Below are 451,114 nucleotides of genomic sequence, written 5' to 3' on the forward strand. Positions count from 1 at the left end.
CCGTGACCGATGGCAGTCTTTCGCCGACGACATCGGACATTCTCGTCACCCTCATCATCGATATCAGCGGCAAGGCCTGACGTCAGGCGATCTCCGGCGCATGGCGCCATCATCACCATCCAGAGGACATGACCATGACCATCAACCGTGCCGCATTTTTTGCGGAGGCGCGCGTTTCGCTGTTCAGCGGCGGGCTCAATCAAAGCCAGGTGGACGGCATCGAGGCGATCACCGGCGGCTTCGAACGGGCCGGCCTGACCGATCTCAGGTGGCTTGCCTATATGCTGGCCACGACGTTTCACGAGACCGACCGGACCATGCAGCCGATCGTCGAATATGGCGGGCGCAAGTATTTCGACAAATACGACACCGGCCGTCTGGCGGAACAGCTGGGCAATACGCCGGAGGCCGATGGCGACGGCTATCTCTATCGCGGGCGCGGCTTCGTGCAGATCACCGGCTTCGACAATTACGAAAAGTTCGGGCTGGAGAAGGATCCGGACAAGGCGCTGGATCTGCCGACGGCGGTCAACATCCTGATCCTCGGCATGACCAGGGGCATGTTTACCGGCCGCAAGCTTTCCGACTATTTCAGCGGCGAGCTTGCCGACTGGGTCAATGCCCGCCGCATCATCAACGGCACCGACAGGGCAGAAGAGATCGGCGCCAAGGGCTGGCGCTTCTACCAGGCGCTGGAGGCCTGACCATGACACTCAACACCAATCTTCTGCACAACATCATCAACGTGATCATCATCCTGATCGTCGGCCTGCACGACGTGGACTGGACCGCGTTTTTCAGCGCGGAGACCTCGCTGAAGATCGTGGCCGGGCTGACCATCGCCAAGCTTTTGATCAACGGCGTGCGCGATGGGCTGACCGGCATGGTCAAGCCGCAGCCGCCGGTGGAGCGCTGAGTTTTCCAGACACGGACTGCAGTCCACTCAATATTCCCAAATCGACGGAGATCATCCATGCCCACATCGTCCTTTACCCTGTATCAGGATTTCAAGGAGCAGCTCGGCAAGGGGGTTCACAACTTCTCTTCCGCGACCTTGAAAATCGCCTTCACCAATACCGCTCCGAATGCTGCGACGCATACGGTTCTGGCGGATATCACGCAGATCTCGACCGCCGGCGGCTATACCGGCGGCGCGGGCGGGGGGCTGGCGCTGGATAGCGTCACCTATATCGAAAGTGCTGGTGTCGGCGCCCTGGCGGCGATCGATGAGACCTTCGTCGCTTCCGGCGGCTCGGTCGGGCCGTTCCGCTATGTCGTATTGTACAACGACACACCGACATCTCCGGTCGATCCGCTGATCGGATACTGGGATTATGGATCGTCGATCACCGTTGGCGATGGCGAGCAATTCACCCTTGATCTGGGTACAAGTATCATCACCCTGACCTGAGGCGATCAATCGTGGCCATCAGCATCGTCGGCACGGCGGTCGGCACCAACACGGCGACGCCGCCGGCGCATCAGGCAGGCGATGCTTTCGTTGTCTTTGCCTTTCGCGATGGCTCGACCACGCGGCCGACGATTCCGGCCGGCTATACCGAAGCCAATGGCGGCGGATCAAACACCTGTTCGGCGACCGTGTGCGGCAAATATGCCGCCTCCGGCAGCGAGACGGTCGGGACTTTCACCAACGCGACCAGCCTCATCCTGATCGTGTTACGCGGGGTGGACCTGACCACCCTGTTCGGCGCGGTCAATCTTTCGACCGGATCGTCGACGACGATCACCTATCCGAGCCTGACGCCGCAGCGCACGGATGGCTCCAGCCTGATCCTGTGTTTTGGCGGCCACCGCTCCGCCGATGTGGCGATCACGACCATTCCTTCGGGCCTGACGGAACTGGCTGCCGTTTCCGACGCCACGGACGAGGCGGCGGCCTTCTATCTGGCCGGGCCGACCGGCAATTTTACCTCACGCACCGCCAGCGTGGGGGGCACGTCGTCCGGCTGGCGGTCGCATTCGATCGAGATCCGGGCGGCCGTGTCGACCTCTTATGTGTTGACGGGAAACGGCGGTGCGCTTTCGCTTGTCGGCGGCGCTGCGGCGCTGAAGGTTTCCCGGATGCTGACAGCGTCCGGTGCATCACTTGCCCTGAGCTCGGGCTCGGCCGTGTTGCGGCGCGGTTATGTGCTCGGCGTCACGGCGGCAGAGCTTGCACTCTCCACGTCCGGCGCTGCGTTGCGCGTGTCAAGGCGGCTTGTTGGCGAGGGGCAGTCCCTGGCGCTGGCTGGTGCGAGCGCGGTGCTTCTCAAGGGGTATCGCCTGGTCGGTGATGCGGTCTCGGTCGGGTTGTCCGGTGCGGCGGCGAGATTGCTGGTCGGTCGGCGGTTGGTGGCCTCTGGCAGCGCACTCACGCTTGCCGGCGGAGCGGCCAATCTTCGGCGCGGATTTCGCATTGCGGCATCTGGCGCATCGCTTTCCCTGACGGGCGGCTCGGCCGTGCTGCGGCGCGGTTATTTGCTAGGGGGCGCGGGGGCAGGCCTCGCGCTTGCCGCGTCCAGCGCCGCGTTGCGCGTATCAAGGCGGCTTGTGGCTGAAGCTCAGCCGTTGGCGCTTGCGGGCACCAACGCGATACTTCGCAAGGGGTATCGCCTCGTCGGCGCATCGACATCGATCGGGCTATCCGGTGCGGTGGCAAGTCTGCGGATCGGCCGTCGCATGGTGGCATCGGGCGGCACACTGACGCTTGCCGGCGGCGCGGCCAATCTTCGGCGCGGCTATGTGCTTGTTGGAGCCGCTGCAGGTCTTGTTCTCGCTGGGTCGACGGCACGGTTGTTGCAGGGGCGCCGTCTGGTTGGAACGACATCAACCCTGTTGCTCCAGTCAGCATCGGCCCGGCTGCTGGTCAATCGGCTGTTGCAGGCGTTGGGTGCCGCGATTGGCATGACCGGCGGGCTGGCGATGCTGACCTATCATGGGTCGGTCGTCGACAAGCGGGTGCAATTGACGGCGCGGGCGCCTGCACCGCTTGTACGCCGGGCCGTTCGCCCGCGTGATTTTCCCTTCAATGAAACGGGGCGGCGGCCGGCGGATGCTCCGCACACGGCGCAGGCGCCCTCGGTATCCAGATTCATAGCAAGGCGACCGACATGAGCAGAGTGATCGACAGGGGTTATGGCTTCGGTCTGTTCTTCATCATCGTGGACGAGTTCGGCGCGAAAGAAGATCTTGCGGGCGCCACGATCGAATGGAGGCTGGCGGCGAGCGACAGCAGCTCCGTGCTGCTTGATCGCGACGCATCCGGCATGATCGTCTCGATCGAGGCATCAACGGCCCTGATTACGCTCACAAAGCTGGAGACTGCCGGCCTGGCACCCGGCCGTTATTATTATCAGCTGGCCGTTGCGCCCGTCGGAAAAGAGTCGCGGATTTATGACTCCGGGTTTCTGACGGTCAGAGCGCGGCTGTGATGGCAGCCATCCTCGCGCTCCTGCGGCTGCTGCCGCTTCCGGTGCTGATCGCGCTTGGCGGGCTCATCTATTACGAGGGCCTGCCGGGCTTTGCGCGCATTCCCTATCTGGTCTCGGTTCCTGTTCTCGGCGACCTCACGGCCGGGCGTGTCGCCGTTGTGGCGGCAAAGGCGCGGGCGGAGGGGCGCGAAGCGGGCGCCTTTGTCGAACGGCAGCTGTGGCAGGCGGCGCGGGCCAAGGCTGAGGACGAGGCCGCCAAGGCTGCGGCGGCGCTGCAGGCGGAGATCAATGCGGCTGACATGTCGGTGGAGATTTTCCGAAAGAACGACCGCCTGCGGGCGGCGGCTTTCGAGGCGGCGATGAGGGAGCAACGGGATGAAGATCAGAAGACTGGGGTGGATCGCAGCCATTGCGATCTGCCTGACCGCGTGTGGAACGCCACCCGTTGATCGCTCGCCCGGCGCCCTGGTTCAAACACCGAGGCCGGTGGTTTCGTCCGCTCTTCTGGCCGTGCCGGAAGGCAAGACGGCGATACCACGGCACGCGCCTCTAGAGGTGCAGTGGGCACATCTGGCCGAAAACCGCCGGCGGCTCGACGCCTGCGTGATGCAATCGACCGCGCAGGCGGCTGTGATCAGGGCTTTGGCGGGGGAGTGACGCATGGATGGTCTAGGCCTGATCATGAAGCAGCTGGAAATGATGAGCGATCGTCTCGACACGATTGCGAGCGAGGGGTCTCGACGAGGGCGCGACCTTCACGACAAGCTGAACCAGCAGGGCCGCGATCTTGCCGTGTTGACGCATCGGCTGGGCTCTCTCGAAGACAGCGTGAATGGCCAGGCCGTGACGCTGAACGAATACCAGGACTTCAAGAAAAAGGCAGAAGGCGCCGGCTGGCTGGGGCAGAAGCTCTTGCGATTCGGCTGGGTCATCCTGGCTGTTGCCGGCTGGGTCTATGGCAGCTGGACCAACATCGTCAGCATGCTGAAATGGCTGGTGGGGCGGGTGTGATGATGCGCAGCGCGATATTGCTCCTGTTGATGGCCTCGACGTCACTGGCCGCATTGCCGCAGACCCATGAAGACGAGGCGCAGCACCAGCCAGCCTTGGCGACGGGAACGCCTCCTTGCCTAGAGCCGAAGCGTGTATGGCGCTATGTGGTGACGTGGGTGATCGAGAACAAGCGCACGGGCGAGCGCAGGGGCGCGGGTAGCCAGGAGGTACGGATCAGGTGTTGAAAGCGCTTCATCGGCGTGGTTTTGCATGAAGCCGGGAGTGGATGCAGCTTGTTTCCACGTGTCAATTTCGGTAGCAAGTCATCATGGTTGAGGATGCTGAATATCGCTACTTTGGTGTGTTTAGGTTGATCCTGGCTCTGCTGGTGGTCTTCAACCATGCCTGGTTTCTGGATGCATATTCGGCAATTCCGGCCTGGTCACGGAGTATCCATATTGGCTCTGCTGCAGTGCTTGGCTTTTTCGTTCTGTCCGGTTCGATTCTCTTTGAAGCTGCAGATCGTTGGTATTCCGGGCGACCTATGGCCTTCATAGCGAACAGATCTCTCAAAATCATGCCCGCTTATATGGCGGCGCTTGCGCTATCGTTTTCAGCGCATTTAATCCTTCTCTCGGTGGGGCGACTGCAGCTTGGCATCGCGTTCGAAGGATATTCCGATCTCCCTCCCAATTTATTCGACGTGAACAATATTGGGCAGAACCTGCTGACTGTCGTTCCATCCTTTGTCTATTTCGATGCGTTCAAATTGGATGGCACGCCTTACTTCTTTGTCCACTACATTTGGGCAGTTCGGGTCGAGGTGGTTTTTTATCTCGTTCTGGCAGTGCTGATCGGATGGCGCCCACGCTTGGGGCAGCCCTGGATCGCATTTTGCGCGATAGCTGCAGGCACTTTTTATGCATATGCAGCGTGGCAAGGCAGCCTGAATGCAATCCTGGTTCACGCTCCAACGTTCTTGCTGGGGGTTTCTATCTACGGGCGTCGGAAGGGGTGGGGATACCTTGTCCTCATGGTCATCAACCTATTCCTTTCTGCCGTACCTGCGGCAGAAATCATCGCCGGCGTAAACGTCATGCGCGAGCCGGCATCAATACCGTTTCATGGCTTGCTTGGCATCGCCGCGTTTTATGCCATTGTTCTCTCAGTCGTGGTCCTGGACCAGGTACGGAATTTTCCCATTTCGAGACGATGGGACTCATGGATGGGTGATCTCTCGTATGCGCTCTACCTGAATCACTACATCGTTATCGTCACCTTAACGGCAATGCTCCCAGGGGCGATTGGCCCTGAGTACTTCTGGGGTGCCGTGGTCATCTCCATGGGCATGTCGTTCATCATGTACAATGTTGTCGAACGTCCGATGCGGGTATGGCGCAACAAGATCAGGCAACACGATCTCTAAAATCACGTGATTTATAATGCGAGGCTCTCGACCCAGCCTCCGGCGGACAAGATCAATGGTTCGCCGGTTCGCCGGAAAACAACGGGAACAGACATGGCTAACCACTGAGTAAATGGCTTTGATATCTAAGAAAATTGGTAGGCCCGGAGGGACCAAAACCCCCTACAGATCTGCGTCGTATTGATAGACATTTAGCCGCTCGGCCACCACCCGGCCGGCGTTGCGGGGATTGGCATAGGCGCCGAGAAAGACCGCGGTGCTTTTCCACCCTCCCGCATCCATCGCCGACTTCACGTCCACGCCCATGGACAGAGCAATATTCGCGAAGGCATGTCGACCGCAGGTGTGCGTCGGCTTGTAGATGATCTGAGCACGCTGGCAGACTGCCGCGATGCGCTCATTCACGGAATGGCGGTTCCTGTAGCGGAAGACGCGATCATCCTGCTTCATCCCCTCCTGCAGTGCATAGAGCCGACTGATCATCTGGTCGGTGAGGAACCTGGTGGAATTCTGTCCGGTCTTGGTCTTTAGCAGCAATGCCGTCCTGTTGATCAGATCAACCTCGCTCCATCGGAGTTCGAGCGCTTCGGAAATCCGCGCTCCAGTTTGGCTCATGAACAGGATGAGCGCAGCAAGATGGTGTAGCCCATCCTTTGCACATTGCCGAACGAAAGCGTGCAGCCATGCTTGCGATGCTGCCTTCTTCCTTTTCGGGGTTTCCTCCTTGAGGTTCCTGAGGCGTATGGCTGGCCCCCATCCTCGATCGTAGGCATGATAGAAAACGGCTCGAACCGGAGTGATCACACAACGATTTCGCGTCGCGTTCTGCTGGGTCGGATAGAGATCGAGTGCCAGTTTCTTCACATCAAACGGGAAGATGGACGTCAGCGCCCTGGCGCCGAGCTGCTGTATGATCTGAGGCAGGTAGCGTCCATCGCCACCGTTTTCCAAATAGCTCGCTGAGGCCTTACTGAAGGTGCAGGAGGAGGTGCACGGCGGTGTGCTGAGCGGGGCGGGCGCGAGCGTGCGAAACATCTCCATTTGATATCTCCGGTCATCATGGCGGGGGAAGGTGAGGGCTCTATCCACAGGGGACGAATTCTGTGGAGAATTTCGTGGGACACCGATCAGATAACCGGTTGATTTCTATGGGCGGCGCTCGCAAGCTGCATGGGACAGCATTGGGCCGGAAAACAAGGATCATTCGGGTTTCTGCCAGTCTTCTCGACCGCACCAAAAAAACCCGGCGCTTGCGTCGGGTTTTTTGTTTTTGCTCAGCATTTTGCTTCGATCCCTCAATCCCCATCGTCAGGAATGTGGCTATCCACGCCGAGCGTCGTGATGAAGTTCTTCACTTTGCTCACGCCTGCGACGCCGAGCACCTTGAGCTCGATCGCGCGGCTTTCCTCCGGTGTGTCGACGGCGCCGAGAAGCGTGACGGTGTGGCCGTCGACATGGATGTCGAGGCCGTTGAGGAGATCGTCGTCGAAGGTTTCCAGGGCGGTGGCGATATCCGATTCGAGCTGGTCGTCGTCCTCGCGGCCATCCGTGGTCGGGAGTACCGGATTTGCCGGCTGCGGTTCGAAACCGTCTGCATTGACCTCGTCGACGCGAAAGCCACCGTTGCGCTCCTGATCGAAATTGGCGCTCGTCTCGCCATAGCCGCGATTTGCCACGGGAGCGGCTGTTGCGCCTTCGCCGTCGGCATAAGGCCAGCCGTCAACGATATTGCGCTGATCGTCGTCGCGGAATTCTTCTTCGGTGGAAAAATTGGTCTTGCGGTCGTCCTTGGCCATGGAATGGCTCCTTCATCATCAAAGATGCAGGTCAACGCCTTGGCCGGTGTTTTGTTCGCTTGGAGGCGAGGCTCAGCGGGCGGCCCTGTTCCATTTCTTCAGCAGGCGCTCGCGTTTCAGGCGGGAAAGCCGCTGGATCCAGAAGATGCCGTCCAACTGGTCGACTTCGTGCTGCAGGCAGATGGCGGCAAAGCCGTCGAAGTTCTCCTCCGTGGTTGTGCCGTTTGCGGTCTGGTAGCGCAGGGTGATGCGGCGCGGGCGGGTCACTTCTTCGGTGAAGCCCGGCATGGAAACGCTGCCTTCGACATGGGCCATGGTCTCCTCGGACACCTGCAGGATCTCCGGATTGACGAAATCGCGCCGTCCGCCGAGCTCGGGCAGGTCGAGCACCACGAGGCGGTCGAACATGCCGCAATGGGTCGCCGTGATGCCGACGCCGGGGGCCGCTTTCATCGTTTGGTAGAGATCGTCGAGCTGCATCGCCAGCGCTTCGTCGAAGGTCGTGACAGGGGCGCAGGGCGTCTTGAGGGCGGGGTCGGGATATCTGCGGATGGCGAGCAATGTCACGTTTCAGGCTTTCGGCGGTTGGCTCTGCGCGGTCGGCTGGACCGGCTGCATGTCTCACGCTATCAGCAAGCGGCGGGCTTTGCACAGCCATTGCGTCTTTCAGCTATCTGATTGTTGACATGAGTATTTTTGCCGCCATTCTCCCGAACGGCGAACCGAGGCTTCAAAGCAGGCGAGGGTGGGCAGATGACTGAGACCGAAGGGGATATCCTCGACCGCCCGGTGGCCGATGAGGTCCAGGCCGACATTTATGACGACGAAGGCTATATCCGTCACGACTTCCTGACGATGGTCGGAGCGGCAATTGCCGATCGCGACGTGCTGTTTCTGCGCCAGCACGTGTCGAAGCTGCACGAATCGGAACTCGGCGACCTGATCGAGGCGATCCAGCCAGACCAGCGTCTGGCGATGATCCGCCTGCTCGGCGACGATTTCGACATGACGGCGCTGACCGAGGTCGACGAAGCGATCCGCATGCAGATCGTCGACCAGATGCCGAACGAGCAGATCGCCGCTGCCATCGGCGATCTCGATTCGGACGATGCCGTCTACATTCTCGAAGACCTCGACGACGAGGACCGGGAAGAGATCCTCGCGCAGCTGCCGTTTACCGAGCGGGTGCGCCTGCGCCGTGCGCTCGACTATCCGGAAAGCTCCGCCGGTCGCCGCATGCAGACGGAATTCGTCGCGGTGCCACCGTTCTGGACGGTCGGCCAGACGATCGACTACATGCGCGACGAAGAGGATCTGCCGGAGAGTTTTACCCAGATCTTCGTCATCGATCCGACCTTCAAGCTGCTCGGGGCGGTAAAGCTCGATGCCATCCTGCGCACCAAGCGGCAGGTGAAGATCGAATCGATCATGCACGAGACGAACCATCCGATTCCGGCCGAAATGGACCAGGAAGAGGCGGCGCAGGTCTTCGAGCAATACGACCTTCTGTCGGCTGCGGTCGTTGATGAAAACGAACGCCTCGTCGGCGTACTCACCATCGACGACGTGGTCGACGTGATCCAGGAAGAGGCGGAGGAAGACTTGCTGCGCCTCGGTGGCGTCGGTGACGAAGAGCTGTCGGACAGCGTGTTCGCGATCTCGCGTTCGCGCGTGCCATGGCTTGCCATCAACCTTGTCACGGCCTTCATGGCGGCCTCGGTCATCTCGCTGTTCGAGGCGACCATCGAGCAGATCGTCGCCCTTGCAATCCTGATGCCGATTGTCGCTGGCATGGGGGGCAATGCCGGCTCGCAGACCATGACCGTCACCGTCAGGGCGCTTGCCACCCGCGATCTCGACATTCACAACGCGTTTCGCGTCGTGCGCCGCGAAGCGGGTGTCGGTCTGATCAACGGCATCCTGTTCGGCTGTACGGTCGGCCTGGTCGCGGGGCTCTGGTTTCAGGACGTCTCGATCGGCGGGCTGATCACCACGGCCATGCTCATCAATATGTTCGCAGCCGCCATGGCCGGCATCACGATCCCGATGATCCTCAGCCGCGCCGGCGCGGATCCGGCCGTGTCTTCGGCGGTCTTCGTCACGGCCATCACTGACACCACCGGCTTCTTCTCGTTCCTTGGTCTGGCCACCTGGTGGTTCATGTAACCACGGCTAAAATTGACTTGTACGTAAAAGTCAATAATATGTCCCCTCGCATAGGGACGGACGAGACGTGAAGAAGTATTATAGCATTACAGAACTGACACGGGAATTCGGCGTTTCCACGCGCACGCTTCGCTTCTACGAAGACGAAGGTCTCATTCATCCGGAGCGGCGCGGCCGCACGCGTCTCTACCGGGCCGCCGACCGGCGCCTGCTGCAGGAAATCCTGCGTGGCCGGCGTATCGGCTTCACGATCAACGAAATCCGCGAGATCGTCCATGTCTACAAGGAGCCGCCCGGCGAGATCGGTCAGCTCAAGCTGATGATGAAGAAGATCGACGAGAAGCGCGAAGACCTGCGTCAGAAGCGCCGCGACATCGACGAAACCCTGACCGAACTCGACCAGGCCGAAGAAGCCTGTCTGACACGGCTTGTCGAAATCGGCGTCGGCACCTGAACCCGGCGACCGGATGCTGACGCGTGTGCGTCAGATCCAGCGGCGCGTCCGCTTGCAATAACACTCGTAGTCGAAACCGAAGCGTTGTTCGAGGTGCTGTTCCTCGCAACGGATGATCGACCATTGTGCCGTCACTGCCGCGATAAGGGCTGCGGGCAGGAACCAGGCGCTGGAGCTGATCAGGCCGAGCGACAGCGTCAGCAGTGTATATCCGAGATAGATCGGATTGCGCGAGAAGCGGAACGGCCCGCAGGTGACGAGGTGACGGGCACAGCCCGTGCCGAGCACCGCCGTCTGTCGCTCCATCAGCGTCTTCACGGCCCAGATGTCGAGGCTGACGGCCAGCAGTGCCAAGGCGAAACCGATGATCGGCAGAAGCACCGGGTTGGGTGCGACGAGTGGCATCGGTGCCACCAGCCGGTCGGCGGCCAGGGCCAGCGCGACGGCGGCGCCGTAGATCAGCGGCGGCCAGGGATAACGTAGTGGTTTCGCACGGTAGGCATTCATGATGAATTTCCCCGTCACGGTGTGGTCTGGACCTTGGCCGTGCATTCGGAGGCCAGTGCCAGGATACGTTCATCCTGATCCGGCAAGATTGCGCCAGACTGGAGCGGATCGAGGAGGTTCTGGCTCTGCAGCTTGTCCAGTGTGCAGGCGCAGAAGGCCTGGCAGATGGCGGCCGTGTTGCCCTGTTGCCGGCAGGCCGGCTCGCAGCTGCCGATATAGGATTCGATCGGATCCGGCGCCGGCGGCGGAATGATGTGGCTCGCTGCAAAGACCAGTGCGATCAGCACCGGCTGGTGCAGCAGATAGACGGTCAGCGAATGCCGACCGGCCCAACGCAGCCAGGCGGGACCATCCGGCAGGCGCGACAGGCGCGGCAGCAGGCCCTGATCGACCAGCAGACGGGCAATCGCAATGCCGATCAGCAGCGCCCCGATCCAGGGAAAGAGTGGGACATAATCATTCGAACGCGGCAAATTCTCCGACAAGCCTGCAAACCAGAGGAACGGTGTGTCGAAGGCTGTCGACCGGAAGAAACCCGGCAGCAGCAGTGCTGCCCCTGCGACAAGCAGTGTCACGATCACCGGAAGTCTCAGGAACAAGAGCCCGATAAGGCTTGCGAGCGCGATGCAATGCAGGATGCCGAAGAAGATCCATCCCTCCGGCGTGAACCAAAAAGTGGCTGCGGAAATCGCGAGGGCCGCACCGAGGATGACCGCGAAGCGGCGCATGAAAGCGTTCAGCCGCAGCGTTGGATAGTGGGCAAGCACCAGGCTGAAGCCCGCCAGAAAGAGGAAGGTCGAAGCGATCGAGCGGGCGTAGATTCGCAAGAAGCCTTCGGTCGATGTGCCCGGCGCCAGATAGCCGAAGAATTCGAGATCCCAGCTGAAGTGATAGGTCGCCATGGCGATGAGCGCCAGACCGCGCAAGGCGTCGAGCCAGAGCAGGCGATGCTTCGGGCGAGGGCTGTCCGAGGCTGGAGTGGCGTTGTCCGGAATGCTGTCTGGCACGCGTCATCCTCTCTGGTCGTCGGTCGCCGCGTCTGATGCGGGCTGCGTTCGAGGCGGTGCCTCATCGCCAAAGGCGGCGATTTCATGGCCGCAAAGCCATTGTCCCCGTTCTCCCCAGCAGGCTTACCCTCTCAATCGGCTGGGTCGGCCAGCAGCGCGAGGCGAGCCTCGGAGAAGAACTGGCGTCTGATCAGCACGACAAAGACGGTGGCCGATGACAGCATGAAGATCCACGGGCTGACGAACCAGCCGAGATAACCGATCGAGTAGAAGATCGCCCGCAGTCCCATGTTGAAATGGCTGGCTGCGATGATGTTCATCCGGATGGTGCGTTCTGCTGCGGCGCGCGCGCGGGCGGGATGCTGGCGGGCCTCTTCCGCCATCGGGATCGCACCGAACAGAATGGTGCAATAGTTGAACAGCCGGTAGGACCAGCCGAACTTGAAGAAGGAATAGGCAAAGAGCGCGATCAGACCGCAGACCTTGAGTTCGAAGATCGCCCGACCGCCCTGCATGATGAAGGGGATGTCCTTGAGGATCGCGTCCACCTGTTCGGTTGCGCGCAGCAGAGCGAAGCAGCCGCCAATGGCGAAGATGGTGGTCGAGGCGAAAAATGCCGTGCCGTTCTGCAATCCGCCCATGATCTGTGTGTCGATCATCTTCAGGTCGCGGTTAAGCGAATTGAGGATCCATTCCTGCCGCCGCTCTGCCATGGCTTTGGTCAGGCTGGTGCGCGACAGGATGCGTCGGCTGCCGGTGATCCAGGAATAGGAGATCCACAGCAGGGCAAACAGCGCCAAGGCGGCATAGTCGGCGACGGTCATGGAAACGAATCCCCTTTCTGATCGTAGGCGGCATTATCCCGTCCTTCTCCCAGTCCACAACGGAAATTAACCAAGGCCCAAGGCTTTGGACCGAATTGGGGCAGGGCGGGGTGTGTTGCCGTTAACTTTTAGCGGCGTTATCTCATTGAAATATCACATATCCATGCGCAGGGCGCATGCCTGGGTCGCAATATGCGCCATGCTTTTGCCATTTTTGCAGTTGCGAAGCCGACCAAATTTTAATAGATGATGGGCCATAAAGCGGTCGGGGGACGGCTTTAAACACCACGTGGCTTCATCTGGAGTTTCCATGGAAAGCAGTTTCCAGAAGTCGTGTTGGGGTGTCACATTTCGTGCTCTGATGGGGTTCGCCGGCGTTCTTTGCCTGGCCTATCTGTTCGGCAGCATCTGATACCTCGCATGCAAGCATCCCAAACAGCGCGATCGTCTCGGTCGCGCTGTTTGCGTTTGAGGACCACCGACACCATCTCAGTCATGTCGCGGCCATGAAAGCCGATGTCGATTGCAAGGCGCATTCGTGCTAGGCGATGCTCTAGCCTTTGCGCTTTCATGACCGCATGCGAGGAGCCCCATGTTTCTTTCGGTTTTCGACGTGTTCAAGATCGGCGTCGGCCCCTCGAGTTCCCACACCATGGGTCCGATGACGGCCGCCAACCGGTTTCTCGACCTGATCCTCTCCGACCAGTGGCCGCGCCCGGCGGGCGCCCATGTGGCGGCGCTGAAAGCCAGCCTGCACGGCTCGCTTGCCTATACCGGCATTGGCCACGGAACCGGCAATGCCGTGATCATCGGGCTGATGGGGGAAGCGCCCGACAGCATCGATCCCGATCGCATGGACGGCATCATCGCCGAGGTCGAACGTTCAGGCCGCGTCACGCCATCAGGTCATCCCGCCTATCACTTCCAGCCGAAGGACGATCTCGTCTACGACAAGAAGACGCCGCTCTCCGGCCATGCCAACGGCATGCGGCTTTCGGCGCTCGACAAGGACGGCCGCGTCCTGCTCACCCAGATCTACTATTCGATCGGCGGCGGTTTCGTGGTGACGGACACCGAACTGCTGGCCTTGCAGAAGCAGAAGAAGCAGACGTCCAGCCAGAAGGTGCCCTATCCCTTCGCTTCGGCGAAGGAAATGCTGGCCATGGCCGCATCCTCCGGCTTGACCATCGCCCAGATGAAACGGGCGAATGAGGAAGTGGTGCGCTCGCGCGAGGATCTTGATGCCGGCCTCGACCGGATCTGGGATGCGATGCTAAGCTGCATCGATCGCGGATTGCGCCAGGAGGGGCAGCTTCCGGGCGGCCTGAAGGTGCGCCGCCGGGCCAAGTCGATCCACGACCAGCTGCAGGAGGAATGGCGCTCCAACCGGCTGAATCCGGTTCTCGCCAATGACTGGCTGTCTGTCTATGCCATGGCCGTCAACGAGGAAAATGCGGCCGGTGGCCGTGTCGTGACTTCGCCGACCAATGGAGCGGCCGGCGTCGTGCCCGCCACCATTCGTTACTACCTGCACTTCCATCCCGATGCCGACCAGGAGGGCATTCGCGATTACCTTCTGACGGCGGCCGCCATCGGCGGGATCATCAAGCACAATGCCTCGATTTCGGGAGCCGAAGTCGGCTGTCAGGGCGAAGTCGGCTCGGCCTCCGCCATGGCCGCCGCAGGGCTCGCGGCCGTGATGGGCGGCACGCCGGAGCAGATCGAGAATGCCGCGGAAATTGCGCTTGAGCACCATCTCGGCATGACCTGCGATCCGGTCGCCGGCCTCGTCCAGGTGCCGTGTATCGAGCGCAACGCGCTCGGCGCCGTGAAAGCCGTCACCGCCGCCTCGCTGGCGCTGAAGGGGGACGGCCAGCATTTCGTGCCGCTCGACGCCGCCATAGAGACCATGCGCCAGACCGGCAATGACATGAACGAGAAATACAAGGAAACCTCGCTCGGCGGGCTGGCCGTCAACGTCGTGGAGTGTTGACGCGGGCAGGGGCTTTGCTTTTGTCCTGAAACGCCTCTGTCGTCATCCTCGGGCTTGTCCCGAGGATCTACAGCGTCTGCCACTGGCTCGACGTCGGACGTCGCATACCCAGCCGTCGTCCTGCGAATGGCCGCCCTCGGCGGATCCTCGGGACAAGCCCGAGGATGACGAACAGCCGCCCTTTCTCCCTCTAAACTGTTGAGCACCGCTCGCCTGCGACACCCTTGCCCTTGACCCTGAGGTCAGACCCGCTATCCCGGAGAGCATGGCACTGCATCTCCTCAAACTCTGCGTCGGAGCCGACTCCATCGACGACCTGCGCGACTGGGTCGCCGAACGCTGCCTCGTCGCTGTCGCGGCGGGCATGGAGCCGCATTCCTCGCATGTCACCCGCATGGTGCCTAAGCGCATGGACGAATTGCTCGACGGCGGTTCGCTCTACTGGATTATCAAGGGCCAGCTTTCGGCTCGGCAGAAGCTCCTCGACATCAAGACCTTCACCGGCGGCGACGGCATCTCGCGTTGCGAGCTGATCCTCGGCCCCGAGGTCATCGAAGTGGCGCCTGCACCGCGTCGGCCCTTCCAGGGCTGGCGTTATCTCGATGCCGATGTCGCCCCGCGCGACCTCTCGGCGTCGGGCGCCAATATCGAGGATATGCCCGACGACCTGAAGCGGGAACTGGCCGAACTCGGACTGCTGTGAGTTCACACACACGCGGTCCGCTCCGGCACATCGTGTGATGCGCCAGCCTCCGGGGCTACCGTCTCAGGACCTCGGGGGGGATCGCAGACAGATACACTGCTGTTGTGTTCCTTCTGTAGCGTCTTGCCGGCCGCTGTCGTTTGCAGCGGGTGAGGGCGGCCTTTGCAGATAAGTGTGCCGGACCATCGGCCATCGAAAGGTCCGAATTCAGCGTCATGGCCGATCGCGGGAGAGGCTGTTGGGGTGTTGGGGATTTTGATGGGCAGACGTGACGATATTGGCCAGACCGCCGAGGGATCCGTGCGGCCGCGGCCGCGCTGGCAAAAGATCGTGTTGCGCGTCGGTCTTTCGATCACCGGTGCTGCCGCTCTCTTTGGCGCCTATGTCGGCATTCTCATTCTCTCGGGCAATTTCCACGAAGTCATCCCGGGGCGCTTCTACCGGTCTGCCCAGCTGTCTGGCGCGCGCCTGGGCGAGGAGATCGACCGCTACAAGATCAAGACCGTGATCAACCTGCGCGGCGCAAGCACGGGCAAGAGCTGGTATGACGACGAATTGCGGGCGACCGAAGCGCATGGCGCGACGCATGTCGATTTCGGCATGTCGGCGCGCAAGGACCTGACGCCGGAGCGGACCCAGGAGCTGCTGACTTTGCTCAAGACCGCCGAGCAGCCGATCCTCGTCCACTGCCTGTCCGGCGCCGATCGCACCGGTCTCGCCTCCGTCATCTTTTTGCAGCAGGTCGCGGGTGTCGACGAGGAGGTGGCCGAATGGCAGCTCTCGCCGATCTACGGCCACATCAATCTGCCCTTCCTTGCGGCGTATGCAATGGACGACACCTGGGAGAGGCTGGAAAAGGTCATCGGCCTCGACAGTTGATCAGGAGATCTGCGCTTGTCAGCTGGCAAGTCCTGCGGTTCGCACTCCGATATCTTTTTCCGGCAAGGGGTGGATTTGGCCCGGCCATGACGACAAGTCGCGTCACGGATACACCCCGTCAAACCATCTCTTTTAGCTTTGCGGACAAAACGACCGCAGCCATCCGAATATCCTCTTCGATGTAGGTTCGAACAGCGAATCCGTCGCCTTGCTCCAGTGCTGCAACGATTTTGCGATGCGCGTCATTCGATTGCGGGATGTAGGCATCGGATTGCATCAGCAAGTTCAGGTATGGCCCGACACGGCCCCAGAGATCCTGGATGATGTTGAGCATGATCGGCGCTTTGGCATGGTTGTAAATGGCGAAATGAAAGGCTTCGTTCATCGCCAGGTAAGACGCGGAATCACCGGCTCTCACGGCGCGATCCATTCCCGACAGCAAGACTTGAATTTCTGCCAGACCCGCCGCCGGCATGCGAGAGGCCGCTCTTTCGCCGGCGGTGCCCTCGACCGCGATGCGGAGATCGGTCAGTTCGCCAAAGGCGGCGTCAGAAAGCAGGGGCACGATAATCGAGCGATTGTCTTTCATCTCGAGCGCACGCTCTGCAACCAGCCGCTGCAAAGCCTCGCGAATCGGCGTCGTCGAGATCCCGTACAGGTCTGCCAGCTTGCGGATCACCAGCGTTTGCCCGGGATTGAAGGTTCCCGAGATCAGCCCCTGCCGTAGTGCGGCATAAGCCCTATCGTTCAGTGTTTCGTGGGTGAGTTTCAGCATTCAGTTCTTCCGACGAGACCCAAAAGAGGGACAACTTGAACTAAAGATGCCGGTCCATCAACTCCGAAGAGTTCAATCCATGGCATACGGAGCGAACCAGCCGGAGAACTTTGGCCGACACAGGTCGATCCGTTCATCGTCTCCGGCCGGCATGTCCGTGATCGACATGGCCCAAACCCGCATTTTCTAAGCGACTGGTATGGTTTGCAGGACGCTGTCAAGCGTGCTGAGCAACAGGTCGGCCTCGGCAATACCGAATGGCAGAGGTGGCCTGATCTTCAAGACATTGGCATTGGGTCCCGATGCGCTGATCAGAATGTTGCGCTCCCTGAGGCCGTTCACCACGGCCGCTGTCTCCTGCGAGGCGGGCCTGTCGATGGAACCGCCCCGAAGCAATTCGACGCCAATGAAAAGACCTGCGCCGCGCACTGAGCCTATGATCGGATGGCTCTGCGACAAGGCGATGAGCCCGTTGCGGAGATGGTCTCCTGTAGTCCTGGCATTTTCCACCAGTCCTTCATCCCGGATAATGTCAAGAACCGCCGTGGCAGCGGCCATCGCGACGTTGCTGCCGCCAAAGGTGTTGAAGTAGCGCGACTTTCTGCCGAAATCGTCCAACAGGTCGCGGCGCGACACCATGGCTGCGACAGGATATCCATTTCCCATCGGCTTGCCCATCGTCACGATATCCGGGGTTAGTTCGTGGCGCTGAAAGCCCCAGAAACGGTCGCCGGTTCGGCCAAAACCCGCCTGAACTTCGTCGGCGATGAAGAGGCCCCCCGCCTCACGGAACAGCTTGACTGCCGGGGCGAGGAAGCCCGGCGGGTCTGAGAATATGCCGTCGCTGGAAAAGATGGTGTCAACCAACAGCGCCGCTGGGCGCACGCCCTGGCGCCGCATCTCGGCCAGGGCGCCCTCCACGCCCAAGGCGAAGGCTGCGGCGACATCGCGGCCTTGCCGCGGATCAAGGGGAGCGTCGACTGCAAAGACATCACGACCGGGCGGCACGCCCAACCCGAGAGACGGCGACAGGCCGGCGATCGTTTCGGTGACCCCATGGTAGGCCAACCGGGTGATGATGATGCCGCTGCCGCCTGTGGCATTCTTGGCAACCCGAATGGCCAGATCATTCGCCTCGCTTCCGGTGCAGGTGAACATGACCCTGTCGAGCGCTGAGGGGAAGAGATCCAGAAGCCATTCGGCAAAGTCCAGAACGCCGTCACTGAGATAACGCGTATGCGTGTTCAGGATCGACATCTGCTTCGTCACGGCCTCGATCACGCGGGGGTGGCAGTGTCCGACAGACGGCACATTGTTGTAGGCGTCGAGAAAGCGCTGGCCATGCGCATCGTGCAGCCAGACCCCCTGCGCAGAAACCGGGTGAAATGGCTGGTCGTAGAAGAGCCGGTACGAAGGCCCGAGCAGCCTGTCCCGTTTCGCGACGGTTTCGCGGTCACGGTCATCCAGCCTTTCGGCCTTCGCCGGGTCGAACGCATTGATCATTGCTTGAGATCCACTCATGCCAGTTCTCCCTGTGACGCGCGGTGGAATTTCTGATCGACCTGATCGGCGGGCAGGGCGGCGAGAGCCAGCAGGCCCGCCACAGCGCTTTTCTGGTTTCGCAAGATATAGTCCCGGTTTTCGGGGTATTGGGAGGCGCGCCAGTTTGTGATGATGACCGTCATCGCCAGGCGGGTTGCAAGCAGCACAGGAAGCGCTGCAACCTCGTCTGGGTGCAAGGGCATCACAGACCGGTAGGCGGCTAGAAACCGGCACAACGGCGCAAGAGGCTCGGTGCCGTTCGCAAAAAGATAGGAACATGCCACCGCGATATCGCAAGCCAGCGGGCTCTCTACCATGTCACCAAAATCGATCACGCCCGCGATGGCGCCCGTTTCGGGCGAGACGAGCACATTGTGCGGATTGAGGTCATTGTGAATGACCTGGTGACGCAGTGGAGCGAGCGCAATGGACTCAAAACGATCAAGCGCGTCGGAGGCGAGGCTCCGGTGGAGGGGGTCTTCGGTCATAGGGAGATAGGCGCGCAATTTCGCCGCGTGTTTGAGGTCCCAGAGCAATTCGTGGCCGGCGCCCGGGTGGCGGAAGCCGGACAGCGCCTGGCCCATCTTCGCGGCCGTCAGGCCCAGGCCGGTCTGCTGTTCGGCGCTTGTCACATCCCCGGTCATGGGGACGCCGTCGAGATAACTCAGCATGTAGCAAAAGCGTGTTTGACCCTCGACATCGCTCCACGGGAAAATATCTGTTCCGCCAAGGGTGCGGATGACCCGCTGGATCGGAAGGTCGGGCGCGACCTGTTCCAGGTGTCGCATCGCGCCGACCCGGAAGTCGATTGTGGATCGGGCTTCGGCCGCATTGGCGACCTTGAGCAGAAATTTCGGGCGACCATCGATCATCAGCATAAAGTTCTGATCTCGTTCGCTTTTGAGCGCCTTGGCGGCAACCTTGAGGCCGTAGTGCTCTGAACTGACGGAAACCGCTTCGTCGAGGGTCATCGCAACGGATGTGGTTGTCAGAGAGTCCCTGGGACGCAACACGCGCTCAAGGTCATTCATGTTTCGTACTCCTGTCTCTGGGTGAACCAATCGTCACGTAAAGATGATATATCATATATCATGACACACCTGCAAGGCGGCCTGTATGGCCCCCGTTTAGGTGTCGCGATGGAGTAAAACCACCAAAAAGGTCCGGGTGAAGTCATCGGCAAAGGCAGTTGACGCCCGACGGAAATTATGTTCGGTATACCATATCACAAAATAAGCTGCTCGAAATTAACGGCGGCACGCAGACTCTTGGGGATCTTATGCAGGGAATTCATTCCGAACCTGGAAGTGCAGTGGGAGCGTCAGTGGCAGTTGCGGCGCAGGCCGGTCAGTCAGTGCCAATGCGTCGTGAGGGGCAGGCTCCGGGCAAAGGGGCAGAGCTTGTTCGGCTCGTCGACGTCTCGAAGACCTTTGGTACGAAGGAGGCGTCTCACACGGTCCTTCAGGATGTGAACTTCAGCATCGTCTCGGGAGAATTCTTTATCCTCCTCGGTCCGTCCGGTTGCGGCAAGACCACCCTGCTGCGTTTGCTTGGGGGCTTTGAATATCCCACAACAGGTATCATTGCGCTTGACGGGGTTGATCTATCGAATGTGGCGCCGCATCGGAGACCGATCAACACGGTATTCCAGTCCTATGCGCTCTTTCCGCACATGACGGTCCGCCAGAACGTTGCCTATGGGCTGCGTATGCTGAAGTGGCCGACCGACAAGCTGAATGCCAGGGTCAGCGAGGTGTTGGAACTCGTGCGGCTCAGTCAATTTGAAGGCCGGCGACCGGCGCAGTTGTCTGGTGGCCAGCAGCAGCGCGTTGCACTCGCACGGGCTCTTGCGCCTTCGCCGCGGCTGCTTCTGCTCGACGAGCCGCTGTCTGCTCTGGATTTGAAGCTTCGCAAGGGAATGCAGGCTGAGCTGAAGCGGCTGCAGCGCGAGACGGGGATCACGTTTGTCCTCGTGACGCATGACCAGGAAGAAGCGCTGGCGATGGCGGATCGTGTCGCAGTCGTGGATGGTGGTCGGGTTCTGCAAATCGGCCCCCCTGAAGACGTCTATACCAAGCCAACGAACCCGTTCGTCGCCGACTTCATCGGGGAAGCAAACCTCGTTGCCGGCGAGCTGTTTGGTCGCCCGGGCATGGTTCTCGCGCTGCGGCAGGAAAGCCTGACCTTCTCGCCCGGTCCGGGTCGGATGCGTGGTGTCGTGTCTGCGATTACTTTCCTCGGCAGCGATATCCTGTACGAGGTGAAGGTCGGCGAGGGGCAAGCCGATCTACGCATGCGCGGACGTCGGGAAACCACACCAAAGCTGGATGTCGGTGCGGAGGTTTTTGTCGATTGGGCCGAGGCATCTGAGTGGTGGATGTCCAAATGAGCCTCATTCGCCCTCGATCTGCCGCGCTGCTTCTCGCCCCTGCGGTTCTTGCGATTGTCGTTTTCATGGCGCTGCCATTGTTGCTGGCGCTCGCGGTTTCCTTCATGACGGCGGATACCTATGGGGGCGCCCATCTTCCCCTGACATTCTCCGCCTATGTGCAATTGTTGTTCGAACAGGATTTCGATGAGTCGTGGGCATTCACGGCAAGTTATCTGCAGATTTTCGTCCGTTCGACACTGCTTGCCATCGCCGCCACATTGCTCACGTTGCTGTTTGCGCTACCGGTCGCATGGCACATCGTTTGCCAAAGACCTGAAGTCCGAAGCTTGATGCTTTTTGCAATCACGCTTCCCTTCTGGACCAATCTTCTGATCCGGACGTATTGCTGGGTCCTGATTCTGCGCGACCACGGGCTTGTCAACCAATTGCTTGTCGGAAGCGGTGTCGTGTCCGCGCCTGTCGCCCTTTTGTACAATAATGGCGCTGTCTTGCTGGGGCTGGTCTATTCATTCCTGCCCTTCATGGTCTTGCCGATTTATTCGACGCTCGAGCGCATGGACACCCGCCTCATCGAGGCGTCTCACGATCTCTATGCCGGCAGGATCCAGACACTTCTAAACGTGGTCTGGCCGGCCGCGAAACCTGGCGCAGCCGCCGGCGCCATCTTGGTCTTCGCCCCCGCGCTCGGCGCATTTGTCACGCCGGACCTGCTGGGTGGCGGCAAGGTGATGTTGATCGGAAATCTCATCCAGAACCAGTTTTCCTCGGCCCGAAACTGGCCGTTCGGAGCGGCGGTGGCGATCATTTTGACGGCAATCGTGCTTGCCGCAATTTGGGTACAGACAAAGCGCGAAAGCCGCATGGGGGAGGAAAGAACATGACTGCGGGCGATAATGTCCTCCAGGCAAAGGCGCTTTTGGCCAAGACCTCGACCAAAGCTCCGTTTGATTGGCGTCGAACGCCGGGCCTTGGCGTGGCAACCGGTTCTGTTTTCGCGTTCCTTTATCTGCCGTTGATCGTCCTTTCGATCTATTCCTTCAATGGCGGGGACCAGGTGACGGTCTGGAGCCATGTCAGTTTGCGCTGGTTTCGCGAGATCTTTCGAAATGACGCCATTCAGCTGGCAACCTGGAACAGCCTGATCGTCGCGACGGCGGCGACAATCATCAGCACGATTTGTGCAATCTGCGCGGCGATGGCTCTTGAGCGCGGTGCGCGCTTGGCGGGGCGGAACCTGTCGATTTCCCTCATTGCGATGCCGCTCGTGGTCCCGGAAATTGTGACCGCGGTGGCGACGCTGATCTTCTTCACGTCCATTGGGCTGAAACTGGGCATCGGCAACCTGATCGTCGCCCATACGGTTTTCTGCATTCCGTTCGCGATGCTGCCCATTCGGGCCCGATTGCGGGAGATGGGTGAGGCCGCAGAAACGGCAGCGCGCGATCTTTACGCCAGTGAGTGGAAGGTCTTTTGGACCGTCACCCTGCCGCTTCTTATGCCGGCCGTTCTTTCCGGCGTCATGCTCGCATTCGTCACCTCGCTGGATGACTTCATTATCAGTCAGATGGTTGCGGATCCCGGCATGACGACTTTGCCAATGTACATCTACGGGATGATCAGGCTTGGCGTGAAGCCGGAGGTCAATGCGGTGTCGACGCTTCTCCTGCTGGCGTCCATGACGCTGGTCGGCGGTGCCTATCTGCTTTCAAAATACAAAAAATAACCAACATAAAAGGAGAACGCGATGAAAATGGGATTTGTAGTCAATTCGGCAGCAGCACTGTTTCTGCTGTCCACAACGGCAGCCTTTGCGCAGGAGGAGCTGTATTTCTTCAACTGGTCCAATGCGACCTCGCCCGAACTGCTGGAGAAATTCGAGAAGGAAACCGGGATCAAGGTGATTGTCGATGTCTTCGACAACAACGAAACGGCACTTGCAAAACTGAAGTCCGGCACTGGCGGCTACGACGTCCTTGACGCCACCAGCGATTTCCTTCCGATCTACATCAAGGAAGGCTTGCTTCGGGAAATCGACGTCGCGGGCATGCCAGGCTTCGACAACATTGATGACAAGTGGAAGAAACCGGTCTGGGACCCGGAGGCCAAGTACTCGCTCAGCTGGTATTGGGGCACCACCTCGTTTGCGGTCGACACAGCCGTTTATAAAGGACCGACTGACAGCCTGTCGATTTTGTTCGAGCCCCCAGCAGAGCTCGTCGGTAAAATCGGGATGTTTTCATCGCCCACCGAGGTGATGTCGCTGGCGCTGACCTATCTTGGCAAGGATCAGTGCAACACCAATCCGGCTGACCTGAAGGAGCTGCAGGCCTTGCTTGAGAAGCAGAGGCCAGCTGTCAAACTCTACAACTCAGACGCCGTCGTCGAGCGGATGTCTTCGGGCGAGACGGCCGCAAGCCAGGACTGGAACGGGGACGCGATGCGCGGGCGCCTGGCGCGTCCGACGGTCAAATTCGTTTACCCGAAAGAGGGGATGGTCGCCTGGGCTGAGACCCTGTCGATCCCGAAGACCGCCCCGCATCCGGAAAATGCAATGAAGTTCATCCAGTTCCTGATGAAACCGGAGAACTCGGCCTTGCAGGCGAACTTTGTCCGGTATGCCAGCACCATCAAAGGAGCCGAACAATACTACATTCCCGAACTGCAAGGTGCCCCTGAACTGACCATTCCGGAAGGAACCCGGCTTGTGTTCTCCGAGCCCTGCGGTGAGCAGGCGATCAAGTACTACGACAAGATCTGGACCAAGCTGAAGAACTGACGCGAAAGTGCTGCCGCGACCGGCTCGCCACTCCCGAGGCCGGTCGCGACTGCCTGCTTGAGCACTATTTTGCGGGGACGCAATCGACGCAATGGCATCGAAAGCCTGAGAGCCTGCCCCCGACGAACTCTCGATACGCAGTGCCCCGAGGCCAACTGTTTCCCCAGATCAAGGGGAACCGGAGCGGCGTGCTGTGCGCAAACCATGAACGGAGGCATTCGAATGCACCCCCATCTGTCTAACGCGTCATCCTCGCTGCTTGACAATCTTCAGCCCCCCGCTGTGCCGCTTGACGTCCTCATGTCTTTTGCCAAGTCCCACTATGGCTTAAGCGGGACCTGGAGTGAGCTGTCTGGCGAGCGTGACCAGAACTTCCGCGTCAGCGATGACCAGGGTGGCGTCTGGCTCTTCAAGCTCTGCAGTCCGCGAGAAGCCGATGGGGTGTTCGAGGGCCAGGTCCTGGCACTGGAACATATCGCGCGCACAGACCCCGGCCTTCCGGTTCCGCGCGTCAGGCACACCAATGATGGCTTGTTATTGGCAAAGCTCCATCATGCCGGCTTGGATCATTGCGTGATCGTGCTGTCTTATCTGCCAGGCAGCGTTTTGGGAGCAGCACCGCTTTCGAGCGAGCGGCTGTATGAGGTGGGCCAGCTGGTGGCGCGGTTGGGCCGGGCCTTGCGCGGTTTCATTCATGCTGGCCCGGCGACGCGCCATCTGGCTTGGGATCATCGCCACCTGGCAGATCTGTTGCCCCATGTGGGCGTGCTGCCCGAGGAGCAACAGGCCCGTTCGGCACGGCTCATCTCGGCATTCTGCAAAGACCGGTTGCCGGTCCTCGAAACACTGCGCTCCCAGATTATCCATGGTGACGCGCACCCCTTCAATACCTTGACGGATGGGGAAGGGATCGTTGGCGTGATTGATTTCGGCGACATGATTGCCGGTGCACTCATTCAGGATCTGTCCAACACCCTTGCGGACTATCTGATACCCGGCGCCGACAATCAGCGCATCATGTTGGAAATTACCAAGGGCTATCATTCGATTACGCCCCTGGAAGAGCAGGAGCTGGAGGTCTTGCTGCCTCTGGTGGAAACCAGGATCTTGATGAATCCATTGATCCTGGCTCTTCGTTCACAAGGTGGGGCCCCGGAGTCGATCTTCGAGGATTACTGCCGGCGCGCATTTCCCTTGCTGGATGAACTTGAAGCTCAGCGCACGGTGTTTGTGAATGTCCTGCGGCGCGGTGCTGCCCTTCCGCCGCTTTCGACCTTGGTTTCGGACAGCGTCGAGGGCATGCTGGAGCGTCGCAAGAGTGTGATGGGCAAGAAGCTCTACATGTTCTACGACACGCCGCTGCATCTGGTGAAGGGGCAGGGCGTTTGGCTGACGGCCAAAGACGGAAAGTCCTACCTCGACTGCTACAACAACGTGCCGCATGTTGGCCATTGCCACCCCTATGTGATCGGGGCAATCGAGCGCCAGATGCGCCAACTGAACACCAATACGCGGTATCTGTCTGAGCAGTCGATCGCCTATGCCGAACGGTTGACGGCCACGTTGGATAAAAGCCTGAGTGCCGTCATCTACGTCAATTCCGGCAGCGAAGCGAATGACATAGCGTGGCGCATGGCGAAGGCGTGGACGGGACGCTCCGGCGGCCTGGCGATGGATTTTGCCTATCACGGCGTCACCGACGCCATTGATCCCTTTTCCCCGTCCAATGACATGGAAAACTGGAAGTTCCCGCATATGCGGGTCATCACACCACCGGACGACTATCGGGGGCCGTTCAAGCGGGGAGACAACAACATCGCTCAGCGCTATGCCGATCTGGCGGATGCGCCGATCAGTGACCTTGCGCAATCCTCCTATGGTGTCGCCGCCGGCATGGTCGATTCGGCCTTCATGACCAATGGCATGCTGGATGTGCCTCAGGGCTATCTCTCTGCGGTTGTCAGCAAGATCAGAGCCGCAGGCGGACTGTTTATCGCTGATGAGGTTCAGTCCGGCTTTGGACGTATGGGTACGGCCATGTGGGGCCATCAGCACCACGGTGTCGTGCCGGATTTCGTGACGATCGGAAAACCTGCGGGCAACGGGCATCCCATCGGAGTCCTTATCACCCGGCCGGAGATCCTCGATCACTTCACGAAAACGGCGCCCTTCTTCTCCACCTTCGGGGGAAACAACGTTTCATGTGCCGCGGGCATCGCGGTCTTGGATGTCATCCGGGACGCGAATCTGGTCGAGAACTGCAAGACCACCGGTGCCTATATGAAGGCGCGCTTGCTTGAATTGAAAGACAAGTTCGATCTGATTGGCGATGTGCGCGGGGTCGGTTTGGCGCTTGGCGTCGAACTTGTTCGCGATCGGCACACTCTGGAGCCGGCCAAGGCAGAAACCAAGCGCGTGGTGGACTTGATGCGCGAGCAAGGCGTTCTGATCGGTTCAGAAGGTGTGCTTGGCAACATTCTGAAGATCAGGCCGCCTGCCGTGCTCCAGCCCGCCCATGTCGACATCGCCGTGGCAGCGCTGGAACAGGCACTGCTCCAAATCTAGCAACAGGAAAAGGGTCTGGTCCGGCAAGACCGCTGGGCAGGCTTTGCCGAGATCAACACGCTGAGCCTCACCATAAGGGCTGCCTTTGACGTGTTGATCATTTCAATGGCCGAAAGGCGCAGCAGAATACTCAATGACCAACGAGATTGGATTGCATAACATGAAAGCGGACTTGATCATTCTCGACGGAAACGTCCTGACGATGGATGACGAAGCTCCGAGAGCCGAGGCTGTGGCCGTGGCAAACGGCAAGATTGTCGCTGTCGGTTCGAATGCCGACATCGGCGCGTGGCAGACACCGTCGACCAGAGTGATCTCGGCGCGCGGCGGAACTGTCCTGCCCGGGTTCGTTGAGGCCCATATGCATCTCTTTGGCGGAGGCTCCCAGCTGGCGCATCTTGACCTGTCGGGTGTGCTCGGATTCGAAAACGTCGCGGCAGCAGTCAGAGATTATGCTGCGAAAAATCCAGAGACGAAGCTCCTGACCTGCAAGATGGCCAGCTACATGATGTTGGGGGATGGGATCCGTCTCGACAGGCATCATTTGGATCGGATCCTTCCGGATCGGCCACTTGCCTTCATCTCGTTCGACAATCACACCATGTGGGGCAACACGTTCGCGCTTGAAAAGGCAGGGTTGCTGCACGGTCTCAAGCTGAGCCCTGGCAATTCCGTCGTCATGGGCGATGACGGCCTCGCCAATGGGGAACTCAATGAAGCGGAAGCCTATGGGCCGCTTCTCGTCTTTGGCGGTCTTGACAGAGCGATGCTCGGCTTGACCACCGGTGGCGAACCCGATCCGAAGCCGAGCGCGGCCGAGTTCGCCGCCGATGTCCGGACGGTGAAGGAGGCATTGAAATGGTGTGCCCAGCACGGGATCACATCGATCCACAACATGGATGGCAACCTTTACACCTTCGAGATCCTCGAGGAAATTCAGCGTGATGGCGATCTGCTGTGCCGTGTGAAAGTGCCGTTCCACTACAAGAACTTCATGAAACTGGATGACCTCAAAAAGGCGTCATTCATGACGGAGCGTTACAACTCCGAATGGCTGTCCAGCGGTCTTGTGAAAATGTTCTATGACGGCATTCTGGATGGGCACACGGCCTATATGGTGGAGGGATATGCCGATCAGCCCGGATTCAAGGGCGAACCTCTTTTCTCGCAGAAACAGTTCAACGAGGTCGCGATCGAGGCTGACAGGCTGGGGCTGCAAATTGCCGTGCACGCCGTCGGCAGCGGGGCGGTTCACTCTGTCCTGAACGGCTATGAAGCCGTTGCCCGTGCCAACGGACCCAGAGACCGGCGTCATCGGGTAGAACATATCGAGGTCATCCATCCTGACGACCTGCCCCGTATTGCAGAACTCGGCGCGATCGCCTCGGTCCAGCCGCCGCATCCGCCCGGCGTCATGGGCATTCCGTTGGAACCAACGCTCACGGTGGTTGGTGAGGATCGGTGGGAGTATTTCTACGCCTTCCGCACCATCAAGGAGACAGGGGCGCATGTTGTCTTTTCGTCCGACTGGCCTGTTGCCGATCTGAATGTGATGCGGGGAGTGCACGCCTCCATGGATCGCACGCCCTATCTCCCGCATTTGCCTGACCAGCGTTTCTCGCTTCATGAGGCACTTCGGGGCTATACCGTTGAAGGTGCCTATGCGGAACACGCTGAAGATCTCAAAGGCAAGCTCAAGGCTGGCATGCTTGCCGATATCGTCGTGCTGTCTGCCGATGTTGAGGCTGTGGCGAAAAATGACATTCCCGCCATTCGGCCCCTTGTTACGATATGCGGTGGAAGGATAACCTTCGAGGCCACGCAGTAGTGCCTATGTCGTCACGGGGCGCTCGAAAGGGCGGCCATCAAATCGCTGGCTTTATCGGGTCGGACATCAGGTTCTGCCCTAAGTTGATCAAGAGGGGAATCGTTTGCGCTACATTCGTCCGAGTTCATTAGAAGATGCCATAGGGCTGTTGAATGAGGCCCCGGGCAAGGCCGCCATTCTGGCCGGCGGAAGCGATCTGCTGGTGAGAATGAAAGGCGGCTTTACCGAGCCCGACCTTATCATCGACATCAAGAGCATCGATGGATTGAGCCGCATCACGGAAGGCGACGATGGTTTCGTCATCGGTGCCGCAGTCTCCTGCGCAGTCCTCGGCGAGACTGTCGGTCTTCGGCGCGCGTGGCCCGGCGTTGTCGAAGGGGCGAACCTGATCGGCTCCAAGCAGGTGCAGGGACGTTGCACGATCGTCGGCAACCTCTGCAATGCATCACCTGCGGCCGACAGCGTGCCGGCGCTGGTGGCGGCCGGTGCCAAGGCCCTGATCAAGGGACCGGCCGGCTCCCGCACGATCCCGGTCGAACAGGTGCCCGTGGCCCCCGGCAGGACGTCGCTCGCCAAGGGCGAGATCATCGAAGCCATTTTGCTTGGCAAGCGCCAGCCAAATTCAGGCGATGCCTACCAGCGGTTCACGCCGCGCACGGAGATGGACATCGCTGTTGTCAGTGCTGCCGTCAACCTGACACTCGACGATCAGGGTGTGGTCCAGTTTGCGCGCGTCGCCCTTGGGGCTGCGGCGCCGACCGTGCTTCTCGTCGAAGCGGCAGCCGAGATTCTTGTCGGTTCGCGTGTCGATGAGGAGACGTTGGAGCGCCTCGCCGAGACGTGCTCTGCCGCCTGTCGCCCGATCGACGACAAGCGTGGCACGATCGAATTCCGGAAAAAAGTTGCGGGTGTGCTGGCCAAGCGGGTCGCGCTCACCGCCTATCAACGTGCGGGACAGAAGTGATGGCAGGCATAGCAGTTTCCACGACAATCAATGGCGACAACGCCGAATTCCTCTGTCATCCCGACGAAACGCTGCTTGACGTGTTGCGTGATCGCCTGGGCCTCATGGGGGTGAAGGAAGGATGCGGCACCGGCGATTGCGGCGCTTGCAGCGTCATTCTCGATGACCGTCTGGTCTGTTCCTGTCTGGTGCTTGGCGCTGAGGCAGAAGGCCGGAAAATCGAGACCGTCGAGGGCATGGCCCAAGGTGACAAACTCCATCCGCTGCAGCAGAAATTCCTCGAGCATGCCGCGCTTCAATGCGGGATCTGCACACCGGGCTTTCTGATTGCGGCGAAGGATCTTCTCGCTAAGAACCCGGATCCGACGGAAGAGGAAATCCGGTTCGGCCTTGCTGGAAATCTCTGCCGTTGCACCGGCTATGACAAGATCGTGCGCGCCGTCCAGGACGCGGCCAGCGTGATGAGAGGAGCATGACCATGGATTTTGATCCCAGCCACGCCAAGCGCAGCTTCTCCTCCGTTGGCACCCGCCCCATCCGACCGGATGGGGTCGACAAGGTGACGGGCCGCGCCCGCTATGGCGCAGATTTCAATATGCCGGGTCAACTGGTCGGGCGCATCCTGCGCAGCCCCCATGCCCATGCGATCATTCGCAAGATCGACACATCGAAGGCCGAGCAGCTTGCCGGCGTCAAGGCCGTGCTGACTGCAGCAGATCTGCCCGACTTCACCGATGGTGACGCGGCGATGTATGACATTCTCGACAACTGCATGGCCCGCAGGAAGGCGCTCTATGACGGGCATGCCGTCGCTGCGGTCGCCGCAGTCGATGCGCGCGTCGCCAAACAGGCGCTCAAGCTGATCGAGATCGAATACGAAATCCTGCCGCATGTCACCGACGTTGACGAAGCGTTTGCGGATGGCGCCCCTCTGATCAATGACACGATCATAACCGCGGGTGTTGAGCCCAGGCCAGAGCGCGCGTCGAATGTCTCGATGCGAAGCCAGTTCGGCCACGGCGATGTCGATGCCGGCATGGCAAAGGCCGACTTTGTGGTCGAGCGGACCTTCAAGACCGAACAGACGCATCAGGGCTATATCGAGCCGCATGCCTGCGTCGCCAATTTCAACGCCGATGGCACGGCGGAACTCTGGGTTTGTACGCAGGGGCACTTCGTCTATCGCCAGCATTGCGCCCAGTTGTTGGGCATCGCGGCCTCCAAACTGCGTGTGACGTCGTCCGAAATCGGCGGCGGCTTTGGCGGCAAGACCCATGTCTGGGCCGAACCGGTCGCGCTGGCGCTGTCGCGCAAGGCCGGCAGGCCGGTCAAGCTGGTCATGACGCGCGACGAGGTGTTTCGCGCATCGGGTCCGACGAGTGCCACGTCGATCGACGTGAAAATCGGCGCCATGAAGGACGGAACGATCGTGGCTGCCGATGCGACGCTCCGCTATTCTTGCGGTCCCTATACCGGCGCCTGGGCCGAGACCGGTGCGATGACGGCATTTGCCTGCTACAAACTCGAAAATGTCCGGACGGTCGGCTACGAAGTGCTGGTCAACCGGCCAAAGACCGCCGCCTACCGCGCACCGTCTGCGCCGATGGCAGCCTTCGCGGTGGAAAGCGCCATCGACGAACTTGCCAAGAAACTCGGCATGGATGCGGTCGACTTCCGGATCCAGAACGCGGCAAAGGAAGGGACCAGGTCGTCTTACGGCCCGGTCTACGGCCCGATCGGCATCGGCCCGACGCTGGAGGCGGTGAAGAACCACCCGCATATGAGGGCACCCCTGGGTGAGAACCAGGGGCGTGGCATGGCCTGTGGCTTCTGGTTCAACTTTGGCGGCCAGACCTGCGTCGACCTCAACATCGGCATGGACGGCACGGTTTCGCTGGCGGTTGGCACTGTCGATGTCGGCGGCTCGCGCGCCTCGCTGTCGCTGGTCGCGGCAGAAGAGCTCGGGATCGATTACGGTCAGGTCAGGGCGGTGATCGCCGACACGTCCAGCCTCGGCTACAATGACATGACCGATGGCAGCCGGGGAACTTTCTCATCGTCGATGGCCACCATTTCCGCCGCGCGCAACGCCATCAAGACCCTGCGCGAGCGCGCCGCGCAAATGTGGGATATTCCCGTCGAGGAAGTGGCCTGGGAACGCGGGCATGCGGTCGCCACGGGGAGCAGTCACGGAAATCTTCCGCCTCTCTCCCTCAAGGAGATTGCAGCGGCTTCCGGCAACACGGGGGGGCCAATCGCCGGTCACAGCGAACTCGTGGCCGATGGCGCTGGCGTGTCCTTTGCCACGCACATCTGCGATGTCGAGGTCGACCCCGAAACGGGCGGCACCAGGGTCCTGCGTTACACGGTGGTGCAGGATGCCGGCAAAGCCGTGCATCCGACCTATGTCGAAGGACAGTATCAGGGCGGCGCGGCGCAAGGCATCGGCTGGGCGCTCAACGAGGAATATATCTACGGCAAGGACGGCAGGCTGCAGAATGCCGGCTTCCTTGACTATCGTATTCCCGTCTGTTCGGATCTGCCCATGATCGATACGCAAATTCTGGAGATCCCCAATCCCAACCATCCCTATGGGGTTCGCGGCGTCGGGGAGACATCCATCGTCCCGCCGCTCGCAGCGGTGGCCAATGCCGTGTCCAACGCCGTGGGTGTGCGAATGGAGCATATTCCAATGTCGCCGCCGCGGATCCTGGCGGCGCTCGATGCCTGAGGAGGCCAGATGGTCGAGGTAACGTTGTGGGGCTCGCTCGCGGCAGCGGCCGACAACAACAGCAAGGTCGAGATCGAGGCAAGAAATATCCGGGAACTGTTCAAACGGTTGGCTGAACGGTTCCCGGCGCTCGAACCCCTCATGGACCGAGGCATCTCGGTGGCCATCGACGGAACGATCTATCGCGACACCTGGTCGAAGGAACTGCCGACGGGAGCGGAAATCTATCTGCTGCCAAGGCTGGCCGGCGGCTGATCGACTGTACGGATAGGTCGGATGTTATCAATTGATTCAATGGATTGCGCAATTCTGTATGTACCAAGTACCAGAAGACGGAGGTAGGGAAATGTCTTTTGGTAGGCGCTACCTCCGCCAGCGCACCACGCAGTTGGCGCTCGCCATATACGCGTGACATCTGCCGAATTTGGCCAATAGCCTGATGGGCATTCGGCCACCAGGGGATCACAAACGCTTTGCGCGTCATCTTGGTGAAGTGAACCGCTTCGGCATCTTTGTCGGTACTGCTTTTGATATCCGGTTCGTCGCAACGAAGGCGATAGCGAACGGGAATGGCGGCTTTGAGCCGAGACATTGATCGCGCAACCATTCACGATCGCGTTCCAGACCACCTTGCCGAGGGATTTGCAGCCAGCCGGCATCATGTGCTGGACAAGATAGTGGATATGATCCACTATCTTGTCCAGCACATTACGTGCAGCCGAACGCGAACAAAGTTACAAAAAAACTAGGGGAACTTATGTCGCAAAACACCACGTCGGCCGACGTGGTGCTCTCCGTTCGTAATCTCACGGTGGATCTGCCGCCGGGAATGGAGCGTACCCACGCGGTCAAGGACATTTCCTTCGATCTTCATGCGGGGGAAATCCTCTGCATCATCGGTGAGTCCGGATCGGGCAAGTCCGTCACCGCCAATACCATCATGGGCCTGCTGTCACCCGCGATCAAAGTCAGCGCGGGCGAGATCCATTTCCGCGGAATGGATATTCTGGCCGCTCGCGAGGAGAAGATCCGTCCCTTGCGGGGCCGGGCCGTGTCCATCATCTTCCAGGACCCGCTGTCCGCCCTCAATCCGCTGATGACCGTCGGTGACCAGATTGCTGAGGTTCTAGAGGCGCATGGATACGGAACGGCGGAAGCCCGCAAGGACAAGGTTCTCGCTCTGCTGGAGGAAGTGGGGCTGCCCGATCCGCCGTTGATGCGACTGCAGTATCCGTTCCGTCTTTCCGGCGGCCAACGACAACGGGTGATGATCGCGATGGCGCTGGCGCTTGACCCGGAAGTGTTGATCGCCGACGAACCGACGACGGCGCTCGACGTGACGACCCAGGCGCAGATTCTCGATCTCGTTCGCGCGATCCAGAAGCGCAAGGGCATGAGCGTCATGTTCATCACCCACGACTTTGGCGTTGTGGCCGAAATCGCCGATCGCGTCGTGGTGATGGAAAAGGGCCATCTAGTGGAGCAGGGCCGGGCCGATCAGGTGTTGGTCAGTCCTGCGCATCCCTATACAAGACGGCTCGTCGCCGCCGTGCCGCGCATGCGCACGACTGCCGGGGTGATCAGCGAGGCCCCGCCCGTCGTTCTGGAAGTGGAAAATCTCGAAAAGGAATATCGCAGCAGCGGCTCGCTGTTTCACAAGGCGCGTGTCGTTAAGGCAGTCAATCGCGTAAGCTTCCGGCTGCGCAAGGGGCAAACCCTTGGTGTCGTCGGCGAAAGCGGATCGGGCAAGTCCTCGCTCGGTCGTGTGCTGTTGAAGCTTTTGGAGCCGGACAGCGGCTCGATCCGCTTCGACGGGCGCGACATAGCCGCCATGACGGAAGAGAGCTTCAAATCGCTCCGTCCCTATATCCAAATGATTTTCCAGGATCCCTTTGCGTCGCTCAATCCGCGGCATACGATCGGCAGGATCCTGACGGTTGGGCCGGTTGCGCACGGTATCTCCGTGGCGGAAGCCCGTACGAAGGCGCTGAGGCTCCTGGAACTGGTCGGTCTCGACGAACAGGCCTATGACCGTTTTCCGCACGAATTTTCCGGCGGTCAGCGCCAGCGCATCGGCATTGCCCGGGCGCTGATGTTCGATCCCGTGGTGCTGGTGGCAGACGAGGCTGTGTCAGCCCTCGATGTCTCGATCCAGGCTCAGATCCTTGAGCTGCTGGCCCGCGTGCAGAGTGAAATGAAGGTGGCCATGATCTTTATTACCCATGATCTCAGGGTCGCGAGCCAGATCTGCGACGAGGTGCTGGTCATGCATAAGGGCGTCGTGGTGGAAGAGGGACCGCCGACGAAGATCTTCCGCGATCCGCAGCACGATTATACCCGCAAACTCGTTGCCGCGATCCCCGGCGCTGACTGGGAACCGGCGGTCGCGACTGGCTGATCACGAGGGGCGACCGGGAGGCGAGTTGCGCCGTCCGGTCGACCGCTCTGCTGCCTTCCGGGGCACCCTTTACGCTGGTTTTTTGTGAAGCCGGCGGCAATGTCGTTGTCCCTTTAAGTGTTTGAAAAAGAACGAAAATAGTTTCATCGTCGCGAATAATTTAGTTGATATTGTCCACTAATTGCCCTTTCATATCTGCACCAAACTGCAATACGAGATGGTCGAAGACCCGCACGGCAACGCCAGGAAATGGTGCTGCCTGACCGGAACCCTTTTGTCCATTCGAACGGAACCCTTGATGAGCAAGCCAACTGCCAAACCGCCGACAGTCCCAGAGGACATCAATATCGATGTGCTGGAAGACACGCTGAGCTTTTATATCCGCACCATCAACCTCGCGGTCTCCCGGGATCTCGATGAACGATTGGAGGGGCTGGATGTCGCAAAAGGCACTGGAAAGATCACCACACTGCTTCTTGTCGACGATTACCCGGGCATCCGGCCCTCTGTCATTGCGCATCTGATCCTCAAGGACCGTTCGGCCATGGGACGGTTGATCGATCAGATGGAGCAGCACGGGCTGATCCGTCGCGAAATGTCACCGGACGATAGCCGTGCCCAGGAGCTCTATATCACCGAAGCCGGGGCGTCTCTTGCAGTCAAGGTGCGCGAGATTGTGCCAAAACAATCGCGGGACTTCTTCTCGTTCATTCCAGAAGACGAGCAGAAGCTGGTGATTGACATCCTGCGACGCGCCTATCGGCGGATTGTGGGGCTGCCATGATGATCTCTCCCCAAAATGCCGTCGTGCTCGTTTCCGGCGCGAACCGCGGTATCGGCGACCATGTGGCAGCCGAACTGCTGCGGCAAGGGTGGTCTGTGTCGCTCGGCATGCGTCGGCCGGTGATGCCCCCCTGGGCCGAAGGCCATGAGAACCGCGTGCATCTGATGGCCTATGACGCCGACGACTCCAACGCGGAACGGCGATGGGTCGACGCGGCACTGAAACGCTTCGGCCGCATCGATGCTCTCGTTGCCAATGCCGGCATCATGATCCCGAAGACGGTGATCGAGGCCGACGACGAGGATATCGACGCCATGATGTCGGTGAATGTCAAGGCGCCGCGCCGTTTGGCCAAGGCCGCTTGGCAGTCGCTCTGCGAGACGGGGCGCGGCCGCGTCATCATCCTCGCGTCGCTGTCCGGAAAGCGGGTAAAATCCGCTGGTGCCGGCAGCTATTCGCTTTCGAAATTCGCGGCCATTGCACTCGCCCACGGCATCCGCCAGGCCGGCTTCGACATGGGCGTGCGGGCGACCGCCGTCTGCCCAGGTTTCGTCGCAACCGACATGGCTGCAGCCTTGACGGAACGCCCCGCCGATCTGCTCACCCAGCCGGACGATCTCGCACGCATCATCGCCATGCTGCTTTCCTTGCCGAACGAGGCCTCCGTTGCCGAATTTGCCGTGAATTGCCAACTTGAGGAGTTCTTCTGAAATGCCCGGTCCTTTTGTCGTTCCCGTCCATGGCGATGCCGAACTGCCGAAACAGGTGGATGTCGTCGTCATCGGCGGCGGGATCATCGGAACCTCGACGGCGCTTGAACTCGCCGACAGCGGCCTTCGGGTCGCGCTGTGCGAAAAGGGTGGCATCGGCCACGAACAGTCCAGCCGAAACTGGGGTTGGGTGCGCATCTCCCGGCGTGATCCCCGCGAAGTGCCGCTGATGGCCGAAGCACTGCGCATTTGGGCCGATCTTAACCGCCGCACCGGCCGCGAGACGGGTTTCAAGCGCTCCGGTATTGTCTTCACCTGTGCCGACGACAAACAGTTCGATGAGCACGAGCGCTGGAACCGAAATCTCGAAGGCTATCAGATCGAGAGCCGCATGCTGAGCGCGGCCGAATTCAACGCGAAGTATCCCGGAAGTCGGATGAAGATCGCTGGCGCTCTCTACACTGCCGGGGATTGCCGCGCCGAGCCGCAGAAGGCTGCTCCTGCGATTGCGGAAGCCGCGCGTGATCGCGGGGCGCATATTCTGACCGAATGCGCAGTACGGGGTCTGCAAATGGCCGGCGGTCGGGTGTCCGGGGTTGTTACCGAGCGCGGCGAAATCGCGTGCTCGTCCGTCGTCCTTGCTGGTGGCGCATGGTCCAGCCTGTTCATGGGCAACAATGGCCTCGACCTGCCGCAGTTGAAGGTGCTGAATTCGGTGCTGCGCACCAAGCCGCTTGAAGGGGGGCCGGAGGAGGCGATCTGGGCGAGCGGATTTGCGCTGCGCAAACGCCAGGATGGCGGCTACACGATTGCCGACGGGACCCGCAATGTCGTCGATATCGTCCCGGCCTCGTTCCGCCATGGCATGAAGTTCTTACCGGCTTTCTCGCATGAATGGCGATCACTGCGTTTCAGACTTTCGGGCCGTTTTTTCGATGAGGCCCGCATCCCCCGTCGCTGGGCGCTCGATGAAGCGTCGCCATTCGAATACAATCGGGTGCTCGATCCCATTCCATCCAAGGCCATGTCGGACGCGGCGCTGAAGCGTCTCTCTGAGGCTTTTCCGGTGTTCAAAAAGGCAGAGATCGCCCAACGCTGGGGCGGCATGATCGACGTCACTCCGGATGCTGTTCCCGTGATCGATGCCATTGATGCGATTCCAGGTTTCCATGTTGCAACCGGATTTTCAGGCCATGGCTTCGGCATTGGCCCGGCCGCCGGCCGTCTGATGGCCGATATTGTCACGGGTCGTACTCCAATCGTTGATCGCCACGATTTCCGTTTCAGCCGCTTTTCCGATGGCTCGAAGATTGAGTTGATCAGCGGTTTCTGAAGAGAGGAGGCAGGCGGTCTGTCCGCCCGCTCCCAATGCATACGGCAGGCAACTGCTGTCGGGAGGCATACCGCCCGCAGAGGCGGATTGAATGACGTGAGATCACTGTCAATCCATCGGATAAAGGGGAACAAAAATGTCCGACCAGAAGAAGCCTTTCATGAACACGACCCGCCGTCAGGCGCTCAGCCTGCTGGCACTCGGCACCTCCGGTGTCCTGCTTTCAGGCCTACCGGGTTTGTCGCGCGCACTGGCACAGGAGGCCAAGAACCCGAAAGGCCAATTGACCGTCGGCTTCTCCCAGGAGCCTACTGTTTTCAATCCGCATATGCCACATATTGAGGTCGACGAAGGCATCCATTTCAGCATCTTCGACCCGCTCTTCTATGTGGATGAGAAGGGGGCTTTTGTTGCAGCGCTGGCGGCCGAGGTCCCGACGGTCGAGAACGGCGGGATTTCCGCCGATGGCCTTTCCTGGAAGGTGAAGTTGCGCGACGACGTAAAGTGGCATGACGGTACGCCGTTCACCGCCGAGGACGTCAAATTCACGCTTGAGCTGCTGGTAGATCCAAATTTCCGCTCATGGCGCAAGACCGGCCATGAATACGTTCGCGAGCTGACAGTCGTCTCTCCGACGGAAATTACCTGGAAGATGGAGAAGCCGTTCGCGCCCTATCCGTCGATCCTTGCCTCTACTTTCATCACACCGAAGCACGCTTTGGGTGCCGAAGCAGACAAAAACACTGCGCCTTACAACAATGCGCCGGTCGGAACCGGCCCGTTCAAGTGGAAGGAACGCGTCGCCGGCGACTACATCCTGCTGGAAGCCAATACGGATTATTTCGCCGATGGCCCGCATATCGAAAAGCTCATCTACAAATACGTGCCTGATCTCAACGTCATGTACACGCAGTTCAAGACCGGCGACATCAACGTCGTTGGCCTGCAGTGGATCACACCGGATCACTATGACGAGGCCAAGGCGCTCGAGGGCAAGGTGGTTACGGTCGTGCCGGGCTCAACCGTTGAGTCCTTCACCTTCAACATGGAGCGGCCGCAGTTCAAGGACCCAAAGGTTCGCGAGGCGCTCTACCACGCCATTGATAAGCAGTCGATCATCGACGCGCTCTATTACGGCTTGCCGTCGCCGACTGAAAGCTATGTGCCGCAACAGTCCTACTACTACAATCCCGACCTTCCGAAACACGAGTACTCGATGGAGAAGGCCAAGGCACTTCTGGACGAAGCTGGCTGGGTGGCCGGCGACGACGGCATTCGCGCCAAGGACGGAGTGAAGCTCGCCTTTACTTGCTCAACCACGGCTGGCAACCACATCCGCGAACAGGTGCAGCAATACATGCAGCAGTCGTTCAAGGACCTCGGCGTGGAGATGACAATTTCCAACCTGCCGCCGGCTGTCATGTGGGGCGACTACTGGATGCTGTCGAAGTTCGACACCGTGATCGTCGGTCTTGATTTCCTCACCGGTCCCGACCCGGATACATCGGACTTCTTCCGATCCAATTCCAGTCCGGCCAAGGGTGGATCCGGCCAGAATACCTGGCAGTTTGCCAATACGGAGGTGGATGAACTGCTGGCCAAGGGCGGCAGCCTCTTCGTGCCGGAAGAGCGCAAGGCGGCCTATCTCAAGATCCAGGAGATCATGCGCGAGGAGCTGCCATTCCTGCCGCTCTTCCAGTATGCGACGGTGCGCGGCCACAAGCAGGGTGTCGAGAACGTGGTGTTCAACATCAACACCCGCATCGACACCTGGAATGTCGGAAGCTGGAGCCTCAGCTGATCGTGACAACGGTTGGGTCTGCCTCAGGCCCTTCACGTCGAGTCGTGACGAACGGAAAGGGGGCGGCTCCGCCAGAGCCGCTCTCCAGCCGGCCGTCGCCGACGATTCCCATGGCTGTCTCAAAGGTGTGTTTCAAACGGAATGCGCCTCGGACCGACCCGGAGCACCGCTCATGTTCGCCTATCTTCTGAACCGCCTCTGGCAAAGCCTCGTGTTGCTCGTGCTCGTCTCGATCATCGGCTTTGCCATTCTCAATCTCGCGCCCGGCGGACCGCTATCGCAATTTGCGCTGACCCCCGGTATGACGCGCGAGGCGCTGGACCGCATCGCCCAGCAGATGGGGCTCGACCGACCGCTGCCGATCCAGTATCTCGACTGGGCTTGGCGTCTGCTGCGGGGAGACTGGGGCACGTCCTATCGTGACCAGCGCCCCGTGCTCGATATCATTTCCGGGCATCTCTTCGCTACGCTTCTGCTGATGGTCTCGTCCACTCTCGTCTCGGTTCTGATCGGGACCTGGATTGGCATCAGGGGCGCCACGAAGCGTTATTCCCTGTTTGATTACACCGCAACCATCGGGGCCATGGTGGCACTGTCGATCCCGACCTTCTGGTTTGGCCTTGTCGCCATCTATGTCTTCGCACTGAAGCTGAAATGGCTGCCGGCCGGCAACATGTACACGATCGGCGACCAGTCCTTCTCTGACTATGCTGTCCACTTGGTGATGCCGAGCCTCGTGCTGGCTCTCGTCAACATTGCCGTGTGGAGCCGCTACATGCGCACGGCCACGCTTGACGTCATCAACCAGGATTTCGTCCGAACGGCCCGCGCCAAGGGACTAACGCCGCGCCGGGTTCTGATGAAGCATGTGGTCGGCAACGCGCTGCTGCCGATGATCACGCTGGCCGGTCTGCAACTTCCGACCATCCTCGGCGGCGCGCTCGTGACCGAGACCGTCTTCACCTGGCCAGGCATGGGCCGGCTTTTCCTCGATAGCCTGGGCTATCACGACTACCCGGTTGTGATGGGCCTGTTGATGTTCTCCGCCATCCTTGTGCTCGCCGGTAGCCTCATCGCCGACATGCTGGTTGCGCTCGTCGATCCACGCATCCGGCTCGGGTAACGCCGTTTGTCGTGAACGCTGCCTTTTCCGAAGGAGAGACCATGTCCGCTGCAACGCTTCCATCTTCGGCCGCTTCGGCCAGCTCCCACTGGTGGCAGAACCGCACGCTTCGGCGTTTCGCTCGCCACAAGCTGGCGGTCCTCGGTCTCGTCATGATCTCCATCATGATCGTCGCCTGTGTCCTGGGGCCGCATATACTGCCCTATGACGAGCTCTTCATTGATCTGCGGGCGCGCTTCGCACCGCCGCTTACAGGCTACCACATTTTCGGCACCGATCCGCTGGGTCGCGACATCGCCGCACGGCTTTTCAATGCGGGCCGTATTTCTCTGCTCGTCGGTTTCTTCGCAATGGTTCTCTCGACGCTAATCGGGACCGTGATCGGCGTGGTCGCCGGCTATTATGGCGGTCGCCTCGGCGCTGTCCTGATGCGTTTCGTCGATGCTTTCCTGTCCTTTCCGAGCATCTTCCTGCTTCTGGCGCTCGCCGCCTTTGTCAAGCCGAGCCCCTTCATGATCACGGTGATCATCGCGGTCACCAGCTGGATGGAGATTGCGCGGCTGGTAGAGGCAGAGGTGCGCTCGTTACGCGAGCGTGATTTCGTTCTGGCTGCGCGCATGCTGGGGCTTCCCAACGCCTGGATCATGTTCCGGGAGATCCTGCCGAATGCGATGGGTCCGATCATCGTGGCGGCGACACTCACGGTGGCGCGTGCGATCCTGCTGGAGGCCTATATCAGCTTCCTCGGCTATGGCATCCAGCCGCCACTGCCGAGCTGGGGCAACATGCTGAACGGCGCCCAGCAATATCTCGACAAGGCGCCCTGGCTTGCCATCGTGCCGGGTGTGGCAATTACCCTTGCCGTCACCAGCTTTAACTTCATCGGCGATGGCTTGCGCGATGCGCTCGATGCCCGCAGCGACCTGAACTGAGGGGGAGGGTGGCATGACGGTCTTTTCGCCCTTCGACGTTACACTGTGGTACGCAACCGCCGCCCCGGCTCCGAAGACCGGGCAGCTCGATGGCAGCGTCAGAGCCGATGTCTGCATTGTCGGTGCCGGCTATGCCGGGCTCACGACAGCGCTGGAGTTGGCCAAAGCCGGCGTACGCGTCCTCGTGCTGGAACGTGAGGAAGCGGGCTTTGGCGGTTCCGGCCGCAATGCCGGCCATTGCACGCCGACGTTCACCCATTACAGCCTGCCGGAGCTCAGGCGCATGCTGGGCGAGCCCTGGGCGGAACGGCTGATTGAGCGCCAGACGCGGGCTAATGACCGCGTCGGTGCGATGATCCGCGACTATCAGATTGATTGCGAATGGGTGCAGAACGGCTACGTGATGGGCGCCCCGCACCGCCGCGCTGTCGAGGCGATCCGTGAGAAGGTGGAGACCTACAATGCCGTCGGCGCGCGGACCCGGTTCGTGGACCGGGACGAAGTGGCGGCAATCACCGGTAGCCCGCGTTTTCACGGCGGCTGGCTGCATGAGGAGGCGGGGCACCTCAATCCGCTCGGCTATGCGCGTGGCTTGGCCCGGGCCGTGCTGCAGGAAGGCGGTGCGATTTATACAGGCTCAGCTGCGATATCGTGTGAGAGGGATGTGGGAGGCGGCTGGAAGGTCGCGACGGCCCGAGGCCATGTGATCGCGGACAAGGTGGTCTTCACCACCGGTGCCTATACCGTCGGAGGCTGGCCGAAACTCGACCGTAGCTTCAAGATTCAGCGCGTCTTCGTCGCAGCCACCCAGGTTCTGTCGCCGGAAACGCGCGCCCAGGTTCTGCCGAACAATACCACCATCCACGATGGCCGCGGCGACATCTATGTCTACAAATACAATGCCGAGGGCCGCATCGTCGCCTCCATGTTCCCGATGGGGAGGCGTGGGCGGGACATGGCCTATACACGACAGGTGATGAGCGAGCGTCTCAAATGGCTGCATCCCCAGATCCGCGAAGAAATCCGCTGGGACTATTTCTGGTTCGGCGAACTCGACATGCAGTATCGCACGGTCCCGCGTTTCTATGATCTGGCGCCGGGTGTCGTCGCGTTGACCGGCCTTTCGGGCCGCGGTGTGCCAACTGGCTCCATGCTGGGCTCTATCCTGTCGGAATGGGCGTTGGGCCGGCCGGAGAACGAACTGGCTCTGAAACTGGAGCCGCTCAAGGCTGCGCCCTTCTACATGTCCTTCGGACCGGCATTGACGCTTCGCTACTACAGACTGCGCGACAATCTCGTTACCCGGCTTTCCGGCGCCCCTCTGCCGCCACACGCCTGATCTGCTGCCCGAGTACGGTACGCCGATTGCCTCACGATAGATTCCAAGGAGACAACAATGAGCATGCCCATCTACAACATTGCCGATGACATCGATCTTACCCCCGCCATGCCGGCCGAGGGGCGGGATGGGGGCTCCTGGCGCCGCTCGATCTGGCAGGACACCGTCGAAAACGGCACGATCGTCGCCGTGTGGAAGGCAGAGCCCGGAATCTACAACTATCCCGGCCGCGATCTCGAAGAGACATTTGTCGTCGTTGAAGGCGAGGCGGTCTATTCGCAGGCGGATTCAGCGCCAGTGAAGATCGGACCCGGCTCCATTGTCAGCATCGCCAGAGGCGTTCCAAGCCGTCTTGAAATCCTCTCGCCCTTCCGCAAACTGGCGACGGTCATTCCGAAGCCATAGAGAGATCGTTGGTCTCGACATCCGACACAGAGGCGCGCTCGAGCAGTTCGGTCTGCAGGACAATGCGGCGGGGAGGGCCGTTTTCTCCGTTCAGTCGCTCAACCAGCAGCTTCGCAGACGTCTCGCCGAGTTGGTAAACCGGCTGGCGCACGACGGTGACGGCTGGGCTTGTTACAGATGTCCAGTCTGCATCGTGAAACGAGACCAATGACACATCCCGTGGAATTTCGATGCCGAGGTTGCGGCAGATCTTGAAGACGTCCAGGCCGATGACGCTGTCGGATGCAATGATGGCGGTTGGAGCCTGCGGTGCGGTGAGCATGGAGGTGACGATGTTCTTCGTGTCGTCTTGCGTCAGGGCGCCGAGGCGCACCCACTGATCCATCTCCGACAGTCCTGCCTCGCGACAGACGTGCAAGAAGCCCTCGATGCGTCGGCGCACTGAGCCGGTGCTGATGTCGGACGGCGCGCGGAAACAATGGTCCGGGGTGTCACAGGCGGTGAGATAGGCAATGCGCCGGTGGCCGCCTGCAATCAGCCGGCGCGTGATGTTTTCTGCGGCATGGCCGTCATCGGCAACGACCGTATCGACGCCCAGGGTTCTGCTACCGCGATCGAGCAGCACCATGGGCCGGCCGGTTCGGATCACGTCCTTCAGGTGATCGACGTCGCTTTCCTTGGCCGGGGAGACAATCAGCCCGTCGACACGCTTGGCCAGCAGCGTCCGGACTGCGGCTTTCTCGGTCTCCGGATTCTCGCCGGAATTGGTGAGGATCACGGTGAAGCCCGCCTGCCGGGCAATGTCGGTGATGCCGCGAACCGCCAGGCTGAAGAACGGGTTCTCAATGTCGCCGACGACGACACCGATGGTGCCGGAGCGGCCGGTGGTCATGCTGCGGGCGAGTTCGTTCGGCCGGTAGTTCAATGCGCGCGCGGCAAGGGTCACTGCATCACGCACCCGGTCGCTGACGGTGCCATATCCGCCAAGAACGCGTGCGGCCGTGGCCTTCGAGACGCCCGCCATGCGAGCGACATCGGCCACTGTGACGGAGTTGTTCCGGGGCAGGGTGGGGTCCATGGGCTTAGCCTTACAAGAGATGCCGATGGTTGGCAAATGCCAAAATAGCGCTTGACAAACATCAAAGAGACCGGTCTCAATGCGCAAAGAGACCGGTCTCATTGCGTTGAGACACGCTCCCGAAATGCGCGTTGTCCAGGCCGAACAGGTGGCTTTTGCCGTCCGTCGGATGGTTCCCGCATGCCGTGAATGCAGATCAAGAAAACCACCAGAGGAGACGAAACAATGCGAATGACACAAGCCTTCACCGCCCGCTTCTCACGCCTGCCAGCCGTGGCCTTCCTGCTTGCGCTCGGCATGTTGGGTAGCGCTCCGCTTGAGGCCAATGCGCAGGACAATCCGCTTGGCCTCATCGATCCCGCCATCATCAGCGTCGGCACGATGGGGGATGCAAAGCCCTATGCCTTCACCACTGCCGACGGCAACTTTACTGGCTTTGACATTGAGCTCTTTCTCAATGTGGCCGAACGTCTCGGCTTCAAGAAGGATCAGGTCGTCTTTACCGGCCAGGAATTCTCCGCTCTGATGCCCTCGGTAGCCAATGGTCGCTTCGACATTGCGGCGGCTGCCATCGGCACGACGGACAAGCGCAAGGAAACCGTTGATTTCTCGGACGGCTATCTCGCGGGATTCCTGACCGTGCTCACTCCGGATGGGGGCATTACCGATGCGGCCGGACTGAACGGAAAGCGGCTCGGCGTCGTGCAGGGCACGCTGCAGGAGATCTATGCCGAGAAGAATTTCACCGGTGCCGATCTGGTGAAATTCCCGGACAATAACTCCGCCGTCTCCGGGCTGAACAATGGCACAATTGATGCCCACTTCCTCGACTACGAGGCAGCAAAAGACTATTCCGCCCGTTATCCCGATCTCAAAGTGGCGATCAATATTCCGAGCTTCGATGCGCCGGCCGGCTTCGTTATCCGCAAGGGCAATGACGCACTGCGCGAAGCGCTGAACAAGGCCCTGCATGACGCGATGCAGGACGGCACTTGGAAAACGCTGCACGAAAAGTGGTTCCCCGGCACGCCTATGCCGGACACGTATCTTCCCAAGCCTTGAGGCCATCTTGCCGGTCCGATCCTGTCGGTCGGACCGGCCTTTCTTGCAAGGAACCCCTTGATGAACTGGCTTGAAAATCTGCGACGCAGTTTCCTTGACTGGAATGCAATGGCCGAAGTCCTGCCGACCATGATCACGGTCGGCCTGAAGAATACATTGATCCTGGCGGCCGCGTCGACGGTGCTCGGTGTCGTCATCGGCATGATGCTCGCCATCATGGGGATCTCCCGATCTGCATGGCTGCGTATACCCGCTCGTCTTTACACGGACATTTTTCGCGGCCTGCCTGCCATCGTTACCATTCTGCTGATTGGACAGGGCTTTGCGCGCATCGGCCGAGAATTCTTCGGTCCGTCCCCTTATCCGCTCGGTATCCTTGCGCTCAGCCTGATCGCCGGCGCCTATATCGGCGAGATCTTCCGCTCGGGCATCCAGAGTGTCGATCGTGGCCAGATGGAGGCATGCCGAGCGCTTTCGATGAGTTATGGGCAGGGAATGCGGCTGATCGTCGTGCCGCAGGGGGTGCGTCGCGTGCTACCCGCCCTCGTCAACCAGTTCATCGGGAACGTGAAGGATTCGAGCCTTGTTTATTTCCTCGGCCTGCTTGCGTCCGAGCGTGAGATCTTTCGCGTGGGGCAGGACCAGGCCGTCGTGACCGGGAATCTTTCGCCGCTGCTGTTGGCCGGTGTCTTTTATCTCCTGATCACTGTGCCGCTCACCCACGTGGTCAATGCTATCGACGCGCGCTTGCGGCTCGGAAAGCAGCGTCCGGCCGTCGTCACAAGCGGGCTTGAGGAGGTTGGCGAACTGGATGCCGCTGCTGGCACTTCCGAGGTTGCCTTCAAGGGCGGAAGCCTCGATGTGAGAAATCTCGGCATGGCCTACGGCGACCTGGACGTGCTCAAGGGGGTCGACTTGTCGGTGAAGCCAGGCAGTGTCACCTGCATCATCGGTCCGTCCGGCTCTGGCAAATCGACCTTGCTGCGCGGCTTGAACCGTCTGGTCGAACCGAAGTCCGGCGACATCTTCATCGACGGCGAGAGCATTTTGACCATGAAGCCGGAAACGCTGCGCAGGCGGGTTGGCATGGTGTTCCAGCACTTCAACCTCTTCCCGGATCATACGGCCCTTGAAAATGTCATGCTTTCGCTGACGAAGATCAAGGGGATGCCGAAGGTGGAAGCCGAGCGGATCGCCAAGGCGCGGCTTGCCGATGTCGGTCTCGAGAGCCGTCAGCATCATTTGCCCAGCGGGCTCTCCGGCGGTCAGCAGCAGCGCGTCGCGATCGCCCGAGCGCTCGCGATGGAACCGGAAGTCATTCTCTTCGACGAGGTGACCAGCGCTCTCGATCCGGAACTGGTCAAGGGTGTCCTGAACCTTATGGCGGATCTCGGCGGGCGCGGCATGACCATGGTCGTCGTCACCCATGAAATGGGGTTCGCCCGCCGCGTCGCTGATCAGGTCGTCTTCATGGACGAGGGACGCGTGGTGGAAACCGGCACGCCCGAGGCCATCTTTGACAATCCGCAGAGCCCGAGGCTTCAGCGGTTCCTGGCGGAAGTGCTCTGAAGGAGACAGGAGAGTGACGATGACACCAAAGATCCGATGGGGTGTATTGGGCTGCGCCGGCATCGCCGCGAAGGCGGTTATCCCTGCGATCCAAACGAGTCGCCTTGGGTTGGTTACGGCCATCGCCTCCCGGGATGGCGACAAGGCACGGCAGATGGCCGAACGTTTCGGAATCGCGAAGGCCTACGGCTCGTATGAGGACCTGCTGGCCGACCCAGAGATCGATGCGATCTACAATCCCCTGCCCAATCACCTGCATGTGCCTCTGACCATCAAAGCACTCGAACAGGGCAAGCCGGTGCTTTGTGAAAAGCCGATTGCGCTCAACGCGGCGGAAGCCAGGACGCTGCTGGCAGCGCAGAAGGCCGCAGGGCTGCCGGTCGCGGAAGCCTTCATGGTGCGCCACCACCCTCAATGGAAAAGGGCTAGGGCGCTGATCGGCGAAGGCCGGCTTGGCGAGGTGAGCGTCATCCAGACGATCTTCTCTTACTATCTCGATGATCCCCGAAACGTTCGTAACCAGGCCGATATCGGCGGGGGTGGCCTGTTCGATGTCGGCTGCTATGCGATCAACACAGCCCGCTACCTCTTCGATGCCGAACCGCTGCGGGCGGTTGCTCTGATGGAATGGGACCCGACCTTCGGTACCGACAGGCTGGCCAGCGGCCTGCTTGCGTTTCCCGACGGTCGCCAGCTCGCCTTTACCTGCTCCACCCAACTGGCGCTGACGCAGAAGGTCACGGTGCTAGGAACCCGCGGCCGCCTGGAAATCGCCGTTCCGTTCAATGCGCCTGCCGATCTGCCGACCCGGCTCGTTCTGGATGATGGTCGCGATCTCGACGGCGGTGGACGCACCGAAATCGCGATCGAACCTGCCGACCAATACCGCGAACAGGCTGATGCCTTCTGCGAGTCCTTACTCTTTGGCACGCCACTTGTGACGGGGCTCAAGGACGCGATCGCCAACATGAGGGTGATCGATGCGCTCTTCCGCTCAGCCGAAAGCGGCCGCTGGGAAGAGCCCTGACCCGCCCAATCCCTGCCACTTCTGATCAAATACGACAAACCGATTGAAAGACTGACCATGACAGACAAGACCATCTCCTCGGCCGTTATCATCGGCGCCGGCATTTTCGGCGTTTCGACCGGCGTCCAGCTTGCCCGGCGCGGGATCCGGGTGACCATTCTCAACGACGGCCCGGCCGCCAACGGTGCTTCTGGCCGCTCTCTTTCCTGGCTGAACTCGGCGCGCATGCGTTCCGAGCCCTATCACCGCCTGCGTATGGCCGGCATCGACCGCTACCGCACGCTGTTTGCGCAATACCCCGATACCGACTGGCTGCGTTTCGACGGCGGTCTCACCTGGGATGCCGACGATGCGGGCAACGAGATCGCCGCTGCCTATCGCCATGAGGTCTCGCTGGGCTATGATGCCCGACATCTGGCTGCAGAAGAGGTGGCCGGCATTACGCCGGGCCTTGATGCGCGTGCGATTACCCCGCAGGGCGCCATCTTCAACCCCGGCGAAGGCTGGGTGGATCTGCCGGTGCTGATCGACCTGCTTCTGCAGGAGTTTTCTGCTCTTGGAGGCGTGCTGGTGACGGATCAGGGTGCCGCCCGGGTCGTTGTCGAAGGCGGCCGGGCCATCGGCGCACAGACCGCAAACGGTGATCGTTTCGAGGCCGATGCCGTGGTGGTCGCCACCGGGTCGGCTGTGCCGAAGATGGTTGCCGAGAGCGGCGAGACGATTGGTGATGGAACGCCGATTGCGCTGCTTGTGCAGACGAAGCCAGTCGCCCATCCGCTGCGCGCCGTGCTCAACACGCCCCGCGTCGCGGTTCGCCCCGCTCCGGGCGGCACCTTTTCGCTCGATGCCGATTGGGCCGCCGATGAAGGTGTCACGCTGCGTCCAGACGGGAGCTATGATATCGACGAAACCGTGGTTGAGGCTCTTTTGGCGGAGGCCGCCAAGGTGATGGAGGGCAATCCGAAGCTTGAGATTGCTGCCGTTGGCGTGGGGGGCAAGCCTATTCCCGGCGATGGTGAACCCGTGATCGGTGCGCTGAAGGCGATCCCTGGCTACTACGTCGCTTTTAGCCACAGCGGCGCGACGCTCGGCCTTATCCTCGGTGAACTGCTTGCCTATGAAGTTGCGACGGGCCGCGAACATCCGATGCTTGCAACCTTCCGACCCGAGCGCTTTGGCTAATCTGAGCTTGCTTCGCCGCCGGGCGCGCGCCCATGTGCTCTGATCTGCGAGTTGTCTCGCCGCTGCCCGCAGCGGCGGTGACCTGAGCCCCGACTTCCCTCCAGTTTTCGGGGATCAGAGCATTGGGCTGGTTGCTTACCCTCGAACGAGAGCGGACAACAAACCGCTTGCGAGGTGACTTAGTCAATTGACGTGGAGACTGGTTGGCCTCTGACCTCGATTTTCCATGCGCATTCAGCATGACGACCTGACTTGCCTTATGTCGCCTGTCGATCAAGACAGTTGGCCAAGTCGACTGTCGTGAGAACGGCATGCACGTTGCATGGGGTTAATAACAATTGGTAATTAACCGCGCGCTCCCGGGAATTAGGGCCGGCTGGAGCTTCCTGTTAGCGTGCATGTATCGGTCGCAAGGACCTACAGGCGGGCTAAAAGCAATGACAGATCATATTCGTCGGTCGATCGCTCAGATACAGAGAGATTTTGTCGACGGTCTGTCTCCGGTGGATTTCGTTGAAGGCTGTTTTGCTCGAATTGAACGCAGCAACGACGCCTGCAGGGCAATGATTTTCGTTGGCCGAGAAGAGGCGCTCGACGAGGCACGGCGAATGGAAGCGGAGCTTCGCTCCGGCCGGAGCCGTGGACCACTCCACGGCATTCCGATTGCCGTTAAAGATGTCATCGATGTGAAAGGTTGGCCAACCACGTCCGGCTCGGGCCTTTTCCAGGATCATGTCGCGGCAGACGATGCGGCCTGCATCCGAAACCTCCGCGCCGCCGGAGCCTTGATCATCGGAAAGACAAATCTGCATGAGTTGACCGCCGGAGGTCACGAGAATCCATGGTTCGGGAAGGTCAGCAATCCGCTTGACCCCTCCCATGGGACCGGGGGAACAAGCAGCGGCTCGGCTGCGGCCGTTGCTGCAGGCTATTGCGTGGTAGCACTTGGCACAGATACCGGCGGGTCGAACCGGTCTACGGCCGCAGCCACTGGTCTCATCGGGTTCAAGCCGACGAACGGGCCTGTCGATCGGGCAGGGGTCCGTCCCACGGCGCCAAGTCTGGATACAATCGGCCCGATTGCAAACAGCATCGACGATGCGCGGCTGGTCCATTTTGCCAGTGAAGGTAGCGATGTGCCGACCCGCGAGACGGTCGACCTTGCAGGCATTCGGATAGGCCTTTGTCCCGATCTCCACGCCGCAGCGATCGATCCTGCCGTGGCAGACGCGCATGCCTTGTGGCTGCGCGCGCTGGAAGGGGCCGGTGCCCGCATTCAGCATCTGGAATTCCCGCTTGCTGGACGGGTCAAGGATGCCGGCTTGACGATCCTGCAATACGAGTTCGCCGCTGAGTATGCGGATGGCATCGGCGCCAGGCCCGAAGCGGTTGGCACCCAGGTCCGCAGCTTCTTGGCTGCCGGTACTGCCATCGACTTCGCGACCTACCAGGAGGCGCTCACGTTTCGCGCCGAGGCTTGCGAGGCGTTTCAGCACGTCATGTCTTCAGCGGATCTTCTCGCGGCACCTGTCGCACCCGGACTGGCGCCGCGCCTCTCCGACGAGATGACAGCGGTTGGCTCCGATCTGGTGCCATACGGCCTTGCGGGCGGCACGTTCCGCCGCTGGGCGAATTTTCTGAGACTTCCGACGCTTGCCATGCCCCTGAAAAGGCAGGGTGGGCTGCCGGCATCCATTCAAATCTCGACGCGACCCGATACCGACGCGACGCTGTTTTCCATATGTGAAGCGCTTCGCACTGTGGAGGCGCGCTGAGACGAGAAGCCAAGACGACCATACAAACCAAAAGGGGAATAAAAATGAAAAAAATCTTGATTGCATTGTCAATTCTTGTCGCGCCACTGGGTGCTGCCGGCACATCGATGGCGGCAGACGAAGTGTTGCGCTTCGGTGTTGCCGCCGAGCCCTATGCGCCTTTCTCCGTCAAGGATGCGAGCGGCAAATGGCAGGGATGGGAAATCGATCTCATGAATGCCGTCTGCGCGGAAATGAAAGCCAAGTGCGAGATCGTCGATATTGCCTGGGATGGGATTATCCCGGCCTTGCTCGAGAAGAAATTTGACGTCATCTGGAGTTCGATGTCGATCACCGACAAGCGCAAGGAAGTGATCGATTTCACCGACAAGTACTACTATTCGGCGAATGTGCTCGTCGGCGCCAAGGCCGATACGAGGGTATTCGACGTGACCAAGCCCGACACCTTCCAAGGTGTTTCTGTCGCGGCGCAGAATGCCAGCCTGCAAGCGACGTATATGCAGGAAAAGTTCGCTGGCGTGGCTGATGTCAAACTCTATCCGACACTGGACGACGAGATCGCAGACCTGCAGGCAGGACGTGTCGATCTCATGGCGGCCTCGGCCATCCAGATCTCCGATTTCCTGAAGAAGCCTGAAGGGCAGGGCTACGAGATCAAGGTCGAGATGCCGCATGAAAAGATGTTTGGCTATGGTGACGGCGGCGGCGTGCGCAAGGAAGACGTTGCTCTTCGCGATCGGCTCAACGCAGCGATCAAGGCGGTTCGCGCGAGTGGCGAATACGACACGATCACCAAGCGCTACTTCGATTTCGACATTTACGGTGACTGAGTCTTGAATTCAAAGTCGGTGCCGGCTGGCCTCTTCGCCGCCGGCATCATCCCTGTCGAATTGGAACACATACAGCATGGACTCGACGGTCTCTTGGCTAACGCTCCTCGGTTTCGGCGACCAGGGCTGGGGTGATGAACTGGTTCGTGGCGCGTGCCTGAGCCTTGGCATCTCAATCAGCGCCTATCTTATCGGTCTCTGTATCGGGCTGGTCGGGGCAATCGCAAAGGTGTCGAAAAGCCCTGTCGCAAGGGGCGTTGCCGCCGGATACACCACGATCATTCGCTCAATCCCGGACATTCTCATCATCTTCCTGGTCTATTATTCGGCAACCGATGCCCTGCGGTCGCTTCTCGGCATGACCGGCCTCTTGGCCGATTTCCAGCTCAACGGCTTTGTCGCAGCCTCCATTTCCCTCGGGATCGTCCAGGGCGGCTACAGCACCGAAGTGCTGCGGGGTGCGATCGTTTCGGTCGCGGCGGGTCAGTCGGAGGCAGCCTTCGCCGTCGGTCTGACACGTCGGCAAACCTTCCTTCTCGTCGTTATGCCGCAGATGGTCCCCCTGGCTCTGCCGGGATTGGGCAACCTGTGGCTTGTCGTCCTCAAAGAAAGTTCACTCGTCAGCCTGATCGGGTTCACCGAGCTGGTCCTCGCAGGAAAGATGGCCGCTGGCGCAACGCGCCATTACTTCCTGTTCTATTCGGCCATCGCCTTCATGTTTCTGGTGATGTCGGCGGTTTCGACGGCCTTTCTGCACTTCTGCGAGGCGAGGTCTTACCACGTCTGGAGGCACAATTAGCATGTCGGATTTTGGCACCTATCTCGCGACGCAGTTGTTGACCGGACTGCAATCGACAATCCTGTTGTTTGTCGGCTGCGCGTTGGTTGGCAATGTGCTGGCCATTCCTGTCGCGCTCGCCCGGCTGTCATCATCGCGCTGGTTGCGATATCCGGCCATCGGGTTTGTCCTCGCCTTCCGTGGCACGCCCCTTCTGGTCCAGCTCTACCTTGTCTATTTCGGTGTCGGGCAGATCCTCTCCGACATGCCGAGCGTTCGCTATAGTTTTCTATGGCCCCTGTTCCGCAGCGCCTACACTTACGCCTTCTTCGCGTTGTCCCTCAACACGGCTGCCTATTGCAGCGAGATCTGGCGGGGCGCCTTGCAGGGGGTGCCCAGTGGCCAGAGCGAGGCCGGCAGGTCCCTCGGCCTGTCGAAGCGCCAGATCCTGCGCTTTCTCCTTTTGCCGCAGGCCTTCCGGCTGGCCCTGCCAGCGATCGGCGGGCAGAACATCCTGCTGCTGAAGGGCACCGCTTTGACGGCGACGATCACGCTGTTCGAACTCATGGGTGCGGCAAACCTCGTCCGCGCGCAGACCTTCCGCGTCTATGAGCCCCTTCTCGCCGCGGCGTTTGCCTATTTCATGCTGGCAATCGTCATCACGTCCGGGTTCAAGTTTGTCGAAAAACGTTTGCCCGCATACTCTTGATGGGTTCATAGCCTGGATGCCATACATGTTTGGGAGATCGAGTTGCTGACCAATGACGGCGAATTCACACCCCGGGAGATTGAAGTCTTCGCAGCGGTGATGTCGCATGGCACGACGACGAAGGCGGCCGATGCGCTCAACATCACGCAGCCCGCCGTCAGCAAGATTCTGCTTCAACTGACGACGAAGGCGGGCTTTCCGCTGTTTCGCAATCATCGCCAGCGCCTGATCCCGACACCGGAGGCGCATATGCTGCATGCGGAGGTGCGGCGCGTCTATGAGACCGTGCGGGGAATTTCGAGGGTGGCGCGAGAAATCAAGGAGTTGCGCAGTGGCCGGCTCAACGTCTCGGCACTCCCGGCCTTTGGCCTGACATTGCTGCCGTCGATCATCGCAAGTTTCACCAAGGACTATCCCGATGTTGCCGTGACCGTCGACATCCGGAGTTCGTCGACGATCATTCAGCATGCAAGCCGAAACCAGCTCGACATCGGGGTCGCGGCCGAGGTGAATGACGAGACTTCGTCCGTGGTTCGCCGAGCGCTGGTTGCGACGCCACCGGTGTGCATCATGCCCAAGGGGCATCCGTTGAGCAGGCTCTCGGTCGTGCAGGTCGATGATCTGGAAGGGCTGAATTTTGTCTCGATGGGGGTTGGCGACCCGATGCGGCGTCAACTGGATGCCTTGTGCGAAGAACGGGGTGTGGCGCGGTCGATGAGAATTGAAGCCGCGCTTTCCAACACCTGCGCCAATCTGGTGGCCAATGGCGTCGGCGTTGCCGTCATCGACAGGCTGTCCGCCTGGATGGCCAGGGACCTGCCCATCGAAATCAGGGATTTCCAACCGCACCTGGATATCAATCTGAGTGTCTACAGACCATGGGGTACGATCGCCTCATCGGTTGCCGATACCTTTGTCGAACACCTCATTCATTCGACGCGGGACTATATGAACGGTGTCGATCGCGGCGTCAGCACACTCACGGGATCCTGAGTGCGCCCCGGCCGCGTTTCAGTCCCTTCTATCGGGTGAGTGTCTCGATGATCTCGAACAGTTTCGCAATGTCGGCCTCATCATTATAGACATGCGGGGTGATCCGCATCTTGCTGCCGCGGATGGTGACAAAGGCCTTGTTTTCCCGCAGCCGTCTCGCCAGATCGTCGCGGTATCGCTCACCGAGCTCCACGACGGAAATATGCCCAGCCCGCTGGCTTTCGTGCGGTCCGGAAAAGCCAAGCTTTTCCGCTTCTTGCCATATGCAGCGGTTGAGCTGCAGAAGTCGGGCATAGACAGCCTCCGCCCCCCATCGTTGCAGCAACTCCATCGCGTTGATGGCGATTGGCAGGACGGCAAAATCGGAGCGCTCCCCCATGTCAAAGCGACGGGCACCCGGCAGATAATCGAGCATTGTCTCAAGGTAGAAATCGGGGCGATCCCCGCCGGCACGGTTCCAGGAGTGAAACTCCAGCGGCCGCCCGTTTTGCTGCCAGTTCTTGTTGGCGTAAAGAAAGGCAAGTCGGTAGGGGCCGAGCAGAAACTTGTAGGTCGCGAATGTCAGAAAATCGGGGCGAACGCGGGTCACATCGAAAGGCACGGCACCCACCCATTGGGTGCCGTCCATCACCAGGCTTGCCCCGGCCTCCCGGGTAGCATCTGCCACCGCTTCGATGTCGACATGCGTTCCCTCGAACCAGTGGACAATGGTTCCGGCAACGACCGAGACCGGCGCTTCCGAACCCCGGATCGCGGCGATCAGCTTGTCGGCCCAGGATTCATGCGGCAACCGCTGCACGGTCACGACACGCGCGCCCTTCTGCTTGGCCAGCTCCAGCCAGGCGTATCGATGCGAGGTATGTTCGTTCTCCATCATCAGGATCACGGATCCTCTGGCAACCGACACGTTCTGAGCGGCAAGCGCGATGCCGTAACTGGTTGCAGGGACGATCGCCACATCGTCCGGCGCTGCGCCAATGAAGGACGCCGCAAGGGTCCGGGCCCGTTCCACCTCGTCATAATAGGAATGGATGGTCATGTCCCAGGGCGCGGCCTTGACCTTGACGCCACGAATGCCGGCCTCGACGGCGCAATTCGGGATCGGCGACATATAGGCCACGTCGAGATAGGTGACGTCGTCGGGAATGGAAAACAGATGCCGTTGGCTTTCCAGCATGAGAAGATCCTTACAATGAGACTTCGACGCCGAGGCCGAGGTCTTTCGCCTTCTGGTAAATGAAGTTTGCGAGTTCGATGTCCTGGGCGGGAACGCCAAGGGAACGATAGAGGGTGATCTCGGAGTGGTCGCGGCGCCCCCGGACCGCCCCATTCAGGGCGGCACCGATCTCGCCGATGATTTTTGCCGGGTCGAGGCTGCCATCGGCGCGCGGCTCGAACAGATCGGAGGCCGAAGTCATTGCCATCGGCATATAGTCGACCCAGATGCTGGATCGAAGGACGCAGTCTGCGTCCAGTTCCTTGAGCGCGGCGATGCTGGCGCCGACAGCATTGATATGCGTTCCCTCCGAGATCCACTTGCCTTCCAGCACGGGATATTTCGCCGATGTGACGGTACAGACGATCTCGGCAGCTTCGACCGCGTCGCGCGCGGTCGGATGGGGAGTGGTCGGGTAACCCTTGGCGGTTTGAAGCTCGGCGAACTGCTTTGCCTTTTGCGCATCGCGCCCCCAGACATGAACGCGTCTGATCGGGCGTACCAGTGCAATGGCTTCAATATGCCGGGCTGCCTGCTCGCCATAACCGATCATCGCCAGAGAGGAGGCTTCGGGGCGGGAAAGCATTCGGGTCGCAACGGCGCTGGCAGCGGGGGTGCGCAGACCGGTGATGGCGTGTCCATTGATCAGTGCGACCGGACGCCCATGCTCTTTTTCGAACAGGAGCACGCCGCCTTGATGCGACGGCAGGCCATGGCCGAAATTCTGCGGACTGACCGAAAGGACTTTGGCCCCGAACAACGGTCGATCCGCTGGCGCGGCATACATGACGGAGAGGCAGGCGCCATCCGCCCCCGGCAGATCCAGCGTGCGTCGGATATCCTGTTGCGCAATACCGTTGGATGTCTTGCGCAAGGCCGCCTCCGCAAGGTCGATCGCATCCTGTTGCGTCACCAGCGCTTCGACGGTCGGCCCGTCGATGATGAGCAATCCTGCTGTGGGGGGGACGATCTGCGAAGCGCGCAAAGACATGGGGAACCTCTGAAATTTCAGATGCTCCAAGAGATATCATTGCGCCAATGGTCTTGGCCGGGATTCTTCATAACCGCAGGGCGATACGTCTGCTTGATTACTCATAAGTTCCGTAGTCCAAGGCTTCCCGGGAAGCCTGCCGGCGCTTCATAACTATTCATTATAAGCGGCCCCGATGCGGTTGTTTGACCAAAAACACCCCCTTCTCCACAACATCAGACATCGCCAACTCGGCGCCGGCTTCGGTCCGAAGCGGGATGTAATCGTTGAAATATCACCGGAGAATGAAATGCGCATTGTCGTCATAGGGGCGGGGATCATCGGGAGCTCAGTGGCATATGAAACGGCCAAGGCCGGTGCGAAGGTCACTGTTCTGGACGCCGGGAAGATTGCCGGTGGGGCGTCTGCAGCAAGTTTCGCCTGGACCAATGCGACGGGAAAAAGACCGCAGAGCTACTTCGCCTTGAACGTCGCCGGCATGCGCGCACATCTGGATCTGAGCCGCGAATTCGGCAATGCACCTTGGTACAACCAGACAGGCAGCCTGGAATGGTATTCGAAGGAAGCGGACTGGGCGGCGCAGGAGGAAAATGCCGATCAGATGCGGGACTGGGGCTATGGTGTCGAGTGGATCAGCAAGGACCGCTTGGCTGAACTCGAGCCTGAAATCGATCTTTCCGCCATCGGCAAGTCTCCGATCGTCTATTATCCGGAAGAAGGCTGGGTTCATCCGGTCCTTTATTCCGCAAGCCTCCTGCGAGCGGCCAAGGAACGGTGGAATGCGTCGATCCACGCCTTCGCACCTGTTGAGGCGATCGACCTGAGTGCTGAGACAAAGACGGTGCGCACGGTGAGCGGCGATGTCTACGAAGCAGACGTCGTCATCAACTGCACGGGCAGCTGGGCCGATCGCAAGCTGGAAGGTGTGCCGTCGATCCCGATGGCATCGACCGTCGGCGTTCTCGGCTTCACCTTGCCGGTGGCATCGACGCTGCAGCGGCAGTTTCACATGGACGATCTCGATGTGCGGCCCGACGGTGCCGGTCGTCTGATGATCCACAAGATCTCGGTCGATGATGTCGTGCCGGAATTGGGTGACCTCGATCCCAAAGGCCGGGAGGCCGGCCTCCTGATCGATGCCGTTCGCCGGGTTCTGCCAGCGGTACAGCCCGACGATCTTGAATCCATTCGAACGACCATGCGTCCGATCCCGAGCGATCGCCTGACCTGCAGCGGCTGGGTGCCGGGTGTCGAAGGCTACTATGCCGCGGTTACCCACAGTGGCGTTACGATCGCGCCTTATCTCGGCAAGGTCATCGCGGACGAGGTGGTGCGTGGCCGCGTCCACGAGAGCCTGGCGGATTTCCGACCGGATCGCTTCATCGCGGCGAAGAATGGCATGGGACAGAGATCATGAATATCCAGCGAATTGACAAGACCGAACGACTGAGCCGTGTCCTCGTGCACAACGGGATCGCCTACTTCTCCGGCCTAACCGCTGACGACAAGCAGCAGGATACCCTCGGACAAACTGCACAGATCCTGGCCAAGGCTGATGGTTACCTGCAGCAGATCGGATCGACCCGCGCTTCGATCCTCAGCGCGACGATCTGGCTTCGCGACATCGGTGACTTCGATCAGATGAACATGGCCTGGGTCGATTGGATCGACAAGGACGCGCCGCCAGCCCGCGCGACCGTGGAGGCCGTGCTCGGATTGCCGGAGATCCGGGTCGAGATCCAGTTCACTGTAGCAATTCCCGGCTGACCGGTGGCGCCGGGAGCATGACGCGGCCCGGCGCCCCAAGCTTTTTGACGCGCAGATCCAGGACACAGATGATGGCCGATGCTCAAGCAACACCCCCTTTCGACGGTTCGGAGTTTTCGATCGAACTGATCGGCATGAACAAGTGGTACGGCGATTTCCACGTTCTGCGTGACATTGACCTTCAGGTCCGCAAGGGCGAGCGCATTGTCGTTGCCGGCCCCTCGGGCTCCGGCAAGTCGACGATGATCCGTTGTATCAATCGACTGGAAGAGCATCAGTCGGGCACCATCATCGTGGACAGGATCGAGCTGACCAATGATCTCAAGAAAATCGACGAGGTGCGTCGTGAGGTCGGCATGGTGTTCCAGCATTTCAACCTGTTTCCGCATCTGACCATTCTGCAAAATTGTACCCTTGCGCCGATCTGGGCCCGCAGGATGTCGCGCAAGGACGCCGAAGAAATCGCCATGCAATATCTGACACGGGTCAAGATCCCCGAGCAGGCGCACAAGTATCCCGGCCAACTCTCCGGTGGCCAGCAGCAGCGCGTTGCCATCGCCCGGGCGCTCTGCATGCGCCCGAAGATCATGCTGTTCGACGAACCGACCTCGGCGCTTGATCCTGAAATGGTCAAGGAGGTTCTCGATGCGATGGTCGGTTTGGCGGAAGAGGGCATGACGATGGTCTGTGTCACGCATGAGATGGGATTTGCACGGCAGGTCGCCGACCGGGTTCTCTTCATGGACCGTGGGCAGATCGTCGAGCAGAACGCACCGGCGGCGTTCTTCGACAATCCACAGCATGAGCGCACGAAGCTCTTTCTCAGCCAGATCCTGCACTGACCGGTCCCGGCGGCGACACGCCGGGTCTTGGTGTGGCACGCGCCGCCGATCCCTGTCATCGCGCACCTGGAAGTGGTCACCAAGACCATGGCGCCAGGTCAACAAGGCCGTCCAAACCCTGGAGGAATGATCCATGTTCAGCAAGTTGAACGTGACCGATGATCGAAAATCGCTGAGCATCACGATTGACGGTGATGACGTCATGTGCCGGGAAGGGGACACCGTGGCGGCAGTCGTGATGCTCCATGCCGCGCGCCCCTACCGTCACAGCATTCTGTCCGGTTCCGAGCGGGCGCCGTTCTGCATGATGGGCATCTGTTTCGAATGCCTTGTCGAAATTGACGGCGTGCCAAATCAGCAAGGGTGTTTGCGGGGTGTGGAGTCGGGCATGCGGATCAGGCGACAAGTCGCAAACGCATCCATGTCTCCGGTTCGGAAGGTGCAGCCATGATCCGGGCCTTTGATCTCTGCGTCGTCGGAGGCGGCCCTGCCGGGATCGCGGCGTCCGTCATGGCCGTGCGCCAAGGGCTGTCCGTGGTCCTCCTCGATGAGCGTCCGAATGCCGGTGGCCAGATCTATCGCGGTCTGGAGCAAGGACCGTTCCGAAACTCAGCTGCTCTGGGTGCCGACTATCGGCAGGGTGAGGACGCAATCGCACGTTTGCGGGCAGCCGAAGTGACGACGTGTTTCGGGGCGAGCCTCTGGCGGATCGACATGACTGAAACCGGCGGTGAGGTGAGCTACAGTCATGACGGTAAGTCGCAGCGTCTGGCCTTTACGGATCTTCTCCTCGCAAACGGAGCAATCGAGCGTCCGGTGCCTTTCGAAGGCTGGACCATGCCGGGCGTCATGGGCATTGGCGCCGCGCAACTCCTGTTGAAGACATCGGCGATCGTCCCGACTGGTCGGATTGCGCTCGCCGGAAACGGCCCCTTGATGCTGTTGTTCGCATCGCAACTGCTGCGGCTCGGGGTCGAGATTACTGCCATTCTCGATACGTCTCCTGGCAAAATCGGCATAGCTGCCGCATTCGCCCATCTCCCTGGGCTCCTGCGCAATCTCGATAAGGTATCCAAGGGTCTGCGACTGATGCGGGACATAAGCCGCGCCGGCATACCCGTTCATCGCAACGTCTCCAGCCTGTCTGCCTCGGGGCATGGCTGCGTCGATGCCGTCCGCTTCGAAGCGGATGGGGCCGAACACCACCTAGAGGTCGACACCTTGCTGGTCCATGAGGGGATCATTCCGAACACGCAGCTGCCGCGTGCCTTGGGCTGCGCGCATGTGTGGGACGATGGCCAGAAATGCCTGCGCCCTCAGATAGACCGCTTCGGGGAAAGCAGCATCTCGCATGTCTACATCGTCGGCGATGGCGCTGCTATTAATGGCGCGATTGCCGCACCTGCATCCGCCGAGATCGCTGTCGGTCGCATCTTGCAGCGCATCGGACGCCATGACGAGCGGTCGCTTGCAACGGTCCGCCGAGCGTCGACCGTGCTTGCACGGGAACGTGCATTCCGCCCCTTTCTCGATGCGCTGTATCCGCCGCGCGTCTCGGTTGCCTCGCCGAGCGATCAGACCATCATCTGTCGTTGCGAGGAGGTGAGTGGCGGAAAGCTTCGCTCGGCCATCCAGGATGGTGCCATCGGTCCCTCCCAGGCCAAGGCCTTTACACGCTGCGGCATGGGTGCATGTCAGGGAAGAGTCTGTGGGCCGATTGTCAGCCAGTTGATCGCAACTGAAACCGACCGGCCGATCGGGGAGATCGGCACCTATACAGTTCGGTTTCCGCTGAAGCCTGTCACGGTTTTCGACATGGCCCGCTGTGGTCGAGACGAGGAGCTGACGGAGGGCCATGAACATGCAGATTGAGACAGATGTGGCGGTGATCGGCGGCGGCCTGGTCGGGATATCCGTGGCTTATGGCCTTGCCCAGCGCCGCGTCGACAATGTCGTGCTGGACGAGGGTGATGCTGCCATTCGCGCCAGTCGCGGCAATTTCGGCCTTGTTTGGGTGCAGGGCAAGGGGCTCGCTCTTCCGGCTTATACGGGTTGGGCCATGCGCGCCGTCGAACAATGGCCGGAATTGGCCGAGCGTCTGCGCTCCGAAACCGGGATTGATGTCGGACTGACGCAAAGAGGAGGCCTCTATCTCAGCCGAACTCCTGAAGCCTTCGCGCAGAGGGCGCAGGACCTCGCCGCCGTGAAATCGCGTTTCCATGGCAACTATGACTTCGATATGCTGGATAATGAAGCGATCCGGAAACGCGTGCCGGAGATTGGACCGGATGTTGTCGGTGGAAGCTACTCCCGATATGACGGCCAGGCAAATCCTCTGCGATTGCTTCACGCGCTTCATCGCGGTTATCTTCTGCGCGGTGGTCGCGTGTTGTCGGGAGGCGGTGTGACAGACATCGACCAGCGGGGCGACAAGTTCGTGCTGACAACGGCGCGGGGACAGGTGATTGCCAACCGCGTTGTCCTTGCTGCGGGCCTGGGCAATGCGGGCCTTGGCCACATGCTTGGGGTCACCATTCCCGTCAAGCCCATCCGTGGTCAGATCCTGGTGACCGAGCGCGTGCCGCCGATCTTCGACATCGCCATCGAACAGGTTCGCCAGACGGAGGATGGGACCTTGTTGATCGGCGGGAGCTGGGAGGATGTCGGCTTTGATCTCGGCACCACATTCGACGTCACCCGCCGGATTGCCGACGACGCCTTGCACTTTTTCCCATTCTTGAAAAACGTTCGCATCATTCGCAGTTGGTCGGCACTTCGGATCATCTCGCCTGATGCCGCGCCGATCTACGAGGAAATCGTGCCTGGAGCATTTCTCGTCACCTGTCACAGCGGCGTTTCACTCGCCGCGATCCACGCGAACGAAACTTCAGGGTGGGTAGAGCAGGGGGGCATTCCAGAAGAAATGGCTGGCTTTGATCAACGCCGTTTCATCGCATCAAGATTTTGACTGTTGTACCGTGTTATGGAAGTTCCGCGCCATAATTCCCTATTCGTCACAAAAGACCCGTTTCGCATTTGCTCCAGAATCTTTGTAGGCGTCCGCCTGCAATCAGGCGCCCGCAACCAATCAGTTCTTGCTACTGAGCGCTCTTGAGCTCGCACCGGCGGCACAGTTGGCTTGGCTACCTATTTGGTATCGGTGGCCAACTGGAGCCCGTTCCAGCCCGCATATTGATCGCCCGACTCGCGAATGTGCGTATATCGCTTGAGGCTAACCCATGATCGATGCCCAATGACTGCAGCCACATGGGGGATGTTCCAACCCATCGCAAACATCCGTGAGATTCCCTTGTGACGCAGGTCATGGAAGCGAAGATCGACGATGTTCAACAACTTGCAAGCTCGCTTAAAATTCGCGGAACTAGCGTCGCTGGAGTAGGGAAAGACCTCTGCATTGCTCATTGGCATGCTGCCGATGATCTGGATCGCCTGATCGGGAAGGTCCACCCACGTATGATTGCCGATCTTTTCTCCAGGGTGCTTCATGTCGCGCACAAGGACGCGTTTGTGTTCTCTCTGGAAGTCTTTCCATCTGATCCGCGTAATTTCCTCCTGCCGACGGGTCGAAAATAGCGCGAAAGCTATGACCTTATGCATTGGCATCGCCTGTGGGGCCTTCTTCCGCCGTTCAATGAAATGGCTGATCAGCCGATCGAGTTCATCCAAGGTTGGTCTTCGATCGCGTTGCGCTGACCGGGTTATGATACCCATCCGGCGGGCAACCTTGACAGCGTCCTTCATCTCCTGCTCGTCGAGCCGATAGCCCCACATCGACCGTGCGATTGCGAAGATCGCCCCGAGATGGCTCGCGTAGTTTCCGATGGTCTGTGGCTGTGCCGTCAGGAACTGCAGGAATTCGACGATGTCTTTCGATTTGATCGAAGAACAGGGCATGTTGGCGATCTCGTAGTTCTTGATCGCCGTTAGAACTTGCGATTTTGTGCGACCAATCTCCTTGATCGTCTCCTCGATGTAGCGGTCGATGGCGTTGGCCAATGTGGTCGCATCATCATTTTTAGAGTTGGCGACTGCTCCTGGTTTCTAAAGCTCCCGCTCGCGCTTTGAGAGCCAGGCTACAGCCGCAGGACGTCTGTCAAAGGTCTCGGTCTCGTGATAAGTCACGCCACCCTGCATGACCCGCACTCGCGCCCAGTAAGCGAAGCTGCCATTCTTGCGCTTGCGCGCGTCGATAGTGCCCATAACCATGCCTCAGTTGGTACATAAAAAACGATGATTGGTACATTGTACCAAGCCTAGTACCAAAATCGGCGGAAATAGCCCGGAACAGGCGTAAGCGAGACGATGAAGAAAGTGCGGTATGTGTCTGTAAAAAAAGAAAACTACAAATATCTCAAGGCTCCCGTTTTCGCCGTTGCCCCGATGATCGACTGGACTGATCGGCATTGCCGGTATTTTCATCGCCAGCTGTCTTCCAACGCGCTGCTCTACACCGAGATGGTGGTGGCCGATGCGATCATCCATGGGCCGCGTGAGAAGCTGCTGTCGTTCAATGAGGCAGAGCATCCGGTCGCGCTGCAGCTTGGCGGGTCGGATCCGGGAAAGCTGGTCGAGGCGGTCCGGATCGCTTCGGATTACGGCTATGACGAGATCAACCTCAACGTCGGCTGTCCCTCGGACCGGGTGCAGTCGGGGACCTTCGGGGCCTGTCTGATGCAGACGCCCGAGGTGGTCGAGGCCTGTGTTGCCGCGATGAAACAGGTGGCGACGGTGCCGGTTACCGTCAAGTGCCGGATCGGGGTGGATAATCAGGAGCCGGCCGAGGTGCTTCCCGATTTCCTCGCCCGGATGATCGGGGCAGGGGCCGACGCGATCTGGATCCATGCGCGGAAGGCCTGGCTGAAGGGCCTGTCGCCGAAGGAGAACCGGGAGATTCCGCCGCTGGATTACGAATTGGTCTACCGGATGAAGCGGGAGAACCCGGATGTCTTTCTCGGGATCAATGGCGGGATTTCCGACCTGGATCAAGCACTTGCGCATCTTTCCGTCATGGATGGCGTCATGCTCGGGCGGGCGAGTTATCACAATGCCACTCTGCTCATCGAGGTCGACTGGCGGATCTATGGTGACGCTTCCAATCCGGTCGACTGGGACCGGCTGCGGGATGTCATGATCGCCTATGCCGAGCGGGTGATCGCGTCGGGCGGGCGGCTCAACCATGTCACGCGGCATATGGTCGGGCTATTCCAGGGTTATGCCGGCGCCCGGCGTTATCGGCAGATCCTGTCGTCGGAGGCGACGAAGCCGGGTGTTTCGCCTGATCTGATCGCCGAAGCCTTTGCGGCGGTCGACATATCCGGTGGGCCGAAGACACAGGGCGCATCCGGCAGCTCCGAAGCTGCGGAATAAGCTAGCGCGGCATCCTGGCGTTTTTCGGGCCGGCGTATTTCAGAGCGGGGTTTTCAGGCCCCAAAAGCGAGAATGGCGCCCCGGGGGACGCCATTCGAAACTTTTGATCAGGCAGCCTGGATGTTGACGGCCTTGGGGCCTTTGCCCATGCGATCCGGCTCGGTGTCGAAGGTGACCTGCTGGCCATCCTGCAGGGTCTGCAGGCCCGAGGCCTGGAGCGCGGAGATGTGGACGAACACGTCCTTTGCGCCGCCTTCCGGGGTGATGAAGCCGAAGCCCTTGTCCTGGTTGAAGAATTTAACAGTGCCCTTGGTGGCCATGGGGATAGTCCTTGTTCCCGTGTTGTCGTCTGCGCCACGGCCGGCGAACCGGAAGCGGCAGGGTTGAAGTTCCGCCGAAACGGAACCGTCGAGGGATCGCGATAACGGGGAAAGAACGTCTACCGGCGGGAGAAAGCCCCCAAGGACCGCCTGGGCGGTCGATACAAATCGGTCCAGTCTCCGGGATCATTGCTGCCCGAACGCCAAAAGAGGTAGGGGCATTTCCGAACCTTGGCAAGTACGAAAAGTCACACTTGCGCGCGCAAATTTTTGTCAACGGCCTGAATTCCTTGAGATTTGATGGGTGGTAACGATGCCATGCCAGCGCTTGCCGTCCGGCCGAGCGCCGCCGGGCGGCTGCGTCACGACCGGGGACGACGCGGTGTTCCGTCTTGAAGCGGCCTCCATCCGGGTTTAGGGGAAGGGGGATCGGGCCTGAGGCGGGGCCGGTCGGACGCGGGAGTGAATGAGTATGGCGAAAACGGGTGCCGCGGTGATCGATCCTTACGAGCTTCTGGGCGTGGCGCGCGATGCCGACGATGCCGCGATCAAGGCGGCCTATCGCAAGGTGGCGAAGACCGCCCATCCGGATGCCGGCGGCGATGCCGAGGCCTTTGCGAAAATCTCCGTCTGCTACGAACTGCTGAAGGATCCGGTGCGCCGCCGCGTGTTCGACGATACCGGCTACGATCCGCAGCTTGCCGAACCCGCTGACCTCAAGGGCCTGATCGTGCTGGAAACCTTGATCAACGACATGATCCTCGACGAGCGGGAGCCCGGCAGTTTCGACCCGGTCGCGGGGCTGCGCCGCAAACTGACCGACGACATCCTGAAATGCCGCTTCCACATTCTCGAGCTGGAACGCCACCGGGCGCGGGTGCGCAAACATCTCGACCGGCTCGGCCGCCGGCCCGACACCGACGTGCTCGGCTCTATGCTCAGGGCGCGAGCGCAGTCGATCACCGATGCCATCAAGGCGTCGGAGGTGCAGATCGGCGCGATCGAGCGGGCCTATTCCATGCTCGAGGGCTATTCCTACGAGATGGAACCGCTGGCGCCCGAAGTCGAGGCCGAGGATCTGCCGAAGGCGGCGGAGTAGGGGCTCCGTCTTTCCCCTCCCAAACCCTCCCCACAAGGGGGAGGGCTTGACCCGGCGGCACTGTCCGCAGGTGTCCTTGCCTGCGGCATACCCCCCTCTGTCGGCTGCGCCGACATCTCCCCCACAGGTGGGGAGAGTGGAGGCCGGGGCCTCGTGCTTCGAGGGGCGCAATCGAGCCCACCTCAGCATGAGGGGATAAGCTGCGGGTTGGCTCTTTTCCCCAGCGGGGAGAAGGTGGCGCGACAGCGCCGGATGCGGGGCCCACCCACCCCTTGAGGGGGAGGGTCGGACCGCAGGTCCGGGGTGGTGTGACCGCTTCTCCGGATATCTGCTGGCGACCAGCCTGGTGTCACCCCCACCCGCCGCTCTGCGGCGACCTCCCCCCCTCAAGGGGGGGTGGGCGCCCTCATGCCGCGGTGCCCGGACTGACGGAGGGGCGTTTTTCCGGTTTTATGTGGTGCCAGCCGCAGCGGTAAAGGGCAGTGGCCTGCGGGTTGGGATCGCTGGCGGCCCAGGCGGCGAGGGCGGCCCGTTCGTGTTCCGGATGTGGGCCGGGGCGGGTGTGGATGCGGTGGAGCCTGGCGAGCGCCAGTCGAATCTTGGCGGCGGCCTCCGCGTCTTCGGGCCATTGGCGGGGCTCGGTTCCGGGGCTGATATGCGGGTGCAGCTGGCCGGCCATGTCCCGGAGCTCCTGGTGCACGATGGGTTTGGCCTTTGCCGCGCAGGGCGGGAGAGATTGGCCCGAGGCCAGAGGCAGATGCGCGAGAGGCGCCTGACCGCTGCAGTGCCGGCTGCGCCGGCATTGGCGCCGCGGGCAGCGGAGCGGGGTTGCGTGTTCGTCGAGAAGATCGCGCAGCAGGCGCAGCTCCAGCGGTTCGGGGACGGGGGCTTCGGTGGTCTGATGGTCTGGCATGTCGGTCTCCTTTCGGTGGTCAGGGAATTCGCGAAATTGGGAATTGCGGATGGGCGGGTGGGGCGCCTCTCCCCCTTGTGGGAGAGGTTACAAAATCGAGGGTTTAGCCCGATCAGGGCTAAACCTCAGATTTTGTTGGTGAGGGGATCGGTGATGGTGGCACGACGAACGGACCCCCTCTCTGGCGATTTCAGATGTTTAGGCGGCTTGCGCTCGCCTAATTCATCGAAATCGCTTTCTCCCCCACCAAGGGGGAGATGGGCCCCGCGCTTGCGGCCCGCTCTCCCACCATCCAAGAACTGAACTGTCAAAAAACCCAAGCTTCGCCGCCGGTCGGGATCGCTCCCTCCGGTGATGGGCATGCTTGTCTCGGACGAGGCGCCAGAAGCAACCTGTCTAAGTAATGTATGTGGCTCCTTCCGGCGCCCCGTTCGGCGTTTTTTCCCGCTGCATGCGTCTCTCTGGCAAGGCGGCGACGGTCCTCGTCATCCTCGGGCTTGACCCGAGGACCGAGGATGACCGGGCGCGGGTCCGGCTGTGGCATCACACGAGATGACGCTTCAGCCTGGCCGGTGGCCCGGGAGGTTCCCGCCGGATGGTGCACCAATCCGACCGGGACCCTCGCCCGGGGGATGGGGCCTTTGCCATTTGCGGCTTAGGCCGTCATCCCCGCCGTTTGTTTCGCCCCGCTGTCTGGATGTTCGCGACAGCGCGGGCGCCTTGTCTGTGTGCCTCTGAGGCACGTCCTTCCGATCAGGGTATCCAGGCTTTGGGGCATCCGACCCCATCACCCTCGTCAAGCCCTTCGTCCGGAGGGAGACCGTTGCAGCGGGCCGGGGATTTGGATCTGCGACAACCCTCCACCCCGGCGCCGGCCCCGCCTCGCCTGACATCGCATCGTCAGGTGTATCCGAGGGCGGGACAGCGATGATTCTACGAAAGGAAAAAGGGTGGGGGATGAAAAAATGTGTCGGGGTTTGATTTTGTTGGGAAATGTTCGGAATTCATCCCCCTTTTTTGGGAAATGGGGCTGTCTGGCGTGACCGTCTGGCCTCAGAAGGCTTGTGTCTGGATCCTCGGGTCGAGCCCGAGGATGACGGAGTGTGGGGGAGCGACTGGTATCCTCCGCTACTGTCTTCACCGGATACGTCTGCGGATAACGTCTGCGGAGGATACCCCTATCTCCCCGAGAGGTCGTCATCCTCGGGCTTGACCCGAGGATCCAGACACAAGCCAATCTCGGGCTCCATCTCCCCCCTTGCGGGGGAGACCTCCGAGCGGTGGCCGAAGGCCAGAAATCGATCCAGTGAATCGATTTCAGCGAACGGAGGCCTGAGCGCGACGCCGCGCGAAGGCTCTGAGAGGAATTGGCCCGATCAGGGCCAAAGCTTGAGATTTCGCAAGAGGGGGGCTCGGTGGGGTGGGTGCCCACGGAACTGTGCCCCTCTCCTGGAAAATCTGAAGTTTAGGCGGCTTGCGCGCGCCTAAGCCTTCGATTTTCCGTCCTCCCCCGCATGGGGGAGGTGGGGTGCGCGTGCCGACCGAACCGCCGCGCCCGACCCAGCCCGCCGTCGAAATGTCGGGTGCCTTGGATAGTATCACCTTACAATACTAGGGAAGGACCCATTTCCCGCGAGCAATAGCAAATAATTCTCCGACGCTGTTGGCAATCTGGATTCTCCCGTCGGCTTACTGGGACTCTTCAGATAAAATCGTCATCGTCCGGCGCATATTCGTGATCTTCTGCCTCATACATTTCTTCATCTATTCTGCGCCTTATATTTACGAAATTTTCCTCAGTCGACAGATCTCTCAGTAGCTTAATTTCATCTGGGTCTTCATTTGGATCATAAAATGTCCACTTAACATTCTTCTGGTTCATGATCTTCTCGACATCTTCTATGATCATGAAGTTTCTGACCAAACCAAATATATTTGTACGGAAATTTAACTCTTTTGCTTTCTGTACAAATCTTGACGGAATCAAGTCGCTCAGTTGTGAAATCGTTTTGATGCCAAATCCCGCTAATTCAACTACAAGCTCGGAAACTTGAGCGTTAACGTTTTCAGATGCATCCTCAAGGGGATAGTTGTTTTTTTCTGCCCAGTTCTGAATGAATTCCGTCAAGCTTATCGAGTTTATCTCTATATCTAAATTACCTGCTTCGTAGCTCTGATTTACACTTCGCGTATAATCATCGATCTCTGTTGCTAGTTCACTGAAGCCCTTATCAGCTATTTCAAGCAGGCCTGCATGAAGATAAAGTCGGCGCTGAATGTTGCTCGGAAGCTGACCGCGAAACTTGTAAGACCTGTCATGCGCCATCTCGGCCCAAGCGTGCTGAAGTACGGTTCTTATCTGTATCTCAAATTTGAGATTTTCTAAGCCTTGGAATTCTGGAAGTGTCGATCGCTGTTCACCCAGGTCGCATACGAAATGAACGGACCGATATCCGACTTGGTTCAAAGAAAGATTTTCATCTTTGTTGCTGCTATTCAATCTGTCTACAACAAATGAACCTTCTATTATATCTGATACTAATTTTATGTCCGATTCAACAAACAATATAACTCTTACACCAGATATGTCTGTAATTTGCGTCTTCGGATTTTTGTAATTTTTTCTCTTTATTTTTTCTAATATTCCTTCTTTGTTTTTTGTTCTGCCTGAAATTGAAAGATAGTCTATGTTGTTTTGTTCAATTAGATTTTTGATTATGCTCTCAATTGACGCCGTCAGAAGTCGATACTTCGGAAGTAGATCGTCTATCTCTCTTTCAAAATCCATAATCGTTGATCCAATCAAATATCGGTTGGCATTCGCATCTATCGTTCGGCTATTTCGCCGGTAGGACGCGAGTGATGCGTCTGCAATATTCTTCTAACTCACAACTGCGCAGTAGCGAACGGGTGAAGTCATCTGTTTTCAGATCTGGTTCAAACTTAATGATTTTTGATCGCAACTGGAGCTAGGTGTCTCTCTTTACAGCTTCTAGCCGTTGCTACGCTAGCTAATCAGCAACAACACCCACACCAAGCCGACCACCGAAGCCACCATCACACCTTGCACCAGCCATCGGATGCTGCGGAACTCGCTGCGCCGGTCGGCGCTCATATAGCTGAGGATATCGGAGAGTATCGCTGCGAAGTCTTGCATGGGATTCTGAGAGTGGTGGCCGTCGAGGTTGCAGTTTGCCCCTCCCTAACCCTCCCCACAAGGGGGAGGGGATGCCCCTCATCCGCCCTTCGGGCACCTTCTCCCCGCAGGCGGGGAGAAGGAGGGGTCAGCGGCCCGGCCGCCCCGTCTTCCCCTTCGTCCTTGCCTTGCGCTTGCCGTCGCCCGTGTCCTCGTAGGAGCCGGCGCCAGCGCGGGCGCGGATGATGGGGCGGGGGTCGTCTGGTTGCCCCTCATCCGCCCTTCGGGCACCTTCTCCCCGTGAACGGGGAGAAGGAGGGGCCTCCGGCTTTTCCGGCAGCTTGCCGGTGACCGGTTTTTCGGTGCGGCCGACGGTCATTTCGTCGAGGGTGTTTTTGCGGAAGTAAGAGGTGGCCTCGGGGTTTTCGGGCGAGAGGCTGCTGCCCTTGCCCTCGGGGGTGCCGGATTTGTTGCGGCCGGAGGGGGAGAGGCGGGGTTGCGTCGCGTCTGGGGTACCCCCCTCTGTCGCCTGCGGCGACATCTCCCCCACAGGGGGGGAGAGTGGGCCGCTGCTGCTTCGGCTCTTGCCGCTCTTCGGGCTTTCGCCGGCCTCCTGCCGGGCCATCGGATCGTCCATGGTGGCGAGTTCGGCGGCTTTGAGGCGTTTGATTTCGTCGCGGAGGCGCGCGGCCTTTTCGAAGTCGAGGTCGGCGGCGGCGTCGCGCATGGATTTTTCGAGCGCGTTGAGATGGGCCTGGAGGTTGTTGCCAACGAGGTGGCCGCCGTCTGCAAAGCCCTTGCCGCCCGTGGCGCCCGAGATGTCGGCGCGGACGTGGTCGCGCTCGTAGACGCTGTCGAGGATGTCGGAGATGCGGGCCTTGACGGACTCAGGCGTGATGCCGTGTTCGGTGTTGTAGGCCATCTGCTTTTCGCGGCGGCGGGAGGTTTCGTCCATGGCGCGCTGCATCGAGCCGGTGATCTGGTCGGCATAGAGGATGACCTTGCCGTCGACGTTTCGCGCGGCGCGGCCGATGGTCTGGACCAGCGAGGTTTCCGAGCGGAGGAAACCTTCCTTGTCGGCATCGAGAATGGCGACGAAGCCGCATTCGGGGATGTCGAGGCCTTCGCGCAGCAGGTTGATGCCGACCAGCACGTCGAAGGCGCCGAGGCGGAGATCGCGGATGATCTCGATGCGCTCCAGCGTGTCGATGTCGGAATGCATGTAGCGGACGCGCACGCCCTGCTCGTGCAGGTATTCGGTGAGGTCTTCGGCCATGCGCTTGGTGAGCACGGTGACGAGGGTGCGGTAGCCCTTTTGCGCGGTTTCGCGGATCTCGCCGAGCACGTCGTCGACCTGGGATTTGGCCGGGCGGATTTCGACCGGCGGGTCGATGAGGCCTGTGGGTCGGATGACCTGTTCGGCGAAGACACCGCCGGATTCTTCCATTTCCCAGCTGCCGGGGGTGGCGGAGACGGCGATGGTCTGGGGGCGCATGGCGTCCCATTCCTCGAAGCGCAGCGGGCGGTTGTCCATGCAGGAGGGCAGGCGGAAGCCGTATTCGGCGAGCGTCGCCTTGCGGCGGAAGTCGCCTCGGTACATGCCGCCGATCTGGGAGACGGAGACGTGGCTCTCGTCGATGAAAAGCAGGGCGTTGTCGGGGATGTATTCGAAGAGCGTCGGCGGCGGCTCGCCGGGTTTGCGGCCGGTGAGGTAGCGCGAATAGTTCTCGATGCCGGCGCAGGAGCCGGTCGCCTCGAGCATTTCGATGTCGTAGCGGGTGCGCTGTTCGAGGCGCTGGGCTTCCAAGAGGCGGCCGCCCTTTTCGAGCTCGGCGAGGCGGGTCTTCAGCTCGTCCTTGATCGCCTTGATCGCGCCGTTGAGGGCGGGGCGCGGCGTGACATAGTGGCTGTTGGCGTAGATCTTCACCGACTTCATGTCGCCGGTCTTCTTGCCGGTGAGCGGGTCGAACTCGGTGATCGACTCGATCTCGTCGCCGAAGAGGGTGATGCGCCAGGCGGCATCCTCCAGGTGGGCGGGGAAGAGTTCGATCGTGTCGCCACGGACGCGGAAGGAGCCGCGGACGAAATTGATGTCCTGGCGCTTGTATTGCTGGGCGACGAGGTCGGCCAAGAGCTGGCGCTGGTCGATGCGGTCGCCGACCGACATCTGGAAGGTCATGGCGGTGTAGGTTTCGACCGAGCCGATACCATAGATGCAGGAGACGGAGGCGACGATGATGCAGTCGTCGCGCTCGAGGATGGCGCGGGTGGCGGCGTGGCGCATGCGGTCGATCTGTTCGTTGATCGACGATTCCTTCTCGATGAAGGTATCCGAGCGCGGCACATAGGCTTCCGGCTGGTAGTAGTCGTAATAGGAGACGAAATATTCGACCGCGTTGTCGGGGAAGAAGTTCTTGAACTCGGAATAGAGCTGGGCGGCGAGCGTCTTGTTCGGCGCAAGGATGACGGCGGGGCGCTGGGTCTCCTCGATCACCTTGGCCATGGTGAAGGTTTTGCCGGAGCCGGTGACACCGAGCAGGACCTGGGTGCGGTCGTCGCTTTTCAGGCCCTCGACGAGGTCCTTGATGGCAGTGGGCTGGTCGCCGGCGGGCTCGAAATCGGAGGCCATGCGGATCGGCACGCCGCCTTCGGATTTCGCCGGGCGGGCCGGGCGGTGCGGCATCCAGAGTTCGCCGTTCTTGAACAGCGGGTTGCCGCTTTCGATCAGGGCGGAGAGGGCCTCGACGGTGGCCGTGACGGCGCCAGGGGCGAGGGATTCGGCTTCCTCGAGCGAGACATCCATGCCGGCGATCGGATTGAGGCCGGCTGCGGCGCGGGTTTTCGGATCGGAGGAGGCGCCGATCGAGACGCCGCGGGAGGTTTTGGTCGAGGTGGTGTTCTTGGCGGTGACTTGTTTTGCGCTCACGCTGTCGTCGCTTTGCGACTTCGCTCCGCGGGGGCCTCGCATTGGCTCGGACGCCCGTTCGGGCTTGCGGCCTGCGGCCGACTGCTGCGCCTTTTCCAGCGCAACCTTTTCGGCGTGGCGGCGGGCCTCGATCTCGATCTTCTTGCGATGCTTGCCGGCTTTCGAGGCCAATTCGCGCTGGCTCTCGACCGTGGAGGCTTCCGCCTCGGCCTCCAGCTGCTTCACCCAGTCCGACACCGAGCCGGACAAAGGTGCGCCTTCGAACGAGGCTTGCGGGGCTTCCTCGAATCCGGTCGAGGGGGCGGAGGATTTGGGAGATTTGGCCATGGCCGGAATATGGAGAAGCCTGTTGGCAAAGGGAAGGGGCGGGGCGGGATAATCAGAACGAAAACGCAACGGGTGGCGCGGGTTGTTGCCAGGGTGGTGGCAGGAGGGTGTGCCGTCGACAGGCGTCGGGTGTCAGTGCTTAAAGATGTTGTCGCGATGCCAGGCAAGGTAATGCGGATGAGGGCGCAGATGGGCCGGAGAGGGCACACGCGCCCTGCCGTCGCGGACCAGCAGATGCGAAACGTCTTCGTTCAGCTGCCGTGACTGAAGGATGCTAAAGTCGTCTGCCAGCGACAAGAGACCGCGATCAAACATCCAGTGCACTGTGCCCGACAGGGCAATGCCGTTCTGGACCGAGTCATTGCCACCACGTTCGACGGGCACGATATGCGCAGCCTCCACTTCCGGACGCCCGCCGCCGTTGATCAACCGCAGTCCGGTGAAGGCGCAGGTTCGGTCGTAAACACGGCGAATATGTTGGCGGAACTTGGCGTCTCGAAACGGCCGATTGATGGTCTGGGCGATGATCGGGCGGATGAAACCGTCGACGCTGTAGTCCGCCTGCGCGTTTTCCTCAACAGCAAGGATGGCGAGCGGGTGATGCGGCAGAGAATTGCCGTCTGGCTGATCCGTGCGTTGCGGCCATTCATCCGGCTCGGACAGACCTTCCTGAACCAGCGCCACAAATTCTTGGTCGCTGATCACGCGCACCGCCTGAACGCTTCGGCCAGGATTGACGCTGCCGTCCGGTGCCACAAGCTGCCGTTCGAAGCCTCCATTCAGGCGGTAATCCAAGGGGCTATCGAAGTCGATGTAGTCGGCAAGTCTCGCGTAGTAATGCTCCGGAAGATCATCGTCTGGTTCAACGGCCGTGACTCGAGCAAGGCCGGAATAGTAGCGACCGGAACTGCCTGGCAGCGGACCATAGTAGACGATCCAGTCTCCCAGAGCCTGCTGCACACGCGACAGGTACATCTTTGGGAAATGATACTGCCTGCCACGGATGTCTTTATAGGTGCTGTCGTCCTTGTGATAGAAGATCGCCTTGGCCATCAGATGCCTGAGTCCTGCTGAGTGAACCGCAGTATGCGCGGTGTGGCGGGGGTAGCAAGCGGCGATGCGATGGCCTCTTCTTACGCCACCGACAAATGACCCGTCTTGCGCTTGCGCTTGATGGCCGTGGTCTGGTGCTCGGCGATCCAGGTGGCGAGTGCCTTGGGTGGCATGGGGCGGGCGAAGAGGTAGCCTTGCGCGACCGTGCAGCCGAGGCGGGCGAGGACTGCGGCGTCCTCGTTGGTTTCGACACCTTCGACGACGATGTCGAGATCCAGCGAGTGGCCGAGGCTGACCATGGCTGTCACCAGTTTCTGGTTGGTCTCGCAGCGGGCGACGTCCTTGACGAAGCTGCGGTCGATCTTCAGGCGGTCCACCTTCAGGCTGATCAGATAGGCCAGCGAGGAATGTCCCATGCCGAAATCGTCGACGGCGAGCTTGTAGCCCGCTTCTTCCAGCCGCTTCAGCTGGGCATCGGCGAGCGCCGGATCGAGGATGGCTTCCTCGGTGATTTCGATTTCCAGCGCTGACGGCCAGACCCCATGGTCGGCCGTGACCTTCTCCAGCATGTCGGCAACGGAATAGAGGGCGAATTCGCGCGGCGAGACGTTCAGCGCGACGCTGGCGTTCTTCAGGCCGAACTCGGGCAGCTGGCGCGCCAGCACGCAGGCGTCGGCCGCGATCCGGGCGGTCAGGCGTTCCGACACATGCATGGCCTGGGCGGCATTGACGATATCGGGCGGAGCGATGAAGCCGAGCTGCGGATGCTGCCAGCGGACCAGCGCCTCGAAGCCGGTGATGCGGCGGGTGGCGAGGTCGAGCTGGGGCTGGAACCAGGCTCCGACGGCGCCGCTGTCGATGGCGGCGCAGAGATCCTGTTCGATCCGACGCTTTCTCTCGGCATTGAGACGCAATTCGGGATCGAACTCGCCGGGCTTGCGCCGGTCGCCACGCTTGGCCTCATAGAGGGCCATATCGGCGCAGATCAGCAATTCCTCGGCGGTGCCGGCATGATCCGGATAGGTGGCCAGTCCGACGCTGAGGCCAATGATGGCGCGGTGCTGGCCCCAGCCGATCGGGGTGCGGCTCGCCTCGATGACGCGGTTGGCATGGGCGCGGGCCCGTTCGATCGCGTCGTTTCCGGAGACGATGACGGCAAATTCGTCGCCGCCGAGGCGGGCGATCAGGCTGCCGTCTCCGATCAGCGCTTCGAGCCTGGCGCCGATCTCGCGCAGCAGCGCGTCGCCGGCGCTGTGGCCGAGCGTGTCGTTGATCGCCTGGAAGCGCTCGACGTCGAAGATCAGCAGGGCGACGGCCTCGGAAAGCACCGCAGCGCGGGCGATGTCGCCGGTCAGACGTCCATGGAAGAACATCCGGTTGGAGAGGCCGGTCAGCGTGTCACGATTGGCGAGAGCCTCGAGACGGGTATTCTGTCGCAAGATGTCGCTGTTGGCGCGGGTCAAACTGTCTGCGAGCGTCGTTGCTTCGTGGCGGGCAATCTGGCTGTTGACGAAGATGCGCTCGGCCCAAAGGCTGCGGCGGATAAAGACGATCATCAGAATGGCGAGGCATGCGCCAACGATAAGGTCGCTGCCGCCGCCGTGGTGCGCGAGGCTCAAGAGCTGCGACAGCAGGATCGGCACGGCATAGGCGAGCGCCAGCGGGGTATAGCCGAATTGCCGGACAATCGAGCCCGTCGCCATGCCGCCCATGATCATCATGATCGGCGTGTGCTGACCGAGCGGCTCGAAATCGGGAATGGCCAAAGGGAGGCCGGCCCAGATCATGCCATGGAGGAAGGCGCCGAGGGCCAGAATTGACAGGCATCGGCTCGGATCGGAGATGTGAAGTCCAGCCCGGCGGATGCGGCTCAGCGAGATCTCGCGGAAGATGATTGCCGCCATTGAGAAGGCAAACCAGAGCGCCGACGCCCAGTGAATTCCGCCGTTGATATGGAGTAGCAGCAGGACAGCGAGATGCGCTGCCACATTGGCAGTGAGGATGGAGCGATAACCGCGTTCGATATCCGCGACCTGCGCTTGCAGGATTGCAAGGGGAAATCCACCATTCCTGCGCAATCGGGAATCCATGCTCAAATATCCAGCTTAATCGCAATAATGCAGCAATATCAGCAGTGTTTTAACGGTCTGTTACAGCCCGAGGGTTGGATCTATTAAAAGGCGCGAGACTATCGGAGGTTGATCGGTCTCCCTCTCATTGCCATCATGCGCGAAATCCGGGCGTTGCGAACGCATCTTCGGGCGGGATGCAAGGCGGTGCCGACATGCAGTTGATCTTGGCCTTGTGGGCAAAACGGTCGATGATGGCGGCAGATTCGGCGCTCGCCGTTTCGTTCCTTTTGCTCCGTCCCCCGGTGTTTCCATGCCCACATTTACCCCTGCCGCCTTATGGCCGATCCTGCTTCTTTCGGCATCCAACATCTTCATGACCTTCGCCTGGTATGGCCATCTCAAATACAAGACCTCGGCCCTGTGGATCGCCATCGTTGCGAGTTGGGGGATCGCCTTCTTCGAATACTGCCTGGCCGTGCCCGCCAACCGCATCGGCTCGGAGGTCTATTCCGCTGCCCAGCTGAAGACGATGCAGGAAGTGATCACGCTGATCGTGTTCTCCGGTTTCTCGGTGTTCTTCCTGAAGGAGAGCCTGACAATCAACCACGCCATCGGTTTTGCGCTCATCGCGGCCGGCGCGGCCTTCGTGTTTCGTGGATGACAGACCGGCCCGGCTTGTCGGGCGAAACACGACCCAGAAGCGCCCGGCTTCCATGGTGTGGAGCCGGGTTGCTTGCGCAGGATATTTGCCTGCGGTGGTGATCGCTGAGATCACCCCCTGCCTGATGACGAGGAGTACGCATTGACCCGTCTTCCGAGCCTTGCCGAGATCCGTTCGCTGGAAGAGAGCCTGCATCGTGCCGAGACACGAGGCTCGCGCGCAGCGCTTGAAACGCTGCTGGCGGAAGGATTTGTCGAGATTGGCGCGTCCGGTTCAGTCTACGACAGGACGGCGATCATCCAGCTGCTGCTCGCCGAAGAGGCAGGCGGTCTTTCACAGTTCCGAAGTGCCAACTACGTTCTGAGGCCGATCTCGGGCGATGCCGTGCTTTTGACCTACGAGACCGAGCGCTTGTTTGCCGATGGCAGCGCGCGCTCGGCCTTGCGCAGTTCGATCTGGAAACATGACGGAACGGCGTGGCGGATGTTTTTCCATCAGGGCACAGTCAGGGCCTAGATCCGGCGAAAACGGCTTCGCCTTCCATGCTCCCTCCGTGTCCTTGCGCAATTCCGGACGCAGAACCGCTTCGCACTTTTGCTGAAATTGCTCCGGGTTCGGCATCAACCGGTGGGTTCAGGCCGCCGGAACTGGCGTCGGTTTGCCATCGGCATCGAGAGCGACCATGACAAAGGTGGCTTCCGTGACCTTTTCCATCACATGAGTCAGATAACGCTGGGCCCAGGTTTCGACCTTCAGTGTCATGGATGTGCGACCGACGCGGCTGATCTCGGTATAGACGCAGAGTGTGTCGCCGATCTTGACCGGCATGGCGAAGGCCATTTCCTGGACGGCGGCGGTGACGACGCGGCCATGGGCGCGCTCGGCGGCGCGGATGCCGCAGGCCAGGTCCATCTGAGCCATGACCCAGCCGCCGAAAATGTCGCCTGCCGCATTGGCATCTGCCGGCATGGCCAGCGTGCGGAGCGTGAGTTCTCCTTGAGGGGCAGAGCTTGGCTGATGAGGCATGGCGGTAAACGACTCCTGTATTTCGCGGGCAAGGGCAAAAGAGCGCGCCGGCTTGGGTGGCGCCATCTGTCATTTTTGAGGGATGAAAAACCACCCATCATAATTGACATTCGCAAATTTAGAAAATTGGAAGGGGCGAATATCAAAATTTACGCAATTCTGACACAAGCCCGAGGTCCTCATGAAATCCATGTTCCTGTCGGTCCGCCTGTATGCGCTCGTCGCCATTGCGTTGGCCGTGCTGGTTGCGACGCTGACCTACAGCCTGTTCAATGCCTATGACGCGCTGACCCAGGAACGGCGGGCAGGGCTGGCCCAGATCAATGACAACGCTATCGCCATCTTCAACAAATACTACAAGATGGAGCAGGAAGGCAGCCTGACGCGGGCCGAGGCGCAGGAGCGGGCAAAGGACGTGGTATCCGCCATGCGCTATGCCCCGGACGGCTATCTCTGGATCAACGACATGCAGCCGGTGATGATCATGCATCCGATCAAGCCGGAGCTGAATGGCAAGAATCTGAGCGAGAACAAGGATACGAACGGCAAGCACCTGTTCGTCGAATTCGTCAACACGGTGAAGGCCCACAAGGAAGGTTTCGTCGACTATTACTGGCCGAAGCCGGGCTTCGATGCGCCGGTCGAGAAGTTCAGCCATGTCGTCGGTTTCGAGCCCTGGGGCTGGATTGTCGGCACCGGCGTCTATTCGGACGACCTGGCGGCGTTGTTTCGCCGGACGGCGACGGAATATGCCGTCATCATCGGTGTTGCCATTCTCGCCATCCTCTTCTGTGCCACCATGGTTGTGCGCAGCGTGGTTTCCCCGATCAACCGGCTGAAATCGGCGATGAGAGACATTGCCGACGAGCGGGTCGATACCGCAATCACCGATGCCGACCGGCGCGACGAGATCGGCCGGATGGCACAGACACTGCAGGTTCTGCGCGACAGCGTGCGCGACCGGATCGATATGCGCAGCCGCGAAGCCGAGCAACAGGAGAGCCTGAACGGCGAACGGGCGCGCAACGAGACGCAGCTCAGGACCTCCGCCGAACGGCAGAGCCATGCGATCGGCGCGATCGGTGCGGCGCTGGAGCAGCTGGCCGAGGGGGACCTGACGGTGCAGATCGACGCGATCGGGGCCGACTACGAAAAGCTGCGCCATGATTTCAACCGGGCCGTCCAGTCGCTTGCCGGCGTGATTGCGGCGATCAACCAGACGAGCGAGGTCGTAACGTCCTCGGCCGGCAATATCAGCGAGGCGACCAACAACCTGTCGAAGCGCACGGAGCAGCAGGCGGCGGCCCTGGAAGAGACGGCGGCAGCGCTGGACGAGATTACCGCAACCGTGCGCACGGCGGCGGAGCGGGCCAACGAGGCACGCCAGATGGTGGCCGAGACGAAGACGAGTGCCAACCGTTCCGGCGAGATCGTGCGCAATGCGGTCGATGCCATGGGCCGGATCGAGGGCTCTTCGCAGAAAATCAGCCAGATCATTTCCGTGATCGACGAGATCGCCTTCCAGACGAACCTCCTGGCGCTCAATGCCGGCGTCGAGGCGGCGCGGGCAGGCGAGGCGGGTCGCGGCTTTGCGGTCGTGGCGCAGGAGGTGCGCGAACTGGCGCAGCGTTCCGCCAATGCGGCGAAGGAGATCAAGACGCTGATCAGCGCGTCGGCGGCCGAAGTCGACACCGGCGTCGGCCTGGTGCGCTCGACGGGGGATGCGCTGCTGGAGATCGAGGCGCTGGTCAACCGCGTGAACGACAGCGTCAACACGATTGCCACGGCAGCGAAGGAGCAGGCGACGGGTCTGGCGGAGATCAACACCTCGGTCAACCACATGGACCAGATGACGCAGCAGAATGCGGCCATGGTGGAGGAAACCTCGGCGGCCGGGCAATCGCTGGCGGAAGAGAGCTACAATCTGCGCCAGCTGCTGTCGCGCCTCAAGGTCCATGGGAGCCCGGCGGCGGGCCATCGACGGGCGGCCTGACGGTCAGTCCAGACGCACGCACAAGGGCCGGCGGAGCGATCCGCCGGCCCTTCATTTTTGCCCCGGATTTCTGGTGGCGGTCGTTCATGGCGCATTAAGCCGGAATGGCTTATGCTGCCTGAAGTTGTCCCATAACGGGCCATCGAGGGTGAAATGAGTTTTGTGTTTTCGTCCCTTGGCAGCCGGCTCACGATCGCTGCCTTTTCGGCCCTGCTCCTGTCAGGCTGTTCCGGCAGTGACCGCATTCCGCTTGCCGATGTCGGCGGCGGTGCGAGGCCCGGCGATCAGATGATCGGCAAGGTGGAGCGGACGCGGGACGGGCGGGTGCTTGTCGGGCGCGTCGGCGATCCCCAGGCGGAGGCTGCGGCCTATGCGCCACCCGCAGGTCAGCAGAATGCCGGCAGCGAAGGCATCGACTATCTCAACACCCCCAATCTGGCCGGCAACGGCGCGGTTCAGGGCGCATCCCGGATGGCGCCGGCATCGTCCGATGCATGGGCGGGCCAGACGATGAGCGCCATGGCGATCCCGGAAGGCGGCGTCAATATTGACGGTGAGCTCGGGGTCGGGGTTTCCGATGCGAGTTATGCCGATGCGGCGAGCCCGGTCGGTGTGCAGCCGCAGCTCGTGACGCAGGATGGAGCCATGGCGATCGCCGAGGGCAATACGAGCCAGCCGGTGGTGGACGGCATCGGGTTCGACGAGCCGACGCAGATCGTGACGGGGCCGACAGGACCGCAGCCGGCAGTGCAGGAAACGCAGGTTGCCGAGCAGATGCCGGACGAGGGCGGGATCCTGCCGCTTTCGGCGGACAGCGGCAATTCGGGCATGAACGATCCGGGACCGGTGTCGAGCCGGCGGGTTGCGGCCTCAGCCCCGCCGCGACGGGCGCCGGCGGGCAAGGATTGTTCGCTCTATCTCGACAAGCGGAACTGCCGTTAGCGCGCGCCTCCCTAATTCTCTAATTAGGGAATTGCCTTATTCTTTTTATGTTGAACGGCGGTCGTACCTTGGTGCTGCTGTGGGCTTTCCGCCCTGGGCGGATGAGGGGGATGGCCGTCCCCACCGTTTTCTGGGCGCATCCCAGGTTTGGCAGTCTGGCTTTCGGAAAACTTTGCGGCTTTCCTTCTTGCGGCTCAGCGACCGGGTGCGCCCATGCGAGAGCCGTACCGCCGCGGCCTCAGGCGGCCTTGCGGGCGGTGCGGGCAGGGCCTAGAGGCTTGAGGTGTCGGCTCTGCCATACCCCTAGATCGAAAGGGGTGGCGGGCGCCGCATCCTGCCGCCCAAGGTCTCCCTTCCCGGGAAGGCCTGCGTCTTCCGGAGCCAACCATGCCGCCGATTGCCGATATCCTGATGTTTGCCGCGATGCTTGCTGTTGCCGGTGCCGTGGCGGGGCTGCTGGCCGGCGTGTTCGGGATTGGTGGCGGTGCGGTGCTGGTGCCGGTGTTCTATCAGGTCTTCGGTTATGCCGGGATCCCCGAACATGTCATCATGCATCTCGCCGTCGGCACCTCGACGGCGCTGATCGTGCCGACCTCGATCCGGTCGTTCCGGGCGCATCAGGCGCGCGGGGCGGTCGATATGGGGCTGCTGAAGGGGTGGATGATCGCGGTGCCCCTGGGCGCGCTCGCGGCGACCGTGGTTGCGGCTTACGTCTCGAGTGCCGGGCTTCGCCTCTTTTTCGCGGTGATGGGGCTGGTGCTCGCCGCCCGCATGCTGTTTCTCTCCAACCGGCTGCATCTCGGCACAGAGCTGCCGGGCCAGCCCTGGCGCTTCCTGACGGGTTCGGCGATCGGACTGTTTTCCGGGCTGATGGGGGTCGGGGGCGGGGTGTTCAACAACACCTTCATGACGCTTTACGGACGGCCGATCCACCAGGCGGTGGCGACCTCCTCGGGTGTGGGCGTGCTGATCTCGATCCCGGCCGTTTTCGGCTTTATCTATGCCGGCTGGGGCGAGGCGGGCCTGCCGCCGTTTTCGACCGGCTTCGTCAACTGGATCGCCTTTGCCGTGATCTTTCCGATCACCATGGTGGTCGCACCCTATGGGGTGAAACTCGCCCACAGCCTCAACAAGCGGCAGCTGGAAGTGGGGTTCGCGGTGTTTTTGCTGTTCGTTTCGGCGCGGTTTTTCTGGAGCCTGGTGGGGCACTGAGACCGGCGCACGGCGTTCGGTTCGGGATTTCCAGCAGCAGCGCGGCCGCGGATCAGCGGACCGAGACGCGATTGCGGCCTGACCGTTTGGAGAAATACAGGCCCTCGTCGGCCCGCTTCAGGATATCACTGGAAAACCGGTCCGGCTGGCTGAACTCGCTGACGCCGCCGCTGATGGTGGATTCGTAGCTCAGGCTCTTTCGCAACACATCCGGGACCCGCTCGCGCAATCGGTCTGCAATCTCGAGCGCATCGTTGCGGTGCAGGTCCGGCATCACGATGACGAATTCGTCGCCGCCGAAGCGGGCGATCACGTCATCCTGGCGCAAATTCTCGCGGCAGAGCCGGGCGATCTCGATCAGGGCTGAATCGCCGGCGTGGTGGCCGCGTTCGTCGTTCAGGCTCTTGAAATTGTCGAGGTCGAAAACCAGGACCGAGGTCTGGGATTGTTCGCGGGCAAAGATCTGCATGCGGTGATCCAGGGTTTCGATCAGTTTGCGGCGGTTGTAGAGGCCTGTCAGCGCATCGGTTTCGCTTTGTTCGCGAAGTTTGCGCTGCACGTCGTTCTTCTCGGTGATGTTGCTCGCCACCCAGACGACGGCATCCTCGCCGTCCACCTTGAAGGGGAGCGCCTGCACGCGCCCTTCGAACCAGATCGGCGCCGAGGGGCCGTCGCCGGCGCCTTTGACGTCGCTGCCGGACAGTTCATATTCGACGATATGCAGAACGCCGCAATCCAGTGCCTTGCCGATTTCGGCGGCAAACCAGCGGCCCTTGTCTTCCTTCAGCACGTCGAAGATGCTGAGCCCGATCAGGGCGCTGCCATCGTGATAGTGACGGGCATCCTTGCCGCCGAAGATCTCGGCGTAACGGCCGCTGCGCGTGAGGATGAAGGCGGGATCGGGAAGCGATGACAGGATTGCCGTCAATTGCTGCTGCGTAAACACGACACCGCTCTCCACCTGTATTCATGTGATCCCGAGCCGATGCGTCGAATGCAGAAATCGGCGCCGTCTTCCGCTTCGGGTTCCCTTGGCTTCGACACTGTCACGGATGTATTTCAACTTCCTAAATGAAGCCGCACGTCCTTTGCCGCGAATGTTGCTTTCGCCGTGGTGGGGGCGGTGTCTCTGGAGACTGCTGGCTGAAGGCACGGTCACTTCGGGGGAAGATGAAGGTCCAGGTAATTCAGGGTCTGGGCCAAGGCGCTGTCGCGTGTGACCGAGGCGGGATCAAGACCCATTCTGAGCCACAAGCCGTCGATCAAGGCGCTGATGCCGAGGGCCAGTCGTTCAGCGTCGGGGCGATCGACAAGCTCTTTCAGGGCCGACAGCAGGTTCGAGCGCATTCTGGCGTGAAAGGCTGCCTGAAGGCGGGCCAGCTGCGGTTCACGCGGGACTTCGGCGCAGAGCGACAGCCAGGCGTGGCTGATCGAGGGTTTGAAGAATTCCTCTTCGAAATTGCCGAGAATGATGGCCTCGACCCTTTCCCGCGGGTTGCGGGCCTGGCGCAAGCGGTCAACCACCGCCAGCCGCAAGGCGGCATTGGCCTCGCGCATGGCATGCTCGAACAGCTCTTCCTTGTTGCGGAAATAGTGGAGGACGATGCCTTTCGATGCGCCTGCATAGGCTGCCACCTTTTCCAGCGTCGTTCCGGCGAGCCCTTCCGTCTGCAGAACGCTATAGGCCGCCTGGCGCAATTCCTTGCGGCGGATTTCGCTGATCCTCGACAGTTTTACCATGGCCCCACCTCTCCGACGCTTGCCTCTCATTGACAGGTCAACTGAAAAGATCAAGAGTTGACCGACTGGTCAACTCTATGACCAACGGTACAATACAAGGGGAGCCGCAATGAGGACAACACGCATATTCACGCCGAGGCATGCCGCCTTTGCCGCATTTTTGTCGATGACGGTCTTTGGCGGCAGCGTCCGGGCCGCAGAGCCTGAGAGCTGTCAGACGGTTCGGCTGGCCGAACCAGGCTGGAACGACCTTGCCTTTACCACCGGCGTTGGAATGACGCTGTTGAAGCAGCTCGGCTACGCGCCGCAGTCCTCCCTGCTGGGGATCGACGTGATCTATCTCAGCTTGAAGAACAAGGATCTCGATGTCTTCCTTGGTTACTGGGATCCGGCCATGATCACCTATGCCAAGTCCTATCTGGAGGAGGGCTCGGTTGAACCGGTTACGGTCAATCTCGAAGGTGCCAAATACACGTTTGCGGTCCCGTCCTATGTCTACGAGGCTGGCGTCAAGGATTTCGCCGATCTGCAGAAATTTGCCGACAAGTTCGACCACAAGCTTTACGGCATCGAGCCCGGCTCCAACCAGCTGATGCTCGATGCCCTGGATGATCCGTCTCTGGGGCTTTCCAGTTGGGAAGTGGTGGAATCGAGCGAACAGGGCATGCTTGCCGAAGTTCAGCGGCACGTGAAGGAGAACAGCTTCATCGTCTTCCAGGGCTGGGCGCCGCATCCGATGAACACGCAATTCGACATGAAATATCTGACCGGCGGGGACAAATTCTACGGACCGAATTTCGGTGCCGCGACGGTTTCGACGCAGGTGCGCAAGGGATATGCCCAGGAATGCCCGAATGTGGCGCGCCTGCTGCAAAACCTCAAATTCGACATCGAATTCGAAAACAAGGGCATGGGATATCTGATGGAGGACGGATTGGCGCCGGAGGATGCGGCCGCCAAGGCGATCACCGAGGAGCCGAAGAGGCTGGAGGCCTGGCTGTCAGGCGTCACCACCTTCGACGGCAAGCCGGGGCTCGACGCTGTGCGTCAGGGTCTCAAACTTTGAGCTCAACCACCATGGATGCCTGGCGCCTTGGCAAACGGACTGTTTGCCTGGCGTCGGGTCGAAACCTCGCTGTCGTCGATACCGGCGGCGAGGGCGATGTTGCCCTGCTGTTGCACGGCTATACCGACACAAGCCGCAGCTATCAGGCGCTGGCGCCGCATCTGGCCGGGCTTCGCCTTGTCATTCCCGATCTTCCCGGGCATGGCGACAGCGACGAGGATGAAAGGGCCGATCTTTCGACGCTGGTCGAGGATATGATGGCGGTCTCGCGTGCCCTCGATGTGGTGCCGTCGCTGGTCGTCGGGCATTCCTTCGGCTCACTGCTTGCGCTCGAGATCGCAAGACGGGAGGTCTGGCCGGGGGCGAAATTCGTGATTCTGGCGGGAACGCCGTATCCCAATCTCGGGGGGCTGTCATCGCTGGCGCCGATCCGCCATTTCGCCGACCCGGTCGCCATGTCCGATCCCTTTCTGACGCAGTGGTATGCCGGACCCGTGGCACTCGATCCGCAATTTCTCGAGATGGTGAAGGCCGAGGCTGTGCGCATGCCGGCACGGATCTGGCGGCATTATCTCGACATGCTGGAGAGCACGGATCTGCGCGAGGGTCTCGGCGGCATCCGCGCACCACTGCTCTCGATCGCCGGAGACCTCGACCACTTGTTCGATGCCCGCCATGGGAATGCGCTCTGCCAGGTATTGCCGGACGCCCGGATTGTGAGGCTGCCCGACAGCGGGCACAATCCGCACTGGGAGGCGCCGGAACGGGTCGCAGGCCTGATCAGACAGTGGCTGACCGCGCGGGATGGCGACGCTCAGGTCCTCGACGTTGCCATTTAACAGGTCGGTCGCCAGAGCCGGTCCTGATCGCTGCCGTCGACGCGGAAACGACCAGCCCTTATCGTGAGGTGGGCGGGTCGGCGACCCTTAAAGGATTGTGGGGGATGTTGCCTCGGTCCTTCGAGGCCCGCTTGGGCGGGCACCTCAGGATGAGGGGTGACGTTGTTTTTTGCAGCCGTTTCTCTCTGGGTGAGGTGGGTGATCGGGGTAAGGCCCCTCCCAAACCCTCCCCACAAGGGGGAGGGCTTAACCTGGGTGCGCCCTTTGTGGCGCGTGGCTTACACCACAACCCCCGTCCGATTGCTCGACATCGTCAGCTTACGCTCGGCGCGCTCCTGCTGGGGGGAGCGGTTGTAGAGTTCGCGATAACATTTGGAGAAGTGGGAGGCGGAGACGAAGCCGCAGGCGACGGCGACTTCGACGACGGGCATGGAGGACTGGACCAGCAGGTGGCGGGCGCGGTCGAGGCGGATTTCGAGATAGTAGCGGGCGGGGGAGCGGCCCATCTCTTGTCTGAAGAGGCGCTCGATCTGGCGGCGCGAGAGGCCGGCGTCGTCGGCGATCTCGAGGAGCGACAGGGGTTCTGCGAGATTGGCTTCCATCAGCTCGATGATCTGCAGAACCTTGGAATTCTGCACGCCGAGGCGAGCCCGGAGCGGCAAGCGCTGGCGATCGTTGGCGGAGCGGACGCGGTCGGTCAGGTGCTGTTCGCAGACGCGATTGACGAGGCCTTCGCCGAAATCCTGGCCGATCAGGTTCAGCATCATGTCGAGCGAGGCAGTGCCGCCGGCGCAGGTGTAGAGATTGCCGTCGACTTCGTAGAGGTCGGCATAGACTTCCGCCTGGGGGAAGGTTTCGGAAAAGCCGGGCAGGTTTTCCCAGTGGATGGCGCAGCGCTTGCCATTGAGCAGGCCGGCCTGGGCCAGCACATGGGCGCCCGTACAGAGCGAGCCTACGGCGACGTTGCGGTTATAGGCCTCGCGCAGCCAGGCATTGACCGACTTGTTGTTGAACTCCTCGACATAGATGCCGGAACAGACGATCGCCATGTTCGGACGGTTTTCGCCGCCCAAAAAGCGGCGCTCGTCGGCGAGCGAGGAATTCACCTCGATGCCGATGCCGGAGGAGGAATAGACCTTCTGGCCATCGACGGAGGCGAGGCGCCACTCATAGGCGGCGTAGCCGAGCATGCGGTTGGCGATGCGCAGCGTCTCGATGGCGCCGGCAAAGGGCAAAAGCGTGAAATGCGGTACGAGGAAGAAGACGAGCGAACGCTTCTTGGTCTGCGTCGGTTGCTTGCTCATGGATGTGCCCGGTGTCCTTGCTGCCGTTCCCTTGTTTTCTGGCATGCTCGGCTGGAAACGGTCGAGGGGATGTTCGTTTCGCGACATTGTCATGAAATCGCGCGCCGTGGAAGCGTCCGGGCTTGCTGCGGCGCGACATTTTCCTGCGATTTTCAGGCTGCGACGCCGTGAACCAGGGCTTGATGATCGTCAGGACGGCAGATCGTTGAAATGCAATGGCTTCGCGGGCTGGCGGCGGCAGGCGGACGGGTCCGGGCTTTCGCCCATTTGCGACGCGGCGGGGCGGCCGCGGCGCAAATGGCCAAGCGGTGGATCGGGGTCAGCGGGCGGTGTCGCCCGCTGGCCAGCCCAGGTCCTTGCGCAGATCGAAAGGCAGGGCTTCGAGGGCCGCCCGGTCGCGACGCGCGCGGTGGTGTTCGGCGATGGTGCGGGCGAGACCATTCAGTTTCGTCGCGAGGCGGCCGGCCGCGCGGCGCGCCATGGCGCCCAGGGTGGCGGCGGGGGCGGTGCGGGTGATCGGGGTATCGCAGCAAACCATGGTCATGGTCTTCATCCTTTTCGGTTCCTGGCGGCCCTGTCTTCATCCTTGCTTCGGGGCCGGAGTGAGATATCGCTCAGGTTGATGCATCAATCCAACGAATGTTTCTGATGTCTGTCATTCTGAAACGTGATCAATTGCCGGAGGCGGGTGAGGCCGAGATCATCCCGCAGGGCCGGCGTCAGCGGCGCCAATTCGCGCTTCGTGGCGCGCAGGGTCGCCTGATTGCGGGTGTGGGCGATGGCCTTGGTAAGGCTCGCGCCGAGAGCGGTGAAGGCTGGTTGCGGCATGGGGCGGCTCCTCTATTCCTGGACTGTGCGGAGAAGCATGCGCCCCGATTGACATTCAATCAAACGCAATAGTATCGTCTTCAAGTTCAATTTTGTTGAAGGTCATCCGCCATGACGCTCATGCTGCGCCAGCCGCTTCCGCTTCTCGACAACGACGTTCTGCGGACATTTGTCGCGATCGCCGAGACCGGCAGTTTCACCACGGCTGCCGACCGGGTGTTTCGCACGCCGTCAGCCGTCTCGATGCAGATCAAGAAGCTGGAGGAGCAGCTGAATGTGACGCTCTTCCTGCGCGATGCGCGCTCGGTGACGCTGACGGAAAGCGGCGAGGTGCTGCTTCCCTATGCGCGGCGGATGCTGGCCTTGTCCAACGAGGCGGTCGGGCGGTTTCGCATGCCGGAGATGAAGGGCGTCGTCAGGCTCGGGGCGCCCGACGATATCGGTGAACGTTTCATGCCGACGATCCTCAGGCGTTTTGCCGAGCTTTATCCGCTGATCATGGTGGACCTGACGGTCGATACCTCGGGCGCGCTTCGGCGCAGGCTGGCCGAGCAGCGGCTGGATCTGACGCTGGTCAATTGCGCGCCGGGTGCTGTGGTGCATGACGGAGAGGTGATCCACCAGGAGCAGCTGGTCTGGGCGGGGGCGAAATGCGGCACGGCGCATTTGCGCGATCCGCTGCCCGTGTCGATCTGGGAGGATGGCTGCTGCTGGCGGGCGGATGCGCTGGCCAGGCTCGACAAGGACCGGCGGCCTTATCGCATCGCCTATCTCTCGGCCCATACAATGGCGCAGCGCGCGGCCGTGATTGCCGATCTGGCGGTGGCGCCGCTCCCGCGAAGCTATCTGACCGACGACATGACGGCGCTGGGCGCCAAACACGGGTTGCCGGAGCTCGGATCCTTCGAGGTCAGGCTTTTGACCGGCAAGGAGACGTCAGAGACGATCCAGGCGGTGGCCGACAGCGTGCGTTATGCCTTTTCCGAGATGATCGGCATGGCGGCGTGAGCGGGCGGGCTTGGTAAGTGTTTGGCGATTTCTGAAATTAGGGAAATGCCGAAATGAATGATGGCCAATAGGCAGTAGGCAGTAGGATTTGCGTGCGCATGGTGGATGAGACGAAGGTGGTCAGGCTCGAGGATTTTGTCGGCCAGGCTTACGACAAGCTGCGTTATGGCGACACGGACCGGCAGGGGCATGTCAACAATGCCGTCTTTGCCACCTTCATGGAAACGGGGCGTGTGGAGCTGATCTACAATCCAGAGGATCCGCTGCTGGAGGACGGCTTTTCCTTTGTGCTCGCCAAGCTGGACATTGATTATATCGCCGAGGTGCTGTGGCCGGGCACGGTCGAGATCGGCACGCGGGTGACGCGTGTCGGGCGGTCGTCGGTTACCATGAGCCAAGCGGTGTTTCAGGCGGGCAGGCTCTGTGCGTCTGCCGAGACAGTGGTGGTGCATTTCGACCAGGCGACGCGCAAGTCGCAGGCGTTTTCCGATCAGCAGCGGGCGAAGCTTGAGGGGTGGATGCGGGCGGAATAGGGCCGCAGGACTCTCGCTAAGGTTCCAGGGCGGGTATCGGTCGATGCGCCGCCCCATTTTATGCCCTTGTCAAAATAATAAGTCCATGCTTATGATAAGTTATGGCTTATCATTTAAGGACCCTTCAGGCTTTGGCCGACGATACGCGGCGCGATCTCTTCGAGAAGATCGCGGCGCGGCCGCAGACCGTTGCGGATCTCGCGCGTGTCGTTCCGGTGTCGCAGCCGGCGGTGTCGCAGCATCTGAAGGTGTTGAAGGAGGCGGGGCTGGTCACAGATCGCGCGGAGGGGCGGCGGCGGATCTATGCGATCGACCCGAACGGGCTCGGGCCGTTGCGCGCCTGGCTTGACCAATTCTGGGATCAGCAACTGGCGGCCTTTCAGCGCGCCGTCGAGGAAGGGGACGACGTATGAACGAGCATTTGCAGATCAAGCCCGCGCCGATCGTCAAACGATTCACCGTCAGGGCAAGCCGCGAGCGGGCCTTCGACGTGTTTTCCGCCGGCATGGGCGACTGGTGGCTGAAGACGCATTCGCTGACCAAGAGCGGGGCGAAGACTGTTGTCATCGAGCCCTTTGCCGGCGGGCGTTGGTACGAAATCGGCAATGGCGGCGAGGAGTGCGACTGGGGCCGGGTGCTGGTGTTCGACCGACCGGGGCGGCTGGTGCTGTCCTGGCAGCTCAATGGCGACTGGGTCTTCGATCCAGACCTGTTGACCGAGGTGGAGGTGGTGTTCACCGCTCTGTCAGAGACGGAGACGCAGGTCGATTTCGAACACCGGCTGATCGAGAACTTCGGCGCTGCCGCGGAGCGGACACGGTCGATCCTCGAGGCCGAAGGCGGTTGGACGGGGCTGCTGGCTATTTATGCGGAATTTGCCGGCCGTGGCTGATTTCAATCTGATGAGACATGGCGGCCGTGCTTGCCGCCATGTCTGGCTCCATCAGGAGCGTTCCAGGGCCTTTTCATAAAGCGCCTGGCTCTGCGTCAAGACCTCGTCGAGGCGGCGGCCGTCCTGGAAATGGGCGAGGTGGTCGGGATAGGTCACACCGTCCGGCACCTTGGGGCAGATTTCGGGCGTGCCGAGACGGGTTTCGACCGGGATGACGCCGGCCCAGACCGCAGCGTCGATATCGGCCGGGTCGTCGGAGACGCCGCCTGAGCGGATCTTCGCCGAGGCTTCCTCGATGCGCATGCCGATGACCATGGTGCCCTTGGCTTCCTGCGGATCGTTTTCGCGCAGAATATCGGCGCGGCCGGGATAGAAGCGGTCGACGACGGATTTCAGGGCCTCGGCCTTTTCCTGCGGATCGTCGATGATCCGGGCCGTGCCAAAACACATGGCGGAGCGGTAATTGGCCGAATGGTGGAAACCGGAGCGGGCGAGGATGAGGCCGTCGAGATGGGCGACGGTGAGACAGACGGGCAAACCCGCCTTCTGGTTTTTCAGCATGCGGCTGGCCGAGGAGCCGTGCCAGAACAGCCAGTCGCCCTCGCGCCAGTGGATGGTCGGCGTGCAATAGGGCTGGCCGTCGATGACATAGGCGACGTGACAGAGGAGGGCAGCATCGAGCACGGCATAGACGGCGTCGCGGTCGTAGGCCGCGCGTTCATGCAGGCGCTTTGCCCGGTTGCGCGGGGTGACGGGGAAGGTTTCGGGTGCTGGACGTTCGTTCATGCTTGCCTCCTGGATTCGGATGGCGCAGGGATAAGCGACATGATTGGTCCAAAGAAGATCCATGATGATGCAAAAACCTCGAACCAATTCCGACTGGTCGGCCAACACCCCCATCCTGCCGGCGCAGGGGCCGCGGCGGCTGGCGCTGTACCGGTCGCTGCGCGACCTGATCGAGAGCGGCCAGATGCGGCCCGGCGACAAGCTGCCGACGACGCGGGACATTTCCAGCCGCTTCCGCGTGTCGCGCGGTGCAGCCGTTGCGGCTTACGAGATGCTGGTGGCGGACGGCTTTGCCGAGGCGCGGGTGGGGGCCGGGACCTATGTGGCCGACGCCGTGCCGCTCCGGCAAGCCGCGCCGCCGGCGCAGCCGATCGTGGTGGAGGAGGCGCGGGCGCCGCTTCCCGGCGCACTCGGCTGTTCGACGGCGGACGAGACGACGCTTCGGATTTTTCGCATGCTGATGAACCGGCATCTGACGCAGCCTTCGGCGCGGCATTTTCACTACAATGATCCGGCGGGCAGCCTGGCGCTCAGAGTGGAAATCGCCGCCTATCTGAAGGCCGCGCGCGGGGTTGTGTGTGAACCGGATCAGGTGATCATGACGGCGGGCACGCAGCAGGGATTGGATCTGGCGGTGCGGACGCTGTTGAAACCGGGCGATCCCGTCTGGATCGAGGATCCCTGTTATGTTGCGGCACGTGATGTGTTCGAAGCCTCCGGTCTCGCCATCACCCCGGTGCCCGTGGATGGGGAGGGGATCGACGTCTCCGCCGGCATGGCTGCGGCACCGGCTGCCAAGGCCGTTTATGTGACGCCGTCGCATCAATATCCGCTCGGGGTCACGCTTTCGATGGCCCGGCGGCTGTCCCTGATCGACTGGGCGCGGAGGGCGGGTGCCTATATCATCGAGGACGACTATGACAGCGAGTTCCGCTTTGCCGGCCCGCCGCTCAGCGCCCTGCAGGGCATTGATGGCTCGGGCCGGGTGATTTATGTCGGCACCTTCTCCAAGACCCTGCTGCCGGGTTTCCGGATCGGCTATCTCGTCGTACCCCGCGCCTTGCGTGAGCGCATCCTGACCATTCGCCGGCTCACGGATCGTTTTCCCTCGACGCTGGCAGAGGATGCGCTGACCGAATTTCTGCGCGACGGACATTTTTCGGCGCATATCAAGCGGGCGCGCAAGCGGGTGAAGGCGGCGCGGGATGCGCTGGTGGAGGCGCTTGCGGGCAGCCCGCTCTCTGTGTCTCCACCCGAACAGGGTCTGCATCTCCTGGCGGAACTGCCTGCGGGCGCCGATGATGTGACGCTGGCGAAACAGGCAATCCGCGCCGGTTTCGGACCGAAGGCCCTGTCACCGCTCTATGCCGGACCTGCCGATCGGCGCGGTTTGGTCATCGGCTTCTCCGGGTTCGAGCCGCAGGTGCTGGCTGAGGCGGCCAGGCGGTTTGTGGACGGGCTTTGAGGCGCGGGGCGGGGTCTGAACCTGGCGTGTTGCTCATGGCGGGGCCGGTACCGTGGGGTACCCCCCTCTGTCGGCTTCGCCGACATCTCCCCCACACGGGGGGAGAGTGGGGCGTCGCGTATGCCGCTCCCTTGGCAACCCCAGAGGCGGGCGACAGGCAGGCGGTTTGGCCAGTCTTCCCTCTTGTGGGGGAGATGTCCGCCTCTTCGACCGGCTGCTCATGCCGGGCTTCGGATTCCAGTCTATAGCGGGCAAGGCGCTGCCTCAGATTGTGGAGGCGGCAGAGAGAATTATGGGATGAGTCGCGTTTTGACTACAAGGTTTCAAGCTCAGGTGGCCAATTCACCGGATGGTAAATCCTGATTGCTTGCGCAAGATCTGGGATCGTCGTAAAATCCGAACTTGTGATCTTCGCAGATGAGGCTAACATGACTCGCCAGAAAAATTTGTATGTCCTGCGAATTTTGTCTGTATTTTTCGCCGTTTTCGTCGTTTTGCTGTATTTTTTCGGATTGTTGTTGGCATCTTTTCAGCAGGAACGCTTGTCAGAATTGGATTTCATGTACATGACGTTCGTCAAAATGACCTTGTTTCTGATATATCCAATATTTGTTTTCGCCGCGATGTTTGCTTTTTCGTCAAGCCTTCGGATTGTGCAGAAGCTTGGAGGGTATAGAGATTCTTTCAAATCGTTTTCCCGAACACCTCTCCGGCATATGATTTGGGATGAACTTGCCGAAGAATTCGCACGTGATGACTCGGTGCGCAGGTGAGTGGGGGTTCGTGGAGTTTGCGGTGTGCGCCCGTCGACCGACGGGGTGGGTGTTGTTTTATCAATCTTTTATCAGAATTGCTGCTGTGAGGTGACTCGATAGCGTGTCAGTTGCCTGCGTCGTCGGACAGGGCGCGTGTCGTCACCTCGGATATGCCGACCCTCTTGCTCAAATGGATCTAAGGCAATGGCTGGGTGAAGGTGCTGAGGTGGCATATCCTCGCCTTTTGCGGCTTCATGAATTTGAAGGTGATGTTTTGCAGGTCGGTGCGTGGGGCAAAGCCGGAGGCGCTGGCGAAGATTATAGAGGATTTCTCGGGGATTTTGGGGTGAGGGGCGTTCTGAAATATGCTTTGATGTGCGCAGATTTGGTCGTTTCCTTAGCAGGGTTAGATTGCCAAGTTTTCGGCTGTCGGTCTACGATCAGCACAGTGGCTGTATTTCGCATAGAAAAATGCCTGCGCTCCAGAGTTGTAATTCTGCCGATTTACTCTAATGTTTCCTCATCGTCTTTCTTGTTAGTTTGATGACGGAGCAATTGGTGACTGAAGTGGATGAGTGGATAGAGCTCGCTAAGCTCTCGCTTGCGAGCTACAGTAGTCCAATAAATCACAAAAAAATGTCGCTGTTGAATGCGGTTCTAACTAGTCAGAATATTATCCATGGCTCATTAGGGCGAGGATATTGCCGAGTAATGTCGAACGATAGTTCCGCAGTGATCATCTTTCGAGGAACCCGAGAATGCATTGACTGGATCATCTCTAACGTCCGATGCTTTCCCACCTCTATGCATGGGCCACAGGACGAACATCCCCTCGTTCATAGAGGCTTCCAGCAAGCGCTTTACTATGAAGACAAAACAACCGGTACCACAGCGCTCTCTTCGATCTTTGCCCGTATTGAAAGGCTGCTCTCCAGTGTAGACCATATTGTGGTCACTGGGCACTCACTTGGTGGAGCCATTGCAACTCTCTTTGCCGTCAAATTGGCGCTCGCACGACCAGAGACACGCTCGCGTCTTAAAGTCGTGACCTTTGGCGCGCCCGCCGTTGGTTTGGGAGAATTTAAGAGCCTCGTCGGTAGACTAGACTTCCCAATCACACGCATTGTGCATGCCAATGATGCAGTTCCATTTGCGCCACCACTTTTCTATCAGCATGTCGGAAGGGAATACTGGCTAACTGAGCAAGGCTTGTTTGTTGATGCTGGTTGGCTACGCAGACTTCCCCTAGCGCTTCGAACTCCTTTTTCCATCAAGCCAGACCATAGCATGGCGCGGTATGTCGCCGCCCTTTACGCACACGCCGGAAGGCCACTCCCCGATTCGATCAAAAAGCGGCTCAATCTGCAGAAGTAGCCTTCATAGCATAGAAACAGTGTAATGAGTGGATTTCCAATATTTGCGAGACCAATCCCGCAATAGTTGCCAATTTCATACTTACTCCCTGCTCCTCCGCCGCCTCCGTCCACCACCTTCACCATCGCCCTCCGCCAGCACCTTCCGCTCCGGCAGCGTGACCACACTTGCCAGTTTCGGGAACGGATCGACCTTGTTCGGCAGGGCCATGGCGTCGATGAAGAGTTGCTGGAAGTGGGGCTCCAGCGCCGTTTCGATCTTTTCGATGCGGGTGACGGTGTCCTCGATTTCGCGGCGGTAGTCGCGGTTGAGGAGGGCCATCAGGGCGCCGGTTCCGGCGGCGTTGCCGACGGCTTTGACCTCCGAGAGCTCGCAATCGGGGATGAGGCCGAGCACCATCGCGTATTTCGGATCGATGAAGGAGCCGAAGGCGCCGGCGAAGCGGATGGTGTCGACGGTTTCGACGCCGAGCTTTTCCATCAGGAGCTTGATGCCGGCATAAAGGGCGGCCTTGGCGAGCTGGATGGCGCGCACGTCGTTTTGCGTCACCGTGATCTTCTGGGCGCCGTCATGCAGGAGGTAGGAGAAGGTGCGGCCGTTTTCGAGGATGCGGTGGCTTTTCGCGGCCATGCCGCCATCGACGACGCCGTCGGTGGAGATGACGCCGGAGAGATACATTTCGGCGACGACTTCGATGATGGCCGAGCCGCAGATTCCGGTGATACCGGTCTTTTCGGCGGCTTCTGCAAAACCGGCCTCGTTCGACCACTGCTCGACGCCGATGACCTTGAAGCGAGGTTCGAGTGTAACAGGATCGATGCGGACGCGTTCGATGGCGCCGGGGGCGGCGCGCTGACCGCAGGAAATTTCGGCGCCTTCGAAGGCGGGGCCTGTGGGCGAGGAGGCGGCAACGGTGCGCTCGCGGTTACCGAGCACGATCTCGGCGTTTGTGCCGACATCGACGAGCAGCATCATCTTGTCCTGGCGATGCGGGCCTTCCGAGAGCGTCGCACCGGCGGCATCGGCCCCGACATGGCCGGCGATGCAGGGCAGGCAGTAGACGCGGGCGCCGTGGTTGATCGCCAGATCGATCTCGCGCGACCAGGTGTGCACGGCGCCTGAGACGGCGAGCGCAAAGGGCGCCTGGCCGAGCTCGGTCGGGTCGATGCCGAGGAAAAGGTGGTGCATGATCGGATTGGCGACGAAGACGGCATCGAGGATGTCGTTTGCATTGACGCCGGCTTCCGCGCAGACCTTGATGGTCAGATCGTTGATCGCCTGGCGGACCGCCTTGGTCATGGCCTCGCGGCCGTCGGGGTTCATCATCACATAGGAGACGCGGCTCATCAGGTCTTCGCCGAAGCGGATCTGCGGGTTCGACGTGCCGGAGGAGGCGATGACGCGGCCTGAGAGCAGCGAGACGAGATGCATGGCGATCGTCGTCGAGCCGATGTCGCAGGCGATGCCATAGGCCTCGTTGTGGAGGCCCGGCCAGAGCGCGATCATGTTGGGGCGCGAGGTGTCGAGGTCGCGGTGGATGGCGGCGGTGACGCCCCAGTTGCCCTTGCGGAGCGTCTTCTGGACATCGGGCAGAAGATGCTGGGCAACGAGGATGTCGTGGAAACCCCAATCCTTTTCCAGCATCAGGTTGAGCCGGTCGAGATCACCCAGCGGCTTGTGCATGTCGGGTTCGTCAACCTCGACATAACACAGCTGGATCGCCGGATTGCGCGGGAAGGTGCGGTCGGTCGCGGCCTTGCGGATGACCTGGGCATTGACGACGGTATCCGGTGGAACGTCGACGACGAGATCGCCCTGGATCGTGGCCGAGCAGGAGAGGCGGCGGCCCTCCGGAATGGTGCGGACTTCGGCGTAGCGCTTTTCCTTCGGCCCGACGGGCGAGATGTGGTCGTTCGACGAGGTGATGCCGTGTTTGGCGAACTGGCCTTCCTGGACCTCGATCTGGCAGCGGCCGCAGGTGGCGCGGCCGCCGCAGACGCTTTCGACATAGACGCCGAGCGTGCGGGCGGCTTCGAGCACCGTGGTGCCGACGGGGAAACGGCCACGCTTGCCCGAGGGCATGAAGAGGACGAGGGGATCGGTGGTCTCGGTCATCAGGGTCTTTCAGTTTCGAGGGACGTCTCCCTCATCTGTTGCGAGGGGGGTGCCCCCCTCTGTCACTTCGTGACATCTCCCCCACAAGGGGGGGAGAGTGGTGCGCAACCTCACTCCGTCGCAGCGCCGGAACCGGCCCGCGCCGCGCGGCCGCCGCGGCGGCCGGAGGCCGCACCCGGGGCGGTGGTGGAGGCGGGGGCGCCGGCTTCGGCGGGTTTGTGGTCGCGGTAGGTCATGATCCAGTTGCCGCAGTTCGGGTCGGTGCCGTTCAGGACGTTGGCGGCGCGGACGGCTTCCATTTCCTGTGGGCGGCAGGGGTTCATGATGGCGGATGTCATGCCGGCGCCGATGACCATGGGGATGAAGCCGGCATTGATGCCGTGGCGGTGCGGCAGGCCGAAGGAGATGTTGGAGAGGCCGCAGGTGGTGTTGACCTTCAGCTCGTTGCGCAGGCGGTGCAGCAGGGCGAAGACCTGGCGGCCGGCATCGCCGAGCGCGCCGATCGGCATGACCAGCGGGTCGACGACGACGTCTTCCGGCTTGATGCCGTAATCCATGGCGCGTTCGACGATCTTCTTGGCGACGGCGAAACGCACATCCGGATCCATGGAAATGCCGGTCTCGTCGTTGGAGATGGCGACCACGGGCACGTTGTATTTGGCGCAGAGCGGCAGGATGGCCTCGAGCTTTTCTTCCTCGCCGGTGACGGAATTGACCAGCGGGCGGCCCTTGGCGACCTTGAGGGCGGCCTCGATGGCGGCAGTGACGGATGAGTCGATCGAGAGCGGCACGTCGACCAGGCCCTGGACGATTTCCATGGTCTTGACCAGGAGGCCTGGCTCGGTTTCGTTGGGGTTGACCGAGGTGACGCCGGCATTGACGTCGAGCATGGTGGCGCCGGCGGCGACCTGTTCCAGCGCATCCTTGATGACGGTGTCGAAATTGCCTTCGATCATCTCGGCGGCAAGCTTCTTGCGGCCCGTCGGGTTGATGCGCTCGCCGATCACGCAGAAGGGCTGGTCGAAGCCGATGATGATTTCGCGGGTTGCGGATGCGACGATGGTGCGGGTCATTTCAGTCCTCCGGTCGGTGCCGGCTGTTGCGCGGCTTGAATGGGATGTGCCGGCAGGTGCCGGGAAAATGCAATGGGGTGTCGTCAGTGCGGCTGGGGCTGGGCGGCCTTGGCAGCCATTTCCTGCTGGTCCTGCACGGGATCGGCGCCGATTTCGCGCATGCGCAAGGCCGCGATGTCATCGGCACGGGCATGCTCGCGTTTCCACGGCTGGCGGCCCTTCAGCACGCCGGATTCATGGACGATCTCGGCGACATATTCTTCCTGGCGATAGGCCATGACATGCACGCCGGAGACGCCCTCGATCTCCTTCACCTCGTTGATGATGTCGATGCAGAGCTGCTTGCCTTCCTTCTTCTGGTCCTGCGCGCCTTCCAGGCGGGCGATCACATGGTCCGGAATGTGGATGCCGGGCACGTTGGAGCGGATCCACTTGGCGGTCTTGGCCGAGGCGAGCGGACCGACGCCGACGAGGATGTAGCATTTCTCGTGGAAGCCGAGGTCGCGGACCTTCGCCATGTAATCGCGGAACATCGGCACGTCGAAGCAATACTGGCTCTGGACGAATTGCGCGCCGGCCTCGATCTTCTTGCCGAGACGATAGGGGCGGAAATCATAGGGCGGGGCGAAGGGGTTGATCGCGGCGCCGAGAAAGACTTTTGGCGGTGTGGTCAGCTTGCGGCCGGAGAGGAATTTCGACTCGTCGCGCATGGTGCGCACGGTTTCCAGAAGCGACATGCAGTCGAGATCGAAGACGGGCTTGGCGCCCGGCTGGTCGCCGGCCTGCACGCCGTCGCCGGTCAGGCACATGATGTTGGCGACGCCCATGGCGGCCGCACCCAGCACGTCGCCCTGGATGGCGATGCGGTTCTTGTCGCGGCAGGCGATCTGCATGATCGGGGCGTAGCCCATGCGGGTGAGCAGCGCGCAGATACCGACCGAGGACATGTGGCAATTGGCGCCGGACGCGTCGACCGCGTTGATGCCATCGACCCAGCCGTCGAAGACTTTTGCCCGCTCATAGACGTCTTCCGGATCGGCACTGTCGGGCGGATTGAGTTCGGCTGTGACGGCGAATTCGCCACGCCGCAAGACACGTTCCAGGCGCCCCAGGGATGAATGACCGGGCAGAGGATCGAGTGGGAGATGGGCGCCGAGCGGGTTTTCGTCGATATGGGCCATGGCTCAGGCTTCCTTTGCCGAATACTTTTCCCGCTCTGCAGCGGCTTCTGCCGTCACCCGCAGCCAGGAGGATGTTTCGCGCAGCGACTGGTTGACTGGCTTTTGCACCTTCAGGATCGCATCGCCCGCGACCATGTTGCGCGAGCCGCTCCAGGCCTGGACCCAGACGCAGGGCATGTCGGGTTCGACTTCGCAGTTGCCGTTGGCGCGCACGCCACCACAGGGGCCGTTGCGCAGCTGCTTGGGACAGTTCATCGGGCAGGACATGCCGGTCGAGGACAGAACGCACTGGCCGCACATGCGACAGTCGAACAGCAGGCCCTTCACATTGCGCTCGACAAAGGTGACCGGGGTTTCGACCCTGTTGTAGCCGAGCTTTTTCCAGACCGGATGGAGGAAGAGGAAGGCGCTGGCGAAATTGCGATAGAACCATTCGAGAAAGCGCGAATGGCGCACAGCCCAGAGGCGGATGGTATAGGAGCGGCGGGCGCGGCGGTTGGGCGACACGCCCGAGGGCGTGAAAGCGCCGGTTGCGGCCTTGGCAGCCGGGGCGGCGTTGCCCTTTTTCGGCGGGCCGGGGTCGACGAGCTTGGGTTCACCCATTGTCGCGGCCCCCGGCATGGACCAGGGCCACGAGGCGGGGCTTGTCATAGGCGGCTTCGATTTCGGCGGCAGCGGCTTCTGCCTCGGCTTCGAGGTCGTCGCCGACGGGAACCGGATCGGCCTTGCGCCAGTCGGCGAGATAGGCGTCGGTTTCAGCGGCGCCCGTGCGCATCGCGGCCATGTCGATGGCCTCGGTGAAACGCAGCGAGAGCTCGCGTTTGGCCGATTTGCGCCCCTGCTTGACGATCACCTGCGCTGGAATATCGCGCCAATAAACGACGATCCTGTCTGCCATGCCACTCTCTCCCTTTGCAGGCCAGAATGCACGGGGGGCATTCGCCGGACTGCGCTTTTCACGACGTCGCAAGTCGCCAAAAACGACTTGGGTCCGTTTTACCAGATTCGGCTGACGATGCCGTGTCCGATCCACGACCAGAGGGTCGGGGGAAAGCGTAGTGCCGAGGGGCCGGAGGGCGGGTAAGGACGGAGCGTGCCGTTCAGGGCATCGCTGACCGATTGGGCGGTGATATCGAGGGCGGCGAGGGTGAGAACGAGCGGATAAGTGGAGATGAAATCGCCCTTGGACGGACGTGTCCGCACCTCGTAGAGCGTGCCGCCGGTGTCCGTGCCGGCATCGACGAGGTGGAGCGTGGCGCCGAAGTTTGCGGTGTCGTTTTCGCGGAGCGACCAGTAGCCACCCATCTGGCCGCGATAGCCTGGATTGATGCCGGCATGCAAGTTGATGACGGGGCAGGGCATGGCGGCAAGCTGGCGCGGCGACATCAGACGGGTGGAGACGAGCAGGATGGCGGCGGGATTCAGTTGCGCGACGAGGGCTGCGGTTTCTTCGGCATTGATCGAGGTGACGGGGTGGATCGGGACCGTTTCCGGCAGGGTTTTGTCTAGGCCATGGGCGGTCAGAAGTTCTGTGACGCGACGGTTGGCGAAGCGGCGAAGCAGGCGGGCGGCGATCATGGTGCCGAGCTGGCCAAGCGCCGTGATCCAGCCGAGTTTGCGGGCGCGGCGGCGGGTAATCTCGCCCTTTCCTTCCGGCTGTTCCAGAAGGACATGGATGTCGAAGCCCCGCCGCGCGAGGTCGGCTGCGACGATGGTCGGGTTGAGGCCGCCGGCGGTCATCAACAGGACCGGGCGGCTCTCGGGTCTGGAATGCCTGACACGCATCAGATGACGAATGCGACGACGGCAAAGGCGGTGTAGACGACGAAGCCGGCGACTGCGAGCGACAGGAGGCCGATGATGCCGCCGACGAGCACGCCGAGACCGTCGCGCTGCGAATGGGCAAAACCGAGGACGGCGAGCGCAAAGGCCGGCGGCCAGTTGCCAAGTGGGATGGGCAGGAAAACGACAATCGCGAGGATCAGCGCGAGGAGGCCGATCAGGCGCTCGGCAAAACGGCTTTCGAACAGCCAGAAGCGGGGGATGACGAGCTTTTCGGCCCAGCGCATCCAGGGGACGAGGCGGTTGACGATGGCCTCGAAAGTTTCCGGCTGCACGCCGTAGTCGCCGATGCGCGCGGGGAAGAAAACGCGGCCACCGGGGGAGGCGGCCATCTGCCAGGCGACGAAGACCAGGGGCAGACCGAGGATGAAGGTGCTGCCGGGCGGCAGCGGCACGAGATTGGGAAGGGCAAAGACCAGGAGGAAGGCACCGAAGGAGCGGTCCTGCAGGGCAATCGCGATGTCGCGGATCGTCACCTTGCGGTCCCGGGTGCGAGCGAGCCGCACCAGAAGGTCCGAGAGATTTTCCGGCTGATAATGGTCACGTGCAGTGGCGAGACCTGCCACCCATGTTTCTGCCCTGTCGGTCATGTCTGCTTCTCTTGGTTTTGTTGACCTGGCCCCGAGTGTGGCGGGAGGTGATTACGGGTCAATTAAGTTGGAGGCGGCGCAGATGGGGATATGGGCGGATGGTGAAGGGATCGTGAAGGAATGCTGCAGGGACGGTGCAGGGGCGCTGGATCTACATGCGAACGGTCGAGGCTATGAGATGAGAGGGGTAGGCTGGGTGAATGCCGTAACCCTAGAACCTCAGTCGACCCGAGGTTGCTCTTCAGATCCCTACGTGGCTGCTGACCAGTCCATCGGCAGCGAACCGATGGATCATAATCATAGGTGGATCATTCACGGTAGGAATGCTGGGTCCTCCGAACCATAGGGGGTTTGCCGCGCAGATCGAACCGCAGATGTGAGCAGGAATTGGCCCCAGCATCGCGCTCATAGGTCTGTGTACGTGACCCGACGAGATTGCCAACTGCCCGCGCGATCGCTGTTCCAACAGCCCACCTAACTCCTTTCGCCCGTGCGCGATCACCGCGTCAATCGGCGGAATCCCGCATGGCACGACATGGTGGTGGGTGAAGATGAGCGTAGATTGTGCTCCGGGCAAATCCAGAACTTGTTTTAACCAGTCCAGATGTTGGGCGACGTCACCACCCGCCGATCCAGAGAGGCTAGTGTCTAATCCTACCAATCGAATTGCGCCAAACTCCGCCATGAAATGGACCGCTTCGCAGTTGTCGACCTGACCGTGGCGATGCGTGAAAGCCGAGCTAAGCGCACGTCGATCGTCTGAGTTTCCTGGCACCACCAGAACTGGACAATTCAGCGCATTAAGGCAACTTTCGATTTGCGCATATCCTTCCGTCCATCCTCCATCGATAAGGTCTCCCGATACGACCACGGCATCGGGTTTGACTTCTGCAAGCCATGATACCGCACACGTCAGACGCGACATGTTATCGTTGCCGGGTGCAGCGTGAACATCAGAAAGCTGCGCGACGATCATTATGCACCTCCAAAATTTGTTGTTGGACCATAACGCCGCGTCGCTTTCTTCGAAACATCCTGGTGAACCTATCGATCCAGCTACATGGCGTGAAACGACTGTTAGCAGCAAATCGGTCCATGTCCGCAATTGGCCCATTCCAGCCAAGACGTCGTCGCCCAAGCGACGGGGACACGTCTGAGCATTCGGTTCGAGCCGGTATCGCCACGCTGAGATATCAGCCTACCACCCTGCCTTGATTTCTCCCTGATCCTTTGCGAGCGATTTTCGTTCCATTGCCGCTTGATCGGGGAGATTCGTCATGGCCTATCCGTCTTTGAACCTCTGTGCGCGTGCCATCTTGGCGCTTTCTCTGCTGCTCGGGCTCTCTGCCTGCGGCAATACCATCCGCGGTGTGGGCAAGGATATCGGCGGCGTGGTCGATGCGACGCAGGATGCCGGGCGCAATGTCGCCAGATCGGTGAAGTGACGGCGGGTCAGGCGGCGGCGGGAGCCGTGTTGCGGGCGGCGGCCGTCAGTTCTGGATCGAGATCGCCATAGCCGGTGAAGCGGTATTCGTAATCCAGCTTCAGATAGTCGGCCGCCCATTTGGCCTTGGCCTGCAGCTCGGCGTCCTCGGTCTGGGCGAGATAGACGACCTTCGTATAGTTGCCGAAGACCATGTCGCGCAGTTCGGGATGGCGGTCGAGCTTCAGCGGCTCGATGACGAAGGCTTCGAACTGGCGGGTGATGAGATCCGTCAGGTAGAAGGCGGTGAACTCCGTTTCGCATTCGGCGAGGAATTTTTCCGTGCCGGTGAAGAAGGCGTAGCAGTGCGGGCCGGAGAGGCGGGTGATGCCTTCCTCGGCGCAGATCGTGTCGATCTCGCCTTGTGTGCCGCATTCGGCATACCCCAGGAAGATGTTGTCATGACCGGACGCACGGGCCTCGGCGATCTTGTCGCGAAGCGCAGGTGCGATCTTTTGCGGAGTGACATGCCAGATGGCGGGCAGGCATTCGAGCGTGAGATGATCAAGGCCGTTCAGGGCTTTGACCGCAAGAATCTCACGCGCGATCGCACCGCATGCGATCACGTGAACTTTTTCGGACTTCGCGCGTTGTTCCATCGCAATCCACTCGTTACCCTTACAGAAGGTACACCAACATGATGGCGAAAAAACTGACAGCCGGCGCAGCCCTCGTTCTCACCGTCTTCGCGCTCTCGTCTTGCGGCAATACGATCCGCGGCGTCGGCCAGGATGCTGCCAATACCGTCAACGCGACGCAGTCCGCTGCGAACAACGTGGACGCCGCAGCCTCCCGCTAACCGCGATCGCGCGGGGGACCCGCTTTGAGCGCATCTAAAACAGGAGAGGGAGCATGACGCTCACCGCTATCGCCAAGGCCAGTGCTATCTATATGTTGGCGGCCATCCTGATTGCAGGCGGGCAGGTTGCGTTCGAAACGTTCGCACCCGCTCGCCATGCAGGCCTGATCACGGAAGCCGGCCTTTAGGGGCCGGTTTCGTCACTTTTCCCGTAAAGCCTCAGGCGCGAGCGCCCATGCTGTTGTGCCGGCGGCTGATGAAATCCTTGGCGGTTTCGACCGCGACGGCGGCATCGCGACAATAGGCGTCGGCGCCGACCGCCTTGCCGAATTCCTCGTTGAGCGGCGCGCCTCCGACGAGCACGACGTAGTCGTCGCGGATACCCTTTTCCTTCATCGTGTCGATGACGACCTTCATATAGGGCATCGTCGTCGTCAGCAGCGCTGACATGCCGAGGATGTCGGGCTTTTCGCGTTCCAGCGCTTCCAGATAGTTTTCGACCGGATTGTTGATGCCGAGGTCGATGACATCGAATCCGGCACCTTCCATCATCATGCCGACGAGGTTCTTGCCGATGTCGTGGATGTCGCCCTTGACGGTGCCGATCACCATCTTGCCCTGCTTGGGCGCGCCGGTGGCCGCCAGAAGCGGGCGCAGGATCGTCATGCCGGCCTTCATCGCATTGGCCGAGAGCAGAACTTCCGGCACGAAGAGAATGCCGTCGCGGAAGTCGATGCCGACGATGCGCATGCCCTCGACGAGCGCCTGGGTCAGAATGTCATAAGGCGCCCAGCCGCGCTCCAGAAGGATATTCGTCGCTTCCTCGATCTCCTCCTTCAGGCCGTCATACAGGTCGTCATGCATCTGCTGCACGAGCTCTTCATCGGAGAGTTCGGAAAGAATGATGTCGTCGTCGGCCATGATGGTGCTTCCCGCTTGGATTTCAACGCGATTCCGATCGCGCCGGGCAAGAGACTGCCTGATTGAAAGTTAAACCTCAAGTTCGTGAAAAACTCTTTTCGAAAGCGACGCGGCGGCCCTGAAAAGCGACGGGGACAGACAAGAGCCTTCCTCGGCGATGTCTGTGAGACACAAGCCGTTGGCGCATAAAGGATGGTTTCACAAGCGGATTGGAATAGCATAATGCAGGAGAGAAGCAGCGCGGATGAGCGCTCGAGCGAGGAAACAGACATGGACGAGATTACGGCAGAACCGGGCGCAGGCCGCCGCCAACGCGGCGAAGGACGGGGGGCTGCGGCCCGCAGGGCATCGCGCAGCGGCGGTGGTGCCGGGCCGGCCATGCCTTACATCACCCGCAAGATCAAGGCCTACGAGGTCCTGGACGAGGAGGGCCTTGAGCTCATCGAGCGCAATGCCGACATTGTGCTGGAGGAAATCGGCATCGAATTCCGCGACGATGCGGAGGCCTTGGAGCTCTGGAAGAATGCCGGCGCCGATGTGCGTGGCCAGCGGGTGCACTTCCCCAAGGGCCTCTGCCGCGAACTCCTGAAAACCGCACCCTCGGAATTTACCTGGCATGCCCGCAATCCGGAGCGCAGCGTGCGGATCGGCGGCAATGCGACCGTGTTTGCGCCGGTCTACGGCTCGCCTTTCGTGCGCGACCTCGAAGGCGTCAGGCGCTATGCGACGCTTGAGGATTTCCGCAATTTCGTGAAGCTCGCCTATATGGCGCCGTCGATCCATTCGTCCGGCGGCACTGTCTGTGAACCGGTCGATATTCCGGTCAACAAGCGTCACCTCGATATGGTCTACAGCCATATCAAATATTCCGACAAGCCGTTCATGGGTTCGGTGACGGCACCGGAACGGGCGGAAGATTCGGTTGCGATGGCGAAGCTCGTCTTCGGCGACGAGTTTGTCGAAAACAACTGCGTCATGCTGAACCTGATCAATGCCAACTCGCCGATGGTGTTCGACGAGACCATGCTCGGCGCTTCCAAGGTCTATGCGCGTCACAACCAGGCGTCCGTCATTTCGCCCTTCATCCTGTCGGGTGCGATGAGCCCGGTCACGGTTGCCGGCACACTCACGCAGATCCTGGCGGAAGTGCTGGCGGGTGCCTCGTTTACCCAGCTCATCCGCAAGGGCGCGCCGGTTCTCTTCGGCACATTCGCCGCCTCGATCTCCATGCAGTCGGGTGCGCCGACCTTCGGCACGCCGGAGCCGGCGTTGGTCTCCTATGGGGCGGCACAGCTGGCTCGGCGCATGGGTCTGCCGTTCCGTACCGGTGGGTCGCTCTGTGCCTCCAAGGTTCCGGATGCGCAGGCGGCGCACGAGAGCGCGAATACGCTCAACATGACGCTGCTCGCCGGCGCCAACTTCGTGCTGCATGCGGCCGGATGGCTCGAAGGTGGTCTTGCCGCCTGCTACGAGAAGTTCATGATCGACCAGGATCAGCTCGGCATGATGCAGAAGATGGCGGAAGGCGTCGATCTCTCGGAAAGCGGCCAGGCGATGGACGCGATCCGGGAAGTCGGTCCCGGCGCACATTACCTCGGCTGCGCGCATACGCAGGCCAATTTCCAGACGGCCTTCTATCGTTCGGCGCTTGCCGACAACAACTCCTTCGAGCAGTGGGAAATCGAAGGCCGCAAGCGGATCGAAGATCGCGCCAATGCGCTCTGCCGGTCCTGGCTCGACAGTTACGAGGCACCGGCGCTCGATCCTGCCATTGACGAGGCGCTCTTGGCCTATATCGCAGATCGCAAGAACTCGATGGCGGATGCCTTCACCTGAAAGGGTCCCGTTGCCAGGGAGCAAGGCGGAAGTCATCGGGTGGCCGACATGATCCAAGAAGAGGTCTGGCGCCCCCACTACAAGTTCGAGGGGCCGCGATGAGCGGCCCTTTCGGCATTCCGGAGACACTCGATGCGTTGCTCGCAGCGCAAGGGCTGATGCGCTGGGGCGTGGTGCGGTTCGATGCCGGAGACACGGCACCGGCGTTTGGCGATGGTCGCCGGGCGGCGGCCGTTGTGCTGGTCGGGGTGACGGGGCAGGCCATGTGGCCGGTGTTTTCGGCCTGGCGGGCGGCGACGGTCGACGGGGGTGGAGAAAATCCGCTCGATCGGTGGTCCGAGACGGTTCTTGATCCGATTGCATCCGAGCTTGGCGCGCTTGCGCTTTATCCGTCGCGAGCGCCTTACCAACCGTTCCAGTCCTGGGCGATGCGGGCGGAGGGGTTGAAGGCTTCGCCGCTTGGGCTTTTGATCCATCCTGTTTATGGATTGTGGCACAGTTTTCGCGGGGCTCTGGCGTTTGTCGAATGGGACGACTGGAGTCGTGATGGAGCAGATGCCCTGCCAGTTTTCACACATCCCTGCGACGACTGTGCGGAAAAACCCTGTCTTTCGGCCTGTCCCGTGGGTGCCGTCAGCCTTGATCGGTTTGATGTCACCGGCTGCCGAGGCCATCTCGCCAGTGGTGAGGGGCAAGCGGGCTGCATGCGTGGTGGATGCCTGGCGCGGGATGCCTGTCCGGTCGGTGGCGCTTACCGTTATCCGGATGCGCAGGTGCGGTTTCATATGCAGGCTTTAAAACTGCCGTCACTCTGACCGCAGGGTCTGCCCTGCAATTGCCGGGAATCGGCATCAAGCAGGGTTTCTGACAAAGGATGACCGGTGCGCTTTCACTTGCGAATGCTTTCCCCGCTTGCGGGCCTGTTGCTGGGTGGCCTTGTGGGCTTTGCGCCTGCGGACGCGGCTGAGGGGACCTGCGCGGATATTCAGGATGAGGCTGGGCTTTATACCGCCTGCCGGTTCGATCCCAAAGAGGTCGATATCCGACTGCATCTGGCCGATCCCGATGGACAGATCTTTGGCGGCTTCGATCCGCTCAGACGGCAGCTCTGGGCGGAGCGGCGGGTTCTTTTGTTTGCCATGAATGCGGGGATGTATCACGACGACCGGTCGCCGGTCGGGCTGTTCGTGGATTACGGGCGGGTGACGAAGCCACTCATCACCGGGGGCGGCTGGGGCAATTTTCACCTGCTGCCCAACGGCGTTTTCCTGATGAAGGACGGACGTGCGGAGGTGATGGAGACGCTCGCCTATCAGAAAAGCGGGATGGCGCCGGATTTCGCCACACAGTCCGGGCCGATGCTCGTCATCAATGGACAACTGCATCCGCGTTTTCTGCCCGACAGCGACAGCCTGAAGATCCGCAACGGGGTGGGCGTCGATGCGCAGGGCCGGGTGCATATGGTGATTTCGAAGGTGCCGGTGCGCTTCTACGACTTCGCCACCTTGTTTCGCGATCGGCTGGGGTGCCGCAATGCGCTTTATCTCGACGGCTCGATTTCCAGCGTCTTCATCGCGGATCAGAACCGCGATGACCGGCTGTTTCCGATGGGGCCGATCCTCTCGGTCAGCATGCCGATCCCGCAGTAAGGATCAGACGGCGGCCTTGGGATAGGCGCGCTCCAGGCCGCCGGAGCGGGTGAGGCCGGTGCGGAAGGCCGCGTAAGCCGGATGCTGGCTGGATTTGGCGGTTTCGGTGAGGCGGATCTGCAGGCGGGCAGGGGCGTTGAGGCCGATCCACTCACCAGCCTTTTCGAGCTTCAGCGTATTGAGGAAGCGGGCTTCGGCGGCGCGTTCGAGATAGAGGTAGAGGCCTTCGAGCAGGACCGCATCCTGAGACGGGTTTTCGAGCAAAAGCTTCACATAGTCCTGGTCGGTCGCCTGCAGGCTTGCAAGCTTCTCGGCGACAGTTTCGCGGTCGATGGCGGACATGGAGGCACTCCTCGGTTTGGCGCAGGCTGGACATGGATGTCTGACGGACGCGACGCCTGCCGCATCCATTAGGCGTGTCTACAGCATGACAAGGTTGCCCGAGGCTGTTTTGGGGCGAATGACGTTGGAGGAACGGGCTTCGGGCCAGTCTCTCCGATCGGCATCAACCGCGGCGGCGGTTGCGGCGGCCGCTGTCCTGGGCACTCGATTCGGTCGCGGTCTTGTTGCGCAATGGGCCGATGCGATCGACGATGGTTTCGATCGTCGGGCGCGGGCCGGGGGTGTAATCGTCGAGGGCGGCGCGCATGGCGGCGAGGTGGCCGCAGGAGGTGCCGCAGCAGCCGCCGATGATTTTGGCACCAGCATCGCGGGCGAGGCGGGCATAATCGGCCATCAGCGGCGGGGTGCCGGAATAGAAGATCTCGGTACCGCGGAATTCCGGGATGCCGCAATTGCCCTTGACGATGACGGTGGCGTTGGGGTCCGCTTCAGTCATGTCGAGAAGGCTTGCGAGAATATCGGAGGCGCCGACGCCGCAATTGGCGCCGACGGCAAGCGGGCCTGCGCCGATATCGGGCGCGACGCCGTGGATGTTCTTCGGGTCGAGGCCCATCATGGTCTTGCCGGCCGTGTCGAAGGATCCGGTGAAGGTGTAGGGCAGGCCGACCTTGACGGCGGCTTCGGCAGCGGCCCGGATCTCGTCCGGCGAGGACATGGTTTCGATCCAGGCGACATCGACGCCGCCGGCTTTCAGGCCTTCCATCTGCTCGACGAAGGCAGCGACCGCCTCGTCATAACTCATGGCGCCGAGCGGGATCAGCAGCTCGCCGGTCGGGCCGACGGAGCCGGCGACAATGACCTTGCGTGGAGCCTTGTCGGCGACGCCACGGGCGATTTCGGCGGCCTTCTTGTTGAGTTCATGCACCCGGTCCTGGGCATTGTGCAACTTCAGCCGATGGCGGGTGCCGCCGAATGAATTGGTGAGGATGATGTCGGCGCCGGCATCGACGAAATCCTGATGCAGCTTGACGATCTTGTGCGGTTCGGCCTCGTTCCACAGTTCCGGCGCTTCGCCAGCCTCGAGCCCTTGGGAAAACAGGTTCGTGCCGGTCGCACCATCGGCGAGCAGGACGCCCTTTTCGGCCAGGAGTTCGGAAAGCGGATTGGACGCGGTTGCCATGGTGGATCCTCTGATGGTTTCCTCAATCATATAAAGAAGTCTTTATGTGATTTCAATTGCGGTTTTGCAGCCGGCGGCAGAAAGCGAAACGGCCTCGCCGATGGCGAGGCCGTTGTCGTCGTGATCGGGCCGCGACTATTCGGCGGCGATCTGGTTGTCTTCGTGGCTCTTCGGCGTGACCATGGCGCCGATGATCTGCTGGAGATCGACATGGCCGACGGGCTTGCCGGCTTCGTCGACGACATTGGCGCTGGTCTGGCGGGCTTCCGTCATCACACGGGCTGCAGTTTCCAGGACCATCTCGCTTGGCAATTGCAGGCCTTCGCCTGCAGCTGTCGAGGGCGACATGATGGTGCCGAGCATGATGACGCGGCCACGGTTCACTTCCTTGACGAAGGCCGAGATATAGTCGTCGGCCGGCTGCAGCACGATGTCCTGACCGGAGCCCTGCTGGATGACCTGACCATCGCGCAGGATGGCGATCTTGTCGCCGAGGCGGAGTGCCTCGTCGAGATCGTGGGTGATGAAGACGACCGTTTTCTTCAATTCCTGCTGCAGGTCGAGAAGCACAGTCTGCATGTCGACCCGGATCAGCGGATCAAGCGCCGAATAGGCTTCGTCCATCAGGAGGATATCGGCATCGTTGGACAGAGCGCGGGCCAGCCCGACGCGCTGCTGCATGCCACCCGACAGCTGGTTGGGATAATGCCCCTCGAAGCCGGCAAGTCCGACACGGTCGATCCAGCGGCGGCCGATCTCCTCGCTTTTCGCGCGTGGCATGCCCTGGATATCGAGGCCGTAGACGGTGTTTTCGAGCACCGTGCGATGGGGCAGCAGTGCGAATTTCTGGAAGACCATCGCCGTCTTGTGGCGGCGGAATTCGCGCAGTTCCAGCTGGTTCATCCGACAGACGTCGACGCCGTCATAGAGGACTTCGCCTGACGTCGGTTCGATCAGCCGGTTGATGTGGCGGATCAGAGTCGACTTTCCCGAGCCTGACAGCCCCATGACGACGGTGATGCCACCGGCGGGCATGGAGATGTTGATATCCTTGAGGCCCAGCACATGGCCGTGCTTCTCGTTCAGCTCCGACTTCGAGATGCCGGCCTTGACCGCGTCGATATAGGCGCCGCCGTTCGGGCCGAAGATCTTGTAAAGGTTCTTGATTTCGATGCCGTGACTAGCCATGGACTACCTCCGTGTGGCGCTGAAGGCGCTTGCCATATGCCTGGCTGGTGCGGTCGAAGATGATGGCAATCGCGACAAGCGCGAAGCCGTTGAGGAAGCCGATGGTCAGGAACTGGTTGGAGATCGCCTGCAGCACGTTCTTGCCGAGGCCGCCGACCCCGATCATCGAGGCGACGACGACCATGGCGAGCGACATCATGATGGTCTGGTTGATGCCGGCCATGACGGTGGGCAATGCCAGCGGGATCTGCACGTTCATCAGCTTCTGGCCCGGTGACGAACCGAAGGCGTCGGCGGCTTCGAGAACCTCGCGGTCGACGAGGCGGATGCCGAGATTGGTGAGGCGGATCATCGGCGGCACGGCATAGATGACGACGGCGATGACGCCCGGGACCTTGCCGATGCCGAAGATCATCACGACCGGGATCAGGTAGACGAAGCTCGGCAGCGTCTGCATCACGTCGAGGATCGGATTGACCACGGATTGCGCACGGTCGGAGCGGGCCATCAGGATGCCGATCGGGATGCCGATGACGATGGCAAGAAGGGTGGAGACGGTGACGATCGCGAGCGTGATCATCGTGTCTTCCCACAGCCCGACAAGGCCGATGAACAGCATGCCGATGACCGTGACGGCGACGATGCGCATGTTGCGGCTGGCGAGATAGACCACCAGCACCATGACGGCGAGGATGATGAACCAGGGTGTATTGACGAAGAGTGATTCCAGCCCGTTGAGGAAGTGCTGAAGCGGCGTTGTCAGCGCATCGATGACGTTGCCATAGGCGCGCACAAAGCTTTTGAAGCTGTCATCGACGGTCTTGCGCACGCCGCGCATCAAGGTCTGGTCGATGGATGGGAACTTGCAGAGCAGTTCCGGCAGGTAGTTGCATAACGTCGAAGCCATTTTGGTCCCCTTATCGACCCTTGCTCGTTCAAGACACCCGGGGGTGCGGCGAGGGCGTTTGCGGCGTTGCGTCTGTCGCCTCGGTCCGCATCACGGACGACAGGCTAGCCGAGTTCCGCCTGGGAATTCATGCCGTCTGCGACGTCGGGAGCTTTCGAATGGCGCAATGCGGCACGCCGCTTCGTGAAACGTGCGGCGGGTGAGACACCCGCCGCATTCTGTCGATAGACCCTGAGGTCAGAGGGCAGCCTTGACCTTTTCGGCAACGTCCGGAGCGACCCAGGCGCTCCACATGTCCGGATAGGTTTCGAGGAAGTGCTTGGCGCCGTCTTCGTTGGTGCCCTGGTTTTCTTCCATCCAGGCGAGAACCTTGCCGACGGTCGCGTTGTCCCACTTGCGGGTCTTCACATAGTCCATGGCAACGCCGGCCTTTTCGGCAAAGCCCTTGGTGACGACGGTGTAGACATCCGAGACCGGATAGGCGTTCACTTTCGGATCCGGGCAATCCGGAACGGCGGTGCAGGCATCCCAGGACGCCTTGTCATGGTCGACGCCGAAGGAGAGCTTGACCATTTCGTACTTGCCGAGGATGGCGGTCGGAGCCCAGTAGTAGCCGAGCCAGCCCTTCTTGTTTTCGAAGGCATTGGCGATCGAGCCGTCAAGGCCGGCCGCCGAGCCGGTGTCGACCAGTTCGAAGCCCTTGTCCTTGGCGCCGAGCGCGCGGTACAGGTTGGCGGTCGAGACCTGGCAGTTCCAGCCCGACGGGCAGTTGGTCACGGCGCCCTTGGACGGATCTTCCGGGGCCGGGAACAGTTCCGGATGCTTCAGGGCATCTTCGACCGTCTTGATGTCAGGGTGTTCATCGGCGATGAACTTCGGAATCCACCAGCCTTCGACGCCACCATCGGACAGCAGCGGAGCGGCCTGGATGAGGCGGCCTTCGGCAATCGCCTGGTCGAGTGCGGTGCGCACGGCATTGACCCAGAATTCCGGCGCGATGTCCGGCTGGCCCTTTTCGTTCATCGAGGCGAAGGTCGGCATGGTGTCACCGGTGACGACGGTCACGGTGCAGCCATAGCCGCTTTCCAGGATGATCTTGTCGACATAGGCGGCAACGCCGGCCGAGGCCCAGTTCATTTCGGCAATCGAGACATCACCGCATTCGGCAGCCTGGGCGGACCCGGCAACTGCGTAAAGGCCAGCGGCGAAAAGCGTGGAAGCGAGGAGCTTCTTCATGGAGTTAAGACCTCCCAGTCTTATCTAGCAGCGTTCATCGGAACGGGCGGCGACGGCTACTGCTGACCGCTCCGCCAATGGTTTTCCAGTGCGGAATGCCCCGGTCCGATCGCGTCTGGCCGGCCGCTGCACCCCCGGCGATCGGATCTTGTCGTAGGAGCGTCTGCACCCGGCCGACCACGTATCGCGCCCACAGCCTACGTCTTTGATTTCAGAAATCAACCACCCGCCACGGGGCGCCAGTGCGTATGCGAACATGGCAAACCATTGCAGCGACTTAATTTGCCGCATTTTAGCATGTTGCAAGGGATGGAACGCACAAGGGGGAGGCAGGTGGGAACGGCGGAGCGGAGTTGCCAGCCAGCCGCGCTCCCAGATGAGACGTCCATTGTCCCAACTGCGGCAATCGCGATGATGGTGCCGCGAGGCGGCACACGGAAAAAAATTCAAAAAAAGTTGGAGACAGGTGCGGCGATAACCATCCGGTAACGCCTGTAACGGTAGATGGAGGTGCCGGCGGCGTATTTCGCTGGCTGCGCCCCGGATCCTGTACTGCGTCCCGGGGCGTTTGTTTTTCCGGACGGTCGCTAAGGCGACCGGGCAGCCCAAGGCTTGCCCGAACCGGATCTCAACCCTTCTTCAGAACCAGCGGCTTGCGCGGATCACGCACTTCCCAGCGGGCGACGGGTGCGCTCGACGGAGCGCGGCCGTTCCAGGCGATGGCGAGGCTATTGCGATTGTGAAGGATGTAGAGCATGGGTGTTTCCTCAAGGGTGCCGCGCTCTCTTCCGGAGCGCCGGTCTTGATGTCGCAGATAATCCTTCCGTCGCGATTGCGCCAGAGCACAAACCGTCATCGTTTGTCGCAAATCGACGATTGAGATAAGGACCTGCGCGACAGGCTGTCGCAGTGTCGCTTCTGCGGCCTCCTTCGTGGCAAAACCACGGCAAAAGCAGCCAAACCAAGGCAAACGGCACGCGGCGCAGACGGGACAGGATGGCATGACGAAAGCGATAATGCTGCAGGGAACGGGTTCGGATGTCGGAAAGACGATATTGGTCGCCGGGCTGTGCCGACTGGCCTCCAACCGCGGGTTGAACGTCGCGCCGTTCAAGCCGCAGAACATGTCGAACAATGCGGCCGTCTCCGACGATGGCGGGGAAATCGGCCGGGCGCAGTGGCTGCAGGCACTGGCCGCGCGCATTCCGACCAGCGTGCACATGAACCCGGTGCTGCTGAAGCCACAGACGGAGACCGGCAGCCAGATCATCGTGCAGGGCAAGGTGTTCGGCCAGGCGAAGGGGCGGGATTACCAGCGCCTGAAGCCGCAGCTCATGGCCGCCGTGCTCGACAGCTTTCGCCAGGTGTCGGAAGGCCGGGATCTGGTGATCGTCGAGGGGGCGGGGTCGCCGGCGGAGATCAATCTCAGAGCCGGCGACATTGCCAATATGGGTTTTGCGACACGGGCTGAGGTGCCCGTCGTTCTCGTCGGCGATATCGACCGGGGCGGGGTGATCGCCTCGCTGGTGGGCACCCATACGATCCTGCCGAAAGAAGACCGGCAGCAGATCACCGGTTATATCATCAACAAGTTTCGCGGCGACGTGACGCTGTTCGACGACGGCCTTTCGGCGATCGAGGGTTTTACCGGCTGGCCCTGTTTCGGGGTGGTGCCGTGGCTGAAAGCCGCGAGCCGGCTGCCGGCGGAGGATTCGGTCGTGCTGGAGCGTTTGGTGCAGGGGAAGGGCGGGGCGCTCAAGATCGCGGTGCCGGTTTTGTCGCGCATTGCCAATTTCGACGATCTCGATCCGCTCAGGCTGGAGCCGGAGGTCGATCTCGTCTTCGTGCGCGGCGGCGAGCGTCTGCCCCTTGACGCCGGGCTCGTCATTCTGCCCGGCTCGAAGTCGACCATCGGCGATCTGGCGGAATTCAGGGACAATGGCTGGGACCGCGATCTTGGCCGCCATGTCAAACGCGGCGGGCGGGTCATCGGGATTTGCGGCGGTTATCAGATGCTCGGGCGCACGGTGTCCGATCCGCTCGGGCTCGAAGGTGCCCCCGTGACCGTCGCGGGGCTTGGCCTGCTCGAGGTCGATACGGTGATGGCGGCGGAAAAGACGGTGCGCAACAGCCGGGCGCATTGCCTCGATTACGACGTCCCGCTTTCCGGCTACGAGATCCATCTCGGCGTGACGGACGGGCCTGACCGGGCACGGGCGCCGGTTGTGATCGACGGGCGCGCGGACGGGGCGGGCTCCCCGGACGGGCGGATCAAGGGCACCTATCTGCACGGCTTGTTTTCCAGCGACGCCTATCGCCGGGGACTGCTTCAGAGCTTCGGAATCTCAGGCGGCGGGGGCGACTATCGTGCAGTGGTCGATTCAGCACTCGATGATGTGGCAGCCGAGCTCGAGACGCATCTCTCCAGCTGCTGGCTTGCGGCCTTGCTCGGCTGATCAAGCGCCTCGCAGATCACGATGCCTGTGCCGCATCCATCGGAGAGGCCATCAGCTCGCCGCCGCCCATGGAATTGTTGGCATATTTGAACGCGAGAATGCTGAGCACCGAAGCGACCAGCAGGACGAAGATTATTTTCATTGTTTTTGCTCCTGCTTTGTTTCGACAACGCAATTGCGGCGAAAGCAGTTCCGGGTCGGCGTGTCAGAGGGCGTTGCGGCCATTGTAATCGCAGGACTGTTGCAGCACTGCAACATTTGGGCTTGGGATCAGCCGAGTGCAATCTCACGGGGCGATGCCATCAGACGGCCGCCGCCGAGCGAATTGTCGACGAGCTTAATCGCCAGAATACTGAACACCGCGGCAATCATCACCAGGACCATCACGCGCATCTTTGACCCCATTCTCTCTTTCGGGTCCCAGTTATAAGCGCGCATCGGTTGGAGCGCCGCTAAGTCGATTGCTCGCATTTTATGGATCGGGCGATTTTGCTTTTGCATCCGAAGGGTTCGGAAGACGCTTGGGGAGGTGCAGTCATCGATTCTGGATCCGGTCAAATGATCCCTTTGGCGCGGAACCAGGCGACCTCGTCCCCAAGGGTCTCTTCGACGGGACGGAAGCGCAAGCCAAGCTCGCGTTCGCTCTTGCCGGGATCGTAGCGCGAGCGTTCGTTTTCTCGAGCGACTGTCCGCGCCATTGCCCAACTCATCAATACCGGACGTCCCGTCAGCCGGGCGTAGACCTCGTATCCGGCCGCAAGCACACGCATGAGCCAGAGCGGAATGGATCGGACCGGCGCACGAGCGCCGGTTTTACGTGCGATCAACGGCAGCAGTTCGCTCATCGTCATGTGGCGACCAGCCGCCAGATAGCGTTCGCCGCGTCGCCCTTTTTCGTTGGCGAGCAGCATGGCTCTCGCAACGTCACGGGCATCGACCACAGAGAACGAACCGGGCGGCACTCCGGGTAGGCGCTGCAGGGCCACATCAATGACGGTTTGGCCTGCGGCGGTCGGGCCGACATCACCCGGGCCGTGCATCCACCCTGGAAGCACCAGCGACGCCCAGAAATCCGGGTGTGAATGGAGAAATGCCAGGACTGCTCGATCCGCCAGGATTTTGCTGCGGTAGTAGTCATCCGCATTGCGCTCGTCGCGCAGCATGGTTTCGTCGATCAGCACGCCTCGTGCTCCATGCAACACGGCGACCGAGCTGGTGTGAACGAAGCGACGCACACCTTCTCGGTAGGCGGCATGGAGCAGATGCTCCGTGCCCGTGACATTGGCGGCATAGAGCGCATCCCAATGCCGACCGCCTTTATAGGAATCGCGGAAATAGGCAGCAGTGTGAAAAACCGTGTCGACGCCTGAAAGAGCTTTTGCAAACCCCTGCACGTCGGCCATATCTCCATGCACGGTTTCCACGTCCAGGTTTTCGAACTGGTGGCGCGCCTTGTCGAGAGAACGGGCCAGAGCGCGGACCCGCCAGCCTGCAGCGATCAGTTCGCGCACCAGATTGTTTCCAAGGAGCCCGGTCGCCCCTGTCACGAAAGCGAGTGGCGCCGGCCTTGTGTTGAAATCATCTGCCATGAAAAACTACTCCACACATGAGGGAGCCAGTTCTATAAGGCTGGAGCATAGTCCATGGTCAAGGGTGAATCACATGCAGATCGGAGAATTCTCCAGGCGCACCGGGCTTAGCCAGGACACCGTCCGTTTCTATGTGCGAAAAGGCCTGCTTGCGCCGGAAACAGGAAACCTTGGTGGACGTAATCCCTACCAGCTCTTTTCCGAGCGGGATGTTTCGACGGCGCTGATGATCAGGTTCGCGCAAGCTCTTGGAATGTCATTGAAAGAAATTGCGGAAATTGCGCAAGAACTCGTGAAAGGCGGACTTTCACCGGAACGGGAGCTGGAGATCATCGACGCCCAGGTGGCCAAGCTTGAGGAGAAGGCGGCCGATCTCACAAGTCTTCTCGACTATCTTCGTGCCAAACGTGGCTGGATGGAGCGCGGCAAACCCGGAGACGAACCGCGTTTTGCGGGTGTCGAATTGTGTTTGACCGACATCACGGTGACGCCGAAATAATGTCTGGATGCCGGCAAAGGCTCGCGTGCCAAGTGCTCTTGAACCGAGATATTTTTGGGCGTGGACAACAGGGGTCTGGCGGAAGAGGTGGGATTCGAACCCACGGTACGGTCTCCCGCACGCCGGTTTTCAAGACCGGTTCCTTAAACCACTCGGACACTCTTCCCCGTGGACGGCGTTATGCGCAAAGGCTTCGGATTTGGCAAGGGCTGTTATTCGGGTCTTCGCAGGCGTCATCGGTCGGATGGCTGCGGCGAGGGCGGCCCTTGCGTTAACCGTGCGCTAACCATGAAAACACTTGGCTTCCTGCCGGACCGCCACATTTCCCATTTTGGCCACTTTTCCACAGCCTTCTGCCTGGCGCAGGCGTACGGGTGGGGACTTTTCCCGGGATGACAGGGGATGTCGTCCGGCCCGTCTGATCAGAAGTGGGACACATGCATTCGAACACAGGCGGCCGGTTGGCCATGGGTGGAAAATGGCTGGGCGTGGCGCTGATGTGTGCCTTTACCGCCTCCTGTTCGACCACCAAGGAGACCGCAGACAAGCCCAAGCGTTCGAAGGAGTATTTCGCCGAATCCGTCTATGGCGTGAAGGCGAGCCCGCGACTGGTCGCTGGCGGTCCGGTGCCCAAGGGCGGCGGGCGCTACATGGTCGGCAAGCCCTATGTCGTGAAGGGCGAGACCTTCGTGCCCAAGGAAAATCCGCGCTACAATGCCGTCGGGATCGCGTCCTGGTATGGCGACGCCTTTCATGGCCGGCTGACGGCCAATGGCGAGCTTTACGACAAGGACTATCTGTCGGCCGCCCATCCGACGCTGCCGCTTCCGAGCTATGCGCGCGTGACCAATCTCACCAATGGCAGTTCGGTCATCGTGCGGATCAACGATCGCGGTCCGTTCCACCAGGGGCGGCTGATCGATCTTTCGAACAAGACGGCGGACATGCTGGATATGGCGCATAGCGGCACCGGCAAGGTTCGGGTGCAATATATCGGGCCCGCGCGCATGGATGGGCACGACATGCCCTATCTGATGGCCTCCTATGTGAAAAAGGGCGAACGCGGACCGGTGGTCGAGCCGCAGGGCGAGATTGCGTCGGGTGTGATGGTCGCTTCCAACGATGCTGCCGTGCCGCAATACCGGCCGCAGCCGGAGCCGGTCTACCAGACGGCGTTGTCAGGCTCGACGCCGAGCGGCGGGACGGCACCGCATACGCTCGATGCACAGCTGCTGATGACCCAGTCGGCCGCATCGCAGGGCATGGCACAGGCGGGATCAGAGATGTTTGCCGCCCTTCCGGAGATTGGTCCGCTCCCCGGACAGCGGCCACATCACGTCCCCGGCTATGATGGCTCCGGCTATGCGGCGGCTTATGCCGAAGTCCAGACGGCGCCGGGCGCGCTTGCCTTCGACGCCATTCTCGTGCGCAATGGCGACCTCACCGAGAGCTCGATTCTCTCTTCGGTTGCCAAAGGCGGGATCACCCTCTCCAAGGGGCTCTGACTGCGGCGGCCGGGGGTGAGCTGACCCGTCGTTCCCTAGCCGAAATGTGATCATGCGTCTTCGCTCCCTCTTTACCGCCCTGTTGGTTGCGCTCTGCGTCGTGGCGGAACTCTGGCTGCCGGCACAGGCCCAGGACGCCCCGAAGCCCGCGGGCATGGAGACCAAGGCGGGGCAGGCCTATCTGATCGAGGCCTCGACCGGCACGGTGCTTCTGGCGAAGAACGAGCGGCAGAGCTTTGCGCCAGCGTCGCTTGCCAAGCTGATGACGCTGGAGATCGTCTTCCGGGCGCTGAACGCGGGCGAGGTCCGGCCCGACACGACCTATCCGGTTTCCGAATTTGCCTGGCGGACGGGCGGGGCGCCCTCGCGGACATCGACAATGTTTGCGGCGCTGAAAAGCCAGGTGCCCGTCGCGGATCTCGTCAAGGGGATCGCGGTGCAGACGGCCAATGACGGCTGCCTGATCGTGGCCGAGGGCATGGCGGGTTCGGAGGCGAAATTCGTTGAGCGGATGAACGCACGCGCCGCCGAACTGGGCCTGAAGGACAGCCATTTCGGCAATGCCACCGGCTTGCCGCATCCCGACAATCGCTCGACGCTGGTTGATCTCGTCAAGCTCGCCCAGCATTTGCAGAGCGCCTATCCGGAACTCTACAAGACATTTTCCCTGCCGGAATTCGAGTGGAACAAGATCCTGCAGCGCAACCGCAATCCGCTGCTCAGCATCGGGGCGGACGGGCTTGGGACGGGATTTGCCGATGGCAGCGGTTTTGCCATCGTCGCCTCCGTCGAGCGCAACGGGCGGCGACTGTTTCTCGGTCTCGGCGGGCTTGCGACCGACAAGGAACGGACGGAAGAGGCGACGCGGCTGATCAACTGGGGCTTTGACGGTTTCGAGATGCGACAGCTGTTCAAACAGGGGGAGGTGATCGGCCAGGCGAGCGTCTATGGCGGGGCGCAGTCGAGCGTGTCGCTTGTGGCGAAAACTCCCGTCGAGGTCTATGTGCCGGTCAACAATCCCGAGCGGCTGCAGGCGCGCATCGTCTATCGCTGGCCGCTTCGCCCGCCGGTTTCGGCCGGCGCCGAGATCGCGCAGCTGAACCTGTTGTCGGGCGACCGTCCGCTGTTGTCGGTGCCGCTGCAAAGTGCCGCATCTGTGGACGTCGGGACGCTGCGCCAAAGGGCGGTCGATGCACTGATCGAACTGCTGTTCTTCTGGCTCTGAGCGCAAAAAGGCGACCCGAAATGGGCTCGACGGTTTCGTTTGACGCAATCTTGCGGTAGAGCCACTGGGAGTGCCCTCGGGCAGATTGCGATACGCGCTCGCGCGGCGCGGAAAGAAGGCAAGGCATTGGCGACCGGTCCCGGATTGTTCGTGAGTTTCGAAGGAGGCGAGGGGGCCGGCAAGTCGACCCAGATCCGCCTGCTGGCCGAAGCCTTGCGCGAGCGCGGCCATGATGTGGTGGTCACGCGCGAGCCGGGTGGCTCTCCGGGGGCAGAAGCGCTCCGGCATGTGCTTCTGTCCGGCGCGGCGGAACCCTTCGGCATCCGGATGGAGGCGCTCCTGTTTGCGGCGGCGCGGGCCGATCATCTCGCCTGTTTCGTCCGGCCGGCGCTTGCGCGGGGGCAGATCGTGCTCTGCGACCGATTCGTCGATTCCTCGCGCGTCTATCAGGGTGTGACCGGGAATCTGGAGCCGAAGCTGATGGCGGCGCTGGAGCGCGTCTCTGTTGCGGGAACCATGCCGGATCTGACATTGATCCTCGATCTGCCGGCTGAAATGGGGCTTGATCGCGCCAGGCGTCGGGCGGGGGCGACAGCTTCGGCGGCACAGCCGGACCGGTTCGAAAAGGAGCGGACGGAAGTGCATGAGAAGCGCCGCCAGGGCTTTCTCGACATTGCGGCGCGCGAGCCTTTGCGCTGCCGGGTGATCGATGCCAGCCTCGATATGGACCGCATTGCCCGCGACATTCTCGCGGATGTAACGCTGGTGCTGGCGCAGCGCCGGGGACAGCTTGCCGAGCAGGCGGCGCACCGATGAGCGAGGAGAGGGCAGGGCTGCTCGACGGCGCGATCGCACCCGCGCTCAACACGCGGATTTTCGGCCATGCGGAGGCGGAAGAGTTTCTGGCGCGCAGCTATCAATCCGGCAAGGGTCACCATGCGGTGCTGATCGAAGGGCCGGAGGGGATCGGCAAGGCGACGCTTGCCTTCCGCTTTGCCAATCACATCCTGCGTTACCCCGATCCGCTATTGGCGCCCGACGTGATCGAAGACCCGGATCCGGAGCATCCGATCAGCCGGCAGATTGCGTCGGGTGCCAGCCACAATCTCTTGCATCTGTCGCGACCGGTGGACGACAAGACGGGCCGCGTGAAGCAGGCGATCACCGTCGACGAGGTGCGCAAGGCCGGGCATTTCTTCAGCCAGACCTCCGGCACGGGCAATTGGCGGATTGTCATCATCGATCCGGCCGATGACCTGAACCGCAATGCGGCGAATGCCATCCTGAAGATCCTTGAAGAGCCGCCGAAGCGGGCGATGTTCCTCGTGCTCTCCCATGCGCCGGGCAAACTCCTGCCGACCATCCGGTCGCGCTGCCTGCCGCTTCGGCTGCATGAACTCAATCCCAACGCGATGGATCAGGCGCTCGGCCAACTGGGTTTGGCGATCCCGGCGGAAAAGCGCGAGGCGGTGCTTTCGTTGGCCAAGGGCAGCGTGGCGCGGGCGCTGAAACTGGTGAACTACGGCGGCGCCGACATTCTCGAGGCTTTCGAACAGATGCTGGCCGCTTCAGGTCCTTCGCAGCGGCGAATGATGTTCAAGATCGCCGATGCGCTCTCGGGCAAGGACAGCGATGTCGCCTTCGGCTTTTTCATCGAGCATCTGGGGGATCATCTGGCCGAGACGGCGCGGCAGTTTGCCCATGCGGGGAACCTGTCGGCCGCCGAGCATTATGCGCGACTGACGTCCACCATCGGCGAGCAGCTGACCGTGGCCGGCGCGTACAATCTCGACCGCAAGCAGACGATCCTAGACGTGCTTTCGGCCGTGGCGCCCTGACGGGGCTGTGCAACGGCAGCGGGCGCTGTGCCAACTGCCTTTGCCTCAGCTCGGTCTACGTTCAGTTTTTCGTGCCGAGGGCGAGGCGGCAGGCCAGCCCGGCAAAGACTGTTGCGAGCAGGTATTGCGGGAGCTTTCGGAACCGGCCCAGGCCCGTCATCCGGTTGCGGATATGGCCACTGAGCAAGATGACCGCGCCGTTCACCACAAAGCCGATGAGATTCAGCACCGTTGCCAGAATGAGGATCTGCAGGGTCAGCGAACCCTTCGCCGGATCGAGAAACTGCGGAAACAGGGCAAGGACAAACAGTGCCATCTTCGGATTGAGAAGATTCGTTGCCAGGCCTTCGCCGAGAATCCGCTGCATGGAATAGCGCTTCAGGCCGGCGGTCGGCGCAAATTGCGTGGTTTCGGAGCGCAGTGTTTTCCAGGCTAGATAGAGCAGATAGGCGCAGCCGGCCCAACGGACGACCTCGTAGGCGGCCGGGACGGCGAGAAACAGCTGTGACAGCCCCAGCGCTGCGGCAAGGGCATGGCAGTAGGTGCCGAGCGCGATGCCGATATAGGTCAGAAAGCCTGCAGCACGCCCCTGGCTGATGCTGCGCGAGGCAATCAGCAACATGTCGGGGCCCGGTGTCGCTGTGAGCACCAAGGCGGCGGCAGAAAAAAGCAAGAGAGTAGAGAGATCCGGCATATCGGTTTCCTTCGAGTTGGCCGGAATTCCGGTTTATCAGGATCGGCGACCTTGGCAAGCCCGGTCTTGCAGGCCCGATTGCCGCCCAAGCGGGCGTGTTCGTGGCGCCGCAGCAAAACGGATGTTCCTAAAGGCGCCGGAATGTTTTAAGAGCGTTCGACCCCATTTGTCGTCGCCGTTCCTGGCCGGCCTTCCTGCGCCGCCATTGTCCGGCCCCAAGACAATCGCAACCGACGAAAAGACACCAACAAGCCATGAGCGATCCCTTCTACATCACCACTGCCATCTCCTATCCGAACGGCAAGCCGCATATCGGCCATGCCTATGAGCTGATCGCGACCGACGCCATGGCGCGGTTCCAGCGGCTCGACGGGAAGGATGTGTTCTTCCTGACGGGTACGGACGAACACGGGCAGAAGATGCAGCAGACGGCGCGCGCGGAAGGCATTTCGCCGGAGGCGCTGGCCGAGCGGAACTCCAACGAATTCCGCGAAATGGGCAAGCTCTTGAATTCGTCGAACGACGACTTCATCCGCACGACCGAAAAGCGCCATCACGAGACGGTGCAGGAAGTCTGGCGCCGGATGGAGAAGAATGGCGACATCTACAAGGGCGGGTATGCCGGCTGGTATTCGGTGCGCGACGAGGCCTATTACCAGGAAGAAGAAACCGAAGTACGTGCTGACGGCGTGCGCTACGGGCCGCAGGGCACGCCGGTCGAATGGGTGGAAGAGGAAAGCTACTTCTTCAAGCTCTCGGCCTATGAAGACAAGCTCCTGAAGCTCTATGAGGACGAGCCTGACTTTATCGGCCCGAACGAGCGCCGCAACGAGGTGATTTCCTTCGTCAAGTCGGGCCTGAAGGACCTGTCGATCTCGCGCACGACCTTCGACTGGGGCATCAAGGTGCCTGGCGACGACAAACATGTGATGTATGTCTGGGTGGATGCCTTGACCAACTACATCACCGCCACGGGTTATGTTGAAGACACCAACGGTCCGCGTGCGAAATACTGGCCGGCCGACGTGCATATCATCGGCAAGGACATCATCCGCTTCCACGCCGTCTACTGGCCGGCCTTCCTGATGTCGGCGGGCCTGCCGCTGCCGAAGCGGGTCTACGCCCATGGCTTCCTGCTCAACAAGGGCGAGAAGATGTCGAAGTCGCTCGGCAATGTCGTCGATCCGGTCAATCTGGTGAACCATTTCGGTCTCGACCAGGTGCGCTATTTCTTCCTGCGCGAAGTCTCCTTCGGCCAGGACGGCAGCTATTCGGAAGAGGGCATCGGCACACGCATCAATGCCGATCTGGCGAACGGCATCGGCAATCTGGCCTCGCGCTCGTTGTCGATGATCAACAAGAACTGCGAGGGCAGGGTGCCGACGCCCGGTCCGCTCACCGCAGAGGATGAGGCGATCCTGAAGATTGCCGACGAGGCGATCGACATCTGCCGCGAGGAAATGGGCCGCCAGCAGATCCACAAGGCGGTTGCTGCGATCATCAACATCGTCAACGAGGCCGACCGCTATTTCGCGGCCCAGGCGCCGTGGGTTTTGAAGAAGACCGACGAGGCGCGCATGGGCACGGTGCTTTATGTGACCGCTGACGTCGTGCGCCAGATCGCGATCCTGTTCCAGCCGATCATGCCTGAAACCTCGGCGAAGATCCTCGATCTTGTCGCCGTCGCGAAGGAAGATCGCGTCTTCGCCAAGCTCGGTGCCGCCGGACGCCTGCAGCCGGGCACGGAACTGCCGGCGCCGTCGCCGGTCTATCCGCGTTACGTCGCACCGGACGCGGGCAAGGCCTGAGCCGATGCTGATCGATACCCATTGCCATCTGGACTTCGCCGATTTCGACGCAGAGCGCGACGAACTGGTCATGCGGGCCCATCAGGCAGGCGTGAAGCAGATGGTGACGATTTCGACGCGAGTCCGGAAGATCGAGACTCTGCTGGCACTCACAGAACGGTATCCGAGCGTCTTCTGTTCGGTCGGCACCCATCCGAACAATGCCGGCGACGAACTCGACGTCACGGCGGACGAGCTGGTGCGGCTGGCAGATAGCCATGCGAAGATCGTGGCGATCGGCGAGGCGGGGCTCGACTATTTCTACGACACGCAGACGCCCGAGGACCAGAAGACGGGGCTTATCCGCCATATCGAGGCGGCGCGGCGCACGGGTCTGCCGCTTGTCATCCACAGCCGCAGCGCCGACGAGGACATGGCGGCGATTTTGACCGAAGAGACGGGGAAGGGCGCCTTCCCCTTCATCCTGCACTGCTTCTCATCGGGACAGGCGCTGGCCGATACCGGTGTTGAACTCGGTGGTTATGTCTCGTTCTCGGGTATCGTGACGTTTCCGAAGTCCGAGGAGCTGCGAGCGATTGCGAAGACCGTGCCGATGGACCGGCTGCTGGTCGAAACCGATGCGCCGTATCTGGCGCCGAAGCGCTGGCGTGGAAAACGCAACGAACCGTCCTATGTGGTGAACACGGCGGAAGTGCTCGCCGAGGTCAAGGGTGTGAGTTACGCGGAGATGGCGGAGATCACGACGGCAAACGCCTTCCGCTGCTTTGCCAAGATGCCAAGACTTGGCTGAGGAAGTTCGGATGAAGGTCACGCGACGGTTCACGCTGCTTGGATGTTCGTCGTCTCCCGGCGTACCCCGGATCAACGGCGACTGGGGCAATTGCGACCCTGACAATCCAAAGAACCGGCGCAGCCGCGCGTCCTTCCTGATCGAGCAGATCGGCCCGGATGGCGGCAAGACGGTGGTTGTGGTCGATACCGGGCCGGATTTTCGCGAACAGATGATCCGTTCGAAGGTGGATCTCATCGACGCTGTCATCTACAGCCATGCGCATGCCGATCATCTGCACGGCATCGATGACCTGCGTGGCTATTTTCACAACCAGCACAAGCGCATTCCGATCTATGCCGAACCCTATACGATGGCCCGTATCGAGGAAGGCTTCGGATACTGCCTGAAGACGCCCGAGGGCAGCAATTATCCGCCGATCGTCGAACCTGTCATCATCGAAGACATGGACCGGCCGGTCGTCATCGAAGGCGCGGGAGGACCGATCGAGCTTCTGCCGCTCGTGCAGCAGCACGGCGACATCATCTCGCTGGGGCTGCGGATCGGTGACGTGGCCTATTGCTGCGACGTCTCGGACTTTCCCGCCGAAACGGTCGAGAAACTGTCCGGCCTTGATCTGCTGTTCATCGACGCGCTGCAGTACCGGCCGCATCCGAGCCATCTGTCGCTCGAACAGGCTCTGGGTTGGATCGAGCGTTTCGGGCCGAGACACAGCGTACTGACGCATATGCATACGCCGCTCGACTACGACACGGTAATGCGTGAGACGCCTGACAACGTGGAACCGGGCCACGACCAATTCATCGTGGAATTTGAACTGGATATCTGAGGATCTTCACAAACGGAATCCGGCTTTTCGCGCCGTCGGATCGAGGTCTGTATAGGCAAAATGCTCTTTCGGCGATCTGCTTTAGTTCCATAATCTATCTTATGCGATTTTTGTTTGTGGGCGGCGCGCTCGTGTCTACTCTCCCTCCGCTCAGAGATCCGCCACATGCAGGATCGTCTTTGCCGAGATCTCCGTCTCCGACGGATAGCCATATGCATTGTTGATATAGGTGACGCCGTCGATCACCTTGTTCCGGTTCAGGTGGCTATGGCCGTAGAAATGTTTCTGCGAACCCAGCCGGCGGATCTGCGTTTCCAGGCGATCGGTGCCGAGGACGGGAAACAGCGCCTTGTGTTTCTCCGGGTAACGCGCTGGCATGAGATCGATGCGCGGGACGAAATGCGAGGCGCTGTAGACGGCATCGAAGCCTGTTGTGTCCGGGATCACGTTCATCGCTTCGAACCGCGATGCAACCTCGGCCGGCTGCAAACCTTCCCAATTGCATTTGTAGAAATCCATCCAGCCTCGGCGGATCGTGGGTCCAGGCTGGCCGAAGGAATAATCATACCAGGCGAGCAGCGGGACGATCAGGGCCTTGCCGATGGCGAGCGGCCCGGTTTCGATGCCTTCCTCCCGGCAGAGAGACAGGATCGCATCGAACTTGCCGAAGGATGGCCCCTTCCCGCTTCGCGACGTCCAGAGATCGTGATTGCCGGGAATGAAGACCACGTGGCGAAAGCGTGCTTTGACAACGCGCAGGACCCGCTCGATCAGGTGCATCTCGTCTGAAATGTCGCCTGCAAGCAGCAACACGTCATCGACATAGTCGATCTCTGAGACCGATTCGATCCATTGCAGGTTTTCGGGATAGTCGACATGGAGGTCGGATGCCAGGAAGAGACGCATGAGGTCCTTGTCGTAACGCCGAATGAGTTTCGTCAGATTTGGCAGGTTCGGAGCAAGACAACAAGGGTGGAGCCGTTGTGCGCGGCTCCTTAGGCTTCCCTTGCCCCAGTCTCGGCTGATCGCCGGGGAATAACCGAGCAGCGGCATGGATGTGATTCTCCATCTGAAGATATCCGCGGCCAGCGGGACTATGGAGGTATCTGTGATCGCCGATCACCAGAGCTGTCTTTTTTTGGGCGTCGAGATCCGGCGCATCTGACCGGCTTGGCGATCGCGGTCCAGGCGTGTGTGGCGGATGCATGATGGCCGGATGCGTCCGAGGTGGAATGAGAGACATTGATCCACAAGCGGTCGCAAAGACCTGTGATTGGCAAAATTCGTCACGCTGGTGGGAGCGGTTTTGTCCCCTCCTCCGCAACGGTCTGGATCGCCGGTTTCTGGCCATGCGGCCCCGCGAGGATTGATCGCGAACCGCCCTAGGCTTTTCAGAAGTCGTATGCATAACATACGAGGCAAGCCGGGCATGGCCAGGCTTGGGGCGGTGAAAACCTGGGATACATCAGGTCGCCGTCGGGGCTCGAGGGTGTCCATTTTTCGAAAACTGGGAGTGAATTTATATGTTTGGGCATTTATCCCGAAATCCGTGGCAGTCGATGTCAGGGATGGTCTTGTCTCTGTCGGTCGTCGCTGGCTTGTCCGCTCCGGCCACGGCTGCGGAACCGGCTGACACGGTTTTTCGCAACGGTGTTGTCTATACCGTGAATGCGAAGGACGAGCTTGCCGAAGCCGTCGCGGTGCGTGCTGGCAAGATCGTTGCGGTCGGCACGTCTGCCAGCATGGAAGACTGGATCGGCGATGGAACACAGGTGATCGATCTCGGCGGGAAGGTGCTGATGCCCGGCCTGATCGACGGCCATATGCATCCTCTCGGTGGCGGGGCCCAGCTCACCAGCTGCAACCTGAATTATCAGCCTCTGTCCGTCGACCAGATCCTTGCCGTCATCACGCAGTGCCTGCAGGACGAGGCGGATGCTCCGGCCGACCGCTGGCTTGAAGTGCGCGGCTGGTATCGCCAGGCGATGACGCCGGCCGGGGCCGACCTCTCGGCCGAGATCCTCGACCGACTGCCGACAGAGCGGCCGGTGATCGTGGTTGCGACCGATTTCCATTCGATGGCCGCCAGCAGCAAGGCGATGAAACAGGCCGGCATCACCGCAGACACACCGGATCCTGCGGGCGGCAAGATCGACCGGAAAGCCGATGGCGCGCTCAGCGGCATCTTCCTCGATGCGGCGATGTGGCAGGTGTCCGGGGCGGCCCCGCCTCTCCCGGCAGAGGTGCAAGCCAAGGAGAATCTCGAAAACGCCGCTGCGGCCTCGGCACTCGTCAACAGCCAGGGTGTGACGACCATTTTCGATGCGGCCGCCTCCGAAGACTCCGTCGTCGCATTCGACACCTTGCGGCAGCAGGGCAAGCTCACGGTTCGCGGGGAGTTTGCGCCGGTCATTTCCGCCGAAGAGACGGCCAAACCGACAGAGACCATCAATCGGATCAAGGCGCTGTCGGCAAAATACAGCATGCCTCGCGACAGCGTCGAGCCGTTCATTTCGGTGCGTACCGCCAAGGTCTTCATGGACGGCGTGATCCAGGCGCCGGCGCAGACAGGGGCCTTGCGGCAACCCTATCTGCACAATACCGGCTCAGAAGCCCATCCGCATTGGACGCCGAGCGACAACAGCGGCAAACTGTATGTTTCGGAAGAGCAACTGGCGGGCGTGATCAAGGAACTGGCCGCCGCCGATTTCAACATGCATCTCCATACGGATGGCGATCATGCCGTCCATATCGCCCTCAATGCCATCGAGCAGGCGAAGAAGGCGGGGGTGTCGCTTGAGAATATCCGTCTGGCTCTTGCCCATAACGAGTTGGTCGAAGCGGCGGACTATGCCCGTTTCCCTGCCCTCAATGCCCTGCCGATCCTTTCCTTCCAATGGGGCAAACCGGCGCCCGATACGCTCGATTCCGTGCAGGACTACATTGGCGAGGAACGCTTCCGCTATCTTGAGACCAGCGGGAAATTCAAGCAGGCGGGGGCACGGATTGCATTCGGCAGCGACTGGCCGATCGATCCCCTCAACGAATGGTTTGCGATGAAGGTCGCGGTTACCCGGACCAATACGCCTGATGTCGCCGACAAATACAAAGGACGCCTTGGCGACGATCCCGGCCTCGACATCAAGACGGCGATCCGGGCCTTCACGATCAATGCGGCCTATTCGCTGCGGCTGGAAAACGTGACGGGTTCAATCGAGGTCGGCAAGGTGGCCGACCTGATCGTGATCGACCGGAATCTGCTGACGATCCCAGGCGAAGAGATTGCCGACACCAAGGTATTGCTGACCGTGCTGGGCGGCAAGCAGGTCTATGGGACAGGCGACATCAAACTGAACTGAGCCACACGACAAGACTGGCCTCCGGCGGCGCTTGCCGTCGGAGGTCACGAAATCGAGAACGCGCACAAGAAATGCATCGCCCACCTTCCCGTTCGGTCGAATCGTCCTATTCTTTCATTCGAGACGACTGAAACATGAGGGGAATCATGATGCGCATGCGGATTGCAATGGCCCTTTATCTCGTGGCGGGCCTGACAGGCGGCCCGGCTTTGGCCGAGGATGCGGTACCGGCTGATCCTGCCGGGCTGGCGAAAGGGGTGATCGAACAACAGATCACGGCCTTCCTCAACGACGATGCTGCGGCGGCCTATTCCTTCGCCTCTCCTGAAATCAAATCCGTCTTTCCCAATCCCGAACGCTTTTTCGAGATGGTGAAGAAGAGCTATGGACCTGTCTATCGGCCTGGCAATTATGCCTTCGGCCGCAACCAGGTGTCGCCCGATGGCAAGGTCGCCTTTCAGGAGGTGCTGATCTCGTCACCTGACGGCAAGGATTGGGCGGTCTATTACGAGCTCAAGCGCCAGAGCGACGGCAAGTTTGCCATCAACGGCGTGCGTATCAAGCGCGAGACGACGAGCCAGGGGATCTGAATCGGGGGTGTCGGCAGGGCAGGCGCCCTGCCCTTTCCCTGATGATGAGGCCGATCAGACCGGATCTATGTCGCCACGCGCCCAGGTCTCGATGGTCTCGGCCTTGAAATCCTCGAAACGGTCTTCTGCGATCGCCTGGCGGATGCCCTGCATCAGTTCCTGATAGTAGCTGAGATTGTTCCAGGACAAGAGCATGCCGCCGAGCGCTTCGTTGGAGCGCACGAGGTGGTGCAGATAGGCGCGCGAGTAGTCGCGGGTTGCCGGGCAGGACGACTGTTCGTCCAGCGGGCGCATGTCTTCGGCATGGCGCGCGTTGCGGATATTGACTTTGCCGCGGCGGGTGAAGGCGAGGCCATGGCGGCCGGAACGGGTCGGCATGACGCAGTCGAACATGTCGATGCCTTCGGCAACCGATTTCAGCATGTCATCGGGCGTGCCGACGCCCATCAGGTAACGCGGCTTTTCGGTGGGAAGCACCGGCAGTGTGATGCGCAGCATGTCGAGCATGACCGCCTGGGGTTCGCCAACGGCGAGGCCGCCCACGGCATAGCCCTTCAAATCAAGCTGCGTCAGGCCTTCGGCCGAGCGGATGCGAAGATTGGGCTGGTCACCGCCCTGGACGATGCCGAACATCGCCTTGCCCGGCTGATTGCCGAAGGCAACGCGGCAGCGTTCAGCCCAGCGCAGCGACATTTCCATGGCGCGTTCGATTTCGCGCGGTTCCGCCGGCAGCGCCACGCATTCGTCGAGCTGCATCTGGATGTCGCTGTCGAGCAGGCCCTGGATCTCGATCGAGCGTTCCGGCGACATGTGGTGGAGCGAACCATCGACATGGCTCTTGAAGGTGACGCCCTGCTCGTCGAGCTTGCGGAGGCCCGACAGCGACATGACCTGGAAGCCGCCCGAATCGGTCAGGATCGGGCCGGGCCAGCGGATCAGCTCATGCAGGCCGCCGAGGCGGGCGACGCGTTCCGGGCCGGGGCGCAGCATCAGGTGATAGGTATTGCCGAGGATGATATCGGCGCCGCCTTCCTTGACCTGGTCGAGATACATGGCCTTCACCGTGCCGACCGTGCCGACGGGCATGAAGGCGGGCGTTCGGATCGTGCCGCGCGGCATGGTGATTTCACCAAGGCGGGCCTTGCCGCTGGTGGCCTTGAGATTGAACGTGAAATTCTCGGTCATCGGTCAGTCGTCTTTCCGGAAGAGCAGGCTGGAATCGCCGTAGGAGTAGAAGCGGTAGCCGGTTTCGATCGCGTGGGCATAGGCACCCCGCATTGTGTCGAGACCGGCAAAGGCGGATACCAGCATGAAGAGCGTGGATTTGGGCAGGTGGAAATTGGTCATCAGCATGTCCACCGCCTTGAAGCGGTAGCCGGGCGTGATGAAGATGCCGGTCGCACCGGACCAGGTGGGGATGGTGCCATCGTCGAGGGCCGCACTTTCGAGCAGGCGCAGCGAGGTCGTGCCGACGGCGATCACGCGGTTGCCGCGCGCATGCACGGCGTTGAGGGCCGCCGCCGTCTTTGCGTCGATATGGCCGATTTCCTGGTGCATCTTGTGGTCGGCGGTGTCGTCCGCCTTCACCGGCAGGAAGGTGCCGGCGCCGACATGCAGCGTGACGAAATGGCGCTCGATGCCGGCCGCGTCGAGCTTGGCAAACAGGTCGGGCGTGAAATGCAGGCCGGCGGTCGGGGCAGCAACTGCCCCTTCTTCACGTGCGTAGATGGTCTGGTAGTCGGTGCGATCCTGCCCGTCTTCCGGCCGCTTGGCGGCGATATAGGGCGGGAGCGGAATATAGCCGACGGTGGCGATCGCCTGGTCGAGATCGGGGCCGGAGAGGTCGAAAGCGAGGTCGATTTCACCGGCTTCCCCCTTTTCCGCCACGGTCGCGACGAGCGAGCCGAGCATGCAGGCGGCGCTGTCGCCCTGCCCCATCCCGAAATCGATGCGGTCACCCTGCTTGATGCGCTTGCCGGGCTTGGCAAAGGCCTTCCAGCGATTGGCGGCCACACGCATATGCAGCGTGCAGGAGACGGCGATTTCTTCGGCGCCGTCACGATGGCGGATGCCTTCGAGCTGGGCCGGGATGACCTTGGTGTCGTTGAAGACCAAGGCATCGCCGGGATTCAGGAACGACGGCAGGTCGTAGACGTGGCGGTCTTCGAGTTCGGGATCGGCATCCGGGCGCACCACCAGGAAACGCGCATGGTCGCGTGGGCTTGCGGGCCTCAGCGCAATGTTGTCGTCCGGCAGATCGAAGTCGAAGAGGTCTACACGCATTGCTGTTCGTTCGGGATTGGGATGGCGGATCTAAACGCGAAAACCCGCCCGGGTGCTGCGCACCGAGGCGGGCTTCGTGTGGCTTTAAGCCGATCAGGCGTCGGCGGCAACCTTCATCGACAGGATCGAGTCGGGATCGCTGACGGGCTCACCCTTCTTGATCAGGTCGATGATGTCCATGCCTTCGATGACCTGGCCCCAGACGGAATACTGCTTGTTCAGCCACGGTGCATCGGTGAAGCAGATGAAGAACTGCGAGTTGGCCGAGTTCGGGCTCTGCGAGCGTGCCATGGAGCAGGTGCCGCGAACATGCGGCGTGGCCGAGAATTCTGCCTTCAGGTCCGGCTTGTCGGAGCCGCCCATGCCGGCACGGCCGGGGTTGAAGTCGGCGCCACCCTTCTTGCCGAACTTCACGTCGCCGGTCTGGGCCATGAAATCGGCGATGACGCGGTGGAAGACGACGCCATCATAGGCGCCTTCGCGCGACAGTTCCTTGATGCGGGCGACATGGCCGGGTGCCAGGTCGGGGAAGAGCGCGATGACGACCTTACCCTTGGTGGTTTCCATCAGGATGGTGTTTTCCGGATCCTTGATCTCGGCCATGGGGGTTCTCCTTGGTTGGGGCTTGTCGCCCGGTAGATATCAGTTGCGGCCGACCGTCACCTTGATCATGCGATCGGGATCGGTCACTTCGCCGTTGCCGCCTTCGCCGCGCTTGATCTTGTCGACATATTCCATGCCGGCCACGACCTTGCCGACGACCGTGTACTGGCCGTTCAGGAAGCCGCCTTCGGCGAACATGATGAAGAACTGCGAGTTGGCGGAGTTCGGATCCTGGCTGCGGGCCATGCCGACGGTGCCCTTTTCAAAGGGGACATTCGAGAATTCGGCCGGGAGGTCCGGCAGATTCGATCCGCCGGTGCCGGCGCGCTGGGCGTCATAGCCGTTTTCCATGTCGCCATACTGCACGTCACCGGTCTGGGCCATGAAGCCTTCGATCACGCGGTGGAAGGCAACGTTGTCGTATTCGCCTGCTGCGGCCAGCTTCTTGATCTGGGCAACATGCTTCGGCGCGACCTCAGGCATGAGCTGGATGACGACCGGGCCGTCCTTCAGCTGGATGGTCAGGTAATCATCGTTCGACTGGGCCTGGGCGGAGCCGAAACCGACAACGGCGAGAAAAAACGCGGTGGCAATATGGACGAGCTTCATGATCACTCCAGTTCGGGACTTGCGGGCTCAGCGCCCGCTCTTGGACTTGAGGGCGGCCAGCACCGGACCGGGCACGAAGGCGCGCACATCGCCCCCCATGGCGGCGATCTGGCGGACCAATGTGGCGGTTATGGGCCGGGACGCGGTGGCAGCCGGCAGAAAAACGGTCTGCAGATCCGGCGCCATCTGCGCATTCATACCCGCCATCTGCATTTCGTAATTGAAATCGGTGCCGTCACGCAGGCCGCGCACCAGGATTTTCGCGCCGGCCCGCCGTGCGGCATCGATGGCGAGATCGGAGAAAGAGACGACGTCGAGGTCCCCTGCCCGGTCCGGCAGCACGGCTTCAAGGGAGGCGCGGATGAGGGCTGCGCGTTCATCATAGGAAAAGAGCGGCGTCTTGCCGGGATGGGTCCCAATCGCAACGACAAGGCGATCGACGAGGTTCAGCGCCTGCACGAGCACATCCAGATGACCATTGGTCATCGGATCGAAGGAGCCAGGATAGAACGCGGTTGCCATGGATGCCCGATCTTTGGTTTCGACGCCTTTTGTCATGGAAGGCTTTTCATCGCAAGCGTCTAAGCCATCTTCTATCGGGCTTTGCCTTGCGCTTTTCTACCGCTCCTTCGCCGTGAACGGCAGATGAATGGCGTGTTCAAGGCCGCTTCAGGGCGCGGAAGCTAATCCTTTGTCGTGCCTGAAACCAACACCACGACAAGGACGTTCCCATGCTCGTTCTCCTGATCACCTCCGCACTCGCCGCCTCGCTTCTGGTCGAGCTCGGTCTTTCGGTCGCTCGCGACCTGATGGAGGCCCATGATCGCGAGTTCGAAGATGAACGCCAGATGAACAAGGTGTTCAAGAGCACTTCAGGCAGGGTTTGGTAAACCACTTCCTACACTGCACGGGGAACCATTTCCGCGCACAACCATTTACCGGCAGCGAATGCCGGATTTTGAAGGACTATCGCAATGCATGACAAAGTTACCCTGATCAACCTCGTCTGGATGATGATGATGACTGCCATGGTTGCTACATCCGCAACCTTCTACGTCAAGGATAGCAACGACGCCAAGTTTTACGGCCCTCCGATGACCGCCCGCTACCACAGCTTCGGCCATTAATCGGACATCAAATCTTCGCCGCTAGAAACGTAACGTCACGCTGAAGAAGAAAGGGAAGACCATGTTTGTAACGCTCACGGTACTCGCCGCTCTGATCAGTGGCATGTTCGTCGCCTCGGTCGCATCGGCGATCACGGCTCTGAAGCGCGAAGACGAAGATTTCCGGGCCATGGTGGAGCGCCGCAAGGCCTTCTGAGCCCCAATATAAGCGGTCAAGCCGGTGGATCCACACGCCTGGTCTTACAGAAAACCGCATCGAACTTGATGCCATACCTCCGTCAAAAAGCCCGCTCGGACATCGTCCGGCGGGCTTTTCGCTTGTTCCAGCAATACCTTGTCGCCATTGAGGCGGGGTGGCCGGCCCGATCAAGGCCGGCCTTCTGTCTCATTCAGCGGTGGGTTCGCCCTCGCCTGCAGCCTCGCCTGCAGCCGGGGTTTCGACACCTGCTTCGACGCCGGCCTCTGCCACGGCTTCGCCTTCAACCACTTCATCCTCGCCTTCCGGCTCGCTGATGCGCTCGACGGAGACGACCTTCTCGTCCTTGGCGGTGGAGAAGATGGTGACACCCTTCGTTGCGCGGCTGGCGATGCGGATGCCGTTAACAGGCACGCGGATCAGCTGGCCGCCGTCGGAAACCAGCATCAGCTGGTCCTTTTCTTCGACCGGGAAGGCGGCGACCAGTTCGCCGATTTCCGCCGTCTTCGAGGTGTCGGTGGCACGGATGCCCTTGCCGCCACGGCCCGAGGTGCGGAAATCGTAGGACGACGAGCGCTTGCCGAAACCCTTGACCGAGACGGTGAGCACGAACTGCTCGCGGGCCTTGAGTTCCTGATAGCGGTCTTCCGAGAGCTCGCCCTCTTCGACGACTTCCTCGCCGACCAGCGCGATATCGTCTTCATCAACGCCGCTCGCGCGACGTTCGACGGCAGAGCGCTTCAGGTAGGCTGCACGCTCCCACGGCTCGGCATCGACATGGCCGAGAATGGTCATCGAGATCAGACGGTCGGTTTCGGCGAGCGTCAGACCACGGACACCGATCGAGTTGCGGCCGGCAAAGACGCGGACCTCATCGACCGGGAAGCGGATTGCCTGGCCGAGGGCCGTCGTCAGCAACACGTCGTCATGCTCGGTGCAGGTTTCGACGCCGAGGATCTCGTCGCCCTCTTCCTCGAGCTTCATCGCGATCTTGCCGTTGCGGTTGACCTGGATGAAGTCGGACAGCTTGTTGCGGCGAACCGTGCCGCGGGTCGTCGAGAACATGACGTCTAGGTTCTGCCAGCTCGTCTCGTCCTCGGGCAGCGGCATGATCGAGGTGATGCGCTCGCCGGGTTCCAGCGGGAACATGTTGATCATCGCCTTGCCGCGCGAAGTCGGCGTGCCGATCGGCAGGCGCCAGACCTTTTCCTTGTAGACGATGCCACGCGAGGAGAAGAACAGCACCGGAGTATGGGTGTTGGCGACGAACAGACGGGTGGCGAAATCCTCGTCCTTCATCGTCATGCCGGAGCGGCCCTTGCCGCCGCGACGCTGGGCGCGATAGGTGGTGAGCGGCACGCGCTTGATGTAACCGGCATGCGACACGGTCACGACCATGTCTTCGCGGGCGATCAGATCCTCGTCGTCCATGTCAGGACCGCCTTCGACGATCTGGGTGCGGCGCGGGGTGCCGAATTCGTCGCGGATCGCGGCAAACTCGTCCTTGACGATGGTCTGGATGCGGACGCGCGACGACAGGATGTCGAGATAATCCGAAATCTCGGCGCCGATCTTGTTCAGTTCTTCGTCGATTTCATCGCGACCGAGAGCTGTCAGGCGGGCAAGACGCAGTTCGAGGATGGCGCGGGCCTGCTCTTCCGAAAGATTGTAGGTCAGGTCCTCGTTGATCCGGTGGCGCGGGTCGTCGATCAGTCGGATCAGCGCTTCCACGTCATGGGCCGGCCAGCGGCGCGTCATCAGCTGTTCGCGGGCGGTTGCCGGATCCGGCGCCTTGCGGATCAGCGCAATGACTTCATCGATATTGGCGACGGCGATCGCCAGACCCACCAAGACATGGGCGCGTTCGCGCGCCTTGCGCAGCAGGTATTTCGTGCGGCGGCTGACCACTTCCTCGCGGAAGGTGACAAAGGCCCTGAGCATGTCGAGCAGGGTCAGCTGTTCCGGCTTACCACCGTTCAGCGCCACCATGTTGCAGCCGAAGGAGGTCTGCAGCGGCGTGTAGCGATAAAGCTGGTTCAGGATGACATCGGCATTGGCATCGCGCTTCAACTCGATGACGACGCGGTAGCCGTCACGGTCGGACTCGTCACGCAGGTCGGAGATGCCTTCGATGCGCTTTTCACGCACCAGCTCGGCCATCTTCTCGATCATCGTCGCCTTGTTCACCTGATAGGGGATCTCGGTGATGATGATCTGTTCGCGGTCGCCGCGCATCGGCTCGACACGGGCGACGCCGCGCTGGATGACAGAGCCTCGGCCTGTCTCGTAAGCCGAGCGGATGCCCGAGCGGCCCAGGATCATCGCGCCGGTCGGGAAGTCGGGACCGGGGATGATCTGCATCAGTTCCGGCAGTTCGATCGCCGGATTGTCGATGAGGGCCGTGCAGCCGTCGAGGACTTCAACGAGATTGTGCGGCGGAATGTTCGTCGCCATGCCGACCGCGATGCCACCGGCGCCGTTGACCAGCAGGTTCGGGAACTTGGCAGGAACGACCACCGGCTCCGACATCGTGCCGTCGTAGTTGTCGCGGAAGTCGACGGTTTCCTTGTCGAGGTCGTCGAGCAGCGCATGTGACACCTTCTGCAGGCGGCATTCCGTGTAACGCTGGGCGGCCGGCGGATCACCATCAACCGAACCGAAATTGCCCTGGCCGTCGATCAGAGGCATGCGCAGCGACCACGGCTGCGCCATACGGGCGAGCGCGTCGTAGATCGCGGCATCGCCATGCGGGTGGTACTTACCCATGACGTCACCGGTGACGCGGGCGCTCTTGACGTATTTCTTGTTCCAGTCGAGGCCCAGCTCGTTCATCCCGTAGAGGATGCGTCGATGCACCGGTTTCAATCCGTCACGGACGTCCGGAAGGGCGCGGCTCACGATAACGCTCATGGCGTAATCGAGATACGACCGCTGCATTTCCTCCATGATGGAAATCGGCTGGATGTCGGACGGGAACTTGCCGCCGCCGGGAGTGCTTTGCTCAGTCAAATCAGGTCACGATCTCTGTTCGGAATCACTGGGGATTTTATAGCGGAACAGGCGCGAATGCGCCAATTTTGACCCGGGTTATAAACAGGCTTTTGCGGCCACGCAAAGGCATTCGGCATATTAGGGCAAGCCGGTCTCTTGCCAGCCGGAGCCGGCTTTGCCTTTATGGTCGCCAATCTGCAAGGAGACCCATGATGGCAGGTACCGAAACCATGATCAGCGCGCTCACCACCCTGCTGGTCACCGTCGACCCGCCGGGGCTGGCGCCGCTGTTCCTCGGACTGACCCAAGGCATGAACCAGGCGCAGCGCCGGCAGGTGGCCGTGCGCGGCGCGGTGATGGGGTTTGCCATCCTGACGGTCTTTGCGCTGTTCGGCGCCAGCATCCTCGGCGCGCTCGGGATCTCGATGGGCGCCTTCCGGATTGCCGGCGGCCTGATGCTGTTTGCCATCGCCTTCGAGATGATTTTCGAGAAGCGCAACGAACGCAAGGAAAAGACGACCGGTGACGCCATTACCAAGGATCACATTCACAATCTCGCGGTTTTCCCGCTCGCCATTCCCTTGATCGCCGGCCCGGGGGCCATTTCAGCGACCGTGCTGATCTCCGGGACCATGGAGGGATGGCTCGGAAAACTGCAGCTGATCATGGTGATCGGCGCCGTCCTTGGGCTGGTTTTCGTCTCGCTCTTCCTCGCAGACCGGCTCAATCGCTTCCTCGGCGTCACGGGTCGCGCCTTGCTCACCCGCCTGCTCGGCGTGCTTCTGGCCGCCCTTTCCGTCCAGTTCGTCGTCGACGGGATCAAATCGGCCTTCGGAGCCTGATGCTCCGAGGAGAGTTGCTCCTTTCGGCAATTGCCTAATTTCAGAATTACGACACGATCGCGCCCCTCCTGCCGGCAGCCGGCATGATCACTTCGGCACGAAAAAGGGAGCCAAAGCTCCCTTGGAAAATGCCAATCGGCTCGGATCAGAACGGGATGTCGTCATCCAGGTCGCGCGAGAAACCGCCAGACGGAGCGCTGCCGCCACGGCTTGCGCCGCCAGCCGAGCCGCCGCGCGAGGGGGCCGGAGCGCCGTAGCCACCGTCATATCCGCCACCGCTGCCGTAATCGGCGCCGCCGAAGTCGTTACCGCCACGCGCGCCTCCAGCGCCGTCGCCACGGCCGCCGAGCATGGTCAGGTTGCCGTTGAAGCCCTGCAGGACGACTTCGGTCGAATACCGATCATTGCCGTTCTGGTCCTGCCACTTGCGGGTCTGAAGCTGGCCCTCGACATACACCGTCGATCCCTTCTTCAGATACTGTTCGGCAACCTTGCACAGGCCTTCGTTGAAGATGACGACCTGGTGCCACTCGGTCTTTTCCTTGCGCTCGCCGCTGTTCTTGTCGCGCCAGCTTTCCGACGTCGCGATGCGCAGATTGGCGATCGGCCGGCCGTCCTGGGTCCGGCGAATTTCGGGATCGGCACCGAGATTGCCGATCAGAATGACCTTGTTGACGCTACCTGCCATGACACTCACCTTACTGCCGCGCCGCCGCGGCGTTCAAACTTCAATCAATTTGCACCTTATCCCATCGCTGGCGCGAATGGGCGCTTCGGGACTGTAATCCACAGAATGTGGGTCGCTGAAAAATGTTCTTTATTTGTTCTAGTATTTCCGTATGATCCTGTCAACAGAATCGAAATTCCGCAGTGACTGCCTCTTCCGCCTCGACTCGGGGCCATCGTTGACTACATAAGGACAGTTCTCCCAGGAACAGTCCCCTTCCCTTTGCCGATCAGAGCCTGACATGAGCGAACTCAAGACCATTTCCATCCGTGGCGCGCGCGAGCACAATCTGAAGGGCATCGACCTCGATCTGCCGCGCAACAGCCTGATCGTGATGACGGGGCTTTCCGGCTCCGGCAAGTCGTCGCTCGCCTTCGACACGATCTATGCCGAAGGGCAGCGGCGTTATGTCGAGAGCCTGTCAGCTTATGCCCGGCAGTTCCTCGAAATGATGCAGAAGCCGGATGTCGACCAGATCGAGGGTCTGTCGCCTGCGATCTCGATCGAGCAGAAGACGACCTCGCGAAACCCGCGCTCGACGGTCGGCACGGTCACCGAGATCTACGACTATATGCGTCTTCTGTTCGCGCGCGTTGGCGTGCCCTATTCGCCGGCGACGGGTCTGCCGATCGAGAGCCAGACGGTCAGCCAGATGGTCGACCGGATCCTGGCGCTGGAGGAAGGCACGCGTCTTTATATCCTCGCGCCGATGATCCGCGGCCGCAAGGGCGAGTACAAAAAAGAACTCGCCGAGCTGATGAAGAAGGGGTTCCAGCGCGTCAAGATCGACGGGCAGTTCTACGAGATCGCCGAGGCGCCGACGCTCGACAAGAAATACAAGCATGACATCGACGTGGTCGTGGATCGTGTCGTGGTGCGTCCGGATATCGCCAGCCGTCTGGCGGACAGTCTGGAGACGTGTTTGCGTCTCGCCGATGGGCTGGCCGTCGCGGAATATGCGGACAAACCTCTGCCCCCGGAAGAAACCTCTGCCGGCGGTTCGGCCAACAAGTCGCTGAACGAGACGCATGAACGGGTTCTCTTCTCGGAGAAATTCGCCTGCCCGGTCTCCGGCTTCACGATTCCGGAGATCGAGCCGAGGCTCTTTTCCTTCAACAATCCCTTCGGTGCCTGCCCGACCTGTGACGGTCTGGGATCCCAGCAGAAGATCGACGAGGCACTGATCGTGCCGGAGGCCAACCGCAAGCTGAACGACGGTGCGATTGCGCCCTGGGCCAAGTCGAGCTCCCCCTACTACAACCAGACGCTCGAAGCACTCGGCAAGGCCTTCGGCTTCAAGCTTACGTCGAAATGGTCGGATCTGTCACACGCCGCGCAGAAGGCGATCCTGCACGGCACGGAAGAGAAGATCGACTTCCACTACGCCGACGGCGCGCGCTCCTACACCACCACAAAAACGTTCGAGGGCATCGTGCCGAATCTCGAGCGGCGCTGGAAGGAGACCGACAGCGCCTGGGCGCGCGAGGAAATCGAGCGCTTCATGTCGGCGGCCCCCTGCCCGGCCTGCAACGGTTTTCGCCTGAAGCCCGAGGCGCTGGCGGTCAAGATCAACGGCCTGCATATCGGCCAGGTCACCGAGATGGCGATCCGCAATGCGGGTTCGTGGTTCGAAGACCTGCCGGCAAAGCTCACCGACAAGCAGAACGAGATCGCCGTCCGCATCCTGAAGGAGATCCGCGAGCGCCTGCGCTTCCTCAACGATGTTGGTCTCGACTATCTCTCGATGTCGCGCAATTCCGGCACACTGTCGGGCGGCGAGAGCCAGCGCATTCGTCTCGCATCGCAGATCGGCTCGGGCCTGACGGGTGTTCTCTACGTGCTCGACGAGCCGTCCATTGGGTTGCACCAGCGCGACAATGCGCGGCTTCTCGAAACGTTGAAGCATCTGCGTGACATCGGCAATACCGTGATCGTTGTCGAACATGACGAGGATGCGATCCTGACGGCCGACTATGTCGTCGATATCGGGCCGGCGGCCGGCATTCATGGTGGCCAGGTGATCGCGCAGGGTTCGCCGCAGGATATCATGGCCAACCCGAAATCACTGACCGGCAAGTACCTGACGGGCGAGATGGGGGTCAGTGTTCCCGCCCAGAGGCGCAAACCGAAGAAGGGCCAGCAGATCAAGGTCGTCGGGGCCAAGGGCAACAACCTGAAAAACGTTACGGCGGCCATTCCGCTTGGCGTGTTCACGGCTGTGACGGGTGTGTCGGGCGGCGGCAAGTCGACCTTCCTGATCGAGACGCTCTACAAGGCGGCCGCCCGCCGCGTCATGGGGGCTCGCGAAAACCCGGCCGAACACGAGCGCATCGACGGTTTCGAATTCATCGACAAGGTGATCGATATCGACCAGTCGCCGATCGGGCGCACGCCGCGCTCCAACCCGGCGACGTATACGGGTGCGTTTACGCCGATCCGCGACTGGTTCACCGGGCTTCCGGAGGCCAAGGCACGCGGCTATCAGGCCGGTCGCTTCTCGTTCAACGTCAAGGGCGGCCGCTGCGAAGCCTGCCAGGGCGATGGCGTGATCAAGATCGAGATGCACTTCCTGCCGGATGTCTATGTCACCTGCGACGTCTGCCACGGCAAGCGCTACAACCGCGAGACGCTCGACGTCACCTTCAAGGGCAAATCGATTGCCGACGTGCTCGACATGACGGTCGAGGAAGGTGTCGAGTTCTTCCAGGCGGTGCCGGCGGTGCGCGACAAGCTGCAGGCCCTGTTCGATGTCGGTCTCGGCTATATCAAGGTCGGCCAGCAGGCGAATACGCTGTCGGGTGGCGAGGCGCAGCGCGTCAAACTCGCCAAGGAGCTGTCGAAGCGCTCGACCGGGCGGACGCTCTACATCCTCGATGAGCCGACCACCGGCCTGCATTTCCATGACGTCGCCAAGCTACTGGAAATGCTGCAGGAACTGGTGAACCAGGGGAACAGTGTCGTCGTCATCGAACACAATCTCGAGGTCATCAAGACGGCCGACTATATCCTCGACTTCGGCCCCGAGGGCGGCGATGGCGGCGGCCAGATCGTGGCCCAGGGTACGCCGGAAGAAGTTGTGAAGGTCGAGGCGTCCTATACCGGGCAGTTCCTCAAGGAGCTGTTGCAGCGGCGGCCGGTGAAGAAGGTGCAGGCGGCGGAGTGAAGATATGAGCGGAACACTTCAGCGAATTGTCCGCCTGATCGGCGACAAGAAGCTAAGGGTTTCCGCTCATGCGTTACAGAAGCTGGTCAATGATGGTATTTTGATTGAGCCGCTGATTGACGGAATTTCTGGAGCTGTGCTGGTCCAAGATTACCCTGATTACTTCAAAGGACCTGCGGTACTCGTCTTGCAGATCGATGAAAATGGAATGCCGATCCATCTGGTTTGGGGCCTTCCTGCAGCAGCGCAAGAGCCTGCCGTCTTGGTGACGGCCTATCGTCCTGATCCCAGTCGATGGACGGATCATTTCTCGCGGAGGATTGTGAAATGACGACGACGTTGCAAATGGTCCGGGAGGGGGATCTCGCTGTTGAGGTGTCAGTTGCTCTGGATGACGTTGCCGGGTCTTGGGGTCCCTCTGTTGGTCTTGACGATATCCGGAAACTAGACCGCGCAAGAGAGGCGTTACGACGTGGGGACCTGCCAGCTGCCGCCCGTGAAGGACGGGTCTACCGGTTGGTGCTTCAAGATCTCAGCCAGGCGACAGGTTTCGGTGAAACAGAACAGGATGAATTGAAACCATGACCAAATCCGGCACGATCCGCTGCGGCATCGGGGGATGGACCTTCGATCCCTGGGATGACAGTTTTTACCCCTCCGATCTGGCGAAGAAGCGGCAGCTGGAATATGCGAGCCGTCAGTTGACGGCGATTGAGGTGAACGGCACCTATTATTCGAGCCAGAAGCCGGCGACCTTTGCCAAATGGGCCTCCGAAGTGCCCGATGATTTCGTCTTTTCCCTCAAGGCCAGCCGCTTCTGCACCAACAGGAAGATTCTGGCTGAGGCCGGGCCGTCGGTGGAGAAATTCCTGCACCAGGGTATCGAGGAACTCGGCTCCCATCTGGGGCCGATCCTCTGGCAGTTCATGGGTACGAAGAAATTCGATGCTGATGATTTCGAGGCGTTCCTCGGCCTTTTGCCGAAGACGCTCAATGGGCTGCCGCTCCGTCACGTCGTCGAGCCCCGGCATGAGAGTTTCCTCGTGCCCGAGTTCATCGAGATGCTGCGGCGGCACGAGGTTGCGGCGGTCTGCGCCGACCATCACGATTACCCGATGTTTGCGGATGCGACCGCTGATTTCGTCTATGCCCGCCTGCAGAAGGGAGCCGACGAGACGCCAACCTGCTATCCACCCAAGGAGATCGACCACTGGGGCGAGCGGTTCAAGACCTATGCTGCGGGCGGCGTGCCCGACGATCTGCCCTTGGTCGCCAAGGATGCTCCAGCGGCCAAGACGCCGCGCGATGTCTTTGCCTTCTTCATTTCCGGCGGAAAGGTGAATGCACCGAAGGGTGCAATGGCGCTGCAGAAGCGCGTCGGGTGAGCTCCAGCCGATTGCTGGCATCCGTCAATTTGTGACATTGGCGAAACTGGACTAGGCTCGGTCGCAGAGTCGCGGTCACGACCGCGATCTGGCCGGCATGCTCCCGCTTTTGGACGTGCGCGTCCAGACGTTTCGGGTTCGGGGCAAAGCCATGTCGGGTATCGCCGTCTTCATCCACCTCGCGGGCGCCGTCGCGCTGCTGCTCTGGGCAACCCGCCTGGTGCGCACTGGAATCGAACGCGCATATGGCGGCGTGTTGAAGGACAAGCTCCGGCTTGCCATCGGCAATCGTTTTTCGGCAGCCCTTGCCGGTTTTCTGTTTGCCGTGGCGTTGCAGAGCGCGACGGCGGTTGCGCTGATCGTCGCGTCGTTTACGGCCGCCGGTTACGTCACCTCCGCGATCGGGATCGCGACGCTGCTGGGCGCGGATTTCGGTTCGGCCTTTGTCGTGCGGATCCTGCGCTACGACCTGTCGCTGCTCATGCCAATTCTGCTTCTTGCCGGCACGGTCGCCTTTCGCGCCACGAATGCGCGGCACTGGCGCCAGCTTGGCCGCATCCTGTTCGGCCTCGGGCTTCTGCTGCTGTCGCTGCGGCTTATCGGCGAAGCGTCTGCGCCGCTGCGTGAGAGCCAGATCCTGCCCGTGCTGTTCAACTATCTCGCCGGTGACTGGATCAGTGCTTTCCTGCTGGCCGCCCTGCTCGCCTGGGCCTTCCATTCGAGCGTGGCAGCCGTGCTGTTGACCGCTTCCCTGGCTGACCAGCATCTAATCCCGGATGCGCTGATCATTCCGCTGGTGCTTGGCATCAATTTCGGCGCGGCCGTGATCGCCGCCCTGCTGACCAAGGCTTCCGATCCGCTGACGCGCGTGGTGCCGCTCGGCAATGTGGTTATCCGGGGCTTGATGACCCTGCTGGCGCTGGCACTGCAGTTCGCGGTGGTGGCCAGCCCCTCGCTGTTTTCGGCGCATCCCGGCGAAGCCGTGGTGCTGGTGCATCTGGCGATGAACGGCGCCGTGCTCGTGCTGGGCTTGCCGTTTGCCGGGGTGGTGGCGACCATGCTGGAACGCTTCGTCTCGGTGAGCCAGGGGCCTGCCGCCAATGACGATCGGCTCTCGGCGCTGAACCCGAGCGATCTCGGCAATCCCACACAAGCGATCAGCAATGCGACCCGCGAAGTGCTGACGGTCTGCGACAAGACGGAGATCATGCTGAACGGCATTTTCGAGCTGTTCGAGCACTGGGATCCCAAAAAGACCCAGCGGATCGAAACGCTGGACGACCAGATCGACGCGATCCATCGCGACATCAAATTCTATCTGGCGAAGATATCGGAAACGGCGCTCGACCAAACGTCCGCCGCGCAATGCCAGAACCTGCTCGGCGCGACGATCAAGATCGAACAGGCCGCCGACATCATCTCGCAGAACATGCTGACGCGAGCACGCAAGAAGAGCGAACGCAAGGCCTCCTTCTCGGCCGAAGGCTGGGCGGAACTTTGCGCGATGCACCACGAGGTGCTGCAGAACGCCCACCTCGCCTTCAATCTCCTGGTCACCCGTGATGTCGAGCATGCCCGCCAGCTGGTGGCGCGCAAGGAAGCAATCCGCAATCTCGTCAAGGCGAGCGAGGAGAAGCATCTGCAGAGGCTGCGCCAGGGTAATGCGGCGAGCTTCGATTCCAGTTCGCTGCATATCGACACGATGCGCGATCTCAAGGAGATCAACTCGCTCTTCGTCTCGATCGGCTATCCGCTGCTCGAGGGCGAAGGTCTGTTGCGGCGGAGCCGCCTGGTGCAGCCGGCCGAGCTTTAGGGAAAATCCCCTTATTCGGAGCCGGATCAGAGGGGCAGGACTGCACGCGCCAGATCTTCTGCCGTCAATCCCCGGCCAGCGCGCAGCGCCGCCTGACCATGCAGATACACGCCGGCACAAGCCGCCTCGAATGCCGGCAGCCCCTGGGTCATCAGTGCGCCGATGATCCCGGCCAGCACATCACCGGAACCGGCGGTGGCAAGGGTCGGGGGCGCGTGCTCCTCGATTGCCGCACGGCCATCCGGGGCGGCAATGACCGTGTCGGCACCTTTGTAGACGACCACCCCGCCGAGAGGGGATGCTGCGGCCAGAGCCTTGTCCGGTTTGCCTGCGGTTGCGTCTTTCGCGATTTCCGGGAAGAGCCGTGCGAATTCCCCTTCATGCGGCGTCACGACCAGCCGGGTTGCCTTGCCATCGAAGGCGGCGGCAAGCCTGTCGCGCTGCTCCCGGAAGGCGGTGATGCCGTCGGCGTCGAGGACTAGGCATCGACCGGCATGGCCGAGACGGAGTGCAAAGTCGCGTGCCCTTTCGGGATCACCGAAGCCGGGGCCAAGCACGAAGTTCTGGCGGCGCGGATCCTGCAGATAGGCCTCAAGGTCATCTGCCGTGTCGAGCCGCGCCAGCATGATGGCGGTCAGATGAACGGCATTGGCCGCGATGGCGGCTGCGGGCGAGGCCATGGTGACAAGCCCTGCCCCGGCCTTCAGTCCGGCCATGGCGCTGAGGCGGGCCGCACCGGTTGCGATATCCGGCCCGGAGAAGACCGTGAGATGGCCGCGCCGGTATTTGTGGTCGGCTGCGTCCAGTGCGCGATGACGGTCCTGCCAGAGAGCCGCGCCGTTGACGCAAAGCGGGCCGGCCTCGGCCGCGACCTGGCGCCAGGGAATGCCGATGTCAAAAACTTCGACCTCTCCGCACAGGTCGCGCCCCGGCAGCAGAACATGCCCAGGTTTGCGCGCCATGAAGGTGACCGTACGGGCGGCACGGAATGCGGCGCCGCGCACCTGCCCTGTCGCCCCGTCGAGGCCCGACGGCAGGTCGACGGCGATCACAGCAATCCGGGCGCTGCTCACGCGATGGATTACCTCGGCGACCTCTGAGGGCACGTCGCGTGCCAGCCCGGCACCGAACAAGGCGTCTATGACGACATCCCCGTCGGCTGGGAGATAGTTGGCGATATCCTGCGAGACACCAGAATAGGCAGCACGGGCCACCGCCGCATCCCCTCTCAATCTTGAGGGGTCGCCGAAGTGAAAGACGGCAATGGCTGTGCCTGAGCGTGCCAGCGCCTCTGCGCAGACATACCCATCGCCGCCATTGTTGCCTGGCCCGCACAAGACGACATAACGCATGGCCTGCGGGTAGAGGCGGAGTGCCGCCGCCGCGACCGCCTCGCCCGCCCGAAGCATCAGTCCGAAGCTGTCCTGCCCAGTTGCGGCTGCGGCCGCATCCACGCGAGCCATGGCAATGGGTGTCAACAAGAGGGAGTGTTTCGCGGGGATCATGGGCAAACTTAGATCAGAAATCCGGAAAAATTCAAACAGGCACGATTTTGTGCATATGCGTATGCCTTAATAATATTCATTTGCTTATTTGATAGCCACCACGGGCGCGAATTGCGGATCGGCGGCAAGGACTTAGCGCACCCGGCCATTCTGAAAAAAGATCGGCGAAAATCCATATTTTCACACGGCTGGGCTGGCTTTTCAGGCGGAATTGACAGAGATTTGGGCCGCCGGATGGGCGAAGCGAGGAATTTTGCGGTTTTTTGGCGAAAGACTGGCACGTTCCATGCATTCAATCCGGCGAACGGGGCTCATCCTGTTCATTGAGGGAAGCGGAGAGAAATTTTCTCATGAAAAAGATCGAAGCGATCATAAAGCCTTTCAAGCTCGACGAAGTGAAGGAAGCCCTTCAGGAAGTCGGCCTGCAGGGTATCACCGTGACGGAAGCCAAGGGTTTCGGTCGCCAGAAGGGCCACACCGAGCTCTATCGCGGCGCGGAATACGTGGTTGACTTCCTGCCGAAGGTGAAGGTCGAAGTGGTGCTGGCGGACGAAAACGTGGAAGCGGTGATCGACGCCATCCGCAACGCGGCCCAGACTGGCCGCATCGGAGACGGCAAGATCTTCGTCTCCAACGTCGAGGAAGTGGTCCGTATCCGGACCGGCGAGACCGGCATCGACGCCATCTAGCCAGACCCGGCACCTAGGGAGGCCGGGTTCATATCGTCAGCTCTTGCGAGGAAGAAAACAACATGACGACCGCAAACGATATTCTGAAACAGATCAAGGACAACGACGTCAAATTCGTCGACCTGCGCTTCACCGACCCGAAGGGCAAGCTGCAGCATGTCACCATGGACATCGCCTGCGTCGACGAGGACATGTTCGCCGACGGCGTGATGTTCGACGGCTCTTCGATCGGCGGCTGGAAGGCCATCAACGAGTCCGACATGGTGCTGATGCCAGACCCGGCGACCGTCCATATGGACCCCTTCTTCGCCCAGTCGACCATGGTCATTCTCTGCGACATCCTCGATCCGGTTTCGGGCGAAGCCTATAACCGTGACCCGCGCGGCACCGCAAAGAAGGCAGAAGCCTATCTGAAGGCATCCGGCATCGGCGACACCATCTTCGTCGGCCCGGAAGCGGAATTCTTCATCTTCGACGACGTCAAATACAAGGCCGATCCGTACAATACCGGATTCAAGCTCGACTCGACCGAACTTCCGTCGAATGACGACACCGACTACGAGACCGGCAATCTGGGCCATCGCCCGCGCGTCAAGGGTGGCTACTTCCCGGTTCCGCCGATCGACAGCTGCCAGGACATGCGCTCGGAAATGCTGACGGTGCTTTCGGAAATGGGCGTCGTCGTCGAAAAGCACCACCACGAGGTGGCGGCTGCCCAGCACGAGCTCGGCATCAAGTTCGACACGCTGGTGCGCAACGCCGACAAGATGCAGATCTACAAGTATGTCGTGCACCAGGTCGCCAATGCCTATGGCAAGACGGCCACCTTCATGCCGAAGCCGATCTTCGGCGACAACGGTTCGGGCATGCATGTGCATATGTCGATCTGGAAGGACGGCAAGCCGTCGTTCGCCGGTGACGAATATGCCGGCCTGTCGGAAAGCTGCCTCTACTATATCGGCGGCATCATCAAGCATGCCAAGGCGATCAACGCCTTCACCAACCCGTCGACCAACTCCTACAAACGTCTGGTTCCGGGTTATGAAGCACCGGTTCTGCTCGCCTATTCGGCCCGTAACCGCTCGGCCTCGTGCCGCATTCCCTTCGGCTCGAACCCGAAGGCCAAGCGCGTCGAAATCCGCTTCCCGGACCCGACGGCCAACCCCTATCTCGGCTTTGCCGCGATGCTGATGGCCGGCCTCGACGGCATCAAGAACAAGATCCATCCGGGCAAGGCCATGGACAAGGATCTTTACGACCTGCCGCCGAAGGAGCTGAAGAAGATCCCGACCGTCTGCGGTTCGCTGCGCGAAGCACTCGAAAGCCTGGACAAGGATCGCAAGTTCCTGACCGCCGGCGGCGTCTTCGACGACGACCAGATCGATTCGTTCATCGACCTGAAGATGCAGGAAGTCATGCGCTTCGAGATGACCCCGCATCCGGTCGAATACGACATGTACTACTCCGTTTGATCGGCAACGATCCGACAGCCAAAAATGCGCCGGCGGTACATCCGCCGGCGTTTTTCGTTGTTGGCGTACCGGAACGCCAAAGAGGCGCTTTCGGTGAGGCCGGCCGGTCGATAGCGTGAGGGCCTTCGCGCGACGCAGCCTGCGCCCCGCCTGCTTTTGAAGGCCCACCTGCCGCAATGACCCCTGATACGAAGCCAGCTCCGATCCATGCCCCCTCGCCGCGCCTTCTCGACTGGATGCTGTTCCTGCTGGCGCCGGTGTTCTTCTCGTCCAACCTGATCTTCGGGCGCGGGATTACCGGCGAGATGGGGCCCTTCACCACGGCGCTGATCCGCTGGGCCGGATCGGCGCTGATCATGTCGCCGATCGTCTGGCATCACCGGCAGCACTGCATCACCTTCGTGCGACGCCACACGCTGCTCTGGCTGGTGCTCGGCATTCTCGGCATGGGGATCTGTGGTGGCGGCGTCTACTGGGCACTGACACTGACGACGGCCTCCAATGCGACGCTGATCTACACGACGTCGTCGCTGTTCATCATCCTGCTTGAATGGCTGTTCTGGGGACGCAGGATCAGCGTACGGGAGATCGCCGGCATGGTGATCGCCTTTGCCGGTGTCGCCACCATCGTGCTTAAAGGCGACCTTTCGGCCATCCTGCATCTGCGCTTCAATCTCGGCGACCTTGCGATACTGGCGGCCGCCATCTCCTTCGCGATCTATTCTATCCTTTTGCGCCGCCCCAGCATTCGTGCCATGCCGCCGTTGCCGCTGTTCGGACTGCTGGCGCTCTCAGGTGCGATCGTGCTCGTACCGCCGGGGCTCATCGAGATCGTGTCCGGTGGACTGTTGCCGGATACGCCCAAGGATTTCGCCATGCTGGGCGGCATCATCCTCTTTGCCTCGCTCGCGGCCTTCTACTGCTTCCAGCATGCGGTGCATGTCTTCGGTCCGCGTATTGCCGGCATGACGCTCTACCTGATGCCGCCTATGTCGATCCTGATGGCGGTCACCTTCCTTGGCGAGACATTCGAGCGCTGCCACGCTGTCGGCATCGTGACGGTCACGGCAGGTCTGGTTCTGGCCACGGCTCCGAAAAGGAGGGCCTGAATAATCGGCATGGAAACTGCATGCCTTGATTTCGCGGGGGCTTCTTCCCAAATAAATGAGGGAAAGGAAATAAAGCCATGAAACAACGAAGCGCTAAATTTGGTATCGGGGATGTCGTCCGGCACAAGGTCTTTCCGTTCCGCGGCGTCATCTTCGATGTAGATCCGGAATTTGCCAATTCCGAGGAATGGTGGAATGCAATCCCGGCCGAAGTTCGGCCCGCCAAGGATCAGCCCTTCTATCATCTTCTCGCGGAAAACGCCGAGACCGAATATGTGGCCTATGTCTCCGAGCAGAATCTGGAGACGGATGAAAGCGAGGAGCCGCTGCGCAATCCGCAGATCCAGCAGATCTTCGAGCCGCAGCAGACCGGTCGTTACAAGCCCCGGATGAACTACGCCCACTAACTCAGGCGTGATACCGCAGCACCCCAAACGAAAGCGCCCGCGTCGGTTCGACGCGGGCGCTTTTTTATCCGATCGACGATCAGAAAATGATCAGTTGCCCTGCTTGGCGGCGTTCTGGGCGTCGGTGATCGCCTTGTTACGCTCTTCCTGCTTCTTCTGCATGGCTTCCTGCAGCATGCGCTGACGCTCTTCGGCCTGCGACTGCGACATCGCCTCGCCATCGAAGGCGCCGGTGAAGCCTTCCAGCGGGATCTTGATCGGGTTTGGCGCGCGGCGGAAGTTGATCGAGGTGAAGACCACGTTGCCACCCTTCTTCAGGCTCGCGATGATCGCGTCCGTCAGCGGGATTTCGGCGGTGCAGCGGTCCGGCAGGCAGACTGCGTAATCGAGCTTGGTGCCCTTGGCATCGTCGATCTGCATCAGGACGCCCGGCGGGATGAGACGCGCCGACGGAACCGTCACCTGCAGCAGCTTGCGGTTGACCTTGCCCTCGACCGTGATGAGGCCAACGGCGGTGATCAGCTGGCCATTGGCGGCAACGAGCTGGTTCTGGACGACGCAAATATCCGATTCTTCCTGCTTGGAGCAGGTCTTGAACCATTTGGCCGGGGCCTGAGCCGCCGCATCCTGAGCCTGGGCTGCAGCCGGCATGGCTGCAGCCGCGAAGGACAGTGCGAGTGCAGACAGAGCCGTCCGCGTGGCGTTGTTAAGTGTGAACATCATTCGTATTCCGTCTCCTGAAAACCCCTGTCGCGCGGACTTTATGCCGCGTCATTCACCGATCGTGCTTGTCGCTCACCTGTCGTCCAAATGAGGCAAATGCATGGCCTGGCGATCCGGCCATCGTGTTACATCGCGGCGGCCGGAATATCCAGCTTTTCTTTGCTCGGCCGCGATTCGACGCCCGTCTAATTCACATGGGCATGTGTTGGATTTGTGGTGACTGTGGTAGCCTCCCCCACCTTTGAGATTCCATATCCGGGAGGATCGTCACCTTGCGTCGACTGCTGTTTAGCCTGCTTTTCCTGCCGCTTGCGACCTTCGCCACCTCCGATTCCATGGCCGAACCGGTGCACGGCATTGCGATGCACGGCAAGCCCGCGATCACAGATGACGCGCCGGCTTTGCCCTATGTCCAGCCGGGTGTGAAGAAAGGCGGCAAGGTCAATTACGGCGTCGTCGGAACGTTCGACGCGATGAACCCCTTTGTTTTGAAGGGAATGCGCACCACGGCCCGGGGCGTCTGGGACCCAGAATTCGGCAACCTCCTCTACGAGACCTTGATGACCCGCTCGGCAGACGAGCCGTTCACGCTCTACGGGTTGCTCGCTGAAAGCGTCGAATGGGATGCCGACCGGACCTATGTGCAGTTCAACCTCAATCCGAAGGCGCATTGGAACGATGGTCAACCGGTCACGCCCGAGGACGTGATCTTCAGCTTCGAACTTCTGCGCGACAAGGGACGTCCTCCGTTCAACTCGCGTCTGGCTTCGGTCGAGAAGATGGAAAAGGTCGGCGAGCACGGAATCAAGTTTACCTTCAACGAGAAGGCGAACCGCGAAACGCCGCTGATCTTTGCGTCCTCGACACCGATCCTGCCCAAACATGCGATCGATGCTGCGACCTTCGAGCAGGCAGGGCTGGCGATCCCGGTCGGATCGGGTCCCTACAAGGTCAAGGAGCTGAAGCCGGGCGAGAAGGTCACGTGGGTGCGTGATCCTGACTACTGGGGCAAGGATATTCCGTCCAAGATCGGCTTCGACAATTATGACGAGATCACCGTCACATACTTCCTTCAGGAAGCGACGCTGTTCGAGGCCTTCAAGAAAGGCGATATCGACATCTATCCGGAAGGCGATTCCAATCACTGGCAGCGGGCTTACGATTTCCCGGCTGTGACGGAGGGCGATGTGATCAAGGAAAGTTTCAAACCCGGCCTGCCCTCGGGCATGCTCGGCTTCGTCTTCAACACGCGCCGGCCGATCTTTGCCGATGGCAAGGTACGCGAGGCGATCAGCACGGCCTTCGACTTCGAATGGCTGAACAAGACGCTCTACAACGGCGCCTTCACACGCACGCAGAGCTATTGGCAGAATTCCGCGCTCGGCGCCTATGGCAATGCCGCGGATGACAAGGAACTGGCATTGCTCGGGCCCGCCAAGGATAAGCTGTCGCCGGAGATTCTCGCTGGGACCTACACGCAATCGGCCACGGACGGCTCCGGCGGCGACCGGAAAGCGCTGTCCAAGGCGGTGAAGCTGTTTGCCGAAGCGGGCTACAAGATCCAGGGTGGCAAGATGCTGGATTCCGCCGGCAAACCGCTTGCCTTCGAGGTGATGACCCAGAACGAAGGCCAGGAGAAGATGGCGCTCGCCTTCCAGCGGACGCTGAAGCTGATCGGCATCGACATGGGCATCCGCACGGTCGACGACGCCCAGTATCAGGCGCGGTCGAACAGTTTCGACTACGACATGATCATCAAGTCCTATACCTCGTCGCTCTCGCCGGGTGCCGAGCAGGTCAATCGCTGGGGTTCCGAATCAAGGGATGCTCCAGGCAGCTTCAATTATGCCGGCGTTGCCGATCCCGATATCGACCGGATGATCGAGGCCCTGCTGCAGGCGCGTGAGCCCGAGGATTTTCAGGCGGCTGTTCGTGCCTATGACCGCCTGCTGGTCGCCGGCCACTATGTCGTGCCGCTCTATCACCTGGGCGAACAATGGGTGGCGCGCTGGAAGCATATCGGCCGGCCCGAGGCTGTTCCGCTCTACGGCTATCAGCGTCCGACCTGGTTTGACGCACGGGTGCAGTAAACAGCGCAGCGACAAAGCGTTTCACGGGTCGGGGGCTTGTTCCCGGCCCGTTTTGATTTAAGTGACGGATCACAGCCGAGCCTCGCCCCAGGAAGGAAGACATCATGGACCGCATCACCATCGACCTCGTATCGGACGTTGTCTGCCCCTGGTGTTATCTCGGCAAGGCGCGACTGGAACTGGCGCTGGCGGAGGTTCAGGACGAAGTGAGCGTCGACATCAACTGGCGCCCTTATCAGCTTAACCCCGACTACCCGCCCGAGGGTGTCGACCAGCAGGTCGAACTCGCCAAGAAGCTGGGCGGCAAGGAGAACATGGATCGTGGTCATGCGCAGCTGCGCGCGCTTGGTGCCGAGGTCGGCATCCAGTTCGATTTCGATGCGATCAAGATCGGCCCGAACACGCTCGATGCGCACCGGCTGATCCACTGGGCCGGCCAGGAAAGCCGCGAGACGCAGGGGCGCGTCGTCGACCTTCTGTTCAAGGCCAATTTCGAGCAGGGCCGGAATGTCGGCGACCCGGCGGTGCTCCTCGACATCGCAACCGAAGCCGGGCTGTCACGCCCGGTGATCGAATCGCTGCTGGCCGGCGATGCGGACGTGAGCCACGTGCTGTCGGAAGTCGAGGCCGCCAAGCAGATGGGCGTCAATGGCGTGCCCTTCTTCATCTTCGACCAGCAATATGCTGTGAGCGGCGCCCAACCGCCGGCGGAACTCGCCAATGCGCTGCGCGAAATCGCCAAGGCGAAAGCCGAGGCGCTGCGCAATCTGAATTGACGCTGTGGGCGAACACAACTATCCCGGTGAGGTAACCTCCTCCCCGGGATCAGCATCTTGTCTTCAGACACGACCTTCAAAGGCGTCCTGCTCGCCTTCATCTGTTTTGCCGCCTATTCCTTCAGCGACGCCTCGGTGAAGCTCGTCGAGGGACGTGTGCCGCCCTTCGAGGCCGGTTTCATTGGCAGCCTGTTCGGCTTCCTCGCCATCCCCTTCCTGATGAAGCGCGGCGACCGCTATACGGATCTGGTGCGCAGCACCAACTGGCCTCTGTGGGGCCTGCGCTTCGTCTGCTCGGCCGTCGGCACGGTCGGCAGCATCGTCGCCTTTACCCAGCTTTCGATGGCGGAAGCCTTCTGCCTGATCTTCCTGCTCCCGAGTTTCGCGACGATCATGTCGGTGATCTTCCTCAAGGAGCAGGTGGGTATCAAGCGCTGGGCGGCCGTGCTGATCGGCTTCCTCGGCGTGCTCGTTGTCCTCAGACCGGGCTTTCGCGAGCTGCAAATCGGACATCTGGCAGCGCTGATCTCGGGCTTTGCCGGCGCCATCACAATCATCATCTTCCGTGCCATGGGCCCGCAAGAGCGGAATATCTCGCTCTATGGCGCCGGCCTGCTCGGCAGCGTGATCATCTGTGCGGCATTTTCATTGCCAGACTTCCAGGCGCCCGACGGCTATGACCTGATGCTGCTCGCCGCCTTCGGTCTGTTTCAGGCCGTCGGCAATGTGTTCATGATGCTGGCTTCGTTTTATGCACCTGCCCCGATCGTCGGGCCGATCCAGTACAGCCAGATGCTCTGGGCGATCCTGCTGGGTTACCTCGTCTTCGGCGACAAGGTCGATTCGCCAATGGCGATCGGCATCGCGCTGATTGTGGGATCGGGGCTATTGACGCTGACGAGAGAGCGTAAGCGCGGTGTGGCCCTCCCGCCGCCGGTGGCCGGCAAGACGGATGCGGCGCTGGCAATCAAGCCGGAACAGTCCGAGAGCTAGTGTGAACAGGCCGGAGTGCCCGCCCTCGCCTCACCCTGCCTTTGCCAGTTCCGCCAGCTGCGTCATGACCACGGCCGCGCCTGACAGCCGCTTTTCCGGTGTCGGCAGGTCGCGGGTCAGGAACACCGAGTGGTCGGGCCGGATCTTCGCCATCGTGCCCTGCTTGGCGATATAGCCGACCAGCGCTGCCGGATTGGGGAACTGTTTGCCGCGGAACTGGACGACGACGCCCTTGGGGCCGGCTTCCAGCTTTTCGACATTGGCTCTGCGGCAGAGCGCCTTGATGTAGACGACCTTCAACAGATGCTGGACCTCGATCGGCATGGGGCCGAAGCGGTCGATCATCTCGGCGCCGAAGGCATCGATCTCGTTCAATTCGGTGATCTCGCCGAGGCGACGATAGAGACCGAGGCGCAAGTGCAGGTCGGGGACGTAATCATCCGGGATCATCACCGATGTGCCGACCTGGATCTGCGGGGACCAGCCGGTGTCGTGGACCTCATCGACACCCTTCACCTCGGCGACCGCCTCTTCCAGCATCTGCTGATAGAGCTCGAAGCCGACTTCCTTGATATGACCTGACTGCTCCTCGCCGAGAAGATTGCCCGCACCGCGGATATCGAGGTCATGGCTTGCGAGCTGGAAGCCGGCGCCGAGCGTGTCGAGCGACTGCAGGACCTTGAGACGCCGCTCGGCACCTGCCGTCAGCACCTTGTTGACCGGCAGCGTGAGCAGCGCGAAGGCGCGCACCTTAGAGCGGCCGACGCGGCCGCGGATCTGGTAGAGCTGGGCGAGCCCGAACATGTCGGCGCGGTGGACGATGAGCGTGTTGGCTGTCGGTACATCGAGACCCGATTCCACGATCGTGGTGGAGAGCAGCACGTCGTAGCGGCCTTCATAGAAGGCGTTCATGATGTCTTCGAGCTCACCGGCGGCCATCTGGCCATGGGCGACAGCGACCTTCAGTTCCGGCACGTTTTCATCGAGGAAACTCTTGATGTCGGCGAGGTCTGACAGACGAGGGCAGACGTAAAAGCTCTGGCCGCCGCGATAATGTTCTCGCATCAGCGTTTCGCGGATGACCAATGGATCAAACGGCGAGATGAAGGTGCGGACCGCCATGCGGTCGACCGGTGGCGTGGTGATCAGCGAGAGTTCGCGCACACCGGTCATGGCGAGCTGCAGGGTCCGCGGGATCGGGGTTGCCGAAAGCGTCAGGACGTGGACGTCCGACTTCAGCTCCTTCAGCCGTTCCTTGTGCTTGACGCCAAAATGCTGCTCCTCGTCGATGATCAGCAGACCCAGATTGGCAAAGTTGACCCCGGAGCCGAGCAGCGCATGCGTGCCGACGACGATATCGGTCTTGCCTTCGGCGACCTCCTTCTTGACGAGGTTCAGCTCCTTCGTCCCAACGAGGCGCGAGGCCTGCTGGATTCGGATCGGCAGGCCACGGAAGCGTTCTGAGAAGGTCTTGAAATGCTGGCGGGCGAGCAGTGTGGTGGGCACGACCACTGCCACCTGGATGCCGTTCATCGCGGCGATGAAGGCGGCGCGCAGCGCCACTTCCGTCTTGCCGAATCCGACGTCGCCGCAGACGAGGCGGTCCATGGGCCGGCCGGCGCCGAGGTCGGAGCGGACGGATTCGATCGCCGTTTCCTGGTCTTCCGTCTCGTCATAGGGGAAACGAGCGGCGAATTCGTCGTAGAGGCCTTCCTGGGTGGTGAGGACAGGGGCAGACCGGGTCATACGTTCGGCAGCGATGCGGATCAGGGCACCCGCCATATCGAGCAGGCGCTTCTTGAGCTTCGCCTTGCGCATCTGCCAGGCGCCGCCGCCCAGCTTGTCGAGCTGGACCTCGGTCGCCTCGCCGCCGTAACGCGAGAGCAGATCGATGTTTTCGACCGGCAGGAAGAGCTTGGCGTCGTCGGCATAGCGCAGTTCGAGGCAGGCATGCGGGGCGCCTGCTGCTTCAATGGTGCGCAGGCCGACAAAGCGGCCGATGCCGTGTTCGGCATGGACGACGATCGAACCTTCGTCGATGCCGGCGACCTCGGAGATGAAATCGGCGGCGCGCTTGCGGCGCTTGGAGCGGCGGACCATGCGATCGCCGAGAATGTCCTGTTCACCGATGACAACGAGATTGCCGGCCTCGAAGCCGCCTTCGAGACTGAGGACGGCGGTGCCTGCCTCCCCCTTCTTCAGCTTGTCGACATCCTTCAGAGCCGCGACCGGCACCAGCTTTTCGAGGCCGTGTTCGGCAAGTACCTGCAGCAAGCGGTCGAGCGAGCCTTCCGACCAGCCGGAGACCACCACCTTGGCGCCAGCGGCGCGCTTGTCGGCGATATAAGTGACGGCCTGGCCGAAGACGTTGGTGCGATTGCCTTCCTCGCTGGCTTCGTTGGCAGACTTTGCCCAGCGCGGCGTTGGCCGCGCATCGATCTCGATCACAATCCGGCTTTCGCCGCCGTGCTCGGCAAAGGGCGTGATGCGGATCGGATCAAAAGCGTCGAGCGTCTTGCCGAATTCACCGGCGCCGAGATAGAGCCGCTCCGGCGGAACCGGCTTGTAGGGCGTGCCCTGGGAGAGATGGCCCTTGCCCGGCGTCGCAGAATTGAGGCGCGCCTCGTAGTAGTCGCGGATCAGTTTGGCGCGCTCTTCGGCCGCTTCACGTACGGTATGGTCGATGACCATACGGAAGCCGCGCAGATAGTCGAAGACCGTCTCCAGCCGATCATGAAAGAGCGGCAACCAGTGCTCCATGCCGGCATAGCGGCGCCCTTCGGAAACGGCCGCATAGAGCGCGTCGTCGCGGGTCGCAGCGCCGAACAGCGAGAGGTAGTTCTTCCGGAAACGGCTGATGGTCTCCGGCGTCAGCGTCACCTCGCTCATCGGGTTGAGATCGAGAGAGCGAACCTGACCGATGGTGCGCTGGCTCGCCGGATCGAAAGAGCGGATGCTTTCGAGCGTATCACCGAAGAAATCGAGACGAACGGGTTCTTCCGAACCGGGCACGAAGACATCCAGAATGCCGCCCCGGACGGCGAATTCGCCGACCTCGCGCACGGTCGCGACGCGGTCGAAGCCGTTCTGTTCCAGGCGCAGGGCAATGTCGTCCATACGGACCTGATTACCGGGGCGTGCCGAAAATCCCAGGCTCTCGATTGTCTCGGCAGGCGCCAACTTCTGCAGCATCGCATTGACGGTGACCAGAACGATGGCTGGATGCGGCTTGTGGGTGAGCGAAATCAGCCCCGACAGCGCTGACAGCCGGCGGGCGGACACGTCGGCCGAGGGCGAGACGCGGTCATATGGCAGACAGTCCCAGGCCGGCAGGCTCATGACCGGAATGTCGGGGGCGGCAAAGCTGAGTGTCTGTTCGAGGTTCTGCAGCCGCTGCCCGTCGGAGACGACATAGGCAACAGGCCGGCCCTCGCGCGCGAGTTCGGCAAGGATGAAGGCATCCATGCCGTCGGGCACATGGGAGAGCGTCAGCGCGGATTGGGCGTCGACAATCCGCTTTACATCGATCAGGGACATCATCGGTTACTTTGCGAAGGTTTCGTCACCCGTGACCGGCGAAAAATCCGGCCGGAGGGCGGCAATGCGTTCGAACAGCGGCGTCTGGAGATGGGGCGGCACCGTTTCGGCGCCGGTAATGTAGCGGACGAGATCGTTATCCTCCTCGGCCATGATGTGCTCGAGTTCGTCGAGCTGCTCGTCGGTGAGCTGCCCGATCTCGGCCTCGCAGAACTGGCCGAGCATCAGATCCATTTCGCGGATGCCGCGATGCCAGGCACGGAACAGGATACGCCGCCGGCGCGCATCGAGGTCGGCACTGCTTCTCACCAGTCCAGTCATCAGTAGATCCTTCCAGGTCTTCGCGCCTCTATAGAGCAGGCTTTCGCAATTGTCAGCTTGCCAAGGGTGCAATTCCCGAGGCATTTTGCCCGCATCATGCGCCCTCACTTGCTCGATCCCCTCTTTGCCTCCGTCGCGTCCCTCACCGGAGTCGGCCCCAAGCTTGCCCAGTTGCTTGCGACCCTGCTCGGGCGCGAGGATGCGGAGGATGCGCGGGTGGTGGACCTCTTGTTTCTCGCGCCGCACCGGCTGATCGACCGACGCCATCAGCCGGGCATCGCCTATGCGCAACAGGGCGCGCTGGTCACGATCACCGGCCGCGTCGACCGACACCTGCCACCGCCGAACGGCAAGAGCAACATGCCCTATCGCGTGATGCTGCATGACGAGACCGGGGAACTGGCGCTCACCTTCTTCCGGGTCAAGGGCAACTGGCTGGAAAAGGCCCTGCCGGTCGACGAGACCGTGATGGTGTCGGGCAAGGTCGACTGGTTCAACGGTCGGCCCTCGATGGTGCATCCCGATCTGATGGTGAAGGCGAGCGAGGCGGAGAACCTGCCGCTGGTCGAGCCGGTCTATCCGCTGACGGCGGGGCTCGGACCCAAGGTGCTGCGCAAGGCGGTCGAAGCCGCCGTCGAGAAGATGCCGGAGCTTGCGGAATGGGCAGATCCCGCGCTTGTGACAAAACAAGGCTTCGCCGGCGTTCGCGACAGCCTCGTCGCGCTCCACAATCCGCGCGACGAGAAGGACATCGATCCCCAGGCTCCGGCGCGAAGACGTCTTGCCTATGACGAATTTCTCGCCGGTCAGGTGTCGCTCGCGCTGGTGCGGCAGAAGTTGCGGCGGGTGCCGGGCGTGCCAATCAAGCCGACCGGGGAACTCAGCGGCAAGATCCGCGCTGCCCTGCCCTTCACGCCGACCAACAGCCAGGTGGTGGCGATCGAGGAGATCCTGAAGGACATGGCGTCTGACCAGCGCATGCTGCGGCTGGTTCAGGGCGATGTCGGTGCCGGCAAGACGCTGGTGGCGCTGTTTGCCATGGCGGCGGCCGTGGAAGCCGGCGGACAGGCGGTCCTGATGGCGCCGACGGAAATTCTGGCGCGGCAGCATCATGCGACAATCTTGAAACTCGGCGCGCCCGCCGGTCTCAGGATCGAGGTTCTGACCGGGCGGACCAAGGGCAAGGAGCGCGAGGCAATCCTGGAGCGCATCGCTTCCGGCGAGGCACAGATCGTCATCGGCACCCATGCGCTGTTCCAGGACACGGTGACCTACAGGAACCTGACGCTGGCCGTGGTCGACGAGCAGCATCGCTTCGGCGTGCATCAGCGCCTCAGACTGACCTCCAAGGGCATCTCGCCGCATATGCTTGTCATGACGGCTACGCCGATCCCGCGCACGCTGGTGCTGGCCGCCTTCGGCGACATGGACGTCTCCAAGCTCACCGAGAAGCCGGCCGGCCGCAAGCCGATCCAGACGGTGACGGTACCCACCGAGCGGGTGCCCGATGTCATCGAGCGGCTGCGATCCGCCATTGCCGAGGGCAAGAAGGCCTACTGGATTTGCCCGCTGGTGGAGGAGACGGAAGAAAGCGAGCTGATGTCGGCGGAAGAGCGGCAGGCGGTGCTGGCGCAATTCATCAAGGCGCCGATCGGGCTGGTGCATGGGCGCATGGCTGGACCGGAAAAGGATGCGGCCATGCTCGCCTTCAAGAATGGTGAGACGCGGTTACTGGTGGCGACCACCGTCGTCGAGGTCGGCGTCGATGTGCCGGATGCGACGATCATGGTGATCGAACATGCCGAGCGTTTCGGACTGGCGCAGTTGCACCAATTGCGCGGCCGTGTCGGGCGTGGCGACGAGGCATCAAGCTGCATCCTCCTCTACAAGGGGCCGCTTGGCGAAACCGGCAAGGCGCGGCTGTCGATCCTGCGCGATTCGGAGGACGGTTTCCTGATCGCCGAGGAGGATCTGAAACTGCGCGGCGAAGGGGAATTGCTGGGGACGCGGCAGTCCGGCACGCCTGGGTTCAAGATCGCCAGTCTGGAGCATCATGGCGACCTGCTGGAGATTGCCCGCAAGGATGCGGCCTATCTGCTGGATCGGGATCCCGAACTGACCTCCGAACGTGGAGAGGCGGTGCGCACGCTGCTCTATCTGCATCGCCGCGACGAGGCTATCCGTTTCCTGCATGCAGGCTGACGGTCCCTCAAGGTCGATTACTGACGTCGGGCGATGCGATCTTCGGAGAGCGTGGGCTCGTTCACCGCGCCCTCGACCAGAGCCTGCATGACGGCTGCCGGCTCGGCCGGTTTGTAGTCGGGCGTTACAAGGCCGGCAGAGATCAACAGCTTCACACCCTCTTCCGGGCTCATGTCGAGCAGCATCAGCTTGCTGCGCGGCACGAACATCAGGAAACCAGCGGTCGGGACCGGCGTCGGCGCCAGGAAGACGGCGACCATTTCCTCGCCATTCTGGTTGAGCTTGACGGCGATCTCGCCCTTGGCATCGGAGGAAATGAAGACCAGTGCCCAGGTGCCGGCGCGCGGAAACTCGATCAGGCCCACCTTCTTGAAGGACGTGCCCTGCTCCTTCAGCACCGTCTCGAATATCTGTTTGGTGCTCTTGTAGACGGTGCGCACCAGCGGCATGCGGTTGAGGATGTTTTCGCTGTAACGGACGATCGAGCGGCCGATCAGGTTGCGGCCGAGAAAGCCGACCAGGGTGATGAAGAGAAGCGCAATCAACAAACCGGTGCCGGGGACTGCAAACTTCAGGTAGGATTCCGGGTTGTAGCGATCCGGGATATAGGGCTTCACCCAGCTGTCGGCCCAGTGGATGAAGGTCCAGGTCAGATAGATGGTGATGGCCATTGGCGCGCAGATGATCAGGCCGGTCAGGAAGTTGTTCCTGAGCCGGGTCGCCATCGAGATCTTGTCCGAGATATCGCTCATGGAACCGTCATTGTGCGATGCGGGAATGCGTCGATAGGCGCGACAATGACCGAGCCGACCGGGTCGTGCAATAGCTAGATCTGGGATGAGTGGCACCGAACCGCCGCAGTCCGCACGGTTCGCGCCTCACATCACCCGTTGCCTCACTCAACTGTGACCGATTTGGCCAGATTGCGGGGCTGGTCGACGTCCGTGCCCATGAAGACCGCCGTATGATAGGCGAGCAGCTGGATCGGAATCGAATAGACCATGGGCGAGATGATCTCGGCCACGTCTGGCAGCACGATCGTTGCCATGGTCTCGAGCTTGGAGGCCGCCGCGCCTTTGGTGTCGGTGATGAAGATGATCCGGCCGCCCCGCGCTGCCACTTCCTGCATATTCGACACGGTCTTTTCGAAGAAACGGTCGAAGGGTGCGATCACGATGACCGGCATGTTTTCGTCGATCAGGGCAATCGGTCCATGCTTCAGCTCACCGGCGGCATAACCTTCGGCGTGGATGTAGGAGATTTCCTTGAGCTTCAACGCCCCTTCCAGTGCCAGCGGATAGCTCGTGCCACGGCCGAGATAGAGCACGTCCTTGAATTTCGACAGATCGCGCGACAGGGCCTCGACCTGTGGCTGAACAGCGTTCAGCACCTGGCTCATGATGCGCGGCATCTCGGACAGGCTCTTCACCAGTTGCTTTTCCTCGACCTCCGTCAGTGTGCCGCGGGCGCGACCGGCGGCAACGGCGAGAGACGCGAGTACGGCGAGCTGGCAGGTGAAGGCCTTGGTCGAGGCGACGCCGATTTCGGGACCGGCGAGGATGGGGAAAATCGCATCCGACTCGCGGGCGATGGTCGATTCCTTGACATTGACCACGGCGCCGATCTTCAGGCCGTTGTCACGGCAATAGCGCAGCGACGCCAGCGTATCGGCGGTTTCGCCGGACTGGGAGATGAAGAGGGCAGCCTGATCCGGCCGCAGCGGCATTTCACGGTAACGGAATTCCGAGGCCACATCGATTTCGACTGGCAGGCGGGCATAACGCTCGAACCAGTATTTGCCGACGAGGCCGGCAAGATAGGCGGTGCCGCAAGCGGAGATCGCAAGGCCGCTCACCGAGGCAAAGTCGATGCCCCCCTCCATCGGGCGCACCGTATGCTCGGCCAGATCGACATAATGCGACAGAGAATGAGAGATGACCTCGGGCTGCTCGTAAATCTCCTTCTCCATGAAATGACGATGGTTGCCCTTGTCGATCATGTAGGCGCTGGCCGAGGAGATCTGGATCGGACGGTCGACGGGGTTGCCGTCGAGATCGAAGACATGGGCACCCTGCTTGCCGAGGATCGCCCAGTCACCGTCATGCAGATAGGCGATGCGGTTGGTAAAGGGCGAAAGCGCGATCGCGTCTGAGCCCAAGAACATTTCGTCGTCGCCATAACCGATGGCGAGCGGCGGGCCGGAGCGGGCTGCCATGATGGTCGAGGGATCGTCGTTGAAGACCACGGCCAGTGCATAGGCACCCGTCACGTGCTGCAGCATCTTGTGCATGGCTTCGCGGCGGCCCAGTCCATCACGACGGTATTTTGCCAGGAGCTGGGCCACAACTTCCGTGTCGGTCTGGGTCGAGAAGACCGCGCCTTCGGCGGAAAGTTCGTCCTTGATTTCGGAGAAATTCTCAATGATGCCATTATGGACGACGGCAACACCCTCGACGAAATGCGGATGGGCATTGGTTTCGTTGGGAATGCCGTGGGTTGCCCAGCGGGTGTGGGCGATGCCGATATTGCCGGGCAGCGGATCTCCGGCGAGCTTCGTTTCGAGATTGAACAGCTTGCCTTCGGCGCGACGGCGATCGAGCTTGCCGTCATGGATCGTGGCGACACCGGCGGAATCATAGCCGCGATATTCGAGCCGCTTCAAGGCGTCGACGAGACGCTCGGCCACGGGCTTGTTACCGACGATGCCAACAATGCCGCACATGAAATTCTCCGTTCCGAATTCTTACGGCTTTTTCCCTAGCGGTTTTGCCGCAATAGGCAATCAGGCCACAGGTCAAATTGCATTTCGTCCCGTAATGCAACGCAGCATAACGAGTCGTGAGGTTAGCCGTTGCTGTTTTACTGGGCGCTTTTCTTCGCAGCCTTGATCGCAAGATTGCGCTCGCGAATGGCTTTTGCGCGGCCTGGCTTGAGCTCCTGGCGAGCACGACCAAAGGCCAAAGCGTCTGCTGGCACGTCTTCGGTAATCACGCTACCGGATGCGATCAGCGCGCCATCGCCGATGGTGACGGGAGCGACAAGCGAGGAGTTGGAGCCGATAAACGCCCCTGCCCCGATGATCGTCTCATGCTTGTTGACGCCGTCGTAGTTGCAAGTGATCGTGCCGGCACCGATATTGGTCTCGGCGCCAACAGTCGCATCGCCGATATAGGTCAGATGGTTGACTTTTGCGCCCTTGCCGATGTCTGCCTTCTTCACTTCGCAGAAATTGCCGACCTTGGCGCCTTCCGCAAGATTGGCCCCCGGGCGCAGACGGGCGAACGGTCCCACCGTCGCGCCGGCCGCGACATGGGCGCCTTCGAGATGCGAGAAGGCATGGATCACAGCGCCGCCCTCGACGGTGACGCCAAGGCCAAAGACGACATTGGGCTCGATCAAGGCATCCTGACCGATCACCGTGTCGTGGCTGAGAAAGACGGTTTCGGGAGCGATCATCGTGACACCCGACACCATGAGTTCGTGGCGCCGCCGCTCCTGCCAGATGCGCTCCAGGACAGCGAGTTCGGCGCGGTTGTTGCAGCCGGTCAGCTCGCTTTCCGGCGCATCGACGGCCACGACGCGGCCACCGTCGGCACGGGCGATCTCGACGACATCCGTCAGGTAGTACTCACCCTTGGCATTGGCATTGCCGATGCGTTTCAGATAATCGAGCGCCTTCTTGCCATTGATCGCCATCAGCCCGCTGTTGCACCATGTGACGGCACGCTCGGCATCCGTCGCGTCCTTTTCCTCGCGGATCGCGACAAGTTCGCCATTCTCAACCAGAAGCCGGCCATAACCGGTGGGATTATCCGTGTGGAAGCCGATGACAACGACATCGGCTCCGGCCGCAAGCGCCTCGCGCGCGGCTTTCAGTGGTGCCGCTGTGATCAGGGGGACATCGCCATAGGCCACCAGGATGTCGTCATAACCGCGAGAAATCGCCTCGCGTGCGGTGAGCACCGCGTGGCCCGTTCCGAGCCGTTCCGTCTGAAGCACGCTGTCAACAGCCATGCCGTCGAGCTTGCCAGCCGCTGCCACTTTCTCCGCATCCCGTCCAAGGACGAGTACGACGTCGGAGACGCCGGACGCAGCGATCGACGCCATCACATGGGCAATCATCGGGCGGCCAGCGACCGGATGCAAAACCTTGGACATCGACGATTTCATGCGGGTACTGTCACCAGCGGCGAGGACGACGGCAAGGCATTGACGGGTCATGGTTTACTCCAGGGGAATGACGGCGCATTTTCAGTAGCGCCCCGATCCTGCACCCGCAAGCCTTAATCGCCGCGTGTTCAGCCCTGGGCGGAGGGCCTGCTGAGGGCGGCAATCGCGCTCTGTCGACCGAGTTCGATCACGTGGCGCATGGCGTCGCAGGCACCCGTGGAATCCTTCCGTTCGATGGCATCGACGATCGCCAGATGCGAGAGCGCGATTCCATCGCGCGGGTGATTGCCATGTTGGCTATAGGCCAGCGTGAAGGCACCATCCAGCGAGGTCTTGATGAATCCGATCATGCTTTCCATGAACGGATTGGCACTGACAATGAACATCAGAACGTGAAACTTCAGATCAGCCTCCACCTGCTGGCGGTAGGACAGGTTGGAAGCACCCAAGGCGTTCGCATAGTGGCGCAGCTCGCCGCAATCCTCGGCGGAAGCATTGGTTGCCGCCAAAGCCGCCGCCGCCGGTTCAAGCACGAGGCGCACATCATAGAGGTGGTTGAGGAATTCGGCGCTCACTCCGGCGCGAAAATGCCAGTGCAGAACGTCTTCGTCGAGCAGGTTCCAGTGACACTTCTCCGTCACGCGGGTTCCCACCCGTGACTTTGCCACGACGAGACCCTTGGCTGTCAGCGTCTTCATCGCTTCGCGCAGCACGGAGCGCGACACGTCGAACCGCTCCTCCAGTTCACTATCCCCCGGCAGGGTTTCGCCGACCGCGTAAGCGCCTGACACGATGGCGTGGCCCATTTGATCGACCACTTTGGAATGGCTTGTCCGCAGCAGCGTGGCAGCCTTCAGATCGCGAACTTCATCCCTACGCATAACCGGCACCTCCAGCATTCTTTGCGGCTCTTATACGAAGGTTCTATAACGGTGAAGAGTGTTTGCGATTCATTTGTTCCATTTTGACGCAGAAACAAGAAAGGGCGCCGAAGCGCCCCTTCCCAGACAGATATGACGATATTCGTTTACTGCGGAAGCTTGTCGTCGACGCCTTCAATGTAGAAATTCATGCCGAGAATGGTGCCGTCATCAGCGGATTCACCTTCCTTCAACCACGGCGTGCCGTCCTGCTTGTTGATCGGGCCAGAGAACGGCTTCAATTCGCCGGACTTGATCTTGGCTTCCGTCTCCATCGCCATCGCCTTCACGTCATCCGGCATGTTGGTGTACGGCGCCATGGTCAGGATGCCGTCCTTCAGGCCGTCGAAGGTCTGCTGGGAGGTCCAGGTGCCGTCGAGGATCGCCTGGGTGCGCTTGATGTAATACGCGCCCCAGGTGTCGACGATCGAGCTCAACTGGGCCTTCGGGCCTGCCGCAATCATGTCGGAGGCCTGACCGAAGGCCTTGATGCCGCGTTCTTCGGCAACCTGCATCGGTGCCGTCGTGTCGGTGTGCTGGGTCAAAACGTCGACGCCCTGGTCGATCAGAGCCTTGGCGGCGTCGGCTTCCTTGCCGGGGTCGAACCAGGTGTTGACCCAGATGACCTTCAGCTTGAACTCAGGGTTCACGGTGCGGGCGCCGTGCAGGAACGCGTTGATGCCGCCGACGACTTCCGGGATCGGGAAGGAGGCGATGTAACCGGCAACGCCGTTCTTCGACATCTTGCCGGCGATCTGACCGTTGATGAAGCGGCCTTCATAGAAGCGCGAGTTGTAGGTCGCGACGTTCGGCAGGGTCTTGTAGCCGGTGGCATGCTCGAACTTCACGTCCGGGAATTTTTCGGCGACTTTCAGGGTGGCGTCCATGAAGCCGAAGGAGGTCGTGAAGACGACGGCGCAGCCGGAGCGGGCCATGCGCTCGATGGCGCGTTCGGCATCCGGGCCTTCCGGAACGTTTTCAAGATAAGGCGTTTCGATCTTGTCGCCGAAATGCTCCTGCAGCGTGGTGCGGCCGAGTTCGTGGGCCTGCGTCCAACCGCCGTCGGTCTTCGAGCCGACATAGACGAAGCAGATCTTGGTCTTGTCCTGAGCGGCTGCCGGCGCCGCGACGCCGACAATGGCGGCTGCAGATGCAGCAAGCGCGAAGAGGAAGTTCTTCATAGTGTACCCCTGTATGGTTAGGTTGAGCCTGAAGTGATTTCTATCGGTCGGGCACGAAGGGCTTGCCGAGGCAGGCCGGCGTGTTGATCAGCGTCGTGCGGCGATTATGGGAGATTATGATCAGTACGACAATCGTCGCCGCATAGGGCAGCGCCGACATGAATTGCGAGGGAAGGCCGATGCCGAGGGCCTGGGCGTGCAACTGCCCGATGGTCACCGCGCCGAAAAGATAGCCGCCGGCAAGCACGCGCCAGGGCCGCCAGGCGGCAAAAACGACGAGGGCGAGCGCGATCCAGCCGCGGCCGGCCGACATGTTTTCCACCCATTGCGGCGTGTAGACCAGAGACAATTGGGCACCGGCAAGGCCTGCACAGGCGCCACCAAACATCACGGCGAGATACCGCGTGCGGATGACCGGCAGGCCGAGCGTATGGGCCGAGCCGTGGCTGTCGCCGATGGCGCGCAACTTGAGACCCGTGCGGCTTTTGAACAGGAACCAGTTCACACCGATGATCAGCGCGATCGAGGCATAAAAGAAGATGTCCTGACGGAAGAGGATGGTGCCGATCACCGGAATATCCGAGAGGAGCGGGATCGCGATCGGCTGCATCTTCACGCCGGGCTGGCCGACGACGGTCTCACCAACCATGCCGGACACACCAAGGCCGAGAATGGTGAGCGCCAAGCCTGTGGCGACCTGGTTGGCAACCAGGGTCAGCGTCAGGAAGCCGAAAAGCAGCGAGAAGGCGGCGCCCGAGACCACACCGGCAAGCACGCCGACATAGGGTGAGCCGGTCGCCTTGGTGGCCATGAAGGCGCAGACGGCGCCGACGATCATCATGCCCTCGACGCCCAGATTGAGCACGCCGGAGCGTTCCGTCACGAGTTCGCCGATTGCGGCAATGACGAGCGGCGTGGAGGCTGTGATGACCGTGAGCAGGATGGCTTCAAAGATCATGACGCGGCCTTCGTCGATGCAGAGCGGGCGCGGTCGAAAACGATGCGCACCTTGTAGAGAATGAGCGTGTCGCAGGAGAGCACGAAGAAGAGCAGCAGGCCCTGGAAGACGCGCGTTACCTTGTCGGACACGCCGATCGAAAGCTGGGCTCCTTCGCCACCAAGATAGGTCAGGGCGAGCACGAAGCCGGAGGCGATGATGCCGAGCGGGTTGAGGCGACCGAGGAAGGCGACGATGATCGCGGTAAATCCATAGCCCGGCGAGATCGACGGCTGCAGATGGCCGATCGAACCCGAAACTTCGGCGATGCCGGCAAGGCCAGCAAGCGCGCCCGAGAACATCATGGAGAACCAGACCATCTTGCGGCCTGAGAAGCCGGCGAAGCGCCCTGCCCTCTCGGACTGGCCGAGCACGTTCACCTGAAACCCCTTGAGCGTGTAGCGCATCATGAACCAGACGGCGATGGCGGCGAGGATCGCAAAGACGATGCCATAATGGGCGCGCCCCGAGGCCAGCACCTCCGGCAGGACGGCTTCGGTGACGAAGGAACGCGACTGCGGGAAATTGTAGCCGGCCGGGTCCTTCCAGATGCCGCGTGTCAGCCAATCGAGGAAAAGCTGGGCGATGTAGACCAGCATCAGGCTGGTCAGGATCTCGTTGGTGTTGAAGCGGGTCTTCAGAAGGGCGGGAATGGCGGCATAGGCGGCGCCACCGATCGCGCCCATGACCATCATGATCGGCAGAAGCAGCGGCGAGTGCCATTCGTAGAAGGTGATCGGCACGATGGAGCCGACGATGGCGCCGACCGTGAACTGGCCCTCGGCTCCGATGTTCCAGTTGTTCGAGCGATAACAGACAGAGAGACCGACGCCGATCAGGATCAAGGGCCCGGCCTTGATCGCCAGTTCATGCAGCGACCAGACCTCGAGCAGCGGCTCGATGAAGAAGCTGTAGAGCGCGGAGACAGGGTCCTTGCCCAATAGCGCAAACATGATGCCGCCGAAAAGAACGGTGAGGGCGAGCGCCAGCAGCGGCGACACCACGGCGAAGACGGAGGATTGGCGGGCGCGCCGTTCGAGTTCAATGCGCATGGGCGCTCTCCGCTTTAGACGACTGCACCGCCTCCGGCCCGTGCACACCGCCCATCAGGATACCGATGCGCTCGCGCGTCATGGTAACGGCGGGATAGGCCTCCGAGAGGCGGCCTTCGGAGATCGCGGCAATGCTCGTTGCCACTTCGAAGATCTCGTCGAGATCCTGGCTGATCACGATGACGGCCGATCCGCTCTTTGCGAGATCGACCAGCGCCTGGCGGATGCGGCTGGCAGCGCCTGCATCGACACCCCAGGTCGGTTGATTGACCACGAGGACAGATGGCTGGCGGTCAAGTTCGCGACCGACGATGAATTTCTGCAGATTGCCGCCGGAGAGAGAGCCAGCCGCCGGATCGTCGCCGCTTTTGCGCACGTCCATCATTTCCGAAATGCGGCGGGCGGCTTGCTGGACGAGACCATGCCTGATCAGGCCAAGCCTGCCGCCCGACAAATAGGCGGAGCGGTCTGAGGCATTGCGCGACAAGAAGAGATTTTCCGAAAGGCTCATGGCCGGCACGGCCGCGTGGCCGTGGCGTTCTTCCGGCACAAAACCGGCACCGAGCAGGCGACGCTCGTTGATCCCGAGACGGCCAACGGCCCTGCCGCGCAGGCGGATCGCCTCGGCGTCACGCACCGGATATTCGCCGGAAAGAGCATCGAAAAGCTCGCTCTGACCGTTGCCGGCAACCCCCGCGATTGCCAGCACCTCTCCGCCACGCACCGTGACCGAGACGTTCTTCAAGGACATGGCGAATGGCGTTCGCGGGCTGACCGAGAGATCGGTGACCTGCAGCTGGATCTCACCATTGGCCGATGGCTCGACCTTCTCCACGCCAGCCACTTCGGCACCCACCATCATGCGGGCGAGCGACGCGGGTGTCTCCTGACGCGGATCGCACGCGCCGGTCACCCGGCCGTGGCGCAAGACCGTGGCACGGTCGCAGATCCGCTGGACCTCTTCGAGACGGTGGCTGATATAGAGAACCGAGCGACCCTCAGCCTTGAGTTTGAACAGGGTTTCGAAGAGCTTGTCGGCTTCCTGCGGCGTCAGAACCGACGTCGGCTCGTCAAGGATGATCAGCTTGGGGTTCTGCAGCAGCGCGCGCACGATCTCGATGCGCTGGCGCTCACCGACGGAGAGATCCGCGACATGGGCGTCAGGATCGAGCGGCAGGCCATAGGCAACCGACAATTCGGCCGCCTTCTTCGAGAGATCGGAGATCGAGATCTTCTCATCAAGCGACAGCGCGATGTTTTCGGCAACCGTCAGCGCTTCGAAGAGAGAGAAATGCTGAAAGACCATGCCAATGCCGAGACGGCGCGCGGCGGCGGGATTGGGAATGACGGTCTCCTTGCCAAGCCAGGAGATCGCGCCCGCAGAAGGAGCCAGGATGCCGAACAACATCTTGACCAGCGTCGACTTGCCGGCGCCGTTTTCCCCCAGAAGCGCGTGAATTTCACCATGGCCAATCGAAAGATCAATGCCGTCACAGGCCTTGAAACTGCCGAACAGCTTCGTCAATCCGGTCACGGACAAGAGCGGTTCTTGCCCCTCGGGCATTGGATGCGGCACGGGTCCCCCTCGCTTTCGCAGGCTTGAGGCCGGGTCTTGCGCCCGGTCCATCGCTCAATTCATAACCGGTTTGCGGCAGCGCACAATATATAGGCAGAAGTTTTTTTTGGTTTTGCGCAGGCTTGATGCAGCACTGTCTCAGCGCGACCGTCCAAGCTGCGGGAAAAGCTGAAGGATACCGCCGATAACATAGAGGTAGATGCCGGTCACGATCGTGCCCGCGACGACCCAGGCCGGCGTCTCGAAATGCAGGAGCAGTGCATAGCCGGCAAAGGCGCACCAGAGGAAAAACACCGCCAGATTGAGCGTTCGCAGCCGCTTGACGCGCACGGGATGCAGGAAGTGGATCGGCAGAAATGTGAGGAAGACCGAAAGCAGCACCACCACAAGCGCCGTCGTCGCACTGGCATCAATGACAAAGAGCGTGAAGATCACCATGTTCCAGACGACGGGGAAGCCGGAGAAGAAATATTCATCGGTCTTCATGCCCATGTCGGCATAATAGATGGCGCTCGAAACGACGATCAGGCCGGCTGCGACGAAGGACCAGGGCTCGCCGATCATGCCGCTCTGGTACAGTGCGAAGGCCGGCAGGAGCACGTAGGTCACATAGTCGATGATGTTGTCGAGCGTGTCGCCGGACCAGTTCGGCAAAACTTCCTTGACGCGCACCTTGCGGGCGATAGGGCCATCGATGCCATCAACCAGAAGCGCCAGCCCGAGCCACCAGAACATATCGACAAAGCGACGTTCGCCAGCGGCAACGACGCCGAGAAAGGCGAGAAATGAGCCCGATGCCGTCAGCATGTGCACCGAGAAAGCCCGAATTTCGGCATAGGGCACACGCTTGTAGTTAAAGATCTTCATGCCGGCTCCACGTCGACCATCCTTTGGCGATCCCCGGTATCGACTGAATTGGCGTCATTTGCAACAAGCCTTGCCCGCTATGCCCGGATTTCGACCGCAGCGCTTACCGCTCGGCTGCGCCATTTCGGCCCATGGATTTCGACCTGCGGTCGGCATAGATAGGAAGGACGACAACACGGGAATGAATGAGATGCAGCAGAAAGTCGACATCGCCGTCGTAGGTGCCGGTCCGGCGGGCCAGATCGCCGCCATCGCCATGGCACGCGGTGGCCGCCGTGTCGCCCTGGTCGGGCCGCAGCCGGATGGTTCGGATCGCCGCACGACGGCACTGATGCATCAATCGCTCGACATGATGGCGCGGCTTGGTCTCTGGGACGAACTGCAGCCCCATGCCGCAGCCCTCCAGACCATGCAGATCATCGATGGCACGAAGCGCCTGTTGCGCGCACCGACAGTCGCCTTTCGCAGCGCCGAGATCGATCTGCCGGCTTTCGGCTACAACATTCCCAATTCCGCTCTTCTGGAAAGTCTCGCCACAGCCGTTGCAGCCGAACCGCTGATCGAAAGGGTGACGAAGAGCGCCGAGGCCATCGTGATCAGCGACGGCGATGTCCGCATCGACATTTCCGGTGGCGACGACATCATCGCCGATTTTGTCATTGGTGCCGACGGACGGCGGTCGAAGACGCGCGACAGCGCCGGCGTCGGCGTGAAGACGTGGTCCTATCCCCAAACGGCGGTGGTGCTGAATTTCAGCCACAGCTTGCCCCACCAGAACATCTCGACCGAGTTCCACACCGAATCCGGTCCTTTCACTCAGGTCCCCCTGCCGGGCCTGCGCTCGAGCCTCGTGTGGGTCGTGACGCCGAAGGAAGCAGAGCGGCTGCTGGCATTGGAGCTCGTGGCGCTGTCGACGGAGGTGGAGACGCGCATGCAGTCGATCCTCGGCAAGGTCACCGTCGAAGACGGCGTGCAGGCCTGGCCGCTGTCCGGGATGACCGCCGAGGTTTACGGCAAGGGGCGGGCCGCCTTTGTCGGCGAGGCAGGCCACGCCTTCCCGCCGATCGGCGCGCAGGGGCTGAACCTCAGCCTGCGCGACATCGCGGCGCTGGAAGACATCCTGATCGACCGGCAATCTGCCCCCATCGCCCGCGACAGCGGCGACCGGTTTCATGCGAAGCGCCGGATCGACATTGCAAGCCGCACCGCAAGCGTCGATCTTCTGAACCGTTCGCTGCTGTCGTCCTTGCTTCCCGTGCAGATGCTCAGGGCCGCAGGCTTGCAGGTGCTGGCAAGCGTTGCGCCGCTGCGCAACCTCGTGATGCAGGAAGGCGTGGCACCCGGACGCGGCCTGAAAAGCCTGCCGACGATGTTACGGGAAAAGATCCGGCGGTAACATTCCGCCCTTGATCGCAAAAAGCAGAGCCGAAACCGAGAAGACCGAAATCACCGTTGTGATCAGGATCGTGGCCGACGCCCTTTCCTGCCACACACCGTATTGCTGTCCGATGACGAAGACATTGGTGGCGGTCGGCAGGGCTGCCAGCAGGATCGCGGTATAGACCCACAGCGGGTCGAAATTGCCCACAGCGCTCAGAACCACATAGACCAGAACCGGATGGACGAGGAGCTTGATCGGCACGATATAGCCGATCTCGACCGGAATGCGTTTGAGCGGGCGCAGCGCCAGTGTCACCCCCATGGCAAAGAGCGCGCAAGGGGCCGCAGCCTGGGCCAGATAATCGATGAGACGTTGCAGAGCGAGCGGCGGTTCGAAGGCGACGGCTGCGGCAAGGAAGCCGACAAGCGTTGCAATGATGAAGGGATGTGTCAGAATTTTTCGCGCGACGTCGAGGGCTAGACGTGACGGCGGCCGGTCGTCTCCACCGGCAAAAGCCATCAGGGCGGGTGCCGCGATGAAATGGGCAGCATTTTCGAAGCAGAACACGAGTGCAACCGGAACGGCGGCTTTCTCGCCGAAGGCGAGCAGCGCGAGGCCCGGCCCCATGTAGCCGATATTGCCATAAGCACCGGCCAGCGCCTGAACGGTCGATTCGGCGATGTTGTTACCGCGAACATATCGACCAATGACAAAGACCAGAGTGAAGATGGTGTAGGTCGCGGCCAGACAGGCGGCGATGAAGTCGATACGCGTCAGCTGCTCAATGGGCGTTCGCGACACCAATTTGAAGAACAAGGCCGGGAGGCTGACGTAGATCACGAAGAAGTTCAGCCAACCCAAAGCCTGGGCCGAATGATCGCCAAGCCGACCGGAGACGTAGCCTATCAGGATCAGGCCGAAGAACGGCAGTACCAGCGCGACGATGTCCGCCATCGGCATTCTCCTCCCGGGCGAGCGTTTGCGCCCGATCCGGACTTAGCCGATTTGCGACAGGATTGGGAAGGTCTGCTGAAACCAGATCGCCATGTCGGAGACATAACCGAAGATGAAAGCGAGGCCGGTCAGAACGAGCAGCCCTCCCATGAGCTTCTCAACCAGACCGAGATGGCGACGGAAGCGGGTGAGAAAGCGCATGAAGGCTCCCGAAAAGCCTGCGGCAATCCAGAAGGGCACGGCAAGGCCGAGCGAATAGATGGCAAGAAGCAGCGCACCGTCACCGACTGTTTCCTTCGAGGCCGCGACGCCGAGGATGGCACCCAGCACCGGCCCGATACAGGGCGTCCAGCCAAAGGCGAAAGCGAGGCCCATGATGTAGGCGCCCGAGAGCGTTGCGGGCTTGCCGTTGCCGGCGAATCGATATTCCGACGACAGCAGGCCAAGGCGGAAGACACCGAGGAAGTTCAGGCCCATGAGGATGATGATGGCACCGCCGATCTTCGACAGAAGATCCATGTGCTGGCGCAGCAGGCCACCAATCGTCGAGGCACCAGCGCCGAGGGCGACGAAGACGGTCGCGAATCCGAGCGTGAAGACGAGGGATGTGAGGAAGACCGCGCGGCGCGCGGCGGCATTTTCCGCTTCGGCGCCGCTTCGAAACTGATCGACGGAGATCCCGGCCATATAACAGAGATAGGGCGGAACCAGCGGCAGGACACAGGGAGACAGGAATGACAGAGCGCCAGCAAAAAGTGCGCTCAGAAAGGAAATTTCGGCAATCGACACCTGATGCTCCTGCGGTCCGGATCGGCGCTTAAGTAATCCCGCACCCATCGCCTTGCCAATCACCTTTGTGTAGGCTGTGACAATTCCGCTCAATTTTGCGGCTACAGGTGCATTTTTGCGGTTGACCCGGTGGGGTCACCTGCCTATGTTCCGCGCACTTCTGAAGGCGGCCCAAAACCGCACGGGAGAGCGTAGCTCAGCCGGTAGAGCAACTGACTTTTAATCAGTAGGTCCAGGGTTCGAATCCCTGCGCTCTCACCATAAAATCAATCACTTAGCTTGATTTAATTGGTGTCTAGTATCATCCAGCAAGCACATAGCAATCAATTGCGTCAGGTCATGCCTCCGAATCTGGCGATCATGTTGACGAACTGGTCTGCAATCTGGTCTTCGTAGAACTCGCATTTAGCCTGAAGTCGCCGATAGGTTTTCCAGTGCATCCCCTTAGGCTTCGGCGGAATGGGATCCTCAAAACACCCTCCGCCGCCCAAGCGAGTTCGGATCTTTTGAGATATCGTCAGGGCTCGGTCGCTCGCATCGCCGTTTTGTGATGAATAAGCTAGGTTGGAGCACTTGCGGCAGCGGAAGCGGGCACCTCCGTAGAGGACAGCGCAGCGGTTGCCACAACTGAGGCACTGCATATAGGCCCGCGTGCCCCCAAATGGCTGATCGACGTAAACCAACGGTATGAATTCTTGGACAGGCGTCCAATCGGCTCCGGGTGACCTTACACGGTAGTCGACTTCCAGAAACTCCCGATGACTCCTGTATCTGATAAAGCCGGATGGCTCACCACCTCTTGACCAAGAGAGGACTCCGGAAGTACCGGCCTGCAGGACCCCCCTCGCCCTCATATAACGCAGGTCAATCCGTAAACTTGATTCACATGTATCGCGAGACGACCATCGAAGTCTGTTACCAGAACCCAACCCTCCCATGCCGTGTCTACTTTTTCCCGAAATCCTGTGCAAACTTTAGCACACGTTGAGCAGCGAGTCAGTCACGAGCCTTAAACGTCTCGGCTGGATACACGGCTCGCAGCAGATCTTTGAAGTTGTCTTCAGGAAGATACTTCAGAATCCTGAACTCAATGAGGTACCTTTTCAAATCGTTTGCTGCTGGCGTGAGCGCGTTAGCAGATATCAGCGCAACCTCGGGACTCGATAGGTTACTTCGAACAAGGTTCCCGTATCGAGCCTTGTCTTGTTCGGAGAGATCGCCGTTTTCGGAAATTCTGCGCAGGATAGTGTAAAGGGTCCTAAAGTAGGGGCCCAGCGACAACTCGGCCTTGATATGCACATGCTTCTCATAGGCGGGGCCAATACGTGCTGCGATTTGGTCGCTTGTTTGCTGAGGCGCTAGGATTGACGACAGTCTAAACTTCAAATCAGTACACGCATAATCAAACGCCTGTTGCCCGACCCGCTCTTCGTGATCATCATCAACGAATATGACCTTCTCCCTCAACTCTCGGCAGAGTTCAAAAAGCTGAAAGAAGGTTACCTCAAACTGCTGAAGTCGCGCATTCAGCTCCGACCGTTCCAATCGATTGGATTGTTCTTCGATTTCTCGCTGCTGTCTCTTCAACTCCTTTGACTGCATGCGGATGGTTGTTAGAACGGCAACGAAAGCCGCAGCTGAAAAAAGCGCGTTCAGGCCGCCAAACGAATCTCCCCAGAGTGCTAGGTTTTGCAATGATAACTGTGAGAATCCAAGCTGACTGAGTGAAGCCCAGGCGGCCCATAACAAAACGGCACCGATTGCTATAGGCACAATGATCTTCATTTTCTCCTCACTCTCCCCCAAGCGGACTGTTCACCCCGAATACAGCGCCGCCTGCATGCGCTTGTAAGCATCCTTGATCACTGCAAGATCCCCCAGCTTCGCGCGCCCCTCACGGCATCATTCGGGAAGGCGGAGAAGGCATTGTAGGCCTGATCTGCTAGGATGTTGCGATCGGCGAGAAAGAGGATGCGCGGACGGCGCAGCGGTTCGCGTGACAGGTTCCACTTGGACTGAAAAAGCTTCCAAGCGATCTGAAAGGCGATCGAGGTCTTGCCGGTGCCCGTGGCGAGCGTCAGCAAGATGCGCCGGTCACCCTCGGCAATGGCATCCAGCGCCGCCGTAATCGCGCGGTGCTGGTAATAGCGCAGCTCCCATTTGCCGCCATCCGTCTCAAAATCAATTTCGCCGAAGCGGTCGCGCCATGTGTTGGGGCGCGAGAAGGTCAGATCCCAAAGCTGGTCCGGCGTCGGGAATGGCAAGGCAAGGTCGCCTTCCTTTCCCGTCATCATGTCTACCTGATACCAATTCAGTCCGTTCGAAGCGTAAGCGAAACGCGCGGCGAGCCTTTCGGCGTAATCTTTCGCCTGTCCTACCCCGTTGCGGTGGCTCACAGAGGCTTTCTTCGCCTCCAGCACGGCAAGCTTATGGCCCTTGTAGATGAGCACATAGTCGCAAGAGAGAGACTTGCCGCGCTTACCTCCCGACATAATGCGACCGGGGCAGATGACTTCCCGCCGCACCTTCGAACCATCCAACAAGCCCCAACCCGCTGCCGAGAGAATCGGGTCAATGCGGTTGGCGCGGGTGTCAGCCTCAGTTTCGTCGTGTGGGATCATGCAGTGCCGGGTTCGCTATGAGCTTCGGTTGCATAGGCTATCAGTTCTTCCTTCAGTTGATAGATGGTGCGAACGATCCTGCAGACTTTTTTGGCTTCCTCGGGAGTATCGGCATAGCCATTCGCATGAGCGATCTGATCCCTGAGCTTTCGGATCTCGTCAAGCGACTCTTTTGCCTGCAGTTTTGCACCAGACAGGATGCCGGCTTTTCGGATCAGGTCAGACTTGTCACTGAACTGGGTGAAGCTGAGTTCACTTATGAACCCGTCCAGCTTTTTCGCCTTTTGGATTTCATCCTGTAGTTTCTGTTGGCGCCCTTCCGACAGACACTCTAGCCACAGCCGCGCCTCGGGCCATTTTCGTTGAATTGCCATGGCCATGGCCATTTCCAGGCTGGTGATGAGGGAGAACAACGCCGCGCGCACCGGCAGTTGCTGAATGTCCGAAAGGCTGATCAGCCCCGCAACCCCGCTGCCGGAAACCACGAGCTTGGTGGCGAACTGGTCTGCGTCCCTAACAAAATCGAAGATGCCAGCATTGGCGCCGATAACGATCTCCTCCGACAACCGGATAGCCGTCTTGAACAAGTCCCCAAGTGGCTTAAGCTCCCAGCCCGCTTTCACAACAGCACCCGGATGTTCTCCAGAAGGTCCGCCGTCTCCGCATCGCGCGCCAGCATATCGGAAATAATGTCTTCCGGGCTGCGCGAGGCTTCCTTTTCCGGTTCATTGGGGTTTTTCACCGAAAGGTCGAAGGTCACCTCGTTCAAATCGCCCCGCTTTACCGTCCAGCTTTTCGGACTGTCGGCAAAGCTCTTTTGCAGCTCTAAAAATTCCTTCAGATCTTCGTCGCTGAGTGGATTGGTCTTGCCCATGCTCCGGCCGGGATCGAGCTGATAGAACCAAATTTTTTGGGTCGCCTCCCCCTTCTCGAAGAACAGAACGACGGTTTTGACGCCGGCCCCTTGGAACGTGCCTTGCGGGCAATCTAGAACTGTATGCAGATTGCAGGCCTCTAGCAGTTCCTTCCGAAGACCCACGCTCGCATTGTCGGTGTTCGATAGAAACGTGTTCTTGATGACAACGGCGCCGCGCCCTCCGGCCTTCAGCTTGCGGATGAAGTGCTGAAGGAAGAGATAGGCCGTCTCGCCCGTGCGGATCGGAAAATTCTGCTGGACCTCGCGCCGCTCACCGCCGCCAAATGGCGGATTGGCGAGGATTATGTCGTGCCGGTCCTTCTCCTGGATGTCCATCACGTTTTCATTGAGCGTGTTGGAGTGGATCAGGTTGGGCGCCTCGATCCCGTGCAGGATCATGTTCATGATGCCGATGATATAGGCGAGACCCTTCTTTTCCTGCCCGTAGAAGGTCTTTGTCTGAAGCGTCTCGTAGTCCGTCCCGGACAGTTCGTTGCACCGCAGATAGTCATCCGTCAACTCCGGCGTGATGTTCGTAATCTGGGACGCGGACAGCTCACCTTCATCTGGATTGCGAGCGGCCCCAACCATCGGAAATGTCTTGAGGCCATAGCCTTCTTGCTCGATCAAACGGATATGCGAAGCCGCTGCCGCTCCTCATAGGTCAAACGCAGCATGTGGGCGAGTGCGTCCGCAGCCAATGGGGCATAGTTCACTTTGGTGCGCTCGTAGGCGACCTCTTCGAGTTGAACTTGGGATGCCCAAGGATACCACCTTAGACCCCAATTCAAGGCATGTTCGATGAAGTCATCTCGGTACTCGACGAAAAGCAGATTGCAGATGCATTCGAGATAGATGAAGGCATCGTCCGTCTCTGGCACCGCATCTCCGTGTCGATCTTTGATAAGCGTTTCAATCTCACGCATGCGTCCGAGAAAGTGACGCCAAGGCCCCTTGCGGGTTTTGCTCACGAGCGCTTTGTAGCCGATTAGGCAATTGTCTAATTTCAACTCGATCACCCGCCGTCTGGCGACCACGCATCCCGCTAACTCCGTCACTTGAGCATTGAACTGAACTGCCTGCTTACCTTCGGACACACTTCTTGGTATGATGCCCATGCCGTCATCCTTTCGATTCTCTGGGAGGATTCAATGGCTTGCGTCGGCGGCAATCGGTCTGTTTGGCGACCGTCCGATTGCTTGCCGGCGTTTCGCTCAGGCTGAACCTTTGCAGCCATATTCCGATGTTGATTGGAAGCTTTGCGCCTCAATCCAGGCTTCGAGATCCGAAGGCCTGTAGGCCACCCGCCGTCCAAGCTTGATGAACCGGGGCGATACTCCCGACAGCCGCATCTTGGCGAGTGTCGAGGGGGAGATATTCAGAATGCTTGCGGCCTGTTCGGCGCTGATCAGATGATCCATAGAGATTCCTTTTTCGAGGTCTTGCCTGGGAGAGCTTTAACGGCCTGATTCTATAGGAACTCAGAGGAAAAATCATCTCACTCCGTCATGCGAACACGCTTTTCCCCAAGCAGAAACACACTTCTTGGAGAAAATCGACATAAACAATTCTTTATGTTGCTTCACACCTAAGAATTGACGACGCGAAGCTTTGGCAAAATATCGATCCTGCTCCCGATCAGACTTGCCGCATGCTTCATCGGATCATCTGCAAGATGCGCGTACCGTGCCGTTGTCTGGGGCTGGGAGTGTCCAAGCAGCTTCCCAATCATCGGAAGGGACATGCCGCTTGCAACCGCGATCGACGCGAACGAGTGACGCAAATCGTGGATGCGCAAATCCGGGAAGCCGGCCCGCTTTCGAATGGCGCTCCAAGGTTTCTGTAGGTTGACGAGCGACGAACCCTTCTTTTGACCGCAAATGATATACGGATTGCCTTCCAGGCGCGGGATCGAATCCAACACCTGCAAGGCGGTTGCACTGAGATAGATCGTCTTGGCACCCGTCTTTGAATCCGGCAGGCGGATGCACCCAGCGCCATAATCGAGCCAATCCCACTGCGCCGACAAGATCTCATTCAACCGGGCACCCGTCAGGATCAACAGTCGCACGGCAGCGATGACATGGGGGCTCGCAGAACCTTCCGCCTCTACCTCGCTTAGAACCTCACCAAGCTGCGCGATTTCAGCTGGTGAGAGGAAGCGCTCCCGCTTGCGCTCCCTGTAGAGTTCGACATGCAGCGCCGGATTGGTCAGATCCGCTCTAAGCCCGTTCCTTTCGCACCAATTGAAAAACTTGCGAAGGACAGCCAGCAGACGGTTCGCCTGATATGGCGTGGCTGAGAGGCTGTTGTGCAATTGAGCGACGTTCGCCCGCGATACCTCCGTGATTGGCATGCGACGAAGGCGGGCCGGGACAAGCTTGGTAATGAGGCGCTTGTATTCGGCGGAGGAGCGGCCCTTTAGCTTCGACTCCGCATGCTCCTTCAAAAACTGATCCAGCAGATCGCCAGTGAGGGCTTCCTCCCGCTTAGCGACGCGCTCCGCCATGGGACCCTCACCCCGCGCCACCTTTCGCAGTGCTGCCTGCGCCAGCGAACGAGCTTGATCAGGTGTGATCGGGCCGAATGCTCCTAGCGTCATGCGCCGGGACTGGCGACCAACCCGATACTGTAGAATGAACACCTTCTTGCCGGCCGGCGTCACTTTCAACCCGTAGCCAGTGAGTTCGTCATCCCAGACGAAAGCATCTTTAGCGGATGGTGCCGCCGTTTCGACGAGGCGCTTGGTGATTTTGGGCATTGCCTACCTGCTTACTAGCTCAATCCAGTAAGCACATAGTAAGCGAACGTGGCGGAATCCGCAAGAATCTCGGTGACTCTCACGGGCTAGATATCCTTGTTTTCCAGTGCTTCTGCCGAATATCTGGAACGCGTCAGCAATCTCTGTGACAGCAGGACAATCAAACTTTTAATCAGTAGGTCCAGGGTTCGAATCCCTGCGCTCTCACCACCTCTTGAAATCGATCTCCATTGCCGGCAACCTTAGGTAACGTGCTCTTGTGGTCCTGAACCATTGCACTCACGTGACTGGCGGCCTAACAGGATCGCATGCGCCCTCACCTCCCCCACGATCGCTGGATCAAACTCGCCGCCTGGCTGCTGCTCGGTTTCTGCATTGCCGCAACGGTGGTGCCGATCGGGCTTAGGCCGCATGCCATGCTGCCACCCAATGCCGACCGTGCGCTCGCCTTTGCCGCCGTCGGCGCACTCTTCGCCCTCGCCTATCCCAGGTACTGGCTTCTCATCGCGATCCTTCTCGTGGGCGGCGCTTTTGCAATCGAATCGATGCAGTATCTCGCACCCAGCCGGCATCCGAGCCTGAGCGATGCCATGGTGAAATCGGCCGGCGCATTGTTCGGGATCGCTGTGATGCGAGCCTTGCTGTTCGCTTGGGCACGAGGCAGAGGGGCCAGATAAGGAGCGTTGCGCCTCATTCCCGGTCTGATGGCTTGGCTCGCACGATTCTTACCAAGCTTTCACTAGGGTTTTTTGCCGAAGCCGCTATCTAGCAGATTACGACCAGATCCAATGCGTTGACGCCGATCAAACACTTCGGGCGGCGGGTGCGCCATGGTCGCTTGAATGCGATGACAGGAAAAACACCGTGAGCGATGCTGAGAAGACCGGGCGTGAGCCTGACAACGCGGATCTGAAGACGCTGCTGGCTGGCGCGTCGAAGAAACGGCCGCGCTGGGGCCTCCGGTTCACGGCACTCGTCGTCATTGCGGTTGCAGGCTATGGTGCCTATGCCTTCACAACCGGTGGAACCTCCTATTCCTACACGACGGCGGAACTGAAGCCGGGCAATCTCACTGTGCTGGTCACAGCGACCGGTTCTGTTGAACCAACCGTTCAGGTCGATGTCTCGAGCGAACAATCCGGCACGGTGCGCGACGTCCTTGTCGACTTCAACAGCGAGGTGAAGAAGGGCGATGTGCTGGCGCGGCTCGATACCGACAAGCTGTCTGCCGATCTCAAGGCGAAAGAGGCGGCGCTCGCCTCGTCGCAGGCCGCCGTTTCCAAGGCTCGAGCGGATGAGAAATCCGCAAAGGCCAAGCTCGACCGTCTGACGTCGCTGGTCAGCAGCCGTGTCTCGACGCAGCAGGACCTCGATACGGCCGAATTCACCTACCAGGCGGCACAGGCCGGCCGACAAAGCGCTGAAGCCGACGTGATTTCGTCCGAAGCGGCCCTTGAACAGTCCAAGCTCTCGCTTTCGAAGGCCACCATCGTTTCGCCGATCGACGGCATCGTGCTGTCTCGCAATGTCGACAGCGGTGCGACGGTGGCGGCCTCGCTTGAGGCACCGACGCTGTTCACCCTTGCAGGCGATCTGCGCCAGATGGAACTGCAGGTCTCGATCGACGAGGCAGATGTCGGACAGGTCGCCGTCGGCCAGACTGCGAGCTTTACCGTCGATGCCTTTCCCGACAAACGGTTCCCCGCGACGATCACATCGGTTCGTTATGCAGCCGAAACCGTCAACGACGTGGTGACCTACAAGGGTATCCTGTCGGTGCGCAACGACGACCTTTTGCTGCGTCAGGGCATGACGGCGACGGCGGATATTGTCGTGCAGTCGATCAAGGACGGTCTGCTCGTTCCGAATGCCGCGCTGCGTTACTCGCCTCCGGCGATTTCTTCCAATGAAAGCAGTTCGGGCGGTGGGCGCGGCGTCTTCAGCCTCTTCCGGCCGCCCAGAATGGCACCCGCCAGCGCTCCCGAACCAAAGGGCAGCGAACGGACGATCTGGATCCTGCGGAACGGGCAGCCGGTTGCCGTCAACATCGAGATTGGCGCCAGTGACGGTCAGAACACCGTCGTCACCAAGGGTGAGGTCAAGGCGGGTGACAGGGTGATCACCGATTCCACCATCAAGAAGAGCTGAGGGGGATTCCGTGGCATCTCCCCCGCTGATCGAATTCCGCCAGATCTCCCGCCTCTACGGCATGGGCGAAGCGACAATCCGTGCGCTCGACGCGGTCGACCTAGTGATCGACAAACATGAGTTCGTCGCAATCATGGGACCATCAGGTTCTGGCAAATCCACGGCGATGAACATTCTCGGATGTCTCGACGTGCCGACATCGGGGCAATACCTGTTCGAGGGTATCGACACGACGGGTTTCGGTCGGGAGCAATACACGCTGCTGCGTCGTCACATGCTCGGCTTCGTGTTCCAGGGTTTCAATCTTTTGGCCCGGACATCAGCTGTGGAGAATGTCGAACTGCCCCTCATCTATCGCGGCATGGAGGCAGGCGAGCGGCGGGCACGGGCGCGGCTTGCCCTTGCTCAGGTCGGCCTTGCGGGTCGTGAACATCATACCACCCAGGAACTCTCCGGCGGCCAGCAGCAGCGCGTCGCGATCGCGCGCGCCATCGTCACCAATCCGGCGGTGCTGCTTGCGGACGAACCGACGGGCAATCTCGACACCAAGACCAGCCGGGAAATCATGGAGCTGATCACGGCCCTCAACCGCGACCACGGGATCACGGTGATCATGGTCACGCACGAAGACGACATTGCGGCCTATGCCAAACGGACCCTGCGCTTCGTCGATGGCCATATCCAGGCGGACAGTGCCGTCAAAGAGATGGCCGCCCATGTTCGGTGAGACGCTCAAACTCGCGCTGCGCGCCATCAGGCGGAACCTGCTCCGCTCCTTCCTGACCGTGCTCGGCGTTGTGATCGGCGTGGCAGCCGTCATCGCCATGGTCACGATCGGCAATGGCACGACGGCTCAGGTCACCTCCGAAATCTCCAAGCTGGGCACGAATCTTCTCTTCGTGCGTCCCGGGCAGTTCGGCCCCGGGCGGTCATCGTCAGATGCGAAGAAGTTCACCATCCGGGATGTGGACGCCATTCGCGACCAGATCGGCGGCTTACGCGCCGTGGCACCCATCAACCAGTCGAGCCAGACCGTGATCTTTGGCGGCCAGAGCCGACAAACCTCGATCATCGGCTCCGGCGGCGATTACCTGATTGCGCAGGACTGGACGCTTGCTGGCGGGCGCAGCTTTCTTGCCTCCGAGGAGCGCGGCGGACAGGCGGTGTGTCTGATCGGCGAAACCGTGCGTTCGCGGCTCTTCGGCTCCACGCCTGCGGTCGATCAAACGATCCGTGTCGGCAATGTCGCCTGCTCCGTGATCGGTGTCCTGTCCAAGAAGGGACAGAGCGGCATGGGCAGCGACCAGGACGACGTGGTGATGATGCCGCTCAAGGTGTTTCAACGGCGGATCGGCGGATCGACAGATGTCTCCAGCATCATACTGTCGGCCGAAAACGGCGTTTCCACCGCAAAGGTCCAGGCGGATGTCGAGCGGCTGCTGCGGGAGCGTCGCAAGATCATTTCGGGGCGCGACGACGACTTCACGGTCAATGACATGACGCAGATGGCGGCGACATTGACCGGCACGACGACGCTGATGACCGGGTTGCTGGGAGCCGTCGCCGCCGTCTCGTTGCTTGTCGGCGGCATCGGGATCATGAACATCATGCTCGTGTCCGTGACCGAGCGAACACGGGAGATCGGCATCCGTCTTGCGATTGGCGCTGTGGAACGACAGGTGCTGATGCAGTTTCTCGTGGAAGCAGTGACTCTCTCCATATTCGGTGGCGTCGTGGGTATCGCCCTTGGCCTCGCCATCGCCTATGGCACGGTCACGCTGCTCGGCGTGCCTTTCGTTGCGAGCCCCTCGGTCATCTTGCTTGCCTTCGCCTTTTCAGCCGCTATCGGCATGATCTTCGGATATTTTCCGGCGCGCAGGGCAGCCCAGTTGAACCCGATCGATGCGCTGCGGCACGAATAGGACCTGCCTTGCAGCGCTCAAACGCAAAACGCCCGGTCGAAAACGGGCGTTTCATCGGAATACAGCGGTGTGACCTCAGCCGACGAAAGCGCGCTCGATCACGAATTCGGCCGGCTTGTTGTTGGCGCCTTCGGTGAGGCCTGCCTTTTCCAGGAGTTCCTTGGTGTCCTTCAGCATCGCGGTCGAGCCGCAGATCATGCCGCGATCAATGGCCGGATCGAGCGGCGGCACGCCGAGATCGGTGAACAGCTTGCCGTTTTCGATCAGATCGGTGATGCGTCCCTTGAAGGGGAAGTCTTCGCGGGTCACCGTTGCGTAGTGCTTGAGCTTGTCGCCGACGACTTCGGCCAGGAATTCGTGGTTCTTGATTTCCTCGACCAGATCGAAGCCGTATTTCAGCTCGGCCACGTCGCGGCAGGTATGGGTGAGGATGACCTCCTCGAACTTCTCATAAGTCTCGGGGTCGCGGATCAGGCTGGCGAAAGGTGCGATGCCGGTGCCGGTCGAGAACATGTAGAGGCGCTTGCCCGGAGTGAGCGCATCAAGCACCAGCGTGCCGGTCGGCTTCTTGCGCATCAGAACCTTGTCACCCGGCTGGATGCGCTGCAGGTGCTGGGTGAGCGGGCCATCCGGAACCTTGATCGAGAAGAATTCGAGTTCCTCGTCCCAGGAAGGACTGGCGATCGAATAGGCGCGGTAAATCGGCTTGCCCTCGACCATCAGACCGATCATCGCAAACTCGCCCGAGCGGAAGCGAAAGCCGGCAGGACGGGTCATGCGGAAGCGGAACAGGCGGTCGGTATAATGCGTGACGCTCAGAACCGTTTCGGCATAAACGCCTTCCGGCACGATCAGTTCGGCGTTGTCGGTCTTTACAGGAGCATTCATAGGCTGTCGGTCCTATCCTTCAGTCGATTGGGATGAGCCTATAATCCAGACCGCCCCATTCCACAATTCAGCCGGCATGCGCATTTCGCAGCCGAGATATCCGTTAAAGCGAAGGCGGCATCCTTGACCGAGGTCAAATTGCCGCCGTCACATAGCGATTTTTATAGGTCTCAGGCGCCTGACGTGCCCAGACGACGCCAGCTGAAACCGCCGACAACCTCGGAATCCCGAGCAGTCGGCTGATAGTGCTGGGCAACGCCCGTGAGACAGTTTTCGGCGAGCCTGCGCTGGGCAACCGGATTGGTAACGGCAAAGCTGTCGAAGCCGGTGCGCAGCATCAGCGGCACCTGGTCGATCAGGACATCGCCGACGGCGCGGAGCTCGCCCGCATAACCGAGACGATCGCGGAGCAGCGTCGCGTGGCTGAAGCCACGGCCGTCACTGAAGGCCGGGAAGGCCACGGCGACCAGCGCAATGCGGTCGAGATGCGGCTCAAGCTTCTTCACGTCGTCAGCCGGTGCGATCAGCACGCCGAGGCCGACATCGTTGGTCTCCGCCACGGCCGCGAGGAAGGCGTCCAGCGGCAGGACGGCCTTCTCGCCCTCGCCTGCCTTGCGCTCTTCCGTTTCGGTTACCCAGGTGTCACCATCGACGAAACCGGTTTCTTTCCAGATCTTGGTCATCACTTTTCCCGTCTCACGCGGCTTCGGCAGAGGCGTTGCCATACAGCGCGTCCTTGAACGGCTTCGGACCGACGCGGCGATAGGCTTCGAGGAAGGTCTCCTTCGGATCGAGGCGCAGGCCGAGATAGGTGTCGACGATCGTCTCTACGGCGTCGGTGACCTTTTCCGGCTCGAAGCCGCGACCGATGATCTCGCCGATCGAGGAGTTCTCGTCACCCGAACCACCCAGCGTGATCTGGTAGAGTTCGGCACCCTTCTTCTCGACACCGAGCAGGCCGATATGGCCGACATGGTGGTGGCCGCAGGCATTGATGCAGCCGGAGATCTTGATCTTGAGTTCGCCGATCTCCTGCTGGCGCTCCAGCGAACCGAAGCGCTCGGAAATCGCCTGAGCGACCGGAATGGAGCGCGCATTGGCGAGCGCGCAGTAGTCCAGCCCCGGACAGGCGATCATGTCGGTGATCAGGTTGGAATTGGCGGTCGCGAGGCCTGCCTTTTCCAGCGCCTGATAGAGCGGATAGAGATCGCCCTTGGCCACATGCGGCAGGATCAGGTTCTGTTCGTGGCTGACGCGGATTTCGTCGAAGGCGTAACGCTCGGCGAGGTCAGCAACGAGGTCCATCTGCGCATCAGAGGCGTCGCCCGGCGTGCCGCCGATGGGCTTCAGCGAGATGGTCACCATGGCGTGGTCGGGGTGGCGGTGTTCCTGGACGTTGTGGCGGACCCAGGCGCCAAAGGCCGGATCTGCCTTCTGGGCGCGGGCGAGTGCTTCCCAGCCGTCCGGGCGGGCAGTCAGCGCCGGCGGGGCGAAATAGGTTTCGATCGCGCGGATATCGCCTTCCGGCAGCTTCAACTCGCTGTCGCGGATCTCGGCGAATTCGGCCTCGATCTGGCGCGTCAGTTCGTCGACGCCGGTTTCGTGCACGAGGATCTTGATACGCGCCTTGTACTTGTTGTCGCGACGGCCATGCAGATTGTACACGCGTACGATCGCGGTGATGTAGGTCAGGAGATCGGCTTCGGGCAGGAAGTCATTGATCTTCTTGGCGATCAGCGGGGTCCGGCCCTGACCACCGCCGACATAGACGGCAAAGCCGAGTTCGCCCGCTTCGTTCTTCTTCAGCTGCAGGCCGATGTCATGCACCTGGATGGCGGCACGATCCTTTTCTGCCCCGGTGACGGCGATCTTGAACTTGCGCGGCAGGAAGGAGAACTCCGGATGCAGCGAGGACCACTGGCGCAGGATCTCGGCATAGGGGCGCGGATCGGCGACTTCATCGGCGGCAGCGCCAGCGAAATGGTCGGCGGTGACGTTGCGGATGCAGTTGCCGGAGGTCTGGATCGCATGCATTTCGACGCTTGCGAGATCCTTCAGGATGTCGGGCGTGTCGGATAGCTTCGGCCAGTTGTACTGGATGTTCTGGCGGGTGGTGAAGTGACCATAGCCACGGTCATACTTACGGGCGATATGGGCCAGCATGCGCATCTGCTTGGAATTCAGCGTGCCATAGGGGATGGCGACGCGCAGCATATAGGCATGCAGCTGGAGATAGACCCCGTTCGTCAGGCGCAGCGGCTTGAAGGCGTCTTCCGCGAGCTCACCCGAAAGGCGGCGGGCCACCTGGTCGCGAAACTGTTCTACGCGCGCCGACACAAAAGCGTGGTCGAATTCGTCATAACGATACATGTCTTACCTCAGGCCTCAGGCGGCGATGAATGCCGGGTCGGCATAACCGTGCCCTTCTGCATATGCAATGGTCGGGCCTTCGGCCCGGATACGCTCGCGCAGGCGCAACGGACGCAACTTGCCATCCTTTTCCTCGATCTCGATGACGTTGACGTCAACGACCAGGTTGCTGGCGAAGGCCTGCTTGCCGGCGGTTTCCAGGGCTTCGACGGCTTCCGCATGGCGGGCAACGAAGGCTTCCTGCAGGCGTTCGGTCCAATGGCCGCTGGCATCGAGCCACACGGCGATGCCGTCGGTCAGCCGGTTTGCTGTCAAGACCTTGTCTACCATGTCAATTCCCCTGCGTTTCCAATTCCGCCGTCTGCCGTTGCCCGAGCGGTTCGGAGCGGCTGAAATCGGCGCCGGCGACCGCGTCGCCGATAATGACCATGACCGGGCCGGTCAGCTCGGTACGAGCCTCCAGGCCCGGCAATTCCTTGAGCGTGCCATGCAGCAGCCGGCTGTCGCGGCGGCCGGCATTTTCGACGACGGCAACCGTCGTATCCTCGGCAAGACCGCCTTCCATCAGGCGCTCGGCGACCGAGGCCGCAACGGTGCGGCCCATATAGACGGCGACCGTGGCGCCCGACAGCGCAAGCCGCGCCCAATCCGGAAGGACATTGCCCTGGAGATCGTGGCCCGTGGTGAAGACCAGGGAGGAAGACACGCCGCGCAGCGTCAGCGGCAATTCAAAATCTGCGGCCGCAGCCAGCGCCGAGGTCACGCCCGGAACGATCTCGTAGGCGATACCGGCATCGCGGAGCGCTGCCATCTCTTCGCCGGCACGACCGAAGACCAGAGGATCGCCCGACTTCAGACGCACGATGCGCTTGCCGGCATGACCGAGTTCGACGAGCAGCGCGTTGATTTCGCTCTGCGATTTCGAATGGCAGCCCTTGCGCTTGCCGACGGGAATGCGCCCGGCGTCGCGGCGTCCCATGTCGACCACTTCGCGCGGCACCAGCGCGTCATAGACGATGACGTCGCATTCCATCATCAAGCGATGGGCGCGCAGCGTCAAAAGGTCTTCGGCACCCGGACCGGCGCCGACGAGAAAAACGCGGCCCTCGACACGATCGGCAGCCACGCCCTTCAAGAGACGGGTCGCTTCGCGGCGGGCAAGGCTGGTCTCGTCAGCCTCGACGTGGTCGGCCACCTTGCCCTTGAAGAAATCGCGCCAGAACAGGCGACGCGGCGCACCGCGGGGCACGAGGCGATCGACGGCGCGGCGATAGGAGTTGGCGAGGCGCCCCAGCTTGCCGAGCGAGCGCGGCAGGAGGCGGTCGATATCGGCGCGGATCATCTGGGCGAGAACCGGGCCGACACCTTCGGTGCCGATGGCAACGGCAATCGGGGCACGGTTGACGAGGGCGGGCGTGTAGAAATCGCACCAGTCCGGCTGGTCCACGGCATTGGCCGGAATGCGGGCGGCACGGGCGGCAGTTACAATGGCACGGTCGATGACGCCCTCACCTGTCGCGGCAAAGACCAGCCGCGCTCCCTCGACCTGCGAAGGATCGAAAGGCTCGGCGATCTGCTCGATCTTGTTTGCGGCGAGGAATGCGGCGTAATCGGCTTCCGGGGCATCGGCATAGGCGACAATGCGCGCTTCGGTGTTCTTCAGCAGGCGCGCCTTCGCATAGGCCTCGTCACCGTTTCCAAAAACGGCGGCGACCTCGTTCTCGACCTTGAAGAAGGCCGGAAAGACTGAAAGCTGTTTGTCCTGCTGCGTCATGAATCATCCGATGCTTGAGACCGACACTATCGCTTTTTCGACTGTCCAATTGAAGAAACATAAATCCGCTTGCCGAAGGGCCGGCGTATTTCTTTCCTAGCCATTTCGCCGTTGCGAGCAAAAGTCACCGGAGAATAATTCTCCATAAATTCTGTGAAGTTCCTGCAAGCCGACCCGCAAAAAGTTGAAGACAGGCAATCATTTTGCTTTCGAGGCTTGCCCGGCTGGGGCTAGGATCGCGCCGCACAACAGCGGAGCGCCCCGATCGTGACCAGCCCACAACTCACCCGTCGCCTGCTCGACGTGATCGAACACGACATCCTGCCGCTGACCGCCAAAGGGGTCGCTGCGGGGAACAAGGTCTTCGGCGCGGCCATCCTGCGCAAGTCGGATCTTTCATTGGTGCTTGCTGAAACCAACAACGAGTTGGAGAACCCGCTTTGGCATGGCGAGGTGCATACGCTGAAGCGCTTTTATGAAGGCGGTGATCGCCCCAATACCAAGGATCTGATCTTTCTCTCGACCCACGAACCCTGCACCATGTGCATGTCGGCGATCACCTGGGCGGGCTTCGACAATTTCTACTACTTCTTCAGCCACGAGGACAGCCGCGATGCCTTCGCCATTCCACACGACCTGAAGATCCTCAAGGAGGTCTTCGGGCTGGAGCCGGGTGGCTATCGTCGGCAGAACGCCTTCTGGCTCAGCCACGCGATGATCGAGATGGTGGCATCGGCTGATGACAGCGAGCGGCCGGCGCTGTTTGAGCAGGTGAGCCGCATCAAGGCGCAATACGACCGCCTTTCAGACAGCTACCAGTCGTCCAAGGGCGACAACGACATTCCGCTCAACTGAGCGATCAGACAGGACCATCATGGAAGCCTCCACCGATATCAACCGCCTGCTCGACATCATGGCGGCGCTGCGGCAGCCTGAGACGGGCTGCCCCTGGGACATTGTCCAGACCTTCGAGACGATCAAGCCCTATACGATCGAGGAGGCCTATGAGGTGGCCGATGCGATCGAACGACAGGATCCGGACGATCTCTGCGAAGAACTGGGCGACCTGCTCCTGCAGGTGGTTTTTCATGCCCGGATTGCGGAGGAAGCGGGACAGTTCAGTTTCGGCGATGTGGTCGAGGCAATCACGCGAAAGATGATCCGGCGGCATCCGCATGTGTTTGCCCGCTCCGATGCCGATACGCCTGAGGCGGTGAAGGCGCAGTGGGACACGATCAAGCAGCAGGAGAAGGCGGAGCGAGCGGCACGGCGCGCGGCGCGCGGCATAAACTCCGATCCGAAGGCTGGCCATCTCGGCTCCGTGCAACGCTCGTTTCCAGCGCTGACCGAGGCGCTCAAGCTGCAAGAGCAAGCGGCGAAGGTCGGCTTCGACTGGTCTGAAGCGGCCCCGATCCTCGACAAGATCGAGGAAGAGATCGGCGAATTGCGCGAGGCGCTGGCCGAAAACAAACCGGAGAAGGTCAAGGACGAACTCGGCGACCTGATCTTTGCGCTGGTCAATATCGGGCGGCACGTGGGGGCTGAACCGGAGCAGGCCCTGCGCGGAACGAATACAAAGTTCCGGAATCGATTCAGATACATCGAGACGGAACTTCAAGCGAATTATGAGAATTTGCTGGATGCTGACCTGGAGCGGATGGAAGAGCTCTGGCAGGCCGCAAAGACCCTTGAGCGGCAGATCGGCTGAACCCGCATGCGTTTAGACGAGCTCGATGTGGCCATTGCAGGTGCGGGTGTGGGAGGCCTCGCGCTCGGCACCCTGCTTGCCCGGTTTGGCGCCCGCGTCACGCTCTACGACCAGATGGAGGCACCGCGACCCATTGGCTCCGGCTTCGTGCTGCAGCCGACCGGAGCTCAGGTTCTGGCCTCCATGGGGCTGCTCGATCCGGTGGCCGCGCGCGGGAGACGGATCGACCGTATGGTCGGACGGCTGAAGGACGGTGGCAAACCCGTGCTCGACGTGGGCTACCGGTCCGGCGAATTCGGTACAGCCGTTCAGCGGGTGGCGCTATTCGACGTCCTCTTTGAGGCGGCGCGCGCCGCAGGTGTCACCTTCGAGCCGTCGCGGCGTATTGCCGGTATCGAGGACGGGGCACGCCCCTGCCTCGTCGATGCATTCGGCAGGCGCTCGGCCCCCGCCGACTTTGTCATCGATGCGATGGGCGCCAATTCGCCGATCGGCAACCGCCCGGACAGTGAACTAAGCTATGGTGCATTGTGGGCGACCGTTCCCTTCCCAAGCAGCGGTGCATTCCGGGAAAACCTGCTCGAACAACGTTATGCCCGCGCCTCGCGCATGGCTGGCGTGCTGCCGGTCGGGACGGCCCACGAGGGTGCGCCCGCCATGGCAACCTTCTTCTGGAGCCTGCGGACGGCAGACTATGCAGCGTGGCAGACGGCCGGGCGCGATGCGTGGCTCGAGGCCGTGGGCAGGCTCTGGCCGGATGCGGTGCCACTCGCGGCCGTCGCCGACCCCGTCCATGCCCGCTATCGGCATCTGACACGCCAGCCAGTGATTGGCCGCAATACGCTGAAGATAGGCGATGCCTGGCATGCGACCAGCCCGCAACTCGGTCAAGGGGCGAACATGGCCTTGCTCGATGCAGCGTCACTCGCCTCCGCATTCATTCACGCAGAGGATGCCGGCGCGGCCATCAGTCGTCATCTGCAGCAGAGGCAGATGCATGTGCGCAGTTATCAGTTGCTGAGCCAGGTTCTGACGCCGTTTTACCAGTCCGATAGCCGTCTGCTGCCGGTGCTGCGTGATCATCTGATTGCGCCTGTCACGACGCTGCCGGGGATCAGGTCGGTCATCTCGACGCTGGTGACCGGCGACCTTCTCGATCCGGTCGGTCGATTGCGGCTTCCCGAGACTTTCGGACCAGGGGCCGTGGCGCCGTCGCAGCCTTGATCGTCCATTCGCAGCAATCGTCGCCCCTGGCCTGACAACGGGGGTGCACAACCGCCACATGGGTCGCGGTTAAGGTGGCAAACAGCCCTTGGAAGACAGCGCCATGCCAGGGGCAGCCGGGCGTGGCCAGAGGATTTGCCTTGATCGACAGTGTCACCACGGGCTTGCGCCAGCCCCTCACCCTGCCCTCGAAATGACCGCTGCCGACGAAGGTCCAGGCGTGGCGGGCGATGGCCGACACCAGCAGACGCGACGCCAGAGCCGATGGCAACTTCGGCAGCAGCTTTCGTGCGCGCGGCGGGATGCGGTTTTCGACAACGTAGTTTGCAGTGCGCAGACCGGCGTCCGTTAGAACATGATCGGCCTCCTGCGCCGGCAGCGCCTGGCGTAGGGCTGTAAACAGAGCCTTGGGCTCGCGCTCATCGATCATCGCATGCGGCGGGTTGCCGAGATAGCGGGCCAGGCCGGCGGCTTCGTAGATCAGGCGGGCGACGCCGGATCCGTAGCGTGACGCGAGCGCCTGTCCCGTCTGGATTACGGCATTGGGGCCGATCCGGGCCGGACATGGACCCTTTGCCGCATCCGCTTCGTCCGCATGCTTAAAGAAGCTGGCGACGCCCCGGTCAGACGTGGACATCGTGGCTCTCCGGCCCTCCGCCGCAGGCCATGACGGGGGTGCGTGCCTCTTCCGCCTCACCGGCCTTGCGTGCACGCAGCTGGCTCGCGCGGTCAGAGGCCGCCTGCCAGTCGGCCATTTGGGCTGGTGCGATCTTGCGGCTCATGTCGAAGCCGAAATCGACCTTTTCCTTCGATTGCGGCCCCCAGTAATTGTGCTTGCCGAGGTCGTAGAACTTGCGCTCGAAGCCAGCCTTCATGAAGGCCTTGAGGCAGCCGAGCAGGTAGCGGCGGCGAAAACCCTTGCCGCGCCAGGGATAATGGAAGAGGGCCTTGATCATGTAGAAGCGGCGATAGTTGTTCATCACACGGTCGAGCAATTCGGCCCGGTCCATGGCGTCCGGTTTCATGATCGGCGTGACGAAGTTGTATTTCGAGAAGTCGAAGATCTCGACCTTGTCACCCAATTCCTGAAAGAGCGGCGAGAAGGGCCAGGGGGTATACATGGCCCAGTTGGCGAGATCCGGGTTCCAGTCGCGCGCCATGCGATAGGTCTCTTCCAGCGTCTCCGCCGTCTCGTTTTCGAGGCCAACGATGAACTGTGCCTCGGTGAAAATGTCGGCCTCACGTAGCAGCCGGATCGCCTTCTTGTTCTCAGCGACCTTGGTCTCCTTGTTGAAACGGTCGAGCTTCAGCTGCGCAGCGGCTTCCGTGCCGAGTGAGACATGGACGAGGCCGGCCTTGCGATAGAGCGCCAGATATTCCTCGTCGCGGATGATGTCGGTGACGCGGGTGTTGATGCCCCATTTCACCCTGTCGGGCAGGCCACGAGCGATCAGCTCCTCGCAGAAGGCGATGAACTTCTTGCGGTTGATGGTGGGCTCCTCGTCGGCGAGGATGAAGAAGCCGACCTGATGGTCGTTGACCAGCTTCTCGATCTCGTCGACCACCTTTTTCGGATCGCGGATGCGGTAATCGCGCCAGAACTTCCATTGCGAGCAGAAGGAGCAGGTGAAGGGGCAGCCACGTGCCATGTTGGGGATCGCGACGCGCACGCCGAGCGGCACATAGATGTACTTCTCCCATTCGAGCAGCGTCCAGTCCGGCTCGACGGCGTCGAAGTTCTTGACGGTGGGGGCCGCTGGCGTCGCGATGATCTTGCCGTCGTCGGTGGTATAGGCGAGGCCCTTGATACCTGCCCTCGCCTCTTTCCAGTCGCCGGCGGCAAAGGCGCGGGCGAGGTCTACGATGATCTCCTCGCCTTCGCCGCGCACGATGACGTCGATATAGGGCGCTTCGGTCAAGACCTGCTGATACATGAAGGTGGCATGGATGCCGCCCAGGACCCGGAGCGCCTGGGGGCAGACCTCTCTGGCGATCTCCAGGCAGCGCTCGGCCATGTAGATCGACGGCGTGATGGCCGTGCAGCCGATCAAATCCGGCTGCAGACGGCGCAGTTCGTCGCGCAACCGGTCCTCGGTCATGTCGTTGGTCATGGCATCGAGGAAATGGATGTCGGCAAAGCCGGCGGACTTCAGCGCGCCGCCGAGGTAGGCGACCCAGGCGGGTGGCCAGTTGCCGGCGATTTCGGCGCCGCCGGAATGATAGTTCGGATGAATGAAGACGACGCGCATGACCACCTCCCAAATGTGTCAACTAAAGTTGACACGCAGTGATGGGACGTCGTTTGACGTGGATCAAATGGATCCAGGAAGTTTTTTAACACTTTGCTGAGGGATACAGAAAAGACCGGGTGCGCTCAGCGCTCCCAGTCTTCCTTATCGGTTGGCCTCTTGCTCCCAAGCTTGCGCTCGAGTTCGTCGGCTTGGCGGTCGGTCAGTCGCACGTCGAGGCTGACGCTGCCGTCCTCGTGATCCTCGCGACCATGGACCACGGCATTGCCGTAGAGCCAGGAGACGACCGCCTGCTTGTCGGCAGGCACGGTGATCGTCGCCTCCGTCAACACGCCGGAGAGGCGCTGCGAGATGGTTTCGAGCAGGATGTCGACGCCCTCGCCGCTGATGGCGGAAACGGGGAGGACATTTTCGCGGCCGGCCGCTTTCTGCAGCAGGCCGTCGTGATTGTCGGGATCCAGACGGTCGATCTTGTTCCAGACTTCGATGATGCGCTCGGAGCGTTCCTTCTCGTCGATGCCGAGATCGTCGAGAATGCGCAGAACGTCCGCCGATTGGGCACCATTGTCTGGGTCAGACATGTCGCGCACATGCAGGATGAGATCGGCTTCGAGCACTTCTTCCAGCGTCGCGCGGAAAGCGGCGACCAGATGGGTCGGCAAGTCAGAGATGAAGCCGACGGTGTCGGACATGATGACGGTCCGGCCATGCGGCAGCTTCATGCGGCGCAGCGTCGGATCGAGCGTCGCAAACAGCATATCTTCGGCAAGCACGCCCGCACCGGTGATGCGGTTGAACAGCGTTGACTTGCCGGCATTGGTATAGCCGACCAGAGCCACGATCGGATGCGGCACCTTGCGGCGCTTGGCGCGGTGCAGCTGGCGTGTACGCACCACCTGTTCAAGCTCACGCTCGAGCTTGATGATCTTGTCCTGCAATTGCCGACGGTCGGCTTCGATCTGGGTTTCACCCGGACCACCCATGAAGCCGGCACCCCCACGCTGGCGTTCCAGGTGAGTCCAGGAGCGCACGAGGCGGCCCTTCTGGTAATTCAGATGAGCAAGCTCGACCTGCAGCGTGCCTTCCTTGGTGGAGGCGCGGCGACCGAAGATTTCGAGGATGAGGCCGGTCCGGTCGATGACCTTGGCGCCCCATTCCTTTTCGAGATTGCGCTGTTGCACCGGGGTAAGCGGATGATCGACGATGACGAGGCCTGCGTCGAACTCGTCGAGCAAAGCTTTTATCTCGGCGATCTTGCCGGAACCCATCAGAGTTGCCGGACGCGGCTGGTTGACCGCGACGATCAGGCCCTGGACGACAGTGAGATCAATAGCGCGGGCAAGGCCCATCGCCTCTTCGAGGCGCGCATCATTCGAACGGCTCGGCGCCGGCGGCGCGCCTTCAGGCAAAGGCTGAGGCCGCCCCTGTTTGAGGACGGGGACGATGACGACGGCCCGCATGTCATCCCGGGGCTTTTCGTCCTCCGGGATGATCGAATCGTTCTTGGTGTCTCGGCTGGTGATGATCTCAGTCCTGTCCGGCAGCGCTGTCTTCGCTCTCGAACATCTGCATCGGCTGACCCGGCATGATGGTCGAGATGGCGTGCTTGTAGACCAGCTGCGAGTGGCCGTCGCGACGCAACAGAACGCAGAAATTGTCAAACGACGTGACAACACCGGTCAGCTTCACGCCGTTGATCAGGAAGATCGTCAGCGAGATTTTCTGCTTGCGAACGGTATTGAGGAAAAGATCCTGCAGGTTCTGAGAACGTTCCGCCATGGCGCCGCTTCTTTCTTTCTTGCCGGCCTTTTTCGACCGGTGTGATTATTGTTCTTGCTGGCAAGGTGGGGAATAGGTCCCCTCGCCCCTCCACCGAAATGAGGTGGTATCAAATCACCGTCTTTTCCGCAATGTCGAAAAAGGCGGAACGGATGCGCTCGGACATGGCGCCGGGATGACCGTTTCCGATCGGTTGGCCATCGATTTCAACGATCGGGAAACAGATGCTCGTGGCCGCCGTGATAAACACTTCGCGGGCAGCGAGCATCTCGTCGCGGGAGAATTCCCGTTCCGCAACCTCTATCCCCAGCTTGGCCGTCACATCCATCAGTCCGGTGCGCGTGATGCCGCGCAAAATGCCGTGGTCGGCGGGACGCGTGACAAGGATACCGTCCTGATCGACGATCCAAACATTGGTGGCCGCCCCTTCCGTCACCATGCCGCGCGCGTCGATATAGATCGCTTCCTGGGCACCCTGTTCCTTCGCCGCCTGACGCGCCATGGCATTGGGCAGAAGACCGACACTCTTGATGTCGACGCGGTCCCAGCGGTTGTCCGGAAGTGTAATCGCCTTCAGACCCGTCTCGTTCTTCTTCGCAATGATCGAGGGATCGGTGATCTTGGCGGTGATGACGAGGCTGGGCGGCGTATCGGCAGAGGGGAAAACATGGTCGCGTCGGGCAACGCCGCGCGTCACCTGCAGATAGAAGAGGCCGTTCTTCACCCGGTTGCGCCGGGCCACCTCGCGGATCACCTGGGTGAGCGCTGCCCGGCTCATCGGGCATTTCATCTGAAGTTCCGAGAGCGAGCGGTCAAGGCGATCGAGATGGCGGGTCAGGTCGACGATCACGCCGTGACGGATCTCGCAGACCTCGTAGACGCCGTCGGCGAACTGATAGCCGCGATCCTCGATATGCACTGCGGCTTCCGAATGGGGAAGATAACGGCCGTTGACATAGGCAATGCGGGGCATCGGTTCAAACCTTCACAGATGCTGGCTATCAGAAATACTGGATCGACACGCGGAACAGCTGCTCGACATGGCGCACGGCATCGGCCGCTGCAAAAAGCACCACGCGATCCTTGGCCTTGATGCGGGTGTCTCCATTCGGCCGCAAGACCGTCTTGTCCCGGTAAATCGCACCGATGCGCAAGCCCGCAGGCAATTCCAGGTCGCGGAAGAACTTGCCGACCAGCGGCGAGGTTTCCAGCGCCTCGGCTTCAATGACTTCGGCCTTGCCCTTCTGGACGGCATAAACGGCGCGGATACGGCCTTTGCGCACATGCTGCAACACACGCGAAATCGTCACGGCACGTGGATTGATATAGGCATCGATGCCGATCGAGCCGGCGATATCATGAAAGGACGGGCTGTTGATCAACGCCATTCCCGACTTGCAGCCGAGGCGCTTGGCCATGGCGGCACTCAGAATATTGGTCTGATCGTTGTTGGTCAGCGTCACCATCAGATCGGCATCCTGAATGTCGGCCTGATGAAGAATGTTCTGATCGAGGGCCGAACCGTGCAGGACAATCGCATCCGACAGCTGATCGGACACGGTGAGCGCCCTCTCACGATCGCTTTCGATGATCTTGAGGCGAGTCTTCGGCGACATCTGACCGATCGTGCGCGCGACGTAGTGGCCGATATTGCCGCCGCCGGCGATGACGATGCGGGCCGCTTCCTGCTCTTCATGGCCGAAGAGACCAAGGGTGCGGCGGGCATGGTCGCGTTGGCAGATGACGTAAGCGAGATCGCCGACCAGCAGGTGATCCTGCGAGCGGGCGACCATCAGCTTGCCGTTGCGCCAGATCGCGCAGACGGTCGCCATCAGGTCGGGAAAGAGTTCGCTCAGCTGGTTAAGCGGCGTGTCGACAACGGGGCAATCCTCCATGCACTCGATGGCCAGCATGGCGATGTGGTCGTCAGCAAAGCGGACGATGTCGGTGGCGCCGGGAAAGGAGATGCGGCGGAGCACCATCTTGCCGACTTCGATCTCGGGTGAGATCGTCACGTCGATCGGGAGATTTTCCCGACTGAAGAGATCGGAATATTCCGGCAGAAGATAGTTCTGCGAACGAATGCGGGCAATTTTCGTCGGAACGTTGAACAGGGAATGCGCCACCTGGCAGGCGATCATGTTGATCTCGTCATAGAGCGTGACGGCGATCAGCATGTCGGCCTGATCGGCGCCGGCACGCGCCAACACGTCCGGATGGGCGCCGTGGCCGACATAACCACGGACGTCGAGCGTCTCGGTGATATGGGAGACGAGCGACGCCGAGGTGTCGATGACAGCGACGTCATTGTCCTCCTGCGACAGGCGCTCGGCAATCCCGTAGCCGACCTGGCCCGCACCGCATATGATGACCTTCATGGCGTTTTTCCTGCGCTCGCCCGATCCGGGAACCGGACTCGTTTGCCTTGCTTATACGCCAAGGGATTTCAGTTTGCGATGCAGAGCCGAGCGCTCCATTCCGACGAATTCCGCAGTCCGCGAGATGTTGCCGCCGAAGCGATTGATCTGCGCGATCAGATAGTCGCGTTCGAACATTTCACGTGCCTCGCGCAATGGCAGCGTCATGATGTGGGTATCGTTTCGCGCAGAGACCTTGGGCAGCATGTCGGAGAGGTCCTGCGGCAACATCTCCGCCGTGATGGGAGCCTCGGGGCTGTCACTCTGGGCGAGGATCATCAGCCGCTCGATATTGTTGCGCAGCTGGCGAATGTTGCCCGGCCAGTCGTTTGCCTGGAGCACGGCCATCGCGTCCTCGCCGATCTTGCGCTGGCGAATGCCGGCCTGCTCGGACACCTGGCGCATGAACATATCGACCAGAAACGGGATGTCCTCGCGTCGCTCGGCCAGCGCCGGAACCTTGACAGGTACCACGGCCAGACGGTGGAACAGATCTTCGCGGAAACGCCCTTCGGCGATCATGCCCTCAAGATTATAGGCGCTGGAGGAGATGATGCGGACGTCGACCTTCACACGCTTCGATCCGCCGACACGCTCGAACTGCTGTTCGACCAGGACACGGAGGATCTTGTTCTGCGTCTCGCGCGGCATCTCACCGATTTCGTCGAGATACAGGATACCGCGATGGGCTTCCTCAAGGGCGCCGATCCGGCGCGGCTGGCCGGGCGTACCCTCGGTGCCGAACAGAGCCATCTCCATCCGGTCAGGCGTGATCGCGGCCGCGTTCAACGAGACGAAGGGGCCGGCGGACCGGCTGGAACGCTTGTGGATCATGCGGGCCACCAGTTCCTTGCCGGAACCGGAGGGACCAAAGATCATGATACGGCTGTTGGTCGGCGCGATCTTTTCGATGGTCTGGCGGAGTTGCGAGACGGCGACCGAGGTGCCGATCAGTTCCACGGCGTCGCCGGTGCGCCTCTTGAGATCTGAGACTTCGCGCTTCAGCTTGGAATTCTCCAGCGCACGCTCGGCGATCAGGATCAGCCGGTCGGCCTTGAAGGGCTTTTCGATGAAATCGAAGGCGCCACGCTTGATGGCGGAGACGGCCGTTTCCACATTGCCGTGGCCGGAGATCATCACGACCGGCAAATCCGGGTGACGCAGCTTGATCTCGTCCAGCAGGGCCAGGCCGTCGAGACGGCTGCCCTGCATCCAGATGTCGAGGAAGACGAGACGGGGCACACGGTCGGAAATCGCCGCCAGGGCGCTGTCGGCATCATGCGCCGTGCGGGTCTCATGGCCTTCGTCGCTCAGAATGCCCGAGACAATCTCGCGGATGTCCTCTTCGTCGTCGACTACCAGAATATCAGAGGCCATGGACCTTTTCCTTGTCGTTCTCGCTGTCGATGGCGGGCGCTTCGGCGCGGGGGAGGATGATTCGGATCATCGCGCCCCTGCCCCGGTCGAAATCGGCCGGAGCGTCATGCAGCTCAAGCTGTCCGCCATGCTCTTCTATGATTTTCTTGACGATGGCGAGACCGAGACCGGTGCCTTTCTCGCGCATGGTCATATAGGGTTCGAGGATCCGGTGCCGGTTTTCCGTCGGCAGGCCGCGACCATTGTCGATGACGTCGACGGCAAAGCGGTCATGGGCGTGGTCGAAATAGGAACGGACCATAATCTTGCCCTTGCCGATTTCCTCAGCCGGCACAGCCTCGATCGCCTCCACGGCATTCTTGACGATGTTGCTGACCGCCTGAGCCAGCATGCGCGCGTCAAAGCTGCCTTCCAACGGCTCGTCGCCGAAGTCGCGCTGGAACTCGATTTCGCTGCTGCCGATTTCGCGCAGGAAGACTGCGTCCGTCAGCACTTCCCGCAAATCGGTCCGCTGCTTGGTCGGCTTCGGCATCCGGGCAAATGCGGAGAACTCATCGACCATTCGGCCGATATCCTCCACCTGACGAACGATCGTGTCCGTGCACTGGTTGAACACAGGCTTGTCGTCCTCGGCGATCTGTTTGCCGAAACGACGCTTGAGGCGCTCGGCGGAAAGCTGGATCGGGGTCAGCGGGTTCTTGATCTCATGGGCGATGCGGCGCGCGACGTCCGCCCAGGCGGTCGAGCGCTGCGCCACCACGAGGTCGGTGATGTCGTCGAGCGTGATGACATAACTGTCTTCCGAGCCACCGGTCTCTTCGCGGGTCACCTGTACGTTGAGTGTCCGCTCCTTGCCGCCTCGGATCATGTTGATCTGCTCGCGATACTCGCCGCGATGGCGCACGGCCGCCTCATTCAGCACCCGGTCGACCTCCGGGGCAACAAGGGACAGCTTCTCTCCGATCAACTGGTCCGCCGGCAGGGCGAGGAAGAACTCGGCCGAAGGGTTGACGATGGTGACGATGCCATTGTCCTCGACGCCGATCACGGCCGCCGTCACGCCTGAAAGCACGGCCTCGATGAAGCGGCGGCGGTCGTCGACTTCGTCCTTCGCTTCGAGAATTTCGTCGCGCTGCGAACGGATCTGCGAGACCATCTTGTTGAACGTGCGAGACAGGCTGCCGACATCGCCATCGGCGGCACGCACTGGCACCAGAACGTTGAGATTGCCCGAGGCGATGCTATCAGCAGCCCCGATCAACAGACGGATCGGCCTGACGATGCGGTCGGCAACGGCAATGGCTGTCCAGATGGCGGCCAGAAGGACGATCAACGCAAAACCGAGATAGAGGATCGCAAAGGCAATCTGCAGCGTGGTGCGGCCGTCCTCCATGGATTTGTATTCGGCCGTGTTTTCCTCCATCAGCCGCATGGCCTGCATGACCTTCGGGTCGACCGCACGGATGGTGTAAAGGAACGTGCCCGAGATGGAATCGAGCTTGATGATCGCGCCAACGAGGTTGGTCACACCCGGCGGAATGAGCGTCGGCTGGCCGGCGGCCGCGCTTTCCAGCGCATCACGCGGGATCGCGGGCAAGGGCTTTTCCGTATCGATATCAGCCTTGGTGATGGCCGAGCCGTCCTCGCGGACGAGGAAGGCGCCGAGCATGCCGCGCCCTCGCGCCTGGCGGGTCATCAGCTCTACGAAACCGGTGCGATCCAGATAAAACAGTGCACGATTGCGCTCCAGGTCATTGGCCATGGAGATCGCCTGGCCCTGCAGATAGCTGGCGTTCTCCAGCATGTAAGCCTGAGCGACGTTGAGAGATGACGAGACAATCGACTGCGTGCGAATCGAAAACCAGCGGTCGAGGCCGACATTCAGCGTGATCGAAGCAAAGATTGCGACGAGGATCGCCGGCGTAATTGCGATGATCGAGAACAAGGCCACGATGCGCACATGCAAACGGGCCGCCGCCCGTCCGCGGTTGCGCGCCCTGAACAATCGCAAAACCTCGCGGCCGATCAGGAACATCAGGCCGACGATGAACATCGAATTGACCACGGCCGAGGCGACCAATACGCGCGACGTCGGCTCGATCGGCGTCAGGCCCAGGAGGATCGGCAGGGTGAAGCTGGCGCAAAGCAGCGCTCCGCCGGCGAGCAGAAGGCCAGGCAGCGCAAAGGATGCCCTACGGTCCTGCGCCATCGCCGCTTCAACATCCGCGGCGGAGGCTCGCCTCACCCTTGCCATTCAATTCCCCCGGATCCGCCGGAACGGATCTCATCTTCACGACCGGCAACGGGGCCGGATCGGTATTTCCTGCTCTGCGGACAGTTTCCGACAGAGGTCAGCGCCCTGGCGTAAAAAGCAGTTCGCCGCATCACGTGGCTTTTGAGCAACGCAATGTGGCGAAATTGCAACGGAGCTTTGCCTGATGTCAAGCCGAACGGGAACTGCGATAGACGGAGACACCGAGTTCCCGGATCTTCTTGCGCAGCGTGTTGCGATTGAGACCGAGAAGATCTGCAGCCTTGATCTGGTTACCACGCGTGGCCGTCAGGGCCGCGAGAATCAGCGGGTATTCCATCTCCGTCAGAACGCGGTCATAGAGGCCCGATGGCGGAAGCGCTTCACCGAAGGAGGCGAAATAGGTGCGCATGTTTTCTTCAACCGCCTGGGAGATGGTCATCGTGCCGCTTGCCACGCCGACCTTGGCGATCGGGCTGTCGGAAATATCCGCGCGCAGTTCCTGCTCGACCACTTCGCGGGCGATCACGTCTTGGGGATACAGCGCCATCAGGCGGCGCACCACGTTCTCCAATTCGCGGACATTGCCCGGCCAGGCATAGGATTTCATCACTTCCAGCGCTTCCTGGTCGAAACGCTTGGCGTCCAGGCCTTCCTTCTCGCCCTGCTGGATGAAGTGACGGACGAGATCCGGGATATCTTCGGCGCGATCGCGCAGCGGCGGCAGGCGGAGTGGCACGACGTTCAGGCGGTAATAAAGATCTTCGCGAAACAGGCCCTGATTGATCGACTGCTTGAGATCCTTGTTGGTCGCCGCGACGATCCGAACATCGGTGCGGATCGGGGTGCGCCCGCCAACGGTCGTATATTCGCCCTGTTGCAGGACGCGGAGAAGACGGGTCTGGGCATCCATCGGCATATCGCCGATTTCATCGAGAAAGAGCGTTCCACCTTCCGCCTGTTCGAAGCGGCCGGTCGAGCGGTTCTGCGCGCCGGTGAAGGCGCCCTTCTCGTGACCGAACAGTTCCGATTCGATCAGGTCGCGCGGAATGGCGGCCATGTTGATGGCGACGAAGGGACCGTTCCGCCGCTTGCCATAGTCGTGCAGCGCCTTGGCGACCAGTTCCTTGCCTGTCCCCGACTCGCCGGTGATCATCAGCGTCAGGTCCGTCTGCATCAGGCGGGCGAGAACGCGGTAGATTTCCTGCATGGCGGCCGAGCGGCCGACCAGCGGCATGCCGTCCTGCATGTCGTCGTCGAGGCGGGCCGGACGCTTCTTCGGCTCGGAGAGCGCGCGGCCAATGATGGCAATCAGTTCCGTCAGGTCGAAGGGCTTAGGCAGGTAGTCGTAAGCTCCCTTTTCCGAGGCCTTGATGGCGGTCATGAAGGTGTTCTGGGCGCTCATGACGAGGACCGGCAGATCCGGGCGCGCCTTCTTGATGCGCGGCAGAAGGTCGAAGGCGTTTTCATCGGGCATCACAACGTCAGTGACGACGAGATCGCCCTCGCCCGCCGAAATCCAGCGCCACAACGTGGCAGCATTGGAGGTGATCCTGACATCGTAACCTGCGCGGCTCAGCGCCTGGTTCAAGACCGTGCGGATCGCAGCATCGTCGTCTGCAACAAGGATCGTGGCTGTCATCAGTTCGTTCCCGAGGATTTGGCAAGGGGCGCGTCGTCGAGCGCCGTCTCTTTCGACATGGGCATGAGGACCCGGAATGTGGTGCGGCTGGCCTGACTGTCGCATTCGACGATGCCACCATGGCCGCCGATGATCTTGGCGACCAAGGCAAGGCCGAGGCCGGAACCGTTCGTCTTCGTCGTGATGAAGGGATCGAAGAGATGCGGCAGGAGATCGGAGGGCACGCCCGGGCCATTGTCATGGACGCAGAATTCGAGCGGCAGCGAGATCTTCTCCCGCGAACCTGCCACCGACAGACGAATGCCTGGGCGGTATGCCGTGGTCAGCTGGATCTCGCCATCCGAGCGCTCACCGATCGCTTCGGAGGCGTTCTTGACGAGGTTGAGGAAGACCTGCACCAGCTGGTCCCGGTTGGCAAAGACCGGCGGCAGCGAGGGGTCGTAGTTCTCGGTGATGCGGATATTGCGGGCAAAACCCGCCTTGGCGACGGCCTTCACCTGGTCGAGAACCGAGTGGATGTTGATGGACTGGCGATCGACCGGCCGCTCGTCGGAAAAGACCTCCATGCGGTCGACCAGAGAGACGATGCGATCGGTCTCGTCGCAGATCAGGCGGGTCAGAGCCCTGTCTTCGTCGGTCACGGCGGTCTCAAGCAATTGGGCCGCACCCCTGATCCCAGACAAAGGGTTCTTGATTTCATGCGCCAGCATGGAGGCAAGACCGGTGACCGACCGTGCAGCGGCCCGATGGGTGAGCTGGCGGTCGATCTTGTCGGCCATCGAGCGTTCCTGGAACACGACAACCACATTGCCCGGCTGGCCGAGAACCGGCGCAACGTAGAGATCGACCAGCTTTTCCTGGCCGAGTCGCGGCGACGATAGATCGACACGGTATTCGTTGACCGGAGCGCGACGTTCTCGCACCTGCTCGATCAGCGACAGTAGCGGGCTTCCAAAAGGGATGAAGGTGGAGAGGCGGTAACGCGCCAGATGGGCCGCACTCGCGCCGAAGAAGGCTTCCGCCTCCCAATTGGCAAAGGCGATATGGCCGTTCGCATCCACCATCACCACCGGGTTCTGAATGGCGTTCAGCACGGCCATGGCGAGGGCGTTGCTGCTCGCGTTGTCGTTCGCCGTCATGCGGCCTCCTGTCTGGCGCCGGCGCCGCTGTTGCCCGAGAGCGCGCGCTCCAGAGCCTCGACGACGAAGCCCGTGTCCTTCGATGTCATGATTGCCGCCTTGGCATCGCTCGCGAGTTCCGCTGCGTGGCGATCGAGATACCAGCCGAGATGCTTGCGGGCGTGGCGAACGCCGACCTCGGCACCGTAGTGCTCCAGCATCATGCGGTAATGTTCGATAACAAGTCCCGGAATTTCGGCGGCTTGCGGGCCCGAATGTCCAGCGAGCACGCCGGCATGCCATGGCCTTCCCTGACAACCGCGTCCAACCATCACCGCGTCAGCGCCGGATCGGCGCAGGATCTCATGCGCATCATCGATCGTCTCGACATCGCCATTGGCAATCAGGGGGATGCGGATCGCCTCGCGGACCGCCGATATCGCATCCCAGTCGGCGCGCCCCTCGTAAAACTGCATGCGGGTGCGGCCGTGGATCGTGATCAGTTGAACTCCGGCAGCTTCGGCCCGGGCGGCGATGTCTGGCGCGTTGATCGAGGTTTCGTCCCAGCCGAGGCGCATCTTGACCGTGACGGGGATCTTCACAGCCTTCACCGTCGCTTCGATCAGGGACAGGGCATGATCCGGCTCGCGCATCAGAGCGGAGCCGGCATAGCCACCGATCACCTTCTTGGCCGGGCAGCCCATGTTGATGTCGATGACGTCCGCACCATTCGCCTCGGCAATGATCGCCGCTTCCGCAAGCCATCTTGCCTCGCGTCCGGCCAGCTGGACCATATGCGGCGTCAGGCCGGCGCCCTTGAGGCGCGACCAGCTTTCAGCGGCGTTGAAGACGAGTTCGCGGCTTGCCACCATTTCGGTCACCACCAGCCCGGCACCGAAGCGGAAGGCCAGCTGGCGGAACGGCAGATCGGTCACGCCAGACATCGGCGCGAGCACCACACGGTTCCGAACCGGAACCGTGCCAATGCTGAAGGGCGTGTCCAACGCAACGGAAATCAAATGATTATCTTTCAGGCAAAGAACGCATTTGCATTATTTTTAGACAGTCGTCATTGGCTTGCCAAGAGGCAAAGCTCACGCATCGATAAAAAATCGTGCAAATGCTGGAAAAGCCGGTGCCGAGCCGATAGAGCACGGTTGCGAAGACAATGTGTCATGGACCAGGCGGGGCGATGGAGCAAGAGCTGAGCGGAACAATCGGGATTGTCGTGGTGGCCGCAGGCCGCGGCGAACGCGCCGGCACATCCGCAGAAGGACCAAAGCAATACCGGAGGATCGGCGGCAAAGCCGTCATCTGGCACACACTCAAGGCCTTCCTCGACTGGCCCGGAAGCGGCCCCATCGTCGTCGTGGTCCACCCCGATGATCATGAACTGCTGCAGGCGGCGATTGCGGATCTACCGCAGAAACAGAAACTGATTGCAGTCAACGGCGGCTCAACGCGCCAGGCTTCGGTCTTGAATGGTTTGCGCGCCCTGCGCGGCCACCCGATTGACCACGTCATGATCCAGGACGGCGTCAGGCCCTTTGTCGATCGCGGGCTCCTGGAATGGATTGCAGCGGCACTTACCGGCGGCCAATCCGCCGTACTGCCCGCCATTCCGGTCGCCGACACGATCAAACGCGCAGATGCCGCCGGGATCGTCGCAGCCACCGTTTCTCGCAAGGACCTCTTTGCAGCACAGACCCCGCAGAGCTTTCACTACGAAACGATCCTTGCCGCCCACGAGCGAGCCGCAAACGAACTGGAGGCAGACTTCACCGACGACGCCTCCATCGCAGAATGGGCGGGCATTCCGGTTCATCTGATCGAGGGCTCGATCGACAATGTCAAACTGACCGTGCAAAGGGATATCACCATGGCCGACGAGAAACTTAGAGGCGGCACCCTGCCCGACGTTCGCACCGGCAATGGTTACGACGTGCACCAGCTGGAAGCGGGTGATGGCGTCACCCTCTGCGGTATCTTCATTCCGCACGACCAGAAGCTGAAGGGACATTCCGATGCCGATGTCGCATTGCACGCGCTCACCGACGCGCTGCTTGCGACCTGTGGAGCCGGCGATATCGGCGACCATTTCCCACCCTCAGACATGCGGTGGAAGGGCGCGGAATCGCGGATCTTTTTGGAGCATGCCGCCAAGGTCGTCCACGCTGCGGGCGGCACGATCATGAATGCAGACATTTCGCTTATTGCCGAAGCGCCTAAGATCGGGCCGCATCGCCAGGCGATGCGGGAGAAGCTCTCCGAGATCCTCGGCATCTCGCTTGATCGTTGCTCGGTGAAGGCGACGACCAATGAGACGATCGGCTTCGTTGGCAGACGCGAAGGCATTGCTGCGATCGCGACGGCAACGGTGGTCTATCAGGGAGCCGTGTGATGGGCATTTATCCGGCTGACATCGAGCACCAGGCTGCCGCGATTATCGCGGCTTACCGCGATCTTGGCTGGATGCTCGCGACGGCAGAATCCTGCACGGGTGGGCTGATTGCGGGCGCTCTGACCGAGATCGCCGGTTCGTCGGCCGTCGTCGACCGCGGTTTCGTCACCTATACGAACCAGGCCAAGATGGATCTGATCGGTGTTTCAGCGGCAACGCTGGAGGTTTTCGGTGCCGTCTCTAAGGAGACGGCGCTGCAGATGGCGCATGGGGCGCTGATGCGTTCAAGCGCCGAAGTTGCCGTGGCCGTTACCGGCATCGCCGGACCGGGCGGTGGATCGGTGGAGAAGCCGGTTGGGCTCGTTCATCTCGCCTTGAAGACCCGCTCAGGTCTCATCGACCACCGGCAGATGCGCTACGGCGAGATCGGCCGTGATCAGGTCCGGCTGGCAACGGTCGAGACAGCGCTTGAGATGCTGGCGGCCGCCGTTCAGGCCCCGGCGTAGATCTTGTCGGCGCGTGTCTCAAAGGCTTCCGAGAACATGCGGAAGGCGCGGTCGAACATAGAGCCCATGAGCGCACCGAGGATTCGGTTCTTGAATTCGTAATCGATGTAGAAATGCACGGCACAACCGCCCTCGCCGGCCTCTTCGAAGCGCCAACGGTTATCGAGATACTTGAACGGACCTTCGATGTATTTGACATCGATCGTCCGGTCTGCGGGCGTTAGGAGCACCTGCGTGGTGAAGGTCTCGCGGATCGCCTTGTAACCCACCGTCATGTCGGCCAGCAGCAACTCCTTGCCTTCACGCTCGCGGCGCGAACGGATGGTCAGTGCCTCGCAAAGAGGCAGGAATTCCGGATAACGCTCGACGTCTGCGACCAGCGCGTACATACGGTCGGGGGAGTGCTTGACGAGGCGGCGGGTTTCGAACTGAGGCATGATCCGCACTTAATCGCGGATGCCAGCAAGATCAAGCAGCTGCGCCATTTCGCCATGGGATTTCAGGGTTATCACGGGTACGGACGGGCCGTGGCGATCGATTTCCTCGATGATCCCAAGGGAAAATCGGCGTTCGAAGTTCCAGATGTAGGAGAGGAATTCGCGGTCGGGCCATTTTTCGACGCACCCATCGGCCATATCGGGACGGTGCTTTCCGACATAGCGGCTGGCCCTTTTGTACACGCCCAAAAGGCAACGCCAACGGGGCAGCCTCACCCAGATCACCAGATCGGTGCGCGGCAGGCGAATGTCAAAGCTTGATGGGTTGGTGCCGTCGAGAAGCCATTTGTCTGATCTGACGATTTCTGAGAGTATCAGTCTCTGTTCGGCCCTGGGACGTTCAACCCAATTCGGCAGCCAGAAAATTTCGCGATCCATCGAGTGATTGGGAAGATCGAGAGAGGCGGCGAGCTTGCGAGAAAAGGTGGACTTGCCTCCACCGGAGCAGCCGATCACGCAGATCCGGCGGGCTCTGAGCAGATGGGTTGCCGCAGCTTTGCCTGTCGACACATCAAACATCCGTCAGGCCACTCAAGCGGCAGCCACGGGTCTGATCTGATCTATGCCTTTCGCAGTCTTACTTGCCAGCGCAAGGTCGTAGGTGCGCTGAAGATTGAGCCAGAATTCCGGAGTGGTCGAGAAGTATCGGGCCAATCGCAGAGCGATCTCGGCGGTTACGGAAGAACTGCCGTCATCCAACGCTTCCAATGTCGTAATTGGAATGCCGGTTTCCGCTGCAACCCTTGCCGATGACAAGCCGAAGTCCGCGATGAAGTCGTCGAACAAGACGCGACCGGGATGGATGGGCTCTTCAGGCAAATGCAGCATCTCACACCTCAGTGATAGTCACAGACTTCGACGTCGAAAGCATCCCCGTCAACCCAACGGAAACAGATCCGCCACTGATCATTGATGCGGATCGAATACTGGCCTTCCCGGTTGCCCTTCAGCGCTTCCAGTCGATTGCTTGGCGGCACACGCATATCTGCGAGAACGTTAGCCGCATGCAATGCCATCAGCTTTCGTCTTTCACGCTCGACCACGTCTGGCGGGAAACCGCGAACCGCCGACGTTCTGAAAAGTTGTTCCGTCAGTTTGTCCTTGAAATCTCGTATCATGATTTCACCCAAACCGACAGAGCCGAGGCCTAGATGCGCACGACTTGAAGCTTCTCCCGCGCCGCCTTCAGCCGTGCGAAGTCATCGCCGGCATGGTGCGAGGAGCGGGTCAGCGGGCTCGACGAGACCATCAGGAAGCCCTTGGTATAGGCGATATCCTCGTAGGACTTGAACTCTTCCGGCGTGACGAAGCGCTCGACCTTGTGGTGCTTGCGGGTCGGCTGAAGGTACTGGCCGATGGTCAGGAAGTCGACGTCGGCGGTCCGCAGATCGTCCATCAATTGCAGGACTTCGTTCCGCTCTTCGCCAAGGCCGACCATGATGCCTGATTTGGTGAACATGGTCGGGTCGAGTTCTTTCACCCGCTGCAGCAGACGCACGGAGTGGAAATAGCGGGCGCCTGGGCGGACGGTTAGGTAGTTCCCCGGCACGGTTTCCATGTTGTGGTTGAAGACGTCGGGCTTGGCGGCGACGACGCGCTCCAGGGCACCGGGCTTCTTCAGGAAGTCCGGGGTCAGGATCTCGATCGTCGTTTGCGGCGATGCGGCGCGAATGGCCCAGATCACCTTTTCGAAGTGTTCGGCGCCACCATCGGCGAGATCGTCACGGTCGACGGAGGTGATGACGACGTGGGAGAGGCCCATCTGGCGCACGGCCTTGGCAACATTTTCCGGTTCATCCAGGTCGAGCGCGTTTGGCTTGCCGGTCGCGACATTGCAGAAGGCGCAGGCGCGGGTACAGATCTCGCCCATGATCATGAAAGTCGCGTGCTTCTTGTCCCAGCACTCGCCGATGTTCGGGCAGCCGGCTTCTTCGCAGACCGTCACCAGTTTGTGCGACCGAACCAGCTCGCGGGTCTCGTGATACCCCTTGGAGGTCGGCGCCTTGACGCGGATCCATTCCGGCTTGCGCAGCACTTCGGTGTCGGGCTTGTGGGCCTTTTCCGGGTGGCGAACGCGCTTCTCGTCGGCCGGGGCCGGAACGAGATTGGTCCTGTCGAGGATGGTGACCATAATGAAGACCCTTTGTGCCGCAGGAGCGGCCTTTGTGGTTTATCGCCGCACGAGCTTGGCGATGAAGAGAAGAATGCTTGCACCGACAAAGCTGGTGATCAGATAACCGAGCCAATCGCCAGCGACGAAGATGCCGAGACGGCGGAAGATCGCGGCGGCGATCACGGCGCCGATGATGCCGATGATGATGTTCATGAAGACGCCGAAGCGCATGTCCATGAGCTTTCCCGCGAGCCAGCCTGCAAGGCCGCCGAAGAAGATCGTTGCGAGAATTCCGACTTCAAACCCTGCCACGGCGTAATCCTTTTCAAACACTCGGTTGGAACCTGCCGCCTATATAAGCGGCAGACGTCACGGCGACAACTGGCTCAGGCGTTGAGCACGCGACCATAGGCGTCGAGCACGCTTTCCTTCATCATTTCCGACAGCGTCGGATGCGGGAAGATCGTGTGCATCAGTTCTTCTTCCGTGGTCTCCAGGTTCATGGCGACCACGAAGCCCTGGATGAGTTCGGTGACCTCTGCGCCGACCATGTGAGCGCCGATCAGTTCGCCGGTCTTCTTGTCGAAGATCGTCTTGATCAGGCCCTGGTCTTCGCCAAGCGCGATCGCCTTGCCATTGGCATTGAAGTTGTAGCGGCCGACGCGGATTTCCCGGCCCTCAGCCTTCGCCTTGGCTTCGGTCAGACCGACAGAAGCGACCTGCGGATTACAGTAGGTGCAACCGGGGATCTTGGCCTTGTCCATCGGGTGAACATTGGGCAGGCCTGCGATCTTCTCAATGCAGATGACGCCTTCATGCTCGGCCTTGTGGGCGAGCATCGGAGGACCTGCGACGTCGCCGATCGCGTAGAGACCCGGCACATTGGTCTTGCCGTAGCCGTCGATGACGATGCAGCCGCGATCGGTCTTCACGCCGAGCGTTTCGAGGCCGAGGTTCTCGATATTGCCCTGGACGCCAACGGCGGAGATCAGGCGGTCAGCGGTGATCGTCTGCACCTTGCCGTCCTTGGTTTCGACATGGGCGGTGATGGAATTGGTGCCCTTCTCGACCTTGGAGACCTTGGCTTCGGTGATGATCTTCAGGCCGCGCTTTTCCAGCTGCTTGCGGGCGAAGGTGGAGATTTCCACGTCCTCGACCGGCATGATGTTGGCCATCAGTTCGACAACGGTCACATCGACGCCCATGGAGCGATAGAAGGAGGCGAATTCGATGCCGATCGCGCCTGAGCCCATGACCACCATGGACTTCGGCATGAAGTCCGGCTTCATCGCCTCGAAATAGGTCCAGATCAGCTTGCCATCCGGCTCGATGCCGGGGAGCGCACGCGGGCGGGCGCCCGTCGCGACGATGATGTGCTTGGCGGTGTAGGTGCCCTCGCCCAGAACGCCCTTCGGGATTGGGTTCTGCGGCTCGACGACGGGCTTGGTCATCTTGCCAACCACGACTTCGCCGGGCTTCGAGAGCTTGGCTTCGCCCCAGATCACGTCGATCTTGTTCTTCTTCATCAGGAAGCCGACGCCGCCGTTGAGGCGGGCCGAGACGCCGCGCGAACGGGCGACCACGTCCTTGACGTCGGCGGTCATCGTGCCGTTCAGCGTCAGGCCGTAGGATTTGGCGTGGTTGGCATGATCGAGGATCTCGGCCGAGCGCAGCAGCGCCTTGGTCGGGATGCAGCCCCAGTTGAGGCAGATGCCACCCAGATGCTCGCGTTCGACGATCGCGGTCTTCAGGCCAAGCTGGGCCGCGCGAATGGCGGTGACGTAACCGCCGGGGCCGGAGCCGATGATGATGACGTCGTAAGCATTCGACATGGGCGCTTCCACTCCTCGGTTTCCTGCGAACCTCCGCTCAAGCGGAGGTTCGGTTCGGGATTGGAAGCGAGCGCCTCAGACTGCAGGCTTCTCGGCTTCCGGTTCGTGACGAACCAGCATCCCGTAGATTTCATCCTTGAGCTGCATCCGCTTCTTGCGCATTTCCACGACATGGAAATCGTCTGCAGGCTCGACATTCGTTTCGGCGCGGTGGATGGCCCGGTTCACATCATGATAGGTCTCGAACAATCTTGCAAAGTGACCATCCGTTTCCTTCAGATGACGCATCAGCGCGACGTGTTCCGGGAATTCCACTGCCAGTTCGTGCGGTGTGTTCGACATGATCCCATCTCCTCTGTCGGGGTTATGGGTACAGGTTAGACGCAGCGCACAAGACCTCCTTGATTTTGATCAACGCACCCCGACGGAGAGATCAGGACGCGGTCTTTCTTCAAAGCCCCAGCAGCATCCGGACAATGGGCTCAAGGCCACGTCCGATTGCGCGGGTGTTCTCCGCATCGAGATGGATACCGTCGAGCGGCGTGGTTTCAGCAACCGAGCCCGCATCAAAAAATGCACAACCGGCTTCGTCAGCCGCATCCCGATACATGCTGGCCAACATGGCCCCTTCCTCAACCGAGTGATTGAACATGGCACCAAATATTGCGTTCGCGGTTTCCCGGATCGGCGGAGGGGAAACGATCAGCACTTCAGGGGCCTCGAACTCGAAGCCCCAATCGTGCTTCTCCACCAATTTGACCAGGCGTTTCACACCGCTCGTTGCACCGATCGCTGTTCCCTGGATCCCGCGTTTGAGATCATTGGTTCCCAGCATGATGATGACGAGATCGATCGGCTTGTGCGTGGCAAGCAGGGTGGGCAGCAACTTCACCCCGTTGCGCTCGCAATCGCCGAGATGATCATCATAAGCGGTGGTCCGTCCGTTCAGACCTTCGGCGATCACCCGGACACCATGGCCGAGCGCCTTCTGCAAGACGCTCGTCCAGCGGTCCTCATAAGCATGCCGACCCAGATTTACCGGGTCGTATCCCCATGTCAGGCTGTCGCCGTAAGCGAGAACGGTCTTCATCGCACCGCTCCCCCTCGTCAGACGAGCATGCCCATCGGGTTTTCGATGTAGCGCTTGAAGGCGCCGAGCAGTTCGGCTCCGAGCGCACCGTCGACGGCGCGATGGTCGGTCGACAGCGTCACGGTCATGACGTTGGCGATCTTCATCTCGCCGTTCTTTACCACGACGCGCTCCTCGCCCGCACCCACGGCCAGAATGGTCGCATGCGGCGGGTTGACGACGGCGGCGAAGTTCTTGACGCCCATCATGCCCATGTTGGACACGGCCGTGGTGCCGCCCTGGTATTCTTCGGGCTTCAACTTGCGGTCCTTGGCGCGCTTGCCGAGGTCCTTCATCTCGTTGGAGATGGCGGACAGCGTCTTCGTCTCGGCCTTGCGGATGATCGGGGTGATCAGGCCACCGGGGATCGAAACGGCAACGCCGACATCGGCGTGCTTGTGCTTGACCATGTTGCTGTCGGTCCAGGAGACGTTGGCATCCGGGACATCGCGCAGCGCAAGGGCCATGGCCTTGATCACCATGTCGTTGACCGAGAGCTTGTAGGCCGGCGCGCCATCCTTGCGGGGTGCAGCGTCGTTCAGCTGGGCGCGCAGGGCCAGCAGCGCGTCCAGTTCGCAATCCACCGAGACATAGAAATGCGGGATGGTCTGCTTCGATTCCTGCAGGCGCTTGGCAATCGTCTTGCGCATGCCGTCATGCGGCACGAGGTCGTAGGAACCGGCTTCGAACAGCTTGAGCACGGCTTCTTCCGAAGCGCCCTTGGCGAGTGCCGGGGCCGGTGCGGCAGATGCAGCAGAGGGTGCTGCGGCTGTCGCCGGCTTCGCCCCACCGGTGCTGACGGCCTTTTCGACGTCGCTCTTCACGACGCGGCCCTTCGGACCGGAGCCGGAGACGGCGTTGAGATCGAGGCCAGCCTCCTTGGCGAGACGACGCGCCAGCGGTGACGCGAAGACGCGATCGCCGGAGGAAGCCGTTGCAGGAGCAGCCGCAGGTGCCGGCGCAGCAGGGGCTGCAGCCGGAGCCGGAGCAGCTTCTACTGCCTTCGGTGCCGGTGCGGCTTCCGCCTTCGGGGCAGCCGGCGCGGAACCGCCGCCAGCAGCGGCGGCGGCCACGTCTTCGCCATCGGCGGCGAGGATGGCGATCAGGGCATTGACCTTGACGGCTTCGGTGCCGGCCGGAACGACGATCTTCGCCACCGTGCCTTCATCGACGGCTTCCACTTCCATGGTCGCCTTGTCGGTTTCGATCTCGGCGATGACATCGCCTGATTTGACCTTGTCGCCTTCCTTGACCAGCCACTTGGCCAGATTGCCCTCTTCCATCGTCGGAGAGAGCGCCGGCATGGTGATGTTGATCGGCATGGACCTACCCTCCCCTTACTTGTAGCAGACGGTCTTCACCGCCAGGACCACTTCGCCGACATTCGGCAGAGCGAGCTTTTCGAGGTTCGCCGCGTAAGGCATCGGAACGTCCTTGCCGGCGATCGTCAGGATCGGCGCATCGAGATAGTCGAAGGCCTGCTGCATGACGCGGGTGGCGATTTCCGTGCCGACGGACGACTGCGGATAGCCTTCCTCGACTGTGACGAGACGACCGGTCTTCTTGACGGATTCGATGACCGTCGGAAGGTCCATCGGACGGATCGTGCGCAGGTCGATCAGTTCGACGTCGATACCTTCCTTCTCCAGCTCGGCGACAGCCTTGACCGAATAGGTCATGCCGATGCCCCAGGAAACGATGGTGGCGTCCTTGCCGGTCTTATGGATGCGCGCCTTGCCGATCGGCAGGACGAAATCGTCGAGCTTCGGAACCTCGAAGGACTGGCCGTAGAGGATCTCGTTTTCGAGGAAGATGATCGGGTTCGGGTCGCGGATCGCGGCCTTCAGCAGGCCCTTGGCGTCCGCTGCCGTATAAGGCATGACGACCTTGAGACCCGGGATCTGGCTGTACCAGGCCGCATAGTCCTGGCTGTGCTGGGCAGCGACGCGGGCAGCAGCCCCATTCGGGCCACGGAAGACGATCGGCGCGCCCATCTGGCCGCCGGACATGTAGAGCGTCTTGGCAGCCGAGTTGATGATCTGGTCGATCGCCTGCATGGCGAAGTTGAAGGTCATGAACTCGATGATCGGACGAAGACCCGCCATGGCCGCACCGACGCCGACGCCGGCAAAGCCGTGTTCGGTGATCGGCGTGTCGACGACGCGCTTTGCGCCGAATTCAGCCAGCAAGCCCTGGGTGATCTTGTAGGCACCCTGATATTCCGCGACTTCCTCACCCATGATGAAGACATCAGGATTGGCGCGCATTTCTTCGGCCATGGCTTCGCGCAGCGCTTCACGCACCGTCATCGTTACCATTTCGGTGCCAGCCGGAATATCCGGATCGGCGGCAACATCGACCTTCGGCGCTGCCGGGACGGTGTTGTCGGCCTTGGAGGACGGCTCTTCTGAGGCTTCGCGCGCCTTGCCACCGGCGGCATCGGCGGCCGCGGCCGGCGTATCGGCGTCCTTCTTCGGAGCCACGGCGGCATCGGCGCTTTCGCCGTCCTGCAGGAGGACTGCAATCGCCGTGTTGACCTTGACGTTTTCCGTGCCGGCGGCGATCAGGATCTTGCCGAGCACGCCTTCGTCGACGGCCTCGACTTCCATCGTGGCCTTGTCGGTTTCGATTTCGGCGATCACGTCGCCGGACTTGATGGTGTCACCTTCCTGCTTGACCCACTTGGAGAGCGTACCCTCTTCCATGGTCGGAGACAGGGCGGGCATGAGGATTTCGATCGGCATGGGTTCCCTCCCCGATTACAGCAGGATGTCGGTGTAGAGCTCGGATGCATCCGGCTCCGGATCGGCCTGGGCGAAATCGGCCGAGTCGGCCACGATGTCGCGCACGTCCTTGTCGATCGCCTTCAGCTCGTCTTCGGTCGCCCAGCCCTTTTCGAGCAGACGGGCACGGACCTGTTCGATCGGGTCATGCTCGGAGCGCATCTTCTGCACTTCGTCCTTCGAGCGATACTTGGCCGGGTCGGACATGGAGTGACCGCGATAGCGATAGGTCTGCATCTCGAGGATGACGGGGCCCTTGCCGGCACGGCAATGCTCGACCGCCTGATCGGCTGCCGCCTTGACCGCACGCACATCCATGCCATCGACCTGAATGCCGGGAATGTTGAAGGACACGCCGCGCTGGGAGAAGTCGGTCTGGGCCGACGCGCGCGAGACGGAGGTCCCCATGGCGTAGCGGTTGTTTTCGATGATGTAGATCACCGGCAGGTTCCACAGGCGAGCCATGTTGAAGCTCTCGTAGACCTGACCCTGGTTGGCAGCACCGTCGCCGAAATAGGCGAGCGAGACATTGTCATTACCGCGATATTTGTTGGCGAAGGCGAGACCCGTGCCGAGCGACACCTGGGCACCGACGATGCCGTGACCGCCGTAGAAGTTCTTCTCCTTGGAGAACATGTGCATGGAGCCGCCCTTGCCCTTGGACAAGCCGCCCCGGCGTCCAGTGAGCTCGGCCATGACACCGCGGGCACTCATGCCGCAGGCCAGCATGTGGCCGTGGTCACGATAGCCGGTGATGACCTGATCACCCTCCTTCAGCGCCATCTGCATGCCGACGACGACCGCTTCCTGGCCGATGTAAAGATGACAGAAACCACCGATGAAGCCCATGCCATAGAGCTGGCCGGCCTTTTCCTCGAAACGACGGATCAGCAGCATTTCGCGATAGGACGCGAGCTCCTGCGCCTTGTCGAACTCGGCAACGATACCGGTGGTCAATTCTTTTTTGGCAGGCTTGGCCGAAGGCTTCCGACCGGTCGCAGTCGCGGATTTGCGCGGCGCCATTCATCCCTCCCGTGGGTTATGGTTGGTCTATTGTTGAACGTAGAATAGGGAAGAAAACAGGCATCCGCAATGCCAGAAATGCATAGGTCATATTCAGACCAAGCACCTGATACCACATTATAATTTCTGATTAACCGGATCTCGGTTTATCAGAAATAGGTGTTGAATATCACGATTTCATCAGGGCGCGACATGTTGAGCTGGTAGCGCGCCTTTTCATCGATGATGTCTTCGTCAAGCGAACCATCACTCAGCAGGCTGACTTCCTTTTCCAACTGCATGCGCTGCTTCACCAGCTTGTCGAGCTCGGCGCTTCTCGCCGCCTGCAGACGGTCGAATTGCTGACCGGCCTTCAGGCCATAGTCACCATGGATGGAATGGTAGCCGAAATAGGAGAGGAACGCGATGGTGATGGCAGGAAGGGCAAAACGGCCGTATTTCTTTTTCTTGTGATGTCTGGTCCACATGCCGACAACTGCCTTACAACGCATGACTTTCCGTCAAACTAGCGGGGATGTCTTAACCGATCGTTGACCGCAATTGGCAGGAAACAAAAAGCCCGCGCCGGAGAACCGACGCGGGCGTAAAATTCAGCGCTTTTCCGTGTTCAGCCGCGCAGGATCGAAGTCCCGGCATAGACCGCCTGCGGACCGAGTTCTTCCTCGATGCGGATGAGCTGGTTGTACTTGGCGGTGCGGTCGGAACGGGCGAGCGAGCCGGTCTTGATCTGACCGCAGTTGGTGGCAACCGCGAGATCGGCAATCGTCGAATCCTCCGTTTCGCCCGAACGATGCGACATCACGGCCGTGTAGGCAGCGCGATGTGCGGTCGAAACGGCGTCGAGGGTTTCCGACAGCGAGCCGATCTGGTTGACCTTGACGAGGATGGAGTTGGCAACGCCCATCTTGATACCGTCGCGCAGGCGGGCCGAGTTGGTGACGAAAAGGTCGTCGCCGACGAGCTGAACCTTCTTGCCGATCTTGTCGGTCAGGGTCTTCCAGCCGTCCCAATCGTCTTCCGCCATGCCGTCTTCGATCGAGAAGATCGGGTACTTGGCAGCGAGTTCTGCGAGGTATTCGGCCATGGCTTCCGGCTCGAGCGTGCGGCCTTCGCCTTCGAGCACGTATTTGCCGTCCTTGAAGAATTCGGTCGAGGCGCAGTCGAGCGCGATATGCAGGTCTTCGCCCGGACGGTAGCCGGCCTTTTCGATCGACTTCATGATGAAGTCGAGGGCGGCCGGAGCCGATGCGAGACCCGGCGCGAAGCCGCCTTCGTCACCGACATTGGTGTTGTGGCCGTCGGCGGCAAGCTGCTTCTTCAGGGTGTGGAAGACTTCCGAACCCATGCGAACGGCGTCGCGGATGGTGTCGGCGCCAACCGGCACGATCATGAACTCCTGGAAGTCGATCGGATTGTCGGCATGGGCGCCGCCATTGATGATGTTCATCATCGGAACCGGCAGGACATGGGCGTTCGGGCCGCCGACGTAACGGTAGAGTGGCAGTCCGGCCGACTGGGCCGCAGCCTTGGCGACAGCGAGCGAGACGCCGAGGATGGCGTTGGCGCCAAGGCGTGCCTTGTTCGGCGTGCCGTCGAGCGCAATCATCAGATTGTCGATCTGGATCTGGTTTTCAGCCTCATGGCCGCCGATCGCATCATAAATCTCGCCGTTGACGGCTTCGACAGCCTTTTCAACACCCTTGCCGAGGTAACGCGAGCCACCGTCGCGCAGTTCGACGGCTTCATGCGCGCCGGTCGAGGCGCCTGAGGGAACTGCGGCGCGGCCGAAGCTGCCGTCTTCGAGATAGACGTCGACCTCGACGGTCGGGTTGCCGCGGCTGTCGAGGATCTCGCGGCCGATGATGTCGGTAATGGCGGTCATGTTCGCTCCCTGGTGACGGAAATTGGACAAGGCTCGGCGGCCGATCATGAGGCATGAAGCCTGCGGACCCGCCTGTGAGTCATCCTCTCTTATCCGATGATCCGGAAAATACAATGACGGATCGGAGCGACAAAGACTGAAATCTAATCGATTTAAAGAACCAGCGCCGGCGCCAAGTCGGCTTCAACCGATTGAAGCGCCGGCAAAGGGGATTCATACAGCCTTGGCGATGTCGTCAAACGCGATCAGTTTTTCGAGCAGACGGCGCATATTGTCGATCTGGACCATGTTCGGACCATCCGACGGCGCATTGTCCGGGTCCTGATGTGTCTCGACGAAGAGACCACCGACGCCGACGGCGACTGCCGCGCGCGCCAGCGTTTCAACAAATTCGCGCTGACCACCGGAGGAGCCGCCCTGCCCGCCCGGCTGTTGTACGGAATGGGTCGCATCAAAAACCACCGGGGCACCCATGGCCGCCATGATGGGTAGCGAACGCATGTCTGAGACCAGCGTATTGTAACCGAAAGACGCGCCGCGCTCGCAGAGCAGGACATTGGGATTGCCGCTGGCATTGAGCTTGTTCAAGACGTTTTTCATATCCCAGGGCGCGAGGAACTGGCCCTTCTTCACATTGATCACACGGCCGGTCTTGGCGGCGGCGACCAGAAGATCGGTCTGGCGGCAGAGAAAGGCCGGAATCTGCAGGACATCGACTGTCGGGGCGACTGCAGCGCACTGTTCTTCCGTGTGGATGTCGGTCAGGACCGGAATGCCATATTCCTTCTTGATGTCGGCAAACACCTCCATCGCCTTTTCCAGGCCGATGCCGCGCTCAGCAGACAGCGAGGTGCGGTTGGCCTTGTCGAAGGACGACTTGTAGACGAGGCCGAGGCCGAGTTCGCGGCAGAGCTCGACCAGCCGACCGGCGATCATGAAAGCATGGTCGCGGCTTTCCATCTGGCATGGGCCGGCAATCAGGGCAAAGCGGCCCTTCTGCGAGAACACGGCCTTGCCTTCGCCTTCACCGACGACGACTTCGGAATTGGTCACAGTGCTCATTTCAACTCCTCGAAGGCGAAGGCGACGCCCTGGCCCTTTTCCGGCGCGACCACTAGGCGCGCACCCGTTTTGTGATAGCGGACGCCATTAGCAGCGAGGCAGGCTTCTGTCACGCCGAGATCACGGCTCTTGACCACGACCACGGCTGCCAGAAGGCCACGCTCAGAGCGCGAATTCGGAAGTCCGTAATTCGCCGCCAGCCCCTCAGGCGTCAGCGCATCCACGATGGCGTTGGCCGTTGCCATCGACAGGCCGAAGGAATGGGCCGTCACGGCACGCTGGCCCAGCACCGTTTCCAGGAGATATTGGAAGTCGCTCGGATTGTCCTCGCACAGCACGATCCGGGCAAGTCCCACGGCGCCGTTCGCATGGACCAGAAGCGCTCCACGATCGGCCGGCAAGGGGTTCACACGCTGGCACGAAAAGGCAAAGAAATCAGGTGATCGCAGATCGGCAGCAAAGGCGAGCCGGAAAGATCCTTCCACAGTGCGCCCATCGGGAAAGCGGAACTCGCGGGAAAAGCGCAAGAGATCGCCGCCGCTCATTCCTTCGGCGACAAAGCGGGCATGGTCCGCCTCCGCATCGTCGGACTTGACGACAATGGCCGAGAGACCGTCCCCCCGCCGGAAGCGGAACGCCTGATCGCGTGCGACAAAGACATTGCCGATCCTGGCCGCTTCAAGACAGTCTTCGCGGCTGCCGATGGCGAGGGGTTCGAGATAGGTGTCATCGCCGAAAAACACGCAGGCGTTTTCCGTGCCGAAAGGATGGCGGGCGTCTGCGGCGACGGTAAAGCCAAGCTGCGTGAAACGATGCCGGGCGGTATCGAGGTCAATCACCGGCAGGACGAGGTGGTCGACGGCGCGGGGCGCTGGATTTGTTTCAGTCATGACAGAGACCTTCGTTCGCCGAGACACTTAGGAACGGCCCGACTGTTTTGTAAGAGCTTCGATCGCCTGGCGCAGGGTATCGATCTCGGCACGCGTTTCGCGCAGTTCCTTCACCACCTGTTCGTCGATCTTGTGATGAAGGGCGAGAACCTCGATCTCAGCCTTGAGATTGATCTCGTAATCCTTGGCCGCCATGAAGCGGTCCCGTTCCGCCTGGCGATTCTGGCTCATCATGATGATCGGCGCCTGGATGGCTGCGACCATGGACAAAAGAAGATTGAGGAAGATGAAGGGGTAAGCATCAATCGGGCGCGCTGCCAGAATGACCGTGTTGAGAATCACCCAGGCGACCAGAAAGAGCAGGAAGCCGATGATGAAACTCCAGGAACCGCCGATCCGCGCGATGCTGTCTGCCACGCGTTGACCGAAGCTCGAACCGGCAAGGAAATCCTCACCGGCATTCGTCGAAACCGTGCGTCGCTCCCGCGCCTTTTTCAGGACCTTCTTCTCGGCCGATGTCAGTTGATCGACCTGCTTACCGAGCAGGGTCTTTTCCAGGTCTTTCAGCATTTCGATCTTCTCACAGGAGCTTGGAAGGGATCCGACAGGGACAGGTGTCACCCGATTGACAGGGATAGGTCCGATGGCCGCAGTCATCCGGTGACGGTGAAGACGCCTATCGCATTTTCGCGACGGTTGTTCACGGAAATTTATCCACTTGCGGAACACAAATGGAACATATAGTGTCTGTTCTGGATTTGTTTCACAAACGGGGCTCTGCATATGCTGACGCGCAAGCAACAGGAACTGCTTCTCTTCATTCACGAACGGATGAAGGAATCGGGCGTGCCGCCTTCATTCGACGAAATGAAGGATGCCCTCGATCTTGCGTCGAAATCTGGCATTCACCGACTGATCACGGCCCTTGAGGAACGCGGTTTCATTCGCCGGCTTCCCAATCGGGCGCGTGCGCTTGAAGTCATCAAGCTGCCGGAAGCCTATACACCCAGCCTGCAGCCGCGGCGCGGTTTTGCACCGAGTGTCATTGAGGGCAGCCTGGGCAAGACGCCGCCGCCTGTGCCCGCCAGACCGAGTGTCGAAGACCAGAATTCCTCCGTCAGCGTACCGGTCATGGGCCGAATCGCGGCCGGGGTGCCGATCTCGGCCATTCAGAACAACACCCATGACATCACCGTTCCCGCCGAAATGATCGGTGCCGGCGACCATTACGCACTTGAGGTCAAAGGCGATTCGATGATTGACGCCGGCATCCTCGATGGCGATACCGTCATCATCCGCAATGCCTCCAACGCCAATCCGGGCGACATCATCGTCGCACTCGTTGATGACGAAGAAGCAACCTTGAAGCGCTTCCGTCGGCGTGGCGCTTCGATCGCTCTGGAAGCGGCCAATCCGGCTTACGAGACGCGGATTTTCCCGCCGGACCGGGTCAAGATCCAGGGCAAGCTCGTCGGCTTGATCCGCCGATATCACTGACGGACAGGCATTGCGGGATTGTGGGGGCCGTTTTTCCGTTCCGTCTCGCTGTCGCTATCTTTGTCCTTGCTATCTCCTGAGTCTATGCCGTGCTGCCTGGCGGTTTCGCCTGTGCGCCAATCGTAGAGACGATGGATTGTCCAGGGCCGTGGCGGGCCTGACAAGGCGGGCGAGATCTCAATCGTCTTGTCGTGGTGGGCGCCAAGCCGGATTTCCACGGCGCCGCTTGTGCGCAGTGTTGTCTCGCTGAGGAATGTTGCAGTCGACCGGCAGCCTTTCATGCGGCTGCGGCCCCCAAGGATGACGATATCGGCGACGTCGCAGGCAGGTCCGGCAAGATCCGGGCGGTCAACGGTCAACACCGTCCATCCATCAACAAGTTTTGCGGCGCAGGCGCTGCGGATGCAGGTGAAGCGGTCCGTTTTGGCTGTCTGGACCAGTTGCTCGAGCGTTTGTCTCGCCAATTGTATCGTCGCGGAATCCCAGGTTTCTTCCTTCTTCCAGTCTGCAGGCGGCGGGAGCACGGGTGCACTTTCCATACTCGGGGGCAGATGGTGGTCGGCGGCCAGTGCCGGCTGCCATTGATCGAAGAGGAAGGGGGGAGGGCGTTTGCGATTGCTTGCAAGGACCCTCCCCTCCCCCACCCGCTCTTGTTGAGACCAAAAGCCGACCATGCGGCCATCTTCGCTGACCAAGAGGTCCGCCGGCTGTTCGCCAGAACGCAGAAAGGCCGCTGCCAAGGTGACGATGAGAAGCACGGTGCCGCCGTGCCGGAGCCCGGTGTGCAGAAGGGTCATCAGCAGAAGAGCGACCACAACAAGCACCGGAAACCAGGTCGGCTGTCGGGGAATGAAGGCTGCCTCTCCCCAACCGGCGACGGTGTGGGCGACCACCAGCACGAGATCGAGCCCGCCTCCCATGATCCAGAAAAAGGGGGCGTCGAGACCGAACGGCATCGCCAGCATGGCAATGAAGCCCGCCGGCATGACGATGATCGAAATCAGAGGCATGGCGGCAAGGTTGGCCTCCAGCCCGTGCGTCGACAGCCGATGAAAATGGGTAACGGCGAAGATCGCTGTCGAGAGCCCGCCGATCAACGAGGTTGCAAGCGTTCCGCCGACAAACTTGGCGGCAAAGGTCGCCAGTTTTCCAGAGGTGGATGTTGGCGTCGGCCAGATCGAGCGCGGCGCCTTTCTCCAAGCGGCATAACCCGCGATCAATGCTGCGGTTGCGGCAAAGGACATCTGGAAACTCGGCCCCATTACCGCCGAAGGCTGGGCAATCAGGATGATCGTCGCGGCAACGGCCAGATTGCGCAGACTGATGGCAGGTCTGTCGATGAGCACGGCAACCAGCATGATCGCCGTCATGAGATAGGCCCGCAGTGCCGAAACCTGGTAGCCTGAAATGAGGACATAGGCTGTGGCCGCCAACAGCGCACCGCCAGCGGCAATCTTCTTGACCGGATAGCGCTGCGCCAGGCCTGGAAAAAGGCTCAGCAGAGCGCGCAACCCGACAAAGAAGATGCCGGCAGCAAGCGCCATGTTCAGGCCGGAAATTGCGGTGATGTGGGCGAGACCCGACAGGCGCAGCGCGTCCGTCGCCTCCTTCGACATCGAGCGGCGTTCGCCGGTTATGATGGATGCGGCGAATGCGCCGGTGTCTCCGGGCAAGACTTCATGGATACGGTCTGAAATCCGGTCGCGCAGTGAAAACAGCGATTGGTCCACCTGCGTCCACAGATCGCTCTCGGCCGCACGCGCAATCGACGGGCGCTCGGGTGCGCCGAGAAAAAAGCCGACAGCGCCGATGCCGGCGAAATAGCTCTGAAAGGCGAAATCGTTCATGCCGGGCAGCGCCGGCCCCGACGGCGGAGAGAGCCGCACGCGTCCGGTGATCGGGTCACCAATCCGGACCACTCCATGACGGCTGCGGGCCAGCAGCGAGATGCGTTGCGGAGGGCGCCGAAGTACGGGGTCTGCGGTTGCGGACAAACGGATGACATAGCGCCATTCGCCAGCGGCCCCTGCCTCCCGCCGCTCCACCACTCCGGTCACCGTCGTTACCACCGGGGCGTCAAGAATGATCGTCGCCATCCTCCGCGTTTCCGCGTCCGCCAGCAGCATTCCGGCGACCACCATCAAGGCCGCCAGGGACAGCGCCCGGCGGTTCGTTCCGGCAAGACTGAACCAAAGGGCGATCAGGGAAAGTGGCAGAAGTGCCAACAGGATCGTCGTCGACGGGGGCACAGGGAGGCTGAACCAGACAACTTCACCAAGACCCATACAGACAGGAACAAAGTGGAAGAGGTGGCCCTGCCCGCTCTCCTTGCCAGCAGCAATGCGTATCTCTGCGGGCAGGCTCCGGAGCCTCACGTTGAGGCGCGCGACCCGGCTCCTGGTGGGGCGGGAGACCGGATGATCGGTGCGCAATGGCGGCGCGAATTCGCCAAGCGGCGCGCGCAACGCCTCCCCCTCGACATCAGGATTATTCTCGCGCAGATGCACCATCTGAACTCAACCCGCAGCCCGGCGAAAAACGCGGGCGCAGAGCAGAATAGGCCATCCGCACCAGACAATCAAAGCGTGTGTCAGACACTCCGCCAAACGCAAATCAACATGCAAATCGATTAGAACCGTCCGGTTCGATTGGCGTCGATTTCGCAACGCACAATTTGCCCTTTGGATAGCTTGGCATTAACTTCCGTATCATATAGCTACATCAACACGCTTAACCGATGGCGGCTTTTTGGAGACGCCTTCCCGCCAATTCCGGAGGATTAGCATGACGGACAAAAGCGCTTCTTTGAAACTCGGGGACAAGACGGTCGACCTGACTGTCAAGGGCGGCACGATCGGCCCTGACGTGATCGACATCGCGGCCCTCTACAAACACACCGGCGCCTTTACCTACGATCCGGGCTTCACCTCCACCGCGTCCTGCGAATCCAAGATCACCTATATCGACGGCGACGAAGGCACGCTGCTTCATCGCGGCTATCCGATCGAACAGCTCGCCGACAAGGGCGACTTCCTTGAAGTCTGCTATCTGCTGCTCTACGGCGAACTGCCGACGCCGGCACAGAAGAAAGACTTCGACTACCGCGTCACGCACCACACCATGGTGCACGAGCAGATGAGCAAGTTCTTCTCCGGCTATCGCCGCGACGCCCATCCGATGGCCGTCATGGTCGGCACTGTCGGCGCGCTCTCGGCCTTCTATCACGACTCGACCGACATTACCGATCCGCACCAGCGCATGGTCGCGTCGCTGCGCATGATCGCCAAGATGCCGACGATCGCTGCCATGGCCTACAAGTACCATGTCGGCCAGCCCTTCGTGTATCCGAAGAACGATCTCGACTACGCGTCGAACTTCCTGCGCATGTGCTTTGCCGTGCCGTGCGAAGAGTACAAGGTGAACCCCGTTCTGGCCCGCGCCATGGACCGCATCTTCATCCTGCATGCGGATCACGAGCAGAACGCGTCGACTTCGACGGTCCGTCTCGCCGGCTCCTCGGGTGCCAACCCGTTCGCCTGCATTGCGGCCGGCATCGCCTGCCTCTGGGGCCCCGCCCATGGCGGTGCGAACGAAGCGGCCCTCAACATGCTGATGGAAATCGGCTCGGTCGACCGTATTCCGGAATATATCGCCAAGGCCAAGGACAAGAACGATCCGTTCCGCCTTATGGGCTTCGGTCACCGGGTCTACAAGAACTACGACCCGCGCGCCAAGATCATGCAGAAGACGATGTATGAGGTTCTCGAGGCAACCGGTCACGGCGACGACCCGCTCATGAAGGTGGCGCTCGAACTCGAGAAGATCGCGCTCAACGACCCCTACTTCATCGAAAAGAAGCTCTACCCGAATGTCGACTTCTATTCAGGCATCACGCTGCGCGCGCTCGGCTTCCCGACGACCATGTTCACCGTTCTGTTCGCGCTTGCCCGCACCGTCGGCTGGATCGCACAGTGGAACGAAATGATCGAAGATCCGCAGCAGCGCATCGGCCGTCCGCGTCAGCTCTATACCGGCGAGCCGAAGCGCGACTACAAGCCGATCACCGATCGCTGATCACACGCCACAGACATATTGGAAGGCCGGCACATCGCCGGCCTTTTGCATTTCGGTTCATGGCATCAGACCCGCCGGGCTCGCCCGGCACGGGTTTCCGTTACTGGACCTCACCGACAGCTGAAACTGCTGCGCCGGGCGCTGCGCGCCATCACTTTTCTGTGCCGGCGGGGCAGAGATACCCTCCTGCCTCTTTTCGACCGGATACGCCTTCAATTCCTTTGATCTTTGTTCTAAGGAAGTCCACCCGCTTCGCCCGTGCGAAGATCAGTCAAGAGGTTCATGCGTCCCGATGCTCGTCATATTGAGAAAAGTTTCCCAGACCCTGTTCGCCAAGATCCTGCTGCTTTTGCTGGTGGCATCCTTCGGCGTGTGGGGCGTTTCGGCTTCGCTGTTCACCAGCAATTCCGACACGGTGGTGGCCGTGGGCGACCAGACGGTTTCGACGCGGGACTTCGCCTTTGCCTATCAGCGCCAGGTTGCCGATCTCAGCAATCGGTTCGGAACCCAGTTGACCACCGAACAGGCCAAGGCCTTCGGGGTCGAATCCATGGTGTTCTCCCAGCTTGCTGCGGGTGCGGCCCTCGATCAGCTGGCATCGGACATGAATCTCGGCCTGTCGCAGGACCGGCTTGCCCAGCTGATCGCTGATGACCCGGCATTCAAGAACTCGGCCGGCAACTTCGATCGTGCACTGTTCACCTCGCGCCTGCGCAATTCGGGCCTGCGCGAAGACGACTACATCCAGGAGCGCTCCAAGGTCGCGATCCGCAGCCAGATCGTCGATGCGACCGCAGACGGTTTCGTCGCTCCGAAGGTCCTCGTCGATGCGATCAAGGATTATCGTTACGAGAACCGCGACATCAACTATCTGCTGCTCTCCAACGCCAATATCGACCCGATCAAGGCGCCTGACGACGCGACGCTGAAGACATGGTTCGATACGACCAAGTCGCGCTACCGCGCACCGGAATTCCGCAGCTTCACCTATGTGAAGCTGGAGCCGGCCGACATCGCCGACAAGGCATCCGTAAGCGACGAGGACATCAAGGCCGACTACGATCGGCGCAAGGCGACTTATGAGATCGCCGGAACGCGCACGATCGAACAGCTCTCGTTCGAGACGCGGGAACTGGCCGACGCTGCCGCCGCCGAGCTTACCAAGGGCACGAGCTTTGATCAACTCGTCACCGACCAGGGCAAGACGGCGAGCGACGTGCTGCTCGGCGATTTCTCCAAAGATCGCCTGCCGGACGTTGCACTTGCCGATGCGGCCTTCGCAGTGAAGGCTGAAGGTGGCACGACGCCGGTTGTCGAAGGCGCACTTGGCCCGGTCATCCTGCGTGTGACGAATATCAAGGAAGGCCGTACGCGCAGCCTCGATGAGGTCAAGGACGAAATCCGCGAGGCCCTGGCCGAATCGGCCGCCATTGCCGATATCACCGCTGTACACGACCAGTTCGAGGATCTGCGGGCGGGCGGCTCGACGCTCAAGGAAGCGGCTGACCAGTTGAAATTGAAGGCCTTGACGGTCACCGACATCGACCGTCGTGGCTTCGACACGCGCGAGACCGAAGTTGCAGGCATTCCCGAACGCGACGCCCTTCTGGCAGAAGTCTTCCGCACCGACATCGGTGTTGAGGCCCTGCCCGTCAATCTCGGCAATAACGGCTACATCTGGTTCGATGTCACGGACATCAAGGCAGAGCGCGACCGGGAACTTGCGGAAGTGCGGGAAAAGGCAGTGGCCGACTGGACCGCGGAACAGCAGCGCACCGCGCTCGGTGCCAAGGCCGAGAGCCTGCGCAAGCGTATTGCCGATGGTGGCAAGCTGGCAGACGTGGCTGCCGAACTCGGCCTGACGGTCGAAAGCAAGGCCGGCCTTACCCGCCGCACCGAAGATGCGGTTCTGGGTCCGGCTGCGATCACCGCTGCGTTCAGCGGGCCGGAAGGCACTGTCACCAGCGCATCGGGCGGCGATCCGGCGACCCAGATCCTTTTGACCGTGACCGCTGTTCGCGACCAGGCCGCAGGTGGCGTGTTGAGCAACGAGGACGAGCAGATCGTCTCCATGGCCAATTCGGCTGGCGACGACATTCTCGACCAGATGGTCGGACAGTTGCAGGCGCAATATGGCGTGACATTCAACCAGGCGCTGGCCCAGCAGGCCATCGTTCGCTAACGCCGACGTCAGGGGGAGCACGTCCATGTCCGGGTTGAAACCCTTCATCGCGAAGATCGCGAGCCGCCAATCTCTGACCCGCCAGGAAGCAAGCGACGCGTTCGAGATCCTGATGTCCGGCGAAGCGAGCATGGCGCAGGTTGGCGGATTTCTGATGGGGCTGCGCGTTCGCGGCGAAACGGTCGACGAAATCGCCGGAGCTGTCTCGATCATGCGCCAGAAAATGGTCGTGGTCGACGCACCGGAAGACGCCATCGACATCGTCGGGACAGGTGGTGACGGTACCAATACCTACAATATCTCCACCCTCGCCGCGATCATCGTGGCGGGCGCCGGCGTGCCTGTGGCCAAGCACGGCAACCGCGCGCTGAGCTCAAAGTCTGGTACCGCCGATGCGCTCTCGCAGCTCGGTGTTAAGCTCGACATCGACCCGCAGACCATTTCCCGATGCATTCACGAGGCCGGCATCGGCTTCATGTTCGCCCAGATCCATCACCCTGCCATGCGCCATGTGGGCTCTGCCCGCGTCGAGCTCGGTGCACGCACGATCTTCAACATCGTAGGGCCCCTTTCGAGCCCGGCTCAGGTGAAGAAGCAGCTGTTCGGTGTGTATTCGCCGGAATGGCTGGTGCCTGGGGCTGAAGCGCTGCGAGATCTCGGCCTCAGCAGTGCATGGGTTGTCCACGGAAGTGGTCTGGACGAGATCACCACAACCGGCCCTTCTCTGGTTGCGGCGCTCAAGGACGGCGAGATCAGCACCTTTGAATTGACGCCAGCCGATTTCGGCGTGGCCGAGGTCGCGCTCGATGCGATCCGAGGTGGCGATGGTACGGTGAACGCGGCCGCTCTGCGTGATGTGCTTGGCGGCGCAAAGACGGCCTACCGGGATGTGGCGCTGTGCAACGCTGCCGCCTCGCTCATCGTCGCCGGAAAGGCCAAGGACGTGACCGAAGGCATGCACCTTGCCAGCCAGTCGCTCGACAGTGGCGCCGCCGCACGCGCCCTCGAAAAGCTGATCGCCATTTCCAATTCCGCCACTCAGGACTAAGCTTGCCCTCATGACCGATATCCTGAAGCGCATCGAAACCTACAAGCGGGAAGAAATCGCAGCCGCCAAGGCCGCCGTTTCGCTTGCCGAACTGAAGGACCGCATCGCGGCCCAGGACGCGCCGCGCGGCTTCTACCAGGCGCTGTCGCGCGCGCGGAACCAGGAGCGGTTCGGCCTGATTGCGGAGATCAAGAAGGCCAGCCCGTCCAAGGGCCTCATCCGTCCGGACTTCGATCCGCCGGCGCTTGCGGCCGCCTATGAGGCTGGCGGCGCTGCCTGCCTTTCCGTGCTTACGGACACGCCGAGCTTTCAAGGCGCCCCGGAATTCCTGACAGCCGCCCGCAAGGCTTGCTCGCTGCCGGCCTTGCGCAAGGATTTCATGTTCGATGCCTACCAGGTCTATGAAGCCCGGGCCTGGGGTGGTGACTGCATTCTGTTGATCATGGCTTCGCTTTCGGACGGCGAAGCCGCCGAGCTTGAAGGGGTTGCCGTCGAACTCGGTATGGACGTTCTGATCGAAGTGCATGATGCCGAGGAAATGAAGCGGGCGCTCAAGCTCACGTCCCCACTCGTCGGCATCAACAATCGCAATCTTCGCACCTTCGAAGTGAGCCTCAGCGTCAGCGAAGAACTGGCCGCCATGGTGCCTTCCGACCGCCTGCTGGTCGGCGAAAGCGGAATCTTCACCTATGAAGACTGCCAGCGGCTGCAGAAATCGGGAATCTCGACGTTCCTCGTCGGCGAAAGTCTGATGCGCAAGGACGACGTCGCCGAGGCGACCCGCATCTTGTTGACCGGCAAGCCCGGCACGCTGGCTGCGGAATGACGGGCGGACCGACCGCACTCACGCATCTCGGCGCCGCCGGCGAGGCGCATATGGTCGATGTCTCGGCGAAGGATGACACGGTCCGGATCGCGGTTGCTGAAGGCTTCGTTACGATGAAACCGGAAACCCTTGCGATCATCCGGGACGGTAACGCCAAGAAGGGCGACGTCATCGGTACGGCGCGTATCGCCGGCATCATGGCGGCGAAACAGACGGCCAATCTCATTCCGCTCTGTCATCCTCTGATGCTGTCCAAGGTCAGCATCGACATCACCGAAGATGCCGAACGTTCCATGCTTCGCGTCGAAGCGACCGTCAAGCTCACCGGCAAGACCGGCGTCGAGATGGAAGCTCTGACCGCCGTTTCGGTGACATGCCTGACGATCTACGACATGGCGAAAGCCGTCGACAAGACGATGGAGATCGGCGGCATCCGGGTTCTGGAAAAGAGCGGTGGGAAGTCCGGCGATTTCCGGCATCCGGAGCGCGTGTGATGTCGCTGCTGCCGGTCGAGGATGCCCTGGCGCGCCTTCTGGCGGCCGCCCAACCGGTCGTCGAAATCGAGGCCGTCTCGCTGCACGAGGCCAATGGACGCGTGCTGGCCGATGATCTCGCCGCCCGCCTCACGCAGCCGCCCTTTGATGCCTCGGCCATGGATGGGTATGCCCTTCGCGCCGAAGATGCTGCCGAGGTCGGGGCCATACTGAGCATCATCGGCGAATCGGCGGCGGGCCACGGTTTTTCCGGGCGTGTCGGCGGCGGTGAGACCGTCCGGATCTTCACCGGTGCGCCTGTCCCTGAGGGGGCCGACAGTGTTCTGCTCCAGGAGGATGCCGAGACGCTCGCAGATGGACGGATTCGTACGGGGTTTCCGGTGACATCTGGCCGGCACATACGCCCGCGGGGCCAGGATTTCGCCGAAGGTGACGTGGCGCTCGCCGCCGGCATACGTCTCGACTTCAGTCACCTGACGCTTGCCGCAGCCATGAATCATGCCCGTGTGCCCGTCCTGCGGCGGCCAAGGGTCGGCATCCTTGCGACGGGCGATGAACTGGTTGCACCGGGCCGGCAACCCGGACCCAGCCAGATTATCGGATCCAACACCTTCGGCATCGCGGCCCTCGCCCGCGACAATGGCGCCGACGTCATCGATCTCGGTATCGTCGCGGATGATCGTGCGGCATTGCTGGCAGCCATCGCACGCGCGCAGGAAAGTGGCGTCGATGTCTTGGTCACCCTCGGTGGTGCATCCGTCGGCGACCACGACCTCGTCCAGTCGACGCTGGTATCGGCCGGAATGGAACTTGATTTCTGGCGGATTGCCATGCGACCGGGCAAGCCACTGATGGTTGGCCGGCTGGCAGGAATGCAAGTGCTTGGACTTCCGGGCAATCCGGTGTCCAGCCTCGTCTGTGGGCTTCTGTTCCTCGAGCCTCTGCTTTGCCGTCTCGGACGGATAATGCCGCCTAAGCGCATGGCAACAGCACGGTTGCGCACAGCCCTGCCCGCCAATGACAAACGTCAGGACTATGTGCGGGCGCGGCTGTTTCGCGAATCGGATCAAACGCCTGTTGTCGAAAGCTTCGGCAAACAGGACTCATCGATGATGCGCATCTTCTCGCAGTCCGACTGCCTCATCGTCAGACCTCCGCATGCGCCGATCGCGATGGAAGGCGACGAGGTGCCGGTGCTTTTGCTCCGACCCTAACCGTTTGATTGGTCGACGCTGGTGTCGATCATGGCGTCAACGTTGCCGGATTTGGTATCTTCCAGTCCGTACTGTCGCTTGATCAAGGCCGCAATCTCGTCCTCGACGGCCTCTCGATCTTCGGGCGACATCTCTGCGAGCATCTCTTCGGTCAGGCCGTTTTCCTTGAGGTATTTCTCCCGGATGCGCTCGGCTGGTGTTTTTCTGCTTTCTTCGAGAAACTCCGCCCGCAACGCGTCGCGCTTCTGCGCCGCCTCTGCGGTTTCCTCATGCAAATACTTGCCGGCCCGCAGCTGCCAGAGATTCGACTCCAGGCTTGTCGAGGATCGGCCGCGCTCCGGTGTGTTGCCGAAAGCCTGCGGTTTGCCCGCGTCATAACTCGACGGAGCCTCCGATGTGGGTTTCGGCTTTGTCGAGTAAGTCGGTAAGTACAACCCTGTTTCGCCAATGCGCATGTCTCGCCTCCTTTTTTTCCACCCAAGGTAGGCAGTCGGGCTTGCGTCTGGCTTGAACGAAAAAACCCGGCTCGAAAGCCGGGTCATTCTGGGTAGTGCGATGTCGAGCGGTTGGCTCAGACGAGGCGTGCCTGCTCAAGTGCTGCGCCGACAAAGCTTGCAAAGAGCGGATGCGGATCAAGCGGGCGTGACTTCAGTTCCGGATGGTACTGAACGCCGATGAACCACGGATGGTCAGGATACTCGACGGTTTCCGGCAGCAGTCCGTCCGGCGACATGCCGGAGAAGACGAGGCCGCAGGCTTCGAGACGATCCTTATAGTCCACATTGACTTCGTAGCGATGGCGATGACGCTCGGAGATATCCGTTGAGCCATAGATCTCGGAGATCTTGGTGCCCTTCTTGAGCGAGGCCTTGTAGGCGCCCAACCGCATGGTGCCACCGAGGTCGCCAACGGCCGAACGCTTTTCGAGCTCGTTGCCCTTCATCCACTCGGTCATCAGGCCAACAACCGGTTCATCGGTCTTGCCGAATTCGGTCGAGGAAGCCTTGTCGATGCCGGCCAGATGGCGAGCCGCTTCGACGACGGCCATCTGCATGCCGAAGCAGATGCCGAAATAGGGCACCTTGCGCTCGCGGGCAAACTGGGCGGCCAGGATCTTGCCTTCCGAGCCACGTTCGCCGAAACCGCCGGGAACGAGAATGCCGTTGACCTTTTCGAGCCACGGCGCCGGATCTTCCTTTTCGAAGATCTCCGACTCGATCCATTCGAGCTTGACCTTGACGCGGTTGGCGATGCCACCGTGATAGAGCGCCTCGATCAGCGACTTGTAAGCGTCCTTGAGGCCGGTGTACTTGCCGACAATCGCGATCGTGACTTCGCCTTCCGGCGTATGGATGCGGTTGCAGACCTCTTCCCAGGCATCCAGACGCGGCTTCGGCGCCGGTTCGATGCCGAATGCGGCGAGAACCTCGTTGTCGAGGCCTTCTTTGTGATAGGCCATCGGCACGTCGTAGATGTTGGCGACGTCGAGGGCCTGGATCACGGCGCTTTCGCGGACGTTGCAGAACAGCGAGAGCTTACGGCGCTCGGCCTGCGGGATCTCGCGGTCGGCACGCACCAGCAGAATGTCAGGATGGATACCGAGTGCCTGCAATTCCTTGACGGAATGCTGGGTCGGCTTGGTCTTCAGTTCGCCGGCTGCCGGGATATAGGGCATCAGGGTCAGGTGAACATAAACGGCCGTGCCGCGCGGCAGGTCGTTGCCGAGCTGGCGGATCGCTTCCATGAACGGCATGGCTTCGATATCGCCGACGGTGCCACCGATCTCGCAGATGACAAAATCATACTCGTCATTGCCCTCAATGACGAAATCCTTGATCTCGTTCGTCACGTGCGGAATGACCTGGACGGTTGCGCCGAGATAGTCCCCGCGGCGTTCCTTGTCGATGATGTTCTTGTAGATGCGACCGGTGGTGATGTTGTCGGTCTTGGTGGCCGAGCGCCCGGTAAAACGCTCATAGTGGCCGAGGTCGAGATCGGTTTCGGCACCGTCATCGGTGACGAAAACTTCGCCGTGCTGAGTCGGGCTCATGGTGCCCGGGTCAACATTGAGATAGGGGTCCAGCTTGCGCAGACGCACGCGGTAACCCCGTGCCTGCAACAATGCCCCGAGTGCCGCGGCCGCAATTCCTTTACCGAGAGAGGAAACCACGCCGCCAGTGATGAATACATATCGCGCCATGGGCTTCACCGGATACCGTTTCAGATTCGATTCCGCCAGCCCAAAATGGCATCACGCACAATTTTCGTGGGCGCGGCGGAATTCAGACAAAAGAAAACCGGCGGACCCTGGGGCCCGCCGGAGTGATGAGATGCGTGCCGATCAGTTGTTCGGAACAGCGTTCGGATCGGCAGGTGCCGGAGCCGCCGGGGTTGTCGCCGGCGCCTGGGTCGCGGGTGCGGCACCCGGAAGCTGATCGAGGACATTGCCTCCGCCCTGCGTCGTGCCGTTACCAACGGGGATCCGATCCAGAATGTCGGTCGGCTTGGATTCGTAGCGGGCCAGAATGCCGAGCGCCAGCGAGATCACAAAAAACAGGGTCGCCAGGATCGCCGTGGTGCGGGTCAGGGCATTGGCAGTGCCTCGCGCCGACATGAAGCCGGAGCCACCACCGATGCCGAGACCGCCGCCTTCCGAGCGCTGGATGAGGACGACGCCGATCAGGGCGACGACGACCATGAGGTAGATAACGAGCAATACGGTCTGCATGGAATGTCCATCCTGCCCGAGACGGGCAAAATCAATGAGGTTGGCGGGTCTTTACATGAGAGAAGCGGGCTTTGAAAGCCCCTTCCCCGCTTTTCAACCTTTCGGCCTCAGGCGGTGAGTTCCTCATAGACACGGTATATGGCAAGGAAGTCCGACGCCTTCAAGCTCGCGCCGCCGATGAGCGCACCGTCGACATTCGCGACGCCCATCAGTTCACGGGCGTTGGAGGGCTTGACCGAACCACCATAGAGAAGACGCATGGACTGGCCTTCCGCACCGAAGCGCTTCACCAATTCTGCGCGCATGAAAGCATGGGCTTCCGCCACATCGTCGGTGGTGGGCGTCAGACCCGTGCCGATCGCCCATACGGGTTCATAAGCGATCACCGTGCGCTCCGCCTTGGCGCCATCCGGCACCGACCCTGCAAGCTGTCGCTTGAGGATGTCGAGCGTCTGGCCGGATTTGCGCTCTTCTGCTGTTTCGCCAATGCAGATGACAGCCGTGAGATCGGCAGCAAAGGCGGCTTCCGCCTTTGCACGAACCAGATGGTCGGTCTCGGCATGGTCGGTGCGGCGCTCTGAATGACCGACGATCACATGGGTCCCGAAGCAATCGGCGATCATTTCGGCGGAGATATCACCAGTATGCGCGCCAGAGGCGTTCTGGTGGCAATCCTGGGCCCCGATCTGCAACGGGCTGTCGGTGCAGAGTGCAGTCGACACATAGAGAAGCGTCGCCGGCGGGCAGATCAGGGTTTCGACCTTTTCGGCCAGCGGTCCCTGAACGCCTTCGGCAATCGCCTTGATCTGATCGAGCGACGCCCGCGTTCCATTCATTTTCCAATTGCCCGCGACGAGCGGACGAACATCCGGTGTCATATCGTGATCAAACCTCTATTTTGCTCTTGCGGCCTAGCAAATCTGTGCCGGGAAGGAAAGATTGTGATGCCGTTTTGGCCGCTTTATCGGGCGGCATGGTGAAAATGTGAACCTTAGTTGCCCAATGGCATGGCAAGAAAGGCAAAGCGCTTCCACTCAGAATTGGCCCACCGTCATTCAGCGACTTTTCAGTATTCGCTTCCATACTGGCGCAAGCCAGAGGAGAGATTTCTTGGAAGAGACCCAGCTACAGACGGTGGAAAGGCAGCTAAGCAAGGGCGTCAACTGGCTCCGGTTCGACAGGGCCACCGAGGAACTCTACCTGCGGGACTATACCGAACATCGGGTCCGCCGCGCGCCGATCTGGGCTCTTGTCGGCACCTTCATATATGACCTCGTCTTCTTCGGCGACGCAACAATGGTGCCGGATCAACTGGATGCCTTGATGCTCGTCCGGTTCGGCATCTTCACGCCCTTTGCCGTCGTCGTAACGTTTCTGGCGATGACGCGGCGAAATGCGCGGGACTACGACCTGCTCTCGCTCGCCATCGTCCTTGTGGGCGGCGCCCTTCCGATGCTGGTTGCCATGCACAGCACGAGCGAGGATCTCTTCACCTACCAAACCGGAAACGTGGCGACCTTTCTTTTCCTGGTCGTGGGTTTACGGCCGAGGTTCCCCAGCCTGGTTGCAGGCCTCATTCTGCTGAGCGCCATCCACCTGACGATCTGCTGGCACATACAGAGCTTCGACAGCGTCACCTTTCAGGGGCTCGTCACCTTCTACATCACAATTTCGATCTTCCTCGGCCTCGGCGCCTACTTTCAAGAGCATTCCGAGCGCATGAACTTCCTCAATTGCCTGCACGCGACATCGCTTCATCAACAACTGCAGTGGCAGTCGGACAGGGATGAACTGACAGGGCTCCTCAATCGACGGTCTCTGGTCCGGATCGAGCACCAATTGTGGCAGTCCGTCGAGAGCCGCGCCGTCTTTGCGATGATGCTCGATATCGACAGGTTCAAACTCTTCAATGATGTGCATGGCCACCTGGACGGAGACGATTGTCTCAGAGCCGTGGCTCGTGCGATCAACAACAGCGTCGGCACGAGTGCGTCCGTCTTCCGCTTCGGCGGTGAAGAAATCCTCATCCTGATGCCGGATGCGCGCCCGGACGAAGCCCATGCGGCGGCCGAACGCATCCGGCTCGCGATCGAAGATCTGGCCATCCGTCATGAGGGCCTTTCACCTCCGGGCGTGGTCACCGCCAGCATCGGCACGGCCGGAGGCGAGACCAGAGACTTGACTCTGCAGGACTTGTTGCGACGGGCCGACAAGGCGCTCTATGAGGCGAAGAAACAGGGGCGCAATCGCGTGGTTCCGGCGCTCGCGCCGCTTGAACGGCTCGCTGCCGCAGGTTTTGCGGTCAACGGATCAGCCAGTTGAGCAGTGCTCTCCAGTCGGACATGCGCACGGGCGTGCCATGGGACCCCGTCTCGTACAGCGTGAAACGGACAGGCTCACCTGCCTTGCGCAGTTTCCGGTAAATCGCAATCTGATCGTCGGCGGCGTAGACACTGTCCCGGCTGCCGTGGGTGAACCAGATCGGCAGTTTTGCCTTGGCAGCGGCCGATTTCGGCAGGTCAGGGTCGGGGGCACCGCCAAGAACCGCCATTCCGGAGAGATGCGCGACCGCCTGAGGATCCCGCGAAATGCCCCAGCAGATGAAACTTCCCATGGAAGCACAGGCAAGCACGACCGGCCGACCGCCTGACTGGGCGGCCGCATGGTCGATCAGCGCCGCGATTTCGGCAACACCCCTTTCGTTGAAGCTGCGCACCGATGGGCTGTAATAGGTTCCGCCATTGTCGGCCGCGAGATTTTTGAGACGGTTGAAATTGCCCCCGAAGGTCAAGTCATTCATGCCGAGCCGACGGTCCCCGCCCCGTCCGTGAATGAAGATCACGGTGAAGGCCTGGCCGGCATCTGTGCCGACGCGGGCCACATCGAGCGGGCCTGTCGAAAGAGACAGTGTCTGGTTTTCCTGCAGGCGGCGCACTTTCAGCGAGACGTATCGATCCTTGACCCGCCGCTCCGGGATGCTGTCGCGACCGTTGATATCGCGCAGTTCCTGGTAATCGACACGCGTAAAGTCGCCGTCGTCAGCGGTTTCGAGCACCGTCTGACCGGAAAAGAGATCGTCCTTGTAGGGCGCGAGAGTCTCGGCACGGGCAAGAGATGCAGACAGAAACGGAACGAGAACGCAGAATATTGCCGCGATGCGGAAATCAGCTGTGGACATCTGCATGGAAGATGATTTTCCTCTGGCTCTCAGCCTTGCGTTCCGGATTTGCGGCAAGCAAAGCTCATCCGCTTTCAGAAAGAGCCGGCTTGTGCGGCCCTTCGTGCCTGAGCCCACTTTGTGGCACAGTCAGGTCGTGATTCGCATCCGCGAAAGGCCTGACGCGGCGGCTCGCCGAAGGTGCCGACGATCCGGCTTCACCATCAACAGAGTATCGAACGACGCCATGGACGACAACGATCTCTTTTCGGCAATGCCGATCCCGACCAAGGTCGACGCCGAACCGACGGCCGCACCCGCACGCGCCGAGAAGCCCGTTGTGGCGCCAGTTCAGCCTGTTGCACCGTTGAGGACCTCTTCCGGCGACGATTACGGCGCCTCCTCGATCCGCGTGTTGGAGGGTCTGGAGCCCGTACGCATGCGTCCGGGCATGTATATCGGCGGCACGGACGAGAAGGCCCTGCACCATCTCTTTGCCGAAGTCATTGACAACTCGATGGACGAGGCGGTCGCCGGGCATGCTAACTTCATCGACGTGCATCTCGATACCGAGGGTTTCCTCACCGTCACCGACAACGGCCGTGGTATCCCCGTCGAACTGCATCCGCAGGTTCCGGGTAAGTCGACGCTTGAAGTGATCATGACCAAGCTGCATGCCGGCGGAAAATTCGACGGCAAGGCTTATGAGACCTCCGGCGGTCTGCACGGGGTCGGCGTATCCGTCGTCAACGCACTCTCCGACCTGCTTGAGGTCGAGGTTGCCCGCAATCGCAAACTCTATCGCCAGACCTTTTCCCGCGGCGTGCCGCAGGGTGGGTTGGAAGAACTGGGCGAAGTGCACAATCGGCGCGGGACGCGCGTTCGCTTCCACCCGGATCCGCAGATTTTCGGCGATCATGCCAAGTTCGATCCGGGCCGGATTTTCCGCATGGCGCGGTCCAAAGCCTATCTTTTCGGTGGCGTCGAGATCCGCTGGTCCTGCGATCCCGGCATGGTGCCGGAAGGCGGAGACATTCCGGAAAAGGCCGTCTTCCACTTCCCCGGCGGCTTGAAGGACTATCTGGCCGCGACGCTCGGCAAAGAGTTCACGGTTACCCGCGAGATCTTCGCCGGCAAGACCGAGAAGACCGGTGGCCACGGCGCCATGGAATGGGCCGTCACCTGGTATGGTGGCGATCCGGCTTTGCATTCCTATTGCAACACCATTCCAACGCCCGAAGGCGGAACGCATGAAGCGGGTCTGCGCATTGCGCTCACCAAGGGCCTGAAGAACTACGCCGAACTGACACAGAACAAGCGCGCCCAGCAGATCACCACCGACGACGTGATGATCTCGGCGGTCGGCATGCTCTCGGTCTTCATCCGGGAGCCGGAATTCGTTGGCCAGACCAAGGACAAGCTCGCCACCGTCGAAGCTCAGCGCATCGTCGAAAATGCGTTACGTGATCCCTTCGACCATTACCTCGCCGACAACCCGAACGAGGCGGCCAAGCTGCTCGACTGGGTGATCGAGCGTGCGGAAGAGCGCCTGCGCCGCCGCAAGGAAAAGGAAGTCAACCGCAAGACGGCGGTGCGCAAGCTGCGCCTGCCGGGCAAGCTTGCCGACTGCTCCCAGAATACGGCAGAAGGCGCTGAACTCTTCATCGTCGAAGGGGACTCGGCCGGGGGCTCGGCCAAGCAGGCGCGCAACCGCGCCAACCAGGCGATCCTTCCTTTGCGCGGCAAGATCCTCAATGTCGGCTCGGCCAGCCGCGAAAAGCTGATGGCCAACCAGCAGATCGCCGACCTCATTCAGGCGCTGGGCTGTGGCACGCGGACAAAATATCGCGACGAGGATCTGCGTTATGAACGCATCATCGTCATGACCGATGCCGACGTCGACGGTGCGCATATCGCCTCGCTGCTGATCACCTTCTTCTACCAGGAAATGCCCGAGCTCATCCGCGGCAACCATCTCTATCTCGCCGTGCCGCCGCTTTATGTCATCCGCCAGGGCGCCAAGACCGTCTATGCCCGCGACGATGCGCATCGCGCCGAGCTGATGGAGACGGTGTTCAAGGGCAAGAAGGTGGAAATCGGCCGCTTTAAAGGCCTTGGCGAAATGATGCCGGCACAGCTCAAGGAAACGACGATGGATCCGGCCAAGCGCACGCTCTTGCGTGTTGGCATCGACGACGTCGATTTTGAAGGCACACGCGACGCCGTGGATGCCCTCATGGGCACCAAACCGGAAGCCCGTTTCCGGTTTATCCAGGAACGCGCGGCATTTGCGGAAAATCTAGATATCTGATCCCACGCCTGCGACGCGGCGACCATGGTCGCGGCTTGTGTCGAAGTCGATAATGCCCCATATGCAGGAGTATCAGGCAGAGGGGCGCAGACGATTGTGAGCCAGGTCGACCAACAGAACCCGCAAAAGGGGCCGCGCTGGCTTGGCCAGGCCACGGCGAACCGCATTGCCCTGATCACGCCGATCTCCGTCGCCCGCTGGCTGCTTGTGCTGATCGGCATTGCGGCGATCTACTTCTTTCACGGCTTCGTGGTCCCGGTGCTTGCGTCGCTGGTCGTTGCCTTTGCCAGCTGGCCGCTCTATCGCCGCTTGCTCAGAAACGTCAACGGCAACACCACCATTGGCGCCACCTGTGCGATCCTGTTTATCATTGCCTTTCTCGTCGTCCCGATCGGCATTGCGGTCAGCTATGCGGTGGACGAAGTACGGCAATGGATCCTTTGGGCGGTCGAGGCCAATCGCATCGGCGCACCGCCGCCGGCCTGGATCACGGCGCTTCCCTGGGCTGGCGAGTGGTTGGCCGACAAATGGCGCATGCATGTGGGCGAACCCGGATCGATCGGCGAGCTGATCCAGATCGTCAGCGGCGCCAATATCGGCAATATCTACAGGGCGGTGATCGCGGCCGGTGACGGGCTTTTCCACCTGCTTCTGACGCTGCTCTTCATGCTGATCGCACTGTTTTTCGTCTACCGCGATGGCGCCAATTTCGCCCGACAGCTGGACCTTCTCGGTGAGCGCATCCTGCCCAATCGCTGGGAGCGCATTTCGCGCGTCGTGCCGGCAACGATCAGCTCGACCGTGACAGGCATGACGCTGATCGCGATCGGCGAAGGCATCGTGCTCGGCATCGCCTACTGGCTTGCCGGCGTGCCCTCGCCCGTGACGCTCGGTGTCATCACCGGCGTCATGGCGCTCATCCCCGGTGGCGCGCCCCTGTCGTTCACCCTCGTCTCGATCTACCTGGCTGCCAGCGGTCTGGTCGTCCAGGGCGTGGCTCTGTTCCTCTGGGGTTCCGTCGAACTCTTCATCGTCGACAAGACGGTGCGCCCGCGGCTCGTCGGAGGACCGATCAAGCTGCCTTTCCTTCCGACGTTTTTCGGCCTGGTCGGCGGCGTCAAGACCATGGGGTTCCTGGGTCTGTTCATCGGCCCCGTCCTGATGGCGCTCCTGGTCTCAATCTGGCGTGAGTGGATCCGCGAAGTCGAGCTCTCCGAAGAGTTCGCCGCAGACGCAGGTCTAGACCACGCCTTGCCTGGGGAGATGATCGACATCGTCGACGTGCCTGCTCCGCCGCCCCGGCCACGCCAGGTTTCAAGGACCTGACGTCAAGCTCCCCGTCTAAGGCAACGGGCCCGGTCGATCTCGGCGGTATCCGAAGCCTTGTTTTGGCTCCAATCCTTGTGTTTCGTCGCAGCCATCATCTGGAGGAGCGCCCGCGTCGATGAAAACCGCCTTGATCATGATGACCATACTCGGCTGCGATGACAGCGTCAGCCAATGCCAGTTCGTCGAGACCCCACCGGAACGGTTCGTCTCGGTCGAACTCTGCGATGCGGCGTCCGAAACGGTGCTGGAGCGCTATAGCAATATCGCGTTTCCGACAGCCGTTGCCGTCTGCCAGGAGCCGCCTCCGGAAATCGCCGATGCCATCGCCGAATCGACAGAAGCGAATGCCGCTGCGGCCGCCAGTGCGACACCCACTCTTACCGAAGAGCACAAGACGCTCACCTCACGCGCGATCGACAGCATCCGTGAGGTGCTTCCCGGCCGAGCACAGTTCAAGATGATTTTCGAGACACCGATTCACGTCGTCTCGGACAGCTATTCCTGGGTCGCCAAGAAAATCATTCCCTAGGGGGATCGAATTCAGGCGGCAGCGAGGGCGAGCCCGCTTGCATAATCGCGGGCAAGACGCCGTTCCTCGGCGATCGCCAGTCTTTCCACCATATCGAGCAGCGCACGCGCCGCCTCGCTGAGGTCCGTCTGTTCGCGATGGCGGGCGATGAGACGGTGGGCAATATTGTCGAGGTCCAGGCCATTGGCTGACTGAATTAGGCTGCGCCACTGCATGATCGCATCGACGAAGAGCGGGCTGATTTCGCGCGAGAGCCCGGTCGCTTCCAAAAGGGCACGTACGGCGTGCAATCGGCCGGTGGCCAGAATGGCGCGCACGCGGCGTTCGTCCAGACCCGAGATGGCTTCGATCGCTGCCGCGAAGAAATCGGTGCGTCCGGCGCAAAGCGCATGCATGAGGAAGGCGGGCGTCAGACGACCGGCCGTGCGCAGCTGCTCGGTCAGACGGCGCAATTCGTCACCATGCACATCCGACAAAAGGGCAACTGTCGCACTGTCGCTCGCTTCGCGGGCAATGCGTTCGATACGGCGGCTGCCGATTGCCCCAAGCACCAGACCGGAGCCAGACAGAGCCTCCGCCACGAACTGGACCAGAAGCTGACGCAGGCCGGCGGAGAGATCGTCACGCTCCAGCAGCAATGCGCGGATCCGCTCGCTGCGGCCATGACGTTCGGCAATGCGCTTCAGGGTAAAGGGGGTCAGTCTGGCGCCTGGATTTTCGAGGAGAACTTCAAGCTCGCAGGCATCTCCAATTTCGGCAAGGGCCGCCGCCACCCCGACACTCACCGTACCGCGCGCCGCCACCAGCGCGCGCGTCTCGACCGTGCCGCGTCCAGCGATATCGACCAGGTCCGCGTCGGTCAGAACGGGAGAGAGCAGGATCACTGAAGAGGCAATCTCGGGCTGATCCTCTGCAAGCGACACCATGAGACCACGCGGAGCGCGGGGCTCGGCCGCAAGAACCTCAGCCAAGGCGAGGCGCACCTGGGGAGACGGATCATCAAGCAGATAGGTCATGGCGACCTGAGCTTTGTGCCGCTCCTCGGGCGACATTTCGGATTTCAGATAGGCGCGCGCAAGGGCATTGGCTGCTTTCGCGCGCTCCTGCGCCTTGGCGGTTTCGACCCATCGGAGAAATGCGGCAACGATCACAGTCAGACCCACTCGCTACGGACACGCAAACCGGATGATCCGGCTGTGAAGACCCTAGCGGCAAAGTCTTTATGAAACGTTCACCACGTTTCTTAACCCCTGCCCGGCGCCGATGGCCTGGCCAGTTGAATGAGCGGCGAAATTCCGGCGTAGTCCATATAGCCCGCCCGCAGGATCGGATCGGCGAGAGCGAGATCGAAACGTCCGTCACGAATCACGCTTTCGTCGATATGAATGCCGACAACCTGGCCGAAGACAACGTGACTGTCCGTGTCCATGCCCTCGATATCTTTCAGCGTCGTCACCAACGTGACCCGGCACTCCAGGACAGCGACCGCTTCTCCGACATAGGGCGCAGCGACCATACGACCGTCGACTGCCGTCAATCCTGCCAAGGCAAATTCGTCCGTACCATAAGGTACGGCAGCCGAAGACCGGCTTACCTTTTCCAGCAGCGTCCGACTGGCGAAACTTGCCGTGAAGACGCCGGTCTCCTCGGCATTTCGCAGACTGTCCTTGCGACCGCTTGATGAGAACATGACCATTTTCGGCCGATCGCCAACGGCATTGAAGAACGAATAGGGCGAGAGATTGCGGCTTCCGTCCCTACCCTTCGTGCCGATCCAACCGATTGGCCTTGGCGCCACGATCGCCTTGAAGGGATCATGGACCATGCCATGGGCGTTGCTCTCGGTATCGTAGAACATCAGTCCTCGCCGCCTTGCCAGCTGACGACATCGGCCAAAGCAGGGCGTGGCCGCTCGACGATCGGAAAATCCGTCGATCCGATATGGATGAAGCCGGCAACCTTCTCGCCGGGCTTGATGCCAAGCAGAGGATGCGCGCGCTCATCGAAGGCAAACCATTCGGACAGCCAATTGGAGACGTAGCCATGGGCATTGGCGGCCATCAAGAGATTGAGGCAGACGGCGCCGACCGACATGACCTGTTCCCATTCCGGGATCTTGAAATGCGGGGCAGCGGTCGAGACAACGGCGATCACCACCGGCGCGCGGGTGAAGCGGCTACGCTCCACCTCAATCATCTCCTCCGACAGGTCGGGATTCTTCTCCACTGCCATCTTCAGCAGTTCCTCGCCGATCCGGGCACGCTCCTCGCCGCGATAGACGATAAAACGCCAAGGCGCGAGCTTGCCGTGGTCGGGCACGCGAACCGCAAGCGAGAGAATCGATTCGAGTTCGCTCCGATCCGGCCCTGGTTCGCGCATCTGGAAAGCGGGCACAGAACGGCGAACAGCCAGATAATCAAGCAGTTTGATGTCATTTCTCATAGATGATAACCTTCGTTGGCCCTGTGGGAACAAGACCGGTCTTGAAATTGCCATGGCATTGGGGTTGAAGTTGCCGGCATTGGGAAGGAAGTCAACAGACAGTGCATCGCATGACCTGCCAAGGAATTCTCGCCCGTGTTTTTGTCGGGCTTTGCGTAGCCCTCACGGCCGCGCCCGAGAGCCATTCTCAGGATGCATTCGAAACCTTCAAGCAGTTGAACGGTTCGACCAAAATGCCGAAGCTGAAGGCTTTTTCCGCGTCCGGCGCCGAGGCCCTTGCCGCCGCCAACCCGAGCCGCAGTGTCAAGCTCGAAGCCAAACTGACGGCCAAGGGCGACGCCATGCAGCATGGGCTATCCTGGCGGGTCTTCAGCCCCATTCCGGGTGCTGATGGCAAGCTGCCGCTGCTTGCCAGCGCCGAAGGCGGATCTGCCGCCTTCCAGCTCGCGCCGGGGGATTATTTCGTCAATGTCTCCTTCGGTCGCGCCGGTGCCACCAAGAAGCTGAATGTTCCTGCCGAAGGCGAAGTCGACGAGCAGGTCATGGTTCTCGATGCCGGTGGACTGACGCTCAATGCGATATCGGGCACCGATTCGCATATCCCCGACAAACAATTGAGCTTCGACATTTATTCGTCCGAGGTGCGCGAGGATGGCGAGCGCGGCCTCGTTGTTGCCGATGTCAAGCCGAACACGATCGTGCGCCTGAATGCCGGGACCTATCACGTGGTCTCCGAATACGGCGCGGTCAATGCCGTCGTTCGAGCCGACATCGCCGTCGAGGCCGGCGAACTGACGGAAGCAACGATCCAGCACCGCGCCTCGCAGATCGGCTTCAAGCTGGTCTCGGAACCGGGTGGCGAAGCCATCGCCGATACGGCGTGGTCCATCCTCACGTCCGGCGGCGACATCGTCGCTGAAAGCGTCAGCGCCTTCCCTGTCATGGTGCTTTCGGAAGGCCAGTATACGGTCGTCGCCCGCAACAAGGACAAGATCTATCAGAAGGACTTCGAGGTGGCAGCCGGCAGCAATATGGATGTCGAGCTGGCGCTTACCCCCTGAGCCGATTCAGGCAGCCTTCCTGAATCGCCGACGTTCCACCGGAGCCATGCTGAATACGGCACCGAACAGGCGGGCCAGCAAGTCCTTGCGGTCCGCATAAGCGCTCAAATCTTCCCAGGGAATCATCTGACCGACGCGGGCCGAGATCGCCGAACCGGACAGCCGACGGAATTCGCGGATCAGAAGGGATACGCGCAGAGTGAGCGAGATCTTGCTGGCAAGGTGGAAGAGACGGCCGTTCTGGCCTTCGAAATAAACCGGCACGACATTCGCCTTGGCCGCCTGGATGAGTTTGGCCGGGAACATCTTCCACGGAAGATCTTCGGCCCGTCCGAAGCCCTTCCTGGCCGTCGCCACGCCACCGGCGGGGAAAATCACGACGGTGACGCCTTCCTTCAAAAGACGAAGGGCCTCGTGGCGGGTCTGCATGTTGATGGCGAGTGCTTCCTTGGTTTCCTCGAAAGAAACGGGAAGAGAATAGGGCGCCATTTCCGGCACCTTCAACAGCTCGTTGTTGATCAGCACGCGGAACGGGCGACCAAGCTGCTCGGCCAGCGCCAGAACCGCGATCCCGTCACCAATGCCAAAGGGATGGTTCGCGACCATCACGATCGGTCCCTCCGGGATGTTTTCCGGCGGCCATGTGCCCTGAACCTTCAGGTCGACATGAATGAGATCGAGCATCTTGCCGAAGACCCGGTCAGTCTTGCCGACAATGTCATTGCGCCAGATCTCGTAGAGCCGCGTGTAGCGATCGCGGCCAGACAGACCTTCGATGGAGCGGATGAACCAGCGCTTCAGCTTGGGATCACGCGCATTGGCATAGGACAGTTCATTGAACTTCACAAAGACACCTCGGTGGCCGGACGACAATCATCATACTGTCATATGCAGATTTGATGACAAGTGTCTGACAGGCCGTGCACCGACCTGCCAGACACCGTCTTTGTTCACACCTTGCGCGCGGCCAACTTGCGGCGGACATCCGGCGGGGTCGCTTCGCCCGAGAGGACAGCCACGGCTTCGGTCAGTGCCATCGACACCTGCTCCTGCGAACCGAGACGGCGGATATTGACCGTCTTCTCTTCCGCCTCGCGCTTGCCGCAGACGATGATCACGGGAACCTTGGTCACGGAATGCTCACGGACCTTGTAGTTGATCTTCTCGTTGCGGAAGTCCGTCTCGACCTGAAGGCCGGCGTCACGCAGCTGTTCGGCGACTTCGCGACCATAGTCGTCGGCGTCAGAGGTGATCGTGGCGACCACGACCTGCAGCGGCGCGAACCAGAGCGGCATGTGGCCGGCAAAGTTCTCGATCAAGATGCCGAGGAACCGTTCCATTGAGCCGCAGATGGCGCGGTGGATCATCACCGGCTGCTTCTTCTCCGACTTGTCGTCGATGTAGAAGGCGCCGAAGCGTTCCGGCAGGTTGAAGTCGACCTGGGTCGTGCCGCACTGCCATTCACGGCCGATCGCGTCACGCAGGGTGTATTCGAACTTCGGACCATAGAAGGCGCCCTCGCCCGGCAGGATGCCGGTCTTGATGCGACCGCCGGACTGCTCCTCGATCTGCTTCAAGACATCCATCATCACGCTTTCGGCGCGATCCCAGAGCTCGTCGGAACCGACGCGCTTTTCGGGGCGGGTCGAGAGCTTCACGACGATCTCATCGAAGCCGAAGTCCTCATAGACCGAGAGGATCAGATCGTTGATGCGCAGGCATTCGGCCGCCATCTGTTCTTCCGTGCAGAAGACGTGGGCGTCATCCTGGGTGAAGCCGCGCACGCGCATCAGGCCATGAAGAGCGCCGGAGGCCTCGTAGCGGTGCACATTGCCAAACTCGGCGAGGCGGACAGGAAGCTCGCGATAGGACTTCAGCCCATGCTTGAAGATCTGCACATGACCCGGGCAGTTCATCGGCTTCAGCGCGAAGATCTTCTGGTCGGCTTCCTCATCGTCGGGGTGGGTAAAGGCATGCGCCGACTTCACGGCGAACATGTTCTCCTGATACCAGCCCCAGTGACCCGAGGTTTCCCACAGCGACTTGTCGAGCACTTGGGGCGCGTTGACTTCCTGATAGGTACCGTCGAGCCGACGACGCATGTAGGAGGTCAGGGTCTGGAACATGCGCCAGCCCTTGCCGTGCCAGAAGACAACGCCGGGACCCTCTTCCTGGAAATGGAAGAGATCCATTTCGCGGCCCAACTTGCGGTGATCGCGCTTTTCCGCTTCCGCCAGGATATGCAGGTAGCGGTCCAGCTCCTCCTGCTCGGCAAAGGCAGTGCCGTAGATGCGGCTCAGCATCGTGTTGTTGCTGTCGCCACGCCAATAGGCGCCGGCCACCTTCATCAGCTTGAAGGCCATGCCGATCTGCCCGGTGGACGCCATATGCGGGCCACGGCACAGGTCGAACCAGTCGCCCTGATAGTAGATCTTCAGATCCTGGTCTTCCGGGATCGCGTCGACCAGCTCAACCTTGTAGGCCTCGCCCTTCGCGGCAAAGACTTCCTTCGCCTTGTTGCGCGGCCAGATTTCCTTGGTGAAGGGCTTGTTGCGCTGGATGATCTCCTTCATCCGCTTTTCGATCTTCGGCAGATCGTCGGGCGTGAAGGGCTCAGCCTTGGCGAAGTCGTAATAGAAGCCGTTCTCGATCACCGGACCGATGGTCACCTGCGTGCCGGGCCACAGTTCCTGCACGGCTTCCGCCATCACATGTGCCGCATCGTGGCGGATCAGTTCCAGGGCGCGCGGATCGGTGCGGGTGACGATCTCGATCCGACCATCAACGACGGGGTCGGAGAGGTCGTGAACGGTGCCGTCGAGCGCAATGGCGACAGCCTTCTTGGCGAGCGACTTGGAAATGGATTCGGCGACCTGCGCACCGGTCGTGCCGGGAGCGTATTCGCGGATGGAGCCATCGGGGAAAGTGAGAGATACGGAAGCGGACATGCTATGTCTCCTGATCCAGTCCCGCCAACGAATGCGGGTGGTGAAAGGGGCGGGCTCGAACCCGCGATTTACCGGCGCTCCTTAGGACGAAAGCGCTGCTGAGTAAAGGATCTTGCTAAGTCCGGTCGAGCTTCCAGAACTCACGGGCTTCCGGTGCAAAACCTGCAAGCAGTCGCTCGAACGACCTGGCATCCACATGCCGCTTCAGGCATTCCGCAACCTCCTCGATGGCGGTCTCGGTCGAGAGATTGTGGTCGTGGCGAAAGGCACGGACTTCCTTTTGCAGTTCGTCTCGGGCGACAAACGGCAGTTGCGGCTCATCGAGGCGCCAGTCGCTGACGAAAATTGCCCGAAGGACCGGCGGCAACACCCCGGCAAAGGCGATCGCTTCTGCGACCGTCAGGCGGCGGCGAAAAACGTAGAAGACTGCCTGAAGCATCGTATAGGCCTGGTGCGACGAGGTCAGCATGGACGTGGTGACCAGGTCCTTCATGAATCGATCGAAATCGGCCGAGGCCTGGCGATATTCGAGGGGCATGGGCATGGCGGGGCACTCCAAGGCACTGTCTCGTTGGTCGGCACCAAAGACGGAGCCCCCAGCCGATTCGTCAAGTCAGTGTGCAGCCTGACGGCCGACACGCCAGTAGCGCCAAGGTGCATACCAGCGCAGGGGTGGCGGCAGGGCTTCAGGCACGGGATCGACGCCCCAGGTGCCGCCCGGTCCGCAGCGCATGACGCGAAACAGGGTCAACCAACCACCGGACCAGAGACCATGGCGCGCCACGGCCTCGTAGCCATATTCCGAACAGGTCGGCATGTGGCGGCAGGAACTGCCGATGAGGCTCGACACGGTCAGCTGATAGAGGCGGATCAAGCCCATGCCGAAAAGGCGTCCGGGCGTCTTGGCGAAGGGGCCGGCCCAATTGCGGCCGCGCTGCAGCTTCCCGTGCCGGCAGTCAGGCGCATTGCACATTGTCAGCTCGCTTCGGCTGTCCGGTCGGCATGTTCGATCTGGTCGAGACAATCGACCACCGCATCGAAGGTCAGCATGGTGGAGGCATGGCGCGCCTTGTAGTCGCGCACGGGTTTCAGAAAACGCATATCCTCGAAACGTCCCGACGGCCCCTCACCGCCATCCTTGAGCATGGCAAGCATGTCGAGGCGAGCGGTACGCAACTCCTCAGGCGTCGCACCGACGACATGGCGGGCCATGATGCCGGACGAGGCTTGCCCCAGCGCGCAGGCTTTCACCTCATGGGAAAAATCGGACACCATGCCATCTTGAAGGCTCAGGTAGACCTTGACCCGCGATCCACAGAGCTTCGAGTGCTTCTCGGACACGGCCTGCGCATCCGGCAAGGCGCCGACGCGGCCGATATTGCCGGCGAAATCCAGAATCTTGGCGTTGTAGATGTCGTCCATGATCAATCCGCGCTGTTTGTTCGTCCGTATATAGGGATAAATCGCGGCATTGCTTCCACCCGCGATGTCGCAGGCGCTTTTTCTCACCGCCAGCCATGACTATATCGAAATGGCGGCGCAAGGACAAACAAGGGATCACGCCGGGCAGCACACACGCGTCGCAATTTTCACGAACGGACTTGCATTATGAGCCGCATTACGCCTTTACAATCGGCAAAAGCCAAACACGCGGCCGATGCCAATCGGGACCGGGAGACAATCGGCATGGATGCCATCGTGAAGAAACTACCGGCCGAGATGCGCCGCCCGACGCGCGAAGAAGCCGAGGCGGCGGTACGCACCCTGCTTCTATGGGCGGGTGACGACCCGGAACGCGAGGGCCTGCTCGATACGCCAGCCCGTGTCGCCAAGGCCTATAGCGAGCTGTTCTCCGGCTACGGTGTCGACATCGATGAAGTTCTTGGCCGCACGTTCGAAGAAGTCGGCGGCTATGACGATATCGTGCTGGTGCGCGATATCTCCTTCTTCTCCCATTGCGAACATCACATGCTGCCGGTGATGGGCAAGGCGCATGTGGCCTATCTGCCGAAGGGCCGCGTGCTCGGGCTGTCCAAGATCGCCCGCGTGGTCGATATCTTTGCACGGCGGCTTCAGACGCAGGAAAACATGACGGCGCAGATCGCCCAAGCGATCGACGAGACGCTCAAGCCACGCGGGGTTGCCGTCTTCATCGAAGCCGAGCATATGTGCATGGCCATGCGCGGAATCCAGAAGACCGGATCGACGACGCTCACCACAACTTTCACCGGCGCGTTCAAGGACAATGCGGCTGAACAGGCGCGTTTCATGTCCATGGTCCGCATCCGGTAACCCCATCGAGTGCACTTCATGACCATCACGTTCGACAGCCCGTCCGCAGACAAGGCTCTTCTCGAAGAAGGCCTCGCCTTTACCCCGAAATTCGACGCGCATGGCCTTGTCACTGCCGTGGTCACGGACGCCCGCGATGGTGAGTTGCTGATGGTCGCACATATGAATGCCGAGGCCATCGCACTCACGCTCGAGACCGGCATCGGCCACTATTTCAGCCGGTCGCGGGGCAAGATCTGGAAGAAGGGCGAAAGCTCCGGAAATCTGCAGACCGTCAAGGAAATCCGTGTCGATTGCGACCAGGATGCGATCTGGCTCAAGGTCGAGGTCGCTGGCCATGATGCGACCTGCCACACGGGCCGCCGTTCCTGCTTTTACCGCGCAGCCAGCCTCGATGAAGGCAAACCGGTTCTGACGGTCGCGGATGACCATCGCCATTTCGACCCCGACGCCATCTACGGCGCGTGAGGAATAGCCCGGCCCTAACGAATTCGTAAGCAGACAGTGTCCTAATGTCCTTCGGAGTGTTCAGCGAATGGGGTATGCGGAGATGCTGAACTGGAGTTTGATGGCAGGCGGTGGCACCAATCTGGCGCAACCGAACAGAGATGGCGCGGCTGGTGGATCGGGTCCCCCCGTCCCGGTCGCCAGTCGCAGCAAAGCAAAGGTCGCCTTGGCGCTCGGCGGCGGTGCCGCACGCGGATGGGCGCATATCGGCGTGCTGCGCGCCCTTGACGAAGAAGGTATCGAAGTCGGCATGATCGCGGGCACCTCGATCGGGGCGCTGGTCGGCGGATGCTATCTTGCAGGCAAGCTCGACGAACTGGAGGCTTTTGCCCGTTCGCTGACCATGCGCCGCATAGCCTCCCTTCTCGATCTGACCATCGGTGGTGGCGGATTGCTCGGCGGCATGCGGCTGACCAAGCGCATGCAGGAGCATCTTGAGGGGCTGACGGTCGAACAGCTACCGAAACCCTTCGTGGCAGTCGCCTCGGAGCTGAACAGCGGCCACGAAGTCTGGATCGACGGCGGCAATCTGATCACGGCGCTCAGGGCGTCCTACGCCCTGCCCGGCATCTTCGAACCGGTCCGCTGCAACAATCGAACGCTCATCGATGGCGCACTCGTCAATCCGGTACCGGTTTCCGTCTGCCGCTCCTACGAGCAGCCGCTGGTGATGGCCGTGAACCTTCACTATGACGTGTTCGGTCGTTCGGCGGTGGTGAAACACAAGGCCTCTGCGCCGGCGGATCAACCGCCGGAAGAACGCGCGCCGAGCAAGGTCGGCCTGACCGGCGTCATGGTCCAGGCCTTCAACATCATCCAGGACCGGATCTCGCGCGCACGGCTTGCTGGCGATCCGCCGGATCTCGCACTTCATCCGCGGCTCAACGATATCGGGCTGTCCGAGTTCCACCGGGCCGGCGAAGCGATTGAACGCGGCTATGAAGAGGCGAAATCGCGCGTCAGCGAAATTCGTCGGATGCAGGAAGCCGTGTTGCGGTAGAAGCCGCGGGCGGAACGTACCGCCCGCGCCTAAACTGGGACCGAAGGTCAGCCGGCGATATAAGCCTTGATGTGTTCGGCCTCGGCTTCGATTTCGCGAATTCGCGACTTCACGACGTCACCGATCGAGATGATGCCCGACAGCTTGCCGGCGTCTTCGACCGGCACGTGGCGGAAGCGCCGGCTCGACATCATCTCCATCAATTCGTTCACGGACGTCTCCTCGCGGCAGCGATAGACGTTGGCCGTCATGAATCCGGAGACAGGCTGGTCGAAGGCATCGCGGCCGGCCGAACCCAGGGCCCGCACGACATCACGTTCGGTAAAGATCCCGACGATCCTGTTTTCCACGCCGACGACAACGACGGCACCGATCTTGTTTTCGTCGAGAACGCGTGCGGCTTCGCCGAGCGTCACGCTCGGGCTGATGGTGATAACGTTACGGCCTTTTTGCTCGAGTATGCTTCTGGCTGATGCAGACATTGTATCCTCCTCGCATTGGACGCTGTGCGTACGCAGGCCCCTCCCCGGGCGAGCGCCAGAAAATGGTGCCTGTTAATCAAGTGGAATGCAATATGCGGATTGGAAGGGGTGGTTTCAGATATGCTTGCGGTCAAAAAGCCGGAAACCGAAAAAGCCCATGAGAAAACCGCCGATATGCGCGTCCCAGGCGATGGCCGCGGAATCGGTGCCCATCAACGGCAGCCCCACGGCCACCGCCACATTGCCGAGGAACCAGACCAGGATGAAGATCTGCACCGTGCGATCCGACAGGGCAGCCGGGATCGTCAGCAGTGGAGGTTCGCGACCGGCTGCGGCCAAACGCAACCGGCCGCCGAATGCGAATCGGCAGGCGGCCCCCATGAGTGCCGAAATCACGCCGGAGGCACCAACCATCACGGAAGGCTCACCCCAGTTGACTGCGGCGTGCAATGCGGCGGCCGCGACGGCGGTCGCGATCCAGAAGACAAGGAACCGGCGCTCGCCTATGCGCCGGCATACCGGCGTGCCGAAGGCGGCAAGCCACAGACTGTTGAAGGCCAGATGCTCGAAGCTGCCATGCAGCAAAGAATATGTCACCGGCGACCAGAGCCAGGCGAAAGACTGCTCGCCCAACGGGTAGACGTAGCGCAGCGGCATAAAGGCAAATTCGAACGTGATCCAGTCATTGATGTCGGCCGAGAAGACAAGGGCCTGCAGGGCATAGATGCCGCAGACCAGCGCGAGAGACACCAGAACGCCCGTCGGAAGGTTGAAGATCGGCGGATTGACCGGCTTGGGTGATATCCGCGCTTCGCCATGCGGAGGAGCATCCGAATCGTGCCTGGTCTCGTCGGATGCTGCTGGATCGTCCGACATGGCGGGCTCCCGATATCATTTGTCGTCTCGTGTTAAACGACAATCGGCCCGTGCGAAAGCCCTTGTCGACGCCCCCTCGGGCAGCCCTTCCCGAGAGGAAAGCAAACGATATGTTAACGGCTGCAGGTCTAAGGTTCCATCGTAGAGGGGTAAACAGATCGCTCATGATGTATTCTTCGCAGGCCAGCCACAGCAATACGATTGCCTCGCCGGGTCAGCAGCGCGCCTTTCAGCGTGTTGCTGTCAACTTGCAGGGCCGGCTGATGCTGGCCAACTACGAAGAATATGTCTGCAAGGTCATCGACATGTCGCCGGGCGATGCTCGCTTCGTCTGCGCCGGCTGTCCGCGCCTCAACGAACGTGTCATCGCCTATATCGATCATCTCGGGCGCCTCGAAGGCACCGTGTCGAAGATCATGGATGACGGTTTCATCATCGAACTGACGGCGACTGCGCGCAAACGCGAGAAGCTGGCGGCGCAGCTGACCTGGATTGCCAACAAGCACGAACTCGGACTTCCCGAAGACCGCCGTCATGACCGCCTCACACCGCGGCAGGTTCTGACCGAGCTTACGCTCGAAGACGGCAAGACCTATCCTTGCCGTCTGATGGACCTTTCCCTTTCGGGTGCAGCCGTCGACATCGACATCCGCCCGCCCATCGGCACCGCGATCAGGCTCGGCAATATGCGCGGTCGCGTCGTGCGCCACTTCATGGAAGGCGTTGCCATCGAGTTCCTGTCGCTCCAGTCGCGCGAAGCCCTGACGGAATTCCTCTAGCCCCCCCCCTTTCAAGGTCGGCCGAGCGCCTGCGGAAACGCGGGCGCTTTTTTCGTTTCCGGATGACTAAGGCCATCTCCACAGTTCGTGCCAAAGCGGGACGCCGTTCAAAAAAAATTTCGAGCCCATCAAGCCGCGCGCTGCCGTTCACTGGACCTTTCAAGATTATTCGCGCACACGGTCTCAAGGCCCAGACGTCTCCTGCGGCCGAGAACCTCACGTTTCGGGGCACGCGGCCGGAACAAAGCTCTGCGCTTACCCTTTGTTTTTATTCACCAATCCATCGCCCTTCAGGCCAACGGAGACTAGAAAAGATAAAATGCGCAGAAAATTTTCGACAAATTTGCCGAAAGTTTAAATCGAAATTTCTTCAAATATAAATCAATACAAACTCAGTTTATCCGTTTATTATACTCAAAAGCCGGCGCTATAATTCGCGGTAGCTCAAATTATCTCTGTCATTACTGGCTCCGTAACCAGGAGACAAACAATGACAAGAAAGAAAACTCTCGGTATTGGATTTCTGGCCATCGCTTTCGCCGGGGCCCTTGGATTGCAGGCGCACGCAGCGCCGGCCAACATGCAGGTGATCGGCAAGGCAAACCCGCCGATCGGCCACTACGAATTCTGCCAGACCTACGCATCAGAATGCGCCGGCAGCTACAAGGATACCGGGCCGCTTGGACTTACCGAGCCGCTGTGGAAGACGATGCTGGAGGTGAATTACACCGTCAACTCGTCGATCACGCCGCTGACGGACATGGAGATCTACGGCGTTGAGGAACGCTGGGCCTATCCGCGCACGGTTGGCGATTGCGAGGATTTCGCCCTGCTCAAGCGCAAGATGCTCATCGATCGCGGCTTTGATCCGACAGATCTGCTGATCACCGTGGTGCTGCAGCCGAGCGGCGAAGGCCATGCCGTGCTGACGGTCCGGACAGATCACGGCGACTTCATTCTCGACAACATGCGCAACAAGGTGCTGCTGTGGTCGGATACGGAATACACCTATCTCAAGCGTCAATCCTCGACGGATCCCAGCCGCTGGGTCAAGCTCCAGGATGGCCGCGCGAGTTATGTTGGCAGCGTGAACTCCAACTGAGGTTTCAGCTTTAACGCATTGGCGCCGGTCCGTCCCCCGCATACCCGTCCCCCGACCGGAGCCATTCTGAGCCGGTCCCGTCCAACCGGGACCGGCTCTCTTTTTGCCGGAGAGCAATATTAACCGCGCCTTAACCATGATGATGGAAAGCTTGCGGAGGGTCGGTGCCGATAGCGTCGAGCGCGGCCGAACGGGAGCGGAAAACTCATGCAACACGGCACGGCCGATTTCGGCGCAGAGCAACATGTACCGCTTTTTTCTGCGCGCTTCCTTCTGGTCTCCGTCATCGCCATTGCACTCCTGGCCCTCGCCTCGCTCGGAATCAATGTTTACGGACGCCTCTATGGCGCGCAACTCGCCCTTGCCGGCCACAGCGACAGCCTCGACGTCTACGACATCACCATAGGCCGCGACGCATTACACCTGACCGCAAATACGCTTCGCTTCGAACCACAGCGGCGCAGCGGGGCGGCAGAACGCGTCGACCTTCAACTGCATTGGCCGTCGATGGAGGGCTATAGCCAGGCGCTTCGCCTTGCCTTCGACGACCTGGGTCAGGCACAGTCCCTGCTCTTCCTGCAGGTATCGCAAAGCACGATGTCGCGCGACATGTCAGGCCGGATAGAGCCAATATACCGGCATCTGACGATCGGCCCCGCCGAGACGGGCCCCGGCGGCTTGCAGATGCACCGGTTCAGGCCGGGAACCGGTTTCGAAGGGGAAGTCCTCCTGACGGCAGATGATGGCGATGGCGGACAATATGCAGTTCGCTGCCTCATCCCGACTGCCGACAAACTTGCCAGCAGCAGCGATTGCCAGCGTGACATTCACGTCGGCGAAGATCTGTCCGTACTCTACCGGTTCTCGAGCCGCCTGCTTCCGGAGTGGAAGCAGATCGATGCGGCCGTCCGCTCCTATGTGGAACAGCGCACCGACACGCTCACGCCCGCAGACACCGCTAAAATGCCGGCAAGACCATCAACAAAGCATTCATCATAAACCTCTTGGTAACGCACGCATCCTAAAGTCGCAGCCTGATGGTCGCGACCGGAGGAGAGCGTCCGGTTTGAAATGAACAGTTCAAAGAGTATCGTGGTGCATAAAGTTCTCGGAAGCCTCACATTCGCCGCTCCAATCCGTCGAGTCGTGATCGCCGTCGTTGCGGTCCTTTTTGCCGCGCTGGCAACGACGTCAGGTGCGAGTGCTGCCAAATATGCGGGCGTGGTCATCGACGCCAAGACCGGCAAGGTTCTCTATAGCGAAGACGCCGACAGCCTCCGCTATCCGGCATCGCTCACCAAGATGATGACGCTTTATCTGACGTTCGAGGCGCTCGAATCCGGCCGCATCTCGCTCAACAGCAAGGTTCCGATCTCCAAGAATGCCGCCAAGGAGCCGCCGTCGAAGCTCGGCGTCGGCGCTGGCCGCAGCATCACGGTCGAACAGGCAATCCTGGCGCTCGTGACGCGCTCCGCCAATGACGTTGCAACGGCGCTGGGCGAGTATCTCGGCGGCTCGGAGCAGCGTTTCGGCCATCTCATGACGGCCAAGGCTCGTAGCCTCGGCATGACCAAGACCACCTATCGCAATGCACATGGCCTGCCCAATACGGCACAGATGACAACAGCCCGTGACCAGGCCCGCCTTGGCATCGCGCTTCGTCAGCACTTCCCGCAGTATTACGGCTATTTCTCCACCCGGAGCTTCTCTTTCGGCAAGCAGACAATCGGCAACCACAACCGGTTGCTCGGTGCCGTGCGCGGCGTCGACGGCATCAAGACCGGCTATACCGGTGCTGCCGGCTACAATCTCGCAACCTCTGCCCAGGCCGATGGGCGCTCCATCGTTGCCGTCATTCTCGGCGCCTCCTCCGGTGCGCGCAGGAATGCCCAGATGACCGCACTCGTGCAGCGGTATCTCCCTCAGGCGTCTTCGGGTCGTTCCTCCGGCGATCTCGTCGCCAAGGTTCAGACGCCTGTTGCCGCCGAACCCGTCCAGGCAACGGCTTCGCTTGATGATGGTCATCCGAACCTGCCGCAGACAGGCCCGATGCCGGATCCTCGTTACGCCGGTGTCGCGCAGGCCTCGGCCTATGTCGCGGCTCCCACTGGAAATGCGGCAACCGCTGCGCTGAGCGGCATGCGCCCCGTCGCACCGGGCAGTTCTGAAAGCGTGCCCGTGCCGCAGCCTGCCCCGGCCTACATGCCGAACAGCGGCGCCATGGTCGCGCCTGCTGCAACCACTCAGTCTGTCGCTGCCGCTTCCGCCACGCCGCCGGATGTCGACACGGTCACCACTGCATCGACCAAGCCGACGTCTGGCTGGATCATCCAGATCGGCACATCGCCGGACAAGTCGCTGGCCATGGATCTTCTGCGCAATGCGCAAGAGAAAGGCGGACAGGTATTGCGTTCCGCCACCCCATTCACAGTCGCCTACAATGCGGGCTCACAGGAGATCTACCGTGCACGTTTCGGTGGCTTCGATGCGCAGAAGGATGCTGTCAACGCCTGCAAGCAGTTGAAACGCAAGGGTATCGGCTGTTGGGCAGCCGCCCAGTAACCACGCTGACCAAACCTCGATTTGTATTTTTGTACGAGGATAGCAAGATGGCTTCGAAAGACTTCAGAATCGGCAAAGTGGACGATCAGGACAATGGCGGGATTTTGCCAGCGTCGCATGTCCTGCATCCGCTGCACGAAGCCGCCTTCCGTCTGGCCGAAATCGGCGGCCGCGAGAAGCGCTCGAAGACGAAGGATCTGATCGGGCTGCTCCTGTCGCATGGCGCGCGCGCTTGGCGTTATTCCCAACCTGAAGTCAATATTCACCTGCATGTCGGCGCCCAGGGCGGGCGCTTTCCCGTCATCCTGCGCCTTCGCTGAACGAGAGTGAGCGCGGTGGCGATCTATGCTCTTGGCGAAAAACGCCCGCTATTGCCAGCTGCCGACCGCTACTGGATTGCACCAGGCGCTCAGGTCATCGGCGACGTGCGTCTCGGCCTAGATGTCGGCATCTGGTTCAATGCCGTGCTGCGCGGCGACAACGATCCCATCATCATCGGCGAAGGGACCAATATTCAGGACGGCGTGATGATCCATACCGATCCCGGGTTCCCGACCAAAATTGGTGACGGCTGCACGATCGGACACCACGCCATCGTCCATGGCTGCACGATCGGTGACAATTCCCTCATCGGCATGGGGGCGACCGTCCTGAACGGTGCCGTCATTGGCAAGAACTGCCTTGTGGGTGCCAATGCTCTGGTGAGCGAAGGCAAAGTCTTTCCCGACAACTCGCTCATTGTCGGCGCACCCGCACGGGTGGTCAGAACTCTTGATGACAACGCGGTGGCGCGTCTCAGGGTGTCAGCGGAAAGCTACGTCCGAAACTGGCAGCGCTTCGCGCGCGATCTTCAGCCGCTTTGAGCCTCAGGCCGCGCAGGCAGCGCACAGACCACGGATCTCGATTGTCGTCTTCTCAGCCTTGAAATTCTGCTTGCGCGTGATGGCACTGAGGTGGTGATCGACCTCGTGATCATGAAACTCGGTCACCTGATTGCATTTGTTGCAGATCATGAAGGCGACGGTGCCATGGCTGGCGCAGCCCTCATGGGGATGAGCGCAGGCGACGAACGCGTTGAGGCTTTCCAGCCGATGCACCATGCCGAATTCGACCAGCTTGTCGAGCGCCCTGTAGACCTGCAGCGGTGCCCGGAACCCATGGTCACGGAGCCGATCCAGCAGTGTATAGGCGGAAAGCGGGCCATCGGCTTCGACAAGGCTATCGAAGACGAGCGACTGGTTGCGGGTCAGATCGGTCTTAGGCATGGGGTCAACCTCGCGGGCGATCGTCAGCCATCGCCAGGCGCGGGCGCGGCAGAAGGCTGATCAGGAAGAGAAGCAGGGCCGCCACAACGATCGAAGGACCGGACGGGGTGTCGTAGGTCAGCGAGCCGAAGAGGCCAATGACGACCGCCACGGCACCGAGTAGCGAGGCAATCACGGCCATGGCCTCTGGCGAGACCGCAAAACGGCGGGCGGCGGCGGCCGGGATGATCAGGAGCGAGGTGATCAACATGATGCCGACGATCTTCATCGCAATCGCAATGACCAGCGCCATCAGCAGCATGAAGATGATGCGCGCGCGTTCCGGGTTCATGCCTTCGGCTTCGGCCAACTCGGCATTGACGGTGCCGGCAAGCAGCGGGCGCCAGAGATAGACGATCAGCGCCACAACAACGGCGCCGCCACCCCAGACGATTGCCACGTCCGTCGGCGTAACCGCGAGGATATCGCCAAAGAGGAAGGCGATCAGGTCGAAGCGCACCCAGGACATGAAGGCGACCATGACGAGACCGATGGCGAGCGTGGCGTGGCTGAGGATGCCGAGCAGCGCGTCGGCTGACAGGCCCTGACGTTTCTGCAGGACAATCAGGATCAGCGAAACCAGCGCCGCGACAACAAAGACGCTGACCATCAAATTGAGCGAGAAAAACAGCGACAAGGCGACGCCGAGCAGCGCGGAATGCGCCATGGTGTCGCCGAAATAGGCCATGCGCCGCCAGATGACGAAGCAACCGAGCGGCCCGGTGGTGAGCGCGAGGCCGATGCCGGCCAACATGGCGCGGACGAAGAAGTCATCGAGCATGGTGATGCTCCTTCGTGGTGTTTGCGGTCGTCAGCGCAGCAGGTCCGGAATCGTGGTCATGGCTGTGACCATGGGCGTGATCGTCATGATCATGATGGTCATGACTATGGACGTGATGCTCGCCGTCATTGCGACCGGCTGCTGCATGATGGTGGCCGTCCTCCGGATGGCAATGGTCCGTGATGCTCCCGTCCCCATGCAGAACGCGGCCGTCCGGCAGATGCGTGTGATCGTGGTCGTGGCTGTAGACGGCGAGCGTTCGGCTCGCCTTGTCGCCGAACAGGCGCATATATTCCGGACTGCTGCTGACCGCCGCCGGCGTTCCCCGGCAGCAGACGTGGCCGTTCAAACAGATCACCGTGTCGGTTTCCGCCATGACGATATGCAGGTCGTGGGAAATCAGCAGGATGCCGCAGCCCGTCGCATTGCGGATCGAGGTGATCAGATCATACAGCGCGATCTCGCCGGAAAAATCGACGCCCTGGACCGGTTCGTCGAGGACGAGAATATCGGGCTTGCGGGCCATTGCGCGGGCCAACAGAGCTCGCTGAAACTCCCCACCCGACAAATGCTGAACTTCGGCGCCGGCGAGATGGCGGATGCCGACGGCATCAAGCGCGCCTTCGATTTCATCGGCGCCGAGCGGCGCCGTCAGCGTCATCAGACGGCGGACGGTGAGCGGCATGGTCCAATCGACGGCAAGCCGCTGCGGCACGTAGCCGATGCGCAGGTTCGGCTTGCGATCCACCCGCCCCTCGTCGGCGCGCAAAATACCGGTCGCCAATTTGGCGCTGGTCGATTTGCCGGAACCATTCGGGCCAATCAGGGTGACGATTTCGCCTGAGCGGACGGAGAAGTCGACGCCGCGCACCAGCCAGCGTCCGTTGCGATAGACCCCGGCACCCGCCAGTGACACCAGCGGCTCCGCATCCCATGTTTTCAAGGCTGCCATACACTTCCCGGAAATTTGCTGTTGCGGACACCTATGCCACACGTTATAGCATTACGCAATTGATGTAATAGTATTACGTTACAGCCTTGAAGGACGTCACCATGAACTCTATCCGCCGCGGATTGACCGCTTCCGTCGCATCCCTGCTCTTTTCGCCGGCCATTGCCATGGCGGAGCCGCAGGTCGTCGTGTCGATCAAGCCGATCCATTCGCTGGTGGCCTCGATCATGAAAGGGGTCGGCGAACCGTCGCTGGTCGTCGAAGGCGCCGCCTCGCCCCATACCTATACACTGAAACCCTCCAACGCCCGTGCGCTGGAGAAAGCCGATCTGGTGTTCTGGGTGGGTCCGGGCCTCGAAGCCTTCCTCGATAAGCCGCTGGAGGCTCTCGCCGGCAAGGCCAAGGTCGTGGAACTCGAAGATGCTCCCGGCCTCAATAAGCTGCCCTTCCGCGAAGGCGGTGCCTTCGAGGCACATGATCACGGCGAGCACGCGGGCGACGAGCATGCCGAAGGCGAGCATCATGAGCACGAGGCTGCAGATGCAACGGCCCATGAAGAAGAGGGTCACGACCATCATGCCGAGGAGGACCATGACCATGCCGCAGAGGGCGGCGAAGGCCATGAACATGAGCATGAAGGCGAGCACGACCACGAACATGGCGGCACGGATATGCATCTCTGGCTCGATCCCGCCAATGCCAAGGCCATGGCGTCGGTCATCGCCACGTCGCTGATCGAGGCCGATCCTGCGAACAAGGCAACCTATGAAACAAATGCCGCTGCGCTCAATGCCGAGATCGACGCGCTCGATACCGACATCGCCGCAACAGTTGCCCCCGTTGCCGACAAGCCCTTTGTGGTGTTCCACGATGCCTACCAGTATTTCGAAAACCGGTACAAAGTCCGTGTGGTCGGTTCCGTGACCGTCAGCCCCGAGACCATGCCTGGTGCAGAGCGCCTGTCGCAGATCCATGCGAAGATCGTCGAACTGGGCGCGGCTTGCGTGTTCGCCGAACCGCAATTCGAGCCGAAGCTGATCAACGTCGTGATCGAAGGCACCAATGCCAAATCAGGGACACTGGATCCAGAAGGCGGCGCGCTTTCGGAAGGGCCGGAACTCTATGGTCAGTTGATGCGCAACCTTGCGACGTCGATTGCGGCTTGCCTGTCGCAATAACCACTCCTCCCCCGGACAGGAAGGCGGGGCCACGGCCTCGCCTTTTTTGTCCTATCGATTGTTATGTTATTACATTTACTGGAGAGCCTGATGAAGAAGCTTCCCGTCACCGTATTGTCCGGCTTTCTCGGCGCTGGGAAAACCACCCTGTTGAACCACGTGCTGGCAAACCGTCAGGGCTTGAGAGTTGCCGTGATCGTCAACGACATGAGTGAAGTCAACATCGACGCAGCCCTCGTACGCGGCGGGGACGCCGCCCTTTCGCGCACGCAGGAACAGTTGGTGGAAATGAGCAATGGTTGCATCTGTTGCACCCTGCGTGACGATCTGCTCAACGAAGTGCGCGGACTCGCCGAACAAGGGCGATTCGACTACCTGCTGATCGAAGCCACGGGTATCGCTGAACCGCTGCCGATCGCCACCACCTTCGATTTCCGGGACGAGGAAGGGCGCAGCCTGTCCGACATCGCGCAACTGGACACCATGGTGACGGTCGTGGATGCGGCAAACCTGCTGCGTGACTACTCATCGAGCGATTTTCTTTCCGATCGCGGTGAAACGGCCGGTGAAAACGACAACCGGACGCTTGTTGACCTTCTCGTCGAGCAGATCGAATTCGCCGACGTGATCATCCTCAACAAGGTGGGCGCAGCCAGCCCCGATCAACTCGACGCGGCCCGCAAGATTATCGGCGGGTTGAACGCCAGCGCCCGTGTGATCGAGACGGAATTCGCCAAGGTGGACCCGCACGACATCCTTGGGACCGGGCTGTTCGACCTGGCCAAGGCCGAGACGCACCCGCTCTGGTTCCAGGAACTGCACGGCTTTCGCGACCATGTGCCGGAGACGGAGGAATATGGCATCCGCTCCTTCGTCTATCGCGCCCGCGCGCCGCTTGATCCGACGCGTTTCCGCGACTTCCTCGATCGCTCCTGGCCAGGCGTCATCCGTGCCAAAGGCTTTTTCTGGCTCGCGACACGTCCGCATCATGTCGGGGAACTGAGCCAGGCAGGACCGCTGGTGCGCACGACGAGAATGGGGCTGTGGTGGGCGTCCGTTCCGAAATCGCGGTGGCCTGATGATCCGGGTTTTCTCAATGCCATGGCGCCTTATCTCGATGCCGAATGGGGCGACCGGCGGCAGGAGATCGTGTTTATCGGTGCCGACCCGATGGACCAGGAACAGATCACTGCGGAGCTTGACGCCTGCCTCGTGCCTGCAACACGCTTCACGCCGACTGCCTGGGAAGGACTGCCGGACCCCTTCGCACGCTGGGCGTGACGCTCAGAGGCGGCCGCGACGAGCGAGAAGCGAAAGCACCAGATCTGCCCCAGCCTCGCCTGCGGGCAGATCCGTCTGCAGCCTGTTCCAGACGTCGTCATAGCCGGAAAGCATGGTGGCGCGTTGTGGCGTATTGCTCGACAAGCGTTCCGCCCAGCGCACCAGACTTGCCGGTCGCAGCACGTCGTTGAAATATTCGGGCACGATGGCGTAGTCCGCGATCAGATTGGGCAGGGCTCCCGTCCAGACCTTGATCCGGTTCGCCATCATCCGGATGATCCAATCACCCTTGTAGGTGGAGACGACGGGCACATAGGCCAATGCGAGCTCCAGAATCACCGTACCCGATGCCGCGATCGCGGCATCTGCCTCCTCGAACGCCTTCCACTTGGCCTCATCGCCGAGCAGGATCTCGGGACGCAGCGCCCAAGAGGCGGTCATCCCGCGAACACGGGCCTCCTGGCGGGGCACTGTCGGCAGCACGAAACGAGTCTTGCCGTTCCGAGCGACGTACTCCTCCATTGCCGCACCGAAGACCGGCAGAAGCTGGGTAATCTCCGCGCCACGCGATCCCGGCAAAAGCAGGATCGTGCGCTCATCACCCACAGCTCTGACGGACCGCGCCTTGCGGGCTTCCCGCACACGCAGGATCTCGGCATGAGTTGTCAGTCGGTGACCGATGAAATGCGTCTTCGGGCCGCCCAGTCGCTCCATCACCTGGGGCTCGAAGGGAAGCACGGCCAAAACTTCGTCGACATAAGGGAGCATCGCCTTGGCCCGGTATTCCTTCCAGGCCCAGACGCTCGGGCAGACATAGTTGACCACCGGCAGATCGGGAAGTGCCTTGCGGACCCGCTTGGCGACCCTGTGCGTAAAATCGGGGCTATCGACGATCAAAAGCAGATCCGGCTTTGCGGCAATGATGGCGTCCGACGTTACCGAGATCAGCTTGATCAGGCGCGGCAGCTTCGACAGAACCTGCGTGATCCCCATGATCGACAGTTCGGAGAAATCGAAGAGCGATTGCAGTCCCTGCCCTGCCAGAGCCTCGCCACCGACGCCGATGACATCGACGCGGCCGGCATGGCGCTGTTTCAAGGCTGCGATGAGATCGGCGCCGAGCAGGTCACCGGAAACTTCACCGGCAATGACGGCGATCTTGAGTGGCTTCTCGCTCATGGGCCTTTGTCCTTTCCCGATCGCTCGATGCCGACAACGAAGAGGCCCGCCGCATCTGCAGCAGCAATCATCGCGTCTCGCTCGACGACCAGGGCCCGTCCCGCCTCAACGGCAATGCCGGCAAGGCCTGCCGCCTTGGCATTTTCCACGGTCGATACGCCGATGGTCGGCAGATCGGCCCGCAGATCCTGCTGGGGTTTGCACAGCTTGACGATCACGCCCCTGCGGCGCTGGGAGATGCGCCCTTCGGCCCTCAGGCCCGCCACACGAGCGAGCATGGCGTCGGTTCCCTCGACGCCCTCGAGGGCGACGATGCGCCCGCCAACGCTCACAGCGCCCTGCCCCACGTCCAGGCGTCCGAGCGTCTCTGCCGCATCCGCCGCCCGCTCGATATCCCTGATATCGTCGTCGGAGGGCTTAGCCTTTCCGAGCGGACCGACGGTTGCCAACAGTCCGGGAAGGATTTCATGTGCACCCAAGACTTCGCAGCCCTGGGCCTCGATCAGCGAAATCACCATGCGCAGCACGGCATCATCGCCGCCCGCCAACAAGGTCCTGAGCGCCATGGGCAGCTTCAGAATGGAGCGGAGGTTGACGTGGATCTCACCGAAGGCAGGACGCTTCTTGACCGCGCCCGACATGACGACGCGACCGATCCCATGCCTTTGAAACAGGGCAGAGAGGCCCGCCATGTCTCCGACCCCGATCACCGCCGTCTCGTAGCTCTGCCAGTCGGCATCCGCTTCGTTCTTCAGGCGCAAGATGAATGGATCTTCACCCGCGGCACGCGCGGCTTCTGCCAAGAATAGCGGGAGCTTGCCGCTGCCGGCGATGATGGCGAGGCGACCTTTCGATGCCAGGCGTCCTGTTGCGCTGGCGGACGTCATGGCGTCAGTTCTTGCCGCGATGGGGCGACGAGAGCGCGCGATCGCTGTCGGCTGCAATGAAATCCAGGATTTCGATCACCTGCGGGCAGTCGAGATAGTCGTCGCGGATTGCTGCCGCATTGGCACGGGCAGAGCCCTCGCCCTCGAAGATCTGCTTGAAGGCGCGGCGCACCTGATGAATGATCGAGCGTTCGATCCCCGCACGGGTCATTCCGACGACGTTGAGGCCGCCGAGGATACCGGGATTGCCGTTCAGCATGCCATACGGGATCACGTCGTAGCTGACGGCGGAGAGACCGCCGATAAAGGCGTTGCGGCCGATGCGTGTGAACTGGTGGACGGCGCATCCACCACTCAGGATCACATGATCGCCGACGTGAACGTGCCCGGCCAGCATGACATTGTTCGACAGGATGATATTGCTGGCGAGAATGCAGTCATGGGCGACATGCGAATTGGCCAGGAAGAGACAATTGTCGCCGACGCGGGTAATCCCGCCGCCGCCAACCGTGCCCGAGTTCATCGTCACGCCTTCACGCATGGTGCAGTTCGCACCGACGACAAGGCGCGAATCCTCGCCGGCTTCATGCAGGCTCTGCGAGACGCCGCCGATGACGGCCATGGGGAAGATCCGGCTGTTCTCACCGATTTCGGTCAGGCCGGACACCACGGCGTTCGAAAGGAGCTCCACACCATCCTTCAGCGTCACACGCGGTCCGACATGGCAGAAAGGGCCAATGCGCACGTTCTCGCCAATGACTGCGCCGGCTTCAACGACCGCCATCGGATGGATCACGGCAGTGGCAGCAATGGTGCTCATTTTGCGTCCTTGCGCATGATCATGGCACCGATGTCGGCCTCCGCCGCCAACTGGCCATCCACCTTGGCATCACAATGGAACTTCCAGATGTTGCCGCGCTGCTTCTGCTTCACGACGTGATATTCGACGCGATCACCCGGAACCACGGGCTTGCGGAAACGGGCATTGTCGATGGTCATGAAATAGACGAGGTTGCCGGCTTCGCCCTGCTTGCGCGCGCAAATGGCGCCAGCAGTCTGCGCCATGCCTTCGACGAGCAGAACACCCGGCATGATCGGAGATTCAGGAAAATGGCCGGTGAAATGCGGCTCGTTCGCCGTCACGTTCTTGATGCCGATGGCAGAATCGTCACCGTCGATCTCGATGATCTTGTCGACGAGCAGAAACGGGTAGCGATGCGGCAGAAGCCGCATGATTTCGAGGATATCAGCGGATCCCAATTCGCTCTTCGTGGCGGCGTCAGTCATTGCTGGCTCCTTTGTCCTTTGCGCGGCTATCGTAGCGGCTCAACGTCTCGGCCACTTCGCGCAGATAATCCTTCAGAGGGCGGGCCGGGACACCGCCGTATTTTTCGCCCGGGGGCACGTCTGCCAGAACGCCGCTCATGGCGGCGATCTGAACCCCGTCACCAATCTTGATATGGCCGTTGACGCCGGCTGCGCCACCAATCATCACGCCATCGCCGATCACCGTACTGCCGGCAATGCCGACCTGGCTGACAATGCCGCAGTGGCGACCGATGCGAACGTTATGACCGACCTGAACCAGATTATCGATCTTGGTCCCCTCGCCAATGACCGTGTCGTCCATGGTGCCACGATCGATCGTCGTGTTGGCGCCGATTTCCACATGATCCTGGATGATCACGCGACCGACCTGGACGATCTTGATCATGCCACGCGGACCCGGCGCATAACCGAAGCCGTCCTGGCCGATACGAGCACCGTTGTGGATGATCACATTGTTGCCGACCAACGCCACTTGCACTGTCGCGCCCGCAGCAATCGTGCAGTCGCGTCCAATGCGGACACCGGGTCCGATCACAGCACCCGGCCCGATGCGCGTGCCGCTGCCAACCTCAGCATGCGCACCAATCACGGCCATTGCCTCGACTTCGACGCCATCTTCGAGGCGCGCCGTCGGATCGACATACGCGGCCGGCGAGATGTTGGCCGGTTCGCTGGTCATGCGGACCGGACGAAGGCCTTCGGGATGCAGAAGCGCGCCGGCCAACGCAAAGGCCGTCTGGGCACTTTTCGCCAACAGAACGGGAATATGCGCCGGAACCAGCGACACCAGCGCTTTTTCACAGAAGATGGCCGATGCATTGCAGGTGAGAAGGTCGTCGCGATTGCGACGGGAGAGGATGTAGCAGACATCACCCGCCTTGGCGCGGGCAACGGGCGAGACTGACCGAATGATCGTCTCGCCCTTTGCGGCATCCGTCAATTCCGCCCCCGTATGAGCTGCAAGCGCAGCCAGGGTCACCCCTGAATGGGGCGGAAAGAAATGATTGTGCTCCATCAGAAAACGCTCCAGAACGTCAACCTGTCAGCAGTTCTGGACCGCTCGCCTTAGAACTGGTTCGCCATGCTGAACCGGAATTCCTGCGTATCGTCGTAGTCTTCCTTGGCGACCGGAACAGCATAGTCGAAGCGAAGCGCACCAAACGGCGAGTTCCACTGAATGCCGGCGCCAACCGACGCACGGATCGCCATATCGGTACCGTCAGCACCCGCATCGTTCTTCAGCTTGCTGCCGAACAGGGTACCAGCATCGGCGAAGATCGCGCCACGGAAGCCGAGATCCTGCGGAACGGCAGGCAGCGGGAACGTCGCTTCGGCCGAAGCGGTGAAGTAAGTGGTACCGCCAATGGAATCGCCGCCCATACGCGGACCGATACCGCTGTTGGCAAAGCCACGGATTTCCTTGCCGCCGATCTTGAACTGATCGAAGACGTTCAGGTTGTCGCCGAGGGCAACGACGTGACCGGCCGAACCAGCAAGCGAGCCGACGACATCGAACTCATCCGACAGCGTGTAGAAGAGGCGCGCACGGGCATAAGCCTTGTAGAAGTCGGAATCGCCGCCGAGACCCGCATATTCATGCGTGAAGCTGGCATAGATGCCTTCATGCGGGTTCTGGCGATCGTCAACCGTGTTGTACACGATCGAATGACCAATGATCGACTGCGTCCACGTGCTGCCGGTGATGGCATCGATATACGGCTGAGCGATCGTGTCGTCGCCACCGCCTGCAACGCCGTTGGCACCGAAGGCACCGTCGTTGATGTAGTCGATCTGCTTGTAGGTATAGCGCAGCGTCGTTGCCAGATCTTCGGTGATCGGAGCGGTCACACGAACCGTCGCACCCTGCTCTTCGTAGTCGTACTGCGAATTGCTGCTGGTCGAGCTCTTGAAGACGTCGAAGCCGGCGGCAAGGCGGTAACCGAGGAAATAAGGCTCGGTGAAGGAGAAGTTGTACGTCTGGGTGTCGTCGAAACCACCACCAGCGGCAACGCGGATGAACTGACCACGTCCGAGGAAGTTCTTTTCTTCAACCGACGCTTCCAGAACGACGCCACCGTTATCGACGGAGTAGCCAGCACCGATACCGAACGAACCGGTCGGCTGGTCCTGCACATCTACAACGACCACGACGCGGTCCGGCGAACTGCCAGGCTGGGTCGAGATGTTGACCGCCGAGAAAAAGCCGAGTGCTTCGAGGCGGCGCTTGGCGCGCGAGATGGTTTCCTGGTTGAAGGCATCGCCTTCGGAAATATCGAATTCGCGACGAATGACGTAGTCGCGGGTCCGGGTGTTGCCACGAACTTCGATGCGCTCGACATAGGCGCGCTCACCCTGGTCGACGAGATAGGTCACGCCGATGGTGTTGTTTTCGAAGTTGCGGTCGCCACGCGGAACGACGCGCGCAAACGGATAACCGGCCGACGACACGCGGCGGGAAATGGCTTCCATCGACTTCTGAACGTCGCGGGCGCTGTAGGTGCTGCCCTCATGAGTCTCGAGAAGCCCCTGGAGCTGAGCCGCATCGACACCATCAACCGTCGATTCCACGGTGACCGCGCCGAACTTGTAGCGCTGACCTTCATCCACCGTGATGTTGATCGTATATTCGTTGCCGGCCTCGTTCAGCACGGCTTCCGAAGAGATTACGCGGAAGTCGGCATAACCGTGGTTATAATAGAACTGACGAAGCGCTTCCTCGTCGGCGCGCAACTTGTCTTCGTTGTAGACATCCTTGCGGGTCAGGAACGACAGAAGGCCTGACTCCTTCGTCTGCAGCACGGATGCGAGACGACCGTCGGAATAGGCGTTGTTGCCGCTGAAATTGATGGAGCTGATCTTGGTGCGCTCACCCTCGTTGATCACGAAGGCGAGGTTGACACGACCTTCAGCCACCGGAACGACCTGCGTCGTCACTTCAACATCGCTGCGGCCGATTGCGGTATAGGCTTCCTTGATGCGCTGGATATCGGCGCTGATCAGGCTGTCACTGTACGGACCCTGCGGCTGCGTCTGCACGATGCCGGCGAGCTTGTCGTCCTTGATCTTGCGGTTGCCGTTGAACACCACCTGGTTGACCAGCTGGTTTTCGGCGACCGTCACAACCAGCGTGCCGCCGGATACGGAGATCTGAACATCCGAGAAGAAGCCGGTCGCGTAAAGACGCTTCACGGATTCGTCGATATCGGCATTCGAGAAGGTTTTGCCAGGCTGAATGGAGAGGTTCGAGCGGACAGCTTCCGCCCCCACACGCTGAGCGCCACGCACGTCGACCCGCTGGATGACAGCAGCCTGGGCTGCAGCAGCCGAAGCAATCACGGCAACACTTGCGCCCGTAGACACGATACCAGCAGACAGCGCGACCGCCGACACTGCGTTCAAAAATCTTGAACCAGCCTTCATGTGTGTACTTTACCTTCTTCCATTGTCCCGCAGTCCTAACCCCGACTCCGGCCCGTGTGTGGTTTTAGCGGGTTTTACCCTACAAGCAAGACTGCGCGTTAATTTCTGTTTACTTCATTTGAATCCGTGGCCCAATCGCCACTATCAATTTGAAACATCGTAAACAAATCCTTCCACAGCTTGCAAGATCGACCTCAGCCTATCAACCGGCTGATGTCGTTCCAGGTGGCAAACACCATCAGGGAGAGGATCATTGCCAGACCGATACGGAAAGCAACCTCCTGCGCCCCCTGACCCATCGGCCTCCCGCGCACTGCTTCAATCGCGTAGAGAACGAGATGGCCGCCGTCAAGGACCGGAACTGGCATCAAATTCAAAAGCCCCAGCGAAACGGAAAGAACCGCTGCCAGATTTAACAGAGCGATAACGCCGAGGGTGGCCATTTCGCCCGAGGCCTGCACGACACGGACCGGACCGCCGAGTTGGTCGGCATTCATCCGGCCGGCGATCATGTTGCCGATGTAGTCGAAGGTACCGGTGACAATGTGCCCGGTCTGACGAACACCTTCCCAAACCGCCTGCGGCGGCGAGAGCTCAACGATACGGAAATTGCCGGCTTTCTGATCGGTGATAATCCCGATCTGGCCGACTTCCATCGAATTGCCAAAACGGTCGGTCGTTACGGCGCGCTTGGGGACGATGGGGAAATCGATCTCCTGCCCTGCGCGGCGCACGGTCACGGTCACGGGCACTTCCGGACGCATGGTGATATAGCGAACCACATCATCGAAGGTCTCGATGGCATGGCCATCCAGCGCGACCAGCACGTCCCCACGTTCGATGCCGGCCGTTTCTGCGGCGCTGCCCTGTTTCAGATCCGCTACGACAGGATCCGAGACCGGCTTACCCATGGTGCCGAACATCACCGCGAAAATGACGATCGCAAGCAGGAAGTTGGCAATCGGGCCGGCCGCAACCGTGATCGCACGCTTCCACAGCTTTGCGCCGTTCAGCGTCTGCGCCTTTTCCGCGTCGCTCAGGTCTTCAATGGCTTTCCCGTCAGGCATGCTGGCCGCGTCGGCATCACCAAAGAACCGCACATAACCGCCCAGCGGAATTGCCGAAATCTTCCAACGGGTTCCATGACGATCGGTGAAGCCAACGAGTTCAGGACCGAAGCCGACGGAGAAGGCCAGAACCCGGATGCCTGACAATCTGCCAGCAAGATAATGGCCCATCTCGTGGATGAAGACGAGCAGGGAGAGAATGAGGATGTAGGGGAGAATATACCCGCCGAGAAAGCCGAGGACTGCACTCATGTGATCCGTCATCCCTATCAGATTGCCGCCGTGGCTGAGGCCAATCCCTCTTCGCCTGGCCCCTTACCCGATCAGAGACCGAAGAGAAAGGCGCCCATGGATACCACGGACTGGCTTGCGCCCGCAGAAAAACCTATCGCCAGGAAGAATGCGGCAAAACAGGCAAATACAAGGCCATCGACGCGGTCCATCACGCCACCGTGGCCGGGAATGAGATTGCTCGAATCCTTGACCCCGAAACGGCGCTTGATGAAGGACTCGAAAAGGTCGCCGATCTGGCTCGCGATCGACAGTGCAAGCGCCACCGCAACGGTCCACAGACCGACATCCTGGAAATGGGCCATAACGACAAGATAACCGCCAACCACCCCAGCCAGCATGCCCCCAATGGCGCCCGACCACGTCTTGCCGGGCGAGATGCGCGGTGCAAGCTTCGGACCGCCGATGGCGCGACCGACGAAGTACGCGAGGATATCCGTCGCCCAGACGACAACGAAGACGAAGAGCATGGCGATGAGGCCGAGCGAATCATCGCCGCGGATGGCGGCGAGCGAGATCATGCTGAGGCCTGAGTAAAACAGGCCGCCCGGATGCCACCAGCTCATCCGACGCAGCAGAGCCGGAATTGCCGCCGTAATCACAAGCCCCGCAAAAAGCGGCACGGTGAAATCTGCCGAACCGAACAGCATGTTGAGGCTGACGAGCGCCATGGAGAACCAGCCGAACGTATTCGACCGCAGGCTCGTCTCGGCGAGCCGTGTCATTTTGGACCACTCGTAATAAACCAGCAGGCCAATTCCGGCAGCGAGGAAACGAAACGCCATGCCGCCCGCCCAAGTGGCGGCAAGCACGACGATGACCATGACGATGGCAGAATAGATGCGCAGTTGAAGCTCGCGCGAGATTGAAAGTGTCATGAGCCGACCGCCACGACCTTCGAGGACAGGCCGCCAAAGCGGCGGTCCCGGGCGGCAAACCGCTCCAGCACGGCATCAAAGACGGCCGGCGTGAAGTCGGGCCAGAAATCCGGCACGAACATCAGTTCGGCATAAGCCGACTGCCACAACAGAAAATTCGAGAGGCGCTCCTCGCCGCTGGTTCGGATGACCAGGTCGGGATCAGGGATCCCGGCCGTGTCGAGGCTGTCATTGATCTTCTGTGCATCGATCTGGCACGGATCGAGGCGACCGGCCTGGACTTCGCGGGCGAGACGGGCAGCAGCGCGCGCGATCTCGTCACGTGCGCCGTAATTGAAGGCGATGACGAGGGTCATGCCCGTATTGTCGGCCGTTCGCTCCTCGGCTTCGAGCAGCAGAGCGCGAATGTCCTCGCGCAAATTGACCCGGTCTCCGATGATGCGAATCCGGACGGCCGCCTTGTGCAGATCCGCCAGATCGCGGCGAATGAACGCTTTCAGCAGGCCGAAGAGTTCGTTGACCTCGGCTTCCGGGCGACGCCAATTTTCCGAGGAGAAGGCAAACAGCGTGAGGAAGGCCACGCCCGCTTCGCGCGCAGCCTTGACCGTATCACGGACCGTTTCCACGCCCTTGCGATGGCCGAACGTCCTCGGCAAGCCCCGTGCATTCGCCCAACGACCGTTGCCGTCCATGATAATCGCAACATGCTGCGGTACGATGCGCTGTGGTGCTCTCGACATGGGCTCCGGTCCGGGCGGCAAGGGAAATGGTTTAAACGAACGACTCTCGTTTAAACCTGCATGATTTCCTTTTCCTTGTCGGCGAGCAAGCGATCGACGTCGACAATCGTGTCGTCCGTCATCTTTTGAACCTTATCCGACAGGGAACGGCTATCATCCTGGCTGATGGAGCCGTCCTTTTCGCCCTTTTTGAGGCCGTCCATGCCGTCGCGGCGAACATGGCGAATCGCGACCTTTGCCTTTTCCGCATAATCATGCGCGACCTTGACGAGCGACTTGCGGCGCTCTTCGTTCAGTTCCGGCAAAGGAATGCGCAGGTTCTGACCGTCCATGATCGGATTGAGCCCGAGATTGGCTTCGCGAATGGCGCGATCGACGGCGTTCACCATCGACTTGTCCCAGATCGATACACCCAGCATGCGCGGCTCAGGAACCGTCACGTTGGCGACCTGGTTCAACGGCACACGCGAGCCGTAGGCATCGACCGTCACCGGATCGAGAATGTTGGCCGAGGCGCGCCCCGTGCGCAGCGAGGCGATGTCGTTCTTGAATGCATTGATCGCGCCGTCCATGCGGCGCTTGATGTCGTTGAGATCAACCCCTGCGGTCATCCTGGTTCTCCCATTGCTCATTCAGCCGGCGGCCCTAGCAAAGGGCGCCCATGGTTGTTGGATCAGTTGTCGGTGACGATGGTCATGCGACCAGCGCCGGACAGGATTTCGCCGAAACCGCCCTTCTCGTGGATCGAGAAGACGATGATCGGAATGTGGTTTTCGCGCGCAAGCGCCACAGCTGCCACGTCCATGACGGCAAGTCCCTTCTGCAGGACTTCATCATGCGTCAGACGCTCGAAACGGGTGGCATGAGGATCCTTCTTCGGGTCCGCCGAGTAGATGCCGTCGACCTGCGTGCCCTTGAAGATGGCCTGCGCACCGATTTCGGCGGCACGGAGTGCTGCGGCGGAATCGGTGGTGAAGAACGGGTTGCCGGTACCGCCGGCAAAGATCACCACCCTGCCCTGTGCCAGATGGTGCAAGGCAGCGCGCTGCGAGAAGCTCTCGCAGATTTCCGGCATGGCAATTGCCGACAGGACGACCGTATCGATGTCCAGCTTGCGCAGCGAGGTCGCGAGCGCGAGCGCGTTGATGACAGTCGCCAGCATGCCCATGTGGTCACCGGTGACGCGATCGCCGCCCTTGGAGGCTACGGCCACGCCCCGGAAGATGTTTCCACCGCCGACGACGACGCCGACCTCGACGCCCATGCGCCGCGCTTCCGCGATATCGCCGGCGATCCGATCGGCCACAGCGACATCGATCCCGAAGCCCTGGCTTCCCATGAGGGCCTCGCCGGAAGCCTTGAGGAGAACGCGTGTGAACAATGGCTTGGCGGTCATGTGTGCTCCCGAAATCAATTCAGTGCCGGATACACGAAGGGCATCGCGTTGTCACGCGATGCCCGATGTTTTCCCTCGAAAGGAGTGGCCAGATCAGCCCTTGGCGACAGCAGCAACTTCTGCTGCGAAGTCGCTTTCTTCCTTCTCGATGCCTTCGCCGAGCAACAGACGTGCCATGCCGGTGATTTCGATCGGCGCGCCGGCATCCTTTTCGGCAGCCTTGATGGCGTCGCCGACGGTCAGGTCCGGGTTGATGACGAAAGCCTGCGAGAGAAGAGCGACTTCTTCGAAGAACTTGCGCATGCGGCCTTCAACCATCTTTTCGATGATCGCGTCCGGCTTGCCCGAGGCGCGCGACTGTTCGATGAAGACGTTGCGCTCGCGCTCGGCGACGGCGGCATCGACTTCTTCCGAACGGATAGCGAGCGGGTTGGTGGCTGCGATGTGCATGGCAACCTGGCGGCCGATGGCGGACAGAACGTCCTTGTTGCCGGTCGACTTCAGGGCGACGAGCACGCCAAGCTTGCCGAGGCCTTCAGAAGCAGCATTGTGGACGTAGGTCGCGACAACACCGTCTTCGACCGAGAGCTTGACGGCGCGGCGCAGCGTCATGTTCTCGCCGATATGGGCAATCGCATCCTTGATGGTGTCGGTGACGGTCTTGCCGCTGGCCGGATAGGTGGCAGCGCCGATCGCTTCGACGGAACCGTCGGTGCCGATGGCAACGGAAGCCACACCGCGGACGAGGTCCTGGAAGGCATCGTTACGGGCAACGAAGTCGGTTTCGGAGTTGACTTCGACGACAACAGCCGAGGTGCCGTTGCCGTTGATGCCGATCAGGCCTTCGGCTGCGGTACGGCCCGACTTCTTGTCAGCCTTGGCGATACCCTTGGCGCGCAGCCAGTCGATGGCGGCTTCGACGTCGCCGTCGTTCTCGATGAGAGCCTTCTTGCAATCCATCATGCCTGCGCCGGACTTCTCGCGCAGTTCCTTAACCAGTGCTGCAGTGATTTCAGCCATTGTGTGCCTCTTGTCTGTTCAAGCGATGCACCAGACGATCAGGATCGCGGAGCATGCTGTTTGGGGGACGAAATGTACCCGGAAGTGTGACAACGTGATGAAGCAGGTCACCACGAAAACCTTGAACGCATTCGGGACCGTATCTGTGACAGGTCACCGGAATTGCGAGGCCGCCCGAGGCTCCAATGAGCGTCCGGGCGGCCGTATCCCTTGACGGGGTGCGGCGAATCAACTCCACCGCATTCGAAGCATCAAGCTTCGGCTTCAGTCTCGAGAGCCGGCTCGATCGGAGCTTCGGCAGAGGCGCCGATGTCACGACCGGAAGAGCCCTGCTGGCGCGCGATGCCGTCGATGGCAGCGCGCGAGATCAGGTCGCAGTAGAGCGAGATGGCGCGCGAGGCGTCGTCGTTACCCGGGATCGGATAGTCGATGAGGTCCGGATCGCAGTTCGAGTCGATGACAGCAACAACCGGGATGCCGAGGCGCTTGGCTTCGTCGATCGCGATCTTTTCCTTGTTGGTGTCGATGATGAACATCAGGTCGGGAACGCCGCCCATGTCACGGATACCACCGAGAGCCTTGTCGAGCTTTTCGCGCTCGCGCTCAAGGTTCAGACGCTCCTTCTTCGAGTAGCCGGAGGCTTCCGAAGAGAGGATCTCGTCGAGCTTGCGCAGGCGAGCGATCGAGTTCGAGATGGTCTTCCAGTTGGTCATCATGCCGCCGAGCCAGCGGGAGTTGACGTAGTACTGGGCCGAACGCTTGGCGCTGTCAGCGATGATTTCCGAAGCCTGACGCTTGGTGCCGACGAACAGAACGCGACCGCCACGAGCAACCGTGTCGGACACGACCTGAAGGGCGCGCGACAGAAGCGGAACGGTCTGGGCCAGGTCGATGATGTGGATGTTGTTACGATCGCCGAAGATGTACGGCTTCATCTTCGGGTTCCAGCGGTGAGTCTGGTGACCGAAGTGGACGCCAGCTTCGAGAAGCTGACGCATGCTGAAATCAGGCAATGCCATGCCTTTGTCTCCTTTTCCGGTTTAACCCCCGCGAAGCAAACAGCTCCCCTTTCGGGGAAGCCACCGGGCGGAAAACTCAGATTTCTCCCTGAACTTCCCAAGCTTCGCGTGTGGAATGATGCGGCCCATACAGGGCTCACGGCATAAAATCAAGCCTTTGCGGGCAAGTTCGGGAAAGAAGCCGCGATTTGCTCACTTGCAATCGCCGTTCGGGGGGCCGAGCACTTCGAGCTTGGTCAGCTTGCCCGCCAGGACGAAGTCGCCATAGTCCAAAGTCAGGTCGCGGGTGACCCCGTTCTCGTAGAGCTTGAAGGACTGGCTATAGATCGGCAGCTGGTCACCCTTCGACTTCTCGTCGAAATAGGCGATCGAGACCGGCCAGTAGTCGCTCGTGCCGAGCGGAGCAGCCGCCTTGGCTTCCGGATCGGTGTCTGTCGATTTCTTCGCTGCGCCGACGACCGTGGTGGTGAGGAAGGTCTGGTCTCCATCCTCCGAGCCGTCGAAGATGCGGGATTCGAAGACCCGTTCACCCTTACGGGCCCGGGCGATCACTTCCAGCATGTGTTCGGCCGGAAAACGGCTACCCGCAAGTTCCAGCGCGCGCTGATTGGGACCGGTCAGCTCGATGGTCACCTTGTCGCCGGCCTCGGCTGCGGCCCCGCTCACATCCTTGTCCAGCTGGTCGTCAGTGAAGGACTTGTTGTCGAACCGGAACTTGCCGGCGCTCACATCCTCAAAGGTGGTCGAGCGCTGGTCCGTGACGCGCACGCCGTCGCCGACATCAATGCGGGTGACAAAACGGAACTGGGTGTTGAAGCCTTTGCAGGGCGATCCCGAAAATTCGTAGACCATGCGCCCACGCACGCCTTCGATCCCGGAACGGTCTGAGGCTTCCTTCAAGAAAATGTCGTAGACGGCGCGATGCGGCACAAGACCGATCGTCGCCGCCGAAGCCTGCCCGGCAGCCGTGCCGGCGGCGAGGGTCAATGTGGCGGCGAACGCCATACGCAAAGGAAACATCGACAACCTCCTGTTGGACTCGTCGTCGATGTTATAAGAACACATCCGGCAAAAGCGAGACATGCTTTTCGTCGCCAGAGGTTTCTCACTTTATTTTCAACAGACCGGGATTTCGCCATGTCCGACACCATCGACAGCCGCCTTGCAGCGCTGGGGATTACCCTGCCCGCAGCCGCCGCCCCTGCTGCCAATTACGTCCCCTTCGTGATCAGCGGAAACCTGCTCTACCTCTCCGGCCAATTGCCGATTGAAGGCGGAAAAGTGGCGGTTCTCGGCCTCGTCGGGTCGGAGGTCGCTCTCGCAGACGCCCAGCGGGCGGCTGAACTCTGCGCCATCAACATCCTTGCCCAAGCCAAGAGCGCGCTCGGCGGCGACCTGTCGCGCATCACCCGCGTCATCAAGCTCAACGGCTTCGTCGCTTCGGCGCCGGGCTTTGTCGAACAGCACCTTGTCATCAACGGTGCCTCGAACCTGATCGCCAATGTTCTCGGCGAAGCCGGCAAGCATGCGCGGGCCGCCGTTGGCATGGCCTCGCTGCCGCTGAACGCCGCCGTCGAGATCGATGCGATCCTGGAGATCGCGCTGTGAGCGGTGTCGACTGGATCAAGGACCTACCGGTCGCCCATCGCGGCTATCACGACATGAACAAGACCGTGTTCGAAAACACGCTCTCGGCGTTCTCGCGGGCCATCGAGGCGGGGTTCGCGATCGAATGCGATATCCAGCTGTCATCGGACAGCGTGCCGATGGTGTTCCACGACCACGATCTGCAGCGTCTGTGCGGGCTTACCGGCGAAGTTCGCGAGCGGACGGCGGGTGAGTTGAAGATGTTGTCGATCGGCGGCACGAAGGACAAGATCCCAACGCTCCGCCAGATGCTCGACCTCGTCAAGGGACAGGTACCACTGGTGATCGAGCTCAAGGGTATCGATGCCGAGCAGGATGACGGCTTTGTCGAGAGCGTGCTGGAAGTGCTGGAAGGCTACGAGGGCAAGGTCGCGCTGATGAGCTTCGACTACCACCTCCTGCGTGCCCTCAAACACGTCGACTGCCCCTACCCGGTCGGGCTGACGGCCGAGGGCGTCAAGCCGGACGTGCTGGCAGCCCATGAGGAAGCCATGGCGCTCGGGCTCGACTTCACTTCCTATTGCGTCGTCCATCTGCCGAACCCGTTCGTCACGGGCCTGCGTGAAAAGGGCATACCCGTGATTACCTGGACCGTCAGGGATGAAATCATGCGAGCACAGACCTATACCTATGCTGACCAGATGACGTTTGAAGGCTTCGATCCGCGCGTGGCGCCGGCCGTCGCCTGACACTGACACTGACAGGGAGATTCATGGCAGACGAGGTGACTGTCCGCATTGCAGGCTCCTTTCAGGAGATCCATCCGGCCGACTGGGCCACTCTGTCCGGCACCTCACGTGCCGGGCCCGGCTACAATCCTTTCGTCTCGCATGCCTTTCTCTCAGCCATGGACGAATCCGGCTCGGCTGTCGCGCAAACCGGCTGGATGGGCCATCACCTGCTGCTGGAGGAAGGCGGACGGCTGATCGGGGCCGTCCCTTGTTATTTGAAGAACCACAGCCAGGGCGAATATGTCTTCGACCACGGTTGGGCCGACGCCTATCAGCGGGCCGGCGGCCACTATTATCCCAAGCTCCAGGCATCCGTGCCGTTCACGCCTGCCACCGGGCCGCGGCTGCTAGTCAAGCGTGGCGAAGATGTGGAGCGAGTCTCCGGCCTCCTGGCCTTGGCCCTGGCCCAGGTGACTCAGAAGATCGGCGCCTCATCGGCGCATGTCACATTCCTTCCGTTAGGTGAGTTGCCTTCCCTAACGGATGCCAATTTTCTCCACCGCACCGACCAGCAGTTCCACTTCATCAATCGCGGTTATGCCGACCATGAAGCCTTCCTCGCGGAACTGTCCTCCTCAAAGCGAAAGAACCTGCGAAAGGAGCGGCGGGCAGCGCTTGAAAACGGCATCACCATCGACTGGCTGACCGGCAGCGATCTGACCGAAGACATCTGGGACCAGTTCTTCCGCTTCTATATCGACACCGGCAGCCGCAAATGGGGCCGGCCCTACCTCACCCGCCAATTCTATTCGCTGATCGGTGAACGCATGGCCGACGATGTGCTGCTGGTCATGGCCAAGCGCAACGGCCGTTATGTCGCGGGCGCGATCAATTTCATCGGCTCAGAGGCGCTCTATGGCCGCCATTGGGGCTGCATCGAGGATCACCCCTTCCTGCATTTCGAAGTCTGCTATCATCAGGCGATTGATTTCGCCTTGTCGAGGGGCCTTTCCCGCGTCGAGGCGGGCGCCCAGGGCGAACATAAGCTTGCACGGGGCTATGAGCCGGTCACCACCCATTCGGCCCACTACATTGCCCATCCCGGGCTTCGCCGCGCGGTCGCCGACTATCTCGAACACGAGCGGCGCGAGATTGCCCAGATGAGCGATTATCTCGGCGAGCACACGCCCTTTCGCAAGGGGGAGCGGCCACCGCGCGAGGGGGAGGAATTCGACGGCTGATGGGTTTACGCCCGCTTGATGCATGAACCCTGCTGCCGTTAAGTGGCGGAACGAATCGAGGAGAGACCCATGACCGCCTATGATCCCAACAACATCTTCGCCAAGATCCTGTCCGGTGACATCCCGTCGGTGAAGCTCTACGAGGACGAGGATACGCTGGCTTTCATGGATGTCATGCCGCAGGCACCTGGGCACCTGCTGGTGATTCCGAAACAGGGTTCGCGCAATCTGCTGGATGCGGATCCGGTGGTGCTTTCGAAACTGCTGCCGGTCGTGCAGCGGCTTGCCAATGCGGCGCAGGAAGCCTTCGCGGCTGACGGGGTCTATGTCGCACAGTTCAACGAGGCAGCAGCCGGTCAGACCGTGTTCCACCTGCATTTCCACGTGATCCCGCGCCATGACGGGATACCGCTGAAGCCGCATACGGGCGGGATGGAGAGCATCGACGTGTTGAAGGCAAACGCCGAGAAGATCAAGGCCGCGCTGTAACGAGCCTTTTTGTCACGATACATCCTGACCGAGCGGTTGCCCGGTCAGGCGAGAAGGCCGCCGACGATCAGCAGCACCGCGACGCTTGCGGCGACAAGGGCGATGGCACCAAGCATGCCGGGACCAGTTCCGAACCATGCTCCGCCACGGCTCCGGGCCAGATCTTCCGGGAGAACCTTGAATTTCTGCGGTGGCCCATGTTTCAGCCTGCGGAAACGCATTACCTTCGCCATTACCATTGCCTTTGATCGTTCGACGAAATCGATCTGGGACGGCAATTGTGGCATTTCCAGCCCCAACACCAAGCTGTGATTGCGCGACAAAATCAAAGCCAGAGCAGGCCGGCACCAAGGATCGCTAGAGGAACGACGACGCCCACAAGGACCCGCTGCCCGGCGACCAGGAAAGCTGCAAAACCGAGGCTTGCTGCAACAAGCCTCAGCCAGAGCGGCGAGGCTTCCAATACGCCGGTCGGGAAGACGACGAGCTTTGCCGTGACGGCCATCACGAGAGCCGTTGCCACCGCCCTCACCCAATGAAGCGCCTCGGATCCCTCCTGCAACCGATTGCCGGCAACGACGCCCAGCCATCGCCAGAAGTCCGTGGCCAGCCAGCCGGCGACGAGGATCACGATAAAGGGCCAGTAGTCCACCATCAGACAACCTCCTCGGCCTGCACCACCGTTCCTGGCTCAGCGGTCGTGGAACCCTTGCCGGCCCGAATGACGAAGCGGTCGACGAGATAGGCGAGCGTGCCGCCACCGAGACCGGCGACGAGAATATCAAAGCCCGGCATGACGACAGCCAGGAGTGGGCCGGCAAGAGCGCCGATGACGAAGGCGACCTTCACCACCGACTGCCGACCGGTCGCCCAGATTGACGCAATGAAATAGGATGGGGTGAGGAAGAAAAGTAAACCGGCAACGACAGGCGGAAAACTTGCAACCAGACCATAACACAGGCCGACAAGCAGCGTGTTGACAACCACGAGCGTGATGCCGAAGCCGGCAAAATAGGCGGTGCGTCCCTCGCGCGGAACATCCTTGATACTGCCCATGGCAAACACCCAGGCGGTGATCGCGACAAAATGCGAGAGCAGAAGCAGCAACCAGGTCGGCGTACGGCTGGTGCGCAGTTCCGGCACCAGCGAGGCCACCATCGGCATCAGCCGGATCGAGGAGAGCGTGACGGCCAGAAAGATCGCCAGAAGATTGGCGCCGCTGGTCATCGTGCCGATCAGGATCATCTTCGCCGGCAGTGCCCAGACAGTCGCCGTCATGAACATGGCCTCTGCCCTCGTGACACCCGACTGGAGCGCAAAGGCGGCGAATCCGACAAAGGAGATCATCAGGATCATCGCTGGCAGGCTGAACAGGCCGCGCATTCCGGCGAGGAACCAGCGGCTTTGGGACACGTCACGTTCGGCAGGTATCATCAGAAATTCCAGAGCGAGAAACGACAGTGCCGGGCGTTGGCCCGGCACTGTATTCATTCAGATGAAGCGCCTTACTTCTTCTTGGGTACCTTCGGCACCGCGCTGCGCTTGGATGGCGTCGGCGCTGCATCGATCACAGCAACCTCTCCGTCATCCTCCACCACGGCCACTTTGGGGGACGGCTTGCGCTTGGCCTTGGCGAGCTTGGCCGTCGCCACTTCGGCCTCGGGCTTCGGCTTGACCGGTGCCACTTCGGACAGGCATTCGAGGTCAAGAACCTCGTCGCCTGCCTCGTCCGTCTTGATGCCGACCTTGACGACGCCACCCTTCTTGAGCTTGCCGAACAGTATCTCGTTGGCGAGCGGCTTCTTGATGTATTCCTGGATCACGCGGGACAACGGGCGCGCGCCCATCTTCTCGTCGTAACCCTTTGTTGCCAGCCAGGCGATCGCTGGTTCCGACAGGTCAAAGGTGACGTTGCGTTCCGAGAGCTGCGCCTCAAGCTGCATGACAAACTTCTGCACGACCTGGTGGATGACATCGGTCGGCAGCGGGGCAAACGGGATCGTCGCGTCGAGACGGTTGCGGAATTCGGGGGTGAACAGGCGGTTGAGTGCCTCTTCATCTTCACCGGTCCGCTTCGACGAGCCGAAGCCGATGGCCGATTTTGCCATTTCCGACGCGCCCGCATTGGTCGTCATGATCAGGATGACATTGCGGAAGTCGATCTTCTTGCCGTTGTGATCCGTCAGCGACCCATGGTCCATGACCTGCAGCAGGATGTTGTAGATATCCGGATGGGCCTTCTCGATTTCGTCGAGCAGGACCACGCAATGCGGGTGCTGGTCGACACCATCGGTCAGCAGACCACCCTGGTCGAAGCCGACATAGCCGGGAGGTGCACCGAGCAGACGCGATACCGTATGCCGTTCCATGTATTCCGACATATCGAAGCGCAACATCTCGACGCCGAGCGACGCCGCGAGCTGCTTTGCCACTTCCGTCTTGCCGACGCCCGTCGGGCCGGAGAAGACGTAGGAGCCGATCGGCTTGTTCGGCTCGCGCAGACCTGCACGGGCAAGCTTGATGGCGGTCGAGAGTGCTTCGATCGCCTTGTCCTGGCCGTAGACGACCGAGCGCAATTCCTTCTCAAGGTTGGCGAGAACCATCTCGTCATCCTTGGACACGGTCTTGGGCGGGATCCGGGCCATCGTAGCGATGGTGACCTCGATCTCCTTCTCGGTGATCAGCTTGCGGCGCTTCGATGCCGGCAATAGCATCTGGGCCGCGCCCGTCTCGTCAATGACGTCGATCGCCTTGTCCGGCAGCTTGCGGTCGGAGATGTAGCGGGCTGACAGTTCGACAGCCGACTTGATCGCCTCGTTGGTGTAACGCAGCTTGTGATAGTCTTCGAAATAGGGCTTCAGACCCTTCATGATCTCGATCGCATCATCGATCGACGGCTCGTTGACGTCGATCTTCTGGAAGCGACGGACAAGCGCCCGATCCTTCTCAAAGAACTGGCGGTATTCCTTGTAGGTGGTCGAGCCGATGCAACGGATCGCGCCCGAGGACAGAGCCGGCTTCAACAGGTTCGACGCATCCATGGCGCCGCCCGAAGTGGCACCGGCGCCGATCACCGTGTGGATCTCGTCGATGAAGAGAACCGCTCCAGGATAGTCTTCCAGTTCCTTGACGACCTGCTTCAGGCGCTCCTCGAAGTCACCGCGATAACGCGTGCCGGCAAGCAGCGTGCCCATGTCGAGCGAGAAGATCGTGGCATCGGCCAGCGCTTCCGGCACCTTGCCTTCCACGATGCGCTTGGCGAGGCCCTCGGCGATCGCCGTCTTGCCGACGCCGGGATCGCCGACATAGAGCGGGTTGTTCTTCGAACGGCGGCACAGGACCTGGATGGTGCGGTTGACCTCGTCGTGGCGGCCGATCAGCGGATCGATACGGCCGGTCTTGGCCTTTTCGTTCAGGTTGACGCAATAGGCCTTGAGGGCCTCCTGCTTGCCCTTGGAAGCGCCCTCCTCCGGTTCGCGGCCGGAAGCCTTGGCGCCTTCGGGTTCACCATCCTCGGCGCCGCGTGCCGGGCGAACCTGCGAAGCACCGGGGCGCTTGCCGATACCATGGGAAATGTAGTTGACCGCATCATAGCGCGTCATCTCCTGCTCCTGCAGGAAGAAAGCGGCATTGCTCTCGCGCTCGGCGAAGATGGCGACAAGCACATTGGCGCCGGTCACTTCCTCGCGACCGGAGGATTGTACATGGATGACCGCCCGCTGGATGACCCGCTGGAAGCTTGAAGTCGGCTTGGAATCCTCGTCATAACCCGTGATCAGATTGGCCAGATCGTTGTCGACGAAGTCCAGAACCGTCTTGCGCAGCGTGTCGAGATTGACGTTGCAGGCGCCCATGACGGCTGCCGCATCGGCGTCGTCGATCAGGGCCAACAGCAGATGTTCGAGCGTCGCATATTCGTGGTGGCGCTCATTGGCGTAGGTCAGGGCCTGGTGCAGCGCTTTTTCGAGGCTGGGGGAAAATGTTGGCACGTCTGATCCTCACTTCTTTTCCATGACGCATTGAAGCGGATGTTCATGCTGCCTGGCGAAATCCATCACCTGTGAGACTTTGGTTTCGGCGACTTCGTAGGTGAAGACTCCACACTCACCCACGCCATGATTATGAACATGCAGCATGATGCGAGTGGCAGCTTCCCTGTCCTTTTGAAAAAAGCGCTCCAGGATATGGATCACGAATTCCATCGGGGTGTAGTCGTCGTTCAGAAGCAGTACGCGATACAAATCAGGCTTCTTCGTCTTCGGCTTGGTGCGCGTGATGACCGAAGTGCCCTTGTTGGCACTGTCCCCGTCACGCTGGCTCTGCATGAAGACCGGCTTGGCGATCATTTCAGTTCATTCTCCGTTGTCCGGCCGGTTAGCCGTTACGCATCGGTACGGACGAACACTCAGCACAGTAAGGTAGTTCATAATTCGGTGATTTTAAGCCCCCCGAACGACCGTGACGACGATTTGTCCCACGGGGCGGAAAACCAAGGAAATTCGAACCAACAGGTTATACCAGCAAGCAAAAATGACAAGACCGGCCGCGCGGGGCGCGGCCGGTCTCGCATGGTACACGCAAGCTTGGATCAGGCTGCCGTGGCGACCGGCGTCAGCGCACGGCTGAACGGCGCTTCATAAGGCTTGTACAGCGTCTTGGCGAGTTCGGCATACATTTCGCCGATCTTGGTCGCTTCGGCAACGAAGCTCTCGTAGGAGGACTTGAGATAAGACGACTGCAGTTCAAAGGCGGCTTCGGCACTCTTCACCGAGGTCAGCGCTTCGACATAGGAGGCCATGTCCTGGAAGGACTTCTTCGAGTAGTCGGTCGCCTCGGTCGCGATCGACTGGAAACCCCTCGTGATCTCCGAATAGTTCTTCATCATCGCGTCCATGGCTTCTTTGCTCTTCTTGCTGGCTTCATCAATATTGAACATGTGATCTCACTCCTCTACGCCTCATATCAGTGAAGAATAAGATAGCAGCCGCACAAAATCCGTCAAGGGAAATTGTGCGATGCACAATTACCAAAAGTTGCATCTCTGATCAAAAAAAGGGCCGCCCAGCAACAGGCGACCCTATGATGTTGACGGCACAACGAGATTCCGTCGCGGTCTCAACCTTTGGCTTCAATCGCGATCAAAGATCGACGTCGAGGATGGCCATCGAAAAATTGTAGGACAGTTCGCCGTCCTCTTCATCCCGGAAGACGACGCCCAGAAACTCTTCCCCAACGTAGACTTCGGCCGAGTCATCCTTACGCGGGCGGGCCTTGACGGCCATCGAGGGGTTCAATGTCCGCTTGAAATAGGCGTCGAGCTTCTTGATCTCATCAGGCTTCACACTGGATCTCCATCGGATGTTTTTGAATTGCGCCGCTTGTGCCACGGCTTTTCCGCCGCTGTAAAGACGCAAAGGAAGGATTGACCGGCGCACCGGACATATCAATTCGGAATTTGCGACCGGGCGCGATCAGTCGACGGAAACGATCATCTGGTCCATCGAGCGCGCCGGTTCTGCGCAGCCGGCCTCTCCGACGACCCGCGCAGGCACACCAGCGACGGTCGTGCAGCGTGGTACCGGCTTGAGCACCACCGAGCCGGCAGCAATGCGCGAGCAGCTGCCGACTTCGATATTGCCAAGTACCTTTGCCCCGGCCCCAATCAGAACGCCGTCGCCGATCTTCGGATGCCGATCGGCACCCTCCTTGCCCGTGCCGCCCAGCGTCACGCCATGCAGGATCGAAACATTGTCGCCGATGCGAGCGGTCTCGCCCACCACCAGCCCCGTGGCATGATCGAGGAAGATCCCCTTGCCGATGCGCGCTGCGGGATTGATGTCCGTCTGGAATATGTTCGAGGAACGGCTCTGCAGGTAGAGAGCAAAATCGCGGCGGCCGTTGTTCCACAGCCAGTGCGCCAGCCGATGGGTCTGAATCGCGTGGAAACCCTTGAAATAGAGGACCGGCTCCATGAAACGGGTGCAGGCAGGGTCACGGTCATAGACAGCCTGGATATCGACGCGAAGGATCGCCGTCCATTCCGACCAATCGGCCATCATGGACTCGAAGGCCTGGCGCAGCACGATGGCCGGCAGGTCGGAGTGGTCGAGCCGCTCGCAGATGCGATAGATGACGCAATCTTCGAGTGAACGATGGCTCAGGACCGTCGCATGGAAAAATGCAGCCAGCATGGGGTCTCGTTCCGCAGCCAGACGCGCCTCCTGGCGCAGACTGTCCCAGATCGGGTCCATCGACGTGACAATTTCGTTCTTGAGAACGTCGTTGTGTGCGACCATTGCCGGTCTCCTCGTTCATGCTTGAATGGCATTATATATCCGAACCCTTTCCGAACTCAAATGGGGACCCGCATGAAACGTTCCAAGGCATTCGCGAATGGTCAGATCGAGGCGACCAGTGGAGACGGCATTGGCCTGTTGCAGATCACCAATCCAACGCGAAAGAATGCGGTGACCGCAGCAATGTGGCGGGCCATCCCGGAAGCGCTCCACTGGCTGCATGCCGACGCTGCGGCGCGGGTGATCGTGCTGTCCGGCGCCGGCGGCAGGGACTTCAGCGCAGGCGCAGACATTTCGGAATTTACCGAATTACGCAAGGATGCTGCGACGGCGCGAGTCTACGAAGCGTCCAACAGCCGCGCCTTCGCGGCGATCCGTGAGGCCCCAATCCCTGTCATCGCGGCCGTGCGCGGCATTTGTTACGGCGGCGGGTTCGGACTTGCAGCGGCCGCCGATCTGAGGATCGCATCCGAGGATGCCCTGTTTGCCGTCCCTGCCGCGCGGCTTGGCCTTGCCTATCCCGCCGACGCCGTCCAGGATTTCGTTCGCGGCCTTGGAAGTCAGATGGCTCGACGGGCATTGTTTACCGGTGGAAGTCTCACGGCACCGGAACTTTTCGCCTGCGGCTTTCTGAGCGAAGTGACGTCTCCGGATGCACTCGAACGACAGTCTCTGGCCTTGGCCGAAGCCATTTCCCAGAATGCGCCCCTCTCCCTTCGGGCCTCGAAGCTTGCGCTGAGGGCAGTCGAGCTCGCGGATGAAGACATGTTGCGCGAAGCGGAGATCCTTGGCGCCCAGACCTTCGACAGCGCAGACTATCGTGAAGGGCGCGCCGCCTTTGCCGAGCGCCGGCGACCGGTGTTCAAAGGTGAATAATGCACCCATGACTTGCGGTTGATTTGTTTACAGTTCGCGCTCAAGGCGTAGCATTCTCCCAGAGACAGGGAGGTGCCATCATGTCGTGGATCAGTGATACGCAGCCTTTGACGCAGAGGGAAACGCTCAACGGGGACATTCTGCCCCTGACCAACAATCTCATGCTGCGCGTTCTCGGGAATCCCCGCGGGAACTACGACCAATCCTGCCAGTCCGTCACCCACCCGGTGATCCGCAAGCTGATCGTCACCGAAAGCGTCGGTCCCTTTAAAGTTACAGGACTCAAGCCTGCGGTGGATCAATTGCGGTCCGCCCTCACCGACCTACGGACCGAGATGCCGGAAATCTACGCCGTATTGGGCTCTGCCGGCATGCTGTGCGTCAGATATGTTCGGGGAAGCAAATCTTCGATCAGCAACCATTCTTGGGGCTGCGCCATCGATTTCACCCTCGAAGGCAAACTCGACACCCGCGGCGACAACCGAGCGCAAAAGGGCCTGACCGCCATGCATCCGATCATGAACAGGCACAATTTCTTCTGGGGCGCCGCCTTCAAGACGGAGGATTCCATGCATTTCGAGATCAGTCGGCAGCAATTGCTCGCCTGGCACCGGGATGGGGCATTCGGAGAACCGCAGGAACTGCCGCAAGAGGCTCACAGGTTCTCGATCGGCGACCGTGGACCCGAAGTCGAATGGACACAGCAGCGCCTGAACATCCTAAGCGGCTTCGACGTTGACGAGGATGGCATTTTCGGCCCGGCGACACGCGCGGCGGTCATCGAATTTCAACGCCAGCACGGGCTGACGGCAGATGGTGTCCTGGGGCCGAAAACGATGGAAGCCTTGAAGAATGCGCCGACGCAGTGACAGCACCTACCGCGCCTGAGCGGCGTAGAATTCCAGCACCGCTTTCTTGAACACCCGGTCGCCGACCGCCAACATGTGGTCGCGGTTCGGGATATCGAGCGCGGCGGCATGGGGCATGAGGGCTGCGAGTTCTGCCGCCGAGCCAGCAATATCGTCCTTGGTCCCGACGCCGATCAGGGTGGGTATGTCGACCTTGGCGATGTCCTGTCGCGACACGAGGTCCCGCGAGGTGCGGATGCAGGCGGCGAGCGCCAGCCGATCAGAACCAGTCTGGTCGGCAAAGGCTCTGAACATCCGCCCGCGCTCATGCGTCACGTCATCCAAAGACGGCGCGAGCAGAGCATCGGCGATCGGATCCCAATCGCCCACGCCGTCGCACATGCCGATGCCGAGACCGCCGAAGACCAGAGTTCGAACACGATCGGGGTGTTCGACCGCGAGGAATGCCGAGATGCGCGCGCCCATGGAATAGCCCATGACATGAGCGTCGGGCAGGCCGAGATGATTAAGAAGGGCTGCCGCATCTCCGGCCATTGAGCTTGGATGGTAGACCTCCGGATCATGCGGCTTGTCACTCGCGCCGTGACCGCGATTGTCGATGGCAATGACGCGGTAGCCGGCGTCACCCAATGTCCGCAACCAGCCCGGATAGACCCAGTTGACGCTTGCCGACGAGGCGAACCCATGGATCAGCAAAACGGGTTCGCCCGTGGGATCGCCATCGTCAAAATAGGCAAGCTCCAGATCGTCGTTGCGAAAACGGGAGAAATTCGGTGCGTCGAGATTCATGCTGACATCCTGCAGGGGCTGGGCCGGCAACCTTAGTGATTGTGCCGCTGACATCAATTGCCGCAGGGGGATTTTCTGTGGGTCCAACCGCGCATTGGCTCTACACATTTGCATACGGGAGCGTTATGGTCCGGCGCAAAATCACGAGCATTTCGCGGAGTTTCCCATGGCCGGTCACAGCATTCCCCATTTCCAGAACGACGGCGGTCACCTTGTGATCGAGATCGGCGTCAAGGAATTCATGTGCACCGGGGCCTCCTCGCCCTTCGACCATCCGCATATCTTCATCGACATGGGGCACGACACCGAAAAGGTCTGTTCCTACTGCTCGACGCTCTACCGCTACAACCCGGCGCTCAAGGCCGAGCAGACGAACCCGCCGGGCTGCGTCTTTCACGTGAAGGCGGCGTAAGCGGCGTCACGATCGGCATCACTTCATGTCCATCATGCACGCCACCATCGTCGGAGCCGGGGTGGCGGGCCTGACGACTGCGCTCTCGCTCGCTGCCAAGGGGATTTCGAGCGATATCATCGAGCAGGCCCCGCAACTGGGCGAAGTGGGGGCCGGACTTCAGCTCTCGCCCAACGCCACACGCGTTCTCGCCGCCTTGGGTGTGCTTCCCGAAATCGAACGGCAGTGGCTCGAGCCACGCAGCATCCGCCTCGCCTCCGGGATCGATCTTCGCAGTCTCGCGGATCTGCCGGCGGGAGACTTCGCCCGCAATCGCTGGGGCGCGCCTTATGGCGTGCTTCATCGCTCGACCTTGCAGCAAGCCCTGCTTCGGGCGGCACTGTACGAACCGCTTTGCAAGCTTCACCTCGGACACCGCATCGACGGCGTGGGTGCAGATGCGCTGGCGCATGTCACGGGTCGGAGACCCGACCTCGTCGTTGGTGCTGATGGAGCCTGGTCGGTTGCGCGCGACGCCATTGCCGGGGCGCCCAATGTCAGCTTTTCCGGCAACATCGCGTGGCGCTTCACCGTCGCGTCGGCGGACGCGCCAGCCTTTCTGTCGCGCAGCGGCGTGACCGCCCATCTTGGCCCGAGGGCACATCTCGTTAGCTATCCGCTGAACGAGATCGACGGCTTCAACCTCGTGGCCATTGCGGCCGGCGCCAGAAGCGACGAAAGCTGGGCCCTCCAGGCCGATGCCGCTCGACGCGCCATGCTGCTAGACCAGTTCTCCGGCTGGCACCGGGATATCCGGACCGTCCTGGCCGGCGCCGAAAACCCGACCTTCTGGCCGCTCTACCAGGCCTCGGAGGGGCGCTGGCAGAATGGACGGGATACGGTGCTCATCGGCGATGCGGCCCATGCCATGATGCCGTTCTCCGCCCAGGGAGCCGCCATGGCCATCGAAGACGCCTTCAGCCTGGCCCATCATGTTTCACGCACTGCCCTGCCCTCGGCTCTCTCAAGCTTCGAGACGGAGCGCAAGGCACGCGCAGCACGCGTCAAGGCACGGGGCGATTTCAACCGCTTCGCCTATCATGCACGCGGTCCCGTCCGTATCGCTCGCGACCTCGTGCTGTCATTGCGGTCACCCGAGAAACTCGCCGCCGATCTCGACTGGCTTTACGGCCACAAGATCGGCGTTTGAGGCCTCAATCAGAGGATGGCGGCGGCCGCAAAGCCGCGCTCCAGATCCGCAAAGATGTCCTCGACATCTTCCAGACCGATCTGCAGGCGGATGACGGCACCGTCCTGCGGACCTTTGCGAATTTTGCGATCACTCAGATTGACGAACACAGCAAGGCTCTCGTAGCCACCCCAGGACCAGCCGAGGCCGAAGAGTTGGAGGGCATCGAGGAAGGCATGGGCCTTCGGCTTGATCTTCTCGGGCGTGTCTGCCGACAGCACGAAGGAAAAGACGCCCGAGGCTCCCTTGAAGTCGCGTTTCCACATCTCGTGGCCGGGGAAACTCGGCAAGGCCGGATGCAGGACGCGGGAAACATCAGGACGGCCCTCCAACCATTCCGCAACCTTAAGCGCAGAGCGGAAATGGTGCTCAAGGCGCAGGTTCATCGTGCGCAGGCCGCGCAGGATCTGGTAGGAATCATCCGGCGCCCCGCAAATGCCCATGGTGCTATGGGCCTCATGCAGTTTCGGCCAGCATTTCGCATTGGCGGAAACCGTGCCCATGAGAATGTCGGAATGGCCGGAGGGATACTTGGTCGCGGCATGAATGGAGACGTCGACGCCGAAATCCAGCGGCTTGAAATAAAGCGGTGTCGCCCAGGTGTTGTCCATGGTCACCACGCAGTCGAAGCGATGCACAACATCGGCAATGGCGCGGATATCCTGCATTTCGAACGTGTTTGAACCGGGCGCTTCGGTATGCACCAGACGCGTGTTGGGCCGCATCAGCCGCGCGATGTCAGCGCCGATCTCGGGATCGTAATATTCGATCTCGACCCCCAAACGGGTCAGCATGGTGTCGCAGAAGTGTCGGCAGGGCGAATAGACCGAATCGACGATCAGCGCGTGGTCTCCCGCCGAGAGAAATGTCAGGAAGGGAACGCTGATGGCGGCCAGCCCGGACGGGACGAGAACGGTCCCCGCCGAGCCTTCCAATTCGTCGATTGCAGCACATAAGGCATCCGTGGTCGGTGTACCATGCGTGCCGTAGGTGTAGCGCTGGGTCCGCGTTTCCATCGCCCTTGCGTTGGGGAAAAGAACCGTCGAGGCATGCACGACAGGTGGATTGACGAAGCCATGATACTCGTTCGGATCATAGCCGGTATGGCAGAGCTTCGTATTGGTCCCGGCCGTTTCCAGCCATTCTTTGTTTTTGCTCATCGCGAGGAATTCCCTGGTGCTAGACTTCCCGTTCTTGCCGCTCCCCATCCGGCAGGTCAAGTCGCATCCTATGACCTGCTCCAAGCGTCTCGCCATGCACTCAGCGCAAAGGAAAGGGCACCGATAGGCGTCATTTTCAGCACTGATGCGCCCGCATTCAGCATTTCTGCCCATTTCTTCGGCGATTTTGGCAAAATCTTCCCCCTTGAGCCATAAATCAGCTTAAAGACTTGACCCTGCAATCATTTCCGACTGTGATAGTGCTGCTTGCTCCGGGAGGCCCGCAAGCCGATGAGCGCCGCCGGGAAACCCTGGCCGGATGCCGTCGATGGCAAAAACAAGAGAATAAGGTTGGGAAAAATGAAAAAAACACTTCTGTCTGCAGCGATTGGCGTCGCTGCCGTCGGCTTCGGCGCAGTTGCAGCGCAGGCTGGAACGCTCGATGACGTCAAGGCCAAGGGCTTCGTCCAGTGCGGCGTCAACGGTTCGAACCTCGCCGGCTTCGGCGCGCAGGATTCCTCCGGCAACTGGACCGGCCTCGACGTCGACCTGTGCCGTGCCGTTGCTGCCGCCGTCTTCGGCGATGCCACCAAGGTGAAGTTCACGCCGCTGTCCGCCAAGGACCGCTTCCCGGCCCTGCAGTCGGGCGAAATCGACGTTCTGGCCCGTAACACGACCTGGAGCGCCAGCCGTGACTCGCAGCTCGGCTTCGACTTCCGCGCCGTCAACTATTATGACGGTCAGGGCTTCATGGTCACCAAGGCGCTGAACGTCAAGTCGGCCCTCGAACTGTCCGGCGCCGCCGTCTGCGTCCAGTCCGGCACCACGACCGAACTCAACCTTGCCGACTACTTCAAGGCCAACGGCATGGAATACAAGCCGGTCGTCTTCGAAAAGCAGGAAGAAGTCGACGCCGCCTATCAGTCCGGCCGTTGCGACGTCTACACCACCGACCAGTCGGGCCTGTATTCGATCCGCCTGTCGCTCGCCAACCCGGCCGACCACGTGATCCTGCCGGAAATCATCTCGAAGGAGCCGCTTGGACCGGCCGTTCGCCAGAACGATTCGAAGTGGTTCGACGTGGTGTCCTACGCCCACTACGCCATGATCACCGGTGAAGACTTCGGCATCACCCAGGCAAACCTGGACGAAATGGTGAAGTCGGAAAACCCTGATATCAAGCGCTTCCTCGGCGAGGAAAAGGACCAGACCATCGGCAAGGACCTCGGTCTCGATGAAAAGTGGGCCTACAACATCATCAAGCAGGTCGGCAACTACGGCGAATCCTTCGAGCGCAACGTCGGCCAGGGCAGCCCGCTCAAGATCGAACGTGGCCTGAATGCGCTGTGGTCCAAGGGTGGCCTGCAGTACGCTCCGCCGATCCGTTGATCCTTTGACCATCCGGGAAGGCGCGTCTCGCGCCTTCCCGTCGTCACGCGCACCAAACCAATAAAAACGCCGGCCCAATAACAAAAACAGGGCTTTGGTACAGGGGACAGGTATATGGCAGTTAACGCTGCAGACCGGGGCGGAGCCGTGCGCTCCGGGACCTCATTGCTTTACAATCCCGCCGTGCGTCAGTTCGTCTATCAGGCACTGACCGTGGTCTTCGTGATCTGGCTGTTCTGGTATGCCGGCACCAATGCCGCCGCCAACCTCGCCCGCGCGAACATGACCGCCGGCTTCGATTTCCTCGGCAGCCGCGCCGGCTTCGACATCGCACAGACACCCATCGAATATTCGAGCGATTCCACCTATCTGCGGGCGCTGATGCTGGGCCTGGTCAATACGCTGATCGTGGCCGCAACCGGCATCATCACGGCGACCATCATCGGCCTGCTCGTCGGCATTGGTCGGCTTTCGAACAACTGGCTGATCTCCCGGATTTCCACTGTCTATGTCGAAGTGTTCCGCAATATCCCGCCGCTGCTCGTCATCTTCTTCTGGTACAAGGGTGTCCTGTCCCTGCTGCCGGACGTGAAGCAGTCGCTGTCACTGCCACTCTCCGTCTTCGTCAGCAATCGCGGCATCTACATGCCTGCGCCGATTTTCGGCGAAGGCATGCTCTTCGTCTTGGCCGCCTTTGTCGTCGGCATCATCGGGGCGGTCTTCTACAGCCGCTGGGCGACCCAGCGTCAGCTCGCGACCGGGGTTCGCCCGCCTGTGCTGGCGATCAATATCGCGCTGATCGTCGGACTTCCGATCCTTGCCTTCCTCGCGATCGGCGCGCCCGTCACCTTCGACATTCCGGAACTTGGAAAGTTCAATATGCGTGGCGGCACTGTCATCGGGCCGGAATTCCTCTCGCTCTACATGGCGCTGTCCTTCTATACGGCGTCCTTCATTGCCGAAATCGTTCGCGCAGGCATCATGGGCGTTTCCAAGGGACAGTCCGAAGCAGCTGGGGCGCTTGGCTTCCGCGCTGGACTCACCACGCGTCTGGTGGTCCTGCCGCAGGCGCTTCGCATCATCATTCCGCCGCTCACATCGCAATATCTGAACCTGACGAAGAATTCGTCGCTGGCCGTTGCCATCGGCTATGCGGATCTTGTCGCTGTCGGCGGCACGATCCTCAACCAGTCGGGTCACTCGATCGAGATCATCGCGATCTGGATGCTGATCTATGTGTCGATCAGCCTTGCGACTTCGCTGTTCATGAACTGGTTCAATGCCAAGATGGCTTTGGTGGAGCGCTGAGATGAGCAAAGACGTTTCCTATCTCCGTCGCGAGTTTCTCCCCGCGCTTCCGGCGCCGACCTCTGACAAGAGTGCCGTAGGTTGGGTGCGCAAGAACCTGTTCGCCACCCCTCTCGATGGCCTGATGACGGTCGTCTTCGGCGCCATCATCATCTGGTTCGTGCTGTCGGTCTTCGACTGGCTGTTCATTTCGGCCGTGTGGTCGGGTGAAGGCCGTGCCGCCTGCGCCACCCTCGTCCAGGGTGGAACACAGCCGGATGGCTGGAGCGGTGCCTGCTGGGCCTATGTCGGCGACTGGTTCACGCAGTTCATGGTCGGGTCCTATCCGCGCGACCAACTCTGGCGGCCGATCCTGATCGCCGTGCTGTTCGTCGGCTTCCTCGTTCCGATGCTGATCCCGAAGGTCCCCTTCAAGGGCACCAACGCGATCCTTCTGCTCGTGGTCCTGCCGATCCTCGCCTACATCATCCTGCTCGGCGGTTCCTTTGGCCTCAGCCATGTCGAGACCTCGCTGTGGGGCGGGCTGATGGTGACGCTGATCCTGTCTTTCGTCGGGATCGTCGTGTCTCTGCCCTTCGGCATCATCCTGGCGCTCGGCCGTCGTTCGCGTATGCCGATCATGAAGGCGGCCTGTGTCGGCTTCATCGAACTGGTGCGCGGCGTACCGTTGATCACCGTCCTGTTCATGGCCAGCGTGCTTTTGCCACTCTTCCTGCCACCGGGGGACAACATCGACAAGTTCCTGCGCGCACTTGTCGGCGTCTCGATCTTCGCCTCCGCGTATATGGCCGAAGTCATTCGTGGCGGCCTCCAGGCGATCTCGAAAGGCCAGTATGAAGGCGCGGATTCGCTGGGATTGAACTACGGGCAGAAGATGGTGTTCATCATCATGCCGCAGGCGATCAAGCTGGTCATTCCGGGCATCGTCAACACCTTTATCGGGATGTTCAAGGACACCTCGCTGGTCTCGATCATCAACATGTACGATCTTCTCGGGATCGTGAAGGCCAGTTTCGGCGATGCCCGCTGGATCACGCCCGTTACACCATTGACGGGCCTCATCTTCGCTGGTTTCGTATTCTGGATCTTCTGCTTCGGCATGTCGCGTTATTCCGCCTTCATGGAGCGGCATCTCGACACTGGCCACAAGAAATAAGGACAAGGGGAACAACCATGGCAAATGCCGCTTCCGCCAAGATGGCCGTCTCTGACACCGATGTCGCCGTCGAACTGATCAACATGAACAAGTGGTACGGTGATTTTCACGTGCTGCGCGACATCAACCTGAAGGTCATGAAGGGCGAGCGCATCGTTATTGCCGGCCCGTCGGGTTCCGGCAAGTCGACGATGATCCGCTGCATCAACCGGCTGGAAGAACACCAGTCGGGCAACATCCTGGTCGACGGGATGGAACTGACCAACGATCTGAAGAAGATCGACGAAGTACGCCGCGAAGTCGGCATGGTGTTCCAGCACTTCAACCTCTTCCCGCATCTGACGATTCTGGAGAACTGCACGCTGGCGCCGATCTGGGTGCGCAAGATGCCGAAGAAAGAAGCCGAGGAAGTGGCGATGCACTTCCTCAAGCGCGTCAAGATCCCGGAACAGGCCAACAAGTATCCGGGTCAGCTTTCAGGCGGCCAGCAGCAGCGCGTGGCAATTGCCCGGGCGCTCTGCATGAAGCCGAAGATCATGCTGTTCGACGAGCCGACCTCTGCGCTCGACCCGGAAATGGTCAAGGAAGTGCTCGACACCATGGTGGGTCTCGCGGAAGAAGGCATGACCATGCTCTGCGTCACCCATGAAATGGGCTTTGCTCGCCAGGTCGCCAACCGCGTCATCTTCATGGACCAGGGCCAGATCGTCGAACAGAATTCGCCGGCCGAATTCTTCGACAATCCACAGCACGAGCGCACCAAGCTCTTCCTCAGCCAGATCCTGCACTGATTGCTCAAGGCTTGCGCCGAATACCAGAAGACCCGCTGCGCCACCCGCAGCGGGTCTTTTTTCCTTGCATGATCCGTTTCGATAAACTCAAGGACACCAGGACTGGTTTGCGGCGAGCCGTGGCTTGGCCAGCCCCTCCGACACCAGGATAGAGCCCAGCGAGCGGCCGTCACGGGTGACGACACGCATCACCGACGACCCGGCCTGAAGCGGCTGTCCCTTCAACACTTCGATGTCGAACTTGCCCGCATTCAACAGGTCGCGCAGCCGAACTTTCGCGGCAAAGCCGCGGTCTCGCTCCTGCTGGCAGACCGCCTTGTCTGTCGCGGGTGCCGAGATGTCAGCGAGAGTAATCCTGGTTTTCGAGAACCAGAAGGTGTCGCCATCGGCGACGCAATTGTCGAGGCCGGATGTGCCGCAAAAATAGAACCGGCCCTTGAAGTCTTCGCCCATGAGGGCAGTCCCCGCGCCGGCGCTCGCGCTTGCGGCGGCAGGCTTTGCATCCGGAACCGGCGCCTTTGCCGCGCCCACGGCAACGGGCGGTACCGGTGCCTTTGCCACACCGACCGGCGCTGCCGATTTTTCAGGGTGAGGTTCCGCTTTGCGTTCCGTTCGAGCAACGGACGGTCGATCGTCCTTCAAGAGAGGCGCAACCTGCTTCATCACGGTCTGGCGATTGTCATAAAGCGCGATGCCACCCGCGACGAGCGCCAGAATGACGATCCATTGCGTGACTCCCTGCCCCGCAGAGGAAGAGCGACTGGATTTGCGGCGCTTGGCGGGCGCGCGGCGGGAACTGGCAGTGCGACTGGACATGGTTAACCTCTCGTGAGCGCCATCATGACGCCCAAGGGTTTCCGAAAGGTTGGCATGGGAGAAAATTCGGTGGATGGCGCAAGGGCGCTCTATCTTCCAAACGAAAAACGGCCGGGGCATCATCCCCGACCGTCTTCAGCATTGGCTTTGCTTGGAGTTTATTCTGCCACGCACTTCTTGTCAGCATTCGTGGCGGCCGAATCGGCGCTCTTCTGGCCGGGCGGGCATTGCGGCTCGTCGCCCGCGCTGGTGTCCGCCGGGGTGCTGGCGTTGCCGGTCGCGCCACTGGTGTCTCCCTGCTGGCTACCGCTGTCACTGGTGCCGGAATTCGCCGAACCATCCGACGAGCTCTGGGCCAGCGACACGCCGGTCAGGCTGACGGAGAGGATGGCGGCAGCGGCTAGGATCTTCATCATGTATCTCACTCCCTATGGATATCATCACGGGAAGTTAACCGATGAAAGGCGATCCGGTTCCTGATTCGCCGGGTGACGGCGACACAAAAGGCAAATGGCTGGATAGTTGGCGATCCCTGTAGGGCTCGAACCTACGACCTAGTGCTTAGAAGGCACTTGCTCTATCCAGCTGAGCTAAGGGACCGAATAAAGGTGACCTGGGGGACCTTAGTGGGTCCAGGGCTGCAGACGGTTGAAGCGGAAATTGTCCGTGTAGGACACCGTCTGGCGCTTGGCTTCCTTGGGAAGGATGACACGGTATTCGATGCCTTCACGGGTGGCATAGGCTTCCGCCTGTTCCAGCGTTTCGAAGGTGAGCTTGATCTGCTGGCGGGTATCGCCTGATGTCGTGTAGCCCATCATCGGATCGATCTTGCGCGGCGCCGACTGGTCGAATTCCAGAACCCAGAGATGAGTCTTCGCCTTACCGGACTGCATGGCGGTTTTGGCGGGGCGGTAGATCTTCGCAGACATGGTCTATCCATCTCCAGAACGTAGACGGCGGGCCAACCCACCGCCGGGAAGGCGACCGCCCTAGGCGGGCGGCTGAATTTCATTGCTGGTCGGAGTGGAGAGATTCGAACTCCCGACCCTCTGGTCCCAAACCAGATGCGCTACCAGGCTGCGCTACACTCCGTTCCAGCAATGCTGCCGGAATACACGGTTCACCCTTAAGCCGCAACCTCAAAAACACGGTTTCCCGATGCTGATTTCATCAAGAAAATCGCGCTCATGGCGTTTTGGCTTGCGGCAGGTCCAAGGGCAGGACGAGGCGCGCGCCAGCCGTCAGGCCAAGCTCGGCGGCGCGGCCGCCGCGTATCTCAAGAGCATAACGCACCGGCTTGCCCGAACCGACGATGGCCTCGGAAAAGGGTGTCGTCTTTTCGGCGACACGCACGACGACACCGGCCTCATCAATGAAGACCATGTCGAGCGACAGGGGCGTGTTGGCCATCCACATGGTGACCATACGGGTTTCGCCGAAATCGAAGAGCATGCCGGCATTATCAGCCAGCGTCTCGCGCTCCATCAAGCCGCGGGCACGCTGCTCGGCCGTTAGCGCCCATTCCACCTCAAATTCTAGCTGCTTGCCGGCCTGCGTGGTGATGGTGAGCGTGCCTGTGTCGAAAGCCACCTGCGCCTGGGCAGGCAAAATGCCACTGAAAAAGACGAAAAGCGCCACGAAGGCGCTTGTCATATGCTTGGAAACTTTGCGCATCGGCTCAATGGGCCCGTGCGGCGGGACCCGGATTGTCCGGGTGGATTTCGGCCGCCATCAGCCCCTTGTCACCGGGTCCGAAGCGGACGAGCACGGTCTGGCCCGGGCGCAGTTCGGTGAGACCGAAACGTCGCAGCGTCTCCATATGGACAAAGATATCCTCGGTGCCCTCGCCGCGTGTCAGGAAGCCGAAACCCTTGGTGCGATTGAACCATTTGACCAGGGCCCGCTCCAGACCGCTGGTCGGGGTTACCTGCACATGGGTGCGCACCGGCGGCATCTGCGACGGATGAATTGCCGTCGACTGGTCCATGGAGAGAATACGGAACGCCTGATAACCCCGATCACGCTTCTGGATCAGGGCGACAATGCGCGTTCCCTCGAGAATGGTCTGGTAGCCGTCGCGGCGCAGGCAGGTCACGTGCAGGAGCACGTCCTGCATGCCATTGTCGGGCACGATGAAACCAAATCCCTTGGCGACGTCGAACCATTTCACGATGCCGGTGATTTCGATCAGATCAACGGCTTCGCCGGACAGTTCCTCGAAACCATCGAGCCCCTTCGATGAAATCCTGTCCGCCATTTCCCCAAGCCCCTCGAAAACGCGTCACATTGCTCAGTCAACTGATTCTTGAGATTCAGATTAACATTTCGTCAACGGATCTGCGCAAGCCCTAGTTTCATCTATACCCAACTGCTTTTGCCGGATGAGCCTTGCCCGAGACTGGCGCTTGTTCCATATCCAAGGCCTCAAAGGAGGATATCTCGATGCGCTATCTACACACCATGGTCCGGGTCAAGGACCTCGACGCCTCGCTGCATTTCTATTGCGACCTGTTCGGCCTCAAGGAAATCCGCCGTTATGAAAACGAAAAGGGCCGCTTCACGCTGGTCTTTCTCGTGGCTGACGCGGATCACGAAGAGGCCAAGGAGACGATGTCGCCGGCGCTCGAACTGACCTACAACTGGGATACAGAGGACTATACGGGCGGACGCAATTTCGGCCACCTCGCCTATGAAGTCGACGACATCTACGCCATTTGCCAGAAGCTGATGGACAATGGCGTGACGATCAACCGTCCGCCGCGCGACGGCCACATGGCTTTCGTCCGCTCTCCCGACGGCATCTCGATCGAGATCCTGCAGAAGGGTGACAATCTTGCGCCTGCCGAGCCCTGGGCCTCGATGCCGAATACCGGCGCCTGGTAATAGCAGCAGACGACGGCAAACCGCCTCGCGCAAGTTTGCGCGTCTAGAACGGGTTTCGAAACGCAAGGTGTCGTGCATGCGCGGCGCCTTGCCCATCCCCACTGGTGGGGACGGATGTCGGAGCCGGCCATGACACAGACCTTCACGCACAGCAGCACGAGCCTTCGAACGCTCGCGATCCTCAGCGGATTGATATTGGGGTCGTGTCAGACGAACGCCGGCGACATCCTCGCCACCGGCTCGCTGGAAGCAGCAAGCCACACAGACAAGCCGACCAAGGGCGGCTATAGTGATCCGCGCGTTGTTGCAGTTTCGGCAACAGCCAACGCACAAGGTGCGCAGCTTGCCTTGAACGAACCTGCGACAAGCCTGAAACGCAAGCCGGCCCCCTTGGCTGCCGCCTATTCCGACATTGCGGAGCCGCCGCCCGAAGTGCTGGCATTACAGCAGCAGGCCATGGCTGGCACCGCGCCTGCGCAGGATCTCGGCGTGTCGCAACCGACCGAGGTCAATACACACAAGAACAGCCTGTTTTCCGCCGGCCGGTCACAACCGCCTGCAGCCCCGGTGGCCGCGGCACCGCCGACAGCGGCGGCGCAGCAAACCGGCAGTTCTGCACAGCCCGTCACAAGCCTCGTGCCGGGCAACATGCCGACACTCGGCGTGAATGCGATGAGCAAGAGCCTGTTCAGCCCCTCGGCCGAACAGCAGCAAATGCTGTCCGCGCCTGAGCAAATGGCGGCACCCGCAAGTGACCTTCCGCTCGTCGAACCGGAGACCGGGCCACCAGTTCTCCACAAGCTGTCCGACCCACGTCCAAAGCGCAAAATTCTGGCGCTGCGCGAGCCGACTGCCGGAATGCCAGAGGACCAGATGCCCGCCGTTGCCATGCCGGAGCGTGTTCAGCTGACGCCAGAACAACTGGCGGCCATGGGAGCTGTTCCCGAAATGCCTGGGGATGGGTCTGGCGAGTCCGCAGCGGTGCCTGATGGTGAGGGCGTACCAACCGCCAAAAAGAAGAAGTGGCTGCCCTCGCTCTTGGATCTGCTGGCAGGCGGGGCGAAAACCAAGAGCAACAAACCCTGAAAAACGTGACACCGGGTGCCCGCCAACCCCTTGGCAAAACGGCATTTTCGACACCCGCTCTTGCCGCTTCAGGGCTTTGTCATTTTTCTGCAAAAAAGCGCCCTGCCCCGCTTGCGGTCTTTGACCAGCCTGACTATAAGGACGCCACGAAGCGCAGGCGCCCTTCGTCTATCGGTTAGGACACCAGATTTTCATTCTGGGAAGAGGGGTTCGACTCCCCTAGGGCGTGCCACTTCGATCTCCCCCCGCAAAGATTTCAATGCCTTACAGAGCACATTGGCTAACGGGGTTACAGCGTTAGACAGTTTTCGTTTTCCGTCCGTTCTCAAGACGTCGCCTCCCATTTGGCCATGGCACTTTTGGCCAGCTTTTTCTTGTCCACATCGGCCACGTATCCCTCCACTTCCTTGGAGCTTTGGTGTCCGGTGATGGACATGATTTCCCAGACTGTGCACCCTGCCTCTGCGAGCGCTCTGCACGCTGCACGGCGAAGCCCATGAGGCGACCGACTTGCAGGTAGTCCTGCTTCTGTGGCGGCTTCCTTCACGTAGTTCGTGAAAGCCTTTTCCGACCTCGGCTTGCCGTGCACTGTTGATATGTAAGTGGTCAGGTTGATGAGCTTTACGTCTCGACGGATGGATAGGAACGGGCGAAGCTTTGGGTGGACAGGAATATGCAACTCCACCCCGGTCTTCTGTGCGGTGATGGTGATCAGGCCATCCTTGACATGCTGCGGACCCAACCGCACCGCATCGCTGCGGCGCAAGCCGGTATATACCAGGATTTCAAGCGCTACACGCTGAGGGGTTCCTTCCGGCCACTTCTTCCGATAGGCCGCTATTTCGGCATCCGTCCACATTTCATAGTGCGTCTCTTCGTGCTTCACCCGCTTGACGCCGATCATCGGATTTTCCTTGATCAGGCCGAAATCCAAGCCGAACTTGAACAGTGTCGAAAGACGCTTGCTCAGGTTCTTTGCCTGCGCAGTCGAGCTGAGCGCCCGCTTGTTCAAGATGGCATTGATGTGCTCGCGACGTAGACCAGCCAGCGGGTTATTCCCGTACTGAGTGCGGAACGGCTCCAGCACCGATTTGTAATTCCTTTGGGTGGCGGCAGCGAGTTCGAGGAAGTCCGCTGAGGCGTAGTATTTGACTATGAGGGAATTGACGGTGCCGGGGATGGTCTTGGATGCCCCTGCCCCGGTCTGCACCTCTTCGCCCGCCTCAGCCTTCCGGTAATCGCTCCAGAAGTCTTCGGAGTAGATCGGACCGCGCAAAGCGATCTTGGGCTTCCCCGCACGGCGGTAGTAGATACGCCACTTCTTATCGTCACGGGGGTCCTTGTGCATCTGCACGTACTTGGGGAGCTTGTGCCGGATCATTGCAGCTCCTTATCCCAGACGTTCGCCACAGGCGCATCGGCTGGCGACAATTCACCGATGGACACGGTTACAGAGCCGTCGGTGGACACTGTTAAGGTGGTCGCTGTCTTGCCCATACTCTCCACAGCCTTCACGACCTTCTTCACGTTGACAACGCTAAGGCCGGTCTTCTTCGGTTTTGGCTTGGCGGCAAGCGCCTTTTCGAGGAATGGGAGCATCACTTACCTCCTCAGGCTGCCGGCTGCTTCTCAGCGCGCTGGACGGACTTCATCATAGCGAGGATTTCGCCATTCAAGCTGCGGTCGTTGTCTTCGGCACGGGAAGCCAGCCACTTCTTGAGTTCTTCGGGCAGGCGGATTTTCAGATCGCAAGTTTTCATCAGAACCTCAATGGGTTTTTATTTTACCCATATTGGGGTATAACTAGATCCATATTGCCGTCAACCCCGTGACGGGGTAATAATCGGCCCATGACACAAAACCCACCTGATATGAAAATCCGTCTTTCTGCCGATCTGCGAAGACAGGTCGAGGCGGCGGCGAAGCAAAACAATCGCACCTTGAATTCTGAAATCGTGTCGAGGCTGGAGGCGTCATTCCGCAGTCCAGCAGCGCCGATGGATGATACCCCGGCGCGGCATGCGGATTTGTCCCGCCTGTCTGAAAAGGTGGAATGGCTAGAACAGCGCTTGTTGGTTTTGGAAAAACGAGAAAAGTGAAACTAGTTTCACCGGGGGACGCATGCCACTCGATAAACCGTACTATTTAACCTACCGTCCGATGATCGACGGACCAAATGCCGGCTACAGCAGATGGGCATATAAGTATCTTCCTCCACCGCGCCACACGGGGGATGCTGTCATGGCCCACGATGTTCTTAGGGAGTACGGCAGCACCCGTTCCCGTGTCGTGCTCAGCTACAACGGTCGTGCTGGTGCGCTGCCAGATGGTCAGCGAGGGGTCCGGGTTGTCCGTGTCCTTCACGTGCGCCTCAGCGTTCGCTGGTGTGGCCCCCGCAACGATCTTGGCCCTCACCATCGGTGTGAGGCGGTCAGTAGAGGCTTTAAGCCACCCATCATTTTTATTCATGGATCAAGCTCCAATGATGATTTTCCGTTGCATCATCTAAGAGCCGTGATAAATTCTGAGTGTGAGTGTTTCCTCAGAGCTTTAGAGCGGCTCGATGACACTAGAAGCCCCGGGGGTTGCTGCCCGGGGCTTTTTCATTTAGAAGGCTAGAGCGTTAGCCAATCGCGGAAATAGCTTTTTGTTTTCAATCCCCGCTTTTGGCGCTGTTAGCCAATGCAAGTGATTGAAAACCATAGCTAGTGCCAGACCCCTAGGGCGTGCCACTTCGATCTTCCTCTCATTCCATCGAAGCCTGTAGCGAGCGATCACTTGCGTCGACTGACTACGCTCGGCCATGCACGTCTTTCCGGCTCTTCGAATTTTGTCTGTAGAGGCATCAAATTTCCGCTTGCGGTCAAAAATCACCGTGACTATAAGGGCGCCACCGAAGCGCACGCGCCCTTCGTCTATCGGTTAGGACACCAGATTTTCATTCTGGGAAGAGGGGTTCGACTCCCCTAGGGCGTGCCACTTCGATCTTCTCCCACTCCTCGTGTCATCCGCCTGCAGAGCAAGTTAAGCTCTTGCCGCGACAAGCGTTTTACGCTTCGAAAAACACTCGATTCCGCTGTGGAAAAAATCGTTCCATGGCTGTCGAAAGCGCTTGCACTTGCCGAAAGTTCCGGCCATAAGGGCGCCACCGAAGCGCACGCGCCCTTCGTCTATCGGTTAGGACACCAGATTTTCATTCTGGGAAGAGGGGTTCGACTCCCCTAGGGCGTGCCACTTCGATCTTCCAGAAAATGAAGCGTGGTTCTGGCCTTATGGCGCCTTTGCGGCATCGAGGATCCGGAACTGTACGCGTCGGTTGCCCTGCCAGTGGTCGGCGCTGAGCGTGCCCGCGACATGGATCTGGTTGCCGCGGCTGTTCATCAGGAAATGACCGAGGTCGGTTTCGGCGGCGCGAAACGCGATGCCTTCGAGGCGCGAGCCGTCCATGCCCTCCAGCGTGACCTTGATATGAGTGGTGCCCACGGGCCGCACATCCCTCAGCCGATGCAGTGGTACGGCAAAGATCGGTTGCGGATGGCCGGAGCCATAGGGACCTGCCGATTCGAGCTGGTCTACCAACGCCAGCGTCGCGCCGGATGCACCGATCGCTCCGTCGATCTTGAGGGTCTGGTTGGCGGCGAGCGCCGTGACCTGGGCCGTCGCCTGCTCGTCGAAAAAGCTGCGCAGACGACCGAGATTGCCGCGCTCGACGGTAAGGCCTGCCGCCATAGCATGGCCGCCGCCCTTGGCCAGAATACCGTTGTCGACGGCGGCGCGCACCATACGACCCAGATCGAAACCGTTGATCGAGCGACCGGAACCGGTCCCCTTCCCCATGGGATCGAAGGCGATGGCGAAGGCCGGGCGCTTGAAGCGCTCTTTCAGGCGTGCCGCTAGCAGGCCAACGATTCCCGGATGCCAGCCATCCTTGGCAGTCACGATGACGCCGGCTGTTTCGCCCGTGCCGTATTCGGCCAGCGCCTCGGCCTCTGCCTCGGCCAGCATGATCGCTTCCATCGCCTGGCGCTCGCGGTTGAGTTCGTCGAGCTTGGCGGCGATCTGGTCGGCCTCGGAGGGATCGTCGAGGGTCAGCAGCCGGCTACCAAGCGCTGCATCGCCGATGCGGCCACCGGCATTGATTCGCGGGCCAACGAGGAAGCCGAAATGATAGGGCGTGACGGGTCCGCCGATGCCGGCGACCTTCAACAGGGCTGCTAGGCCCGCGTTGTTCTGGTGGCGGGCGGCAATCAGCCCTTTGGTGACATAGGCGCGGTTGAGGCCCTTCAGTGGCACCACGTCACAGACCGTGGCAAGCGCCACAAGATCAAGCCATGCGAGCAGATCAAGCGAGCGGGCGAAGGGATGGCCGGCCTCGCGCAGGCGGCGCAGCGTTGCAACCAGCACCATAAAAACCACGCCAGCGGCGCAGAGATGCCCCTGCCCCGACAGATCGTCCTCGCGATTCGGATTGACCAGCGCGTGGCAGACCGGCATTTCATGGCCCATCTGGTGATGGTCTATGACCACAACATCTACGCCCCGCCGTTCGGCGGCACCCAGCGCCTCCACGCTGGTCGATCCGCAATCAACCGTGATCAGGAGATTGGCGCCGCGCTCGATGAGTTGGTCGATCGCCGCCGCATTCGGGCCGTAACCTTCGAAGATGCGATCCGGAATGTAGATCTCCGCCTCGACTCCGAAGTGGCGCAGGAAGCGAAACATCAGAGCGGAGGATGCCGCACCGTCGACGTCGTAGTCGCCGAAGATGGCGACCCGCTCCTTGGCGTTTACAGCATCGGCAATGCGGGCGGCTGCCTTGTCGCAATCGGTCAGGCTGGACGGATCCGGCATGAGGCTGCGGATGGTCGGGTCTAGGAAGGCCGGTGCATCGTCGACGCCGACACCTCGGCCAGCGAGCACGCGGGCGACGAGTTCCGGAATGCCATGCACCTGGCTGATGGCAAGCGCCCGGTTGAGGCCCGCCTGGTCGGCACGCGACATCCAGCGCTGGCCGCTCGCCGACTGATCGACACTCAGAAAAGACCGGATGACGGGATCGACTGGTTCGTTCGACATGCCTGCTCTCTGATGGACCCGGCGGTCGCCTGAAGGCGCGCCGTCCATCCGCATACGGTCACGGAGCGGGCGCTATTCCCGCCACTGCCGCGTTCCTCTATCCCTAGCCTGAGAAACACGCGGAGGCTACAGGCGCATGCCGGGATGCCCAATGGCGGCTGTGGATCGCCCGAGGTCTGGAGGCGCGCCGATCAGCCTTTGGGTCGCTCGATGCGGATGACCTGCGGCTCGCCGATCAGATAGCCCTCACCCTTGATGGCACCGACGGCTGTGCGCACAGCACTCTCCATCGTCGCATGGGTGACGAGAATGATCGTCTGCGGCCGGCCGGGAGCCGCCGGCTCCTTGGAATGCTGAACGATCGATTCGAGCGAGATCGCGTTTTCCGCCATGCGGGTCGCAATGCTGGCGAAGACGCCGGTGCGATCCTGGACGGTCAGGCGTATGAAATATCCGCCTTCGTGGCTCTGCATTTCCGCCTGGCGGTAGGGCTCGAGCAGATGGGCGGGACGGCCGAGGACCGGCACATCCTGCGCGCCGGGGCGGCTCTTGGCGATGTCGGTGATGTCACCGAGCACGGCTGAGGCCGTGGCATTGCCGCCGGCACCCGGGCCGACCATCAGCAGCTCGCCCAGAATGTCGGATTCGAGGGCTACCGCATTCGTCACGCCGTCGACCTGGGCAATCACGCTGTCGAGCGGCACCATGGTCGGATGGACGCGCTGCTCGATGCCGCTCTCGGTCTTCTGGGCCACGCCGAGGAGCTTGATGCGGTAACCGAGGTCGGCGGCCGCATGGATGTCCTCGATCGAGATGTTGGTGATGCCTTCGAGATAGATCTTGTCGGCCGATATTTCGCAGCCGAAGGCCAGCGTCGTCAGGATCGACAGCTTGTGCGCCGTATCATTGCCCTCGATATCGAAGCTCGGATCGGCCTCGGCATAACCGAGGCGCTGGGCTTCCTTGAGGCAATCGGCAAATGACAGCCCTTCCCGCTCCATGCGGGTCAGGATGTAATTGCAGGTGCCGTTCATGATCCCATAGATGCGGGTGAAATTGTTGCCGGTCAGCGATTCGCGCAGGGTCTTGATCACGGGGATGCCGCCGGCAACCGCCGCTTCGTAGTTCAACAGCCGGCTTTTTTCCTCGGCGATCTTCGCCAGTTCAACACCGTGACGCGACAGCAATGCCTTGTTGGCGGTCACCACATGCAGGCCACGCGTCAGGGCGGCCCGCACGGAGAGTTCAGCGGCGCCCTCCGCGCCGCCGATCAGTTCAACGAAGACATCGATGTCGGCCTTTTCCGCCATTTCAGATGGGTCGGCATACCAGGCGATGCCATCCATCAGGATGCCGCGGTCCTTCGTCGCGTCGCGGGCCGTAACGGCGGTCACGCGGATCGGACGGCCGCAGGCGACGGTGAGCGCGTTGGCCCGTTGCTGGAGGATCCGGACGAGCGAGGCACCGACGGTACCCAGTCCCGCCACGCCGATTTTAAGGGCATCAGCCATGGGGCATTCCTGACGTCATAAGGGAGATGAAAGGCGGCGTCGAACGCGCCGCCACTTGCTCACATGTGGGCGCTCAACGGTGAGCGTTGAGCGAAATCACGTTGTGCATGGTCTCGTCCGCCGTCGACAGGAACTTCTTGATGTTGCGGGCAGCCTGGCGGATGCGGTGCTCGTTTTCGACAAGAGCGAGACGGACATATTCGTCGCCCATTTCACCGAAGCCGATGCCGGGGGCCACGGCGACGTCCGCCTTTTCGACCAGCAGCTTGGAGAATTCCAGCGAACCGAGATGGCGGAATTTTTCGGGGATCTTCGCCCAGGCGAACATGGTGGCTGCCGGCGGCGGCACTTCGAAGCCGGCCTTGCCGAAGCTCTCGACCATGACGTCGCGGCGACGATGATAGACGCTACGGACTTCCGCGATGTCGGAACCGTCGCCATTCAGCGCATGGGTTGCAGCCACCTGAATCGGCGTGAAGGCACCGTAGTCGAGGTAGGATTTGACACGTGTGAGGGCCGCAATCAGCCGCTCGTTGCCGACGGCAAAACCCATGCGCCAGCCGGGCATGGAGAAAGTCTTCGACATCGAGGTGAACTCGACGGTGCAGTCCATGGCGCCCGGGACTTCGAGCACGGATGGCGGCGGGTTGCCGTCGAAATAGATTTCAGAATAGGCAAGGTCGGACAGCACGATGATGTCGTGCTTCTTCGCAAAGGCGATCACGTCCTTGTAGAAGTCGAGCGTTGCCACCATGGCCGTCGGGTTCGACGGGTAATTCAGGATCAGCGCCAGCGGCTTCGGGATCGAGTGCTTTACGGCACGCTCGAGCGGCGGAAAGAAGGTCTCGTCCGGCTCGACGGTAATCGAGCGGATGACACCGCCGGTCATCAGGAAGCCGAAGGCATGGATCGGATAGGTCGGGTTCGGGCACAGGATCACGTCACCCGGAGCCGTGATGGCCTGCGCCATGTTGGCGAAACCTTCCTTCGAGCCAAGGGTGGCGACGACCTGCGTATCCGGATTGAGCTTCACGTTGAAGCGCCGAGCATAATAGGCGGCCTGGGCGCGGCGCAGGCCCGGAATGCCCTTGGACGAAGAATAACGGTGCGTGCGCGGGTCCTGGACCACTTCACACAGCTTGTCGACGATCGCCTGCGGGGTCGGCAGGTCGGGATTGCCCATACCGAGGTCGATGATGTCGGCTCCACCGGCTCGCGCGCTCGCCTTCAAACGGTTGACCTGTTCGAAAACGTAAGGCGGCAGCCGCCGGACTTTGTGAAACTCTTCCATCTTCAACCCCTGAAACCGCGCGGGTCTTGTCCGCGGCAGGCGCGCTCGTTTTCCCAGTGAACACACGCTCCGCAACGAACCGCAAAACCGGAGACGGGTGATGATATCCCAACCAGAACGCTGACAGCAAATCTTGTCGCAAATCCGGTTCCAAGCCTTGCCCGGAACGAAAAAGCACGCCGCAACGTCCTGGCTGCTTTGCGGAAAATCCCGCTCAAACGCAAGTGCTATTTGGCAATCAGCGCCTGGGTGTCGGCACCGTGCTCGGCGGCCAGCTTGCGCAGTTCCTTAAGCTTGGCCTGGTACTCGGCTTCCGAGATGGTTCCGGCCTTGCGTGCCTGGCTGAGCGCCGTCAGGCGAAACTGCAAGGCTTGGGCCTCTTCATTGGTCATCTGGACATTCGCGGCATTCAGTGAACCCGCGAAACTCGGATAACCATCGGAATAGGTCGGGCGGGGCGTCGCCGGCTCCGGCTGGTCGGCATCCTCGACCGTGACTTCAAGGCCAGTCGCTGTCGGAACGGCCGCCGGGGCCGGCGCGGACTGGCAACCGGCGCCTGCGGCGAGCGCGACGACACAAAACACGGCGGCCTGACCGCTTCGACCGAAAATAATGCGTAAGCTCTCCACCATGGCCTCGATGTTCCGCTCCACCTGCGGGAAAATTGACGATCTGCAAGGGCGCAGCGATCGATCACCTGCGAAAGACTATGCGCCAATCGCTGGAACTTGTAGTCGTTTTCATGCAGGATAGGCAAACACAAAAGACGCCAGAACAATCCCGGGGAGGACGCCATGGACAGGATACGGGACGAGAGCGGGGCTGGCACTGCATTCGATCCCAAGCTGATCGAGCCATACATCATCAAGGATCCGCAGGCGCTCGCCGTCAATGCCGCCAGAGCCCTGGAAAACCTGGGAAAAGCGGCATCCGCATGGCTCGAACCCCGACAGGGCGGCGATCTGCCAGATCCCCTGTCTGAGCCTGTAGCCGAAATGGTCAAGACCATGGGCAAGGTCGCGGAATTCTGGATGTCCGATCCCAAGCGGACCCTGGAAGCACAGACGCATCTGCTCAACGCCATCTTCGGCGTGTGGAGCCGATCGATGACGCGATTCGCCGAGCCGGACCAGACGATCGAAGATCCCCTGCCCAAGGACAAGCGCTTCTCCGACGAGGACTGGCAGCGCAATCCCTTTTTCGACTTCCTGCGTCAGACCTATCTCGTTCTGTCGCAATGGGCGGACAAGATGGTGAACGAAGCCGGCGGGCTCGACGAACATACCCGCCACAAGGCGAACTTCTACATGCGGCAAATCACGGCAGCACTTTCGCCTGCCAATTTCGTCGCGACCAATCCGCAGCTCTACCGCGAGACGGTGGCGAGCAGTGGCGCCAATCTGGTCAAGGGCATGCAGATGTTTGCCGAAGACATTACCGCTGGCGGCGGGGATCTGCGCATCCGCCAGACGGATACGAGCAAGTTCGCCGTCGGCGAAAACATGGCGATCACACCCGGCAAGGTGATCGCCCAAAGCGATATCTGCGAGGTGATCCAGTATGATGCAACGACCGAGACGGTGCTGAAGCGCCCTCTCCTCATCTGCCCGCCCTGGATCAACAAGTTCTACATCCTCGACCTCAATCCGCAGAAGAGCTTCATCAAATGGTGCGTCGACCAGGGACAGACGGTCTTCGTCATCTCCTGGGTCAACCCTGACGAGCGGCACGCCAAGAAGGACTGGGAAGCCTATATCCGCGAGGGCGTCGACTTCGCGCTCGACACGATCGAGAAGGCGACGGGCGAAAAACAGGTCAATGCCATCGGATACTGCGTCGGCGGCACGCTGCTGGCGGCAGCCCTGGCGCTGCATGCGCAGGAAAAGCGCGAAAGGATCGCGAGTGCGACCCTGTTCACGACGCAGGTGGACTTCACCTATGCCGGCGACCTCAAGGTGTTCGTCGATGAGGAGCAGTTGCACAGCCTGGAAGAGCGGATGCAGGAGACAGGTTATCTCGACGGCTCGAAGATGGCGGCCGCCTTCAACATGCTGCGGGCCTCCGAGCTGATCTGGCCCTATTTCGTCAACAACTACCTGAAGGGCCAGGACCCGACGCCCTTCGACCTTCTCTACTGGAATTCCGATTCGACGCGGATGGCGGCCGCCAACCACTCCTTCTACCTGCGCAACTGCTACCTCAACAACACGCTGAGCCAGGGCAAGATGGAGCTCGCCGGCAAACGTCTGTCGCTGAAGGACGTCACCATCCCGATTTACAATCTGGCGACGCGCGAAGACCACATTGCCCCGGCGAAATCGGTGTTCGTCGGCAGTTCCCTGTTCGGCGGACCGGTGCAGTTCGTGCTCTCCGGCTCCGGGCACATCGCCGGCGTCGTCAACCCGCCGGACAAGACCAAATACCAGTATTGGACCAACGGCCCGGCCGTTGGAAACTATGATGACTGGGTGGATACGGCCAAGGAAACGCCGGGCTCGTGGTGGCCGCATTGGCAGACCTGGATCGAGAGCCTCGACGCGACCCGCGCCCCCGCCCGCAAGCCGGGTGGAGACGCGCTCAACGCCATCGCCGATGCGCCTGGGCGGAACGTGCTCGTCCGAGTCTAACTTCACCCGAACGGTCTGGCGGCTGCCAGCACCATCACACGGTCGGGATCGTCCCGCCATCAATCACATAGTCTGCACCATGGATGGATGCGGCTCGCCCGGAGGACAGGAAGGCCACAAGTTCGGCGACCTCCTCCGGCCAGGCCGGCCGGCCAATGGGGATGCCGCCCAGCGCATCCATAATGCTCTGCCGGGCGGTTTGCTCGTCGGTCCCGCCGCTTTCGGCCAGTCGCTCCACCATACGGTCTGCGGCAGACGTCCTGATCCAACCGGGAGAAACCGTGTTGACCCGCACGCCTGATGGTCCCAGTTCCTTCGACAGTGCCTTGCTATAGGTTGCGAGTGCCGCCTTCGCGGCGGCATAGGCGATGGTGGATTCATGCAGCGGTAATCGGTGCTGGATCGAGGCGACATGAATCACGACGCCCTCCCCGCGCTCGATCATCTGTGGAACCAGCAGTCGGTCTAACCTCACAGCCGCCAGAAGGTTGAGCGATAGTTCCTGCTGCCAGTAGGCCTCGGTCGCGGCTTGAAAGCCGCCTCCGGGGGTGGATGAACCACCGAGGCAGTGGACGACAACATCCACCCCGCCCAGATGTGACAGGGCTTGGTCTGCGAGCAAAGCGATGCCCTCTGGCATCGACAGGTCTGCCTGGACGAAATGCACACCGATATCCACTGATTGCGGTTGGGAACGCGCAGCCGTGACCACCTTTGCTCCTGACCTTACAAAACGCGTGACGATCGCTTCACCCGCTCCCATCGTGCCGGCGGTCACAACGACGCGTTTGCCGGCGAACTCCGTCGGATCGATCCTGAACGCCACGCTCATGGGGCGATCTCCAAGCTGGCAATCGCGCCATCTTTCATCTCGAAACGGTAGCGAAGGATGATCGGGCTGCCCGGAAAATGACCGGACACCTCGGCCGTGGCAATGACATGATCGCCTTTGTTTTCAACAGCACGAAGCTCGGAACGATCGTCATAGGCCGCGATCGTTTCGGTCATCCAGACCCTGATTGCCTCAAGACCGCGATGCATTCGGCTTTCGTCGCGGACGACCGCATCCTCGGCAAAACCTGACAGGGCCTGCTTGAAATTGCGCGCATTTCTGCCTTCGAAATAGGCCGTTACCGGCCCCGTTATCGTATTCGACATGGGATCAAATCTCTCGTTTCGGTTAGCGAAAGAGCAGCGCGCTTGCTCGAAAACCAAAATGGGCTTACGTGTAAGAAATGACAAGAACAGACGAAAAAGTAAGGTACCCACTAAAAAGTAAGGATGTATTTCACACCGCAGCCGATGGCGCCGCGGGCGTGGAAAACGCCCTTCGGATCCTTGAGGGCCGCTGGAAGCTGGTGATCCTGTTTCATCTCTTCGGGGGAGCCGTTTTGCGGTTCTCCGAACTCGAGCGATCCATTCCGGGAATTTCGCAAAAGATGCTGATCCAGCAGCTCCGCCAGATGGAACAGGATGGGATCGTGCGACGCATCGTTCATCACCAGGTGCCGCCGAAGGTCGAGTATTGCCTGACGGACTGGGGACAGGCGCTTTGCCCCGCGCTCGACGCTCTCCTGACATGGGCGATCAACAAGCCCGCTGACGAACCCGCTTCCTGAGACGTTCACAGGCCGAGATGATCTTCGATCCGCCGCTGGTGCCCGCCACCCTCATCCGCCGCTACAAGCGGTTCCTGTTCGATGCCGTGCTTGATGATGGCCGTGCGATCACCGGCTTTTGCCCCAATACCGGCTCGATGCGTGGGTTGACCGAGCCGGGTTCGCGGATCTGGCTATCGCAACATGATGCGCCGAACCGCAAATACGCTCATGCCTTCGAGCTGATCGAGGCGGACGGCACGATTGTCGGGGTCAACACGGCATTGCCGAACCGGCTTGCCGAGGAAGCCATTCTGGCCGGCCTTGTCCCTGCCCTGTCCGGCTTTGCGATCCTGAAGCGCGAGCAGCGCTATGGCCGCAACTCCCGCATCGACATTCTGCTGGAGGATCCGATCAAGGGCAGCGTCCACGTCGAAGTGAAGAATGTGCATTTCACCCGGACATCAGGCCTTGCCGAGTTTCCCGACAGCGTCACGACACGCGGCGCCAAACATCTCGACGAGATGGGGGATCTGGTGGAGGCCGGCTTTCGCGCCGCCATGCTGTTCGTGATCCAGCGAAATGACTGCACGCGTCTCAAGATCTGCGGCGATCTCGACCCAGGCTATGGCCGGGCCTTCAGCCGCGCCATTGGCCGCGGCGTCGAGGCCTATGCCGTCTCCTGCCGGCTCGATCCGGCCAAAATCGCCCCACAACGGCTGATCCCGATAGACGAGGCGGGGGTTGGTGGATTATGAACGGCCAAGCCCCCAGATGAGACATTCCGAAAGCGACTTCATGGTCACCTATATCGACGCGGCCACGGCGCCCCTGAAAAACACCGGTGCCATCAGGCTCTACGATGCCGAAGCCTTCGAGGGCATGCGCCGCGCCTGCCAATTGACGGCGCGCTGTCTCGACGCGCTGGTACCAATGGTCAAGCCCGGCGTGACGACGGCGGCGATCGACCGCTTCGTCTTCGAATTCGGTGCCGATCACGGCGCGCTACCCGCGACGCTGAACTATCGCGGCTACAAATATTCCGTCTGCACCTCGATCAACCACGTCGTGTGTCACGGCATGCCCGACGACAAGCCACTGCGTGACGGCGATATCGTCAATATCGACGTCACCTTCCTGCTCGACGGCTGGCATGGCGATTCCAGCCGCATGTATCCGGTCGGACAAATCAAGCGGGCGGCGGAACGGCTGATGGAAGTCACCTATGAATGCCTGATGCGTGGCATCGGAGCCGTTCGTCCCGGTGCCCGCACAGGCGCGATCGGTGAGGCGATCCAGACCTTCGCGGAGGCCGAGCGCTGCTCGGTGGTGCGCGATTTCTGCGGCCATGGCGTCGGACGCCTGTTTCACGACAGCCCGAACATCCTGCATTACGGCAAGGCCGATGAAGGACCGGAAATGCGCGAGGGCATGATCTTCACGATCGAGCCGATGATCAATCTCGGCAAGCCGCATGTGAAGGTCTTGTCCGACGGCTGGACGGCTGTCACTCGGGATCGGTCGCTGACGGCCCAGTACGAACACACGGTCGGCGTTACCGCCACGGGCTGCGAGATCTTCACGCTCTCGCCTGCCGGTCTCGACCGGCCTGGCCTCGGCTGATCTCGCAGAGGACGACAGCACACGTCACCGCAACTTGAACTTGCGCACGGCGGCAGTCGTGTCACTATATCCGCGCGGCCATGCGCCGCTCGACCATGATGGTCAGGATTGGGGTGGCATGACGAGCAAGCTTCCTTTCTCAGACGAACCGTTGCGCGGCGACGGTGCGGCGATGAAACAGCCGAGCGATCTCTTCGGCATGGATGGATCCCATTCCGGCCATTCCGTCGACGAACGGAGCTTCTTTGCGGAGCAGCCGGCGCGGGAGAGCAATCTGGCCAAGGCCGCATCCTCACGGGCTGCGCTTCAGCCTGAAGCGCACTACCTTGGGCACCGTGAGCGATTGCGGAACCGCTTCCGCGACGGGGGCGACACGGCGCTGGCCGATTACGAAATCCTCGAACTTCTGCTGTTCCGCCTCATCCCTCGGCGCGATACCAAGCCCATTGCCAAGGCGCTGATTGCCCGCTTCGGCACACTTGGCGGCGTCATCGGCGCGCCGCCGGCGCTGTTGCAGGAGGTCAAGGGAATCGGCGAAAGCGTGGCCCTCGACCTGAAGCTGATCGCCAATGTCGCTCAGCGGATGCTGAAGAGCGAGTTGCGAGAGAAGCAGGTGCTGTCGTCTTGGTCCTCCGTCATCGACTACTGTCATGCCGCCATGGCCTATGAGACCACCGAGCAGTTCCGCATCCTCTTCCTCGACAAGCGCAATGTCCTGATCGCCGACGAGATCCAGGGGCGTGGGACGATCGATCACACACCGGTCTATCCGCGCGAGGTGGTCAAGCGCGCGCTTGAACTCTCTGCCACCGCGATCATCCTCGTCCATAACCATCCGAGCGGCGACCCCACGCCTTCCCGCGCCGATATCGACATGACGCGCACGATCGTCGACACCGCAAAGCCCCTCGGCATCACCGTCCACGACCACATCATTATCGGGAAAGATGGTCACGCCAGCCTGAGAGGACTCCGGCTGATCTGAGCGCCTGTGCCGCCGCTGCTGGCTGTCGCTTTGACGCAATAGATTGCCGGATTCCGCTTTTGGCTCGCCATGATAATGAAACGGTTAGATTGCCCTGATATGTTTTGTGCGTGACATTGCACTGCAGCATGAAATTTGACGAATCAGGGGCGCCCCATGAACCAGTATGACCTCGTCGTGATTGGCAGCGGACCAGCCGGCCGCCGCGCCGCGATCCAGGCGGCAAAGCTGGAAAAGAAGGTTCTTGTGATCGAGAAGGGCACCCGCGTCGGCGGCGTCTCCGTGCATACCGGCACCATCCCCTCCAAGACCCTGCGCGAGACAGCCCTCAATCTGACCGGCTGGCGCGAGCGCGGCTTCTATGGCCGCAGCTACCGCGTCAAACAGGAGATCAAGGCCGAGGACCTGCGCCGCCGTCTGCTGATCACGCTCGACCACGAGGTCGAGGTGCTGGAGCACCAGTTTTCGCGCAACCGGGTTTCGCAGCTGCGCGGGACCGCCCGCTTTCTCGATCTGCACACGATCGAGGTGACCAAGGATGATGGCGAAGTCCTGCATGTGAAAGCCGATTCGGTGCTGCTCGCTGTCGGCACCCGTCCCTTCCGCCCGACCCACATCCCCTTTGACGGCGCCAGCGTCCTCGACAGTGACGAAATCCTTGAGATCAAGGATCTGCCGCGCTCGATGATTGTCATCGGTGCCGGTGTCATCGGCATCGAATATGCGACGATCTTCTCCGCACTCGACACTGCTGTCACCGTCGTCGAACCACGCGACACCATGCTCGATTTCATCGACAAGGAGATCGTCGAGGACTTCACCTACCAGCTGCGCGACCGCAACATGAAGCTGATCTTCGGCCAGACGGTCGAGACCGTCGAGAAGGTCGACGGCAAGTGTCGCGTCACATTGAAGAACGGGCGAATCCTCATGGCGGAGATGGTGCTCTATGCCGCCGGCCGCGTCGGCGCGATCGACACGCTGAACCTGTCCGCCATCGGCCTCGAAGCCGACAATCGCGGTCGCCTGAAGGTCAATCCGGAAACCTTCCAGACCTCCGTGCCGAACATCTATGCCGCCGGCGACGTCGTCGGTTTTCCCTCGCTTGCCTCGACCTCGATGGAGCAGGGACGTATCGCCGCCCGCCACGCGGTGGGCGCACCGGCCCACGAGCCGCCGCAGTTCTTCCCCTATGGCATCTATGCCGTGCCGGAGATCTCCACCTGCGGCCTGACCGAGGAAGAAGTGATCCAGCGCGGCATCCCTTACGAGACCGGCATCGCGCATTTCCGCGAGACCTCGCGCGGCCATATCATGGGCCTCGACAGCGGCATGCTGAAGATGATCTTCTCGCACAAGACCCGCCGCCTGCTGGGCGTCCACATCGTCGGTGAAGGGGCGACCGAACTCGTCCATATCGGCCAGGCCGTGCTCAACCTCAAAGGTACCGTGGAGTATTTCGTCGAGAACACCTTCAACTACCCGACGCTGGCGGAGGCCTACAAGATCGCCGGCCTCGACGCCTGGAACCGCATGGGCGAGCTGAAGATCGAGAAGATCGAACGCAAGGCCGCCGAATAGGCCTGTTCGCACCGCTGCCTGTCGCATTGTTCGTCCGCGCATCGCCACCGCAGGTGGACGGATGACGGACGATACGACTCATGCCAAGGTGGCGCACTTTCAGCCCGCCTGTCTGCGGCACTTTGCGCTGTCGCGGCAGCAGAGATCATCTGATGTTTTCATCCTTCGGCCAGATTGCCGGCCGCCCGCAATTGCTCGTCCTGTCCCTGATGATCTTCGCCCAAGGCTCGGCCTTCGGGGCAACAATCCCCTATCTGTCGGTGACGGCGATCGGCACGCTTGGGATGAGCGACCAGGCCTATTCGCTGCTCGTCCTCGTCTCGTCGGTTGCCGCGGTCACCATCAGCGTCTCGCTCGGCATTCTTTCGGACATGCTGGGCGACCGCAGGCACATGTTGATCGGCATGTCGGCGCTCGGTGTCGTCGGTTACGGCGCCATCTATCTGTTCCCCTCCGTCCCGGTCTTTCTTGGGGCAACGTCGCTCGTCATTCCCTTCTTCTACGCCACCAGTTCCCTGCTGTTTGCCAGCGCGCGGCTGCATACCGGCGACATGGAGCCGACAGAGGCCGCCTCGATCAATGCCACCCTGCGCGCCATCGTCTCCGCCGCCTGGGTGCTGACACCGGCCGGCCTCGGACTGCTGCTCGGTGCTTCAGGCAACATGATCGGCGCCTGGGGTCTGGCCGCGCTGTTCTGCCTGTTCATCCTCGTCTGCGCCGTGTTCGTGTTGACGAAACCGACAAACCAGCCGGTGCGTGATGCCAATGCACCCGGCTTCTTCGCCGCATTGCGCGAACTCGCTGCCCGCGACATGCTGATCCGCATGGTCTCGATCGCGGCGATCACCTCCACCTTGCGGCTCAGCGGCACGATCTGGCCCCTCATCCTGACCCTGCAACTCGGCGGAAAGACTGCAGACGTGGGGTTGATCGCCGGGATGACGGCCCTCATCGAGATCCCCTTCATGCTGATGTGGGCGCATCTGCTCAAGCGCCACAACATCATCGGCATCATCGTGACGTCGGCACTCGGCTACGGTGCCTATATGGCGGCGCTGAGCTTCGCATCGGCGCCCTGGCACATCTACGCACTCGCTCTGCCGGGTGCCGCCTTCGCCGCAGCCCTGCTCGCGCTACCGCTCAACTATTTCCAGGATCTCTTTCCCGGACGTCCGGGCCTCGGCACAGCCTTCCTGCCGATCAACTCCTTCCTCGGAAACGGCCTGAATGCTGCAGCCTTTGCGATAGGCTCGCACTTCTTCGGTTATTCGGGCTCGTCATGGCTTGGTACGGCTCTTGCGATAGGAGGTGTGATCGGACTGCTTTCGGTGGAACGGCGCGACGCCCGCGCAGCAATCGAATGACCGGCGGGTCGTCTCTGCAGGCGAAACAGTCTGTCACCCGCGCAGCCCTATGGTGCGGCACGCACCGATGCCATTTAGAGTACAACTCTCATTACACAGGCTTGATCATCATGAAGAAAATCGGGTTCCTTTCCTTCGGCCACTGGTCGCCCTCACCTCAGTCCGGCACCCGCTCGGCGCAGGACACGCTGCTGCAATCCATCGATCTTGCGGTCGCAGCTGAAGAACTGGGGGCTGACGGCGCCTATTTCCGTGTGCACCACTTCGCCCGCCAGCTCGCCTCGCCCTTCCCGCTGCTTGCCGCCGTCGGCGCCCGCACCTCGACGATCGAGATCGGGACCGGCGTCATCGACATGCGTTACGAGAACCCGCTTTACATGGCGGAAGACGCCGGTTCCGCCGACCTGATTTCGCAAGGCCGCCTGCAGCTCGGCATCTCGCGCGGTTCCCCGGAGCAGGTGATCGAGGGCTGGCGCTACTTCGGCTATCAGCCGGAAGAAGGTCAAAGCGATGCTGACATGGGCCGCCGCCATGCGGAGGTCTTTCTCGACGTGTTGAAGGGCGAGGGCTTTGCCAAGCCCAATCCGCGACCGATGTTCCCCAACCCGCCGGGCCTCCTGCGTCTTGAGCCGCATTCGGAAGGACTGCGCGACCGCATCTGGTGGGGATCCGGCTCGAACGCCACAGCCGTCTGGGCGGCACAGCAAGGCATGAACCTGCAGAGTTCGACCTTGAAGGATGACGAAACGGGCGAGCCCTTCCATGTCCAGCAGGCCAAGCAGATCCGCGCCTATCGCGACGCCTGGAAGGACGCCGGACACAGTCGCACCCCGCGCGTTTCCGTCAGCCGCTCGATCTTCGCCATCGTCAACGACATGGACCGGGCCTATTTCGGCCAGAGCAAGGACCAGGATTCGATCGGCTTCATCGACGAGAACACGCGCGCCATCTTCGGCCGCTCGTATGCCGCCGAACCGGACAGGCTGATCGATGAGCTGAAGCGCGACGAGGCGATCGCCGAGGCCGATACGCTGCTGCTCACGGTGCCGAACCAGCTTGGCGTCGCCTACAACGCCCATGTGATCGAAGCGATCCTGACCCATGTGGCGCCTGGCCTCGGCTGGCGCTGACGTTCAGAACGCGAGGATGTCGCCGTCCTCCGGGATGATCAGACGGTCGGCGCCGATTGCGCCGGCCGAAACCAGTGCCCTCAGGTCAGCGCGCGTCACAGTCGCGTGGTCGACAGCATCCAGATGCGTGACGACGACGGCTGCGTCTGCCGCAAGCCTGACCGTCTCAAGAACCATCGCGCCATCCATCACCAATGGCCCTTTGCCGTCCCAGAGTGCGCCGCAACCATGGACCACGACAACGTCGGGGGTCTCGCTGGTGAGCACAGCCTCCACCTGGGGGCAGAGTATGGTGTCGCCGGCCCAATAGAGCAGCGGCTCGCCCGGTGCCGAGATCAGGAAGCCGCCCGCATCCCCCATATCGTCTAGAACCTCCGGCGGCCCGTGCTGGCCGTCGGTGGTCCGAATGAGGACTGACCCGACCTGGGCCCCCTCGCCCACCACCCGCACCTCATCAAAGCCCATGGAGCGGATCGCCTCGGCATCACGTTCGTGGCAAAGGATCGGCATCTGCTTGGGGATCACCCGTTGTGCGATCTCATCGAAATGGTCGGAATGCAGATGTGAGACAAGCACCGCATCAACGCCATCCAGGACCTCGGCGACCGACAGAGGCAGGTCAACCAGCGGCGATTGCGCGCGACCGGAATAGCTGCGGCCCTTGCCCTTCTCAGCCAGCCACGGGTCGATCAGAAGGCGGGCGCCTGCCATCTCCACGATGAGGGTTGCACTGCGGACGAGCTGGATCTGCATCGAATTTACCCCTCGCAATACTTCTTTATGGACCAGAATGTGAAAAAGCCGCCCCAAGGGGACGGCTTTTCCTCACATCAGCAAAGCGTGAAGATTACTCGGCGTCGCCTTCGGCGGCCTTCTTCTTCGGGGCAGCCTTCTTCTTCGGAGCGGCTTCTTCGCCTTCGGCAGCGTCGTCAGCCTTGGCAGCAGCCTTCTTCTTCGAAGCGGCCTTCTTCGGCTTGTCGCCTTCCTCGGCGTCTTCGGCGAGCAGTTCTTCCTTGGTCACGGTCTTGTCGGTAACGGTGACGTCAGCCAACAGCTTGTCGATGACCTTTTCTTCGAAGATCGGGGCGCGCAGCGAAGCGGCGGCACCCGGGGTCTTGCGGAAGAATTCCAGGATTTCCTTTTCCTGGCCCGGGAACTGCTGCAGCTGGGCGAAGAGCGAACGCTGCATTTCCTCGTCGGTCACTTCGATACCGGCCTTTTCGCCGATTTCGGAGAGAACCAGGCCGAGGCGAACGCGGCGCTCGGCGAGCGTGCGGTACTCTTCGCGAGCGGCTTCTTCCGTCGTGTCTTCGTCAGCGAAGGTCTTGCCGGACTGGGCGAGATCGGTGTTGATCTGGCGCCAGATGTTGTCGAACTCGGCATCGATCAGCTTCGAGGGGGCTTCGAACTTGTAGATCGCGTCGAGCTGGTCGAGGATCTGACGCTTGATCTTCTGGCGGGTGACGTTGCCGTACTGGCTTTCGATCTGGCCGCGGACGATTTCCTTCAGCTTCTCAACCGATTCGACGCCAAGCTTGGTGGCGAGGTCATCGTTGATTTCGGTCGCTGCCGGAGCTGCCACTTCCTTGACGGTGATGTCGAAGGTGGCTTCCTTGCCGGCGAGGTTGGCAGCCGGGTATTCAGCCGGGAAGGTCACGGTGATGACCTTTTCGTCGCCAGCCTTCAGGCCAACCAGCTGCTCTTCGAAGCCGGGGATGAAGCGGTTCGAGCCGATGACGAGTTCTGCGTCTTCGTCCTTGCCGCCGTCGAAGGCAACGCCGTCAACCTTGCCGAGGTAATCCATGGTGACGCGGTCGCCGTCGGCGGCCTTGCCCTTCTTGGTTTCGAACGTGCGGGCGCTTTCGGCGATCTTGAGGATCTGCTCGTTGATCTCGTCTTCCGAGATCTCGACCACTTCGCGGGTGACCTTGATGCCGTCAACCGACTTCAGCTCGATCGCCGGAATGATTTCGTAGGAGAGCGTGAATTCCAGGTCGGCCTGGGCGTTCAGGATCTTTTCGGCTTCGGCCTCGTCCTCGGTCATGGCGATTTCCGGCTGGGTCGCCGACTTTTCGCCGCGCTCCGACAGGATCGCGCTCGGGCGGTCGCGGATGATCTCGTTGACGAGTTCAGCCATGATCGACTTGCCGTACATCTTCTTGACGTGGGAAACCGGCACCTTGCCCGGGCGGAAGCCGTTGATCCGGACCTTGTCCTTCACGTCGGCCAGACGCTCGTTCATCTGCTGTTCCATGTCCTTGGCCGGGATCACGACCTTGATTTCGCGCTTCAGCCCTTCAGCGAGCGTTTCGATAACCTGCATGTTCTTACCTTCATGTCGTGGCGGCCGTGCTCGGGCAGCCGGTGGTTTCACTGAGCACGACGCCGGAATTCATTTATCCGGACGTGGCTGCGTCGCAATCAAACATTCTGCCAAGCAAAACGGCGCCGGATGGGTCAGAGCCACATAGTTGCGTCTCTTATCCATCCCGCGCGGCCTAGCTGGTGCGGGTAGAGAGACTTGAACTCCCACGCCTTGCGGCACCAGAACCTAAATCTGGCGTGTCTACCAATTTCACCATACCCGCGTCCAAAAGCGCATGCTGCGTTCGCGCATGGCCCCTCCGGAGCGCGCGTCTCTATAACACCCGTTTTTCTGCACGCAAAGGAAAAATGACAGGGCCGCAAAGCGGACAGGGCCGGCTCCACAGGCATTGCAAGGGGCACATGGCACGCTCAGTAGAGCGGCTCTTCGTAGAGTGGCTGGCCATCGAGCATCAGCGCACGAATCTGCGCCGTGCCCTCGTCAGAGACGCGCACCGCAACGGAGACACGGCCTTCGTTGCGGCCATCCTCGATCGGCCGCCCCTCGCCTTCCGGGACGTAGTAGCTCTCTATGCCGTAGGAAACCAGGAAGGAGCCGTCCTCCGTCCACTGCCAGTCATAGATCTCGACCGGAAGCGATGTGAGGATGACGCTTCCTGCCTTCGCGGGCAAAGCATCGAAGGAGGCCTCCGCCACCGTCCAGAAGCCATCTGCGCCCGGCGCGATGCGTACATTGAGGGGCAGCGAGTTTCCGGCGACGGGCCTGGTCCCCTTGATGACCGAATTGGGGATATTCGAGATATCATAGGACAGAATGACATAGTCGCCGCGCAACAGGTCGCGGGGATCGACCGGGGCCGTCTTTAGCAACACCTCGGTGCCTGAGCGCAGGATCGACGCACGGCCCTCGATCATCGAACCAAGAATGGCCGTCTGCGCGAGTGCGACGAGGACAGCGACCGCAGCGAAGGGTTTTGCAGAAATCATGGCGTCACCTCGGCAGTCCGACGGGAGAAGCGCTTTTCGAGCCGGACGACGACGAAGGCGAGCAGCGCGACGACAAGGCCCGACAGGAGGAAGAAGGCAGAGGTGCCGAGAATGCTGTCGATCGTCTCATAGGAGAGATAAAGCACCTCGGCGGCGAAGGCGGCATAAGCGAGAAAACGCACGGCGCCATTGTCCCGGCCTTCAAGCGCGATTGCCGCAATGGCCAAGCCAAGGATGACGATGCCAAGGATGGCGATCGACATGGCGTCCAGAAGCTGTGCCTGCACAAAGGAGAATGCCGAAAACGCCATGATGAGCGCATAAAAGCTAGCAGACGCGCCGAGCCGCCGGTGAAGGGACGCGAGTGGCGAACGCGGCAAAGTGAGAAGAAAGAAGACGGCACTTGCACACAGGGCGATCGAGAAGGCCCAGGTGATGTCTTCGTCGATAATCGCCACCCACCAGATCCAGGCCAACAGCAGCAGATAGCCAAAGTGCTTGGCCCGGCTTGCGCCCGTCCAATGGGCGAGCGCAAAGATCGCGACGGCACCGAAGGGTGGCCACCAGGCCCAGAGCCCGTGTCCGCCGACCTCCCACCCGAAACTGTCGAAGCCGCCACCGAATGCAACCAGGGAAAGTGCGCCCGCCACAACGGCCAAGGCTCCGGACCGGAAGAGCGCTGCCGATACCGCCGTGACAATGAACCAGAGGAACATCGCCGCGAAGGTATCGCCGGAGAGGTGGTAAAGCTGACCAATGAGGGCGATGGCACCTCCGAAGGTCGCAGCACCGAGAACCAGCGATGCCGCAGCGATCCGGTCAGCGCCATAGGCGCGGGCCGCCAGCGCCGCACCGTGAAAGATCCAGATCAGGCCGAGGATGCCCACCACCCTGGCAAGGCGCGGTATCGCCTCCCAGTTCGCGGCGACCAACATCAAGATCGATGCAGCAATCAGGACGGCCGCGAACATCGAAAGGATGGTGCCGATACTGAAGCGGTTGCCGCGCGAATCAACATCATCGAGTAGACGCCGCGCAGTCTCAGCATCGATCAGACCACGCTTTGTCCAGTCATCCAGATCGTTCTTCAGCCTTCCACGATACATTCCCAGCCGTCCTCTATGCGGTTCGGCCCAATCTGCAATCGCGCGAAGCCAAAGACAAGTCTCCCGCTGGCACCCTTATCGGGTGAATATGCCCCCATGCATCGACCGCATGCCTCTCATGTTAATATTGCACTGCAATAATCGGTATGTGTCACCTATATTTCCATCAACAGAGCGACGTCACGCGTTGCTCGGATCTTCGACCCGCATACTCCTCCTCCCAATGCGGGGTCGATTGATCGGCGACACTCCTCCTCCCAGTCGCTGATCTGCAAAAATGACGCTCACCGGACCTCCTCCCCCGGTGAGCGTTATTTTTTTCGCTGCTGCGTGTCGAAAACGCCCCCACGACCTTCATGCCTCTCCCGGAGCAAAAATTCTGATGATGCAGACGCTCAAAAAAGCGCCAATTAACAAACTGTTAAGGTGCTTGATATGCACGATGCGCATGGGTGCCGTGCCGCATTATGTCTTCAATCGTTTCGCAACGCAGCATATATTGGGTTCAACAAATTCGAAGGGGCCCACGGATGGGTCCAACCACCAAAGAGGTAGATCCCATGAACATCGCTCGCTCGCTCAACAACTGGCGCAAGTATCGTCAGACCATCACCGAACTCGGCCGCATGTCGGACCGCGAACTGCGTGACCTCGGCATCGGCCGCGAAGACATCCGTCGCGTTGCCCGCCACGCCGTCCACGGCTGATCGGACCGACTTCGGTCGGAACAATACACAGAAAAACCCCGGATCTGGCAGCAGATCCGGGGTTTTTCGTTTGGCAAGCAGGGCGCCTCAGTCTTCCTTGACCGAGACGATCACGTCGTGAATCAGTTTCAGCACGGCCGGTGCGTCAATGTCGGTGCAGATCTTCTGACTCGGCAGGTCGCCATCCCATTCGGACGGACCGAATCCCCGACCATCCGGCTTCTGGATCGTCTGGCCATCGGCAATGCCGCCACAGACCACGCGGATCACACCGCTGCGCGTCTTGAACAATTCCGGCGCCACGACATAGACGCAGGCGCAGCTGTCATGCACGACCATGCCGTTGTCAACCAGGCCCTCGTAGAAGTCGATATAGAACTGCGAGAGATCGAAAAGCAGACGCGCGCGGCTGGTGCCGGCGGCATCCCTGATGTCGGCGAGCTGCGAGCGGGTCATCACCGTCTGCATCGTCACGTCAAGTCCGACAACCACAACCGGCCACTTGGCGGTCATCACCACATCGGCGGCTTCGGGATCGCCATGGATATTGGCTTCGGCGGCCGGCGTCACATTGCCGTTGACGTCGAAGGCGCCGCCCATGATGACGATCTCCTTGACGAGATCGACAATCTCGGGAGCCTCCTTCAGCGCGTTGGCGAGATTGGTCATGCGCCCGACGGCGACGATGGTCACCTCGCCCGGATTGGCACGAACCATATCGACGATGAAGCGATGCGCTGGGCGCGGATCGGGATGGACATCCGTTACCTCGGGCACGCCGATATTGCCGAGCCCGTCATCACCGTGAATGAATTTCGGCGGTTCGTGGCTCACGCGGTGGGGAAGAAAGGTCTCCCCCGCCCCCCGGGCAACCGGAGCATCAATTTTCCATTCACGCTTCAAAAACAGCGCATTGCGCGTCGTGATGTCGATTTCGGCATTGCCGAAAACGGTGGTGATGCCGAGGAGGTCGATCTCCGGATGATGATGCAGGAAGAGGAGCGCCATGGCGTCGTCGACGCCCGGATCCGTATCGAAGATGACCTTGTGCATGGAAGGTGTCCTTTTCTTGTTTTTGTTGAGCGGCTCGCGCCGGATCGGCGCGACGATAGCCCTGATGCGTGACGGCGGAAAGACCGGCCGTCAGCCGGCCACTTTCTTCTTTTTCCCGACATTGCGCAGCACATGGCTGAAGTCGGAATTGTAGAGATCGCTGTCGCGGAACTCGACATGGCCGAAGACCTTGCCGACCATGATGAGCGCGGTCCGTGTGATCTTCGCCTTGCGCACTTCTTCCGCCATGTCCTTCAACGTGGTGCGGATGAAGAGCTCATCCGGCCAGGTGGCGCGGTAGGCGATCACGACGGGGCAGTCTTCGCCGTAATAGGGCGTCAGCGTATCGCGGATATGGGTGAGATTGCGAATCGACAGGTGGATTGCGAGCGTCGCCCGAGACTTTCCCAAAATCTCCAGCGTCTCGAATTCAGGCATCGAGGATGCCTTCATCTCGGTGCGGGTGACAATGACCGTCTGGGCGATTTCGGGCAGCGTCAGCTCGGTCTTCAACCGTGCAGCGGTCGCGGCAAAGGCCGGCACGCCGGGGACGACGTCATAGGGAATGCCTTCCGCATCGAGCCGGCGCATCTGTTCGGCGATCGCGCCGTAGATCGAGGGATCACCGGAATGCACGCGCGCCACGTCCTCTCCCCGCGCATGGGCGGCAACCATATCCGCGACGATCTCGTCGAGATGCATCGGAGCGGTATCCTTGACGAGCGCACCCTCCGGCGCTGCCTTGACGATCTCTTCCGGCACCAGCGAACCCGCATAGAGACAGACAGGGCAGCGCTCGATCAGGCGCAGGCCGCGTACGGTGATCAGATCGGGGGCTCCGGGGCCGGCGCCGATGAAATAGACGGTCATGCTTCATTTCCTCTTCAATTTGACGGCAGTCGCGCTGCCCCTCATCCCCCTGCCGGGACCTTCTCCCCGTGAACGGGGAGAAGGGGGCAAGACGCCGGCCGCTCCAGCCTTCTCCCCGCCTGTGGGGAGAAGGTGCCCGAAGGGTGGATGAGGGGCCTCATGCGCCCTGAATTCTCAGTCGCCCTTCATCCCCGTATCCGCCTTCCCGGAGTACCCGCGTGGCGTATAGACCCAGGTCTTGCCGTCACCCGTCTTCACCGTCCGGCTCTCCGACGAACCGACCACCACGACCGTCAGCATGTCGACATCGTCGACATTCAACGCACCGAGCGGCACGGTGCGCACGTTCTCGCCCTCGCGGCCGAGATTGGTCGCAAGGATGACCGGCGTCGAGGCCGGGCGATATTTCAGCAATTCGTCTCGGGCATAAGCGAGCTGCGTACGGCGCTTCATCGAGACGGGATTGTAGAAGGCGATGACAAAATCACCCTCGCCCGCCGCCTTCACCCGACGCTGGATATGCTCCCAGGGGGTCAGAAGATCCGACAGCGAGATGGTGCAGAAATCATGGCCGAGCGGCGCACCGATGCGGGCGGCAGCCGCCTGCAGTGCGGATATGCCCGGCGAGACCTGCACTTCGATGCGGCTCGCGGCATCGGTGATTCCGCCCTTGTCGAAGAGCTCGAAGACGAGCGTCGCCATGGCATAGATGCCGGCGTCACCGGAGCAGACCAGCGCCACGGTCTTTCCCTCGCCCGCAAGTTCCATGGCATGCACGACGCGGGCCTCCTCCTTGCCGAGATCGAAATCGTGGCGCGTCTTGCCGTCGGTCAGGGATCCAAGCAGATCGAGATAAAGCGAATAACCCACGAGATCGGTGGAGGCTGCGACCATGCGCGAGACCTCGGGCGAGCGCCAGCCCTCCGAACCCGGTCCGATCCCGACGACGAAGAGCGTGCCGCGTGCACGGCCGATCGTCTTGGAATCAACGATGTCAGCGGCCCGTGCGATGGCCGCCGTCGCACCCTTCGACTTGATCTTTTCGACGACGAGTTCGCCTTCCGACCCAACTGCGGCAAGGGCGGCACCCTCGGCCACGCCGTGGCAGCCGACTTCGGCAAAGACCACCTCGGACGGGTTCTTCAGACGTGGCGCCTCGGCTTCCAGCGTGGCCGCCGCGAAGAACCGGGCCGGCACGCCGAAATGGGCGGCCACCGCATGGATCGCCGCCTCGTCTGCCTTCAAATCAATCGAGCAGACGGCGGCCAGGCTTTCCCTCGCGAAACCACCCTTGGTCATAGCTTCCTTGGCGAGCGTGATCGCCTCTTCGGGCTTTGCATGCCGCTCGCAGCCCATGCCGAGCACCAGGGTCTTCGGATGATAGACGAGTTCAAGTTCGCCTGCGGTCTTCTGTTGGTCGGTCACGGAGAGCGTCACGCGGGCCTCTTGTTCAAATGGAAGTCTGGATTGGATGAGCCAGTCGGCGACACGCCCTCGCCCCGCCTGAGGGGAGAGGGTTGGGGTCAGGGGCAGGTCTTGCGCGCCGGGCTCAAGCAGCCCCTCATCCGCCCTTCGGGCACCTTCTCCCCGCAAGCGGGGAGACGGAAGGTCGAGCCGCACGCCAGCGCCCGCGACAAGTTCCGCCATGACGGTCTTGGCGTCCTGCGGATTGGCAAGCACACAGCCTTCCGGCGGCTGGTCGAGGGCAACGCCGAATTTCAAGTCGCCCGCCGTGGTGATCGCAGCGCACGCGCCGAGGACGCCGGCAATCTGGCGAGCCAGGTCGTTCGCCCCGTGGTGGCCACCGAGCAAAGGCACCACAGCAGAGCCGTCCTCGGCGACAGCAAGCACTGGCGGTTCCGAGTGTTTGTCGGACAAGAGCGGCGCCAGAAGCCGGATCAGAGCGCCAGAAGCCATCACGGCCACGATGGGCCGACCGGCAGCAAACAGCGCCTGGACATGGTCTTTGGCAGATGCAAAGCGAAAATCTGCCTTTGAGACACGCGAGGCTGCGCCATGCACCTCTCCCCCGATGTGCTCGGCAATGCGGCGGCCCAGTGAAGCGGCGGCCTCACTCAGGATGACGACGGCGGGTTTGCCCGGAGTTGCAGAGAGACCCGTCATCGGCCCTCACTTCCGAGCGTCTTCGCCAGCGCCGGATGCCAGCGCTCCTCGCCCTTGTAGATCAGGATCATGGAGAAGTAGGGGGCGGTATCCTCTGCCACATCGGCTAGCGGTGTGAGCTTCTGTTCGGCAAGGCTGACCCGCTCTGCATATCCGGCCTGCGCGGTCAGTCCGAGACTTTCGATCAGCGCGCGGATACGGGCGAAGTGCCGCCCAAGCTTGATGATGGCAACAGCGCCGGAGGCCTCGATGCGCGCTGCGAGTTCGTCATCCGGCAGCGGGCCAGGCAGAACGGTCAACACGTCGTTGCGCGCCGCAAGCGGTCTCCCCAGACCCGCAGCCGCCGCCATCATCGAGGAGACCCCCGGGACCACTTCGGTCGGATAACGATCGGCAAGCCGCTCAAAGAGATACATGAACGAACCGTAGAAAAAGGGGTCTCCTTCACAGAGGACCGCCACATCCGATCCCGCATCAAGGTGACGTGAAAGCACCTCGGCTGCCTGGGTGTATATGTCCTGGGCCGGAAACCGCTCAACCCGCATCGGCACGACAATCGGCACTTCAAGCTGCGCGGTGGTCAGGTACGGGGCCGCGATCTGGCGTGCAAAACTCGGACCGGTATCGGGCGCCGGATAGGCAATGACGGGGCATTGCGTCAGGATGCGATGCGCCTTCAACGTCAGCAATTCCGGATCGCCGGGACCGAGGCCGAGGCCGTAGAGCTTGCCGGTCATTCAGCCTCTCCCTTCACTGCCGTCCACATCGTGACCGGCATCAGCGACTTCCAGCCGCAATAGCGGCCCACCGGGGCGGCGCGCGCCACCTGAATGCGGACCAATTCGCCGCCATGCAGCCCGCGCAGATGCGCCAATCGGGCCTCCCCTTCGATGGTCACGGCATTGGCGACCAGCAGGCCACCTGGACCGAGTGCCGACCAGCAGGCCTCGAACAGGCCCTCACCGCTGATACCGCCGCCGATGAAGATGACGTCGGGACGCCTGAGGCCGGCCAAGGCCGCAGGCGCCGTCCCCTCGATGATTTCCAGGTCCGGCACGCCGAGGATCTCCGCATTGTCCCGGATCATGGCCAGTCGCTCGGGCTTGGCCTCGATCGCGATGGCCTTTGTCCCCATGCCTGTGCGCATCCATTCGATGGCAACAGAGCCGCAACCGGCGCCAACGTCCCAAAGAAGCGCATTCGGAAAGGGCGCGAGTTGCGCGAGAGTCGCGGCGCGGATCTCCCGCTTGGTGAGTTGTCCGTCATGGCGGAAGGCTTCGTCCGGCAGGCCCGGTACCGGCGCCAGCAGAGGTCCGTCTTGTGCGCAGTCGATGGCGAGCGTGTTGAAGTCCGACATGGCAGGGCAGGTCCCGGCCATGTCCAGCGCCGTCATGCGCAGGATGCGCTCGCGTTGGCTCCCCATGTGCTCCAGCACATGCAGGACCGACGCACCAAATCCGCGTTCGGCCAGCAGCACCGACGCGGCCTGCACGGTCGAGGCATCAGATGTCAGTGCCAGAATGCGGGCACGTGGCAGAACATGGCGATTGAGGAAGGTCAGCGGTCGGCCATGAAGCGAGATCTGCGTTACCGATTGCAGCGGCCAGCCGAGCCGCGCGGCGGCGAGCGAAAAGGCCGACGGACTCGGCAGCACGATCATTTCTTCGGCGGCGACGTAACGCCTCAGCGTCGCGCCGATGCCGAAGTGCATGGGGTCTCCGGTCGCCAGCACCGTCACCGGCGTACCGCGCAACTTCAGAATTTCCGCCAGCGTCTCGCGAAAACCGGCGCCCCAGGTGAGGATGCGCTTCAGATCGGGAAGGCTGGAACCGTCAATGACCGCATCCAACCTCTCGCCGATGACGAGTGTTTCCGCCTGCCAGACGACAGCCTGCGCCTCGGGTGTGAGGCTTTCCAACCCGTTGTCGCCGATGCCGATGATGGTAAGCCAAGGGCCGTGCGCATGATCAGACATTGGTGCCGAGCCCTCCTGCCAGCGCATTCACCGCTGCCGACGCTATCGCCGAGCCGCCTCGCCGACCGCGCACGGCGATATAGGGAATGCCCCTGGAATTGGCGATCAGTTCGTCCTTGCTTTCGGCGGCGCCGACGAAACCGACCGGGAAACCGAGAATGAGCGCCGGCTTTGGAGCGCCTGAATCAATCCGCTCGAGCAGGCGAAAAAGCGCCGTCGGCGCGTTGCCGATCGCCACCACGGCGCCTTCGAGATGTTTATCCCAGAGATCGACCTGGGCCGCTGATCGTGTATTGCCGATCTCCTCGGCCTTCGGGCGGACCCGTTCGTCATTCAAGAGGCAGAGGATCTCGTTTTCGGCAGGCAGCAGACGACGGATGATGCCGTGGCGAACCATCTCGACATCGACGAGAACTGGCCCGCCCTTCTGAAGCGCAGCAGCGCCGGCGTCAAAGGCACCGTCTGACCAGCGTATATCGTCAGCAAGATCGACCATGCCACAGGCATGGATGAGGCGGATGACAAGCGGTTGAAGGACGGGCGGGAAGCGCTGAAGTTCCGCCTCCGCACGGATCGTTGCGAAGGATTGCCGGTAGATTTCAGCGGGGTCGCGGATGTAGTCGAGGGGTGCGGTCATCCAGCCATCCCCCGCGCAAGCTCCCGATGTCCGATGCCGAGCACCCACCCCTCGTCAGAGATTGCCGTTGCCACCTCCTCGTCGCTGAGCATCTGCGGACGAGCGAGCAGCGCTGCAAGCCGACCGTCCCCGTCGAACTGCCCGAATGCTTCGGCGACCGTCCGCACCTGAGCCTGATCCTTGACCACATCGTCGCCATACAGCGTGAACAAAGACGGATAGATCTCGGCAAAGACAACCGGCTTTCCGAAAGACGTGGCAAAGCCGGTTTCGAACGGCCAGACCGAGACGCGGTCCCCATGACCGCTCTCGTCGAGAAAGCGTGACAGCCGGGCAATTCCGAGCAGGGTCTGGCTGCCCACGGACCCGTTATAGGCCAATTGCCAAACTGCTTTTGCCCCCTTGGCAAAACGCTCCGACAGACGGAGGCACAACGGCGCAGAGGTTGGGGCCGCAGGCCGTCTGGGAAACAGCGCCGGATAGGCATGCTGGTGCGGATGCCCCCAGAAGCGCGGCGTTTCGGCAAAATAACGGGCATTCCAGCGGGACGCCAGATCGAAGCGGTTGTTGCGGTTATCAGGCGCATCCTCAATTTCATCCGCGATCTTGCGCCAGAGGGCCCGCCAATCCGCCCTGCCCGTCAGCCGCTCGGCGGTGCCGGCCGGATAGCCAAATGCGAAATCGAAACCGCAGAGAAGGCGTTTGCCTTGTGCCAATGTACAGCCCACGACCGCGTCGAGGCGCTCCATGAAAGAATGCCGGGTGGGGAAATTCGCAATCCAGTCGATCACAGTCTGATCGTCCTCACGCCGGGCGAGACACGCCCAGAGCGAGTTCTTGCCCGTCACCGGTTGCCCGGCGCCCGACCAGTCGACGATCAGATAGCGATCGAACAGCGGCATTACTTCTTCTTCTGCATCGATTTCGGCCCAAGCGGATGGTCAGCATGGGGGTAAGGCGCATGGTGATGGTCGTGGCCGTGCGCATGGTCGTGACCATGACTGTGGCCGTGGTGGTGGTTGTGATCATGGGAGTGCCCATGATCATGATGATCGTGCAGGTGGTCGTGCCGGTGGTCGTGATCGTGGTGACCGCAGCCGCAGTTCGGGCCGTGCTCATGATGCGCCGGCCTGCCGGACGACGGTGCGTCCATCACGGCCTGCAGATCGGCATCCGGTGTCTTGTCCTTGAGGGCAGCATATTTGCCGCCGAGCGAGAAGGACGGCGCGTAGTCGAACGAGGTCTCGACCGGCACCGGCTCAAGGCTTGCCGGTTCGGCATGGCTGTGCACCGGCGTCCACGGCAGACCATGCTCGCGACAGAAATCAGGATCGCGACAGGAGGCGTCACAGTCGCCCTTGCACGGACAGTTCTCCAGCCCACCGCCAATGCCCTCGACATGGTGGTGGTGGCTCTCCTGCGGCTGGCCGACGTCCGCCTCGAAGCCGAGCACCTGCTCGCGATATTTGCACATCTGGCAGTTCATCACCGCCGCCCCCTCAAGGATCTCCTTGACCCGATCCTGGAAAGCATCGAGCACCAGCGGGTGGTCGTTGAGATAGCTCGCCTTGACGAACTGGATGTCGGGGTAACGCTCCGCCACCTCGTCGGTATAGCTGTAAATGCGCTTCACCAGCACGCCGGTGAAGAGGAAGTAAGGGAAGACGATGATGCGCTTGTAGCCGAGCTTGGCGGCATGGGTCAGGCCCGGTTCGACCAGCGGGAAGGTCACGCCCGAGTAGCACGTCTCACCCCAGCCGAAGCCCATGCCTTCCCAGAGCATGCGCATGACCTTGGTGGCGTTGGAATTGGCGTCCGGATCCGACGAGCCGCGACCGACGACCATCAACAGCGTGTCGTGCTTCTCGACGAAACCGAGCGTCTCGTTCGCCTCGTCAAGGGCGGTCTGGATCCGGTCGCCGGCAGCACGGATCATCTTCACGTCGATGCCGAGTTCGCGACCGTAGTTGATCACCATGCCCGGGTTCTGGGCCTGATAGGTGTTGAGGACCGAAGGAATGTCGTTCTTCGCGTGTCCTGCAGCAAAGAGCATGCCGGGGACCGCCAGCACGCGGGTCACACCCTGCTCGCGCAGGCTATCGAGACCAGCCGAAATCACCGGGTTGCAGAATTCGAGGTAGCCGTATTCCACGGGCATGTCGGGGTTGCGGGCGCGCAGCGCCTCCGCGATCACGGCGAATTCCTTTGCCGCGTTCTGATTGCGGCTGCCGTGGCCGCAAACCATGATTCCGAGTTTTTCTGCCATCACTAAAGGCCTCCCTGCTTCGTTTTTTGTACCTGTACGAAGCGCCGAACCGTCCGCCTCCTGAGGCGTGGTCCATGGCCTTTGGGACAGCTCCGGAATTGGCCCCCTGATTGGGTCAGCCGCACCGGACTATTTCCAGCCTGTCGAACAGGCGCCGTCGCACATTACCTTGAGCTTTAACGGAGGGCGGCAAAGCGGTCAAACCGGATTGCGGCGCTTTATGTGACGGAAACGCCCTTCCACAGAATCTCCCTTGAGCGACCTCTCCGAAACAGGAGCGCGGTTGCGTCGCCGAGGCGATTGGTCCACAACAACGCACCTTCCCTGCCCGCGTGCAAAACCTCATCCGAGTCTCTCTGTGGTCGATCTCGCTTTTCAAGCCCTGCTGCTGCTGTTCATTGCCGCCTTTATCGCCGGCTTCATCGATTCGATCGCCGGCGGCGGCGGATTGATCACCATTCCCGCCATGCTGATCGCGGGCATTCCGCCGCTGGAGACACTGGGGACCAACAAGCTGCAGTCGATGTTCGGTGCCGGGTCTGCCACCATCGCCTATGCGCGGAAGGGCCATGTGGACCTGAAAAAGCAGCTGCCGATGGCTGTCATGGCCGTCCTCGGAGGTGCCATCGGCGCGCTGATCGCAACCGTGGTACCTGGAGATGTGCTGCGGGTGCTCATGCCTTTCCTGCTCGTTGCCATCGCGCTCTATTTTGCGCTGAAGCCGAACATTTCCGACGAAGACCGCCATCAGCGCTTGACGCCGTTTGTCTTCGGCGTGACGCTTGTACCGCTGATCGGCCTCTATGATGGTGTCTTCGGCCCCGGCACCGGATCGTTTTTCATGCTCGCCTTCGTCTCGCTTGCCGGTTTCGGCCTGCTGAAGGCCACGGCGCATACGAAGCTTTTGAACCTCGGCTCCAATCTCGGGGCATTTATGGTGTTCCTCGCCAGTGGCGTGATCCTGTGGAAAGTCGGCCTCCTGATGGGCGCCGGCCAGTTCCTCGGCGCTCAGACCGGATCGCGGTTTGCCATGCGCCAGGGTGCGAAGATCATCAAGCCGCTTCTGGTCGTCACCTGCGTGGCCCTCGCCATCAAGCTCTTGGCCGACCCGACCAACCCGATCCGGGTGTGGATCGGGATCTGATTATCAGTACTCCACCCCGATCTGGGCCTTAATTCCCGAGCGGAACGGATGCTTCACCAGTTCCATCTCGGTGACGAGATCGGCAAGCTCGATCAGCTCGTCCTTGGCATTGCGTCCGGTCAAGACGACATGGGTCATGTCAGGCTTTTCGGTCGCCAGGAACTCCAGTACCTCGCCAAGATCGATGTAGTCGTAACGGATCGCGATATTGATCTCGTCGAGAAGAACCATGGAATTGGCTGGATCGCGGATCAACTCCTTGGCCTTCTCCCAGGCCGCCTGCGCCATCGCGATATCGCGCGCCTTGTCCTGCGTTTCCCAGGTGAAGCCCTCGCCCATGGTGTGGAATTCGCAGAGATCTGAAAAATGCCTGAGGATCAGGTCACGCTCGCCGGTCGACATGGCGCCCTTGATGAACTGAACGACGGCGCATTTCTTGCCGTGCGCGATGTGGCGGAAGATCATGCCGAAGGCAGCCGACGACTTGCCCTTGCCCTTGCCTGTGTGAACGATGATCAGGCCCTTCTCGCCGGTTTTCGTCGCCATGATCTTGTCACGCGCGGCCTTCTTCTTCGCCATCTTCTCGGCGTGGCGAGCAAGATCCGCCTCGGGGCTGTGGGTCGTTTCCTCGGTCATTCTTTACTCCCGGAACTGTTGAATTGTTTGGCAAACCAGATGCGCTGCGGCGCATCCCCGACTTTCGGCAGCCGGCCGATCTCCTGGTAGCCCTCACGCACATAAAATCTGGGCGCCTGAAACTCGAATGTATCGAGATAGATGCCGACCAGCCCCTCGTCGCGCGCGATCGCCTCCGCCTTGCGAAGGAGGAGCGAACCGATCCCGCTTCCTCGTGCCTCGGGCGAGACTGCGAGAAGCTTGACGAAAAACCAGCGCTGGAGATGGGCGCCGACCAGTCCACCCAGCAAGTTCCCATCGGAATCGCGGACCCGAAGGTGCACCCTCAGACCTTCGAAGGGTCGCCCCAGGGCCGCAGCTGCGTCATCGAGGATGGCATCGACCGCGTCGGGCAGCGCAGGGTCGCCGCCGTCAATGCGCTCGATCTCAAACGCGACCGTCATACGCCACCCTCACTTTTCGGCAGTGCGTCATCCACATGCAACCAGTCGACGCGCTCGTCCCAATGCCAATGCTCGCGGATGGGGACGGATAAGCCCGCATCGAGGCTCGCCACGTAGAGGTCGATATCACCGGGGCGCCTTTCGGTTTCAAACGACATGGGGGCGCCGCAGGTTGCGCAAAAGCCGCGCTTGACGCCCGGCGAAGACGCATAAAAGCGCAGGCTCTCACCGGTCAGCTTGGCCCCCTCCCGAGGCATCGTGAAAAACGTGGTGATCGGCGAAGAGGTCGCACGCCGGCAGCTTTCGCAGTGGCAATGGCCGGAGGCCGTAACCAGGCCTCTCGCCGTGAACCGCACGCCGCCACACAGGCAGTGGCCGCTCAAAGCCTGAGGTTCTCCGGTTTGCATGTCAGGCATGTTGCTCTCCCTGCGTCATCTCCACGAGGGTGAACTTGGCCGAATTGCTCTTCGGCGTCCACAGACCGCGCTCGATCGCTTCGATCAAACGTTCGGCGAGCTCCTTCTGGGCGGGGGCATTCTTCTCGGCCATGAAGTCGCGGACGCGCTCATCGAGAACAAATGCCTGGTAGACGGCTTCAAAATGGTGATCGCGGACGGCGCCCGTCGTTGCGGCAAAGGCGAACATGTAGTCAACAGTAGCCGTGATCTCGAAAGCGCCCTTGTAGCCGTGGCGCATGACGCCCTCGATCCATTTGGGATTGACGACACGGGCGCGCACGACACGGCCGATCTCTTCCTCGAGACTGCGGATGACGGGCTTTTCCGGCCGCGAGTGGTCGTTGTGATAGACCTTGGGCCTTACACCCGCGACGTGTTCGATCGCCGCCGTCATGCCGCCCTCGAACTGGTAGTAGTCGTCGCTGTCGAGAAGGTCGTGTTCCCGATTGTCCTGGTTCTGCACCACGGCCTGGACCGAGCGCAGCCGTTCTTCGAACAACCCGCGTTCCGCCTTGCCCTCTTCGCCAGCGCCATAGGCATAGCCGCCCCAGACGAGATAGCTTTCGGCGAGATCGGCGCGGTCGGTCCAGCCCTTCTCATCGATCAGGGCCTGCAGGCCCGCGCCATAGGCGCCGGGCTTGGAACCGAAGACGCGGTAGCCGGCACGGCGGGAGGCCTGCTTGTCGTCCAGCCCTTCGCCTTTAAATTTCTCTGTTTCCGCCCGCACGCGCGCCGCAATCGGGTTATCACCCTCATCTTCATCGAGCGCTGACACAGCCCGCACCGCCTTGTCGAACAGCGCGATCTGCTCCGGAAACGCGTCGCGGAAGAAGCCGGAGATGCGCAGGGTGACATCGACACGCGGCCGCCCGAGGATCGCCATCGGGATTACCTCGAAGCCGGTGACGCGCCGCGAGGCCATGTCCCAGAGCGGCTTGACGCCGATCAACGCCAAGGCTTGAGCGATATCGTCGCCGCCGGTGCGCATGTTCGACGTGCCCCAGGCGGTGATGCCGAAGGAGGTGGGCCATTCGCCATGATCCTGCACATAACGCTGGATCAGCAATTCGGCGGATTTCTTGCCGAGTTCGTAAGCCGCCGGTGTCGGTACGGAGCGGCTGTCGACGGAGTAGAAGTTTCGGCCGGTCGGCAGCACGTCTGGCCGCCCACGGGTCGGAGCGCCGGAGGGACCGGGGGGCACGAACTGGCCGGCGAGCCCTTTCAGCAGGCCCTCGATTTCGGCGGGGCCGGAAGACACGACGGCGGGTTTGAGGCGCGTTTCGATCTCGGCGATAACAGCACGGGTGCGCGGCCAGTCCTCCGGGCAGGCGATCTCGCCGGCAACCAGTTTACCGGCGAGGAGTTCGATGCGCTCGACAGTGTCGCCATGGGTGCGCCAGGGGGCGTCGGTGACATCGGATAGGACAGCGGGTTGCGGGCCTGACCACGGATCGGACATGACGCAGTCGAGGGGGTCGAACATATGCCCCTCATCCGCCCTTCGGGCACCTTCTCCCCGCAGGCGGGGAGAAGGGGGCACGCCGCCGGCCACGATCCCGTTCTCCCCCACAAGGGGGGAGAGCAAATCAAGATCCCTCGCAATTGCGCGCTGCAGGCTTGCATCTCCACCCTCGCCCTGGCCCCTCGGCACCCGCGCCAGCGCAACGACAAGATCCGTCAGCAATCGTCCCTGAGGAGCAAGCCCGAAGATGTGCAGCCCGTCGCGGATCTGCATTTCCTTGAGGTCGCAGAGATAGGCGTCCAGCTTTTCGAGCGCCTGATCTTCCGCCTCATCCTTGGCAATCCCCGCATCCTGGTCGAGGCCTATATCGGCGATCAGTTCCAGGATCTGCTTCTTCAAGAGAACGAGCCGGCGCGGGTCACCGCCTGCGGCTTCGTAATACTCGTCGACCAGCGCCTCCAGGTCCTTCAGCGGGCCATAGCTCTCGGCCCGCGTCAAAGGCGGCGTCAGGTGGTCGATGATCACGGCGGAGCTGCGGCGCTTCGCCTGCGTGCCCTCGCCGGGATCGTTGACGATGAAGGGATAGAGATGCGGGAGCGGTCCGAAAACGGCTTCGGGGAAACAGGTTTCCGAAAGCGCCAGCGCCTTGCCCGGCAGCCATTCGAGATTGCCGTGTTTGCCCATGTGGATGATGGCCTGCGCTTCGAATTCCCGCCGCAGGAAGGCGTAGAAGGCGAAATAGCCATGCGGCGGCACGAGATCCGGCGAGTGGTAGGTTTCCTTGGGATCGATGTTGTAGCCGCGGGCCGGCTGGATGCCGATCATGAGCTTGCCGAAGCGCATCAGCGGGAGCGCAAAGGCACCATCGAGATGGAAGGGATCGGTTTCCGGCGCACCCCAGCGCGCGGCCACGCGTTCCTGAACTTCTTTGGGAAGACCTTCAAGGAAGGATTTGTAATCGCTTAGTGAAAGCTGTTCACGGATCTCCCGCCCATCGTTTGCCGCATTGGTCGGTCCCGCCATCAGCGCTAGCATCAGCGCATCGCCGTCGACGGGCAGATCGCTGACATCGTAACCGGCATCGCGCATGGCGCGCATCACTTCGATCGTTCCGGCAGGCGTATCGAGACCAACGCCATTGCCAAGTCGTCCGTCGCGGTTCGGATAGTTCGCCATGACCAATGCCACGCGCCGCTTTGCCGGCTCGGTCGCGCGAAGCCTCGCCCAATTTGCGGCGAGTTCGGCGACGAAACGCATGCGACCGACATCCGGCTCGTGACTGACAAGATTGGCCTCGACCCGCTCGTCGAACCGCGCCTTCGATTTGAACGAGACGGCGCGGGTCAGCACCCGGCCATCGACCTCCGGCAGGGCGACGCTCATGGCGAGGTCGCGGGCACTCAGGCCTTGGGTCGAGGCCTCCCAGGTGGCGCGCGGCGAGGACGAGAAGATCGCCTGCAGGACCACTGCTCCGGTCTCGTCGAGCACCGTCGACGGCTTTTCCGCGCCAGGTGTCGAGACGGCGAAGCCTGTTGTGTTGATCACCACGGATGGCGGGAAGCGGGTGAAGATGGCGCGCAGCGTGTCGACCGAGACCTGGTCCTTGAGGCTCGACACGAAGACCGGCAGCGGGATGAGGCCCTTGGCCTGCAAGGCTTCGACCATGGCTTCGACGGGTGCCGTTTCGCCGCTCTGGACAAGGGCGCGGTAGAAGCAGAGCGGGGCAACATTCCCTCTCCCCGCCTGCGGGGAGAGGGTCAGGGTGAGGGGCTGCTCTTGCTCGGTACTTTGCCCCTCATCCGCCCTTCGGGCACCTTCTCCCCGTGAACGGGGAGAAGGAGGCACGCCGCCGGCCGCAAAGCCACTCTCCCCCCTTGTGGGGGAGATGGCCGGCAGGCCAGAGGGGGGTGCCGAAAACGCCAGCCTCTCCCATTCCTCAACCCCGATCACGCCCCTGCCCGGCCACCAGATTCCGGCTTTCAGCAGCGGACGCGCAGGTTCCGGTCGGTCGGTGCCATCGAGAATAGCCTCGGCATAGGCGACAAAAGCCGAGGCATTCCCCGCACCGCCTTCGGTCAGATAGGTCCACAGCGCGCTGCGGTCCTCGTCTGAGCTGTTCTGAAACGGCGAAAGCCCCTCATCCGGCTTGTCGTCACCGGGCAGCACGATGATCACAGCACCGCTGCGGCGGCCTGAGGCATGCAGCGCCTCCAGCGCATAGTGGAAGTAGCTAGCTCCTCCCAGCGCCCTGACCACGATCAGCCGCGCATGGCGCGCCGTGCGTTCGATGTAGGTATCGACCGACATAGGATGCTTGAGTGTCATCAGACTGGCAAGCCGCCAGCGCAGCGCGTCTCCGCCCCTCGCCTCCACGGCCGCCGCAATCGCCGCAAGCTCCGTGTCGGCCGCCGAGAGGAAGAGAATATCCCCCGGCGTCTGGCCGAGATCAATCGCCTCGTCGCCGTCGCTGATCGATCCCTTCTGGGCGAGAAGCAGATGCATGGATCAGCCGGCCGCCGCCTGGACGTCCTCGACGATAGAACCGAAGTCCCATTCATGCAGACCGATGACGACAATGCGCGTCTCGCGCTTCTCGCCGCTCGCCCAGGGGCGATCGAAATAGGTATCAATGCGGGTACCGACGGCCTGGATGACGAGGCGCATCGGCTTGCCGGGAACGTCGATGAAGCCCTTGAGGCGCAGGATGTCGTGCTTTTCGATGACAGGCTTCAGGCGGTCGATGAATTCGGAAGCGTCCTTGATCGCGCCGAGCTTCAAAACGAAGCTTTCGAACTCGTCGTGGTCATGATGATGGTCGTGGTCTTCGCCGGAGGCATGCAGCGCCTCGTGCTCCAGCTCGTGATGCGACTTGCGGTTTTCGATGTCATCTTCGGTGCTGGCGCCGATGCCGAGCAGAACCAGCGAGGGCACTTCGCCGTTCTTTGCCTCGATCATCGAGGGCTTGCGGCTGGTGCGGCCGGTCACCTCGGCGCGCACGGCGGCAATGCCGGCAGCGTCGAGCAGGTCGGTCTTGTTGAGGACGATCAGGTCAGCGCAGGTGAGCTGATCCTCGAAGAGTTCCTCAATCGGGCTTTCATGGTCGACACTGTCGTCCTCCGCCCGCTGGGCGGCGACCGCGTCATGGTCGTCGGCAAATCGGCCGGCAGCAACGGCAGCACTGTCGACAACGGTCACGACACCGTCGACCGTCACGCGGGTGCGGATATCCGGCCAATTGAAGGCGGCGACCAGCGGCTGTGGCAGCGCCAAGCCCGAGGTCTCGATGACGATGTGGTCGGGCTTCACGTCACGGTCGAGCAGCTTCTGCATGGTCGGCACGAAATCGTCGGCAACGGTGCAGCAGATACAGCCATTGGTGAGCTCGATGATGTCGTCCTCGGTGCAGTTGTCGGCGCCGCAGCCCTTCAACACGTCGCCATCGACGCCGAGATCGCCGAATTCGTTGATGATCAGCGCGATCTTCTTGCCGCCGGCATTCATCAGCATGTTGCGGATGATGGTGGTCTTGCCCGCGCCGAGGAAACCGGTGATCACGGTGGCGGGGATCTTTTGCTGCAACATGGTTCAACCCTTCATTTTCAGCGGCAGTCCGGCCGCGACGAAATAGACTTCAGCCACTTGCGCGGCGATCGATTGGTGGAGACGACCGGCATGGTCGCGGAAGGCGCGGGCCATCCTGTTTTCGGGCACGATGCCAAGGCCGACTTCGTTGGTGACGAAGATGACGGTGGCCTGGAGGTCGCCGAGCATGGCGGCGAGTGCTGCACCTTCTGCGTCGACGTCACGGCCCTCTTCCATCATCAGATTGGTAACCCACAGCGTCAGGCAGTCGACGAGGATGACCCGGCCGGGTCGGTCGAGCGCCCTCAGAGCGCCGATCAGGTCGAGCGGCGCCTCATGGGTCGTCCAGCCACCATCGGCACGGTCGGCCTTGTGTGTTTCGATGCGGGCGCGCATCTCGTCGTCCCAGGCGCGGCCGGTTGCGAGGTAGACACGGTCGAAGCCAGTGTCGCGCGCCATGGTTTCGGCAAAACGAGATTTGCCGGATCGGGCGCCGCCGAGAACAAGTATGGATCGGGAATGGGATGTTGTCATGGAGCGCCGAGGCCTCCATGCAGCGACGCGCACTGATGCCACCCCTCGGGAGCCGCAGGATCCGCCTTTGCAGAGAAGCTGCGCCAAAACGGCGTGAGCCCCCTGCGGGACCCAGAGGGTCCGCATGTCTCAAACGTCGCCAAGACAACCTCCGTGTTGGCAACGGGGATTGCTCCCCAGGTGGGCGTTATGCCCGTCACGGATGGCAGGTCTCCTGGCTCGCAGGTCGTGGCACGGATGCCAGCGGGTCTTCCTCGCCTTCCCGGAGTTTTTGCGACACGAAGAGGCGGACGATTCGTAGAGAAAGAGGCGTCCAGCCCCGGCTATTCGTGTCGCCACTCCAGTGGCTTTTCCCACCTCCGCGAAGCGACGGCCGACCGCACCGCGCGGTCCGTTGCCATCGATCTCAAAAGGCAGGATGGAAGACCCTCACTGCAATACAGTCGCGGGGTCGGCTGCGTTCGGCTTGCCCTGGATGGGTCCAGGCCTTCGCATTCCCTTTTGCTCTCCGGGCGACATCTCTGCCGTCCGGAAACCATCCGCGACTAGGATTAGGCGCGGGCCCCGCCCAAGTCAATCGCGGCAGCGGCATCGGCCCGCGTTAAAAACGTCAAGCTCCAAGCCCGGAAATCACGGCTTGGGCGTAAGGCAATCGCTGGCAATCGTCGGGTCGCAGCCGGTGCCGAGACGCACCGCGCCGCGTGCACCCTGCTCGACCGTGGTGCCGGATTTCACTTCCGCCGCAGCACGGGCCGGCTGGGCGGGGAATGCGGTCGGCTGGGGCGCTGCCGTCGGGACGACAGGCGGAGCCGCCATCACTTCAGACGCCGGCTTGGGAGCCTGTGCTGGCAAGGGTTTGGCAGGAATCACGGCGGCCGGAGCAGCCGGCCTTGCGGCTGCCCGCACCGGCGGTGATGGCAACGTCCCCTGAACCTCCGGATCGGTCTTCAGGCGCGTCGAAATCTCGGGGCGAACCGGGACTCTGCGCTTCATGGGATGGGCAAGCGAAAAGTCGAAGCGGATGCGCGCGGCAATTTCCTCGGCAAGCGACGCGCGCGCAAAGCGCGGGTCGTTGGTCGGAGCGTTGACGACATATCGACCTTCTGCGACCGGGTCCCCCGTCTCGACGGAGGTCGCGATCACGCTTACATGCGCCCGCTCCAGGCGCCGGCGCGCGCCTTCGCCGTTGTCCAGACGATCGATCTTGACCATCAACACGACACGCTCGGCGCCCGGCGGCGGATTGGTGGCAGCAATGGCCGCCGACACGCGTGCGTCAACGCCGGCTATGAGATCGAGCGGCATGCGCGCGTCAGCCATCACGGTGACGTTTCGAACATAGTAGACCAGCGGCCGGGGAAACATGCGGGCCTGGATGCTCGCACAGGAGACAAGGCACAGCACGAGCCCAAACGCGATTGCGGTGCGCAGACGACGAACTGTCATAACGACTCCGGCGGTGATTCTTCCCGCCAGAGCATCGGTCCATTATGGTTAGCGCAAAGTTAAGTTGCCGGGTCGAGGGCGGCAAACAATGCGGCGGCGGCCGCGTATTCCGCGTAACGCGCCTCGCGGCGGGCTTCGGCCTCCTCGTCGCTGCCCCAGTGTTCACTGGTCCAGTCTTCATCGACATGGGCGAGCGCCCAGACTGTGTCGAGATCGAATGCGCCTTCGGCGAAGGCGAGTGCCAGAACGGCAGAGCCGGTCAGGGTCGTCACGACATTCAGACAGGAAATCCGGAACGGCTCACGATAGGCATTGAGCGCGGTCGCATAGGCGGCAATCGCTGCGGCTGGCTGGGCCTGGTGCATCACTCCCTCGACGAGAATGAAGCGGGCCTGGTGGGCGGCGGCAATCCACGCCAGCACCGGATCCCAGCTCTTCGCCTGGCGCTCGACCAGCTCCTTCGGCGCATCGGCGCGGTAACAAAGAAGGTCGCTTCCGGCAAAACGCACGATCTCGTCGAAGACGTCATCAAGACTGATGGCAACCGCATCGATGGCGGTATTCGCGAGCTTGGTGATCGGCATCTTGGCCGGGTCGATATGCTCACCTTGAGCGGCCCATTCTGCCACGACCAGTTCTGCGGCCTCACGCGTCGGCAGGGTCAGCGCCTTCTTCGCCGGGGTCTTCACGGACTTGCCGTCGAGCAGGACAGAGAAGCCCTCCGGCCCTTCTGCAATGGAAGCATCCTTGTAGAACCGTTTCGGCAGCGGCCGCTTCATCTGGATCTGGGCACGGCGTACCGGATCCTCGTGGCTGTGCTCCGGAACGAAGGTGCCGAAAATGTCCTTGTCGAGCTCGTCGCGCATGAAGTGCTCCTAGTGAATATAGGCCAGAAGGTCGGCCGGCCGTTCGACGACGGCATCGGCCCCGGCGTTCCAGAGATCCTCGACCGCAGCATAGCCCCAGCCAACCCCGATGGCGGTCGCGCCAGCGGCTTTTGCCATTTGCATGTCGTACACCGCATCGCCGATGACAATCGTCTCGCGCGGCACGATGCCGGCTTCGTCACAGCATTCGTTGACCATCGCCGGATGCGGCTTGGACGGGCAGTCGTCCGCCGTGCGGCAGAACAGGAAATGGGGTTTTAGTCCATGGCCTTCAAGAATCGTTTCGAGGCCACGGCGTGATTTGCCGGTGACGGCACCCAGCCAGATATCTTCGCGCGCGATCAGCGTGTCGAGGACCTCGCGGATACCGTCGAACATAGTCTCGCCGAAGCCGGACGTGCGGCGCACCTCTGCGAAGATCGCCTTGTAATGCGCCGCCATGGCAACCGCCTCATCGTCGGCATGCGGCTTGCCATCCATACGGGCTATCGCGATGTCGAGCGTCAGGCCGATGATCGACTTGGTCGTGGCAAAGGCCGGTTCGGGCTTCTGGAAATCGCGGAAGGTGTGGCGCATGACCTCATGGATCAGGCCGGCGCTGTCGACCAGCGTGCCGTCGCAATCGAAGAGAACAAGCTTCATTCGGCGTCCCTGTCACCGTCGCGCTGGTCGAAACCGAGCAGGTTCCAGCTCTGCACCATGTGCGGCGAGAGAGGTGCGGTCACCTTCAGCCGTCCGCCATTGGGATGCGGCAGGTCGATGTAGCGTGCATGCAGGTGCAGACGCTTCTGGATGCCGCCGGGGAAATCCCAATTGTGGTCGTCGATGAAGTATTTGGGATCACCGATGATCGGATGCCCGATATGGAGCGCGTGGACACGCAGCTGATGGGTGCGGCCCGTATAGGGCTCCATCTCCAGCCAGGCGAGGTTCTGAGCGGCGGTATCGACAACCCGGTAATAAGTCACCGCGTGATCGGCGCCCTCCTCGCCATGTTTGCAGACCCGCATGCGGTCGCCCTCGTCGGTCTGGTCCTTGGTAAGCCAGGTCGAGATCTTGTCCTCGTGCTTGCGCGGCACGCCCTTCACCAGCGACCAGTAGATCTTCTTGGTGTCGCGCTCGCGGAAGGCCGCCGTCAGCTTCTGGGCGGCGCCGCGCGTGCGGGCGACGACGAGCACGCCCGAGGTGTCGCGGTCCAGGCGATGCACCAGGCGCGGCTTCTCGCCCTTCTTGCTGGTCCAGGCTTCGAGCATCTGATCGATATGGCGGTTGAGGCCGGAGCCCCCCTGGACAGCGAGACCGGCGGGCTTGTTGAGCACGAAGACCTTTTCGTCCTCATGCAACAGCATGCGCGACAGGAGTTCATGGTCGTCGCCATGCTTCAGGTCGTGACTGGACATCGGTCCGGTCTTCTTGGCGTCCACGTCCATCGGCGGAATGCGCACCACCTGGCCGGGCTGAACCCGGGCGTCGGACTTGACGCGGCCGCCATCGACACGCACCTGACCGGAGCGCAGGAGTTTCTGCAGGGCACCGAAGCCGAGACCCGGATAGTGGATCTTGAACCAGCGGTCGAGGCGCATGCCGGCCTCGTCTGCCTCCACGGTGATATGTTCGATGCCAGCCATCTGGGTTCTTTCATTCTGCAAGCGGGCAGAGCCCTTTGTCCGGAGCCTTTAGTTGATTTCGGCCCGGAAGGGAAAGCAGAAATGAAATCGGCGCCTCAGAACAGGCTGCGACCGAGCAGAAGCCCGCCAAAGGCTGCGCCCAGGGCAAGGATCAGGCTCGCGCCGACATAGGCAAAGGCGTGAGCCGTCGCGCCGCGCTCGATCAGCGCCATGGTGTCGAGCGAGAAGGAGGAAAAGGTGGTGAAGCCGCCGAGAACGCCGACAACCAGCAACAGCCGCAGTTCCGTCGAGGCATCGAAGCGGCGGGCGACGAGTTCGGTCAGAATGCCGATCGCAAACGAACCGACGATGTTGACCGTCAGGGTGCCCCAGGGAAAGGACAAGCCCATCAGTCGGGTCATGCCGAGTCCGACGAGATACCGGGCGACCGAACCGATCGCCCCGCCGATGGCGACAAGCAGGATATGGAACAAGGCGGCCTCCGGCACGTGAGCAATGGACCGGTTCAAGCCGTTGCGCGGCCCGTCGTCAAGTCCTTGCAGTCACGCGGAAGTCCGCGACAAAACGGCGAAGTGCCGTCCAGTCGGTGAATTCGTGATCGTGATGGATGTCGGTGGGCGCCTTTTCCTGCGCGGCCATGCGCTTCATCATCCAGCGTTTGAAGAAGTCATACTCGCTGTAGCGCAGCGCCCCTGCGGCATGATGCACCATCGCCGGCTTCCAGCCGGTTTCGGACAAGAGACCGTCGGGAAAATGTTGCGCCTCCTGGCGTTCCTCTTCCAGTTCGCTGCGGACCAGCAGGGTGACAGAAATAAAGGCGGAGGGAACGCTGTTCAACCACTCGGCTTCCTGGCGGACGAATGCAACGAAGGCTGCAGGATAACGGGCTGCATGAATGGGCGCGCACAGGATGGCGGCCTCCGGATGACCAAGGGCATATTCTCCGCCCAGCCCGATATCCAACAGCAGAGCCCGGTCTCCGGCAGCCTCGACTTCCGCCGCCACACGCTCGGCGATCTTGCGTGACTGGCCTTCCACGGAGGCATATCCGACGAGAATGATCATGGCCCGGCTCCTTGCTGTGAGGGACTGTGAAGATCCTACCCCACGGCGCGCCCGGCGCCTTGATCTGCCGCAAATGGCGGCGTCCGTCGCTCTCGAAAGGCGGCCTTTGGTTCGTTATAGTTTTATTCAAAGACCATAATTCGACTTAAAGATGCATATATACCCGTAGTTTATTCTAATGTCGTTATGTACTCTGCGGAACACACCCATGACACAGGTTGTCACAGTCTCTGCCCATACCGCCGCTTATGCGATGGAGCCGATCAAACCGCCGCAGCGCGTGTCACGCGCCTCCTATGTCGAGGACCATACGCGGGTGCTTGCTGAAAAGGCCGCCCGCGGCGACGACCCTCGTATTCGTGCTCTCGTCAGCGTGGTCCAGCCTCCGGCGCTGGCCCTGTATTTCCTCACAGCGAGCCAGGAGCGCCTGGAACAGGCGACCCTCAAGGACACGATCGAGGCCTACAAGAACTCGGTCGCCTGACCGCAAACCGTCGTCAAGCCAACACGAGAAAACCGCGACCGTTTCCGGCCGCGGCTCCATTTTGTGTCAGGTATTGATGAAGCGGATCACTTGGCCTTGGCCGGCCCGACCGGCAGCACGACGTCGACCTTGCCAGCCTTTTCGAATGTCAGCGTCACCGTGACCGACTGGCCTTCCTGGAACGGCTCGGCCACCTTGAAGAACATCATGTGCAACCCACCAGGCGTCAGTTCGACAGTCTGGCCGGACGGGACAGGAATGCCGTCCGGCAGCTGCCGCATCTTCATGACGTCCCCCTGCATTGCCATTTCATGCAACTGCACCTCGCCGGCGCGGTCCGATGCTGCGGATACAAGCCGGTCGTCGCTCCCACCCTTGTTGGTGATCGTGATGAAGCCGCCACCGACCGGCTGACCGGGCAGCATGGCCTTGATGAAGCCTGTGGTCAGGTCGAGATCACCAAGGCTCACGGGCTGGAAGCCGCCTGGATCGGTTGCCGCCATGTGGTCACCATGGCCCGCATGGGCATCGTGACCGGCATGGGCGCCATGCGTATCGGCGGCCGCAGCCTGATCGCCGTGGCCGGCATGGGCACCGTGACCGGCATGGGCATCGGCCTCGGCGGCGACGAGCTTCAAGACCGGAGCCGGTCCATCGAGTTCGTGCGGATCCTGACCGGGCGCTGCGATCTGGTCCCAGGCGACCTTGCCGTCCGCACCGCAAAGCTGAACGGTCGGGAATGCGAGACCCGTTGCCGGATCACCAGCCGCGACCTTCCCGTAGACGGTGAAGGTGTCGTAGAAATTGTCCGGCAGCTCACCGTTCTTGAAGCGGATCTCGACAGGACCGGACTTCACTTCCTTGCCGTGGTTATCGTAGCTCTTCTGGTAGTCGCCGTTGATGATCTCGATCTCCCAGCCCGGCTTGACCATGGGCTTGGCGGAGATGAAGCCTTCCGGCAGCTTGATCTGGACTTCATTGGTGGCCTTGCCGTCGCAACCGTGCGGGACCTGCAGGGTGGCGGCGACATAGGATCCGACGGCAACCGGTGCATTGGCAAAGGTGGCGTGGGCAAACGCGGACCCGGCCGAAGCGAGGGCGACGAGGCTGGTGGCGGCAAGCAATTTGATCTTCATGGTTATTCTCCGTACCGCGGCGCATGTGCGACCTGCGGCGATCCTCTGTTCGATTGATGTGTTGCGAAGGATCAGGCGGAGAGTGGAGGCCCGCGCAGGCGCGGACGGTCGAGCAGATGGGCGGAGCGTACCGGCGGCTCTGGCGCCTTAACTGCGCCGAGGCTGGCAAAGCTGCTGAGAAGCCAGGCATGATCCGGGGGCGACGGCAGAAGAATGGCACCCGCAAGACGGCAGGCTTCGCAATCCCCTGAAGGATTGGCATGCTTCTTCGCGTCGTCGGCAATGCAGAGATCGGCGAAGGTCCCATCGGGCAGGCTATAGGCGACCGAAAGCGCCTCCCTTGCCGTTGCCGTCGGCATGCGATGGGCAAAGCCGACAGACAGGAAGACCATGGCGCATAGAATGCGCAAGATCATCGTCGCTGTCTTCCGTGTTGGCTTCATCGTCGTCCCCGTTCGGATCATTGCTTTATCGCGATGCGCACGCCAAGCCAAGCGGCGAGATGACGCGGCACCCTGCAACCTTTCGGAGACATAGGCAGAGCTGCGCACGACGCCCCAGCGACAATTATTTGTTCGAGAGCGACGCAGCCCCTTGCCAAGCCGCCCCACTGCCAGATAATGCCATCACACCTTGTTGGGAGAAGCCGGTTCAATCCGGTGCCGAAGGAGCAACCGCCCCGGAAACTCTCAGGCAAAAGGACCACAAGGCGTCGACTGCACTCTGGAGAGAGGCCCGTTTCCAAAGCGGGCCAAGCCGAAGGGATAACAATCTCAGGCACAAGGACAGAGGGGGCTCATGCAACGGCACACCCGTGCCCAGACCTGAGCAAGCGCGTGAGCGCTGAAAACCCGGAGGCGACGTCTTGGACGATCAGACCCAACTCAAACGCACCCCCCTTTATGATTTTCACGTGACGCTTGGCGCCAAGATGGTGCCCTTTGCCGGCTATGACATGCCGGTGCAGTATCCGGCCGGCGTGTTGAAGGAACACCTGCACACCCGGTCCGCCGCCGGTCTGTTCGACGTCTCCCATATGGGTCAGGTCGAACTGGTGGCAGCCTCCGGCAGTTATGAAGACGCGGCCAAGGCGCTGGAATCGCTCGTTCCGGTCGATATCCTCGGCCTGAAGGATGGCCGTCAGCGCTACGGCTTCTTCACCGACGAAAACGGCGGCATTCTCGACGATCTGATGATCAGCCGCCTCGGCGAACGGCTTCTGGTCGTCGTCAATGCCGGCTGCAAGGATGCCGACATCGCCCATATGCGCGCGAAACTTCCTGATGGCGTGCAGGTTCTGGTCCATGACGACCGTGCGCTTCTCGCCTTGCAGGGACCGAAGGCGGAAGCCGTGCTGGCAGCGCGCAATCCCGATGTGACCGCCATGAAGTTCATGGACGTCCGCGAGCTCACTCTCGGCGACATCCCCGCCCTCGTCTCCCGCACCGGCTATTCCGGCGAGGATGGCTTCGAGATTTCGGTTCCAGCTGACCGGGCAACAGATCTCGCCACGGCTCTGCTCGACCAGCCGGACTGTGCACCGATCGGGCTTGGCGCCCGCGATTCGCTGCGCCTGGAAGCCGGCCTTTGCCTCTATGGCAACGACATCGACACCACGACGTCTCCCGTCGAAGCCTCCATCGAATGGGGGATCCAGAAGGTCCGCCGCTCGGGTGGTGCCCGCGAAGGCGGCTTTCCCGGTGCGAGCCGCATCCTCGGCGAACTGGAGAATGGCGTTTCTCGCCGCCGCGTCGGGTTGAAGCCCGAGGGCAAGGCCCCGGTGCGCCCGCCGGCAAAGCTCTTCGCCGATGCCGAGGGCCAGACCGAAATCGGCCATGTCTCCTCTGGCGGCTTCGGCCCGAGCGCCGAGGGCCCAATCGCCATGGGTTACGTGCCGACAGCCATGGCTGAACCCGGCACCCAGGTTTTTGCAGAAGTCCGCGGCAAATTCCTGCCCTTGACCGTCACCACCCTCCCCTTCGTCACCCCCACCTACAAACGCTGACAAAAAATCTCCGGAGAGAACTCATGTTGAAATTCACCGCTGAACACGAATGGCTGAAGATCGAAGACGGCATCGCGACCGTCGGCATCACCACCCATGCCGCAGGCCAGCTCGGCGATCTCGTCTTCGTCGAACTGCCGGAGGAAGGCACTGAATTCAAGAAGGACGCCAGCGCTGCGACCGTGGAGAGCGTCAAGGCAGCCTCCGACGTCTACTGCCCGCTCGATGGCGAAGTGGTCGCGATCAACCAGGCGATCGTCGACGATCCGTCGCTGGTCAATTCCGATCCGGAAGGGGCCGCCTGGTTCTTCAAGCTGAAGCTCGCCAATCCCGCTGACGCCGACGCTCTGCTCGATGAGGCCGCCTACAAGGAGCTGATCGCGTAATGACGACGGAATTCCAGTTCACGGATTACGATCCCTACGATTTCGCCAATCGGCGCCATATCGGCCCTTCGCCGGCCGAGATGACCGATATGCTCAAGGTGATCGGCTATCACTCGCTCGACGCGATGATCGACGACACCGTGCCCGGCTCGATCCGCCAGAAGGTGCCGCTCACCTGGGGTGCGGCGATGACCGAGCGCGAGGCGCTCGACAAGCTGCGCGAGACGGCGAACAAGAACAAGGTCCTGACCTCGCTGATCGGTCAGGGCTATTACGGCACCATTACGCCGCCGGTCATCCAGCGCAACATCCTGGAAAACCCGGCCTGGTACACCGCCTATACGCCCTACCAGCCGGAAATCAGCCAGGGCCGCCTGGAAGCACTTCTCAACTTCCAGACCATGGTGACCGATCTCACCGGTCTCGACGTCGCGAATGCCTCGCTGCTCGATGAGGCAACGGCTGCCGCCGAAGCCATGGCGCTCTGCCAGCGCAGCGCCAAGACAAAGGCCACCGGCTTCTTCGTCGACAAGGACTGCCATCCGCAGACCATCGCCGTCATCCAGACCCGCGCCGAGCCGCTCGGCTGGACCGTCACCGTCGGCGATCCCTTCACCGATCTCGACCCGACAGAAGTCTTCGGCGCGATCTTCCAGTATCCGGGCACGCATGGGCATGTGCGCGATTTCTCCGGCCTGATCGCCCGGCTGCACCAGACCGGTGCCCTCGCGGCTGTTGCGGCCGACATTCTCGCCCTGCTGTTGTTGAAATCACCCGGCGAAATGGGCGCCGACATCGCCATCGGTTCGACCCAGCGTTTTGGCGTGCCGGTCGGTTACGGCGGTCCGCATGCGGCCTATATGGCGGTCAAGGACGCGATCAAGCGCTCCATGCCCGGTCGTCTCGTCGGCGTCTCCGTCGATGCGCGCGGCAACCGCGCCTATCGCCTGAGCCTCCAGACCCGCGAACAGCATATCCGCCGCGAGAAGGCGACGTCGAACATCTGCACGGCGCAGGTTCTGCTCGCTGTGATGGCCTCGATGTATGCGGTCTTCCACGGTCCGCAGGGGTTGAAGGCAATCGCCCAGCAGGTGCATCGCAAGACCGTGCTGCTGGCCAAGGGGCTGGAAAAGCTCGGCTATACCATCGAGCCGGAAACCTTCTTCGACACGATCACCGTCGAGGTCGGCCATATGCAGGGTCTGGTCATGCGCGCGGCTGTCGCGGAAGGCGTCAACCTGCGCAAGGTCGGCGAGACAAAGGTCGGCATCGCGCTCGATGAACGCACCCGTCCGGCCACGCTCGAGGCCGTCTGGCGCGCCTTCGGTGGAAAATTCTCGGTCTCGGAATTCGAAGCGGACTACCGCCTGCCCAAGGATCTCTTGCGCACCAGCGATTACCTGACGCATCCGATCTTCCACATGAACCGCGCCGAAAGCGAGATGACCCGCTACATCCGCCGGCTCTCCGACCGCGATCTGGCACTCGACCGTGCAATGATCCCGCTTGGCTCCTGCACGATGAAGCTGAACGCGACAGCCGAAATGCTGCCGATCACCTGGCCGGAATTTTCCGACATCCATCCCTTCGTGCCGGCCGATCAGGCACTCGGCTACAAGGAGATGATCGACGATCTCTCGGAAAAGCTCTGCGCGGTGACCGGTTACGACGCGATCTCGATGCAGCCGAATTCCGGCGCGCAAGGGGAATATGCGGGGCTTCTCACGATCCGCGCCTATCACCTGTCGCGGGGCGATACGCACCGCACCGTCTGCCTGATCCCGACCTCGGCCCATGGCACCAACCCGGCCTCCGCCCAGATGGTCGGCATGACGGTCGTGCCGGTGAAGTCGAAGGAAAACGGCGACGTCGATCTCGACGACTTCCGCGCCAAGGCGGAACAGCATGCAGAAAACCTGTCCTGCTGCATGATCACCTATCCCTCGACGCATGGCGTGTTCGAGGAGACGGTGCGCGAGATCTGCGAGATCACCCATCAGCATGGTGGCCAGGTCTATCTCGACGGCGCCAACATGAACGCCATGGTCGGCGTCGCCCGTCCCGGCGACATCGGCTCTGATGTTTCCCACCTCAACCTGCACAAGACCTTCTGCATCCCGCATGGCGGCGGCGGTCCGGGCATGGGTCCGATCGGCGTCAAGGCGCATCTCGCGCCCTACCTTCCGGGGCATGTCTCGACCGATGGTCGTCCAGGCGCGGTCTCGGCCGGCCCTTACGGCTCGCCGTCGATCCTGCCGATCAGCTGGTCCTACTGCCTGATGATGGGCGGTGAAGGTCTGACCCAGGCGACGAAGGTCGCGATCCTCAACGCCAACTACATCGCGGCACGGCTGAAGGGCGCCTATGACGTGCTCTACACCTCGGCCTCGGGTCGCGTGGCGCATGAATGCATCATCGACACCCGCCCATTGCAGGCTTCTGCGGGCGTCAGCGTCGACGACGTGGCCAAGCGCCTGATCGACTGCGGCTTCCACGCGCCGACGATGAGCTGGCCGGTCGCGGGCACGCTGATGATCGAGCCGACGGAATCGGAGACCAAGGCCGAGATCGATCGCTTCTGCGAAGCGATGCTGGCGATCCGCGAGGAAGCCCGTGACATCGAGGAAGGCCGGATGGACAAGGCCAACAACCCGCTGAAGAACGCACCGCATACGGTGGAAGATCTGGTCGGCCAGTGGGATCGTCCCTATAGCCGCGAACAGGCCTGCTACCCGCCGGGCGCCTTCCGGGTGGACAAGTACTGGTCTTCGGTCAACCGCGTCGACAATGTCTATGGCGACCGCAACCTGGTGTGCACCTGCCCGCCTATGGAAGCCTATGCGGAAGCCGCCGAGTAACGGCCCCAGTATCGACACAGGAACGCCGCCGTTGAGGCGGCGTTCTTCATTTGTCGTGACGGTCTGACAATCACTGTGATGGAACGGAATGACGCATTGGCCGTTCTTCTGCTGCTCAACACAGGAGAACAGACATGCGCAATACTCTTATCCTCGCTGGTGCAGCGGCACTGATGACGCTCGCAGCGTCGGCCAATGCGCAGGAAACTGTCATCATCCAGCAGGCCCCGGTGGCCACCCAGTCGACGATCGTCGTTCCGGCACCCGTCGAAACCTATGTCATGCAGCGCGAAGTGCGCTCCGTGCCTTACGAAGGTGACGTCCTGATCGGACGTGTCATCGACGATCCCGTCGAACTCTATCCGGTCGATGGCTATGAGAACTATTCTTACACGGTCATCAACGACCGTCGTGTGATCGTTGATCCACAGACCCGCCAGATTATTCAGATCATCGAATAAGATCTGACATCTCGCTGCATCAGAAACCCGGCCCCAGCGCCGGGTTTTTCTTGTCTTCTCGTCGTCCGTGCCAAATCCGATCATTCCGATATTCGCCTGCAACAGAGCGGAAACCACGGTTGTTCAGCATTTCCTCATCCAGAGACCCTAATCTGCCTTGGTCCATCATCACCCAGGGTCGCCTAATGAGCCTTTCCAGCGTCATGAGCATTTCGTTGTCGGGCATGCAGGCCCAGCAAACACGGGTGACCGCTGCGGCGAGCAATGTCGCCAATGCACTTACCCCCGCTTACGATCGACGGACGACTGCGTTTTCGAGCGAGGCTAGCGGCGGGGTGCGGGCATCCGTCGCCCCCTCGGGTGCAGACACCTTCGCAGACAGCTCGAATGTCGATCTTGCCGAGGAGGCGATGGCTCTTCTTCAAAGCGAAATCGCCTTCAAGGCCAATGCGAATGTCTGGGAAACCGGTGCCGACATGTGGGACGTGCTGATGAGCATCAAGCGCGACTGACTGCGTGCCAGGCGCGACCTTCGCCGTATCAGGCGAGCAGGCTGCGCAAGGCCAGACCGAGCGCCAGCACACCGAACACGATCAGGATCACCGCAGAAACCTGTGCAACCATCCGCGTGAACCGTTGCGGGAGACGTTTGCGCATCAAGCTTACCGCGCCGCTCAGGAAAAACCACCAGGCGAGCGAGCCGAGGAAAACGCCAACCACAAGCATGACCGCAGCCGAACCGCCCTCTCCGGCCGCAAGTCCGAGGCCGGCGAAGATTGCGGCGAAGGAGAGGATGGTCGCCGGGTTCGCGATGGTCAGCAGAAAGGTCGCGGCTGTCGTGGCCAGCAATCCTTTCGAACCGACAGAAGCGGCCGAAACATCGGCACGCGGTTTCAAGTCCTGCAGGCCGAGATAGAGCAGAAACAGGCCGCCAACGACCTGCAGTGGCCACTCGATCGCAGCCAGGACGCCTGAAAGCGCGGTAAAGCCTGCAGCAGCAAGGGCTGCGTAAACGCCGTCGGCCAGCGCCGTGCCCAACCCGCCGGCAACCCCTGCCCAGAAGCCACGCTCCAGCGTCCGGTTGATGCAAAGCGCACCGATCGGCCCAAGCGGCGCGGCGATTGCCATGCCAAGCACGAGGCCTTTCGCAAAAAGCAGGGGATCCATCTCACCCTCCTGCCAAAGGAAGACCGCGCTCGCAGACCGTCGACAAGGCAATCATCGTCTCGCTGCGGGCGACGAAGCGGCGGATCTTGAGGTCCCCCAAAAAGGCTTCGACGCCGGCAAGGTCCGCCGCACGTATTTTCAACATGTAAGACCAACCGCCGGTGACGTGATGGCATTCCAGAACGGCCGGATGCGTCGCAATGACGGATCTGAACGTGTCCTCACCGGCATCGTAGTTCAATGCGACGAGTACGAAGGCCGTGACGGGCAGATCGATCGCCGCCGGATCAGCTTCCACCGTGAACCGCCTGATAGCACCGGTCGCGACCAGTCTGCGAATCCGCTCGTTCACCGCCGATGGCGACAGCTCGACGGCGTCACCGATGCTCGCCAGAGAGCGACGGGAATCCTCACCCAGCATATCGATTATTTTGCGGTCAATCTTTTCCATTTCCGCAAAATATAACGCTCAGAAACTGACATCAAGATATTTTGCGGCACAGTTCGAACGTCAGTGAAAATTTCACCCATTTGGAGCCAACAACAAAAAACGCCCGGACACAGCCGGGCGTCATGGGTGAAGGGACCGCCTTTCGGTCAGGCGCTTTCGCGCTGACGGGCCAGTTCCGCAAGATCGGCCGCTTTCAGCTCGACCGATTCGCCGCATCCGCAGGCCGACGTCTGATTGGGATTGTGGAAGGTGAACCCGGAACGCAGCGTGGTTGTCTCGAAGCCCATCTCGGTGCCCAGCAGGTAGAGAACCGCGGCCGGATCAATCCACACCGTCGCACCGTCATGCTCGATCCGGTCATCCCTGGGGTTGGGTTCGGTGACCAGGTCGATGGTATATTCCATCCCGGCGCAACCGCCCTTTTTGATCCCGACCCTGATACCCTTGGCATCCGGCCCCGAATTTTCGACGATTGCCTTGACGCGGGCAGCCGCTGCTTCGCTCATCGACATCACTTGAAAGGCCATCGGCATAATCTCCATCCACAACCGGGTTCAAGGTCCGGCGTTTCTTGTGCCTTGAATGTAGAGAGGCCTGGGCGGCCTATCAATACCAGCCGACGGCGACCTGCGCCTCTTCGGACATGCGGTCGGGGGTCCATGGCGGATCGAAGCTCATTTCGACCTCGACGCCGGAGACGCCCTCGACGGAACCGACAGCATTTTCGACCCAGCCCGGCATTTCGCCGGCGACCGGGCAACCGGGTGCCGTCAAGGTCATGACGATCTTCACCGTGCGGTCGTCTTCGATGTCGATCTTGTAGATCAATCCCAGTTCGAAGATGTCGGCCGGGATTTCCGGGTCGTAGACGGTCTTCAGCGCCGCAACGATATCATCCGACAGGCGTGCCACTTCTTCCGGCGGGATCGCGGTGTTGATGATGCCTTCGCGGACATCAGGCTTGGTTTCTGTGTCACTCATGGTGTTCATTCCTCAGGCGAAGAAGCTGCGCGCATAATCCAGCGCGTCGGCCAAAGCATCGACTTCTTCCCGTGTGTTATAGAGACCAAAGGAGGCGCGGCAAGTGGAGGTCACGCCGAAGCGGGCAAGCAGCGGCTGGGCGCAATGGGTTCCAGCGCGAACGGCAACACCGCGACGATCGATCATGGTCGAGACGTCATGGGCATGGATGCCGGCGAGTTCGAAGGAGAAGATCGCCCCCTTGCCCGGCGCGTTGCCGATGATCCTCAGCGAATTGATCGCGGAGAGGCGCTCATGCGCATAGGCGCGCAGGCTTTCCTCGTGCGCGGCAATGTTCTGACGGCCAAGCGCTTCCATATAGTCCAAGGCATAACCCAGACCGATCGCCTGGACGATCGGCGGTGTGCCGGCCTCGAAGCGATGCGGCGGCTCGTTATAGGTGACGCGATCTTCGGAGACTTCGACAATCATCTCACCGCCGCCCATGAACGGATCCATGTCGCGCAGGCGGTCCATCTTGCCCCAGAGCACGCCGATGCCCGAGGGACCGTAGAGCTTGTGGCCGGTCACGGCATACCAATCGCAGCCGAGATCCTGGACGTCGACGGGCATATGCACCGCGCCCTGGCTGCCATCGACCATGACGGCGATGCCGCGCTCATGGGCAATGCGGCAGACTTCCTTGATCGGCACGACGGTACCAAGCGCGTTGGACATATGGGTGATGGCGATCAGTTTGGTGCGGTCGGTCAGGCAAGCCTTGAAGGCCTCCATGTCGAAGGCTCCGTCATCGGTCACAGGCGCCCAGACGAGCTTGGCGCCCTTGCGCTCACGCAGGAAATGCCAGGGCACGATGTTGGAGTGGTGCTCCATGATCGAGAGCACGATCTCGTCGCCCTCGCCGATGTGCTTCATGCCCCAGCCATAAGCGACCGTGTTGATCGCCTCGGTCGACGACTTGGTGAAGATCACCTCATCGATCGAGGGGGCATTGAGAAACCGGCGCACCTTTTCGCGCGCCGCTTCATAGGCGTCCGTCGCGGCATTGGAGAGGAAATGCAGGCCACGATGCACGTTCGCATATTCATTCGAATAGGCGTGCGCGATCGCATCAATGACCTGTCTCGGCTTCTGGGCCGAAGCGGCATTGTCGAGATAGACCAGTGGCTTGCCATAGACCTCGCGCGACAGGATCGGGAAATCCCGCCTGATGGCGTCTACGTCATACCCTGTCCGTGCCGCAATCGTGTCAGCCATGGTGCTCCAGCCAGTCGGTGATGATCTCTTCCAGGGCTTCGACGAGGGCTTCGTCTTCCAGTTCCTCGACAATCTCGGCGACGAAACCGTTGACCAGAAGGCCACGCGCCTTCTTTTCCGGAATGCCGCGCGACATCAGGTAGTAGAGATGGCTCTTGTGGATGTCGGCAACCGTCGCGCCATGGGCGCACTGCACATCATCGGCGAAGATTTCGAGCTCGGGCTTCACCGAAAACTCGGCATCATCCGACATCAGCAGCGTGTTGCAGGCCATGCGCGCATCGGTCTTCTGGGCATCCGGGGCCACCCGGATCATGCCCTGGAACACGCCCTTGGCGCGATCAAACACCACGTTGCGGATGATTTCCGTCGATGTGGTGTTCGGCACGTCATGGCCGAGCGTCATGGTGACGTCGGTATGCGTGTCGCCGCCCAGCAGATTGACGCCGCGCAGGGTGAAGTCGGAGCCTTCGCCAACCGTCTTCACATGCACTTCCTGGCGCACCAGCTTGCCGCCGGCATTGATGACGAACAGCCGGAATTTTGCGTCCGTGCCAAGTTCGGCGCGGATCTGGCCCAGATGGCTGTCGGCATCACCTTCGCCCTGGACGATGACCCAGGTGATCTCGGCGCCCTCGTCGAGCTTCAGGTCGGCAACGACCGTGGCCAAGGCAGCGGAACCGCTCTGGCCGATATGGCGCTCGATCACCGTTGCCTTCGAACCCTTGCCGAACGTGGCCGGGAAACGCAGATGCAGCTGGCCGGCCGCATGAACCGACTGCAGTTCCACCGGACGGTCGATCACTGTATCGGCGGCAACAGCAATGGCGTAGCCGTCACGAACGAAGGCGCCGTTGATGCGGCCGATCGTGTCATCGCTGTTGAAGGCGGTCAGGCCCTCGGCAGCAGCGCCGCTTGACAGCGCTTCGCGGTAAAGTTCGACCGTCAGCCCCTCCGGCAGATTGGCCGGCGTTTCCGCCACGCCCTGCAGAATGCGCAGAACCGTACCGTCATTGACGATCGGTGCCTCAGACTTGGCAACGGCCTGCGGTTCGTCTGCGGGCAGTGCACGCAGGAGCGCCTTGAGGTCGGTATAGTGGAAGGTCTCGACGCGACGCGTCGGCAGGCCCTGGCGCTTCAGGCCGTCGAACAGGCCGTCACGCTTCAGCAAAACGGCGCCATCGCCGGGCAAGCTGCCGATCTGGTTGGTATAGGCGTCGATGAGCTGGGTCTCGGCTGCGGTGAGCCGGTTGGCCGCTTGCAATGTCATCGGTGCAACTCCTTCAAACTCTGCCGAACTCAGGCAGCCTGCCCCGTGATATCGGCATAGCCGTTGGCTTCCAGCTCAAGCGCCAGCGACTTGTCGCCCGACTTGATGATCTGGCCCTTGTAGAGAACGTGCACGCTGTCCGGCACGATGTAATCGAGCAGGCGCTGGTAGTGGGTGATGACGACGGTCGCGCGGTCCGGACGCTTCAGGGCGTTCACGCCGTCAGCGACGATCTTCAGCGCATCGATGTCGAGGCCGCTGTCGGTCTCGTCGAGGATGCAGAGCTTCGGCTCGAGCAGCGCCATCTGCAGGATCTCGGCGCGCTTCTTCTCGCCGCCGGAGAAGCCGACGTTCAGCGGACGCTTCAGCATGTCCGGGTTGATCTTCAGCTCCGCCGACGCTTCCTTGACGCGGCGGATGAAGTCCGGCGTCGTCAGCTCGGCTTCGCCACGCGCCTTGCGCTGCGAGTTCATCGCAACCTTGAGGAACTGCATGGTGGCCACGCCCGGGATTTCGACCGGATACTGGAAGGCGAGGAAGATGCCCTTGGCAGCGCGCTCGGCCGGGTCAAGTTCGAGGATGCTCTCGCCGTTGTAGAGGATGTCGCCTTCGGTGACTTCATAGTCTTCGCGGCCCGAGAGAATGTAGGACAGCGTCGACTTGCCGGAGCCGTTCGGGCCCATGATGGCAGCCACTTCGCCGGCCTTCACGGTGAGGTTCAGGCCCTTGATGATTTCGGTGCCGTCTTCGGCGATACGGGCATGGAGGTTTCTGATTTCAAGCATGTCTGTCTCGATTTCTCTTCGCCTCATCGGAGGCTTCGTTTGCCGTTTGATGGCCACCTTCCGTCAAGGTGGCATTTGATTTAGATGAGCTGGAGCGGCGCCTGCTACTCACCAATGCGATTGCATCGCCGACCCCGAAAAGCAGAAGACCCAGACCGGACAATACAATCAATGTAAGCGTGGCACCATCTAGCGCATGCCCACCCGAGCCTTCGGTCGAACCCTCGATACTCGCCAGAAGCACACCCCAGATCACGACTAAAGCGCAGCCTGCACTTACAGCAGCAAGAAAATAGGTAACGAACTTCCGTACCATCGGGGCTCCCTCTGGATTATCCGACCGACCCCTCGAGCGAGATGTTGATCAGCTTCTGCGCCTCGACCGCAAACTCCATCGGCAGCTGCTGGATCACGTCGCGGACGAAGCCGTTGACGATGAGCGCGATTGCCTCTTCTTCCGGGATGCCACGCTGCATGGCGTAGAACTTCTGGTCCTCGGAGATCTTCGAGGTCGTCGCCTCATGCTCCACCTTGGCCGTCGAGTTCTTCACCTCGATGTACGGCACGGTGTGCGCGCCGCAGGTGTCACCGATCAGGAGCGAATCGCAATTGGTGAAGTTGCGAGCGTTTTCCGCCTTGCGGTGCATCGAGACCTGGCCGCGATAGGTGTTCTGCGACACGCCGGCCGAGATGCCCTTGGAGATGATCCGGCTCTTGGTGTTCTTGCCGAGATGGATCATCTTGGTGCCGCTGTCGACCTGCTGATGGCCGTTGGAGACAGCGATCGAATAGAACTCGCCCTGGCTATCGTCACCGCGCAGGATGCAGGACGGGTATTTCCAGGTGATCGCCGAGCCGGTCTCGACCTGAGTCCAGGAGATCTTGGAACGCGCACCACGGCAATCGCCGCGCTTGGTGACGAAGTTGTAGATGCCACCCTTGCCGTCCTTGTCGCCGGGATACCAGTTCTGCACCGTCGAATACTTGATCTCGGCGTCATCCAAGGCGACGAGCTCGACCACGGCTGCATGCAGCTGGTTTTCGTCGCGCTGGGGTGCCGTGCAGCCTTCGAGATAGGAGACGTAGGCGCCTTCTTCGGCGATGATCAGCGTGCGCTCGAACTGGCCGGTGTTCTTCTCGTTGATGCGGAAATAGGTCGACAATTCCATCGGGCAGCGAACGCCCTTCGGGATGTAGACGAAGGAGCCATCGGTGAAGACCGCGCAGTTCAGCGTCGCATAATAGTTGTCGGTGACCGGAACGACCGAACCGAGATATTTCTTCACCAGATCGGGATATTCGCGGATCGCTTCCGAGATCGACATGAAGATCACGCCGGCCTTCATCAGTTCCGCCTTGAAGGTCGTGACGACCGAGACGGAATCGAAGACGGCATCGACGGCGATCTTGGACGACTGGACGCCGGCCAGCATTTCCTGCTCTTTCAGCGGAATGCCGAGCTTTTCATAAACCCTCAGAAGCTCCGGATCGACTTCGTCCAGCGACTTCGGACCGGCAGCCGTCTTCGGCGCCGAGTAGTAATAGATGTCGTTGAAGTCGATCTTCGGATAGTCGACGCGGGCCCAGGTGGGCTCCTCCATCGTCAGCCAGCGACGATAGGCGTCGAGGCGCCATTCGAGCATCCATTCCGGCTCGTTCTTCTTGGCCGAAATGAAGCGGACGATGTCTTCCGACAGTCCCTTCGGGGCCTTGTCGACTTCGATGGTGGTTTCAAAACCATACTTGTACTGATCCACATCGATCTGGCGAACCTGATCGATCGTTTCCTGCACAGCAGCCATGGTCGTTCTCCAATCTTGCCGGGCCAAATTCCGGCAGCTTGTTAACGTTGGGCGGTGTCCCGCCATACTTAAGGTTTTCGAGCCAGCATTTCACCCTCTTGGCAAGGGAAAAACGAACACTCGTCAAGTTTTCCTGCGCTTTACGCTGCCTGTTCGGCGCGCTTGCGGCGTTGAGCGATCTTTTCGAAGACCGCGATGAAGCGGTCAATATCAGCCTCCGTCGTACCGGGTCCGAGCGACAGGCGCAGCGCACCATGTGCGGCATCCTCGCCCATGGCCGTCAGGACATGGCTCGCTCCGACCTTGCCCGAGGAGCAGGCAGCCCCGGCCGAGAGCGCCACACCTTCGAGATCGAATGCAATCTGCCCCGTCTCGGCCTTCAGGCCCGGCAGGCGGAAGAAACTTGTATTGGCGACGCGGGCAAGACCACGACCGTAGATGACAGTCTCCGGCGCAACGCTGAGCATCGCCTCTTCCGCCCGGTCGCGCAGAGCCGCGATCACGGCATTGCGTCCCTCGATATCTTCACCTGCGACCCGCGCCGCGGCGCCGAAGCCCGCGATCGCCGCCAGGTTTTCCGTTCCCGCTCGATGGCCCTTTTCCTGGCCGCCACCGCGCACCAGCGGCTCGGGCATCAGCGTTTCGCCGCGCGACACGAGCGCACCCACACCCTTCGGCCCGCCCAGCTTGTGCGCCGAGACGATGAGAAAATCGGCTCCGAGGTCCGTGATCGACACCGGAATTCGTCCCGCTGCCTGGACGGCGTCAACCACCAGCAGGCCACCATGCTTCTTTACGATGGCTGCCGCTTCGCGGATTGGCTGGATCAGACCGGTTTCATTGTTGACCAGCATGATCGCGACGAGCGGCATGCCGGAAGTGACATCATGGGCAGCCAGCAGATCCGCCAGCGCGTCCAGATCGACAAGACCCTGTGGCGTGACCGGGATTTCCGACACCTGCTCAGGCGCAAAACGGCCGCCATTGCGGACCGCCGGATGTTCGATCGCCGAGACATAGAGGCGACCGACGGCAATCTTCGCCTTGCCCATGCGATAGACGGGAGAGAGGGCGTGGTTCGCCGCTTCCGTGGCGCTGCCCGTAAAGGTCACATGGGCCGGCTCGGCTCCGAGGAGACCCGCCACATCCCGGCGCGCCTTTTCGATCACCACGCGCGCCGCGCGCCCCTCGGCATGCACCGAGGACGGATTACCGGGAAGGGACAGCGCCTCCAGGACGGCATCGCGCGCCACGCCCAAGAGCGGCGCGGTCGCGTTCCAGTCCAGATAGATGCGTGCGATTGCCATTCCTCAGGCAGACCTCTGGTTCCCCCGGCGCATTTTCCTTGAAATTTCGGCCGGGCTTGTCCTATGACACCTTCAACCCGGATGCAGCCGCATCCAGTTTCGAACGGTTCTAAACTTCGTTTTAGAAAAGCTGACTGACTTCGTCAAGTCAGCTTCCTGATATGATGCGCCAGAGCCGACAGAATTGTTACGGACCGGAGTCTCAATGCCCGAAGTCATTTTCAACGGCCCGGCGGGCCGCCTCGAAGGTCGTTACCAGCCCTCCAAGGAAAAAAGCGCGCCGATCGCCATCATCCTGCATCCGCATCCGCAGTTTGGCGGGACGATGAACAATCAGATCGTCTACCAGCTCTTCTACATGTTCCAGAAGCGCGGCTTCACCACGCTGCGCTTCAACTTCCGCGGCATCGGCCGCAGCCAGGGCGAATTCGACCATGGTGCCGGCGAACTGTCGGATGCCGCATCGGCGCTTGACTGGGTGCAGAGCCTGCATCCGGATTCGAAGAGCTGCTGGGTTGCCGGCTACTCCTTCGGCGCCTGGATCGGCATGCAGCTCCTGATGCGTCGCCCGGAAATCGAAGGTTTCATGTCGATTGCGCCGCAGCCGAACATCTACGACTTCTCCTTCCTCGCCCCCTGCCCCTCGTCTGGCCTCATCATCCATGGTGACGGTGATAAGGTGGCCCCGGAAAAGGACGTCCAGGGCCTCGTGGACAAGCTGAAGACGCAAAAGGGCATTCTGATCACCCACAAGACGGTGACCGGCGCCAACCACTTCTTCAACGGCCAAGTGGAAACGCTGATGGGCGAATGCGAAGACTATCTCGACCGTCGCCTCGAAGGCGAACTGGTCCCCGAACCCGCCGCCAAGCGGATCCGGTGACATGATCCGGATCGTGGCCGATACAAACGTTTTCATTAGCGCTTGTATCGGCCAGGGTCCTGCTTCGAAGGTGATCGAGGCTTGTTTCGACGGACGATTCGTCCCTTTCATGTCCGGTCCACTTTTGATGGAATACCGTGACGTCTTATCCAGAACAGAACCATTCCTGCGCGCCCGACTGAATTCCCAAGAGCGTACGGCACTTCTGGAAATCTTCCTCTCACGCTGCCATTGGCGCACCGCCTATTTCAAGCGGCGTCCCAATCTGGTCGATGACGGTGACAATCACCTGCTCGAATTGGCAATCTCGGCCAATGCGCATATACTCGTCACATCGAACATTCGCGATTTCGAGCGGGCCGAACTCAGGTTTCCGCACATCAGGATCGAAACTCCAGAGACAGCCGCCAGGAGGCTTTGGGCATGAATGCATTGACCGTTGAACTGAGTTCGGAGGTCCATGAAAAGGTGGACCTGATCGCGGCTGAAAAAGGCGTGACCCCCGAGCGCCTGTTGTCCGATATGACGGCTGAGATGGTCATGCAGCATGACGCCCACCGCCTGTTCCAGGAGATGGCCGAACGTGGCAAAGGTCGGGAAGCAGAGGCACTCGCTCTCCTGCAGCGCGACTGACCTGTGATCATTATTTACATACGTGATTTTCAATGACCTCAGACCTTTCCTTCGACGCCGTCGGGCTCGCAGGCGGTGGAAACCGCTGCTACTGGCAGAGCGGGTTTCTGAAAGCCTACAGCGAACACCAGTCCCTCAATCCGCGCTTCTACGTCTCCGTCTCCGCCGGAGCCTATCACGGTGCCATGTTTCTCGCCGGCGTCGGCGACCGGGTGCGGGCCTCCGCCTTCGCCTTTGCCGAAAAGGGACATCGCGGCGTCGACTGGCGTGCGCTCAGACGCCGGCAATCCCCTCTCGTCGTCGGCTCCCTCTTCCGGCAATTGCTCGCCAGCGAATTCGGCGAGGATGAATTGAAAGCCCTGAAGGCCGCCCCGCCCATGCTGATCCAGCTGTCCGAACTGCCCGATTGGATGCCCGGTGCATTCGGCGCACTGGGTTCGATCGGAGCCTACCAGATCGAAAAACTGCTGACGGACGGCGTGCATTCCAAGGCCGGCGCAAGGCTGGGCCTGCGGCCAGTGTGGATATCGACGCACAATATCGACTATCCGGGGGAACTGGTGGATGCGCTGATGGCAACCTCGTCCGTCCCGCCCTTTATGCCGATCGGACGCGTGCGTGGTCGCGCCTATCTCGATGGGGGCCTCGTCGACAATCCGCCGCTGACGAAGTTGCGCGAAGTGGAGAAGAAGGGCTGGCGCACGCTGCTTCTTTCCACCCGCTATGGCCGCAAACCGCCATCAGCGCCCAACCGCATCGTGGTCGGTCCGAGCGAAGACATTCCGGTGAACAAGTTTGCCGTGGGTGACGCCGCCGGCATACGGCATGCTTATGAAGTTGGGTTGCGGGATGGATTGGCCTTTGCCCGCTCCCATGACACCCGATCGATCTCGAAGAACTGACAGGGCTCGCCACGAACCTGCCTGAGGATGGTGGGCGTCATGCCGATCGTCGTCAACACGCGGGTGGAAGCCTTGTTGTCGACATGCGCCATGCCCTCGAGCCGGTCAGCTATGTCTTGGGCAAAGAACCAGTCTCTGAGTGCGGCGGCGATCTCTGTCGCATATCCCTGTCCCCAGGCATGCCGGGCGATGGAGTAGACGACCTGATGAGCCCCGTCATCCTCGTACCAGTTTATGCCGGCACGCCCGATGAAAGCGCCATCGTCCTTTGCCAGAAGCTTAAGTGTCGCCAGCCCGCGTAAGGCAAACGCGGAGCGCCACCCATCAATGCGTCTTTTCGCGTAGTCGAGGCTCCAGGGCACGCCTTCGCCGACATAGAGGCTCGTTTCCGACGTCGCATGAAGAGCAGCAAGAGAGGCTTCATCCCCCCGTTCCCATGGGCTCAGCAACAGACGTTCGGTTTCCAGAATCACGGGGCGTGCCAGCACACCGCCGCTGACCGGCAACGTCACGCCCGTCGTGCCCGGGAAGGTCAGCGGCAGCCCATGCACAGACCGCACGGCAAGATAGGCCCAGGCCTCGGCCTCCATCGCATCGCCATCAAAGCCGGTTGCTTCCGCGGACAGGACGTCGGCGCCCTGTTCGCCCGCCAACCGGGCCAGATCGGCCATGATGGTCCGGTTCAACCGCCCACCGCCGCAGATTACATAGGTCTTCGGCTGCGCCGGCAGGTGGGCGGCGGATTTGAGAATCGCTGCGGCCGAGACATAGGCCAGTGTGCGCGCACCATCCGACAATTCCGCCTCGTCCGCTTCCGGTGGCCGGAAATCGTTGCGGTCGAGCGAGCGGCGCGTCTTGGCCGAGAAGAACGGGTTTTCGAGATATCGGTTGGCAAGCGCCGCGATCACCTGCCCTTCCGAGGCGATCCGGCCGCCGTCGTCATAGGGAATGCCGGCATGGGCCTCGACCCATTGGTCAATCAGGGTGTTACCCGGTCCGCTGTCGAAACCTGTAATCGTGCCGTCGCGGCCGAGAAAGGTCAGGTTAGAAATGCCGCCGATATTGACGAAACAGACGGGCCATTGATCGCCGGAGATCTGGTGCGCCAGTGCCTGATGATAGACCGGCACCAGTGGCGCGCCCTGCCCACCATGGATCATGTCATTGGCGCGCATGTCGTAGACGACGGGAATGCCGGTCTCCTTTGCCAACAACGCGCCGTCGCCGATCTGGACGGTCAGCCCTTCGTCCGGACGATGCAGAACAGTCTGACCGTGAAAGCCGATCAGGTCGATGTCGGATGCGGACAATCCCGCATGCTTGAGAAAAAGGCGCACCGCTTCGGCATGCCGTAACGTTAGGTCCCTCTCCATACGGGAGAGATCGCCTGGTCGTTCCCGGCGTTCCCGGATCGCCTTCGCGTCGTCCAGAGCCTGCTTCAGCCGCTCGCGAAACGCCGGCTCATAGGGCACCGAGAGAAACGGGCCGCGCTCGACGATAGCCTCGCCATCCGTGCGCACCAGTGCCACGTCGATGCCGTCCATCGAGGTTCCGCTCATCAGCCCGATCGCTGTCTTCATCCGCGCCATACATCACCCGATTCGACCACCCGTCTTGGCCGACATTCATGACCGAGACGGGTGCACAATTCAAAAAACAATGCTAAAGCCCGCGCGGATTTCCAAGAATACCACCGAAAGATCAGAGAACCCGAAAGCAACAGCGTCATGACGAAGTTCAAGTCCGATTTCCTCCGCATTCTCTCCGAGCGCGGCTTCATTCATCAGATGTCCGATGAAACGGGGCTCGACGACCTGCTCGCCAAGGAAAGCGTGACGGCCTATATCGGCTATGACCCGACGGCATCCAGCTTGCATGTCGGTCACCTGATGCAGATCATGATGCTGCGCTGGTTTCAGCAGACCGGCCACCAGCCGATCTCGCTGATGGGCGGCGGTACCGGCATGGTCGGCGACCCCTCCTTCAAGGAGGAGGCGCGCAAGCTGATGACCCTCGAGACGATCGAAGAGAATATCGCCTCGATCAAGCGCTGCTTCTCGCATTATCTGGACTACAACAATGGTCCGAAGGGCGGCGCCCTGATGATCAACAATGCCGAATGGCTGCGCCCCTTGAACTACCTCGAGTTCCTGCGCGATGTCGGTCGGCATTTCTCGGTCAACCGCATGCTCTCCTTCGACAGCGTCAAGACGCGCCTCGACCGCGAGCAGTCGCTGTCCTTCCTCGAATTCAACTACATGATCCTGCAGGCCTACGACTTCGTCGAACTGAACCAGCGCTATGGCTGCCGGCTGCAGATGGGCGGCTCCGACCAGTGGGGCAACATCATCAACGGCATCGACCTCGGCCACCGCATGGGCACGCCGCAGCTCTATGCGCTGACGGCACCGCTGCTCACCACCTCTTCTGGCGCCAAGATGGGCAAGTCGGCCTCGGGTGCCGTCTGGCTCAATGCCGACCTCTTGGCGGTCTATGACTTCTGGCAGTACTGGCGCAACACCGAAGACGCCGACGTCGTGCGCTTCCTCAAGCTCTTCACCATTCTCCCGATGGACGAGATCGCCCGTCTGGCTGCGCTTGGCGGATCCGAAATCAACGAGGCCAAGAAGATCCTTGCCACAGAAGTCACGACCCTGCTGCATGGTCGCGACGCTGCCGAACAGGCTGCCGAAACGGCCCGCAAGACCTTCGAGGAAGGCGCACTCGCCGATACGCTGCCGACCGTCGAAATCGCGTCCAGCGAACTCGAAGCCGGCATCGGCCTGCTCGGACTGATCGTCAAGGCGGGCCTTGCCGCCTCGAACGGTGAAGCCCGTCGCCACGTGCAGGGCGGTGCGGTAAAAATCAATGACGCTGCAGTCTCCGACGAGCGCATGGTTGTCGGAAATGCACAGCTAACAGGCGATGGCGTGATCAAGCTGTCGCTGGGCAAAAAGAAGCATATCCTCGTCAAGCCGATCTGACGGCTTGAATCCCACCTTCCAGACCTCCGAAAAGCCCGCGATTGCGGGCTTTTCTGCATTCATGAACAGCGATTAACCTGTGGCGCGTTTTTGAGCAGCCAGCTGGACTTGCTCCTTATCGCGCCAACCTCATGCACAAATGCATGGCAGTCGCACATTATTTGCACTGCACAATATTGTTTTACGGGCGTATAAGAACATCAATCGCTGATGCGGGAAACACCGCAGGATCAGCCAAGAGATACAACCGAGGAAACGACCATGAACCCGATCCGCATTGCCAAGAACTGGATGAGCTACCGTCGCACGATGGCTGAACTGGGCAACCTGTCCAGCCAGACCCTGAACGACATCGGCATCACCCGCTACGAAATCCGCAATATCGCTTCGCGCTCCTTCCGTTGATCGGAACTGCATTGAAGTCGGTTTGAAACGGCACCGCATGGTGCCGTTTTTGATTCCAGGACCTCTCTTGCAGCGATCGGCATGCCCCGTCGACTGCGAGATCCGATGGACCTTGGCCGCTCGTCCGTGATAGGAAGCCGCCCATGACAGATAGCTCCTTCTCCCCCATTCACATCATCGGCGGCGGCCTTGCCGGCTCCGAAGCCGCCTGGCAGATTGCCCAGGCCGGCGTTCCGGTCATCCTGCATGAAATGCGCGGCGTGCGCGGCACCGATGCACACAAGACCGATGGCCTTGCCGAACTGGTCTGCTCCAACTCCTTCCGCTCTGATGATGCAACCTCCAATGCCGTCGGCGTCATCCATGCCGAAATGCGCATGGCGAATTCGCTGATCATGGCCTGCGCCGACCGCCACCAGGTTCCGGCCGGCGGTGCGCTCGCGGTCGACCGCGACGGCTTTTCCGACGCGGTCACGGCAGAGATCAACGCCCATCCGCTGATCACAATCGTGCGCGAGGAAGTCACGGGGCTTCCGCCCGAAGCCTGGGACCTCGCCATCATTGCCTCGGGTCCTCTCACCTCGCCGTCGCTCGCCGAAGCCATTCGCGAGAAGACGGGCGAGGATGCGCTCGCCTTTTTCGATGCCATCGCACCGATCGTGCATCGCGACAGCATCAACATGGACATCTGCTGGTACCAGTCGCGCTACGACAAGGTCGGCCCCGGCGGCACGGGCAAGGACTATATCAACTGCCCGCTCGACGAGACCCAGTACAATGCCTTCATCGACGCGTTGATCGAGGGTGATGCCGTCGGTTTCAAGGAATGGGAAGGCACGCCCTATTTCGACGGCTGCCTGCCGATCGAAGTCATGGCCGAGCGCGGCCGCGAGACACTCCGCCACGGGCCGATGAAGCCGATGGGCCTCACCAATGCCCACAACCCGACCGTCAAGGCCTATGCCGTCGTGCAGCTGCGCCAGGACAATGCGCTCGGCACGCTCTACAACATGGTCGGTTTCCAGACGAAGCTGAAGTATGGCGCCCAGGCCGAGATCTTCCGCATGATCCCCGGCCTGGAAAACGCCGAATTCGCCCGTCTCGGCGGTCTGCACCGCAACACCTATATCCACTCCCCGACGCTGCTCGATCCGACCCTGCAGCTGAAGGCCCGTCCAGGCCTGCGTTTCGCCGGCCAGATCACCGGCTGCGAAGGCTACGTCGAAAGCGCCTCGATCGGCCTGCTCGCCGGCCGGTTCGCAGCCGCTGAGCGCAAGGGTGAGGACATCAGCCTGCCGCCGGCGACGACCGCCCTCGGCTCGTTGCTCAACCACATCACCGGCGGCCATATCGTCTCGGACGAGGAGCCGGGCAAGCGCTCGTTCCAGCCGATGAACATCAATTTCGGGCTGTTTCCGGAGCTGGAGCCGGGCTCGATCGTCAAGCCGGAGGGCGTCAAGCGCTTCCGTGGCAAGGACAAGACGATCATGAAGCGCCAGCTGGTGGCAGCACGGGCTCTTGAAGACTGCAAGGCGTGGCTCGGCCGCGCCTGACACCGATCAGTTCTGCCGGGTGCCTCAGGCGCTCGGCAGAGCCTCGATCTCGCGATCGGCCGGACCGACATAATTCCCCAGCAGCCACAGCGAGACTTCGGCCGCTTCAGCGGCCGTTGCAAAGCGGAATTCGCCGTTGTGGAATGGTGCTTCGAGAAATTCGACCGCGAAGCTCTTGCCATTGCCGAGATCGCGCACGCGCACCGTGCCGGGTTCAATCAAATGGCAGGCATAGTGGCTGCGCATATTGCGCATGAAGCCGGCCTTGTTGTCGTGCAGGCGGACGAAAACCGCCTTGCCGTCGACCGTCGCATGCAGGCTGCGGATCGCCTCCTGCGGAAAGGCCCGGCCGAATTCCATGATCGCCAGCCCCATATCCTGGAGGCCGTCGGCGTCCTGCTGACGCGCCATGCGGGAAGAGAAGTAGGCGAGGACGCCGACAAGCGCCAATACGATACCCCAGGTCACCATGATCGGCTCGCGGCTCCACAGTCGCAGTTCATATCCGCTCCCGCATAAACGCCCAGGCTTGCGCGAACGTGACCACTGGCAGATCCGCCACCTCGCCTACAGGCGACCGGTCACCAGGAGCCGCAGCATCGCCAGCTGACGGCGCCATTGCGGCGCGCGGAAGTCGTGGGAGAGTGCCGAGCCACCATTGCGCGCGGCGCGTTTGAGGACGCCCGACGCCAGGGACACAGGCAGAAAGGCCGGCAGCAGGCCCTTCGGGATCGCCCCCGCCGCCCGCGCCTGGCGCAAATGGTCCAGGCCATAGCCGGCAAAGGCCTCGATGGCCGCCTTCAGCCGCGCAGGATCTGCGCCTTGCAGGAAACTCTCACGATCGAGACCGGCTGCCGAGAGAATCGTCAGCGGCAGGTAAACCTGGCCGCGCGCTTTGTGGACCGGCAGCAGCAGAAGTGCGCCGGCCACCGCCAGTGCTACGCCGGCATGACCGACGATGTCGAACGCGCCCTCGGCTGCCTTCGCATCAAGCACAAGCGACACGAGCTGGATGAGAGACGCCGACGTTTCTCCGGCATAGCCTTCGAACATCTGCGTTGATTCCATGGGATCGTCGTAGAGATCGAAAATGCGGGCATCGGCCATCGCGACGAGTGCGGCAACAGGCAATCCGTGATCCCGGATCGCCCGCAGCAGTTCGGCCGCGACCGGATTGGCCGCCGTCTCGCCATGGCCGGAACCTTGGAGGAGGTCACGCCAGTATTGCAAGCGCACCTCTCCGGGCAGCGGCTCACGGACAAGTTCGCGGACCCTCGCGAGTTCGGCGTTGTAGGCATAGAGCGCGACGATGGATGCGCGCTTTTCCGCCGGTGTCAGCAGTGCCGCGAGATAACGGTCGCGGTCGAAATCGCGCAGGGCTGCGAGGCACAGCGCCTCATTGTCCGGCTTCATTTCGCTCACGGGGCACCTTTCGGGGGCTTGTTCAGACGGCAATCAGAGCCGCTGCGACCGGCCGCTCTTCGGCCAGCATGATGTTATACGTGCGCAGCGCAGCGCCGGTTCCCATCGGATCGCTGGCGATGCCCTTCTCCTTGAGCGCGGCCCGCACGGCCGGGTCGATCAGCCGAAGCTGCTGGCCCGTTCCAACAATGAGGAATTCGATGCCCGTCTCGGCAAACACACGTTCGAAGGATCGGACTGTCAGGGGCTCCTCTTCCGTCTGATCCCAGCCGTAGACACCGGATGGCAGCAGGAGAAGAGAGCCCTTGTGGGACATGTCGGCAAAACGAAAACCGCCATTGCCATAGGAATCGATCACCGGCCGGCCGGGGAAATGGGCATCGCGCTTGACGATGCCCTTATCTCCGAAACCGAAGATCATCGGCTCAGGCCCCCGCCTTCGCGGCAGCCTTGTCGGCGTCGCTCTCGTCGCCTTTCTGGAAGGTCTCGGGGCGCAGCTTGAAGGCGATCAGCACCGGACCCGCGATGTAGATCGACGAGAAGGTCCCGATGACCACACCGGCGAGCATGGCGAAGGTGAAGGAGGCGATGACTTCGCCACCGAAGATGTAGAGAGCAAGCAGAGCCAGGAAGGTGGAACCTGCCGTCAGAACCGTTCGCGACAGCGTCTGGTTGATCGATTCGTCGATCAGCACGTCGAGCGGCATCTTCTTGTAGCGGCGCAGATTTTCACGCATGCGGTCGTAGACGACAACGGTGTCGTTCAGCGAATAACCGATGATCGTCAGGATGGCCGCGATACTGGTCAGGTTGAATTCGAACCCGGTCAGCACGAACAGGCCAAGCGTGAAGATGACGTCATGCAGGGTGGCGATGATGGCGCCCAGCGCGAACTGCCATTCGAAGCGGAACCAGATGTAGATGAGGATCCCGAGCAGCGCCACGGCCACGCCAAGAGTGGCGGTGTAGGTGAGATCGCTCGACACCGAGGGACCGACAACTTCCACACGGCGGAAATCGTATTCGGCTTCCAGTTCGCCTCGGACCTTTGCAAGGGCCGACTGCTCGGCATTCTCGCCGCCGTCCTGCGCCTGCAGTCGGATCAACGCGCTACTGTCGTCACCGAAGCCCTGAGCCTGGATTTCGCCGAGGTTCAACTGGCTCAGCCGTTCGCGGATATCGGACAGGTCCGCCGCGCCCTGGCGTGCCTTGACCTCGATGATCGAGCCACCCTTGAAGTCGATGCCGAGATTCATGCCGACAGTGAAGAAGCCGATCACCGAAGCGATCGAGATCAGCATGGCGGCTGCGAAGTTGATCTTGCGCATCGCCATGAAGCGGATGTTGCGGTTGTCGAAGAAGCCGGTGCGAACGCTCTTCGGGATGAACTTCGGACGCTTCCAGCGATACCAGTGCGCCATCAGCCAGAAGGTCATGGTAAAGGCGGTGAAGACCGTGGTGACGATACCGATGGAGAGCGTCACGGCAAAGCCGCGCACCGGGCCGGAGCCGAGGAAGAACAGAACCACGGCTGCAATCAGGGTCGTCAGGTTGGCGTCGACGATGGTCGCAAAGGCCTTCTTGAAGCCGATGTCGATCGACTGGATCAGTGACCGGCCGTTGCGCGCTTCCTCGCGGATGCGCTCATAGATCAGAACGTTGGAGTCGACGGCCATACCCATGGTGAGCACGATACCGGCGATACCCGGCAGCGTCAGCGTCGAGCCGATCAGCGTCAGCGCCGCCATGATCATGATGATGTTGGCCGTGAGCGCGATGTTCGCCATCAGGCCGAAGGTCCCGTAAAAGACCATCATGTAGGCGACGACGGCAAGCGCGCCGAGGATACTGGCGGTGACGCCGGCATTGATCGAATCCTGGCCAAGGCCCGGACCGACGGTGCGTTCTTCGACGACCGTCAGCGTTGCCGGCAATGCACCGGCGCGCAGAAGTACGGCCAGGTCGTTTGCCCCTTCAACGGAGAAATTGCCCGAGATCTGACCTGAACCGCCGAGAATAGGTTCGCGGATCACAGGAGCGGAAATGACCTGGTCATCGAGGATGATGGCGAAGGGACGGCCGACATTCTGCTGCGTTGCCTGGGCGAAGCGCTGGGCGCCGCGGCTGTCGAAGCGGAAGCTGACGACCGGCTCGTTCGAACGCTGGTCGAACGACGCCTGCGCGTCGACGAGGTTTTCACCCGAGATCAGCGCGCGCTTCTCGACCAGATAAGGCACGGCCGGATCATCGGTCGAATAGAGCACTTCCGACTGGGCCGGCGGGCGGGTGTTGATCGCTTCCGTGACCGGCATCGAGGTGTCCACCATGCGGAAGGACAGCTTGGCGGTCTGGTTGAGCAGAGACTTCAGACGCTGCGGATCGGTCAGACCCGGCACCTGGACGATGATGCGGTCTTCGCCCTGGCGCTGGATCAACGGCTCGGTGGTGCCGAGTTCGTCGACGCGGCGACGGACGACTTCCATCGACTGTGTCAGTGCGGAGGAAACGCGGTAGTCGATGCCCGGATCGGTCAGCGTCAGGCGCAGCAGGCCGTCTTCTGCCTGTTCCATCGTCACTTCCGTGACCGACCCACCGGTCAGGCCGCCGACACTCACCGGCGTGGTGAGCGAGGTCAGGGCCTCGACGGCAGCAGCGACTTTGTCCGTATCGGAGATGCGAACCTGGATCTGCTGGCCGACGCCGGACAGCCCGGTATAGCGGATATTGGCATCACGCAGCTGCGTGCGCACATCGCCGACGATCGTTTCCAACCGTTCCTTGACGATGTCCTGGCGCTCCAGCTTCAGCATGATATGCGAGCCGCCCTGCAGGTCGAGGCCGAGCGTGACCTTGTTGGTCGGCAGCCACGACGGGAAGGACTTCAGCGTCTCGTCTGAGAAGACATTCGGTATGGCAATCAGAATGCTGACCAGGACGGTCAACCAGATGAACGCAGTCTTCCAGCGGGAAATGTGAAGCATGGAACTCTCGGAAAATAGGCGGAAAAAGAGCAAAGGCCGGCGCAGTGCCGGCCCAAGCGGGGGATCAGGCTGCCGTTTCGGTCTTGACCGGCTCGCCCTTGACGCGGACTTCCGCGATGTACTGGCGCAGAACGCGAACCTTCACGCCATCGGCGATTTCGACTTCGAGTTCCTTGTCGTCGACCACCTTGGTCACCTTGGCGACAATGCCGCCACCCATGATGACCTGGTCGCCGCGGCGGATGGTCGAAAGCGTTTCCTCACGCTTCTTCATCTGCGCGCGCTGCGGACGGATCAGGAAGAAGTACCAGACGACCATCAGCGGTGCGAAGAGCAGAAGCATCTCGAAACCCGACCCCATGGCGCCGGTAGCACCCGTCGCGTCCTGGGCAAAGGCTGGCGTGACAAACATGTGAAACTCCTATGAAGACAAGTGTAAGCGCCGCTCGGGCACCCCCCGTTCAGGTCGCCGGAATATAGTAACCGGGCCTATGAATGCAACAGAAACAGCGCGAAGGCGTACCATTTTCCCGGTCCTTACACTTTCTGTGCGCAAATGCTCGTGATACCGCGTCCCCAGACAGGCAAAGCTCCGATTTCACCGGGCTTGGAGGACATGATGGCTGATCAGATGATGGCGGCGCTGCTTGCCGAAGTAACGCGGCTTGCCAATGCGGTTGAACGACTGGCGGGCCCCGCCCCCGTCGCGGATGACTGGGAGGCGGCCGACTGTTTTGTCTGGAACGCCACCCGCCAGCACCTGCAGCCCGTGAAACGGCCGAACCGGGTCGCGCTCTCCCTGATCCGCGGCGTCGATCATGTGCGTGACATCCTGCACGACAACACGCTGCGCTTTGCCCAGGGTTTCCCGGCCAACAACGTGCTGCTCTGGGGTGCGCGCGGCATGGGCAAGTCCTCGCTGGTCAAGGCCGTGCATGCCGACATCAGGGCGACAACCGGCGCCGCCGTCAAGCTCATCGAAGTCCACCGCGAGGACATTGCCTCGCTACCGGGGTTGCTCGATATCCTCAAGGCCGCTCCCTATCGCATCCTGGTCTTCTGCGACGACCTGTCCTTCGACCATGACGACACCGCCTACAAATCGCTCAAAGCAGCGCTCGACGGCGGCATAGAGGGCCGGCCGGACAATGTCCTTTTTTATGCCACGTCGAACCGCCGGCACCTCCTGCCGCGCCACATGATGGAAAACGAGCAGTCGACGGCCATCAATCCCTCGGAAGCCGTGGAGGAGAAAGTCTCGCTGTCGGACCGTTTCGGTCTGTGGCTCGGTTTCCACAAATGCAGCCAGGACGACTATCTGACGATGATCGACGGCTATGCGGCCCACTTCAAGCTGCCCCTGCCCCAGGCAGAGCTGCATCATGAGGCGCTCGAATGGGCGACGACGCGCGGCGGCCGCTCCGGCCGTGTCGCCTGGCAATATATCCAGGACCTCGCCGGTCGCCTGCGGATCTCCACAGACAACGCGTGAAACGAAAAAGGCCCGGGACGAACCCGGGCCTTTGGCCATTACCTGGTACGCAAAACCTATTCCAGATAAGTGATCGGATTGACCGGAGCCGCATCCTTGCGGACTTCGAAATGCAGCATCGGGCGGGTGACATTGCCGCTCATGCCCGAGGTGGCGATCGTCTGGCCACGCTGAACCTTCTGGCCGCGCTGGACCGACAGGCTGTCGGCATGGCCGTAGACCGTGACCTTGCCGTCGTCGTGGCGGATCAGAACCGTGTTGCCGAGCTCCTTGAGGCCATTGCCGGCGTAGATGACGACGCCGTTTTCTGCGGCCTTGATCGGTGTACCGGTCGGGACAGAAATCGCGATACCGTCGGAACGCTTGCCGTCGATGTTCGAACCGAAGTTGGCGATGACGGCGCCCCGTGCCGGCCAGCGATACTTGCCGATGCCCGTTGCCTGCGGAGCAGAGGATTCCGGATCGACCGAAGCGACTTCCGAGACCGACTTCGTGGCGGCAGGCGCCTTGTATTCTGCGGGCTGCCCAGATGCCGGAACCGAAGCGGTCTTGACCGGATCAGCGGCAACCGGTGTGGCGGCCGCCTGGCTGGCCTTTGCCGGCAGGGTCAGGGTCTGGCCGATGCGAATCGCACCGGTGGTGAGGCCGTTCGCCTTTTTCAGTTCGGCCGCCGTCACACCATGCTGCTGGGCGATGCGGGCGATCGAATCGCCCGGCTTGACGACATAGGTGCCGGTGCCGGCCCCAGTCGCGGTCTTGCCGGTTGCGGCGAGCGTCGAGGTCTGCTGCTTATCACGCGCACCGGGTACCGTCGGCAGGACGGCAACATTCTGCTGCTGACCGTCGGGCAGACCCGGCTTGCCGCCATCCGGAATGCCGTTGGCATCGGCTGCAGCACGGGCGGCGTTTCCGCCGGCGAGGCTCGGAATGACCACGAGCTGGCCGGTTGCCGCGTCGGAGGACTGAGTCAGGCCGTTGGCCTTCAGGATTTCGCGCTCGGGCACGCCATACCTGTTGGCGAGCGTGCCGATGGTTTCGCCCTGATGCAGGGTGACACGCGTCGCCTTGGCCGTCGACCACTGCCCCGCCTTCGGGGTCGAGCCAGTGACGCTGGGTTCTGCGAGATTTTGCGGCGGCGCACCGAGGCCTGCGGTCTGGGTGCCGTTGCCGGATGGCATTGACGGGAATGGCTGCGCCAGCGCCTGGGCACGCTCGGAATTGTTGCTGGAGGCGGGAGCCGCCATGCCCGACGGAGCGGACAGCTCGGCACGCTGGACGGCAGCCGGCGTGCTTGCGGCGCGGGCTGCGGCCGGCTGATAGGTGTTCTGCTGATACGTGGGGGCCGGCATCGGCTGCGCCATGGCCTGCTGCTGGCCATAGCCACCGCCACCGCCGATGTTTTCGGCTGGCACCGGAGGCTGTTCGCGCAGCGGGGATCGACCGCGCGGAATGGAGGCCGTCGTCAGATTGTCGGTGGAAAAGACCGAAGTGAAGCGCGAAGCATCCGAGCTGCAACCGGCAAGGGCGCCTACCAGGACCATTGCGCCGCATACGCGGACGATCGGCAGTCCAGTTTTTGGCGATACACTTTTACGCATGACTCGACCCACATATGACACAAATTGAAGTGGGATCATTAAAGCGCGTTAGTATTACTGGTCGGTTAACCCGGCTGACTCCGCATGAACTAATTCGACAAGGCGCAGATATGCAGACGTCCGGAAGCGCGTAAAAAACCCTGGATTTTGGGAGAATATGACCGATTTCAGGCTGTGATGCGGCTCACAGATGCCGGGCAATCTTCTGCTGCAGCGGCAGGAAGGGAACCTCGAAGAGGTCCTCGCGCTCGAAGCGGCTGCCGGTTTTGGTGAGGCGTACCATGATGCAGCGGGTCTCATCGACCATCAGGGGAATAAGCAGCATGCCACCCGAAACGAGCTGCTCGGCATAGAAGCGCGGCATGGACGGATAAGCCGCCGTTGCGAAGATGCGGTCAAAGGTCCCCTCGCCCGGCAGACCATTTGCACCATCGGCCTGGCGCAGGATGACGTTGCGCAGCCCCAGGGTCTCGAGCCGCCGCTGCGCACCGGCGATCAGGGTCTTGTAGCGTTCCATGGAGATGACCCGCTCGGAGAGCCTTGCGAGCACCGCCGTGATGAAGCCGCTGCCGGTTCCGACTTCCAGCACGCGGTGTCCGGGCTTGACCTGCAGCTGGCTGAGCAGCTTCACTGTGAGGTCCGCCCCTTCCATGAACTGCCCGCATTCGATCGGAATGGAGCGACTCGAATAGGCGCTCGCCGCATATTCCGGTGGCACGAAAGCCGAGCGCGGCGTCTGCTCGACAGCCGTCAGGAGATCGAGATTGGTCACGCCTTCGGCGCGCAGGCGCAGCACCAGGGCAGCGAAGCCTTCCCGTTCGAGAAGCGCCGATCTCATCCGAGATCCTCCTGCCCGACCGCCTGTGCGATTGCGTCCTGGACGGCGTAATCGGTCATGTCGAGTTTGAGCGGCGTCACGGACACCTTCTTCGCGCGCAAGGCGTGAATGTCGGTGCCGGCGCGGTAATTGCCCTTGCGGTCGCCGAATCGCAGCCAGAAATACGGCAGGCCTCGCCCGTCATGGCGCTCCTCGACCGAAAGGCCGAATTCCAGCTTGCCCTGGGCCGTCACCTCCACACCATCGGCCTCTTCCGGCTCGCAATGGGGAAAATTCAGGTTCAGAAAGGTGCCGGGTGGCAGGTCGACCTTCATCAGCTTGCGCAACAGGTCCGGCGCCAGCGTCTCGGCGACATGCCAAGGAATGGGCGCGCCCGCCTCGTAACTATAGGCCTGGCTCAAGGCGAAGGAGCGCACGCCGTGCACCGTGCCTTCGATGGCACCCGCCACAGTTCCCGAATATGTCACGTCGTCGGCAAGGTTCGCGCCGGCATTTACGCCTGAGAGAACCAGATCGGGCTTGCGGTCGAGAACCTTGCGGATTGCCATGATGACGCAATCGGTCGGCGTTCCGCGCAGGGCAAAGCGCTTTTCGCCGAGTTCGCGCAGCCTCAGCGGTTCCGAGAGCGTCAGCGAATGCGCCAATCCACTCTGGTCGGTCTCGGGGGCCACGATCCAGACATCGTCGGAGAGACTTCGAGCAATCGCCTCCAGGGCAACAAGCCCCGGAGCGTTGATACCGTCGTCGTTCGTCAGCAGAATGCGCATGGCCACTCCGGTCGCGGCGTGATCAGGCCGCCTTCTCGATCTTCTTCAGACCGCCCATGTAGGGCAGCAGGACGTCCGGGACAGTGATCGAACCATCTTCGTTCAGATAATTCTCCATCACCGCGATCAGGCATCGACCGACGGCCGTGCCAGACCCGTTCAGCGTGTGCACGAAGGTCGTGCCCTTCTCTTCCTTGTTGCGGTAGCGGGCATTCATGCGACGCCCCTGGAAATCGCCGCAGACCGAGCAGGACGAAATTTCGCGATAGGTGTTCTGGCCCGGCAGCCAGACCTCAAGGTCATAGGTCTTGCGCGCGCCAAAACCCATATCGCCGGTGCAGAGCGTCATGGTGCGGAAATGCAGGCCGAGCCGCTTCAGCACCTCTTCGGCACAGGCCGTCATGCGCTCATGCTCGGCAACAGAGCTTTCCGCATCGGTGATCGAGACGAGTTCGCACTTCCAGAACTGATGCTGGCGCAGCATGCCGCGCGTGTCGCGGCCCGCCGAACCTGCTTCCGAACGGAAGGACGGGGTCAGTGCGGTGAAGCGCAGCGGCAGCTTTTCCTGGTCGAGGATTTCACCGGCAACGAGGTTGGTCAGCGTCACCTCGGCCGTCGGAATGAGCCAGCGGCCATCGGTGGTCTTGAACAGGTCTTCGGCAAATTTCGGCAATTGGCCGGTGCCATACATGGCATCGTCGCGCACCATCAGCGGCGACGACACTTCCGTGTAGCCGTGTTCGCTCGTGTGAAGGTCGAGCATGAACTGACCGAGCGCGCGCTCGAGCCCCGCAAGCTGGCTCGTCAAAACGGTAAAGCGGGCGCCAGACAGCTTGGCGGCGCGCTCGAAATCCATGTAGCCGAGCGCTTCTCCGATTTCGTAGTGCTCGAGCGGCTTGTGGTTCCACATGGGCTTTTCACCAACCACGCGGGCAACCACGTTGTCGTGCTCGTCCTTGCCAACGGGAACGTCGTCGTGGGGAATGTTCGGGATGCGCGAGAGCGCGTCGTTCAACTCGGCGGTGAGCTGGCGCTCTTCCTCTTCGGCTGCCGGCAACGTGTCCTTGAGCGAGGCCACTTCGGCCTTCAGCTTTTCGGCAAGCTCCATATTCTTCTGCGCCATGGCGGCGCCGATGTCCTTGGAAGCCGCATTGCGGCGCGACTGCATGTCCTGCATCGACTGGGCGACCGCGCGGCGCTTCTGGTCGAGGGCGATCAGGGAGGCCGCCAGCGGTTCTGCGCCGCGCTTGGCAAGCGCCGCGTCCAGGGCCTCGGGATTGTCACGGATCCACTTGATATCGAGCATCGTCGTTCCAGGTCTTGAGTTTCGACCGGGATCGGAGCTGGCCGGCGGCCACGTCCGGCCCCATGTCGGCATGGGTTGAAGCGGTGGCTCGGCGGCCGTTTCTGCCGCCTACTCCGTCTCGGTCTCCACCACCTCGGCGCTTTCCGCCTTGGCCCGGTTCCGTTCGACGAGTCGCGCCGCGTAGATAGCCACCTCGTAGAGAAGGATTGTCGGCAGTGCAAGACCGATCTGGGACAGCGGATCGGGCGGCGTGAGCACAGCTGCGACAATGAAGGCCACGACGATAAAGTACTTGCGCTTGTCGGCGAGCCACTGGCTTTCCAGGATGCCGACACGCACCAGCAGCGTGGTGATGACGGGAAGCTGGAAGACGAGGCCGAAGGAAAAGACCAGCGTCATGATCAGGCTCAGATATTCCGAAACCTTGGGCAGCAGCGAAATCGCCACCTCGCCCTCGCCGGGGCTCTGCTGCATGGCGAGGAAGAACCACATCACCATCGGCGTGAAGAAGAAATAGACCAGCGAAGCGCCAATCAGGAACAACACAGGCGACGCGATCAGGAACGGCAGGAAGGCCGCCCGCTCGTTCTTGTAGAGGCCCGGCGCCACGAACTTGTAGACCTGCGAGGCGATCACCGGGAAAGCGATGACCATGGCGCCGAAGGCCGCCACCTTCACCTGGGTGAAGAAGAATTCCTGCGGTGCTGTGTAGATCAGCTCCGCCTTGGTCACATCGAGACCTGCCCAGACCACCGCCCACTTGTAGGGCACGACCAGCAGGTTGAAGAGCGGCTTGGCGAAATAGAAGCATACCAGGAACGCCACGAAGAAGGCACCGAGCGCCCAGATCAGCCGGGTGCGCAGTTCGATCAGGTGTTCGATCAGCGGCTGCGGCTTGTCGTCGATGTCGCCGCTCATGCGCGGTCCTCACTCTTCTTCTGGCGCGGCTTGCGGGCCACGGGTGCGGCAGGCGCGGCTTCGGCCACAACACGCTTGCTTGCGCCGGATTTCGCGGCCGGAGGCTTGGCCGATGCCGGCTTCGCTTTGACCGCTTTGACGCTGGTTGCCACCGGCAGAACCTCAGGCGCGGCGACGACGGCCTTCGAGGCCGAGGCCCGGGGCTTCGACACTTTACCGGCTGCGGAAGCAGGAACAGCAGCCGTTTCACCAACGGCTGCGGCTGCCTTTGCCGTCGACGCCTTGCGCGGCTTCTTCGATGCCGGCGGCACGGGAACGGCGGAGGCCGGCTCGCTCTGGGCGGCCGCCGTCACAGGCGCAGCCGCCGGGCTGAGATCCGGCGGGACAGTGGCAGCACCGGTCGGCAGATCGGGAAGGATGGAGTTTTCCGTCGGGCTCACACCCGCAGCTGCCGCCGCCATCGACGAGGATGCCGGGGTCGGGGTATCGATGCGAGACGACTTCTGCAGGTCGGACTTGATGTCCTGGCCCATTTGCCGGAGCGGATTGAGTGTTTCGCGGATCGAATTCGTCGGGTTGAGCGACTTCAAGTCGTTGACCGTGCTCTTCAGGTCGTCGAGTTCGGCCTCGCGCAGCGCCTCGTCGAACTGGGCGCGGAACTCTCCCGCTGTCTGGCGCAGGCGCTTCGTCATCTTGCCGAAGGCGCGGATCATCGGAGGAAGGTCCTTGGGACCGACCACCACGATCAGGATCACGGCGATCACCAATAGCTCGGTCCAGCCAATATCCAGCATTCAACGGGCTCCTGATGCCGCGCCGTGTCGTCGTCCTGGACGTCCGCGGCCTATCCCATACCTATGCGGGCGGCCCGAAGGGCCACCCGTAATCCGTCAGACAAAGATCGCTTACTTGGTCTCGTCGAGCTTGTGGTCAACGGTCTTCGACGAAGAGGTCGTCGACGGCGCATCATTGTCGTCTTCGTCGCTGATGCCCTTCTTGAAGCTCTTGATGCCCTTGGCGACGTCGCCCATCAGTTCGGGGATCTTGCCACGGCCAAAGAGAAGCAGGACGATCGCCAAGACGATGATCCAGTGCCAAATGCTAAACGAACCCATGCCTGCCACTCCTTAGATTGTCGTTTCCCCGATGTAGGGGGTTTCCGTTGTCTTTTCAAACACCAAAATGTCCTTGGGCTCAACCGCAATCGTTACGTCGCGGACGCCCGGCGACAACATGTCCGCACGGATCCGCGCGCGCACCGGCGACTCGGTGCCGGGCACGGCGAGATCGAGAAGTTCGACCACCCCGAGGAAACGCCGGGCGACGATCCGCGCCGGGATCGGCCCACCACTCTCCCGCACGGAAAGCCCCGACAGACGCACCGCCACCGCCACCTCCGCCCCTTCGGCAATGGAGCCGGAATCGGCGCTGCCCAAGGGGGTCTCGACGCGGCCGCCGGCCACCCGGCCGGAAAATTCATTGATCTCGGAGAAGAAGGCCGCCGCGAAAATATCGCGCGGACGGCGGTAAAGATCGTCGGAGGTGCCGACTTGGACGAGGCGTCCATCCTTCAGCAATGCAATGCGGTCGGCCATGCGCATGGCCTCTTCGGCATCATGGGTGACGACGACAGCAGTCGCGCGGGTTTCACGAAGAATTGCGAGCGTATCGGCGCGCACCGTGTCTTTCAGCCGCGAATCGAGGCCGGAAAACGGTTCGTCCATCAGAAGCACGCTCGGTCGTGGCGCAAGGGCACGGGCGAGTGCCACGCGCTGCTGTTCACCGCCGGAAAGCGCATGCGGATATTTGTCGGCATAATGCGACAGCCCCACCCGCTCCAGCGCCACGCCCGCCTCGGCAATCGCCTCCTTCGCCGGCAGCGCCGTCAGGCCGAAGCGGACATTGTCGAGCACGCTCATATGGGGAAAAAGGGCGAAATCCTGAAACATCAGGCCGATGCCGCGCTTTTCCGGCGGCAGGAACGAGCCGGGGCCGGCCACTTCCCGGTCGTTGATCAGCACCCGACCGCTGGTCTGTGCCTCGATGCCGGCCGCGATGCGTAAAAGCGTCGTCTTGCCCGAGCCCGATGGACCGAGCAGGCACAGCACCTCACCCGGCTCCGCCGTCAGCGACAGACCGCGAATGGTCTCCTTGCCGTGATAGCGATGTCGGATGTCCTCGAATGTCAGACGGGCAGCAAATGTCACGCCCGCCGTCCGTTGACCGTTTCCGTGCCTGGTCTTCGCTGGGTTCATTCCATCGTCCGCGCGGCCGCCCCACCCTTACCGCGACGGCAGGGCCGGACGGGCTGGGTCCGGGAAAAGCCGGTTACCAATTAAAAGCTGACCCTATTCCTCTGCTTCACCGCCCGGAGTCAAGAGGCCGAGCTCTTCCAGATCGAGCTGGGTGATCGGGTCCTCCTCGTCGGTGAGGTCGTCGGAGCCGAGCGGCATGGGGATGTTGAAGTTGGCCGGGATGCGGCCGGAGAGCAGCCCTGCCCCCTTCAACTCTTCGAGACCGGGCAGATCGCGCAGTTCCTCGAGGCCGAAGTGGTCGAGGAAATCGCGGGTTGTGCCCAGCGTCACCGGGCGGCCGGGCGAGCGGCGGCGGCCACGAAAGCGCACCCAGCCGGCCTCCATCAAGACGTCGAGCGTGCCCTTCGAGGTCTGCACACCCCGGATGTCCTCGATCTCGGCGCGCGTCACCGGCTGATGATAGGCGATGATCGCCAGCACTTCGAGGGCGGCACGGGAGAGCTTCTTGACCTCGGTCTCGTCCTTACGGATGGCGAAGGAGAGATCGGCTGCCGTGCGAAACGCCCAGTGGTCGTCGACCTGGACGAGATTGACGCCGCGACCGGCATACTCGTCCTTCAGCTTGTGAAGCACCGCGCGCGCGTCGATGCCGCGCGGCAGGCGCTCCTCGACAAAACCCGTCGACACCGGTTGGGCAGAGGCAAACACCAGGGCTTCGGCGATCCGCAGCGCTTCCGCCTCATGCCGGGCAATGCTCGCCTCATCGATGACGATTTCGTCCTCGTCATCGGCCCTGTCAGTCACGGGCACTGCGTCAACGTCACTCATCGTCCCTCACTCGACCGCATGAAGGGCTTCGGCCTTCGGACCGCCGCGCATGTAGATCGGCTGGAAGGGGCCGTCCTGGCGAATTTCGAGCCGCCCTTCGCGGACCAGTTCGAGGGATGCGGCAAAGGCGCTCGCGATCGCGGTGACGCGATCCTCAGGCGACGCCAGTAAGCGGATCAGGAACTGATCCAAGGCCGTCCAGTCGCCGATCTCGCCGATCATGCGGGTCAGGATGCCGCGCGCATCGGCCAGCGACCACACGCGCCGCCGTTCGATCGTCACCTGGGTCACGGCCTGGCGCTGGCGAAGCGACGCATAAGCCGAGAGCAGATCGTAGAGGCTGGCCTCATAGGCACTGTCGGCGCGGGCCGGCACATGCTCGGGTGCGCCCCGGGCAAAGACGTCGCGGCCCAGCCTATTGCGGTTGATCAGCCGCGAGGCCGCGTCGCGCATCGCCTCCAGACGTTTCAGGCGGAAGGCGAGCTGGGCCGCCATCTCCTCACCCGAGGGTCCTTCGTCCTTGGCCTGCTGGGGAATGAGCAGGCGCGATTTCAGATAAGCGAGCCAGGCGGCCATCACGAGGTAATCGGCCGCCAGCTCGATGCGAATGCGCCGGGCGCTTTCGATGAAGAGCAGATACTGCTCGGCCAGCGCCAGCACCGAGATGCGTGCCAGATCGACCTTCTGGTTGCGGGCAAGATAGAGCAGGAGGTCGAGCGGACCTTCGAAGCCGGCGACGTCGATCAGCAAAGCCGGGTCGCTTGCGGCCCGATCTTCGGCGGTGTCCTGCCACAGGCTGTCCATCGGCGTCGGCGCCGGCGTTTCGGCGTTCGAGGGCCGGTTGATGACAGTCGGATGGACAGGACCACGCACCATCAGGAGACCGCCATCAAGGTTTCAAACTCGTCGCGCAGCGCCTGCTCGTCGGCATCGTCGGACGCGGTGAAGGCCGCTTCCACGGCGTCCGCCCGCGCACGCGCCTTGCCGGAGAGTTCCGACACGGCGGCGGCAACCGCCTGCATCTCGTCCATATGGCCATGGCAATGCAGGACCACGTCCAGAGCGGCCGCGATGCGGACGGCCCGTTCGCCGATCGTGCCCTGTAGCGCGTTCATCGAGATATCGTCCGACATCAGGAGCCCTTCGAAGCCGATGGCCTTGCGGATGATCTCCTCGGTCACGATGCGTGACGTCGAGGCCGGGAAATCCGGGTCGATGTCGGTATACACGACATGGCAGCTCATGCCCATGAGTTCGTTGGCGAGCGCCTTGAACGGCACGAAGTCATGCGCCTCCAACTCGGCGCGCGGCACGGTGACGACAGGCAGATCGTGATGGCTGTCGGCCATGCCACGCCCATGGCCTGGAATATGCTTCATGACCGGCAACACGCCGCCGGCCTTCAAACCATCCGCAGCCGCCTGCCCCATCAGCGCCACCACATGCGGATCATTCGAATAGGCGCGGTTGCCGATGACATTGCTGGCCCCTGCAATCGGGACGTCGAGCACCGGCAGGCAATCGACATTGATGCCGAGCCGGTAGAGATCGAAGGCATGCAGGCGCGACATCAGCCAGGCAGCCCGCAGGCCCCTTTCCGCGTCAGCATCATAGACTGCGCCGAGTTCGGCGCCAGAGGGATAACGTGGCGCGATCGGCTCGCGAATGCGCTGAACGCGCCCGCCTTCCTGATCGATCAGGACGGGTGCATTGCGACCACCCACCGTCTCGCGCATCTCCGCGACCAGATCCTTCACCTGCTCGGCCTCGCCGATATTGCGGCCGAAGAGGATGAAGCCCCAGGGCTGTTCATCGCGATAAAAGGCCTTCTCGTCTGCGGTCAGGCGCTGACCGAGGCAACCGAGGATCATGGCTTTGGCAGGAGAAGACGTCTGGATCATGGGCGAATCATACCGGGGGTCAGAGGAAAGCCGAAGGTGTCGGCGGGAGACGGATGCGGTTCATGCACAAGAAAAAAGGCGGAACACCCGGTTCCGCCTCGTTTTTTTTCTCAAAGGACTGAGCGTGCTTACTTCGAGACCAGGCAGGTACCGCCCGCCGAGCGATATTGCTCGCAGAGCGCCACAGCGGCATCCTTGGTGCCGGCAACGATACGGACACGGTAATAGGTGCCCTTGCCCGGGATGTCAGCCTGGCGGATCTCGTAGGGTTTGCCGGCCAGAACGCCAAACTTCGACGACAGGCTGCGATAGCTGCGCTGGGCTTCGGCCTCCGATGGCAAGGACGCGATCTGGATTCCATAGCTGCCAGCGGGTGCGGCGGCAGGTGCCGCCGCCGGGCTTGCGGCCGCTGTTTCGGTCGGTGCCGGTGCAGGGGTCGCCGCCGGCTTGGACGGGCGCAGATTGCCCTGATCGGTCACGGTGCCAACGACATTCACCGGCTGGTCGGACGGACGCATGGTCGGGATCGGTGCGTTGACGGCCGGAGCGGCATTGTCTTCGACGGCCGAGGCGGCGGCGACCTCGGCAACAGACTGCGGCGCGGTTTCGGCCGTTGCCGTTGCCGGGTTTGTCGCAGGCGCTGTGGACGCCGTGGTCGCAGCCGGCGTGGCCGCTGCGGTATCCGCCGGCGCGTTCGGGTTGACGACCCGTGTCTCCACCGTCTTCACGGCGTCGTTGCTCTTTGCCGAAGGCACGCTCGGAGCGGCCAGAACGGCCGGCGTTGAAGCCGGTGCGGCAGCCGTCGTCGAGGACGGTGCGGTCCCAGCAGGAGCCGTTTCGGCCGGCACTTCCTGCGCCACCAATGTGCCATCGGGACGCACGATCATCGTCCGCACCTTACGCGGCGTGATCGTTGCCGGATCTTCTGCGGCAGCTGCCGTTTCCTGCGGCTGGCCGTCGGGCAGCAGACGCGGATCTTCGGTTTCACCCACCGGCGTTGCCGCAGCGTCGTTTTCACCTTCGAGCGGCATGGTCTCGGGGATCAGGGTCCGCTGCACCACGTCGACCGGCTCCTCTTCCGAGGAAATCAGGCTGGTCTGCTTGGGATCTTCGACGCCGTTGCCGGCCACGCGATCGTAGACGGCCTTGTCCTGGTTGGGAACGGATTTGCCGCCCGGATTTTCCGGCACGATCTTCACCGGCGTCTTGTCGGCAGCGATGATCTGCGGTTCGCCGCCCGACAGGCTACCAACCGCGCCGTTGCCGAGCCAGGCATAAAGGCCACCGGCCCCCGCCAGCAACAGCAACACGGCCGTGCCGGTCATCAGATAAGGCTTGATGCGCCGGAAGCGGAAGCCCTGAGCCTCGCCGGCGATGGTGATATGACCACGGCTTTCGGGGTCGATCGCGCGGGTGGTGCTGAGCGAGCTGCGCAGATCCTCTTCCAGCGCCTTTTCGAAGGCATCGAAATCGTCGAGCGGAGCCGCCGCTGCGCGCGCGGGCGGAGTGTCGGCCACAACACGGCTGTTGCCGAAGGTCTTTGCCGGCGTCGGCGGTGCAACCGGCTCTTCAAACAGCGTCGCCAGTTCGGCATCGATATCGATGTCGTATTCCGACTGAACCGGGACCGCCGGGCGGTTTTCGGTGACGGGCACCTCAGGCACGTCCAGCGCACCCACGCTTTCGAGATGATCTTCCTGCTCGGAGATTTCCGAAGGATCGAAACCGAAGCCGTCATCGACGGAATAGGCTGGCGGGACATAAGCCTGCTGGACAACAGGCTGCGGGGCCGGTGCCAGCGGTTGGGCAACGGGTTGCGGCCGTGCAGGCGCCGTCACGGCAGACGGCGCATAGCTGCCGGCATCTGGGGTGAAGCGCATGTCCGGTTCGACACGACGGGGAGAAACCGGTGCTGCAACCGAAGGCCAGGCTGCGGCAACCACAGGCGCGGCAGCAGCAGTGACGGCGGCATAGGCCGGTGCGGCCGGTTCGATCGCCAAAGGCTTTGCAGCCGGCGCAACGGGCGCCACAGGTTCGATTTCCGAGAGATCGAGCGCCAGATCCAGTTCATCCAGCTTCAGCTCGAAATCCTGATCGCCGAACGGATCGAAATCATCGTCCGACACCGGCTCGGCAACATTCCTGGCTGGTGCCGTCGCGTTGGCGGACGGTGCAGCATCCAGTTCATCGTCAAGCGACAGGTCTGCGGAAAAGTCGAAGGAGAAATCCGGCTCGTTGCGGGTGGTTACCTGCGGGGCTGGCTCCGCTTTCGGCGCAGCAGCGAAGGATCCGGTACCGGCAGCCTCGACCGGCAGATCGGCCAAATCAGGACCAACGATGCTCGACGTCTGCCCCTCAGGCTCACCAAAGGAGAAAGCGCCCGTCGCCCATTCGAAGACGGGTTCCTGGCTGACGGCGGGCGCGGCCACCGGCTGCGCCTCGACCTTGGCGACAACAGGTGCCTCAACCTCGGGGGCAAGCGCTTCGATGCGCGGCGACAGTTCGGGCTCTGCGCGACGAACCGGCTGAACCTGCGCCGAAAAATTGGCAAGCGGCAGTCGCAGACGGGGCTGCTCGACCTGATGCGACGGCACAGGGCGAATATCGGCATCGGCGACGGCCAGCTCGAGTTCGTCCGCAAGATCGTAGGAAATGGCAGGCTCAGGCGCCGCCTGCACCTCCGCCACCAGCGGCTCGTCATACCGCTCGACGGCAGCCGAAGAGACCGGCGGAGCATAAGACGGAATATCGACGTCGAAGTCGGGCGCGGCAGGTTCGAAGCTCGGCTCTTCGCGCATCGAGACCTGCACCGGAGAGATGGGCGCGTGCGGAACGACAGGCTCCGGCGCGCGCATGTCCGGCATGGACGACGAAGGCTGCTCATAGCCTTCGAACTCGCGCATCAGCTCGTCTTCAAGATTGAATTCGCTCGACGACATGTCAGGCGCGGGCGGCAGCGACACAACAGGCTCGCGCTTCAACGGCTGATCAAAGCCGACAATACGGGCAAGCTCCGCCAACGGATCGTCATCCGCGAAACCATCGCCCTGCGATCGAATGCTGTTTGCAGCCTGCTGCTGTACCATACCCTGTTCCACTCACTTACGCGACCATACGCCTGCCAGCGCAATGTGGGGAATTGGTGACACTGCTATCGCATCTCAACCGGTGCTTCGGTGCCCGTAATGGCCAGTCCCGATTTCAACACGGAGGCGACAGCATGCACCAGCCCAAGCCTGGCGATGGTTAATTCTCTATGTTTATCGTTAACAAAGCGTAATTCGGGCGAATCCTTGCCCTTATTCCAGTGCGTATGCAGCGAGCTTGCCAGATCATGCAGGTAAAATGCAAGTCGATGCGGCTCTTGCGACAATGCTGCCGCCTCGATCAGGCGCGGATATTCGGCCAGTTTCGCCACCAGAGCCAGTTCCGTCGGATCTTCGATCTGTCCCATTACGGCACCGGCGAGGTCGAGTGTCTCGATCTCGAGATCGGGGAAGGCTTCCTTCGCCTGGCGCAGAATCGACATGCAACGGGCATGAGCATACTGCACGTAGAAGACCGGATTGTCCTTTGACTGCTCCGTCACCTTGGCGAAGTCGAAGTCGAGCGGTTCGGAATTCTTCCGGTAGAGCATCATGAAACGCACCGAATCGCGGCCGACTTCCTCGACCACTTCGCGCAATGTCACGAAATCGCCCGAGCGCTTCGACATCTTCACCGGTTCGCCGTCACGGTAGAGCTTGACCAGCTGGCACAGCAGCACGGTCAGCTTCGACTTGCCTTCGGACACAGCCCGGTTCACGGCCTCGAGCCGCTTCACATAGCCGCCATGGTCGGCGCCGAGCACATAGATCATCTCGGAGAAGCCGCGATCGAACTTGTCCTTGAAGTAGGCCACGTCGGCGGCGAAATAGGTGTAGGAGCCATCCGACTTCATCAGCGGCCGGTCGATGTCGTCACCCACTTCGGTCGAGCGGAACAGCGTCTGCTCGCGATCTTCCCAGTCTTCCGGCAGCTGGCCCTTCGGCGGCGGCAGCGTGCCGCGATAGACGTGGCCCTTGAAGGTGAGGTCATTGATCGCGGTGCGGATCTTCGCGGCATTGCTGGCATGCAGCGTGCGCTCCGAGAAGAAGACGTCGTGATGGACGTTGAGCGTCGCCAGATCGTCGCGGATCATCGCCATCATTGCGGCGATCGCCTTCTCCTTGACGATCGCAAGCATCTCGTCTTCCGGCATGGTCAGGAGCTTGGTGCCGTATTCGGCGGCGAGCTCCTTGCCGACCGGAACGAGGTAGTCGCCCGGATAGAGGCCGGCCGGGATCTCGCCAATATCCTCACCCAGCGCTTCGCGATAGCGCAGGAAGGCTGAGCGCGCGAGAACGTCGATCTGCGCGCCGGCATCGTTGATGTAATATTCCTTGGTGACCTCGTATCCGGCAAAGCCCAGCAGGTTTGCCAGCGTGTCGCCAACCACGGCGCCACGGCAATGGCCGACATGCATCGGCCCCGTCGGGTTCGCCGAAACATATTCGACATTGACCTTGTGGCCCTTGCCAACTGGCGAGCGGCCGAAATCGGTGCCTTCCCGGATGATGGTGGCGAGCAGCCGCTGCCAATAGGCAACCGACAGGCGGATGTTGATGAAGCCGGGGCCGGCCACACCCACATCTGCAATGTCAGGATCCTGCTTCAGCTTCTCGCCGATCAGATCGGCCAGCGCGCGCGGGTTCATGCCCATGCCCTTGGCCAGCACCATGGCGGCATTGGTCGCGGCGTCGCCATGGCTCGGATCGCGCGGCGGCTCGACCACGATGCGGCTGAAGTCGAGGCTGTCGCGCTTCTCGCGCACGACCTCGATCTCGTCGAGCGCTGCTTTGATCCGGGTTTCGAAATCGGCGAAGAGGTTCATGGCATATCCCTGCATGCAGGCGGATTTCCGGCTGCATTCCTTCAGAATTTGTCGGCTGACTATCGTAATTCAGGAGTCCGGTCAAACAGCTCGCGATGCACGCGCACCGCGTAGGTGTCCGTCATGCCCGCAAGATAGTCGGCAACATGGCGTGCCTTCTGGCCGTCGTTCAGGCCCGAAATATGGTTCACCCAGAAGTGACTCTTCATCAGCTTCGGATCGGCCATATAGGCGGTGAAGAGATCGGTGACGATCTCGGCCGCTGCCGCGCGGATTCGCATGATGTCGGGGTGCCGGTAGATCCGGCTGAACAGCAGTTTCTTGATCGCCTTGTCGGTTTCGGCCATCTGGTCGGAAAAGGTGGCAATCGTCATCGAGGCCGCGCGCACATCCTCGACGCTTTGCGGCTCGACCGTCCTCAGTCGATCCTGAGCCACGCCGATCACATCCTCGACCATGCGGGTGATCTGCCGGCGCATGATCTCGTGGGTGAACCTGTCAGGGTCGAGATGCGGATAGCGATCGCGGACCTCTTTCATCAGACCGGCGAGGAAAGGCACGTCTTCCAGCATCTCGAAATTGAGATAACCGGAGCGCAGGCCATCGTCGATGTCATGCGTGTTGTAGGCGATGTCGTCGGCGATCGCCGCGACCTGGGCCTCAAGTCCGGCAAAGCTCGACAGCTCCAGATCGTGGATCTCGCAATAGTCGAGGATCGGCTGCGGAACCGGGCCGCGCGTCCCCTGCCCGTCCTTGGTCAGCAGCGGACCATTGTGCTTGACCAGGCCTTCCAGCGTCTCCCAGGTGAGGTTCAGCCCGTCGAAATCGGCATAACGCCGCTCCAGCTTGGTGACGATGCGCAGCGACTGGGCATTGTGATCGAAGCCGCCATAGGGTTTCAGCACCTCGTGCAGCGCATCTTCGCCCGTGTGACCGAAAGGCGTGTGACCGAAGTCGTGGACAAGGGCCACGCCTTCCGCGAGATCCTCGTCGAGCTTCAGGGCACGCGCCAGCGCACGGGCGATCTGGGCCACCTCGATCGTGTGGGTAAGACGGGTGCGGTAGTGATCGCCATCCGGGCCGATGAAGACCTGGGTCTTGTGCTTCAGGCGGCGAAAGGCAGTCGTATGGACGATCCGGTCCCGGTCGCGCTGAAACTCGGAGCGCGTGAGGCTGCCGCCCTCTTCGAAGAGCCGGCCACGGCTTTTCCACGGATCGGTGGCGTATACCGCCCGCTGCCCGGTGCCGAATCCCAGTGCTGCTTGATCGATCGTCATGCCTGTGCCGCCTGCTCCCCATTGACGCAACTCTTGTGCCTTCATACCTATAGCGGACAAAGCCGCAAGGCGATGCGGGTTGCGAACCGATTTCGCGCCGCCGCGCCGGATCAAAAATCGCGCTTTTGCGTGACAATGCGGTGATTTGCGAAGAAAAGACCGTTTTCACCGGGCCTTGAACCCGGCAGGAGGCCGAATGAGCACCGAGACCGTCACCCTTTCCGAAGCCGCAGCGAAGCGAATCGCTGCGATCGTCGCGGCCGATGCCGACAAGCAGGCGCTGCGCGTCTCCGTCGAAGGCGGCGGCTGTTCCGGCTTTTCCTACAAGTTCGACCTCGACCAGCAGCCGGCAAATGACGATATCGTCATCACCCGCGATGGTGCCACCGTGCTGATCGATCCCGTTTCGCTGATCTATATGGCCGGATCGGAAATCGACTTCGTCGACAACCTGCTTGGCCAGTCGTTCCAGATCAAGAACCCCAATGCGGTGGCGAGCTGCGGCTGCGGCACCAGCTTCTCCGTGTGAGTGATGATGAAAATAGCCACCTGGAACATCAACGGCGTCAAGGCGCGCATCGAGAACCTGTGCCAGTGGCTTAAGGACAGCCAGCCCGACATCGTCTGCCTGCAGGAAATCAAGTCGGTCGATGAGGGGTTTCCGAGACTCGAGATCGAAGCGCTCGGCTATCACGTCGAGACGCATGGCCAGAAGGGTTTTAACGGCGTCGCGATCCTCTCCAAGCTGAAGCCGGATGAAGTGAACCGCGGCCTGCCGGGCGACGACACCGACGAACAGGCCCGGTTCATCGAAGGCGTCTTTTCCGTCGATGGTGGCGTCGTGCGCGTCTGCTCGCTCTATCTGCCCAATGGCAACCCGTCCGACGATCCGGTCAAATACCCTTACAAGCTTGCCTGGATGGCGCGTCTCGAAGCCTTCGCGCGCGACCGCATGGCGCTCGAGGAGCCGTTGATCCTGGCCGGCGACTACAATGTCATCCCCGAACCGCATGACGCCAAGGACCCGAGCCAGTGGGTGACCGACGCGCTGTTCCTGCCCCAGACGCGGGCCGCCTTCCGGCGGCTGGAAAACCTCGGCTTCGTCGATGCCGTTCGCGCCACAACGGACGAGGCGCCTCTCTTTTCCTTCTGGGATTATCAGGCCGGCGCCTGGCAGAAAAACAATGGCATCCGCATCGATCACCTGATGCTGTCGCCGGAAGCGTCCGACCGGCTGCGTTCGGCCGAGATCGAAAAACATGTGCGGGCCTGGGAAAAGCCGTCGGATCATGTGCCTGTCGCCGGCTATTTCAACTTCTAGATCATTTCCGTATTTCATGGAAACACAGAAATGATCTAACCCTTTGTTATTACGCAATTCCGGACGCGAAACCGATTTCCACTTTCGCTGGAATTGCTCTAGACACCCGCCTGACGATATCGCGAAAACGCAAAAAGGACGCCCAGCCGGCGTCCTTTTTTGTTTTCCATGCCCCTTCGCGGAGCCTGGTTTCCACCAGAGCCGGACGTCAGTCGCCCTGTTCGTAGACCTTCGGTGCGAGCACCACGGCGACGCGCCGATCTTCCTCCGACGCCAGGGAGAAAGCGTGCTCCTGCAGATCCTGCATCCAGGGACAATCCTTGGGATTGCAGCGATCCAGCGCCGCCGTCAGGAAAGCGAGACCGCGAACCGTCTGACCCTCTTCGAAGAGCACATTGCCAAAGACGGACATGGCGCCGGCATGGCCGCTCTTGCGGGCAAGGTTCAGCCACTTCTTGGCCTGCTGGACGTTGACGCTGCCGCCCTCGCCCGCCAGGATCATGCGGGCTAGCTGAAACTGCGCCTCCGGCACCCCGAAGGTCGAGGCCACCTGGAAATAGATCTGGCGCGCCTGGGCGAGATCGGCCTTGACCGGCGTCTCGGGAATACCCTGGCGATAGTAGCGGGCCAAAGACAGAAGCGCATTGACGAAGAAGCCGGTGTCTTCCGAACCGGGTTCGATCCCCTGGTTGGCGATTTCGGCATAGATCTTGAAGGCTTCGAAGTCGTTCTCAACGACCCCGTCACCGGCGGCATACATATTGGCGAGCGCCCAGCGCGAACCGGTATGGCCCTTCTCGGCCGCGTAGCGATAGGCTTCGACGGCCTCCTGCTTCTGGCCCTTCTTGTAGGCGTTGAAGCCGAACTTGAAGAGATCGAATGGGCCGGACTCCTTGTTGACGCCGGCATTCATGTCGAAGGCCTGTGCCGACGGGCTCAGAGACAGCAGAAATGCGGTCGCCGTCAGAAGTAGAGCCGAAGACTTCCAGTCCCTTATCCGCATGGTTGCGTCGTTCTTCCAAGACATGACTGACATCACGACACCCGCCTCGCCGCCATGGCCAGACCAAATGCGTCCGATGTGAAGATACCGCAAGATGGATGAACGGAGGGTTCATAACCAATCTCGATATCATGGCGATCGATGCGCCACCGTTGCTTATCATCTAACATGACGAAGAGAGTAGAACCGATTTCCGGCAAGACTGGGACGCTCGATATTTCGTGCATCCGTTCGTTGTCCGGAACCACCGACCGCTCCCCGAAAGCGACCGAAACCATTTGTATTCGAACCCTATTTTCGCCCCTGAGGCTCATTCTCAACTCACACACCACCCGAAGGCCACCCGCCGGAAACAGCGCCCCGCCGTCTCTGGGGATCACCGGTGCTCTTCGTTTGTGGCGGGAAATGGACAAATTGGGCGCAACCCGATCCTGCCATCAAGGATAGAGTCAATGTTGCAGAATCAACACATTCCGGAAAGCTGAAAAACACGTGAGGCCTGGCCGAAACGAATGAAGCCCGGACAAGCCGGGCTTCGATCAACGGTTTAAACGAAGATCAGAAGGAGATCTTGTAGGAGGCGCTGACGGCATAGGCCCAGTCGCCACCCACGGTGGCATTGAAGTCTGCGCCTTGAGCCGTGGACTGCGAGCCTTCCGTCAGGTAGGTCGCGGCCGCACCGAGACGAACCACACCGGGGCCAGCCTTGATCTGCGTGCCGGCACCGATCGTCCAGGTGTCGGTCATGATGTCGGCACCCGTGCCAACGCCACGATCCCAGGTCAGGCTGATCGCACCGGAAATCTTATCCGTAAAGTTGTGGCCAACGCCGCCGGAAATGGTCCAGCCATCCTGCCAGAAGAAGTCCTTGGTCTGCGGACCAAGGCCGGTAATCCGGTAATTCAACGTCTGCAGGACGCTCCAGTCGGTCCATTTGACCGAGCCGAAGGCGAGCCAGTCAGGCGCAATACCGCTTTGCAGGCTCAACTCGAGCGACTGGGGCAGCGTGCCGTTGCCGGTCGAGGACAGCTGAGTGCCCAGCGGGATCGGCCCGCCGAAGGCGCCCGGAAGACTTGCGAGCGGGGCGGCAGACGTGAAGACGCCTTCCGCATCATGCTCTACTTTCGAGCGGTACATGAGTTCGGCCCGCAGCGCATATTCCTTGATCTCATAGGCGGCGCCGAAACGGTAACCCATCTCGCCGTCGTCGCGCAGGTTCAGCGTGCCATAGTCCTTGACCTCAGTGTAATCGAAGGACTGCGTGAACAGGCCGCCGAGAACCGAGAACCGACCCTGGCCAGCATCCACGCTCACGGCGCAAGTGCCGCCGAGTTCAGTGGTCTTGAATTGCGATGAGAGAACTGCGTTACCGCCGATAAACAGCGGGATCTTGCCGGCGCCGACCGGCGCAAGAATGGCCTCGGCTCTATCGGCGTTGCGGTCCGCCGCCCGAGCATCGGCGCCATATTCGGACTTGGCACCGAAAGGTTCGGTATAGGTCAGGGCGCAGGAAAAGTTATCCGATACGCGGAACTTGGCCGAGAAGCTCGGAATGCTGTAGTTCTGGGTGAAATCGTCGTCACTGGTGCTGGCACCGTTGATCGAGTCGTAACCGCGCTGCGGCATGACATAGACATAGCCGGCGCGCGCCGCGATATCGCCATCCTCATAGAGAATGTCCGTATCTGCCTCACCGCGCGAGAAGCCACCGGCCTGCGCTCCTCCCACAAAGGCGCAAGCGGCAATCAGTCCGAGGGCGGTCGTCTTTTTCAGGTTGTTCGCCATGTCTCTCCCCAATTCAGGCAAAACTGTGATTTGCCATACTAGACATGTGCGACAGAATGACAATCGGGTTGCATTTGTCAGCGCGGTCCACCAGTGCCGAAATTTTTACGTAATTTATTTGACGAACACGTCAAACGGCGGCCCGCTTGGATGATTATTGCGCCAAATGCCGATTTTTTGGCCAGACAGAGAATGATGTTTCGCTTGCGACACTGCCTGTTGCGTGACAGCCACATCGCATAGCTTCATCTGACGAAGATCAAAGACGGCGAAAAATCGACGCCACCCACCAAAAATCAAGGGGATATATCTGGTTATCGTGCGGACTCGAACATTCCGACGACGGCCTGCCTCCCTGCTCGGCCGAAGGCACAACGGAAAAGGGCCAGGCGTTGCCGCCCGGCCCTTGGAAATCCATTCCTTTTGAGGGGGGATCAGATCGCCTCGATAACCCGCTTCAGAGCCGTTTCCAGGTTGGCCTTCTGAACTTCCAGTTCCTGGTAGCGCTCGCGTTCGGCAGCAACCACCTCCGGATTGGCATTGGCGACGAATTTCTCGTTGCCCAGTTTGCCTGCGATGCGGGCCATTTCCTGGTCGACCTTGCCGATCGCCTTTTCAATGCGGGCTTTTTCCGCGTTGAGATCGATCAGCGCACCGAGCGGCAGGCAGGCGGTGGCCTCACCCACCACGATCTGGGCTGCGCCCTTGGGCGCCTCCTCGGCGATTGCAATCGTCTCGACGCGGGCAAGCCGCTTGATCGAGGCTTCATGGCGCGACAACCGCTCCTGGGTCACGCCGTTGGCACCGACCACCACCAGCGGAGCGACAGCGCCCGGGGGCACGTTCATTTCGGAACGCGCCGAACGGATGCCGGTGACGAGGTCGATCAGCCAGTTGATGTCGGCGGCCGAGTTTTCGTCCGAAAACTCCGGCGTCGGCCAGTCAGCATGGCAAAGCAGGGTGTCACGCGAAGCGCCCTCGCCGGCTGTGTGGGCCCAGAGTTCTTCGGTCATGAACGGCATGAAGGGATGGAGCATCTTGTAGATCTGCTCCAGGACATAGGCCGCACAGGCCTGCGCTTCGTTCTTCGCCAGTTCGTCCTCACCCATGAAGACGGGCTTCAGCAGCTCGAGATACCAGTCGCAGAACTGGTTCCAGACAAAGCGGTAAAGGCTGCTGGCCGCATCGTTGAAGCGGTAGCTTTCGATCGCCTCGGTGACTTCGCGCTCGGTGCGCGCCAGTTCTGTGAGGATCCAGCGGTTGATGGCCAGCGAGGTCGTTTCCGGCAGGAAGGCCGAATCGGCCTTGACGCCGTTCATCTCGGCAAAGCGCGTGGCGTTCCACAGCTTGGTGCCGAAGTTGCGGTAGCCGGCGATGCGGGCCGGGTCGAGCTTCACGTCGCGACCTTGCGCTGCCATGATCGCCAGCGTGAAACGCAGGGCGTCGGCACCGTATTCGTCGATCAGTTCCAGCGGGTCGATGACGTTGCCCTTGGACTTCGACATCTTCTGGCCGTTCTTGTCGCGAACCAGGGCATGGACATAGACCGTGTGGAAGGGCTCGACCGGCGTGCCGTCCTCGTCCTTCATGAAGTGCAGGCCCATCATCATCATGCGGGCGACCCAGAAGAAGATGATGTCGAAGCCGGTGACCAGCACGTCGGTCTGATAATACTTCGCCAGTTCCGGCGTCTCGTCCGGCCAGCCAAGTGTCGAGAAGGGCCAGAGCGCCGATGAGAACCACGTGTCGAGCACGTCCTCGTCGCGGGTCAGGATCTCGCCCGGTGCGAAGTTTTCGAGCTTCTCCTCGACCCAAGCCTTCCACGGGCCTTCATGGGCGATGTAGTGCTGGATCGCCGAATGCAGCGCCTCTTCCTCGGTCTTTTCGACGAAGACCTGCCCGTCCGGGCCATACCAAGCCGGGATCTGGTGCCCCCACCAGAGCTGGCGGGAGATGCACCAGGGCTCGATATTCTCCATCCACTCGAAGTAGGTCTTTTCCCAGTTCTTCGGAACGAAGTTGGTGCGGCCTTCGCGAACCGAAGCAATCGCAGGTTCGGCCAGCGTCTTTGCGTCAGCAAACCACTGGTCGGTCAGCATCGGCTCGATGACGACGCCGGAGCGGTCGCCAAAGGGCTGCATGATCTTCTTGTTTTCGACGAAAGGAATGTCATTGCCTTCGGCGTCCTTCACCGTGACGGCGAGCCCTTCGGCATTGATCGCATCGATGATGCGCTTGCGGGCTTCGTAGCGGTCGAGCCCGCGATAGTCGTCGGGCACGAGATTGATGTCGTCGACTTCTGCCTCGTTCGGCAGATGGCCGGTCTTGGCGATGTCGAGTGCCCGCGCCGCGTAGACTGCGTAGTCCTCGCCGTCGTCGCGCATCTTCGCCTGGGTATCCATCAGGCGGTAGAGCGGGATCTTGTTGCGGCGGGCGACCTGATAGTCGTTGAAATCATGCGCGCCGGTGATCTTGACGGCACCCGAACCGAATTTCGGATCCGGATACTCGTCGGTGATGATCGGGATCAGGCGGCGATGTTCCTTCGGCCCAACAGGGATTTCGCAAAGCTTGCCGACGATCGGCGCATAGCGTTCGTCCGAGGGGTGGACGGCAACGGCGCCGTCACCCAGCATCGTCTCAGGACGCGTGGTGGCGATCGAGATGTAGTTGCGCTCCTCCTGGAAGGTGACGTTGCCTTCCTCGTCCTTCTCGACATAGGTATAGGTCGCACCACCGGCGAGCGGATACTTGAAGTGCCACATATGGCCTTCAACTTCCTTGTTCTCGACCTCGAGATCGGAAATCGCCGTCTCGAACTTCGGGTCCCAGTTGACCAGGCGCTTGCCGCGATAAATCAGGCCTTCCTTGTAGAGCGTGACGAAGACTTCGAGCACGGCCTGAGAGAGCCCCTCGTCCATGGTGAAGCGTTCGCGCGACCAGTCGCAGGAGGCGCCGAGGCGCTTCAACTGGTTGAAGATCAGGCCGCCCGATTCTTCCTTCCACTCCCAGACACGCTCGATGAAGGCCTCGCGGCCCATGTCGCGGCGCGAGAGGTTCTGGCCGTTTTCGGCGAGCTTGCGCTCGACGACCATCTGCGTCGCGATACCGGCATGGTCCATGCCCGGCTGCCACAGCACGTCCTTGCCGCGCATGCGCTCGAAGCGGACCATGATGTCCTGCAGCGTGTTGTTCAGCGCGTGGCCCATGTGCAACGAGCCGGTCACGTTCGGCGGCGGGATCACGATGGTGAAGGTGTCCTCGCCCGGCTTCGCATTGGCGCCGGCGCGAAACGCATCCGCGTCTTCCCAGGCTTTGGCGATCTTCGGTTCGACGGCGGCTGAATCATAGGTCTTTTCGAGCATTTTCCGACCGGTTTCTTCGAGTTCTGGATGTGGGTTGGTAAATAGGACTGGCAAAACCAAGTCAATAAAAAAGGCCGCTCTTTCGAGCGGCCCATGATCCCCAGGGGGACTTCAATCAGCGCCGCGGACCGCGGGCGACACGTTCGATCTCCTCGCGCACGAGGCGTTCGACCAGGGTCGGCAGATTGTCGTCCAGCCAGTCCTTGAGCATCGGACGCAGCATTTCCTCGGCCATCTCGTCGAGCGAGCGACGCTCCTGGCCGTCGATGGCAGCGGCGAGATCCGAGAAGGAACGGGAGACCTGTTCGACGGTTGCTGCTGAAACCAGGGCCGTCAAATCAGTACCGGCACTCGACAGGGGCGCATCTTCGACCACAGGTTCCGGCCTCGGTTCGGCGGCCAGATGCATGGCGATCGCATCGAAGGATGGCGCGCGCGGTTCTTCACGCTGCATCTCCAACTGCATTTCGGGCATGTCCCGACGTTCCGGCTCGATCACCGGTGCCTGGCTCGTCGCCTGAGGGGCGGCCGGCATCATGGCAGGGGCCGGGCGCGCGGGCACGGGTTCGGCGGCAACAGGGGTTTCGGGTGCCTGCGGGGGTCTGACCGCCACCGGGGCCTGCTTGATCTCGACCGAAATCGACGGCCGGAGCTGCGGGGCGCGCAGTTCGGCAAGCCGCGCGGTCATCAGCGGGCTTTCACCGCGCGAGGGCTGCATGTCACGGGGAGCGGCCATCGGCTGTTCGACAGCGGGCGCGGCGGTTACCGGCGCGGCGACGGCGGCTGACGGCTGAACCGGACGTTCGGTGCGCTCGGAGGCGGAACGGACACGGGCAGCGAGATCGGCCAGCGAAACGCTGCGGGATGCTTCCGGCTGGACCTGAGCCTCGACGCGCTGCGGTGCCGGCGCGGCCGGTCCGGGATCGTTTGCGGGGGTGAAATCCACGCTTTCATAGCTGAAATCGACTTCGGCCTGGCGCAGAGCCGGCGCATGAGCGCCCTCGTCCATCTCGTCGCTGTCACTCGCGAAGGTTTCGCCCGAAACCGGGTCATTGCTTTCGATGATCCGGCGGATCGATGCCAGGATCTCTTCCATGGACGGTTCACGCGCTACGCTTGGCTGAGCCATACTAATCCCCGTTGTCCTCAAGATCATCGGCGACGACCTTGCCGCCAACCGATTCGCGCTCACCCTAGGATACGCGCCTCAGGAAAAAAATCACGCAGGCTCCCGCAATTGGCGTGATGCACAGCTTTGTTCGCCCAGAACGCAAAAGGCCCGCACGCAGCGGGCCTTCGGCAGTTTCATGGGGACACCCGTCAGAAGACGAATTCGGCCGCCTTGCGGAAGCCCGGCAGCGGTTTGACCGCAGCATTGAAATATTCGGTGTAGGACACCGTGCCGCCGGCCTTCACATAAAGACGGGCACGCGCCGCATTGCCATACCCCACGACGGCGACGAGACGGCCGCCTTCGCGCAGCTGGCCGAGCAGCGCATCCGACAGATGCTCCACCGCGCCGTTGACGAAGATCACGTCATAGGGCGCCTCGGCCGGATAGCCGGCTTCGAGGTTGCCAGCGACGACCGCGACATTGTCGTAGCCGAGCGAGGAGAGCTTTTCGGTCGCACGCAGCACCAGCGCCTCGTCCGATTCGACCGCCACGACGGAGCCTGCGACCAGCGACAGAAGAGCTGCCGCATAACCGGCGCCACAGCCGATTTCGAGCACGAGGTCGTCCTTGGTGATGGCCGCCAGCTGCAAAAGCTTGGCAAGCGGCGACGGCTCCATGATGTAGCGCGCCGGATTGCCGTTGGCAGCCGGGGCAACCTGCATGTCCTCGTCGATATAGGCGAGCGGCTTCAGTTCCGCCGGAACGAAGGCTTCACGGGGCACCGAAAGGAAGGCCGTCAGCACCGAGTGGGACGTGACGTCCGTGGTCCTGATCTGGTTGTCCACCATCTTGGTGCGTGCTGCTGCGTAATCCATCATGTCCTGTCGCCCCATCTCGGCCGGTCGGGTTTTCCCCCGTGTCTTTAATTGCAGGGCGAGCGCCTTTCAAGTCACGGGCAGGCTTCGGGAACAGATTATCATTGCACGCCCTCAGACCCGCCCGCCAAAAAGGGCGTCACTCTGCGATCGTGTAGCTGCCGGTCTCGCAGAAATCGACCTTGTCGCGCAGGTCGTAGTAGCTGTCACCCTCGAAGACCACCCGGATCCTGTAGACACAGGCATCGGTGCCGTCGTCGATGGTCAACTGCCGCGACTTTCCGCCATAGAGCCCCTTCTTGCGCAGAAGCTCGACGCTCTTGCCGCCATCGACCGGCGAGACGTGAACCTGCACGACCATGTTGGACGTCTTGTTTTCAAGCGTGAAGGACAAAGTTTCCGCCGAAGCGGCAAGTGGCACGGACAGAAGAAAGGCGGTTGCAAGAACAGAGACGGCGGCGCGCATGTGTAAAACTCCCGGATTGGACAATGTCCGTGACCTGCGCTGCCGGGACTTTCGGGACAAGCGGGTAGATCGGCCAGTTTCGGGCGCATCCCGGCCTGAGCCTCGATCAGCACAGATTTGGCCGCTAAACTTCTGCGACACGGGAGACAGCCACGCAATAAAACGCCTCTAGAGGCAGCCATTCTGTTGAGAAGGGTTGGAATGCCCGTATTAGCGCCGCGGTAGGGCCGGTACTATGCTCAGCCGATAGCCAGCGACACTCCGGGGAGAGCGACGTACCACGTCGCGAGAGCCGCAAGTTTCCGCTGCTTCCCCCTTGAGAACGATCCCCATACCTCACCATGGTAGGGGTTCGCTGGTTGGTTCGGAGGCTCTTCATCCAGCGGATCAAAACCAACCTTGAACTCCTCCGCTCGAAGGTCTCCGGCGGAAAACCTAATTGAGCCAATCCAGCGTGGATTGGTGACATAAGCGTGAGGGTCAAGCCCGGCAGCGACGATCAGAGCCTCGAGGTCAACCGACATGCCTTGATTGTCACCGGACGACGCCTTGAGTGCCATCGATGATAACCTACGGTTCCCGTCCTTGTCCTCGACAATCCATTGCTCTTGGACCCGACGGATGACTCCGTCGCCGTTGCCAATTTCAGGGTGATCGTGAGGCTCGACAGCGCCTTTCTCGTCACGCGGCGGCGGCGTCAGCATTGGCAATCGCCTCTGAAAGCTGCTTGATCCACAACACAATTGGGCGGAAGTCGAAGGTAAGCTCAACCTCTTCGCCGTCTACGCCCGTTGCGGCAGTCTCCCGCCATGCATGAACACTGTTCGGGCGGCGAACATGAAGCTCGATGTCACCCGCTTCGGTATGCCACTCAATCTGAACGTCACCTGCCACGCCGGGGATGACCTGAGGACCCGGCCCGCCGGAGGGAAGAATGCTTTCGAGCATGCGCAAGGCAAAACTTGCCGTCTCGAAGCTGACAGGCTGACCCCGATAGCCATCCCACCCCACCGGAAGCCGGATGAGATCTTGCAACTTGGTTTCAACCGCTTCTCTCCAATCGCGAGCCGGAGCCTGAACGACTACCCGTTGTGCCGCAGATATCCTGCGAGATGGCGAAGCCGCTTGTTCGAAAACGCTGGCGGCTCTGCCCACGGAAGCCCTCGGCGCCCAGGAGCCTGGCGAATAGGCGCTGATAGCAGTTGCCGAACTCATGGTTTCCTACCCCAAATGTCATGTGCGGAATCAGTTGTCAGGTCTGTGAAAGTATTCACTACCATCTCACGTCCTACTTTCAAGAATTCTAACGCACCTGAAATCGTCGGTTGCGATGGCGCACCACGAGCGGTGAGCGTGAACACAAACACCCGCTGTCCGTTCAGGTTGCTGACGCCGGACTGAACCTCGGAATGCAGGCGGCCAATTGGTGCGCCGCTCGCATCAGATATGGTGCGCCGGAAGTTCGCAGCAAAGTCCTCGGGCTTCTCGCCTGAAATTTGAGCGAAGCGAAAAATGTCCGATACTTCGAGGGACCGTTCTGGACCGTCAGGATAAACGTGATTGATGTAGGAGATTTCGCACTGCGTGATGTTAAGCTTCTGTGATGCGAGCGTCGACACGTACTTATCGAGAGTTCGAAGCTCATGCTCGAACCGGACAACCATTTTTTCGAAACGGGGGTACTCATTCGACATATCGCCGACCTTCCGCCAGTTGTGCAGAAGCCGGTCGTCCTGAAACTGAATGAGCTCGTCCTTGTCAGGCGACAGAAACCAATAGCGGTCATGTTGTGCGCCTGTGGTCATGTTGAAACTGAATTGCGGACCGCTTGGAAGGCCGAACGTCTCGAAAGTGGGGACAAGGGGAGGCTGCTCCTCGACCGTGGGGAACTCGTCGCGGTACAGCTGCCAAACCTCATATGCAAGGATTTGCTGATAGCCCCGAGGCATGGAGAACTGAACGCCGAGAACGACCTCGTTCAAGGGCGGCTTGCTATAGTCCGGTAATGTAACAGGTCGGCTCACGTCAGGCCTCAAAAATCAGTCAAGCTCACTTGCCTTTAATGGAAAAACCAGGCGCTCGGCGAAGTGATACAGAAAATGGGGCGCTTCCGGTAGTCGGGGAGATGAGTTTTCGACCGGGACGATAGCGTAAAGCTTCCGAGTGCATTCGTCCTCGGAGTTTTCCAGATGAATGATTATAGAATTCGTTGAAATAAAAAATGGAGGCCTCGCCCGGAATCGAACCGGGGTGCAAGGATTTGCAGTCCTCTGCGTAACCACTCCGCCACGAGGCCGTCCGGTAGAAAAGAGCGTGTGGTGGCGCGGATTTAGACGCGATCTAAAAAAACCGCAAGAGGCATTTTCGGGAATCGGCTGTTTTTCGACACACGCTTGCGCGGCCCTCCAAAAAGCGGCGCCACTCTCGCCCGCTCACCCCCGCCGATTGAGCAGACGCATGGCAGACAGCGTGTCTGCGGCTTCCGCGAGCTTGGTTGGATCGGTGATGCCTGCGAGATAGAGCTTGATCACCGCCTTGCCGACGCTTTCCCGATGGATATCGCGGTCACGTCCACTGCTGAGCGCACCGATACCGCGCATCGCGTCTTCCATGATGCTGAAGTCTTGTGGCGTGAGTATCATCGGGATCCCCGCCGTCTGGAGGTTGATCATTCACCCTCACCCATTTTTTTTCGGAGGAACCGTTCGGGCAGGATCGCCGTTCGGTGTGCCCCGACTGTCTGAGCTTTCTACGCTGCTTTGAAAGCGCGCGCATTTCACTAAGACATGTCCGGGGGCATCGGGGAGCGGCGATCAGCCTTGTACGGGCGGCCCCCGGCGTGCCGCCCTTCTGCGGCTCCACCAGACGGCTGCTCGGCGGCGGCGGCGGCGGACGAAAGCGAGGTCATGCGAGAGCACGACGAGGCCGAGCGGCACCATCCAGAAGCCGAGCACCGGCAGGAAACCGAGAATCCCGCCGCCGATCAGCGCAGACCCTGTTGCGATCCGACCCGCCCTGGAACGGGGGATCGGGATCTCGAAACGGCCCAGCACGAGGCGACCACGGGCCTGGTCGATGCGGTAATGTCGTTCTGCCAAGGTCTCAAACTCCAGCAATTGCAGCGATCTTCAGCATCCGCCCCCGCTCGAGCAGATGGGTGGTCCACAAATAAAAACAAGGCGATGACATTTTTTTTGAAAAACCGCTTGGCAAACGGACCGAGCATCAGTATTACCCCGCTCACACCGCGCCAAGCGGCTGTTCCCTGGTAGCTCAGCGGTAGAGCATTCGACTGTTAATCGACAGGTCGCCGGTTCGAATCCGGCCCGGGGAGCCATCTCATTCTTAAAAGGCCTGCGCGGATAATGCTGCGCAGGCCTTTTTGTTTCTCCTTCAATCCGACGGCACTGCATGATCCGCCATGATCGCAGCGTCGTCCGGTCTGAAACCCCCTCTTCATCTTTGGCTGCTATTCGCATTTGCAGATTTTGACCGATCAAAGCATGCAGGAGAATAGGCCGATGTGGCTCCAGCTTCATGACGGGGATGGCTTCCCCCTCTTCGTGAACATGGACAATGTGGTGGATTTCCGCTGGTACGAGCGGGAGGGCTATACCTGCCTGCTGACCACCGCGCCCGTCGCCGAAAAGCTGCACCGGCTTTATGTGCGCGAAAACGCCGAGAAGATCATGGCGCTGCTGCGCGCCGAACAGGATCGGCTGCGCACCGGCAGCCGCGGGGCCGCATAACGGGCCAAGCCTGCGTCCGACATCGTCGCGACTGAGAAGCCGCCCGAACGCAGGAGGAGGCAACGGCGGACAAAAGCGCGGACATGCGTGATCTTTCCGCCCGCGGGCTGCGTATGGCTTAGACAAAGCCAACGACAAGAAGATTGCCATGCCCGCTGATGCCGCTCCCTCCCGTCCGAAAACCGTCCTTCTCTGGTTCCGCAAGGATCTGCGGCTTGCCGACAACGCAGCCCTTGCCACCGCCGTCGATGAGGGCGCCGAGGTCATCCCGGTTTATATCCTGGAACCTGAAGACGCCGGCACCGGCCCGCTCGGGGCAGCGCAGGCCTGGTGGCTGCATCATTCGCTGGAGGCCCTTGCCAGCTCTTTGAAGCACCATGGCAGCGGGCTCGTCTTGCGCCGGGGGCCGGCATCCGAGATGCTCAAAGCCTTGATTGCCGAGACGGGCGCCGACGCCGTCTTCTGGAACCGGCGCTACGATCCGCCGGGCATTGCCATCGACAAGGCGATCAAGGCTGATCTGACCGAGCGCGGGCTGGTCGTGCGCAGCTTCGCCGGCCAGATCCTGCATGAACCCACCAAGCTGAAGACCGGGGCCGGCGGCAATTTCCGTGTCTACACTCCGTTCTGGAAGGCACTTGAAGCGTCCGGCGAACCGGCCGAACCGATCCCGGCGCCGGCCCGCATCCCCTCGCCCGCCTCGCCTCCCAAAAGCGAAGCGCTCGAAGACTGGGCGCTCTTGCCGACGAAACCCAATTGGGCCAAATCCTTCGAAGGTCCCTGGCAGCCCGGCGAGACCGGCGCACAAAAGCGGCTCGCCGCGTTCGTCCAGTCCGGCCTCAAGGGCTACCGCACCCGCCGCGATTTCCCCGGCGAAGCGCATGTCTCGATGCTATCGCCGCATCTCGCGCTCGGCGAAATCTCGCCAGCGAGCGTCTGGCATGCGACGCGCGGTCTGTCGGAGGACTATTCCAGCGAAGACTATATCCATTTCCGCAAGGAACTCGTCTGGCGCGATTTCTCCTATCACCTGCTCTTTCATTTCCCGGATTTGTCCACCCGCAACTGGAGTGCCAAATTCGACGCCTTCCCCTGGCGCGATGCGCCGGACCTCTTGGAGAAATGGAAAAAGGGCCAGACCGGTTACCCGATCGTCGATGCCGGCATGCGCCAGCTCTGGCAGACCGGCTGGATGCACAACCGCGTGCGCATGATTGTCGCCTCCTTCCTGATCAAGGATCTCTTGATCGACTGGCGCGAAGGCGAGCGCTGGTTCCGCGACACGCTTGTCGATGCCGATCCGGCATCCAATGCCGCCAGCTGGCAATGGGTCGCCGGTTCCGGCGCCGACGCCGCCCCCTTCTTCCGCATCTTCAACCCGACCAGCCAGGGCGAGAAATTCGACCCCGAGGGCGTTTACGTCCGCCGCTTCGTGCCGGAGCTGAAGGACATGCCGGATAAATTCATACACAAGCCATCGGAGGCGCCGCTGACGGCGCTGAAGGAGGCAGGCGTCAACCTCGGCAAGACCTATCCGCTGCCGATCGTCGATCACGGCAAGGCACGGGATGCGGCGATGGCGGCGTTTCAGGGGTTGAAGGCGGAGTGAGGGCCTAGGCTTCCAGCCTTGAAAGTCCGTGGAGATCGTTCGCTTGATCGACACCGTACCCTCCGCTAAAATGACCACATATAGTCATCTCGGGAGATCCCCATGTCGAGCATGAGTGTTGCCGATGCCAAGGCCGGTTTTGCGAGCCTCGTGGACGAAGCAGCCAATGGCGAGTTCGTAACGATCACCCGCCACGGAAAACCTGCTGCCATGCTGGTCAGTGTCGAGGCCGGAGAGGCGGCGAAACGGGCGATGGCGAAGCCGAGGCCGAACTTCGGCGAGTTCCTGATGTCCTATCCCGGCCCTGCCGATCTCGAACGCAACCCATCTCCCATGCGGGATGCCGAGCTTGAGTAGCGGCTTCCTCATCGACACCAATATCATCTCCCTCTTTTCGCCCGACCGGAAGCAGGCGCCGTCTGAGGCGATGCGGATGTGGTTCCGGGAACAGGGCGATATCCTCTACGTATCAACCATCACCTTGGCCGAGATCGAGAAGGGCGTGCGCCGCCTGCACCGTCTTGGTGGCGTAGACAGGGCGCAGCGCTTGAGTGCCTGGCTCGATTCGATCACCGAAACTTTCGGCGACCACGTCCTCCCTGTTGATCCCATCGTCGCCCGGATCGCCGGCGGCCTCGATGATGTCGCGACAGCAACGGGTGCCCATCCGGGCTTCGCCGATATCCTGATTGCCGCAACCGCCAAGGCCTATGGGCTGACCTTGATCACCGCCAATCTGAGACACTTCATGCCTCTCGGCGTGGCCTGTGATTTTCCGGAAGCCTTCCGCACCTAACTCCCCCGAACGCATTTTCCCTCCCTCCGTCGCTGCGCGAAAAGCCATTCCTTGCCTTTGACGGCCTCCAAGCCGAAAACACCGTTTCAATCCCGCGCCAGCCGCTTAACCCGCATAATTTTGTCCAGAAGGACAAAATTGCGCGGCACCCCGGTTTTCTTCCCCGCGCATTTGGTTCTAGTGTCCGCGTCAGACGAAAAGGCACATCTCATGGCATTTCATCCCTCGGTTCTCGAAGCGATCGGCAATACGCCCCTCATCCGGCTGAAGGGCGCCTCGCAGGCGACCGGCTGCACCATTCTCGGCAAGGCCGAATTCCTCAATCCCGGCCAGTCGGTGAAGGATCGCGCGGCCCTCTTCATCATCCGCGATGCCGAGCGGCGCGGCTTGCTGCGCCCCGGCGGTGTGATCGTCGAGGGCACGGCCGGCAACACCGGCATCGGGTTGACGCTGGTTGCCAAGGCGCTCGGCTATCGCACCGTCATCGTCATCCCGGAAACCCAGAGCCAGGAGAAGAAGGACGCGCTGAAGCTGCTCGGCGCCGAACTCGTCGAAGTGCCGGCGGTGCCTTACAAGAACCCCAACAACTACGTGAAGATCTCCGGTCGTCTCGCCGCCCAGCTTGCAAAGACCGAGCCGAACGGGGCGATCTGGGCGAACCAGTTCGACAACACGGTCAATCGTGACGCCCATATCGAGACGACGGCGAAGGAAATCTTCGAGCAGACCGGCGGCGCCGTCGATGGCTTCATCTGCGCGGTCGGCTCGGGCGGAACGCTTGCCGGCACCGGCATCGGCCTTCGCAACAGGAAACCCGGCGTCAAGATCGGCATTGCCGATCCCGAGGGTGCGGCGCTCTACGAATATTACAAGAACGGCGAGCTCAAATCCTCGGGCTCCTCGATCACCGAGGGCATTGGCCAGGGCCGCATCACGGCGAACCTCGAAGGCTTCACCCCCGATTTCGCCTATCAGATCCCCGATGCCGAAGCGCTCGACATCGTCTTCGATCTCGTCGAAAACGAGGGCCTGTGCCTCGGCGGCTCGTCGGGCATCAACATTGCCGGCGCCATCCGTCTCGCCAGGGAACTCGGCCCCGGCCACACCATCGTGACGATCCTCTGCGACTACGGCAATCGCTACCAGTCAAAACTGTTCAACCCCGACTTCCTGCGCTCCAAGAACCTGCCGATCCCGACGTGGCTCGAAAAGCGCGCCGATTTCGATCTCCCCTTCGAGACCGCCTGACATCCATTGAAAGCAGTACCATGACCACCATCGCCCTCTACCGCGACGATTTCTATCTCTCGACGGCGGAGGCGGTGGTGACATCAGTTCATGAGGACGGCACAGTCGAACTCGACCAGACCTGCTTTTATGCCGCCTCCGGTGGCCAACCAGGCGATACCGGCTTCCTCGAACGCGAAGACGGCAGCCGCATCCAGCTTTCCGAAACGCGACACGGTGCCAGCAAGGACATCATCCTCCATCGTCCGGCGGAGGGTGAGCCCCTGCCCTTGCCCGGCGAAAAACTCGTGCTGCATGTCGACTGGCCGCGCCGCTACAAACTGATGCGCATGCACACCGCCTGCCATCTGCTCTCGGTCGTCTGCTCCTATCCGATCACCGGGGCGGCCGTCGGCGAAGAAGAAAGCCGGGTCGATTTCGACATGGCGGAGACGATCGACAAGGATCAGGTGACGGCAGACCTGATGAAACTCGTCGGTGAAAACCATCCCGTATACCTTCAGTGGATCACGGATGACGAGCTCGCCGGCAACCCTGGCATCGTCAAGTCGAAGAATGTCCGCCCACCCGTTGGCTTAGGCCGCGTTAGCCTTGTCTGCATCGGCGAGAACTCCGCCGTTGACAGCCAGCCCTGCGGGGGCACACATGTTTCCGAGACCCAGGAGGTCGGTGCGATTCATATCGCCAAGATTGAAAAGAAGGGCAAGGAGAACCGCCGGTTCCGCATTCGCTTTGGAGCCCCGGACGCTTCTGCCTGAGGCAATTACGGGAGAAGTGCATGTCCGGTGAAAGAAGCCGTTTCGTCGTTTCGGCGGATTGGGTCGAAAAGAACCTCGGGGCGCCCGGATTTAAAGTCGTCGACGCCTCCTGGTATCTGCCCGCGCAGGGGCGCAACGGTGCCGTCGAATATGCCTCCGGCCATATCCCGGGTGCGGTGTTCTTCGATCAGGACGTGATTGCCGACACCACCACCGGCCTGCCGCATTCCCTGCCCTCGCCGTCCTTCTTCGCGCAGGCCGTTGGCCAGCTCGGCATTTCCGCGGACGACACGATCGTCGTCTATGACGGTCCGGGCTTCTTCTCCGCCCCCCGCGTCTGGTGGATGTTCCGTGTCATGGGCGCACGCCGCGTCTATGTGCTCGAGGGCGGGATCGATGGCTGGAAGGCGGAAGGGCGCCGCCTCGAAACCGATCTGCCCGAACCGGCACCTGTTACCTTCGAAGCCCAGTTCGACCGGGCAAAGATCACCTCCTTCGACCAGATGTCCGGCATCGCCGACGAGGGCGACAAGCAGATCGCCGACGCCCGCCCCGCCGGCCGCTTCACCGGCGAGGAGCCGGAACCGCGGGCCGGCATGCGCTCCGGCCATATGCCGGGGGCGCGCAGCGTGCCCGCCGCCTCGCTCTCCGAAAACGGCCGGCTGAAAGATCTCGCCACCCTGCGCTCGATCTTCATCAATGCCGGCATCGACCTCAACAATCCTGTGGTCACCAGCTGTGGCTCCGGTGTCACCGCTGCCGTCGTGACGCTGGCGCTCGAAAGCCTGGGGCATAGCGACAATTCGCTGTATGACGGTTCCTGGTCGGAATGGGGCTCAAAAAGCGATACGCCTGTTGTAACGGGCGCTGCCGAGCCAATTGCCGACTCCAAGGCGACCGCGCCGCTCACTGCCCATGTCACACGCCTCGAAATGACCTCGCCGCCGAAGTCGAGCCTGCCGGTGCCGGTCAATATCCAGACCGCCATCATGCGCACGCATGAGATTCCGCTCGCCTTCTACCGCTTCCTGCATCGCCAGGTCGGCGCCCGCTGGCACTGGTATGAGCGTTTGCGCATGACCGACGAGCAGCTGAAGGCGATCATTCACAATCCGAAGGTGTCGATCTCGGTGCTTTATGTCGATGGCGCCCCTTGCGGCTTCTACGAGCTGTCGCAGGAAAGCGATGACCTGGTCGAACTCTCCTATTTCGGCCTGTTCGAACACGGGCTGGGGCTTGGCATCGGCAAATGGTTCCTGCTGCAGGCGCTATACTCCGCCTGGACGAGCAATCCGAAGCGGGTCACCGTCACCACCAACTCGCTCGACCATCCGCGCGCGCTGCAGCTTTACCAGCAGTTCGGCTTCTCGCCGGTCGCGACCACCAACGCTCTGATCGATCCGATGACCGAGCAGGAGCTAATGGCGCTGATGAAGCGGGACGGATAAGTCTCAGGGCTGCCTCTGACGAAGTTCAAAGGTCGTCATCGCGAAAGGTATTCCATCGGGATCGTCATCTACTGTCGTGGCAACGGTTCGTTTGACCCATACGTCGCGGAGCGGCATGCATTCCTTCTCAGACAAGACGGTATAGTATCTCTCGTCGAAATTCATGATGCCCCAATCTCCATTCGAATGCAGAACGACGATCTTCGACAGATAGTCCAGCAGTCCCTCGTCAACGACTGTTCCAAACAGCTTTTTGCTAGGGTCGGGAGGCTGTGAAGGGTTGACGCAAACTGTTTCCCAATCCCCCAAGACGACCACATTCATCGGCGCCTCGAGAACTGGATTGCGGAAAAAGAAGTGACTTACGTCGTTTGCTTCAAAATACGTTTCCTGGCGTCCATGTGCAATTTCATAGCCGATGAAGCACCCCGCCGAGAATACTGCCACAAGCCATAGTCGCCACTTCATCTCGGGGTGCTTTCTGTAGGATCTATGCGTCTTCTCTAACCACTAACACTGATCAGTCCTTCAATTTCAGCTTGACCGTATTGGCATTCGCCTCGGCTTCCGGGCTCTCTGACTGTGCCTGCTCGGCATCAGCGTCGGCCGGGGCATTCTGGTTGTTGAAGTAGTTGACCATCAGGGCGGCGTGATAGGCGGCCATTTCGTAGCAATAGGTGATCTCGCGGTCGCCGGGATGCCAGAAGGCGTTTTCCGTGCCGCACGTCTTGCCGGTCACCTTGATGCCGTCGGGAATGTCGTAGCCCTCGCCATAGGTCGCCTCGATCGTCTCCAGAACCTGGTTCTCCTTCAGGAGATCGGCGAAGGGCTGAAGATCGGCATTGTTGGCCGGCTCATAGGTCACGGTGAATTTGGATTTCTTGGCCTCGTCCTGATGCGCTTCCAACAGCCCGAACCAGCTGTCGCGGATCTTGGCATATTCCTCGACACATTCCTCGCGGCGCTCGGCCGGGAAGTCGAGCGAATCGATGAAGGTCTTGAAATAGTCCGCATCGGCGCCGGCCATCATGCAGACGATGGAATAGGCGCGCTGGCGATCAAGCCCGTGGGTATCGAGGAAATCGCTGTCGTCCAGCGCATCGCCATTGGCTTCGTCGATCAGGAACCAGCCGTCTGCCGCATCCCGCATGGCTTCCTTCAGGTCCTCGTCCTCGCTTTCGAGCAGCATGACGGACGACAAGGCGTCGACGGCATCCTCCTCGCGGCCGAGAACCGGCAGGCCAAGCTCGGACACCAGCATGTGGCCGGATTCATGAAAGAGGATGAAGAGCGCATTGTTGACGATGAATTTCTGCCCCTCCGCGATCTGCTCGGCCGTCAGATCGGCGGCGCTCACCCGATCGGCGGGCGTGGAAAAGAAGGCCGCAACGGACGCCAGCCCTATGGCACAACAGGTTTTCAGTGATCTCATCTGGAATGCCCCCGATCCCGATTCGCATGGGATCAACACTGCCCCGAGTCAGGAGGCAGGAGAAATGCTTTTTTCGGGGAAATCAGACCTTCCGGCTTGCGGTTTCGCCACTCTCCAAACCCTGTTTCCACCCCCCGAAATATAGAGGTCAGCCGGCCTCCGCCGGATTGCAATTCACGCCTTCTCTGACACACTCCGGCACAGGGAGACACGGGGGAATCAATGAAAAGACGGGCATTTCTGGCAGGCGTCGGCGTCAGCGCGACCCTTGCCTCGATCAAGGTCGGCCTGGCGCAGGAGGGGCCGAGCGAGGAGATGATCCTGCGCCGGCTCGATGCCGCGCCGTTGCGGCAGATCGCACCGGAGAGCCGCGTTACGCTCAACGAATTCAAGCGCCGGCCGGACCTGCGCCGCGCGGCCCCCTCGATCGATATCCAGGCGATCAACTTTGCCACCGGATCGGCCGAAATCCCGCGCTCGGAGTATCGCAAGGTGCAGCAGATTGCCCGCGCCATGGAGCAGATCCTGAGGCGGCGGCGCGGCGTGCGCTTCCTGATCGAAGGCCATACCGATGCGGTGGGCACCGCCATGTCGAACCAGATCCTGTCGGAGCGCCGCGCCGCATCGCTGCGGCTCGTGCTCGCGCGAGAATTCGGCGTTCCGCCGCGCCTGATGGAGACGGTGGGTTACGGCGAGGATTTTCTCCTCGTCCCGACAGAGGCGCCGGATTGGCGCAATCGCCGCGTGACCCTGCGCCGGATCGACGATTTCATCCGCTGAGACGGTTGTTGTTCGGCCCGACCACATCCGGGTGACATGGCGCCTGCAGCACGTGATGGCCGATTGTCCTCTCCAAGCGCAGGAATCGGGTGGCCGGCTCTGCTGATCCGGTCGAAGGATGGACATCGTTCCATCCTCACGGAGATCCCACCATGACACCCCAAATTCGCTTCGTTGCCATTGGCGAGCACGAGGCTTCAGCCTACCGCGCCGGTGCAGCCGACGCCTACGGACTTGCCCCCGAACGCCGTGTCTCGCCAGGCGGCTATCCTTGCCGCCATTGCCTCAACGAGATTGGCGCCGGCGAGGACTATCTGACGCTTGCCTATCGCCCCTTTCCGACGCTGCAGCCCTATGCCGAAACGGGACCGATCTTTCTCCATGGCCAAGCCTGCCCGCGCTATGCCGCAGCCGAGATCCTGCCGCCCATGCTATCGGGACCCGACTACATCGTTCGCGGCTACGGCGCCGACGACCGCATCGTCTATGGTACCGGCGCCGTCACACCCACGGCGGAGATCGCGGGCCGCGCGGCAAGTCTCCTGACAGATCCCAAGATCGCCTATGTGCATGTGCGCTCCGCCCGCAACAATTGCTACCAGTGCCGGATCGAGCGCCGGGACAACGCAGACAAGGCCGCCTGACGTCCATGTCACATCTGGGATCAAGCCGGCGGCAGACGCCCGACCTCGCGCAGCAACCAGTCACGGAAGGCAACGACCTCAGGCCGGCGAAGGGCCGAGAAAGGCGAGATCAGATAATAGGCATAGGCCTGCGTAATCGTATGCTCGAAGGGGGCTACAAGCCGTCCGGCGGCGATCTCGCGCTCGACAAAGGCGTAGCGCACGAGTGCGACGCCGAGGCCGGCGAGAGCCGCCTCGATGGCACCGTTGCCGCCGCTGAAGACGGCACCACGCCCCGCATCGATGCCGGCCGCCCCCATCTCGGACAACCATTTGCGCCAGTCGTCGGTGTTTTCGTCATGCAGCAGCGGGATCTCGGCCAGATCGGAGACATGCTGGATCGTGCCGGCACGCCGCACGAGCTCGGGGCTCAGAACGGGCAGCAGGCCGTCCTCCATCCACAACACGCTGGAGAGCCCGTCATAGCGTCCGCTGCCATGGCGGATGGCGAGATCGATGCCATCGCGTTCCAGGTCGAACAGGCGATTGGAGCTGTTGATCTGGATGTCGATATCCGGCATCTCGGCCTGAAATGCCGCCAGCCGCGGCAGGAGCCATTGGGCCGCAACGCTCGCCGTGCAGGTCACCGACAAAGTGGCTGCCCGGCGCTGCACGGTCACCTCCGCCGTCGCCTCCCGGATCAGCGCGAAGGCTGCCTGGATTCTTGCCGCGTAGGCCGTGCCTTCCGGTGTCAGCACAAGGGCGCGCGGCCGGCGCAGAAAGAGCGGCAGGCCGAGCGCGGTTTCGAGCTCGCGAATCTGCAGGCTGATCGCGCCTGGGGTCACATGAAGCTCGCCGGCCGCGCGGGTCATGCTCAGGTGGCGCGCTGTCGCCTCGAAGGCCCTGAGCGCATTGAGCGGCGGCAAAACCATCTTCATGATTTAGTTTTCCTCAATCGTTCTCGCAGAAATCGTCGTTTGTCCAGCACCTGCGGTTCAGGCTAGCTATCGGACAGACAACGAGACCACAGGCCGCCAGAACCATTCAGGAACCTGGACCCTATGATTGAGTTTTTCCCATATAGGCAGGAATGCCGCAAGCGCAGTTGGAGACACGATATGACGACCTCAAAAAGCATGAGCGGCCGCGACTGGGCCATGCTGACCGCTCTCTCGGTCATCTGGGGCGGCTCCTTCTTCTTCACCGGGATCGCGGTCAAGGAGTTGCCGCCCTTCACCATCGTCGCCGCGCGGGTCGGGCTCGCGGCCCTCGCCCTTCTCGTCGGCCTCAGGATCGCAGGCGTGCCGATGCCGAGATCGCTGAAGGTCTGGGCCGCCTTCTTCGGCATGGGGCTGATGAACAACATGATCCCCTTTTCGCTGATCGTCTGGGGACAGGGCCATATCGCCAGCGGCCTCGCCTCGATCCTCAATGCGACGACGCCGCTCTTCGGTGTCTTGGTCGCGCATCTGCTGACCCGCGACGAAAAGATGACCGGCGGGCGGCTCGCCGGCACGATCGTCGGCTTTGCCGGGGTGGCGCTGATGATCGGACCTTCGGCGCTGTCGGGGCTCGGCTCGCATCTCCTGGCCGAACTTGCCGTACTCGGGGCAGCGCTCTCCTATTCGCTCGCCGGCATCTTTGGCCGTCGGTTCAAGGCGATGGGCATCGACCCTATCGTCACGGCTACGGGCCAGATCTCGGCCTCTGCCGTCCTGATGATCCCGCTTGCCCTCTTCATCGACAGGCCCTGGACCCTGCCCGTTCCGGGTATCCCGACGATCGCCGCGATCGTCGCGATCGCGCTCGTCTCCACTGCCCTCGCCTACATCATCTTCTTCCGCATCCTGGCCTCCGCCGGTGCGACGAACCTGATGCTGGTCACCTTCCTCATTCCGGTGAGCGCCATCCTGCTCGGCTGGCTCTTTCTCGGCGAGGTGCTCGCGACCCAGCACTTCATCGGCATGGCGACGATCGTCGCCGGGCTGGTGCTGATCGACGGCCGCCTCTACCGCCGGTTTTTCACCCCATCCACCCGAGGCTCCCTGCCCGGCTGACACGCCGGCATAAAAAAATGGGCCGGCCGATGGGATGGCCGGCCCAGATCGGCCGTGAACACAATACAACTGCCGGCCAGACGTAACGTAAGGTGACCGGAGAGTGCGACCTTACGCTACGTTCAACACGGCCTCCGGCGCATGGGCCGGGTAACCGAGCGCATCGGCAACGGGCTTGTTGGTGACACGTCCCTTGTGCACATTGAGGCCGTTGCGCAGGTGGCGGTCCTCGGCAATCGCCCGCAGACCGCGATCCGCCAGGGCCAGGCCATGGACCAGGGTCGCATTGTTCAGCGCATGGGCCGAGGTGATCGGAACGGCGCCCGGCATGTTGGCGACGCAGTAATGCACGATGCCGTCAACCACATAGGTCGGGTCGGAATGGGTCGTGGCATGCGAAGTCTCGAAGCAGCCGCCCTGGTCGATGGCGACGTCGACGATGACGGCGCCCTTCTTCATGCCGGAGAGCATTTCGCGGGTCACGAGCTTCGGGGCAGCGGCCCCTGGGATCAGAACCGCGCCGATGACGAGATCGGCCGAGAAGCATTCCTGCTCCAGTGCGTCGATCGTCGAATAAACGGTGTGCACACGGCCACCGAAGATGTCGTCGAGCTGGCGCAGGCGCGGAAGAGAGCGGTCAAGAATGGTGACGTCCGCACCAAGGCCGACGGCCATCTTGGCCGCATGCAGACCGACCACGCCGCCACCGATCACGGTGACCTTGGCCGGAAGGACGCCGGGCACGCCGCCGAGCAGGATGCCGCGGCCGCCATGGGCCTTCTGCAGGGCCGTTGCACCCGCCTGGATCGCCAGGCGCCCAGCGACTTCCGACATCGGCGCCAACAAGGGCAGGCCGCCGCGCTCATCGGTCACGGTCTCATAGGCAACGGCCGTCACACCGGAGTCGAGCAGGCCCTTGGTCTGCTCCGGATCCGGTGCCAGATGAAGATAGGTATAGAGGATCTGGCCGTCCCGCAGCTGCGCCCATTCGGAGGGCTGCGGTTCCTTGACCTTGACGATCATGTCGGACTTATCGAACACGTCCTTGGCGGAGGCTGCGATCTTCGCGCCAGCGGCGATATAGGCGTGGTCATCGGCGCCGATGCCGGCTCCCGCTCCCGTTTCGATCAGGACATCATGGCCATGTGCCACATATTCGCGGACCGCACCGGGGGTCAGACCGACACGATATTCATGGTTTTTGATTTCCTTCGGGCAACCGACACGCATCAAGCGTTCCTCTCATTTTTTCCGCGGCCGCAGCCGCATTGTTTCAGACCCCGAAATTCAAACATTCCCGGCGGAAAATGTCCTTGCAAAATGAAGGCTGGAGCGCGAAACAATTCGCAGCTTCTTGCGTCAGGAAGCCCAAAAATGGGGAAAGCTGCGAATGGCGGAACTCGATGCCATTGATCGTGCCATTCTGAAGGCACTGCAGGAGAATGGCCGCATGACCAATGCGGAGCTGGCGGAGAAGGTCGGACTGTCGCCTTCCGCCTGCTCGCGTCGGCACGACATGCTGGAAAAGTCAGGCGTCATCAGCGGCTATCACGCCCGCCTCGCCCACAAGGCCATCGACTACAAGATGATGGTCATCGTCCATATCTCGCTGTCCGGCCAGTTCGCCAAAACGCTGACCGAGTTCGAAGCGGCCGTCAAACGCTGTCCCAATGTGCTCGTCTGCTACCTGATGTCTGGCGAATATGACTATATCCTCAGGGTCGCCGCCAAGGATCTCGAAGACTATGAGCGCATTCACCGCGACTGGCTCTCGGCCCTGCCGCATGTGGTCAAGATCAATTCGAGTTTCGCGCTGCGCGAAATCATCGAACGCCCCAATGTGGGACTTTAGGGAATGTCCCGAAAATTCTAATGATTTGATTTAGCCTGCCCTTACGCATGGTTGGTAGTGTCACCTGATCATCTTTCGTCAGGATCGTGCAATGACCAACAATCTCGCCATGGATGTTAGAAAGTCTCCTCGCAGCCGCGTTCGCATGGACAGCAAGGTCCGGCACCTCCAGCAGGAGGCGAACGGGCGGGTGATCAACATATCCCGCACCGGTCTGGCGCTGGAACTGTCGGGCAAGCTGCATGCGGCAGCGGGCAGTTCAGTCGTGATCGAAAACGACGACATCGGCCTGCTCGAGGGTGTGGTGCGCTGGAATTATGGCGGACGCCTCGGCGTCATGTTCAAACCCAACAGCAATTCGCTTGCGAAGATTGCGGCCTATTTCCGCAACTTTCATCAGGAAGTGCGCCCGGTCCTGACCCGCTAAGATCGCGTCTGCCCTGATCCCCACCGTTTTACGGTAAACGGGGGGATAAGACCCTCCAATACCCGAAATATGCCGGGGCATTGCACGGCATCTTAACGACCTTGGTCAGTCGCCGTTAAGGCGCCCGGCCGAGGTTTTCTGCGTTTCTTTCCTTGTTTTTCATGGAGCGCAGATTTTCATGCTTGCCATTCAACAAAGCGCCGACGGCCGGCGCGCGCAGCGCATCCGGTGCCATATCCGCGCCACCCTGCAATTCCTCACGCAAAAACTCGATTGCCGCATCATCGACATTTCAAGAACCGGCATGGCGGTGCAACTGCATGGCTGGATCGAGGCGAAACGCGGCAGCACCGTCATCCTCACCTGTCCGGAACTCGGGCATGTCGAATGCAGCGTGCGCTGGTACAGGGCCGGCAAGATGGGCCTGGAATTCGAGCAGACCAGCAATATGGTGGCGCAGATCACCGCCTATTTCCGCAATTTCCACCGCGACCCGAAAAACCTCCAACCATCCTGACGACATCGCGGTCACGTCTCACCCCTGTCATTTTGCAGGTGCAACTGTCGAGAAAGCGACCTAACATCGGTCGCTTTCAGCACCTGTCCATCGCCGGGAGACATGACATGCCCTCATTGGTCGATCTTCACCCCTTCAGCCGCCGCTCCTTTCTCGGAGGCATCGCAGCCACCGCCACCCTGGTGGCGCTTCATCCGTTCGCGGCGCGCGCTGCGGGCAATCAGGCGCATCTGAGACTGATGGAAACGACGGACATCCATGTCAATGTGATGCCCTACGACTATTATGCCGACAAGCCGAACGACACGATGGGGCTTGCCCGCACCGCATCGATCATCGATGCCATCCGCGCCGAGGCCGGCAATTCCATGCTGATCGACAATGGCGACTTCCTGCAGGGCAATCCGATGGGCGATTACATGGCCTATCAGAAGGGCATGAAGCCCGGCGATGTGCATCCTGTCATCAAGGCCATGAACGTTCTCGGCTATGATTGCGGCACGCTCGGCAATCACGAGTTCAACTACGGCCTCGAATTCATGTTCAACACGCTGGCCGGTGCGCAATTTCCCTTCGTCTGCGCCAACCTGACCAAGGGCCAGCTCGCTTCCGACCCGAAGCAGGACCCGCTCTATTTCAAGCCCTACCACATCATCGAAAAGCAGATCCGCGACGGCTCGGGGGCAACGAGCCCGATCAAGGTCGGTTTCATCGGCTTCGTGCCGCCGCAGATCATGCTGTGGGATGCAAAGAACCTCGAAGGCAAGGCGATGACGCGCGACATCCTGCAGGCGGCGCGCGCCTGGGTGCCGCAGATGAAGGAGGACGGTGCCGACATCGTCATTGCGCTTTCCCATTCCGGCATCGATGGCCATGGCGAGGCGGAAGGCATGGAAAACGCCTCGCTGTATCTCGCCGGTGTCGAAGGGATCGATGCGATCTTCACCGGCCACCAGCACCTCGTCTTTCCTGGGCCGAAGGATTTCGAGAACGTCCCTGGCGCCGATGCCGCCCGTGGCACGCTGCTCGGCAAGCCCGCCGTCATGGCCGGCTTCTGGGGATCCCACATGGGCCTGATCGATCTGCTTCTCGAAAAGGACGGATCGCGCTGGAAGATCGTCGACTTCACCTGCGAGGCCCGGCCGATCTATCACCGCGACGACAAGCGCAAGATCGTGGCGGACGTCAAGGACAAGGCGGAAGTCGTCGCCTCGGTCGCGGCCGAGCATCAGGCGACGCTCGACTATGTGCGCACGCCCGTCGGCAAGACCTCGGCCCCGCTCTATTCGTATTTCGCCCTGGTTGCGGACGATCCGTCGATCCAGATCGTCTCGATCGCCCAGTCCTGGTATATCCGCCAGATGCTGAAGGACGGGCCGCACAAGGATCTTCCCGTGCTTTCGGCCGCCGCCCCGTTCAAGGCCGGCGGGCGCGGCGGCGCCGACTATTTCACCGATGTCCCGGCCGGCGACATCGCGATCAAGAATGTCGCCGACCTCTATCTCTATCCGAACACCATCCAGGCGGTGGCGATCACCGGCGAGCAGGTGAAGAACTGGCTGGAAATGTCGGCCGGCATCTTCAACCAGATCGAGAAGGGGGCGAAAGACGTCCCCCTGATCAATCCCGATTTCCCGTCCTACAATTACGACGTGATCGACGGCGTCACCTACCAGATCGATCTGACCAAGCCCGCGCGTTACGACAAGGACGGCGTGGTCGTGCATCCGGAATCGAGCCGCATCGTCAACCTGCAATTCGATGGCAAGCCGATCGACCCGGGTCAGACCTTCGTGGTGGCCACCAACAACTACCGGGCCGGCGGCGGCGGCAAGTTCCCCGAGATCGCCTCCGACAAGGTCATCTTCGTCGGGCCGGACACCAATCGCGACATCATCGTGCGCTACATCGTCGAGCAGGGCACGATCAACCCGTCCGCCGACGGCAACTGGTCCTTCGCCCCGATCGGCGACACCTCCGTCACCTTCGAGACCGGACCCAGGGCGCGCGAGCATTTGGCCGATTTCAAGGGGGCCAAGATCGAGGATGCCGGCGATGGCGCAGACGGCTTTGCGAAGTTCCGATTGACGCTCTGACGCGACAGGATCTTTGCTGTTTCGGCCCCAAGTGTGGAATCGATTCAAGACATTGAATCGATTCCCTAAACCACTTTCGCAAGCGGTGGGGCGGCGAGATCCGCAGGGCAATTCGACAACCGGTCCTCGAAGGCGCGGACCAGCCATGTGCCGGCCGGACCCGGCGGATTATCGGTCCGGCGAATGGCATAGAGATTGTAAGATCCCTGTTCATAGGCCGGCAGGTCGAGCTGCACGATACGGCCCTTGGCGAGATCATCGCGGATGATCGAGACCGGCAGTCCGCCCCAGCCAAGACCGCCCCGGATCAGCTGATGCTTGGTGGCCATGTCGCTCACCCGCCAGGTCTTGAAGGAAAGCACATTGAAGTCGCGACCCGAGGTGAGATCGGAGGCGTCGCTGACAACGATCTGCGTCTCCTCCCGCACGTCCTGCAGCGACAGCGTGCCCTGGCGGGCCGCCAGCGGATGGCCGGCTGCGGCCGCCGGAAGGAGGAAATTATGGCCGATGCGATCGACAATCAGCGTGTCGTCCTGGCGGGTCGGCGCCCCGCCGATCCCGATCGTCGCCTTGCCGCTCAAGACCAGTTCCACCAGCCGTCCAAGTTCGCCAACCTCCAGGCGCAATGAGACGGAGGGGAACTGCCGCTGGAAGTCACGAAGCACTGCGAGGAGTGCATCGGTTGGCACAAGCACGCTGATGGCGATCGACAGTTCCGCCTCCAGCCCCTGGCGCATGCTGCGGACCTTGGCGCGCATCACCTGCAAATCGCCGACGATCCGCCGGGCATCGGTCAACATCGCCCTGCCCTCGTCCGTCAGCCTTGGCTGACGCGTGCCGGTCCGGTCGAAGAGCGTCACACCCAGCTGGCTCTCGAGATTGCCGATCGTGTAGCTCACCACGGACTGGGCACGGTTGAGGATCCGTGCGGCGGCCGAAAAGCTGCCGGCATCGGCAACGGCCAGAAAGACCTGAAGCTGGTCGAGGGTGGGATTGGCATCCATGGCGCGGCGATCATCCATCCAGTTATTCGATATGACCAATCTATATTATCACAGTTTCATCGATGCGTCGCCGGGTCTAGATGCATGGCTGGCCTGCTCCCAAGGGCCCTCCATCATTCGAGGAATTGCACATGTCGTCCATCCTGCTCGTCACCTCCAGCCCGCGCGGCTCGGAATCTTTGTCCAATGCCATTGCAACGGAACTGGCCGAAAAGTTCGCCGCATCTGCCGGAGCCAAGCTCGTTCGGCGTGACCTCGTCGAAACCCAGCTCGACCATGTCGACGGCACCTTCACCGCCGCCATCCGCAAGCCGGCCGATGACCGCACGGCCGAAGAGTCGCAAGCCGTCGCGCTGTCCGACAAGCTTGTCGAAGAACTGATGGCTGCCGACACGATCGTCATCGGCACCGGCCTGATCAACTTCAACATCTACTCGTCGCTGAAGTCCTGGATCGACCACGTTGCCCGCGCCGGCCTCACCTTCACCTACACCGAAAACGGTCCGGTCGGTCTTGCCAAGGGCAAGAAGGCCTATCTCGTGCTCGCCGCCGGCGGCATCTATTCTTCCGGCCCCGGCGCCCCGATGAACCATGCCGAGCCCTACCTGAAGACGGTTCTCGGCTTCCTCGGCATCGAACTGGTCGAGACGGTGTATGTCGAAGGCGTCGCCTATGGTCCGGAAGCGGCTGAAAAGGCCGTTGCCGCCGCCCATGCCAAGGTCGCCGAACTGGCACTCGCCGCCTGATCCACCGCCCGCAATGCGCAAACGACCGGCGGTCCTCCCGCCGGTCGTTTCGTTTTTATAGAGATGCTCGGGTCAGAACCTGCGCGCGCGCACCTGCACGCGCCTACGGCCAGGCGTCATCTAGACGGTCCTGTCATCGTCACGCCGTCAGCGAAAACCGGAAAAACTGGCGTCAGACGCTGCGCTTGTCCGCACCATCGCCAAACAGGGACGGCCCATTCTGATCGATGATCTGTCGCGCCTTGCGGAAGGTGCCTTCCATGGCATCGTCGCGGGAGCTGAACACATCGGCGCGAATGAAGCTGCGCTCAAGCAGCTTTCCGTCGATTTCGCGCTCAATTCGCCCGGCCAGGCGATACTGACTGCCTTCGGCGATCGGCGCTGCATGGATCAGGCAATCCTTGTAGGCCTCGGGTTCGGCTGCGGGGGCTTGAGCGACGCCCGAAGGGCCGCCCGTGAACATAGAGAGGATGCGTGACAGAATAGACATGCATTTTCCCTAGCATGGCCGGTGGCCGAACGAAAGACGTTCGGTCACCGCTGGCATGCACTGGAAATCGCAATAGCCTGCGTCGATCCCCACGCCGTCATCCCAGAGGATTCGGGCCCGGCGGCTCTCCTGGTCTCGGGGGCCGATTTGCATTCAAAGTGGATCCTTTCTTCGAAACTCGCCGGGCATCCCCCAACCTCTGCAATCGGGGACCGACGCCATGCTCATCACCGAGCCAGGTGGAAGCCATCCGGCTGCGACGACTTCCATCGCGACACCGTCCTGATAAGGTCACGGTCGGCCTGGAGGGGCCGGGGGGCATTCGAAATGCGGGTCGCCATGGGACTGTTGATCGCCATCGTCGTCATTGCAGCGCTTGCGCTCGCCCTCATCTATCGGCGGCCACCCGATCTCGCGCTGGAGCGCAGGTCGCCACTGCCCGCCGGTGTCGACATCACATCGGTTCAAGCCTTCATCGCCGGTGAAGAGGACAAGGCGGGTTCGATCCGCAAGGGTCTCGCCAAGCAGGTCGTCTGGGCTGATCCGCTCCATCCGGGCCGGACCGCCCTCTCCGTCGTCTATGTGCACGGCTTTTCCGCTTCGCCGGCCGAACTGCGCCCCCTGCCCGACCGCGTGGCGGCAGCGCTCGGCGCCAACCTGTTCTTCACGCGGCTTGCCGGCCACGGACTGGAGGACCCCGACGCGCTTGGCCGGCCGGTGCTCGGTGACTGGACGGCCGATCTCGAAGAGGCTCTTGCCATCGGCCGCCTGCTGGGCGACCGGGTCGTGGTGATCGCGACCTCGACCGGCGCCTCGCTCGTCACCTGGGCCCTTGCCCGGCCCGGCCTTTCTGAGACTGTCGCGGCCACGGTCCTGCTGTCGCCCAATTACGGCATCCAGGCGTCCGGCAGCTTTCTGCTGACCGGCCCCTTTGCGAAAGAGATCGCCCATCTGGTGATCGGCGCCCGGCGCGGCTTCGAGCCCGTCAATGCGCTGAATGCCCACAACTGGACGACAGATTATCCCGTCGAGGCCCTCATCCCGATGGCCGAGGCCGTGCGGCTCGCCGCCTTCACGCCGGTCGAGGACATCAAGGTGCCGGCCTTTTTCGTCTATTCGCCCAGGGATCTGGTCGTGAGGCCGGACCTGACGGCTGCGATCGCCACCCGTTGGGGCGCACCGCATGAGAGCTTCGACCCCGGCACGACCGGAGACGCCAACAATCATGTGATTGCCGGCGACACCTATTCGCCAGCCACCACCGACCCTATCGCTAGAGCGATCCTCGACTGGCTCGGCAGACAGGGGATTCGGGAAGACTTCCCCCTGATCAGATGATCAGGTTGGCCAGGATCTCATTATCGGTGATGTCCTCGAAGCCGAGACCTGCCGCCTCGAAACGGGCAAACAGGCCGGCAAAATTGTCCCGATGACCCGTTTCGATGCCGATCAGGATCGAGCCGAAATTGCGGGCGGACTTCTTCAGATATTCGAAGCGGGCGATATCGTCTTCGGGCCCGAGCAGATTGAGGAAGTCGCGCAGCGCGCCTGGACGCTGCGGCAGGCGCAGGATGAAATACTTCTTCAAGCCGGAATAGCGCATGGCGCGCTCCTTCACATCCGGCAGGCGGTCGAAATCGAAGTTGCCACCGGAGACGACGGCCACGATCGTCTTGCCGGCAATCTCTTCCGGCGGCAGAAGGTCAAGCGCTGCCAGCGATAGCGCACCGGCCGGCTCCAGCACCACACCCTCGACATTCAGCATTTCGGTCATGGTTACGCAGATCGCGTTCTCCGGCACGATCACCACCTGCTCGGGGCGGAAGTGCTTGAGAGCCGCAAAATTGTGGTCGCCGATGCGGGCAACGGCGGCACCGTCGACAAAGTTGTCCACCTTTGGCAGCGTCACGACGTCGCCCGCCTCCAGGCTGCGGCGCAGGCTGGGCGCGCCGGCCGGCTCGCAGAAGACCATGGCATCGGCCGGCAGACGTTTTGCCAGATACCCCGTCATGCCCGAGGACAGTCCGCCACCGCCAACCGGCATCACCATGAGATCCGGCGTCACGCCCTCGGGCAGTTGCTGCACGATCTCGGCCGCCACCGTCGCCTGGCCCTCGATGATATCGGGATGGTCGAAGGGCGGCACCATATAACCGCCGATCGCCTCGACATGGTCGCGGGCGGCGGCATAGCACTGGTCGAAGATGTCGCCGACCAGGCGGATGGTGATGAATTCGCCGCCGAAGGTGCGGGTCTTGTCGATCTTCTGCTGCGGCGTCGTCACCGGCATGAAGACCACGCCCTCGACGCCGAAATGGCGGCAGACATAGGCAAAACCCTGGGCATGGTTGCCGGCGGAGGCGCAGACGAAGGTCGTGTCCTTCGGGCTGTCAGCCACGATCTTGCGCAGGAAGTTGAAGGCGCCGCGGATCTTGTAGGACCGGACAGGCGTCAGGTCCTCGCGCTTCAGATAGACATTCGCTCCGTAACGCGCGCTCAGATGATCATTGAACTGCAGCGGCGTTTCGGCAAAAAGACCGCGCATCGCCTGCAGCGCGTCGTCGACTTCCTTGGGCCTCACCGCGTCTCTCCGTTGAATTCTGAACCGTGTCCCGCTATGGCATAGACACCCGGCAGAGACAAAGCCTCTTTGCACTGCCAACCAACGGAAGACATTCCTTGAACGCCACTCTGTTCCGTTCCGTCGTCTATATCGCCGCGCTCTGCGGGCTTTATCTTTCGACAGCCATGCTGATCCCCGCCATGGTGGATCTCTATTACGGTTCGGACGACTGGTCCGTCTTCACGGTGTCTGCGGCCCTCGTCGGCGGCCTGTCGCTGACGGCGGCCATGGCGACACGCGGACCGCCGCCGGCCTTCACCAAGCGCATGGGCTTTCTGCTGGTCAATGTCTTGTGGGCCGTGTTCTCCGTGGTCGGCGCCATCCCGCTCTATTTCTCGAACCTCGACCTCACCTTTGCCCAGGCGCTGTTCGAATCGATCTCCGGCATCACCACGACCGGCTCCACCGTCATTTCCGGCCTCGACACCCTGTCACGCGGGATCCTGATGTGGCGCGGCCTGCTCGCCTGGCTCGGCGGCATCGGCATCGTGGCGCTCGGCCTCTTCGTCCTGCCCTTCCTGCGCGTCGGCGGCGTCTCCTTCTTCAAGATGGAATCCTCCGATATCGGCGACAAGCCGTTTGCCCGGATCGCCACCTTCACTCGCGCCTTCATGGCCGTCTATGTCGCCATCACCTTCGCCTGCATCGTTTCCTATGACATCGCCGGCATGAGCCATTTCGACGCGATCGTGCATGCCTTCTCGACCGTCGCGACGGCCGGCTTCGGCAATCACGACACCTCGTTCGCCCATTTCGACAGCCTGACGATCCTGTGGATCTCGACCTTCTTCATGACGCTCTGCAGCCTTCCCTTCTCGATCCTGATCGTGCTCGTGGTGAAGGGCCGGCTGGATGCGCTACGCGACCCGCAGATCCTCGTCTTCCTCGGTTACATCTTCGCCTTTGCCTTGGCCGCCGGCCTTTACAATCATCTGCAGAACGGCATCGCCCTTCCGGTCGCGCTCACCCATTCCTTCTTCAACTTCTCCTCGATCCTGTCGACGACGGGTTTTGCCAGCGAAGACTACACGCTCTGGGGGCCGTTTGCGGTCGCCGCCGCCTTCTTCGCCACCTTCATGGGCGGCTGTTCCGGCTCGACCGCCGGTGGCATCAAGGCCTATCGCTTCGTCATCCTGTTCAACATCATCGTCAGCGGGCTGAAACGGCTGATCTATCCGAACGCGGTCTATTCAGTGCGCTACGGCAACCAGATCGTCGATGCCGACACCCAGCGCGCCGTCTTCCTGTTCTTCAGCGCCTATATCTTCATCTGGGCGATCGGCTCGATGGCCATGGCGCTCGCCGGCTATGAATTCGCGACCGCCACGTCCTCGGTCATCACGGCGCTGTCGAATGTCGGTCCCGGCATCGGCCCCCTGATCGGCCCGGTCGGCAATTTCTCGATGATGCAGGACCCGGAACTGCTGATCCTGTCGCTCGCCATGCTGCTTGGCCGCCTGGAAGTCCTGACCATGCTGGTGCTGCTGGTGCCGATCTTCTGGAAGTCCTGACAGCGGAGCCTCAACCGTCCCGGCCTTGAAGCCGTCACCCCTCGGCAACGGCTCCCCAGGACGCTGCGAACGTCGCGACGTTGCGCTTGACGGCAAAGGGTGGATCTTCCCACACTCGCCACACATGGCGATGGAGGACGAGAATCACATGCGTTCCAAGATCTCAGCACGCCGCCTCTGGCGCGTCTGTCTGCGGCCCGCCCTGCTCGGGGCGGCGTTTGTCGGCTCTCTGGCGGTTCTCGAACCGCCGCCGCTTCATGCCGGCCCGCTGCTGGATGCCGCAGCCGAAGCCGAGCGCAAGGCTGCCGCCGGTGATTCCTCCGGCGCCTTCGAGGCGATCCATGCCGGCATGGCGCGCTTTACCGCCAGCCTGCCGCTGTCGGTCCCGCGCGCGCTCTTCGTCACGGAAACACCCACCGCCTACCGCGCCTACACCGCCAAGAAGGAGCCGATCTTCGAAGCGGGCGAATCGCTTCTTGCCTATGTCGAGGTGCTCGGCCTGCAATGGCAGCCCGTCGAGGGTGACCGCCACCAGGCGCATTTCACCGTCGACCTCGAACTCTCCGACGACAAGGGCAAGACGCTCGCGCTGCAGAAGGAGTTCGGCAATTTCACCTTCACCGCCCATTCGCCGGCGCAGGAGGTCTATACCCACCTCACCCTCGACGTCTCAGGCGCTGCCCCCGGCGCCTATATCCTGCGCTACACGATCAACGACGTCGCCGCCGAACGCTCGGTCCCCTTCGAACTGCCGTTCACGCTGGTGGAGAAGAAATCTTAGGGGTTCTGCGTTTGCCGCTGGCCCGATGTCTTGGTGCGGACGACGGGGGTCGAACCCGTATACCCTGAGGTGAGGGATTTTAAGTCCCTTGCGTCTACCAGTTTCGCCACGTCCGCATGCGCGTCCTGTTTCATCCAGTTGCGCGAAGGCGTCAAGGGTCGAAACGGGTCACGCGGTACGGCGATGTCTGTCTGCAATGGGTGGCATGTGCGTTTGCGGCGACATGGCTGGCTCACCGGGGCCGTGTCTCAGCCTGTCTTGGCTTCGACGAATTCGACACCCATTTCGCGCTGCGTGCGCCATTTGACGGCGCAGTCATGGGCGGTGCCGTCCTGGAAGCGCAGGCTGAAGCGCGGGGGAATGTCCGCCGTGCTCTCGAAGACCACCTTGGCGCCAATCGGCGAGAGGTTGCGCACCATGCAGTCGAAGGTGGATCGACCGCCCGCCAAAACCGCGCGTCCCGCCTTCAGGGCGCGCAAACGGGGCTCTCGTCGCCTCTCTGTTTCCGGCATGACACAATCCTGTCTCTGTTCAATGGTCACAGGATCGCATTTCGGGCTGAACGATATTTAAAATCAAATACTTGCATTTTAAATATCGTAGAAAAAAACAAAAAAGGGCGGAGCCGAAGCCCCGCCCTTCATCCGTGATCGCCTTCGCCGAAATCAGGCGAGCTTGGCGGCCAGCTTGGCGACATGGGCGCCCTGGAACTTGGCGGCTTCCAGTTCGATGTCGGACGGCTGGCGCGAGCCGTCGCCGTCGGTGATCGTGGAAGCGCCGTAGGGCGAGCCGCCCTTGACCTGCTCGACACCCATCTGGCCCTGGAAGGCATAGGGAAGGCCGGCATAGACCATGCCGTGATGCAGGAAGGTCGGGATGAAGCCCATGATGGTGGTTTCCTGGCCGCCATGCTGGGTCGCGGTCGAGGTGAACATCGAGCCGAGCTTGCCGGTCAGCTTGCCCTGCGCCCAGAGGCCGCCGGTCTGATCCCAGAAGTTGCGCATCTGCGACGCAACCGTGCCGTAACGCGTGCCGGCGCCGACGATGATGGCGTCGTACTGGTCAAGTTCATTCGGGTCGGCGATCTCGGCCTTCTGGTCGACCTTGTAGTAGGAAGCCTTGGCGACATCTTCCGGAACCAGTTCAGGAACGCGCTTGACGGTAACGTCGGCGCCGGCCGACTTTGCGCCTTCCGCGACGGCATAAGCCATGGTCTCGATATGACCGTAAGCCGAATAATAGAGAACCAGTACCTTTGCCATGTCGTATCTCCCTTTATGAAGCTGCGGCCACGCCGCGTGATGGATGTGCCACATGTAGCGCATTCCGTCGTCTCGACCAGTCACGCGCGCACGAACGCAGTGTTCAATCAATGATGGCCTTTACTTCTCTTCGCAGACACAAAACGGTAACCTCCCGCCGCACCTGTCTGCCCATTCCATAGGACCCGTTCATGACTTCCACGATCAAGACCGCCGCGATGCTCGCCATCGGCGACGAACTCCTGTCCGGCCGCACCAAGGACAAGAATATCGGCCACCTCGCCGATCTCCTGACCGTCGCCGGCATCGATCTCAAGGAGGTCCGCATCGTCGCGGACGAGGAGGAGGCGATCGTCGAGGCTCTGAATGCCCTTCGCGCCCGCTACACCTATGTCTTCACCTCGGGCGGCATCGGTCCAACCCATGACGACATCACGGCGGATGCCGTCTCGAAAGCCTTCGGCGTGCCCTGCCTGCACGATCCCGACGCCATGAAACTGCTCGGCGACATGTATGCCGGCCGCGGGCTGGAATTCACCGAGGCCCGCCAGCGCATGGCGCGCATGCCCGAAGGCAGCCGCCACATCCCGAACCCGGTCTCGACTGCGCCCGGCTTCATCATCGGCAATGTGCATGTGATGGCGGGCGTGCCGCAGGTGTTCCAGGCCATGCTCGCCCATGTCGTCGCCTCGCTTCCCGCCGGGCAGCGCGTCCTCTCCCGCTCGATCGCCTGCCCCTTCGGCGAAGGCGATATCGGGACTGCGCTCGGCATCATCCAGAAGGCGCATCCGCAGACATCGATCGGCTCCTATCCGCATTTCGACGGCATCCGATTCTCCACCGAACTGATCGTGCGCGCCCGCGACCAGGGGCTCGTCGATGCCGCCGCGGCCGATGTGGAGGCGATGATCGAGGCGATCCGCCTGGAGAAGGATGCAGCGCTGACCCGCGACCTCGGCACCGGCGAGGTCGCCTGAACCCCTGCCTCACCCGCTCCCGCCTTGACCGAGGTCAAGGCGGAACTCCGCATGGGACCCCATAGTTAACCCATGCGGACGCGATTTAAGGGCCGCGAAAGGAGACGATCATGGGTTACCGGACACTTCTTGCCATATTGGACACCCCGAAAACCACGCGCCAGGTCACCGATTTCGCGGTGGCCCTCGCCAATCAGTTTCAAGGTCACGTGATCGGCGCCCATGCCGAGGCCGTCGCCATGGTGCCGCTGGTCGCACCGATGGAAATTCCAGACCCCGTCACGGTGCAGGCGCTTCAGGACATGGCACACCGCGAGACAGAGGCCGTCGAAACGCTGTTCCGCGACATCTCCCGCCGCGAAGGTCTCTCGCATGAATGGCGCAGCTTCGTCACGTCCTCGGGCTTCAACTCGGCGGCCCTGATCGACAGCGCGCGCAGCGCCGATCTCGTCATCGCCGCCCAGGGGGAAACCGGTCTGCTGTCGGAGAGCCGATCGGAACTGGAGAGCTTCCTCTTTGAAAGCGGCCGGCCCGTCCTGCTCATCCCGCATATCCTGGCCGCGCCGAAGCCGATCCGCCGGGTGCTGATCGCGTGGAACGGCTCGCGTGAGGCTGCCCGCGCCACCTTCGACGCCCTGCCCTTCCTGAAGGCGGCCGATGAAGTCGAGATCTTCACCGTCGATGCGGTCGACACCGCCGCGCAATCGGCCGATATGGCCGGCGTCGAGATTGCCGCCACGCTCGCCCGCCACGGCATCAAGGTCTCCGTCACCAGCCAGCAGAAGAGCGGGCTCGACCCGGCCATGGCCATCGAGAACCGCCTGTCGGACAGCTCCATTGATCTCCTGGTCATGGGCGCCTATGGCAACAAACGGTGGTGGGAAATGCTGTTCGGTGGCGTGACCCGCACGCTGCTCGACTCGATGACGGCACTGACGCTTCTGTCGCGTTGAGCCGTAGCCTCTCGACCAACCGCAATACGGCACGTCGGTCACTGCGCCGCCGGCGTGCCTTCTTCCTATGACGTGATAGGACCTTGGCCGGCGACTTTCGTCTTCAGCCTTCTGTCCCCCTCTTTACACTGGCCGCCGCGTTTCCCATGTTCCGCCTGACTTCCCGCCGCACTCTTCTCATAACCGCGCTCTTCCTTCTGGTCGCCCTTGCGGCTTTTTCGCTGCGCGGGCTGCTCGACCAGGATCTCGACCGTCGTACGTTCGAGGCTTTCGATTTTTCGAATGGTACGACACACCTCTCCGGCACCTTGTGGCTTCCCGATCAGCCGCCGCAGTCCGCCGTGGTGCTGGTGCATGGCGACGGCCCGCAGAACCGAACCTCCGACAACGGCTATGCGCCGTTGATCAACAGCCTGCTGGATGCCAATATCGCTGTCGCCTCCTGGGACAAGCCGGGCCTTGGCGGGTCGTCCGGCGACTGGCTGGCGCAATCCATGCAGGATCGCGCCGACGAGACGACAGCAGCACTTGCAGCCTTGCGGCAGCGGCTCCCGGGTCTCGCAACCGGCGCTCTCGGCTTTTCCCAGGCCGGATGGGTGCTGCCGAAGCTGCGCGCGCCGCAAGCCGATTTTCTCGTTCTGGCCGGGCCTGCGGTTTCCTGGCTGGACCAGGGCCGCTATTTCGGGATCACCCGAAATCTGCGGGAGGGTATGGACCGCAGCGCCGCCGAACGGGCGGCGGACGCGCAGGCGGTGCAAGACGCTGCCAATTTCGGCCCTGAGGCAGGCGAGGAAACCATCAGGCGCACGGGTCTCACCCCTGCCCGCTACGCCTTCATCCAGCGCAATCTCCATGCCGATGCAAGGCAGGACCTGCACGCGCTCGATATTCCGCTCCTGGCGATCTGGGGCGAAGATGACCTGAATGTGGATGCGAAGGGCGATTCCCAGATCTATCGAACCGTGCTTGCCGGTCGGGCCGGAAGCAGTGTCGTGCTGGTGGCAAACGCAACGCATGGATTGCTGAAGGCCGATGCCTACAATGCGCAACTCACATCCGACTGGCCGGCGACCCGCATCGTCCGCTTCCTGGTCGAAGGACGCCGGGCCTATGCTCCCGCAGCGCTCTCCACGATCTCGGCCTTCATCCTGGCGCAGAACCGCTCCGGGGCAGGCAATCCGTGATCCAAGCCGGCAACGTCCTTCAAAAAACGCCGTAAAGACGCCGCTTCGGGCTGTGAATCGAGGTGATTTCAGGTCTCTGGCGATTTTCATGCCAGAAGAACTGGATTATGGAGTGGCTTTCCCTGACGCCGCACCGGAGCCCTCCCGAATGTCTCTTCCCGATAAAGCCTTTCCCGTCTCCTGGGACCAGTTCCACCGCGACGCCCGGGCGCTCGCCTGGCGCCTTGCCGGCATGAACCAGGAATTCCGCGCGATCGTCTGCATCACCCGTGGCGGCCTCGTGCCGGCGGCGATCATCTCGCGTGAACTGAATATCCGCCTGATCGAAACGGTCTGCATCGCCTCCTATCACGACTACGTCAACCAGGGCGACATGAACGTCCTGAAAGGCGTGACGGCCGATCTCTTGACCAATGGCGGCGAAGGCGTGCTGGTCGTCGACGATCTGACCGACACCGGCAAGACGGCGCTCGAAGTGCGCGAAATGATGCCGAAGGCCCATTTCGCCTGCGTCTATGCCAAGCCGAAGGGCGTGCCCACCATCGACACCTTCGTGACCGAAGTCTCCCAGGACACCTGGATCTACTTCCCCTGGGACATGGGCTTCACCTATCAGGAACCAATCGCCAAGGGCTCCAAAGGTTAATTTCGACACGTTCAGACATCCGGATCGGCCGCCTTCGGGCGGCCTTTTCTTTTGGGGACGCGTGCCACAGACAGCTGATCTGCGCGTTCACGTCGCCATCACAGGTTTTGTGAGGGAACAAACCACCCCCTCCATCCGTATGACAGCCATGTCCCACCTCCAGACAGGCTGAGATCCCCATGGCTCTACAATCTCCCCCCGCCGCGTCGAACGCCTATCCGTTTTCGGCGCTGTTCGTCCCCTTTCCCTTCGTCTGCTTCACACTCGTCCTCCTCACGGACATTCTCTACTGGCGGACCTCGAACCTGATGTGGAGCAATTTTTCCGACTGGCTGCTGTTCTTCGGCCTGATCGTCGGCGCGATCTCGCTGATCGCCGGCCTCATCGATCTCGTCCGCCCCGCCACGCGGGCGCTGCGTCCGCCGCTTGCCGCCGTCGTCGTCTATATCGGCGTGCTTCTGCTCGGCACCCTCAACAGCTTCATTCATGCCGGCGACGGCTGGACCGCCATCGTGCCCGCCGGGCTGATCGCCTCGGCCGTCACGCTGCTTGCGATGATCGCCAGCGTCTACCTCACCGCCGGAACCCGTACCGCCAATGCCTGGAGGATCCCATGACATCAACGTCCCCGCGATTGCGCCGCCCGCTCCGTCGAACCGCGCTTGCCTCCAGCGCCCTGATCGTGCTGGCCCTTGCCGGCTGCAGCGACAGCGACGACAGCTTCGACATCTCCAGCCAGATCGGCCCGGATCCGGTGCTGCCGGAACCGAGCCAGAGCCTCGTCCCCGACCTCAAGGTGGCGCCGGTCGTCGGCTGGGGTGAAGACGAGACGCCCGCCGTGGCGGACGGCTTCACCGTCACCGCCTATGCCCGCGATCTTTCCAATCCGCGCACGGTCCACACCCTGCCGAATGGCGATGTGCTCGTCGTGCAGAGCAAGGCGCCTCCGGGCAAACCCGTGGAGCGGCCGAAGGACGTGATCCGGGACTTCATCATGGGCATCGCATCGGGCGGTGGTGGTGGCGAGGCCAAGCCGACCAACCTGATCACGCTTTTGCGCGACACCGACCGCAACGGCACTGTCGATGAACGTCATGATCTTCTCACCGATCTCAACTCCCCCTTCGGCCTCGCCTTTGCCGACGACACGCTTTATGTCGCTGCCGCCGACGCCGTGCTCGCTTACGACTACACGCTCGGCCAGACCGAGATCACCACGCCGCCGCGCGTCGTGACGCCCCTTCCCGGCGGCCCGATCAACCACCACTGGACGAAGGATCTGGCGCTCAGCCCCGACGGCCGTTTTCTCTATGCCTCCGTCGGCTCCAATTCCAATGCCGGCGAACGCGGGCTGGAGGCGGAAAAGGGGCGTGCCGCCATCTGGCAGATCGACCGCGAAAGCGGCGCCTCGCGCATCTATGCGTCGGGCCTGCGCAATCCCAATGGCCTCACCTTCAACCCGGAAAGCGGTGCGCTCTGGACCGTGGTCAACGAGCGCGACGAGCTCGGCCCGAATCTGGTGCCCGACTACATGACCTCTGTGAAGGACCGCGCCTTCTATGGCTGGCCCTGGAGCTATTATGGCCAGCATGTCGATGCGCGCCTGCATCCGCCGCGCCCTGACATGGTCGAACAGGCGATCAAGCCGGATTATGCGCTGTCCAGCCATGTGGCGGCGCTGGGCCTTGCCTTCTCCTATGGCATGGGCCTGCCGGAGCCTTATGCCAACGGCGCTTTTGTCGGCAATCGCGGCAGCTGGAACCGCGACCATTTCAACGGCTATAAAGTGCTCTTCGTGCCCTTCGAAAACGGCAAACCCTCGGGTGATCCGCAGGATATCGTCACGGGCTTCCTGAATGCCGACGAAGAGGCCCGCGGCCGCCCGGTCGGTCTCGGTTTCGACGGCACCGGCGCGCTTCTCGTCGCAGACGATGCCGGCAACACCGTCTGGCGGGTTGCCGCCACCGGCGCCACGCCACTTGCCGAACCTTTGAGCACCGACCAGATGCCGCCGAATGCACCGGCCGCCACGGCTGCACCCGCTGCAGCGGACGGCACCGAGACCGGCGGCACAGGCTCGTCCCCGGCCACGACACCCGGCGTCGCCCCGGCAGAGGATCCGGCCGTCGCACCGACCCCGGCGACACCGGCCGATCCCGGCAATGGCACACTCGCCCCGCCGTCCACGACGCCGCCGCAGACCGATGTGCCGGCAACGGACCCTGAGGGTGCGGTGCAGGATGCCCCGGCACCCGCGACACCAGCCCAGCCCTGAGTGGATCGTCCCCTTGCAAAACACAAAACAGATGAGCCTCCCCGTCACCGGGGAGGCTCTCATCATTTGGGGGCATCTTTGATCAGGCCGGCAGCCGCTTGTCGTAGTCGCCCTTGAGCTTCAGCCAGCCATCCCAGAAAGGCTCTGTCCGACCACCTCTGACCTTGGCCTGGAGAATGTCGAGATGCATATGCCAGCCGGCGCCGACCATCAGCAGGTTGGCGCGGTCGGAAATCCGGCGATGCGTCACCGTCAGCAGCACCTCGTCGCCTTCGGGCCGCAGGTCGAAGCAGACCTCGCCGCTCTCGCCCCAGGTGAAGACCAGCCGCTTGTCCTTCTGCAGTTCCAGCACGCGGCTCTTCATCCGCATTTCCTCGCCGAAGTCTTCGGGACGCATGCCCGGCGGATCGGTCAGTTCGTCATTGCGCCAGACCAGTTCGAAGGCGGACCCGGCCTTCTCTTCCATGGCACCCGAGGCCAGCCATTGCCGCCGCAGGTCGCTGTCGGTCAGGTAGCCCCAGATCCGCGAGGCTGGGCCGGGCAGCAAGCGTTCGATCACCAAAGTCTGCGGCTCGGCGAGCCGCCCGTAAGCATTCACGTCCAGTCGTTGCGTCATCGTCTCTCTCCATCCGTGTCATCATGAGGGGAAGATGCGGCGTCCTGCGCGCGCAGGATCCGCTCGAGGACATCCAGCCGGCCGGTCCAGAAGTGCTCGTAGGCGCTCAGCCACTGGTGGGCACCGGCAAGCGGCCCCGGCTCCAGCCGGCAGAGATGGGTGCGACCTTTCACTTCACGCCGAATCAGGCCCGCCGTCTCCAGCACCTTGATGTGCTTGGAGGCCGCCGCCAGCGACATGGCAAAGGGCTCCGCCAGTTCGCCGACGCTGCGCTCGCCATCGGACAGGGCTGCGAGCATCCGACGGCGGGTATCATCGCCCAGCGCGTGAAAGATCGTATCGAGGGGGTGCGCAGATAATTCAACCATGTGGTTGAACATGAGCGCAACAAATCCAATTGTCAACCATATGGTTGAGGATTCATTTCCGGGGCAAAGTGTGACGGGGGAGCGTCAAATAACCAGCAGGCTGCTGATGATCAACAAAAGGGCGATCCCCCCAAGAACGAGCGACCAGGCCGAGAGCACAAAGCCGGGCTTGGCGCCGCTGTCGGACTGGGCAGCGTAATCGGTGTCGCGGGGCCGCTGGGTCTCGCCATTTTCCGGTTCCGTCGCCATCCGATACTCCCGTGCTGCTTGCCTCCTAGGGTAACCCGTCGCCGGGGCTTCGGTTCCGGAACAAGCCGGGCAGGAACACGGATGATGCGGGGAACCCCGCCCCCTCTCCTCCGTTTCCTCTCCACACCAGGAGAGGCTTTTCATGAACACCCGATCGAAATTTCATCTGATGGCGCGGGCCGGCTATGGCGCACGCGGCATCGTCTTTCTGCTCGTTGCGGGCCTTGCCCTGTTTTCAAGCCTGGGCGGCGGCAAGGCCGATACGCGCGGCGCGTTGGACGCCATCCTGCAGCAGCCGTTCGGACGGATCTGGATCGGCCTGATCGGGCTCGGGCTTGCCGGCTTCGTCATCTGGCGCCTCGCGCAGTCGCTCGCCAATGCGGATGGCCAGGATGACGACATGAAAGGTTATGCCATCCGCGCCGCCCTCTTCGGCAGTGCGGTCACCTATGCCGGCCTTGCCGTCACCAGCTTCACCATGGCGCTGCAGATGTCGGGCGGTGGCGGCTCCGGCGGTGAACAGGGCCTTGCCGCCTGGGTCATGGCCCAGCCCTTCGGCCGCTATCTCGCCGGCCTGATCGGTCTCGGCTTCGTCATCGGCGGCGTTGTCACCGCCCTGAAGGGCATCAAGCGCAGCTTCGGTCGCTATCTGGAACTCGACGCCGAGAAGAACACGCCGGCGGTGCTGATCTCGATTTACGGCCTCGTCGCGCGGGGTGCGGTCTTCGGCATCATCGGGGTCTTCTTCCTCTACGCCGCCTTCACCGTCGATCCGGAACAGGCCGGCGGCATGGCGGACGCGCTTGCCTGGGTCCACGCGCTCCCCTTCGGCGGCGTCATCTATGCGGTGGTCGCGCTCGGCCTGGCCGCTTTCGGTCTCTACAACTTCGTCGAGGCGCGTTACCGGCGCATCAAGACGCCTGAAGTCGGCGATGTGACGCGACATTTGCCGCTCGGCCGCTTCAGCTGACACCGGACAAACCCGACCGAAGCCGTCGCAGCGCCCTTTACAAAAGGTCCTGCGACGGAATGATGGTCACGCCCGCCGGCGCCGATACCGCCGCCTCCAGCATGGCACGGGCAATGGTCTCCGGCCGGTTCGCCTGAAGCGTACCCGGCAGAAGCGGCTTCAGAACCTTGAGTATCTTGCCCGCCCATTGCTCCATCGGCCGCGGCTCCGGACGCGGCCCATCGATCAGACCCGGCCGGACCAGCACGGTGCGCTCGAACTCAAGCGCCAGAATGTCCCGCTCCGTCTCGCCCTTGACCCGGCTGTAGAAGAACAGCGATTTCACATCCGCCCCCTTTGCCGAGTTGAGGACGAAGGTGCGTGCGCCATGGGCCTTGGCCAGCCTCGCGCTCTCGACCGGATAGTCGTGGTCGACACGGTGAAAGCGCTCGCGCGATCCGGCGGTCTTCAGCGTCGTGCCGAGCGCGCAGATGACCGCATCCACCGCCCAGATCGCCGGGTCCTGCGGCAGCTGTTCGAAATCCAGCGTCGGCGCGGAAAGGCCCTCCCGCGACATTAGCGGGCGACGCGTCGGGGCAGTCACGGCCGTCACGCGCGGGTCAGCGAGCGCCAGCGACAGAACCTGACCGCCGACGAGGCCGGTCGCGCCCAATATCAACAGATGCATGCACCCTCCTTCAACAATGACTGGCGGATTGGCCGGCGCCGGGCAACCCCGCGCCATGCCAAGAGACTGTCTGGCCACCTTGCCCGTTTCGCCCCGCAAACGCAAAAGGCGCCGCATTGCTGCAGCGCCTTTCTTATTTATGGAATTACCGAATTGTCTCAGGCCGCCGTGCGGTAGCTGCCGGAGCCCGTCTGGCCGCCGAGCTGGAAGCGGGCAAGCTGGGCCTGGAGCTGGCGGGCCTCGCCGGCGAGGACCTGGCTGGATGCGGTCGTCTCTTCCACCATGGCGGCGTTCTGCTGGGTCATCTGGTCCATGTGGTTGACCGAGGTGTTGATCTCGCCGAGCGCTGCCGACTGTTCCTCGGCCGCACGGGCAATGGTCACCACATGGTCGTTGACGCGGTTGACGAGCGCCTCGATCTCGCGCAGCGCATCGCCGGTCGACAGCACCAGCGAGACGCCTCCCTTCACCTCTTCGGCCGAGGTGTTGATCAGGGTCTTGATCTCCTTGGCGGCATTCGCCGAACGCTGCGCCAGTTCGCGGACTTCCTGGGCAACGACGGCGAAACCACGACCGGCTTCACCGGCACGCGCTGCTTCGACGCCGGCATTCAGCGCCAGAAGGTTGGTCTGGAAGGCGATCTCGTCGATGACAGAAATGATCTGGCTGATCTTGCTCGAGGACTGCTCGATGCGGCCCATGGCGTCGATGGCGTTGCGGACGATGTCGCCCGACTTGCCGGCACTGTCCTTGGTCTCGCGGACCATCTGCGAGGCTTCGTTGGCGCGCTGCGTCGAAGTCTTGACCGTCGTGGTGATCTCTTCAAGCGCCGCCGCCGTCTCTTCGAGGGATGCGGCCTGCTGTTCGGTGCGACGGGCCAGCTGGTTGGCAGCCGAGGACAGTTCGCCGGAATTGCCGGTGATGGTGCCGGCCGCCGTCAGAATGTTCTGCATCGTCTGGCGCAGCACCGCCATGGTCTGGTTCACATTGCCCTGGAGTTCGGCAAAGGCGCCCTGGAACTGGCCCTGCATTTCGTGGGTCAGGTCGGCATCGGCGAGTGCTGCAATGACGCGACGCACTTCGGTGATGCCACGGTCGACATTGGCCACCAGTTCGTTGACCGAGCCGGCAAAACGCTGCAGGTCGGCATCGTCATAGGTCTTCGAAATCCGCTGCGAGAAATCGCCGGCGGCAGCAGAGGCCACGATGACGCTGATCGAGGACTGCAGGTCCTTGCTCTGGGCGGTGAGTGCCGCTTCCTGCGCTTCCATGGCGCGCATATGCTCTTCATTGACACGGAAGACTTCGAGAGCGCGGGCCATTTCGCCGATCTCGTCCTTGCGCTCGGTGCCGCGGATGCTGTCGGGACGACGGCCGGCGGCCATGTCCGACATCACGGCGGTCAGGCTGCGGATCGGATTGACGATGCCACGACGGGCGAGCACGAAGCTGACGGCGACACCGGCGATAATGCAGACGGCGGCGGTGACGATCTGCACCAGCATGGTGAAGCTGGAGGCGGCAAGCGCATTGTCACGCGATGCGGTGAGCGTGGTGGCCGACAGCGTCGAATATTCCTTGACTGCCGAGGTCACCACCTTCTGGGCATCGAGCGCCTTGGCAAGCTCGGCCTTCATCACCGCCGGGTCCTTGCCGGCATCCGAACCGGCAACCGCGACCATGGCGCGGATCTGGGTGAAATAGGCGTCCAGCGTGCCCTTGATCTTGTCGAGCAGCTGGCTTTCCGTGGCGTTGGCGGTGGACGCGATCTTCGGCAGGCGCGCCAACATCTCGCTCGAGCGCTTGTCGGTCTCGGCGGCAAAGTCGGCCGCCTTTTCCGGCGACAGCGCCAGCTGGTAGGTCATGCGCGAGATGGCAATGATATCCACGCGCAGGTCCATGGCTTCACGGGCCACTTCCTCGCGGGCGCCCGTGTCTTTGAGCGCCGCACCGAGCGACGACAGGCCCTGGGCGCCGACGGTGGCGATGGCCGCCGCCGCCACGCCCATCAGGACGACGACGAGGCTCACCTTCTTCAGAATGGACAGATTGGCAATCGACATCAACGCGCTCCATACAAACCCGCCATCCTGGCAGGTGACCATCTCGGCCGGGCATGGAGGTCATTCCACACAAATCGAGCGCTAAATTAGGAGCCACATATTTCCAATTCGTTGCAATTGCGGCCTGAAATTCGATGGTGTGCTGCACCGCACTGTGACCTTTCCAAAGCCGCCATCACAACGCGCGCAGCAAGCGTTCAGCCAACCGACGACATCGCGTCATCCCCAGCTTTTCCACCGCACAAATCCGGCCAATTCGCCTGTGGACAGCGGCGCTGGACACTATGGGTAGTGTGCCACCGCCGGACAGAAAAATATTCGTGACGGAAGCTTGACAGGCCGGAGCCCCTGCCCCGCCTGCGATCGCTGCAGCAGAAAGGCAAGACATTCCCGTGACTTCGGCCTTTTGCCCGTTATCCACAACAGGGCACCACAAGATATAGCGTTAACATTTCCTTCACAGACCACCCCTTGACGGAATCAGTCGGGTCGATGTTAATGGATCCTGTTGCGGCGGCGACTGGACCGGGCATGAACGAGGCCGGGTTTCATCAAAATTTGTAGCGGCTTTCTTGCACCTGGAACGGCGTTCTGACGACGTCGCCCATGATAGGAATTCTGTGCGACTTTTGACCGCCCGGCAGGGGGTCTATGTCTGGCGGCAATAATCTGTTAATACTATATTTAGCGTTTGCAGCCACCATCACCACAAGATACAGGGTGCCCAGTCTTCGGATGAATCACCTGACAGACGAACAAATCACTGGCTGTGCGGTTTGACGCGCGCAACCGGACGCCATATTTCGCGCCTTATCGGCGCCCAAGATCGAGGGACACAGGCAGATGCGCATTGAACGTCGCTTCACCAAACCGGGGCAGTCCGCTTATGCGGAGATCGAGTTCCGCAAGGCCATCAGCGAGATCAAGAACCCCGACGGCTCAATCGTATTTCGTCTTGCCGACATTGACGTCCCGGCCCAGTTCAGCCAGGTGGCGGCCGACATTCTCGCCCAGAAATATTTCCGCAAGGCCGGCGTTCCGAAGATCCTGAAGAAGGTTGAGGAAAACGACGTTCCTTCCTTCCTCTGGCGCTCGGTTGCCGACGAGAAGGCCCTCGCTTCCCTGCCTGAAAACGAACGCTACGGCTCGGAAACCGATGCCCGCCAGGTCTTCGATCGCCTGGCCGGCACCTGGACCTACTGGGGCTGGAAGGGCAAGTACTTCTCGTCTGAAGAAGACGCTGCCGCCTTCAAGGACGAGCTCTCCTACATGCTCGCCACCCAGCGCGTCGCACCGAATTCCCCGCAGTGGTTCAACACCGGCCTGCACTGGGCCTATGGCATCGATGGCCCCGGCCAGGGCCATTTCTATGTCGACCCCTTCACCGGCAAGCTGGTCAAGTCGAAGTCGGCCTATGAACACCCGCAGCCGCATGCCTGCTTCATCCAGTCCGTCGAAGACGACCTGGTCAACGAAGGCGGCATCATGGACCTCTGGGTCCGCGAAGCCCGTCTCTTCAAGTATGGCTCCGGCACCGGCTCCAACTTCTCCTATCTGCGCGGCGAAGGCGAAAAGCTGTCCGGCGGCGGCCGTTCCTCCGGCCTCATGTCGTTCCTGAAGATCGGCGACCGGGCTGCCGGTGCCATCAAGTCCGGCGGCACCACCCGCCGTGCGGCCAAGATGGTCGTGGTCGACATCGACCATCCGGATATCGAAGCCTATATCGACTGGAAGGTGAAGGAAGAGCAGAAGGTTGCAGCCCTCGTCACCGGCTCCAAGATCGTCGCCAAGCACCTGAAGGCGATCATGAAGGCCTGCGTCAACTGCGAGGCTGACAACGGCGCCTGCTTCGACCCGAACGAGAACCCTGCCCTGAAGCGCGAAATCCGCGCCGCGAAGAAGGACCAGGTTCCGGAAAACTACATCAAGCGCGTCATCCAGTTCGCCCAGCAGGGCTACAAGGATCTCGAGTTCAAGACCTATGACACCGACTGGGATTCGGAAGCCTATCTCACCGTGTCGGGCCAGAACTCGAACAACTCCGTCTCGCTGAAGGACGATTTTTTGCGCGCTGTCGAAAACGACGGCGACTGGAACCTGACCGCCCGCAAGGACGGCAAGGTGATGAAGACGCTGAAGGCCCGCGACCTCTGGGACAAGATCTCCTATGCCGCCTGGGCATCGGCAGATCCTGGCCTGCACTTCAACACGACGATGAACGACTGGCACACCTCGCCGGCAGCGGGCCCGATCCGCGCCTCGAACCCGTGCTCGGAATACATGTTCCTCGACGACACGGCCTGTAACCTCGCTTCGCTCAACCTGCTCCGCTTCAAGGACCAGACGACCAAGAACATCGACATCGGCGACTACGAACATGCCGTCCGCCTGTGGACCGTCGTGCTCGAAGTCTCCGTGATGATGGCGCAGTTCCCATCGCGCCAGATCGCCGAACTCTCCTATGAATACCGCACGCTCGGCCTCGGCTATGCCAATATCGGCGGCCTCTTGATGTCCTCCGGCATCCCCTATGACTCGGCCGAAGGCCGTGCCATCGCAGGTAGCCTTACCGCCATCATGACCGGCGTCTCCTATGCGACGTCAGCCGAAATCGCCTCGGAACTCGGCCCCTTCCCGGGCTTTGCGCCGAACCGTGACAACATGCTGCGCGTCATCCGCAACCATCGCCGCGCAGCACTCGGCCTGTCGGACGGCTATGAAGGCCTCTCCGTCAATCCCGTGCCGCTTGTTCATGCCGACTGCACCGATCCTGATCTGATCGCCCATGCGACGGCTGCCTGGGACAAGGCTTTGGCGCTCGGCGAAAAGCATGGCTACCGCAATGCCCAGGTCTCGGTCATCGCGCCGACCGGCACGATCGGTCTCGTGATGGACTGCGACACCACCGGCATCGAGCCCGACTTCGCACTGGTCAAGTTCAAGAAGCTCGCCGGTGGCGGCTACTTCAAGATCATCAACGCTGCCGTTCCGGAAGCGCTGCGCACGCTGGGTTACTCTGAATCCCAGATCGCCGAAATCGACGCCTATGCCGTCGGCCATGGCAACCTGAACCAGGCGCCGGGCATCAACCCGACGACGCTGCGTGCCAAGGGCTTCACCGACGAGAAGATCGAGGCCGTCAACGGCGCGCTGAAGTCTGCCTTCGACATCAAGTTCGTCTTCAACCAGTGGACGCTCGGCGCCGACTTCCTCAAGGACACCCTCAAGGTTTCCGACGAGCAGCTCGCCGACATGAGCTTCAACCTGCTCGACCACATGGGCTTCTCGAAGAAGGACATCGAGGCTGCCAACATCCATGTCTGCGGTGCGATGACGCTCGAAGGCGCGCCCTTCCTGAAGGCCGAACATCTGCCGGTCTTCGATTGCGCCAATCCCTGCGGCAAGATCGGCAAGCGGTATCTCTCGGTCGAATCCCACATCCGCATGATGGCAGCGGCCCAGCCGTTCATCTCGGGTGCGATCTCCAAGACGATCAACATGCCGAACGAAGCGACCGTCGAAGACTGCGGCGCCGCCTACATGCTGTCCTGGAAGCTGGCCCTCAAGGCCAACGCGCTTTATCGCGACGGCTCGAAGCTTTCCCAGCCGCTCAATGCCTCGCTTATCGAAGACGAGGACAATGACGACGCACTCGACGACCTGTTGGCTCAGCCCGCTGCCGCCCAGGCCGTCACCATCACGGAACGCATCGTCGAGCGCATCGTCGAGCGGGTCGTACGCGAACAGGAAAAGCTGCCGACCCGCCGCAAGGGGTATACCCAGAAGGCGAAGATCGGCGGTCACACCATCTTCCTGCGCACCGGCGAATATGACGACGGGCGTCTGGGCGAAATCTTCCTCGACATGAACAAGGAAGGCTCGGCGCTGCGCGCCTTCATCAACAACTTCGCCATCTCCGTCTCGCTCGGCCTGCAATATGGCGTACCGCTCGAGGAATATGTCGACGCCTTCACCTTCACCAAGTTCGAGCCGGCCGGCATGGTCACCGGCAACGACGCGATCAAGAATGCGACGTCGATCCTCGACTACGTCTTCCGCGAGCTTGCGATCTCCTATCTCGGTCGCAGCGATCTCGCCCATGTCGACACGTCAGACTTCTCCGCGACCGCACTCGGCCGTGGCGTCAAGGAAGGCAAGGCGGATGTCGTCTCCAAGGGCCTGACCCGCGGCTACAAGCCGACGCTGGTCTCCAGCCACATGCCGGCTGCGGCCGGCGCCGAGCCCAAGGGCGCCGCCACCGCCGCCCCCGCCAAGGCCTCAACCGTCACCGCCTTCGCATCGGCCGGCAACACCGCCCGCAAGCTCGAAGTGACGACCGCAATCGCAACGTCGGAAGTCGTGTCCTTCAAGCGCGATTACGAGGAACGCGCCGTCGAACTGGCCGAGGAGATCGCCGAAGAAAGCCTCTTCTCCGACACGGCCGCCGACGAGGCCGCCAAGGCGAAGGCGGATGCCAAGCAGCTTGAGGCGACCCGCCGCATGCGGTCGATTGCCCAGGGCTATACGGGCAACATGTGCTCGGAATGCCAGAACTTTACGATGGTTCGGAACGGGACGTGTGAGAAGTGCGACACGTGTGGTGCCACGAGCGGGTGCAGCTGAGGACCACAGGGATAGGTGGAGATTTCGATTTTCACTCGCCTGAGATGAGATAAAGTAAACCCCGCGTCGATTGAGTTCGGCGCGGGGTTTTGGTTGGGAAACTCGACATGCCGATCTGTATCCTCTGCACGTCAGTACGGAATTCGTTCGAGAAGCCTGAACACATTCTCCTCAATGCGTTGGGGGGAAAGAAAACCGTTTATGGAATTATCTGTGACGACTGCAACAACGTTACCGGAAGCACTATAGACCGACACTTGACCCACTCAATTGAATCAATACGTGCGCATGCAGGATTTAAGGCAGGCGATGGTGACGCACCACCAAAACTCAGAAACTTGGGCGGGCGCGCGGTCAAATACGATCTGGTAGATGGCATTCCACGGTTCAGGCCACAGCAAGCCATGGAACGAGAACTAAATGATGATGGCTCGCATACTATCAGCATTCAGGCGCGGGACTTGCCCCACTTACTTCAATTAGTTGAACAAGCAATCACGCGATGGAAACTCACAGACGAAATTGCAGAGAAATTTCGCGCCGAATTTCTTGAACGAAGTGTTGTTCACCATCATCCCACCCCAACAGTCGAATTTAACCTGTCCCTTGGCGACAGGATGTCCCTGCGATCGATGGCAAAGTCGATGCTCGTGCTTTTAGCCAGTCAGATAGGCAACGATTCCCTTTTACATCGAAGTTTCGATGGTGTGCGCCACTTCATCATGAATGACGCGGATACGATCGACGTATCGATCAACTCCAATAGGCTTCCTTCATTTACCGAAGCACATGGACCAACCCCCAGCGTTATTTGGGTTGGACAGGATCTTGACGGAGCAGTGTTCGGCTACTTCAACCTGTACGGGGTAGTAGGATGGACGTTTAAGCTGTCTGATCACTTACCATCTAAGATTAGACCCATCATGCTAATCAATGACCCTCGTCAGCGTGAAAACAGGACAACTGATCCTGAAGCCGCTGAGCTTCTACCAGTCGAACGGGTGAAGGAAAGCGCCTTCAGTGAACAAGATATTGCCAGAGGCATAACGACACTGCACAGCCAAATGCATGAGTACTCGCGTGAACGCTTGATCGAGAAATCGCTATCTGACGAGCTCTCAAAGACAAACTTTGATGAAACCGGTTATGTTGATCCAACCGAAACTCAGCGAGTTCTTGAGGGGCTTGCGTATCGCGTCGTCATGGGATTGTTTCGCGTGCCATGGTCAGAGCCGGTCCAAGGATCAGTGAAGGATCTCAGAGACCGTGAGTTCGACTAGGACTATCTCGACGCGATTGCCGATGTGCCAGCGACAGTGGAAGTCGGCGTTCGATCAGGTCATGCTCACCCGCCGTTACCGAGGCACAAATGCGCCTCCGCAGCTCCCACCTCCCCCATGCGGGGGAGGACGGAAAATCGAAGGCTTAGGCGCGCGTAAGCCGCCTAAACTTCAGATCTTCCTGGAGAGGGGCACGGTTCCGTTGGCACCGACATCACCGAGCCCCCCTCTTGCGAAATCTGAGGTTTGGCCCTGATCGGGCGTCCCGAGGGCTTGTGTCTGGATCCTCGGGTCAAGCCCGAGGATGACGGAGGGTGGGGATTCTGCTGGTATCCTCCTCTACCTTCGTCCTCGGGCGAGCCCTGAGGAGAATACCCAGCCACACCCCCAAGGTTGTCATCCTCGGGCTTGACCCGAGGATCCAGACACAAGCCCTTCAACGGCAGCGACCGGCACCGCCTCACATCAACTCGTAGTACAGATCCCGCCAATCAGGATTGAACCCCTCGATCAGCGCGATCTTCCAGTGCCGATACCAGCGCTTCAGCGACTTCTCCCGCTGGATCGCCGTACCGATGCTGTCGTGCTCCTCATACCAG

Annotated in this window: 447 protein-coding genes, 11 tRNA genes, 2 pseudogenes and 2 riboswitches (2 of these 462 running past the window's edge); of the genes and pseudogenes, 204 read left to right on the top strand and 256 right to left on the bottom strand. The window is 61.4% G+C overall.

What is annotated here, in order from left to right; genetic code table 11:
* The 9 genes from DFO46_RS06845 to DFO46_RS06890 form a co-directional block, all read left to right on the top strand.
* On the top strand, positions 1-80 hold the end of the coding sequence (locus DFO46_RS06845) for a hypothetical protein (RefSeq protein WP_120276781.1). The gene continues 2,119 nt to the left of window position 1, outside the view; only the last 80 of its 2,199 coding nucleotides appear in the window; the start codon falls outside the window, past its left edge; its stop codon occupies positions 78-80.
* Positions 81-134: 54 nt separating this feature from the next.
* On the top strand, positions 135-704 hold the full coding sequence (locus DFO46_RS06850) for a hypothetical protein (RefSeq protein ID WP_183041854.1): 570 nt from the start codon (positions 135-137) through the stop codon (positions 702-704).
* Between the two features lie 2 nt (positions 705-706).
* Positions 707-916, top strand: a complete 210-nt coding sequence (locus tag DFO46_RS06855; protein ID WP_120276782.1) for a hypothetical protein — start codon at positions 707-709, stop codon at positions 914-916.
* A gap of 57 nt (positions 917-973) precedes the next feature.
* Entirely contained in the window at positions 974-1,411 is a 438-nt protein-coding gene (locus DFO46_RS06860) for a hypothetical protein (RefSeq protein WP_120276783.1), read from the top strand.
* Positions 1,412-1,422: 11 nt separating this feature from the next.
* Complete coding sequence (locus DFO46_RS06865; protein WP_120276784.1) at positions 1,423-3,114, top strand: hypothetical protein; 1,692 nt, start codon at positions 1,423-1,425, stop codon at positions 3,112-3,114.
* Positions 3,111-3,431 carry a hypothetical protein gene (locus tag DFO46_RS06870; RefSeq protein WP_120276785.1) on the top strand — a complete coding sequence of 107 codons (321 nt, stop codon included), beginning with the start codon at positions 3,111-3,113 and terminating at the stop codon, positions 3,429-3,431. The genes DFO46_RS06865 and DFO46_RS06870 overlap by 4 nt, the downstream gene beginning before the upstream one ends.
* A complete protein-coding gene (locus DFO46_RS06875; protein WP_120276786.1) occupies positions 3,431-3,880 on the top strand; it encodes a hypothetical protein in 450 nt (149 codons plus the stop codon). Before DFO46_RS06870 ends, DFO46_RS06875 begins: the two co-directional genes overlap by 1 nt.
* A 211-nt stretch (positions 3,881-4,091) precedes the next feature.
* Positions 4,092-4,442 carry a hypothetical protein gene (locus DFO46_RS06880; protein WP_120276787.1) on the top strand — a complete coding sequence of 117 codons (351 nt, stop codon included), beginning with the start codon at positions 4,092-4,094 and terminating at the stop codon, positions 4,440-4,442.
* Between the two features lie 310 nt (positions 4,443-4,752).
* A complete protein-coding gene (locus DFO46_RS06890) occupies positions 4,753-5,850 on the top strand; it encodes an acyltransferase (protein ID WP_120276789.1) in 1,098 nt (365 codons plus the stop codon).
* Positions 5,851-6,012: 162 nt separating this feature from the next.
* Here the strand turns inward: DFO46_RS06890 and DFO46_RS06895 are convergent, their stop codons facing one another.
* The 3 genes from DFO46_RS06895 to DFO46_RS06905 all read right to left on the bottom strand — a co-directional run bounded on the left by DFO46_RS06895 (position 6,013) and on the right by DFO46_RS06905 (position 8,213).
* On the bottom strand, positions 6,013-6,891 hold the full coding sequence (locus DFO46_RS06895; protein ID WP_120276790.1) for a tyrosine-type recombinase/integrase: 879 nt from the start codon (positions 6,889-6,891) through the stop codon (positions 6,013-6,015).
* A 254-nt stretch (positions 6,892-7,145) separates the two neighbouring features.
* On the bottom strand, positions 7,146-7,646 hold the full coding sequence (locus tag DFO46_RS06900; RefSeq protein ID WP_120276791.1) for a BON domain-containing protein: 501 nt from the start codon (positions 7,644-7,646) through the stop codon (positions 7,146-7,148).
* A 72-nt stretch (positions 7,647-7,718) separates the two neighbouring features.
* Complete coding sequence (locus DFO46_RS06905; RefSeq protein WP_120276792.1) at positions 7,719-8,213, bottom strand: peptide deformylase; 495 nt, start codon at positions 8,211-8,213, stop codon at positions 7,719-7,721.
* A 186-nt stretch (positions 8,214-8,399) separates the two neighbouring features.
* On the opposite strand from DFO46_RS06905, the gene mgtE reads away from it, so the two are divergent.
* Both mgtE and DFO46_RS06915 read left to right on the top strand, forming a co-directional pair.
* Positions 8,400-9,812, top strand: a complete 1,413-nt coding sequence (gene mgtE, locus DFO46_RS06910; protein ID WP_110790530.1) for a magnesium transporter — start codon at positions 8,400-8,402, stop codon at positions 9,810-9,812.
* Between the two features lie 67 nt (positions 9,813-9,879).
* On the top strand, positions 9,880-10,266 hold the full coding sequence (locus DFO46_RS06915) for a MerR family DNA-binding transcriptional regulator (RefSeq protein WP_110790529.1): 387 nt from the start codon (positions 9,880-9,882) through the stop codon (positions 10,264-10,266).
* A 30-nt stretch (positions 10,267-10,296) separates the two neighbouring features.
* On the opposite strand, the gene DFO46_RS06920 is transcribed toward DFO46_RS06915, so the two are convergent.
* From DFO46_RS06920 to DFO46_RS06930, 3 genes are all read right to left on the bottom strand, one after another.
* The gene (locus DFO46_RS06920) at positions 10,297-10,773 is read right to left on the bottom strand and encodes an isoprenylcysteine carboxylmethyltransferase family protein (RefSeq protein WP_120276793.1); all 477 of its coding nucleotides are present in this window, start codon (positions 10,771-10,773) and stop codon (positions 10,297-10,299) included.
* A gap of 14 nt (positions 10,774-10,787) precedes the next feature.
* Complete coding sequence (locus tag DFO46_RS06925) at positions 10,788-11,780, bottom strand: heparan-alpha-glucosaminide N-acetyltransferase (RefSeq protein ID WP_245422519.1); 993 nt, start codon at positions 11,778-11,780, stop codon at positions 10,788-10,790.
* A gap of 131 nt (positions 11,781-11,911) precedes the next feature.
* Positions 11,912-12,604, bottom strand: coding sequence for a DUF599 family protein (locus DFO46_RS06930; RefSeq protein WP_110790527.1), 693 nt, complete (start codon positions 12,602-12,604; stop codon positions 11,912-11,914).
* 592 nt (positions 12,605-13,196) lie between these two features.
* Between DFO46_RS06930 and DFO46_RS06935 the strand changes: the two genes are divergently transcribed.
* The 3 genes from DFO46_RS06935 (at position 13,197) to DFO46_RS06945 (ending at position 16,179) form a co-directional block, all read left to right on the top strand.
* A complete protein-coding gene (locus DFO46_RS06935) occupies positions 13,197-14,597 on the top strand; it encodes an L-serine ammonia-lyase (RefSeq protein WP_120276794.1) in 1,401 nt (466 codons plus the stop codon).
* Between the two features lie 265 nt (positions 14,598-14,862).
* Positions 14,863-15,300, top strand: coding sequence for a DUF1489 family protein (locus tag DFO46_RS06940; protein WP_110790525.1), 438 nt, complete (start codon positions 14,863-14,865; stop codon positions 15,298-15,300).
* Between the two features lie 258 nt (positions 15,301-15,558).
* Positions 15,559-16,179, top strand: coding sequence for a tyrosine-protein phosphatase (locus tag DFO46_RS06945; RefSeq protein WP_120276795.1), 621 nt, complete (start codon positions 15,559-15,561; stop codon positions 16,177-16,179).
* Between the two features lie 118 nt (positions 16,180-16,297).
* Here DFO46_RS06945 and DFO46_RS06950 read toward each other — a convergent pair whose 3' ends face one another.
* From DFO46_RS06950 to DFO46_RS06960, 3 genes are all read right to left on the bottom strand, one after another.
* On the bottom strand, positions 16,298-16,954 hold the full coding sequence (locus tag DFO46_RS06950) for a GntR family transcriptional regulator (RefSeq protein WP_110790523.1): 657 nt from the start codon (positions 16,952-16,954) through the stop codon (positions 16,298-16,300).
* A 186-nt stretch (positions 16,955-17,140) separates the two neighbouring features.
* A complete protein-coding gene (locus DFO46_RS06955) occupies positions 17,141-18,475 on the bottom strand; it encodes an aspartate aminotransferase family protein (protein ID WP_120276796.1) in 1,335 nt (444 codons plus the stop codon).
* On the bottom strand, positions 18,472-19,527 hold the full coding sequence (locus tag DFO46_RS06960; protein ID WP_120276797.1) for a phosphotransferase: 1,056 nt from the start codon (positions 19,525-19,527) through the stop codon (positions 18,472-18,474). Before DFO46_RS06960 ends, DFO46_RS06955 begins: the two co-directional genes overlap by 4 nt.
* Positions 19,528-19,856: 329 nt before the next feature.
* Here DFO46_RS06960 and DFO46_RS06965 point away from each other — a divergent pair, with 329 nt between their 5' ends.
* The 19 genes from DFO46_RS06965 (at position 19,857) to DFO46_RS07055 (ending at position 42,577) form a co-directional block, all read left to right on the top strand.
* Complete coding sequence (locus DFO46_RS06965) at positions 19,857-20,885, top strand: ABC transporter ATP-binding protein (protein ID WP_120276798.1); 1,029 nt, start codon at positions 19,857-19,859, stop codon at positions 20,883-20,885.
* Positions 20,882-21,769, top strand: a complete 888-nt coding sequence (locus tag DFO46_RS06970; RefSeq protein WP_110790519.1) for an ABC transporter permease — start codon at positions 20,882-20,884, stop codon at positions 21,767-21,769. Before DFO46_RS06965 ends, DFO46_RS06970 begins: the two co-directional genes overlap by 4 nt.
* A 35-nt stretch (positions 21,770-21,804) precedes the next feature.
* A complete protein-coding gene (locus tag DFO46_RS06975) occupies positions 21,805-22,611 on the top strand; it encodes an ABC transporter permease (protein WP_245422520.1) in 807 nt (268 codons plus the stop codon).
* A gap of 21 nt (positions 22,612-22,632) precedes the next feature.
* On the top strand, positions 22,633-23,664 hold the full coding sequence (locus tag DFO46_RS06980; protein WP_120276800.1) for an extracellular solute-binding protein: 1,032 nt from the start codon (positions 22,633-22,635) through the stop codon (positions 23,662-23,664).
* 222 nt (positions 23,665-23,886) lie between these two features.
* Positions 23,887-26,229: an aminotransferase class III-fold pyridoxal phosphate-dependent enzyme gene (locus DFO46_RS06985; RefSeq protein ID WP_183041855.1), complete on the top strand. Its 2,343-nt coding sequence runs from the start codon at positions 23,887-23,889 to the stop codon at positions 26,227-26,229.
* A gap of 160 nt (positions 26,230-26,389) precedes the next feature.
* Positions 26,390-28,057 (top strand): amidohydrolase, encoded by a 1,668-nt coding sequence (locus DFO46_RS06990; RefSeq protein WP_120278170.1) that lies wholly within the window; start codon positions 26,390-26,392, stop codon positions 28,055-28,057.
* Between the two features lie 103 nt (positions 28,058-28,160).
* Positions 28,161-29,021, top strand: coding sequence for a xanthine dehydrogenase family protein subunit M (locus DFO46_RS06995; RefSeq protein ID WP_120276802.1), 861 nt, complete (start codon positions 28,161-28,163; stop codon positions 29,019-29,021).
* On the top strand, positions 29,021-29,497 hold the full coding sequence (locus tag DFO46_RS07000) for a (2Fe-2S)-binding protein (RefSeq protein ID WP_110790514.1): 477 nt from the start codon (positions 29,021-29,023) through the stop codon (positions 29,495-29,497). Before DFO46_RS06995 ends, DFO46_RS07000 begins: the two co-directional genes overlap by 1 nt.
* Positions 29,498-29,499: 2 nt before the next feature.
* Positions 29,500-31,752 carry a xanthine dehydrogenase family protein molybdopterin-binding subunit gene (locus tag DFO46_RS07005; RefSeq protein WP_120278171.1) on the top strand — a complete coding sequence of 751 codons (2,253 nt, stop codon included), beginning with the start codon at positions 29,500-29,502 and terminating at the stop codon, positions 31,750-31,752.
* A 9-nt stretch (positions 31,753-31,761) separates the two neighbouring features.
* Positions 31,762-32,007 (top strand): MoaD/ThiS family protein, encoded by a 246-nt coding sequence (locus tag DFO46_RS07010; protein ID WP_120276803.1) that lies wholly within the window; start codon positions 31,762-31,764, stop codon positions 32,005-32,007.
* 502 nt (positions 32,008-32,509) lie between these two features.
* On the top strand, positions 32,510-34,150 hold the full coding sequence (locus DFO46_RS07015) for an ABC transporter ATP-binding protein (RefSeq protein WP_120276804.1): 1,641 nt from the start codon (positions 32,510-32,512) through the stop codon (positions 34,148-34,150).
* A 298-nt stretch (positions 34,151-34,448) separates the two neighbouring features.
* Positions 34,449-34,934, top strand: coding sequence for a MarR family winged helix-turn-helix transcriptional regulator (locus tag DFO46_RS07020; RefSeq protein WP_120276805.1), 486 nt, complete (start codon positions 34,449-34,451; stop codon positions 34,932-34,934).
* The gene (locus DFO46_RS07025) at positions 34,934-35,644 is read left to right on the top strand and encodes an SDR family NAD(P)-dependent oxidoreductase (protein WP_183041926.1); all 711 of its coding nucleotides are present in this window, start codon (positions 34,934-34,936) and stop codon (positions 35,642-35,644) included. The genes DFO46_RS07020 and DFO46_RS07025 overlap by 1 nt, the downstream gene beginning before the upstream one ends.
* A 1-nt stretch (position 35,645) precedes the next feature.
* Entirely contained in the window at positions 35,646-36,977 is a 1,332-nt protein-coding gene (locus DFO46_RS07030; RefSeq protein WP_120276807.1) for an FAD-binding oxidoreductase, read from the top strand.
* 136 nt (positions 36,978-37,113) lie between these two features.
* On the top strand, positions 37,114-38,778 hold the full coding sequence (locus DFO46_RS07035) for a peptide ABC transporter substrate-binding protein (RefSeq protein ID WP_120276808.1): 1,665 nt from the start codon (positions 37,114-37,116) through the stop codon (positions 38,776-38,778).
* Between the two features lie 172 nt (positions 38,779-38,950).
* A complete protein-coding gene (locus DFO46_RS07040; protein ID WP_120276809.1) occupies positions 38,951-39,901 on the top strand; it encodes an ABC transporter permease in 951 nt (316 codons plus the stop codon).
* Between the two features lie 41 nt (positions 39,902-39,942).
* On the top strand, positions 39,943-40,833 hold the full coding sequence (locus tag DFO46_RS07045; RefSeq protein ID WP_120276810.1) for an ABC transporter permease: 891 nt from the start codon (positions 39,943-39,945) through the stop codon (positions 40,831-40,833).
* A gap of 13 nt (positions 40,834-40,846) precedes the next feature.
* Positions 40,847-42,172, top strand: a complete 1,326-nt coding sequence (locus DFO46_RS07050; RefSeq protein WP_120276811.1) for an FAD-binding oxidoreductase — start codon at positions 40,847-40,849, stop codon at positions 42,170-42,172.
* A gap of 57 nt (positions 42,173-42,229) precedes the next feature.
* The gene (locus tag DFO46_RS07055) at positions 42,230-42,577 is read left to right on the top strand and encodes a cupin domain-containing protein (RefSeq protein ID WP_120276812.1); all 348 of its coding nucleotides are present in this window, start codon (positions 42,230-42,232) and stop codon (positions 42,575-42,577) included.
* Here DFO46_RS07055 and DFO46_RS07060 read toward each other — a convergent pair.
* Entirely contained in the window at positions 42,561-43,655 is a 1,095-nt protein-coding gene (locus tag DFO46_RS07060) for a LacI family DNA-binding transcriptional regulator (RefSeq protein ID WP_120276813.1), read from the bottom strand. The genes DFO46_RS07055 and DFO46_RS07060 overlap by 17 nt on opposite strands.
* A gap of 225 nt (positions 43,656-43,880) precedes the next feature.
* Between DFO46_RS07060 and DFO46_RS07065 the strand changes: the two genes are divergently transcribed.
* The 9 genes from DFO46_RS07065 to DFO46_RS07105 all read left to right on the top strand — a co-directional run bounded on the left by DFO46_RS07065 (position 43,881) and on the right by DFO46_RS07105 (position 53,580).
* A complete protein-coding gene (locus DFO46_RS07065; RefSeq protein ID WP_120276814.1) occupies positions 43,881-44,717 on the top strand; it encodes an ABC transporter substrate-binding protein in 837 nt (278 codons plus the stop codon).
* Positions 44,718-44,777: 60 nt separating this feature from the next.
* Positions 44,778-46,286: an amino acid ABC transporter permease/ATP-binding protein gene (locus DFO46_RS24230; RefSeq protein ID WP_120276815.1), complete on the top strand. Its 1,509-nt coding sequence runs from the start codon at positions 44,778-44,780 to the stop codon at positions 46,284-46,286.
* Positions 46,287-46,305: 19 nt separating this feature from the next.
* Complete coding sequence (locus DFO46_RS07075) at positions 46,306-47,313, top strand: Gfo/Idh/MocA family oxidoreductase (RefSeq protein ID WP_120276816.1); 1,008 nt, start codon at positions 46,306-46,308, stop codon at positions 47,311-47,313.
* A 57-nt stretch (positions 47,314-47,370) separates the two neighbouring features.
* Positions 47,371-48,495, top strand: coding sequence for an FAD-binding oxidoreductase (locus tag DFO46_RS07080; RefSeq protein WP_120276817.1), 1,125 nt, complete (start codon positions 47,371-47,373; stop codon positions 48,493-48,495).
* Positions 48,496-49,058: 563 nt separating this feature from the next.
* Positions 49,059-50,270 (top strand): amidase, encoded by a 1,212-nt coding sequence (locus tag DFO46_RS07085; protein ID WP_245422522.1) that lies wholly within the window; start codon positions 49,059-49,061, stop codon positions 50,268-50,270.
* Between the two features lie 44 nt (positions 50,271-50,314).
* A complete protein-coding gene (locus DFO46_RS07090; protein WP_120276819.1) occupies positions 50,315-51,100 on the top strand; it encodes a transporter substrate-binding domain-containing protein in 786 nt (261 codons plus the stop codon).
* A gap of 76 nt (positions 51,101-51,176) precedes the next feature.
* Positions 51,177-51,899 (top strand): ABC transporter permease subunit, encoded by a 723-nt coding sequence (locus tag DFO46_RS07095; RefSeq protein WP_120276820.1) that lies wholly within the window; start codon positions 51,177-51,179, stop codon positions 51,897-51,899.
* A 1-nt stretch (position 51,900) separates the two neighbouring features.
* Positions 51,901-52,587 (top strand): ABC transporter permease subunit, encoded by a 687-nt coding sequence (locus tag DFO46_RS07100; protein WP_120276821.1) that lies wholly within the window; start codon positions 51,901-51,903, stop codon positions 52,585-52,587.
* A 42-nt stretch (positions 52,588-52,629) separates the two neighbouring features.
* The gene (locus DFO46_RS07105) at positions 52,630-53,580 is read left to right on the top strand and encodes a LysR substrate-binding domain-containing protein (RefSeq protein ID WP_245422523.1); all 951 of its coding nucleotides are present in this window, start codon (positions 52,630-52,632) and stop codon (positions 53,578-53,580) included.
* Between the two features lie 28 nt (positions 53,581-53,608).
* Here the strand turns inward: DFO46_RS07105 and DFO46_RS07110 are convergent, their stop codons facing one another.
* Positions 53,609-54,757, bottom strand: coding sequence for an aminotransferase class V-fold PLP-dependent enzyme (locus DFO46_RS07110; protein WP_120276822.1), 1,149 nt, complete (start codon positions 54,755-54,757; stop codon positions 53,609-53,611).
* A gap of 10 nt (positions 54,758-54,767) precedes the next feature.
* Positions 54,768-55,787: an ornithine cyclodeaminase family protein gene (locus DFO46_RS07115; RefSeq protein WP_120276823.1), complete on the bottom strand. Its 1,020-nt coding sequence runs from the start codon at positions 55,785-55,787 to the stop codon at positions 54,768-54,770.
* 289 nt (positions 55,788-56,076) lie between these two features.
* Between DFO46_RS07115 and DFO46_RS07120 the strand changes: the two genes are divergently transcribed.
* The 6 genes from DFO46_RS07120 to DFO46_RS07145 all read left to right on the top strand — a co-directional run bounded on the left by DFO46_RS07120 (position 56,077) and on the right by DFO46_RS07145 (position 61,364).
* Positions 56,077-57,204: an FAD-binding oxidoreductase gene (locus DFO46_RS07120; protein ID WP_120276824.1), complete on the top strand. Its 1,128-nt coding sequence runs from the start codon at positions 56,077-56,079 to the stop codon at positions 57,202-57,204.
* Positions 57,201-57,554 (top strand): RidA family protein, encoded by a 354-nt coding sequence (locus DFO46_RS07125; protein ID WP_120276825.1) that lies wholly within the window; start codon positions 57,201-57,203, stop codon positions 57,552-57,554. The genes DFO46_RS07120 and DFO46_RS07125 overlap by 4 nt, the downstream gene beginning before the upstream one ends.
* A gap of 71 nt (positions 57,555-57,625) precedes the next feature.
* Positions 57,626-58,396, top strand: coding sequence for an amino acid ABC transporter ATP-binding protein (locus DFO46_RS07130; protein ID WP_183041856.1), 771 nt, complete (start codon positions 57,626-57,628; stop codon positions 58,394-58,396).
* 133 nt (positions 58,397-58,529) lie between these two features.
* Entirely contained in the window at positions 58,530-58,847 is a 318-nt protein-coding gene (locus DFO46_RS07135) for a (2Fe-2S)-binding protein (protein ID WP_120276827.1), read from the top strand.
* The gene (locus tag DFO46_RS07140; protein ID WP_120276828.1) at positions 58,844-60,268 is read left to right on the top strand and encodes an FAD-dependent oxidoreductase; all 1,425 of its coding nucleotides are present in this window, start codon (positions 58,844-58,846) and stop codon (positions 60,266-60,268) included. Before DFO46_RS07135 ends, DFO46_RS07140 begins: the two co-directional genes overlap by 4 nt.
* Positions 60,258-61,364, top strand: coding sequence for an FAD-dependent oxidoreductase (locus DFO46_RS07145; protein ID WP_183041857.1), 1,107 nt, complete (start codon positions 60,258-60,260; stop codon positions 61,362-61,364). Before DFO46_RS07140 ends, DFO46_RS07145 begins: the two co-directional genes overlap by 11 nt.
* A 179-nt stretch (positions 61,365-61,543) precedes the next feature.
* On the opposite strand, the pseudogene DFO46_RS07150 reads toward DFO46_RS07145, so the two are convergent.
* Positions 61,544-62,617, bottom strand: a pseudogene (locus tag DFO46_RS07150) (site-specific integrase).
* 102 nt (positions 62,618-62,719) lie between these two features.
* Here DFO46_RS07150 and dusA point away from each other — a divergent pair.
* Positions 62,720-63,784 (top strand): tRNA dihydrouridine(20/20a) synthase DusA, encoded by a 1,065-nt coding sequence (dusA, locus tag DFO46_RS07155; RefSeq protein ID WP_120276830.1) that lies wholly within the window; start codon positions 62,720-62,722, stop codon positions 63,782-63,784.
* Between the two features lie 107 nt (positions 63,785-63,891).
* On the opposite strand, the gene DFO46_RS07160 is transcribed toward dusA, so the two are convergent.
* Positions 63,892-64,104, bottom strand: a complete 213-nt coding sequence (locus tag DFO46_RS07160; protein WP_006724570.1) for a cold-shock protein — start codon at positions 64,102-64,104, stop codon at positions 63,892-63,894.
* Between the two features lie 466 nt (positions 64,105-64,570).
* Between DFO46_RS07160 and DFO46_RS07165 the strand changes: the two genes are divergently transcribed.
* Positions 64,571-65,203 (top strand): DnaJ domain-containing protein, encoded by a 633-nt coding sequence (locus DFO46_RS07165; RefSeq protein ID WP_183041858.1) that lies wholly within the window; start codon positions 64,571-64,573, stop codon positions 65,201-65,203.
* 406 nt (positions 65,204-65,609) lie between these two features.
* Here DFO46_RS07165 and DFO46_RS07170 read toward each other — a convergent pair whose 3' ends face one another.
* From DFO46_RS07170 to DFO46_RS07190, 6 genes are all read right to left on the bottom strand, one after another.
* Complete coding sequence (locus tag DFO46_RS07170; RefSeq protein WP_120276831.1) at positions 65,610-66,116, bottom strand: hypothetical protein; 507 nt, start codon at positions 66,114-66,116, stop codon at positions 65,610-65,612.
* A gap of 1,702 nt (positions 66,117-67,818) precedes the next feature.
* On the bottom strand, positions 67,819-68,904 hold the full coding sequence (locus DFO46_RS07175; protein ID WP_120276832.1) for a GTP pyrophosphokinase: 1,086 nt from the start codon (positions 68,902-68,904) through the stop codon (positions 67,819-67,821).
* 219 nt (positions 68,905-69,123) lie between these two features.
* Positions 69,124-69,273 carry a hypothetical protein gene (locus DFO46_RS23855; RefSeq protein ID WP_183041859.1) on the bottom strand — a complete coding sequence of 50 codons (150 nt, stop codon included), beginning with the start codon at positions 69,271-69,273 and terminating at the stop codon, positions 69,124-69,126.
* 127 nt (positions 69,274-69,400) lie between these two features.
* Complete coding sequence (uvrB, locus tag DFO46_RS07180) at positions 69,401-72,505, bottom strand: excinuclease ABC subunit UvrB (RefSeq protein WP_120276833.1); 3,105 nt, start codon at positions 72,503-72,505, stop codon at positions 69,401-69,403.
* Positions 72,506-72,637: 132 nt separating this feature from the next.
* Positions 72,638-73,558: an HNH endonuclease gene (locus DFO46_RS07185; RefSeq protein ID WP_120276834.1), complete on the bottom strand. Its 921-nt coding sequence runs from the start codon at positions 73,556-73,558 to the stop codon at positions 72,638-72,640.
* Positions 73,559-73,638: 80 nt separating this feature from the next.
* Positions 73,639-75,648 carry an EAL domain-containing protein gene (locus DFO46_RS07190; protein WP_120276835.1) on the bottom strand — a complete coding sequence of 670 codons (2,010 nt, stop codon included), beginning with the start codon at positions 75,646-75,648 and terminating at the stop codon, positions 73,639-73,641.
* A 292-nt stretch (positions 75,649-75,940) separates the two neighbouring features.
* On the opposite strand from DFO46_RS07190, the gene DFO46_RS07195 reads away from it, so the two are divergent.
* Positions 75,941-76,291: a DMT family protein gene (locus DFO46_RS07195; RefSeq protein WP_110790979.1), complete on the top strand. Its 351-nt coding sequence runs from the start codon at positions 75,941-75,943 to the stop codon at positions 76,289-76,291.
* A 141-nt stretch (positions 76,292-76,432) separates the two neighbouring features.
* A complete protein-coding gene (locus DFO46_RS07200) occupies positions 76,433-76,807 on the top strand; it encodes a DUF4440 domain-containing protein (protein WP_245422524.1) in 375 nt (124 codons plus the stop codon).
* Between the two features lie 117 nt (positions 76,808-76,924).
* Here the strand turns inward: DFO46_RS07200 and DFO46_RS07205 are convergent, their stop codons facing one another.
* Positions 76,925-77,317: an acyl-CoA thioesterase gene (locus DFO46_RS07205; protein WP_110790977.1), complete on the bottom strand. Its 393-nt coding sequence runs from the start codon at positions 77,315-77,317 to the stop codon at positions 76,925-76,927.
* A gap of 181 nt (positions 77,318-77,498) precedes the next feature.
* Here DFO46_RS07205 and DFO46_RS07210 point away from each other — a divergent pair, with 181 nt between their 5' ends.
* From DFO46_RS07210 to DFO46_RS07220, 3 genes are all read left to right on the top strand, one after another.
* Entirely contained in the window at positions 77,499-79,310 is a 1,812-nt protein-coding gene (locus tag DFO46_RS07210; protein WP_120276836.1) for a methyl-accepting chemotaxis protein, read from the top strand.
* Between the two features lie 153 nt (positions 79,311-79,463).
* A complete protein-coding gene (locus DFO46_RS07215; RefSeq protein WP_120276837.1) occupies positions 79,464-80,252 on the top strand; it encodes a hypothetical protein in 789 nt (262 codons plus the stop codon).
* Positions 80,253-80,639: 387 nt separating this feature from the next.
* Positions 80,640-81,464 (top strand): sulfite exporter TauE/SafE family protein, encoded by an 825-nt coding sequence (locus DFO46_RS07220; protein WP_120276838.1) that lies wholly within the window; start codon positions 80,640-80,642, stop codon positions 81,462-81,464.
* A 52-nt stretch (positions 81,465-81,516) separates the two neighbouring features.
* Here the strand turns inward: DFO46_RS07220 and DFO46_RS07225 are convergent, their stop codons facing one another.
* Both DFO46_RS07225 and betI read right to left on the bottom strand, forming a co-directional pair.
* A complete protein-coding gene (locus DFO46_RS07225; protein ID WP_120276839.1) occupies positions 81,517-82,410 on the bottom strand; it encodes a GGDEF domain-containing protein in 894 nt (297 codons plus the stop codon).
* 209 nt (positions 82,411-82,619) lie between these two features.
* A complete protein-coding gene (gene betI, locus DFO46_RS07230; protein ID WP_120276840.1) occupies positions 82,620-83,204 on the bottom strand; it encodes a transcriptional regulator BetI in 585 nt (194 codons plus the stop codon).
* Between the two features lie 166 nt (positions 83,205-83,370).
* Here betI and choX point away from each other — a divergent pair, with 166 nt between their 5' ends.
* The gene (choX, locus tag DFO46_RS07235; protein ID WP_110790976.1) at positions 83,371-84,270 is read left to right on the top strand and encodes a choline ABC transporter substrate-binding protein; all 900 of its coding nucleotides are present in this window, start codon (positions 83,371-83,373) and stop codon (positions 84,268-84,270) included.
* A complete protein-coding gene (locus tag DFO46_RS07240; protein ID WP_147412746.1) occupies positions 84,267-85,109 on the top strand; it encodes an alpha/beta hydrolase in 843 nt (280 codons plus the stop codon). Before choX ends, DFO46_RS07240 begins: the two co-directional genes overlap by 4 nt.
* Positions 85,110-85,387: 278 nt before the next feature.
* Here the strand turns inward: DFO46_RS07240 and DFO46_RS07245 are convergent, their stop codons facing one another.
* From DFO46_RS07245 to DFO46_RS07255, 3 genes are all read right to left on the bottom strand, one after another.
* Entirely contained in the window at positions 85,388-86,413 is a 1,026-nt protein-coding gene (locus DFO46_RS07245) for a GlxA family transcriptional regulator (protein ID WP_110790502.1), read from the bottom strand.
* A 319-nt stretch (positions 86,414-86,732) separates the two neighbouring features.
* Positions 86,733-86,966, bottom strand: coding sequence for a hypothetical protein (locus DFO46_RS07250; protein WP_110790501.1), 234 nt, complete (start codon positions 86,964-86,966; stop codon positions 86,733-86,735).
* Between the two features lie 74 nt (positions 86,967-87,040).
* Positions 87,041-87,241, bottom strand: a complete 201-nt coding sequence (locus DFO46_RS07255) for a hypothetical protein (protein ID WP_110790500.1) — start codon at positions 87,239-87,241, stop codon at positions 87,041-87,043.
* Between the two features lie 111 nt (positions 87,242-87,352).
* Here DFO46_RS07255 and DFO46_RS07260 point away from each other — a divergent pair, with 111 nt between their 5' ends.
* The 4 genes from DFO46_RS07260 to DFO46_RS07275 all read left to right on the top strand — a co-directional run bounded on the left by DFO46_RS07260 (position 87,353) and on the right by DFO46_RS07275 (position 89,674).
* Complete coding sequence (locus tag DFO46_RS07260) at positions 87,353-88,249, top strand: LysR family transcriptional regulator (protein WP_110790499.1); 897 nt, start codon at positions 87,353-87,355, stop codon at positions 88,247-88,249.
* A 98-nt stretch (positions 88,250-88,347) separates the two neighbouring features.
* Positions 88,348-88,782 carry a thioesterase family protein gene (locus tag DFO46_RS07265; protein WP_120276842.1) on the top strand — a complete coding sequence of 145 codons (435 nt, stop codon included), beginning with the start codon at positions 88,348-88,350 and terminating at the stop codon, positions 88,780-88,782.
* Between the two features lie 101 nt (positions 88,783-88,883).
* Complete coding sequence (locus DFO46_RS07270; protein WP_110790497.1) at positions 88,884-89,195, top strand: metalloregulator ArsR/SmtB family transcription factor; 312 nt, start codon at positions 88,884-88,886, stop codon at positions 89,193-89,195.
* A complete protein-coding gene (locus DFO46_RS07275) occupies positions 89,192-89,674 on the top strand; it encodes an SRPBCC family protein (protein WP_110790496.1) in 483 nt (160 codons plus the stop codon). Before DFO46_RS07270 ends, DFO46_RS07275 begins: the two co-directional genes overlap by 4 nt.
* A gap of 51 nt (positions 89,675-89,725) precedes the next feature.
* Here DFO46_RS07275 and DFO46_RS07280 read toward each other — a convergent pair whose 3' ends face one another.
* The gene (locus DFO46_RS07280) at positions 89,726-90,460 is read right to left on the bottom strand and encodes a pyridoxamine 5'-phosphate oxidase family protein (RefSeq protein ID WP_245422525.1); all 735 of its coding nucleotides are present in this window, start codon (positions 90,458-90,460) and stop codon (positions 89,726-89,728) included.
* A gap of 64 nt (positions 90,461-90,524) precedes the next feature.
* Here DFO46_RS07280 and DFO46_RS07285 point away from each other — a divergent pair, with 64 nt between their 5' ends.
* The 3 genes from DFO46_RS07285 (at position 90,525) to DFO46_RS07295 (ending at position 94,054) form a co-directional block, all read left to right on the top strand.
* Positions 90,525-91,925, top strand: a complete 1,401-nt coding sequence (locus DFO46_RS07285; RefSeq protein ID WP_245422526.1) for a PLP-dependent aminotransferase family protein — start codon at positions 90,525-90,527, stop codon at positions 91,923-91,925.
* A 428-nt stretch (positions 91,926-92,353) separates the two neighbouring features.
* A complete protein-coding gene (locus DFO46_RS07290; protein ID WP_120276845.1) occupies positions 92,354-92,698 on the top strand; it encodes a hypothetical protein in 345 nt (114 codons plus the stop codon).
* A 540-nt stretch (positions 92,699-93,238) separates the two neighbouring features.
* The gene (locus DFO46_RS07295; protein ID WP_183041860.1) at positions 93,239-94,054 is read left to right on the top strand and encodes a lipase family protein; all 816 of its coding nucleotides are present in this window, start codon (positions 93,239-93,241) and stop codon (positions 94,052-94,054) included.
* Between the two features lie 81 nt (positions 94,055-94,135).
* Here the strand turns inward: DFO46_RS07295 and DFO46_RS07300 are convergent, their stop codons facing one another.
* From DFO46_RS07300 to DFO46_RS07335, 8 genes are all read right to left on the bottom strand, one after another.
* Positions 94,136-96,169: an ASKHA domain-containing protein gene (locus tag DFO46_RS07300; RefSeq protein WP_120276847.1), complete on the bottom strand. Its 2,034-nt coding sequence runs from the start codon at positions 96,167-96,169 to the stop codon at positions 94,136-94,138.
* A gap of 110 nt (positions 96,170-96,279) precedes the next feature.
* Entirely contained in the window at positions 96,280-97,242 is a 963-nt protein-coding gene (locus tag DFO46_RS07305) for a methyltetrahydrofolate cobalamin methyltransferase (protein ID WP_110790491.1), read from the bottom strand.
* An 83-nt stretch (positions 97,243-97,325) separates the two neighbouring features.
* Positions 97,326-98,423 carry a methylenetetrahydrofolate reductase gene (locus DFO46_RS07310; RefSeq protein ID WP_110790490.1) on the bottom strand — a complete coding sequence of 366 codons (1,098 nt, stop codon included), beginning with the start codon at positions 98,421-98,423 and terminating at the stop codon, positions 97,326-97,328.
* A 3-nt stretch (positions 98,424-98,426) separates the two neighbouring features.
* On the bottom strand, positions 98,427-99,026 hold the full coding sequence (locus DFO46_RS07315; protein ID WP_120278174.1) for a methylenetetrahydrofolate reductase C-terminal domain-containing protein: 600 nt from the start codon (positions 99,024-99,026) through the stop codon (positions 98,427-98,429).
* Entirely contained in the window at positions 99,019-99,321 is a 303-nt protein-coding gene (locus DFO46_RS07320) for a virulence factor (protein ID WP_120276848.1), read from the bottom strand. The genes DFO46_RS07315 and DFO46_RS07320 overlap by 8 nt, the downstream gene beginning before the upstream one ends.
* Positions 99,322-99,419: 98 nt before the next feature.
* The gene (locus tag DFO46_RS07325) at positions 99,420-100,163 is read right to left on the bottom strand and encodes a formyl transferase (protein ID WP_120276849.1); all 744 of its coding nucleotides are present in this window, start codon (positions 100,161-100,163) and stop codon (positions 99,420-99,422) included.
* Positions 100,164-100,207: 44 nt separating this feature from the next.
* Positions 100,208-100,855, bottom strand: a complete 648-nt coding sequence (locus DFO46_RS07330) for an exopolysaccharide biosynthesis protein (RefSeq protein WP_120276850.1) — start codon at positions 100,853-100,855, stop codon at positions 100,208-100,210.
* A gap of 241 nt (positions 100,856-101,096) precedes the next feature.
* Positions 101,097-101,831 carry a metallophosphoesterase gene (locus DFO46_RS07335; RefSeq protein WP_183041861.1) on the bottom strand — a complete coding sequence of 245 codons (735 nt, stop codon included), beginning with the start codon at positions 101,829-101,831 and terminating at the stop codon, positions 101,097-101,099.
* Between the two features lie 301 nt (positions 101,832-102,132).
* Between DFO46_RS07335 and DFO46_RS07340 the strand changes: the two genes are divergently transcribed.
* Positions 102,133-102,300 carry an entericidin B signal peptide protein gene (locus DFO46_RS07340; protein ID WP_120276852.1) on the top strand — a complete coding sequence of 56 codons (168 nt, stop codon included), beginning with the start codon at positions 102,133-102,135 and terminating at the stop codon, positions 102,298-102,300.
* A 7-nt stretch (positions 102,301-102,307) separates the two neighbouring features.
* Here DFO46_RS07340 and DFO46_RS07345 read toward each other — a convergent pair whose 3' ends face one another.
* Positions 102,308-102,937, bottom strand: a complete 630-nt coding sequence (locus DFO46_RS07345; protein WP_120276853.1) for a DUF1638 domain-containing protein — start codon at positions 102,935-102,937, stop codon at positions 102,308-102,310.
* Positions 102,938-102,975: 38 nt separating this feature from the next.
* Between DFO46_RS07345 and DFO46_RS07350 the strand changes: the two genes are divergently transcribed.
* Both DFO46_RS07350 and DFO46_RS24235 read left to right on the top strand, forming a co-directional pair.
* Positions 102,976-103,137, top strand: coding sequence for an entericidin (locus tag DFO46_RS07350; RefSeq protein ID WP_110790482.1), 162 nt, complete (start codon positions 102,976-102,978; stop codon positions 103,135-103,137).
* A gap of 53 nt (positions 103,138-103,190) precedes the next feature.
* Positions 103,191-103,325, top strand: coding sequence for a hypothetical protein (locus DFO46_RS24235; protein ID WP_280953039.1), 135 nt, complete (start codon positions 103,191-103,193; stop codon positions 103,323-103,325).
* Positions 103,326-103,356: 31 nt separating this feature from the next.
* On the opposite strand, the gene DFO46_RS07355 is transcribed toward DFO46_RS24235, so the two are convergent.
* Entirely contained in the window at positions 103,357-104,058 is a 702-nt protein-coding gene (locus DFO46_RS07355; RefSeq protein WP_110790481.1) for a B12-binding domain-containing protein, read from the bottom strand.
* Between the two features lie 270 nt (positions 104,059-104,328).
* On the opposite strand from DFO46_RS07355, the gene DFO46_RS07360 reads away from it, so the two are divergent.
* The 3 genes from DFO46_RS07360 to DFO46_RS07370 all read left to right on the top strand — a co-directional run bounded on the left by DFO46_RS07360 (position 104,329) and on the right by DFO46_RS07370 (position 107,543).
* On the top strand, positions 104,329-105,894 hold the full coding sequence (locus tag DFO46_RS07360) for a trimethylamine methyltransferase family protein (RefSeq protein WP_110790480.1): 1,566 nt from the start codon (positions 104,329-104,331) through the stop codon (positions 105,892-105,894).
* Between the two features lie 98 nt (positions 105,895-105,992).
* Positions 105,993-106,709 carry a ferredoxin gene (locus DFO46_RS07365; protein WP_120276854.1) on the top strand — a complete coding sequence of 239 codons (717 nt, stop codon included), beginning with the start codon at positions 105,993-105,995 and terminating at the stop codon, positions 106,707-106,709.
* 66 nt (positions 106,710-106,775) lie between these two features.
* Positions 106,776-107,543 (top strand): phosphodiester glycosidase family protein, encoded by a 768-nt coding sequence (locus tag DFO46_RS07370; RefSeq protein WP_245422527.1) that lies wholly within the window; start codon positions 106,776-106,778, stop codon positions 107,541-107,543.
* A 3-nt stretch (positions 107,544-107,546) separates the two neighbouring features.
* Here the strand turns inward: DFO46_RS07370 and DFO46_RS07375 are convergent, their stop codons facing one another.
* The 6 genes from DFO46_RS07375 to DFO46_RS24240 all read right to left on the bottom strand — a co-directional run bounded on the left by DFO46_RS07375 (position 107,547) and on the right by DFO46_RS24240 (position 113,153).
* The gene (locus DFO46_RS07375) at positions 107,547-107,885 is read right to left on the bottom strand and encodes a hypothetical protein (RefSeq protein WP_120276856.1); all 339 of its coding nucleotides are present in this window, start codon (positions 107,883-107,885) and stop codon (positions 107,547-107,549) included.
* A gap of 163 nt (positions 107,886-108,048) precedes the next feature.
* Entirely contained in the window at positions 108,049-109,065 is a 1,017-nt protein-coding gene (gene bmt / locus DFO46_RS07380; RefSeq protein ID WP_120276857.1) for a betaine--homocysteine S-methyltransferase, read from the bottom strand.
* Positions 109,066-109,200: 135 nt separating this feature from the next.
* On the bottom strand, positions 109,201-110,253 hold the full coding sequence (locus tag DFO46_RS07385; protein WP_110790475.1) for a glycine betaine/L-proline ABC transporter ATP-binding protein: 1,053 nt from the start codon (positions 110,251-110,253) through the stop codon (positions 109,201-109,203).
* On the bottom strand, positions 110,246-111,160 hold the full coding sequence (locus tag DFO46_RS07390; RefSeq protein ID WP_120276858.1) for a proline/glycine betaine ABC transporter permease: 915 nt from the start codon (positions 111,158-111,160) through the stop codon (positions 110,246-110,248). Before DFO46_RS07390 ends, DFO46_RS07385 begins: the two co-directional genes overlap by 8 nt.
* 237 nt (positions 111,161-111,397) lie before the next feature.
* On the bottom strand, positions 111,398-112,396 hold the full coding sequence (locus DFO46_RS07395; protein ID WP_110790473.1) for an ABC transporter substrate-binding protein: 999 nt from the start codon (positions 112,394-112,396) through the stop codon (positions 111,398-111,400).
* A 628-nt stretch (positions 112,397-113,024) separates the two neighbouring features.
* Positions 113,025-113,153, bottom strand: a complete 129-nt coding sequence (locus tag DFO46_RS24240; RefSeq protein ID WP_281039908.1) for a hypothetical protein — start codon at positions 113,151-113,153, stop codon at positions 113,025-113,027.
* A gap of 244 nt (positions 113,154-113,397) precedes the next feature.
* On the opposite strand from DFO46_RS24240, the gene DFO46_RS07400 reads away from it, so the two are divergent.
* The gene (locus tag DFO46_RS07400) at positions 113,398-114,852 is read left to right on the top strand and encodes a cobyric acid synthase (RefSeq protein ID WP_120276859.1); all 1,455 of its coding nucleotides are present in this window, start codon (positions 113,398-113,400) and stop codon (positions 114,850-114,852) included.
* Between the two features lie 16 nt (positions 114,853-114,868).
* On the opposite strand, the gene DFO46_RS24245 is transcribed toward DFO46_RS07400, so the two are convergent.
* The 3 genes from DFO46_RS24245 to DFO46_RS07405 all read right to left on the bottom strand — a co-directional run bounded on the left by DFO46_RS24245 (position 114,869) and on the right by DFO46_RS07405 (position 116,441).
* Positions 114,869-114,994, bottom strand: coding sequence for a hypothetical protein (locus DFO46_RS24245; protein ID WP_280953037.1), 126 nt, complete (start codon positions 114,992-114,994; stop codon positions 114,869-114,871).
* A gap of 128 nt (positions 114,995-115,122) precedes the next feature.
* Positions 115,123-115,353 carry a hypothetical protein gene (locus tag DFO46_RS23755; protein WP_147412747.1) on the bottom strand — a complete coding sequence of 77 codons (231 nt, stop codon included), beginning with the start codon at positions 115,351-115,353 and terminating at the stop codon, positions 115,123-115,125.
* Positions 115,354-115,406: 53 nt separating this feature from the next.
* The gene (locus DFO46_RS07405; RefSeq protein ID WP_120276860.1) at positions 115,407-116,441 is read right to left on the bottom strand and encodes an SDR family oxidoreductase; all 1,035 of its coding nucleotides are present in this window, start codon (positions 116,439-116,441) and stop codon (positions 115,407-115,409) included.
* On the opposite strand from DFO46_RS07405, the gene DFO46_RS07410 reads away from it, so the two are divergent.
* Complete coding sequence (locus DFO46_RS07410; protein WP_245422528.1) at positions 116,440-116,940, top strand: MerR family transcriptional regulator; 501 nt, start codon at positions 116,440-116,442, stop codon at positions 116,938-116,940. The genes DFO46_RS07405 and DFO46_RS07410 overlap by 2 nt on opposite strands.
* Positions 116,941-117,016: 76 nt before the next feature.
* Here the strand turns inward: DFO46_RS07410 and DFO46_RS07415 are convergent.
* A tRNA-Ser gene (locus DFO46_RS07415) sits at positions 117,017-117,106 on the bottom strand.
* A gap of 271 nt (positions 117,107-117,377) precedes the next feature.
* On the opposite strand from DFO46_RS07415, the gene DFO46_RS07420 reads away from it, so the two are divergent.
* From DFO46_RS07420 to DFO46_RS07435, 4 genes are all read left to right on the top strand, one after another.
* A complete protein-coding gene (locus DFO46_RS07420; RefSeq protein ID WP_120276862.1) occupies positions 117,378-118,445 on the top strand; it encodes a septal ring lytic transglycosylase RlpA family protein in 1,068 nt (355 codons plus the stop codon).
* A 52-nt stretch (positions 118,446-118,497) separates the two neighbouring features.
* Positions 118,498-119,670: a D-alanyl-D-alanine carboxypeptidase family protein gene (locus DFO46_RS07425; RefSeq protein WP_120276863.1), complete on the top strand. Its 1,173-nt coding sequence runs from the start codon at positions 118,498-118,500 to the stop codon at positions 119,668-119,670.
* Between the two features lie 126 nt (positions 119,671-119,796).
* Positions 119,797-120,486, top strand: coding sequence for a dTMP kinase (gene tmk, locus DFO46_RS07430; RefSeq protein WP_110790466.1), 690 nt, complete (start codon positions 119,797-119,799; stop codon positions 120,484-120,486).
* Positions 120,483-121,508, top strand: a complete 1,026-nt coding sequence (locus DFO46_RS07435) for a DNA polymerase III subunit delta' (protein ID WP_120276864.1) — start codon at positions 120,483-120,485, stop codon at positions 121,506-121,508. The genes tmk and DFO46_RS07435 overlap by 4 nt, the downstream gene beginning before the upstream one ends.
* Positions 121,509-121,569: 61 nt before the next feature.
* Here DFO46_RS07435 and DFO46_RS07440 read toward each other — a convergent pair whose 3' ends face one another.
* Positions 121,570-122,202: a LysE family translocator gene (locus tag DFO46_RS07440; protein WP_120276865.1), complete on the bottom strand. Its 633-nt coding sequence runs from the start codon at positions 122,200-122,202 to the stop codon at positions 121,570-121,572.
* 254 nt (positions 122,203-122,456) lie between these two features.
* Between DFO46_RS07440 and metG the strand changes: the two genes are divergently transcribed.
* Genes metG through DFO46_RS07455 form a run of 3 tightly spaced genes read left to right on the top strand, consistent with a single transcriptional unit; the run spans position 122,457 to position 125,629 of the window.
* Positions 122,457-124,010 (top strand): methionine--tRNA ligase, encoded by a 1,554-nt coding sequence (gene metG / locus DFO46_RS07445; RefSeq protein ID WP_120276866.1) that lies wholly within the window; start codon positions 122,457-122,459, stop codon positions 124,008-124,010.
* Between the two features lie 4 nt (positions 124,011-124,014).
* Positions 124,015-124,800, top strand: a complete 786-nt coding sequence (locus DFO46_RS07450; protein ID WP_120276867.1) for a TatD family hydrolase — start codon at positions 124,015-124,017, stop codon at positions 124,798-124,800.
* A 10-nt stretch (positions 124,801-124,810) separates the two neighbouring features.
* Complete coding sequence (locus DFO46_RS07455) at positions 124,811-125,629, top strand: MBL fold metallo-hydrolase (protein ID WP_120276868.1); 819 nt, start codon at positions 124,811-124,813, stop codon at positions 125,627-125,629.
* 150 nt (positions 125,630-125,779) lie between these two features.
* On the opposite strand, the gene DFO46_RS07460 is transcribed toward DFO46_RS07455, so the two are convergent.
* Positions 125,780-126,535: a metallophosphoesterase gene (locus DFO46_RS07460; protein ID WP_120276869.1), complete on the bottom strand. Its 756-nt coding sequence runs from the start codon at positions 126,533-126,535 to the stop codon at positions 125,780-125,782.
* A gap of 662 nt (positions 126,536-127,197) precedes the next feature.
* Between DFO46_RS07460 and DFO46_RS07465 the strand changes: the two genes are divergently transcribed.
* Positions 127,198-128,988, top strand: coding sequence for an amidohydrolase (locus tag DFO46_RS07465; protein WP_183041862.1), 1,791 nt, complete (start codon positions 127,198-127,200; stop codon positions 128,986-128,988).
* 149 nt (positions 128,989-129,137) lie between these two features.
* Positions 129,138-129,578, top strand: coding sequence for a DUF4864 domain-containing protein (locus DFO46_RS07470; RefSeq protein ID WP_183041927.1), 441 nt, complete (start codon positions 129,138-129,140; stop codon positions 129,576-129,578).
* A 54-nt stretch (positions 129,579-129,632) separates the two neighbouring features.
* On the opposite strand, the gene tgt is transcribed toward DFO46_RS07470, so the two are convergent.
* From tgt to coaD, 5 genes are all read right to left on the bottom strand, one after another.
* Positions 129,633-130,763 (bottom strand): tRNA guanosine(34) transglycosylase Tgt, encoded by a 1,131-nt coding sequence (tgt, locus tag DFO46_RS07475; RefSeq protein WP_120276871.1) that lies wholly within the window; start codon positions 130,761-130,763, stop codon positions 129,633-129,635.
* Positions 130,764-130,766: 3 nt separating this feature from the next.
* Entirely contained in the window at positions 130,767-131,861 is a 1,095-nt protein-coding gene (gene queA / locus DFO46_RS07480) for a tRNA preQ1(34) S-adenosylmethionine ribosyltransferase-isomerase QueA (RefSeq protein ID WP_120276872.1), read from the bottom strand.
* Positions 131,862-131,954: 93 nt separating this feature from the next.
* A complete protein-coding gene (locus tag DFO46_RS07485) occupies positions 131,955-132,464 on the bottom strand; it encodes a peptidylprolyl isomerase (protein WP_110790455.1) in 510 nt (169 codons plus the stop codon).
* A 39-nt stretch (positions 132,465-132,503) separates the two neighbouring features.
* On the bottom strand, positions 132,504-133,073 hold the full coding sequence (locus DFO46_RS07490) for a peptidylprolyl isomerase (protein WP_120276873.1): 570 nt from the start codon (positions 133,071-133,073) through the stop codon (positions 132,504-132,506).
* Positions 133,074-133,100: 27 nt separating this feature from the next.
* Positions 133,101-133,595, bottom strand: a complete 495-nt coding sequence (gene coaD / locus DFO46_RS07495; protein WP_110790975.1) for a pantetheine-phosphate adenylyltransferase — start codon at positions 133,593-133,595, stop codon at positions 133,101-133,103.
* Positions 133,596-133,804: 209 nt separating this feature from the next.
* Between coaD and DFO46_RS23860 the strand changes: the two genes are divergently transcribed.
* From DFO46_RS23860 to DFO46_RS24250, 3 genes are all read left to right on the top strand, one after another.
* On the top strand, positions 133,805-133,963 hold the full coding sequence (locus DFO46_RS23860; RefSeq protein WP_165826162.1) for a hypothetical protein: 159 nt from the start codon (positions 133,805-133,807) through the stop codon (positions 133,961-133,963).
* A gap of 84 nt (positions 133,964-134,047) precedes the next feature.
* Positions 134,048-134,200: a hypothetical protein gene (locus tag DFO46_RS23865; protein ID WP_160143175.1), complete on the top strand. Its 153-nt coding sequence runs from the start codon at positions 134,048-134,050 to the stop codon at positions 134,198-134,200.
* A gap of 61 nt (positions 134,201-134,261) precedes the next feature.
* Positions 134,262-134,396: a hypothetical protein gene (locus DFO46_RS24250; RefSeq protein ID WP_280953036.1), complete on the top strand. Its 135-nt coding sequence runs from the start codon at positions 134,262-134,264 to the stop codon at positions 134,394-134,396.
* 189 nt (positions 134,397-134,585) lie between these two features.
* Here DFO46_RS24250 and gyrA read toward each other — a convergent pair whose 3' ends face one another.
* Positions 134,586-137,405 (bottom strand): DNA gyrase subunit A, encoded by a 2,820-nt coding sequence (gene gyrA, locus DFO46_RS07500; RefSeq protein WP_120276874.1) that lies wholly within the window; start codon positions 137,403-137,405, stop codon positions 134,586-134,588.
* Between the two features lie 194 nt (positions 137,406-137,599).
* Between gyrA and DFO46_RS07505 the strand changes: the two genes are divergently transcribed.
* Complete coding sequence (locus DFO46_RS07505) at positions 137,600-138,229, top strand: MarC family protein (protein WP_120278175.1); 630 nt, start codon at positions 137,600-137,602, stop codon at positions 138,227-138,229.
* Between the two features lie 145 nt (positions 138,230-138,374).
* Here the strand turns inward: DFO46_RS07505 and DFO46_RS07510 are convergent, their stop codons facing one another.
* A complete protein-coding gene (locus tag DFO46_RS07510) occupies positions 138,375-138,917 on the bottom strand; it encodes a single-stranded DNA-binding protein (protein ID WP_110790451.1) in 543 nt (180 codons plus the stop codon).
* Positions 138,918-139,197: 280 nt separating this feature from the next.
* On the opposite strand from DFO46_RS07510, the gene uvrA reads away from it, so the two are divergent.
* The 5 genes from uvrA to DFO46_RS07535 all read left to right on the top strand — a co-directional run bounded on the left by uvrA (position 139,198) and on the right by DFO46_RS07535 (position 145,317).
* The gene (gene uvrA, locus DFO46_RS07515) at positions 139,198-142,119 is read left to right on the top strand and encodes an excinuclease ABC subunit UvrA (RefSeq protein WP_120276875.1); all 2,922 of its coding nucleotides are present in this window, start codon (positions 139,198-139,200) and stop codon (positions 142,117-142,119) included.
* A 4-nt stretch (positions 142,120-142,123) separates the two neighbouring features.
* Positions 142,124-142,450 (top strand): DUF4258 domain-containing protein, encoded by a 327-nt coding sequence (locus tag DFO46_RS07520; RefSeq protein ID WP_120276876.1) that lies wholly within the window; start codon positions 142,124-142,126, stop codon positions 142,448-142,450.
* A complete protein-coding gene (locus tag DFO46_RS07525) occupies positions 142,447-142,704 on the top strand; it encodes a hypothetical protein (RefSeq protein ID WP_110790448.1) in 258 nt (85 codons plus the stop codon). Before DFO46_RS07520 ends, DFO46_RS07525 begins: the two co-directional genes overlap by 4 nt.
* Positions 142,701-143,504 (top strand): DUF72 domain-containing protein, encoded by an 804-nt coding sequence (locus DFO46_RS07530; RefSeq protein ID WP_120276877.1) that lies wholly within the window; start codon positions 142,701-142,703, stop codon positions 143,502-143,504. The genes DFO46_RS07525 and DFO46_RS07530 overlap by 4 nt, the downstream gene beginning before the upstream one ends.
* A 151-nt stretch (positions 143,505-143,655) precedes the next feature.
* The gene (locus DFO46_RS07535; protein WP_120278176.1) at positions 143,656-145,317 is read left to right on the top strand and encodes a Na/Pi cotransporter family protein; all 1,662 of its coding nucleotides are present in this window, start codon (positions 143,656-143,658) and stop codon (positions 145,315-145,317) included.
* A 26-nt stretch (positions 145,318-145,343) separates the two neighbouring features.
* On the opposite strand, the gene DFO46_RS07540 is transcribed toward DFO46_RS07535, so the two are convergent.
* Positions 145,344-146,822 (bottom strand): NAD(P)H-hydrate dehydratase, encoded by a 1,479-nt coding sequence (locus DFO46_RS07540; protein WP_245422529.1) that lies wholly within the window; start codon positions 146,820-146,822, stop codon positions 145,344-145,346.
* Between the two features lie 350 nt (positions 146,823-147,172).
* Between DFO46_RS07540 and DFO46_RS07545 the strand changes: the two genes are divergently transcribed.
* The 4 genes from DFO46_RS07545 (at position 147,173) to hspQ (ending at position 150,499) form a co-directional block, all read left to right on the top strand.
* A complete protein-coding gene (locus tag DFO46_RS07545) occupies positions 147,173-147,511 on the top strand; it encodes a P-II family nitrogen regulator (protein ID WP_006727717.1) in 339 nt (112 codons plus the stop codon).
* Positions 147,512-147,573: 62 nt separating this feature from the next.
* Positions 147,574-148,983, top strand: a complete 1,410-nt coding sequence (gene glnA / locus DFO46_RS07550) for a type I glutamate--ammonia ligase (RefSeq protein ID WP_110790445.1) — start codon at positions 147,574-147,576, stop codon at positions 148,981-148,983.
* A gap of 176 nt (positions 148,984-149,159) precedes the next feature.
* Positions 149,160-150,092: a DMT family transporter gene (locus tag DFO46_RS07555; protein ID WP_120276879.1), complete on the top strand. Its 933-nt coding sequence runs from the start codon at positions 149,160-149,162 to the stop codon at positions 150,090-150,092.
* 77 nt (positions 150,093-150,169) lie between these two features.
* Positions 150,170-150,499 carry a heat shock protein HspQ gene (gene hspQ, locus DFO46_RS07560; RefSeq protein ID WP_120276880.1) on the top strand — a complete coding sequence of 110 codons (330 nt, stop codon included), beginning with the start codon at positions 150,170-150,172 and terminating at the stop codon, positions 150,497-150,499.
* 90 nt (positions 150,500-150,589) lie between these two features.
* Here hspQ and DFO46_RS07565 read toward each other — a convergent pair whose 3' ends face one another.
* Complete coding sequence (locus DFO46_RS07565) at positions 150,590-151,222, bottom strand: invasion associated locus B family protein (RefSeq protein ID WP_110790442.1); 633 nt, start codon at positions 151,220-151,222, stop codon at positions 150,590-150,592.
* Between the two features lie 335 nt (positions 151,223-151,557).
* Here DFO46_RS07565 and DFO46_RS07570 point away from each other — a divergent pair, with 335 nt between their 5' ends.
* From DFO46_RS07570 to DFO46_RS07580, 3 genes are all read left to right on the top strand, one after another.
* Positions 151,558-153,312 carry an extracellular solute-binding protein gene (locus tag DFO46_RS07570; protein ID WP_183041928.1) on the top strand — a complete coding sequence of 585 codons (1,755 nt, stop codon included), beginning with the start codon at positions 151,558-151,560 and terminating at the stop codon, positions 153,310-153,312.
* A gap of 104 nt (positions 153,313-153,416) precedes the next feature.
* On the top strand, positions 153,417-154,088 hold the full coding sequence (locus DFO46_RS07575; protein ID WP_110790440.1) for a DsbA family oxidoreductase: 672 nt from the start codon (positions 153,417-153,419) through the stop codon (positions 154,086-154,088).
* A 57-nt stretch (positions 154,089-154,145) separates the two neighbouring features.
* The gene (locus tag DFO46_RS07580; protein WP_120276882.1) at positions 154,146-155,081 is read left to right on the top strand and encodes a DMT family transporter; all 936 of its coding nucleotides are present in this window, start codon (positions 154,146-154,148) and stop codon (positions 155,079-155,081) included.
* 30 nt (positions 155,082-155,111) lie between these two features.
* Here DFO46_RS07580 and mfd read toward each other — a convergent pair whose 3' ends face one another.
* Both mfd and DFO46_RS07590 read right to left on the bottom strand, forming a co-directional pair.
* Entirely contained in the window at positions 155,112-158,621 is a 3,510-nt protein-coding gene (mfd, locus tag DFO46_RS07585) for a transcription-repair coupling factor (protein WP_120276883.1), read from the bottom strand.
* Positions 158,622-158,624: 3 nt separating this feature from the next.
* Positions 158,625-158,939, bottom strand: coding sequence for a succinate dehydrogenase assembly factor 2 (locus tag DFO46_RS07590; RefSeq protein WP_120276884.1), 315 nt, complete (start codon positions 158,937-158,939; stop codon positions 158,625-158,627).
* 96 nt (positions 158,940-159,035) lie between these two features.
* Between DFO46_RS07590 and recG the strand changes: the two genes are divergently transcribed.
* Complete coding sequence (gene recG / locus DFO46_RS07595; protein WP_120276885.1) at positions 159,036-161,141, top strand: ATP-dependent DNA helicase RecG; 2,106 nt, start codon at positions 159,036-159,038, stop codon at positions 161,139-161,141.
* Between the two features lie 17 nt (positions 161,142-161,158).
* On the opposite strand, the gene DFO46_RS07600 is transcribed toward recG, so the two are convergent.
* The 9 genes from DFO46_RS07600 to pcsA form a co-directional block, all read right to left on the bottom strand.
* Positions 161,159-161,893 (bottom strand): DUF502 domain-containing protein, encoded by a 735-nt coding sequence (locus DFO46_RS07600; protein ID WP_245422530.1) that lies wholly within the window; start codon positions 161,891-161,893, stop codon positions 161,159-161,161.
* A 143-nt stretch (positions 161,894-162,036) separates the two neighbouring features.
* On the bottom strand, positions 162,037-163,863 hold the full coding sequence (glmS, locus tag DFO46_RS07605; RefSeq protein WP_110790435.1) for a glutamine--fructose-6-phosphate transaminase (isomerizing): 1,827 nt from the start codon (positions 163,861-163,863) through the stop codon (positions 162,037-162,039).
* Positions 163,864-164,000: 137 nt separating this feature from the next.
* Entirely contained in the window at positions 164,001-165,362 is a 1,362-nt protein-coding gene (gene glmU, locus DFO46_RS07610) for a bifunctional UDP-N-acetylglucosamine diphosphorylase/glucosamine-1-phosphate N-acetyltransferase GlmU (RefSeq protein WP_120276886.1), read from the bottom strand.
* Between the two features lie 77 nt (positions 165,363-165,439).
* The gene (locus tag DFO46_RS07615; RefSeq protein WP_120276887.1) at positions 165,440-166,192 is read right to left on the bottom strand and encodes a FadR/GntR family transcriptional regulator; all 753 of its coding nucleotides are present in this window, start codon (positions 166,190-166,192) and stop codon (positions 165,440-165,442) included.
* Between the two features lie 146 nt (positions 166,193-166,338).
* Entirely contained in the window at positions 166,339-167,412 is a 1,074-nt protein-coding gene (locus DFO46_RS07620; protein WP_110790432.1) for a BMP family ABC transporter substrate-binding protein, read from the bottom strand.
* A 40-nt stretch (positions 167,413-167,452) separates the two neighbouring features.
* Positions 167,453-168,370, bottom strand: a complete 918-nt coding sequence (locus DFO46_RS07625) for an ABC transporter permease (RefSeq protein WP_120276888.1) — start codon at positions 168,368-168,370, stop codon at positions 167,453-167,455.
* Entirely contained in the window at positions 168,367-169,461 is a 1,095-nt protein-coding gene (locus DFO46_RS07630) for an ABC transporter permease (protein ID WP_120276889.1), read from the bottom strand. Before DFO46_RS07630 ends, DFO46_RS07625 begins: the two co-directional genes overlap by 4 nt.
* Positions 169,451-171,025 (bottom strand): ABC transporter ATP-binding protein, encoded by a 1,575-nt coding sequence (locus tag DFO46_RS07635; protein WP_120276890.1) that lies wholly within the window; start codon positions 171,023-171,025, stop codon positions 169,451-169,453. The genes DFO46_RS07630 and DFO46_RS07635 overlap by 11 nt, the downstream gene beginning before the upstream one ends.
* A gap of 150 nt (positions 171,026-171,175) precedes the next feature.
* Positions 171,176-171,904, bottom strand: coding sequence for a phosphatidylcholine synthase (gene pcsA / locus DFO46_RS07640; protein WP_110790428.1), 729 nt, complete (start codon positions 171,902-171,904; stop codon positions 171,176-171,178).
* Positions 171,905-172,094: 190 nt separating this feature from the next.
* Here pcsA and DFO46_RS07645 point away from each other — a divergent pair, with 190 nt between their 5' ends.
* Positions 172,095-173,300, top strand: a complete 1,206-nt coding sequence (locus DFO46_RS07645; RefSeq protein WP_120278177.1) for a UbiH/UbiF family hydroxylase — start codon at positions 172,095-172,097, stop codon at positions 173,298-173,300.
* Here the strand turns inward: DFO46_RS07645 and DFO46_RS07650 are convergent.
* Complete coding sequence (locus tag DFO46_RS07650) at positions 173,277-174,239, bottom strand: AEC family transporter (RefSeq protein ID WP_120276891.1); 963 nt, start codon at positions 174,237-174,239, stop codon at positions 173,277-173,279. The two genes, DFO46_RS07645 and DFO46_RS07650, sit on opposite strands and share 24 nt — an antisense overlap.
* A gap of 42 nt (positions 174,240-174,281) precedes the next feature.
* Positions 174,282-175,028, bottom strand: coding sequence for a cytochrome c biogenesis CcdA family protein (locus DFO46_RS07655; protein ID WP_120276892.1), 747 nt, complete (start codon positions 175,026-175,028; stop codon positions 174,282-174,284).
* A gap of 185 nt (positions 175,029-175,213) precedes the next feature.
* On the opposite strand from DFO46_RS07655, the gene DFO46_RS07660 reads away from it, so the two are divergent.
* A tRNA-Lys gene (locus DFO46_RS07660) sits at positions 175,214-175,289 on the top strand.
* Positions 175,290-176,024: 735 nt separating this feature from the next.
* Here the strand turns inward: DFO46_RS07660 and DFO46_RS07665 are convergent.
* From DFO46_RS07665 to DFO46_RS07695, 7 genes are all read right to left on the bottom strand, one after another.
* Positions 176,025-176,813 carry a putative phage abortive infection protein gene (locus DFO46_RS07665; RefSeq protein ID WP_120276893.1) on the bottom strand — a complete coding sequence of 263 codons (789 nt, stop codon included), beginning with the start codon at positions 176,811-176,813 and terminating at the stop codon, positions 176,025-176,027.
* 77 nt (positions 176,814-176,890) lie between these two features.
* Positions 176,891-177,448 carry a DEAD/DEAH box helicase family protein gene (locus tag DFO46_RS07670; protein WP_245422531.1) on the bottom strand — a complete coding sequence of 186 codons (558 nt, stop codon included), beginning with the start codon at positions 177,446-177,448 and terminating at the stop codon, positions 176,891-176,893.
* Between the two features lie 197 nt (positions 177,449-177,645).
* On the bottom strand, positions 177,646-178,236 hold the full coding sequence (locus DFO46_RS07675; protein WP_147412748.1) for a hypothetical protein: 591 nt from the start codon (positions 178,234-178,236) through the stop codon (positions 177,646-177,648).
* A gap of 32 nt (positions 178,237-178,268) precedes the next feature.
* Positions 178,269-179,156, bottom strand: a complete 888-nt coding sequence (locus DFO46_RS07680; RefSeq protein WP_120278178.1) for an N-6 DNA methylase — start codon at positions 179,154-179,156, stop codon at positions 178,269-178,271.
* Between the two features lie 35 nt (positions 179,157-179,191).
* Positions 179,192-179,683 carry a hypothetical protein gene (locus DFO46_RS07685; RefSeq protein WP_120276896.1) on the bottom strand — a complete coding sequence of 164 codons (492 nt, stop codon included), beginning with the start codon at positions 179,681-179,683 and terminating at the stop codon, positions 179,192-179,194.
* A gap of 96 nt (positions 179,684-179,779) precedes the next feature.
* Positions 179,780-179,986 carry a helix-turn-helix domain-containing protein gene (locus DFO46_RS07690; RefSeq protein WP_120276897.1) on the bottom strand — a complete coding sequence of 69 codons (207 nt, stop codon included), beginning with the start codon at positions 179,984-179,986 and terminating at the stop codon, positions 179,780-179,782.
* Positions 179,987-180,153: 167 nt separating this feature from the next.
* Entirely contained in the window at positions 180,154-181,326 is a 1,173-nt protein-coding gene (locus DFO46_RS07695) for a site-specific integrase (protein WP_120276898.1), read from the bottom strand.
* Between the two features lie 308 nt (positions 181,327-181,634).
* Here DFO46_RS07695 and DFO46_RS07700 point away from each other — a divergent pair, with 308 nt between their 5' ends.
* The 4 genes from DFO46_RS07700 (at position 181,635) to DFO46_RS07715 (ending at position 185,396) form a co-directional block, all read left to right on the top strand.
* The gene (locus DFO46_RS07700; RefSeq protein WP_120276899.1) at positions 181,635-182,003 is read left to right on the top strand and encodes a VanZ family protein; all 369 of its coding nucleotides are present in this window, start codon (positions 181,635-181,637) and stop codon (positions 182,001-182,003) included.
* Between the two features lie 187 nt (positions 182,004-182,190).
* Entirely contained in the window at positions 182,191-183,474 is a 1,284-nt protein-coding gene (locus DFO46_RS07705) for an efflux RND transporter periplasmic adaptor subunit (protein ID WP_120276900.1), read from the top strand.
* Positions 183,475-183,484: 10 nt separating this feature from the next.
* Positions 183,485-184,201: an ABC transporter ATP-binding protein gene (locus tag DFO46_RS07710; RefSeq protein WP_120276901.1), complete on the top strand. Its 717-nt coding sequence runs from the start codon at positions 183,485-183,487 to the stop codon at positions 184,199-184,201.
* On the top strand, positions 184,191-185,396 hold the full coding sequence (locus DFO46_RS07715) for an ABC transporter permease (RefSeq protein ID WP_120276902.1): 1,206 nt from the start codon (positions 184,191-184,193) through the stop codon (positions 185,394-185,396). The genes DFO46_RS07710 and DFO46_RS07715 overlap by 11 nt, the downstream gene beginning before the upstream one ends.
* 75 nt (positions 185,397-185,471) lie before the next feature.
* Here DFO46_RS07715 and DFO46_RS07720 read toward each other — a convergent pair whose 3' ends face one another.
* From DFO46_RS07720 to cysG, 5 genes are all read right to left on the bottom strand, one after another.
* On the bottom strand, positions 185,472-186,284 hold the full coding sequence (locus DFO46_RS07720) for a ferredoxin--NADP reductase (RefSeq protein ID WP_120276903.1): 813 nt from the start codon (positions 186,282-186,284) through the stop codon (positions 185,472-185,474).
* A 170-nt stretch (positions 186,285-186,454) separates the two neighbouring features.
* Positions 186,455-186,967 carry a DUF934 domain-containing protein gene (locus DFO46_RS07725; RefSeq protein ID WP_120276904.1) on the bottom strand — a complete coding sequence of 171 codons (513 nt, stop codon included), beginning with the start codon at positions 186,965-186,967 and terminating at the stop codon, positions 186,455-186,457.
* 13 nt (positions 186,968-186,980) lie between these two features.
* Entirely contained in the window at positions 186,981-188,654 is a 1,674-nt protein-coding gene (locus DFO46_RS07730; protein WP_120276905.1) for a nitrite/sulfite reductase, read from the bottom strand.
* 15 nt (positions 188,655-188,669) lie between these two features.
* Positions 188,670-188,984 (bottom strand): DUF2849 domain-containing protein, encoded by a 315-nt coding sequence (locus DFO46_RS07735; protein WP_110790419.1) that lies wholly within the window; start codon positions 188,982-188,984, stop codon positions 188,670-188,672.
* A gap of 1 nt (position 188,985) precedes the next feature.
* Positions 188,986-190,428, bottom strand: a complete 1,443-nt coding sequence (gene cysG, locus DFO46_RS07740) for a siroheme synthase CysG (RefSeq protein ID WP_120276906.1) — start codon at positions 190,426-190,428, stop codon at positions 188,986-188,988.
* A gap of 267 nt (positions 190,429-190,695) precedes the next feature.
* On the opposite strand from cysG, the gene DFO46_RS07745 reads away from it, so the two are divergent.
* The 3 genes from DFO46_RS07745 to DFO46_RS07755 are packed head-to-tail and all read left to right on the top strand — an operon-like array spanning position 190,696 to position 193,360.
* Positions 190,696-191,283 carry a nucleoside deaminase gene (locus DFO46_RS07745; protein ID WP_120276907.1) on the top strand — a complete coding sequence of 196 codons (588 nt, stop codon included), beginning with the start codon at positions 190,696-190,698 and terminating at the stop codon, positions 191,281-191,283.
* Between the two features lie 19 nt (positions 191,284-191,302).
* The gene (gene mazG / locus DFO46_RS07750; protein WP_120276908.1) at positions 191,303-192,136 is read left to right on the top strand and encodes a nucleoside triphosphate pyrophosphohydrolase; all 834 of its coding nucleotides are present in this window, start codon (positions 191,303-191,305) and stop codon (positions 192,134-192,136) included.
* Between the two features lie 6 nt (positions 192,137-192,142).
* Positions 192,143-193,360 carry an NAD(P)/FAD-dependent oxidoreductase gene (locus DFO46_RS07755; RefSeq protein ID WP_120276909.1) on the top strand — a complete coding sequence of 406 codons (1,218 nt, stop codon included), beginning with the start codon at positions 192,143-192,145 and terminating at the stop codon, positions 193,358-193,360.
* Here the strand turns inward: DFO46_RS07755 and bchJ are convergent.
* From bchJ to dusB, 11 genes are all read right to left on the bottom strand, one after another.
* Positions 193,260-193,997: a bacteriochlorophyll 4-vinyl reductase gene (gene bchJ / locus DFO46_RS07760; protein ID WP_120276910.1), complete on the bottom strand. Its 738-nt coding sequence runs from the start codon at positions 193,995-193,997 to the stop codon at positions 193,260-193,262. The genes DFO46_RS07755 and bchJ overlap by 101 nt on opposite strands.
* Complete coding sequence (bchE, locus tag DFO46_RS07765; RefSeq protein WP_120276911.1) at positions 193,984-195,609, bottom strand: magnesium-protoporphyrin IX monomethyl ester anaerobic oxidative cyclase; 1,626 nt, start codon at positions 195,607-195,609, stop codon at positions 193,984-193,986. The genes bchJ and bchE overlap by 14 nt, the downstream gene beginning before the upstream one ends.
* A 125-nt stretch (positions 195,610-195,734) precedes the next feature.
* Positions 195,735-197,069, bottom strand: coding sequence for a GTPase HflX (gene hflX / locus DFO46_RS07770; RefSeq protein WP_120276912.1), 1,335 nt, complete (start codon positions 197,067-197,069; stop codon positions 195,735-195,737).
* A gap of 67 nt (positions 197,070-197,136) precedes the next feature.
* Positions 197,137-197,388, bottom strand: coding sequence for an RNA chaperone Hfq (hfq, locus tag DFO46_RS07775; RefSeq protein WP_110790411.1), 252 nt, complete (start codon positions 197,386-197,388; stop codon positions 197,137-197,139).
* A 109-nt stretch (positions 197,389-197,497) separates the two neighbouring features.
* A complete protein-coding gene (locus DFO46_RS07780) occupies positions 197,498-198,361 on the bottom strand; it encodes a D-amino-acid transaminase (RefSeq protein WP_120276913.1) in 864 nt (287 codons plus the stop codon).
* A 28-nt stretch (positions 198,362-198,389) separates the two neighbouring features.
* Positions 198,390-199,766, bottom strand: a complete 1,377-nt coding sequence (gene trkA / locus DFO46_RS07785) for a Trk system potassium transporter TrkA (RefSeq protein ID WP_110790409.1) — start codon at positions 199,764-199,766, stop codon at positions 198,390-198,392.
* Positions 199,767-199,817: 51 nt separating this feature from the next.
* On the bottom strand, positions 199,818-201,182 hold the full coding sequence (locus tag DFO46_RS07790; protein WP_110790408.1) for a sigma-54 dependent transcriptional regulator: 1,365 nt from the start codon (positions 201,180-201,182) through the stop codon (positions 199,818-199,820).
* On the bottom strand, positions 201,172-203,436 hold the full coding sequence (locus DFO46_RS07795) for a PAS domain-containing sensor histidine kinase (protein WP_120276914.1): 2,265 nt from the start codon (positions 203,434-203,436) through the stop codon (positions 201,172-201,174). Before DFO46_RS07795 ends, DFO46_RS07790 begins: the two co-directional genes overlap by 11 nt.
* A 187-nt stretch (positions 203,437-203,623) precedes the next feature.
* Complete coding sequence (ntrC, locus tag DFO46_RS07800) at positions 203,624-205,075, bottom strand: nitrogen regulation protein NR(I) (protein WP_110790406.1); 1,452 nt, start codon at positions 205,073-205,075, stop codon at positions 203,624-203,626.
* Complete coding sequence (locus DFO46_RS07805; protein WP_120276915.1) at positions 205,075-206,214, bottom strand: nitrogen regulation protein NR(II); 1,140 nt, start codon at positions 206,212-206,214, stop codon at positions 205,075-205,077. Before DFO46_RS07805 ends, ntrC begins: the two co-directional genes overlap by 1 nt.
* Complete coding sequence (dusB, locus tag DFO46_RS07810) at positions 206,211-207,212, bottom strand: tRNA dihydrouridine synthase DusB (RefSeq protein ID WP_120276916.1); 1,002 nt, start codon at positions 207,210-207,212, stop codon at positions 206,211-206,213. Before dusB ends, DFO46_RS07805 begins: the two co-directional genes overlap by 4 nt.
* A gap of 173 nt (positions 207,213-207,385) precedes the next feature.
* Here dusB and DFO46_RS07815 point away from each other — a divergent pair, with 173 nt between their 5' ends.
* Entirely contained in the window at positions 207,386-208,594 is a 1,209-nt protein-coding gene (locus DFO46_RS07815) for a bifunctional 2-C-methyl-D-erythritol 4-phosphate cytidylyltransferase/2-C-methyl-D-erythritol 2,4-cyclodiphosphate synthase (protein ID WP_120276917.1), read from the top strand.
* The gene (locus DFO46_RS07820) at positions 208,594-209,100 is read left to right on the top strand and encodes a CinA family protein (protein WP_120276918.1); all 507 of its coding nucleotides are present in this window, start codon (positions 208,594-208,596) and stop codon (positions 209,098-209,100) included. Before DFO46_RS07815 ends, DFO46_RS07820 begins: the two co-directional genes overlap by 1 nt.
* Here DFO46_RS07820 and DFO46_RS07825 read toward each other — a convergent pair.
* The 17 genes from DFO46_RS07825 to DFO46_RS07905 form a co-directional block, all read right to left on the bottom strand.
* The gene (locus DFO46_RS07825) at positions 209,085-209,537 is read right to left on the bottom strand and encodes a type II toxin-antitoxin system RatA family toxin (RefSeq protein ID WP_110790971.1); all 453 of its coding nucleotides are present in this window, start codon (positions 209,535-209,537) and stop codon (positions 209,085-209,087) included. The two genes, DFO46_RS07820 and DFO46_RS07825, sit on opposite strands and share 16 nt — an antisense overlap.
* 9 nt (positions 209,538-209,546) lie before the next feature.
* Complete coding sequence (locus DFO46_RS07830) at positions 209,547-210,116, bottom strand: AAA family ATPase (RefSeq protein ID WP_120276919.1); 570 nt, start codon at positions 210,114-210,116, stop codon at positions 209,547-209,549.
* Between the two features lie 12 nt (positions 210,117-210,128).
* Positions 210,129-210,425, bottom strand: a complete 297-nt coding sequence (locus DFO46_RS07835) for a HigA family addiction module antitoxin (RefSeq protein ID WP_120276920.1) — start codon at positions 210,423-210,425, stop codon at positions 210,129-210,131.
* 8 nt (positions 210,426-210,433) lie between these two features.
* A complete protein-coding gene (locus tag DFO46_RS07840) occupies positions 210,434-210,715 on the bottom strand; it encodes a type II toxin-antitoxin system RelE/ParE family toxin (RefSeq protein WP_120276921.1) in 282 nt (93 codons plus the stop codon).
* Between the two features lie 29 nt (positions 210,716-210,744).
* On the bottom strand, positions 210,745-211,728 hold the full coding sequence (gene lipA / locus DFO46_RS07845; RefSeq protein ID WP_120276922.1) for a lipoyl synthase: 984 nt from the start codon (positions 211,726-211,728) through the stop codon (positions 210,745-210,747).
* Positions 211,729-211,767: 39 nt separating this feature from the next.
* Complete coding sequence (locus DFO46_RS07850) at positions 211,768-212,022, bottom strand: GlsB/YeaQ/YmgE family stress response membrane protein (protein WP_120278179.1); 255 nt, start codon at positions 212,020-212,022, stop codon at positions 211,768-211,770.
* Positions 212,023-212,096: 74 nt separating this feature from the next.
* Positions 212,097-213,542, bottom strand: a complete 1,446-nt coding sequence (gene lpdA / locus DFO46_RS07855) for a dihydrolipoyl dehydrogenase (protein WP_120276923.1) — start codon at positions 213,540-213,542, stop codon at positions 212,097-212,099.
* 75 nt (positions 213,543-213,617) lie between these two features.
* The gene (locus tag DFO46_RS07860; protein WP_120276924.1) at positions 213,618-213,884 is read right to left on the bottom strand and encodes a YdcH family protein; all 267 of its coding nucleotides are present in this window, start codon (positions 213,882-213,884) and stop codon (positions 213,618-213,620) included.
* Between the two features lie 109 nt (positions 213,885-213,993).
* Positions 213,994-214,632: an SGNH/GDSL hydrolase family protein gene (locus DFO46_RS07865; protein ID WP_120276925.1), complete on the bottom strand. Its 639-nt coding sequence runs from the start codon at positions 214,630-214,632 to the stop codon at positions 213,994-213,996.
* A 17-nt stretch (positions 214,633-214,649) separates the two neighbouring features.
* On the bottom strand, positions 214,650-215,993 hold the full coding sequence (locus tag DFO46_RS07870; RefSeq protein ID WP_120276926.1) for a pyruvate dehydrogenase complex dihydrolipoamide acetyltransferase: 1,344 nt from the start codon (positions 215,991-215,993) through the stop codon (positions 214,650-214,652).
* Between the two features lie 15 nt (positions 215,994-216,008).
* A complete protein-coding gene (locus DFO46_RS07875) occupies positions 216,009-217,415 on the bottom strand; it encodes a pyruvate dehydrogenase complex E1 component subunit beta (RefSeq protein ID WP_120276927.1) in 1,407 nt (468 codons plus the stop codon).
* Between the two features lie 15 nt (positions 217,416-217,430).
* Positions 217,431-218,477 carry a pyruvate dehydrogenase (acetyl-transferring) E1 component subunit alpha gene (gene pdhA, locus DFO46_RS07880; protein ID WP_110792966.1) on the bottom strand — a complete coding sequence of 349 codons (1,047 nt, stop codon included), beginning with the start codon at positions 218,475-218,477 and terminating at the stop codon, positions 217,431-217,433.
* Positions 218,478-218,626: 149 nt separating this feature from the next.
* The gene (locus DFO46_RS07885; RefSeq protein ID WP_110792967.1) at positions 218,627-218,944 is read right to left on the bottom strand and encodes a septum formation initiator family protein; all 318 of its coding nucleotides are present in this window, start codon (positions 218,942-218,944) and stop codon (positions 218,627-218,629) included.
* Positions 218,945-219,084: 140 nt separating this feature from the next.
* Entirely contained in the window at positions 219,085-220,359 is a 1,275-nt protein-coding gene (eno, locus tag DFO46_RS07890) for a phosphopyruvate hydratase (RefSeq protein WP_120278180.1), read from the bottom strand.
* 213 nt (positions 220,360-220,572) lie between these two features.
* Complete coding sequence (kdsA, locus tag DFO46_RS07895; RefSeq protein ID WP_120276928.1) at positions 220,573-221,421, bottom strand: 3-deoxy-8-phosphooctulonate synthase; 849 nt, start codon at positions 221,419-221,421, stop codon at positions 220,573-220,575.
* Positions 221,418-222,311: a VOC family protein gene (locus DFO46_RS07900; protein ID WP_120276929.1), complete on the bottom strand. Its 894-nt coding sequence runs from the start codon at positions 222,309-222,311 to the stop codon at positions 221,418-221,420. The genes kdsA and DFO46_RS07900 overlap by 4 nt, the downstream gene beginning before the upstream one ends.
* A 27-nt stretch (positions 222,312-222,338) precedes the next feature.
* A complete protein-coding gene (locus DFO46_RS07905) occupies positions 222,339-222,881 on the bottom strand; it encodes a DUF1003 domain-containing protein (protein WP_120276930.1) in 543 nt (180 codons plus the stop codon).
* Between the two features lie 213 nt (positions 222,882-223,094).
* On the opposite strand from DFO46_RS07905, the gene lexA reads away from it, so the two are divergent.
* Positions 223,095-223,808 carry a transcriptional repressor LexA gene (gene lexA, locus DFO46_RS07910; protein WP_110792971.1) on the top strand — a complete coding sequence of 238 codons (714 nt, stop codon included), beginning with the start codon at positions 223,095-223,097 and terminating at the stop codon, positions 223,806-223,808.
* On the opposite strand, the gene DFO46_RS07915 is transcribed toward lexA, so the two are convergent.
* Positions 223,802-226,318 (bottom strand): ComEC/Rec2 family competence protein, encoded by a 2,517-nt coding sequence (locus tag DFO46_RS07915; RefSeq protein ID WP_120276931.1) that lies wholly within the window; start codon positions 226,316-226,318, stop codon positions 223,802-223,804. The two genes, lexA and DFO46_RS07915, sit on opposite strands and share 7 nt — an antisense overlap.
* Positions 226,319-226,592: 274 nt before the next feature.
* Here DFO46_RS07915 and gltA point away from each other — a divergent pair, with 274 nt between their 5' ends.
* The 6 genes from gltA (at position 226,593) to glp (ending at position 233,646) form a co-directional block, all read left to right on the top strand.
* Positions 226,593-227,882, top strand: a complete 1,290-nt coding sequence (gltA, locus tag DFO46_RS07920) for a citrate synthase (RefSeq protein WP_110792972.1) — start codon at positions 226,593-226,595, stop codon at positions 227,880-227,882.
* Between the two features lie 292 nt (positions 227,883-228,174).
* Positions 228,175-230,064: a peptidylprolyl isomerase gene (locus DFO46_RS07925; protein WP_120276932.1), complete on the top strand. Its 1,890-nt coding sequence runs from the start codon at positions 228,175-228,177 to the stop codon at positions 230,062-230,064.
* A 25-nt stretch (positions 230,065-230,089) separates the two neighbouring features.
* On the top strand, positions 230,090-231,112 hold the full coding sequence (trpD, locus tag DFO46_RS07930; RefSeq protein ID WP_120276933.1) for an anthranilate phosphoribosyltransferase: 1,023 nt from the start codon (positions 230,090-230,092) through the stop codon (positions 231,110-231,112).
* Positions 231,113-231,122: 10 nt separating this feature from the next.
* Positions 231,123-231,938 carry an indole-3-glycerol phosphate synthase TrpC gene (gene trpC, locus DFO46_RS07935; protein WP_120276934.1) on the top strand — a complete coding sequence of 272 codons (816 nt, stop codon included), beginning with the start codon at positions 231,123-231,125 and terminating at the stop codon, positions 231,936-231,938.
* Entirely contained in the window at positions 231,935-232,432 is a 498-nt protein-coding gene (gene moaC / locus DFO46_RS07940; protein ID WP_120276935.1) for a cyclic pyranopterin monophosphate synthase MoaC, read from the top strand. Before trpC ends, moaC begins: the two co-directional genes overlap by 4 nt.
* A complete protein-coding gene (gene glp, locus DFO46_RS07945) occupies positions 232,432-233,646 on the top strand; it encodes a gephyrin-like molybdotransferase Glp (protein WP_120276936.1) in 1,215 nt (404 codons plus the stop codon). The genes moaC and glp overlap by 1 nt, the downstream gene beginning before the upstream one ends.
* On the opposite strand, the gene DFO46_RS07950 is transcribed toward glp, so the two are convergent.
* The 4 genes from DFO46_RS07950 to tpiA all read right to left on the bottom strand — a co-directional run bounded on the left by DFO46_RS07950 (position 233,643) and on the right by tpiA (position 237,252).
* Complete coding sequence (locus DFO46_RS07950) at positions 233,643-234,101, bottom strand: hypothetical protein (protein WP_120276937.1); 459 nt, start codon at positions 234,099-234,101, stop codon at positions 233,643-233,645. The genes glp and DFO46_RS07950 overlap by 4 nt on opposite strands.
* A 116-nt stretch (positions 234,102-234,217) precedes the next feature.
* A complete protein-coding gene (locus tag DFO46_RS07955; RefSeq protein ID WP_281039912.1) occupies positions 234,218-235,855 on the bottom strand; it encodes a CTP synthase in 1,638 nt (545 codons plus the stop codon).
* 132 nt (positions 235,856-235,987) lie between these two features.
* A complete protein-coding gene (secG, locus tag DFO46_RS07960; protein WP_110792980.1) occupies positions 235,988-236,374 on the bottom strand; it encodes a preprotein translocase subunit SecG in 387 nt (128 codons plus the stop codon).
* A 107-nt stretch (positions 236,375-236,481) separates the two neighbouring features.
* Positions 236,482-237,252, bottom strand: coding sequence for a triose-phosphate isomerase (gene tpiA / locus DFO46_RS07965; protein ID WP_120276939.1), 771 nt, complete (start codon positions 237,250-237,252; stop codon positions 236,482-236,484).
* 232 nt (positions 237,253-237,484) lie between these two features.
* On the opposite strand from tpiA, the gene DFO46_RS07970 reads away from it, so the two are divergent.
* Entirely contained in the window at positions 237,485-238,696 is a 1,212-nt protein-coding gene (locus DFO46_RS07970) for a GGDEF domain-containing protein (RefSeq protein WP_120276940.1), read from the top strand.
* Here DFO46_RS07970 and DFO46_RS07975 read toward each other — a convergent pair.
* A complete protein-coding gene (locus DFO46_RS07975) occupies positions 238,677-239,552 on the bottom strand; it encodes an alpha/beta fold hydrolase (RefSeq protein WP_183041930.1) in 876 nt (291 codons plus the stop codon). The two genes, DFO46_RS07970 and DFO46_RS07975, sit on opposite strands and share 20 nt — an antisense overlap.
* A gap of 226 nt (positions 239,553-239,778) precedes the next feature.
* On the opposite strand from DFO46_RS07975, the gene parE reads away from it, so the two are divergent.
* From parE to DFO46_RS07990, 3 genes are all read left to right on the top strand, one after another.
* The gene (gene parE, locus DFO46_RS07980; protein WP_110792984.1) at positions 239,779-241,842 is read left to right on the top strand and encodes a DNA topoisomerase IV subunit B; all 2,064 of its coding nucleotides are present in this window, start codon (positions 239,779-239,781) and stop codon (positions 241,840-241,842) included.
* Between the two features lie 96 nt (positions 241,843-241,938).
* Positions 241,939-243,168 carry an AI-2E family transporter gene (locus DFO46_RS07985; protein ID WP_245422533.1) on the top strand — a complete coding sequence of 410 codons (1,230 nt, stop codon included), beginning with the start codon at positions 241,939-241,941 and terminating at the stop codon, positions 243,166-243,168.
* Positions 243,169-243,286: 118 nt separating this feature from the next.
* Complete coding sequence (locus DFO46_RS07990) at positions 243,287-243,700, top strand: hypothetical protein (protein WP_120276943.1); 414 nt, start codon at positions 243,287-243,289, stop codon at positions 243,698-243,700.
* Between the two features lie 11 nt (positions 243,701-243,711).
* Here the strand turns inward: DFO46_RS07990 and DFO46_RS07995 are convergent, their stop codons facing one another.
* The 3 genes from DFO46_RS07995 to DFO46_RS08005 form a co-directional block, all read right to left on the bottom strand.
* Positions 243,712-244,851 (bottom strand): DUF2336 domain-containing protein, encoded by a 1,140-nt coding sequence (locus DFO46_RS07995; RefSeq protein ID WP_120278181.1) that lies wholly within the window; start codon positions 244,849-244,851, stop codon positions 243,712-243,714.
* Positions 244,852-244,943: 92 nt separating this feature from the next.
* The gene (locus DFO46_RS08000; RefSeq protein ID WP_120276944.1) at positions 244,944-245,558 is read right to left on the bottom strand and encodes a flavin reductase family protein; all 615 of its coding nucleotides are present in this window, start codon (positions 245,556-245,558) and stop codon (positions 244,944-244,946) included.
* A complete protein-coding gene (locus DFO46_RS08005) occupies positions 245,558-246,142 on the bottom strand; it encodes a nitroreductase (RefSeq protein WP_120276945.1) in 585 nt (194 codons plus the stop codon). The genes DFO46_RS08000 and DFO46_RS08005 overlap by 1 nt, the downstream gene beginning before the upstream one ends.
* Before the next feature lie 110 nt (positions 246,143-246,252).
* Here DFO46_RS08005 and DFO46_RS08010 point away from each other — a divergent pair, with 110 nt between their 5' ends.
* Entirely contained in the window at positions 246,253-247,203 is a 951-nt protein-coding gene (locus tag DFO46_RS08010) for a hypothetical protein (protein ID WP_120276946.1), read from the top strand.
* A gap of 6 nt (positions 247,204-247,209) precedes the next feature.
* Here the strand turns inward: DFO46_RS08010 and DFO46_RS08015 are convergent, their stop codons facing one another.
* The 5 genes from DFO46_RS08015 to DFO46_RS08035 all read right to left on the bottom strand — a co-directional run bounded on the left by DFO46_RS08015 (position 247,210) and on the right by DFO46_RS08035 (position 251,573).
* The gene (locus DFO46_RS08015; protein ID WP_120276947.1) at positions 247,210-248,049 is read right to left on the bottom strand and encodes a lysophospholipid acyltransferase family protein; all 840 of its coding nucleotides are present in this window, start codon (positions 248,047-248,049) and stop codon (positions 247,210-247,212) included.
* A 104-nt stretch (positions 248,050-248,153) separates the two neighbouring features.
* A complete protein-coding gene (thrS, locus tag DFO46_RS08020) occupies positions 248,154-250,151 on the bottom strand; it encodes a threonine--tRNA ligase (RefSeq protein WP_120276948.1) in 1,998 nt (665 codons plus the stop codon).
* A 115-nt stretch (positions 250,152-250,266) separates the two neighbouring features.
* Positions 250,267-250,695 (bottom strand): DUF2267 domain-containing protein, encoded by a 429-nt coding sequence (locus DFO46_RS08025; RefSeq protein WP_120276949.1) that lies wholly within the window; start codon positions 250,693-250,695, stop codon positions 250,267-250,269.
* A 69-nt stretch (positions 250,696-250,764) separates the two neighbouring features.
* Complete coding sequence (gene yidD, locus DFO46_RS08030) at positions 250,765-251,124, bottom strand: membrane protein insertion efficiency factor YidD (RefSeq protein WP_120276950.1); 360 nt, start codon at positions 251,122-251,124, stop codon at positions 250,765-250,767.
* 2 nt (positions 251,125-251,126) lie between these two features.
* Complete coding sequence (locus DFO46_RS08035) at positions 251,127-251,573, bottom strand: iron-sulfur cluster assembly scaffold protein (RefSeq protein WP_183041864.1); 447 nt, start codon at positions 251,571-251,573, stop codon at positions 251,127-251,129.
* A 264-nt stretch (positions 251,574-251,837) separates the two neighbouring features.
* On the opposite strand from DFO46_RS08035, the gene folE reads away from it, so the two are divergent.
* The 3 genes from folE to DFO46_RS08050 all read left to right on the top strand — a co-directional run bounded on the left by folE (position 251,838) and on the right by DFO46_RS08050 (position 253,950).
* Entirely contained in the window at positions 251,838-252,443 is a 606-nt protein-coding gene (gene folE, locus DFO46_RS08040) for a GTP cyclohydrolase I FolE (RefSeq protein ID WP_120276951.1), read from the top strand.
* A gap of 18 nt (positions 252,444-252,461) precedes the next feature.
* Entirely contained in the window at positions 252,462-252,911 is a 450-nt protein-coding gene (gene hisI / locus DFO46_RS08045) for a phosphoribosyl-AMP cyclohydrolase (RefSeq protein WP_120276952.1), read from the top strand.
* Positions 252,912-252,993: 82 nt separating this feature from the next.
* On the top strand, positions 252,994-253,950 hold the full coding sequence (locus DFO46_RS08050) for a patatin-like phospholipase family protein (RefSeq protein ID WP_120278183.1): 957 nt from the start codon (positions 252,994-252,996) through the stop codon (positions 253,948-253,950).
* 47 nt (positions 253,951-253,997) lie between these two features.
* Here the strand turns inward: DFO46_RS08050 and DFO46_RS08055 are convergent, their stop codons facing one another.
* Positions 253,998-254,432: a CBS domain-containing protein gene (locus DFO46_RS08055; protein WP_120276953.1), complete on the bottom strand. Its 435-nt coding sequence runs from the start codon at positions 254,430-254,432 to the stop codon at positions 253,998-254,000.
* A 114-nt stretch (positions 254,433-254,546) separates the two neighbouring features.
* Complete coding sequence (locus DFO46_RS08060) at positions 254,547-255,308, bottom strand: rhomboid family intramembrane serine protease (protein ID WP_120276954.1); 762 nt, start codon at positions 255,306-255,308, stop codon at positions 254,547-254,549.
* A 167-nt stretch (positions 255,309-255,475) separates the two neighbouring features.
* Between DFO46_RS08060 and DFO46_RS08065 the strand changes: the two genes are divergently transcribed.
* From DFO46_RS08065 to DFO46_RS08090, 6 genes are all read left to right on the top strand, one after another.
* A complete protein-coding gene (locus tag DFO46_RS08065; protein ID WP_110793269.1) occupies positions 255,476-256,087 on the top strand; it encodes a PilZ domain-containing protein in 612 nt (203 codons plus the stop codon).
* Positions 256,088-256,577: 490 nt separating this feature from the next.
* The gene (locus DFO46_RS08070) at positions 256,578-257,189 is read left to right on the top strand and encodes a transglutaminase-like cysteine peptidase (protein ID WP_120276955.1); all 612 of its coding nucleotides are present in this window, start codon (positions 256,578-256,580) and stop codon (positions 257,187-257,189) included.
* Positions 257,190-257,396: 207 nt separating this feature from the next.
* Entirely contained in the window at positions 257,397-258,188 is a 792-nt protein-coding gene (locus DFO46_RS08075) for a hypothetical protein (protein ID WP_120276956.1), read from the top strand.
* 72 nt (positions 258,189-258,260) lie between these two features.
* Positions 258,261-259,751, top strand: a complete 1,491-nt coding sequence (locus tag DFO46_RS08080) for an SPOR domain-containing protein (protein WP_120276957.1) — start codon at positions 258,261-258,263, stop codon at positions 259,749-259,751.
* A gap of 47 nt (positions 259,752-259,798) precedes the next feature.
* On the top strand, positions 259,799-260,071 hold the full coding sequence (locus DFO46_RS08085) for a hypothetical protein (protein ID WP_245422534.1): 273 nt from the start codon (positions 259,799-259,801) through the stop codon (positions 260,069-260,071).
* Between the two features lie 15 nt (positions 260,072-260,086).
* On the top strand, positions 260,087-260,614 hold the full coding sequence (locus tag DFO46_RS08090; RefSeq protein ID WP_120276958.1) for a gamma carbonic anhydrase family protein: 528 nt from the start codon (positions 260,087-260,089) through the stop codon (positions 260,612-260,614).
* A gap of 3 nt (positions 260,615-260,617) precedes the next feature.
* Here the strand turns inward: DFO46_RS08090 and DFO46_RS08095 are convergent, their stop codons facing one another.
* From DFO46_RS08095 to DFO46_RS08105, 3 genes are read right to left on the bottom strand one after another with little or no spacing between them, the layout of a single operon-like run.
* Positions 260,618-261,016, bottom strand: a complete 399-nt coding sequence (locus tag DFO46_RS08095) for a Fur family transcriptional regulator (protein WP_110793002.1) — start codon at positions 261,014-261,016, stop codon at positions 260,618-260,620.
* 4 nt (positions 261,017-261,020) lie between these two features.
* Positions 261,021-261,836 (bottom strand): iron chelate uptake ABC transporter family permease subunit, encoded by an 816-nt coding sequence (locus DFO46_RS08100; RefSeq protein ID WP_120276959.1) that lies wholly within the window; start codon positions 261,834-261,836, stop codon positions 261,021-261,023.
* Complete coding sequence (locus tag DFO46_RS08105) at positions 261,826-262,788, bottom strand: metal ABC transporter ATP-binding protein (RefSeq protein ID WP_120276960.1); 963 nt, start codon at positions 262,786-262,788, stop codon at positions 261,826-261,828. Before DFO46_RS08105 ends, DFO46_RS08100 begins: the two co-directional genes overlap by 11 nt.
* Positions 262,789-262,889: 101 nt before the next feature.
* Between DFO46_RS08105 and znuA the strand changes: the two genes are divergently transcribed.
* Both znuA and DFO46_RS08115 read left to right on the top strand, forming a co-directional pair.
* Positions 262,890-263,966: a zinc ABC transporter substrate-binding protein ZnuA gene (gene znuA, locus DFO46_RS08110; protein ID WP_120276961.1), complete on the top strand. Its 1,077-nt coding sequence runs from the start codon at positions 262,890-262,892 to the stop codon at positions 263,964-263,966.
* A gap of 87 nt (positions 263,967-264,053) precedes the next feature.
* Positions 264,054-265,247: a GTP-binding protein gene (locus DFO46_RS08115; RefSeq protein WP_120278185.1), complete on the top strand. Its 1,194-nt coding sequence runs from the start codon at positions 264,054-264,056 to the stop codon at positions 265,245-265,247.
* A gap of 3 nt (positions 265,248-265,250) precedes the next feature.
* On the opposite strand, the gene lpxB is transcribed toward DFO46_RS08115, so the two are convergent.
* From lpxB to DFO46_RS08185, 14 genes are all read right to left on the bottom strand, one after another.
* Positions 265,251-266,426, bottom strand: coding sequence for a lipid-A-disaccharide synthase (gene lpxB, locus DFO46_RS08120; protein WP_120276962.1), 1,176 nt, complete (start codon positions 266,424-266,426; stop codon positions 265,251-265,253).
* Complete coding sequence (lpxI, locus tag DFO46_RS08125) at positions 266,423-267,313, bottom strand: UDP-2,3-diacylglucosamine diphosphatase LpxI (RefSeq protein WP_120276963.1); 891 nt, start codon at positions 267,311-267,313, stop codon at positions 266,423-266,425. The genes lpxB and lpxI overlap by 4 nt, the downstream gene beginning before the upstream one ends.
* 4 nt (positions 267,314-267,317) lie before the next feature.
* The gene (gene lpxA, locus DFO46_RS08130) at positions 267,318-268,133 is read right to left on the bottom strand and encodes an acyl-ACP--UDP-N-acetylglucosamine O-acyltransferase (protein ID WP_110793009.1); all 816 of its coding nucleotides are present in this window, start codon (positions 268,131-268,133) and stop codon (positions 267,318-267,320) included.
* Positions 268,130-268,600, bottom strand: a complete 471-nt coding sequence (fabZ, locus tag DFO46_RS08135) for a 3-hydroxyacyl-ACP dehydratase FabZ (protein ID WP_110793010.1) — start codon at positions 268,598-268,600, stop codon at positions 268,130-268,132. Before fabZ ends, lpxA begins: the two co-directional genes overlap by 4 nt.
* Positions 268,593-269,657, bottom strand: coding sequence for a UDP-3-O-(3-hydroxymyristoyl)glucosamine N-acyltransferase (gene lpxD / locus DFO46_RS08140; protein ID WP_120276964.1), 1,065 nt, complete (start codon positions 269,655-269,657; stop codon positions 268,593-268,595). The genes fabZ and lpxD overlap by 8 nt, the downstream gene beginning before the upstream one ends.
* 50 nt (positions 269,658-269,707) lie before the next feature.
* Positions 269,708-272,062, bottom strand: coding sequence for an outer membrane protein assembly factor BamA (gene bamA, locus DFO46_RS08145; protein ID WP_120276965.1), 2,355 nt, complete (start codon positions 272,060-272,062; stop codon positions 269,708-269,710).
* 194 nt (positions 272,063-272,256) lie between these two features.
* A complete protein-coding gene (gene rseP / locus DFO46_RS08150; protein WP_245422535.1) occupies positions 272,257-273,381 on the bottom strand; it encodes an RIP metalloprotease RseP in 1,125 nt (374 codons plus the stop codon).
* Between the two features lie 71 nt (positions 273,382-273,452).
* The gene (locus DFO46_RS08155; protein ID WP_120278186.1) at positions 273,453-274,286 is read right to left on the bottom strand and encodes a phosphatidate cytidylyltransferase; all 834 of its coding nucleotides are present in this window, start codon (positions 274,284-274,286) and stop codon (positions 273,453-273,455) included.
* A gap of 8 nt (positions 274,287-274,294) precedes the next feature.
* Positions 274,295-275,038 carry an isoprenyl transferase gene (locus DFO46_RS08160; protein WP_110793014.1) on the bottom strand — a complete coding sequence of 248 codons (744 nt, stop codon included), beginning with the start codon at positions 275,036-275,038 and terminating at the stop codon, positions 274,295-274,297.
* A 50-nt stretch (positions 275,039-275,088) separates the two neighbouring features.
* Positions 275,089-275,649 carry a ribosome recycling factor gene (gene frr, locus DFO46_RS08165; protein WP_110793015.1) on the bottom strand — a complete coding sequence of 187 codons (561 nt, stop codon included), beginning with the start codon at positions 275,647-275,649 and terminating at the stop codon, positions 275,089-275,091.
* A 62-nt stretch (positions 275,650-275,711) separates the two neighbouring features.
* Complete coding sequence (gene pyrH / locus DFO46_RS08170; protein ID WP_110793016.1) at positions 275,712-276,434, bottom strand: UMP kinase; 723 nt, start codon at positions 276,432-276,434, stop codon at positions 275,712-275,714.
* 93 nt (positions 276,435-276,527) lie between these two features.
* Complete coding sequence (gene tsf, locus DFO46_RS08175; RefSeq protein ID WP_120276967.1) at positions 276,528-277,454, bottom strand: translation elongation factor Ts; 927 nt, start codon at positions 277,452-277,454, stop codon at positions 276,528-276,530.
* A gap of 251 nt (positions 277,455-277,705) precedes the next feature.
* Positions 277,706-278,473 carry a 30S ribosomal protein S2 gene (gene rpsB / locus DFO46_RS08180; protein WP_110793018.1) on the bottom strand — a complete coding sequence of 256 codons (768 nt, stop codon included), beginning with the start codon at positions 278,471-278,473 and terminating at the stop codon, positions 277,706-277,708.
* A 192-nt stretch (positions 278,474-278,665) separates the two neighbouring features.
* Positions 278,666-279,493, bottom strand: a complete 828-nt coding sequence (locus DFO46_RS08185) for a cell envelope integrity EipB family protein (RefSeq protein WP_120276968.1) — start codon at positions 279,491-279,493, stop codon at positions 278,666-278,668.
* A 117-nt stretch (positions 279,494-279,610) separates the two neighbouring features.
* Here DFO46_RS08185 and DFO46_RS08190 point away from each other — a divergent pair, with 117 nt between their 5' ends.
* The 4 genes from DFO46_RS08190 to DFO46_RS08205 all read left to right on the top strand — a co-directional run bounded on the left by DFO46_RS08190 (position 279,611) and on the right by DFO46_RS08205 (position 282,521).
* Complete coding sequence (locus tag DFO46_RS08190) at positions 279,611-280,081, top strand: RidA family protein (RefSeq protein WP_110793020.1); 471 nt, start codon at positions 279,611-279,613, stop codon at positions 280,079-280,081.
* Positions 280,078-280,809, top strand: coding sequence for a glycerophosphodiester phosphodiesterase (locus DFO46_RS08195; RefSeq protein ID WP_120276969.1), 732 nt, complete (start codon positions 280,078-280,080; stop codon positions 280,807-280,809). Before DFO46_RS08190 ends, DFO46_RS08195 begins: the two co-directional genes overlap by 4 nt.
* A 23-nt stretch (positions 280,810-280,832) precedes the next feature.
* Positions 280,833-282,032 (top strand): GNAT family N-acetyltransferase, encoded by a 1,200-nt coding sequence (locus DFO46_RS08200; RefSeq protein WP_120276970.1) that lies wholly within the window; start codon positions 280,833-280,835, stop codon positions 282,030-282,032.
* Between the two features lie 69 nt (positions 282,033-282,101).
* Positions 282,102-282,521, top strand: a complete 420-nt coding sequence (locus DFO46_RS08205; RefSeq protein ID WP_120276971.1) for an HIT family protein — start codon at positions 282,102-282,104, stop codon at positions 282,519-282,521.
* Between the two features lie 44 nt (positions 282,522-282,565).
* Here DFO46_RS08205 and DFO46_RS08210 read toward each other — a convergent pair whose 3' ends face one another.
* From DFO46_RS08210 to cysE, 8 genes are all read right to left on the bottom strand, one after another.
* Positions 282,566-282,754 (bottom strand): hypothetical protein, encoded by a 189-nt coding sequence (locus DFO46_RS08210; RefSeq protein WP_147412749.1) that lies wholly within the window; start codon positions 282,752-282,754, stop codon positions 282,566-282,568.
* Positions 282,755-282,846: 92 nt separating this feature from the next.
* Positions 282,847-283,179 carry an AzlD domain-containing protein gene (locus DFO46_RS08215; protein WP_183041931.1) on the bottom strand — a complete coding sequence of 111 codons (333 nt, stop codon included), beginning with the start codon at positions 283,177-283,179 and terminating at the stop codon, positions 282,847-282,849.
* Positions 283,176-283,955, bottom strand: a complete 780-nt coding sequence (locus tag DFO46_RS08220) for an AzlC family ABC transporter permease (protein WP_245422536.1) — start codon at positions 283,953-283,955, stop codon at positions 283,176-283,178. Before DFO46_RS08220 ends, DFO46_RS08215 begins: the two co-directional genes overlap by 4 nt.
* Before the next feature lie 71 nt (positions 283,956-284,026).
* Entirely contained in the window at positions 284,027-286,510 is a 2,484-nt protein-coding gene (gene clpA / locus DFO46_RS08225) for an ATP-dependent Clp protease ATP-binding subunit ClpA (protein WP_120276974.1), read from the bottom strand.
* Between the two features lie 9 nt (positions 286,511-286,519).
* Positions 286,520-286,867 (bottom strand): ATP-dependent Clp protease adapter ClpS, encoded by a 348-nt coding sequence (gene clpS / locus DFO46_RS08230; RefSeq protein WP_110793027.1) that lies wholly within the window; start codon positions 286,865-286,867, stop codon positions 286,520-286,522.
* Between the two features lie 242 nt (positions 286,868-287,109).
* Entirely contained in the window at positions 287,110-287,457 is a 348-nt protein-coding gene (locus DFO46_RS08235) for a phasin family protein (protein WP_120276975.1), read from the bottom strand.
* Between the two features lie 202 nt (positions 287,458-287,659).
* On the bottom strand, positions 287,660-287,863 hold the full coding sequence (locus DFO46_RS08240) for a DUF3126 family protein (RefSeq protein ID WP_110793029.1): 204 nt from the start codon (positions 287,861-287,863) through the stop codon (positions 287,660-287,662).
* Between the two features lie 129 nt (positions 287,864-287,992).
* Positions 287,993-288,817 carry a serine O-acetyltransferase gene (gene cysE, locus DFO46_RS08245; protein WP_110793030.1) on the bottom strand — a complete coding sequence of 275 codons (825 nt, stop codon included), beginning with the start codon at positions 288,815-288,817 and terminating at the stop codon, positions 287,993-287,995.
* 72 nt (positions 288,818-288,889) lie between these two features.
* On the opposite strand from cysE, the gene DFO46_RS08250 reads away from it, so the two are divergent.
* Together DFO46_RS08250 and DFO46_RS24120 are read left to right on the top strand one after the other, a co-directional pair.
* Positions 288,890-289,693, top strand: a complete 804-nt coding sequence (locus tag DFO46_RS08250; RefSeq protein WP_120278188.1) for an enoyl-CoA hydratase-related protein — start codon at positions 288,890-288,892, stop codon at positions 289,691-289,693.
* A 161-nt stretch (positions 289,694-289,854) separates the two neighbouring features.
* The gene (locus tag DFO46_RS24120) at positions 289,855-290,562 is read left to right on the top strand and encodes a peptidoglycan-binding protein (RefSeq protein ID WP_183041865.1); all 708 of its coding nucleotides are present in this window, start codon (positions 289,855-289,857) and stop codon (positions 290,560-290,562) included.
* Positions 290,563-290,568: 6 nt separating this feature from the next.
* Here the strand turns inward: DFO46_RS24120 and DFO46_RS08260 are convergent, their stop codons facing one another.
* The gene (locus tag DFO46_RS08260; RefSeq protein ID WP_110793032.1) at positions 290,569-291,351 is read right to left on the bottom strand and encodes an alpha/beta hydrolase; all 783 of its coding nucleotides are present in this window, start codon (positions 291,349-291,351) and stop codon (positions 290,569-290,571) included.
* A gap of 166 nt (positions 291,352-291,517) precedes the next feature.
* On the opposite strand from DFO46_RS08260, the gene DFO46_RS08265 reads away from it, so the two are divergent.
* Entirely contained in the window at positions 291,518-291,763 is a 246-nt protein-coding gene (locus DFO46_RS08265; protein WP_110793033.1) for a zinc-finger domain-containing protein, read from the top strand.
* Between the two features lie 25 nt (positions 291,764-291,788).
* Positions 291,789-292,952 carry an FAD-dependent monooxygenase gene (locus DFO46_RS08270; protein ID WP_120276977.1) on the top strand — a complete coding sequence of 388 codons (1,164 nt, stop codon included), beginning with the start codon at positions 291,789-291,791 and terminating at the stop codon, positions 292,950-292,952.
* An 8-nt stretch (positions 292,953-292,960) separates the two neighbouring features.
* On the opposite strand, the gene DFO46_RS08275 is transcribed toward DFO46_RS08270, so the two are convergent.
* Positions 292,961-294,151: a cystathionine beta-lyase gene (locus tag DFO46_RS08275; RefSeq protein WP_120276978.1), complete on the bottom strand. Its 1,191-nt coding sequence runs from the start codon at positions 294,149-294,151 to the stop codon at positions 292,961-292,963.
* Between the two features lie 360 nt (positions 294,152-294,511).
* Here DFO46_RS08275 and DFO46_RS08280 point away from each other — a divergent pair, with 360 nt between their 5' ends.
* From DFO46_RS08280 to DFO46_RS08295, 4 genes are all read left to right on the top strand, one after another.
* Positions 294,512-295,540, top strand: a complete 1,029-nt coding sequence (locus DFO46_RS08280) for an amino acid ABC transporter substrate-binding protein (protein ID WP_110793036.1) — start codon at positions 294,512-294,514, stop codon at positions 295,538-295,540.
* Between the two features lie 114 nt (positions 295,541-295,654).
* Entirely contained in the window at positions 295,655-296,848 is a 1,194-nt protein-coding gene (locus DFO46_RS08285) for an amino acid ABC transporter permease (protein WP_110793037.1), read from the top strand.
* A 1-nt stretch (position 296,849) separates the two neighbouring features.
* Positions 296,850-298,004: an amino acid ABC transporter permease gene (locus tag DFO46_RS08290; RefSeq protein ID WP_120276979.1), complete on the top strand. Its 1,155-nt coding sequence runs from the start codon at positions 296,850-296,852 to the stop codon at positions 298,002-298,004.
* A 17-nt stretch (positions 298,005-298,021) separates the two neighbouring features.
* Complete coding sequence (locus DFO46_RS08295; protein WP_110793039.1) at positions 298,022-298,795, top strand: amino acid ABC transporter ATP-binding protein; 774 nt, start codon at positions 298,022-298,024, stop codon at positions 298,793-298,795.
* Positions 298,796-298,882: 87 nt separating this feature from the next.
* Here DFO46_RS08295 and DFO46_RS08300 read toward each other — a convergent pair whose 3' ends face one another.
* The 7 genes from DFO46_RS08300 to DFO46_RS08330 form a co-directional block, all read right to left on the bottom strand.
* Positions 298,883-299,611 carry a nuclease gene (locus DFO46_RS08300; RefSeq protein ID WP_120276980.1) on the bottom strand — a complete coding sequence of 243 codons (729 nt, stop codon included), beginning with the start codon at positions 299,609-299,611 and terminating at the stop codon, positions 298,883-298,885.
* Between the two features lie 158 nt (positions 299,612-299,769).
* The gene (locus DFO46_RS08305; protein WP_147412750.1) at positions 299,770-300,027 is read right to left on the bottom strand and encodes a hypothetical protein; all 258 of its coding nucleotides are present in this window, start codon (positions 300,025-300,027) and stop codon (positions 299,770-299,772) included.
* A gap of 107 nt (positions 300,028-300,134) precedes the next feature.
* Positions 300,135-300,211 (bottom strand) — tRNA-Arg (locus DFO46_RS08310).
* Between the two features lie 23 nt (positions 300,212-300,234).
* Positions 300,235-300,540, bottom strand: a complete 306-nt coding sequence (locus tag DFO46_RS08315; protein ID WP_110793098.1) for an ETC complex I subunit — start codon at positions 300,538-300,540, stop codon at positions 300,235-300,237.
* 86 nt (positions 300,541-300,626) lie between these two features.
* Positions 300,627-300,703: transfer RNA gene (locus DFO46_RS08320), tRNA-Pro, on the bottom strand.
* A gap of 93 nt (positions 300,704-300,796) precedes the next feature.
* On the bottom strand, positions 300,797-301,285 hold the full coding sequence (locus DFO46_RS08325) for a DUF192 domain-containing protein (protein WP_120276982.1): 489 nt from the start codon (positions 301,283-301,285) through the stop codon (positions 300,797-300,799).
* Positions 301,286-301,289: 4 nt separating this feature from the next.
* Complete coding sequence (locus tag DFO46_RS08330) at positions 301,290-301,868, bottom strand: cold-shock protein (protein WP_110793100.1); 579 nt, start codon at positions 301,866-301,868, stop codon at positions 301,290-301,292.
* Between the two features lie 185 nt (positions 301,869-302,053).
* On the opposite strand from DFO46_RS08330, the gene gloA reads away from it, so the two are divergent.
* From gloA to DFO46_RS08345, 3 genes are all read left to right on the top strand, one after another.
* Positions 302,054-302,494: a lactoylglutathione lyase gene (gene gloA / locus DFO46_RS08335; protein WP_110793101.1), complete on the top strand. Its 441-nt coding sequence runs from the start codon at positions 302,054-302,056 to the stop codon at positions 302,492-302,494.
* Positions 302,495-302,623: 129 nt separating this feature from the next.
* Positions 302,624-303,580, top strand: coding sequence for a hypothetical protein (locus tag DFO46_RS08340; RefSeq protein WP_120276983.1), 957 nt, complete (start codon positions 302,624-302,626; stop codon positions 303,578-303,580).
* Positions 303,581-303,737: 157 nt separating this feature from the next.
* Positions 303,738-303,812: transfer RNA gene (locus DFO46_RS08345), tRNA-Glu, on the top strand.
* Between the two features lie 93 nt (positions 303,813-303,905).
* Here the strand turns inward: DFO46_RS08345 and DFO46_RS08350 are convergent.
* From DFO46_RS08350 to DFO46_RS08360, 3 genes are read right to left on the bottom strand one after another with little or no spacing between them, the layout of a single operon-like run.
* Positions 303,906-304,961 carry a tyrosine-type recombinase/integrase gene (locus DFO46_RS08350; protein ID WP_120276984.1) on the bottom strand — a complete coding sequence of 352 codons (1,056 nt, stop codon included), beginning with the start codon at positions 304,959-304,961 and terminating at the stop codon, positions 303,906-303,908.
* On the bottom strand, positions 304,958-305,179 hold the full coding sequence (locus tag DFO46_RS08355) for a hypothetical protein (protein WP_120276985.1): 222 nt from the start codon (positions 305,177-305,179) through the stop codon (positions 304,958-304,960). Before DFO46_RS08355 ends, DFO46_RS08350 begins: the two co-directional genes overlap by 4 nt.
* Positions 305,180-305,190: 11 nt before the next feature.
* On the bottom strand, positions 305,191-305,340 hold the full coding sequence (locus DFO46_RS08360; RefSeq protein WP_245422537.1) for an Arc family DNA-binding protein: 150 nt from the start codon (positions 305,338-305,340) through the stop codon (positions 305,191-305,193).
* A gap of 90 nt (positions 305,341-305,430) precedes the next feature.
* Here DFO46_RS08360 and DFO46_RS08365 point away from each other — a divergent pair, with 90 nt between their 5' ends.
* From DFO46_RS08365 to DFO46_RS08385, 3 genes are all read left to right on the top strand, one after another.
* A complete protein-coding gene (locus tag DFO46_RS08365; RefSeq protein WP_120276986.1) occupies positions 305,431-305,679 on the top strand; it encodes an Arc family DNA-binding protein in 249 nt (82 codons plus the stop codon).
* Between the two features lie 805 nt (positions 305,680-306,484).
* Positions 306,485-306,559, top strand: a tRNA-Glu gene (locus DFO46_RS08380).
* Positions 306,560-306,739: 180 nt separating this feature from the next.
* A tRNA-Glu gene (locus tag DFO46_RS08385) sits at positions 306,740-306,814 on the top strand.
* A gap of 36 nt (positions 306,815-306,850) precedes the next feature.
* Here the strand turns inward: DFO46_RS08385 and recJ are convergent.
* The 4 genes from recJ to DFO46_RS08405 all read right to left on the bottom strand — a co-directional run bounded on the left by recJ (position 306,851) and on the right by DFO46_RS08405 (position 312,090).
* Positions 306,851-308,656 (bottom strand): single-stranded-DNA-specific exonuclease RecJ, encoded by a 1,806-nt coding sequence (gene recJ, locus DFO46_RS08390; protein ID WP_120276989.1) that lies wholly within the window; start codon positions 308,654-308,656, stop codon positions 306,851-306,853.
* 191 nt (positions 308,657-308,847) lie between these two features.
* Positions 308,848-310,167 (bottom strand): homoserine dehydrogenase, encoded by a 1,320-nt coding sequence (locus DFO46_RS08395; protein WP_120276990.1) that lies wholly within the window; start codon positions 310,165-310,167, stop codon positions 308,848-308,850.
* Positions 310,168-310,240: 73 nt separating this feature from the next.
* On the bottom strand, positions 310,241-311,458 hold the full coding sequence (locus tag DFO46_RS08400; protein WP_110793105.1) for an LL-diaminopimelate aminotransferase: 1,218 nt from the start codon (positions 311,456-311,458) through the stop codon (positions 310,241-310,243).
* 227 nt (positions 311,459-311,685) lie between these two features.
* Positions 311,686-312,090: an SHOCT domain-containing protein gene (locus DFO46_RS08405; RefSeq protein ID WP_120276991.1), complete on the bottom strand. Its 405-nt coding sequence runs from the start codon at positions 312,088-312,090 to the stop codon at positions 311,686-311,688.
* Between the two features lie 162 nt (positions 312,091-312,252).
* On the opposite strand from DFO46_RS08405, the gene phaC reads away from it, so the two are divergent.
* Positions 312,253-314,085 (top strand): class I poly(R)-hydroxyalkanoic acid synthase, encoded by a 1,833-nt coding sequence (phaC, locus tag DFO46_RS08410; protein WP_120276992.1) that lies wholly within the window; start codon positions 312,253-312,255, stop codon positions 314,083-314,085.
* A 34-nt stretch (positions 314,086-314,119) separates the two neighbouring features.
* On the opposite strand, the gene DFO46_RS08415 is transcribed toward phaC, so the two are convergent.
* Positions 314,120-314,917, bottom strand: a complete 798-nt coding sequence (locus tag DFO46_RS08415) for an SDR family oxidoreductase (protein ID WP_120276993.1) — start codon at positions 314,915-314,917, stop codon at positions 314,120-314,122.
* Entirely contained in the window at positions 314,914-315,243 is a 330-nt protein-coding gene (locus DFO46_RS08420) for a nuclear transport factor 2 family protein (RefSeq protein ID WP_120276994.1), read from the bottom strand. Before DFO46_RS08420 ends, DFO46_RS08415 begins: the two co-directional genes overlap by 4 nt.
* A gap of 77 nt (positions 315,244-315,320) precedes the next feature.
* Between DFO46_RS08420 and DFO46_RS08425 the strand changes: the two genes are divergently transcribed.
* The 7 genes from DFO46_RS08425 (at position 315,321) to DFO46_RS08455 (ending at position 322,366) form a co-directional block, all read left to right on the top strand.
* Entirely contained in the window at positions 315,321-315,704 is a 384-nt protein-coding gene (locus tag DFO46_RS08425; RefSeq protein WP_120276995.1) for a helix-turn-helix domain-containing protein, read from the top strand.
* A gap of 17 nt (positions 315,705-315,721) precedes the next feature.
* Entirely contained in the window at positions 315,722-316,441 is a 720-nt protein-coding gene (gene sfsA, locus DFO46_RS08430) for a DNA/RNA nuclease SfsA (RefSeq protein WP_120276996.1), read from the top strand.
* 40 nt (positions 316,442-316,481) lie between these two features.
* The gene (gene map, locus DFO46_RS08435; protein ID WP_120278190.1) at positions 316,482-317,306 is read left to right on the top strand and encodes a type I methionyl aminopeptidase; all 825 of its coding nucleotides are present in this window, start codon (positions 316,482-316,484) and stop codon (positions 317,304-317,306) included.
* 172 nt (positions 317,307-317,478) lie between these two features.
* Complete coding sequence (radC, locus tag DFO46_RS08440) at positions 317,479-318,291, top strand: DNA repair protein RadC (protein WP_120278191.1); 813 nt, start codon at positions 317,479-317,481, stop codon at positions 318,289-318,291.
* A 156-nt stretch (positions 318,292-318,447) separates the two neighbouring features.
* Positions 318,448-319,872 carry a Si-specific NAD(P)(+) transhydrogenase gene (gene sthA / locus DFO46_RS08445; protein ID WP_110793112.1) on the top strand — a complete coding sequence of 475 codons (1,425 nt, stop codon included), beginning with the start codon at positions 318,448-318,450 and terminating at the stop codon, positions 319,870-319,872.
* 152 nt (positions 319,873-320,024) lie between these two features.
* Complete coding sequence (locus DFO46_RS08450; RefSeq protein WP_120276997.1) at positions 320,025-321,236, top strand: MFS transporter; 1,212 nt, start codon at positions 320,025-320,027, stop codon at positions 321,234-321,236.
* A gap of 110 nt (positions 321,237-321,346) precedes the next feature.
* On the top strand, positions 321,347-322,366 hold the full coding sequence (locus DFO46_RS08455) for an LLM class flavin-dependent oxidoreductase (protein WP_120278192.1): 1,020 nt from the start codon (positions 321,347-321,349) through the stop codon (positions 322,364-322,366).
* Between the two features lie 3 nt (positions 322,367-322,369).
* Here DFO46_RS08455 and DFO46_RS08460 read toward each other — a convergent pair whose 3' ends face one another.
* From DFO46_RS08460 to DFO46_RS08480, 5 genes are all read right to left on the bottom strand, one after another.
* Positions 322,370-323,119 carry an MBL fold metallo-hydrolase gene (locus DFO46_RS08460; protein ID WP_120276998.1) on the bottom strand — a complete coding sequence of 250 codons (750 nt, stop codon included), beginning with the start codon at positions 323,117-323,119 and terminating at the stop codon, positions 322,370-322,372.
* A gap of 94 nt (positions 323,120-323,213) precedes the next feature.
* Positions 323,214-324,689, bottom strand: coding sequence for a trigger factor (gene tig / locus DFO46_RS08465; protein WP_110793115.1), 1,476 nt, complete (start codon positions 324,687-324,689; stop codon positions 323,214-323,216).
* Positions 324,690-324,869: 180 nt separating this feature from the next.
* Positions 324,870-324,954, bottom strand: a tRNA-Leu gene (locus tag DFO46_RS08470).
* Positions 324,955-325,102: 148 nt separating this feature from the next.
* Positions 325,103-325,678: a GDYXXLXY domain-containing protein gene (locus DFO46_RS08475; protein ID WP_110793116.1), complete on the bottom strand. Its 576-nt coding sequence runs from the start codon at positions 325,676-325,678 to the stop codon at positions 325,103-325,105.
* Entirely contained in the window at positions 325,675-326,784 is a 1,110-nt protein-coding gene (locus DFO46_RS08480) for a DUF2157 domain-containing protein (protein ID WP_110793117.1), read from the bottom strand. The genes DFO46_RS08475 and DFO46_RS08480 overlap by 4 nt, the downstream gene beginning before the upstream one ends.
* Before the next feature lie 560 nt (positions 326,785-327,344).
* Here DFO46_RS08480 and DFO46_RS08485 point away from each other — a divergent pair.
* Entirely contained in the window at positions 327,345-327,491 is a 147-nt protein-coding gene (locus tag DFO46_RS08485; RefSeq protein ID WP_110793118.1) for a DUF1127 domain-containing protein, read from the top strand.
* Positions 327,492-327,578: 87 nt separating this feature from the next.
* On the opposite strand, the gene DFO46_RS08490 is transcribed toward DFO46_RS08485, so the two are convergent.
* The 8 genes from DFO46_RS08490 to DFO46_RS08525 all read right to left on the bottom strand — a co-directional run bounded on the left by DFO46_RS08490 (position 327,579) and on the right by DFO46_RS08525 (position 336,416).
* On the bottom strand, positions 327,579-328,544 hold the full coding sequence (locus tag DFO46_RS08490) for a nucleoside hydrolase (protein ID WP_120276999.1): 966 nt from the start codon (positions 328,542-328,544) through the stop codon (positions 327,579-327,581).
* A 90-nt stretch (positions 328,545-328,634) separates the two neighbouring features.
* Positions 328,635-329,414: a precorrin-4 C(11)-methyltransferase gene (gene cobM, locus DFO46_RS08495; RefSeq protein ID WP_120277000.1), complete on the bottom strand. Its 780-nt coding sequence runs from the start codon at positions 329,412-329,414 to the stop codon at positions 328,635-328,637.
* A gap of 174 nt (positions 329,415-329,588) precedes the next feature.
* Entirely contained in the window at positions 329,589-331,538 is a 1,950-nt protein-coding gene (cobJ, locus tag DFO46_RS08500; protein ID WP_120277001.1) for a precorrin-3B C(17)-methyltransferase, read from the bottom strand.
* On the bottom strand, positions 331,535-332,275 hold the full coding sequence (cobI, locus tag DFO46_RS08505; protein ID WP_120277002.1) for a precorrin-2 C(20)-methyltransferase: 741 nt from the start codon (positions 332,273-332,275) through the stop codon (positions 331,535-331,537). Before cobI ends, cobJ begins: the two co-directional genes overlap by 4 nt.
* Positions 332,272-333,513: a precorrin-6y C5,15-methyltransferase (decarboxylating) subunit CbiE gene (gene cbiE, locus DFO46_RS08510; RefSeq protein ID WP_110793123.1), complete on the bottom strand. Its 1,242-nt coding sequence runs from the start codon at positions 333,511-333,513 to the stop codon at positions 332,272-332,274. The genes cobI and cbiE overlap by 4 nt, the downstream gene beginning before the upstream one ends.
* Positions 333,506-334,150, bottom strand: a complete 645-nt coding sequence (locus DFO46_RS08515) for a precorrin-8X methylmutase (RefSeq protein WP_120277003.1) — start codon at positions 334,148-334,150, stop codon at positions 333,506-333,508. The genes cbiE and DFO46_RS08515 overlap by 8 nt, the downstream gene beginning before the upstream one ends.
* Positions 334,147-335,052: a cobalamin biosynthesis protein CbiG gene (locus DFO46_RS08520; RefSeq protein WP_120277004.1), complete on the bottom strand. Its 906-nt coding sequence runs from the start codon at positions 335,050-335,052 to the stop codon at positions 334,147-334,149. Before DFO46_RS08520 ends, DFO46_RS08515 begins: the two co-directional genes overlap by 4 nt.
* Positions 335,052-336,416, bottom strand: a complete 1,365-nt coding sequence (locus DFO46_RS08525) for a sirohydrochlorin chelatase (protein WP_120277005.1) — start codon at positions 336,414-336,416, stop codon at positions 335,052-335,054. Before DFO46_RS08525 ends, DFO46_RS08520 begins: the two co-directional genes overlap by 1 nt.
* Before the next feature lie 358 nt (positions 336,417-336,774).
* Here DFO46_RS08525 and DFO46_RS08530 point away from each other — a divergent pair, with 358 nt between their 5' ends.
* Positions 336,775-337,560 carry a TSUP family transporter gene (locus DFO46_RS08530; RefSeq protein WP_110793127.1) on the top strand — a complete coding sequence of 262 codons (786 nt, stop codon included), beginning with the start codon at positions 336,775-336,777 and terminating at the stop codon, positions 337,558-337,560.
* A gap of 3 nt (positions 337,561-337,563) precedes the next feature.
* On the opposite strand, the gene cobO is transcribed toward DFO46_RS08530, so the two are convergent.
* The 12 genes from cobO to DFO46_RS08590 form a co-directional block, all read right to left on the bottom strand.
* Entirely contained in the window at positions 337,564-338,196 is a 633-nt protein-coding gene (gene cobO / locus DFO46_RS08535; RefSeq protein ID WP_120277006.1) for a cob(I)yrinic acid a,c-diamide adenosyltransferase, read from the bottom strand.
* Entirely contained in the window at positions 338,193-338,639 is a 447-nt protein-coding gene (locus tag DFO46_RS08540) for a GNAT family N-acetyltransferase (protein ID WP_120277007.1), read from the bottom strand. Before DFO46_RS08540 ends, cobO begins: the two co-directional genes overlap by 4 nt.
* On the bottom strand, positions 338,636-339,055 hold the full coding sequence (locus DFO46_RS08545; RefSeq protein ID WP_120277008.1) for a GFA family protein: 420 nt from the start codon (positions 339,053-339,055) through the stop codon (positions 338,636-338,638). Before DFO46_RS08545 ends, DFO46_RS08540 begins: the two co-directional genes overlap by 4 nt.
* Positions 339,048-343,061: a cobaltochelatase subunit CobN gene (cobN, locus tag DFO46_RS08550; RefSeq protein ID WP_120277009.1), complete on the bottom strand. Its 4,014-nt coding sequence runs from the start codon at positions 343,059-343,061 to the stop codon at positions 339,048-339,050. Before cobN ends, DFO46_RS08545 begins: the two co-directional genes overlap by 8 nt.
* 3 nt (positions 343,062-343,064) lie before the next feature.
* Positions 343,065-344,141 (bottom strand): cobalamin biosynthesis protein CobW, encoded by a 1,077-nt coding sequence (gene cobW / locus DFO46_RS08555; protein ID WP_120277010.1) that lies wholly within the window; start codon positions 344,139-344,141, stop codon positions 343,065-343,067.
* 3 nt (positions 344,142-344,144) lie between these two features.
* On the bottom strand, positions 344,145-344,675 hold the full coding sequence (gene cobU, locus DFO46_RS08560) for a bifunctional adenosylcobinamide kinase/adenosylcobinamide-phosphate guanylyltransferase (RefSeq protein ID WP_120277011.1): 531 nt from the start codon (positions 344,673-344,675) through the stop codon (positions 344,145-344,147).
* A 186-nt stretch (positions 344,676-344,861) separates the two neighbouring features.
* A riboswitch (cobalamin riboswitch) is annotated at positions 344,862-345,230 on the bottom strand.
* 75 nt (positions 345,231-345,305) lie between these two features.
* Positions 345,306-346,121, bottom strand: a complete 816-nt coding sequence (locus DFO46_RS08565; protein WP_120277012.1) for a hypothetical protein — start codon at positions 346,119-346,121, stop codon at positions 345,306-345,308.
* A gap of 59 nt (positions 346,122-346,180) precedes the next feature.
* A complete protein-coding gene (locus DFO46_RS08570; protein ID WP_120277013.1) occupies positions 346,181-346,987 on the bottom strand; it encodes an ATP12 family protein in 807 nt (268 codons plus the stop codon).
* A gap of 9 nt (positions 346,988-346,996) precedes the next feature.
* Complete coding sequence (locus tag DFO46_RS08575) at positions 346,997-347,650, bottom strand: HAD family hydrolase (RefSeq protein ID WP_120277014.1); 654 nt, start codon at positions 347,648-347,650, stop codon at positions 346,997-346,999.
* Positions 347,647-348,636, bottom strand: a complete 990-nt coding sequence (locus DFO46_RS08580; RefSeq protein WP_120277015.1) for an RluA family pseudouridine synthase — start codon at positions 348,634-348,636, stop codon at positions 347,647-347,649. The genes DFO46_RS08575 and DFO46_RS08580 overlap by 4 nt, the downstream gene beginning before the upstream one ends.
* Positions 348,637-348,731: 95 nt before the next feature.
* Positions 348,732-349,109: a fluoride efflux transporter CrcB gene (gene crcB / locus DFO46_RS08585; protein WP_110793140.1), complete on the bottom strand. Its 378-nt coding sequence runs from the start codon at positions 349,107-349,109 to the stop codon at positions 348,732-348,734.
* 55 nt (positions 349,110-349,164) lie between these two features.
* On the bottom strand, positions 349,165-349,701 hold the full coding sequence (locus tag DFO46_RS08590; RefSeq protein WP_120277016.1) for a flavodoxin domain-containing protein: 537 nt from the start codon (positions 349,699-349,701) through the stop codon (positions 349,165-349,167).
* Between the two features lie 208 nt (positions 349,702-349,909).
* Here DFO46_RS08590 and DFO46_RS08595 point away from each other — a divergent pair, with 208 nt between their 5' ends.
* Positions 349,910-350,185: a hypothetical protein gene (locus tag DFO46_RS08595; protein ID WP_110793142.1), complete on the top strand. Its 276-nt coding sequence runs from the start codon at positions 349,910-349,912 to the stop codon at positions 350,183-350,185.
* 86 nt (positions 350,186-350,271) lie between these two features.
* Here DFO46_RS08595 and DFO46_RS08600 read toward each other — a convergent pair whose 3' ends face one another.
* The gene (locus tag DFO46_RS08600) at positions 350,272-351,321 is read right to left on the bottom strand and encodes a DUF1775 domain-containing protein (RefSeq protein ID WP_120277017.1); all 1,050 of its coding nucleotides are present in this window, start codon (positions 351,319-351,321) and stop codon (positions 350,272-350,274) included.
* 71 nt (positions 351,322-351,392) lie between these two features.
* The gene (locus tag DFO46_RS08605; protein WP_120277018.1) at positions 351,393-351,737 is read right to left on the bottom strand and encodes a hypothetical protein; all 345 of its coding nucleotides are present in this window, start codon (positions 351,735-351,737) and stop codon (positions 351,393-351,395) included.
* A 210-nt stretch (positions 351,738-351,947) separates the two neighbouring features.
* A riboswitch (glycine riboswitch) is annotated at positions 351,948-352,036 on the top strand.
* A 150-nt stretch (positions 352,037-352,186) separates the two neighbouring features.
* Between DFO46_RS08605 and gcvT the strand changes: the two genes are divergently transcribed.
* From gcvT to DFO46_RS08630, 5 genes are all read left to right on the top strand, one after another.
* On the top strand, positions 352,187-353,326 hold the full coding sequence (gene gcvT / locus DFO46_RS08610; protein ID WP_120277019.1) for a glycine cleavage system aminomethyltransferase GcvT: 1,140 nt from the start codon (positions 352,187-352,189) through the stop codon (positions 353,324-353,326).
* A gap of 23 nt (positions 353,327-353,349) precedes the next feature.
* Positions 353,350-353,712 carry a glycine cleavage system protein GcvH gene (gene gcvH, locus DFO46_RS08615; RefSeq protein WP_120277020.1) on the top strand — a complete coding sequence of 121 codons (363 nt, stop codon included), beginning with the start codon at positions 353,350-353,352 and terminating at the stop codon, positions 353,710-353,712.
* Positions 353,712-356,570 (top strand): aminomethyl-transferring glycine dehydrogenase, encoded by a 2,859-nt coding sequence (gene gcvP / locus DFO46_RS08620; RefSeq protein WP_120277021.1) that lies wholly within the window; start codon positions 353,712-353,714, stop codon positions 356,568-356,570. Before gcvH ends, gcvP begins: the two co-directional genes overlap by 1 nt.
* A gap of 134 nt (positions 356,571-356,704) precedes the next feature.
* Positions 356,705-357,031, top strand: coding sequence for a DUF1236 domain-containing protein (locus tag DFO46_RS08625; RefSeq protein ID WP_110793148.1), 327 nt, complete (start codon positions 356,705-356,707; stop codon positions 357,029-357,031).
* A 185-nt stretch (positions 357,032-357,216) separates the two neighbouring features.
* Positions 357,217-357,543 (top strand): flagellar basal body rod C-terminal domain-containing protein, encoded by a 327-nt coding sequence (locus tag DFO46_RS08630; protein WP_120277022.1) that lies wholly within the window; start codon positions 357,217-357,219, stop codon positions 357,541-357,543.
* Between the two features lie 28 nt (positions 357,544-357,571).
* Here DFO46_RS08630 and DFO46_RS08635 read toward each other — a convergent pair whose 3' ends face one another.
* The 9 genes from DFO46_RS08635 to DFO46_RS08675 form a co-directional block, all read right to left on the bottom strand.
* Positions 357,572-358,198 (bottom strand): LysE family transporter, encoded by a 627-nt coding sequence (locus DFO46_RS08635; protein WP_120277023.1) that lies wholly within the window; start codon positions 358,196-358,198, stop codon positions 357,572-357,574.
* 1 nt (position 358,199) lies between these two features.
* Positions 358,200-358,649, bottom strand: coding sequence for an Lrp/AsnC family transcriptional regulator (locus DFO46_RS08640; protein WP_120277024.1), 450 nt, complete (start codon positions 358,647-358,649; stop codon positions 358,200-358,202).
* Positions 358,650-358,795: 146 nt separating this feature from the next.
* Positions 358,796-359,176 (bottom strand): Fe-S cluster assembly scaffold SufA, encoded by a 381-nt coding sequence (gene sufA, locus DFO46_RS08645; RefSeq protein WP_110793152.1) that lies wholly within the window; start codon positions 359,174-359,176, stop codon positions 358,796-358,798.
* Positions 359,177-359,255: 79 nt separating this feature from the next.
* Positions 359,256-359,630 (bottom strand): SUF system Fe-S cluster assembly protein, encoded by a 375-nt coding sequence (locus tag DFO46_RS08650; RefSeq protein WP_054160022.1) that lies wholly within the window; start codon positions 359,628-359,630, stop codon positions 359,256-359,258.
* A gap of 12 nt (positions 359,631-359,642) precedes the next feature.
* The gene (locus DFO46_RS08655; RefSeq protein WP_120277025.1) at positions 359,643-360,887 is read right to left on the bottom strand and encodes a cysteine desulfurase; all 1,245 of its coding nucleotides are present in this window, start codon (positions 360,885-360,887) and stop codon (positions 359,643-359,645) included.
* Positions 360,880-362,157 carry a Fe-S cluster assembly protein SufD gene (gene sufD, locus DFO46_RS08660; protein ID WP_120277026.1) on the bottom strand — a complete coding sequence of 426 codons (1,278 nt, stop codon included), beginning with the start codon at positions 362,155-362,157 and terminating at the stop codon, positions 360,880-360,882. The genes DFO46_RS08655 and sufD overlap by 8 nt, the downstream gene beginning before the upstream one ends.
* A gap of 29 nt (positions 362,158-362,186) precedes the next feature.
* Positions 362,187-362,942, bottom strand: a complete 756-nt coding sequence (gene sufC, locus DFO46_RS08665; protein WP_102019889.1) for a Fe-S cluster assembly ATPase SufC — start codon at positions 362,940-362,942, stop codon at positions 362,187-362,189.
* Positions 362,943-363,274: 332 nt separating this feature from the next.
* Entirely contained in the window at positions 363,275-364,744 is a 1,470-nt protein-coding gene (sufB, locus tag DFO46_RS08670) for a Fe-S cluster assembly protein SufB (RefSeq protein WP_120277027.1), read from the bottom strand.
* A 140-nt stretch (positions 364,745-364,884) separates the two neighbouring features.
* Positions 364,885-366,051: a cysteine desulfurase family protein gene (locus DFO46_RS08675; RefSeq protein ID WP_120277028.1), complete on the bottom strand. Its 1,167-nt coding sequence runs from the start codon at positions 366,049-366,051 to the stop codon at positions 364,885-364,887.
* 205 nt (positions 366,052-366,256) lie between these two features.
* Here DFO46_RS08675 and DFO46_RS08680 point away from each other — a divergent pair, with 205 nt between their 5' ends.
* From DFO46_RS08680 to DFO46_RS08695, 4 genes are read left to right on the top strand one after another with little or no spacing between them, the layout of a single operon-like run.
* Positions 366,257-366,934, top strand: coding sequence for an alpha/beta hydrolase (locus DFO46_RS08680; protein WP_110793159.1), 678 nt, complete (start codon positions 366,257-366,259; stop codon positions 366,932-366,934).
* A gap of 1 nt (position 366,935) precedes the next feature.
* Positions 366,936-367,361, top strand: coding sequence for a putative toxin-antitoxin system toxin component, PIN family (locus DFO46_RS08685; protein WP_120277029.1), 426 nt, complete (start codon positions 366,936-366,938; stop codon positions 367,359-367,361).
* Positions 367,358-367,567, top strand: coding sequence for a toxin-antitoxin system HicB family antitoxin (locus tag DFO46_RS08690; RefSeq protein WP_110793161.1), 210 nt, complete (start codon positions 367,358-367,360; stop codon positions 367,565-367,567). Before DFO46_RS08685 ends, DFO46_RS08690 begins: the two co-directional genes overlap by 4 nt.
* Before the next feature lie 32 nt (positions 367,568-367,599).
* Positions 367,600-368,469, top strand: a complete 870-nt coding sequence (locus tag DFO46_RS08695) for a patatin-like phospholipase family protein (protein WP_120277030.1) — start codon at positions 367,600-367,602, stop codon at positions 368,467-368,469.
* Here the strand turns inward: DFO46_RS08695 and DFO46_RS24125 are convergent.
* Both DFO46_RS24125 and DFO46_RS08700 read right to left on the bottom strand, forming a co-directional pair.
* Complete coding sequence (locus tag DFO46_RS24125; RefSeq protein WP_245422606.1) at positions 368,397-368,957, bottom strand: GNAT family N-acetyltransferase; 561 nt, start codon at positions 368,955-368,957, stop codon at positions 368,397-368,399. The two genes, DFO46_RS08695 and DFO46_RS24125, sit on opposite strands and share 73 nt — an antisense overlap.
* Positions 368,943-370,058 (bottom strand): annotated as a pseudogene (locus DFO46_RS08700) (anhydro-N-acetylmuramic acid kinase); the annotation flags it as partial. The pseudogene DFO46_RS08700 and the gene DFO46_RS24125, both read right to left, overlap by 15 nt.
* Positions 370,059-370,196: 138 nt before the next feature.
* On the opposite strand from DFO46_RS08700, the gene tyrS reads away from it, so the two are divergent.
* From tyrS to trmFO, 3 genes are all read left to right on the top strand, one after another.
* Complete coding sequence (tyrS, locus tag DFO46_RS08705; RefSeq protein WP_120277032.1) at positions 370,197-371,453, top strand: tyrosine--tRNA ligase; 1,257 nt, start codon at positions 370,197-370,199, stop codon at positions 371,451-371,453.
* A 261-nt stretch (positions 371,454-371,714) separates the two neighbouring features.
* On the top strand, positions 371,715-371,858 hold the full coding sequence (locus tag DFO46_RS08710; RefSeq protein WP_082511209.1) for a DUF1127 domain-containing protein: 144 nt from the start codon (positions 371,715-371,717) through the stop codon (positions 371,856-371,858).
* A 143-nt stretch (positions 371,859-372,001) separates the two neighbouring features.
* Positions 372,002-373,411, top strand: a complete 1,410-nt coding sequence (gene trmFO, locus DFO46_RS08715; protein ID WP_120277033.1) for a methylenetetrahydrofolate--tRNA-(uracil(54)-C(5))-methyltransferase (FADH(2)-oxidizing) TrmFO — start codon at positions 372,002-372,004, stop codon at positions 373,409-373,411.
* A 24-nt stretch (positions 373,412-373,435) separates the two neighbouring features.
* On the opposite strand, the gene DFO46_RS08720 is transcribed toward trmFO, so the two are convergent.
* The 5 genes from DFO46_RS08720 to yajC all read right to left on the bottom strand — a co-directional run bounded on the left by DFO46_RS08720 (position 373,436) and on the right by yajC (position 378,226).
* Positions 373,436-373,882, bottom strand: coding sequence for a hypothetical protein (locus DFO46_RS08720; RefSeq protein WP_120277034.1), 447 nt, complete (start codon positions 373,880-373,882; stop codon positions 373,436-373,438).
* Positions 373,883-373,978: 96 nt separating this feature from the next.
* Positions 373,979-374,824 (bottom strand): phytoene/squalene synthase family protein, encoded by an 846-nt coding sequence (locus DFO46_RS08725; RefSeq protein ID WP_120277035.1) that lies wholly within the window; start codon positions 374,822-374,824, stop codon positions 373,979-373,981.
* A 31-nt stretch (positions 374,825-374,855) separates the two neighbouring features.
* On the bottom strand, positions 374,856-375,254 hold the full coding sequence (locus DFO46_RS08730) for an Mth938-like domain-containing protein (protein ID WP_110793168.1): 399 nt from the start codon (positions 375,252-375,254) through the stop codon (positions 374,856-374,858).
* A 4-nt stretch (positions 375,255-375,258) separates the two neighbouring features.
* Positions 375,259-377,814 (bottom strand): protein translocase subunit SecDF, encoded by a 2,556-nt coding sequence (gene secDF, locus DFO46_RS08735; protein WP_110793169.1) that lies wholly within the window; start codon positions 377,812-377,814, stop codon positions 375,259-375,261.
* A 64-nt stretch (positions 377,815-377,878) separates the two neighbouring features.
* Positions 377,879-378,226 (bottom strand): preprotein translocase subunit YajC, encoded by a 348-nt coding sequence (gene yajC, locus DFO46_RS08740; protein ID WP_120277036.1) that lies wholly within the window; start codon positions 378,224-378,226, stop codon positions 377,879-377,881.
* 207 nt (positions 378,227-378,433) lie between these two features.
* On the opposite strand from yajC, the gene DFO46_RS08745 reads away from it, so the two are divergent.
* Complete coding sequence (locus DFO46_RS08745; protein WP_120277037.1) at positions 378,434-379,306, top strand: ATP-binding protein; 873 nt, start codon at positions 378,434-378,436, stop codon at positions 379,304-379,306.
* 56 nt (positions 379,307-379,362) lie between these two features.
* Here the strand turns inward: DFO46_RS08745 and DFO46_RS08750 are convergent, their stop codons facing one another.
* The 14 genes from DFO46_RS08750 to DFO46_RS08815 all read right to left on the bottom strand — a co-directional run bounded on the left by DFO46_RS08750 (position 379,363) and on the right by DFO46_RS08815 (position 395,906).
* Entirely contained in the window at positions 379,363-380,904 is a 1,542-nt protein-coding gene (locus DFO46_RS08750) for a peptidoglycan DD-metalloendopeptidase family protein (RefSeq protein ID WP_120277038.1), read from the bottom strand.
* Between the two features lie 184 nt (positions 380,905-381,088).
* Positions 381,089-381,742, bottom strand: a complete 654-nt coding sequence (locus DFO46_RS08755; RefSeq protein WP_110793173.1) for a protein-L-isoaspartate(D-aspartate) O-methyltransferase — start codon at positions 381,740-381,742, stop codon at positions 381,089-381,091.
* Positions 381,739-382,509, bottom strand: a complete 771-nt coding sequence (surE, locus tag DFO46_RS08760; RefSeq protein WP_120277039.1) for a 5'/3'-nucleotidase SurE — start codon at positions 382,507-382,509, stop codon at positions 381,739-381,741. Before surE ends, DFO46_RS08755 begins: the two co-directional genes overlap by 4 nt.
* Positions 382,510-382,531: 22 nt before the next feature.
* Complete coding sequence (gene serS, locus DFO46_RS08765) at positions 382,532-383,815, bottom strand: serine--tRNA ligase (protein WP_120277040.1); 1,284 nt, start codon at positions 383,813-383,815, stop codon at positions 382,532-382,534.
* Positions 383,816-383,923: 108 nt separating this feature from the next.
* Positions 383,924-384,733 (bottom strand): twin-arginine translocase subunit TatC, encoded by an 810-nt coding sequence (tatC, locus tag DFO46_RS08770; protein WP_120277041.1) that lies wholly within the window; start codon positions 384,731-384,733, stop codon positions 383,924-383,926.
* The gene (gene tatB, locus DFO46_RS08775; RefSeq protein WP_120277042.1) at positions 384,730-385,527 is read right to left on the bottom strand and encodes a Sec-independent protein translocase protein TatB; all 798 of its coding nucleotides are present in this window, start codon (positions 385,525-385,527) and stop codon (positions 384,730-384,732) included. Before tatB ends, tatC begins: the two co-directional genes overlap by 4 nt.
* A 111-nt stretch (positions 385,528-385,638) precedes the next feature.
* Positions 385,639-385,848, bottom strand: a complete 210-nt coding sequence (locus DFO46_RS08780; RefSeq protein WP_110793178.1) for a twin-arginine translocase TatA/TatE family subunit — start codon at positions 385,846-385,848, stop codon at positions 385,639-385,641.
* Between the two features lie 12 nt (positions 385,849-385,860).
* Entirely contained in the window at positions 385,861-386,988 is a 1,128-nt protein-coding gene (locus DFO46_RS08785) for an ABC transporter ATP-binding protein (RefSeq protein WP_110793179.1), read from the bottom strand.
* Between the two features lie 93 nt (positions 386,989-387,081).
* On the bottom strand, positions 387,082-387,816 hold the full coding sequence (gene scpB, locus DFO46_RS08790; RefSeq protein WP_245422538.1) for an SMC-Scp complex subunit ScpB: 735 nt from the start codon (positions 387,814-387,816) through the stop codon (positions 387,082-387,084).
* Positions 387,817-387,822: 6 nt separating this feature from the next.
* On the bottom strand, positions 387,823-388,620 hold the full coding sequence (locus DFO46_RS08795; RefSeq protein WP_245422607.1) for a ScpA family protein: 798 nt from the start codon (positions 388,618-388,620) through the stop codon (positions 387,823-387,825).
* A gap of 71 nt (positions 388,621-388,691) precedes the next feature.
* A complete protein-coding gene (nagZ, locus tag DFO46_RS08800) occupies positions 388,692-389,717 on the bottom strand; it encodes a beta-N-acetylhexosaminidase (protein WP_120277044.1) in 1,026 nt (341 codons plus the stop codon).
* A gap of 128 nt (positions 389,718-389,845) precedes the next feature.
* Positions 389,846-392,803: an SPOR domain-containing protein gene (locus tag DFO46_RS08805; RefSeq protein ID WP_120277045.1), complete on the bottom strand. Its 2,958-nt coding sequence runs from the start codon at positions 392,801-392,803 to the stop codon at positions 389,846-389,848.
* Between the two features lie 65 nt (positions 392,804-392,868).
* A complete protein-coding gene (argS, locus tag DFO46_RS08810; RefSeq protein WP_110793285.1) occupies positions 392,869-394,629 on the bottom strand; it encodes an arginine--tRNA ligase in 1,761 nt (586 codons plus the stop codon).
* A gap of 59 nt (positions 394,630-394,688) precedes the next feature.
* Positions 394,689-395,906 carry a deoxyguanosinetriphosphate triphosphohydrolase gene (locus DFO46_RS08815; protein WP_120277046.1) on the bottom strand — a complete coding sequence of 406 codons (1,218 nt, stop codon included), beginning with the start codon at positions 395,904-395,906 and terminating at the stop codon, positions 394,689-394,691.
* Positions 395,907-396,102: 196 nt separating this feature from the next.
* On the opposite strand from DFO46_RS08815, the gene erpA reads away from it, so the two are divergent.
* The gene (erpA, locus tag DFO46_RS08820; RefSeq protein WP_110793183.1) at positions 396,103-396,435 is read left to right on the top strand and encodes an iron-sulfur cluster insertion protein ErpA; all 333 of its coding nucleotides are present in this window, start codon (positions 396,103-396,105) and stop codon (positions 396,433-396,435) included.
* Between the two features lie 6 nt (positions 396,436-396,441).
* On the top strand, positions 396,442-397,227 hold the full coding sequence (xth, locus tag DFO46_RS08825) for an exodeoxyribonuclease III (RefSeq protein ID WP_110793286.1): 786 nt from the start codon (positions 396,442-396,444) through the stop codon (positions 397,225-397,227).
* A 208-nt stretch (positions 397,228-397,435) separates the two neighbouring features.
* Here the strand turns inward: xth and exoR are convergent, their stop codons facing one another.
* From exoR to DFO46_RS08890, 13 genes are all read right to left on the bottom strand, one after another.
* Positions 397,436-398,230, bottom strand: coding sequence for an exopolysaccharide production regulator ExoR (exoR, locus tag DFO46_RS08830; protein ID WP_110793184.1), 795 nt, complete (start codon positions 398,228-398,230; stop codon positions 397,436-397,438).
* 32 nt (positions 398,231-398,262) lie between these two features.
* Complete coding sequence (locus DFO46_RS23870; protein ID WP_120277047.1) at positions 398,263-398,610, bottom strand: hypothetical protein; 348 nt, start codon at positions 398,608-398,610, stop codon at positions 398,263-398,265.
* 178 nt (positions 398,611-398,788) lie between these two features.
* Positions 398,789-400,015, bottom strand: a complete 1,227-nt coding sequence (locus DFO46_RS08840; protein WP_120277048.1) for an outer membrane protein transport protein — start codon at positions 400,013-400,015, stop codon at positions 398,789-398,791.
* A gap of 434 nt (positions 400,016-400,449) precedes the next feature.
* Complete coding sequence (locus DFO46_RS08845) at positions 400,450-403,380, bottom strand: valine--tRNA ligase (RefSeq protein ID WP_120277049.1); 2,931 nt, start codon at positions 403,378-403,380, stop codon at positions 400,450-400,452.
* Between the two features lie 115 nt (positions 403,381-403,495).
* Positions 403,496-404,509: a DUF2497 domain-containing protein gene (locus DFO46_RS08850; RefSeq protein WP_120277050.1), complete on the bottom strand. Its 1,014-nt coding sequence runs from the start codon at positions 404,507-404,509 to the stop codon at positions 403,496-403,498.
* Positions 404,510-404,700: 191 nt separating this feature from the next.
* Positions 404,701-405,372 carry a protein-L-isoaspartate O-methyltransferase gene (locus DFO46_RS08855; protein ID WP_110793287.1) on the bottom strand — a complete coding sequence of 224 codons (672 nt, stop codon included), beginning with the start codon at positions 405,370-405,372 and terminating at the stop codon, positions 404,701-404,703.
* A 136-nt stretch (positions 405,373-405,508) separates the two neighbouring features.
* A complete protein-coding gene (locus DFO46_RS08860; RefSeq protein ID WP_120277051.1) occupies positions 405,509-405,835 on the bottom strand; it encodes a hypothetical protein in 327 nt (108 codons plus the stop codon).
* A 239-nt stretch (positions 405,836-406,074) separates the two neighbouring features.
* A complete protein-coding gene (locus DFO46_RS08865; protein WP_120277052.1) occupies positions 406,075-406,539 on the bottom strand; it encodes a hypothetical protein in 465 nt (154 codons plus the stop codon).
* The gene (locus DFO46_RS08870; RefSeq protein WP_120277053.1) at positions 406,517-406,870 is read right to left on the bottom strand and encodes a hypothetical protein; all 354 of its coding nucleotides are present in this window, start codon (positions 406,868-406,870) and stop codon (positions 406,517-406,519) included. The genes DFO46_RS08865 and DFO46_RS08870 overlap by 23 nt, the downstream gene beginning before the upstream one ends.
* 176 nt (positions 406,871-407,046) lie before the next feature.
* Complete coding sequence (locus DFO46_RS08875) at positions 407,047-407,859, bottom strand: TIGR04255 family protein (RefSeq protein WP_281039920.1); 813 nt, start codon at positions 407,857-407,859, stop codon at positions 407,047-407,049.
* Positions 407,860-408,057: 198 nt separating this feature from the next.
* A tRNA-Cys gene (locus DFO46_RS08880) sits at positions 408,058-408,131 on the bottom strand.
* Positions 408,132-408,267: 136 nt separating this feature from the next.
* A complete protein-coding gene (locus DFO46_RS08885; RefSeq protein WP_110793190.1) occupies positions 408,268-408,507 on the bottom strand; it encodes a hypothetical protein in 240 nt (79 codons plus the stop codon).
* A 141-nt stretch (positions 408,508-408,648) separates the two neighbouring features.
* On the bottom strand, positions 408,649-408,933 hold the full coding sequence (locus DFO46_RS08890) for a hypothetical protein (protein ID WP_183041867.1): 285 nt from the start codon (positions 408,931-408,933) through the stop codon (positions 408,649-408,651).
* Positions 408,934-409,097: 164 nt separating this feature from the next.
* Between DFO46_RS08890 and DFO46_RS08895 the strand changes: the two genes are divergently transcribed.
* From DFO46_RS08895 to sseA, 8 genes are all read left to right on the top strand, one after another.
* Positions 409,098-409,172 (top strand) — tRNA-Asn (locus DFO46_RS08895).
* A 184-nt stretch (positions 409,173-409,356) separates the two neighbouring features.
* Positions 409,357-409,584 carry a hypothetical protein gene (locus DFO46_RS08900; protein WP_110793191.1) on the top strand — a complete coding sequence of 76 codons (228 nt, stop codon included), beginning with the start codon at positions 409,357-409,359 and terminating at the stop codon, positions 409,582-409,584.
* A gap of 148 nt (positions 409,585-409,732) precedes the next feature.
* Entirely contained in the window at positions 409,733-411,193 is a 1,461-nt protein-coding gene (locus DFO46_RS08905) for a deoxyribodipyrimidine photo-lyase (RefSeq protein WP_120277055.1), read from the top strand.
* Positions 411,194-411,295: 102 nt separating this feature from the next.
* Positions 411,296-411,550: a type II toxin-antitoxin system Phd/YefM family antitoxin gene (locus tag DFO46_RS08910; RefSeq protein ID WP_110793193.1), complete on the top strand. Its 255-nt coding sequence runs from the start codon at positions 411,296-411,298 to the stop codon at positions 411,548-411,550.
* On the top strand, positions 411,543-411,989 hold the full coding sequence (locus DFO46_RS08915; protein ID WP_245422539.1) for a type II toxin-antitoxin system VapC family toxin: 447 nt from the start codon (positions 411,543-411,545) through the stop codon (positions 411,987-411,989). Before DFO46_RS08910 ends, DFO46_RS08915 begins: the two co-directional genes overlap by 8 nt.
* Before the next feature lie 210 nt (positions 411,990-412,199).
* On the top strand, positions 412,200-413,237 hold the full coding sequence (locus tag DFO46_RS08920; protein ID WP_120277057.1) for a cysteine synthase A: 1,038 nt from the start codon (positions 412,200-412,202) through the stop codon (positions 413,235-413,237).
* 20 nt (positions 413,238-413,257) lie between these two features.
* Positions 413,258-413,995: an alanyl-tRNA editing protein gene (locus tag DFO46_RS08925; protein WP_120277058.1), complete on the top strand. Its 738-nt coding sequence runs from the start codon at positions 413,258-413,260 to the stop codon at positions 413,993-413,995.
* Between the two features lie 20 nt (positions 413,996-414,015).
* Positions 414,016-415,443, top strand: a complete 1,428-nt coding sequence (sseA, locus tag DFO46_RS24315) for a 3-mercaptopyruvate sulfurtransferase (RefSeq protein WP_120277059.1) — start codon at positions 414,016-414,018, stop codon at positions 415,441-415,443.
* Between the two features lie 3 nt (positions 415,444-415,446).
* Here the strand turns inward: sseA and DFO46_RS08935 are convergent, their stop codons facing one another.
* Positions 415,447-415,911, bottom strand: coding sequence for a hypothetical protein (locus DFO46_RS08935; RefSeq protein ID WP_120277060.1), 465 nt, complete (start codon positions 415,909-415,911; stop codon positions 415,447-415,449).
* A gap of 52 nt (positions 415,912-415,963) precedes the next feature.
* The gene (locus tag DFO46_RS08940) at positions 415,964-416,875 is read right to left on the bottom strand and encodes a DUF4344 domain-containing metallopeptidase (protein ID WP_120277061.1); all 912 of its coding nucleotides are present in this window, start codon (positions 416,873-416,875) and stop codon (positions 415,964-415,966) included.
* 222 nt (positions 416,876-417,097) lie between these two features.
* Between DFO46_RS08940 and DFO46_RS08945 the strand changes: the two genes are divergently transcribed.
* Positions 417,098-417,655, top strand: coding sequence for an OmpA family protein (locus tag DFO46_RS08945; RefSeq protein ID WP_120277062.1), 558 nt, complete (start codon positions 417,098-417,100; stop codon positions 417,653-417,655).
* 152 nt (positions 417,656-417,807) lie between these two features.
* Positions 417,808-418,299, top strand: a complete 492-nt coding sequence (locus tag DFO46_RS08950) for a DUF1203 domain-containing protein (RefSeq protein ID WP_120277063.1) — start codon at positions 417,808-417,810, stop codon at positions 418,297-418,299.
* A 20-nt stretch (positions 418,300-418,319) separates the two neighbouring features.
* Here DFO46_RS08950 and gcvA read toward each other — a convergent pair whose 3' ends face one another.
* On the bottom strand, positions 418,320-419,216 hold the full coding sequence (gene gcvA, locus DFO46_RS08955; protein WP_120277064.1) for a transcriptional regulator GcvA: 897 nt from the start codon (positions 419,214-419,216) through the stop codon (positions 418,320-418,322).
* A 180-nt stretch (positions 419,217-419,396) separates the two neighbouring features.
* On the opposite strand from gcvA, the gene DFO46_RS08960 reads away from it, so the two are divergent.
* A complete protein-coding gene (locus DFO46_RS08960) occupies positions 419,397-420,335 on the top strand; it encodes a DMT family transporter (protein ID WP_245422540.1) in 939 nt (312 codons plus the stop codon).
* Between the two features lie 111 nt (positions 420,336-420,446).
* Here DFO46_RS08960 and ald read toward each other — a convergent pair whose 3' ends face one another.
* Positions 420,447-421,565, bottom strand: coding sequence for an alanine dehydrogenase (gene ald, locus DFO46_RS08965; RefSeq protein WP_120277065.1), 1,119 nt, complete (start codon positions 421,563-421,565; stop codon positions 420,447-420,449).
* A gap of 160 nt (positions 421,566-421,725) precedes the next feature.
* On the opposite strand from ald, the gene DFO46_RS08970 reads away from it, so the two are divergent.
* From DFO46_RS08970 to DFO46_RS08985, 4 genes are all read left to right on the top strand, one after another.
* Entirely contained in the window at positions 421,726-422,187 is a 462-nt protein-coding gene (locus DFO46_RS08970; protein WP_110793203.1) for an Lrp/AsnC family transcriptional regulator, read from the top strand.
* A 91-nt stretch (positions 422,188-422,278) separates the two neighbouring features.
* The gene (locus DFO46_RS08975; RefSeq protein WP_110793204.1) at positions 422,279-422,614 is read left to right on the top strand and encodes a PilZ domain-containing protein; all 336 of its coding nucleotides are present in this window, start codon (positions 422,279-422,281) and stop codon (positions 422,612-422,614) included.
* 178 nt (positions 422,615-422,792) lie between these two features.
* Positions 422,793-423,131 (top strand): PilZ domain-containing protein, encoded by a 339-nt coding sequence (locus DFO46_RS08980; RefSeq protein ID WP_120277066.1) that lies wholly within the window; start codon positions 422,793-422,795, stop codon positions 423,129-423,131.
* Positions 423,132-423,238: 107 nt separating this feature from the next.
* Positions 423,239-425,227 carry a bifunctional 2',3'-cyclic-nucleotide 2'-phosphodiesterase/3'-nucleotidase gene (locus tag DFO46_RS08985; RefSeq protein ID WP_120277067.1) on the top strand — a complete coding sequence of 663 codons (1,989 nt, stop codon included), beginning with the start codon at positions 423,239-423,241 and terminating at the stop codon, positions 425,225-425,227.
* Between the two features lie 65 nt (positions 425,228-425,292).
* Here DFO46_RS08985 and DFO46_RS08990 read toward each other — a convergent pair whose 3' ends face one another.
* Positions 425,293-426,231 carry a LysR family transcriptional regulator gene (locus DFO46_RS08990; RefSeq protein WP_110793290.1) on the bottom strand — a complete coding sequence of 313 codons (939 nt, stop codon included), beginning with the start codon at positions 426,229-426,231 and terminating at the stop codon, positions 425,293-425,295.
* A 131-nt stretch (positions 426,232-426,362) separates the two neighbouring features.
* Between DFO46_RS08990 and DFO46_RS08995 the strand changes: the two genes are divergently transcribed.
* Positions 426,363-426,977 (top strand): FMN-dependent NADH-azoreductase, encoded by a 615-nt coding sequence (locus DFO46_RS08995; protein ID WP_110793207.1) that lies wholly within the window; start codon positions 426,363-426,365, stop codon positions 426,975-426,977.
* Positions 426,978-427,149: 172 nt separating this feature from the next.
* Here the strand turns inward: DFO46_RS08995 and DFO46_RS09000 are convergent, their stop codons facing one another.
* A complete protein-coding gene (locus DFO46_RS09000; protein WP_110793208.1) occupies positions 427,150-427,467 on the bottom strand; it encodes an HlyU family transcriptional regulator in 318 nt (105 codons plus the stop codon).
* Positions 427,468-427,794: 327 nt separating this feature from the next.
* On the opposite strand from DFO46_RS09000, the gene DFO46_RS09005 reads away from it, so the two are divergent.
* Positions 427,795-428,805 (top strand): alpha/beta hydrolase, encoded by a 1,011-nt coding sequence (locus DFO46_RS09005; RefSeq protein WP_120277068.1) that lies wholly within the window; start codon positions 427,795-427,797, stop codon positions 428,803-428,805.
* Here DFO46_RS09005 and ilvA read toward each other — a convergent pair.
* Positions 428,798-430,048: a threonine ammonia-lyase gene (ilvA, locus tag DFO46_RS09010; RefSeq protein ID WP_120277069.1), complete on the bottom strand. Its 1,251-nt coding sequence runs from the start codon at positions 430,046-430,048 to the stop codon at positions 428,798-428,800. The genes DFO46_RS09005 and ilvA overlap by 8 nt on opposite strands.
* Before the next feature lie 98 nt (positions 430,049-430,146).
* Here ilvA and DFO46_RS09015 point away from each other — a divergent pair, with 98 nt between their 5' ends.
* Complete coding sequence (locus DFO46_RS09015; protein ID WP_120277070.1) at positions 430,147-431,601, top strand: TrkH family potassium uptake protein; 1,455 nt, start codon at positions 430,147-430,149, stop codon at positions 431,599-431,601.
* Between the two features lie 148 nt (positions 431,602-431,749).
* A complete protein-coding gene (locus DFO46_RS09020; protein WP_245408974.1) occupies positions 431,750-432,382 on the top strand; it encodes a hypothetical protein in 633 nt (210 codons plus the stop codon).
* 31 nt (positions 432,383-432,413) lie between these two features.
* Here DFO46_RS09020 and DFO46_RS09025 read toward each other — a convergent pair.
* The 3 genes from DFO46_RS09025 to wrbA all read right to left on the bottom strand — a co-directional run bounded on the left by DFO46_RS09025 (position 432,414) and on the right by wrbA (position 433,644).
* A tRNA-Leu gene (locus DFO46_RS09025) sits at positions 432,414-432,498 on the bottom strand.
* Positions 432,499-432,630: 132 nt separating this feature from the next.
* Entirely contained in the window at positions 432,631-432,894 is a 264-nt protein-coding gene (locus tag DFO46_RS09030; RefSeq protein ID WP_110793212.1) for a PilZ domain-containing protein, read from the bottom strand.
* A gap of 153 nt (positions 432,895-433,047) precedes the next feature.
* A complete protein-coding gene (gene wrbA, locus DFO46_RS09035) occupies positions 433,048-433,644 on the bottom strand; it encodes an NAD(P)H:quinone oxidoreductase (RefSeq protein WP_110793213.1) in 597 nt (198 codons plus the stop codon).
* Positions 433,645-433,835: 191 nt separating this feature from the next.
* Here wrbA and DFO46_RS09040 point away from each other — a divergent pair, with 191 nt between their 5' ends.
* From DFO46_RS09040 to DFO46_RS09065, 6 genes are all read left to right on the top strand, one after another.
* Entirely contained in the window at positions 433,836-434,621 is a 786-nt protein-coding gene (locus DFO46_RS09040; protein ID WP_110793214.1) for a competence/damage-inducible protein A, read from the top strand.
* Positions 434,622-434,731: 110 nt separating this feature from the next.
* Complete coding sequence (locus DFO46_RS09045) at positions 434,732-435,574, top strand: universal stress protein (RefSeq protein WP_120277071.1); 843 nt, start codon at positions 434,732-434,734, stop codon at positions 435,572-435,574.
* A 146-nt stretch (positions 435,575-435,720) separates the two neighbouring features.
* The gene (locus tag DFO46_RS09050; RefSeq protein ID WP_120278195.1) at positions 435,721-436,758 is read left to right on the top strand and encodes an alpha/beta hydrolase; all 1,038 of its coding nucleotides are present in this window, start codon (positions 435,721-435,723) and stop codon (positions 436,756-436,758) included.
* Positions 436,759-436,906: 148 nt separating this feature from the next.
* Positions 436,907-437,404: a xanthine phosphoribosyltransferase gene (gene gpt, locus DFO46_RS09055; RefSeq protein ID WP_110793217.1), complete on the top strand. Its 498-nt coding sequence runs from the start codon at positions 436,907-436,909 to the stop codon at positions 437,402-437,404.
* A 179-nt stretch (positions 437,405-437,583) separates the two neighbouring features.
* On the top strand, positions 437,584-438,021 hold the full coding sequence (locus tag DFO46_RS09060; protein ID WP_120277072.1) for a DUF2231 domain-containing protein: 438 nt from the start codon (positions 437,584-437,586) through the stop codon (positions 438,019-438,021).
* Complete coding sequence (locus DFO46_RS09065; protein WP_120277073.1) at positions 438,018-439,679, top strand: sorbosone dehydrogenase family protein; 1,662 nt, start codon at positions 438,018-438,020, stop codon at positions 439,677-439,679. The genes DFO46_RS09060 and DFO46_RS09065 overlap by 4 nt, the downstream gene beginning before the upstream one ends.
* Positions 439,680-439,761: 82 nt before the next feature.
* Here DFO46_RS09065 and DFO46_RS09070 read toward each other — a convergent pair whose 3' ends face one another.
* The 3 genes from DFO46_RS09070 to DFO46_RS23875 form a co-directional block, all read right to left on the bottom strand.
* Positions 439,762-440,295 carry an SRPBCC family protein gene (locus DFO46_RS09070; RefSeq protein ID WP_120277074.1) on the bottom strand — a complete coding sequence of 178 codons (534 nt, stop codon included), beginning with the start codon at positions 440,293-440,295 and terminating at the stop codon, positions 439,762-439,764.
* On the bottom strand, positions 440,292-440,663 hold the full coding sequence (locus DFO46_RS09075; protein WP_110793292.1) for a metalloregulator ArsR/SmtB family transcription factor: 372 nt from the start codon (positions 440,661-440,663) through the stop codon (positions 440,292-440,294). Before DFO46_RS09075 ends, DFO46_RS09070 begins: the two co-directional genes overlap by 4 nt.
* Positions 440,664-440,747: 84 nt before the next feature.
* Positions 440,748-440,912, bottom strand: coding sequence for a hypothetical protein (locus tag DFO46_RS23875; RefSeq protein ID WP_165826339.1), 165 nt, complete (start codon positions 440,910-440,912; stop codon positions 440,748-440,750).
* Positions 440,913-441,054: 142 nt separating this feature from the next.
* On the opposite strand from DFO46_RS23875, the gene DFO46_RS09080 reads away from it, so the two are divergent.
* On the top strand, positions 441,055-441,882 hold the full coding sequence (locus DFO46_RS09080; RefSeq protein WP_120277075.1) for a DUF1206 domain-containing protein: 828 nt from the start codon (positions 441,055-441,057) through the stop codon (positions 441,880-441,882).
* Between the two features lie 37 nt (positions 441,883-441,919).
* Here the strand turns inward: DFO46_RS09080 and DFO46_RS09085 are convergent, their stop codons facing one another.
* Together DFO46_RS09085 and DFO46_RS09090 are read right to left on the bottom strand one after the other, a co-directional pair.
* Positions 441,920-442,549: an NAD(P)H-binding protein gene (locus DFO46_RS09085; protein WP_120277076.1), complete on the bottom strand. Its 630-nt coding sequence runs from the start codon at positions 442,547-442,549 to the stop codon at positions 441,920-441,922.
* 158 nt (positions 442,550-442,707) lie between these two features.
* Positions 442,708-444,612 (bottom strand): methyl-accepting chemotaxis protein, encoded by a 1,905-nt coding sequence (locus DFO46_RS09090; RefSeq protein WP_120277077.1) that lies wholly within the window; start codon positions 444,610-444,612, stop codon positions 442,708-442,710.
* Positions 444,613-445,455: 843 nt separating this feature from the next.
* Between DFO46_RS09090 and DFO46_RS09095 the strand changes: the two genes are divergently transcribed.
* Together DFO46_RS09095 and DFO46_RS09100 are read left to right on the top strand one after the other, a co-directional pair.
* Positions 445,456-449,235, top strand: coding sequence for a vitamin B12-dependent ribonucleotide reductase (locus DFO46_RS09095; protein ID WP_120277078.1), 3,780 nt, complete (start codon positions 445,456-445,458; stop codon positions 449,233-449,235).
* A 107-nt stretch (positions 449,236-449,342) separates the two neighbouring features.
* Positions 449,343-450,515, top strand: coding sequence for an HNH endonuclease (locus tag DFO46_RS09100; RefSeq protein ID WP_120277079.1), 1,173 nt, complete (start codon positions 449,343-449,345; stop codon positions 450,513-450,515).
* A gap of 460 nt (positions 450,516-450,975) precedes the next feature.
* Here DFO46_RS09100 and DFO46_RS09105 read toward each other — a convergent pair whose 3' ends face one another.
* On the bottom strand, positions 450,976-451,114 hold the final stretch of the coding sequence (locus DFO46_RS09105) for a GIY-YIG nuclease family protein (protein WP_120277080.1). It continues 146 nt past the right edge of the window; only the last 139 of its 285 coding nucleotides appear in the window; its start codon lies off the right edge, out of view; the stop codon is at positions 450,976-450,978.

Origin of the sequence: Rhizobium sp. AG855 (assembly GCF_003610655.1) — a bacterium.
Classification (GTDB): Bacteria; Pseudomonadota; Alphaproteobacteria; order Rhizobiales; family Rhizobiaceae; genus Allorhizobium; species Allorhizobium wuzhouense.

Excerpts from the sequence above, each read along its gene's own strand:
- tig (WP_110793115.1), bottom strand. The coding sequence starts at position 324,689 with ATGCAGGTTATCGAAACGCTCGCTGAAGGGCTGAAGCGCGAAATCAAG.
- DFO46_RS07870 (WP_120276926.1), bottom strand. The coding sequence starts at position 215,993 with ATGCCGATCAACATCACCATGCCGGCGCTCTCTCCGACGATGGAAGAG.
- folE (WP_120276951.1), top strand. The coding sequence starts at position 251,838 with ATGGATGCCATCGTGAAGAAACTACCGGCCGAGATGCGCCGCCCGACG.
- rseP (WP_245422535.1), bottom strand. The coding sequence starts at position 273,381 with ATGAGTGCAGTCCTCGGCTTTCTCGGCGGGTATATTCTCCCCTACATC.
- DFO46_RS07110 (WP_120276822.1), bottom strand. The coding sequence starts at position 54,757 with ATGCTGGAAAGCCAACGGCATCTGTTTTCCATTCCCGACGACGTCACC.
- DFO46_RS07300 (WP_120276847.1), bottom strand. The coding sequence starts at position 96,169 with ATGACCGAGACCACCGATCCCCTCGTCCTCTTCATGCCCTCGGGCAAG.
- DFO46_RS08105 (WP_120276960.1), bottom strand. The coding sequence starts at position 262,788 with ATGGCAGCCTTGAAAACATGGGATGCGGAGCCGCTGGTGTCACTGGCG.
- DFO46_RS07075 (WP_120276816.1), top strand. The coding sequence starts at position 46,306 with ATGACACCAAAGATCCGATGGGGTGTATTGGGCTGCGCCGGCATCGCC.
- DFO46_RS08575 (WP_120277014.1), bottom strand. The coding sequence starts at position 347,650 with ATGAAGCTTGTTCTCTTCGATTGCGACGGCACGCTGGTCGACAGCGCC.
- DFO46_RS07280 (WP_245422525.1), bottom strand. The coding sequence starts at position 90,460 with ATGAACGAACGTCCAGCACCCGAAACCTTCCCCGTCACCCCGCGCAAC.
- DFO46_RS07450 (WP_120276867.1), top strand. The coding sequence starts at position 124,015 with ATGCTGATCGATACCCATTGCCATCTGGACTTCGCCGATTTCGACGCA.
- DFO46_RS07310 (WP_110790490.1), bottom strand. The coding sequence starts at position 98,423 with ATGGCCCATATCGACGAAAACCCGCTCGGCGCCCATCTCCCACTCGAT.
- DFO46_RS06870 (WP_120276785.1), top strand. The coding sequence starts at position 3,111 with ATGAGCAGAGTGATCGACAGGGGTTATGGCTTCGGTCTGTTCTTCATC.
- DFO46_RS07320 (WP_120276848.1), bottom strand. The coding sequence starts at position 99,321 with ATGGCAGACAGGATCGTCGTTTATTGGCGCGATATTCCAGCGCAGGTG.
- DFO46_RS08570 (WP_120277013.1), bottom strand. The coding sequence starts at position 346,987 with ATGCGCGACGAGCTCGACAAGGACATTTTCGGCACCTTCGTTCCGGAG.
- DFO46_RS08490 (WP_120276999.1), bottom strand. The coding sequence starts at position 328,544 with ATGCACAAGGTCATCTTCGATACGGATCCGGGCGTCGACGACGCCATG.
- DFO46_RS06850 (WP_183041854.1), top strand. The coding sequence starts at position 135 with ATGACCATCAACCGTGCCGCATTTTTTGCGGAGGCGCGCGTTTCGCTG.
- DFO46_RS09000 (WP_110793208.1), bottom strand. The coding sequence starts at position 427,467 with ATGTCTATTCTGTCACGCATCCTCTCTATGTTCACGGGCGGCCCTTCG.
- DFO46_RS07790 (WP_110790408.1), bottom strand. The coding sequence starts at position 201,182 with ATGGCCTCTGATATTCTGGTAGTCGACGACGAAGAGGACATCCGCGAG.
- DFO46_RS07385 (WP_110790475.1), bottom strand. The coding sequence starts at position 110,253 with ATGGCTAGTCACGGCATCGAAATCAAGAACCTTTACAAGATCTTCGGC.
- DFO46_RS06945 (WP_120276795.1), top strand. The coding sequence starts at position 15,559 with ATGGGCAGACGTGACGATATTGGCCAGACCGCCGAGGGATCCGTGCGG.
- DFO46_RS08685 (WP_120277029.1), top strand. The coding sequence starts at position 366,936 with ATGATCCGGATCGTGGCCGATACAAACGTTTTCATTAGCGCTTGTATC.
- glnA (WP_110790445.1), top strand. The coding sequence starts at position 147,574 with ATGACGACCGCAAACGATATTCTGAAACAGATCAAGGACAACGACGTC.
- DFO46_RS08450 (WP_120276997.1), top strand. The coding sequence starts at position 320,025 with ATGTTTTCATCCTTCGGCCAGATTGCCGGCCGCCCGCAATTGCTCGTC.
- DFO46_RS08540 (WP_120277007.1), bottom strand. The coding sequence starts at position 338,639 with ATGACGGTCGCGTTTGAGATCGAGCGCATTGACGGCGGCGACCCTGCG.
- znuA (WP_120276961.1), top strand. The coding sequence starts at position 262,890 with ATGAACTCTATCCGCCGCGGATTGACCGCTTCCGTCGCATCCCTGCTC.
- DFO46_RS07400 (WP_120276859.1), top strand. The coding sequence starts at position 113,398 with ATGACGAAAGCGATAATGCTGCAGGGAACGGGTTCGGATGTCGGAAAG.
- DFO46_RS07140 (WP_120276828.1), top strand. The coding sequence starts at position 58,844 with ATGATCCGGGCCTTTGATCTCTGCGTCGTCGGAGGCGGCCCTGCCGGG.
- DFO46_RS06965 (WP_120276798.1), top strand. The coding sequence starts at position 19,857 with ATGCGTCGTGAGGGGCAGGCTCCGGGCAAAGGGGCAGAGCTTGTTCGG.
- DFO46_RS08730 (WP_110793168.1), bottom strand. The coding sequence starts at position 375,254 with ATGATCTTCGGTTTCGGAGATAAGGGCATCGTCAAGCGCGATGCCCAT.
- DFO46_RS08025 (WP_120276949.1), bottom strand. The coding sequence starts at position 250,695 with ATGCCCATGCCCCTCGAATATCGCCAGGCCTCGGCCGATTTCGATCGA.
- coaD (WP_110790975.1), bottom strand. The coding sequence starts at position 133,595 with ATGGCAACCGCGTTCTATCCTGGCTCCTTCGATCCGATGACCAATGGT.
- nagZ (WP_120277044.1), bottom strand. The coding sequence starts at position 389,717 with ATGATCCAGACGTCTTCTCCTGCCAAAGCCATGATCCTCGGTTGCCTC.
- DFO46_RS08745 (WP_120277037.1), top strand. The coding sequence starts at position 378,434 with ATGGCTGATCAGATGATGGCGGCGCTGCTTGCCGAAGTAACGCGGCTT.
- lpxB (WP_120276962.1), bottom strand. The coding sequence starts at position 266,426 with ATGAGCGAGAAGCCACTCAAGATCGCCGTCATTGCCGGTGAAGTTTCC.
- DFO46_RS07055 (WP_120276812.1), top strand. The coding sequence starts at position 42,230 with ATGAGCATGCCCATCTACAACATTGCCGATGACATCGATCTTACCCCC.
- DFO46_RS07015 (WP_120276804.1), top strand. The coding sequence starts at position 32,510 with ATGTCGCAAAACACCACGTCGGCCGACGTGGTGCTCTCCGTTCGTAAT.
- DFO46_RS08270 (WP_120276977.1), top strand. The coding sequence starts at position 291,789 with ATGTCCATCATGCACGCCACCATCGTCGGAGCCGGGGTGGCGGGCCTG.
- DFO46_RS08805 (WP_120277045.1), bottom strand. The coding sequence starts at position 392,803 with ATGGTACAGCAGCAGGCTGCAAACAGCATTCGATCGCAGGGCGATGGT.
- DFO46_RS08970 (WP_110793203.1), top strand. The coding sequence starts at position 421,726 with ATGGCGGAACTCGATGCCATTGATCGTGCCATTCTGAAGGCACTGCAG.
- DFO46_RS08985 (WP_120277067.1), top strand. The coding sequence starts at position 423,239 with ATGCCCTCATTGGTCGATCTTCACCCCTTCAGCCGCCGCTCCTTTCTC.
- bamA (WP_120276965.1), bottom strand. The coding sequence starts at position 272,062 with ATGAAGGCTGGTTCAAGATTTTTGAACGCAGTGTCGGCGGTCGCGCTG.
- DFO46_RS07915 (WP_120276931.1), bottom strand. The coding sequence starts at position 226,318 with ATGGTGCATCTGCGCGAGAATAATCCTGATGTCGAGGGGGAGGCGTTG.
- DFO46_RS08325 (WP_120276982.1), bottom strand. The coding sequence starts at position 301,285 with ATGCGCAAAGTTTCCAAGCATATGACAAGCGCCTTCGTGGCGCTTTTC.
- bchJ (WP_120276910.1), bottom strand. The coding sequence starts at position 193,997 with ATGTCCACGTCTGACCGGGGCGTCGCCAGCTTCTTTAAGCATGCGGAC.
- DFO46_RS07005 (WP_120278171.1), top strand. The coding sequence starts at position 29,500 with ATGGATTTTGATCCCAGCCACGCCAAGCGCAGCTTCTCCTCCGTTGGC.
- DFO46_RS08480 (WP_110793117.1), bottom strand. The coding sequence starts at position 326,784 with ATGTATCGTGGAAGGCTGAAGAACGATCTGGATGACTGGACAAAGCGT.
- fabZ (WP_110793010.1), bottom strand. The coding sequence starts at position 268,600 with ATGACTGACGCCGCCACGAAGAGCGAATTGGGATCCGCTGATATCCTC.
- DFO46_RS07650 (WP_120276891.1), bottom strand. The coding sequence starts at position 174,239 with ATGGCGGACATCGTCGCGCTGGTACTGCCGTTCTTCGGCCTGATCCTG.
- DFO46_RS07685 (WP_120276896.1), bottom strand. The coding sequence starts at position 179,683 with ATGGGCATCATACCAAGAAGTGTGTCCGAAGGTAAGCAGGCAGTTCAG.
- gcvA (WP_120277064.1), bottom strand. The coding sequence starts at position 419,216 with ATGAAGATGGTTTTGCCGCCGCTCAATGCGCTCAGGGCCTTCGAGGCG.
- DFO46_RS08010 (WP_120276946.1), top strand. The coding sequence starts at position 246,253 with ATGACCTGCCAAGGAATTCTCGCCCGTGTTTTTGTCGGGCTTTGCGTA.
- secG (WP_110792980.1), bottom strand. The coding sequence starts at position 236,374 with ATGCAGACCGTATTGCTCGTTATCTACCTCATGGTCGTCGTCGCCCTG.
- DFO46_RS08250 (WP_120278188.1), top strand. The coding sequence starts at position 288,890 with ATGAAACGTTCCAAGGCATTCGCGAATGGTCAGATCGAGGCGACCAGT.
- DFO46_RS07925 (WP_120276932.1), top strand. The coding sequence starts at position 228,175 with ATGCTCGTCATATTGAGAAAAGTTTCCCAGACCCTGTTCGCCAAGATC.
- DFO46_RS23755 (WP_147412747.1), bottom strand. The coding sequence starts at position 115,353 with ATGCAAAAGCAAAATCGCCCGATCCATAAAATGCGAGCAATCGACTTA.
- DFO46_RS23855 (WP_183041859.1), bottom strand. The coding sequence starts at position 69,273 with ATGCAAGACTTCGCAGCGATACTCTCCGATATCCTCAGCTATATGAGC.
- DFO46_RS07170 (WP_120276831.1), bottom strand. The coding sequence starts at position 66,116 with ATGCCAGACCATCAGACCACCGAAGCCCCCGTCCCCGAACCGCTGGAG.
- bchE (WP_120276911.1), bottom strand. The coding sequence starts at position 195,609 with ATGCGCGTCGTCTTCATTCATCCGAACTATCATTCCGGCGGCGCCGAA.
- cobU (WP_120277011.1), bottom strand. The coding sequence starts at position 344,675 with ATGACAACATCCCATTCCCGATCCATACTTGTTCTCGGCGGCGCCCGA.
- DFO46_RS07520 (WP_120276876.1), top strand. The coding sequence starts at position 142,124 with ATGAGCGGAACACTTCAGCGAATTGTCCGCCTGATCGGCGACAAGAAG.
- DFO46_RS08675 (WP_120277028.1), bottom strand. The coding sequence starts at position 366,051 with ATGGCAATCGCACGCATCTATCTGGACTGGAACGCGACCGCGCCGCTC.
- DFO46_RS08990 (WP_110793290.1), bottom strand. The coding sequence starts at position 426,231 with ATGGATGCCAATCCCACCCTCGACCAGCTTCAGGTCTTTCTGGCCGTT.
- DFO46_RS07250 (WP_110790501.1), bottom strand. The coding sequence starts at position 86,966 with ATGAAGACCATGACCATGGTTTGCTGCGATACCCCGATCACCCGCACC.
- sufA (WP_110793152.1), bottom strand. The coding sequence starts at position 359,176 with ATGGCCTTTCAAGTGATGTCGATGAGCGAAGCAGCGGCTGCCCGCGTC.
- DFO46_RS07565 (WP_110790442.1), bottom strand. The coding sequence starts at position 151,222 with ATGATGTTCACACTTAACAACGCCACGCGGACGGCTCTGTCTGCACTC.
- cobJ (WP_120277001.1), bottom strand. The coding sequence starts at position 331,538 with ATGACGGGTCTCTCTGCAACTCCGGGCAAACCCGCCGTCGTCATCCTG.
- DFO46_RS06940 (WP_110790525.1), top strand. The coding sequence starts at position 14,863 with ATGGCACTGCATCTCCTCAAACTCTGCGTCGGAGCCGACTCCATCGAC.
- cysG (WP_120276906.1), bottom strand. The coding sequence starts at position 190,428 with ATGACGCAGCAGGACAAACAGCTTTCAGTCTTTCCGGCCTTCTTCAAG.
- erpA (WP_110793183.1), top strand. The coding sequence starts at position 396,103 with ATGAGCACCGAGACCGTCACCCTTTCCGAAGCCGCAGCGAAGCGAATC.
- DFO46_RS07325 (WP_120276849.1), bottom strand. The coding sequence starts at position 100,163 with ATGACCGCCGGCGGCCTCAACCCGACCATCGTCGCAGCCGACCTCGCG.
- cobO (WP_120277006.1), bottom strand. The coding sequence starts at position 338,196 with ATGACCGAGGAAACGACCCACAGCCCCGAGGCGGATCTTGCTCGCCAC.
- DFO46_RS08280 (WP_110793036.1), top strand. The coding sequence starts at position 294,512 with ATGAAAAAAACACTTCTGTCTGCAGCGATTGGCGTCGCTGCCGTCGGC.
- recG (WP_120276885.1), top strand. The coding sequence starts at position 159,036 with ATGCGCCCTCACTTGCTCGATCCCCTCTTTGCCTCCGTCGCGTCCCTC.
- DFO46_RS07185 (WP_120276834.1), bottom strand. The coding sequence starts at position 73,558 with ATGGCCAAGGCGATCTTCTATCACAAGGACGACAGCACCTATAAAGAC.
- DFO46_RS08710 (WP_082511209.1), top strand. The coding sequence starts at position 371,715 with ATGAACCCGATCCGCATTGCCAAGAACTGGATGAGCTACCGTCGCACG.
- DFO46_RS09085 (WP_120277076.1), bottom strand. The coding sequence starts at position 442,549 with ATGCATCTGTTGATATTGGGCGCGACCGGCCTCGTCGGCGGTCAGGTT.
- DFO46_RS07510 (WP_110790451.1), bottom strand. The coding sequence starts at position 138,917 with ATGGCAGGTAGCGTCAACAAGGTCATTCTGATCGGCAATCTCGGTGCC.
- DFO46_RS08920 (WP_120277057.1), top strand. The coding sequence starts at position 412,200 with ATGGCATTTCATCCCTCGGTTCTCGAAGCGATCGGCAATACGCCCCTC.
- DFO46_RS08945 (WP_120277062.1), top strand. The coding sequence starts at position 417,098 with ATGAAAAGACGGGCATTTCTGGCAGGCGTCGGCGTCAGCGCGACCCTT.
- DFO46_RS06970 (WP_110790519.1), top strand. The coding sequence starts at position 20,882 with ATGAGCCTCATTCGCCCTCGATCTGCCGCGCTGCTTCTCGCCCCTGCG.
- ntrC (WP_110790406.1), bottom strand. The coding sequence starts at position 205,075 with ATGACAGCCACGATCCTTGTTGCAGACGACGATGCTGCGATCCGCACG.
- lpxD (WP_120276964.1), bottom strand. The coding sequence starts at position 269,657 with ATGGAGCACAATCATTTCTTTCCGCCCCATTCAGGGGTGACCCTGGCT.
- DFO46_RS07085 (WP_245422522.1), top strand. The coding sequence starts at position 49,059 with ATGATTTTCGTTGGCCGAGAAGAGGCGCTCGACGAGGCACGGCGAATG.
- DFO46_RS08680 (WP_110793159.1), top strand. The coding sequence starts at position 366,257 with ATGCCCGAAGTCATTTTCAACGGCCCGGCGGGCCGCCTCGAAGGTCGT.
- DFO46_RS08975 (WP_110793204.1), top strand. The coding sequence starts at position 422,279 with ATGACCAACAATCTCGCCATGGATGTTAGAAAGTCTCCTCGCAGCCGC.
- DFO46_RS08200 (WP_120276970.1), top strand. The coding sequence starts at position 280,833 with ATGGCAGACGAGGTGACTGTCCGCATTGCAGGCTCCTTTCAGGAGATC.
- scpB (WP_245422538.1), bottom strand. The coding sequence starts at position 387,816 with ATGAGTGACGTTGACGCAGTGCCCGTGACTGACAGGGCCGATGACGAG.
- DFO46_RS06890 (WP_120276789.1), top strand. The coding sequence starts at position 4,753 with ATGGTTGAGGATGCTGAATATCGCTACTTTGGTGTGTTTAGGTTGATC.
- DFO46_RS07410 (WP_245422528.1), top strand. The coding sequence starts at position 116,440 with ATGAAAAACTACTCCACACATGAGGGAGCCAGTTCTATAAGGCTGGAG.
- DFO46_RS07330 (WP_120276850.1), bottom strand. The coding sequence starts at position 100,855 with ATGACCGACAGGGCAGAAACATGGGTGGCAGGTCTCGCCACTGCACGT.
- DFO46_RS08285 (WP_110793037.1), top strand. The coding sequence starts at position 295,655 with ATGGCAGTTAACGCTGCAGACCGGGGCGGAGCCGTGCGCTCCGGGACC.
- DFO46_RS07725 (WP_120276904.1), bottom strand. The coding sequence starts at position 186,967 with ATGACCAAGATCTGGAAAGAAACCGGTTTCGTCGATGGTGACACCTGG.
- DFO46_RS07340 (WP_120276852.1), top strand. The coding sequence starts at position 102,133 with ATGGCCTATCCGTCTTTGAACCTCTGTGCGCGTGCCATCTTGGCGCTT.
- tatC (WP_120277041.1), bottom strand. The coding sequence starts at position 384,733 with ATGAGCGGCGACATCGACGACAAGCCGCAGCCGCTGATCGAACACCTG.
- DFO46_RS23875 (WP_165826339.1), bottom strand. The coding sequence starts at position 440,912 with ATGGCGACGGAACCGGAAAATGGCGAGACCCAGCGGCCCCGCGACACC.
- DFO46_RS07285 (WP_245422526.1), top strand. The coding sequence starts at position 90,525 with ATGATGCAAAAACCTCGAACCAATTCCGACTGGTCGGCCAACACCCCC.
- DFO46_RS07290 (WP_120276845.1), top strand. The coding sequence starts at position 92,354 with ATGACTCGCCAGAAAAATTTGTATGTCCTGCGAATTTTGTCTGTATTT.
- DFO46_RS08600 (WP_120277017.1), bottom strand. The coding sequence starts at position 351,321 with ATGAAGATCAAATTGCTTGCCGCCACCAGCCTCGTCGCCCTCGCTTCG.
- DFO46_RS07820 (WP_120276918.1), top strand. The coding sequence starts at position 208,594 with ATGGGCATTTATCCGGCTGACATCGAGCACCAGGCTGCCGCGATTATC.
- DFO46_RS07545 (WP_006727717.1), top strand. The coding sequence starts at position 147,173 with ATGAAAAAGATCGAAGCGATCATAAAGCCTTTCAAGCTCGACGAAGTG.
- DFO46_RS24235 (WP_280953039.1), top strand. The coding sequence starts at position 103,191 with ATGACGCTCACCGCTATCGCCAAGGCCAGTGCTATCTATATGTTGGCG.
- DFO46_RS08840 (WP_120277048.1), bottom strand. The coding sequence starts at position 400,015 with ATGGCGAACAACCTGAAAAAGACGACCGCCCTCGGACTGATTGCCGCT.
- sufB (WP_120277027.1), bottom strand. The coding sequence starts at position 364,744 with ATGGCTGCTGTGCAGGAAACGATCGATCAGGTTCGCCAGATCGATGTG.
- DFO46_RS08845 (WP_120277049.1), bottom strand. The coding sequence starts at position 403,380 with ATGCTCGAAAAGACCTATGATTCAGCCGCCGTCGAACCGAAGATCGCC.
- serS (WP_120277040.1), bottom strand. The coding sequence starts at position 383,815 with ATGCTCGATATCAAGTGGATCCGTGACAATCCCGAGGCCCTGGACGCG.
- DFO46_RS07335 (WP_183041861.1), bottom strand. The coding sequence starts at position 101,831 with ATGATCGTCGCGCAGCTTTCTGATGTTCACGCTGCACCCGGCAACGAT.
- sseA (WP_120277059.1), top strand. The coding sequence starts at position 414,016 with ATGTCCGGTGAAAGAAGCCGTTTCGTCGTTTCGGCGGATTGGGTCGAA.
- DFO46_RS08520 (WP_120277004.1), bottom strand. The coding sequence starts at position 335,052 with ATGCCGCTGTTCGATCGCTATCTGATCGTCGACTGGTCGGGCGCCGGG.
- DFO46_RS07695 (WP_120276898.1), bottom strand. The coding sequence starts at position 181,326 with ATGCCCAAAATCACCAAGCGCCTCGTCGAAACGGCGGCACCATCCGCT.
- DFO46_RS08785 (WP_110793179.1), bottom strand. The coding sequence starts at position 386,988 with ATGAACCCAGCGAAGACCAGGCACGGAAACGGTCAACGGACGGCGGGC.
- DFO46_RS08075 (WP_120276956.1), top strand. The coding sequence starts at position 257,397 with ATGCAACACGGCACGGCCGATTTCGGCGCAGAGCAACATGTACCGCTT.
- DFO46_RS08400 (WP_110793105.1), bottom strand. The coding sequence starts at position 311,458 with ATGGAAGAGTTTCACAAAGTCCGGCGGCTGCCGCCTTACGTTTTCGAA.
- DFO46_RS07530 (WP_120276877.1), top strand. The coding sequence starts at position 142,701 with ATGACCAAATCCGGCACGATCCGCTGCGGCATCGGGGGATGGACCTTC.
- dusA (WP_120276830.1), top strand. The coding sequence starts at position 62,720 with ATGAAGAAAGTGCGGTATGTGTCTGTAAAAAAAGAAAACTACAAATAT.
- lpxA (WP_110793009.1), bottom strand. The coding sequence starts at position 268,133 with ATGAGCACCATTGCTGCCACTGCCGTGATCCATCCGATGGCGGTCGTT.
- DFO46_RS08720 (WP_120277034.1), bottom strand. The coding sequence starts at position 373,882 with ATGGTGACCTGGGGTATCGTATTGGCGCTTGTCGGCGTCCTCGCCTAC.
- DFO46_RS08605 (WP_120277018.1), bottom strand. The coding sequence starts at position 351,737 with ATGATCTTGCGCATTCTATGCGCCATGGTCTTCCTGTCTGTCGGCTTT.
- DFO46_RS07905 (WP_120276930.1), bottom strand. The coding sequence starts at position 222,881 with ATGCTGAAAGACCTGGAAAAGACCCTGCTCGGTAAGCAGGTCGATCAA.
- DFO46_RS06875 (WP_120276786.1), top strand. The coding sequence starts at position 3,431 with ATGGCAGCCATCCTCGCGCTCCTGCGGCTGCTGCCGCTTCCGGTGCTG.
- DFO46_RS09020 (WP_245408974.1), top strand. The coding sequence starts at position 431,750 with ATGCGTTCCAAGATCTCAGCACGCCGCCTCTGGCGCGTCTGTCTGCGG.
- DFO46_RS07120 (WP_120276824.1), top strand. The coding sequence starts at position 56,077 with ATGCGCATTGTCGTCATAGGGGCGGGGATCATCGGGAGCTCAGTGGCA.
- pdhA (WP_110792966.1), bottom strand. The coding sequence starts at position 218,477 with ATGGCGCCGCGCAAATCCGCGACTGCGACCGGTCGGAAGCCTTCGGCC.
- DFO46_RS08425 (WP_120276995.1), top strand. The coding sequence starts at position 315,321 with ATGACAAGAACAGACGAAAAAGTAAGGTACCCACTAAAAAGTAAGGAT.
- sufD (WP_120277026.1), bottom strand. The coding sequence starts at position 362,157 with ATGACATTGCAAGCGGCCAACCGGCTCACCGCAGCCGAGACCCAGCTC.
- hflX (WP_120276912.1), bottom strand. The coding sequence starts at position 197,069 with ATGCGGGCCGTCGTCATCGTCCCCGTCCTCAAACAGGGGCGGCCTCAG.
- tsf (WP_120276967.1), bottom strand. The coding sequence starts at position 277,454 with ATGGCTGAAATCACTGCAGCACTGGTTAAGGAACTGCGCGAGAAGTCC.
- DFO46_RS07720 (WP_120276903.1), bottom strand. The coding sequence starts at position 186,284 with ATGAATGCTCCTGTAAAGACCGACAACGCCGAACTGATCGTGCCGGAA.
- DFO46_RS07485 (WP_110790455.1), bottom strand. The coding sequence starts at position 132,464 with ATGGCCGAGATCAAGGATCCGGAAAACACCATCCTGATGGAAACCACC.
- trpC (WP_120276934.1), top strand. The coding sequence starts at position 231,123 with ATGACCGATATCCTGAAGCGCATCGAAACCTACAAGCGGGAAGAAATC.
- DFO46_RS07795 (WP_120276914.1), bottom strand. The coding sequence starts at position 203,436 with ATGGCAAGGGTGAGGCGAGCCTCCGCCGCGGATGTTGAAGCGGCGATG.
- eno (WP_120278180.1), bottom strand. The coding sequence starts at position 220,359 with ATGACCGCCATTACCGACATCATCGGCCGCGAGATCCTCGACAGCCGC.
- frr (WP_110793015.1), bottom strand. The coding sequence starts at position 275,649 with ATGACCGCAGGGGTTGATCTCAACGACATCAAGCGCCGCATGGACGGC.
- DFO46_RS07780 (WP_120276913.1), bottom strand. The coding sequence starts at position 198,361 with ATGCCCCGCATTGCCTATGTCAACGGCCGTTATCTTCCCCATTCGGAA.
- DFO46_RS07100 (WP_120276821.1), top strand. The coding sequence starts at position 51,901 with ATGTCGGATTTTGGCACCTATCTCGCGACGCAGTTGTTGACCGGACTG.
- DFO46_RS08925 (WP_120277058.1), top strand. The coding sequence starts at position 413,258 with ATGACCACCATCGCCCTCTACCGCGACGATTTCTATCTCTCGACGGCG.
- DFO46_RS07975 (WP_183041930.1), bottom strand. The coding sequence starts at position 239,552 with ATGTCCACAGCTGATTTCCGCATCGCGGCAATATTCTGCGTTCTCGTT.
- DFO46_RS08050 (WP_120278183.1), top strand. The coding sequence starts at position 252,994 with ATGCTGAACTGGAGTTTGATGGCAGGCGGTGGCACCAATCTGGCGCAA.
- DFO46_RS07010 (WP_120276803.1), top strand. The coding sequence starts at position 31,762 with ATGGTCGAGGTAACGTTGTGGGGCTCGCTCGCGGCAGCGGCCGACAAC.
- DFO46_RS08035 (WP_183041864.1), bottom strand. The coding sequence starts at position 251,573 with ATGGACGACATCTACAACGCCAAGATTCTGGATTTCGCCGGCAATATC.
- DFO46_RS06980 (WP_120276800.1), top strand. The coding sequence starts at position 22,633 with ATGAAAATGGGATTTGTAGTCAATTCGGCAGCAGCACTGTTTCTGCTG.
- glmS (WP_110790435.1), bottom strand. The coding sequence starts at position 163,863 with ATGTGCGGCATTGTTGGCATCGTCGGTAACAAGCCCGTGGCCGAGCGT.
- lexA (WP_110792971.1), top strand. The coding sequence starts at position 223,095 with ATGCTGACGCGCAAGCAACAGGAACTGCTTCTCTTCATTCACGAACGG.
- DFO46_RS07465 (WP_183041862.1), top strand. The coding sequence starts at position 127,198 with ATGGTCTTGTCTCTGTCGGTCGTCGCTGGCTTGTCCGCTCCGGCCACG.
- DFO46_RS07315 (WP_120278174.1), bottom strand. The coding sequence starts at position 99,026 with ATGGGTGAACCCAAGCTCGTCGACCCCGGCCCGCCGAAAAAGGGCAAC.
- DFO46_RS08300 (WP_120276980.1), bottom strand. The coding sequence starts at position 299,611 with ATGTCCAGTCGCACTGCCAGTTCCCGCCGCGCGCCCGCCAAGCGCCGC.
- DFO46_RS08185 (WP_120276968.1), bottom strand. The coding sequence starts at position 279,493 with ATGTTTCCTTTGCGTATGGCGTTCGCCGCCACATTGACCCTCGCCGCC.
- DFO46_RS08640 (WP_120277024.1), bottom strand. The coding sequence starts at position 358,649 with ATGGAAAAGATTGACCGCAAAATAATCGATATGCTGGGTGAGGATTCC.
- DFO46_RS09070 (WP_120277074.1), bottom strand. The coding sequence starts at position 440,295 with ATGACGCAACGACTGGACGTGAATGCTTACGGGCGGCTCGCCGAGCCG.
- DFO46_RS07490 (WP_120276873.1), bottom strand. The coding sequence starts at position 133,073 with ATGAAGCTCGTCCATATTGCCACCGCGTTTTTTCTCGCCGTTGTCGGT.
- DFO46_RS07455 (WP_120276868.1), top strand. The coding sequence starts at position 124,811 with ATGAAGGTCACGCGACGGTTCACGCTGCTTGGATGTTCGTCGTCTCCC.
- DFO46_RS08290 (WP_120276979.1), top strand. The coding sequence starts at position 296,850 with ATGAGCAAAGACGTTTCCTATCTCCGTCGCGAGTTTCTCCCCGCGCTT.
- ald (WP_120277065.1), bottom strand. The coding sequence starts at position 421,565 with ATGCGTGTCGGTTGCCCGAAGGAAATCAAAAACCATGAATATCGTGTC.
- DFO46_RS06960 (WP_120276797.1), bottom strand. The coding sequence starts at position 19,527 with ATGAATGACCTTGAGCGCGTGTTGCGTCCCAGGGACTCTCTGACAACC.
- tgt (WP_120276871.1), bottom strand. The coding sequence starts at position 130,763 with ATGACCGAGAATTTCACGTTCAATCTCAAGGCCACCAGCGGCAAGGCC.
- DFO46_RS07625 (WP_120276888.1), bottom strand. The coding sequence starts at position 168,370 with ATGATCTTTGAAGCCATCCTGCTCACGGTCATCACAGCCTCCACGCCG.
- DFO46_RS07730 (WP_120276905.1), bottom strand. The coding sequence starts at position 188,654 with ATGTATCGTTATGACGAATTCGACCACGCTTTTGTGTCGGCGCGCGTA.
- DFO46_RS08905 (WP_120277055.1), top strand. The coding sequence starts at position 409,733 with ATGCCCGCTGATGCCGCTCCCTCCCGTCCGAAAACCGTCCTTCTCTGG.
- DFO46_RS08415 (WP_120276993.1), bottom strand. The coding sequence starts at position 314,917 with ATGAGCGTGGCGTTCAGGATCGATCCGACGGAGTTCGCCGGCAAACGC.
- glmU (WP_120276886.1), bottom strand. The coding sequence starts at position 165,362 with ATGACCCGTCAATGCCTTGCCGTCGTCCTCGCCGCTGGTGACAGTACC.
- DFO46_RS06935 (WP_120276794.1), top strand. The coding sequence starts at position 13,197 with ATGTTTCTTTCGGTTTTCGACGTGTTCAAGATCGGCGTCGGCCCCTCG.
- DFO46_RS06950 (WP_110790523.1), bottom strand. The coding sequence starts at position 16,954 with ATGCTGAAACTCACCCACGAAACACTGAACGATAGGGCTTATGCCGCA.
- DFO46_RS08220 (WP_245422536.1), bottom strand. The coding sequence starts at position 283,955 with ATGATACCTGCCGAACGTGACGTGTCCCAAAGCCGCTGGTTCCTCGCC.
- gcvH (WP_120277020.1), top strand. The coding sequence starts at position 353,350 with ATGTTGAAATTCACCGCTGAACACGAATGGCTGAAGATCGAAGACGGC.
- DFO46_RS07145 (WP_183041857.1), top strand. The coding sequence starts at position 60,258 with ATGCAGATTGAGACAGATGTGGCGGTGATCGGCGGCGGCCTGGTCGGG.
- DFO46_RS06920 (WP_120276793.1), bottom strand. The coding sequence starts at position 10,773 with ATGAATGCCTACCGTGCGAAACCACTACGTTATCCCTGGCCGCCGCTG.
- DFO46_RS07715 (WP_120276902.1), top strand. The coding sequence starts at position 184,191 with ATGTTCGGTGAGACGCTCAAACTCGCGCTGCGCGCCATCAGGCGGAAC.
- trkA (WP_110790409.1), bottom strand. The coding sequence starts at position 199,766 with ATGAAGGTCATCATATGCGGTGCGGGCCAGGTCGGCTACGGGATTGCC.
- DFO46_RS07390 (WP_120276858.1), bottom strand. The coding sequence starts at position 111,160 with ATGGCTTCGACGTTATGCAACTACCTGCCGGAACTGCTCTGCAAGTTC.
- DFO46_RS07875 (WP_120276927.1), bottom strand. The coding sequence starts at position 217,415 with ATGCCGATCGAAATCCTCATGCCCGCCCTGTCTCCGACCATGGAAGAG.
- DFO46_RS07535 (WP_120278176.1), top strand. The coding sequence starts at position 143,656 with ATGTCGGGTATCGCCGTCTTCATCCACCTCGCGGGCGCCGTCGCGCTG.
- cbiE (WP_110793123.1), bottom strand. The coding sequence starts at position 333,513 with ATGTCTGATCATGCGCACGGCCCTTGGCTTACCATCATCGGCATCGGC.
- DFO46_RS07030 (WP_120276807.1), top strand. The coding sequence starts at position 35,646 with ATGCCCGGTCCTTTTGTCGTTCCCGTCCATGGCGATGCCGAACTGCCG.
- DFO46_RS08855 (WP_110793287.1), bottom strand. The coding sequence starts at position 405,372 with ATGATGGATTACGCAGCAGCACGCACCAAGATGGTGGACAACCAGATC.
- DFO46_RS07345 (WP_120276853.1), bottom strand. The coding sequence starts at position 102,937 with ATGGAACAACGCGCGAAGTCCGAAAAAGTTCACGTGATCGCATGCGGT.
- DFO46_RS07065 (WP_120276814.1), top strand. The coding sequence starts at position 43,881 with ATGCGAATGACACAAGCCTTCACCGCCCGCTTCTCACGCCTGCCAGCC.
- cobI (WP_120277002.1), bottom strand. The coding sequence starts at position 332,275 with ATGACCGGCAAGCTCTACGGCCTCGGCCTCGGTCCCGGCGATCCGGAA.
- betI (WP_120276840.1), bottom strand. The coding sequence starts at position 83,204 with ATGGTAAAACTGTCGAGGATCAGCGAAATCCGCCGCAAGGAATTGCGC.
- DFO46_RS09065 (WP_120277073.1), top strand. The coding sequence starts at position 438,018 with ATGACATCAACGTCCCCGCGATTGCGCCGCCCGCTCCGTCGAACCGCG.
- gltA (WP_110792972.1), top strand. The coding sequence starts at position 226,593 with ATGACGGACAAAAGCGCTTCTTTGAAACTCGGGGACAAGACGGTCGAC.
- DFO46_RS08635 (WP_120277023.1), bottom strand. The coding sequence starts at position 358,198 with ATGGATCCCCTGCTTTTTGCGAAAGGCCTCGTGCTTGGCATGGCAATC.
- DFO46_RS07630 (WP_120276889.1), bottom strand. The coding sequence starts at position 169,461 with ATGCGCATTGAACTCGAACGGCGCGCCCGCCAATCCTCCGTCTTCGCC.
- DFO46_RS09030 (WP_110793212.1), bottom strand. The coding sequence starts at position 432,894 with ATGCCGGAAACAGAGAGGCGACGAGAGCCCCGTTTGCGCGCCCTGAAG.
- DFO46_RS07815 (WP_120276917.1), top strand. The coding sequence starts at position 207,386 with ATGGAGCAAGAGCTGAGCGGAACAATCGGGATTGTCGTGGTGGCCGCA.
- DFO46_RS09060 (WP_120277072.1), top strand. The coding sequence starts at position 437,584 with ATGGCTCTACAATCTCCCCCCGCCGCGTCGAACGCCTATCCGTTTTCG.
- DFO46_RS07205 (WP_110790977.1), bottom strand. The coding sequence starts at position 77,317 with ATGCCTCATCAGCCAAGCTCTGCCCCTCAAGGAGAACTCACGCTCCGC.
- DFO46_RS07365 (WP_120276854.1), top strand. The coding sequence starts at position 105,993 with ATGAGCGGCCCTTTCGGCATTCCGGAGACACTCGATGCGTTGCTCGCA.
- wrbA (WP_110793213.1), bottom strand. The coding sequence starts at position 433,644 with ATGGCAAAGGTACTGGTTCTCTATTATTCGGCTTACGGTCATATCGAG.
- DFO46_RS07265 (WP_120276842.1), top strand. The coding sequence starts at position 88,348 with ATGGTGGATGAGACGAAGGTGGTCAGGCTCGAGGATTTTGTCGGCCAG.
- DFO46_RS08455 (WP_120278192.1), top strand. The coding sequence starts at position 321,347 with ATGAAGAAAATCGGGTTCCTTTCCTTCGGCCACTGGTCGCCCTCACCT.
- DFO46_RS08935 (WP_120277060.1), bottom strand. The coding sequence starts at position 415,911 with ATGAAGTGGCGACTATGGCTTGTGGCAGTATTCTCGGCGGGGTGCTTC.
- argS (WP_110793285.1), bottom strand. The coding sequence starts at position 394,629 with ATGAACCTCTTCGCCGATTTCGAAACCCGGATCAAAGCAGCGCTCGAC.
- xth (WP_110793286.1), top strand. The coding sequence starts at position 396,442 with ATGAAAATAGCCACCTGGAACATCAACGGCGTCAAGGCGCGCATCGAG.
- cobN (WP_120277009.1), bottom strand. The coding sequence starts at position 343,061 with ATGCATCTGCTTCTCGCCCAGAAGGGATCGATCAGCGACGGCGACGAG.
- DFO46_RS06990 (WP_120278170.1), top strand. The coding sequence starts at position 26,390 with ATGAAAGCGGACTTGATCATTCTCGACGGAAACGTCCTGACGATGGAT.
- DFO46_RS07570 (WP_183041928.1), top strand. The coding sequence starts at position 151,558 with ATGGCCGAACCGGTGCACGGCATTGCGATGCACGGCAAGCCCGCGATC.
- radC (WP_120278191.1), top strand. The coding sequence starts at position 317,479 with ATGAAACAGCCGAGCGATCTCTTCGGCATGGATGGATCCCATTCCGGC.
- DFO46_RS07505 (WP_120278175.1), top strand. The coding sequence starts at position 137,600 with ATGGCAGGTACCGAAACCATGATCAGCGCGCTCACCACCCTGCTGGTC.
- cobM (WP_120277000.1), bottom strand. The coding sequence starts at position 329,414 with ATGACCGTCTATTTCATCGGCGCCGGCCCCGGAGCCCCCGATCTGATC.
- DFO46_RS09075 (WP_110793292.1), bottom strand. The coding sequence starts at position 440,663 with ATGGTTGAATTATCTGCGCACCCCCTCGATACGATCTTTCACGCGCTG.
- DFO46_RS06985 (WP_183041855.1), top strand. The coding sequence starts at position 23,887 with ATGCACCCCCATCTGTCTAACGCGTCATCCTCGCTGCTTGACAATCTT.
- DFO46_RS07040 (WP_120276809.1), top strand. The coding sequence starts at position 38,951 with ATGTTCGCCTATCTTCTGAACCGCCTCTGGCAAAGCCTCGTGTTGCTC.
- DFO46_RS07700 (WP_120276899.1), top strand. The coding sequence starts at position 181,635 with ATGCGCCCTCACCTCCCCCACGATCGCTGGATCAAACTCGCCGCCTGG.
- DFO46_RS07050 (WP_120276811.1), top strand. The coding sequence starts at position 40,847 with ATGACGGTCTTTTCGCCCTTCGACGTTACACTGTGGTACGCAACCGCC.
- DFO46_RS09050 (WP_120278195.1), top strand. The coding sequence starts at position 435,721 with ATGTTCCGCCTGACTTCCCGCCGCACTCTTCTCATAACCGCGCTCTTC.
- DFO46_RS07275 (WP_110790496.1), top strand. The coding sequence starts at position 89,192 with ATGAACGAGCATTTGCAGATCAAGCCCGCGCCGATCGTCAAACGATTC.
- map (WP_120278190.1), top strand. The coding sequence starts at position 316,482 with ATGGTCACCTATATCGACGCGGCCACGGCGCCCCTGAAAAACACCGGT.
- tyrS (WP_120277032.1), top strand. The coding sequence starts at position 370,197 with ATGACGAAGTTCAAGTCCGATTTCCTCCGCATTCTCTCCGAGCGCGGC.
- exoR (WP_110793184.1), bottom strand. The coding sequence starts at position 398,230 with ATGCGGATAAGGGACTGGAAGTCTTCGGCTCTACTTCTGACGGCGACC.
- DFO46_RS24245 (WP_280953037.1), bottom strand. The coding sequence starts at position 114,994 with ATGAAAATAATCTTCGTCCTGCTGGTCGCTTCGGTGCTCAGCATTCTC.
- DFO46_RS08000 (WP_120276944.1), bottom strand. The coding sequence starts at position 245,558 with ATGTTCTACGATACCGAGAGCAACGCCCATGGCATGGTCCATGATCCC.
- pyrH (WP_110793016.1), bottom strand. The coding sequence starts at position 276,434 with ATGACCGCCAAGCCATTGTTCACACGCGTTCTCCTCAAGGCTTCCGGC.
- DFO46_RS07840 (WP_120276921.1), bottom strand. The coding sequence starts at position 210,715 with ATGATACGAGATTTCAAGGACAAACTGACGGAACAACTTTTCAGAACG.
- DFO46_RS08305 (WP_147412750.1), bottom strand. The coding sequence starts at position 300,027 with ATGATGAAGATCCTAGCCGCTGCCGCCATCCTCTCCGTCAGCCTGACC.
- DFO46_RS08865 (WP_120277052.1), bottom strand. The coding sequence starts at position 406,539 with ATGCTGACGCCGCCGCCGCGTGACGAGAAAGGCGCTGTCGAGCCTCAC.
- surE (WP_120277039.1), bottom strand. The coding sequence starts at position 382,509 with ATGCGCATTCTGCTGACGAACGACGACGGTATCAACGCTCCGGGGCTT.
- DFO46_RS24230 (WP_120276815.1), top strand. The coding sequence starts at position 44,778 with ATGAACTGGCTTGAAAATCTGCGACGCAGTTTCCTTGACTGGAATGCA.
- DFO46_RS07805 (WP_120276915.1), bottom strand. The coding sequence starts at position 206,214 with ATGACGGCGAACGACAACGCGAGCAGCAACGCCCTCGCCATGGCCGTG.
- DFO46_RS07125 (WP_120276825.1), top strand. The coding sequence starts at position 57,201 with ATGAATATCCAGCGAATTGACAAGACCGAACGACTGAGCCGTGTCCTC.
- DFO46_RS08580 (WP_120277015.1), bottom strand. The coding sequence starts at position 348,636 with ATGGCTGGCATCGAACATATCACCGTGGAGGCAGACGAGGCCGGCATG.
- DFO46_RS07540 (WP_245422529.1), bottom strand. The coding sequence starts at position 146,822 with ATGATCCCCGCGAAACACTCCCTCTTGTTGACACCCATTGCCATGGCT.
- glp (WP_120276936.1), top strand. The coding sequence starts at position 232,432 with ATGTCGCTGCTGCCGGTCGAGGATGCCCTGGCGCGCCTTCTGGCGGCC.
- DFO46_RS08235 (WP_120276975.1), bottom strand. The coding sequence starts at position 287,457 with ATGTTCAATATTGATGAAGCCAGCAAGAAGAGCAAAGAAGCCATGGAC.
- tpiA (WP_120276939.1), bottom strand. The coding sequence starts at position 237,252 with ATGACACCGGATGTTCGTCCGCTCGTCGCGGGCAATTGGAAAATGAAT.
- cysE (WP_110793030.1), bottom strand. The coding sequence starts at position 288,817 with ATGGTCGCACACAACGACGTTCTCAAGAACGAAATTGTCACGTCGATG.
- DFO46_RS08590 (WP_120277016.1), bottom strand. The coding sequence starts at position 349,701 with ATGATCATTCTCGTCGGATATGCCTCCGTGGAAGGCCAGTCACGCAAG.
- DFO46_RS07620 (WP_110790432.1), bottom strand. The coding sequence starts at position 167,412 with ATGAAGAACTTCCTCTTCGCGCTTGCTGCATCTGCAGCCGCCATTGTC.
- DFO46_RS08190 (WP_110793020.1), top strand. The coding sequence starts at position 279,611 with ATGTCCGACACCATCGACAGCCGCCTTGCAGCGCTGGGGATTACCCTG.
- DFO46_RS09095 (WP_120277078.1), top strand. The coding sequence starts at position 445,456 with ATGCGCATTGAACGTCGCTTCACCAAACCGGGGCAGTCCGCTTATGCG.
- DFO46_RS09100 (WP_120277079.1), top strand. The coding sequence starts at position 449,343 with ATGCCGATCTGTATCCTCTGCACGTCAGTACGGAATTCGTTCGAGAAG.
- DFO46_RS07590 (WP_120276884.1), bottom strand. The coding sequence starts at position 158,939 with ATGACTGGACTGGTGAGAAGCAGTGCCGACCTCGATGCGCGCCGGCGG.
- lpdA (WP_120276923.1), bottom strand. The coding sequence starts at position 213,542 with ATGTCGAATGCTTACGACGTCATCATCATCGGCTCCGGCCCCGGCGGT.
- DFO46_RS08005 (WP_120276945.1), bottom strand. The coding sequence starts at position 246,142 with ATGAGAAATGACATCAAACTGCTTGATTATCTGGCTGTTCGCCGTTCT.
- DFO46_RS08815 (WP_120277046.1), bottom strand. The coding sequence starts at position 395,906 with ATGACGATCGATCAAGCAGCACTGGGATTCGGCACCGGGCAGCGGGCG.
- DFO46_RS07690 (WP_120276897.1), bottom strand. The coding sequence starts at position 179,986 with ATGGATCATCTGATCAGCGCCGAACAGGCCGCAAGCATTCTGAATATC.
- DFO46_RS08065 (WP_110793269.1), top strand. The coding sequence starts at position 255,476 with ATGTATTCTTCGCAGGCCAGCCACAGCAATACGATTGCCTCGCCGGGT.
- DFO46_RS08725 (WP_120277035.1), bottom strand. The coding sequence starts at position 374,824 with ATGAAGCCGGACAATGAGGCGCTGTGCCTCGCAGCCCTGCGCGATTTC.
- DFO46_RS08940 (WP_120277061.1), bottom strand. The coding sequence starts at position 416,875 with ATGAGATCACTGAAAACCTGTTGTGCCATAGGGCTGGCGTCCGTTGCG.
- trpD (WP_120276933.1), top strand. The coding sequence starts at position 230,090 with ATGTCCGGGTTGAAACCCTTCATCGCGAAGATCGCGAGCCGCCAATCT.
- DFO46_RS08160 (WP_110793014.1), bottom strand. The coding sequence starts at position 275,038 with ATGTCGAGAGCACCACAGCGCATCGTACCGCAGCATGTTGCGATTATC.
- DFO46_RS07035 (WP_120276808.1), top strand. The coding sequence starts at position 37,114 with ATGTCCGACCAGAAGAAGCCTTTCATGAACACGACCCGCCGTCAGGCG.
- DFO46_RS08885 (WP_110793190.1), bottom strand. The coding sequence starts at position 408,507 with ATGATCAACCTCCAGACGGCGGGGATCCCGATGATACTCACGCCACAA.
- uvrB (WP_120276833.1), bottom strand. The coding sequence starts at position 72,505 with ATGGCCAAATCTCCCAAATCCTCCGCCCCCTCGACCGGATTCGAGGAA.
- DFO46_RS07000 (WP_110790514.1), top strand. The coding sequence starts at position 29,021 with ATGGCAGGCATAGCAGTTTCCACGACAATCAATGGCGACAACGCCGAA.
- DFO46_RS07130 (WP_183041856.1), top strand. The coding sequence starts at position 57,626 with ATGGCCGATGCTCAAGCAACACCCCCTTTCGACGGTTCGGAGTTTTCG.
- DFO46_RS08205 (WP_120276971.1), top strand. The coding sequence starts at position 282,102 with ATGACCGCCTATGATCCCAACAACATCTTCGCCAAGATCCTGTCCGGT.
- clpS (WP_110793027.1), bottom strand. The coding sequence starts at position 286,867 with ATGATCGCCAAGCCGGTCTTCATGCAGAGCCAGCGTGACGGGGACAGT.
- DFO46_RS08630 (WP_120277022.1), top strand. The coding sequence starts at position 357,217 with ATGAGCCTTTCCAGCGTCATGAGCATTTCGTTGTCGGGCATGCAGGCC.
- DFO46_RS08210 (WP_147412749.1), bottom strand. The coding sequence starts at position 282,754 with ATGGCGAAGGTAATGCGTTTCCGCAGGCTGAAACATGGGCCACCGCAG.
- kdsA (WP_120276928.1), bottom strand. The coding sequence starts at position 221,421 with ATGAGCACTGTGACCAATTCCGAAGTCGTCGTCGGTGAAGGCGAAGGC.
- DFO46_RS08365 (WP_120276986.1), top strand. The coding sequence starts at position 305,431 with ATGACACAAAACCCACCTGATATGAAAATCCGTCTTTCTGCCGATCTG.
- DFO46_RS08780 (WP_110793178.1), bottom strand. The coding sequence starts at position 385,848 with ATGGGTTCGTTTAGCATTTGGCACTGGATCATCGTCTTGGCGATCGTC.
- gcvP (WP_120277021.1), top strand. The coding sequence starts at position 353,712 with ATGACGACGGAATTCCAGTTCACGGATTACGATCCCTACGATTTCGCC.
- metG (WP_120276866.1), top strand. The coding sequence starts at position 122,457 with ATGAGCGATCCCTTCTACATCACCACTGCCATCTCCTATCCGAACGGC.
- DFO46_RS08405 (WP_120276991.1), bottom strand. The coding sequence starts at position 312,090 with ATGGTGGAGAGCTTACGCATTATTTTCGGTCGAAGCGGTCAGGCCGCC.
- DFO46_RS24240 (WP_281039908.1), bottom strand. The coding sequence starts at position 113,153 with ATGCTCTACATCCTTCACAATCGCAATAGCCTCGCCATCGCCTGGAAC.
- DFO46_RS07160 (WP_006724570.1), bottom strand. The coding sequence starts at position 64,104 with ATGGCCACCAAGGGCACTGTTAAATTCTTCAACCAGGACAAGGGCTTC.
- DFO46_RS08350 (WP_120276984.1), bottom strand. The coding sequence starts at position 304,961 with ATGATCCGGCACAAGCTCCCCAAGTACGTGCAGATGCACAAGGACCCC.
- cobW (WP_120277010.1), bottom strand. The coding sequence starts at position 344,141 with ATGTTGCAGCAAAAGATCCCCGCCACCGTGATCACCGGTTTCCTCGGC.
- DFO46_RS08850 (WP_120277050.1), bottom strand. The coding sequence starts at position 404,509 with ATGGCTCAGCCAAGCGTAGCGCGTGAACCGTCCATGGAAGAGATCCTG.
- DFO46_RS07885 (WP_110792967.1), bottom strand. The coding sequence starts at position 218,944 with ATGTGGACCAGACATCACAAGAAAAAGAAATACGGCCGTTTTGCCCTT.
- DFO46_RS07175 (WP_120276832.1), bottom strand. The coding sequence starts at position 68,904 with ATGGATTTTGAAAGAGAGATAGACGATCTACTTCCGAAGTATCGACTT.
- hfq (WP_110790411.1), bottom strand. The coding sequence starts at position 197,388 with ATGGCGGAACGTTCTCAGAACCTGCAGGATCTTTTCCTCAATACCGTT.
- DFO46_RS07060 (WP_120276813.1), bottom strand. The coding sequence starts at position 43,655 with ATGGACCCCACCCTGCCCCGGAACAACTCCGTCACAGTGGCCGATGTC.
- DFO46_RS07245 (WP_110790502.1), bottom strand. The coding sequence starts at position 86,413 with ATGAGCAAGCAACCGACGCAGACCAAGAAGCGTTCGCTCGTCTTCTTC.
- DFO46_RS08625 (WP_110793148.1), top strand. The coding sequence starts at position 356,705 with ATGCGCAATACTCTTATCCTCGCTGGTGCAGCGGCACTGATGACGCTC.
- DFO46_RS08315 (WP_110793098.1), bottom strand. The coding sequence starts at position 300,540 with ATGTCTGCGAAGATCTACCGCCCCGCCAAAACCGCCATGCAGTCCGGT.
- DFO46_RS08755 (WP_110793173.1), bottom strand. The coding sequence starts at position 381,742 with ATGAGATCGGCGCTTCTCGAACGGGAAGGCTTCGCTGCCCTGGTGCTG.
- DFO46_RS07575 (WP_110790440.1), top strand. The coding sequence starts at position 153,417 with ATGGACCGCATCACCATCGACCTCGTATCGGACGTTGTCTGCCCCTGG.
- moaC (WP_120276935.1), top strand. The coding sequence starts at position 231,935 with ATGACGGGCGGACCGACCGCACTCACGCATCTCGGCGCCGCCGGCGAG.
- DFO46_RS08475 (WP_110793116.1), bottom strand. The coding sequence starts at position 325,678 with ATGATTTCTGCAAAACCCTTCGCTGCGGTCGCTGTCCTCGTCGCACTC.
- DFO46_RS08260 (WP_110793032.1), bottom strand. The coding sequence starts at position 291,351 with ATGAATCTCGACGCACCGAATTTCTCCCGTTTTCGCAACGACGATCTG.
- DFO46_RS07635 (WP_120276890.1), bottom strand. The coding sequence starts at position 171,025 with ATGCCCGAGGGGCAAGAACCGCTCTTGTCCGTGACCGGATTGACGAAG.
- DFO46_RS08795 (WP_245422607.1), bottom strand. The coding sequence starts at position 388,620 with ATGGACAGCCTGTGGCAGGACACCGCCGAAGATCGGGCCGCAAGCGAC.
- phaC (WP_120276992.1), top strand. The coding sequence starts at position 312,253 with ATGGACAGGATACGGGACGAGAGCGGGGCTGGCACTGCATTCGATCCC.
- DFO46_RS08595 (WP_110793142.1), top strand. The coding sequence starts at position 349,910 with ATGACACAGGTTGTCACAGTCTCTGCCCATACCGCCGCTTATGCGATG.
- DFO46_RS08330 (WP_110793100.1), bottom strand. The coding sequence starts at position 301,868 with ATGGCGGACAGGATTTCATCGAAGGGGCTCGATGGTTTCGAGGAACTG.
- pcsA (WP_110790428.1), bottom strand. The coding sequence starts at position 171,904 with ATGAAGATCTTTAACTACAAGCGTGTGCCCTATGCCGAAATTCGGGCT.
- DFO46_RS07865 (WP_120276925.1), bottom strand. The coding sequence starts at position 214,632 with ATGAAGACCGTTCTCGCTTACGGCGACAGCCTGACATGGGGATACGAC.
- DFO46_RS08690 (WP_110793161.1), top strand. The coding sequence starts at position 367,358 with ATGAATGCATTGACCGTTGAACTGAGTTCGGAGGTCCATGAAAAGGTG.
- DFO46_RS07600 (WP_245422530.1), bottom strand. The coding sequence starts at position 161,893 with ATGAGCGATATCTCGGACAAGATCTCGATGGCGACCCGGCTCAGGAAC.
- DFO46_RS09080 (WP_120277075.1), top strand. The coding sequence starts at position 441,055 with ATGAACACCCGATCGAAATTTCATCTGATGGCGCGGGCCGGCTATGGC.
- sufC (WP_102019889.1), bottom strand. The coding sequence starts at position 362,942 with ATGCTTGAAATCAGAAACCTCCATGCCCGTATCGCCGAAGACGGCACC.
- DFO46_RS07025 (WP_183041926.1), top strand. The coding sequence starts at position 34,934 with ATGATCTCTCCCCAAAATGCCGTCGTGCTCGTTTCCGGCGCGAACCGC.
- DFO46_RS08515 (WP_120277003.1), bottom strand. The coding sequence starts at position 334,150 with ATGACCGCACCCCTCGACTACATCCGCGACCCCGCTGAAATCTACCGG.
- DFO46_RS07270 (WP_110790497.1), top strand. The coding sequence starts at position 88,884 with ATGGCTTATCATTTAAGGACCCTTCAGGCTTTGGCCGACGATACGCGG.
- DFO46_RS08650 (WP_054160022.1), bottom strand. The coding sequence starts at position 359,630 with ATGAGTGACACAGAAACCAAGCCTGATGTCCGCGAAGGCATCATCAAC.
- DFO46_RS08265 (WP_110793033.1), top strand. The coding sequence starts at position 291,518 with ATGGCCGGTCACAGCATTCCCCATTTCCAGAACGACGGCGGTCACCTT.
- rpsB (WP_110793018.1), bottom strand. The coding sequence starts at position 278,473 with ATGGCATTGCCTGATTTCAGCATGCGTCAGCTTCTCGAAGCTGGCGTC.
- yajC (WP_120277036.1), bottom strand. The coding sequence starts at position 378,226 with ATGTTTGTCACGCCAGCCTTTGCCCAGGACGCGACGGGTGCTACCGGC.
- mgtE (WP_110790530.1), top strand. The coding sequence starts at position 8,400 with ATGACTGAGACCGAAGGGGATATCCTCGACCGCCCGGTGGCCGATGAG.
- DFO46_RS06880 (WP_120276787.1), top strand. The coding sequence starts at position 4,092 with ATGGATGGTCTAGGCCTGATCATGAAGCAGCTGGAAATGATGAGCGAT.
- DFO46_RS07645 (WP_120278177.1), top strand. The coding sequence starts at position 172,095 with ATGCAGCAGAAAGTCGACATCGCCGTCGTAGGTGCCGGTCCGGCGGGC.
- DFO46_RS08295 (WP_110793039.1), top strand. The coding sequence starts at position 298,022 with ATGGCAAATGCCGCTTCCGCCAAGATGGCCGTCTCTGACACCGATGTC.
- DFO46_RS07080 (WP_120276817.1), top strand. The coding sequence starts at position 47,371 with ATGACAGACAAGACCATCTCCTCGGCCGTTATCATCGGCGCCGGCATT.
- DFO46_RS09045 (WP_120277071.1), top strand. The coding sequence starts at position 434,732 with ATGGGTTACCGGACACTTCTTGCCATATTGGACACCCCGAAAACCACG.
- DFO46_RS07900 (WP_120276929.1), bottom strand. The coding sequence starts at position 222,311 with ATGACTGAAACAAATCCAGCGCCCCGCGCCGTCGACCACCTCGTCCTG.
- DFO46_RS08695 (WP_120277030.1), top strand. The coding sequence starts at position 367,600 with ATGACCTCAGACCTTTCCTTCGACGCCGTCGGGCTCGCAGGCGGTGGA.
- DFO46_RS08395 (WP_120276990.1), bottom strand. The coding sequence starts at position 310,167 with ATGGCTGATGCCCTTAAAATCGGCGTGGCGGGACTGGGTACCGTCGGT.
- DFO46_RS08460 (WP_120276998.1), bottom strand. The coding sequence starts at position 323,119 with ATGCAGATCCAGCTCGTCCGCAGTGCAACCCTCATCGTGGAGATGGCA.
- DFO46_RS07440 (WP_120276865.1), bottom strand. The coding sequence starts at position 122,202 with ATGCCGGATCTCTCTACTCTCTTGCTTTTTTCTGCCGCCGCCTTGGTG.
- DFO46_RS07835 (WP_120276920.1), bottom strand. The coding sequence starts at position 210,425 with ATGCTGCATTTGCCTGAAGAGCCCATCCATCCCGGTCGCGTCTTGTTC.
- DFO46_RS07460 (WP_120276869.1), bottom strand. The coding sequence starts at position 126,535 with ATGCGTCTCTTCCTGGCATCCGACCTCCATGTCGACTATCCCGAAAAC.
- DFO46_RS07405 (WP_120276860.1), bottom strand. The coding sequence starts at position 116,441 with ATGGCAGATGATTTCAACACAAGGCCGGCGCCACTCGCTTTCGTGACA.
- hspQ (WP_120276880.1), top strand. The coding sequence starts at position 150,170 with ATGAAACAACGAAGCGCTAAATTTGGTATCGGGGATGTCGTCCGGCAC.
- DFO46_RS08980 (WP_120277066.1), top strand. The coding sequence starts at position 422,793 with ATGCTTGCCATTCAACAAAGCGCCGACGGCCGGCGCGCGCAGCGCATC.
- DFO46_RS07860 (WP_120276924.1), bottom strand. The coding sequence starts at position 213,884 with ATGTCGAACACACCGCACGAACTGGCAGTGGAATTCCCGGAACACGTC.
- DFO46_RS08950 (WP_120277063.1), top strand. The coding sequence starts at position 417,808 with ATGACACCCCAAATTCGCTTCGTTGCCATTGGCGAGCACGAGGCTTCA.
- DFO46_RS07215 (WP_120276837.1), top strand. The coding sequence starts at position 79,464 with ATGAGTTTTGTGTTTTCGTCCCTTGGCAGCCGGCTCACGATCGCTGCC.
- DFO46_RS07615 (WP_120276887.1), bottom strand. The coding sequence starts at position 166,192 with ATGCGTAGGGATGAAGTTCGCGATCTGAAGGCTGCCACGCTGCTGCGG.
- DFO46_RS07305 (WP_110790491.1), bottom strand. The coding sequence starts at position 97,242 with ATGACCCGCACCATCGTCGCATCCGCAACCCGCGAAATCATCATCGGC.
- DFO46_RS07990 (WP_120276943.1), top strand. The coding sequence starts at position 243,287 with ATGAAAACCGCCTTGATCATGATGACCATACTCGGCTGCGATGACAGC.
- DFO46_RS07470 (WP_183041927.1), top strand. The coding sequence starts at position 129,138 with ATGCGCATGCGGATTGCAATGGCCCTTTATCTCGTGGCGGGCCTGACA.
- secDF (WP_110793169.1), bottom strand. The coding sequence starts at position 377,814 with ATGCTTCACATTTCCCGCTGGAAGACTGCGTTCATCTGGTTGACCGTC.
- DFO46_RS07525 (WP_110790448.1), top strand. The coding sequence starts at position 142,447 with ATGACGACGACGTTGCAAATGGTCCGGGAGGGGGATCTCGCTGTTGAG.
- gpt (WP_110793217.1), top strand. The coding sequence starts at position 436,907 with ATGTCTCTTCCCGATAAAGCCTTTCCCGTCTCCTGGGACCAGTTCCAC.
- DFO46_RS06900 (WP_120276791.1), bottom strand. The coding sequence starts at position 7,646 with ATGGCCAAGGACGACCGCAAGACCAATTTTTCCACCGAAGAAGAATTC.
- DFO46_RS08055 (WP_120276953.1), bottom strand. The coding sequence starts at position 254,432 with ATGTCTGCATCAGCCAGAAGCATACTCGAGCAAAAAGGCCGTAACGTT.
- DFO46_RS07255 (WP_110790500.1), bottom strand. The coding sequence starts at position 87,241 with ATGCCGCAACCAGCCTTCACCGCTCTCGGCGCGAGCCTTACCAAGGCC.
- DFO46_RS07755 (WP_120276909.1), top strand. The coding sequence starts at position 192,143 with ATGCGTTTAGACGAGCTCGATGTGGCCATTGCAGGTGCGGGTGTGGGA.
- DFO46_RS08095 (WP_110793002.1), bottom strand. The coding sequence starts at position 261,016 with ATGCCTAAGACCGATCTGACCCGCAACCAGTCGCTCGTCTTCGATAGC.
- mazG (WP_120276908.1), top strand. The coding sequence starts at position 191,303 with ATGGAAGCCTCCACCGATATCAACCGCCTGCTCGACATCATGGCGGCG.
- DFO46_RS08275 (WP_120276978.1), bottom strand. The coding sequence starts at position 294,151 with ATGAGCAAAAACAAAGAATGGCTGGAAACGGCCGGGACCAATACGAAG.
- lpxI (WP_120276963.1), bottom strand. The coding sequence starts at position 267,313 with ATGACGTCCGCCAGCGCAACAGGACGCCTGGCATCGAAAGGTCGCCTC.
- DFO46_RS06855 (WP_120276782.1), top strand. The coding sequence starts at position 707 with ATGACACTCAACACCAATCTTCTGCACAACATCATCAACGTGATCATC.
- lipA (WP_120276922.1), bottom strand. The coding sequence starts at position 211,728 with ATGGTCACCATCCTCGACAGGACCAATCTCGTTCCGGCCCCGGCCGAC.
- DFO46_RS07950 (WP_120276937.1), bottom strand. The coding sequence starts at position 234,101 with ATGCGCATTGGCGAAACAGGGTTGTACTTACCGACTTACTCGACAAAG.
- DFO46_RS09040 (WP_110793214.1), top strand. The coding sequence starts at position 433,836 with ATGACTTCCACGATCAAGACCGCCGCGATGCTCGCCATCGGCGACGAA.
- DFO46_RS08080 (WP_120276957.1), top strand. The coding sequence starts at position 258,261 with ATGAACAGTTCAAAGAGTATCGTGGTGCATAAAGTTCTCGGAAGCCTC.
- DFO46_RS07115 (WP_120276823.1), bottom strand. The coding sequence starts at position 55,787 with ATGTCTTTGCGCGCTTCGCAGATCGTCCCCCCCACAGCAGGATTGCTC.
- choX (WP_110790976.1), top strand. The coding sequence starts at position 83,371 with ATGACGGTCTTTGGCGGCAGCGTCCGGGCCGCAGAGCCTGAGAGCTGT.
- DFO46_RS07350 (WP_110790482.1), top strand. The coding sequence starts at position 102,976 with ATGATGGCGAAAAAACTGACAGCCGGCGCAGCCCTCGTTCTCACCGTC.
- DFO46_RS07020 (WP_120276805.1), top strand. The coding sequence starts at position 34,449 with ATGAGCAAGCCAACTGCCAAACCGCCGACAGTCCCAGAGGACATCAAT.
- uvrA (WP_120276875.1), top strand. The coding sequence starts at position 139,198 with ATGAGCGAACTCAAGACCATTTCCATCCGTGGCGCGCGCGAGCACAAT.
- DFO46_RS07355 (WP_110790481.1), bottom strand. The coding sequence starts at position 104,058 with ATGGCCGACGACGACATCATTCTTTCCGAACTCTCCGATGAAGAGCTC.
- DFO46_RS07220 (WP_120276838.1), top strand. The coding sequence starts at position 80,640 with ATGCCGCCGATTGCCGATATCCTGATGTTTGCCGCGATGCTTGCTGTT.
- DFO46_RS08910 (WP_110793193.1), top strand. The coding sequence starts at position 411,296 with ATGTCGAGCATGAGTGTTGCCGATGCCAAGGCCGGTTTTGCGAGCCTC.
- DFO46_RS07420 (WP_120276862.1), top strand. The coding sequence starts at position 117,378 with ATGCATTCGAACACAGGCGGCCGGTTGGCCATGGGTGGAAAATGGCTG.
- DFO46_RS07095 (WP_120276820.1), top strand. The coding sequence starts at position 51,177 with ATGGACTCGACGGTCTCTTGGCTAACGCTCCTCGGTTTCGGCGACCAG.
- bmt (WP_120276857.1), bottom strand. The coding sequence starts at position 109,065 with ATGGCAACCGCGTCCAATCCGCTTTCCGAACTCCTGGCCGAAAAGGGC.
- DFO46_RS07425 (WP_120276863.1), top strand. The coding sequence starts at position 118,498 with ATGCGTCTTCGCTCCCTCTTTACCGCCCTGTTGGTTGCGCTCTGCGTC.
- DFO46_RS08565 (WP_120277012.1), bottom strand. The coding sequence starts at position 346,121 with ATGACAGTTCGTCGTCTGCGCACCGCAATCGCGTTTGGGCTCGTGCTG.
- DFO46_RS07825 (WP_110790971.1), bottom strand. The coding sequence starts at position 209,537 with ATGCCTCAGTTCGAAACCCGCCGCCTCGTCAAGCACTCCCCCGACCGT.
- mfd (WP_120276883.1), bottom strand. The coding sequence starts at position 158,621 with ATGATGTCCCTGATCGATGTAAAGCGGATTGTCGACGCCCAATCCGCG.
- DFO46_RS08995 (WP_110793207.1), top strand. The coding sequence starts at position 426,363 with ATGTCGTCCATCCTGCTCGTCACCTCCAGCCCGCGCGGCTCGGAATCT.
- DFO46_RS08060 (WP_120276954.1), bottom strand. The coding sequence starts at position 255,308 with ATGTCGGACGATCCAGCAGCATCCGACGAGACCAGGCACGATTCGGAT.
- sthA (WP_110793112.1), top strand. The coding sequence starts at position 318,448 with ATGAACCAGTATGACCTCGTCGTGATTGGCAGCGGACCAGCCGGCCGC.
- DFO46_RS08070 (WP_120276955.1), top strand. The coding sequence starts at position 256,578 with ATGACAAGAAAGAAAACTCTCGGTATTGGATTTCTGGCCATCGCTTTC.
- DFO46_RS07090 (WP_120276819.1), top strand. The coding sequence starts at position 50,315 with ATGAAAAAAATCTTGATTGCATTGTCAATTCTTGTCGCGCCACTGGGT.
- queA (WP_120276872.1), bottom strand. The coding sequence starts at position 131,861 with ATGCGTGTAGACCTCTTCGACTTCGATCTGCCGGACGACAACATTGCG.
- DFO46_RS07435 (WP_120276864.1), top strand. The coding sequence starts at position 120,483 with ATGAGCGAGGAGAGGGCAGGGCTGCTCGACGGCGCGATCGCACCCGCG.
- DFO46_RS07210 (WP_120276836.1), top strand. The coding sequence starts at position 77,499 with ATGAAATCCATGTTCCTGTCGGTCCGCCTGTATGCGCTCGTCGCCATT.
- DFO46_RS08085 (WP_245422534.1), top strand. The coding sequence starts at position 259,799 with ATGGCTTCGAAAGACTTCAGAATCGGCAAAGTGGACGATCAGGACAAT.
- thrS (WP_120276948.1), bottom strand. The coding sequence starts at position 250,151 with ATGTCCGCTTCCGTATCTCTCACTTTCCCCGATGGCTCCATCCGCGAA.
- parE (WP_110792984.1), top strand. The coding sequence starts at position 239,779 with ATGGACGACAACGATCTCTTTTCGGCAATGCCGATCCCGACCAAGGTC.
- DFO46_RS07360 (WP_110790480.1), top strand. The coding sequence starts at position 104,329 with ATGGACGAGATTACGGCAGAACCGGGCGCAGGCCGCCGCCAACGCGGC.
- DFO46_RS23860 (WP_165826162.1), top strand. The coding sequence starts at position 133,805 with ATGCTCGTTCTCCTGATCACCTCCGCACTCGCCGCCTCGCTTCTGGTC.
- DFO46_RS06860 (WP_120276783.1), top strand. The coding sequence starts at position 974 with ATGCCCACATCGTCCTTTACCCTGTATCAGGATTTCAAGGAGCAGCTC.
- DFO46_RS07195 (WP_110790979.1), top strand. The coding sequence starts at position 75,941 with ATGCCCACATTTACCCCTGCCGCCTTATGGCCGATCCTGCTTCTTTCG.
- DFO46_RS08340 (WP_120276983.1), top strand. The coding sequence starts at position 302,624 with ATGACACAGACCTTCACGCACAGCAGCACGAGCCTTCGAACGCTCGCG.
- DFO46_RS08525 (WP_120277005.1), bottom strand. The coding sequence starts at position 336,416 with ATGGCAGAAAAACTCGGAATCATGGTTTGCGGCCACGGCAGCCGCAAT.
- DFO46_RS09005 (WP_120277068.1), top strand. The coding sequence starts at position 427,795 with ATGCGGGTCGCCATGGGACTGTTGATCGCCATCGTCGTCATTGCAGCG.
- hisI (WP_120276952.1), top strand. The coding sequence starts at position 252,462 with ATGACCATCACGTTCGACAGCCCGTCCGCAGACAAGGCTCTTCTCGAA.
- DFO46_RS07135 (WP_120276827.1), top strand. The coding sequence starts at position 58,530 with ATGTTCAGCAAGTTGAACGTGACCGATGATCGAAAATCGCTGAGCATC.
- DFO46_RS08485 (WP_110793118.1), top strand. The coding sequence starts at position 327,345 with ATGAACATCGCTCGCTCGCTCAACAACTGGCGCAAGTATCGTCAGACC.
- trmFO (WP_120277033.1), top strand. The coding sequence starts at position 372,002 with ATGACAGATAGCTCCTTCTCCCCCATTCACATCATCGGCGGCGGCCTT.
- DFO46_RS07555 (WP_120276879.1), top strand. The coding sequence starts at position 149,160 with ATGACCCCTGATACGAAGCCAGCTCCGATCCATGCCCCCTCGCCGCGC.
- DFO46_RS06895 (WP_120276790.1), bottom strand. The coding sequence starts at position 6,891 with ATGGAGATGTTTCGCACGCTCGCGCCCGCCCCGCTCAGCACACCGCCG.
- DFO46_RS08360 (WP_245422537.1), bottom strand. The coding sequence starts at position 305,340 with ATGAAAACTTGCGATCTGAAAATCCGCCTGCCCGAAGAACTCAAGAAG.
- yidD (WP_120276950.1), bottom strand. The coding sequence starts at position 251,124 with ATGTGCAATGCGCCTGACTGCCGGCACGGGAAGCTGCAGCGCGGCCGC.
- DFO46_RS07260 (WP_110790499.1), top strand. The coding sequence starts at position 87,353 with ATGACGCTCATGCTGCGCCAGCCGCTTCCGCTTCTCGACAACGACGTT.
- DFO46_RS07190 (WP_120276835.1), bottom strand. The coding sequence starts at position 75,648 with ATGGATTCCCGATTGCGCAGGAATGGTGGATTTCCCCTTGCAATCCTG.
- DFO46_RS07665 (WP_120276893.1), bottom strand. The coding sequence starts at position 176,813 with ATGAAGATCATTGTGCCTATAGCAATCGGTGCCGTTTTGTTATGGGCC.
- DFO46_RS08960 (WP_245422540.1), top strand. The coding sequence starts at position 419,397 with ATGACGACCTCAAAAAGCATGAGCGGCCGCGACTGGGCCATGCTGACC.
- gloA (WP_110793101.1), top strand. The coding sequence starts at position 302,054 with ATGCGCTATCTACACACCATGGTCCGGGTCAAGGACCTCGACGCCTCG.
- DFO46_RS06955 (WP_120276796.1), bottom strand. The coding sequence starts at position 18,475 with ATGAGTGGATCTCAAGCAATGATCAATGCGTTCGACCCGGCGAAGGCC.
- DFO46_RS07830 (WP_120276919.1), bottom strand. The coding sequence starts at position 210,116 with ATGTTTGATGTGTCGACAGGCAAAGCTGCGGCAACCCATCTGCTCAGA.
- DFO46_RS07735 (WP_110790419.1), bottom strand. The coding sequence starts at position 188,984 with ATGGTAGACAAGGTCTTGACAGCAAACCGGCTGACCGACGGCATCGCC.
- DFO46_RS06930 (WP_110790527.1), bottom strand. The coding sequence starts at position 12,604 with ATGACCGTCGCCGACTATGCCGCCTTGGCGCTGTTTGCCCTGCTGTGG.
- DFO46_RS07165 (WP_183041858.1), top strand. The coding sequence starts at position 64,571 with ATGAGTATGGCGAAAACGGGTGCCGCGGTGATCGATCCTTACGAGCTT.
- DFO46_RS08420 (WP_120276994.1), bottom strand. The coding sequence starts at position 315,243 with ATGTCGAATACGATAACGGGGCCGGTAACGGCCTATTTCGAAGGCAGA.
- DFO46_RS08355 (WP_120276985.1), bottom strand. The coding sequence starts at position 305,179 with ATGCTCCCATTCCTCGAAAAGGCGCTTGCCGCCAAGCCAAAACCGAAG.
- DFO46_RS07395 (WP_110790473.1), bottom strand. The coding sequence starts at position 112,396 with ATGAAGAAGCTCCTCGCTTCCACGCTTTTCGCCGCTGGCCTTTACGCA.
- DFO46_RS09090 (WP_120277077.1), bottom strand. The coding sequence starts at position 444,612 with ATGTCGATTGCCAATCTGTCCATTCTGAAGAAGGTGAGCCTCGTCGTC.
- DFO46_RS23865 (WP_160143175.1), top strand. The coding sequence starts at position 134,048 with ATGCATGACAAAGTTACCCTGATCAACCTCGTCTGGATGATGATGATG.
- DFO46_RS08655 (WP_120277025.1), bottom strand. The coding sequence starts at position 360,887 with ATGGCTGACACGATTGCGGCACGGACAGGGTATGACGTAGACGCCATC.
- DFO46_RS08860 (WP_120277051.1), bottom strand. The coding sequence starts at position 405,835 with ATGCGCGCCGCCGTCTCTGTTCTTGCAACCGCCTTTCTTCTGTCCGTG.
- sfsA (WP_120276996.1), top strand. The coding sequence starts at position 315,722 with ATGATCTTCGATCCGCCGCTGGTGCCCGCCACCCTCATCCGCCGCTAC.
- DFO46_RS08750 (WP_120277038.1), bottom strand. The coding sequence starts at position 380,904 with ATGCGTAAAAGTGTATCGCCAAAAACTGGACTGCCGATCGTCCGCGTA.
- DFO46_RS07375 (WP_120276856.1), bottom strand. The coding sequence starts at position 107,885 with ATGTCCGCCATCGACCGCGAAACTGTCGCCGAGAAGCTTGCAAGCCTG.
- tatB (WP_120277042.1), bottom strand. The coding sequence starts at position 385,527 with ATGCTGGATATTGGCTGGACCGAGCTATTGGTGATCGCCGTGATCCTG.
- DFO46_RS08545 (WP_120277008.1), bottom strand. The coding sequence starts at position 339,055 with ATGCCTGACATGCAAACCGGAGAACCTCAGGCTTTGAGCGGCCACTGC.
- recJ (WP_120276989.1), bottom strand. The coding sequence starts at position 308,656 with ATGTCGAACGAACCAGTCGATCCCGTCATCCGGTCTTTTCTGAGTGTC.
- DFO46_RS08900 (WP_110793191.1), top strand. The coding sequence starts at position 409,357 with ATGTGGCTCCAGCTTCATGACGGGGATGGCTTCCCCCTCTTCGTGAAC.
- DFO46_RS07045 (WP_120276810.1), top strand. The coding sequence starts at position 39,943 with ATGTCCGCTGCAACGCTTCCATCTTCGGCCGCTTCGGCCAGCTCCCAC.
- DFO46_RS24120 (WP_183041865.1), top strand. The coding sequence starts at position 289,855 with ATGCTGCGCGTTCTCGGGAATCCCCGCGGGAACTACGACCAATCCTGC.
- DFO46_RS07680 (WP_120278178.1), bottom strand. The coding sequence starts at position 179,156 with ATGGTTGGGGCCGCTCGCAATCCAGATGAAGGTGAGCTGTCCGCGTCC.
- DFO46_RS08100 (WP_120276959.1), bottom strand. The coding sequence starts at position 261,836 with ATGCTCGATGACTTCTTCGTCCGCGCCATGTTGGCCGGCATCGGCCTC.
- DFO46_RS24250 (WP_280953036.1), top strand. The coding sequence starts at position 134,262 with ATGTTTGTAACGCTCACGGTACTCGCCGCTCTGATCAGTGGCATGTTC.